Annotated in this window: 432 protein-coding genes, 13 tRNA genes, 1 other RNA gene, 3 pseudogenes and 1 other annotated feature (2 of these 450 only partly in view); of the genes and pseudogenes, 213 read left to right on the plus strand and 236 right to left on the minus strand. The window is 55.0% G+C overall.

The genetic code is table 11. The annotated features are described in order from the left end of the window. On the plus strand, positions 1-230 hold the final stretch of the coding sequence (pmrB, locus tag AAEY27_RS15020; protein ID WP_342321478.1) for a two-component system sensor histidine kinase PmrB. Its footprint begins 883 nt before the window's first position; the window shows 230 of its 1,113 coding nt (coding positions 884-1,113); its start codon lies off the left edge, out of view; it ends in the stop codon at positions 228-230. A 120-nt stretch (positions 231-350) separates the two neighbouring features. On the opposite strand, the gene uvrB is transcribed toward pmrB, so the two are convergent. After that, positions 351-2,375: an excinuclease ABC subunit UvrB gene (gene uvrB / locus AAEY27_RS15025; protein ID WP_342321479.1), complete on the minus strand. Its 2,025-nt coding sequence runs from the start codon at positions 2,373-2,375 to the stop codon at positions 351-353. Between the two features lie 750 nt (positions 2,376-3,125). Between uvrB and AAEY27_RS15030 the strand changes: the two genes are divergently transcribed. Next, positions 3,126-3,848: an ABC transporter ATP-binding protein gene (locus AAEY27_RS15030; RefSeq protein WP_342321481.1), complete on the plus strand. Its 723-nt coding sequence runs from the start codon at positions 3,126-3,128 to the stop codon at positions 3,846-3,848. Here AAEY27_RS15030 and bioD read toward each other — a convergent pair. From bioD to bioB, 4 genes are read right to left on the minus strand one after another with little or no spacing between them, the layout of a single operon-like run. Then, positions 3,790-4,512, minus strand: coding sequence for a dethiobiotin synthase (gene bioD, locus AAEY27_RS15035; RefSeq protein ID WP_342321482.1), 723 nt, complete (start codon positions 4,510-4,512; stop codon positions 3,790-3,792). The two genes, AAEY27_RS15030 and bioD, sit on opposite strands and share 59 nt — an antisense overlap. Beyond that, positions 4,505-5,254 carry a malonyl-ACP O-methyltransferase BioC gene (bioC, locus tag AAEY27_RS15040; RefSeq protein ID WP_342321483.1) on the minus strand — a complete coding sequence of 250 codons (750 nt, stop codon included), beginning with the start codon at positions 5,252-5,254 and terminating at the stop codon, positions 4,505-4,507. Before bioC ends, bioD begins: the two co-directional genes overlap by 8 nt. After that, complete coding sequence (gene bioF, locus AAEY27_RS15045; protein WP_342321484.1) at positions 5,241-6,395, minus strand: 8-amino-7-oxononanoate synthase; 1,155 nt, start codon at positions 6,393-6,395, stop codon at positions 5,241-5,243. The genes bioC and bioF overlap by 14 nt, the downstream gene beginning before the upstream one ends. After that, positions 6,392-7,432, minus strand: coding sequence for a biotin synthase BioB (bioB, locus tag AAEY27_RS15050; RefSeq protein ID WP_342321485.1), 1,041 nt, complete (start codon positions 7,430-7,432; stop codon positions 6,392-6,394). Before bioB ends, bioF begins: the two co-directional genes overlap by 4 nt. An 86-nt stretch (positions 7,433-7,518) precedes the next feature. Here bioB and bioA point away from each other — a divergent pair, with 86 nt between their 5' ends. The 4 genes from bioA (at position 7,519) to AAEY27_RS15070 (ending at position 11,436) form a co-directional block, all read left to right on the plus strand. Continuing rightward, the gene (gene bioA, locus AAEY27_RS15055) at positions 7,519-8,811 is read left to right on the plus strand and encodes an adenosylmethionine--8-amino-7-oxononanoate transaminase (protein WP_342321486.1); all 1,293 of its coding nucleotides are present in this window, start codon (positions 7,519-7,521) and stop codon (positions 8,809-8,811) included. 51 nt (positions 8,812-8,862) lie between these two features. After that, complete coding sequence (locus AAEY27_RS15060; protein ID WP_342321487.1) at positions 8,863-9,543, plus strand: type 1 glutamine amidotransferase domain-containing protein; 681 nt, start codon at positions 8,863-8,865, stop codon at positions 9,541-9,543. A gap of 19 nt (positions 9,544-9,562) precedes the next feature. Next, on the plus strand, positions 9,563-10,039 hold the full coding sequence (locus AAEY27_RS15065; RefSeq protein WP_342321489.1) for a kinase inhibitor: 477 nt from the start codon (positions 9,563-9,565) through the stop codon (positions 10,037-10,039). A gap of 113 nt (positions 10,040-10,152) precedes the next feature. Next, positions 10,153-11,436: a putative acyl-CoA thioester hydrolase gene (locus tag AAEY27_RS15070; RefSeq protein WP_342321491.1), complete on the plus strand. Its 1,284-nt coding sequence runs from the start codon at positions 10,153-10,155 to the stop codon at positions 11,434-11,436. Positions 11,437-11,601: 165 nt separating this feature from the next. Here the strand turns inward: AAEY27_RS15070 and pgl are convergent, their stop codons facing one another. Beyond that, entirely contained in the window at positions 11,602-12,597 is a 996-nt protein-coding gene (pgl, locus tag AAEY27_RS15075) for a 6-phosphogluconolactonase (protein WP_342321492.1), read from the minus strand. A gap of 157 nt (positions 12,598-12,754) precedes the next feature. Between pgl and AAEY27_RS15080 the strand changes: the two genes are divergently transcribed. After that, positions 12,755-13,573, plus strand: coding sequence for a pyridoxal phosphatase (locus tag AAEY27_RS15080; RefSeq protein WP_342321493.1), 819 nt, complete (start codon positions 12,755-12,757; stop codon positions 13,571-13,573). Here AAEY27_RS15080 and modC read toward each other — a convergent pair whose 3' ends face one another. From modC to AAEY27_RS15100, 4 genes are all read right to left on the minus strand, one after another. Continuing rightward, positions 13,574-14,632 (minus strand): molybdenum ABC transporter ATP-binding protein ModC, encoded by a 1,059-nt coding sequence (gene modC, locus AAEY27_RS15085; protein ID WP_342321495.1) that lies wholly within the window; start codon positions 14,630-14,632, stop codon positions 13,574-13,576. A gap of 3 nt (positions 14,633-14,635) precedes the next feature. Beyond that, a complete protein-coding gene (gene modB, locus AAEY27_RS15090; protein ID WP_342321496.1) occupies positions 14,636-15,325 on the minus strand; it encodes a molybdate ABC transporter permease subunit in 690 nt (229 codons plus the stop codon). Continuing rightward, positions 15,325-16,098, minus strand: coding sequence for a molybdate ABC transporter substrate-binding protein (gene modA, locus AAEY27_RS15095; protein ID WP_342321497.1), 774 nt, complete (start codon positions 16,096-16,098; stop codon positions 15,325-15,327). Before modA ends, modB begins: the two co-directional genes overlap by 1 nt. Before the next feature lie 178 nt (positions 16,099-16,276). Further along, a complete protein-coding gene (locus AAEY27_RS15100) occupies positions 16,277-16,426 on the minus strand; it encodes an AcrZ family multidrug efflux pump-associated protein (RefSeq protein ID WP_342321498.1) in 150 nt (49 codons plus the stop codon). A 163-nt stretch (positions 16,427-16,589) separates the two neighbouring features. On the opposite strand from AAEY27_RS15100, the gene modE reads away from it, so the two are divergent. The 7 genes from modE (at position 16,590) to gpmA (ending at position 24,465) form a co-directional block, all read left to right on the plus strand. After that, the gene (modE, locus tag AAEY27_RS15105) at positions 16,590-17,378 is read left to right on the plus strand and encodes a molybdenum-dependent transcriptional regulator (protein WP_342321499.1); all 789 of its coding nucleotides are present in this window, start codon (positions 16,590-16,592) and stop codon (positions 17,376-17,378) included. A 67-nt stretch (positions 17,379-17,445) separates the two neighbouring features. After that, entirely contained in the window at positions 17,446-18,921 is a 1,476-nt protein-coding gene (gene modF, locus AAEY27_RS15110; protein ID WP_342321500.1) for a molybdate ABC transporter ATP-binding protein ModF, read from the plus strand. A 327-nt stretch (positions 18,922-19,248) separates the two neighbouring features. After that, positions 19,249-20,265, plus strand: coding sequence for a UDP-glucose 4-epimerase GalE (gene galE, locus AAEY27_RS15115; RefSeq protein ID WP_342321501.1), 1,017 nt, complete (start codon positions 19,249-19,251; stop codon positions 20,263-20,265). A 10-nt stretch (positions 20,266-20,275) separates the two neighbouring features. Then, positions 20,276-21,322 carry a galactose-1-phosphate uridylyltransferase gene (galT, locus tag AAEY27_RS15120; RefSeq protein WP_342321502.1) on the plus strand — a complete coding sequence of 349 codons (1,047 nt, stop codon included), beginning with the start codon at positions 20,276-20,278 and terminating at the stop codon, positions 21,320-21,322. Between the two features lie 2 nt (positions 21,323-21,324). Beyond that, the gene (gene galK, locus AAEY27_RS15125; RefSeq protein ID WP_342321503.1) at positions 21,325-22,473 is read left to right on the plus strand and encodes a galactokinase; all 1,149 of its coding nucleotides are present in this window, start codon (positions 21,325-21,327) and stop codon (positions 22,471-22,473) included. Further along, positions 22,467-23,507, plus strand: coding sequence for a galactose-1-epimerase (gene galM, locus AAEY27_RS15130; RefSeq protein ID WP_342321504.1), 1,041 nt, complete (start codon positions 22,467-22,469; stop codon positions 23,505-23,507). The genes galK and galM overlap by 7 nt, the downstream gene beginning before the upstream one ends. Positions 23,508-23,712: 205 nt before the next feature. Next, positions 23,713-24,465 carry a 2,3-diphosphoglycerate-dependent phosphoglycerate mutase gene (gpmA, locus tag AAEY27_RS15135; RefSeq protein WP_342321506.1) on the plus strand — a complete coding sequence of 251 codons (753 nt, stop codon included), beginning with the start codon at positions 23,713-23,715 and terminating at the stop codon, positions 24,463-24,465. A gap of 77 nt (positions 24,466-24,542) precedes the next feature. Here gpmA and aroG read toward each other — a convergent pair whose 3' ends face one another. Further along, entirely contained in the window at positions 24,543-25,595 is a 1,053-nt protein-coding gene (gene aroG / locus AAEY27_RS15140; protein WP_342321507.1) for a 3-deoxy-7-phosphoheptulonate synthase AroG, read from the minus strand. Positions 25,596-25,913: 318 nt separating this feature from the next. On the opposite strand from aroG, the gene AAEY27_RS15145 reads away from it, so the two are divergent. Both AAEY27_RS15145 and zitB read left to right on the plus strand, forming a co-directional pair. Next, positions 25,914-26,291 carry a YbgS-like family protein gene (locus AAEY27_RS15145; RefSeq protein WP_342325589.1) on the plus strand — a complete coding sequence of 126 codons (378 nt, stop codon included), beginning with the start codon at positions 25,914-25,916 and terminating at the stop codon, positions 26,289-26,291. Positions 26,292-26,406: 115 nt separating this feature from the next. Next, positions 26,407-27,339, plus strand: coding sequence for a CDF family zinc transporter ZitB (gene zitB, locus AAEY27_RS15150; protein WP_342321509.1), 933 nt, complete (start codon positions 26,407-26,409; stop codon positions 27,337-27,339). Here the strand turns inward: zitB and pnuC are convergent. The 26 genes from pnuC to sdhC form a co-directional block, all read right to left on the minus strand. Further along, positions 27,336-28,055, minus strand: a complete 720-nt coding sequence (pnuC, locus tag AAEY27_RS15155; RefSeq protein ID WP_342321510.1) for a nicotinamide riboside transporter PnuC — start codon at positions 28,053-28,055, stop codon at positions 27,336-27,338. The genes zitB and pnuC overlap by 4 nt on opposite strands. A 38-nt stretch (positions 28,056-28,093) precedes the next feature. Beyond that, positions 28,094-29,137, minus strand: a complete 1,044-nt coding sequence (nadA, locus tag AAEY27_RS15160) for a quinolinate synthase NadA (RefSeq protein WP_342321512.1) — start codon at positions 29,135-29,137, stop codon at positions 28,094-28,096. Positions 29,138-29,404: 267 nt separating this feature from the next. After that, positions 29,405-29,480: transfer RNA gene (locus tag AAEY27_RS15165), tRNA-Lys, on the minus strand. 121 nt (positions 29,481-29,601) lie between these two features. Then, positions 29,602-29,677, minus strand: a tRNA-Lys gene (locus AAEY27_RS15170). A 150-nt stretch (positions 29,678-29,827) separates the two neighbouring features. Further along, positions 29,828-29,903: transfer RNA gene (locus AAEY27_RS15175), tRNA-Lys, on the minus strand. A 3-nt stretch (positions 29,904-29,906) separates the two neighbouring features. Next, a tRNA-Val gene (locus AAEY27_RS15180) sits at positions 29,907-29,982 on the minus strand. A gap of 126 nt (positions 29,983-30,108) precedes the next feature. Continuing rightward, positions 30,109-30,184, minus strand: a tRNA-Lys gene (locus AAEY27_RS15185). Between the two features lie 164 nt (positions 30,185-30,348). Beyond that, the gene (gene cpoB / locus AAEY27_RS15190) at positions 30,349-31,152 is read right to left on the minus strand and encodes a cell division protein CpoB (RefSeq protein ID WP_342321513.1); all 804 of its coding nucleotides are present in this window, start codon (positions 31,150-31,152) and stop codon (positions 30,349-30,351) included. 9 nt (positions 31,153-31,161) lie between these two features. Further along, the gene (gene pal, locus AAEY27_RS15195; RefSeq protein WP_342321514.1) at positions 31,162-31,677 is read right to left on the minus strand and encodes a peptidoglycan-associated lipoprotein Pal; all 516 of its coding nucleotides are present in this window, start codon (positions 31,675-31,677) and stop codon (positions 31,162-31,164) included. A 33-nt stretch (positions 31,678-31,710) separates the two neighbouring features. Continuing rightward, positions 31,711-33,003 (minus strand): Tol-Pal system beta propeller repeat protein TolB, encoded by a 1,293-nt coding sequence (gene tolB / locus AAEY27_RS15200; protein ID WP_342321516.1) that lies wholly within the window; start codon positions 33,001-33,003, stop codon positions 31,711-31,713. Between the two features lie 131 nt (positions 33,004-33,134). Next, positions 33,135-34,376 carry a cell envelope integrity protein TolA gene (gene tolA, locus AAEY27_RS15205; protein ID WP_342321518.1) on the minus strand — a complete coding sequence of 414 codons (1,242 nt, stop codon included), beginning with the start codon at positions 34,374-34,376 and terminating at the stop codon, positions 33,135-33,137. Between the two features lie 39 nt (positions 34,377-34,415). Further along, positions 34,416-34,844 (minus strand): colicin uptake protein TolR, encoded by a 429-nt coding sequence (gene tolR / locus AAEY27_RS15210; RefSeq protein WP_342321519.1) that lies wholly within the window; start codon positions 34,842-34,844, stop codon positions 34,416-34,418. Between the two features lie 3 nt (positions 34,845-34,847). Then, positions 34,848-35,540 carry a Tol-Pal system protein TolQ gene (gene tolQ, locus AAEY27_RS15215; RefSeq protein ID WP_342321521.1) on the minus strand — a complete coding sequence of 231 codons (693 nt, stop codon included), beginning with the start codon at positions 35,538-35,540 and terminating at the stop codon, positions 34,848-34,850. Beyond that, the gene (ybgC, locus tag AAEY27_RS15220) at positions 35,537-35,941 is read right to left on the minus strand and encodes a tol-pal system-associated acyl-CoA thioesterase (protein ID WP_342321522.1); all 405 of its coding nucleotides are present in this window, start codon (positions 35,939-35,941) and stop codon (positions 35,537-35,539) included. Before ybgC ends, tolQ begins: the two co-directional genes overlap by 4 nt. 148 nt (positions 35,942-36,089) lie before the next feature. After that, positions 36,090-36,383 carry a cyd operon protein YbgE gene (gene ybgE, locus AAEY27_RS15225; RefSeq protein ID WP_342321524.1) on the minus strand — a complete coding sequence of 98 codons (294 nt, stop codon included), beginning with the start codon at positions 36,381-36,383 and terminating at the stop codon, positions 36,090-36,092. Beyond that, positions 36,383-36,496 carry a cytochrome bd-I oxidase subunit CydX gene (gene cydX / locus AAEY27_RS15230; RefSeq protein WP_342321525.1) on the minus strand — a complete coding sequence of 38 codons (114 nt, stop codon included), beginning with the start codon at positions 36,494-36,496 and terminating at the stop codon, positions 36,383-36,385. The genes ybgE and cydX overlap by 1 nt, the downstream gene beginning before the upstream one ends. Positions 36,497-36,510: 14 nt before the next feature. Further along, positions 36,511-37,650: a cytochrome d ubiquinol oxidase subunit II gene (cydB, locus tag AAEY27_RS15235; RefSeq protein WP_342321526.1), complete on the minus strand. Its 1,140-nt coding sequence runs from the start codon at positions 37,648-37,650 to the stop codon at positions 36,511-36,513. A 15-nt stretch (positions 37,651-37,665) separates the two neighbouring features. Beyond that, positions 37,666-39,234, minus strand: coding sequence for a cytochrome ubiquinol oxidase subunit I (gene cydA, locus AAEY27_RS15240; RefSeq protein ID WP_342325591.1), 1,569 nt, complete (start codon positions 39,232-39,234; stop codon positions 37,666-37,668). 846 nt (positions 39,235-40,080) lie between these two features. Next, the gene (sucD, locus tag AAEY27_RS15245; protein ID WP_342321527.1) at positions 40,081-40,950 is read right to left on the minus strand and encodes a succinate--CoA ligase subunit alpha; all 870 of its coding nucleotides are present in this window, start codon (positions 40,948-40,950) and stop codon (positions 40,081-40,083) included. Next, positions 40,950-42,116: an ADP-forming succinate--CoA ligase subunit beta gene (sucC, locus tag AAEY27_RS15250; protein ID WP_017455943.1), complete on the minus strand. Its 1,167-nt coding sequence runs from the start codon at positions 42,114-42,116 to the stop codon at positions 40,950-40,952. The genes sucD and sucC overlap by 1 nt, the downstream gene beginning before the upstream one ends. A gap of 121 nt (positions 42,117-42,237) precedes the next feature. Further along, a complete protein-coding gene (gene odhB, locus AAEY27_RS15255; RefSeq protein WP_342321528.1) occupies positions 42,238-43,458 on the minus strand; it encodes a 2-oxoglutarate dehydrogenase complex dihydrolipoyllysine-residue succinyltransferase in 1,221 nt (406 codons plus the stop codon). A gap of 14 nt (positions 43,459-43,472) precedes the next feature. Then, the gene (gene sucA, locus AAEY27_RS15260; protein WP_342321529.1) at positions 43,473-46,280 is read right to left on the minus strand and encodes a 2-oxoglutarate dehydrogenase E1 component; all 2,808 of its coding nucleotides are present in this window, start codon (positions 46,278-46,280) and stop codon (positions 43,473-43,475) included. 363 nt (positions 46,281-46,643) lie between these two features. Further along, entirely contained in the window at positions 46,644-47,360 is a 717-nt protein-coding gene (sdhB, locus tag AAEY27_RS15265) for a succinate dehydrogenase iron-sulfur subunit SdhB (protein WP_342321530.1), read from the minus strand. Between the two features lie 15 nt (positions 47,361-47,375). Then, positions 47,376-49,142, minus strand: coding sequence for a succinate dehydrogenase flavoprotein subunit (gene sdhA, locus AAEY27_RS15270; protein ID WP_342321531.1), 1,767 nt, complete (start codon positions 49,140-49,142; stop codon positions 47,376-47,378). Further along, complete coding sequence (gene sdhD / locus AAEY27_RS15275) at positions 49,142-49,489, minus strand: succinate dehydrogenase membrane anchor subunit (RefSeq protein WP_342321532.1); 348 nt, start codon at positions 49,487-49,489, stop codon at positions 49,142-49,144. The genes sdhA and sdhD overlap by 1 nt, the downstream gene beginning before the upstream one ends. Next, positions 49,483-49,887, minus strand: coding sequence for a succinate dehydrogenase cytochrome b556 subunit (gene sdhC / locus AAEY27_RS15280; RefSeq protein WP_342321533.1), 405 nt, complete (start codon positions 49,885-49,887; stop codon positions 49,483-49,485). The genes sdhD and sdhC overlap by 7 nt, the downstream gene beginning before the upstream one ends. 634 nt (positions 49,888-50,521) lie before the next feature. Between sdhC and AAEY27_RS15285 the strand changes: the two genes are divergently transcribed. Further along, entirely contained in the window at positions 50,522-51,808 is a 1,287-nt protein-coding gene (locus AAEY27_RS15285) for a citrate synthase (protein ID WP_342321534.1), read from the plus strand. A gap of 66 nt (positions 51,809-51,874) precedes the next feature. On the opposite strand, the gene nei is transcribed toward AAEY27_RS15285, so the two are convergent. The 8 genes from nei to AAEY27_RS15325 all read right to left on the minus strand — a co-directional run bounded on the left by nei (position 51,875) and on the right by AAEY27_RS15325 (position 58,441). Further along, on the minus strand, positions 51,875-52,666 hold the full coding sequence (nei, locus tag AAEY27_RS15290; RefSeq protein ID WP_342321536.1) for an endonuclease VIII: 792 nt from the start codon (positions 52,664-52,666) through the stop codon (positions 51,875-51,877). 14 nt (positions 52,667-52,680) lie between these two features. Continuing rightward, positions 52,681-53,418, minus strand: a complete 738-nt coding sequence (gene pxpA, locus AAEY27_RS15295) for a 5-oxoprolinase subunit PxpA (protein WP_342321537.1) — start codon at positions 53,416-53,418, stop codon at positions 52,681-52,683. Continuing rightward, complete coding sequence (gene pxpC, locus AAEY27_RS15300) at positions 53,408-54,340, minus strand: 5-oxoprolinase subunit PxpC (protein ID WP_342321539.1); 933 nt, start codon at positions 54,338-54,340, stop codon at positions 53,408-53,410. Before pxpC ends, pxpA begins: the two co-directional genes overlap by 11 nt. Next, on the minus strand, positions 54,334-54,990 hold the full coding sequence (pxpB, locus tag AAEY27_RS15305) for a 5-oxoprolinase subunit PxpB (protein WP_342321541.1): 657 nt from the start codon (positions 54,988-54,990) through the stop codon (positions 54,334-54,336). The genes pxpC and pxpB overlap by 7 nt, the downstream gene beginning before the upstream one ends. Before the next feature lie 11 nt (positions 54,991-55,001). Continuing rightward, positions 55,002-55,745 carry a type 2 GTP cyclohydrolase I gene (locus AAEY27_RS15310; protein WP_342321542.1) on the minus strand — a complete coding sequence of 248 codons (744 nt, stop codon included), beginning with the start codon at positions 55,743-55,745 and terminating at the stop codon, positions 55,002-55,004. 10 nt (positions 55,746-55,755) lie between these two features. Then, a complete protein-coding gene (phrB, locus tag AAEY27_RS15315; RefSeq protein ID WP_342321543.1) occupies positions 55,756-57,168 on the minus strand; it encodes a deoxyribodipyrimidine photo-lyase in 1,413 nt (470 codons plus the stop codon). Positions 57,169-57,175: 7 nt separating this feature from the next. Further along, positions 57,176-58,132 (minus strand): YbgA family protein, encoded by a 957-nt coding sequence (locus AAEY27_RS15320; protein ID WP_342321545.1) that lies wholly within the window; start codon positions 58,130-58,132, stop codon positions 57,176-57,178. 102 nt (positions 58,133-58,234) lie between these two features. Beyond that, positions 58,235-58,441: a YbfA family protein gene (locus tag AAEY27_RS15325; RefSeq protein ID WP_342321546.1), complete on the minus strand. Its 207-nt coding sequence runs from the start codon at positions 58,439-58,441 to the stop codon at positions 58,235-58,237. Positions 58,442-58,859: 418 nt separating this feature from the next. On the opposite strand from AAEY27_RS15325, the gene kdpF reads away from it, so the two are divergent. The 7 genes from kdpF to AAEY27_RS15360 are packed head-to-tail and all read left to right on the plus strand — an operon-like array spanning position 58,860 to position 67,096. Beyond that, positions 58,860-58,949 (plus strand): K(+)-transporting ATPase subunit F, encoded by a 90-nt coding sequence (kdpF, locus tag AAEY27_RS15330; RefSeq protein WP_342321547.1) that lies wholly within the window; start codon positions 58,860-58,862, stop codon positions 58,947-58,949. Further along, on the plus strand, positions 58,949-60,625 hold the full coding sequence (kdpA, locus tag AAEY27_RS15335; RefSeq protein WP_342321549.1) for a potassium-transporting ATPase subunit KdpA: 1,677 nt from the start codon (positions 58,949-58,951) through the stop codon (positions 60,623-60,625). Before kdpF ends, kdpA begins: the two co-directional genes overlap by 1 nt. Positions 60,626-60,645: 20 nt before the next feature. Continuing rightward, positions 60,646-62,694 (plus strand): potassium-transporting ATPase subunit KdpB, encoded by a 2,049-nt coding sequence (kdpB, locus tag AAEY27_RS15340; protein ID WP_342321551.1) that lies wholly within the window; start codon positions 60,646-60,648, stop codon positions 62,692-62,694. Positions 62,695-62,706: 12 nt separating this feature from the next. Beyond that, a complete protein-coding gene (kdpC, locus tag AAEY27_RS15345) occupies positions 62,707-63,282 on the plus strand; it encodes a potassium-transporting ATPase subunit KdpC (RefSeq protein WP_342321553.1) in 576 nt (191 codons plus the stop codon). 3 nt (positions 63,283-63,285) lie between these two features. Continuing rightward, entirely contained in the window at positions 63,286-65,973 is a 2,688-nt protein-coding gene (gene kdpD / locus AAEY27_RS15350; RefSeq protein ID WP_342321554.1) for a two-component system sensor histidine kinase KdpD, read from the plus strand. Further along, a complete protein-coding gene (gene kdpE, locus AAEY27_RS15355; RefSeq protein ID WP_342321555.1) occupies positions 65,970-66,647 on the plus strand; it encodes a two-component system response regulator KdpE in 678 nt (225 codons plus the stop codon). Before kdpD ends, kdpE begins: the two co-directional genes overlap by 4 nt. 20 nt (positions 66,648-66,667) lie before the next feature. Continuing rightward, on the plus strand, positions 66,668-67,096 hold the full coding sequence (locus AAEY27_RS15360; protein ID WP_342321556.1) for an EamA family transporter: 429 nt from the start codon (positions 66,668-66,670) through the stop codon (positions 67,094-67,096). Between the two features lie 94 nt (positions 67,097-67,190). Here AAEY27_RS15360 and pgm read toward each other — a convergent pair whose 3' ends face one another. After that, positions 67,191-68,831 (minus strand): phosphoglucomutase (alpha-D-glucose-1,6-bisphosphate-dependent), encoded by a 1,641-nt coding sequence (pgm, locus tag AAEY27_RS15365; RefSeq protein WP_342321557.1) that lies wholly within the window; start codon positions 68,829-68,831, stop codon positions 67,191-67,193. A 24-nt stretch (positions 68,832-68,855) separates the two neighbouring features. After that, entirely contained in the window at positions 68,856-69,410 is a 555-nt protein-coding gene (gene seqA / locus AAEY27_RS15370; protein ID WP_342321558.1) for a replication initiation negative regulator SeqA, read from the minus strand. Positions 69,411-69,592: 182 nt separating this feature from the next. Here seqA and ybfF point away from each other — a divergent pair, with 182 nt between their 5' ends. The 4 genes from ybfF to fur all read left to right on the plus strand — a co-directional run bounded on the left by ybfF (position 69,593) and on the right by fur (position 72,210). After that, on the plus strand, positions 69,593-70,366 hold the full coding sequence (ybfF, locus tag AAEY27_RS15375; RefSeq protein ID WP_342321559.1) for an esterase: 774 nt from the start codon (positions 69,593-69,595) through the stop codon (positions 70,364-70,366). Between the two features lie 131 nt (positions 70,367-70,497). Then, positions 70,498-70,779, plus strand: a complete 282-nt coding sequence (gene ybfE, locus AAEY27_RS15380) for a LexA regulated protein (RefSeq protein ID WP_342321560.1) — start codon at positions 70,498-70,500, stop codon at positions 70,777-70,779. A 163-nt stretch (positions 70,780-70,942) separates the two neighbouring features. Next, positions 70,943-71,473: a flavodoxin FldA gene (gene fldA / locus AAEY27_RS15385; protein ID WP_342321561.1), complete on the plus strand. Its 531-nt coding sequence runs from the start codon at positions 70,943-70,945 to the stop codon at positions 71,471-71,473. Positions 71,474-71,763: 290 nt separating this feature from the next. Beyond that, positions 71,764-72,210, plus strand: a complete 447-nt coding sequence (gene fur / locus AAEY27_RS15390; RefSeq protein WP_342321563.1) for a ferric iron uptake transcriptional regulator — start codon at positions 71,764-71,766, stop codon at positions 72,208-72,210. Between the two features lie 98 nt (positions 72,211-72,308). Here fur and AAEY27_RS15395 read toward each other — a convergent pair whose 3' ends face one another. The 5 genes from AAEY27_RS15395 to nagE all read right to left on the minus strand — a co-directional run bounded on the left by AAEY27_RS15395 (position 72,309) and on the right by nagE (position 81,178). Further along, positions 72,309-74,963 carry a beta-N-acetylhexosaminidase gene (locus AAEY27_RS15395; RefSeq protein WP_342321564.1) on the minus strand — a complete coding sequence of 885 codons (2,655 nt, stop codon included), beginning with the start codon at positions 74,961-74,963 and terminating at the stop codon, positions 72,309-72,311. Positions 74,964-75,018: 55 nt separating this feature from the next. Further along, entirely contained in the window at positions 75,019-76,416 is a 1,398-nt protein-coding gene (chiP, locus tag AAEY27_RS15400; protein ID WP_342321565.1) for a chitoporin ChiP, read from the minus strand. A gap of 448 nt (positions 76,417-76,864) precedes the next feature. Then, the gene (gene glnS / locus AAEY27_RS15405; RefSeq protein WP_342321566.1) at positions 76,865-78,532 is read right to left on the minus strand and encodes a glutamine--tRNA ligase; all 1,668 of its coding nucleotides are present in this window, start codon (positions 78,530-78,532) and stop codon (positions 76,865-76,867) included. Positions 78,533-78,614: 82 nt separating this feature from the next. Then, positions 78,615-79,046, minus strand: a complete 432-nt coding sequence (locus AAEY27_RS15410) for a hypothetical protein (RefSeq protein ID WP_342321567.1) — start codon at positions 79,044-79,046, stop codon at positions 78,615-78,617. 113 nt (positions 79,047-79,159) lie between these two features. Continuing rightward, positions 79,160-81,178 (minus strand): N-acetylglucosamine-specific PTS transporter subunit IIBC, encoded by a 2,019-nt coding sequence (gene nagE / locus AAEY27_RS15415; RefSeq protein ID WP_342321569.1) that lies wholly within the window; start codon positions 81,176-81,178, stop codon positions 79,160-79,162. A 330-nt stretch (positions 81,179-81,508) separates the two neighbouring features. On the opposite strand from nagE, the gene nagB reads away from it, so the two are divergent. The 13 genes from nagB to AAEY27_RS15480 all read left to right on the plus strand — a co-directional run bounded on the left by nagB (position 81,509) and on the right by AAEY27_RS15480 (position 89,111). Next, positions 81,509-82,309, plus strand: a complete 801-nt coding sequence (nagB, locus tag AAEY27_RS15420) for a glucosamine-6-phosphate deaminase (protein ID WP_342321570.1) — start codon at positions 81,509-81,511, stop codon at positions 82,307-82,309. 63 nt (positions 82,310-82,372) lie between these two features. Further along, positions 82,373-83,521 carry an N-acetylglucosamine-6-phosphate deacetylase gene (nagA, locus tag AAEY27_RS15425; RefSeq protein ID WP_342321572.1) on the plus strand — a complete coding sequence of 383 codons (1,149 nt, stop codon included), beginning with the start codon at positions 82,373-82,375 and terminating at the stop codon, positions 83,519-83,521. A gap of 11 nt (positions 83,522-83,532) precedes the next feature. Further along, entirely contained in the window at positions 83,533-84,753 is a 1,221-nt protein-coding gene (gene nagC, locus AAEY27_RS15430) for a DNA-binding transcriptional regulator NagC (protein ID WP_342321573.1), read from the plus strand. Between the two features lie 41 nt (positions 84,754-84,794). Then, positions 84,795-85,547 (plus strand): HAD-IIA family hydrolase, encoded by a 753-nt coding sequence (locus tag AAEY27_RS15435; RefSeq protein ID WP_342321574.1) that lies wholly within the window; start codon positions 84,795-84,797, stop codon positions 85,545-85,547. A 257-nt stretch (positions 85,548-85,804) separates the two neighbouring features. After that, positions 85,805-87,469, plus strand: a complete 1,665-nt coding sequence (gene asnB / locus AAEY27_RS15440; protein WP_342321575.1) for an asparagine synthase B — start codon at positions 85,805-85,807, stop codon at positions 87,467-87,469. A gap of 219 nt (positions 87,470-87,688) precedes the next feature. After that, positions 87,689-87,765, plus strand: a tRNA-Met gene (locus AAEY27_RS15445). Positions 87,766-87,774: 9 nt separating this feature from the next. Continuing rightward, positions 87,775-87,859 (plus strand) — tRNA-Leu (locus AAEY27_RS15450). A 23-nt stretch (positions 87,860-87,882) separates the two neighbouring features. Beyond that, positions 87,883-87,957: transfer RNA gene (locus tag AAEY27_RS15455), tRNA-Gln, on the plus strand. 41 nt (positions 87,958-87,998) lie between these two features. Beyond that, positions 87,999-88,073: transfer RNA gene (locus tag AAEY27_RS15460), tRNA-Gln, on the plus strand. A gap of 28 nt (positions 88,074-88,101) precedes the next feature. Then, positions 88,102-88,178: transfer RNA gene (locus AAEY27_RS15465), tRNA-Met, on the plus strand. 44 nt (positions 88,179-88,222) lie between these two features. Beyond that, a tRNA-Gln gene (locus AAEY27_RS15470) sits at positions 88,223-88,297 on the plus strand. Between the two features lie 34 nt (positions 88,298-88,331). Continuing rightward, positions 88,332-88,406: transfer RNA gene (locus AAEY27_RS15475), tRNA-Gln, on the plus strand. 120 nt (positions 88,407-88,526) lie between these two features. Further along, positions 88,527-89,111, plus strand: coding sequence for a hypothetical protein (locus tag AAEY27_RS15480; protein WP_342321576.1), 585 nt, complete (start codon positions 88,527-88,529; stop codon positions 89,109-89,111). Between the two features lie 43 nt (positions 89,112-89,154). On the opposite strand, the gene ubiF is transcribed toward AAEY27_RS15480, so the two are convergent. Beyond that, a complete protein-coding gene (ubiF, locus tag AAEY27_RS15485) occupies positions 89,155-90,330 on the minus strand; it encodes a 3-demethoxyubiquinol 3-hydroxylase (RefSeq protein WP_342321577.1) in 1,176 nt (391 codons plus the stop codon). Positions 90,331-90,501: 171 nt separating this feature from the next. Here ubiF and miaB point away from each other — a divergent pair, with 171 nt between their 5' ends. The 9 genes from miaB to AAEY27_RS15530 all read left to right on the plus strand — a co-directional run bounded on the left by miaB (position 90,502) and on the right by AAEY27_RS15530 (position 99,821). Beyond that, complete coding sequence (gene miaB, locus AAEY27_RS15490; RefSeq protein WP_342321579.1) at positions 90,502-91,926, plus strand: tRNA (N6-isopentenyl adenosine(37)-C2)-methylthiotransferase MiaB; 1,425 nt, start codon at positions 90,502-90,504, stop codon at positions 91,924-91,926. A 141-nt stretch (positions 91,927-92,067) separates the two neighbouring features. After that, the gene (locus AAEY27_RS15495) at positions 92,068-93,114 is read left to right on the plus strand and encodes a PhoH family protein (RefSeq protein WP_342321580.1); all 1,047 of its coding nucleotides are present in this window, start codon (positions 92,068-92,070) and stop codon (positions 93,112-93,114) included. Beyond that, positions 93,111-93,578 carry an rRNA maturation RNase YbeY gene (gene ybeY / locus AAEY27_RS15500; protein WP_342321581.1) on the plus strand — a complete coding sequence of 156 codons (468 nt, stop codon included), beginning with the start codon at positions 93,111-93,113 and terminating at the stop codon, positions 93,576-93,578. The genes AAEY27_RS15495 and ybeY overlap by 4 nt, the downstream gene beginning before the upstream one ends. Positions 93,579-93,681: 103 nt before the next feature. After that, positions 93,682-94,560: a CNNM family magnesium/cobalt transport protein CorC gene (corC, locus tag AAEY27_RS15505; protein ID WP_342321583.1), complete on the plus strand. Its 879-nt coding sequence runs from the start codon at positions 93,682-93,684 to the stop codon at positions 94,558-94,560. A 5-nt stretch (positions 94,561-94,565) separates the two neighbouring features. Beyond that, positions 94,566-96,104: an apolipoprotein N-acyltransferase gene (gene lnt / locus AAEY27_RS15510; protein WP_342321584.1), complete on the plus strand. Its 1,539-nt coding sequence runs from the start codon at positions 94,566-94,568 to the stop codon at positions 96,102-96,104. Positions 96,105-96,602: 498 nt separating this feature from the next. Further along, complete coding sequence (locus AAEY27_RS15515; RefSeq protein WP_342321585.1) at positions 96,603-97,523, plus strand: amino acid ABC transporter substrate-binding protein; 921 nt, start codon at positions 96,603-96,605, stop codon at positions 97,521-97,523. A 158-nt stretch (positions 97,524-97,681) separates the two neighbouring features. Continuing rightward, the gene (locus tag AAEY27_RS15520; RefSeq protein WP_342321586.1) at positions 97,682-98,422 is read left to right on the plus strand and encodes an amino acid ABC transporter permease; all 741 of its coding nucleotides are present in this window, start codon (positions 97,682-97,684) and stop codon (positions 98,420-98,422) included. After that, the gene (gene gltK / locus AAEY27_RS15525; RefSeq protein ID WP_342321587.1) at positions 98,422-99,096 is read left to right on the plus strand and encodes a glutamate/aspartate ABC transporter permease GltK; all 675 of its coding nucleotides are present in this window, start codon (positions 98,422-98,424) and stop codon (positions 99,094-99,096) included. The genes AAEY27_RS15520 and gltK overlap by 1 nt, the downstream gene beginning before the upstream one ends. Next, a complete protein-coding gene (locus AAEY27_RS15530) occupies positions 99,096-99,821 on the plus strand; it encodes an amino acid ABC transporter ATP-binding protein (protein WP_342321588.1) in 726 nt (241 codons plus the stop codon). The genes gltK and AAEY27_RS15530 overlap by 1 nt, the downstream gene beginning before the upstream one ends. Before the next feature lie 43 nt (positions 99,822-99,864). On the opposite strand, the gene AAEY27_RS15535 is transcribed toward AAEY27_RS15530, so the two are convergent. Further along, positions 99,865-100,347, minus strand: coding sequence for a zinc ribbon-containing protein (locus AAEY27_RS15535; RefSeq protein WP_342321589.1), 483 nt, complete (start codon positions 100,345-100,347; stop codon positions 99,865-99,867). Positions 100,348-100,582: 235 nt separating this feature from the next. Between AAEY27_RS15535 and leuS the strand changes: the two genes are divergently transcribed. From leuS to nadD, 4 genes are read left to right on the plus strand one after another with little or no spacing between them, the layout of a single operon-like run. Further along, a complete protein-coding gene (gene leuS / locus AAEY27_RS15540) occupies positions 100,583-103,165 on the plus strand; it encodes a leucine--tRNA ligase (protein WP_342321590.1) in 2,583 nt (860 codons plus the stop codon). Positions 103,166-103,179: 14 nt separating this feature from the next. Beyond that, positions 103,180-103,743 (plus strand): LPS assembly lipoprotein LptE, encoded by a 564-nt coding sequence (lptE, locus tag AAEY27_RS15545; protein WP_342321591.1) that lies wholly within the window; start codon positions 103,180-103,182, stop codon positions 103,741-103,743. Next, on the plus strand, positions 103,743-104,774 hold the full coding sequence (holA, locus tag AAEY27_RS15550; protein WP_342321592.1) for a DNA polymerase III subunit delta: 1,032 nt from the start codon (positions 103,743-103,745) through the stop codon (positions 104,772-104,774). The genes lptE and holA overlap by 1 nt, the downstream gene beginning before the upstream one ends. A 1-nt stretch (position 104,775) precedes the next feature. Next, positions 104,776-105,417, plus strand: a complete 642-nt coding sequence (gene nadD / locus AAEY27_RS15555; protein ID WP_342321593.1) for a nicotinate-nucleotide adenylyltransferase — start codon at positions 104,776-104,778, stop codon at positions 105,415-105,417. Here nadD and cobD read toward each other — a convergent pair. After that, positions 105,392-106,486, minus strand: coding sequence for a threonine-phosphate decarboxylase CobD (gene cobD / locus AAEY27_RS15560; protein ID WP_342321595.1), 1,095 nt, complete (start codon positions 106,484-106,486; stop codon positions 105,392-105,394). The genes nadD and cobD overlap by 26 nt on opposite strands. Before the next feature lie 99 nt (positions 106,487-106,585). On the opposite strand from cobD, the gene AAEY27_RS15565 reads away from it, so the two are divergent. From AAEY27_RS15565 to lipA, 11 genes are all read left to right on the plus strand, one after another. Next, the gene (locus AAEY27_RS15565; RefSeq protein ID WP_342321596.1) at positions 106,586-107,203 is read left to right on the plus strand and encodes an adenosylcobalamin/alpha-ribazole phosphatase; all 618 of its coding nucleotides are present in this window, start codon (positions 106,586-106,588) and stop codon (positions 107,201-107,203) included. Positions 107,204-107,447: 244 nt separating this feature from the next. After that, entirely contained in the window at positions 107,448-107,765 is a 318-nt protein-coding gene (rsfS, locus tag AAEY27_RS15570) for a ribosome silencing factor (RefSeq protein ID WP_342325593.1), read from the plus strand. Between the two features lie 3 nt (positions 107,766-107,768). Then, positions 107,769-108,236, plus strand: coding sequence for a 23S rRNA (pseudouridine(1915)-N(3))-methyltransferase RlmH (gene rlmH, locus AAEY27_RS15575; protein WP_342321597.1), 468 nt, complete (start codon positions 107,769-107,771; stop codon positions 108,234-108,236). 29 nt (positions 108,237-108,265) lie between these two features. Continuing rightward, positions 108,266-110,167, plus strand: coding sequence for a peptidoglycan DD-transpeptidase MrdA (mrdA, locus tag AAEY27_RS15580; RefSeq protein WP_342321598.1), 1,902 nt, complete (start codon positions 108,266-108,268; stop codon positions 110,165-110,167). A 2-nt stretch (positions 110,168-110,169) separates the two neighbouring features. Continuing rightward, entirely contained in the window at positions 110,170-111,282 is a 1,113-nt protein-coding gene (gene mrdB / locus AAEY27_RS15585) for a peptidoglycan glycosyltransferase MrdB (RefSeq protein ID WP_342321599.1), read from the plus strand. Between the two features lie 10 nt (positions 111,283-111,292). Beyond that, positions 111,293-112,471 carry an endolytic peptidoglycan transglycosylase RlpA gene (gene rlpA, locus AAEY27_RS15590; RefSeq protein ID WP_342321600.1) on the plus strand — a complete coding sequence of 393 codons (1,179 nt, stop codon included), beginning with the start codon at positions 111,293-111,295 and terminating at the stop codon, positions 112,469-112,471. 138 nt (positions 112,472-112,609) lie between these two features. Beyond that, positions 112,610-113,821 (plus strand): D-alanyl-D-alanine carboxypeptidase DacA, encoded by a 1,212-nt coding sequence (gene dacA, locus AAEY27_RS15595; protein WP_342321602.1) that lies wholly within the window; start codon positions 112,610-112,612, stop codon positions 113,819-113,821. Between the two features lie 102 nt (positions 113,822-113,923). Next, the gene (gene ybeD / locus AAEY27_RS15600) at positions 113,924-114,187 is read left to right on the plus strand and encodes a DUF493 family protein YbeD (protein ID WP_017455881.1); all 264 of its coding nucleotides are present in this window, start codon (positions 113,924-113,926) and stop codon (positions 114,185-114,187) included. Between the two features lie 87 nt (positions 114,188-114,274). Next, complete coding sequence (gene lipB / locus AAEY27_RS15605; protein ID WP_342321603.1) at positions 114,275-114,916, plus strand: lipoyl(octanoyl) transferase LipB; 642 nt, start codon at positions 114,275-114,277, stop codon at positions 114,914-114,916. A 306-nt stretch (positions 114,917-115,222) separates the two neighbouring features. Further along, entirely contained in the window at positions 115,223-116,176 is a 954-nt protein-coding gene (locus AAEY27_RS15610) for a YbeF family transcriptional regulator (RefSeq protein ID WP_342321604.1), read from the plus strand. Between the two features lie 210 nt (positions 116,177-116,386). Continuing rightward, on the plus strand, positions 116,387-117,352 hold the full coding sequence (gene lipA / locus AAEY27_RS15615; RefSeq protein WP_342321606.1) for a lipoyl synthase: 966 nt from the start codon (positions 116,387-116,389) through the stop codon (positions 117,350-117,352). Between the two features lie 67 nt (positions 117,353-117,419). Here lipA and tatE read toward each other — a convergent pair whose 3' ends face one another. Further along, complete coding sequence (gene tatE, locus AAEY27_RS15620) at positions 117,420-117,617, minus strand: twin-arginine translocase subunit TatE (protein ID WP_342321607.1); 198 nt, start codon at positions 117,615-117,617, stop codon at positions 117,420-117,422. Between the two features lie 128 nt (positions 117,618-117,745). Then, positions 117,746-118,534, minus strand: a complete 789-nt coding sequence (locus AAEY27_RS15625) for a deaminated glutathione amidase (protein ID WP_342321609.1) — start codon at positions 118,532-118,534, stop codon at positions 117,746-117,748. 87 nt (positions 118,535-118,621) lie between these two features. On the opposite strand from AAEY27_RS15625, the gene crcB reads away from it, so the two are divergent. Next, entirely contained in the window at positions 118,622-119,005 is a 384-nt protein-coding gene (gene crcB, locus AAEY27_RS15630; protein ID WP_342321610.1) for a fluoride efflux transporter CrcB, read from the plus strand. 58 nt (positions 119,006-119,063) lie between these two features. Here crcB and cspE read toward each other — a convergent pair whose 3' ends face one another. The 7 genes from cspE to AAEY27_RS15665 all read right to left on the minus strand — a co-directional run bounded on the left by cspE (position 119,064) and on the right by AAEY27_RS15665 (position 126,845). Beyond that, complete coding sequence (cspE, locus tag AAEY27_RS15635; RefSeq protein ID WP_007373839.1) at positions 119,064-119,273, minus strand: transcription antiterminator/RNA stability regulator CspE; 210 nt, start codon at positions 119,271-119,273, stop codon at positions 119,064-119,066. A 190-nt stretch (positions 119,274-119,463) separates the two neighbouring features. Continuing rightward, positions 119,464-119,970 (minus strand): lipid IV(A) palmitoyltransferase PagP, encoded by a 507-nt coding sequence (gene pagP / locus AAEY27_RS15640; protein WP_342325595.1) that lies wholly within the window; start codon positions 119,968-119,970, stop codon positions 119,464-119,466. A 229-nt stretch (positions 119,971-120,199) separates the two neighbouring features. Continuing rightward, positions 120,200-123,319, minus strand: coding sequence for an efflux RND transporter permease subunit (locus AAEY27_RS15645; RefSeq protein ID WP_342321611.1), 3,120 nt, complete (start codon positions 123,317-123,319; stop codon positions 120,200-120,202). Further along, on the minus strand, positions 123,316-124,770 hold the full coding sequence (locus tag AAEY27_RS15650; RefSeq protein ID WP_342321612.1) for an efflux RND transporter periplasmic adaptor subunit: 1,455 nt from the start codon (positions 124,768-124,770) through the stop codon (positions 123,316-123,318). Before AAEY27_RS15650 ends, AAEY27_RS15645 begins: the two co-directional genes overlap by 4 nt. Further along, the gene (locus AAEY27_RS15655; RefSeq protein ID WP_342321613.1) at positions 124,770-126,023 is read right to left on the minus strand and encodes a TolC family protein; all 1,254 of its coding nucleotides are present in this window, start codon (positions 126,021-126,023) and stop codon (positions 124,770-124,772) included. The genes AAEY27_RS15650 and AAEY27_RS15655 overlap by 1 nt, the downstream gene beginning before the upstream one ends. A 12-nt stretch (positions 126,024-126,035) precedes the next feature. Then, the gene (locus AAEY27_RS15660; RefSeq protein ID WP_342321614.1) at positions 126,036-126,383 is read right to left on the minus strand and encodes a copper-binding protein; all 348 of its coding nucleotides are present in this window, start codon (positions 126,381-126,383) and stop codon (positions 126,036-126,038) included. Positions 126,384-126,437: 54 nt separating this feature from the next. Beyond that, positions 126,438-126,845, minus strand: a complete 408-nt coding sequence (locus AAEY27_RS15665; protein WP_342321615.1) for a DUF2946 domain-containing protein — start codon at positions 126,843-126,845, stop codon at positions 126,438-126,440. Between the two features lie 348 nt (positions 126,846-127,193). Between AAEY27_RS15665 and dcuC the strand changes: the two genes are divergently transcribed. The 4 genes from dcuC (at position 127,194) to uspG (ending at position 130,597) form a co-directional block, all read left to right on the plus strand. Beyond that, the gene (dcuC, locus tag AAEY27_RS15670) at positions 127,194-128,567 is read left to right on the plus strand and encodes an anaerobic C4-dicarboxylate transporter DcuC (protein ID WP_342325597.1); all 1,374 of its coding nucleotides are present in this window, start codon (positions 127,194-127,196) and stop codon (positions 128,565-128,567) included. A 101-nt stretch (positions 128,568-128,668) separates the two neighbouring features. Further along, on the plus strand, positions 128,669-129,472 hold the full coding sequence (gene rna, locus AAEY27_RS15675) for a ribonuclease I (protein ID WP_342321616.1): 804 nt from the start codon (positions 128,669-128,671) through the stop codon (positions 129,470-129,472). Positions 129,473-129,609: 137 nt separating this feature from the next. Then, positions 129,610-130,020 carry a nucleoside diphosphate kinase regulator gene (gene rnk, locus AAEY27_RS15680; RefSeq protein WP_342321618.1) on the plus strand — a complete coding sequence of 137 codons (411 nt, stop codon included), beginning with the start codon at positions 129,610-129,612 and terminating at the stop codon, positions 130,018-130,020. Between the two features lie 148 nt (positions 130,021-130,168). Beyond that, positions 130,169-130,597: a universal stress protein UspG gene (gene uspG, locus AAEY27_RS15685; protein WP_342321619.1), complete on the plus strand. Its 429-nt coding sequence runs from the start codon at positions 130,169-130,171 to the stop codon at positions 130,595-130,597. Positions 130,598-130,716: 119 nt separating this feature from the next. Here the strand turns inward: uspG and ahpF are convergent, their stop codons facing one another. Together ahpF and ahpC are read right to left on the minus strand one after the other, a co-directional pair. Next, positions 130,717-132,282 (minus strand): alkyl hydroperoxide reductase subunit F, encoded by a 1,566-nt coding sequence (gene ahpF, locus AAEY27_RS15690; protein ID WP_342321621.1) that lies wholly within the window; start codon positions 132,280-132,282, stop codon positions 130,717-130,719. Between the two features lie 186 nt (positions 132,283-132,468). Continuing rightward, positions 132,469-133,032 (minus strand): alkyl hydroperoxide reductase subunit C, encoded by a 564-nt coding sequence (gene ahpC, locus AAEY27_RS15695; protein ID WP_342321622.1) that lies wholly within the window; start codon positions 133,030-133,032, stop codon positions 132,469-132,471. Between the two features lie 341 nt (positions 133,033-133,373). Here ahpC and dsbG point away from each other — a divergent pair, with 341 nt between their 5' ends. Next, a complete protein-coding gene (gene dsbG / locus AAEY27_RS15700; protein WP_342321623.1) occupies positions 133,374-134,120 on the plus strand; it encodes a thiol:disulfide interchange protein DsbG in 747 nt (248 codons plus the stop codon). 31 nt (positions 134,121-134,151) lie between these two features. Here the strand turns inward: dsbG and AAEY27_RS15705 are convergent, their stop codons facing one another. After that, entirely contained in the window at positions 134,152-135,312 is a 1,161-nt protein-coding gene (locus AAEY27_RS15705) for a pyridoxal phosphate-dependent aminotransferase (RefSeq protein WP_342321624.1), read from the minus strand. Positions 135,313-135,428: 116 nt separating this feature from the next. On the opposite strand from AAEY27_RS15705, the gene AAEY27_RS15710 reads away from it, so the two are divergent. Genes AAEY27_RS15710 through AAEY27_RS15720 form a run of 3 tightly spaced genes read left to right on the plus strand, consistent with a single transcriptional unit; the run spans position 135,429 to position 137,268 of the window. Next, positions 135,429-136,043 (plus strand): methylthioribulose 1-phosphate dehydratase, encoded by a 615-nt coding sequence (locus tag AAEY27_RS15710; RefSeq protein WP_425294638.1) that lies wholly within the window; start codon positions 135,429-135,431, stop codon positions 136,041-136,043. Next, a complete protein-coding gene (gene mtnC / locus AAEY27_RS15715; RefSeq protein WP_342321625.1) occupies positions 136,040-136,729 on the plus strand; it encodes an acireductone synthase in 690 nt (229 codons plus the stop codon). Before AAEY27_RS15710 ends, mtnC begins: the two co-directional genes overlap by 4 nt. After that, complete coding sequence (locus AAEY27_RS15720) at positions 136,726-137,268, plus strand: 1,2-dihydroxy-3-keto-5-methylthiopentene dioxygenase (protein WP_342321627.1); 543 nt, start codon at positions 136,726-136,728, stop codon at positions 137,266-137,268. The genes mtnC and AAEY27_RS15720 overlap by 4 nt, the downstream gene beginning before the upstream one ends. A 110-nt stretch (positions 137,269-137,378) precedes the next feature. Here the strand turns inward: AAEY27_RS15720 and AAEY27_RS15725 are convergent, their stop codons facing one another. Next, a complete protein-coding gene (locus tag AAEY27_RS15725) occupies positions 137,379-137,678 on the minus strand; it encodes a hypothetical protein (protein ID WP_342321628.1) in 300 nt (99 codons plus the stop codon). 496 nt (positions 137,679-138,174) lie between these two features. Between AAEY27_RS15725 and AAEY27_RS15730 the strand changes: the two genes are divergently transcribed. The 3 genes from AAEY27_RS15730 to AAEY27_RS15740 all read left to right on the plus strand — a co-directional run bounded on the left by AAEY27_RS15730 (position 138,175) and on the right by AAEY27_RS15740 (position 141,299). Continuing rightward, positions 138,175-139,662, plus strand: a complete 1,488-nt coding sequence (locus tag AAEY27_RS15730) for a methyl-accepting chemotaxis protein (protein WP_342325601.1) — start codon at positions 138,175-138,177, stop codon at positions 139,660-139,662. A 261-nt stretch (positions 139,663-139,923) separates the two neighbouring features. Beyond that, complete coding sequence (locus AAEY27_RS15735) at positions 139,924-140,847, plus strand: peptidoglycan-binding protein (RefSeq protein ID WP_342321629.1); 924 nt, start codon at positions 139,924-139,926, stop codon at positions 140,845-140,847. Then, positions 140,844-141,299, plus strand: a complete 456-nt coding sequence (locus tag AAEY27_RS15740; RefSeq protein ID WP_342321631.1) for a lysozyme inhibitor LprI family protein — start codon at positions 140,844-140,846, stop codon at positions 141,297-141,299. The genes AAEY27_RS15735 and AAEY27_RS15740 overlap by 4 nt, the downstream gene beginning before the upstream one ends. Before the next feature lie 87 nt (positions 141,300-141,386). Here AAEY27_RS15740 and AAEY27_RS15745 read toward each other — a convergent pair whose 3' ends face one another. Continuing rightward, positions 141,387-141,728: a hypothetical protein gene (locus AAEY27_RS15745; protein ID WP_342321633.1), complete on the minus strand. Its 342-nt coding sequence runs from the start codon at positions 141,726-141,728 to the stop codon at positions 141,387-141,389. A 208-nt stretch (positions 141,729-141,936) separates the two neighbouring features. On the opposite strand from AAEY27_RS15745, the gene AAEY27_RS15750 reads away from it, so the two are divergent. Together AAEY27_RS15750 and AAEY27_RS15755 are read left to right on the plus strand one after the other, a co-directional pair. Next, positions 141,937-142,371, plus strand: coding sequence for a DUF2231 domain-containing protein (locus tag AAEY27_RS15750; protein ID WP_342321634.1), 435 nt, complete (start codon positions 141,937-141,939; stop codon positions 142,369-142,371). Further along, positions 142,368-143,666 carry a PQQ-dependent sugar dehydrogenase gene (locus AAEY27_RS15755; protein WP_342321636.1) on the plus strand — a complete coding sequence of 433 codons (1,299 nt, stop codon included), beginning with the start codon at positions 142,368-142,370 and terminating at the stop codon, positions 143,664-143,666. The genes AAEY27_RS15750 and AAEY27_RS15755 overlap by 4 nt, the downstream gene beginning before the upstream one ends. Positions 143,667-143,768: 102 nt before the next feature. On the opposite strand, the gene AAEY27_RS15760 is transcribed toward AAEY27_RS15755, so the two are convergent. Further along, positions 143,769-144,548 (minus strand): ABC transporter ATP-binding protein, encoded by a 780-nt coding sequence (locus tag AAEY27_RS15760; RefSeq protein ID WP_342321638.1) that lies wholly within the window; start codon positions 144,546-144,548, stop codon positions 143,769-143,771. Next, a complete protein-coding gene (locus AAEY27_RS15765; protein ID WP_342325603.1) occupies positions 144,545-145,570 on the minus strand; it encodes a FecCD family ABC transporter permease in 1,026 nt (341 codons plus the stop codon). Before AAEY27_RS15765 ends, AAEY27_RS15760 begins: the two co-directional genes overlap by 4 nt. 244 nt (positions 145,571-145,814) lie before the next feature. Here AAEY27_RS15765 and AAEY27_RS15770 point away from each other — a divergent pair, with 244 nt between their 5' ends. Beyond that, entirely contained in the window at positions 145,815-146,243 is a 429-nt protein-coding gene (locus tag AAEY27_RS15770) for a hypothetical protein (protein WP_342321639.1), read from the plus strand. A gap of 30 nt (positions 146,244-146,273) precedes the next feature. Here AAEY27_RS15770 and AAEY27_RS15775 read toward each other — a convergent pair whose 3' ends face one another. The 3 genes from AAEY27_RS15775 to mtnA form a co-directional block, all read right to left on the minus strand. Further along, positions 146,274-146,942 carry a hypothetical protein gene (locus AAEY27_RS15775; RefSeq protein WP_342321641.1) on the minus strand — a complete coding sequence of 223 codons (669 nt, stop codon included), beginning with the start codon at positions 146,940-146,942 and terminating at the stop codon, positions 146,274-146,276. 54 nt (positions 146,943-146,996) lie between these two features. Further along, positions 146,997-147,194, minus strand: a complete 198-nt coding sequence (locus tag AAEY27_RS15780) for a hypothetical protein (protein WP_342321643.1) — start codon at positions 147,192-147,194, stop codon at positions 146,997-146,999. Between the two features lie 217 nt (positions 147,195-147,411). Continuing rightward, on the minus strand, positions 147,412-148,434 hold the full coding sequence (mtnA, locus tag AAEY27_RS15785) for an S-methyl-5-thioribose-1-phosphate isomerase (protein ID WP_342321644.1): 1,023 nt from the start codon (positions 148,432-148,434) through the stop codon (positions 147,412-147,414). Positions 148,435-148,537: 103 nt separating this feature from the next. Here mtnA and mtnK point away from each other — a divergent pair, with 103 nt between their 5' ends. Continuing rightward, positions 148,538-149,737, plus strand: coding sequence for an S-methyl-5-thioribose kinase (mtnK, locus tag AAEY27_RS15790; RefSeq protein WP_342321645.1), 1,200 nt, complete (start codon positions 148,538-148,540; stop codon positions 149,735-149,737). Positions 149,738-149,764: 27 nt separating this feature from the next. Here mtnK and AAEY27_RS15795 read toward each other — a convergent pair whose 3' ends face one another. The 4 genes from AAEY27_RS15795 to AAEY27_RS15810 form a co-directional block, all read right to left on the minus strand. Beyond that, a complete protein-coding gene (locus tag AAEY27_RS15795) occupies positions 149,765-151,009 on the minus strand; it encodes an LVIVD repeat-containing protein (RefSeq protein ID WP_342321647.1) in 1,245 nt (414 codons plus the stop codon). A gap of 131 nt (positions 151,010-151,140) precedes the next feature. Continuing rightward, on the minus strand, positions 151,141-152,205 hold the full coding sequence (locus AAEY27_RS15800; RefSeq protein WP_342321649.1) for a sugar ABC transporter substrate-binding protein: 1,065 nt from the start codon (positions 152,203-152,205) through the stop codon (positions 151,141-151,143). Positions 152,206-152,225: 20 nt separating this feature from the next. Further along, positions 152,226-153,221 carry an ABC transporter permease gene (locus AAEY27_RS15805; protein WP_342321650.1) on the minus strand — a complete coding sequence of 332 codons (996 nt, stop codon included), beginning with the start codon at positions 153,219-153,221 and terminating at the stop codon, positions 152,226-152,228. Beyond that, entirely contained in the window at positions 153,214-154,719 is a 1,506-nt protein-coding gene (locus AAEY27_RS15810) for a sugar ABC transporter ATP-binding protein (RefSeq protein WP_342321651.1), read from the minus strand. The genes AAEY27_RS15805 and AAEY27_RS15810 overlap by 8 nt, the downstream gene beginning before the upstream one ends. Positions 154,720-154,881: 162 nt before the next feature. Between AAEY27_RS15810 and AAEY27_RS15815 the strand changes: the two genes are divergently transcribed. Then, a complete protein-coding gene (locus tag AAEY27_RS15815) occupies positions 154,882-155,970 on the plus strand; it encodes an oxidoreductase (protein WP_342321653.1) in 1,089 nt (362 codons plus the stop codon). Positions 155,971-156,120: 150 nt separating this feature from the next. On the opposite strand, the gene AAEY27_RS15820 is transcribed toward AAEY27_RS15815, so the two are convergent. Further along, positions 156,121-156,711 carry a TetR/AcrR family transcriptional regulator gene (locus AAEY27_RS15820; protein WP_342321655.1) on the minus strand — a complete coding sequence of 197 codons (591 nt, stop codon included), beginning with the start codon at positions 156,709-156,711 and terminating at the stop codon, positions 156,121-156,123. Between the two features lie 111 nt (positions 156,712-156,822). On the opposite strand from AAEY27_RS15820, the gene AAEY27_RS15825 reads away from it, so the two are divergent. Then, entirely contained in the window at positions 156,823-157,566 is a 744-nt protein-coding gene (locus AAEY27_RS15825; protein WP_342321656.1) for an SDR family NAD(P)-dependent oxidoreductase, read from the plus strand. A 49-nt stretch (positions 157,567-157,615) separates the two neighbouring features. Here the strand turns inward: AAEY27_RS15825 and AAEY27_RS15830 are convergent, their stop codons facing one another. From AAEY27_RS15830 to entC, 7 genes are all read right to left on the minus strand, one after another. Beyond that, a complete protein-coding gene (locus AAEY27_RS15830) occupies positions 157,616-157,813 on the minus strand; it encodes a YbdD/YjiX family protein (RefSeq protein ID WP_000460621.1) in 198 nt (65 codons plus the stop codon). A gap of 20 nt (positions 157,814-157,833) precedes the next feature. After that, positions 157,834-159,939, minus strand: coding sequence for a pyruvate/proton symporter CstA (cstA, locus tag AAEY27_RS15835; RefSeq protein ID WP_342321657.1), 2,106 nt, complete (start codon positions 159,937-159,939; stop codon positions 157,834-157,836). Between the two features lie 169 nt (positions 159,940-160,108). Next, complete coding sequence (gene entH / locus AAEY27_RS15840) at positions 160,109-160,522, minus strand: proofreading thioesterase EntH (protein ID WP_342321659.1); 414 nt, start codon at positions 160,520-160,522, stop codon at positions 160,109-160,111. Then, positions 160,523-161,278, minus strand: a complete 756-nt coding sequence (gene entA, locus AAEY27_RS15845) for a 2,3-dihydro-2,3-dihydroxybenzoate dehydrogenase EntA (protein ID WP_342321661.1) — start codon at positions 161,276-161,278, stop codon at positions 160,523-160,525. Continuing rightward, a complete protein-coding gene (locus AAEY27_RS15850) occupies positions 161,278-162,129 on the minus strand; it encodes an isochorismatase (RefSeq protein WP_342321662.1) in 852 nt (283 codons plus the stop codon). The genes entA and AAEY27_RS15850 overlap by 1 nt, the downstream gene beginning before the upstream one ends. 10 nt (positions 162,130-162,139) lie before the next feature. Beyond that, positions 162,140-163,750 (minus strand): (2,3-dihydroxybenzoyl)adenylate synthase EntE, encoded by a 1,611-nt coding sequence (entE, locus tag AAEY27_RS15855; RefSeq protein WP_342321663.1) that lies wholly within the window; start codon positions 163,748-163,750, stop codon positions 162,140-162,142. A gap of 9 nt (positions 163,751-163,759) precedes the next feature. After that, positions 163,760-164,935, minus strand: coding sequence for an isochorismate synthase EntC (entC, locus tag AAEY27_RS15860; RefSeq protein WP_342321664.1), 1,176 nt, complete (start codon positions 164,933-164,935; stop codon positions 163,760-163,762). A 219-nt stretch (positions 164,936-165,154) separates the two neighbouring features. Here entC and fepB point away from each other — a divergent pair, with 219 nt between their 5' ends. Continuing rightward, positions 165,155-166,081, plus strand: coding sequence for a Fe2+-enterobactin ABC transporter substrate-binding protein (fepB, locus tag AAEY27_RS15865; RefSeq protein ID WP_425294683.1), 927 nt, complete (start codon positions 165,155-165,157; stop codon positions 166,079-166,081). Positions 166,082-166,124: 43 nt separating this feature from the next. Here fepB and entS read toward each other — a convergent pair whose 3' ends face one another. Beyond that, a complete protein-coding gene (gene entS, locus AAEY27_RS15870) occupies positions 166,125-167,360 on the minus strand; it encodes an enterobactin transporter EntS (protein ID WP_342321668.1) in 1,236 nt (411 codons plus the stop codon). A gap of 113 nt (positions 167,361-167,473) precedes the next feature. Between entS and fepD the strand changes: the two genes are divergently transcribed. From fepD to fepC, 3 genes are read left to right on the plus strand one after another with little or no spacing between them, the layout of a single operon-like run. Then, positions 167,474-168,478: a Fe(3+)-siderophore ABC transporter permease gene (fepD, locus tag AAEY27_RS15875; RefSeq protein WP_342321669.1), complete on the plus strand. Its 1,005-nt coding sequence runs from the start codon at positions 167,474-167,476 to the stop codon at positions 168,476-168,478. Then, positions 168,475-169,467: an iron-enterobactin ABC transporter permease gene (gene fepG, locus AAEY27_RS15880; RefSeq protein ID WP_342321671.1), complete on the plus strand. Its 993-nt coding sequence runs from the start codon at positions 168,475-168,477 to the stop codon at positions 169,465-169,467. The genes fepD and fepG overlap by 4 nt, the downstream gene beginning before the upstream one ends. After that, positions 169,464-170,264, plus strand: a complete 801-nt coding sequence (fepC, locus tag AAEY27_RS15885) for an iron-enterobactin ABC transporter ATP-binding protein (RefSeq protein WP_342321673.1) — start codon at positions 169,464-169,466, stop codon at positions 170,262-170,264. Before fepG ends, fepC begins: the two co-directional genes overlap by 4 nt. A gap of 92 nt (positions 170,265-170,356) precedes the next feature. Here fepC and entF read toward each other — a convergent pair whose 3' ends face one another. Genes entF through fes form a run of 3 tightly spaced genes read right to left on the minus strand, consistent with a single transcriptional unit; the run spans position 170,357 to position 175,687 of the window. After that, positions 170,357-174,241 carry an enterobactin non-ribosomal peptide synthetase EntF gene (entF, locus tag AAEY27_RS15890; protein ID WP_342321675.1) on the minus strand — a complete coding sequence of 1,295 codons (3,885 nt, stop codon included), beginning with the start codon at positions 174,239-174,241 and terminating at the stop codon, positions 170,357-170,359. A gap of 11 nt (positions 174,242-174,252) precedes the next feature. Then, positions 174,253-174,456 (minus strand): MbtH family protein, encoded by a 204-nt coding sequence (locus AAEY27_RS15895; protein WP_342321677.1) that lies wholly within the window; start codon positions 174,454-174,456, stop codon positions 174,253-174,255. Positions 174,457-174,481: 25 nt separating this feature from the next. After that, entirely contained in the window at positions 174,482-175,687 is a 1,206-nt protein-coding gene (gene fes / locus AAEY27_RS15900) for an enterochelin esterase (RefSeq protein ID WP_342321679.1), read from the minus strand. A gap of 253 nt (positions 175,688-175,940) precedes the next feature. Here fes and AAEY27_RS15905 point away from each other — a divergent pair, with 253 nt between their 5' ends. From AAEY27_RS15905 to AAEY27_RS15925, 5 genes are all read left to right on the plus strand, one after another. Then, positions 175,941-178,202 (plus strand): TonB-dependent siderophore receptor, encoded by a 2,262-nt coding sequence (locus tag AAEY27_RS15905; protein WP_342321681.1) that lies wholly within the window; start codon positions 175,941-175,943, stop codon positions 178,200-178,202. Between the two features lie 249 nt (positions 178,203-178,451). Beyond that, complete coding sequence (locus tag AAEY27_RS15910) at positions 178,452-179,393, plus strand: D-ribose ABC transporter substrate-binding protein (RefSeq protein WP_342321682.1); 942 nt, start codon at positions 178,452-178,454, stop codon at positions 179,391-179,393. Positions 179,394-179,405: 12 nt separating this feature from the next. Further along, positions 179,406-180,014, plus strand: a complete 609-nt coding sequence (locus AAEY27_RS15915; protein WP_342321683.1) for a DUF2291 family protein — start codon at positions 179,406-179,408, stop codon at positions 180,012-180,014. Beyond that, entirely contained in the window at positions 180,014-181,540 is a 1,527-nt protein-coding gene (locus AAEY27_RS15920; RefSeq protein ID WP_342321685.1) for a sugar ABC transporter ATP-binding protein, read from the plus strand. The genes AAEY27_RS15915 and AAEY27_RS15920 overlap by 1 nt, the downstream gene beginning before the upstream one ends. Before the next feature lies 1 nt (position 181,541). Continuing rightward, positions 181,542-182,630, plus strand: a complete 1,089-nt coding sequence (locus tag AAEY27_RS15925; protein ID WP_342321686.1) for an ABC transporter permease — start codon at positions 181,542-181,544, stop codon at positions 182,628-182,630. A gap of 313 nt (positions 182,631-182,943) precedes the next feature. Here AAEY27_RS15925 and AAEY27_RS15930 read toward each other — a convergent pair whose 3' ends face one another. Further along, positions 182,944-183,906 (minus strand): sugar-binding transcriptional regulator, encoded by a 963-nt coding sequence (locus AAEY27_RS15930; RefSeq protein WP_342321687.1) that lies wholly within the window; start codon positions 183,904-183,906, stop codon positions 182,944-182,946. Positions 183,907-184,190: 284 nt separating this feature from the next. Here AAEY27_RS15930 and AAEY27_RS15935 point away from each other — a divergent pair, with 284 nt between their 5' ends. The 4 genes from AAEY27_RS15935 to AAEY27_RS15950 are packed head-to-tail and all read left to right on the plus strand — an operon-like array spanning position 184,191 to position 188,928. Beyond that, a complete protein-coding gene (locus tag AAEY27_RS15935) occupies positions 184,191-185,021 on the plus strand; it encodes a transketolase (RefSeq protein ID WP_342321689.1) in 831 nt (276 codons plus the stop codon). Next, positions 185,014-185,961, plus strand: a complete 948-nt coding sequence (locus AAEY27_RS15940; protein ID WP_342321690.1) for a transketolase family protein — start codon at positions 185,014-185,016, stop codon at positions 185,959-185,961. The genes AAEY27_RS15935 and AAEY27_RS15940 overlap by 8 nt, the downstream gene beginning before the upstream one ends. Before the next feature lie 36 nt (positions 185,962-185,997). Next, positions 185,998-187,416, plus strand: coding sequence for an L-fucose/L-arabinose isomerase family protein (locus tag AAEY27_RS15945; RefSeq protein ID WP_342321692.1), 1,419 nt, complete (start codon positions 185,998-186,000; stop codon positions 187,414-187,416). A 15-nt stretch (positions 187,417-187,431) separates the two neighbouring features. Next, positions 187,432-188,928, plus strand: coding sequence for an FGGY family carbohydrate kinase (locus AAEY27_RS15950; protein WP_342321693.1), 1,497 nt, complete (start codon positions 187,432-187,434; stop codon positions 188,926-188,928). A 34-nt stretch (positions 188,929-188,962) separates the two neighbouring features. Here the strand turns inward: AAEY27_RS15950 and AAEY27_RS15955 are convergent, their stop codons facing one another. Further along, the gene (locus AAEY27_RS15955) at positions 188,963-189,664 is read right to left on the minus strand and encodes a GNAT family N-acetyltransferase (RefSeq protein ID WP_342321694.1); all 702 of its coding nucleotides are present in this window, start codon (positions 189,662-189,664) and stop codon (positions 188,963-188,965) included. Between the two features lie 160 nt (positions 189,665-189,824). After that, the gene (locus AAEY27_RS15960; RefSeq protein ID WP_342321696.1) at positions 189,825-191,162 is read right to left on the minus strand and encodes an aspartate aminotransferase family protein; all 1,338 of its coding nucleotides are present in this window, start codon (positions 191,160-191,162) and stop codon (positions 189,825-189,827) included. A 182-nt stretch (positions 191,163-191,344) separates the two neighbouring features. Between AAEY27_RS15960 and AAEY27_RS15965 the strand changes: the two genes are divergently transcribed. From AAEY27_RS15965 to AAEY27_RS16020, 12 genes are all read left to right on the plus strand, one after another. Continuing rightward, entirely contained in the window at positions 191,345-192,112 is a 768-nt protein-coding gene (locus AAEY27_RS15965; protein ID WP_342321697.1) for an SDR family NAD(P)-dependent oxidoreductase, read from the plus strand. A 487-nt stretch (positions 192,113-192,599) separates the two neighbouring features. Next, complete coding sequence (locus tag AAEY27_RS15970) at positions 192,600-193,439, plus strand: ABC transporter ATP-binding protein (RefSeq protein WP_342321698.1); 840 nt, start codon at positions 192,600-192,602, stop codon at positions 193,437-193,439. Beyond that, the gene (locus AAEY27_RS15975) at positions 193,429-194,310 is read left to right on the plus strand and encodes an ABC transporter permease (protein WP_342321700.1); all 882 of its coding nucleotides are present in this window, start codon (positions 193,429-193,431) and stop codon (positions 194,308-194,310) included. The genes AAEY27_RS15970 and AAEY27_RS15975 overlap by 11 nt, the downstream gene beginning before the upstream one ends. Then, a complete protein-coding gene (locus AAEY27_RS15980; RefSeq protein ID WP_342321702.1) occupies positions 194,310-195,386 on the plus strand; it encodes an ABC transporter permease in 1,077 nt (358 codons plus the stop codon). The genes AAEY27_RS15975 and AAEY27_RS15980 overlap by 1 nt, the downstream gene beginning before the upstream one ends. A gap of 39 nt (positions 195,387-195,425) precedes the next feature. Further along, positions 195,426-196,439, plus strand: a complete 1,014-nt coding sequence (locus AAEY27_RS15985) for an ABC transporter substrate-binding protein (RefSeq protein WP_342321704.1) — start codon at positions 195,426-195,428, stop codon at positions 196,437-196,439. Between the two features lie 42 nt (positions 196,440-196,481). Then, positions 196,482-197,129 (plus strand): TetR family transcriptional regulator C-terminal domain-containing protein, encoded by a 648-nt coding sequence (locus AAEY27_RS15990; protein WP_342321705.1) that lies wholly within the window; start codon positions 196,482-196,484, stop codon positions 197,127-197,129. Positions 197,130-197,444: 315 nt separating this feature from the next. Continuing rightward, positions 197,445-198,818, plus strand: a complete 1,374-nt coding sequence (locus AAEY27_RS15995) for an NAD(P)-dependent oxidoreductase (protein WP_342321707.1) — start codon at positions 197,445-197,447, stop codon at positions 198,816-198,818. Continuing rightward, entirely contained in the window at positions 198,811-200,115 is a 1,305-nt protein-coding gene (gene preA / locus AAEY27_RS16000) for an NAD-dependent dihydropyrimidine dehydrogenase subunit PreA (protein WP_342321708.1), read from the plus strand. The genes AAEY27_RS15995 and preA overlap by 8 nt, the downstream gene beginning before the upstream one ends. 19 nt (positions 200,116-200,134) lie before the next feature. Next, positions 200,135-201,583: a dihydropyrimidinase gene (hydA, locus tag AAEY27_RS16005; protein WP_342321710.1), complete on the plus strand. Its 1,449-nt coding sequence runs from the start codon at positions 200,135-200,137 to the stop codon at positions 201,581-201,583. A 24-nt stretch (positions 201,584-201,607) separates the two neighbouring features. Beyond that, positions 201,608-202,897, plus strand: coding sequence for a Zn-dependent hydrolase (locus AAEY27_RS16010; RefSeq protein ID WP_342321711.1), 1,290 nt, complete (start codon positions 201,608-201,610; stop codon positions 202,895-202,897). A 280-nt stretch (positions 202,898-203,177) separates the two neighbouring features. Further along, positions 203,178-204,413 carry an EAL and HDOD domain-containing protein gene (locus AAEY27_RS16015; protein WP_342321712.1) on the plus strand — a complete coding sequence of 412 codons (1,236 nt, stop codon included), beginning with the start codon at positions 203,178-203,180 and terminating at the stop codon, positions 204,411-204,413. A gap of 85 nt (positions 204,414-204,498) precedes the next feature. Further along, the gene (locus tag AAEY27_RS16020) at positions 204,499-204,918 is read left to right on the plus strand and encodes a winged helix-turn-helix domain-containing protein (protein WP_342321714.1); all 420 of its coding nucleotides are present in this window, start codon (positions 204,499-204,501) and stop codon (positions 204,916-204,918) included. On the opposite strand, the gene AAEY27_RS16025 is transcribed toward AAEY27_RS16020, so the two are convergent. Then, a complete protein-coding gene (locus AAEY27_RS16025) occupies positions 204,908-205,810 on the minus strand; it encodes a LysR family transcriptional regulator (protein WP_342321716.1) in 903 nt (300 codons plus the stop codon). The two genes, AAEY27_RS16020 and AAEY27_RS16025, sit on opposite strands and share 11 nt — an antisense overlap. Positions 205,811-206,332: 522 nt before the next feature. On the opposite strand from AAEY27_RS16025, the gene ompC reads away from it, so the two are divergent. Beyond that, entirely contained in the window at positions 206,333-207,460 is a 1,128-nt protein-coding gene (gene ompC, locus AAEY27_RS16030; RefSeq protein WP_342321717.1) for a porin OmpC, read from the plus strand. Between the two features lie 49 nt (positions 207,461-207,509). On the opposite strand, the gene AAEY27_RS16035 is transcribed toward ompC, so the two are convergent. From AAEY27_RS16035 to AAEY27_RS16045, 3 genes and pseudogenes are all read right to left on the minus strand, one after another. Next, positions 207,510-207,854: a helix-turn-helix domain-containing protein gene (locus AAEY27_RS16035; protein ID WP_342321718.1), complete on the minus strand. Its 345-nt coding sequence runs from the start codon at positions 207,852-207,854 to the stop codon at positions 207,510-207,512. A gap of 223 nt (positions 207,855-208,077) precedes the next feature. After that, positions 208,078-208,550, minus strand: a pseudogene (locus AAEY27_RS16040) (flavoprotein). A 9-nt stretch (positions 208,551-208,559) separates the two neighbouring features. Next, positions 208,560-209,099 (minus strand): annotated as a pseudogene (locus tag AAEY27_RS16045) (UbiD family decarboxylase); the annotation flags it as partial. Between AAEY27_RS16045 and AAEY27_RS16050 the strand changes: the two are divergent. After that, positions 209,095-209,343 carry a hypothetical protein gene (locus tag AAEY27_RS16050; protein WP_342321719.1) on the plus strand — a complete coding sequence of 83 codons (249 nt, stop codon included), beginning with the start codon at positions 209,095-209,097 and terminating at the stop codon, positions 209,341-209,343. The pseudogene AAEY27_RS16045 and the gene AAEY27_RS16050 sit on opposite strands and share 5 nt — an antisense overlap. 18 nt (positions 209,344-209,361) lie before the next feature. Here the strand turns inward: AAEY27_RS16050 and yjbE are convergent, their stop codons facing one another. Further along, entirely contained in the window at positions 209,362-209,619 is a 258-nt protein-coding gene (gene yjbE, locus AAEY27_RS16055) for an exopolysaccharide production protein YjbE (protein ID WP_342321721.1), read from the minus strand. Between the two features lie 303 nt (positions 209,620-209,922). Between yjbE and AAEY27_RS16060 the strand changes: the two genes are divergently transcribed. The 3 genes from AAEY27_RS16060 to AAEY27_RS16070 all read left to right on the plus strand — a co-directional run bounded on the left by AAEY27_RS16060 (position 209,923) and on the right by AAEY27_RS16070 (position 212,053). Further along, positions 209,923-210,489, plus strand: a complete 567-nt coding sequence (locus AAEY27_RS16060) for a LuxR C-terminal-related transcriptional regulator (RefSeq protein ID WP_342321722.1) — start codon at positions 209,923-209,925, stop codon at positions 210,487-210,489. Positions 210,490-210,914: 425 nt separating this feature from the next. After that, entirely contained in the window at positions 210,915-211,010 is a 96-nt protein-coding gene (locus AAEY27_RS16065) for a YoaK family small membrane protein (protein WP_342321723.1), read from the plus strand. Positions 211,011-211,120: 110 nt separating this feature from the next. Then, positions 211,121-212,053 (plus strand): nucleoside recognition domain-containing protein, encoded by a 933-nt coding sequence (locus AAEY27_RS16070; protein WP_342321725.1) that lies wholly within the window; start codon positions 211,121-211,123, stop codon positions 212,051-212,053. Between the two features lie 133 nt (positions 212,054-212,186). On the opposite strand, the gene AAEY27_RS16075 is transcribed toward AAEY27_RS16070, so the two are convergent. From AAEY27_RS16075 to AAEY27_RS16095, 5 genes are read right to left on the minus strand one after another with little or no spacing between them, the layout of a single operon-like run. After that, the gene (locus tag AAEY27_RS16075) at positions 212,187-213,701 is read right to left on the minus strand and encodes an ABC transporter substrate-binding protein (RefSeq protein ID WP_342321727.1); all 1,515 of its coding nucleotides are present in this window, start codon (positions 213,699-213,701) and stop codon (positions 212,187-212,189) included. After that, positions 213,682-214,719, minus strand: coding sequence for an ABC transporter ATP-binding protein (locus AAEY27_RS16080; protein ID WP_342321728.1), 1,038 nt, complete (start codon positions 214,717-214,719; stop codon positions 213,682-213,684). The genes AAEY27_RS16075 and AAEY27_RS16080 overlap by 20 nt, the downstream gene beginning before the upstream one ends. Further along, positions 214,719-215,699 carry an ABC transporter ATP-binding protein gene (locus AAEY27_RS16085; RefSeq protein ID WP_342321730.1) on the minus strand — a complete coding sequence of 327 codons (981 nt, stop codon included), beginning with the start codon at positions 215,697-215,699 and terminating at the stop codon, positions 214,719-214,721. The genes AAEY27_RS16080 and AAEY27_RS16085 overlap by 1 nt, the downstream gene beginning before the upstream one ends. Further along, positions 215,696-216,541: an ABC transporter permease gene (locus AAEY27_RS16090; RefSeq protein ID WP_342321732.1), complete on the minus strand. Its 846-nt coding sequence runs from the start codon at positions 216,539-216,541 to the stop codon at positions 215,696-215,698. The genes AAEY27_RS16085 and AAEY27_RS16090 overlap by 4 nt, the downstream gene beginning before the upstream one ends. Next, positions 216,538-217,476 (minus strand): ABC transporter permease, encoded by a 939-nt coding sequence (locus AAEY27_RS16095; RefSeq protein ID WP_342321734.1) that lies wholly within the window; start codon positions 217,474-217,476, stop codon positions 216,538-216,540. Before AAEY27_RS16095 ends, AAEY27_RS16090 begins: the two co-directional genes overlap by 4 nt. A gap of 269 nt (positions 217,477-217,745) precedes the next feature. Here AAEY27_RS16095 and AAEY27_RS16100 point away from each other — a divergent pair, with 269 nt between their 5' ends. From AAEY27_RS16100 to AAEY27_RS16110, 3 genes are all read left to right on the plus strand, one after another. Further along, positions 217,746-218,498 (plus strand): LuxR family transcriptional regulator, encoded by a 753-nt coding sequence (locus tag AAEY27_RS16100; protein WP_342321736.1) that lies wholly within the window; start codon positions 217,746-217,748, stop codon positions 218,496-218,498. An 85-nt stretch (positions 218,499-218,583) separates the two neighbouring features. After that, positions 218,584-219,477 carry a proline iminopeptidase-family hydrolase gene (locus tag AAEY27_RS16105; RefSeq protein ID WP_342321737.1) on the plus strand — a complete coding sequence of 298 codons (894 nt, stop codon included), beginning with the start codon at positions 218,584-218,586 and terminating at the stop codon, positions 219,475-219,477. Between the two features lie 152 nt (positions 219,478-219,629). Then, positions 219,630-219,827: a hypothetical protein gene (locus tag AAEY27_RS16110; RefSeq protein WP_342321739.1), complete on the plus strand. Its 198-nt coding sequence runs from the start codon at positions 219,630-219,632 to the stop codon at positions 219,825-219,827. Between the two features lie 59 nt (positions 219,828-219,886). Here the strand turns inward: AAEY27_RS16110 and AAEY27_RS16115 are convergent, their stop codons facing one another. From AAEY27_RS16115 to AAEY27_RS16130, 4 genes are all read right to left on the minus strand, one after another. After that, positions 219,887-220,978, minus strand: coding sequence for an NADH:flavin oxidoreductase/NADH oxidase (locus AAEY27_RS16115; RefSeq protein ID WP_342321740.1), 1,092 nt, complete (start codon positions 220,976-220,978; stop codon positions 219,887-219,889). Between the two features lie 150 nt (positions 220,979-221,128). Next, positions 221,129-221,854 (minus strand): phosphate/phosphite/phosphonate ABC transporter substrate-binding protein, encoded by a 726-nt coding sequence (locus tag AAEY27_RS16120; RefSeq protein ID WP_342321741.1) that lies wholly within the window; start codon positions 221,852-221,854, stop codon positions 221,129-221,131. Positions 221,855-221,867: 13 nt separating this feature from the next. Next, positions 221,868-222,833, minus strand: coding sequence for a fatty acid desaturase (locus tag AAEY27_RS16125; RefSeq protein WP_342321743.1), 966 nt, complete (start codon positions 222,831-222,833; stop codon positions 221,868-221,870). Positions 222,834-222,947: 114 nt separating this feature from the next. Then, a complete protein-coding gene (locus tag AAEY27_RS16130; RefSeq protein WP_342321744.1) occupies positions 222,948-223,697 on the minus strand; it encodes an SDR family oxidoreductase in 750 nt (249 codons plus the stop codon). A gap of 169 nt (positions 223,698-223,866) precedes the next feature. Here AAEY27_RS16130 and AAEY27_RS16135 point away from each other — a divergent pair, with 169 nt between their 5' ends. Both AAEY27_RS16135 and AAEY27_RS16140 read left to right on the plus strand, forming a co-directional pair. Beyond that, positions 223,867-224,778: a LysR family transcriptional regulator gene (locus AAEY27_RS16135; RefSeq protein WP_342321745.1), complete on the plus strand. Its 912-nt coding sequence runs from the start codon at positions 223,867-223,869 to the stop codon at positions 224,776-224,778. A gap of 438 nt (positions 224,779-225,216) precedes the next feature. Then, positions 225,217-225,621, plus strand: a complete 405-nt coding sequence (locus AAEY27_RS16140) for an H-NS family nucleoid-associated regulatory protein (RefSeq protein ID WP_342321746.1) — start codon at positions 225,217-225,219, stop codon at positions 225,619-225,621. A 150-nt stretch (positions 225,622-225,771) separates the two neighbouring features. On the opposite strand, the gene AAEY27_RS16145 is transcribed toward AAEY27_RS16140, so the two are convergent. From AAEY27_RS16145 to AAEY27_RS16155, 3 genes are all read right to left on the minus strand, one after another. Then, on the minus strand, positions 225,772-227,661 hold the full coding sequence (locus AAEY27_RS16145) for a beta-glucoside-specific PTS transporter subunit IIABC (RefSeq protein ID WP_342325605.1): 1,890 nt from the start codon (positions 227,659-227,661) through the stop codon (positions 225,772-225,774). A gap of 348 nt (positions 227,662-228,009) precedes the next feature. Next, positions 228,010-228,234 (minus strand): hypothetical protein, encoded by a 225-nt coding sequence (locus AAEY27_RS16150; RefSeq protein WP_342321747.1) that lies wholly within the window; start codon positions 228,232-228,234, stop codon positions 228,010-228,012. Positions 228,235-228,606: 372 nt separating this feature from the next. Next, a tRNA-Arg gene (locus tag AAEY27_RS16155) sits at positions 228,607-228,683 on the minus strand. A 358-nt stretch (positions 228,684-229,041) separates the two neighbouring features. On the opposite strand from AAEY27_RS16155, the gene fimY reads away from it, so the two are divergent. Beyond that, positions 229,042-229,767 (plus strand): fimbria biosynthesis regulator FimY, encoded by a 726-nt coding sequence (gene fimY, locus AAEY27_RS16160; protein ID WP_425294639.1) that lies wholly within the window; start codon positions 229,042-229,044, stop codon positions 229,765-229,767. Positions 229,768-230,381: 614 nt separating this feature from the next. After that, positions 230,382-231,014, plus strand: a complete 633-nt coding sequence (fimZ, locus tag AAEY27_RS16165; protein WP_342321749.1) for a fimbria biosynthesis transcriptional regulator FimZ — start codon at positions 230,382-230,384, stop codon at positions 231,012-231,014. 60 nt (positions 231,015-231,074) lie between these two features. Here fimZ and sfmF read toward each other — a convergent pair whose 3' ends face one another. The 5 genes from sfmF to fimA all read right to left on the minus strand — a co-directional run bounded on the left by sfmF (position 231,075) and on the right by fimA (position 236,527). Beyond that, positions 231,075-231,551, minus strand: coding sequence for a fimbria assembly protein (gene sfmF / locus AAEY27_RS16170; protein WP_342325607.1), 477 nt, complete (start codon positions 231,549-231,551; stop codon positions 231,075-231,077). 34 nt (positions 231,552-231,585) lie between these two features. Beyond that, positions 231,586-232,593: a type 1 fimbria D-mannose specific adhesin FimH gene (gene fimH, locus AAEY27_RS16175; protein WP_342321750.1), complete on the minus strand. Its 1,008-nt coding sequence runs from the start codon at positions 232,591-232,593 to the stop codon at positions 231,586-231,588. Between the two features lie 3 nt (positions 232,594-232,596). Continuing rightward, positions 232,597-235,149 carry a fimbrial biogenesis usher protein gene (locus AAEY27_RS16180; RefSeq protein WP_342321751.1) on the minus strand — a complete coding sequence of 851 codons (2,553 nt, stop codon included), beginning with the start codon at positions 235,147-235,149 and terminating at the stop codon, positions 232,597-232,599. A 17-nt stretch (positions 235,150-235,166) separates the two neighbouring features. Continuing rightward, complete coding sequence (gene fimC, locus AAEY27_RS16185; RefSeq protein WP_342321752.1) at positions 235,167-235,862, minus strand: type 1 fimbria chaperone FimC; 696 nt, start codon at positions 235,860-235,862, stop codon at positions 235,167-235,169. A gap of 110 nt (positions 235,863-235,972) precedes the next feature. Then, positions 235,973-236,527, minus strand: coding sequence for a type 1 fimbrial major subunit FimA (gene fimA, locus AAEY27_RS16190; RefSeq protein ID WP_342321753.1), 555 nt, complete (start codon positions 236,525-236,527; stop codon positions 235,973-235,975). A gap of 529 nt (positions 236,528-237,056) precedes the next feature. Between fimA and folD the strand changes: the two genes are divergently transcribed. The 4 genes from folD to malI all read left to right on the plus strand — a co-directional run bounded on the left by folD (position 237,057) and on the right by malI (position 241,017). Further along, a complete protein-coding gene (folD, locus tag AAEY27_RS16195; protein WP_342321754.1) occupies positions 237,057-237,923 on the plus strand; it encodes a bifunctional methylenetetrahydrofolate dehydrogenase/methenyltetrahydrofolate cyclohydrolase FolD in 867 nt (288 codons plus the stop codon). A 1-nt stretch (position 237,924) separates the two neighbouring features. Beyond that, a complete protein-coding gene (gene ybcJ, locus AAEY27_RS16200; RefSeq protein WP_342321755.1) occupies positions 237,925-238,137 on the plus strand; it encodes a ribosome-associated protein YbcJ in 213 nt (70 codons plus the stop codon). 303 nt (positions 238,138-238,440) lie between these two features. Continuing rightward, positions 238,441-239,940 carry a PTS transporter subunit EIIC gene (locus AAEY27_RS16205; RefSeq protein WP_342321756.1) on the plus strand — a complete coding sequence of 500 codons (1,500 nt, stop codon included), beginning with the start codon at positions 238,441-238,443 and terminating at the stop codon, positions 239,938-239,940. A 60-nt stretch (positions 239,941-240,000) separates the two neighbouring features. Continuing rightward, on the plus strand, positions 240,001-241,017 hold the full coding sequence (gene malI, locus AAEY27_RS16210; protein ID WP_342321758.1) for a Mal regulon transcriptional regulator MalI: 1,017 nt from the start codon (positions 240,001-240,003) through the stop codon (positions 241,015-241,017). Here malI and AAEY27_RS16215 read toward each other — a convergent pair whose 3' ends face one another. After that, on the minus strand, positions 241,018-241,761 hold the full coding sequence (locus AAEY27_RS16215; protein WP_342321759.1) for an SDR family oxidoreductase: 744 nt from the start codon (positions 241,759-241,761) through the stop codon (positions 241,018-241,020). Positions 241,762-241,966: 205 nt separating this feature from the next. Here AAEY27_RS16215 and AAEY27_RS16220 point away from each other — a divergent pair, with 205 nt between their 5' ends. Next, complete coding sequence (locus tag AAEY27_RS16220) at positions 241,967-242,488, plus strand: metal-dependent hydrolase (RefSeq protein WP_342321760.1); 522 nt, start codon at positions 241,967-241,969, stop codon at positions 242,486-242,488. A gap of 153 nt (positions 242,489-242,641) precedes the next feature. On the opposite strand, the gene cysS is transcribed toward AAEY27_RS16220, so the two are convergent. Continuing rightward, positions 242,642-244,027, minus strand: coding sequence for a cysteine--tRNA ligase (gene cysS / locus AAEY27_RS16225; RefSeq protein ID WP_342321761.1), 1,386 nt, complete (start codon positions 244,025-244,027; stop codon positions 242,642-242,644). A 173-nt stretch (positions 244,028-244,200) separates the two neighbouring features. Between cysS and ppiB the strand changes: the two genes are divergently transcribed. Together ppiB and lpxH are read left to right on the plus strand one after the other, a co-directional pair. Further along, complete coding sequence (ppiB, locus tag AAEY27_RS16230) at positions 244,201-244,695, plus strand: peptidylprolyl isomerase B (protein ID WP_342321762.1); 495 nt, start codon at positions 244,201-244,203, stop codon at positions 244,693-244,695. A gap of 3 nt (positions 244,696-244,698) precedes the next feature. Then, on the plus strand, positions 244,699-245,421 hold the full coding sequence (gene lpxH, locus AAEY27_RS16235; protein WP_342321764.1) for a UDP-2,3-diacylglucosamine diphosphatase: 723 nt from the start codon (positions 244,699-244,701) through the stop codon (positions 245,419-245,421). Here lpxH and AAEY27_RS16240 read toward each other — a convergent pair. From AAEY27_RS16240 to AAEY27_RS16250, 3 genes are all read right to left on the minus strand, one after another. Next, the gene (locus AAEY27_RS16240; protein WP_342321765.1) at positions 245,368-247,140 is read right to left on the minus strand and encodes an ABC transporter ATP-binding protein; all 1,773 of its coding nucleotides are present in this window, start codon (positions 247,138-247,140) and stop codon (positions 245,368-245,370) included. The two genes, lpxH and AAEY27_RS16240, sit on opposite strands and share 54 nt — an antisense overlap. Further along, the gene (locus AAEY27_RS16245; protein ID WP_342321766.1) at positions 247,127-248,863 is read right to left on the minus strand and encodes an ABC transporter ATP-binding protein; all 1,737 of its coding nucleotides are present in this window, start codon (positions 248,861-248,863) and stop codon (positions 247,127-247,129) included. The genes AAEY27_RS16240 and AAEY27_RS16245 overlap by 14 nt, the downstream gene beginning before the upstream one ends. A gap of 96 nt (positions 248,864-248,959) precedes the next feature. Further along, positions 248,960-249,829, minus strand: a complete 870-nt coding sequence (locus AAEY27_RS16250; protein WP_342321767.1) for a helix-turn-helix domain-containing protein — start codon at positions 249,827-249,829, stop codon at positions 248,960-248,962. Between the two features lie 257 nt (positions 249,830-250,086). Here AAEY27_RS16250 and purE point away from each other — a divergent pair, with 257 nt between their 5' ends. Both purE and purK read left to right on the plus strand, forming a co-directional pair. Beyond that, on the plus strand, positions 250,087-250,596 hold the full coding sequence (purE, locus tag AAEY27_RS16255) for a 5-(carboxyamino)imidazole ribonucleotide mutase (RefSeq protein ID WP_342321769.1): 510 nt from the start codon (positions 250,087-250,089) through the stop codon (positions 250,594-250,596). After that, positions 250,593-251,657 (plus strand): 5-(carboxyamino)imidazole ribonucleotide synthase, encoded by a 1,065-nt coding sequence (purK, locus tag AAEY27_RS16260; RefSeq protein ID WP_342321770.1) that lies wholly within the window; start codon positions 250,593-250,595, stop codon positions 251,655-251,657. The genes purE and purK overlap by 4 nt, the downstream gene beginning before the upstream one ends. A gap of 58 nt (positions 251,658-251,715) precedes the next feature. Here purK and AAEY27_RS16265 read toward each other — a convergent pair whose 3' ends face one another. Beyond that, the gene (locus AAEY27_RS16265; protein WP_342321771.1) at positions 251,716-251,922 is read right to left on the minus strand and encodes a hypothetical protein; all 207 of its coding nucleotides are present in this window, start codon (positions 251,920-251,922) and stop codon (positions 251,716-251,718) included. Here AAEY27_RS16265 and mnmH point away from each other — a divergent pair. Continuing rightward, positions 251,921-252,994 carry a tRNA 2-selenouridine(34) synthase MnmH gene (gene mnmH, locus AAEY27_RS16270; RefSeq protein ID WP_342321772.1) on the plus strand — a complete coding sequence of 358 codons (1,074 nt, stop codon included), beginning with the start codon at positions 251,921-251,923 and terminating at the stop codon, positions 252,992-252,994. The two genes, AAEY27_RS16265 and mnmH, sit on opposite strands and share 2 nt — an antisense overlap. Positions 252,995-253,097: 103 nt before the next feature. Here mnmH and AAEY27_RS16275 read toward each other — a convergent pair whose 3' ends face one another. The 6 genes from AAEY27_RS16275 to ybbA form a co-directional block, all read right to left on the minus strand. Beyond that, on the minus strand, positions 253,098-253,757 hold the full coding sequence (locus AAEY27_RS16275) for a methionine ABC transporter permease (protein WP_007373618.1): 660 nt from the start codon (positions 253,755-253,757) through the stop codon (positions 253,098-253,100). Then, positions 253,750-254,772, minus strand: coding sequence for a virulence-associated ABC transporter ATP-binding protein SfbB (sfbB, locus tag AAEY27_RS16280; protein WP_342321774.1), 1,023 nt, complete (start codon positions 254,770-254,772; stop codon positions 253,750-253,752). The genes AAEY27_RS16275 and sfbB overlap by 8 nt, the downstream gene beginning before the upstream one ends. Before the next feature lie 57 nt (positions 254,773-254,829). Beyond that, the gene (locus tag AAEY27_RS16285) at positions 254,830-255,666 is read right to left on the minus strand and encodes a MetQ/NlpA family ABC transporter substrate-binding protein (RefSeq protein WP_342321775.1); all 837 of its coding nucleotides are present in this window, start codon (positions 255,664-255,666) and stop codon (positions 254,830-254,832) included. 384 nt (positions 255,667-256,050) lie between these two features. Then, complete coding sequence (locus tag AAEY27_RS16290; protein ID WP_342321776.1) at positions 256,051-257,196, minus strand: porin; 1,146 nt, start codon at positions 257,194-257,196, stop codon at positions 256,051-256,053. 182 nt (positions 257,197-257,378) lie between these two features. After that, entirely contained in the window at positions 257,379-259,793 is a 2,415-nt protein-coding gene (gene ybbP / locus AAEY27_RS16295; protein WP_342321778.1) for a putative ABC transporter permease subunit YbbP, read from the minus strand. Further along, complete coding sequence (ybbA, locus tag AAEY27_RS16300; RefSeq protein WP_342321779.1) at positions 259,790-260,476, minus strand: putative ABC transporter ATP-binding protein YbbA; 687 nt, start codon at positions 260,474-260,476, stop codon at positions 259,790-259,792. Before ybbA ends, ybbP begins: the two co-directional genes overlap by 4 nt. Here ybbA and tesA point away from each other — a divergent pair. From tesA to AAEY27_RS16325, 5 genes are all read left to right on the plus strand, one after another. Beyond that, complete coding sequence (tesA, locus tag AAEY27_RS16305; protein WP_342325609.1) at positions 260,447-261,070, plus strand: multifunctional acyl-CoA thioesterase I/protease I/lysophospholipase L1; 624 nt, start codon at positions 260,447-260,449, stop codon at positions 261,068-261,070. The two genes, ybbA and tesA, sit on opposite strands and share 30 nt — an antisense overlap. A 28-nt stretch (positions 261,071-261,098) precedes the next feature. Continuing rightward, entirely contained in the window at positions 261,099-261,869 is a 771-nt protein-coding gene (locus tag AAEY27_RS16310; protein WP_342321780.1) for an SDR family oxidoreductase, read from the plus strand. 59 nt (positions 261,870-261,928) lie between these two features. Beyond that, positions 261,929-262,783 (plus strand): co-chaperone YbbN, encoded by an 855-nt coding sequence (locus AAEY27_RS16315; protein WP_342321781.1) that lies wholly within the window; start codon positions 261,929-261,931, stop codon positions 262,781-262,783. Positions 262,784-262,867: 84 nt separating this feature from the next. After that, a complete protein-coding gene (locus AAEY27_RS16320) occupies positions 262,868-263,782 on the plus strand; it encodes an SPFH domain-containing protein (RefSeq protein ID WP_342321782.1) in 915 nt (304 codons plus the stop codon). After that, a complete protein-coding gene (locus AAEY27_RS16325) occupies positions 263,779-264,240 on the plus strand; it encodes an NfeD family protein (protein WP_425294640.1) in 462 nt (153 codons plus the stop codon). Before AAEY27_RS16320 ends, AAEY27_RS16325 begins: the two co-directional genes overlap by 4 nt. A gap of 3 nt (positions 264,241-264,243) precedes the next feature. Here the strand turns inward: AAEY27_RS16325 and cueR are convergent, their stop codons facing one another. Beyond that, the gene (gene cueR, locus AAEY27_RS16330) at positions 264,244-264,654 is read right to left on the minus strand and encodes a Cu(I)-responsive transcriptional regulator (protein ID WP_342321784.1); all 411 of its coding nucleotides are present in this window, start codon (positions 264,652-264,654) and stop codon (positions 264,244-264,246) included. Positions 264,655-264,861: 207 nt separating this feature from the next. Here cueR and AAEY27_RS16335 point away from each other — a divergent pair, with 207 nt between their 5' ends. The 4 genes from AAEY27_RS16335 (at position 264,862) to ybaK (ending at position 269,248) form a co-directional block, all read left to right on the plus strand. Next, the gene (locus AAEY27_RS16335; protein WP_342321785.1) at positions 264,862-265,158 is read left to right on the plus strand and encodes a TM2 domain-containing protein; all 297 of its coding nucleotides are present in this window, start codon (positions 264,862-264,864) and stop codon (positions 265,156-265,158) included. 140 nt (positions 265,159-265,298) lie between these two features. Then, a complete protein-coding gene (gene copA / locus AAEY27_RS16340; RefSeq protein WP_342321786.1) occupies positions 265,299-267,797 on the plus strand; it encodes a copper-exporting P-type ATPase CopA in 2,499 nt (832 codons plus the stop codon). An 85-nt stretch (positions 267,798-267,882) separates the two neighbouring features. Next, positions 267,883-268,692, plus strand: coding sequence for a TraB/GumN family protein (locus AAEY27_RS16345; protein ID WP_342321787.1), 810 nt, complete (start codon positions 267,883-267,885; stop codon positions 268,690-268,692). A gap of 76 nt (positions 268,693-268,768) precedes the next feature. Continuing rightward, positions 268,769-269,248 carry a Cys-tRNA(Pro)/Cys-tRNA(Cys) deacylase YbaK gene (gene ybaK, locus AAEY27_RS16350; protein ID WP_342321788.1) on the plus strand — a complete coding sequence of 160 codons (480 nt, stop codon included), beginning with the start codon at positions 268,769-268,771 and terminating at the stop codon, positions 269,246-269,248. Positions 269,249-269,252: 4 nt separating this feature from the next. Here the strand turns inward: ybaK and ushA are convergent, their stop codons facing one another. Beyond that, complete coding sequence (gene ushA / locus AAEY27_RS16355; protein WP_342321790.1) at positions 269,253-270,905, minus strand: bifunctional UDP-sugar hydrolase/5'-nucleotidase UshA; 1,653 nt, start codon at positions 270,903-270,905, stop codon at positions 269,253-269,255. Positions 270,906-271,076: 171 nt separating this feature from the next. Between ushA and AAEY27_RS16360 the strand changes: the two genes are divergently transcribed. Both AAEY27_RS16360 and ybaL read left to right on the plus strand, forming a co-directional pair. Then, positions 271,077-272,276: an MFS transporter gene (locus AAEY27_RS16360; RefSeq protein ID WP_342321792.1), complete on the plus strand. Its 1,200-nt coding sequence runs from the start codon at positions 271,077-271,079 to the stop codon at positions 272,274-272,276. A 229-nt stretch (positions 272,277-272,505) separates the two neighbouring features. Continuing rightward, positions 272,506-274,182, plus strand: coding sequence for a YbaL family putative K(+) efflux transporter (gene ybaL, locus AAEY27_RS16365; protein ID WP_342321793.1), 1,677 nt, complete (start codon positions 272,506-272,508; stop codon positions 274,180-274,182). Positions 274,183-274,211: 29 nt separating this feature from the next. Here the strand turns inward: ybaL and AAEY27_RS16370 are convergent, their stop codons facing one another. From AAEY27_RS16370 to AAEY27_RS16420, 11 genes are all read right to left on the minus strand, one after another. After that, on the minus strand, positions 274,212-275,525 hold the full coding sequence (locus AAEY27_RS16370; protein ID WP_342321795.1) for a type II toxin-antitoxin system HipA family toxin: 1,314 nt from the start codon (positions 275,523-275,525) through the stop codon (positions 274,212-274,214). Then, positions 275,526-275,774 carry a helix-turn-helix domain-containing protein gene (locus AAEY27_RS16375; RefSeq protein ID WP_342321797.1) on the minus strand — a complete coding sequence of 83 codons (249 nt, stop codon included), beginning with the start codon at positions 275,772-275,774 and terminating at the stop codon, positions 275,526-275,528. A 173-nt stretch (positions 275,775-275,947) separates the two neighbouring features. Then, positions 275,948-277,252, minus strand: a complete 1,305-nt coding sequence (locus tag AAEY27_RS16380; protein WP_342321798.1) for an inosine/guanosine kinase — start codon at positions 277,250-277,252, stop codon at positions 275,948-275,950. 63 nt (positions 277,253-277,315) lie between these two features. Further along, positions 277,316-278,278 (minus strand): ferrochelatase, encoded by a 963-nt coding sequence (gene hemH / locus AAEY27_RS16385; protein WP_342321799.1) that lies wholly within the window; start codon positions 278,276-278,278, stop codon positions 277,316-277,318. Between the two features lie 113 nt (positions 278,279-278,391). Continuing rightward, positions 278,392-279,036, minus strand: coding sequence for an adenylate kinase (gene adk, locus AAEY27_RS16390; RefSeq protein ID WP_342321801.1), 645 nt, complete (start codon positions 279,034-279,036; stop codon positions 278,392-278,394). A gap of 169 nt (positions 279,037-279,205) precedes the next feature. Next, positions 279,206-281,080, minus strand: a complete 1,875-nt coding sequence (gene htpG, locus AAEY27_RS16395) for a molecular chaperone HtpG (protein WP_342321803.1) — start codon at positions 281,078-281,080, stop codon at positions 279,206-279,208. Positions 281,081-281,189: 109 nt separating this feature from the next. Next, positions 281,190-281,795 (minus strand): recombination mediator RecR, encoded by a 606-nt coding sequence (gene recR, locus AAEY27_RS16400; RefSeq protein ID WP_342321804.1) that lies wholly within the window; start codon positions 281,793-281,795, stop codon positions 281,190-281,192. Continuing rightward, positions 281,795-282,124 (minus strand): YbaB/EbfC family nucleoid-associated protein, encoded by a 330-nt coding sequence (locus AAEY27_RS16405; RefSeq protein WP_023478246.1) that lies wholly within the window; start codon positions 282,122-282,124, stop codon positions 281,795-281,797. The genes recR and AAEY27_RS16405 overlap by 1 nt, the downstream gene beginning before the upstream one ends. A gap of 81 nt (positions 282,125-282,205) precedes the next feature. Continuing rightward, positions 282,206-284,137 carry a DNA polymerase III subunit gamma/tau gene (gene dnaX / locus AAEY27_RS16410; RefSeq protein WP_342321807.1) on the minus strand — a complete coding sequence of 644 codons (1,932 nt, stop codon included), beginning with the start codon at positions 284,135-284,137 and terminating at the stop codon, positions 282,206-282,208. Continuing rightward, positions 282,809-282,873: a sequence feature (DnaX frameshifting element), on the minus strand. (Overlaps the previous gene by 65 nt.) 122 nt (positions 284,138-284,259) lie before the next feature. After that, positions 284,260-284,811 carry an adenine phosphoribosyltransferase gene (apt, locus tag AAEY27_RS16415; protein ID WP_342321808.1) on the minus strand — a complete coding sequence of 184 codons (552 nt, stop codon included), beginning with the start codon at positions 284,809-284,811 and terminating at the stop codon, positions 284,260-284,262. Between the two features lie 153 nt (positions 284,812-284,964). Next, positions 284,965-285,342 (minus strand): DUF454 family protein, encoded by a 378-nt coding sequence (locus AAEY27_RS16420; RefSeq protein ID WP_342321809.1) that lies wholly within the window; start codon positions 285,340-285,342, stop codon positions 284,965-284,967. Between the two features lie 67 nt (positions 285,343-285,409). Here AAEY27_RS16420 and priC point away from each other — a divergent pair, with 67 nt between their 5' ends. Then, positions 285,410-285,937, plus strand: a complete 528-nt coding sequence (priC, locus tag AAEY27_RS16425; RefSeq protein ID WP_342321811.1) for a primosomal replication protein N'' — start codon at positions 285,410-285,412, stop codon at positions 285,935-285,937. 14 nt (positions 285,938-285,951) lie between these two features. After that, positions 285,952-286,107: a pleiotropic regulatory protein RsmS gene (gene rsmS, locus AAEY27_RS16430; RefSeq protein WP_342321812.1), complete on the plus strand. Its 156-nt coding sequence runs from the start codon at positions 285,952-285,954 to the stop codon at positions 286,105-286,107. Positions 286,108-286,124: 17 nt separating this feature from the next. Here the strand turns inward: rsmS and mscK are convergent, their stop codons facing one another. After that, a complete protein-coding gene (mscK, locus tag AAEY27_RS16435; protein WP_342321813.1) occupies positions 286,125-289,481 on the minus strand; it encodes a mechanosensitive channel MscK in 3,357 nt (1,118 codons plus the stop codon). 127 nt (positions 289,482-289,608) lie between these two features. Next, a complete protein-coding gene (gene acrR / locus AAEY27_RS16440) occupies positions 289,609-290,262 on the minus strand; it encodes a multidrug efflux transporter transcriptional repressor AcrR (RefSeq protein WP_342321814.1) in 654 nt (217 codons plus the stop codon). A 148-nt stretch (positions 290,263-290,410) separates the two neighbouring features. On the opposite strand from acrR, the gene acrA reads away from it, so the two are divergent. The 6 genes from acrA to AAEY27_RS16470 all read left to right on the plus strand — a co-directional run bounded on the left by acrA (position 290,411) and on the right by AAEY27_RS16470 (position 297,131). Beyond that, positions 290,411-291,604 carry a multidrug efflux RND transporter periplasmic adaptor subunit AcrA gene (acrA, locus tag AAEY27_RS16445; protein ID WP_342321816.1) on the plus strand — a complete coding sequence of 398 codons (1,194 nt, stop codon included), beginning with the start codon at positions 290,411-290,413 and terminating at the stop codon, positions 291,602-291,604. Positions 291,605-291,626: 22 nt separating this feature from the next. Further along, the gene (gene acrB / locus AAEY27_RS16450; RefSeq protein WP_342321817.1) at positions 291,627-294,776 is read left to right on the plus strand and encodes a multidrug efflux RND transporter permease subunit AcrB; all 3,150 of its coding nucleotides are present in this window, start codon (positions 291,627-291,629) and stop codon (positions 294,774-294,776) included. A gap of 516 nt (positions 294,777-295,292) precedes the next feature. Further along, positions 295,293-295,667, plus strand: a complete 375-nt coding sequence (gene tomB / locus AAEY27_RS16455; protein ID WP_342321819.1) for an Hha toxicity modulator TomB — start codon at positions 295,293-295,295, stop codon at positions 295,665-295,667. A 23-nt stretch (positions 295,668-295,690) separates the two neighbouring features. Beyond that, the gene (locus AAEY27_RS16460) at positions 295,691-295,909 is read left to right on the plus strand and encodes an HHA domain-containing protein (RefSeq protein WP_017459990.1); all 219 of its coding nucleotides are present in this window, start codon (positions 295,691-295,693) and stop codon (positions 295,907-295,909) included. A gap of 74 nt (positions 295,910-295,983) precedes the next feature. After that, a complete protein-coding gene (gene maa / locus AAEY27_RS16465) occupies positions 295,984-296,547 on the plus strand; it encodes a maltose O-acetyltransferase (RefSeq protein WP_342321820.1) in 564 nt (187 codons plus the stop codon). Positions 296,548-296,651: 104 nt separating this feature from the next. Further along, positions 296,652-297,131: a YlaC family protein gene (locus tag AAEY27_RS16470; RefSeq protein ID WP_342321822.1), complete on the plus strand. Its 480-nt coding sequence runs from the start codon at positions 296,652-296,654 to the stop codon at positions 297,129-297,131. On the opposite strand, the gene AAEY27_RS16475 is transcribed toward AAEY27_RS16470, so the two are convergent. Further along, the gene (locus AAEY27_RS16475; RefSeq protein WP_342325612.1) at positions 297,097-298,545 is read right to left on the minus strand and encodes a PLP-dependent aminotransferase family protein; all 1,449 of its coding nucleotides are present in this window, start codon (positions 298,543-298,545) and stop codon (positions 297,097-297,099) included. The genes AAEY27_RS16470 and AAEY27_RS16475 overlap by 35 nt on opposite strands. Before the next feature lie 99 nt (positions 298,546-298,644). On the opposite strand from AAEY27_RS16475, the gene AAEY27_RS16480 reads away from it, so the two are divergent. After that, entirely contained in the window at positions 298,645-299,346 is a 702-nt protein-coding gene (locus tag AAEY27_RS16480; protein ID WP_342321824.1) for a GNAT family N-acetyltransferase, read from the plus strand. Here AAEY27_RS16480 and ykgO read toward each other — a convergent pair. Next, entirely contained in the window at positions 299,343-299,483 is a 141-nt protein-coding gene (gene ykgO / locus AAEY27_RS16485) for a type B 50S ribosomal protein L36 (protein ID WP_006818844.1), read from the minus strand. The two genes, AAEY27_RS16480 and ykgO, sit on opposite strands and share 4 nt — an antisense overlap. A gap of 3 nt (positions 299,484-299,486) precedes the next feature. After that, positions 299,487-299,747 carry a type B 50S ribosomal protein L31 gene (locus AAEY27_RS16490; protein WP_342321826.1) on the minus strand — a complete coding sequence of 87 codons (261 nt, stop codon included), beginning with the start codon at positions 299,745-299,747 and terminating at the stop codon, positions 299,487-299,489. 263 nt (positions 299,748-300,010) lie between these two features. On the opposite strand from AAEY27_RS16490, the gene AAEY27_RS16495 reads away from it, so the two are divergent. Genes AAEY27_RS16495 through AAEY27_RS16510 form a run of 4 tightly spaced genes read left to right on the plus strand, consistent with a single transcriptional unit; the run spans position 300,011 to position 303,314 of the window. Beyond that, complete coding sequence (locus AAEY27_RS16495) at positions 300,011-301,039, plus strand: isopenicillin N synthase family dioxygenase (protein ID WP_342321828.1); 1,029 nt, start codon at positions 300,011-300,013, stop codon at positions 301,037-301,039. A 24-nt stretch (positions 301,040-301,063) separates the two neighbouring features. Next, positions 301,064-301,870 (plus strand): MetQ/NlpA family ABC transporter substrate-binding protein, encoded by an 807-nt coding sequence (locus AAEY27_RS16500; protein WP_342321829.1) that lies wholly within the window; start codon positions 301,064-301,066, stop codon positions 301,868-301,870. Continuing rightward, positions 301,867-302,658, plus strand: coding sequence for a methionine ABC transporter ATP-binding protein (locus AAEY27_RS16505; protein WP_342321831.1), 792 nt, complete (start codon positions 301,867-301,869; stop codon positions 302,656-302,658). The genes AAEY27_RS16500 and AAEY27_RS16505 overlap by 4 nt, the downstream gene beginning before the upstream one ends. Next, complete coding sequence (locus tag AAEY27_RS16510) at positions 302,655-303,314, plus strand: methionine ABC transporter permease (RefSeq protein ID WP_342325614.1); 660 nt, start codon at positions 302,655-302,657, stop codon at positions 303,312-303,314. Before AAEY27_RS16505 ends, AAEY27_RS16510 begins: the two co-directional genes overlap by 4 nt. A gap of 1 nt (position 303,315) precedes the next feature. Here AAEY27_RS16510 and AAEY27_RS16515 read toward each other — a convergent pair whose 3' ends face one another. Next, a complete protein-coding gene (locus AAEY27_RS16515) occupies positions 303,316-304,686 on the minus strand; it encodes a PTS transporter subunit EIIC (RefSeq protein WP_342321833.1) in 1,371 nt (456 codons plus the stop codon). 276 nt (positions 304,687-304,962) lie between these two features. Here AAEY27_RS16515 and AAEY27_RS16520 point away from each other — a divergent pair, with 276 nt between their 5' ends. Then, a complete protein-coding gene (locus AAEY27_RS16520; RefSeq protein ID WP_342321835.1) occupies positions 304,963-306,162 on the plus strand; it encodes an enolase C-terminal domain-like protein in 1,200 nt (399 codons plus the stop codon). A gap of 1 nt (position 306,163) precedes the next feature. Here AAEY27_RS16520 and AAEY27_RS16525 read toward each other — a convergent pair whose 3' ends face one another. Then, on the minus strand, positions 306,164-306,880 hold the full coding sequence (locus AAEY27_RS16525; protein ID WP_342321836.1) for a GntR family transcriptional regulator: 717 nt from the start codon (positions 306,878-306,880) through the stop codon (positions 306,164-306,166). A 98-nt stretch (positions 306,881-306,978) separates the two neighbouring features. Here AAEY27_RS16525 and AAEY27_RS16530 point away from each other — a divergent pair, with 98 nt between their 5' ends. Together AAEY27_RS16530 and AAEY27_RS16535 are read left to right on the plus strand one after the other, a co-directional pair. Continuing rightward, on the plus strand, positions 306,979-308,538 hold the full coding sequence (locus AAEY27_RS16530) for an EAL domain-containing protein (protein ID WP_342321838.1): 1,560 nt from the start codon (positions 306,979-306,981) through the stop codon (positions 308,536-308,538). Between the two features lie 43 nt (positions 308,539-308,581). Further along, complete coding sequence (locus AAEY27_RS16535) at positions 308,582-309,127, plus strand: flavin reductase family protein (RefSeq protein WP_342325615.1); 546 nt, start codon at positions 308,582-308,584, stop codon at positions 309,125-309,127. Between the two features lie 8 nt (positions 309,128-309,135). Here AAEY27_RS16535 and AAEY27_RS16540 read toward each other — a convergent pair whose 3' ends face one another. From AAEY27_RS16540 to AAEY27_RS16565, 6 genes are all read right to left on the minus strand, one after another. Next, complete coding sequence (locus AAEY27_RS16540; RefSeq protein WP_342321839.1) at positions 309,136-309,489, minus strand: DUF1428 domain-containing protein; 354 nt, start codon at positions 309,487-309,489, stop codon at positions 309,136-309,138. A gap of 59 nt (positions 309,490-309,548) precedes the next feature. Further along, on the minus strand, positions 309,549-312,620 hold the full coding sequence (locus tag AAEY27_RS16545; RefSeq protein ID WP_342321841.1) for a beta-galactosidase: 3,072 nt from the start codon (positions 312,618-312,620) through the stop codon (positions 309,549-309,551). A 103-nt stretch (positions 312,621-312,723) separates the two neighbouring features. After that, the gene (locus AAEY27_RS16550; RefSeq protein WP_342321843.1) at positions 312,724-313,803 is read right to left on the minus strand and encodes a LacI family DNA-binding transcriptional regulator; all 1,080 of its coding nucleotides are present in this window, start codon (positions 313,801-313,803) and stop codon (positions 312,724-312,726) included. A gap of 256 nt (positions 313,804-314,059) precedes the next feature. Then, positions 314,060-314,278 (minus strand): hypothetical protein, encoded by a 219-nt coding sequence (locus tag AAEY27_RS16555; RefSeq protein ID WP_342321844.1) that lies wholly within the window; start codon positions 314,276-314,278, stop codon positions 314,060-314,062. Then, entirely contained in the window at positions 314,275-314,526 is a 252-nt protein-coding gene (locus AAEY27_RS16560) for a hypothetical protein (RefSeq protein ID WP_342321846.1), read from the minus strand. The genes AAEY27_RS16555 and AAEY27_RS16560 overlap by 4 nt, the downstream gene beginning before the upstream one ends. A gap of 365 nt (positions 314,527-314,891) precedes the next feature. Beyond that, complete coding sequence (locus AAEY27_RS16565) at positions 314,892-315,503, minus strand: YczE/YyaS/YitT family protein (RefSeq protein ID WP_342321847.1); 612 nt, start codon at positions 315,501-315,503, stop codon at positions 314,892-314,894. 84 nt (positions 315,504-315,587) lie between these two features. Between AAEY27_RS16565 and AAEY27_RS16570 the strand changes: the two genes are divergently transcribed. Continuing rightward, entirely contained in the window at positions 315,588-317,009 is a 1,422-nt protein-coding gene (locus AAEY27_RS16570; protein WP_342321849.1) for a PLP-dependent aminotransferase family protein, read from the plus strand. A 159-nt stretch (positions 317,010-317,168) separates the two neighbouring features. Here AAEY27_RS16570 and ffs read toward each other — a convergent pair. Next, positions 317,169-317,265: signal recognition particle sRNA small type (gene ffs, locus AAEY27_RS16575), an RNA gene on the minus strand. A 165-nt stretch (positions 317,266-317,430) separates the two neighbouring features. Here ffs and AAEY27_RS16580 point away from each other — a divergent pair. After that, positions 317,431-317,742 (plus strand): MGMT family protein, encoded by a 312-nt coding sequence (locus tag AAEY27_RS16580; RefSeq protein WP_342321851.1) that lies wholly within the window; start codon positions 317,431-317,433, stop codon positions 317,740-317,742. A 35-nt stretch (positions 317,743-317,777) separates the two neighbouring features. On the opposite strand, the gene AAEY27_RS16585 is transcribed toward AAEY27_RS16580, so the two are convergent. Next, on the minus strand, positions 317,778-318,347 hold the full coding sequence (locus tag AAEY27_RS16585) for a YbaY family lipoprotein (protein WP_342321853.1): 570 nt from the start codon (positions 318,345-318,347) through the stop codon (positions 317,778-317,780). 216 nt (positions 318,348-318,563) lie between these two features. Between AAEY27_RS16585 and tesB the strand changes: the two genes are divergently transcribed. Then, entirely contained in the window at positions 318,564-319,424 is an 861-nt protein-coding gene (gene tesB / locus AAEY27_RS16590; RefSeq protein WP_342321855.1) for an acyl-CoA thioesterase II, read from the plus strand. Between the two features lie 69 nt (positions 319,425-319,493). Here the strand turns inward: tesB and amtB are convergent, their stop codons facing one another. From amtB to AAEY27_RS16615, 5 genes are all read right to left on the minus strand, one after another. Continuing rightward, positions 319,494-320,780, minus strand: coding sequence for an ammonium transporter AmtB (amtB, locus tag AAEY27_RS16595; protein WP_342321856.1), 1,287 nt, complete (start codon positions 320,778-320,780; stop codon positions 319,494-319,496). Positions 320,781-320,811: 31 nt separating this feature from the next. Continuing rightward, positions 320,812-321,150, minus strand: coding sequence for a P-II family nitrogen regulator (gene glnK / locus AAEY27_RS16600; protein WP_002891893.1), 339 nt, complete (start codon positions 321,148-321,150; stop codon positions 320,812-320,814). Between the two features lie 256 nt (positions 321,151-321,406). Continuing rightward, on the minus strand, positions 321,407-323,185 hold the full coding sequence (locus tag AAEY27_RS16605) for a SmdB family multidrug efflux ABC transporter permease/ATP-binding protein (RefSeq protein ID WP_342321857.1): 1,779 nt from the start codon (positions 323,183-323,185) through the stop codon (positions 321,407-321,409). Further along, complete coding sequence (locus tag AAEY27_RS16610; protein WP_342321858.1) at positions 323,178-324,941, minus strand: SmdA family multidrug ABC transporter permease/ATP-binding protein; 1,764 nt, start codon at positions 324,939-324,941, stop codon at positions 323,178-323,180. The genes AAEY27_RS16605 and AAEY27_RS16610 overlap by 8 nt, the downstream gene beginning before the upstream one ends. Positions 324,942-324,993: 52 nt before the next feature. Then, positions 324,994-325,452, minus strand: coding sequence for an Lrp/AsnC family transcriptional regulator (locus tag AAEY27_RS16615; protein WP_342321859.1), 459 nt, complete (start codon positions 325,450-325,452; stop codon positions 324,994-324,996). Positions 325,453-325,567: 115 nt separating this feature from the next. Here AAEY27_RS16615 and AAEY27_RS16620 point away from each other — a divergent pair, with 115 nt between their 5' ends. Beyond that, positions 325,568-326,614 (plus strand): PLP-dependent cysteine synthase family protein, encoded by a 1,047-nt coding sequence (locus AAEY27_RS16620; protein ID WP_342321860.1) that lies wholly within the window; start codon positions 325,568-325,570, stop codon positions 326,612-326,614. 46 nt (positions 326,615-326,660) lie between these two features. On the opposite strand, the gene cof is transcribed toward AAEY27_RS16620, so the two are convergent. Beyond that, positions 326,661-327,479, minus strand: coding sequence for an HMP-PP phosphatase (cof, locus tag AAEY27_RS16625; RefSeq protein ID WP_342321861.1), 819 nt, complete (start codon positions 327,477-327,479; stop codon positions 326,661-326,663). Positions 327,480-327,578: 99 nt separating this feature from the next. Between cof and AAEY27_RS16630 the strand changes: the two genes are divergently transcribed. Beyond that, positions 327,579-329,276 carry an SgrR family transcriptional regulator gene (locus tag AAEY27_RS16630; RefSeq protein ID WP_342321862.1) on the plus strand — a complete coding sequence of 566 codons (1,698 nt, stop codon included), beginning with the start codon at positions 327,579-327,581 and terminating at the stop codon, positions 329,274-329,276. Between the two features lie 66 nt (positions 329,277-329,342). After that, on the plus strand, positions 329,343-330,038 hold the full coding sequence (gene queC, locus AAEY27_RS16635) for a 7-cyano-7-deazaguanine synthase QueC (protein WP_342321863.1): 696 nt from the start codon (positions 329,343-329,345) through the stop codon (positions 330,036-330,038). Positions 330,039-330,230: 192 nt separating this feature from the next. On the opposite strand, the gene AAEY27_RS16640 is transcribed toward queC, so the two are convergent. The 9 genes from AAEY27_RS16640 to bolA form a co-directional block, all read right to left on the minus strand. Next, positions 330,231-330,635 carry an acyl-CoA thioesterase gene (locus AAEY27_RS16640; RefSeq protein ID WP_342321864.1) on the minus strand — a complete coding sequence of 135 codons (405 nt, stop codon included), beginning with the start codon at positions 330,633-330,635 and terminating at the stop codon, positions 330,231-330,233. A gap of 93 nt (positions 330,636-330,728) precedes the next feature. Next, on the minus strand, positions 330,729-331,109 hold the full coding sequence (locus AAEY27_RS16645) for a helix-hairpin-helix domain-containing protein (RefSeq protein ID WP_342321866.1): 381 nt from the start codon (positions 331,107-331,109) through the stop codon (positions 330,729-330,731). 148 nt (positions 331,110-331,257) lie between these two features. Next, on the minus strand, positions 331,258-333,132 hold the full coding sequence (ppiD, locus tag AAEY27_RS16650; RefSeq protein WP_342321867.1) for a peptidylprolyl isomerase: 1,875 nt from the start codon (positions 333,130-333,132) through the stop codon (positions 331,258-331,260). Positions 333,133-333,342: 210 nt separating this feature from the next. Next, entirely contained in the window at positions 333,343-333,615 is a 273-nt protein-coding gene (gene hupB, locus AAEY27_RS16655; RefSeq protein WP_007373541.1) for a nucleoid-associated protein HU-beta, read from the minus strand. Between the two features lie 209 nt (positions 333,616-333,824). Then, positions 333,825-336,179, minus strand: coding sequence for an endopeptidase La (gene lon, locus AAEY27_RS16660; RefSeq protein ID WP_342321868.1), 2,355 nt, complete (start codon positions 336,177-336,179; stop codon positions 333,825-333,827). Positions 336,180-336,363: 184 nt separating this feature from the next. Then, entirely contained in the window at positions 336,364-337,638 is a 1,275-nt protein-coding gene (gene clpX / locus AAEY27_RS16665; protein ID WP_342321869.1) for an ATP-dependent protease ATP-binding subunit ClpX, read from the minus strand. A 129-nt stretch (positions 337,639-337,767) separates the two neighbouring features. Continuing rightward, complete coding sequence (clpP, locus tag AAEY27_RS16670; protein WP_017458886.1) at positions 337,768-338,391, minus strand: ATP-dependent Clp endopeptidase proteolytic subunit ClpP; 624 nt, start codon at positions 338,389-338,391, stop codon at positions 337,768-337,770. Positions 338,392-338,679: 288 nt separating this feature from the next. Next, the gene (gene tig / locus AAEY27_RS16675; protein ID WP_342321871.1) at positions 338,680-339,978 is read right to left on the minus strand and encodes a trigger factor; all 1,299 of its coding nucleotides are present in this window, start codon (positions 339,976-339,978) and stop codon (positions 338,680-338,682) included. Positions 339,979-340,330: 352 nt separating this feature from the next. Beyond that, positions 340,331-340,648, minus strand: a complete 318-nt coding sequence (gene bolA, locus AAEY27_RS16680; RefSeq protein WP_342321873.1) for a transcriptional regulator BolA — start codon at positions 340,646-340,648, stop codon at positions 340,331-340,333. 302 nt (positions 340,649-340,950) lie between these two features. Here bolA and AAEY27_RS16685 point away from each other — a divergent pair, with 302 nt between their 5' ends. The 8 genes from AAEY27_RS16685 to AAEY27_RS16720 all read left to right on the plus strand — a co-directional run bounded on the left by AAEY27_RS16685 (position 340,951) and on the right by AAEY27_RS16720 (position 349,932). Then, positions 340,951-341,529: a lipoprotein gene (locus AAEY27_RS16685; RefSeq protein ID WP_342321875.1), complete on the plus strand. Its 579-nt coding sequence runs from the start codon at positions 340,951-340,953 to the stop codon at positions 341,527-341,529. 41 nt (positions 341,530-341,570) lie between these two features. Next, positions 341,571-343,046 (plus strand): muropeptide MFS transporter AmpG, encoded by a 1,476-nt coding sequence (gene ampG / locus AAEY27_RS16690; protein WP_342321877.1) that lies wholly within the window; start codon positions 341,571-341,573, stop codon positions 343,044-343,046. Between the two features lie 592 nt (positions 343,047-343,638). Beyond that, positions 343,639-344,586 (plus strand): cytochrome o ubiquinol oxidase subunit II, encoded by a 948-nt coding sequence (gene cyoA, locus AAEY27_RS16695; RefSeq protein WP_342321878.1) that lies wholly within the window; start codon positions 343,639-343,641, stop codon positions 344,584-344,586. A gap of 16 nt (positions 344,587-344,602) precedes the next feature. Continuing rightward, a complete protein-coding gene (gene cyoB / locus AAEY27_RS16700; RefSeq protein ID WP_342321879.1) occupies positions 344,603-346,594 on the plus strand; it encodes a cytochrome o ubiquinol oxidase subunit I in 1,992 nt (663 codons plus the stop codon). After that, positions 346,584-347,198: a cytochrome o ubiquinol oxidase subunit III gene (locus AAEY27_RS16705; RefSeq protein WP_342321881.1), complete on the plus strand. Its 615-nt coding sequence runs from the start codon at positions 346,584-346,586 to the stop codon at positions 347,196-347,198. Before cyoB ends, AAEY27_RS16705 begins: the two co-directional genes overlap by 11 nt. Further along, positions 347,198-347,524 carry a cytochrome o ubiquinol oxidase subunit IV gene (locus AAEY27_RS16710; protein WP_342321883.1) on the plus strand — a complete coding sequence of 109 codons (327 nt, stop codon included), beginning with the start codon at positions 347,198-347,200 and terminating at the stop codon, positions 347,522-347,524. Before AAEY27_RS16705 ends, AAEY27_RS16710 begins: the two co-directional genes overlap by 1 nt. An 11-nt stretch (positions 347,525-347,535) precedes the next feature. After that, the gene (cyoE, locus tag AAEY27_RS16715; protein WP_342321884.1) at positions 347,536-348,423 is read left to right on the plus strand and encodes a heme o synthase; all 888 of its coding nucleotides are present in this window, start codon (positions 347,536-347,538) and stop codon (positions 348,421-348,423) included. Positions 348,424-348,570: 147 nt separating this feature from the next. Further along, a complete protein-coding gene (locus AAEY27_RS16720) occupies positions 348,571-349,932 on the plus strand; it encodes an MFS transporter (protein ID WP_342321885.1) in 1,362 nt (453 codons plus the stop codon). Between the two features lie 43 nt (positions 349,933-349,975). Here the strand turns inward: AAEY27_RS16720 and AAEY27_RS16725 are convergent, their stop codons facing one another. Continuing rightward, a complete protein-coding gene (locus AAEY27_RS16725; protein WP_342321886.1) occupies positions 349,976-350,467 on the minus strand; it encodes a YajQ family cyclic di-GMP-binding protein in 492 nt (163 codons plus the stop codon). A 139-nt stretch (positions 350,468-350,606) separates the two neighbouring features. Here AAEY27_RS16725 and panE point away from each other — a divergent pair, with 139 nt between their 5' ends. Together panE and yajL are read left to right on the plus strand one after the other, a co-directional pair. Further along, positions 350,607-351,518: a 2-dehydropantoate 2-reductase gene (gene panE / locus AAEY27_RS16730; protein ID WP_342321887.1), complete on the plus strand. Its 912-nt coding sequence runs from the start codon at positions 350,607-350,609 to the stop codon at positions 351,516-351,518. After that, the gene (gene yajL, locus AAEY27_RS16735) at positions 351,481-352,074 is read left to right on the plus strand and encodes a protein deglycase YajL (RefSeq protein WP_342321889.1); all 594 of its coding nucleotides are present in this window, start codon (positions 351,481-351,483) and stop codon (positions 352,072-352,074) included. The genes panE and yajL overlap by 38 nt, the downstream gene beginning before the upstream one ends. 218 nt (positions 352,075-352,292) lie before the next feature. On the opposite strand, the gene thiI is transcribed toward yajL, so the two are convergent. Then, on the minus strand, positions 352,293-353,741 hold the full coding sequence (gene thiI, locus AAEY27_RS16740; protein ID WP_342321891.1) for a tRNA uracil 4-sulfurtransferase ThiI: 1,449 nt from the start codon (positions 353,739-353,741) through the stop codon (positions 352,293-352,295). A gap of 205 nt (positions 353,742-353,946) precedes the next feature. Here thiI and xseB point away from each other — a divergent pair, with 205 nt between their 5' ends. The 4 genes from xseB to AAEY27_RS16760 are packed head-to-tail and all read left to right on the plus strand — an operon-like array spanning position 353,947 to position 358,015. Next, a complete protein-coding gene (gene xseB / locus AAEY27_RS16745) occupies positions 353,947-354,189 on the plus strand; it encodes an exodeoxyribonuclease VII small subunit (protein ID WP_342321892.1) in 243 nt (80 codons plus the stop codon). Further along, positions 354,190-355,089 carry a (2E,6E)-farnesyl diphosphate synthase gene (gene ispA / locus AAEY27_RS16750; RefSeq protein ID WP_342321893.1) on the plus strand — a complete coding sequence of 300 codons (900 nt, stop codon included), beginning with the start codon at positions 354,190-354,192 and terminating at the stop codon, positions 355,087-355,089. 29 nt (positions 355,090-355,118) lie between these two features. Further along, entirely contained in the window at positions 355,119-356,981 is a 1,863-nt protein-coding gene (dxs, locus tag AAEY27_RS16755; RefSeq protein ID WP_342321894.1) for a 1-deoxy-D-xylulose-5-phosphate synthase, read from the plus strand. Positions 356,982-357,040: 59 nt separating this feature from the next. After that, positions 357,041-358,015 carry an aldo/keto reductase gene (locus AAEY27_RS16760; protein ID WP_342321895.1) on the plus strand — a complete coding sequence of 325 codons (975 nt, stop codon included), beginning with the start codon at positions 357,041-357,043 and terminating at the stop codon, positions 358,013-358,015. Between the two features lie 113 nt (positions 358,016-358,128). On the opposite strand, the gene pgpA is transcribed toward AAEY27_RS16760, so the two are convergent. The 6 genes from pgpA to nrdR form a co-directional block, all read right to left on the minus strand. After that, positions 358,129-358,644, minus strand: a complete 516-nt coding sequence (gene pgpA / locus AAEY27_RS16765) for a phosphatidylglycerophosphatase A (RefSeq protein ID WP_342321896.1) — start codon at positions 358,642-358,644, stop codon at positions 358,129-358,131. Next, the gene (gene thiL, locus AAEY27_RS16770; RefSeq protein ID WP_342321897.1) at positions 358,622-359,599 is read right to left on the minus strand and encodes a thiamine-phosphate kinase; all 978 of its coding nucleotides are present in this window, start codon (positions 359,597-359,599) and stop codon (positions 358,622-358,624) included. Before thiL ends, pgpA begins: the two co-directional genes overlap by 23 nt. A 75-nt stretch (positions 359,600-359,674) precedes the next feature. Then, the gene (gene nusB / locus AAEY27_RS16775) at positions 359,675-360,094 is read right to left on the minus strand and encodes a transcription antitermination factor NusB (protein WP_342321898.1); all 420 of its coding nucleotides are present in this window, start codon (positions 360,092-360,094) and stop codon (positions 359,675-359,677) included. Positions 360,095-360,113: 19 nt separating this feature from the next. Next, positions 360,114-360,584, minus strand: a complete 471-nt coding sequence (gene ribH, locus AAEY27_RS16780) for a 6,7-dimethyl-8-ribityllumazine synthase (RefSeq protein ID WP_342321899.1) — start codon at positions 360,582-360,584, stop codon at positions 360,114-360,116. Positions 360,585-360,673: 89 nt separating this feature from the next. Next, positions 360,674-361,777, minus strand: coding sequence for a bifunctional diaminohydroxyphosphoribosylaminopyrimidine deaminase/5-amino-6-(5-phosphoribosylamino)uracil reductase RibD (gene ribD / locus AAEY27_RS16785; RefSeq protein ID WP_342321900.1), 1,104 nt, complete (start codon positions 361,775-361,777; stop codon positions 360,674-360,676). A 2-nt stretch (positions 361,778-361,779) separates the two neighbouring features. Further along, complete coding sequence (gene nrdR, locus AAEY27_RS16790; RefSeq protein WP_342321901.1) at positions 361,780-362,229, minus strand: transcriptional regulator NrdR; 450 nt, start codon at positions 362,227-362,229, stop codon at positions 361,780-361,782. A gap of 153 nt (positions 362,230-362,382) precedes the next feature. Between nrdR and AAEY27_RS16795 the strand changes: the two genes are divergently transcribed. The 7 genes from AAEY27_RS16795 to AAEY27_RS16825 all read left to right on the plus strand — a co-directional run bounded on the left by AAEY27_RS16795 (position 362,383) and on the right by AAEY27_RS16825 (position 369,873). Then, on the plus strand, positions 362,383-362,925 hold the full coding sequence (locus AAEY27_RS16795; RefSeq protein WP_342321902.1) for a DUF3251 domain-containing protein: 543 nt from the start codon (positions 362,383-362,385) through the stop codon (positions 362,923-362,925). A gap of 295 nt (positions 362,926-363,220) precedes the next feature. Next, positions 363,221-364,105, plus strand: a complete 885-nt coding sequence (locus tag AAEY27_RS16800) for a nucleoside-specific channel-forming protein Tsx (RefSeq protein WP_342325616.1) — start codon at positions 363,221-363,223, stop codon at positions 364,103-364,105. 212 nt (positions 364,106-364,317) lie between these two features. Continuing rightward, positions 364,318-365,613 (plus strand): serine hydrolase domain-containing protein, encoded by a 1,296-nt coding sequence (locus AAEY27_RS16805; protein ID WP_342321903.1) that lies wholly within the window; start codon positions 364,318-364,320, stop codon positions 365,611-365,613. A 199-nt stretch (positions 365,614-365,812) separates the two neighbouring features. Then, complete coding sequence (locus AAEY27_RS16810) at positions 365,813-366,496, plus strand: ABC transporter ATP-binding protein (RefSeq protein ID WP_342321904.1); 684 nt, start codon at positions 365,813-365,815, stop codon at positions 366,494-366,496. A 9-nt stretch (positions 366,497-366,505) separates the two neighbouring features. After that, positions 366,506-367,903: an ABC transporter permease gene (locus AAEY27_RS16815; protein ID WP_342321905.1), complete on the plus strand. Its 1,398-nt coding sequence runs from the start codon at positions 366,506-366,508 to the stop codon at positions 367,901-367,903. 30 nt (positions 367,904-367,933) lie between these two features. Beyond that, the gene (locus tag AAEY27_RS16820) at positions 367,934-368,725 is read left to right on the plus strand and encodes an outer membrane lipoprotein-sorting protein (protein ID WP_342321906.1); all 792 of its coding nucleotides are present in this window, start codon (positions 367,934-367,936) and stop codon (positions 368,723-368,725) included. Further along, a complete protein-coding gene (locus AAEY27_RS16825) occupies positions 368,722-369,873 on the plus strand; it encodes a hypothetical protein (RefSeq protein WP_342321907.1) in 1,152 nt (383 codons plus the stop codon). The genes AAEY27_RS16820 and AAEY27_RS16825 overlap by 4 nt, the downstream gene beginning before the upstream one ends. Here the strand turns inward: AAEY27_RS16825 and AAEY27_RS16830 are convergent. The 13 genes from AAEY27_RS16830 to gspG all read right to left on the minus strand — a co-directional run bounded on the left by AAEY27_RS16830 (position 369,861) and on the right by gspG (position 379,738). After that, positions 369,861-370,604 (minus strand): prepilin peptidase, encoded by a 744-nt coding sequence (locus AAEY27_RS16830; protein WP_342321908.1) that lies wholly within the window; start codon positions 370,602-370,604, stop codon positions 369,861-369,863. The two genes, AAEY27_RS16825 and AAEY27_RS16830, sit on opposite strands and share 13 nt — an antisense overlap. 1 nt (position 370,605) lies before the next feature. Further along, positions 370,606-371,130 (minus strand): hypothetical protein, encoded by a 525-nt coding sequence (locus tag AAEY27_RS16835; RefSeq protein ID WP_342321910.1) that lies wholly within the window; start codon positions 371,128-371,130, stop codon positions 370,606-370,608. Continuing rightward, positions 371,114-371,470, minus strand: coding sequence for a type II secretion system protein (locus AAEY27_RS16840; protein WP_342321911.1), 357 nt, complete (start codon positions 371,468-371,470; stop codon positions 371,114-371,116). The genes AAEY27_RS16835 and AAEY27_RS16840 overlap by 17 nt, the downstream gene beginning before the upstream one ends. Further along, positions 371,457-371,930, minus strand: a complete 474-nt coding sequence (locus AAEY27_RS16845) for a type II secretion system protein (protein WP_342325617.1) — start codon at positions 371,928-371,930, stop codon at positions 371,457-371,459. Before AAEY27_RS16845 ends, AAEY27_RS16840 begins: the two co-directional genes overlap by 14 nt. After that, the gene (locus tag AAEY27_RS16850) at positions 371,930-373,801 is read right to left on the minus strand and encodes a secretin N-terminal domain-containing protein (RefSeq protein ID WP_342321912.1); all 1,872 of its coding nucleotides are present in this window, start codon (positions 373,799-373,801) and stop codon (positions 371,930-371,932) included. The genes AAEY27_RS16845 and AAEY27_RS16850 overlap by 1 nt, the downstream gene beginning before the upstream one ends. Next, a complete protein-coding gene (locus AAEY27_RS16855) occupies positions 373,798-374,301 on the minus strand; it encodes a hypothetical protein (RefSeq protein WP_342321913.1) in 504 nt (167 codons plus the stop codon). Before AAEY27_RS16855 ends, AAEY27_RS16850 begins: the two co-directional genes overlap by 4 nt. Beyond that, complete coding sequence (locus AAEY27_RS16860) at positions 374,298-374,846, minus strand: hypothetical protein (protein ID WP_342321914.1); 549 nt, start codon at positions 374,844-374,846, stop codon at positions 374,298-374,300. Before AAEY27_RS16860 ends, AAEY27_RS16855 begins: the two co-directional genes overlap by 4 nt. A gap of 8 nt (positions 374,847-374,854) precedes the next feature. Next, on the minus strand, positions 374,855-375,286 hold the full coding sequence (locus AAEY27_RS16865) for a hypothetical protein (protein ID WP_342321916.1): 432 nt from the start codon (positions 375,284-375,286) through the stop codon (positions 374,855-374,857). 95 nt (positions 375,287-375,381) lie between these two features. Further along, complete coding sequence (locus AAEY27_RS16870) at positions 375,382-376,068, minus strand: hypothetical protein (protein ID WP_342321917.1); 687 nt, start codon at positions 376,066-376,068, stop codon at positions 375,382-375,384. Further along, a complete protein-coding gene (locus AAEY27_RS16875) occupies positions 376,046-377,683 on the minus strand; it encodes a GspE/PulE family protein (protein WP_342321919.1) in 1,638 nt (545 codons plus the stop codon). The genes AAEY27_RS16870 and AAEY27_RS16875 overlap by 23 nt, the downstream gene beginning before the upstream one ends. Further along, entirely contained in the window at positions 377,683-378,861 is a 1,179-nt protein-coding gene (locus AAEY27_RS16880) for a type II secretion system F family protein (RefSeq protein WP_342321920.1), read from the minus strand. Before AAEY27_RS16880 ends, AAEY27_RS16875 begins: the two co-directional genes overlap by 1 nt. A 5-nt stretch (positions 378,862-378,866) precedes the next feature. Then, positions 378,867-379,316 carry a transglycosylase SLT domain-containing protein gene (locus tag AAEY27_RS16885; protein WP_342321921.1) on the minus strand — a complete coding sequence of 150 codons (450 nt, stop codon included), beginning with the start codon at positions 379,314-379,316 and terminating at the stop codon, positions 378,867-378,869. A gap of 2 nt (positions 379,317-379,318) precedes the next feature. Beyond that, entirely contained in the window at positions 379,319-379,738 is a 420-nt protein-coding gene (gene gspG / locus AAEY27_RS16890) for a type II secretion system major pseudopilin GspG (protein ID WP_342321923.1), read from the minus strand. A 292-nt stretch (positions 379,739-380,030) separates the two neighbouring features. Between gspG and AAEY27_RS16895 the strand changes: the two genes are divergently transcribed. Further along, a complete protein-coding gene (locus AAEY27_RS16895) occupies positions 380,031-380,654 on the plus strand; it encodes a response regulator transcription factor (protein ID WP_342321924.1) in 624 nt (207 codons plus the stop codon). Between the two features lie 150 nt (positions 380,655-380,804). Here the strand turns inward: AAEY27_RS16895 and AAEY27_RS16900 are convergent, their stop codons facing one another. The 10 genes from AAEY27_RS16900 to queA form a co-directional block, all read right to left on the minus strand. Beyond that, positions 380,805-381,575, minus strand: a complete 771-nt coding sequence (locus AAEY27_RS16900) for a lytic polysaccharide monooxygenase (protein ID WP_342321926.1) — start codon at positions 381,573-381,575, stop codon at positions 380,805-380,807. 83 nt (positions 381,576-381,658) lie between these two features. Beyond that, positions 381,659-383,227 carry a glycosyl hydrolase family 18 protein gene (locus AAEY27_RS16905; RefSeq protein WP_342321927.1) on the minus strand — a complete coding sequence of 523 codons (1,569 nt, stop codon included), beginning with the start codon at positions 383,225-383,227 and terminating at the stop codon, positions 381,659-381,661. A 179-nt stretch (positions 383,228-383,406) separates the two neighbouring features. Beyond that, entirely contained in the window at positions 383,407-385,497 is a 2,091-nt protein-coding gene (locus tag AAEY27_RS16910) for an ATP-binding protein (protein ID WP_342321928.1), read from the minus strand. 46 nt (positions 385,498-385,543) lie between these two features. Beyond that, the gene (locus AAEY27_RS16915; RefSeq protein ID WP_342321929.1) at positions 385,544-386,242 is read right to left on the minus strand and encodes an Hpt domain-containing protein; all 699 of its coding nucleotides are present in this window, start codon (positions 386,240-386,242) and stop codon (positions 385,544-385,546) included. Positions 386,243-386,258: 16 nt separating this feature from the next. Beyond that, a complete protein-coding gene (locus AAEY27_RS16920; RefSeq protein ID WP_342321931.1) occupies positions 386,259-386,891 on the minus strand; it encodes a response regulator in 633 nt (210 codons plus the stop codon). A 229-nt stretch (positions 386,892-387,120) separates the two neighbouring features. Further along, positions 387,121-388,092 carry a protein translocase subunit SecF gene (secF, locus tag AAEY27_RS16925; protein WP_342321933.1) on the minus strand — a complete coding sequence of 324 codons (972 nt, stop codon included), beginning with the start codon at positions 388,090-388,092 and terminating at the stop codon, positions 387,121-387,123. Between the two features lie 10 nt (positions 388,093-388,102). Then, complete coding sequence (secD, locus tag AAEY27_RS16930; protein WP_342321934.1) at positions 388,103-389,950, minus strand: protein translocase subunit SecD; 1,848 nt, start codon at positions 389,948-389,950, stop codon at positions 388,103-388,105. 27 nt (positions 389,951-389,977) lie between these two features. Next, positions 389,978-390,310, minus strand: a complete 333-nt coding sequence (gene yajC / locus AAEY27_RS16935; RefSeq protein ID WP_342321936.1) for a preprotein translocase subunit YajC — start codon at positions 390,308-390,310, stop codon at positions 389,978-389,980. A 21-nt stretch (positions 390,311-390,331) separates the two neighbouring features. Further along, positions 390,332-391,459: a tRNA guanosine(34) transglycosylase Tgt gene (gene tgt, locus AAEY27_RS16940; RefSeq protein ID WP_342321937.1), complete on the minus strand. Its 1,128-nt coding sequence runs from the start codon at positions 391,457-391,459 to the stop codon at positions 390,332-390,334. A 51-nt stretch (positions 391,460-391,510) separates the two neighbouring features. Next, complete coding sequence (gene queA, locus AAEY27_RS16945) at positions 391,511-392,581, minus strand: tRNA preQ1(34) S-adenosylmethionine ribosyltransferase-isomerase QueA (protein WP_342321939.1); 1,071 nt, start codon at positions 392,579-392,581, stop codon at positions 391,511-391,513. Positions 392,582-392,795: 214 nt separating this feature from the next. Here queA and acpH point away from each other — a divergent pair, with 214 nt between their 5' ends. After that, complete coding sequence (acpH, locus tag AAEY27_RS16950) at positions 392,796-393,377, plus strand: ACP phosphodiesterase (RefSeq protein ID WP_342321940.1); 582 nt, start codon at positions 392,796-392,798, stop codon at positions 393,375-393,377. Positions 393,378-393,505: 128 nt separating this feature from the next. Here acpH and AAEY27_RS16955 read toward each other — a convergent pair whose 3' ends face one another. The 3 genes from AAEY27_RS16955 to malZ are packed head-to-tail and all read right to left on the minus strand — an operon-like array spanning position 393,506 to position 399,397. Further along, entirely contained in the window at positions 393,506-394,879 is a 1,374-nt protein-coding gene (locus tag AAEY27_RS16955) for a DUF3999 family protein (RefSeq protein WP_342321941.1), read from the minus strand. Next, positions 394,879-397,521, minus strand: coding sequence for a DUF2339 domain-containing protein (locus AAEY27_RS16960; protein ID WP_342321943.1), 2,643 nt, complete (start codon positions 397,519-397,521; stop codon positions 394,879-394,881). The genes AAEY27_RS16955 and AAEY27_RS16960 overlap by 1 nt, the downstream gene beginning before the upstream one ends. A gap of 58 nt (positions 397,522-397,579) precedes the next feature. Beyond that, on the minus strand, positions 397,580-399,397 hold the full coding sequence (gene malZ, locus AAEY27_RS16965; protein WP_342321944.1) for a maltodextrin glucosidase: 1,818 nt from the start codon (positions 399,395-399,397) through the stop codon (positions 397,580-397,582). 229 nt (positions 399,398-399,626) lie between these two features. On the opposite strand from malZ, the gene AAEY27_RS16970 reads away from it, so the two are divergent. Further along, positions 399,627-400,568 (plus strand): 2-hydroxyacid dehydrogenase, encoded by a 942-nt coding sequence (locus tag AAEY27_RS16970; RefSeq protein ID WP_342321946.1) that lies wholly within the window; start codon positions 399,627-399,629, stop codon positions 400,566-400,568. 150 nt (positions 400,569-400,718) lie between these two features. Here the strand turns inward: AAEY27_RS16970 and proY are convergent, their stop codons facing one another. The 4 genes from proY to phoB all read right to left on the minus strand — a co-directional run bounded on the left by proY (position 400,719) and on the right by phoB (position 405,890). Continuing rightward, on the minus strand, positions 400,719-402,068 hold the full coding sequence (proY, locus tag AAEY27_RS16975) for a proline-specific permease ProY (RefSeq protein ID WP_342321947.1): 1,350 nt from the start codon (positions 402,066-402,068) through the stop codon (positions 400,719-400,721). 84 nt (positions 402,069-402,152) lie between these two features. Continuing rightward, a complete protein-coding gene (gene brnQ, locus AAEY27_RS16980) occupies positions 402,153-403,472 on the minus strand; it encodes a branched-chain amino acid transporter carrier protein BrnQ (protein WP_342321948.1) in 1,320 nt (439 codons plus the stop codon). A gap of 408 nt (positions 403,473-403,880) precedes the next feature. After that, a complete protein-coding gene (gene phoR, locus AAEY27_RS16985; protein ID WP_342321949.1) occupies positions 403,881-405,179 on the minus strand; it encodes a phosphate regulon sensor histidine kinase PhoR in 1,299 nt (432 codons plus the stop codon). 21 nt (positions 405,180-405,200) lie between these two features. Further along, positions 405,201-405,890 (minus strand): phosphate response regulator transcription factor PhoB, encoded by a 690-nt coding sequence (gene phoB / locus AAEY27_RS16990; RefSeq protein ID WP_007373472.1) that lies wholly within the window; start codon positions 405,888-405,890, stop codon positions 405,201-405,203. 197 nt (positions 405,891-406,087) lie between these two features. On the opposite strand from phoB, the gene sbcD reads away from it, so the two are divergent. Both sbcD and sbcC read left to right on the plus strand, forming a co-directional pair. Then, positions 406,088-407,290, plus strand: coding sequence for an exonuclease subunit SbcD (gene sbcD, locus AAEY27_RS16995; RefSeq protein ID WP_342321951.1), 1,203 nt, complete (start codon positions 406,088-406,090; stop codon positions 407,288-407,290). Beyond that, entirely contained in the window at positions 407,287-410,427 is a 3,141-nt protein-coding gene (gene sbcC, locus AAEY27_RS17000; protein WP_342321952.1) for an exonuclease subunit SbcC, read from the plus strand. Before sbcD ends, sbcC begins: the two co-directional genes overlap by 4 nt. A gap of 108 nt (positions 410,428-410,535) precedes the next feature. Here the strand turns inward: sbcC and mak are convergent, their stop codons facing one another. Then, the gene (gene mak, locus AAEY27_RS17005; protein WP_342321953.1) at positions 410,536-411,444 is read right to left on the minus strand and encodes a fructokinase; all 909 of its coding nucleotides are present in this window, start codon (positions 411,442-411,444) and stop codon (positions 410,536-410,538) included. A gap of 98 nt (positions 411,445-411,542) precedes the next feature. Here mak and rdgC point away from each other — a divergent pair, with 98 nt between their 5' ends. Beyond that, on the plus strand, positions 411,543-412,454 hold the full coding sequence (rdgC, locus tag AAEY27_RS17010; protein ID WP_342321954.1) for a recombination-associated protein RdgC: 912 nt from the start codon (positions 411,543-411,545) through the stop codon (positions 412,452-412,454). A 123-nt stretch (positions 412,455-412,577) separates the two neighbouring features. Here the strand turns inward: rdgC and ppnP are convergent, their stop codons facing one another. The 5 genes from ppnP to AAEY27_RS17035 all read right to left on the minus strand — a co-directional run bounded on the left by ppnP (position 412,578) and on the right by AAEY27_RS17035 (position 415,318). Continuing rightward, positions 412,578-412,862, minus strand: a complete 285-nt coding sequence (ppnP, locus tag AAEY27_RS17015) for a pyrimidine/purine nucleoside phosphorylase (protein ID WP_342321955.1) — start codon at positions 412,860-412,862, stop codon at positions 412,578-412,580. Between the two features lie 85 nt (positions 412,863-412,947). Continuing rightward, positions 412,948-413,625, minus strand: coding sequence for an AroM family protein (locus tag AAEY27_RS17020; protein WP_342321956.1), 678 nt, complete (start codon positions 413,623-413,625; stop codon positions 412,948-412,950). 234 nt (positions 413,626-413,859) lie between these two features. Then, a complete protein-coding gene (gene yaiA / locus AAEY27_RS17025; protein ID WP_342321957.1) occupies positions 413,860-414,051 on the minus strand; it encodes a protein YaiA in 192 nt (63 codons plus the stop codon). Positions 414,052-414,101: 50 nt separating this feature from the next. Continuing rightward, entirely contained in the window at positions 414,102-414,626 is a 525-nt protein-coding gene (gene aroL, locus AAEY27_RS17030) for a shikimate kinase AroL (RefSeq protein WP_342321958.1), read from the minus strand. Between the two features lie 230 nt (positions 414,627-414,856). Beyond that, complete coding sequence (locus tag AAEY27_RS17035) at positions 414,857-415,318, minus strand: YaiI/YqxD family protein (RefSeq protein ID WP_342321960.1); 462 nt, start codon at positions 415,316-415,318, stop codon at positions 414,857-414,859. 134 nt (positions 415,319-415,452) lie between these two features. Here AAEY27_RS17035 and proC point away from each other — a divergent pair, with 134 nt between their 5' ends. Beyond that, positions 415,453-416,259, plus strand: a complete 807-nt coding sequence (gene proC, locus AAEY27_RS17040) for a pyrroline-5-carboxylate reductase (RefSeq protein WP_342325619.1) — start codon at positions 415,453-415,455, stop codon at positions 416,257-416,259. A 38-nt stretch (positions 416,260-416,297) separates the two neighbouring features. Here proC and AAEY27_RS17045 read toward each other — a convergent pair whose 3' ends face one another. The 6 genes from AAEY27_RS17045 to AAEY27_RS17070 form a co-directional block, all read right to left on the minus strand. Next, positions 416,298-417,821, minus strand: a complete 1,524-nt coding sequence (locus AAEY27_RS17045; protein ID WP_342321961.1) for an FAD-dependent oxidoreductase — start codon at positions 417,819-417,821, stop codon at positions 416,298-416,300. A 180-nt stretch (positions 417,822-418,001) separates the two neighbouring features. Beyond that, positions 418,002-418,325, minus strand: coding sequence for a phosphate starvation-inducible protein PsiF (gene psiF / locus AAEY27_RS17050; protein WP_342321962.1), 324 nt, complete (start codon positions 418,323-418,325; stop codon positions 418,002-418,004). 90 nt (positions 418,326-418,415) lie between these two features. Continuing rightward, a complete protein-coding gene (gene phoA, locus AAEY27_RS17055; protein ID WP_342325620.1) occupies positions 418,416-419,831 on the minus strand; it encodes an alkaline phosphatase in 1,416 nt (471 codons plus the stop codon). Positions 419,832-419,934: 103 nt separating this feature from the next. Beyond that, positions 419,935-420,195: an anti-adapter protein IraP gene (gene iraP, locus AAEY27_RS17060; protein WP_342321963.1), complete on the minus strand. Its 261-nt coding sequence runs from the start codon at positions 420,193-420,195 to the stop codon at positions 419,935-419,937. A gap of 262 nt (positions 420,196-420,457) precedes the next feature. Then, on the minus strand, positions 420,458-421,648 hold the full coding sequence (locus AAEY27_RS17065) for a multidrug efflux MFS transporter (RefSeq protein WP_342321964.1): 1,191 nt from the start codon (positions 421,646-421,648) through the stop codon (positions 420,458-420,460). Between the two features lie 170 nt (positions 421,649-421,818). Continuing rightward, positions 421,819-422,502: an extensin family protein gene (locus AAEY27_RS17070; RefSeq protein WP_342321966.1), complete on the minus strand. Its 684-nt coding sequence runs from the start codon at positions 422,500-422,502 to the stop codon at positions 421,819-421,821. Positions 422,503-422,610: 108 nt separating this feature from the next. Between AAEY27_RS17070 and ddlA the strand changes: the two genes are divergently transcribed. After that, positions 422,611-423,708, plus strand: coding sequence for a D-alanine--D-alanine ligase (ddlA, locus tag AAEY27_RS17075; RefSeq protein WP_342321967.1), 1,098 nt, complete (start codon positions 422,611-422,613; stop codon positions 423,706-423,708). A gap of 3 nt (positions 423,709-423,711) precedes the next feature. On the opposite strand, the gene AAEY27_RS17080 is transcribed toward ddlA, so the two are convergent. After that, positions 423,712-423,933, minus strand: a complete 222-nt coding sequence (locus AAEY27_RS17080) for a DUF2754 domain-containing protein (RefSeq protein WP_342321968.1) — start codon at positions 423,931-423,933, stop codon at positions 423,712-423,714. 287 nt (positions 423,934-424,220) lie between these two features. On the opposite strand from AAEY27_RS17080, the gene AAEY27_RS17085 reads away from it, so the two are divergent. Then, entirely contained in the window at positions 424,221-424,529 is a 309-nt protein-coding gene (locus AAEY27_RS17085; RefSeq protein WP_342321969.1) for a DUF2755 family protein, read from the plus strand. Here the strand turns inward: AAEY27_RS17085 and AAEY27_RS17090 are convergent. The 3 genes from AAEY27_RS17090 to AAEY27_RS17100 all read right to left on the minus strand — a co-directional run bounded on the left by AAEY27_RS17090 (position 424,526) and on the right by AAEY27_RS17100 (position 427,531). Further along, complete coding sequence (locus AAEY27_RS17090; protein ID WP_342321970.1) at positions 424,526-425,635, minus strand: DUF1615 domain-containing protein; 1,110 nt, start codon at positions 425,633-425,635, stop codon at positions 424,526-424,528. The two genes, AAEY27_RS17085 and AAEY27_RS17090, sit on opposite strands and share 4 nt — an antisense overlap. Before the next feature lie 13 nt (positions 425,636-425,648). Beyond that, a complete protein-coding gene (gene sbmA / locus AAEY27_RS17095; RefSeq protein WP_342321971.1) occupies positions 425,649-426,869 on the minus strand; it encodes a peptide antibiotic transporter SbmA in 1,221 nt (406 codons plus the stop codon). 128 nt (positions 426,870-426,997) lie between these two features. Continuing rightward, positions 426,998-427,531, minus strand: coding sequence for an isochorismatase family protein (locus AAEY27_RS17100; protein ID WP_342321972.1), 534 nt, complete (start codon positions 427,529-427,531; stop codon positions 426,998-427,000). 190 nt (positions 427,532-427,721) lie between these two features. Between AAEY27_RS17100 and ampH the strand changes: the two genes are divergently transcribed. The 14 genes from ampH to AAEY27_RS17170 all read left to right on the plus strand — a co-directional run bounded on the left by ampH (position 427,722) and on the right by AAEY27_RS17170 (position 443,924). Continuing rightward, complete coding sequence (gene ampH, locus AAEY27_RS17105) at positions 427,722-428,879, plus strand: D-alanyl-D-alanine-carboxypeptidase/endopeptidase AmpH (protein WP_342321973.1); 1,158 nt, start codon at positions 427,722-427,724, stop codon at positions 428,877-428,879. A gap of 119 nt (positions 428,880-428,998) precedes the next feature. Beyond that, positions 428,999-429,970, plus strand: coding sequence for a porphobilinogen synthase (gene hemB / locus AAEY27_RS17110; protein ID WP_342321974.1), 972 nt, complete (start codon positions 428,999-429,001; stop codon positions 429,968-429,970). A gap of 232 nt (positions 429,971-430,202) precedes the next feature. After that, positions 430,203-431,918, plus strand: coding sequence for a lysophospholipid acyltransferase family protein (locus tag AAEY27_RS17115; RefSeq protein ID WP_342321975.1), 1,716 nt, complete (start codon positions 430,203-430,205; stop codon positions 431,916-431,918). Between the two features lie 529 nt (positions 431,919-432,447). Further along, positions 432,448-433,824 carry an ethanolamine permease gene (gene eat, locus AAEY27_RS17120; RefSeq protein WP_342321976.1) on the plus strand — a complete coding sequence of 459 codons (1,377 nt, stop codon included), beginning with the start codon at positions 432,448-432,450 and terminating at the stop codon, positions 433,822-433,824. 9 nt (positions 433,825-433,833) lie between these two features. Then, the gene (locus AAEY27_RS17125; protein WP_342321978.1) at positions 433,834-435,222 is read left to right on the plus strand and encodes an ethanolamine ammonia-lyase subunit EutB; all 1,389 of its coding nucleotides are present in this window, start codon (positions 433,834-433,836) and stop codon (positions 435,220-435,222) included. Then, a complete protein-coding gene (gene eutC / locus AAEY27_RS17130) occupies positions 435,219-435,992 on the plus strand; it encodes an ethanolamine ammonia-lyase subunit EutC (protein ID WP_342321979.1) in 774 nt (257 codons plus the stop codon). The genes AAEY27_RS17125 and eutC overlap by 4 nt, the downstream gene beginning before the upstream one ends. 87 nt (positions 435,993-436,079) lie before the next feature. Next, complete coding sequence (locus AAEY27_RS17135) at positions 436,080-436,580, plus strand: hypothetical protein (protein ID WP_342321980.1); 501 nt, start codon at positions 436,080-436,082, stop codon at positions 436,578-436,580. Between the two features lie 10 nt (positions 436,581-436,590). Further along, positions 436,591-437,040, plus strand: a complete 450-nt coding sequence (locus AAEY27_RS17140; RefSeq protein ID WP_342321981.1) for a DUF421 domain-containing protein — start codon at positions 436,591-436,593, stop codon at positions 437,038-437,040. Positions 437,041-437,461: 421 nt separating this feature from the next. Then, the gene (locus AAEY27_RS17145; RefSeq protein WP_342321983.1) at positions 437,462-438,490 is read left to right on the plus strand and encodes a phosphotransferase family protein; all 1,029 of its coding nucleotides are present in this window, start codon (positions 437,462-437,464) and stop codon (positions 438,488-438,490) included. Continuing rightward, on the plus strand, positions 438,487-439,758 hold the full coding sequence (gene eno / locus AAEY27_RS17150) for a phosphopyruvate hydratase (RefSeq protein ID WP_342321984.1): 1,272 nt from the start codon (positions 438,487-438,489) through the stop codon (positions 439,756-439,758). The genes AAEY27_RS17145 and eno overlap by 4 nt, the downstream gene beginning before the upstream one ends. 201 nt (positions 439,759-439,959) lie before the next feature. Further along, on the plus strand, positions 439,960-441,270 hold the full coding sequence (tcuC, locus tag AAEY27_RS17155) for a tricarballylate/proton symporter TcuC (RefSeq protein WP_342321985.1): 1,311 nt from the start codon (positions 439,960-439,962) through the stop codon (positions 441,268-441,270). 73 nt (positions 441,271-441,343) lie between these two features. Continuing rightward, the gene (locus AAEY27_RS17160) at positions 441,344-442,306 is read left to right on the plus strand and encodes a D-2-hydroxyacid dehydrogenase (RefSeq protein ID WP_342321986.1); all 963 of its coding nucleotides are present in this window, start codon (positions 441,344-441,346) and stop codon (positions 442,304-442,306) included. Positions 442,307-442,333: 27 nt separating this feature from the next. After that, a complete protein-coding gene (locus AAEY27_RS17165) occupies positions 442,334-443,116 on the plus strand; it encodes a 2-keto-4-pentenoate hydratase (RefSeq protein ID WP_342321988.1) in 783 nt (260 codons plus the stop codon). Positions 443,117-443,159: 43 nt separating this feature from the next. Beyond that, on the plus strand, positions 443,160-443,924 hold the full coding sequence (locus AAEY27_RS17170; protein ID WP_342321989.1) for an HpcH/HpaI aldolase family protein: 765 nt from the start codon (positions 443,160-443,162) through the stop codon (positions 443,922-443,924). A 69-nt stretch (positions 443,925-443,993) separates the two neighbouring features. Here AAEY27_RS17170 and AAEY27_RS17175 read toward each other — a convergent pair whose 3' ends face one another. After that, complete coding sequence (locus AAEY27_RS17175) at positions 443,994-445,022, minus strand: LacI family DNA-binding transcriptional regulator (protein WP_342321990.1); 1,029 nt, start codon at positions 445,020-445,022, stop codon at positions 443,994-443,996. 169 nt (positions 445,023-445,191) lie between these two features. Here AAEY27_RS17175 and AAEY27_RS17180 point away from each other — a divergent pair, with 169 nt between their 5' ends. Both AAEY27_RS17180 and AAEY27_RS17185 read left to right on the plus strand, forming a co-directional pair. After that, positions 445,192-446,574 (plus strand): D-arabinono-1,4-lactone oxidase, encoded by a 1,383-nt coding sequence (locus tag AAEY27_RS17180; protein WP_342321991.1) that lies wholly within the window; start codon positions 445,192-445,194, stop codon positions 446,572-446,574. Next, positions 446,571-447,407, plus strand: a complete 837-nt coding sequence (locus AAEY27_RS17185; RefSeq protein ID WP_342321993.1) for a glycosyltransferase family 8 protein — start codon at positions 446,571-446,573, stop codon at positions 447,405-447,407. Before AAEY27_RS17180 ends, AAEY27_RS17185 begins: the two co-directional genes overlap by 4 nt. 108 nt (positions 447,408-447,515) lie before the next feature. On the opposite strand, the gene AAEY27_RS17190 is transcribed toward AAEY27_RS17185, so the two are convergent. From AAEY27_RS17190 to AAEY27_RS17215, 6 genes are all read right to left on the minus strand, one after another. Further along, positions 447,516-447,998 (minus strand): lysozyme inhibitor LprI family protein, encoded by a 483-nt coding sequence (locus tag AAEY27_RS17190; RefSeq protein ID WP_342321994.1) that lies wholly within the window; start codon positions 447,996-447,998, stop codon positions 447,516-447,518. A 275-nt stretch (positions 447,999-448,273) separates the two neighbouring features. Beyond that, positions 448,274-449,053: a heme ABC transporter ATP-binding protein gene (locus tag AAEY27_RS17195; protein WP_342321995.1), complete on the minus strand. Its 780-nt coding sequence runs from the start codon at positions 449,051-449,053 to the stop codon at positions 448,274-448,276. Further along, positions 449,046-450,041, minus strand: coding sequence for a FecCD family ABC transporter permease (locus tag AAEY27_RS17200; protein WP_342321997.1), 996 nt, complete (start codon positions 450,039-450,041; stop codon positions 449,046-449,048). Before AAEY27_RS17200 ends, AAEY27_RS17195 begins: the two co-directional genes overlap by 8 nt. Then, a complete protein-coding gene (locus AAEY27_RS17205) occupies positions 450,041-450,856 on the minus strand; it encodes a heme/hemin ABC transporter substrate-binding protein (protein ID WP_342321998.1) in 816 nt (271 codons plus the stop codon). The genes AAEY27_RS17200 and AAEY27_RS17205 overlap by 1 nt, the downstream gene beginning before the upstream one ends. Continuing rightward, positions 450,853-451,905, minus strand: a complete 1,053-nt coding sequence (locus AAEY27_RS17210; RefSeq protein ID WP_342321999.1) for a hemin-degrading factor — start codon at positions 451,903-451,905, stop codon at positions 450,853-450,855. The genes AAEY27_RS17205 and AAEY27_RS17210 overlap by 4 nt, the downstream gene beginning before the upstream one ends. 69 nt (positions 451,906-451,974) lie before the next feature. Further along, complete coding sequence (locus AAEY27_RS17215) at positions 451,975-454,347, minus strand: TonB-dependent receptor domain-containing protein (RefSeq protein ID WP_342322000.1); 2,373 nt, start codon at positions 454,345-454,347, stop codon at positions 451,975-451,977. Positions 454,348-454,727: 380 nt separating this feature from the next. Between AAEY27_RS17215 and AAEY27_RS17220 the strand changes: the two genes are divergently transcribed. Continuing rightward, a complete protein-coding gene (locus AAEY27_RS17220) occupies positions 454,728-454,946 on the plus strand; it encodes a hypothetical protein (protein ID WP_342322001.1) in 219 nt (72 codons plus the stop codon). Between the two features lie 245 nt (positions 454,947-455,191). Here the strand turns inward: AAEY27_RS17220 and AAEY27_RS17225 are convergent, their stop codons facing one another. Further along, positions 455,192-455,365 (minus strand): general stress protein, encoded by a 174-nt coding sequence (locus AAEY27_RS17225; protein WP_342322003.1) that lies wholly within the window; start codon positions 455,363-455,365, stop codon positions 455,192-455,194. 185 nt (positions 455,366-455,550) lie between these two features. Between AAEY27_RS17225 and zinT the strand changes: the two genes are divergently transcribed. Then, the gene (zinT, locus tag AAEY27_RS17230) at positions 455,551-456,195 is read left to right on the plus strand and encodes a metal-binding protein ZinT (protein ID WP_342322004.1); all 645 of its coding nucleotides are present in this window, start codon (positions 455,551-455,553) and stop codon (positions 456,193-456,195) included. A 107-nt stretch (positions 456,196-456,302) separates the two neighbouring features. Here the strand turns inward: zinT and AAEY27_RS17235 are convergent, their stop codons facing one another. The 3 genes from AAEY27_RS17235 to AAEY27_RS17245 all read right to left on the minus strand — a co-directional run bounded on the left by AAEY27_RS17235 (position 456,303) and on the right by AAEY27_RS17245 (position 458,231). Continuing rightward, positions 456,303-456,572 carry a tlde1 domain-containing protein gene (locus AAEY27_RS17235; RefSeq protein ID WP_342322005.1) on the minus strand — a complete coding sequence of 90 codons (270 nt, stop codon included), beginning with the start codon at positions 456,570-456,572 and terminating at the stop codon, positions 456,303-456,305. Further along, complete coding sequence (locus AAEY27_RS17240; RefSeq protein WP_342325621.1) at positions 456,559-456,702, minus strand: tlde1 domain-containing protein; 144 nt, start codon at positions 456,700-456,702, stop codon at positions 456,559-456,561. Before AAEY27_RS17240 ends, AAEY27_RS17235 begins: the two co-directional genes overlap by 14 nt. Before the next feature lie 315 nt (positions 456,703-457,017). Continuing rightward, positions 457,018-458,231, minus strand: a protein-coding gene (locus tag AAEY27_RS17245; RefSeq protein ID WP_342322006.1) for an IS3 family transposase whose coding sequence is annotated in 2 segments (ribosomal slippage) — positions 457,018-457,937 and positions 457,937-458,231 — 1,215 coding nt in all. Because the reading frame shifts where the segments join, the coding sequence is not laid out codon by codon here. Between the two features lie 28 nt (positions 458,232-458,259). Here AAEY27_RS17245 and AAEY27_RS17250 point away from each other — a divergent pair. Further along, positions 458,260-458,589: pseudogene (locus tag AAEY27_RS17250) on the plus strand (alpha/beta hydrolase); the annotation flags it as partial. 462 nt (positions 458,590-459,051) lie between these two features. Then, positions 459,052-459,969 (plus strand): M14 family metallopeptidase, encoded by a 918-nt coding sequence (locus AAEY27_RS17255; protein ID WP_342322007.1) that lies wholly within the window; start codon positions 459,052-459,054, stop codon positions 459,967-459,969. A gap of 812 nt (positions 459,970-460,781) precedes the next feature. On the opposite strand, the gene AAEY27_RS17260 is transcribed toward AAEY27_RS17255, so the two are convergent. Next, positions 460,782-461,373, minus strand: the 3' portion of a protein-coding gene (locus AAEY27_RS17260; protein WP_342322009.1) for an HlyD family secretion protein. The gene runs 272 nt beyond the window's last position; 592 of the gene's 864 nt are visible here — the last part of the coding sequence; its start codon lies beyond the right edge, outside the window; its stop codon occupies positions 460,782-460,784.

Consider the following 461,373-nt stretch of genomic DNA (forward strand, 5'->3'; position numbering starts at 1 on the left):
CAGGTATCGACGAAAGCCGCAGTGGTGAGCTGAGTAAGGCGTTTGTGCGAATGGATAGCCGCTATGGCGGCACTGGTCTGGGGTTAAGTATTGTCTCAAGGATTGCGCAACTGCATGATGCGCAATTTTTCCTGCACAACCGCCTGAAACAAACTGGCGTGCGGGCCTGGGTTAACTTTAACTCGCCTGACAGAGGTATTGTCAGTAGCTCAGCACCCAAAGATGAGTGAAGCCAATCACTAATGCCAGCGCGAAAGCGACGGCGAGAAACTCACGAATATTGATTTGTTGCATCAGACTCTCCTCCCGGAAAACGAAAGAGAGTCTGACAAAGCAATATTAAGCGGACATTAAGACGCGGCAATAAACAGGTCGCGCAGTTGATGAAGCTGATCGCGCACTTTCGCCGCCTCTTCGAACTCCAGATTCTGCGCATGCTGCATCATCTGCCCTTCCAGCTCGTGGATTTTCTGCTGCAATGCTTTCGGCGTCAGCGCCATTTCAGCGGCTTCAACCTGTGCAGGCGTACGCGATTTTCCGCGCCCTTTCGCGCGCGTTTTTGCCAACCCTTCGCCCATCGCCAGAATATCCACCACTTTCTTGTTCAGGCCCTGCGGCGTAATGCCGTGCTCGACGTTATAGCTGTGCTGTTTCTCGCGGCGACGTTCGGTTTCGCTAATCGCTTTCGCCATCGACGGCGTGATCTTATCGCCGTACAGAATCGCTTTACCGTTGATGTTACGCGCCGCACGACCGATGGTCTGAATCAACGAACGTTCGGAACGCAGGAAGCCTTCTTTGTCCGCATCAAGAATCGCCACCAGCGACACTTCCGGCATATCCAGCCCCTCACGCAGCAAGTTGATGCCCACCAGCACATCAAACTCACCGAGGCGCAAATCGCGGATGATTTCCATACGCTCGACGGTATCGATATCCGAGTGCAGGTAGCGCACCCGCTCGCCGTGCTCTTCCAGATATTCAGTTAAATCTTCCGCCATGCGTTTGGTGAGCGTGGTGACCAGCACGCGCTCGTTGATCTCCACGCGTTTGCGGATTTCCGACAGCAAATCGTCAACTTGCGTAGCAACCGGACGCACTTCGATAATCGGATCGAGCAGACCGGTCGGGCGCACCACCTGGTCGATCACTTCGTCACCGGATTTCTCCAGTTCGTAGTTACCCGGCGTGGCTGAAACATAAATCGACTGCGGCGCCAGCGCTTCAAACTCTTCGAATTTCAGCGGGCGGTTATCAAGCGCCGACGGCAAACGGAAACCGTACTCTACCAGCGTCTCTTTGCGCGCCCGGTCACCGCGGAACATACCGCCGATTTGCGGGATCGTAACGTGGGATTCATCAATCACCAGCAAGCCATCGGCGGGCAGGTAATCGAACAGCGTTGGCGGCGGCTCGCCCGGCCCGCGCCCGGAGAGATACCGGGAGTAGTTTTCGATTCCCGAGCAATAACCCAGCTCGTTCATCATCTCCAGATCGAATTGCGTGCGCTGGCTCAGGCGCTGCTCTTCCAGCAGCTTATTGTTCGCCAGCAGCGATTTGCGGCGCTCGGCCAGCTCATCTTTGATCTCTTCCATCGCCTGCACAATACGCTCGCGTGGCGTCACGTAGTGCGTTTTAGGGTAGATGGTGAAGCGCTGGATGCCGGCCGATTCAATATGGCCAGTCAGCGGGTCGAACAGTGAGAGGCGTTCCACCTCTTCATCAAACAGTTCGACGCGCAGCGCCAAATCGTCCGATTCCGCTGGGAAGATATCGATCACTTCGCCGCGCACGCGGAAGGTACCGCGCTGGAAGGCTTGATCGTTACGGGTATATTGCAGTTCCGCCAGGCGGCGCAGGATCGCGCGCTGATCGATGATCATCCCTTTGGTCAGGTGCAACATCATCTTCAGATACAGATCCGGATCGCCCAGACCGTAGATAGCGGAAACTGAGGCCACCACAATGACGTCGCGGCGTTCGAGCAGCGCTTTGGTGGCGGATAAACGCATCTGTTCGATGTGTTCGTTCACCGAGGCATCTTTTTCGATAAAAGTGTCCGAACTCGGGACATAGGCTTCCGGCTGATAATAGTCGTAGTAAGAGACGAAATATTCCACCGCGTTGTCCGGGAAAAACTCCTTCATTTCGCCATACAACTGGGCAGCCAGCGTTTTGTTGGGTGCCAGCACCATCGTCGGGCGTTGCAGGTCGGCAATCACATTAGCGATGGTGAATGTCTTCCCTGAACCCGTTACCCCGAGCAACGTCTGGTGCGCGAGACCGTCTTCCAGGCCTTCCTTGAGGCGACGGATAGCTTCTGGCTGATCGCCTGAAGGGCGAAAAGCGGAATTCAATTTGAACGGTTTACTCATGAAAGGCTACCTGATGAAGGAATGAGCGAGCAGGTAACACATTTTACTCACCATGCTCGTATTTGCCAACCACGAATACTGGATGAAAAAACAGTAGCGGATTAGCCAATATGTTCTACGCCCCCTTAAGGCGCGGCTTCGCTCCTGAAATTTCAATGCGGACAAGACGAAACACTCTGTCTTTGAGGTTATCCCCAGAATTTTTCCTCTTTTAACATTTGTCAAGATAGCTTAAGAAAGTTTTGTGGCAATCGGTGACACTTTTCTTACAGGCATTGATTTTATATAACTTGCTGATTATAAAGAGTTAAATTTAAAAGCCGTGTTTCGCATCAATTCTGGCGCAAGCCGCGTCCTTTCTCGCTTGCCGCGCGTTTTCTAACTCTAATACACAAGGTTATCCACAGGAATAGTGGATAACTGCCGCCAGGCCGGACACCCCGCCTTCCGGGAAAATCCCATTTCGTCCCAGAAACGGTCGGCTAAAAAATTTTTATCACTTCTTTTTGATAATTATCAGCTAACGAAGCGCGGGATCGGCATGCGATCATTCTCACACTTCGCATCTTTCCTGCACCACAATTCGCCACGCGAAGCACTGGCAAAGTGCAGAATTTTTACCTGGGATCAATGCGCATCACGTTTTAATCATGCGTTTTCTCAGCCGTATCCGAAAAAAAGCTTCTTTTTAGGTTCTGGCAAGCCTTTTGCAAATCTCCCTTGTCATCAGATCCGAACAAGGAGCGGACAATGTTGAGCTTACGTGCAGTTAATCAGTATTACGGCAACCAACATACCTTATGGGACGTCGACCTCGATCTCACCCCCGGCGTATGTACTTCTGTCATCGGCCTGCCAGGCATGGGTAAAACCACGCTGGTCAATTGCATTACCGGCTATTTACCCGTGGAAAGCGGCAGCATGATTTGGCAGGAAGCGGGCGGGCCGCCGCGCGACTTGCTGACGTTGCAAGCCGAGCACCGCAGCGCGGTGGGAATTGGTTATGTTCCACAGGACAGGCGGATCTTTTCGCAATTGAGCGTCGAGGAAAACCTGCATGTCGCCATGCTCGCCGCCAGCGAACCGGGCAGCACCATGAGCCGGGACATTTACGATCTGTTCCCGGAACTCTATGGTCTGCGCCAGGTACGCGGCGCGCAGTTGTCCGACGACAACCAGCAGCAACTGGCGATGGCGCGCGCGCTGATCACTCGCCCGCGGCTACTGATTCTGGATGAACCGACGCGCGGGCTAGGCCAGGCGTTTATCCATAAACTTGGCAACCTGATCGTGCGGCTTAATCAGGACTTCGGCATGACCATTCTGCTGGCGGAGCAGCACTTGTCGTTTATCCGCCGGGTTGCCGATCGCTTCTGTTTGTTACATCGCGGGCGCAACGTCGCCGAAGGCGAGATTACACAGTTGGATGAGCCGATGCTGGCGCACTGGATGTCGCCGGAGTCAGTACGCTGAGATCAAGATAATGGCCTGTTTTTTCCTGTTCAGGCGCGTGGGCAAACCAGGGGATTTCGCCAATCAGCGGAGCCTGCATCACGCGCCGAAGCGTTGCCAAATATTCAGCATGACGTTTACCCGGTTTCACCACATCATTCGCAATCCAGCCCGCCAGCGTTAAGCCCGCCTGGCGAACCGCCTGCGCCGTTAACATCGCATGGTTGATGCAACCCAGCTTCACGCCCACCACCAGAATCACCGGCAATTGTTCCTGCACGACCCAATCGGCGAACGTGAAGGTGTCAGAAAGCGGGGTAAACCAGCCGCCCGCCCCTTCCACCAGCAGCCACTCCGCCTGCGTTTCCAGCGTGCGCAGCCCGGCCGACATCACGTGCGCTTCAATCGGTTGCCCCAAATCGGCACTGACAATATGCGGCGACGTCGGCTCAGCAAAGGTGTACGGGTTCACCGTTTTATACGCCATCGGCAGGCTACTGTGATGCTGTAACGCTAGCGCATCGCTGTTGCGCAGCCCTTCAGCGGTCATTTCACTTCCTGAGGCCACCGGCTTATAGCCAGCGCTGCGAAAACCGTGCAGGTTCGCCGCCTGGAGCAGGGCGCAGCTCGCCACGGTTTTCCCTACTTCGGTGTCGGTGCCGGTGACAAAATAGCGATCAATCACGGGTGATAACTCCCCAAAAAAGTTGGTAGGTCAGCGGGAATTTTCCCTGTTGTTGCGGCCAGGCCAGTTCCAGACGTTGCAGCTTGCCGCGCGTGAGTCCTCGCTGCCTGCCGGCATGTAAATGTGTCGCGCCAATGCCTTTCAGCGAACGCAGCGCGCTGGCGGCATCGTCAAAATAGAGCGTCATACTCTCCACGCCGCAGCGTACTTGCCAGCCCTGCAACGCCTGTTCAATGGCGTCGACGGATAAGAAACGATTGGCGTGGGGAAGCGCATCCACCGCCCGCCAGGCCTGGTTCAACTCGGGTAATGACGCTTCTGCCAATGTGGTAAAAGCCAGGCAGCCGCCCGGTTGCGTAGCGCGGTAAAGCTCGCTAATGGCCTGGTGCAAATCGTCGCACCACTGCACCGCCAGGTTGCTCCACACCAGTGAAAACTGCGCATCGTCCAGCGGCATCGCTTCAATATCCCCGGCGACATAGCGCGAGGCACTGTGCTGGCGGCGCGCTTCATCAAGCATCGTCGCCGAGAGATCCAGCGCTGTGACATCACTGCCCTTTTCGCGCCAGTAACGGCTCATTGCGCCCGGCCCGCAACCGGCGTCGAGCACGCGCGCTGGTGCGATACCCCCGAGGTGCATTAACAAGCTGTCGGCGCTCAGGCGCTGCAATTCGTCATGGCGGGCATAGCTTTGTGCGGCGCGACCGAAAGCGGCGGCGACCGCCTGTTTATTCACCGGCATGTAATACCTCCAGCAGACGGTCGATATCCGCAAACTCGTGGGCGGCGGTCAGGGTCAGACGCAGGCGCGCCGTCCCGGTTGGCACGGTGGGCGGGCGAATGGCGGTGACCAGGCAATCTTGCTGGCGCAGACGTTCAGCCAACTGCAATGCGCGGCGGTTATCGCCGACGATCAGCGGCTGAATCGCACTGGTAGAATCGGTCACCTTAAACGGCAGATCGGCGGTGCCTTCGCGAAAACGCGTGATCAGCGCGGCGAGTTTTTGCCGGCGGCCTTCGCCGTCTGCGCGCTGAATCACCTGCAATGCCGCGCTCAGCGCAACCGCCTGGGCAGGCGGCATTGAAGTGCTGTAGATCAGATGGCGGGCGAATTGCAGCAGATAATCGGCAACGGTTTCGCTGCACAGCACCGCCGCCCCGCTGACACCAAAGCCTTTACCGAAGGTGACGATCAGGATTTCTGGCTTAATGCTATGCAGATGGCAACTGCCGCGCCCCTGCTCGCCCATCACGCCGATACCGTGCGCGTCATCCACCATCAGCCACGCCTGCGTCTGGTGGGTTGCATCGGCAATGGCGCGAAGCGGCGCGCTGTCGCCGTCCATGCTGAACACACCTTCAGTCACCACCAGTTGTTGCCCGCCGATCGGCTTGCCCAGCAGCGTGGCGAGTTGCCCGACATCGTTATGGGCAAAACGCCGCAGTTGCGCCGGACTCAGGCTGGCAGCTTCAAGCAGCGAAGCATGGCTGAGCTTGTCGGCGACAATGCGATCATCTTTGCCCGTTAAGGCGCTGATGACCGCCTGATTGGCGGAAAAACCAGAGATAAACAGCAGCGCGCGATCGTAACCCAGCCAGTCCGCCAGTTCGCTTTCCAGCGCCTGATGCGCCGCCGTATGGCCGATAACATGCCCCGAGCCGCCGCTGCCTACACCAAAACGCTCCGCACCCTGTTGCCAGGCGCGGATCACCGCCGGGTGCTGGCTTAAGCCGAGGTAATCATTGCTGGAGAAGTTTAAAAAACGCCGACCGTCCATGGTTAACCAACGCCCGGTCCCTTGTTCAACAGTACAACGCCGGCGCAGTGCATCCGCCGCGCGACGTTGTTCCAGCGCGGCATCAATGACGTGCTGCCAGGTCATACGGCTGCCGCGTTGTAATACTGTTCGGTATCGGCGTGCAGGAGTTGCTGTTCAATCTGCTGTTGCTGTTCGTTGTCGCCGTTCAGCATCTCCGTCTGCTGCGGGTTCAGCCCCAGCTTGTGGAACAATTGCAGATCCTTGTCTTCTTCTGGGTTCGGCGTGGTAAGCAGTTTGCAGCCGTAAAACACCGAGTTCGCCCCGGCCATAAAACACATCGCCTGAGTTTGTTCGTTCATCTGTTCGCGACCGGCGGAAAGACGCACGTGTGAGGTGGGCATCATGATGCGCGCCACGGCGATGGTGCGAATAAAATCGAACGCGTCGACATCGTCGTTATCCGCCAGCGGCGTGCCTTTCACTTTCACCAGCATGTTGATCGGTACGCTTTCCGGTGGCGTCGGCAGGTTCGCCAGTTGCAGCAGCAAACCAGCCCTGTCTTTCACCGTTTCGCCCAGGCCTACAATTCCGCCGGAGCAGACTTTGATCCCGGCATCGCGCACTTTATCCAGCGTGTCGAGGCGCTCCTGGTAGGTGCGGGTGGTGATGATATTGCCGTAGAACTCCGGCGAGGTATCAAGGTTGTGGTTGTAGTAATCCAGCCCGGCGGTCGCGAGGCGCTGCGCCTGGGTTTCATTGAGCGTACCGAGCGTCATACAGGCTTCCAGCCCCATCGCTTTCACGCCTTCGACCATCTGTTCCAGGTACGGCATATCGCGGTCATTGGGGTTTTTCCAGGCCGCGCCCATACAGAAGCGGGTTGAGCCCGCCAGCTTCGCTTTACGGGCCGATTCCAGTACCTGCTCAACTTCCATCAGACGTTCTGATTCCAGGCCGGTTTTATACCGGGCGCTCTGCGGGCAATATTTGCAATCTTCCGGGCAGGCGCCGGTCTTGATCGACAGCAATGTGCTGACCTGGACCTGGCGTGGATCAAAGTGCTGGCGGTGAACTTGCTGCGCGTCAAACAGTAATTCCAGCAGTGGTTTTTCAAACAATTCGGTAACTTGCGACAAAGTCCAGCGTGCGTGGTGAGCCATCGGGCCTCTCCAAAGGGTGTTGTAAAATCGTTATTGGGTGTAGACTCGTAAACCTAAAACTTTTTAATTTGGTTTACAAGTCGATTATGTCCCCGGATGATTTAACCTTCGATCAACGCCATATCTGGCATCCTTACACGTCCATGACCTCTCCCCTCCCCGTTTACCCGGTGCACTCTGCGCAGGGCTGCGAACTGCAACTGGCCAGCGGCGAACGGCTGGTGGACGGTATGTCCTCCTGGTGGGCGGCGATCCACGGTTATGCTCACCCGGCGATAAGCGAGGCGATGAAAGCGCAAATCGACACGGTTTCCCACGTGATGTTTGGCGGAATCACTCATCAACCGGCGGTCGATTTGTGCCGCAAACTGGTGGCGATGACGCCGCAAGCGTTGGAGTGCGTGTTCCTGGCCGATTCCGGCTCGGTGGCAGTGGAAGTGGCAATGAAAATGGCGCTGCAATACTGGCAGGCAAAAGGCGAAGCGCGGCAGCGTTTTCTCACCTTCCGCAACGGCTACCACGGCGACACGTTCGGCGCGATGTCGGTATGCGATCCAGACAACTCCATGCACAGCTTGTGGAAGGGCTATTTGCCGGAAAACCTGTTTGCGCCCGCGCCGCAAAGCCGTTTCGACGGCGAATGGGACGAGCACGATATGGTGGCGTTCGCGCGCCTATTGGCGGCACATCGTCATGACATCGCGGCGGTGATCCTCGAACCTGTGGTGCAGGGCGCGGGCGGGATGCGCATTTATCACCCTGAGTGGCTCAAACGCATCCGCAAGATGTGCGATCGCGAAGGCATTTTGCTGATTGCCGATGAAATCGCCACCGGTTTTGGCCGTACCGGCAAACTCTTTGCCTGTGAACATGCGGGCATCACGCCGGATATTCTGTGCCTCGGCAAAGCGCTGACCGGCGGCACCATGACCCTTTCCGCCACGCTGACCACGCGCAACGTAGCGGAAACCATCAGCAACGGCGAAGCGGGCTGCTTTATGCACGGGCCTACCTTTATGGGTAACCCGCTGGCGTGCGCGGCGGCAACCGCCAGCCTGACGATTCTGGAAAGTGGCGACTGGCAAACGCAAGTCGCGGCCATTGAAGCCCAACTGAAAGCCGAACTGGCTCCGGCAAAGCAGGCGAACACCGTCGCCGATGTGCGTGTTCTCGGTGCTATTGGCGTGGTGGAAACCCGCGCGCCGGTCAACATGGCTGCCTTGCAGCGCTTCTTCGTCGAACAAGGCGTGTGGGTTCGCCCGTTTGGTCGCCTGATCTATTTGATGCCGCCGTATATCATCACCGCTGAGCAACTCTCGCGTCTAACGCGCGCCGTTAATGCCGCCGTACTGCGCCCTGAGCTGTTCGCCGACGAATAGCCGGGGATGCACTACACTTCCAGGGTTACTTACTGAGCAACCGGAGGACACATGGCAATTTTAATGGTACTGACCTCGCATGACACTCTCGGTGATACCGGCAAAAAAACCGGCTTCTGGCTGGAAGAGTTTGCCGCGCCCTGGTATGTCTTTCAGGACGCCGGGCTGGAGGTTGTGCTGGCCTCACCGGCGGGCGGACAGCCGCCGCTCGATCCCAAAAGCGATGAGCCAGACTCGCAAACCCAGGACACAGAACGCTTTCGTAAGGATGAAAAAGCCCAACAGGCGCTCGCCAATACGCTGCCCTTGAGCCGCATTTCCGCCAGCGATTACGATGCCGTTTTCTACCCCGGCGGACACGGCCCATTATGGGATCTGGCGGAAAACCCTATCTCCATCGCGCTGATTGAAAAATATTGGGCACAGGGCAAACCGGTCGCGGCGGTCTGCCACGCACCAGGCGTGCTGCGCCACACGCACAAACCGGACGGCTCGCCGCTGGTTCAAGGAAAACGCGTAACGGGTTTTACCAACACTGAAGAAGAGGCGGTTGGCTTAACGAAGGTGGTTCCGTTTTTAGTGGAAGATGCGTTAAAACAAGCAGGTGGGCAATTCGAACGTACCGATGATTGGGGCGTTTATGTGGTGACGGATGGGCATTTGGTGACCGGGCAAAACCCAGCCTCTTCCACCGCCGCCGCGCAAGAGTTGCTGAAATTACTGCATCGCTAATAAAAGGAGCACAAGTCAAATGAAGCTGGTCAGTCATGATTTACGCGACGGCGAGAAGTTGCCGCATCGCCATGTGTTCAACGGCATGGGCTATGACGGCGATAATATCTCCCCGCATCTGGCGTGGGACGAGGTGCCCGCCGGGACAAAAAGTTTTGTGGTGACCTGTTATGACCCGGACGCGCCGACCGGTTCCGGCTGGTGGCACTGGGTTGTGGCGAATCTCCCTGCCGACACGCGCGTACTGCCGCAGGGAGCCGGCTCCGGCCTCGCGGCGTTGCCGGATGGCGCAGTGCAAACGCGCACCGATTTCGGCAAAGCCGGTTATGGTGGCGCGGCACCGCCAAAAGGCGAAACACACCGTTATATCTTCACCGTTCACGCCCTTGATGTGGCGCATTTGGATGTCGATGAGAACGCCAGCGGCGCGATGGTCGGCTTTAATGTGCACTTCCATTCGCTTGCCAGCGCGTCTATCACCGCCCTTTTTAGCTAAAAACACGGGATTTACAGCCGATTGTACAAATCGGCTTCCCGTTTCGCTCAACTTAGTATAAAAAAGCAGGCTTTGAGCCATTCATTTCAACTTTGCATAGTCTGGAGCACCACTTGAACACATCATCGGTTTCCCGTCTGGCGCTGGCGCTCGCTTTTGGCGTGACACTGACCGCCTGTAGCTCAACCCCGCCGGCAGAACGTCCGTCTGAACAAACAGCACCGGGTACGTCTTCCCGCCCCATTCTTAGCGCGGGCGAAGCGAAAAACTTCGTAGCAGATCGTTATTTCACCTCCATGACACCGGACAGCCCGGCATGGAAACCTTACGCGATTCGTCTGCCGGAAAAAGCGGATTTCGTGGTTGGGCCAGCCGGTACGCCGGGCGTGACGCACACCACCATTCAGGCGGCGGTTGACGCGGCAATCAACAAACACGCCAGCGATCGTCAGTACATCGCGGTGATGCCGGGTGAATACGAAGGGACGGTTTACGTGCCTGCCGCGTCTGGCAGCGTGACCATCTATGGTACCGGCGAGAAAGCAGCGGATGTGAAAATTGGCCAGGCGATCGATTCCGAAATGGATCCGACAAGCTGGCGTCGCCTGGTGAATCCATCAGGCAAATACATGCCAGGCAAACCGGCGTGGTACATGTTCGATAACTGCCAGAGCAAACGCACGCCGACCGTGGGTGTGATGTGTTCCGCCGTGTTCTGGTCGCAGAACAACGGCCTGCAACTGCAAAACCTGACCATCCAGAACACACTGGGCGACAGTGTGGATGCCGGTAACCACCAGGCGGTGGCGCTGCGCAGCGATGGCGATAAAGTGCAGCTCAATAACGTGAATATTCTGGGTCGTCAGAATACGTTCTTCGTCACCAACAGCGGCGTGGATAACACCCTGCGTACCGATCGTCAGACCCGTACGCTGGTGACCAACAGCTACCTGGAAGGTGATGTGGATATCGTGGCCGGTCGCGGCGCGGTAGTGTTTGATAACACCGACTTCCGCGTGGTGAACTCCCGTACCCAGCAGGAAGGCTACGTGTTCGCACCGGCGACGCTGTCTAACCTTTATTACGGTTTCCTTGCCGTCAACAGCCGCTTTAACGCCTCTGGCGATGGCGTCGCGCAGTTGGGTCGTTCGCTGGATGTTGATGGCAACACCAACGGCCAGGTGGTGATTCGCGATAGCGTGATCAACGAAGGCTTTAACGTGGCGAAACCGTGGGCGGATGCGACTGTTTCCGGTCGTGCATACGCGGGTAACATCGGTACGGTGGATGATAAAGGCAACGTACAGCGCGAGCTGAACGATGCGCAGTTCAACCGCATGTGGGAATTCAACAACCGTGGCGTCGGTAGCCAGGTTGTGGCAGAGCCGAAGAAGTGATTCGGACGGAATAACAAAAAACCTCGCCGCGGCGAGGTTTTTTTATGCCCGGATTTCGTTAAATGCCGGTTGATGCTTTGATTGCCGGATGGCGGCTACCGCCTTATCCGGCCGACGAATTTTTGCAAGCTGGATAAACGCAGCGCCATCGCGCAATACACAGCATTAAAACGCGTTAACCACCACCCACATTGGCCCCTGGCCCACGGCGTAACGTCCTTTCTCGGTCAGCAGCCCCTGCGCGCCGGCGATTTCATACAGCGCAATGTGGTGAGATTTCTGCCCGGCGGCAATCAGGAATTTACCCCTGTTATCAATATTGAAGCCGCGCGGCTGGGTTTCCGTTGTCTGGAAACCTTCAACAGCCAGTACGCTGCCATCTTCCGACACGCTGAAAATGGTCAGCGTGCTGGAGGTGCGATCGCAGGTATATAAATGACGGCCATCCGGCGTGATATGAATGTCAGCGGCCCAGCGGGTACCGACAAAATCAGCAGGCATCATATCCAGCGTCTGCACACATTCAATCTTGCCGTGCGGATCGCTCAGTTGCCACACATCCACCGAACTGTTCAACTCGTTGACACAGTAGGCAAAACGCTGGTTCGGATGGAAGGCCATATGGCGTGGCCCGGCACCTTCAACGGTGGTGACTTCCGCTGGATCCTGCGCGGTCAGGTTGCCGTCGTCAGCCAGGGTGAAAAGGCAAATGCGATCCTGTTTCAGCGCCGGAACCCACAGCGTGCGGTTGTCCGGGGAGATATTGGAGGAGTGGCAGCCTTCCAGCCCTTCCACCACGTCCACGGTTTCGCCCGGAATGCCATCGTCGAGGCGGACAACGCTGACACTTCCGGCGTTGTAGGAGGCGCTAAACAGGAAACGGCCGCTGTGATCGGTAGAAATGTGCGTCGGGCTGCCCGGCAAGGGCGCTTCGGCGACATAGGTCAGCGCACCATCGTCAGGCGCGATACGGTAAGCGATAACGCGAAATTCAGGGCGAACACCCACGTAGAGGTAACGTTTATCCGGGCTGACGACCATCGGCTGCACCTGGCCGGGAACATCCACCACCTGCACGAGTGTCAGGGTACCTTCGGAATTGAGACGCCAGACGTGGATCTGCTGGCTTTCAGGGCTGGCGGTATAAACGGTTTGTTTCATGAACACTCCTTTCCTCTAAGTCTTCTCTGCATTAATTAACCAGGATAGCCGTTTTTTGCGGGTTGATGCTGAATTTAGCCGGCAGATTTTGCGCATCCAGCGACCCGGTGTACCATCCCCGGACATTTGCATTTCAACATCGACCACGGAATACGATATGACTTCACGCGTTATTGCACTGGATTTAGACGGTACTCTCCTCACCCCGAAAAAAACGCTTCTGCCCTCTTCCCTTGAAGCACTGGCTCGTGCCAAAGCCGCAGGGCATCAACTCATTATCGTGACCGGTCGGCATCATGTTGCCATTCATCCTTTTTATCAGGCACTGGCGCTGGATACACCTGCAATTTGTTGTAACGGCACTTATTTGTATGATTATCATGCAAAAAAAGTGCTATCCGCCGATTCGCTGCCAGTTTCGCAGGCAGAGCGTCTTATTGATTTGCTTGATGAGCACCAAGTTCACGGCTTGATGTATGTCGATAACGCCATGCTGTATGAAAAGCCAACCGGCCACGTGGAACGTACCAATAACTGGGCGCAATCTCTGCCGCCCGAGCAGCGCCCGGTTTTCCAACAGGTAGACTCCCTGCGCGCCGCCGCGAAAGAGGTCGACGCCATCTGGAAATTCGCCCTCACCGATGAAGACACGCAAAAACTGAACACATTCGCGAAGCATGTTGAACAGACGCTGGGGCTGGAGTGCGAATGGTCGTGGCACGATCAGGTGGATATCGCCCAGGCCGGTAACAGCAAAGGCAAACGTCTTAGCGAATGGGTGGCCTCGCAGGGGATGTCGATGCGGGATGTTGTCGCATTTGGCGATAATTATAACGATATCAGCATGCTGGAAGCGGCGGGTGTCGGTGTTGCGATGGGCAATGCCGATGACGCGGTCAAAGCCCATGCTAACGTGGTGATCGGGGATAACACCGCCGACAGCATCGCCGAGTTTATCTATAAAGAACTGCTGTAATCAGGCGGTAATCGACACGCTTTTTATCTGTGCGTACAGCCACTGACCGGGTTTCACGCTGAGTTCATCCCTGGCCCAGGGGCTGATACGCGCCCACAAGGTGCGGCTGCCGATTTCAAGTTGAACTTCTACCTGGCCGTCGACATCGAAACACTGCACCACTTTGGCGCGCAGGATATTACGAATACTGGTATTCATCGGCGGCTGTAGCACCAAAGAAACATCCGTTGCCTGAATGCGAATGCGCAGCGCGCTTTTTATTGGGCGATCGACTTTGTTCACCCAAATATGCTGATCGCCCAGCGCCAGCGCCGTCATCTCGTAGTGCGGATGATGTTCCAGCACGACCACTTTTAGCACGCTGCTCTGCTGTTCTGGCGGTAGCCACGGGTTCATCACGCTGCTGCCCCAGACATCTTCGAGGCTGCCAAAGGCTTTCACCTCGCCTGCTTCCAGCACCATCACTTTATCGGCCAGATGCAAAATCTCATCCAGCGAATGGCTGACATATAACATCGGAATATTAATTTCGCGCGCCAGACGTTGCAGATATGGCAACAATTCGCGCTTGCGGGGAATATCAAGCGAAGCCAATGGTTCGTCGAGCAGCATCAACTCCGGTGCGGTTAATAACGCGCGACCAATCGCTACACGCTGCTTCTCGCCACCGGAAAGGCCGCCGGGTAAGCGGTCGAGCAGTGGTTCAATGCCCAACAACGCCACCAGCTTGTCAAATTGCCCGGCCATTGATTTTGCCATGCCATAACGCAGGTTGCCGCGCACTTTGTAATGCGGAAACAGACGCGCGTCCTGGAAAACATAGCCGACGCGGCGTTTCTCGGGCGGTAAACAGATCTTGCGCTCGGTATCAAACAGCACGCGATCGTTGAGCACAATGCGCCCCTGTTGCGGGTGCGTCAGGCCGCCGATGGCGTTAATTAATGAGGTCTTCCCGGCACCGGAAACACCAAAAACAGCCGTAATACCGCTGGCAGGCAGCGTTTCGGCAACACGTAATTGATGGGTGCCCAGAGTCTGGGTGAAATTGAGTTCCAGCATGACTTATCTCCCTGTCCGTTCACGGCTAATACGCGCCAGCCATTCTGAAATCAGCAATGAAATAAGCGCCAGAACAATCGAGATAATGCACAAGCGCGCAGCGGCGCTTTCGCCACCCGGCATCTGAATCAGGGTGTACATCGCCGAAGGAATGGTGCGGGTTTCACCTGGAATATTCGAAACGAAGGTAATAGTCGCGCCGAACTCGCCGAGAGAACGCGCAAAAGCCAGCACCGTCCCGACGATAATGCCCGGTAAAGTTAGCGGTAATGTGATGGTCAGAAAAACGCGCCAGCGCCCGGCACCGAGCGTGCGGGCTGCCTGCTCAAGTTTGGTATCCACGCTTTCCAGCGCAAGGCGAATCGCGCGCACCATCAACGGAAAAGACATGACTGCCGCCGCCAACACCGCGCCGCGCCAGCTAAATGCGAAGGTGATACCAAACCAGTCATATAACCATTGGCCGATAAAACCGCGTCGGCCCATCGCAATCAGCAATAAGTAACCGACGACCACCGGCGGCAGCACCAACGGAAGATGCAGCACACTATCAAGGAGCGCTTTGCCCGGAAAGGTGCAGCGCACCAGCAACCAAGCAAAGAAGATCCCAAAGGGCAAACTGAATAATACCGCCAGGGAGGAGACTTTAAGGCTCAGCAGTACAGCCTGCCATTCGGGATCCGTCAATATCATTAGTGCGTTGTAAATCCGTAACGTTTAAAGATTTCAGAAGCCTGCGGGCCTTTCAGGTAATCATAAAACGCGGTAACCGTCGCGTTTTTATGTCCGTCAATAATAGCCAGCGGGTATTCCACTTTTTGATGTGAATCTTCCGGGAAAGTCCCGACCACTTTCACGCCTTTACTGGCAACCGCGTCGGAGCCGTAAACAATGCCTAACGGCGCTTCGCTGCGTTCCACCAGCGCCAGCGCGCCGCGAACATCTTCAGCCGGTGCCAGTTTCGGTGACAACGTTTCCCAGGCACCCAGTTTTTGCAACGCTTCTTTGGCATAAATACCGGCCGGAACGTGTTCCGGGTCGCCAACCGCCAGACGGCCATCTTTCAGCAGGCTGTTCCAGTTGGTTTTCGCATCAATGTTGATGTTGCCCTGCGCGCTGCTTTTCGGCGCAACAACCACCAGGCTGTTGCCAAGCAGCGTTTCGCGGGTCGCCGTGTCGATAGATTTTTTCTCTACCGCATAATCCATCCACTTCTGATCCGCAGAGATAAACAGATCCGCCGGTGCGCCAGCTTCAATCTGGCGGGCCAGCGTTGAAGAAGAGGCGAACGAGGAAACCACGTCGACATTTTTCTCTTTTTTATAGGCCGCCGCGATATCCTGCATCGCATTGGTCAATGATGCCGCTGCAAAAACGGTAATTTTTCCTTCTTCAGCCAGAGCGTGCCCGGCTACAGAAAGCGTTAATGTCGCCCCGGCAAAAAGGCGTAACCATGTACGTGCCATTTGTAACTCCTGTGAGTGTCGTTATATATATTGAAACATAACGATATTACCAGACTTTTTCTGTGGTTAGGTAATACCCATCAAGAATTAGAGATACATCTAATATATCGGCAGGAATTCATTAGATCTTGAATGGAAGAAAGACAAACGCCCACGAATGTGGGCGTTTTGGAAAGGATCAGCGCTGCTGGCTGTTACGGTTCCGGTGACCAATACCGGAAAACACGTTGAACACTTCACCCAGGCCATAAATCAGCCCGAGGATGATAGCCATTACCACGGGAACCATGATCACGGCAAAAACCAGGCTTTTCAACAACTCTAACATGGTCGTCTCCAGATTGTGTGAGGGGGGCATTCTAGCTTGAATGTTGTGAAAAACACTCGCCTTTTGTGCGATTGATTTCGCAGCTTTGCCATCATTATCACCCCCTGGCTAGGCTTGCTGGCGGTTTTCCTTCACAATAGTCCTTTTGCCAGGACATTGCGTAATGCAGGCTGAAATTCTCCTCACTCTCAAACTCCAGCAGCGCCTTTTCGCCGATCCCCGCCGTATCGCGCTGCTAAAACAGATCGCGCAGACCGGCTCCATTAGCCAAGGCGCGAAGAATGCGAGCATCAGTTATAAGAGCGCGTGGGACGCCATTAATGAGATGAATCAGCTCAGCGAACATACGCTGGTTGAACGCGCCACCGGCGGTAAAGGCGGCGGCGGCGCAAGGGTGACGCGTTATGGTCAACGGTTGATTCAGCTTTATGACTTGCTGGGTCAGATTCAGCAAAAAGCCTTTGATGTGCTGAGCGACGATGACGCCCTGCCGCTCGACAGCCTGCTGGCGGCGATCTCCCGCTTCTCTTTGCAAACCAGCGCCCGCAATCAGTGGTTCGGCACCATTACGTCGCGCGATCACGAGCAAGTGCAGCAACACGTTGAAGTGCTACTGGCGGATGGCGAAACCCGCTTCAAAGTGGCGATCACCGCGCAAAGCGCCGAACGCCTCGGTCTTGATGAAGGCAAAGAAGTGCTGGTGCTGCTGAAAGCGCCGTGGGTCAATATCACCCAGGATGCGCAGCAAGCCGCTAAGGCAGATAACCAACTTACCGGGAAAATCAGCCATATCGAGCGCGGCGAGCAGCAAAGCGAAGTGTTGATGACGCTGCCGGACGGCCAGGTGCTATGCGCGACGGTTCCCTCACAAGAAGTGGATAATTTGCAGGAACAGGGGGAAGTGACGGCATATTTTAATGCCGATCGCGTCATTCTCGCCACGTTATGCTAATCGCATTGACAAGCTAAACCATTGCAAGTATCCCTGAGTTTCTTTGCTGCAAAAAATGGGATATCTCATGTCGTCATTGCAAATTTCGCAAGGCACGTTTCGTCTTAGCGACACCCGTACACTGCATCTTGAACAGTTAACCCTGCAAGCAGGTGAAAGTTGGGCGTTTGTCGGTGTCAACGGAAGCGGAAAATCGGCGCTGGCTCGCGCATTAGCAGGTGAATTGACGTTACTCAATGGCGAGCGTCAGTGCCAGTTCACTCGCCTGACCCGCCTCTCTTTTGAGCAGTTACAAAAGCTGGTCAGCGAAGAGTGGCAGCGCAACAACACCGATATGCTCAGCCCCGGCGAAGAGGATACCGGTCGCACCACCGCCGACATCATCCAGGATGAGGTCAAAGATGCGCAGCGTTGCGCAGAACTCGCCGCACAGTTTGGCATTACTCATCTGCTTGAACGGCGCTTCAAATACCTTTCTACCGGCGAAACCCGCAAAACACTGCTCTGCCAGGCATTGATGTCCGAGCCGGAACTGCTGATCCTCGACGAACCGTTTGACGGGCTGGATGTGAACTCTCGCCAGCAGTTAGCCGATCTTCTCGCACGCTTAAACGCCGAAGGCTACACCGTTGTGCTGGTGCTTAACCGCTTCGATGAAATCCCGGATTTTGTGCAGAACGCAGGTGTGCTGGTGGATTGCACCCTGACAGAAACCGGCGAAAAATCAGCCCTTTTGCAACAGGCATTGATTGCGCAACTGGCGCACAGCGAGAAACTGGCCGGGATCGCGCTACCGGAACCGGATGCCGCGCCCGCCCGCGAAACGCTGGATGCCGCCGCCCCGCTGATTGTGCTAAACGACGGCGTGGTTTCCTATAACGACAAGCCGATCATTAATCATCTTTCATGGACGGTGAAACCGGGCGAACACTGGCAAATCACCGGGCCGAATGGTGCTGGCAAATCAACACTTTTAAGCCTGATAACCGGCGATCATCCGCAAGGTTACAGCAATGACCTGACGCTGTTTGGCCGACGCCGCGGCAGCGGTGAAACCATCTGGGATATCAAAAAACATATTGGTTATGTCAGCAGCAGCCTGCATCTGGACTATCGCGTGAGCACCAATGTGCGCAATGTGATCCTGTCCGGTTATTTCGATTCCATTGGCATTTATCAGGCCGTGTCGGATAAGCAACACAAACTGGCGCAGCGCTGGCTGGAGATTTTAGGCTTTGACGCACGCACCGCCGACGCGCCGTTCCACAGCCTTTCGTGGGGCCAGCAGCGCTTAGCATTGATTGTTCGCGCGCTGGTCAAACACCCAACACTGCTGATTCTTGATGAGCCACTGCAAGGTTTGGATCCGCTGAACAGGCAATTGATTCGCCGCTTTATTGATGTGCTGATTAATGAAGGGGAAACCCAGCTATTATTTGTATCCCACCATGCGACAGATGCGCCGTCGTGCATTACTCACCGGCTTGAATTTGTCCCGCAGGATGACGGCTATCGCTATCAACTTGGTGCAACGACTAAGTAACCGCTTTGTTCTGGCGAACATCTGGAATATAGCTTTTTGTCCTGTGCGCTGATTGCCTGACTCTCCCTGATGACTTATAACCTCCCCTGTGCGTTGTCCGGCTTTGGCCGGCAGCGCCTGCGTTGTTGTACAGCAACCGCGACATTTTAGGACGAATCAAACTCGCCGGACGAACCCTGTTATCACGCGGCTTTTCCGGCGTTTACACGACAAACCGGACGGCAGAGAAATCAGTGTAAACGATTCCACTATTTTATCCCATGTCACACTTTTTACCTCTCTGTTATGCTAAGGTTAATTCATATCAAATGCTTGATGGAGTCAAATATGCGAGTTCTGGTTACAGGTGGTAGCGGTTACATAGGAAGTCATACCTGCGTCCAACTGCTGCAAAACGGCCATGACGTTATCATCCTCGACAACCTCTGCAACAGTAAGCGCAGCGTGCTGAATCAAATTGAACGCTTTGGCGGCAAAAGCGCGCTGTTTGTTGAAGGCGATATCCGCGACGAAGCGCTGCTGGCGGAGATCCTGCACGATCACGCCATCGAAGCGGTTATCCATTTCGCCGGGTTGAAAGCCGTTGGCGAATCCGTCGCCAAGCCGCTGGAATATTACGATAACAACGTCAACGGTACGCTGCGCCTGATTAACGCCATGCGCGCCGCCAATGTTAAAAACTTCATTTTCAGCTCCTCGGCCACCGTTTACGGCGATCAGCCGAAAATCCCTTATGTCGAAAGCTTCCCGACCGGCACCCCGCAAAGCCCGTACGGTAAAAGCAAACTGATGGTTGAACAGATCCTCACCGACCTGCAAAAAGCGCAGCCAGAGTGGAGCATCGCATTGCTGCGCTATTTCAACCCGGTTGGCGCACATCCGTCAGGCGAAATGGGTGAAGATCCACAAGGCATTCCGAACAATTTGATGCCGTACATTGCCCAAGTCGCCGTGGGTCGTCGCGATTCGCTGGCGATATTCGGCAGCGATTACCCCACCCCGGACGGCACTGGCGTGCGCGATTACATCCATGTGATGGATCTGGCCGACGGTCACGTCGCCGCCATGCAGCAACTGGCGGGCAAACCGGGCGTGCATATTTACAACCTCGGCGCCGGTGTCGGCAGCAGCGTGCTGGATGTGGTTAACGCCTTCAGCAAAGCCTGCGGCAAACCGGTGGCGTGGCACTACGCACCGCGTCGCGAAGGCGACCTCCCGGCCTACTGGGCCGATGCAACGAAAGCGGATAAAGAGCTGAACTGGCGCGTTACCCGCACGCTTGATGAAATGGCAGAAGATACCTGGCGCTGGCAGTCCCGCCACCCGCAGGGCTATCCCGATTGAAGGAAGGGCAATGACGCAATTTAACCCGGTCGATCACCCGCATCGCCGTTATAACCCGCTTGCTGATCAGTGGATTTTGGTTTCGCCGCATCGTGCTAAGCGCCCCTGGCAGGGGGCGCAAGAGACACCAGCCAGGCAGACGCTGCCTGCGCATGACCCGGACTGTTTCCTCTGTCCGGGGAATACGCGTGTTACCGGCGATAAAAACCCGGATTACACCAGCACGTATGTGTTTACCAATGACTTCGCCGCGCTGATGACCGACACGCCAGACGCGCCAGAAAGCCATGATCCGCTGATGCGCAGCCAGAGCGCGCGCGGCACCAGCCGCGTAATCTGCTTCTCGCCGGATCACAGCAAAACGCTGCCGGAACTGAGCGTCAGCGCGCTGGAAGAGGTGGTGAAAACCTGGCAACAACAAACGGCTGAACTGGGCGAAACCTACCCGTGGGTGCAGGTCTTTGAGAACAAAGGCGCGGCGATGGGCTGCTCCAACCCACATCCGCATGGTCAGGTGTGGGCAAACAGTTTTCTGCCCAACGAAGCGGAGCGCGAAGACCGCTTACAGAAAGCCTACTTTGCTGAACAACGCTCGCCGATGCTGGTGGATTACGCCCAGCGCGAATTAAAAGATGGCAGCCGGACGGTGGTGGAAACGGAACACTGGCTGGCGGTGGTGCCGTACTGGGCCGCCTGGCCGTTCGAAACCTTGCTGCTGCCGAAAGCGCATATACAACGCATCACCGATTTAAGCGATGCACAGCGCAGCGATTTGGCGCTGGCATTGAAAAAGTTGACCAGCCGCTATGACAACCTGTTCCAGTGCTCTTTCCCCTACTCCATGGGCTGGCACGGCGCGCCGTTTAATGGCGAAGATAACGCGCACTGGCAGTTGCATGCGCATTTTTACCCGCCGCTGCTGCGTTCCGCCACGGTACGTAAATTTATGGTTGGTTATGAAATGCTTGCCGAAACCCAGCGCGATTTAACGGCAGAACAAGCCGCTGAACGTCTGCGTGCGGTCAGCGACATCCATTTTCGCGAATCCGGAGAATAACAATGAGTCTGAAAGAGAACACACAGTCCCTGTTTGCTGAAAAATTCGGCTACCCTGCCACCCACACAATTCAGGCTCCGGGCCGCGTAAACCTGATCGGCGAACATACCGACTATAACGACGGTTTTGTGCTGCCTTGCGCCATTGATTACCAAACCGTCATTAGCTGCGCGCCGCGTACCGATCGCCAGGTGCGGGTGATTGCCGCCGATTATGACAATCAGATCGACGAATTTTCCCTCGATGCGCCAATCGTCACGCACGACAGCCAGCAATGGTCCAACTATGTTCGCGGCGTGGTGAAACATCTGCAAAAACGCAATGCGAACTTTGGCGGCGCGGATTTAGTGATCAGCGGCAATGTGCCGCAAGGCGCTGGCCTGAGTTCTTCTGCTTCGCTGGAAGTGGCGGTCGGTACTGTTTTCCAGCAGCTTTACCATTTGCCGCTGGACGGCGCGCAAATCGCCCTTAACGGCCAGGAAGCAGAAAACCAGTTTGTTGGCTGTAACTGCGGCATTATGGATCAGCTGATTTCCGCGCTCGGCAAAAAGGGCAGCGCGCTGCTGATCGACTGCCGCTCGCTCGGCACCAAACCCGTTTCCATGCCGGCGGGCGTGGCAATCGTCATCATCAATAGCAATTTCAAACGCACGCTGGTGGGCAGCGAATACAACACCCGCCGTCAGCAGTGCGAAACCGGCGCGCGCTTCTTCCAGCAAAAAGCGCTGCGTGATGTGAGCATTGATCAGTTCAATGCCGTTGCGCACGAGCTGGATCCGCTGGTGGCGAAACGCGTTCGCCATGTATTGAGTGAAAACGCCCGCACGGTGGAAGCGGCGAGCGCGCTGGAGAAAGGCGATCTGCAACGTATGGGCGTGTTAATGGCGGAATCTCATGCCTCTATGCGCGATGATTTCGAAATTACCGTACCGCAAATCGATACCCTGGTTGAGATCGTCAAAGGGGTTATCGGCGATAAAGGCGGTGTACGCATGACCGGCGGCGGCTTTGGCGGCTGTATTGTCGCGCTGATGCCGGAAGCGCTGGTGCCCGCCGTGAAACAGGCGGTGGAAAAACAGTACGAAGCGAAAACCGGCATTAAAGAAACCTTCTATGTATGCAAACCTTCACAGGGAGCGGGACAGTGCTAAGTGAAACCTCTGTGGCAGCCCCCGATGGCTTGCCTGTTCGTCTCATCACGCTGCGTAACAGCGGCGGAATGGTGGTGACGCTGATGGATTGGGGCGCGACGCTACTTTCTGCGCGCGTGCCGTTAAAAGATGGATCCGTGCGTGAAGCGCTGCTCGGCTGCGCCACGCCGGAACATTATTGGGAGCAAAATGCGTTTCTCGGCGCATCGATTGGTCGCTATGCTAACCGTATCGCAAAGAGCCGTTTTAAGATTGGCGAGCAGGAATATGCCCTGACGCCAAGCCAGGGTGAAAACCAGTTACATGGCGGGCCCGAAGGCTTTGATAAACGCCGCTGGTGCATTGAACGGCAAAACGACAGCGAAGTGCTTTTCTCGCTGAGTTCGCCGGACGGCGATCAGGGTTTTCCCGGCAATGTGAATGCCAGCGCGTATTTCCGCCTCGGTGAAGATAACCGCCTGGCGATCGAATATCGGGCGACGACCGATCAGCCGTGTCCGGTGAACTTGACCAACCACGCTTACTTTAACCTCGACGGTGAGCAGTCCGACGTGCGCAGCCATACGCTGCAACTGTTGGCAGATGAGTATCTGCCTGTCGATGAGATGGGGATCCCTACTGGCGGTCTGAAAAGAGTGGCACTCACCAGTTTTGATTTCCGGACGCCAAAAACCGTGGCGGAAGAGTTCCTCATCGATGAGGATCAGCGTGCGGTGAAAGGTTACGACCATGCGTTTTTATTGCAGGCCAAAGGCGATGCCAGCCTGCCTGCCGCGCAATTGTGGTCTGCGGATAATCAGTTGCAGATGACGGTCTACACCAGTGCTCCGGCGTTGCAGTTCTATTCCGGTAATTATCTGGATGGCACACCGGCGCGCGGCGGCAAAGTTTACAGCGCCTGGCAGGGTCTGGCGCTGGAGAGCGAGTTTTTGCCCGACAGCCCAAACCGCCCGGATTACCCGCAACCCGACTGCATTTTGCAGCCCGGCGACGAGTATGTCAGCCTGACGGAATATCTCTTCACCGCGTGGTAATCCCCCGCCCTCCAACTGGAGGGCTTTTTTTCCGCTTTTTGCTGAAATATGCGCCAGTTATTGACGATTAATAACCTCTTGTTCACAAGCACCTTACACTCAGCGGCTATTTTCGCTATGGTTAAGGGTATTCGTTGCCGGGGCTTTCACTCTGGCAATATAATGAGAATTGTTATCATTCAATCAGGCTCACAGGAGTAAGTGTATGGCTGTTACTAAGCTGGTTCTGGTTCGTCACGGCGAAAGCCAGTGGAACAATGAAAACCGCTTCACCGGTTGGTACGACGTTGATCTGTCCGAGAAAGGCGTTGGCGAAGCGAAAGCAGCAGGCAAGCTGCTGAAAGATGAAGGCTACACGTTTGATTTCGCTTATACCTCTGTGCTGAAACGTGCCATCCATACGCTCTGGAATGTTCTGGACGAACTGGATCAGGCATGGTTGCCGGTAGAGAAAAGCTGGAAACTGAACGAACGTCACTACGGTGCGCTGCAAGGTCTGAACAAAGCAGAAACCGCTGAAAAATACGGTGACGAACAAGTGAAACAGTGGCGTCGCGGCTTTGCGGTGACCCCGCCGGCACTGACCAAAGATGACGAACGTTTCCCGGGCCACGATCCGCGTTACGCGAAACTGACCGAAGCGGAACTGCCGCAGACGGAAAGCCTGGCGCTGACTATCGATCGCGTTATTCCTTACTGGAACGAAACCATTCTGCCGCGCCTGAAAAGCGGTGAGCGCGTGATCATCGCCGCACACGGTAACTCCCTGCGCGCGCTGGTGAAATTCCTCGACAATATGGGCGAAGATGAAATTCTCGAACTGAATATCCCGACTGGCGTGCCGCTGGTTTATGAGTTCGATGAAAACTTCAAACCGCTGAAACACTACTACCTGGGTAACGCGGAAGAGATCGCCGCGAAAGCGGCTGCGGTAGCGAACCAGGGTAAAGCGAAGTAATAAAAAAACCGGACGTTTTTAATGCCCGGTTTATGCCGTAGGCCGGATGAGGCGAAACCGCCATCCGGCCTGTTTCATTAACTGCGGCGGGCTTTCACGGCGGCCGCCAGTTGGCGCAGGATCGCGTCGGTATCTTCCCAGCCAATGCAGGCATCGGTCACACTCTTGCCGTACACCAGCTTTTCACCGCTTTCGAGGCTCTGATTGCCTTCTACCAGGTGACTTTCAATCATCACGCCGATAATTGCTTTTTCGCCACCGGCAATTTGCTGGCAAACGTCAGTACCCACTTCCATCTGCTTTTTAAACTGCTTGCTAGAGTTCGCGTGGCTGAAATCGATCATCACCTGCGGCTCCAGCCCGGCTTTGTTCAGACCCGTTTTCACTTCCGCCACGTGCTTCGCACTGTAGTTCGGCTCTTTACCGCCGCGCAAAATGATATGACAGTCGCCGTTGCCCGCCGTATTCACAATGGCGGAGTGGCCCCATTTGGTCACAGATAAGAAGCAGTGCGGCGCGCTGGCAGCGTTGATCGCATCGATCGCCACTTTGATGGTGCCGTCGGTGCCGTTTTTGAAACCCACCGGGCAAGAAAGGCCGGAAGCCAATTCGCGGTGTACCTGGGATTCCGTGGTACGCGCGCCAATCGCGCCCCAGCTCATCAGATCCGCCACATATTGCGGCGTGATCATATCGAGGAACTCCCCCGCCGCAGGCAGGCCACTGTCATTGATTTCCAGCAGCAGCTTACGCGCGATGCGCAGACCGTCGTTAATCTGGAAACTGTTATCCATATGTGGGTCGTTGATAAGCCCTTTCCAGCCAACCGTGGTGCGCGGTTTCTCAAAATAGACACGCATAACCACTTCCAGCTCGCCTTTCAGTTCTTCACGTAGCGTCAGCAGACGCGAGGCATATTCCTTTGCCGCAACCGGATCATGAATGGAACAAGGGCCGATCACCACCAGCAGGCGATCATCATTACCGCGCAGGATCTGATGAATCGCTTTGCGGGCATGAGAAACAGTGCGGGCGGCATTTTCTGTGGCGGGGAATTTTTCAAGGAGTGCTACAGGCGGTAATAACTCGTTGATCTCTTTAATACGTAAATCGTCGTTCTGATAATTCATGATCATTCCAGTGTGAACATATTTTCTGTAATAAAAGCAATCCGTCCAATCTATCTCGCTCGCGGCGAAGTGTAAACATGATTTTACACTTCGGGCGGATAATTCCTGGAATTTGCATAAAGCGTGCTTAAAGGTAGCAAGCGATGATTTCCCGACTACACTTTTTAACTGTAAATACCTTTGTTTTGCATTTTTTCGTTATTCCATGCTGCCATCATTGGCAGAAATGGCATCTTTGACCACTGAGCGTGATAATTCGTTCGCGCTGCTTTTGTCGGCCAGTACGGCGGCGGAAACGACCAGAACAGGAGCATCATGATGAAAATGAACAAATTAGCGACACTTTTACTGACAACTACCCTGACCCTGGCAGGCGGCGCAGCTTATGCTGCTGACGCTTCGTCTTCAACCACCGGTAACGGCGATGCGAATGCGGCGGCAGAAGCGGGTCAGGTTGCACCTGACGCGAAACAAAACATCGCGCCGAATAATGTTGATAACAGCAACATCAACACCGGCAACACCAATACCAACTCCACTTCTACTCAGCACCAATCCGGGCATATGAGTAAAGATGAGGTGCATAAAAACACCATGTGTAAAGACGGCCGTTGCCCGGACGTGAATAAGAAAGTCGAAACCGGTAATGGCACCAATAATGATGTCGATACCAAAACTGACGGCACCACGCAGTAACCGTGAAGCCGTAACAAAAGAGGAGAGCTTCGGCTCTCCTTATTTTTTGCTTCCTGCCCGGTAAAAATCTGCAATGATGTAGCCGTTAATTAACGGTTATAAGGAAGGATCCAGAATGGCGCATTCACACTCGCACGCCCCTGCTGATGCCAATGCTCGCCGTCTGCTGCTGGCATTTACTGTCACCGCAGTTTTCATGCTGATAGAAGTCGTGGGCGGGATTATTTCCGGCTCGCTGGCGCTGTTGGCCGATGCGGGCCATATGCTTACCGACGCTGCCGCCCTGCTTTTCGCTTTACTCGCCGTTTATTTCGCTCGCCAACCGCCCAGCGCCCACCGTACGTTTGGCTGGCTGCGCCTGACCACGCTGGCGGCGTTTGTCAACGCGCTTGCGTTAGTGCTGATTACCGTGTGGATCGTCTGGGAAGCGATTCAGCGTTTCAATCACCCACAGCCGGTCGCGGGCTTTACCATGATGGTCATCGCCATCGCCGGGCTGTTAGCGAATGTGCTGGCATTCTGGTTGTTGCATCGCGGCAGCGAAGAGAAGAATTTGAATGTTCGCGCCGCCGCCTTGCATGTGCTCGGCGACTTGCTCGGTTCGGTTGGCGCGATTATCGCCGCACTGGTGATTATGGTGACCAACTGGACGCCCATCGATCCCATCCTGTCAGTGCTGGTTTCGGCGCTGGTGTTGCGCAGCGCATGGCGGTTGATGAAAGAGAGCGTTAATGAACTGCTGGAAGGTGTGCCGGGTTCGATGGATATTGCCGCGTTACAACGCCATTTGCGCCGTGCCATTCCGGAAGTTCGCGATGTGCACCACGTTCACGTTTGGCAAGTGGGTGAAAAACCGTTGATGACATTGCATGTACAGGTCATTCCGCCGCGCGACCATGACAAACTGCTCGGCGAGATACACCATTTTCTGGCGCATCATTACGATATCGCACATGCAACGGTTCAGATGGAGTACCAGCCCTGTAGCGGGCCTGACTGCCATCTCGGCGAGACGCAGCCGGACCACCACCACGGGCATCATCATTAATGCGACAGCGCGTGAGAACCCCGCTCACGCGCGGTATTAATCCACAACCGGCTACCGTTCAGTGCAATGAAGGTCAGGATCATATACTCCAGCGACATCGCCCACACGCCTTGCAGCGCGAAGATCACCACGCTAATCACGTTGATGATGACCCACAGCAGCCAGTTTTCGACGTATTTGCGCGTCATTAGAATCATCGCCACGATCGACAGCACCATCATGCAAGAATCCCAGAACGGGAAGGCGTCAGGTTGCAGTTCCGGCATCACCACATTCAGCCCCAGCGTTTGCATCAGGCTAACCGCAATTCTGGTCAGAAAAGCAAAAACGGGGTTGATAAACACCGTCATCAGACCGATGGCGACAACGCATACGACAAGCCAGGTGAGCGCTTTGGGCAGCGGTAACCAGCGGATGTGCAATGCGGCCTCGTGTTGTGATGTTTGCCGCGACCAGGCGTACCAGCCGTAAATGTTGGCGGCGAAGAAAAAGAGCTGCAACAACAGGCTGGCATAAAGCTGGATTTGGAAGAAGATGATGGCGAACAAGGTAACGTTAATCAGGCCAAAGGCGTAATTACTGATCTTTTCGAGACTCGCCAGCCAGATGCAAAGTAAACCCGCCAGCGTGCCTACGGCTTCAATCCATGAAAGATCGTATCCCCCAGTGCCAATGGGAATATGCACCAGGATGTTCTGTGTACTAAAAAAATCCATTCTTTCCCCAGAGCGTAACGTTACGCGTGATTAATTATTCAAGGACGTAGTGTAGCCGCAAAATCGAGCATGCGGTTAAGCGGCAGCAGCGCCTTTTCACGCAATGCGGCGTCGACCTGTATCTCATGTGCCGCGCCGCCATGTTCCAGCCCTTCTGCAATCGCTTGCAGGCCGTTCATCGCCATCCACGGGCAATGCGCACAGCTGCGGCAGGTGGCCCCTTCGCCTGCGGTTGGTGCCTCGAACAACTCTTTTTCCGCCACGGCTTGTTGCATCTTATAAAAGATACCGCGGTCAGTGGCGACAATCAGTTGCGGGTGCGGCAGCGTTTTCGCAGCGTTGATTAACTGGCTGGTTGAACCCACTGCATCCGCGAGGTTCACCACCGCTTGCGGGGATTCCGGGTGCACAAGAATGGCGGCTTCGGGGTAAAGCGCTTTCATGCGCATCAGCGCCTGGGTTTTGAACTCATCGTGTACGATGCACGCTCCCTGCCAGCACAGCACATCTGCGCCGGTCTGTTTCTGCACATAGCTGCCGAGATGGCGGTCCGGTGCCCAAATGATTTTTTCACCCAGGATGTCGAGATGCTCGATAAGCTCAACGGCGATGCTGGAGGTCACCACCCAATCCGCACGGGCTTTTACCGCGGCAGAAGTATTGGCGTAAACCACGACGGTGCGATCCGGATGGGCATCGCAGAAGGCACTGAATTCATCAATCGGGCAGCCGAGATCGAGCGAACATTCCGCGTTCAACGTCGGCATCAGGATGGTTTTTTCCGGGCTGAGGATTTTAGCGGTCTCCCCCATAAAACGCACCCCGGCGACCAATAACGTTGATGCCGGGTGTTTGGCACCGAAGCGCGCCATCTCCAGCGAGTCGGAAATACAGCCGCCCGTCTCTTCTGCCAGTTGTTGAATCTCCGGGTCGGTATAGTAATGCGCGACCATTACCGCGTTGCGCTCTTTGAGCAAACGCTTGATTTTCTCACGGTAAAACTGTTTTTCATTCAGGCTCAGCGGCACGGGTTTTGGCGGAAAGGGGTAGACTGCGGCTTCGGGATCAAACATTACGCTCATTTTGCTTACTCGTTTTGCTTGCTTAACACAATAACCAGAACAATGGTTCAGAACGGTGTTATCACACCACCTGTGTTTCATATACTAAACAAGATAGCCGATCGTGCAAATATTGTCGTGGTGAATTTTTGGGTTGTAAAAACGAGAAGAGCATTCAGCAACAAACGCCTGCTGGCGCTGCGCTGCGCTTAGCAGGCCTACGATTAGGGTTCGAATCTTTTTGAATTGCAGAAAGCAAAAAAGCGCCTTTAGGGCGCTTTTTTACATTGGTGGGTCGTGCAGGATTCGAACCTGCGACCAATTGATTAAAAGTCAACTGCTCTACCAACTGAGCTAACGACCCTTTATGGGGTTTCTTCGAAGTGGTGGGTCGTGCAGGATGACTTGGCTTTCGCCTCGCCCTACGGGCCGTTGCTGAAGCAACGTTATCCTTCACGTTCAACACCGTCACCAATATGAAAACTTGGTGGGTCGTGCAGGATTCGAACCTGCGACCAATTGATTAAAAGTCAACTGCTCTACCAACTGAGCTAACGACCCGCTCGGGTAGTGACTTCGAAGATAATTTTGTCTCGGAACCACATTAAGTGGTAGATCGTGCAGGATGATCTCGGCTGTCGCCTCGACCTACGGGCCGCTGCTGACGCAACGTTATCCTTCACGTTTAACATCGTCACATCGATGTTAAATTGGTGGGTCGTGCAGGATTCGAACCTGCGACCAATTGATTAAAAGTCAACTGCTCTACCAACTGAGCTAACGACCCGAGTGGTGGGTGATGACGGGATCGAACCGCCGACCCCCTCCTTGTAAGGGAGGTGCTCTCCCAGCTGAGCTAATCACCCGATACTACGCTGGATAATGCATTACTTGGTGGGTCGTGCAGGATGACTCGGCTTTCGCCTCGCCCTACGGGCCGTTGCTGAAGCAACGTTATCCTTCACGTTTAACATCTCCACCGCGATGTTAATTGGTGGGTCGTGCAGGATTCGAACCTGCGACCAATTGATTAAAAGTCAACTGCTCTACCAACTGAGCTAACGACCCACTTTTGCATTGCTTCAGGCTTAAGAGATATCCCGTGGCAACGGCGGCATATATTACTGATTTAAGAATTCAGCGCAACAACAATTTCGACGAACATCACTTAACTGCTTATGATTCATGCGACAAGACCAGAAAAACCACGATTTCTGGTCATGCGCTATGCATTACATCGAACCAAGGCGTTTTTGTGCTTGTTTCGCGCCATCGGTACCAGGGTATTTACTGACCACCTGCTGGTAAACCGCTTTCGCTTTAGCACTGTCTCCCTTGTCTTGCATAATCACGCCGACTTTAAACATCGCGTCAGGCGCTTTAGGCGACTTCGGGAAATTTTTCACCACGGAGGCGAAATAGTACGCCGCATCGTCTTTTTTACCCTTGTTGTAATTCAACTGCCCGAGCCAGTAGTTGGCATTCGGAATGTAAGTTGAATCAGGGTATTTTTTGACGAAGTTCTGAAACGCGGCGATAGCATCATCCTGGCGGGATTTATCCTGCACCAGGGCAATCGCTGCGTTGTAATCAGTATTAGCGTCACCGCTCTGTACCGGCGTGCCCGTACTGGCCGCGTCGTTATTCGCGCCAGCATCCGCTGCCGGAGCCTGCGTTGCCGCACCGCTCTGATCGCCAGAAGCCTGCTGCGCCTGCCCCGCTCCACCGCCGCTAAGATTGCCGATTTGCTGCAAAATTTGCTGTTGGCGTTCAACCACCTGATTCAGTTGATACTGACTTTCCTGGATTTGCCCACGCAGGGTGTCAATATCGGCCTGATTATCGGAGAGTTGCTGCTGGAGTTGAGTTAAAAGCTGACTGTGAGCATTAGAAATACGCTCAAGTTGAGTGACACGGTCTTCGACCGAGCCTGAGCCGACACTACTGATTGGCGCCTGAGCATTAGCGGCCCAGGGGGCCGCTATGCCAACCAGTAACGACAGACTCAACAGATGGTGTCTGAAGTTACTGCTCATGCAATTCTCTTAGTAAACCAGTACGGCGCGACGGTTTTTAGCGTAAGCCGCTTCGTCGTGACCCAGTACTGCAGGTTTTTCTTTACCGTAAGAAACGATGGAGATCTGGTCAGCGGAAACGCCTTTACCCTGCAGGTACATTTTAACGGCGTTAGCACGACGTTCGCCCAGGGAGATGTTGTATTCCGGAGTACCACGTTCGTCCGCGTGACCTTCTACGGTGACTTTGTAGGACGGGTTGCTACGCAGGAAGTTAGCGTGAGAATCCAGCATCGCTGCAAAGTCAGAACGGATGTCATACTTGTCCAGATCGAAGTAAACAATGTTGTTCTGCTGCAGCTGTTGCATTTGCAGACGCGCTTGTTCTTCGGAGGACATGTTGCCATTGCCGTTCATGCCAGTGCCAGCACCCATCATGCCTTCGCCGCTCTGATCGCTAGCGTTGTTCTTGTGAGAAGAACATGCAGCGATCGCCATTACAGGCAGAGCCAGCATCAGGCCTTTCAGCACTTTGTTCAGTTGCATTTCTTTGATTCCTTTATAATCAATTATTTATTATTACAGATACGGAGACCAGGCAGGGAATTTGACCTGTCCATCAGTCGCCGGAATACGCGCTTTGAAACGCCCATCTGTAGAAACCAGATTCAGCACGGATCCCATCCCCTGAGAAGAGCTATAGATGACCATTGTGCCGTTAGGTGCCAGACTTGGCGTTTCATCCAGGAACGTCGACGACAGAACTTGTACGCCACCCGCTTCCAGATCTTGTTTAGCGATGTGCTGCTGACCATTGTCAGAGCTAACCATCACCATAAATTTACCGTCGCTGCTCACGTCTGCATCCTGGTTCTGAGAACCCTGCCAGGAGATGCGCTGTGCCGCGCCGCCGTTAATGCTGACTTTATAAACCTGCGGACGACCCGCCTGGTCGGAAGTAAAAGCCAGGTTCTGGCTATCCGGGAACCAGGTCGGTTCGGTGTTGTTGCTGCGACCATCGGTCACCTGGCGAATCTGACCGGAACCAATGTCCATCACATAGATGTTCAGGCTACCGGTTTTCGACAGGGCGAACGCCAGCTTGGTACCGTCCGGCGAGAATGCCGGTGCACCGTTATGACGCGGGAAGGAAGCCACCTGGCGAATGCTGGCGTTAGCCAGCGTCTGGATAACCAGCGCGGAACGGCCGCTTTCGAAGGTCACGTACGCCAGTTTCGAACCGTCCGGAGACCATGCGGGCGACATCAGCGGCTGCGGTGATTTGTGAACGAGGAACTGGTTATAGCCATCGTAATCGGAGACGCGCAGTTCGTATGGGAACTGGCTGTTCGCCGTCTGAACGACATAGGCGATACGGGTACGGAACGCGCCTTTAATGCCGGTCAGTTTTTCAAACACTTCATCACTGGCGGCATGAGCGGCATAACGCAGCCACTGTTTGTTCACTTTAAAGGAGTTTTGCGCCAGCACGGTACCCGGCGCACCACCGGTATCAACCAGCTGATAAGCGACGTTGTAGCTGCCGTCAGGATTTGGGGTCACCTGACCGACAATCACCGCATCGATGCCCAGCGCAGACCATGCGGCCGGCTGAACTTCTTGTGCGCTGCCCGGCTGCTGCGGCAAACGGGAGCGATCGAGCGGGTTGAATTTACCGCTGTTGCGCAAATCCGCAGCAACGATACCGCCAGCATCCTCAGGTGCGGCGCCAGGGCCAGCCCATTGGAAAGGCACAACGCCAATCGGACGTGCCGAGTCCACCCCTTGGGTGATCTCGATACGTACTTCTGCGTGCAGCACGGCTGCCCACAGCATTAAAAAACCAAATGCAACACGTAATGCCTGCTTCATCATATCTCCCTTATCCGGGCGGAAAACCCGCGATAACTTAGCAGAATTTTAACAAACCAATAAGACAAAACTACCCGCGTTGGAACCACTTTCACACCCTTTTCCCCGCCAGGTCGCGAGGAAAGTGTACCTTATGGTTTGAAGTCCAGCGGCGCATTTTTGAACACTTCATACACAGCCTGACTTGGCGGCTTCGGCATTTTTGCCTGTTTTGCGGCTGCCAGTGCGGCCTGACAGAGTGCCGGGTCGCCCCCTTCAGACTGAATATCTAACAGCATGCCATCAGGTGCCAACTTGACGCGTAACGTACAGGTTTTCCCCGCGTAGGAGGAGGCGTCATAGAAGCGGCTTTCGATCGCCGATTTAATCTGCCCTGCATAGTTACTGATATCCGCGCCGGAAGCACCGTTGTTCTTATTGTTACCTGAACCTGACGGTGCTGCATTGTTGCCTTTCGCTCCACCACCCGTTTTCGGGGCATTCTTACCGGAGCTCAAGTCACCAAACAGATCGTCAACGCCTGCGGCGGCTGCGGCTTTTTCGGCGGCGGCTTTCTTCGCGGCGGCAGCCTTTTCAGCGGCTGCTTTCTTATCCGCTGCTGCTTTTTCTGCTGCGGCGGCTTTCTTCTCGGCTGCGGCCTTTTCTGCCGCGGCAGCTTTTTCGGCGGCCGCTTTCTCCGCCGCTGCGGCTTTCTCGGCGGCGGCCTGCTTAGCAGCTTCCGCCTGCGCTTTCTTCGCGGCGTCAGCCTCGGCTTTTTTCTTCGCGTCGGCAGCGGCTTTGGCCGCTTCAGCTTCAGCTTTTTTCTGTGCATCTGCTGCGGCTTTCGCGGCGTCGGCTTGCGCCTTTTTCTGGGCATCCGCAGCAACTTTCTTCGCGGCTTCTTCCGCCGCTTTTGCTTGCGCATCGGCTTTGGCTTTCGCGTCAGCCGCCGCTTTCGCAGCCGCCTCTTCAGCCTGTTTCTGCTGCTGTTGCGCCTGCTTTGCCGCTTCTTCCGCTTTCTTCTGTTGTTCAGCTTGTTCGCGAGCCGCTTCCTGCGCCTGCAAACGTTCCTGCTCAAGCTGTTTCAGACGTTCCTGCTCGGCGGCCTGTTTTTCACGCAGCTCTTCCGCCTGCTGTTGCGCCTGTTTTTCACGCTGCTCTTGCGCGCGTTTAGCGCTGGATTGCTGCTGCTGTTGGCGGTTGTAATTCTCCACCACCGCGCCCGGATCGACCATTACGGCGTCGATCGAGGAGCCACCGCCGCCGCCCGCAGAAGCATCAATATGCTCATCGAACGAACTCCAAATCAGTAGCGCCACCAATATTACGTGCAGCACTACCGAGATGATTATCGCTCGCTTAAGCTTGTCGTTTTGTACGGTTGCCTTTGACACTCTCGGTTCCCAAAAACTGTCCGCCTGTTAAGCCGGTGATCAGATAGGCTGCGTCATCAAGCCAACCGATTTCACACCCGCGCTATGTAACAGGTTCAGCGCTTTAATGATTTCATCGTAAGGCACGTCTTTCGCCCCGCCGATTAAGAACACGGTTTTCGGATTGGATTGCAGGCGACGCTGCGCCTCCGCAATCACTTGTTCAGGTGGCAGTTGATCCAGACGATCTTTTTCCACTACCACGCTGTACTGTCCGACACCGGAAACCTCAATAATGACCGGAGGATCGTCATTGGTGCTGACGGTCTGCGACTCCGTCGCGTCCGGCAGATCGACCTCTACGCTCTGTGTGATGATCGGTGCTGTCGCCATAAAGATCAGCAGCAACACAAGCAACACGTCCAGCAACGGTACAATGTTGATTTCGGACTTAACAGCACGGCTGCCCCGTCCACGCGATCTGGCCATGGCTTACTCCTTGTTGCTGTCGCTGCTGGCAAACGCCTGGCGATGCAGAATAGCCGTGAACTCTTCCATAAAGTTGTCGTAATTCAGTTCCAGTTTGTTCACGCGCTGGTTCAGACGGTTGTATGCCATAACCGCCGGAATGGCCGCAAACAGACCAATCGCGGTGGCAATCAGCGCTTCGGCGATACCTGGCGCGACCATCTGTAACGTAGCTTGTTTCACCGCGCCAAGCGCGATAAAGGCGTGCATGATCCCCCATACCGTACCAAACAGACCAATATAAGGGCTGATGGAACCCACGGTACCGAGGAAAGGAATATGGTTTTCGAGGCTTTCCAGCTCGCGGTTCATCGAAATACGCATCGCTCTGGATGCCCCTTCGACAATCGCTTCTGGCGCGTGGCTATTCGCGCGATGCAGGCGGGCAAACTCTTTAAACCCGCTATAGAAGATTTGTTCGGAACCGCTCAAGTTATCGCGGCGTCCCTGGCTTTCCTGATACAAACGAGACAGTTCAATGCCGGACCAGAACTTATCTTCGAATGCTTCCGCTTCGCGCCCTGCTGCGTTGAGGATGCGCGTTCTCTGGATGATGATTGCCCAGGATGCGATTGAAAAACCAATCAAAATCAACATGATAAGTTTGACCAGAAGGCTTGCCTTCAGGAACAAATCAAGGATGTTCATGTCAGTCACTGCTTAAACTCCGCGACAATAGACTTGGGAAGCGCACGAGGCTTCATTAAGAGTGGATCAACACAGACAATCAGCACTTCAGCTTCGTTCAGCACGTTGTTCTCTGCGTTGACAATCCGCTGCGAGAAAACCATTGAGGTTCCACGCATTGATGTAACTTCCGTTTGGACTTCGAGCATGTCGTCGAGTCTGGCGGGTGCAAAATACTCTAGCGTCATTTTGCGAACCACGAAGGCGACGCGCTCAGCCAGCAGAGCCTGTTGGCTAAAGTGATGGTGGCGCAGCATCTCAGTGCGGGCTCTTTCATAAAAAGCAACGTAGCTGGCGTGGTAAACCATGCCACCGGCATCGGTGTCTTCGTAATAGACCCGAACCGGCCATCGAAACAGCGTTGTATTCACTTTACATCCCGGTAATGCACAAAAGGTTAGAGCGTTCAAACTTCGCTACTATACGCGCGGGAAAGGTGGTTTGGAATGGGTTCAAGTAAACGGAGAGTAAAAATTTATGGGCTTTTGCAAGCCCATGAGGATAGCGGATATTTCTTATTCAAAAGAAGAAAAAAATCAGACCCGCAAGCAGGACCAGATCGGCAATCAGCGGGCAAAAAATACCCTGCCAGCGTACCGCGCGAGGACGGAAACCAACCCCGTGGATAACCCCGGCGCAGACCGCCCACATCAATAACAGACCGTGCCAAATTTCCAGCTCGCTGGTTTTGGCCGCGAAGCGCGAAGGATCCCAAAAGATGCACCCCGCCAGCAGTAATGCCATCACTAAGGAAAGGGCCCTTAACGGGCCCTTATCCATTACCGCATACAGTTTTGCGATAATGTTATCCATCAGTGTTCTTCTTTCCCGGCTTTCGACGCTTCAACATGTTCCAGCGCCAACGCGGTAATCACTCCAAAAGCACAGGCAAGAAGCGTTCCTAAAATCCATGCGAAATACCACATATTCTGCTCCTTACTTAGTACATAGAGTGGGTGTTGCTTTCGATGTGTTCTTTGGTGATGCGACCGAACATTTTCCAGTAACACCAGGTGGTGTACAGCAGAATGATCGGCACGAACACCAGCGCCACATAGGTCATCAGGTTCAGCGTCAGCTGAGTCGATGTCGCATCCCACATGGTCAGGCTTGCTTTCAGCATGGTGCTTGACGGCATGATGAACGGGAACATCGCGATGCCTGCGGTCAGGATGATGCACGCCAGCGTCAGTGAAGAGAACACGAACGCCCAGGCGGCTTTATCCAAACGCGCGGTCAATACGGTCAGTAGCGGCAGCACCACGCCCAGCGCAGGGATCGCCCACAGCAACGGCATGTTATTGAAGTTGGTCAGCCAGGCGCCGGCCTGCACCGCCACTTCTTTGGTCAGCGGATTCGATGGCGCGTGATGATCCATCACAGATGTCACCACATAACCGTCAATACCGTACACCACCCATACGCCAGCCAGTGCGAAGCAAACCAGCGTCACCAATGCGGCGATTTGCACGGTAGCGCGAGCGCGCAGATGCAGTTCGCCCACGGTGCGCATTTGCAGGTAAGTCGCGCCCTGAGTGAGGATCATCCCAACGCTGACGATACCGGCCAGCAGACCAAACGGGTTCAGCAGCTGGAAGAAGTTACCGGTGTAGAACAGACGCATATCGTTATCAAGGTGGAACGGTACGCCTTGCAGCAGGTTGCCAAAGGCCACGCCAATCACCAGCGGCGGCACGAAGCTACCTACGAAAATGCCCCAGTCCCACATGCCGCGCCAGCGCACGTCTTCAATTTTCGAACGGTAGTCAAAACCTACCGGGCGGAAGAACAATGACGCCAGTACGAGGATCATCGCCACATAAAAACCGGAGAACGCCGCAGCGTAAACCATCGGCCATGCGGCGAACAGCGCGCCGCCCGCGGTGATGAGCCATACCTGGTTACCGTCCCAGTGTGGCGCGATGGAGTTAATCATCACGCGGCGTTCGGTGTCGCTACGACCCAGCACGCGGGTTAACATCCCCACGCCCATGTCGAAGCCGTCGGTGACCGCAAAACCAATCAGCAGAATGCCAACCAGCAGCCACCAGATAAAACGCAATACTTCATAATCGATCATTTGACGACTCCTGTCTTAGCGTGCCGGTTGAGAAGCCACAGAGGACTGCTCGTAGTGATAGCGACCTGTTTTCAGACTGCTCGGCCCAAGGCGAGCAAATTTGAACATCAGGAACACTTCCGCCACCATAAACAGCGTATAAAGGCCGCAAATCAGAATCATTGAGAACAGCAGATCGCCCACGGTTAACGATGAGTTCGCGACAGCGGTCGGCAACACTTCGCCAATCGCCCATGGCTGACGGCCGTACTCCGCCACAAACCAACCGGCTTCGATGGCGATCCACGGCAACGGGATACCGTACAGCGCAGCGCGCAGCAGCCATTTTTTCTCACCGATGCGGTTACGAATCACGGTCCAGAACGACGCACCGATAATCAGCAGCATCAGCACGCCACACGCCACCATAAGGCGGAACGCAAAGTACAGCGGCGCAACACGCGGAATAGAATCTTTGGTGGCTTGCTGGATTTGCGCATCGGTCGCATCGGTCACGTTCGGCGTATAACGTTTGAGCAGCAGACCGTAACCGAGGTCTTTCTTCACGTTATTGAACTGGTCGCGAACAGACTGATCGGCAGAGCCAGAACGCAGTTGCTCCAGCAACTGGTACGCTTTCATCCCGTTACGGATACGCTCTTCGTGCTGCACCATCAGATCTTTCAAGCCGATAACTGGCGTATCCACCGAACGGGTGGCGATGATGCCGAGCGCGAACGGGATCTGGATAGCGAATTTGTTCTCTTGCTTATCCTGGTCAGGAATACCAAACAGAGTAAACGCCGCCGGAGCCGGTTGGGTTTCCCACTCCGCTTCGATGGCAGCCAATTTGGTTTTTTGCACGTCGCCCATTTCGTAACCGGATTCGTCACCCAGTACGATAACGGAGAGCACTGCAGCCATACCGAAGCTGGCAGCAATGGCAAAGGAGCGTTTCGCGAAAGCGACGTCGCGACCGCGCAACAAATAGTAGGAGCTGATGCCGAGAATGAAGATCGCGCCGCAGGTGTAGCCAGACGCAACAGTGTGAACAAATTTCACCTGCGCAACCGGGTTGAGCACCAGTTCGGCGAAGCTCACCATTTCCATACGCATAGTTTCGAAGTTGAAATCAGAGGCGATGGGGTTTTGCATCCAGCCGTTTGCGACCAGGATCCACAATGCAGATAAGTTGGAGCCAAGTGCCACCAGCCAGGTGACCGCCATGTGCTGTACTTTGCTCAGACGATCCCAACCGAAGAAGAACAGACCCACAAACGTGGATTCGAGGAAGAAGGCCATCAGACCTTCAATGGCCAGCGGCGCACCGAAGATATCCCCAACATAGTGGGAATAGTAAGACCAGTTAGTCCCGAACTGGAACTCCATTGTCAGACCGGTTGCCACGCCCAGCGCGAAGTTGATACCAAACAACTTGCCCCAGAACTTGGTCATATCTTTATAGATCTGTTTGCCGGAGAGGACGTAGACCGTTTCCATGATGGCCAGCAAGAACGCCATACCGAGCGTCAGTGGCACAAACAGAAAGTGGTACATCGCGGTCAAGGCAAACTGTAAGCGTGACAGTTCGACTATATCTAACATCATGACTCCTTGCTCATCGCATGAAGACTCCGAGAGTGACCCTCGTTAAACGAGGATTCACACGCATGCCCCAATACAAATTTGTTGCACAGTTTTATTCACTTTCTAACTGTCTTATTGAAGATAGAAATGAATAAAAAAAGTTACAACCAGGTTAATAAAAAACTCGAATTGATCTCGCGAATATATTACTCCGTAAACCCCTTGCAATAAAAAGGTTTTTATCGGATATGTTTTGCGTTTTTCGACAGCGATCAATTTATAGCGAATTTACCACTTAGCGGTCAATTTGATCGGCGACAATTTAACGATTTTTGACCGTTTTTCCAAGCATTTAAATATTGATTTAAATCATTATTCATTATTCGTGTTAATTTTGTATTTAACGTTTCCACGCAGTAATACCAGTGTTAATGGCATGTTTATTGTAACGCAAGGTATGGTTACCAATCGACGGATAAAGCAAGATAAGGCGAGGCAGTTTGGGGATGAGTAAACGAAACGGGAGAGTCATTTTGGATAATGAAAAATCATCCTATTAGCCTTTTTATGTTATTTCACAATTATCTTACCTTTGAGGTTATTATTGTTAACACCGTTCTGGAATCATTTGGAAAAAAGCCCGGCACCTTCTCTTCTTACCGATTCTATTCATAACGGTGATTTTTTCGCCCCTCCAGCACGCCTGTTAGCGGACGTCATAACATCCATTGCGTGGACATTCACTGAATGCGCTGCGAGCCATAAACGCAGGCAATAAAAAAGGCCGCTACGGGGGCGGCCAACCATGTCGAGAATGTCTGCTCCCCTACATGGGGGAGCACGATCTTTTTATTTGATAATGGATTACTTAATCACGGATTTCAGCGCTTCGCCGATATCGGCCAGGCTGCGAACGGTTTTCACGCCTGCGGCTTCCAGCGCGGCGAATTTCTCATCCGCTGTCCCTTTGCCCCCAGCGATGATGGCGCCAGCGTGGCCCATACGTTTACCTTTCGGCGCGGTCACACCGGCGATGTAACCCACCACCGGTTTGGTGACGTGGTCTTTGATGTACGCCGCCGCTTCTTCTTCCGCGCTCCCGCCGATTTCACCGATCATGACGATCGCTTCTGTCTGCGGGTCTTCCTGGAACAGTTTCAGGATATCGATAAAGTTAGAACCCGGAATCGGGTCGCCACCGATACCCACACAAGTGGACTGACCGAAACCGTAATCCGTGGTCTGTTTCACCGCTTCATACGTCAGCGTACCGGAGCGGGAAACGATGCCGATTTTACCCGGCTGGTGAATATGACCCGGCATGATGCCGATTTTGCATTCGCCAGGGGTGATAACGCCAGGGCAGTTCGGGCCAATCATGCGCACGCCTGCTTCGTCCAGCTTCACTTTCACCGTCAGCATATCCAGCGTCGGGATACCTTCAGTAATGGTGATAATCAGTTTGATGCCCGCGTCGATCGCTTCAAGAATCGAATCTTTGCAGAACGGCGCCGGAACATAAATTACCGTCGCGGTCGCGCCTGTGGTGTCCACGGCTTCACGCACGGTGTTGAACACTGGCAGACCGAGGTGCGTGGTGCCGCCTTTACCTGGCGTCACACCGCCAACCATCTGCGTACCGTAAGCAATCGCCTGCTCAGAGTGGAAAGTCCCCTGGCTACCGGTAAAGCCCTGGCAGATAACTTTGGTGTTCTTATCAATCAAAACAGACATTATTTCCCCTCCACTGCGGCAACAACCTGCTGCGCTGCATCCGTCAGACTTTTCGCTGCGATAATATTCAGGCCGCTGTCCGCCAGACGCTTGGCGCCCAGTTCAGCGTTGTTACCTTCCAGACGCACAACCACCGGCACGTTAACACCCACTTCTTCCACCGCACCGATAATACCGTCGGCGATCAGGTCGCAACGCACGATGCCGCCGAAGATGTTAACCAGAACCGCTTTCACGTTCTCATCGGACAGGATGATTTTGAATGCTTCGGTTACGCGCTCTTTGGTCGCGCCGCCGCCCACATCCAGGAAGTTAGCCGGTTCGCCGCCGTGCAGTTTCACGATGTCCATGGTACCCATCGCCAGACCTGCGCCGTTAACCATACAACCGATGTTGCCGTCCAGCGCAACGTAGTTCAGTTCCCAGTGTGCCGCCTGCGCTTCGCGCGGATCTTCCTGAGACTGGTCGCGCATTTCGCGCAGTTCCGGCTGGCGGAACAGTGCGTTGCCGTCCGCGCCCAGTTTGCCGTCGAGGCAAATCAGGTCGCCCTGTTTGGTGATAACCAGCGGGTTGATTTCGATCAGCGCCAGGTCGCGCTCAAGGAAAATGGTCGCCAGGCCCATGAAAATTTTGGTGAACTGCTGAACCTGTTTGCCTTCCAGACCCAGTTTGAACGCCAGGTCACGCCCCTGATACGGCATCGGGCCGGTCAGCGGGTCAATGGTGGTTTTGTGGATCAGGTGCGGGGTTTCTTCCGCCACTTTTTCAATTTCCACACCGCCTTCAGTCGAAGCCATGAACACCACGCGACGGGAGCTACGGTCAACCACCGCGCCCAGGTACAGCTCTTTGTCAATATCGGTCGCGGCTTCCACCAGAATCTGGTTCACCGGCTGGCCGTTAGCGTCTGTTTGGTAGGTTACCAGGCGTTTACCCAGCCAGTTTTCCGCGAAGGCGCGAATATCTTCTTTGCTGTTGACGACTTTTACGCCACCCGCTTTACCACGGCCACCAGCGTGGACCTGGCATTTTACGACCCACGGACCTGCGCCAATTTTCGATGCCGCTTCTTCTGCTTCACGCGGGGTAGTACAGGCGTAACCAACCGGAGTCGGCAGACCTGACCGGGCAAAAAGCTGTTTCGCCTGATACTCGTGTAAGTTCATGTGTTCTATCCATCCTTCAGGTAATCATTATCAGGGTGTCTGTCGCGTTTTTTCGCCGGATAGCGTTTCGCTTATCCGGCCTACTACTTTTATGGCCCGGCGCAAACCGGGCCTGGACCGACTAGACGTCCAGCAGCAGACGCGTCGGATCTTCCAGCAGCTCTTTAATCGCCACCAGGTAGCCCACAGACTCACGGCCGTCGATCAGACGGTGATCGTAAGAGAGCGCCAGGTACATCATCGGCAGGATCTCAACCTTGCCATCCACCGCCATCGGGCGATCTTTAATGGCGTGCATGCCAAGGATCGCGCTCTGCGGCGGGTTGATGATAGGCGTGGACATCAGCGAGCCAAACACGCCGCCGTTGGTGATGGTGAAGTTACCGCCGGTCAGATCTTCAACGGTCAGTTTGCCGTCACGGCCTTTCAGCGCCAGTTCTTTGATTTTCTTCTCGATATCCGCCATGCCGAGGGTGTCGACATCGCGCAGCACCGGTGTAACCAAGCCACGCGGCGTGGAAACGGCCATGCTGACATCGAAATAGTTGTGGTAAACCACGTCATCGCCATCGATGGACGCGTTCACTTCCGGGTAGCGTTTCAGCGCTTCCACCACGGCTTTCACGTAGAACGACATAAAGCCCAGACGGATGCCGTGACGTTTTTCAAACGCGTCACCGTACTGCTTACGCAGATCCATGATCGGCTTCATGTTGACTTCGTTAAACGTGGTCAGCATGGCAGTGGAGTTTTTCGCTTCCAGCAGACGCTCAGCCACGCGTTTGCGCAGGCGGGTCATCGGAACGCGTTTTTCAGTGCGGCCCGCCAGTTGCGGCGCCGGACTGGCTGCCGGAGCAGGCGCCGGTTTCTCTTCTTTTGCCGGGGCTTTCGCCAGATGCTTATCCACATCTTCGCGGGTGATGCGACCGCCAACACCGGTGCCTTTAATGGCACTGGCTTCAAGATTGTGCTCAGCCAGCAGACGACGGATCGCCGGGCTCAGCGCGTCGTTGGTCTGATCTTCCAGCGACGCCTGCTGGCGCTGGGCTGGCGTGGACGCTTTCTCTTCCGATTTCGCGCTGCTCTCTTTGCCAGCGCTGTTGCCTTCTTTCAGGCGGCCAAGGATCTGGCGGGAAGTGACGGTGGTGCCTTCATCTTCCAGAACCGCATCCAGAATACCGTCCGCTGAAGCCGGGACTTCCAGTACCACTTTGTCAGTTTCGATTTCGACCAGAACCTCATCGCGCTTGACGCTATCGCCTGGTTTTTTGTGCCAGGTCGCTACGGTCGCGTCAGCTACGGACTCGGGCAGATCGGGAACAAGAATATCTACGCTACTCATTATTTATCCTTTAATTAATCGACGTTCAGCGCGTCATTTACCAGATCTTGTTGCTGTTTCTGGTGAACGGAGAGATATCCCACCGCCGGAGAGGCGGAGGCCGGGCGACCTGCATAACGCAGACCGGCCCCAAACGGAATCACATCACGGAAATGATGCTGGCTGCAGTACCACGCGCCCTGGTTAAGCGGCTCTTCCTGGCACCAGACAAAATCATGTACGTGAGCATAAGGTTTCAGCGCTTCCTGCACCGACTGGTGCGGGAACGGGTAAAGCTGCTCGATACGCACGATAGCGACATCTTTCTGGTCGTTTTTACGACGCTGCTCGAGCAAGTCGTAATAAACCTTACCAGAACACATCACAACGCGCTTAACGCCTTGCGGATCAAGATCATCCACTTCACCAATCGCTGGCATAAAGGTGCCGTTCGCCAGTTCGTCCAGCGTTGACACCGCCTGCGGATGACGCAGCAGAGACTTCGGCGACATCACTACCAGCGGGCGGCGCATACCGCGCAGCGCCTGGCGACGCAGCATGTGGTAAACCTGCGCCGGGGTGGACGGAACACAGACTTGCATGTTCTGTTCCGCACAAAGTTGCAGGTAGCGTTCCAGACGCGCGGAGGAGTGCTCCGGTCCCTGCCCTTCGTAACCGTGCGGCAACAACATTACCAGGCCACACATACGTCCCCATTTTTGCTCGCCGGAACTGATGAACTGGTCGATAACCACCTGCGCGCCGTTGGCGAAATCACCAAACTGCGCTTCCCAGATGGTCAGCGTGCGCGGTTCGGCGGTGGCATAACCGTATTCAAACGCCAGCACCGCTTCTTCAGAAAGGACGGAGTCCCACACGCGGAACTGACCCTGCGAGTTATGAACATGCGCCAGCGGCGTATAAGTTGAACCGTTCGCCTGGTTGTGCACCACCGCGTGACGATGGAAGAAGGTGCCGCGCCCGGAGTCTTCACCGGAAAGACGCACGGCAATGCCTTCATCCACCAGCGTGGCGTAAGCCAGCGTTTCCGCGCCGCCCCAGTCGAACAGCTTCTCGCCGCTCGCCATCAATTGGCGGTCGCCGTAGATTTTCGCCACACGAGACTGCATTTCAATCTCGTCCGGCACCGTACTGATGCGTTTCGCCAGCTCTTGCAGGCGCTTCATCTCAACCTTGTTCGGGTAGCTCTCATCCCATTCGTGGTTGAGGTACGGCGACCAGGTGAAAGAGTGCATGTTCATTGGGCGCCATTCGGCAACCACGCATTCACCCGCGTCCAGCGCATCGCGATAGACGTTCACCATTTCGGTGGCGTCTTCGAGGGTGATGGTTTTGTCCTGCTCCAGACGGTCGGCGTAAATTTTACGCGGCGTCGGGTGCTTTTTGATTTTCTGGTACATCAACGGCTGGGTTGCGCTTGGCTCGTCGGCTTCGTTGTGGCCATGACGGCGGTAGCATACCAGGTCGATGAAAACATCGCGTTTGAAAGTGTTACGGAAGTCGAGCGCGACGCGGGTTACAAAGGCGACCGCTTCTGGATCATCGGCGTTCACGTGGAAAATCGGCGACTGCACCATCTTACCGATATCGGTACAGTACGGCGTCGAGCGGGCATCCAGCGGGTTAGAGGTGGTGAAACCGACCTGGTTGTTAATCACAATGCGCACTGTGCCACCCACTTCGTAGCCGCGCGCTTTGGACATGTTCAGGGTTTCTTGTACCACGCCCTGGCCTGCGACAGCGGCGTCACCGTGAATGGTGATCGGCAGCACTTTGTTGCTGCTCGGCTCATCCAGGCGATCCAGACGCGCACGCACAGAACCGATAACCACCGGGCTGACGATTTCAAGGTGCGACGGGTTAAACGCCAGCGCCAGGTGAACCAGGCCGCCTTCGGTTTCCACGTCGGACGAGAAGCCCATATGGTATTTCACGTCGCCAGTGCCGAGGTGTTCTTTATGTTTACCGGCGAACTCGTCGAACAGATCTTGCGACTGTTTACCCAGCACGTTGATCAGCACGTTCAGACGACCACGGTGCGCCATACCCAGCACCACTTCGCGGGTGCCGCTTTTGCCCGCGTGGCGGATCATCTCTTTGAGCATCGGGACCAGTGCGTCGCCACCTTCCAGCGAGAAGCGTTTCGCGCCGGGGAATTTCGCGCCCAGGTAACGCTCCAGGCCTTCTGCTGCGGTCAATTCGCTCAGGAAGCGTTTTTTCTCTTCGCTGCTGAAGCTTGATTTACCCGCCGCCGATTCGATGCGCTGTTGGATCCAGCGTTTCTCTTCGGTGCTGGTGATGTGCATGTATTCCGCACCAATTGACCCGCAGTAGGTCTCTTTCAGGGCGTGAATCAGTTCGCCCAGCGGCATGGTGTCTTTGCCGATAGCAAATGAACCGACATTGAAGCTGTTCTGGAAGTCCGCTTCGGTCAGGTCATGATAAGAGGGGTCGAGATCGGCAACCCTTTCCTGCTGCCACAGTCCCAGCGGATCGAGGTTCGCATGCTGGTGGCCACGGAAGCGGTAGGCGTTGATTAATTGCAGGACTTTAACCTGCTTAACGTTGGTGTCAGGGTCGGAAATCGAGGAAGAGTAACGTGAAGCATCCTTCGCCAACTGGCGGAAATAATCACGCGTTTTGGAATGGAATTGATCCGGTTTGACTCCGGTGCCCGGTAACTGCTGGAACATAGATCGCCAGTTAGCATCTACCGAGTCAGGATCGGTTAAGAAGTCTTCATAGAGCTGTTCTATCCAGCTCTGGTTCGACCCAGAGAGGTAAGAAGAGTCTAACCAGGCTTTCATTGCGCCGTTCTGCATCGTGATCCCTTAAGCATTGTTATGCTTATTTCGCCGTGGATAACTACGACGTATGCCGATTAGCGTACGTCCCAGGGTTCACTGCGAGCTCTGCGGCCCGCGAAGGAACCTTTAAAAACTGCCCTAATCTTCATTGTTTGGGCTGCGACTGCGTTGGCTGCCTTCGCTTACCCCAGTCACATAAGTTCACTATGCTCCTGGGGATGCGCTCAGTTGCCGCCTTGTCTCGCGCCAAACACTTCGATTATGTGTTGGTGGCGGTTTTTAAAGATTTCCTGCATTTATTGCCCGGTGGCGCTTCGCTTACCGGGCCTACAAACGCCGTAGGCCGGATAAGCGTCAGCGCCATCCGGCACTGATTACTTAGGCACTGCGCTGTAACAACATCGACTTGATATGACCGATAGCGCGCGTCGGGTTCAGCCCTTTAGGACATACACTGACGCAGTTCATGATGCTATGGCAGCGGAATACACTGAAAGCATCGCTCAACCCTTCGAGGCGGCTGTCGGTTTCGGTATCGCGGCTGTCGATCAGGAAGCGGTACGCCGCCAGCAGACCAGCCGGGCCGATAAACTTCTCTGGGTTCCACCAGAACGATGGGCAAGATGTCGAGCAGCACGCGCAGAGAATACATTCGTACAATCCGTCGAGTTTTTCGCGCTGTTCGGGTGCCTGTAAATGCTCCCTTGCTGGCGGATTTTGCCCATTATTCAATAAGTAAGGTTTGATCTTCTCATATTGAGCATAGAATTGTCCCATGTCCACTACCAAATCTCTGATCACCGGCAGGCCAGGCAGAGGACGAATGACAATCTTCTGCTTGCCATCGCCGAGCGCGGAAATCGGAGTGATACACGCCAGCCCATTCTTGCCGTTCATGTTCAGACCATCGGAACCACACACCCCTTCACGACACGAGCGGCGAAACGACAGTGTAGAATCCGTTTCTTTCAGCTGGATTAAGGCATCCAGCAGCATCATGTCGCGCCCTTCTTCCGCTTCCAGCGTGTAATCCTGCATGCGCGGAGCGTCATCAACATCCGGGTTATAGCGATAAATCGAGAATTCGAGTTTCATTATCCTGTCTCCGCATTAGTAAGTACGAATCTTCGGCGGGAACGCCGGACGCAGTTTCGGTTCCATATTGACGCTACGACGCGTCATGGATTCCGTTTCTGGCAGGTACAGGGAATGACACAACCAGTTTTCATCGTCACGATCCGGATAGTCGAAGCGGCTATGCGCGCCACGGCTCTCAGTACGGAAGTTTGCAGACACCGCCGTTGCGTAGGCAGTTTCCATCAGGTTATCTAACTCCAGGCACTCAACGCGCTGGGTGTTGAACTCGCTGGAGGTATCGTCCAGACGGGCATTTTTCAGGCGTTCGCGAATCACTTTCAGTTGCTCAAGGCCTTTCGCCATCGCATCGCCTTCACGGAACACCGAGAAGTTATGCTGCATACACTCTTGCAGCGCTTTGCGAATGGTGACCGGATCTTCGCCGTCGCGGTTGTTGTTCCAGCGGTTGAGACGCTCCAGCGAGGCTTCAACATCCGATTCGCTCGCATCACGCAGCGCACCTTGTTCGGCAATGGATTCCTGCAAATGCAGGCCCGCCGCGCGGCCAAACACCACCAGGTCGAGCAATGAGTTGCCGCCCAGACGGTTGGCGCCGTGAACCGATACGCAGGCGATTTCGCCCACCGCGAACAGCCCAGGAATCACCACATCTTCGCCCTGCGCATTCACCGTCAGCGCCTGGCCGGTCACTTTGGTCGGAATGCCGCCCATCATATAGTGGCAAGTCGGGATCACCGGGATCGGCTCTTTCACTGGATCGACGTGAGCAAACGTGCGCGACAATTCAAGGATCCCCGGCAGGCGCGATTCCAGCACCTCTTTACCCAAGTGATCGAGTTTCAGCTTGGCGTGCGGTCCCCATGGGCCTTCGCAGCCGCGCCCTTCACGGATTTCGATCATGATGGAGCGCGCAACCACGTCGCGTCCCGCCAGATCTTTCGCATTCGGCGCATAACGCTCCATAAAGCGCTCGCCGTGTTTATTCAGCAGGTAGCCGCCTTCACCGCGACACCCTTCGGTAACCAGCACCCCCGCGCCCGCGATGCCGGTCGGGTGGAACTGCCACATTTCCATATCCTGCACCGGCACACCGGCACGCAGTGCCATACCGACGCCGTCACCGGTGTTGATATGCGCGTTGGTGGTGGACTGATAAATACGCCCTGCACCGCCGGTCGCCAGCACGGTTGCGCGCGCTTTAAAGTAGACGACTTCGCCGGTTTCAATGCACAGCGCCGTACAACCGACCACCGCGCCATCCGGGTTTTTCACCAGATCCAGCGCATACCACTCGGAAAAAATAGTCGTGTGGTTTTTAAGATTTTGCTGATAAAGCGTGTGCAGCAATGCGTGACCAGTACGGTCCGCCGCCGCTGCGGTGCGTGCCGCTTGCTCGCCGCCGAAGTTTTTCGACTGGCCGCCAAACGGGCGCTGATAGATACGACCGTCATCAAGACGGGAGAACGGTAGGCCCATATGTTCCAGCTCAAGAATCGCTTCCGGGCCGGTTTTACACATATATTCAATGGCGTCCTGGTCACCGATGTAATCGGAACCTTTTACCGTGTCATACATGTGCCATTCCCAGTTGTCTTCATGGGTATTGCCCAGCGCAACGGTAATACCGCCCTGCGCAGAGACAGTGTGGGAACGGGTTGGGAAAACTTTAGAGAGCAGCGCACAGGTTTGCCCGCTCTGGGAAATTTGCAGCGCCGCGCGCATACCTGCGCCACCTGCGCCAATGACAACAGCATCAAATTCTCTGACTGGCAGTTTCATTACACACCCCACACCACAACGAATCCATAAATCACGTAAACCGCAAGCGCAACGACAATCGCCAGTTGCAAAATCAGGCGCAAGGCCACTTGCTTAACGTAGTCGGTCAATACCTGCCACATGCCAATCCAGGCATGGATCAAAATCGAAAACAGCGCCAGCAGGGTAAAGACTTTCGTAAAGGCGGAGGAGAAGAAACCCGTCCAGACAGCCCAGGTCAGATCGCCAGTGACAGCGAAAAAGCCGACCATATAAATGATGTAGAGCGTCAGGACAATAGCGGTAGCACGGACCAGAATAAAATCATGTACGCCGTTGCGTCCTAATGCGGAGGCGTTGCTTACCATACGAGGACTCCTGCGAGAATTGAAAGCACGACAGTGATCACAAAAGAAAGCGTAGCGGAACGTTTTCCTGCTTCGAAGGTTTCTTCCAGCCAGCCAAAATCCATCATCATGTGACGAATGCCGCCCACAGCGTGATAAGCCAGCGCCGTCAGGATGCCCCACAGGATGAATTTAACGAAAAAGCTGCTCATGATGGCAGAAGCGGTCAGGAAGCCTTCTTCAGATGACAGCGACAAGCCCAGTAACCACAACAGAATGCCGACCGCCACAAAAGTTATGACGCCGGAAACGCGGTGGAGAATGGAAGCTATAGCCGTAACAGGAAACCGGATTGTTGTTAGATCCAGGTTGATAGGTCTTTGTTTTTTCACATTTTTTATCATGAATAACGCCCACATGCTATTCTTATAGTTTCCTTCCTCCGGTCTGCGTGCGGGTCAGACAGCGTCCTTTTCTATAACTGCTCGTCATGCAAAAAATTAGCTTCCAGATGCTAAACGACAGGTTACAACGCTGGGTGGCTCGGGATTGCAGGGTATTCCGGAGACCTGGCGGCAGTATAGGTCGTTCACAAAATCATTACAATTAACCTACATATAGTTTGTCGGGTTTTATGCAGAACAGTGACGCCCATCACGATAACAACATTCTTTTAAATTTTAATCATCTGATTTGACAAAACTTAAACAATATTGTTACAAACAACGCCAGAAAGAGCTTATAATTCGCAAAAGTTATGGGGTCTTGCTTTCACCTGAGAATAAGTTATGTAACAGTTGATGGTATTGACCGATTTAATCAGGACAGTTATTAGTGATATACAGGTTTGATAAATTCGGACTGCTAAGACGCTGATTTGCTGTTTTTTCACTGTATTTTCAATGTGTATCTGCACGCGCCTATCGCTCTGTACCCTGGTACCTCCTCTCAACAGAGCAGCGAGCTAAATAACAAACCGTTAACATTGACGACAGATGAAGGCAAATTCGACGGCTGGCGGTCTTAAGCAATAAGGCGCTAAGGAGACCGTAAATGGCTGATAAGAAAGCAAACCTCACCTACAATGGTGACACTGCTATTGAACTGGATGTGCTAAAGGGCACGCTCGGTCAGGACGTGATTGATATCCGTAGTCTCGGTTCAAAAGGAATGTTTACTTTTGATCCTGGTTTCACCTCTACCGCATCATGCGAATCAAAAATCACCTTTATCGACGGTGACGAAGGTATTTTGTTGCACCGTGGTTTCCCGATTGACCAACTGGCCACTGAATCCAACTACCTGGAAGTGTGCTACATCCTGCTTTACGGCGAAAAACCGACGCAGGATCAGTTTGACGAGTTCAAGCTGACTGTCACTCGCCACACGATGATCCACGAGCAGATTACCCGTTTGTTCCACGGCTTCCGTCGCGATTCCCACCCGATGGCAGTGCTGTGCGGTGTGACCGGCGCGCTGGCGGCGTTCTACCACGATTCGCTGGACGTGAACAACCCTCGCCACCGCGAAATCGCTGCGTTCCGCCTGCTGTCCAAAATGCCGACCGTGGCGGCGATGTGTTACAAATATTCGCTCGGCCAACCTTTCATCTATCCGCGTAATGACCTCTCCTACTCCGGTAACTTCCTGCATATGATGTTCGCAACGCCTTGCGAGCCTTATGAAGTGAACCCGGTGCTGGAACGCGCGATGGATCGTATTCTGATCCTACATGCGGATCATGAGCAGAACGCCTCCACCTCCACAGTCCGTACCGCAGGTTCTTCAGGCGCGAACCCGTTTGCCTGTATCGCCGCGGGGATCGCGTCACTGTGGGGACCCGCGCACGGCGGTGCCAACGAAGCGGCACTGAAGATGCTGGAAGAGATCAGCTCCGTGAAACACATTCCGGAATTCCTGCGTCGCGCCAAAGACAAGAACGATTCGTTCCGTCTGATGGGCTTCGGTCACCGTGTCTATAAGAACTATGACCCGCGCGCGACCGTGATGCGTGAAACGTGCCACGAAGTGCTGCGTGAACTGGGCACCAAAGACGATCTGCTGGAAGTGGCGATGGAGTTGGAGCACATTGCGCTCAACGACCCGTACTTCATCGAACGCAAACTTTACCCGAACGTCGATTTCTATTCCGGTATCATCCTGAAAGCGATGGGTATTCCGGCTTCCATGTTTACCGTTATCTTCGCGATGGCGCGTACCGTGGGCTGGATTGCGCACTGGAACGAAATGCACGACGACGGCATTAAGATTGCGCGTCCGCGTCAGCTTTATACCGGCTACGATAAACGTGAATTTAAGTCAGACCTGAAAAAGGATTGATGGCTTAACGCCCGGTGGCGCTTCGCTTACCGGGCTTACAAATTCGCGTAGCCGCCATCCGGCAACTCAACGTTGACACCCAGGACACCAATAAAACGGCCGCGACGACAGGGTCGTTTTCTCAATCACCCCGCCGCAACGCTCGCACATATCCCCTGCCCGATGAAACACCTTAAAACGAAACAACGCGCCGTGATGTTTGTTGTCATCCACCACGCCACGGGTCTGGTATGACAAACGCGGAATAGCCAATAACGCATTAGCCAGTACATCGAGTTGAGTGTCCGTCAATTGCGACGCATTGCGCTGTCCTGCCAGTCCGCTTTGCCAAAGGATCTCTACACGCAGATAGTTGCCAAGCCCGGCGAGAAACGCCTGATCGAGCAATAACCCGGAGAACTGACGGCGGCGAAAACGGGGCGACAACAGGCGTGCTTTCACCTGCTCCACGGTAAGCGCCATATCCAAAACATCCGGCCCAACGCGCTGTAAAAACGGGTGCTGCGCCAGTTGTTCAGGGGTGAGAATGGCGATGTCTGACGCGCTGTAAAGCAAAATCGCCTTATCGGCGGCTTGCAGCCGCACCCGCAGCACGCGGTTGGTTTGTGGTGATTCACCGGCCGCCACCACGCGCCAGACGCCGTAAAGTTGATTGTGGCTGTAGAGCGTCAACCCGCCGGAAAAGTGGGTGAGCAGCGCTTTACCTCGGGTTTCAATACGTTCGACATGCTGACCAACCAAACCTGCGGCAAAGCCGGTTAATTGCGGTAGCGCAAACCAAACATCGGTTAACGGTTTACCCTGAATAGCGGTTTCAAGCGTGTCCGCCGCGCGGCGGATCTCCGGGCCTTCCGGCATTAAAAACTCCTTATTTAACGGGCGGTAACCGTGATGCCATTTGCAGTGAGCGCTGCGTATAGCTCAGCAGCAAACAGCACGGCCTTCTCACCATCGCCGTGGATACAGACCGTTTCAGCCTGCACAGGGGCATACCCGTCGCGCACACTTTTCACTCGCCCGTGTTGCACCATCTCCAGCGTTTGCGCCAGCGCCAATTTTTCATCGTCAATTAACGCACCCGTCTCACCGCGCGGCACCAGGCGGCCATCGTGCCGATAACCGCGATCGGCAAACACTTCCTGTCGCGTTTTCAGATCGAAACGCTCTCCGGCGCGAATCAATTCGCTGCCCGCTAGGCCTACCAGAATCAACGATGAGTCGAAATCGTGCACTGCTTTGGCAATCGCGTCGGCGAGCGCGACGTCATCTGCCGCCTGGTTGTACAACATGCCGTGCGGTTTCACATGCGCCAAAGTACTGCCCTTGGTGCGCACCATCGCCGCCAGCGCGCCAATTTGATACAGCACATCGGCGTAAACAATTTCCGGCGGGAGATGCATTTTCTGACGACCGAAGTTTTCCCGATCGCGAAAAGAGGGGTGTGCGCCAATGGCGACACCGTGTTCCAGCGCGAGCGCCACGCTGCGCAACATGGTCGCGGCATCGCCCGCGTGAAAACCGCAAGCGATGTTCACCGACGTGACAAATTTCATCAGAGCAGCATCGTTCGCGCAGCCTTCGCCAAGATCGGCATTTAAATCAATCTTCATCCCGCAGCCGCCAGGTCAGTTGTTCAAGGTAGTGCTGTTGTTCGTGCCGCGCCTTCAGCGCTTCATCCAGCGAGCACGGCACAAAGTGCACCGGCTGCCCGAGGCGAATTTGCGCCAAATGGTACATATCGGCTTCGATAATGCAGGCAATGCGCGGGTAACCGCCGGTGGTTTGGCAATCATTCATCAACACAATCGGCTGACCGTTGGCGGGCACTTGCACAACGCCCGGCAACAGCCCGTGGGAAAGCAGCTCGCGGGCGGTATTACGCAGCAAAGGCTGCCCTTGCAGGCGATAGCCCATCCGGTTGCTTTGCGGGCTGATGTGCCACGGCAAACGCCAGAACGCCGCCTGCGAGGCGTCATCGAATTCATGATATTCCGGCCCCGGTAACGCGCGAATTCGGTTATTCCACAGCAGTTGTTTGACGCCCTGCGAGGTACGAAAAGTCGGCGCTTTCTCGCTCAACGGCAGCGTATCGCCATCACGCAATAGCCGCCCTTCCAGCCCGCCAATGCCGGTTTTCAGATCGGTACTGCCCGAGCCCATCACATCTGGCAGCGCAAAACCACCCGCCACCGCCAGGTAACTACGCACACCGTGCAGCGGCCTTTTCAGCACCAGCCGTTGCCCGGCTCTCGCGGCGAACCGCCAGCCGGTCCACACCGCTTCGTCGTCTAATTTCGCCTCGCAACCTGCGCCGGTCAGCGCAAACCAGCAATCGCGACCGAACACCACTTCACACTGGCCGAGGGTAATTTCCAGCGCTGCCGCTTGGGGCGCATTGCCCACCAGCGCGTTGGCAATCTGCAGTGCCGGGCCGTCCAGCGCGCCGCAGTAGCTGACGCCGGACTGGCGCAGCCCGCCGCGTTTACCGCCCTGCAACGTGGTGTAAATGCCCGCGCGGATAATGCTTAACATACGCCCTCCTTGCGCGGGATAAACCGCAACGTGTCGCCGGGGCGCAGCAGTGCCGGTTCGGGCAATCGGGGGTTAAACAGGGCCAGATCGGTGCGGCCAATCAGGTTCCAGCCGCCGGGTGTTTGCAGTGGGTAGATACCCGTTTGTGCCCCGCCAATGCCCACCGAACCGGCGGGCACACTGACGCGCGGTTCGGCGCGCCGCGGAGTCGCCAGCGCCTCCGGCATGCCGCCCAGGTACGGGAAGCCCGGCTGAAAACCGATAAACCACACCACGTAATCGATGGAGGCATGCAGCTCAACCACCTGCTTTTCGCTCATGGCGCAGTGTTCAGCCACCAGCCCGAGATCCGGCCCGGCATCGCCGCCATACAGCACCGGGATCTCGATAGCGCGGGATTCCGGCTCCAGCGCTTCACTCTCTTCCCACCAGCGCTGCAAACGTTCGATGGCATCCAACGCCAGCGAATCGGGATCGCGCAGCACAACGGTGATGTTATTCATGCCCGGAATGGCTTCCACCACCTCCGGGAACCCGGCCAGACGCTGCGTCAGCCGCCAGATGCGTTTTTGGGTCGCCAGTTGCACGGGCGGCTCCAACTCCAGTACCACAGCCGTTTCCCCTAACAAATAACAACGTGCTCGCTGCACTTGCCTGCTCCTTACGCCGGGTTAGGAATGTCGATAAAGGTGACGTCGAGTTCGGTGTTTTCATTGAGCCAGTCGCTCAATGCGCGAATACCGCCGCGCTCGGTGGCATGGTGGCCTGCGGAGTAGAAATGCAGCCCTTGTTCACGCGCGGAGTGAATGGTCTGCTCCGACACTTCGCCGGTGATAAACGCATCGACGCCAAAACTGGCCGCTTTATCGATAAATCCCTGGCCGCCGCCGGTGCACCATGCCACGCGGGTGATTTTTTCAGGCCCGGTGTCGCCACACCACAGCGGTTTGCGTCCAAGGCGCGCTTCAATCCACGAGGCCAGTTCCAGCCCCGGCACCGGCATGGATAATTCGCCCCACGGCAGCAACGCTTCGATTTCGCCCATCACCGTAATGCCGAGCAACGCCGCCAGTTGCACGTTATTGCCCAGTTCCGGGTGCGCATCGAGCGGCAGGTGATAGCCGTAAAGGTTAATGTCGTTCGCCAAAAGCGTTTTCAGGCGGTTACGCTTCATGCCGCGAATAATCGGCGCTTCGTTTTTCCAGAAATAACCGTGATGGACAATCACTGCATCGGCTTCCAAACGCACGGCTTCGTCGAGCAAGGCCTGGCTGGCGGTCACGCCGGTGACAATTTTCTGTACCGTTTCGCGCCCCTCAACTTGCAGGCCGTTCGGGCCATAGTCGCTGAACGCCGCACTGTTGAGTTTTTCGTTAATCAGTTTTTCCAGTTCGGTATTTTTCATTGTCACTCCTTTAGCCTTTGCGGGCGGCTTCATAGGCCGCCAGTGTGGCGGTTCGCGCCTGTTTATGGTCAACAATCGGGCGGGGATAATTGAGCTTAACGCCCTGTTTATCCGCCCAAACCCAGGGTTGATGAATCGCTTTTTGCGGCACGTCTTTCAGTTCCGGCAGCCAATGGCGGATAAATTCGCCGTCGGCGTCAAAGCGCTCCCCCTGAGTGGTGGGGTTGAAGATACGAAAATAGGGCGCGGCATCCGTACCGGTTGAGGCTGCCCACTGCCAGCCGCCGTTGTTCGCCGCCAGATCGCCATCAATCAACTGAGAAATAAAATAACGCTCTCCGCGTCGCCAGTCGATAAGCAAGTCTTTGACCAGAAAGCTGGCGGTAATCATACGCAGGCGATTATGCATCCAGCCTGTGGCATTCATCTGGCGCATCGCCGCATCGACAATCGGGTAACCGGTGTTGCCGTTTTGCCAGGCGTCCAGTTGCGAAGGGTTATCCTGCCACTGCACATTTTCGGTCCAGCGGATAAACGGCCGGTGCTTGCACAGCGACGGGTTGTAGGTCATCAGATGGCGATAAAACTCGCGCCAAATCAGTTCATTCAACCAGACCGCACCCGGCCCGCCGTCCAGCGCTTGCGGGCATTCAGCCAATAAACGGTGCAGGCACTGGCGCGGCGACAACGCACCGATCGCAAGGCAAGCCGATAAACGGCTGGTGCCTTCAATGGCCGGGAAATCGCGCTGCTGCTCATACTGCGCCGCCAGATGCTGGCAAAAATGGCGTAATTGGGCGATGGCGCGGGTTTCATCCGCCGCGAATAAGGTGTCGTCAAAGTCTTGCTGCGGGTAATTAAGGGTTATTGGTTTCGCGTTAATTGCGCCGCTTTCCCGCGCACGCGGTGCGGCAACACATTCCGGCAAGTCCTCTTTCAGGCGGCGCAAAAAGGCGTTTTTGAAAGGCGTAAACACTTTGTACATTTCATGATTGCCGGTCATCACGCTGCCCGGCGCCAGCATCACGCTGTCGTCAAAGCCCTGGCACGCGACATCGGGCAGCGCTTTTTCGACTGCCGCATCGCGCTGACGCTCGTTGAATTCATATTGATAGTTGTAAAACAGATGGCTCACGTTCTCGCTGTCGCAAACCGCGACCACTTCCTGCACGCTGGCGGCAAAGTCGTCGGCTTCGCGGTAAATCAGCGGGATGCCTTTTTCCGCCAGCGCCTGTTGCAGGGCATTGAGATGCACGTTAATCAGCGCCGCCTGACGCGGCGCCATCTCGTGTTGTTGCCATTGTTGGGGAGTGGCGATAAACAGCGCTTTTACGTCGGCGTTCGTGCGACGGCATGCGGCCGCGAGCGCAAGGTTGTCATGCACGCGCAAGTCCGCGCGAAACCAGACCAAATGGGTGGTCATAATGCTCCTAATGTCCGTAACGTAAGCGCAGCGCTTCCGGCCAGGGGTCAAAATAGCGTTGCCCGGCCAGGTACGCGTCGGGAAATTCCGCCATATAGTGTTTGAGTAAAGTCACCGGCGCAAGCAGCGGTTGGATACCCTGCCGGTAACTGTCAATCAGCGAAGAGAGTTCCTCACGCTGGCGGGCGTTAAGCTGTTTGCGAAAGTAGCCCTGCACATGCATCAGCACATTGGTATGGTTGCGCCGGGTCGCCTGATGCGAGAGCAGATCCATCAAGCGTTGGCGGTATTCCACAAACCAGTCGTCAAGCGACACCCATTCGTGGATTGCCGCCACAAAGCGCCCCAGTTCGCGGTATTTCGGCTGCGAATGCGCCAGCAACAACAGTTTGTAGCGGCTGTGATAGGCAATCAGTTCGCCGCGCGTTAAACCACGCTCGCGCACGCCGTTGAGTTCATGCAGGGCGTAAATGCGTTCGACGAAGTTCTCGCGAATATGGGGATCGTGCAGGCGCCCATCTTCCTCAACGGGCAGCCACGGCAGCGCTTGCATGAGGATTTCGGTGTAGATGCCGCGTCCGGCTTTGCGGTTGTTTTTGCCCTCGGCGTCGTAAATACGCACGCGCTCCATGCCGCAGGAGGGGGATTTGGCGCAAACGATATAGCCGCACAAATGGTCGAAGCGGCTGACGCGCTCGCGGGAGAATTGCGCCATTTCGGCGGTGAGATCCCCTTCCCGCTTATCACTAAAGCGCAAGGAGATTTCATCGTTGTCCTCTTTGACCAGCCGCAATGCGGGTCGCGGCACGGTCAATCCTATCGCCATTTCCGGGCACACCGGTTCAAAACGCACCCAGGGCGATAACTCTTCAACGGCAAAGGCAAGCCGCTTGTGGCCGCCGTCAAAACGGACGGGTTCCCCTAACAAACAGGCACTGATGCCAACAGGGATTTTTTCACTCATAGCGACTCCTTTTATCGACGTAGTAAGTGTAGTCAAAAGGTCGCAGGTAAAAAAAAGCCACCGCAATTGCGGTGGCGATATCGGTTTGCTGTGTGTAGCCGATTAATAAAAGTCGCAGGTTACTTTTTCTGCTTGATCCATCCACACCGGTTTTTCGCTGGTTTTTGCCCAGACGCGATGCAGGTAGCTGTAGAACCGTGCGCGATCTTTCCAGAACAACATCACCGGTAATGCCAGTACACCCGCCGTCACGGCGAAAGCACGACGCATCAACACAATGTGTGCCGGAAACGTTTTATATGTGTTCATAAATCTCTCCCCTTTGGCAGGCCGGTAAGCATCACCGGAAAAAGTTTTCGGACTGAAAGTGAATAACGAAAAATCAGTGCGAAATTGAAATCTGGTCAAAATAGTACCGCTTTGTTTGTAATTTTACTACTCATCCGACCACTATTTTTGTCAATTTATTGTTTATTTACATTCACCCAGTAATTAAGTTACGAAATAGTTAAATTAATACAAATCATTAGTTAAATTGTGGTTTCTGCGCCCAGTTATGCCGGATGGCGGCTAATGCTTTATCCGGCCTACCGCACCGCAACATTCCCCTCAAACCCCACCGCCATTTTTATATTTTTTTTACACTTACCCCGCTGATTTTTGCGAAATCTTTGCGCCGAAAATTCTACTTTCACTGCACATCCTTAAATCACCCCGGAGGTGAACTGTGAGTGCAGGCGTGGTAATCGGCATCGTGCTGGTTTTCCTGTTATTGGGCTACCTGATTTACGCCCTGATTAACGCGGAGGCTTTCTGATGGCCGCTCAAGCGTTTCTTCTGCTCGCCAGCTTCCTGCTGGTGCTGTTTATGCTGGCGCGCCCGCTCGGTTCGCTACTGGCGAAGATGATTGATGGCCAACCGCTACCGGGCGTCGGCGCGGTCGAACACCTTCTCTGGCGAGGGTTAAAGATTGATACCCGCGAAATGCACTGGCGGCACTATTTGCTGGCGATCCTGTGGCTGAATATTCTCGGGCTTGTCGCCCTGTTCGCCCTGCTGATGTTGCAAGGCCTGTTGCCGCTGAACCCGCAAAACCTGCCAGGCCTCTCGTGGCATCTGGCGCTCAATACCGCCGTTAGTTTTGTTACCAACACCAACTGGCAATCCTATGCCGGGGAAAGCACCCTGAGCTATTTCAGCCAGATGGTTGGTTTAACGGTGCAGAACTTCTTATCGGCGGCGACCGGTATTGCGGTGGTGTTTGCGCTGATCCGCGCTTTTGCCCGCCGCAGCATGGAAACGCTGGGCAATGCGTGGGTGGATCTCACGCGCATCACATTGTGGGTGTTGCTCCCGCTGTCGCTGATTATTGCCCTGTTCTTTATTCAGCAAGGCACGCTGCAAAACCTTCTGCCATACCAGCCCTACACCTCGCTGGAAGGCGTGAAACACTTGCTGCCAATGGGGCCGGTGGCTTCGCAAGAAGCGATCAAGATGCTCGGCACGAACGGCGGCGGTTTCTTTAACGCCAACTCGTCGCATCCCTTTGAGAACCCAACTGCGCTTACCAACGTTGTGCAGATGCTGGCGATCTTCCTGATCCCGGCGGCGCTCTGTTTCGCCTTTGGTGAGGCGGTCGGCGATCGCCGACAAGGCCAGATGCTGCTGTGGGCGATGTCGATAATTTTCGTGATCTGCGCGGGAATAGTGATGTGGGCGGAGCTGCAAGGTAACCCGCATTTCCTGGCGCTGGGCGGCGACAGCGCGATGAATATGGAAGGCAAAGAGAGCCGCTTTGGCATTCTGGTGAGTAGCCTTTACGCCGTGATCACAACTGCTGCCTCCTGCGGCGCGGTCAACGCCATGCACGACTCCTTTACCGCACTCGGCGGGATGATCCCAATGTGGTTAATGCAGATTGGCGAAGTGGTGTTTGGCGGTGTCGGATCCGGTCTGTACGGCATGCTGCTGTTTGTATTGCTGGCGGTGTTTATCGCCGGGCTGATGATTGGCCGCACGCCGGAATTCCTCGGTAAAAAAATCGACGTGCGTGATATGAAAATGACCGCGCTGGCGATCCTCGTCACCCCGGCGTTGGTGCTGCTCGGCACGGCACTGGCAATGATGACCGACGCCGGGCGTGGCGGCATGCTCAACCCCGGCATTCACGGTTTCAGTGAAGTGCTATACGCCGTCTCCTCCGCCGCCAACAACAATGGCAGCGCCTTTGCGGGCTTAAGCGCCAATACGCCGTTCTGGAATTGCCTGTTAGCGGTTTGCATGTTCGTTGGTCGTTTCGGCGTGATTGTCCCGGTACTGGCGATTGCCGGTTCGCTGGTCAGCAAGAAAATTCAGCCCACCAGCTCCGGCACATTATCCACCCACGGCGCGCTGTTTATCGGCCTGCTGATTGGCACGGTACTGCTGGTTGGCGCTTTGACCTTTATTCCTGCCCTGGCCCTCGGCCCGGTGGCGGAATACCTCCTATTTTGAGACTGGCGGAGACGCGTGATATGAGTCGCAAACAACTGGCGCTGTTCGAACCGAAGCTGGTTCGCCAGGCGCTGATCGATTCCCTGACCAAGTTAAGCCCGCAGGTGCAGTGGCGTAACCCGGTGATGTTTATTGTCTGGATGGGCAGCCTGCTCACCACGGTACTGGCTGTCGCTATGGCGAGCGGTCATCTCGACGGCAGCGCGCTGTTTACCGGCGCGGTCAGCCTGTGGTTATGGGTCACCGTGTTGTTCGCCAACTTCGCCGAAGCGCTGGCGGAGGGGCGCAGTAAAGCGCAGGCCAATAGCCTGAAAGGCGTGAAGAAAACCGCGTTCGCCCGCAAACTGCGCGCGCCGCAGCACGATGCGCAAATCGACCATGTTCCGGCGGAGGATTTACGTAAAGGCGACGTGGTGCTGGTCGAAGCGGGCGACATTATTCCCTGCGATGGCGAAGTGATCGAAGGCGGCGCGTCAGTGGATGAAAGCGCGATCACCGGTGAATCCGCACCGGTTATCCGTGAATCCGGCGGCGATTTCGCTTCCGTTACTGGCGGCACGCGCATTCTTTCCGATTGGCTGGTGATCCAGTGCAGCGTGAACCCCGGAGAAACCTTTCTCGATCGCATGATAGCCATGGTGGAAGGCGCGCAGCGTCGCAAAACGCCAAACGAAATCGCGCTGACCATTTTGCTGGTGGCGCTGACCATTGTCTTCCTGCTGGCCACCGCCACGCTGTGGCCGTTTTCGATTTACGGCGGCACGCCGGTGAGCGTAACGGTGCTGGTCGCGCTGCTGGTTTGCCTGATCCCCACCACCATTGGCGGGCTGTTGTCGGCTATTGGTGTCGCCGGAATGAGCCGCATGCTCGGCGCGAACGTGATTGCCACCAGCGGGCGCGCGGTGGAAGCCGCAGGAGACGTCGATGTGTTGTTGCTGGATAAGACCGGCACCATCACCCTCGGCAACCGCCAGGCATCCGAGTTTTTACCCGCGCAAGGCGTGGATGAAAAAACGCTGGCCGATGCCGCGCAGCTCTCATCGCTGGCGGATGAAACGCCCGAAGGCCGCAGTATTGTGATTCTGGCGAAACAGCGCTTCAACTTGCGCGAGCGCGATATGCAAAGCCTGCAAGCCACGTTCGTGCCGTTTACCGCGCAAACCCGCATGAGCGGCATCAACGTGCAGGACCGGATGATCCGCAAAGGGTCTGTCGATGCAATTCGTCGCCATATTGAGGCCAATGGCGGCCACTTTCCCGCGGATGTCGATGCGCTCGTTGAACGCGTAGCACGCCAGGGCGCAACGCCGTTGGTGGTGGCGGAAGGCGCGAAAGTGCTGGGCATTATCGCGCTGAAAGACATTGTGAAAGGCGGCATTAAGGAGCGTTTTGCCGAGCTTCGCAAAATGGGCATCAAAACGGTGATGATCACCGGCGATAACCGATTAACGGCAGCGGCAATTGCCGCAGAAGCCGGGGTGGATGATTTTCTCGCCGAAGCGACGCCGGAAGCGAAACTGGCGCTGATCCGCCAATACCAGGCGGAAGGTCGGCTGGTGGCGATGACCGGCGATGGCACCAACGACGCGCCCGCACTGGCGCAGGCCGATGTGGCGGTGGCGATGAACTCCGGTACGCAGGCCGCCAAAGAGGCGGGCAATATGGTGGATCTCGATTCCAACCCCACCAAGCTGATTGAAGTGGTGCATATCGGCAAACAGATGCTGATGACGCGCGGTTCGCTGACCACCTTCAGCATCGCCAACGATGTGGCGAAATACTTCGCCATTATCCCGGCGGCGTTTGCCGCGACCTATCCGCAACTGAACACGCTGAACGTGATGCACCTGCACTCCCCTGCTTCGGCGATTTTAAGCGCGGTGATTTTTAACGCGCTGGTGATTGTGTTTCTGATCCCGCTGGCGTTGAAAGGGGTGAGCTACAAACCGCTCACCGCGTCGGCGATGCTGCGCCGCAACCTGTGGATTTACGGGCTGGGTGGTCTGGTTGTGCCGTTTATCGGCATCAAAGCCATCGATCTTGTCCTTATGCTGTTCGGCCTGGTTTAAGAGGTGAAAAACATGGCTTTATTACGTCCCGCATTTTTGCTTTTACTCCTGCTGACGTTAATTACCGGAGGGCTGTACCCGCTGGTGACCACCGCGCTGGGGCAGTGGTGGTTTCAGGATCAGGCCAACGGCTCGCTGTTGCACGAAGGCAACACGGTGCGCGGCTCGCGTTTGTTAGGTCAGGACTTTAGCGCGCCGGGTTATTTTCATGGACGCCCTTCCGCAACTGCCGACGCGCCTTATAATCCAATGGCGTCTGGCGGCAGCAACCTGGCGGGCAGCAACCCGGAACTGGATAAACAAGTGGCCCAGCGCGTGGCGCAATTGCGGGCTGAAAATCCGCAGGCGGAAGCGCAAGTGCCGGTCGAGTTGATGACCGCTTCGGCGAGCGGCCTTGATGGGCAACTGTCGCCAAAGGCCGCCGCATGGCAAATCCCACGCGTGGCGCAGGCGCGTAAGTTATCGATTCAGGATGTGACAACACTGGTGGCGCAACATACCTCGACGCCGCTGGTGAATTTCATCGGGCAACCGGTCGTCAATGTGGTTGAACTTAATCTGGCGCTGGATGCGCTCAAGGACAAATAAAGCATGACTGATGAGCCTTTGCGCCCCAATCCCGACCGGCTGCTGGAACATGCCGCCAACGCGCACCGGGGAAAGCTGAAGATCTTTTTCGGTGCCTGCGCCGGGGTGGGCAAAACTTACGCCATGTTGCAGGAAGCCCAGCGGCTGCGGGCGCAGGGGCTGGATATTTTGCCGGGCGTGGTGGAAACCCACGGGCGCAAAGAGACTGCCGCCCTGCTGGAAGGGCTTGCCCTCCAACCGGTGCGGCGCATTCATCATCGTGGCCGTTGGGTTGAAGAGTTTGATCTGGACGCCGCCCTTGCGCGGCGTCCAGCGTTGATTTTGATGGACGAACTGGCACACAGCAACGCGCCCGGTTCACGTCACCCGAAACGCTGGCAGGACGTTGAAGAGTTGCTGGAAGCCGGTATCGATGTTTTTACCACCGTCAACGTTCAGCATCTGGAAAGCCTCAACGATGTGGTCAGCGGCGTAACCGGTATTCAGGTACGCGAAACTGTGCCGGATCCTTTTTTCGACAGCGCCGACGAAATCGTGCTGGTAGATCTGCCGCCGGACGATCTGCGCCAGCGCCTGCACGAAGGCAAAGTCTATATTGGCGGCCAGGCCGAGCGTGCCATCGAACACTTCTTTCGCAAAGGCAACCTGATTGCGCTGCGTGAACTGGCGCTGCGCCGTACGGCCGATCGCGTGGACGATCAAATGCGCGCCTGGCGCGACCGCCAGGGTGAGGAGAAAGTCTGGCACACGCGCGACGCCATTTTGCTGTGCATCGGGCATGGCGCGGCCAATGAAAAGTTGATCCGCACCGCCGCGCGTCTGGCGGCAAAGCTCGGCAGTGCCTGGCACGCGGTATATGTCGAAACGCCGACGTTGCATAAATTACCGGAGCCGCAACGGCGGGCGATTTTAAACGCCCTGCACCTTGCTCAGGAACTCGGCGCAGAGACCGCCACCCTTTCCGACCCGGTAGAAGATAAAGCGATACTGCGTTACGCCCGTGAGCATAATCTCGGCAAAATTTTGATTGGTCGCCGCGAAAAACGCCGCGGGTGGCGCCGGGAGTCGTTTGCCGAAAAGCTGGCTCAGCGCGCACCGGATCTCGACCTGGTGATTATCGCCCGACAAGAGACGCCACAGCCCTTGCCTGCTCGCGCAGGGGATTCGCGCCCGTTTATCGAGCGCTGGCGGGTGCAATTAAAAGGTTGCGCAGTCGCGCTGGCGCTGTGTGCGGCAATTACGCTGATTGCCTTGCAGTGGCTGACGGCCTTTGATGCCACCAATCTCGTGATGATCTACCTGCTTGGGGTGGTGCTGGTGGCGCTGTTTTATGGCCGCTGGCCGTCGGCGTTCGCCACGGTTATCAACGTGGTCAGCTTCGATCTGTTTTTTATCGCGCCGCGCGGCACGCTGGCGGTTTCCGATGTGCAGTATCTGCTGACCTTCGGCGTGATGCTGACCGTTGGCCTGGTGATCGGGAATTTGACCGCTGGGGTGCGCTACCAGGCGCGCGTGGCGCGGTATCGCGAGCAACGCACCCGCCAGCTGTACGAAATGTCGAAAGCGCTGGCGGTCGGGCGCAACAATCAGGATATCGCCGCCACCTGCGAAACGTTTATTCATTCCACGTTCGATGCGCACAGCAAAGTGTTGCTGCCGGATGCCGCCGGGAAATTGGTGGCGTTAACGCCAACGCACGGCATGACGCCGTGGGATGATGCCATTGCCCGTTGGAGTTTTGATAAAGGCCAACCCGCCGGCGCCGGAACCGATACCCTGCCCGGCGTGCCGTATCAAATTTTGCCGCTAAAAAGCACGGAGAAAGTGCACGGGTTATTGATTGTCGAACCGGCGAATCTACGCCAATTGATGATTCCCGAGCAACAACGCCTGCTGGAAACCTTTACACTGCTGGTTACCAATGCGCTGGAGCGCCAGGCGTTGGCCACCAGCGAAGAGCAGGCGCGACTCGCCAGCGAACGAGAAAGTATTCGCAATTCGCTGCTGGCGGCGCTTTCGCATGATCTGCGCACGCCATTAACGGTGCTGTTTGGTCAAGCGGAGATCCTGACGCTGGATCTCGCCAGTGAAGGGTCGAAGCACGCGCCGCAGGCCAGCGAAATCCGCCAGCATGTGCTGAACACTACGCGGCTGGTGAATAACCTGCTGGATATGGCGCGTATTCAATCCGGCGGCTTTAATTTGAAGCGAGAGTGGCTGACGCTGGAAGAGGTGGTCGGCAGCGCGTTACGTACACTCGAACCGGGGTCTGGCGGCCAGCATATTGCGCTGTCGCTTCCCGACCCACTGATGTTGGTGCATGTCGATGGCCCGTTGTTTGAGCGTGTGCTGATTAATCTGCTGGAAAATGCGGTGAAATATGCCGGAAGCCGGGCAGAGATCGGGATCAGTGCGCACAGCACTGCCGAGCAGTGGACGCTGGAAGTTTGGGATAATGGGCCGGGGATCCCGCCGGGCCAGCAGACGGCGATTTTTGAGAAATTCGCGCGCGGCACGAAAGAGTCGGCGATCCCCGGCGTGGGGCTGGGGCTGGCGATTTGCCAGGCGATTATCGAGGTGCACGGCGGTACGATCAGCGCCCACAACCGCCCGCAAGGCGGCGCGCTGTTTCGTGTTACACTCGCCCGCGAAACGCCGCCGCAACTGGATGAATTACCTGAGGATCTGTGATTAACGTTCTGATTGTCGAAGATGAACAAGCCATCCGCCGTTTTCTGCGCACCGCGCTGGAAGCCGAAGGGTTACGCGTGTACGAAGCCGAAACATTGCAACGCGGTTTGCTCGAAGCGGCGACACGTAAGCCCGATCTGGTCATTCTCGATCTAGGGCTGCCGGATGGCGATGGTCTCGATTTTATCCTCGATGTGCGCCAGTGGAGCCAGATGCCGATTATCGTGTTGTCGGCGAGAATTGAAGAGAGCGACAAGATTGCCGCGCTGGATGCCGGTGCCGATGATTACCTCAGTAAACCGTTCGGCATTGGCGAGTTGCAGGCGCGGTTGCGCGTCGCGCTGCGTCGGCACGCTGCCACTACGCCGGGTGAACCGGTGGTCACCTTTTCTGATATTCGCGTTGATCTGGCCAACCGCCGTATTCAGCGCGCTGATGAAGAGATTCATCTGACGCCAATTGAGTTTCGCCTGCTGGCGGTGCTGCTGAATAACCATGGCAAAGTGCTGACTCAACGGCAGTTGCTCAGCCAGGTGTGGGGGCCAAACGCCGTCGAGCACAGCCATTATTTGCGCATTTATATGGGTCATCTGCGGCAAAAGCTGGAAGCCGATCCAGCCCGCCCTCACCATTTATTAACGGAAACCGGGATTGGTTACCGGTTTATGCTGTAACGCTTTTTAAGGAAGGAATCATGAGTGCCTGGCTAATTTACGCATTGTTGTCGGCGGTCACCGCTGCGCTGGTGGCGATCTTCGGCAAGATTGGTTTGCAACATCTTGATGCCAATACCGCGACCGCGATCCGCGCCGTGGTGATGGCGCTATTTCTGGTGGGTGTAGTGGTGGTTCAGGGCAAACTGTCTTTGGTTTCCACGGTATTCGCCGATAAAAAAGCGTTGTTGTTTATTGTGATGAGCGGCGTAGCGGGTGCGCTGTCGTGGCTGTTTTATTTTATGGCGATCAAAAGCGGCAATGTGTCGCGGGTTGCGCCCATCGACAAGTTGAGCGTGGTGTTCGCGGTGATTCTGGCGGTGGTGTTGTTTGGCGAGAAAGTGTCGTTGATTTCGGCGGCGGGTGTGGCGTTGATCACGGCCGGTGCGTTGATGGTGGCAATGGGGTAAGTTTGTTCGCCGAATGGCGGCTACGTTGATTGTGTAGGTCGGATAAGCGTCAGCGCCATCCGACACAAAAAAGGCTCCCGAAGGAGCCTTTCTGTTATGCGTTTTTCAGCACTTCGCTAACAATCTCTACCGCTTCTTTCTCAATCAGCTTACGGTGTTCTTCACCGAGGAAGCTTTCGCAGTAGATTTTGTAGGCGTCTTCGGTACCGGACGGACGCGCCGCGAACCAGCCGTTGTCGGTCATGACTTTCAGACCACCAATGGAAGCGCCGTTGCCGGGTGCTGCGGTCAGACGTGCGGTGATCGGATCGCCCGCCAGCGTGTCGGCGCTCACCATTTCAGGAGAGAGCTTCGACAGCGCGGCTTTCTGCGCGGAAGAGGCGCTCGCTTGCAAACGGTTGTAACTCGGCGCGCCAAAGCGGGCGGCCAGCTCATCGTAATGCTGCTGCGGGTTTTTCCCGGTGACGGCGGTGATTTCCGCCGCCAGCAGGCACATGATGATGCCGTCTTTATCCGTTGACCACGGCGTACCGTCGAAACGCAGGAAAGACGCCCCTGCACTCTCTTCCCCGCCGAAACCGAAGCTGCCATCGTGCAGGCCATCAACAAACCATTTAAAGCCTACTGGCACTTCCACCAGCTTACGGCCTAAATCGTTGACCACGCGGTCGATCATCGCAGACGAAACCAGCGTTTTACCGACTGCCACCTCTTTGCCCCACTGCGGGCGATGCTGGAACAGATAGTTAATGGCGACAGCCAGATAGTGGTTCGGGTTCATCAAGCCAGCCGGCGTGACAATACCGTGACGGTCGTAGTCCGGGTCGTTGGCGAAAGCCAGATCGAACTTATCACGCAGCGCCAGCAGGCCTGCCATCGCGCATTCGGAAGAGCAATCCATGCGGATCGCGCCGTCTTTGTCGAGGTGCATAAAGCGGAAAGTCTGATCAACCTGATCGTTAACAATCGTCAGGTTCAACTTGTAGTGCTCGGCAATGCGTTTCCAGTACTCGATACCGGAACCGCCAAGCGGATCGACACCCAGCGTCAGGCCCGCTTTCTGAATCGCCGCCATATCGACGATATCGGCCAACCCTTCGATAAACGGCTGCACCAGATCTTTTTCTGTCACATGACCGGAGGCCAGCGCGGCATCCAGAGAGAGACGTTTGACCCCTTTCAGGCCGTCCGCCAGCAGCGCGTTGGCGCGATCTTCCACCACTTTGGTGACGTTGGTGTCTGCCGGGCCACCGTTAGGCGGGTTGTATTTGATACCGCCATCTTCCGGCGGGTTATGCGACGGGGTAATGACGATGCCGTCCGCTTGCGCGCCGCCGTTTTTGTTGTGCACCAGGATAGCGTTAGAGATAGCAGGCGTTGGCGTGAAGCCGTTATTTTCCTGCACTACCACGTCCACGCCGTTGGCGGTCAGCACTTCCAGCACGGAGATAAACGCCGGTTCGGACAGCGCGTGCGTATCTTTCCCGACATAGCACGGCCCGGTAATGCCGTTTTTCGCACGTTCTTCGGCAATCGCCTGCGCGATGGCGAGAATGTGCGGCTCGTTGAAGCTGTGGCGGTCTGCGCTGCCACGGTGGCCGGACGTCCCGAATTTCACCGCATGTTCTGCGTTACCCACTTGCGGTTTCAACACGTAATACTGCGCAGTCAGCTGCGCGACGTTAATCAAATCGCCCTGTTGTGCAGGTTGCCCCGCACGCGGATGGTTAGCCATTGCCTGGTCCTTTCAATGCAAGGATTAAATTGTGCCGCAAACTTTTTCAATCAATTCCGCGGGGAACTGCATTGACTGCATGATGTGCTCGATCATGCTGCATTTACGACCCGTATTGGTGTTGGTGATGACCCAGTAAGGAGTATTCGGCACCTGTTTTGGCTTGGTCTGGTTGCCGTTTTGCAACAGAGTTTGCTCATCGGCTGCAAAGTATACGCGTGTGCGCCCATGCAGGGATTCGGTGGATTCCGTAAACCCTTTATCATCGAGTGAATAGAGTGTAGACAGTACCAGCAGAAAGCGATTAACGGCTTTTTTCTGCTCGGCGTATTCATCAGATAGTAGAAGTTCGCGAACGGCGCGGACTTTATCTTTAGCGGTGTTTGCCGGTTTTACCCCTTCAACGGTACTGGTTGTACGCGTTTCTTTTACCGGCGCGAGGTTCGTGGCGGGCTGTGACTGTGGCACGGCGGAAAATTTTAACATGCGCCGTAAAATGTCGGATGCGCTCTCGCCAATGTGCTTTGTGTGACTGGCAATGTAGCTGTAGAGCTCATCATCAACTTCGATCGTTTTCATCTTAATCCAGTGTTATATAAAATCTGAATACAAGTGTTGGGATTATAAAGTGAAATCTCAACAGCGGATAGCGTCAAACCAGGATGGCGGCAAAACTCAGAGTAATTCTTAACCTTGCAGCCGGGCGGCAGAATGTTCACCATAATAACCTAACCCGATAGAGTGAAAAAAAGAACTTTGCCATGAAATTGAACACGCGCGCGCAAACTGCACAACATCCGCACAACAATTCCCCGGTCGTCCTTGTACATGGCCTGTTTGGTAGCCTCGACAACCTCGGTGTGCTCGCCCGCGACCTGGTTCAGGACCACGATGTGTTGCAAGTGGATATGCGCAACCACGGTTTATCACCCCGCTCGCCGGAGATGAATTACCCGGCGATGGCGCAGGATTTACTGGATACCCTGGATGCCAACCAGATCGATAAAGCCACCTTTATTGGTCACTCAATGGGCGGTAAAGCAGTGATGGCATTGAGCGCGCTGGCACCCGAACGTATCAATCAATTAGTGGCGATCGATATTGCGCCGGTGGATTATAAGGTTCGCCGCCACGATGAGATTTTTGCTGCGGTGAATGCCGTGAGCGAGGCGCAGGCCACCACGCGCCAGCAGGCCGCCGCGCTGATGCGTGATCATGTAAATGAAGAAGGCGTGATTCAGTTTCTACTGAAATCCTTTGTCGAAGGCGAATGGCGCTTCAATGTGCCGGTGCTGTGGGATCAATATCCTCATATTGTTGGCTGGGAAACGGTGCCCGCGTGGGATAAACCCGCCCTTTTCGTTCGCGGCGGCAACTCGCCGTATGTCACCGAAGCGTACCGCGATGCGCTGCTGGCGCAATTCCCGCAGGCGCGGGCGCACGTGATTGCCGGTGCCGGGCACTGGGTGCATGCGGAAAAACCGGAGGCGGTGATGCGGGCGATTCGCCGGTATCTCACTGAAAAGGCAAACTGATTAAAAAGGCGGCGACCGGTCGTTTCATCGCGTCCGGTCGTTGGCGCACTCGTTATGCTGATGTATGATGGCGCGCTATTCAGCCCGGGCAGCAGCCCGATTGCTTGTTTCTCCCGTAGTATGCTTAGACCATGGCTAAAGAACAAACGGACCGTACGACACTAGATCTGTTCGCGAATGAGCGTCGCCCGGGACGACCGAAGACAAACCCGCTCGCGCGCGATGAACAGTTGCGCATCAACAAACGCAATCAGCTAAAACGCGATAAGGTTCGTGGGCTTAAACGCGTCGAACTCAAACTGAACGTGGACGCTGTGGACGCCTTAAACGAGCTGGCAGACGCGCGCGAGATGAGCCGCAGCGAGCTTATCGAAGAGATGCTTTTGGCACAGTTGAAAGCATTGCGCGGATAGCGAATCCTCCGAATCATCGTTTTATCAACACTTTCATGTGGCATACAGTGCAGTCCGTGGCGATAGCAGTTTCCGCGTGCTTCTCTGTTCTGCTATGATTGCCCTTATCTGTGGGCTTAGCGCCCCCCCTATACTCATTAAGATTCAAGAGGTTATTTTACTCATGGCAATTACAGGCATTTTCTTCGGCAGCGACACAGGCAACACCGAAAATATCGCGAAAATGATTCAGAGTCAGCTCGGTAAAGACGTTGCCGATGTCCATGACATTGCCAAGAGCAGCAAAGAAGATATCGAAGGGTATGACATTCTGTTGCTCGGCATTCCGACCTGGTATTACGGCGAAGCGCAATGTGATTGGGATGACTTCTTCCCGACGCTGGAAGAGATTGATTTCAATGGTAAATTAGTTGCGCTGTTCGGCTGTGGCGACCAGGAAGATTATGCAGAATATTTCTGTGATGCGCTGGGCACTATTCGCGACATTATTGAACCGCGCGGCGCGACCATTGTGGGCCACTGGCCTACCGCGGGTTACCACTTCGAAGCGTCGAAAGGCCTGGCGGATGATGACCACTTTGTAGGTCTGGCGATTGACGAAGATCGTCAACCGGAACTGACCGCAGAACGCGTTCAGAAATGGGTGAAGCAGGTTTCAGAAGAACTGCACCTGAACGACATCCTTAATGCCTGATATCTTCGGCGCAATCTGTGGGTTGCGCCGTATCAATAGATAAAAGCAATGGAAATAATTGCTACAATTTTTTAACTTTTTTCTCCATCGCTGTACAATGAGCCCTGCTAAACTCGGTGCGGCTGACCAGGAGTTTGTCGGCGACACCACGTTTTATAAGCTTACTTTACTTGAGGGCTTGCAGTTTTCATTTATACATGGCAGTTCTATAATGATACGCATTATCCCAGGTGCATTCCTTATTACTTCCGCGAAGGAAGTGAATCGTATAGCAACAGGACAGATTCCGCATGACTGACAACAATACCGCATTAAAGAAGGCCGGCCTGAAAGTCACGCTTCCTCGGTTAAAAATCCTGGAAGTGCTTCAGGAGCCGGATAACCATCATGTCAGTGCGGAAGATCTATATAAACGTCTGATCGACATGGGCGAAGAGATTGGGCTGGCAACGGTTTATCGTGTTCTGAACCAGTTTGATGACGCCGGGATTGTGACCCGTCATAACTTTGAAGGCGGCAAGTCCGTTTTTGAACTGACTCAGCAGCATCACCACGATCACCTTATTTGCCTCGATTGCGGAAAAGTCATTGAATTCAGTGATGATTCCATCGAAGCACGTCAACGCGAAATTGCCACCAAACACGGCATTCGCCTGACTAACCACAGTCTGTACCTGTATGGCCATTGTGCCGAAGGTGACTGTCGCGAAGATGAACACGCGCACGACGCAAAATAATCTTTTTTGATAGGCAAAAGCCAACCGTCAGGTTGGCTTTTTTTTGTCTGCAAATAAAAAGCCCGGCACATTTGAATCGCCGGGCATGAGCAGAAAAATTACGCTTTTACGCCATCGACATGGCTGAAGCGCTTGCCGTCCGGGCTGGCGGTACGAACCTGCACTTCCCCGCTCACCTGCGGACGTGCTTTATCGTCGTAGCGCTGCCAGGTTTTCCCGTTGTCAGTTGAATACTCAACCACCATTCCCGGGAAGCTGGTGTTCACTTCAAGCCTTCCGCTGGCAATGCGCGCGCCCGGTACTGGTAAACGATAATGAATGCCCGCTTTATCCAGTTTCGCCAGTTCGCGGTGACCTAACAGGTTTGCAAAACGCTGCCAGTCGCTGTCGAGCGCTTTCACATCCACCCGATGTGTTTCGCCGCCTTTGTATTCACGACCCGCTTGATATTGCTGTTCCCAGCTTGCGCGATGCCATGCACGTTCGGCGACAGAAACCAGACGCGGATAGATCATGTACTCCATCTGAGAGTCGGTGCGTACGACTTCGCTCCATAACTGCGAGGAAAGACCATAAGCGCCCGGCCACGGTTTATCGGATTTCGCACTAAACACGTTGCCATCACGATCAACAGAGGTTTCTGCGTTCTGCGGCATGTTGTCCGGCGCGAAACTAAAGATTTTACGCTCATCGCTAAAGCGCGTGCCCCAGTAATAGCCGCTTTCCGCCGGGTGAACTTCGTTCGGGAAGTCGAGATAAACGTAGTCCGGGTTGGAGACCACCACGCGGAACCCTTTGTTCGCCCAGTCATTGACCGAATCGAAACCGCCCCAGTAAAGGGCATCCCAGAAGTTCACGTTGATATGATCGGTGGCAAATATTGACGCGTCTTTGGCATCTTTCAAGCCGTCCTGCCACGCTTGCATCACGTCAATGCCGTGGGCTTTCACCAGCTTGCTGACCTCAACGCCAAAATAGCTGGAAAGATGCTCAACATCAGTCACCTTCCCTTCTTTGATCATCACCTGGCAGGCCTGGGATTTCGCCCACGGCTTATCCTGATTGCTCTGATCGATGATGCCTTTGCCCGCTTCCGGTTTTTTCTGATCGGTGTAGCCGGTGCCCAGATAGATGTTTTTCGCTTCATCACCACCAAAATGCCATGTTTTCAGCGGTAAACCGGCTTCTTTATGCATCTGCTGAATTTCGCCAATCACTTTATCAACAAAGTTGCGTGACGAATCGAGGCACGGGTTCAGATAGCCGGTACGGTCATAGAACTGTACACCAGCGGTGTTGGAGGTATCGGTCGGATCAAGCAGGCGGTATTGATTCGCCTCTTTCTCTTTGCCCTCTTTCACCAGGCGGTCGTAACGCGCTTCCATCGACATCACCGCGGCACGCGCATGCGCAGGCATATCGATTTCCGGGATCACTTCAATCTGTCGCGCTTTGGCATATTTCAGGATCTCAATGTAATCAGCCCGGCTGAAGAAGCCGCTGCCATTGTTATTGCTATCTGGCCCGGATCCCAATTGTGGCAACAGGCAGGTTTTCTCACTCAGGTCGTGGCAGCGTTTACTGCCGATGTCGGTCAGTTCCGGCAGGCCTGGGATTTCGATACGCCAGCCTTCGTCATCCGTAAGATGGAAGTGGAATTTGTTCAGCTTGTACGCCGCCATTTGATCCAGCAGGCGCAACACTGAGGCTTTAGTGTGGAAGTTACGTCCGACATCAAGATGAATGCCGCGATACTCGAAACGCGGCGCATCTTTCGCCTCCAGCGCGGCGATCGTCATCGGCCCTTCGGTTGGGATTAGAGACAGGATCGATTGCAGGCCGTAGAACACGCCCGCCTGATCGTAACCCGTGATAACTGCCTCCTTGTTACCGATACGCAATTGGTACGCGCCTTCTACCGCCTCATCACCCGTAAAGGCGTTGCTGGAAATCTCGGTGTGCAGCGGGTAATTACCCTCTTTCACACCGAGCAGTGCGAAGCGCGCTTTGATGGCGTTTTGGGCATCGCCGTTCAACGCGGAGAGATCCAGTTTCACGCCCTTACTCAGGTCAACGTCCTGACCGTGGACTTTTACCTCCAGCGGCGTCGGCACGATTTGCCCGCGCAGCGAGTTTACGTTCAGCGTTTTCACATCGCTATTTTTCTCGAAGCGCGCTTCGGCGGTCATCAGGATGTTTTTATCATCCGGGGTACGCTTCCACTGGTCGCCGAGTGGTGTGACAAACTGGGATAAATCTTCGGTATCGGTATTGGCAATGACTTTCGGCGTCGCTTTGTCGGCGGTGACGTACCAGCGCGGCAGCACATCAGTAATAAACAGTTGCCAGTACTCATTCACAATCGGGATTTCAACGGACTGTTTCGTCGGAAAACCGGTAAATTTGTCCGTTGGCTCCAGTTTGTGCAGATCGCCCATGATGTGCGTGACTTTAAACTGATCATTCGCCACTTCAAGAATCGGGCGGATGCTGTGGAAATAGATCGCCCAGTCTTTATCGGTCACCGCCTCGCCATTGTTGGTCAGCTTCACCACTGCTTTGTTACAGGATGCCCAATCGGCGCCGAGTTTTGCGCAATCCACACCGTTTTGCGCGGCGAAATTATCTTTCACTGAATAGTTAAGATGAAACTGGCTGATGGCATCAACGGTGCTTTGGTTCGCCAGCGCAGCGGTGCTGCCGAGCATGGCCATCACCGCACTGGCCAACATGCTGAGTCGTACTGTTTTCATGACAGAGTTCCTGAAAGTTGCCGGGAACTCCCGGCAACACACTGATTAAATAGGATTAGAAGAGAGTAAACGGTGCGATAACCATAAATTTCACGTCGCGCTCATCCTGGAAGATGTTGCCGTAGCCACCGCCGTAGCTCGGGATGTCGGAATGGTTGTCGTACTGAGTGAAGTGCAGTTTGAACATCGTGCCTTTCGCGCGACCATCCTGGATGGTGTACATCGCATCCAGGCTGTAAGAGGATTCTTTGAGGCGGTAATTCGGGTCGTAATAAGCATCCGGTGTTGCCATATCCGCCGGTTTCGCATCCCAGGCATAGGCATAAGAGGCACCGACCGTCCAGCCAGGCAGGTTCCAGTTTTTCAGATCGTACATCGCACCGAAGAACAGCGCTTTTTCACCGTCGGCGTTGAAGTCTGAACGGTTATCCCACCAGATATCCAGGCGACCATTGGAAGATGCGTAAGTTGGCGTCATACGTTGCAAGAAAAAGCCCTGCTGGCCGTCCGCTTTCACCCATGTGCCTTCGAGGCGGAGATCAACCTGACCGACTTTGTAACCGAAGGTCAGCGCTTGCAACCAGGCCGTACCGTCGTAGATATCATTCACGCCGCCATCGCTGACTTTGTCGCGGGTACCATAGAACTGATAGCTGGTGCTCAGCGGGCTGCCTGCAACATCAAATTTGTAACTGGCTTTCGCAAAGTACTGATCAACATAACCTTCTGCCTGACCGAAAGCCGCTTCGAGAATCAAATCGTTTTTGAAGTCATACTTCGCGCCCAGCGAGTGCAAATAGTCGACTTTGGTCTTTCTATCGTTTTGATAGAACTTGTCCATTTCGATATGCCACGGCGATTTGTATTCGTTGGTCCACATGTAGGAGAAGCTCAGCGCACCCGCATCGCCGTAATCATAATTCGCCCCGGCTTCCGCGCCCTGATACGTGCCCGGCATAAAACTCCAGTGCGGCGCTAACAATGTTTGACCGGTTGGTTGGATATAACCGGCGCGCGCCCAAACCGGGCCATATTTAAATTTCGCCGCCGCTTTATACAAGCTGACACCGCTTTTATCCCCCGACCAGTCTTCTTTGTAAGCTTTATTGCTGGAGGAGAAAGCAATTTCATTTGGATGCCCGCTATCGCCATTTTCTGCCATTTCGATAGCGGTGAAAGCGGCAATATCCAGCCCAAACATATCCGCAGCATAGCCGGACTGGAAATCCAGATTCGCGTTCCAGGTTGAATGTGCCAGGTTGGTTTTATATTTATTTTCCAGAATATCTTTGCGGTCACGTTCACGCTGCCAGTAATAAATACCGCCTGTAAGCGTGGAATCATCGATAAAACCCGCAGCATGAGCCTGCCCAGATACAGTCCATCCTGACATTGCTGTAACACCGGCGATTGCCAATGCCAGCGCACTCCGCTTGCCATAAAACGTAAGCATGTGTGATTCCTTCTAGATGTAGAAAAAATTCGCCGCAGGCGGCGATAAAAAAACACCAATATTTAGAGAGTTGCGGACAACCCCGAACGCGCTTTCGTTTTTAAGATTATTTTTCGCGACGCGAATTATCAATGCATTTCATGAGTAAAATGCGGGTTTATGACAGAGTGCACATTATTCGCAAGGTCTGGCGTTTTGTTACATACACCAGATAAATAAATAATATTGGTGTTATTAGGCAGAATTTAATATCACATGATAACGATTACATTCTTATTTATACCAATTTCATTCTTACTAATCATTTTAAGAGGGAATAAAAAATATCAAGGAGGAGATATATTAATTCGCGTCGCGAATATTTAAGAAATGTAACAGCTTATTGGATAAGCAAAAAAAACGCCGCAAAGTTGCGGCGTTTAGAAGGAATAGCTTGTGATTGACGTACTTAGTCGCCGATTTTCGCCCAGGTATCACGCAGGCCAACCGTACGGTTGAACACAGCTTTGGAAGCGGTTGCATAACGGCTGTCCAGGCAGAAGTAACCTTCACGCTCAAACTGATACGCTTTGCCCGCTTCGGCGTCTTTCAGCGACGGTTCGGCGAAGCCCTGTTTGACAACTAGCGATTCCGGGTTAATGGTTGCGAGGAAATCCTCCGCCGCGCCCGGATTCGGAATGCTGAACAGGCGATCATACAGACGGATTTCAACCGGCATTGCATGCTGCGCGCTAACCCAGTGAATCACGCCTTTCACTTTGCGGCCATCAGCCGGATCTTTGCTCAAGGTTTCCGCGTCGTACGAACAGAAAATGGTGGTGATATTGCCTTCGGCGTCTTTCTCCACATGTTCGGCTTTGATGACGTATGCATTACGCAGACGAACTTCTTTGCCCAGCACCAGACGTTTGTACTGCTTGTTCGCTTCTTCACGGAAATCTGCGCGATCGATCCAAATTTCACCGCTAAACGGCACTTCACGGGTGCCCATTTCGGGTTTGTTCGGATGGTTCGGCATGGTAACGATTTCGCTGCTGCCCTGCGGGTAGTTTTCGATAACCAGTTTCACCGGATCGATAACCGCCATTGCGCGCGGCGCGTTTTCGTTCAGATCTTCGCGAATGCAAGACTCCAGCGACGCCATTTCAATGGTGTTGTCCTGCTTAGTCACGCCGATGCGCTTGCAGAACTCACGAATGGAACCGGCGGTATAACCACGACGGCGCAGGCCAGAGATGGTCGGCATACGCGGGTCATCCCAGCCTTCAACGTGCTTATCGGTCACCAGCAGGTTCAGCTTGCGTTTGGACATCACGGTGTATTCGAGATTCAGACGTGAAAATTCGTACTGGCGCGGGTGAACCGGGATCGTGATGTTATCCAGCACCCAGTCGTAAAGACGGCGGTTGTCCTGGAATTCCAGCGTACACAGAGAGTGCGTAATGCCTTCCAGCGCATCGCTGATGCAGTGGGTGAAGTCATACATCGGGTAGATGCACCACTTGTTGCCGGTCTGATGGTGCTCGGCAAATTTAATACGGTACAGCACCGGATCGCGCATCACGATAAACGGTGAAGCCATATCGATTTTTGCACGCAGGCACGCTTTACCTTCTTCGAAACCGCCAGCGCGCATTTTTTCAAACTGCGCCAGGTTCTCTTCCACGCTGCGATCGCGATACGGGCTGTTTTTACCCGGCTGAGTCAGCGTGCCGCGGTATTCGCGAATTTCATCCGCAGAAAGTTCGTCAACATAGGCCAGGCCTTTGTTAATCAGCTCAATGGCGTACTGATGCAGTTGATCGAAATAATCAGAGGAGTAGCAGATGTCGCCAGACCAGTTGAAGCCCAACCATTGCACGTCGTTTTTAATGGATTCAACGTATTCGATATCTTCTTTCACCGGGTTGGTGTCATCGAAACGCAGGTTGCACTGGCCCTGGTAATCTTGCGCGATGCCGAAGTTCAGGCAGATGGATTTCGCGTGGCCAATGTGCAAATAGCCATTCGGCTCCGGTGGAAAACGGGTATGGACGGTGGTGTGTTTACCACTGGCCAGATCTTCATCAATGATCTGGCGGATAAAGTTAGTCGGGCGGGCTTCAGCCTCACTCATCACAGGTTCCTCAAGGCGTAACAACGTATAACGGCATATGATCTAATAACAGGACGCAGGAAACAACCTTTACTTATACAAATCAGTGATGCTCCCTGGAAAGGTATTCGGCCGCGGCTTGTACTTGTGGGCAGCGCAAAATCTGCGTGGCAGGCTTGAGGATAACAGGGCTATTGATCTCATCACCTTCTCCACTTTGCGGTACATAACCCGGCGCTTCAATGCACCAACCCCACGAGTAGAAATTGGTTCCATGCATAAAGAAGATAATCTTCTCCCACTGGGATTTTTTCTTTACCTCAATATGCCCCCGGGAATCAGCGCGAAACTGCTCCGGCGGGGGGTAATACCCTGGCGGTGAACGCCTGGTATTCAGCCACATCATCGCGGTCGAGATTGGTTCTCCGGCCAGATTAAGGACATCAACGCCATAATGCGGACGAATTGTTGCATAACGCGGTATACAGCCACTCAACGCCAGCGTTATTAAGAGAAAACAAATTATCCCTTTCATTAGCTACCTCTGTAACAAAGCGGCATGAGTATGGCACTGATTAAATGCAGGGTAAAAAAAACGGCGGAGGAAATCCCCCGCCGCTTAAGGCTACTGTGCCGACTCAGGAGCAATTAGCCTTTAATGTCGTACAGCGGTGTCTGGCCTGCAACAACCTGACCCTGCGCCTTGATCACCAGGCCGCTAAAGTCGTCGATATTGCTGACCACCACCGGGCTAATCATCGAACGGGCATTGGCGTTGAGGTACTCCAGATCCATTTCGAGGACCGGCTGACCCGCGACCACTTCTGCGCCTTCTTCCACCAGACGCGTAAAGCCCTGTCCGCCTAGCGCGACGGTATCAATGCCCATATGAACAACGATTTCCGCGCCTTTTTCGGTTTCCAGACAGAAAGCATGGTTGGTGTTGAAGATTTTGACGATGGTGCCTGCTGCCGGGGAAACCACGACTTTCTCCGTCGGTTTCACCGCCACACCGTCACCTACCGCTTTGCTGGCAAATGCCTCATCCGGCACGTCATCCAGCGCAACGACTTCACCTGTCACCGGCGATACCAACTCAGCGATCACTGCCGCGTTCGGTACCGCCTGAGGCTTTACCGCAGCTGCCGGTGCGGCGGCTGGTGCCGCGCTGGCCGCAGCCGGAACATCACCGGCAGTTTTCATCGCATTAGCAATTTTCTCTGCCACAAAGCCGACGATAATCTGCACGCTGGTTTTGTTCAGGCGAATAACCCCCGTCGCGCCAAGGCGCTTCGCCAGCGCTTCATTGACCAGCGAAGAGTCGTTGACGTTCAGACGCAGACGTGTGATGCAAGCATCAATACCGGTCAGGTTAGCGGAACCGCCAACAGCAGCGATGTACTGACGCGCCAGACCGCTGACATCTTGTTCCGAAGACCCACTGAGGTTCACGTCCTGACCATCGGATTCATCACCCGCAACGGCAAGTTCACGGCCCGGCGTCATCATATTGAATTTGACGATGGCGAAACGGAACACCACATAATAGATGACGAAGAACACCAGACCCTGCGGGATAAGCATCCACCACTGGGTCGCCAGCGGGTTACGCGAAGAGAGCACCATATCCACCAGGCCCGCACTAAAGCCGAAACCGGCAATCCAGTGCATGCTCGCCGCGATAAAGACAGAGATACCGGTCAGTACCGCGTGGATCACATACAGCACTGGCGCTACGAACATAAAGGAGAACTCCAGCGGTTCGGTGATCCCCGTAAAGAAGGCAGCGAAGGCGCCAGCCATCATGATACCCAGCACTTTGGCTTTATTTTCCGGACGGGCGCACTGGTAAATCGCCAGCGCCGCCCCCGGCAGACCAAACATCATGATCGGGAAGAAACCTGCCTGATAACGACCGGTGATACCTACTACCGCTTTACCGGCTTCAATAGATTGCGCGCCGCCCAGGAAGTTAGGGATATCGTTAATGCCCGCTACATCGAACCAGAACACGGAGTTCAGCGCATGGTGCAGACCGACCGGGATCAGCAGACGGTTAAAGAAGGCATATACGCCCGCGCCGATTGAGCCCATTTTCTGGATGTATTCACCAAAACCAACCAGGCCGCTGAACACTACCGGCCAGATAAACATCATGATGAAAGCCACCACGATCATCACAAACGAAGTGAGGATCGGCACCAGACGGCGACCGCTAAAGAAGGAGAGCGCTTTCGGCAGCTCAACATTGCTGAAACGGTTATAAAGCTCTGCAGCGATAATCCCCACCAGAATACCGACGAACTGGTTTTTGATTTTACCGAAAGCAGCTGGCACCTGATCCGCAGGGATTTTTTGAATCATGGCAACGGCGGCAGGTGAGCAGAGCGTGGTTAATACGAGGAAGCCAACGAAGCCTGCCAGCGCGGCGGCACCGTCTTTGTCTTTGGACATACCGTAAGCGACACCCACCGCGAACAGCACACCCATGTTATCGATAATGGCGGAGCCAGACTGAATGAAGAACGCTGCCAACGCGTTTTCACCACCCCAACCAACCGGGTCAATCCAATACCCGACCCCCATGAGAATTGCCGCTGCGGGCAAGGTGGCGACAGGCACCATCAGCGCACGGCCGATTTTTTGCAAATAACCTAGAATACTCACTTTTATTCCCCCTATGAACCGGACTAAGGCTCACTGAAACAGTCGTTTTTTATTGTGTAACTAACCCTGAACGCACGGTTATTTTTTCACTACCTGACAGAGTGTGTGAAAAATTAATTCGCTTCGCAAATTAAACACCTATTTTCTGTGATTAAAATCACTAAGTCTTGTCAACAACCCTTTTGCATAGTGGCAAACTACGAAAACTTATTTTATGATTAAAAATATCAAGGCGGATTGCTCCCTTCTCTGTCACGAAACCAGGTTACGCTTAACCCTGAGCCAGCATGCATTCCGCCAATTTTTGTCATTAAACTTTTGAGGTGAATAATGAGACTGATTCCCCTGGCGACAGCTGAACAAGTCGGCAAATGGGCCGCTCGCCATATCGTCAACCGCATCAACGCATTCAAACCTACCGCAGACCGTCCGTTTATCCTGGGCTTGCCAACGGGTGGTACGCCGCTCACCGCTTACAAAGCGTTAGTTGAAATGCACAAAGCGGGCCAGGTTAGCTTCCAACACGTTGTAACCTTCAACATGGATGAATATGTCGGCTTGCCGAAAGAGCATCCGGAAAGCTACTACACCTTTATGCACCGCAACTTCTTCGATCACGTTGATATTCCGGCCGAAAATATTAACCTGCTTGATGGCAATGCGCCTGATATTGACGCAGAATGCCGCCGTTACGAAGAAAAAATCCGCTCTTACGGCAAAATTCACTTGTTCATGGGCGGCGTCGGTAACGATGGGCATATCGCGTTTAACGAACCGGCTTCTTCTCTGGCGTCGCGTACCCGCATTAAAACCCTGACCCACGACACCCGCGTGGCGAACTCGCGCTTCTTTGACGGCGACGTTAACCTGGTGCCGAAATACGCGCTGACCGTTGGCGTGGGTACGCTGCTCGACGCCGAAGAAGTGATGATCCTTGTTCTGGGCGGCGTGAAAGCGCAAGCGCTGCAAGCCGCCGTTGAAGGCAACGTTAACCATATGTGGACCATCAGCTGCTTACAGCTGCACCCGAAATCGGTGATCGTCTGCGACGAGCCGTCCACCATGGAGCTCAAGGTGAAAACGCTGAAATACTTCAACGAGTTAGAAGCGGAAAATATCAAAGGTCTGTAAGTTTGTTTCCGCTTCGCGAGGAAAATCCTGCGAAGCGGCACTCATTGTTAACCGGGGGTCGTTATGTATGCTTTAACCCATTGCCGAATCTTTACCGGCCATGAAATTCTGGATGACCATGCGCTAGTCGTAGCCGATGGCCTGATTGAACGTCTTTGCCCACTGGCAGAACTCCCAACGGGAATTGAACAACGCTCGCTTAATGGCGCCCTGCTCGCCCCCGGTTTTATTGATGTGCAGCTCAATGGCTGCGGCGGCGTTCAGTTTAATGACACCGCAGAGGCTGTCAGCGTCAAAACGCTGGAGATCATGCAGCACGCTAACGAAAAATCCGGCTGCACCAGTTTCCTGCCAACGCTTATCACCACCAGCGATGAATTAATGAAACAGGGCGTGCAGGTGATGCGCGACTACCTGGCAAAATATCCTCATCAGGCGCTGGGGCTTCACCTCGAAGGGCCGTGGCTGAATATCGTCAAAAAAGGCACGCACAATCCTGATTTCGTCCGTAAACCGGATCCAGCGCTGGTTGATTTCCTGTGCCAAAACGCAGATGTGATCACCAAAGTCACGCTGGCCCCGGAAATGGCGGGCTGCGAGGTGATTCGCCAACTGGCGGACGCGGGCATCGTGGTGTCTGCCGGTCACTCTAACGCGACGTTAAAAGAGGCGAAAGCGGGTTTCCGCGCCGGAATTAGCTTCGCAACGCACCTTTATAATGCGATGCCATATATCACTGGTCGCGAGCCAGGGCTTGCTGGCGCCGTGCTGGATGATGCCGATGTTTACTGCGGCGTGATTGCCGATGGGTTACATGTCGACTACGTTAATATTCGTAACGCTAAGCGATTGAAAGGCGACAAACTTTGCCTGGTGACTGACGCAACAGCGCCAGCAGGGGCAAATATTGATCAGTTCATTTTTGCTGGCAAAACAATATACTACCGAAATGGTTTGTGCGTGGACGAAAACGGAACGCTGAGCGGTTCCGCCCTGACGATGATCGAAGGGGTGCGTAATCTGGTGGAACATGTCGGCATTGCGCTGGATGAAGCGCTGCGTATGGCAACTCTCTACCCCGCTCGCGCCATTAGCGTTGACGAGAAATTGGGAAGTCTCGCCGTCGGTAAAGTGGCGAATCTCACCGCATTCACGCGCGATTATAAAATTATCAAGACCATCGTTAATGGCAACGAGGTCGCCACTGCATAAAAAGAGACGGTATGACATCAGGCGGACAAGCTCAAATCGGTAACGTTGACCTCGTAAAGCAGCTTAATAGCGCGGCGGTTTACCGCCTGATTGACCAACATGGCCCCATTTCGCGCATCCAGATTGCCGAACAAAGCCAGCTTGCTCCCGCCAGCGTGACAAAAATCACGCGCCAATTGATTGAACGCGGGCTGATCAAAGAAGTGGATCAGCAGGCCTCCACCGGAGGCCGCCGCGCAATCTCTATCATTACCGAAACCCGCAATTTTCAGGCTATTGGCGTTCGTCTCGGGCGCAACGACACGACCCTCACGTTATACGATCTGAGCAGCAAAGTGCTGGCAGAAGAACACTATCCGCTGCCGGAACGTACGCAGGAAACGCTGGAACACGCGCTACTCAACATCATTGGCCTGTTCATTGAAGCCAGCCAACGCAAAATCCGCGAGTTGATCGCCATTTCTGTGATCTTGCCAGGCCTTGTCGATCCTGAAAGTGGTGTGATTCGTTATATGCCGCATATCCAGGTTGATAATTGGGGTCTGGTGAACGCGCTGGAAAAACGCTTCAACTTAACCTGTTTTGTAGGGCACGACATTCGCAGCCTGGCCCTGGCCGAGCACTATTTTGGGGCAAGCCAAGATTGCGAAGACTCTATTTTGGTGCGCGTACACCGGGGAACCGGTGCGGGGATCATCTCTAACGGGCGTATTTTTATTGGTCGCAATGGCAACGTTGGCGAAATCGGCCATGTGCAGGTTGAACCGCTGGGCGAACGCTGCCACTGCGGCAACTTTGGTTGTCTGGAAACCATTGCTGCCAATGCCGCCATTGAACAACGCGTGCGTCATTTGCTGGAACAGGGCTACCAAAGCCGCCTCACGCAGGAGGATTGTTCCATCAAAGCCATCTGCAAAGCGGCGAATAAAGGCGATGCGCTGGCCTGCGAAGTCATTGAATACGTCGGTCGCCATCTTGGCAAAACCATCGCCATTGCTATTAACCTTTTTAACCCGCAAAAAGTGGTGATCGCTGGGGAAATTGTCGAAGCCGAAAAGGTGCTGCTGCCCGCCATTGAGGCGTGTATCAATACGCAGGCACTGAAAGCATTTCGCAAAAACCTGCCGGTGGTGCCGTCCACGCTCGATCATCGCTCTGCCATCGGCGCTTTCGCGCTGGTAAAACGTGCCATGCTGAACGGTCTGCTGCTCCAGCGTTTGCTGGAAAACTAACAGGGTTTATAGTTAATACTTATTTTTTATCCGGACTGTCCATGACCATTAAAAATGTAATCTGTGATATCGACGGCGTACTGATGCACGACAACGTTGCCGTACCCGGTGCTGCCGAATTCCTGACGCGGATCCTCGAAAAAGAGATGCCGCTGGTTTTGTTGACCAACTTTCCGTCCCAGACCGGCCAGGATCTGGCTAACCGCTTTGCGTCCGCCGGAATTGATGTGCCTGCCAGCGTCTTTTATACCTCGGCGATGGCAACCGCAGATTTCCTGAAACGCCAGGAAGGGAAAAAAGCGTATGTCGTCGGTGAAGGCGCGCTGATTCATGAGCTTTATAAAGCCGGTTTTACCATTACGGATATCAACCCGGATTTTGTCATCGTTGGCGAGACGCGTTCCTATAACTGGGAAATGATGCACAAAGCGGCATTTTTTGTGGCAAACGGCGCGCGCTTTATCGCGACCAATCCGGACACCCACGGGCGCGGTTTTTATCCGGCCTGCGGCGCACTTTGTGCCGGGATCGAAAAAATCTCGGGCCGCAAACCCTTTTATGTCGGCAAACCCAGTCCGTGGATTATCCGCGCCGCACTGAACACCATGCAGGCGCATTCAGAACATACGGTGATTGTCGGCGATAACCTGCGCACCGATATCCTGGCGGGTTTTCAGGCGGGTCTGGAAACCATTCTGGTGCTGTCCGGTGTTTCGCGCCTCGACGATATCGACAGCATGCCGTTCCGCCCTTCGTGGATTTACCCCTCCGTCGCGGAAATTGATGTTATCTGAACCTGGCCACGTCTTCGGACGTGGTTTTTTATTTTTACCGCCGATAAAAAATCACACCATTCAATAAAACGCGCATTATTTTGAGAATTCATCAATAGCGAAGCGCAATACATACGCTTTTTTCAGCATTCGGCAATCACCATTGCACTTTTTGATTTTCTCGCCGCAAAAGGCTTGCACCGCCCCCCGTTTTTGCGGCATTTTGACTGCCAGCACACAACATTACAGCAATGCCCTCAAGGTTAACGGAGAAGTCTATGTGTTCAATTTTTGGCGTACTGGATATCAAAACCGACGCAGCCGAATTACGTAAAAAAGCGCTGGAATTATCCCGCCTGATGCGCCACCGCGGCCCGGACTGGTCCGGTGTTTACGCAAGCGACAAAGCGATTCTGGCTCACGAACGTCTCTCCATCGTTGACGTCAACGCCGGTGCTCAGCCGCTGTACAACGAGAAAAAAACACATGCGCTGGCCGTTAACGGTGAAATCTACAACCACCAGGCGCTACGCGCGGAATACGGCGATCGCTATGCATTCCAGACCGGTTCCGACTGCGAAGTGATCCTCGCGCTGTATCAGGAAAAAGGCCCGGAATTTCTGGACGAATTGCAGGGCATGTTTGCCTTCGTTCTGTACGACAGTGAAAAAGATGCGTACCTGATTGGCCGCGATCATATTGGCATTATCCCTCTGTACATGGGTCACGATGAGCACGGCAACCTGTATGTTGCTTCCGAAATGAAAGCGCTGGTACCGGTTTGCCGCACCATTAAAGAGTTCCCGGCGGGCAGCTACCTGTGGAGCAAAGACGGTGAAATCCGCTCTTACTACCAACGTGACTGGTTCTCTTACGATGCCGTCAAAGACAACGTGACGGATAAAGCCGAGCTGCGCCAGGCGCTGGAAGACGCGGTGAAAAGCCATCTGATGTCGGACGTACCGTACGGCGTGCTGCTGTCTGGCGGTCTCGACTCTTCCGTTATCTCCGCGATCACCAAGAAATTCGCCGCGCGTCGCGTTGAAGATCAGGAGAAATCAGAAGCCTGGTGGCCGCAGTTGCACTCCTTCGCCGTTGGCCTGAAAGGCGCGCCGGATCTGAAAGCCGCGCAGGAAGTGGCTAACCATCTCGGCACCGTGCACCATGAAATTCATTTCACCGTGCAGGAAGGTCTGGATGCGATCCGCGATGTGATTTACCACATTGAAACTTATGACGTGACCACGATTCGCGCCTCAACGCCGATGTATTTGATGTCGCGCAAAATCAAAGCGATGGGCATCAAAATGGTGCTTTCCGGTGAAGGTTCTGATGAAGTGTTCGGCGGTTATCTCTACTTCCACAAAGCGCCGGATGCGAAAGAACTGCACGAAGAAACCGTGCGTAAACTGCAAGCGTTGCATATGTTTGACTGCGCGCGCGCCAACAAAGCGATGTCCGCATGGGGCGTGGAAGCTCGCGTACCGTTCCTGGATAAAAAATTCCTCGATGTCGCGATGCGTATCAACCCGCAGGACAAAATGTGTGGCAGCAACGGCAAAATGGAAAAACACATCCTGCGTGAATGTTTTGAATCCTACCTGCCGGCAAGCGTGGCATGGCGTCAGAAAGAGCAGTTCTCCGATGGTGTGGGTTACAGTTGGATCGACACGCTGAAAGAAGTGGCGGCGCAGCAGGTAACAGATCAGCAACTGGCCACCGCCAGCTACCGTTTCCCGTACAATACACCGGCCTCGAAAGAAGCTTATCTGTACCGTGAAATTTTTGAAGAATTGTTCCCGCTGACAAGCGCCGCGGAATGCGTGCCTGGCGGCCCGTCTGTTGCCTGCTCATCGGCTAAAGCGTTCGAATGGGATGAAGCGTTCAAAACCATGAACGATCCGTCTGGACGCGCAGTGGGTATTCACCAGTCAGCCTATTAATAAGTAATGCTTATTCCTACAGGCCCTGCGGGGCCTGTTGTTTTTGTGTCACTGATTTAACGCATAAAATCGAATTTTGCTGAATAAAGCGTCATGCTGTTCGCAACCTAACCAAACAGTCACATTCCGGCAATTTTCGATGAAAAAGGTATTGACGCTGTAGGGTCCAATACGCATAATGCGCCCCGCAACGCCGATAAGGTAACGCGAAAAAAAGATGGCTACGTAGCTCAGCTGGTTAGAGCACAGCACTCATAATGCTGGGGTCACAGGTTCGATTCCCGTCGTAGCCACCATCTTTTTTTGCGGGAGTGGCGAAATTGGTAGACGCACCAGATTTAGGTTCTGGCGCCGCAAGGTGTGCGAGTTCAAGTCTCGCCTCCCGCACCATTCCCAAAGAGGTGTTGCACGGATGGGGTATCGCCAAGCGGTAAGGCACCGGTTTTTGATACCGGCATTCCCTGGTTCGAATCCAGGTACCCCAGCCATCTCTTCTTCGACTCCTGCGTTTGTTTTCCGCGTCAGTCGTTGGGGTATCGCCAAGCGGTAAGGCACCGGTTTTTGATACCGGCATTCCCTGGTTCGAATCCAGGTACCCCAGCCAGTCGATGACTGGTCAAGCAATAAAATTTGGCTACGTAGCTCAGCTGGTTAGAGCACAGCACTCATAATGCTGGGGTCACAGGTTCGATTCCCGTCGTAGCCACCACATTCACGGTCTAATGCGTTAAGTGTTAAACCGGAAAGATTTGTTGGGGTATCGCCAAGCGGTAAGGCAGTGGATTCTGATTCCACCATTCCGAGGTTCGAATCCTCGTACCCCAGCCAACTTTAAAGACGTTTACTTCTGTGAACGCGCTTTTGGGGTATCGCCAAGCGGTAAGGCAGTGGATTCTGATTCCACCATTCCGAGGTTCGAATCCTCGTACCCCAGCCAATCAAAACAAAAAAGCTCGCTTCGGCGGGCTTTTTTGTTTTCTCCCTCCCGACAATGGGTAGCTATTCTCCTCGCAAAACACAGCGTAATTTATGCTTATTGTCTCAATGAGCTCGCATTATGAACTACCAAACAACCGCCCTGTGGATTTACGCCCCGCTCTACATACTGATTGCCGTCGCTGGCATCGGCCTCAGTTTCTTTGGCCTCTCCGCGCCCATCTTTTATGTCATCTGCATTGGGCTGATTTTTCCGGTCATCATTTCCATGCGGCTGCATACGCTCAGCGAAAGCGGCCAGGCGACATTAATGAAAGAGACCTCAAACTGGACAGTTTACGTGCAGGGCATTCCGGTGCAGGAGAAACGTTCGTCGCTGAAAAACCCCTGTTTCTTTACCCCGCAGCGAACGCAGCAATTTTTCATGCGCGGATTTATCGCCAGGCTCTGCCTGCAACTTGTCGCGGTAGGCATGTTGATACAGCAGACGCTCGCCAATCCGTTACTGAGCTACTACGGGCTGGCCGCGGTGTTTGCGTTGCTCTTCCTGCTGGTGCCGCTTTACCGCACGCTGATGGCCTTACGTGAAATCTATGTTGGCAAGTGGGCGCTGCAATATGTTGATGCTACGGTGGGCTATCAGGCCTTCTTTATTGACAAAAAAGGCCCTGGCACAGCATTGAATAAACTGCTGTCAGTGTTATAAATCGACGCCGCGCGCACCAACGAAAATGATACTTGCGGCAATATTACAAGCCTAAGGCGTATTTCAACGCCTGGCGCTTCAGCACACCGGCGCGTTCCGCCGCCATCAGGCCGATATTACGTAGCAAGCGCACCGGGCCGAGATCGTTACTGAACCCGGCATAAAACAGATCCATGCCGCTTTGCATAATGAAGTTATCCGCCATTCGGCGCATCTGGTAGCGTTTTAACACCCCTTGGCTGGCCCAGGCTTCCCCGTGCGAACGCGCCCCGGTCAGCACTTCCAGCAACGCCTCCACATCGCGATAACCCAGGTTTACCCCCTGCCCGGCCAGCGGATGGATGGTGTGCGCCGCATCGCCCACCAGCGCAAGCCCTGGACGGACATACTTCAAGGCGTGGCGACGCGTCAGTGGGAAAGCCGCCGCTGCGACCGGCTTAACGCGGCCCAGACGGGGCGGAAAGTGCAACGCAATTTCCTGTTCCAGTTGCACCATATTCAGCGTTTGCAACTGGCGAATGCGCGCTGGCGTGTCATACCACACCAGCGATGCCCAACGATCAAACAGCGGTAAAAAGGCATGAGGTCCGTGAGGGGTGAAGTGCTGCCAGGTGCTGTCGCCCGCCTCATCTTCGCACTCAACGGTGATTAACATGCACGATTGCTGATATTGCCAGGCGTGGATACCGATCCCGGCGGCCTGGCGCACCCAAGAGTTGGCGCCATCTGCGCCCACCACCAGCTTCGCCGTGAGCGTATCGCCATTGCTGAAAGTGAGCTCCTGGAAATCGTTATGGGCATGCAGCGCACTCAATGTTCCCTCAGTACGTAACGTCACCTGCGGATGCGCCTGCAGTTCATCCCACAGCGCACGCTGCAAAACCGTGTTCTCTACCATATAGCCGAGCAACGGCAGCTTCAGCTCGCGGGCGTCAAACATGACGTGCGCATTTTCCCACTCCCAGGTTTCCAACTGCCGGTACGGATGGCAGCGCATCGCCTGAATACTTTCCCAGACGCCCAGCCCGCGCAGCAACGCGACGGATGAGGCGCTGATGGCCGAGATCCGCACGTCCGGCTGTGCTTCGGGATTAAATACCGCCGGTTCGTGCCTTTCGATAACCGTTACGGCAAAACCATGTTGTGCCAGCCCCAGCGCCAGCGCCCCGCCGACCATTCCGCCGCCGACAATAGCGACCTCAGTGGATTGATTTGTCATGGCTCATTGTCCTTACACGAGAATGCCTTAAGTTTACCGGATTTTTCACGCCTTGCGGTTGAGAACCATCATACTGGTCAGCACGCGACCAAAGCATTACAATACGCGGCCTGCAATCCTGGCTTATACCCGTCATACTCAGGGTATACGAACTTAAGCAAGAGCAAGTCGATGACAAAAAAACTCCACATTAAAACTTGGGGCTGTCAGATGAACGAATACGATTCATCAAAGATGGCCGATCTGCTGGATGCCACACACGGCTATCAACTGACCGACGTGGCAGAAGAAGCGGATGTGCTGCTGCTCAATACCTGCTCAATCCGCGAGAAAGCCCAGGAGAAAGTCTTCCACCAATTGGGTCGCTGGAAGCTACTGAAAGAGAAAAACCCGGACCTGATCATCGGCGTTGGTGGCTGTGTCGCGTCTCAGGAAGGCGATCACATTCGTCAACGCGCTCACTATGTCGACATCATTTTTGGGCCGCAAACCCTGCACCGTCTGCCGGAAATGATCAATGCCGTTCGCGGCGATCGTAGCCCGGTTGTCGATATCAGCTTCCCGGAAATTGAAAAATTTGACCGCCTGCCAGAACCACGAGCCGATGGCCCGACGGCCTTCGTTTCTATTATGGAAGGCTGCAACAAATACTGTACTTACTGCGTTGTGCCTTATACGCGCGGCGAAGAAGTCAGCCGTCCTTCCGATGACATCCTGTTTGAAATCGCGCAACTGGCAGCGCAAGGCGTGCGTGAAGTGAACCTGCTCGGCCAGAACGTTAACGCCTGGCGCGGTGAAAACTTCGATGGCAGCATCGGCACCTTTGCAGAACTGCTGCGCCTGGTGGCGGCGATCGACGGTATCGACCGCGTTCGCTTTACCACCAGCCACCCGATTGAGTTCACCGACGACATCATTGAGGTCTATCGCGATACGCCGGAACTGGTGAGCTTCCTGCATCTGCCGGTGCAAAGCGGTTCCGACCGCGTGCTGAACCTGATGAGCCGTACCCACACCACGCTCGAATATAAAGCCATTATTCGTAAACTGCGCGCGGCGCGTCCGGATATCCAAATCAGTTCGGACTTTATCGTCGGCTTCCCTGGCGAAACCACCGACGATTTCGAAAAAACCATGAAGCTGATTGCCGATGTGAATTTCGACATGAGCTACAGCTTTATTTTCTCTGCCCGTCCGGGTACGCCCGCCGCCGATATGGTCGACGATGTGCCGGAAGAGGAGAAAAAACAGCGTCTGTATATTCTGCAAGAGCGCATCAACCAGCAGGCGATGGCCTGGAGTCGGCGTATGCTCGGTACCACGCAGCGTATTCTGGTAGAAGGCACATCGCGTAAGAGCATCATGGAGTTGTCCGGCCGTACCGAGAACAACCGCGTGGTGAACTTCGAAGGCAAGCCGGAGATGATCGGTAAGTTCGTCGATGTAGAAATTGTCGATGTTTATCCGAATTCTCTGCGCGGCGTGCTGGTGCGCACCGAAGAGGAAATGGGCCTGCGCGTGGTGGAATCCCCGGAATCCGTTATCGCCCGCACCCGCAAAGAGAACGATCTTGGCGTCGGCTCATATCAGCCGTGATGCCTCTGGCCTGCCCTCTCTGGCAGGCCTTGCTTTTCCCCTCGTCCATCCCAACATCATCCGCGATGCTTGCGACTTCTCTCTATGCCGTGAATAATTCCCTTATGGGCGCTGCGGCGAGACATATCAAAGAGGAACAGTTTGAACATAGATACGCGTGAAATTACCCTTGAGCCAGCGGACAACGCACGTCTGCTAAGTCTGTGCGGCCCGTTTGACGACAACATCAAACAACTGGAGCGGCGACTGGGCATCGAAATCAACCGCCGCGATAATCACTTCAAACTCACCGGACGCGAAATTTGCGTCAGCGCTGCCGCCGATATCCTGCGCAGTCTGTATGTCGATACCGCCCCGATGCGCGGTCAAACGCAGGAAATTGAGCCGGAACAAATCCACCTGGCGATCAAAGAAGCCCGCGTGCTGGAACAGAGCGCCGAGAGCGTGCCGGAATACGGCAAAGCGGTCAATATCAAGACCAAGCGTGGCGTCATCAAGCCGCGCACGCCAAACCAGGCGCAATACATCGCCAATATTCTCGATCATGACATCACCTTCGGCGTTGGCCCGGCGGGTACCGGTAAAACGTATCTTGCGGTTGCCGCAGCGGTCGATGCGCTGGAACGCCAGGATGTACGCCGTATTCTGCTGACCCGACCGGCCGTAGAAGCGGGTGAAAAGCTCGGCTTCCTGCCAGGCGATCTCAGCCAAAAAGTCGATCCTTATTTACGCCCTCTGTACGACGCGCTGTTTGAAATGCTCGGTTTCGAACGTGTCGAGAAGTTGATTGAACGCAACGTGATTGAAGTTGCGCCGCTCGCCTATATGCGCGGTCGCACCCTTAACGACGCGTTTATCATTCTTGATGAGAGCCAGAACACCACCATCGAACAGATGAAGATGTTCCTGACGCGCATCGGCTTTAATTCGAAAGCCGTAATCACCGGTGATGTAACGCAGATTGACCTACCGCGTAACACCAAATCCGGTTTGCGTCACGCCGTTGAAGTACTGGCGAACGTCGACGAAATCAGCTTTAACTTCTTCCACAGCGAAGACGTGGTGCGCCACCCGGTGGTTGCCCGCATCGTTATCGCCTATGAAGCCTGGGAAGAAGCAGAACAGAAACGTAAAGCCGAACTGGCCGCCGAGCGTAAACGCGAAGCCCAGGAGCAGGAGCAGAAATGAGTCAGGTGATCCTCGATTTACAACTGGCGTGTGAAGATAACGGCGGTCTGCCGGAAGAGGCGCAGTTCCAGAAATGGCTGGACGCCGTTATCCCGCAGTTTCAGGAAGAAGCGGAAGTGACCATTCGTCTGGTCGACAATGCGGAAAGCCACGAGCTGAATCTGACTTATCGCGGGAAAGACAAGCCGACCAACGTGCTCTCTTTCCCGTTTGAAGCTCCGCCCGGCATCGAAATGCCGCTGCTGGGCGATCTGATCATCTGCCGTCAGGTGGTTGAACAGGAAGCCCAGGAACAAGGCAAACCGCTGGATGCCCACTGGGCGCATATGGTGGTGCACGGCAGCTTGCACCTGCTGGGCTACGATCATATTGAAGACGATGAAGCCGAAGAGATGGAAGGAATCGAGACAGAGATAATGCTTGCTCTGGGCTATGAGGATCCGTACATTTCCGAGAAGGAGTAGTCTGTGCGCCGGTTCGCTGGCGCATCGACACAAAATGCCGTCCGGCGCTGAATTTACGCGTGACGAGCGACAAGTTAACTAACATGAGAACCCACACGACGCCATGAGCGACGATAACTCACACAGTAGCGACAATACCAACAGCAAAAAGGGATTCTTCTCCCTTTTACTCAGCCAGCTCTTTCACGGCGAACCGAAAAACCGTGATGAATTACTGGCTCTGATCCGAGACTCCGGGCAGAACGAGCTTATCGACAACGATACGCGCGACATGCTTGAAGGGGTGATGGATATCGCCGACCAGCGCGTTCGCGACATCATGATTCCCCGTTCACAAATGATTACCCTGAAACGCAACCAGACGCTGGACGAATGCCTCGATGTCATCATCGAGTCTGCCCACTCGCGTTTTCCGGTGATCAGCGAAGACAAAGATCATATCGAAGGGATTCTGATGGCTAAGGATTTGCTGCCGTTTATGCGCAGCGACGCCGAAGCATTCAGCATGGAAAAAGTGTTACGCCAGGCAGTGGTGGTTCCGGAAAGTAAGCGTGTCGATCGCATGCTGAAAGAGTTCCGTTCCCAGCGCTACCATATGGCTATCGTTATTGATGAGTTCGGTGGTGTTTCAGGCCTGGTCACGATCGAAGATATTCTTGAACTGATCGTCGGTGAAATCGAAGACGAATACGACGAAGAAGAAGATATCGATTTCCGCCAGCTCAGCCGCCACACCTGGACGGTTCGCGCGTTGGCACCGATTGAAGACTTCAATGAAGCCTTCGGCACCCACTTCAGCGATGAAGAGGTTGATACCATCGGCGGGTTAGTCATGCAGGCGTTTGGTCACCTGCCCGCACGCGGCGAAGCCATTGAAATTGATGGTTACCAATTCAAGGTCGCTATGGCTGATAGTCGACGTATTATTCAGGTCCATGTCAGAATGCCGGATGATTCTCCGCAACCGAAACTGGATGAGTAATGTAAATGGTATTTGCCGCATTGTTTGAGCGTCAGCGCGTACGTCTGCTGCTGGCGTTAGTTTTCGGAGCCAGCGGAACGCTGGCTTTTTCTCCTTATGACTTCTGGCCCGCCGCGCTCATTTCCCTGGCGGGTCTGCAAGGTTTAACCCTTAACCGCCGCCCTTTACAGTCCGCCTGGATTGGTTATTTCTGGGGGCTGGGCCTGTTTGGCAGCGGCGTACATTGGGTCTATGTCAGCATCGCGCAGTTCGGCGGTATGCCTGGCCCGGTCAACGTGTTCCTCGTGGTGTTACTGGCAGCGTATCTGTCGCTGTATACCGGGCTGTTCGCCGGAATTTTGTCGCGCCTGTGGCCACAAACCACCTGGCTGCGCGTGGCAATTGCCGCGCCTGTGGTTTGGCAAATCACCGAGTTTCTGCGCGGCTGGATCCTGACCGGTTTCCCGTGGTTGCAGTTTGGCTACAGCCAGATTGACGGCCCGCTGAAAGGCCTTGCACCGGTGCTGGGCGTCGAAGCGATCAACTTCCTGCTGATGGTGGTGAGTGGCCTGCTGGTGCTGGCGCTGGTTCAGCGTAACTGGCGCCCGTTGGTTGCCGCCGTGGTGCTGTTCGCGCTGCCTTTCCCGCTGCGTTTTATTCAGTGGTATCAACTGCTGCCAGAACGCACCACGCAAGTGTCGATGGTGCAGGGCAATATTCCGCAGTCGCTGAAGTGGGATGAAGGCCAGCTGATTAATACGCTGAAAATTTATGGTGACGCCACGGAAAAAGTGCTGGGCAAATCGCAGCTAATTATCTGGCCTGAATCGGCGATTCCGGATCTGGAAATCAATCAGCAGCGTTTTTTGAACACGCTGGACGATGTGTTGCGAACGAATAACAGCACGCTGATCACCGGGATTGTCGATGCACGGCTGAATCAGCAAAACCGTTACGACACTTACAATACGGTGATTACGCTCGGCAAAGACAACGCCTACAGCTACAGTTCGACCGATCGCTATAACAAAAATCATTTGGTGCCGTTTGGCGAGTTTGTGCCGCTGGAGTCGATTCTGCGTCCGCTGGCCCCATTCTTTGATTTGCCGATGTCGTCGTTCAGCCGTGGTCCTTATGTGCAGCAACCATTGCTCGCGCATGGCTTTAAACTGACCCCGGCGATTTGCTACGAGATCATTCTCGGCGAACAAGTGCGCGACAACTTCCGCCCGGATACGGATTTCCTGCTGACCATCTCTAACGACGCCTGGTTCGGTAAGTCGATTGGCCCGTGGCAACATTTCCAAATGGCACGTATGCGTTCGCTGGAGCTGGCGCGTCCGCTGCTGCGCAGCACCAATAACGGCATTACCGCCGTGATTGGCCCGCAAGGTGAGATTCAGGCGATGCTGCCGCAGTTCACCCGCGAAGTGCTGACCACCAAAGTGACGCCGACCACCGGCTTGACGCCGTACGCGCGGATGGGCAACTGGCCGCTGTGGGTTATCTCTGCGCTGCTCGGTTTTGCGGCGTTGGTGATGAGCCTGCGTCAACGCCGTCGTTAATCTCCCTGCCTCTGCTTTTGCCCGGTAACGCTTTGCTTACCGGGTCAACCTTCCGCCAATATCTTGCTGATTCTGTTGGCGTTTTATCGCCGGATGGCGACTGCGCTTATCCAGCCTACGGAGGCGTTGTAGGCCGGATAAGCGAAGCGCCATCCGGCAATTACTTCCCAAGCCAGATAAACGCAGCACCATCCGCCGCAAAATCATTTTGGCATGCCCTTTGCTTATATCTACCAGGTCGCTATGAAATCCGCTTATGTGCAATCAGTCGCACCGGCAGGGAACAGTAGCAGCACTAATCTGGTGCAATGGAAGATTTTTGCCTCTTAACGGTGCGGCGCGCCTCGCAAAAATAAACAATACCGCAGCAAAACCTTTACATTAAGCCAGACTAAATGTAACAAACACACACAACACTGCACGCTTATGTCGCAGCACATAAAAACAACACAACGGGTATCAACGTGCTTTTCGCACTGACGATAAAGGAGTCTGGATATGCAATTACGTAAACTGGCCGCCGCGATGCTGGTAATGGGAATGTCCGCCGGTCTGGTTCATGCTGAAGATGCAAAACCTGCCGACGCAGCGGGTCAGCAATCCACGCTGGATAAAATCGCCAAAAACGGCGTCATCGTCGTCGGTCACCGCGAATCATCTGTACCGTTCTCCTATTACGACAATTCACAAAAAGTTGTCGGTTATTCTCAAGACTACTCCAACGCTATCGTTGAAGCGGTGAAGAAAAAGCTTAACAAGCCGGACCTGGCCGTGAAGCTTATTCCTATCACTTCACAAAACCGTATTCCGCTGCTGCAAAACGGCACTTTCGACTTTGAGTGTGGTTCCACCACCAACAACGTTGAACGTCAAAAACAAGCGGCCTTCTCTGACACCATTTTCGTGGTGGGTACGCGTCTGCTGACCAAAAAAGGCGGCCCGATCAAAGATTTCGCTGACCTGAAAGGCAAAGCCGTGGTGGTGACCTCTGGTACCACGTCTGAAATTCTGCTGAACAAGCTGAACGACGAGAAGAAAATGGATATGCGCATCATCAGCGCGAAAGACCATGGCGACTCGTTCCGTACACTGGAAAGCGGCCGCGCTGTCGCCTTTATGATGGATGACGCCCTGCTGGCCGGTGAACGTGCGAAAGCCAAAAAACAGGATAACTGGGAAATCGTCGGCACTCCGCAATCCAAAGAAGCCTATGGCTGCATGCTGCGCAAAAACGATCCTGAGTTCAAAAAGCTGATGGATGACACCATTGCTCAGATCCAGACTTCAGGTGCTGCGGAAAAATCCTTCGATAAATGGTTTAAAAACCCGATTCCGCCAAAAAACATGAACCTCAGCTTCGACCTCTCTGACGATATGAAAGCGCTGTTCAAAGAACCGAATGACAAAGCTCTGAACTAATTACAACCATTAGGGGCGGGTTTACCTGCCCTCTCGATTGTCGAAGTTGCACGGACAGACTATACGTTGAATGGTCGTTCCCCACTCAGCGTGAACACTCGCACTTCATACAATCTTCGAGGGTAGCGCTGCTACCCTTTTTTTTCCGGAGTAGATTTATGTCCATAGACTGGAACTGGGGAATATTCCTGCAACAGGCCCCGTTCGGCAACACCACCTATCTTGGCTGGCTATGGAGTGGTTTTCAGGTCACCATCGCGCTTTCTGTGACGGCCTGGATTATCGCTTTTTTGGTCGGTTCTCTGTTTGGCATCCTGCGAACCGTTCCTAACCGTTTCCTGTCCGGCATTGGCACTTGCTATGTCGAACTGTTCCGTAACGTTCCGCTGATCGTGCAGTTCTTCACTTGGTACCTGGTGGTCCCGGAATTGCTGCCCGAAGACATCGGCATGTGGTTTAAAGCGGAGTTGGATCCGAATATCCAGTTCTTCGTCTCATCCATGGTGTGCCTCGGTCTGTTTACCGCCGCCCGCGTGTGCGAGCAAGTCCGTGCGGCAATCCAGTCGCTGCCGCGTGGTCAGAAGAACGCCGGTCTGGCAATGGGGCTGACGCTGTCGCAAACCTACCGCTATGTTCTGCTGCCGAACGCTTATCGCGTGATCGTGCCGCCAATGACCTCCGAGATGATGAACCTGGTGAAAAACTCAGCCATCGCCTCGACCATCGGTCTGGTGGACATGGCGGCGCAGGCAGGGAAACTGCTGGATTACTCCGCGCATGCGTGGGAATCCTTCACCGCCATCACCGTTGCGTATGTGCTGATTAACGCCATCATTATGTTGGTGATGAACCTGGTTGAACGCAAAATTCGCCTGCCGGGCAATATGGGGGGCAAATAATGTACGAATTTGACTGGAGTTCCATTGTTCCTTCCCTACCGTATTTGGTAGACGGGTTAATCGTCACGCTGAAAATCACCATTATCGCCATTGTGGTCGGTATCATTTGGGGAACCCTGCTGGCGGTGATGCGTCTGTCGACCTTCGCCCCGCTGCGCTGGTTTGCCAAGAGCTACGTGAACGTGTTCCGCTCCATTCCGCTGGTGATGGTGCTGCTGTGGTTCTACCTGATTGTGCCTGGTTTTCTGCAAAACGTGCTCGGCCTGTCACCGCAAACCGATATCCGCCTGATTTCCGCGATGGTGGCCTTCTCGATGTTCGAAGCGGCCTACTATTCAGAAATTATTCGCGCCGGTATCCAGAGTATCTCCCGCGGGCAATCGAGCGCCGCGCTGGCGCTGGGTATGACGCACTGGCAGTCGATGAAATTGATCATCCTGCCGCAGGCGTTTCGCGCCATGGTTCCGCTACTGCTTACGCAGGGGATCGTCTTATTCCAGGACACCTCACTGGTGTATGTCCTGAGCCTGGCGGATTTCTTCCGCACGGCTTCTACTATTGGCGAGCGTGATGGTACGCAGGTCGAAATGATCCTGTTTGCCGGCGCTGTCTATTTTGTTATCAGTCTTAGTGCTTCGCTGTTGGTCAGCTGGCTGAAGAAAAGGACCGTCTAATGATTTCCCTGAAAAATGTTTCTAAATGGTATGGCCACTTTCAGGTGCTGACCGACTGCTCCACGGAAGTGAAGAAAGGTGAAGTGGTGGTGGTGTGCGGCCCGTCCGGGTCGGGCAAATCCACGCTGATTAAAACCGTCAATGGTCTGGAACCGGTGCAGAAAGGCGAGATCGTGGTCAACGGCACAACGGTGAACGATAAGAAAACCAATCTGGCGGAGCTGCGTTCGCATGTCGGCATGGTGTTCCAGCACTTTGAGCTGTTCCCGCATTTGTCGATCATCGAAAACCTGACGCTGGCGCAGGTAAAAGTGCTCAAGCGTGATAAAGCCGCAGCGCGGGATAAAGGGCTAAAATTGCTGGAGCGCGTTGGCCTGTCAGCACATGCCAACAAGTTCCCGGCGCAGCTTTCCGGCGGCCAGCAGCAGCGTGTGGCGATCGCCCGTGCGCTCTGTATGGATCCGGTCGCTATGCTGTTTGACGAACCGACTTCCGCGCTCGATCCAGAAATGATCAACGAAGTGTTGGACGTCATGGTTGAGCTGGCGAACGAAGGGATGACAATGATGGTAGTGACCCACGAAATGGGCTTTGCCCGCAAAGTGGCCAACCGCGTGATCTTTATGGATGAAGGGAAAATTGTCGAAGACTCCGAGAAAGAGGCGTTCTTTGATAACCCGAAATCCGATCGCGCCAAAGACTTCCTCGCGAAGATCCTGCACTAATCGCATTACGCCTGCCCGCAATCCGTGGGCAGGCGCTTTTCACTTAGGGTTCAAACGGACGACGCTGGAACTGATCGTGACCGCATTTCGGACACAGCGGCAAAACGTCCGGGGTATAAACCGCCAAATGGAAATGGCACTTCTCGCAGACCAGATTCCCCAGCCCAACCACTTCGCCGCTGTGATACACGCCGTGGTGATTCAGATCCTGGAACACTTCGCGCCATTCAAGCTGTGTTTTGTCGGTGATATCCGCCAGTTCCTGCCAGATGCTCTCTTTGATCACCCGCATAAACACGCCGTCGGTGACCTCTTCCTGGCTCTCGTTATAGCTGCGCGCGAACTCTTCCAGATCGCGGCGGATCGCCCGCATTAACTCGTCAACTTCTGTACGCGTTAACTCACCGGTCTGCGCGACCCTCAGGCGTGCCTGTTCGACTAATGCGTCAATATCGCGATCGCCGTTACGCAGGCGTTCGGTCAATGTGGCGACCAGTTCACGGTAAAAATGAGCAACCTTGTTCATCGTTTCGCCTCCCGGTTCAGTAACTAATTCTAATGATAGACGTTATTTTTCACCCGCAGTGCCGAGTCGCCCGCACAGTCGACAAAAAGTTAGCTGTCAGAGGCGGCGGCTATTTCGCGCCCGGTTTTCGGAAAGGCTGTTTTGAGGCTGGCGTTTGGGCTATGCTATGCCGACTGAAAAACCACGTATCAACGCTACATTTGTAGCTGTAGCAAAAACAGGACTACTGGCTGCCATGCAAGAGCAATACCGCCCGGAAGAGATAGAATCCAACGTACAGCGTCACTGGGAAGAGAAACGCACATTCGAAGTCACTGAAGACGAGAGCAAAGAAAAATACTATTGCCTGTCGATGCTCCCCTATCCTTCTGGCCGACTACACATGGGCCACGTTCGTAACTACACCATCGGTGATGTCATTTCCCGCTACCAGCGCATGCTGGGTAAAAACGTGCTGCAGCCTATCGGCTGGGATGCGTTCGGTCTGCCGGCGGAAGGCGCGGCAGTAAAGAACAATACCGCGCCAGCACCGTGGACCTACGACAACATCGCTTACATGAAAAACCAGCTCAAAATGCTGGGTTTCGGCTACGACTGGAGCCGTGAAGTCACCACCTGTACGCCAGAGTATTATCGCTGGGAACAGAAGTTCTTCACCGAGCTCTATAAAAAAGGCCTCGTCTACAAAAAAACCTCTGCGGTGAACTGGTGCCCGAACGACCAGACCGTGCTGGCGAACGAACAGGTTATCGACGGTTGCTGCTGGCGCTGCGATACCAAAGTTGAGCGTAAAGAGATCCCGCAGTGGTTTATCAAAATCACCGCTTACGCCGACGAACTGCTGAGCGATCTGGATAAGATGGATCAGTGGCCGGATACCGTTAAAACCATGCAGCGTAACTGGATTGGCCGTTCCGAAGGTGTGGAAATCACCTTTGACGTGCAGAACAGCGACGAGAAGCTGACGGTTTACACCACGCGCCCGGATACCTTCATCGGCGCCACTTACCTCGCCGTTGCCGCAGGTCACCCGCTGGCACAGCAGGCCGCGCAGAACAAACCCGAATTAGCTAACTTCATCGACGAATGCCGCAACACTAAAGTCGCGGAAGCCGATATGGCAACGATGGAGAAAAAAGGCGTCGACACCGGTGTGAAAGCGATTCATCCGCTAACCGGCGAAGCGATTCCGGTCTGGGCGGCAAACTTCGTGCTGATGGAATACGGCACCGGCGCGGTCATGGCTGTTCCAGGTCATGACCAGCGCGACTACGAATTCGCCACCAAATACAGCCTGCCAATTAAACCGGTCATCCTCAACGCAGACGGCAGCGAGCCGGATCTCAGCGCGCAGGCGATGACCGAGAAAGGCGTGCTGTTTAACTCGGGTGAGTTCGATGGTCTCGACTTTACCGCCGCTTTTAACGCGATTGCCGATAAACTGGCCGCGAAAGGCGTTGGCGAGCGCAAAGTAAACTTCCGTCTGCGCGACTGGGGGGTTTCCCGCCAGCGCTACTGGGGCGCGCCGATTCCGATGGTGACGCTGGAAGACGGAACTGTTGTCCCGACGCCGGAAGATCAACTGCCCGTTATTCTGCCGGAAGATGTCGTCATGGACGGCATCACCAGCCCGATCAAAGCCGATCCAGAGTGGGCAAAAACCACCGTTAACGGTCAGCCTGCGCTGCGTGAAACCGATACTTTCGACACCTTTATGGAGTCCTCCTGGTACTACGCGCGTTACACCTGCCCGCAGTACGACAAAGGAATGCTCGATCCCAACGCGGCGAACTACTGGCTGCCGGTGGATATTTATATCGGCGGTATCGAACACGCCATCATGCACCTGCTCTATTTCCGCTTCTTCCACAAACTGATGCGCGATGCGGGCATGGTTAACTCTGATGAGCCCGCCAAACAGCTGCTTTGCCAGGGCATGGTGCTGGCTGACGCCTTCTACTATGTCGGCGCGAGCGGCGAACGTAACTGGGTTTCGCCGAAAGAAGCGATTGTTGAGCGTGACGAGAAAGGCCGTATCGTGAAAGCGCATGACGCAGCGGGTCACGAGCTGGTCTATACCGGCATGAGCAAAATGTCCAAGTCGAAAAATAACGGTATCGACCCGCAGGAAATGGTTGAACGTTACGGCGCGGACACCGTGCGTCTGTTTATGATGTTTGCCTCCCCGGCGGACATGACGCTGGAGTGGCAAGAGTCCGGCGTAGAAGGCGCGAACCGCTTCCTGAAACGCGTCTGGAAACTGGTTTACGAACACACTGCGCAAGGTGCCGTTGTACCGCTGGATCTGGCTGCGCTGAGCGAAGATCAGCAAGCACTGCGTCGCGACGTACACAAAACCATCGCCAAAGTCTCCGATGATATCGGTCGTCGTCAGACCTTCAACACCGCTATCGCGGCCATCATGGAGCTGATGAACAAGCTGGCGAAAGCGCCGCAGGAAAGCGCACAAGATCGCGCATTAATGCAGGAAGCGCTGCTGGCGGTGGTTCGTATGTTGAACCCGTTCACGCCGCACGCAAGCTTTACGCTCTGGCAGGAACTGGGTGGCGAAGGCGATATCGACAACGCGCCGTGGCCGGTAGCGGACGAAAAAGCGATGGTGGAAAACACCACGCTGGTTGTCGTGCAGGTTAACGGCAAAGTCCGCGGTAAAATCACCGTGGCCGTCGACGCGACCGAAGAGCAAGTCCGTGAACGCGCGGGCCAGGAACATCTGGTGGCGAAATATCTTGATGGCGTTACCGTGCGTAAAGTGATTTACGTACCGGGTAAACTGCTCAATCTGGTCGTTGGCTAAGCGCGGGAGGAAGCGTGCGATATCTGGCAACATTGTTTGTAGCACTGGCGGTGTTGGTCACCGCCGGATGTGGCTGGCATCTGCGCAGTAACACGCAGGTACCGACCGAAATGAAAACGATGATCTTCAACTCCAGCGATCCGAATGGTCCGCTGAGCCGTTCTATTCGCAGCCAGCTGCGTCTGAACGGTGTGACGTTGTTGAGTGAAAGTTCTACGCGTCAGGACGTGCCGTCGCTTCGCCTGGGTTCGGTGTCGATGGGTCGAGATACGGCCTCTGTTTTCCAGGATGGCCGTACTGCGGAGTATCAAATGGTGCTGACGGTCAGCGCGAGCGTGCTGATTCCGGGTCATGATATCTACCCGATCAGCACGAAAGTGTACCGTTCGTTCTTCGATAACCCGCAAAAGGCGCTGGCGAAATCAGCGGAGCAGGACATTATCGTGAAAGAGATGTATGAAAAGGCCGCAGAGCAATTGATTCGCAAGCTGCCAAGCGTGCGTACGGCTGACGCGAAAAATACGCGTGAAGCCGAAGCGATGCCTGTTGCGCCCACTTCGGCAACGCCGGGTAGCTAATGCTCAGGTTGTATCCGGAACAACTCCGCGCGCAGCTCAATGAAGGGCTGCGCGCGGCGTATCTGCTGCTGGGTAACGATCCGTTACTACTCCAGGAGAGCCAGGATGCCGTGCGCCAGGTCGCTGCCGCGCAAGGTTTCACTGAACATCACACTTTTTCCCTTGATAACAGCACCGACTGGGACGAAATCTTTTCGATTTGCCAGGCGCTCAGCCTGTTCGCCAGCCGACAAACGTTGTTATTGCAATTGCCGGATAACGGCCCAAACGCCGCCATCAATGAGCAACTGGCGAAACTAATCAGCCTGCTGCATGAGGATCTGATCCTGATCGTACGCGGCAATAAATTAACCAAAGCGCAGGAAAACGCCGCCTGGATAACCCAGTTAAACACCCGAGTCGTGCAGGTGAGTTGTCAGACGCCTGAACAGGCGAACTTGCCGCGCTGGGTGGCAGCGCGGGCAAAGCAAAACAAGCTGGATTTAGATGAAGCGGCAAATCAGCTGCTCTGCTATTGCTACGAAGGCAATCTGTTAGCTCTGGCGCAAGCGCTGGAGCGTCTTTCGCTGCTGTGGCCGGATGGCAAACTCACCCTGCCCCGCGTGGAACAAGCGGTCAACGATGCCGCGCACTTTACGCCGTTTCACTGGGTGGACGCGCTGTTGGCCGGGAAAAGTAAACGCGCGTTGCATATTCTCACCCAGCTTCGGCTGGAGGCCTGCGAACCGGTGATTCTGCTGCGCACCGTGCAGCGAGAATTGCTGCTGCTGGTCACGCTGAAACGCCAAATGGCGCATACGCCTTTGCGCACGCTGTTTGATAAACATCGAGTATGGCAAAACCGCCGCAGTACAACCACCGATGCGCTGAACCGCCTAAGCATCAATCAGTTGCGCCAGGCTGTTCATCTGCTAAGCCGCATTGAGCTGATCGTGAAGCAGGATTTCGGTCAATCGGTGTGGGCGGAGCTGGAAGGGCTTTCTCTGCTACTCTGTCATAAGGCACTGGCAGACGTTTTTATTGATGGTTGATATGAATCAGTTGCAAGCATTGTTTGGTGGAACCTTTGATCCCGTGCACTACGGGCATCTTAAGCCTGTCGAAGCACTGGCGAATCTGATTGGCCTGTCGAAGGTCATCATCATGCCGAACAATGTGCCGCCGCATCGCCCGCAACCGGAAGCCACCAGCCAGCAACGCAAAAAAATGGTTGAGCTGGCGATTGCCGACAAACCGCTTTTCACCCTTGATGAACGCGAACTGCGCCGTGATACGCCCTCGTATACGGCGCAAACCTTGCACGAGTGGCGGGAACAACAGGGCGCAGAGCGTTCGCTGGCATTTATTATCGGCCAGGATTCCCTGCTGACCTTCCCAAGCTGGCATCACTACGACACCATTCTCGACAACTGCCATTTGATTGTTTGCCGCCGCCCGGGTTACCCGCTAGCGATGGAGCAGGCCGAGCATCAACAATGGCTTGAGGCGCATCTCACCACCAATCCCGAAGATCTGCATACGCTGCCCGCCGGCAAAATTTTCCTTGCCGAAACGCCGTGGTTTAACATTTCGGCGACGATTATCCGCGAACGGCTTGAGCGCAACGAACCGTGCGACGATCTGCTGCCCGACGCCGTGCTGGATTACATCAACGAACAGGGTTTATACCACTGAGCACCGCCGTCATCGCGGCAATCAACACATCGTTTTCCGCCTGCCCGCGAACCGCGACGCGATAATAACGCCCGTCCAGACCGGGATAATTCGCACAACTGCGGATCAACACATGACGCTCAAGCAGCGCGCGCTGTAAATCTATTTGCGGCGCATCACAGCGTAGAAACAGATAGTTCGCCGCCCCCGACCAGACGGTCAACGCAGGCAATGCATTTAACGCATTGAACAGGCGCGGGCGCTCGCATGACAACCAGTGCCAGCTTGCCTGCTGATACTCGCGATCCTGCAAAATCACATCCCCGGCCAGCGCGGCAAACGCATTGATTGACCACGGCATCTGCGCCGCGCGCATCTGGGTGATTTTTTGCGTATCGCTACCCAGCAGATACCCTAGCCGCAGACCAGGAATAGCATAAAACTTGGTCAACGATCGCAGCACCCAAAGGTGCGGATTACCCGCCAAATGCGGGATAAACCCTTCGCGCTCTGGAATGAAATCCATAAAGGCTTCATCGAGAATCAGCTGGATCCCCAACGTCTTGCAGCGCGCAACAATGGCATGCAACAGAGCGTCATCCGGCAGCAGGCCAGTGGGGTTGTTCGGCGTGCAAAGAAACAGGCAATCGAGGTGCGCCGTTAGCGCATCCAGCAGACGGTCGGTAAGCTGCCAGCCCTCGTCTTCGCGCAGCGCGAATTCCGTAATTTCGCATCCCGCCAGCGACAACGCCCGCCGATACTCGGCAAAACCGGGTGTTACCAGCATTGCGTTACGCGGCGCGAGCGCATTGACCAGCGCGAAAATCGCTTCCGTTTCACCATTCCCGGCAAGCACCCAGGACACCGGCACCTGATGATGGGCGGCCAGCACTTGATGCAAGCGTTGGTATTCAACATCCGGGTAGCATTCGGCCAGCGCCAGGTTCTCCTGCAACGCGCGTTTGAGTGAATCTGGCATTCCTGCCGGGTTAATATTGGCGCTGAAATCGTGTAATTGCTCCGGCGCAATACCGAGCAATTCGGCCGCCTCGCGCGTGTTGCCGCCATGCGCACTGTGAAACAAAGCCATCTTTCGCTCCGGTCAAAAACGGCTATCTTAAACGAAAAGCAGAGGTGGATTCAGAGCGCGATGATAAACTTTGCGCAGAAATCCAGACGGGAGACAACAATGCGACTCTGGTTAATACGCCACGGAGAAACCGAAGCGAATGTCGCCGGGCTTTACAGCGGCCATGCCCCTACACCACTGACACCCAAAGGGCTTGCCCAGGCGCAAACCCTGCGCGAATTACTCCACGCCGTCCCCTTCGATTATGTGCTGTGCAGTGAACTGGAGCGGGCGCAGCAAACGGCAGCATGCGTTCTGGAATCACGCAATCTCGCCATCCACACCACGTCGCTACTGAGCGAGATGTTTTTTGGTGATTGGGAAATGCGCCACCATCGCGATTTAATGCTGGAAGACCCCGAAAGTTACGCCGCCTGGTGCAGCGACTGGCAGAACGCGATCCCCACAAACGGAGAGGGTTTTCAGGCTTTTTCCGCGCGCATTGAGCAAGTGATTGCGCTACTCGCCGGGATTAAACAGACACAGAATAATGTGCTGATTGCCAGCCATCAGGGTGTGTTGAGCCTGCTGATTGCCCGTTTATTGCAGATGCCCGCCACGTCGCTGTGGCATTTTCGCGTGGATCATGGCTGCTGGAGCGCGATTGATATTCACGAGGATTTCGCCACGCTTCGGGTACTGAATAGCCGTGCAGTTTGGCGCCCGGACGAGACGTAGCGCGTTTTTCGCCCATCTCTTTGTCGGCATTGATTCGGTCATTGACACACCACTCCAGGCTGCTATCCTCCGCGCGCAGAAATTGTTTTACAAAAATGGCGATGCAATCACGCGGCCGCGATGGGATGATAGCCCACTTTTGAAATTGTCGGGCTTGGACTTTTATCCCGACAATCAGCGCAGTTCAGGTATAATGTCAGGCCGTTCATTAACAGTACACTTTTTACTCACCCAGGGGGAACACTTGCAGGGTAAAGCACTCCAGGATTTTGTTATCGACAAAATTGATGACCTGAAAGGTCAGGACATCGTTGCCATTGACGTTCAGGGCAAATCCAGCATCACCGATTGCATGGTTATCTGCACCGGTACATCCAGCCGCCATGTGGTGTCCATTGCGGATCACGTAGTTCAGGAATCCCGCGCCGCTGGCTTGCTGCCGCTCGGTGTCGAAGGCGAAAGCGCCGCCGACTGGGTGGTTGTCGATCTGGGCGATGTGATTGTCCATGTTATGCAGGAAGAGAGCCGTCGCCTGTACGAACTGGAAAAACTCTGGGGTTGATGCGTGAAACTGCAACTGGTCGCCGTCGGCACAAAAATGCCGGACTGGGTACAGACAGGTTTTACTGAATATCTGCGTCGCTTTCCGAAAGATATGCCGTTCGAACTGGTGGAAATTCCCGCTGGTAAACGCGGCAAGAACGCCGATATCAAACGTATTCTCGATAAAGAGGGTGAACTGATGCTGGCCGCGGCTGGCAAAAATCGCATTGTCACCCTCGATATCCCTGGAAAACCCTGGGATACACCGCAGCTGGCAAACGCGCTGGAACGCTGGAAGCAGGATGGGCGCGATGTCAGCCTGCTGATTGGCGGACCAGAAGGGTTATCCCCCGCCTGCAAAGCGGCAGCAGAACAAAGTTGGTCTCTCTCTGCGTTGACACTTCCTCACCCGCTGGTGCGTGTGCTGGTTGCCGAAAGCCTGTATCGCGCATGGAGTATTACAACCAATCACCCTTATCACCGTGAGTAATGACGAGTCTTAGGCAGATAAAGCAGCGGATGAAATTACAGAATTCTTTTCGCGACTATACGGCTGAGTCCGCGCTGTTTGTGCGCCGGGCGGTGGTCGCCTTTACGGGGATTTTGCTGCTTTCCGGCGTGCTGGTCGCCAACCTTTATAATCTGCAAATCGTCCGTTTTGCAGATTACCAGACCCGCTCCAACGAAAACCGCATCAAACTGGTTCCTATCGCGCCGAGTCGCGGCATTATTTACGATCGCAACGGCACGCCGCTGGCGCTCAATCGCACCATTTACCAGGTGGAAATGATGCCGGAGAAGGTCGATGACGTGCAGCAAACGCTGGATGCGCTGCGCGATGTGGTCGATCTAAACGATGATGATATCGCCGCGTTCAAAAAAGAGCGCTCGCGCTCGCACCGGTTCACCTCCATTCCGGTGAAAACCAACCTGACCGAAGTGCAGGTCGCCCGCTTTGCCGTCAACCAGTACCGCTTTCCCGGCGTGGAAGTGAAAGGCTATAAACGCCGCTTTTACCCGTACGGTTCCGCACTGACGCATGTCATTGGCTATGTGTCCAAAATTAACGATAAAGATGTCGAAAGGCTGGATAAAGACGGCAAGCTCGCCAACTACGCCGCGACCCATGATATCGGCAAACTCGGCATCGAGCGCTATTACGAAGATGTGCTGCACGGCCAAACCGGCTATGAAGAAGTGGAAGTTAACAACCGTGGCCGCGTGATCCGCCAGCTCAAAGAAGTACCGCCGCAGGCCGGGCATGACATTTATCTGACGCTGGATCTCAAATTACAGCAGTATGTTGAAACGCTGCTCGCCGGCAGCCGCGCTGCGGTGGTGGTGACCGATCCGCGCAACGGCAGTATTCTGGCGCTGGTGTCCATGCCCAGCTACGATCCGAACCTGTTTGTCGACGGCATTTCGAGTAAGGATTACGCTGCCCTGCTCAACGATCCGAATACGCCGCTGATCAACCGCGCGACGCAGGGGGTTTACCCGCCAGCGTCCACAGTGAAACCGTATGTGGCGGTTTCCGCACTCAGTGCTGGCGTGATCACCCGCAACACCAGCCTGTTCGATCCGGGTTGGTGGCAGTTGCCCGGTTCTGAAAAACGCTATCGTGACTGGAAAAAATGGGGACACGGCCATCTGAATGTCACCAAATCTCTGGAAGAATCCGCCGATACCTTCTTCTACCAGGTCGCTTATGACATGGGCATCGACCGCCTGTCAGAGTGGATGAGTAAATTTGGTTACGGCCACTATACGGGCGTCGACCTGTCGGAAGAACGTTCCGGGAATATGCCGACCCGCGAATGGAAGCTGAAGCGCTTTAAGAAACCGTGGTATCAGGGCGACACCATTCCGGTGGGCATCGGTCAGGGTTACTGGACCGCGACCCCGTTACAGATAAACAAAGCGATGATGACGCTGATTAACGACGGCATCGTTAAAGTGCCGCATCTGCTGATGAGCACGGTCGAAGACGGCAAACAGGTTCCGTGGAAGCAGCCCGTACAGCAGCCAATCGGCGATATTCATTCTGGTTATTGGGAAATCGCCAAAGACGGTATGTACGGCGTGGCGAACCGCCCCAACGGGACGGGCCACAAGTACTTTGCCAATGCGCCGTATAAGGCAGCGGCGAAATCCGGTACCGCACAGGTCTTTGGTCTGAAGGCGAACGAAACCTATAATGCGCACCGCATTGCCGAACGTCTGCGCGACCATAAATTGATGACGGCCTTCGCGCCTTATGACAATCCGCAGGTTGCTGTCGCGATCATCCTGGAAAACGGCGGCGCAGGCCCGGCTGTCGGGACCATCATGCGCCAGATCCTCGACCATATTATGCTTGGCGATAACAACACCGAGTTGCCGGCGGAAAACCCGTCAACGGCAGCGGCGGAGGACCAATAATCATGACGGATAATCCGAACAAAAAATCGTTCTGGGACAAAATCCATATCGATCCCGCGTTCATGCTCATTATCCTCGCGCTGCTGTTCTACAGCGCGATCGTTATCTGGAGCGCCAGCGGCCAGGACATTGGCATGACGGAACGCAAAATCGGCCAGATCACTATGGGGCTGATTGTCATGGTCGTGCTGGCGCAGGTCCCGCCACGCGTCTACGAAGGCTGGGCGCCCTATCTCTATATTTTCTGTGTGATCTTGCTGATTGCGGTCGATGCCTTCGGTGCTATTTCGAAAGGTGCGCAGCGCTGGCTCGATCTGGGCATTGTGCGTTTCCAGCCCTCTGAGATTGCTAAAATCGCCGTACCGCTGATGGTGGCGCGCTTTATCAACCGCGATGTTTGTCCGCCGTCACTGAAAAACACAGCCATCGCGCTGGTGCTGATTTTTGTGCCGACACTGCTGGTGGCGGCGCAGCCGGATCTCGGTACGTCAATTTTGGTGGTGCTCTCCGGGCTGTTTGTGCTTTTCTTATCCGGTCTGAGCTGGCGGCTGATTGGTATCGCCGCCGTGCTGGTCGCCGCGTTTATCCCGGTGTTGTGGTTCTTCCTGATGCATGATTATCAGCGCCAGCGCGTGATGATGTTGCTCGATCCGGAAACCGATCCGCTGGGTGCGGGCTACCATATTATTCAGTCGAAGATCGCCATTGGCTCCGGCGGTTTGACCGGCAAAGGCTGGCTGCACGGTACTCAGTCGCAGCTTGAGTTTCTGCCGGAACGCCACACCGATTTTATCTTCGCCGTCTTGTCGGAAGAACTCGGTCTGGTGGGTATTCTGATTTTGCTGGCGCTCTATTTGCTGCTGATTATGCGCGGGTTATGGATCGCCGCGCGGGCACAGACTACCTTTGGTCGGGTAATGGCCGGTGGTTTGATGTTGATTCTGTTCGTTTATGTGTTCGTAAATATTGGTATGGTGAGCGGTATCTTGCCGGTGGTGGGCGTACCGCTACCGCTGATCAGCTACGGGGGTTCTGCCCTGATCGTACTCATGGCCGGGTTTGGTATCGTTATGTCGATCCATACCCACAGGAAAATGTTGTCAAAGAACGTATAAGAGGTGCGCAATGCATAAGCTTTGGCCTGGGATCTGCATCGCGGCAGGGTTGCTGGCGGCATGTTCAAATAATGATGGTCAGCAACAAACGATCGTCGCGCCCCAACCCGCCGTGTGCAACGGTCCTGTCGTAGAGATCAGTGGCGCGGAGCCGCATTATGAGCAGCTCAATGCGACGGCAAATCAGGATTATGAGCGTGACGGTAAAAGCTACAAAGTGGTACAAGACCCGTCAACCTTCAGCCAGGCGGGTTTCGCCGCGATTTATGACGCCGAACCGGGCAGCAACCTGACCGCGTCCGGCGAAGCGTTTGATCCGAATCAGCTGACTGCGGCGCACCCGACGCTGCCGATCCCGAGTTACGCGCGCATCACCAACCTGGCGAACGGCCGCATGATTGTCGTGCGCATCAACGATCGTGGCCCGTACGGTAATGACCGCGTGATCTCCCTTTCGCGCGCTTCCGCCGACCGTCTGAACACCTCGAATAACACCAAAGTGCGCATCGATCCGATTATCGTCGCGCAGGATGGTTCGCTTTCTGGTCCGGGGATGGCCTGTACCAAAGTCGCGCAGCAAACCTATGTGCTGCCCGCTCGCCCGGATCTCGGCGGCGGCATGGGCAGCGCCTCTTCACAACCGCAGCCAACCCAACCGCAAGATAATGTTCAGCCGATCAGCAACGATACGCTGAAAAGCGATGACGCCACCGGCGCGCCGGTCAGTAGCGGTGGTTTCCTGGGCGCGCAAACACCGCTTGCCTCTGGCGTGCTGGAAAGCAATGAGACCGCGCAACCGACAACCACCACGCCGGTAACGGCAACGCCAGCCACACAAACTGAGCCGGTAGTTCAGGCTGCGGCACCGGCGACGCGCACTTCACCGGTTACCGCACCGGGTTCTGTGCAGGGTGGCGTGCGGACAACCGCCCCGACCACCAGCGCACCGGCGGCAACCGCCAGCAGCGGTTATATGGTGCAAGTGGGCGCGGTAAGCGATCAGACGCGGGCGCAGCAGTATCAACAACGTTTGGCGCAGCAATTTGCCGTACCGGGTCGCGTCACGCAAAACGGCGCGGTCTGGCGCGTACAGTTAGGGCCGTTCAGTAATAAAGCCGATGCCAGCGCTTTACAGCAACGTCTGCAAAATGAAGCGCAGTTACAGTCGTTTATTACTGGCGCGCAGTAGTTGGGAAAGGCATCTGATTCTGTCAGTTTGTGTAAGCAACATTAACAATCTCATGCTGAAAGTCAGATGCCTGCCGATATAGCTTTTGCTATAGTAAGGCACTTTTTTTAACTCCATCACGGATGTCGTAGTTCGACCATGAAGACCACTTTTTCCGCTCGTTTCGTGCAGCGCCTGGCGCTCACCACGGCGCTGACCGCAGCCGCTCTGTCCGCTGCGCATGCCGATGACCTGAATATTAAAACCATGATCCCAGGCGTTCCGCAGATCGACGCGGAATCTTACATCCTGATCGATTACAACTCTGGCAAAGTGCTGGCGGAACAGAACGCCGATGCGCGTCGCGACCCGGCAAGTCTGACCAAAATGATGACCAGCTACGTCATCGGCCAGGCGATGAAAGCGGGTAAATTCAAAGACAGCGATCTGGTGACTATCGGCAACGACGCATGGGCAACCGGCAACCCGGTGTTCCGTGGTTCTTCCCTGATGTTCCTGAAGCCAGGCATGCAAGTGCCGGTTTCCCAGCTGATTCGCGGTATCAACCTGCAATCCGGTAACGATGCTTGCGTAGCGATGGCCGATTATGTTGCCGGAAGCCAGGACGCGTTCGTTGGCCTGATGAACAGCTACGTTAACGCGTTGGGTCTGAAAAACAGCCATTTCCAGACAGTGCACGGTCTGGATGCCGATGGTCAGTTCAGCTCCGCCCGCGATATGGCGATGATTGGCCAGGCGCTGATCCGTGACGTGCCGAACGAATACTCCATCTATAAAGAGAAAGAGTTTACCTTTAACGGCATCCGCCAGACTAACCGTAACGGTCTGCTGTGGGATAACAGCCTGAATGTCGACGGTATTAAAACCGGTCACACCGACAAAGCCGGTTACAACCTGGTGGCCTCGGCGACGGAAGGTCAAATGCGTTTGATCTCGGCGGTGATGGGCGGCCGTACCTTTAAAGGCCGTGAGACGGAAAGTAAAAAGCTGCTGACTTGGGGTTTCCGTTTCTTTGAAACCGTGAGTCCGCTGAAAGCGGGTAAAGAGTTCGCGTCTGAGCCGGCCTGGTTCGGCGACAGCGATCGCGCCTCTTTGGGCGTGGATAAAGACGTTTACCTGACCATTCCTCGCGGTCGCATGAAAGATCTGAAAGCCAGTTATGTGCTGAATACCAGTGAGTTGCACGCGCCGTTGCAGAAAAATCAGGTTGTTGGCGCCATCAACTTCCAGTTGGATGGCAAAACCATCGAGCAACGCCCGCTGGTTGTGTTGCAGGAAATCCCGGAAGGTAATTTCTTCGGCAAAATCATTGATTACATTAAATTGATGTTCCATCACTGGTTTGGCTAAAAAATGAACACTTGAAAGTGTGATTTCTGCCCCCATATACTTAGCATCTCAAAAACTCCTGCTCCTTCGGCAGGAGTTGTTATTTTTTACGCCGGAGCTGACATGAAAACCAATCTCAAAGAACTGCTTGAATTCCCGACTCCCTTTACCTACAAAGTGATGGGTCTGGCGAAACCAGAGCTGGTTGATCTGGTGGTTGAAGTGGTACAGCGCCATGCGCCAGGTGATTACTCTCCGCAGGTAAAACCGAGCAGCAAAGGCAATTACCACTCGGTATCTATCACCATCAACGCGACGCACATTGAGCAAGTTGAAACGCTGTACGAAGAACTGGGCAACATCGAAATTGTTCGTATGGTGCTGTAATCGAGCGGGACGTTACCCGGAGCCATTCGGGTAACGTTTTCGCTGTGGTATACTCCCCGCACTCTTTTCTCCCCCGGAGATGCCGTTTTGTCTCAGGACACAATTCTTATCCGCAACCTCGGTTTACAGCCTTATGAGCCTGTATCCCAATCAATGCATGAATTCACCGATACTCGCGACGACAGCACGCCTGATGAAATCTGGCTGGTCGAGCACCCTCCTGTCTTTACGCAGGGCCAGGCCGGTAAAGCCGAACATGTGCTGGCGGCGGGAGATATTCCGGTTATCCAAAGCGATCGCGGCGGCCAGGTGACCTACCACGGACCGGGCCAGCAAGTGATGTATGTTTTAATTAATCTTAAGCGCCGCAAAATTGGCGTGCGCGAACTGGTCACCCTGCTGGAAAATACCGTTATTAATACGCTCGCCGCGTTCAATATCGATGCGCAAGCGCGAGCCGATGCACCAGGCGTGTATGTGCAAGGTAAGAAAATTTGTTCGCTGGGTTTGCGCATTCGGAAAGGCTGCTCATTTCATGGCCTGGCGCTGAATATAGATATGGACCTGGCGCCGTTTATGCGCATCAACCCTTGCGGTTACGCCGGGATGGAAATGACGCAGGTCAGCCAACTCGCTGAAAATGTGGGTCTGGATAAAATAAGGACAATTCTTATCCAGCAATTTTTAGCGTTACTAAACAATCCACCCCATCAATATATGAATGCTTAATATATGATGTATAACGACCCGCAATTTGTGCGGGTCGTTATTTATTTGTCTTGTTAATGCTTTACAACAGAAGCCATATTCTCTATTTTCAACCTGCCTGCCTTTTCTGGCTAATAAGTACCACAATGCTTCGCCAGACTTCGTATACGTGCTTTAGGCCAATCGCTTTTTGAGTACATTGCCCGGCATCGCGATGAAAAATCTACGTAATGATGGTATGAGACAGGACGTTAACTCAAATTAATAATGAACAAGAAAAACAAATTCAACTATCATTCATATTGCGAATGAATACGGAGCACAAGCGTGGATAATAATAACCTGCCGGAAAAGCGAATAACCGTGCGCCCCGAGGACGACAAACCGCAAATCTTCCGGACGCTGCGCAATATTGATCTCAATTTGTTGACTATTTTTGAGGCAGTATATGTTCACAAAGGGATTGTCAACGCGGCAAAAGTGCTCAACTTAACGCCTTCCGCTATTAGCCAGTCAATTCAAAAATTACGTTTGATATTTCCCGATCCGCTTTTCATCCGTAAAGGCCAGGGCGTCACGCCGACAGCCTATGCTTCTCATCTGCATGAATATATCAGCCAGGGCCTGGAGTCTATTCTCGGTGCGCTGGACCTTACTGGCAGTTATGACAAACAGCGGACAATTACTGTCGGCACTACGCCTTCTATTGGCGCGTTAGTCATTCCTTCTATTTTTCAGGCAATAAAAGAGCATTCTCCGCATTTAATGATGCGCAATATTCCTATTAGCGATGCGGAAAGCCAGTTAAGCCAGTTTCAGACCGATTTAATTATCGATACGCATATTACGAGTTCGCGCACCATTAACCATCATGTGCTTTATACCGACCGGTTAATGTTGGTTTGCCGTAAAGGGCACCCTTGTCTGCATGAAGCGATTAATGCGGAAATTTTGCAGAAATATGAGCACACACTATTGATGCTGGAAGGGCAAAATTTGAGCGCCTTGCGTCAGCGGGTGCAGGACATCTTCCCGGAACGCCAGGTCAGTTTTAGCAGTTACAATATGTTTACTATTGCAGCACTGATCGGCAACAGCGATTTACTGGGGCTGATGCCCATGCGTTTGTTCGAGTTATTCCGCCACTGTTGGCCATTGGTGGAGATACCTTTCGCCGCCATCAGCAATGAACGCCTCGATATTTCCCTGTATTACAACAAGTTGAGCTTGCGTGATCCGGTTCTGGAAAATGTTATCGACGTTATCCGACGGGCTTTTTAAGGCCCGCCCGCGCCTGGCAAATCGGCTAACCCTTTCTGGGCATCTGGCACAAAACAACAACTATTTTACAAATTGGCCGGTTGTCAGGCTGCTTTCTGTCCTCTATCAATGGTATACTGCGCGCACGTTAATTCAAAAATAGTTGATAAATACAACATTCCCTTGAATTGAAATGCTTACTTCGTTATCCGCAACTGGAACACGCACGCTATGAGTAAACCCATTGTGATGGAACGCGGTGTCAAATATCGCGATGCCGATAAAATGGCTCTTATCCCGGTCAAAAACGTGGCAACAGAGCGCGAAGCCCTGTTAAGAAAACCGGAATGGATGAAAATCAAACTCCCGGCCGACTCTTCCCGTATCCAGGGTATTAAAGCAGCCATGCGCAAAAATGGGCTGCACTCTGTGTGTGAAGAAGCATCTTGCCCGAACCTTGCTGAGTGTTTCAACCACGGTACGGCGACCTTTATGATCCTCGGTGCGATTTGTACGCGCCGCTGCCCATTCTGCGATGTGGCCCATGGTCGCCCTGTCGCACCGGATACGAACGAACCACAAAAACTGGCGCAGACCATTGCTGATATGGCGCTGCGTTATGTTGTTATCACCTCGGTCGACCGTGATGACCTACGTGATGGCGGTGCTCAGCATTTTGCTGACTGCATCACCGCCATTCGCGAGAAGACCCCGTCGATTAAAATCGAAACGCTGGTTCCGGATTTCCGTGGTCGTATGGATCGCGCGCTGGAGATTCTAACCGCCACGCCGCCAGATGTGTTTAACCACAACCTGGAAAACGTACCGCGTGTTTATCGCCAGGTTCGCCCGGGCGCGGATTACAACTGGTCTTTGAAACTGCTGGAGCGTTTTAAAGAAACGCACCCGGATATCCCGACCAAATCTGGCTTGATGGTGGGTTTAGGCGAAACCAACGCAGAAATCATTGAAGTGATGCGCGATTTGCGCCGACACGGCGTGACCATGTTGACGCTGGGGCAGTATCTGCAACCGAGCCGCCATCATCTGCCAGTACAGCGTTATGTCAGCCCGGATGAGTTTGATGAGATGAAAGAGGAAGCGCTGGCGATGGGCTTTACCCATGCAGCGTGCGGCCCGTTTGTTCGCTCTTCCTACCATGCAGATTTGCAGGCAAAAGGCCTTGAAGTGAAGTAACACTTGCTTACACTCAAAACAAAAAAACCGGCTTAATAGCCGGTTTTTTTTCGCCTGCGAGGCGTGATTACTCTTTGTGAGAGAGTTTCTGTGCGGTGACTTCATCAGCGTCTTTTTTCGCTGCATCGTCGTCATTCATCGCTTTTTTGAAGCCTTTGATGGCTGCGCCCAAGTCGCCGCCCAGTGTACGCAGCTTCTTGGTTCCAAACAGCAGAACGACCAGCGCGGCCACGACCAGCAATTTAGTAATACTAATCTCACCCATAGATACCTTCTTTCATAAAACAGGCTGTATAGAGCACGTTGGATAACCCGACATCATTAACGGTCATTCAATGCGCGCACACAATAGCAACCTGTAACGAGATGAATCAAGTGTTGTTTAAAAAAACATCACAATAATTGTGGTCCAGCGAAGCGGCGATTACGTAAAACGGGCAGTTTTTCCCGCGTTTGCGCCACGCGCTCTGCTGTCACATCAGCAAAAATCAATTGCGGCGCTTCTGCCGCAGCGGCAACCGTCACGCCTTGTGGATCGATAATCCGGCTCTGACCAATATTTTTATTGCCACACTCGCCGGAAGCAACAACATAACACGTTGTATCCAACGCTCGCGCGGCGAGCAATGTTGACCAATGCATCTCCTTAAGCGGCCCGCGTACCCATGCAGCGGGCAACACCAGCAACTCAGCCCCTTGCAACGCCAACGCCAGTGCAAGCTCCGGGAAACGTAAATCGTAACAGGTCATCAAGCCAACCCGCATGCCGTCGACATCGATCAGCGGCGCGATTTCGTGACCGGCATCCACCCGCGCGGATTCCTGCATGCTGAACGCATCATACAAATGCAGCTTGGCATACTGCGCGATGACCTCTCCGCCGCGCAATACGACCAGCGTATTCACCGCTCTGCCTTCCGTCGAAGGAACATGGATGGTTAGCACGGTGGTCAGCGCGTTACGGCGACTCTCCTCACAAAGCAGGCTCAGGAAGCCGCCATCAAGCGCCTGAGCGGACTTCACAGACAGATGTGGGTCAGCGTCATCTCTTGCCAGTAACGCTTCTGGTAACACCAGCAGCGATGCGTGTTGATGAGCAGCCTGCGCCATTAATGCCACGCAGGTGCGCGCATTGGTTTGCCAGTCTGGAGTTACCACAAATTGTCCGGCTGCTACGATCATCGCTATCTCCTCACGCTGTGCCATAGCCAGGACTTAGCCATGACGGTAAACTTATCACTCTAACAAATCAGATAGCAGGATTTCGCAGTGTTACAACTCCTTTTAGCGGTATTTATTGGCGGGGGCACTGGCAGCGTGGCGCGCTGGATGCTCAGTATGAAGCTAAACCCGGCGCATCAGGCAATCCCGATGGGTACGCTGACCGCCAACCTGGCAGGTGCGTTTATCATTGGGATGGGGCTGGCGTGGTTTAATCGGATGACGCATATCGATCCGGTGTGGAAAGTCCTGCTGACGACCGGTTTTTGCGGCGGACTGACAACGTTTTCCACCTTTTCGGCGGAAGTGGTGTTTCTGCTTCAGGAAGGCCGCGCTGGTTGGGCATTGCTCAATGTGGCCGTCAATTTGTTGGGCTCGTTCGCCATGACGGCACTGGCGTTCTGGCTATTTTCCGCTGCGAACGCAAATTGAAGGCAAAAAAAAACCCGCCTTTCGGCGGGTTTTGAGTTTCTTACTGAACGCAGCTGAATTAGACAGGCATTACGTTAGCAGCAGATGGGCCTTTGGCACCGTTAGTGATTTCAAACTCAACGCGCTGGCCTTCAGCCAGGGTTTTGAAACCATTGCTCTGGATTGCAGAGAAGTGTACGAACACGTCTTTGCTGCCATCTTCCGGAGTAATGAAACCGAATCCTTTGGATTCATTAAACCACTTAACGTTACCTTTAATCTTAGACATCAAAATTACCTTTACATGAAAAAACGACACAAATGCTGTGTCGGGTATCAGTACATCAATTGTGGCGACTTTTGTCCAGTTGTTATTCGCTAAAAAGTGATAAATGTCGCGAACTTTTTTTCCAGTGCCGGTTTATTCCGCGTTTTGCCTGCTGATTAATAATTGCTCACTATGTTTGGCCGCATTGGCATCAGAACTGGAAACGCATCCAGGCAAAGTAAACGTTTCCGTTGTTGTAAGTGCCGGGAATGTAAGTCATTTGGAATGTCGCCGGGCCATAACCCACCGAGGCCAGCGGCAGCAGCACCGGAATCGGGATATACTTCCAGTTATCACGCGCGGTAGCCCCTGCGGTGTAACCCAACCCCAAACGGAAATTATCATCTGCCAGCGGGCGCCATATCTTCTCCCAACCGTAACCGCCAATCGGCTCCCACTTGTTATAGGAGTCTTTGAACGCCATCAGGTAAAGACCGTGCCAGTTTCCTTTCTCATCCCAACGGTCTTGCCCAAAACCGGCTCCCCACGGCCGCTCGTTGTAACGATCGGTTTTGTCCTTGTCATAGGCAAAGCGCGCATGCCAGGTGATTGCAGGAACATAGAGCTCGTAGTGCTCTGGTTGCTGCCAGGTTTGTTTCACATTCTGTGCAAAATCGGAATACCAGGGCGTTTTTGCCGCATACGCGGAGAAAATCACCGAAAACTGACAGAATAAAAACACTAAAACAGATTTAAAGGTGTTATTTACAGACACTGCATTATTTCCATATTTCGAATCGACGCCTATTCTCCGACAGCATATCTGAATAGTTCCTTAACAAAACCAGATTAATTCTGAAAGCGACCAGGAATAATCGCATTTGTTACCGGCGTTACACCTGAGAATACAATGCGATGCGCCTCGACATTGAGGCGCATAAAAGAACTCAACGTTTACGATGTAGCAGCAAATAGAGCGCCGGAATGACTAACATTGATAACAATGGCGCTGTCACCATACCGCCGATCATTGGCGCGGCAATGCGGCTCATCACTTCCGAACCGCTGCCCCCACCCCACATAATAGGCAACAACCCGGCCATAATGGTCGCCACTGTCATCACTTTGGGGCGCACACGTAACACGGCCCCTTCATGTATTGCGCGCAGTAAGATCTTATTTCCCCCGTCCGGTTCCAGCGTGCGATATTTCTTAAAAGCATGATTAAGATAAAGCACCATAATAACGCCGAACTCCGCCGCCACACCGGCAAGGGCAATAAAACCGACCGCACCGGCAACGGATAAATTATATCCCAGCAACCACAGTAACCAGACACCGCCAATTAGTGCGAACGGTAAGGTCCCCATTATTAACAGCGCGTCGGAAACCCGTTTGAAGGTCATAAACAGCAGCACGAAGATAATCATCAACGTGACCGGCAACACGATTTTCAGCTTCGCGGTCGCACGTTCAAGATATTCAAACTGCCCGGACCAGGACAAGCTGACGCCCTGCGGCAACTTCACCTGCTGCGCCACGCGTTGCTGCATCTCCTCTACCGCTGATTTCAAATCGCGGCCGCGCAAGTCGACATAAATCCAGTTCGACAGGCGCGCGTTTTCGCTTTTCAGCATCGGCGGCCCTTCGGTAACGACAATCTCCGCCAGGTCGCCTAACGCAATCTGACTGCCATTTTCCGTGATCACCGGCAATGCACGCAGTTCATCAACGTTATCGCGGAGATCGCGGGGGTAACGCACATTGATCGGAAAGCGCTCGCGCCCCTGCAACACTTCACCGATGTTTTCGCCCCCCACCAGCGTAGAAACCAGCGATTGCAGCTCTTTCACCGACACGCCATAGCGCGCGGCCTGCTGGCGATTAATGTTGATATCAACATAGCGCCCGCCCGCCAGCCGCTCCGCCAGCGCAGAAGTAACGCCTGGCACCGTTTTCACCACTTGCTCAATTTGCTGCGCCACACGCTCAATATCAGCAATGTTGTTGCCGTTCACCTTGATGCCAACCGGGCTTTTGATACCGGTTGCCAACATATCCAGACGGTTACGGATCGGCGGCACCCAGACATTGGCGATTCCCGGCACATTGACGGTTTTATCCAGCTCATCCACCAGTTTTTCTGGCGTCATGCCGGGTCGCCACTGATCGCGCGGTTTGAAGCGAATGGTGGTTTCCAGCATGGTCAGAGGCGCCGGATCGGTAGCGCTTTCCGCCCTGCCCGCTTTGCCGAACACGCTTTCCACTTCCGGTACGCTTTTGATTAAGCGGTCCGTTTGCTGTAACAATCGCCCGGCTTCGCGGGCGGAAATCCCCGGCAATGTCGACGGCATATACAACAAATCGCCTTCATTGAGCGGCGGCATAAATTCGCTACCGAGGCGGCTCAGCGGCCACAAGGTCGCCACGAGTAACAGCAGCGCGATTGCCAGCGTCGCTTTCGGCCAGGCCAGCACTTTATCCAGTAACGGCTCATAAATGCGGATCAAGAAGCGGTTGATCGGGTTGGCTTTTTCATCCGGGATTTTGCCGCGAATAAATAGCCCCATCAGTACCGGCACCAGCGTGATGCCAAGCCCGGCGGCTACCGCCATCGCCCAGCTTTTAGTGAATGCCAGCGGGGAGAACATGCGCCCTTCCTGCGCTTCCAGCGAAAAGACCGGAATAAACGACAGCGTAATGATAAGCAAACTGCAAAATAGTGCGGGCCCGACTTCCACCGCCGCTTGCTCCGAAAAGCGCCAGTAATCGGCGTGAGTTGGCTGGCGGTCAGGGTTATCATGCCGCCACTGCTCCATCACTTTGTGCATGTTCTCGATCATCACAATCGCCGCATCGACCATCGCGCCAATGGCAATCGCGATGCCGCCGAGCGACATAATATTGGCGTTGATGCCCTGATAATGCATGACGATAAACGCGCCCAAAATCCCCAGCGGCAGCGAGACAATTGCCACCAGCGCCGAGCGAAAGTGGAACAAAAACAGCGAGCAAACCAGCGCGACAACAATAAATTCTTCAATCAATTTATGGGTGAGCGTCTCGACAGCGCTTTCGATCAGCGTGGAGCGATCGTATACCGGCACAATCTCCACTCCGGCGGGCAGCGTTTTTTGGATCTCGCCAAGCTTCGCTTTCACGGCATGGATCGTCTCCAGCGCGTTTTTCCCGTAGCGCATCACAATAATGCCGCCAGCGACTTCGCCTTCGCCGTTATATTCCGCCACACCGCGGCGCAACTCCGGACCAAGACGCACGGTGGCCACATCGGAAAGCATCACCGGCACGCCTTCGCGGCTGGCAATCACAATCTGGCGAAAATCCGCCAGTTGCCGCAAATAGCCGGTAGTGCGTACCATAAACTCAGCTTCACCCATTTCCAGCAGCGCACCGCCGCTCTCCTGGTTCGCCGCCTGTACCGCATTGATAATCTGATCGTGGGTGATATTCAGCGCCCGCATTTTTGCGGGATCCGGCACAATCTGGTACTGGCGTACCATCCCGCCGACGCTAGCAACTTCCGCCACGTTCGGCACCGTTTTCAGCTCAAACTTCAGCGTCCAGTCCTGTAACGCCCGCAGATCCGCGAGGTTATGTTTGCCGCTGCGATCCACCAGCGCATATTCGTAGACCCAACCAACGCCCGTGGCATCCGGCCCCAACCCAACATTTACCCCGGCAGGCAGCGAAGATTGGATCTGGCTTAAGTTTTCCAGCACCCGCGAACGCGCCCAGTAAAGATCCGTATCATCTTCAAACAGCACGTAAACATAGGCATCGCCGAACATCGAATAGCCGCGCACGGTTTTTGCACCCGGCACCGAGAGCATGGCGGTGGTGAGCGGATAGGTCACCTGATCTTCAATAATTTGCGGTGCTTTGCCCGGATAGCTGGCGCGAATAATCACCTGCACATCCGAGAGATCTGGCAACGCATCCAGCGGCGCGCGCTGCACCGACCAAATGCCCCAGCCGGTCAGGATCAGCGCCGCCATCAGGATCAACAAGCGGTTGCGTAAAGAGGCACGAATGATGGCAGCAATCATTTCATCGCCTCCTGCATCGGCATCAGATGGGTGATCACCGCGCCGTCTTCGTCATCAAGCGTGAAACTGAACATCACTTTATCGCCCGTTTTGATGGCAGGATCGGGTTGTTTAAGGACGAAATCCATCGTCATTGCGCCCCAGTTCAACGCGGGGATCGGTTGGTGAGAGAGCGTGATACTACCGTCATCAATGGCTTTCACCACGCCGGTGGATGCATACTCCTGCACCTTTTTCGCCACAGGCTGTTGTGCCTGTTGTTGCGGCAATGCACTGCGCAGGCTGGCTTCGGAATCGATCAGGAACTGGCCGGAAGTCACTACGGCATCCCCTTCTTTCACTCCCGACAGCACTTCAGTCCAGCCCTGCGCGTTACGCCCGGTGGTCACATTCACCGCCTGGAAATGCCCGTCGCCGATTGCCAGCAAGACACGGCTGGCAGCACCGGTTTCTATCAATGCCTCTTCCGGGATAGCCAGCACCGCCGGTTGCTGCGCCGCTTCGGGCTGGCTAACGGTGAGAAACATGCCAGGTTTCAGTTTTTGCTGCGGGTTTTCCAGCACAATGCGCGCTTTCAGCGTGCGGGTCGTGGTTTCCAGTTGCGGCAATAATTCGCTAACGCGGCCGTGGAATTTCTCACCCGGCCAGCTGGCAGAGGTCGCCACAATCTCACTGCCCGCCGCCAGCGACTGCGCCTGGCTTTGCGGGTAATCCACCACCAGCCAGACGGGGTCGAGGTTTGCCAGTTCAAACAGGGTTTGCGTGGCGACGACTTGTGCGCCTTCACGGGCGTCCAGTTTGACCACATACCCCGCGTGATCGGCGCGGAGTGTCAGGCGTGTTTGCGGTTTCCCGCTGCGCTCCACCGAGCGGATAACCGCTTCCGGCATAAACTGCAACGCCAGCCGTTCACGGGCAGCGCGGGTCAGTTCGCCATCACCTAACTGGCGCACCGCCAGATACTCCTGCTGCGCGGTGGTCCACTGCGGGATCCACAACTGCGCCAGCGCTTCGCCCTTTTTTACCCACTGCTGAGGCGCGCGAACAAACAGTTTTTCCACCACGCCAGCGGCTGGCGACGGCACGCTCTGGATACTGCGTTCATCGGTGGTCACCGTGGCGAAGGCGGAAAACGCACTGGCGAGCGGCCGTTTTTCCACGCGGGCGGTCGTCATGCCAAGGTTTTGTTGCTGCTGAGCACTGACGCTGACGCCGCCACTGGCGGGAGCGTCGTCGGCATATTTGGCGACCAACGGCATATCCATAAACGGTGATTTACCGGGTTTATCGAAACGCTGATCCGGCACCATCGGATCGTACCAGTACAACACTTTGCGCTGCTGTGCCGGTTCGTCCGATGCGGCGGGAGTGGTGTGTTGTCGCCCGGCGAGATAGCCCGCACCCGCTGCCACGCAGGCAGTAATCAGTACCGCTAATACGGTTTTATTCATCACATCAACTCCTGCGGGATCAGCCAACGAATGGCGGCCCATTTCTGCGCCATCTCTTTTTCGGCCTGATTAACGGCCAACTCACTGTCGAGCACATCACGGCGCGCCTCCAGCAGCATCGACAGATCCGACTGACCGGACCGATACTGCGCCGCCAGCAATGTGGCGCGGCTGCGCACGAGCGGCAGCACTTCATCACGCTGGCGCAGCCACAAGGTTTGCGCGGCGTTGTATTCAGCAATCAGAGAACGTAACTGTGCGAGGTGATCGCGCTCAGCGAGTGCCAGCTGGTCGTTGGCTTGCATCGTGCGGGACACATCAGCAGCGTGATCTTTATCCTGGCGGCGAGACTGGAACAGCGGCAGGTCGACCGTCACCATCACGCCGGCCATATCTTCATAGCCTTCCGCGCGACGCCCATACCACACTTCCACTTCCACATCCGGAATGGCGGCAATCGCCGATTCTGCCGAACGCGCTTTAGCACTGTTGGCAACGCTGGCAGCGGCAACAATATCCGGGTGCTGAACGATGCCCTGCTCAAGCGTTTTTTCATCGGCGGGCAGGCGCTGGTAGCGAGGAAGTTCGCCGGAAATAGTGGTCACGGTTTGCCCGGTAAGCTGCATCAGGCGAGTTTGCGCCAGTTGCACATCCCGCTCGGCGAGGGTCACTTTATCGCGCATCGTGCTCAGACCAACCCGGAAAGCCAGCACACTGTCTGGCGCCGCATTGCCCGCGCCAACGCTGGCGCGTTGCGCGCCCTGCTGACGTTCTGTTTCCGCCAGCAGTTTACGGGCAGTTTGTAAGGCCTGTTGGGAAAGCGCCAGATCGAGCCACGCCTGCGCCGCATCGCGCTGTAACGAGGCGCGTACCACGGTGGATTTGGCGTTTACGCTCTGTGCTTCGGCAAGCAAGGTGTCGGCTTTGCGGTCACGTTTTTCGGCGCTCACATATTGCTGCATGATGCCCACTCGCTGCATGGTCATGCCTTCGCGAGTGAAACGGTGATCGTTGCTGCCCTGTACCGGCAGGTTTTCAATGCCGAATTTCAGCTTTGGATCCGGTAACTGGCGCGCGGAATCCGCCATAGCATCCAGCGCTTGCGCTTCATTACGGTTGGCCGAGAGCTCGGCGGAATAGTGCTCAGCGGCGGCAAGGGTTTGCGTCAGCGTCAGTGACTCCGCCTGCACGGCGGAGCACATCAATCCGAGCAATACCCCGCCGAGCCGCAGGCTCAGCGTGTATCGTTTCATTGTCGCCCCCGATTACTGCTGCGGCGTCAATGAGACGAGGGTGTAACCGTTCTCGCTTTGCGCAAACGAGAAGCTGACTTTATCGCCCAATTTCACGGTTGGCAGCGTGTTACCCGGCGCTAATGTGAACTGCATGGTCATCGGCGGCCAGTTCAACGCGGGAATCGCGCTATGCGCAATGGAAAGGGAATCCGGAGAGATTTTTTTGATAGTGCCCTGGCTTTGATAAACCTGGGTCTGCATAGCCGCATGTTGCGACATATCGTGCATGCCGTGCATCGCATGCATATCTTGTGCGTGAGCAGCGGAGAACGAGAACATCAGCACGCCAGACAGCATGCAAAGAAGATAAGAACGCATAATAAGACTCCTGTTAATCATTAATTAAATAAAATTCAATGGATTAACAGTTATCTATTCGCGAAACCGGCAAAAACGAATCGTTGCCGGCGGGCCTGCTGCGGGGGGAGTTAATGACCATCCCTCATGCGAGGCGGATGGGCAAACGGGGTCGGCGACAGCCAGTGTGAGTGAAACAGGCAGCGCAACCAGTGAGGGGTGATGAACATCTTTTTGCACCAGATCTGGCACACAATGTTTTTCGCACAGCGGCGTTTTCATCGTGTTCATGTTCGGCGCGCTGTCGGCCATCATCATATGGTCCATATGCTGGACCATCATACTTTCACCCGATGGGCGCAGTTCACAGTCGTGGGAGGCAATCGCCACCTGACTCTGAATCAATAGCCAACCAAAAGCGATCAGCAGCATTAATAAATGCCGCTTAATAAAGCGCAATCGGTAAAGCCAGGCTGCGTGCATAAATTCGCCGTGGGTGAAAGGAAAGTAATGGCGAGTATAAGCAGCACTTTTTTTATTTTTAAAGACTTTTTTAAGGAATTTACGCTCGGCGGATAATTGAAACCTGACAGCTTAAAATTATTAACCAGTCGTTATCATTCAGAAAACATAATTATCATTATCGATTGCTGTGATTTATCGATTCACTTGTATTTATTTTGTGAAATGATAACAAATTCTCGCGATCATCCTCTCAATGCGTCGCTTTGTTGATTTTAATCATCTACTAACGCGGCGTTATTCGGCACATTGCGTTGCTGTTTTTTTACTTACTTTTCTCTCAGGTCAACCTCCGGGACCAAAAACATGATTTCAACATTGATTGAACTGTTGATCGGCGTAGTGGTAATTGTTGGCGTCGCCCGCTACATAATCAAAGGCTACTCCGCAACCGGCGTGCTGTTCGTCGGTGGTCTGGCGTTATTAATTGTCAGTGCGTTAATGGGCCACAAAATATTACCAGGCAGCGCCACCAGCACCGGTTATAACGCCACGGACATTGTCGAATACATTAAAATTTTGCTGATGAGTCGCGGCGGCGATCTCGGCATGATGATCATGATGCTGTGCGGTTTTGCCGCGTACATGACGCATATTGGCGCCAACGATATGGTGGTCAAACTGGCTTCGCGACCGCTGCGCTTTATCAACTCCCCTTACCTGTTAATGATTGCTGCCTACTTTGTCGCCTGCCTGATGTCGCTGGCCGTTTCTTCTGCCACCGGGCTTGGCGTGCTGTTGATGGCCACGCTGTTCCCGGTGATGGTCAACGTTGGCATCAGCCGGGGCGCGGCGGCGGCCATTTGCGCATCACCGGCAGCGATCATTCTGTCGCCCACCTCTGGCGATGTGGTACTGGCGGCCAAAGCGGCGGAGATGCCGCTGGTGGATTTCGCCTTCAAAACTACCCTGCCGATCTCAATTGCGGCGATTGTCGCGATGGCGATTGCGCACTTTTTCTGGCAGCGCTATCTGGATAAGAAAGAGAACATCGCCAGCGAAATGCTGGATGTGAAAGACATCACCACACGCGCGCCGATGTTTTACGCCATTCTGCCGTTTACGCCGATTATTGGCGTGCTGATTTTCGACGGCAAATGGGGGCCGGAACTGCACATCATCACCATTCTGGTGATTTGCATGCTGCTCGCCGCCGTGCTGGAATTTCTGCGCGGCTTCAATACGCAAAACGTCTTCGCTGGCCTGGAAGTGGCGTATCGCGGCATGGCCGACGCCTTTGCTGGCGTGGTGATGTTGCTGGTCGCGGCGGGCGTTTTTGCCCAAGGGCTGAGTACCATCGGCTTTATCCAGAGCTTAATTTCCATCGCCACGTCGTTTGGTTCGGCGAGCATTATTTTGATGCTGGTACTGGTGGTGCTCACCATGCTGGCGGCGATGACTACCGGCTCCGGTAACGCGCCATTTTATGCTTTTGTCGAGATGATCCCGAAATTGGCGCACGAGTCCGCCATTAACCCGGCATATCTGTCGATTCCGATGCTGCAAGCCTCAAACCTTGGCCGCACAATTTCACCGGTTTCCGGTGTCGTCGTTGCCGCCGCCGGGATGGCGAATATCTCGCCGTTCGAAGTGGTCAAACGCACGTCCGTGCCGGTGGTTATTGGGCTTCTCGTGGTGATTATCGCCACAGAAATCCTCGTACCGGGTGTTGCAGGCCAGTAATTTCGCATGCAATCTCAAGGGTGAAAAAGCGCCAGCCCGGCGCTTTTTTTATGCTTTAATAACACATGGCAATCATCCGGGCTCATTCATCAGGAATTTAAATGTTTAAAAAGGGACTCCCCATCAGCGTGTGCATTGCCGCAATCTTTCCCGTTTTTGCCCATGCCGCGCCACTTCAACCGAAGCAGTTCGGCGACTTTGATCGCTATGTGCTGGCGCTTTCCTGGCAAACCGGTTTTTGTCAGAGCATGCATGACAATGGACGTGATGAGCCCGACGAATGCCGTCGGCAAAAAGATCCGGTGAATAAAGCAGATAACCTGACCGTTCACGGCCTGTGGCCGGGTTTGCCAAAATCCATTGCCGCGCGCGGTGTTGATGAACGCCGCTGGATGCGCTTCGGCTGTGCGACCCGACCAATTCCCAATATGCCGGAAGCGAAAGTCAGCCAGAAATGTGCGGCGGCGGAAACCGGTCTGTCGCTGGAAATCGCCAATAAACTGAATGGCGTGATGCCCGGTTCAGGCGGGAATTCTTGCCTCGAGCGCTATGAATACGCCAAGCATGGCGTCTGTTTTGGTTTTGATCCCGATGATTATTTCGGCGCAATGGTGCGCATGAACACGGAAATCAAGCAGAGCCCTCTCGGCACGTTTCTCGCTGACAATTATGGTAAAACCGTCACCCGTACCGCGTTTGATGCTGCCGTCGCGAAAGCTTACGGCCAGCAGAGTGTCAAAGCGGTGAAACTCACGTGCAGCGGTAACCCGGCGTTTATTACTGAAATGCAGATCGCCATCAAAGCCGATGCGATTAACGAACCGCTGTCCGGGCGCTCGCTGCTGGCACAACCGCATCCTGGCAATTGTGGCGATCGCTTTACGCTCGACAGTGCGGGTTACTAACAGTCCGAATTCCGGCAAATGTGCGCCGGGTCACTTCACAGCATGCGACCCTGTCAGTATCATCCCCCTTAGACAAACCCTCGCTGCCAGACGGCGAGGGTTTTTCTTTGGATCAATCACACGACATGGAGTAAGAGATGTCCAGACCTGCCATTATCATTAATGAGCGAGACGCAGAGCGCCTCGACCGTCTGCTTGAGCAGCCCGCTCACGCTAACCTGCCGGTCGCGGATGCGCTTAATGAAGAGCTGGATCGTGCGCAGATGTGCGCGCCAGAAGCAATGCCGCATGATGTGGTAACGATGAATAGCACGGTGAAATTCCGCGAGCTAAAAAGCGGCGAAGTACGCGTGCGCACGTTGGTTTTCCCGGCACAAATGACGGACAGTGCCAACCAGCTGTCGGTATTGGCGCCGGTGGGCGCTGCGCTGTTAGGCTTACGCGTTGGCGATACCATTCACTGGGCTTTGCCGGGCGGCACCACCGCCGACCTTGAAGTGCTGGAGTTGCTGTACCAACCCGAAGCCGCAGGCGATTACTTGCTTTAATCCACGCCCTGCGCTGTTTTGCAGAGGATGCGCCCGCATCCTCTTTCCGCTTTATATACACATTCTCAATATTTGCCAGCCAGGCAGCAAAAAACGCGCGCCCTTTATGCTTCAATTTGATGGACATAACCCACAGGGAGAAGCGTTTATGTATCAGACAATCATTATGCCGGTTGATGTTTTCGAAATGGAGTTAAGCGACAAAGCCGTGCGTCACGCTGAATTCCTCGCCCAAAGCGAAGGCGTTATTCATTTGCTGCATGTTTTACCCGCCTCCGCCAGCCTGAGCCTGCACCGTTTCGCCGCCGATTTGCGCCGTTTCGAAGAGCATCTGCAACAGGAAGCGCAAACGCGCCTGAACACCATGAAAACCCATTTCAGCATCGATCCTTCCCGCATTCATACCCACGTGCGTTTCGGCAGCGTGCGCGATGTGGTGAATGAATTAGGGGAAGAGTTGAATGCAGATATGGTGGTGATCGCCTCGCGCAACCCGTCGATCTCCACCCATTTGCTGGGTTCCAACGCCTCAAGCGTGGTGCGCCACGCGCATATTCCGGTGTTGGTGGTCAGGTAAGTTAAGCACCCGATCAACGGGTTTTGTAGACCGGATAAGCGTTCAGCGCCATCCGGCAAAGAAAAAGGCTACCCGAAGGTAGCCTTTTTTATATGCAGATGACGTCTTACTTTTTTTGATTATGCAGTCTTAGTACGGATCAGGTAATCAAACGCGCTCAACGACGCTTTTGCCCCCTCTCCGGTCGCAATGATGATCTGTTTGTACGGCACCGTTGTGCAGTCGCCCGCCGCGAACACGCCTTTCACGCTGGTTTCGCATTTGGCGTCGATAATGATTTCGCCCATGCGGTTACGCTCAATCGCGCCTTCCAGCCAAGTGGTATTCGGCAGCAGACCAATCTGGACAAAGATCCCCGCCAGTTCCACGTGGTGAACATCGCCGCTCATACGGTCGCGATACTCAAGCCCGGTCACTTTGCTGCCGTCGCCTTTCACTTCGGTAGTTTGCGCGTTCAGAATGATGTCGACATTTTTCAGGCTACGCACTTTATCCTGCAACACCTGGTCGGCTTTCATCTCTGGCGCGAATTCCAGCAGCGTGACGTGCTCAACAATCCCGGCGAGATCGATAGCCGCTTCAACACCGGAGTTACCGCCGCCGATCACCGCCACACGTTTACCTTTGAACAGCGGGCCGTCGCAGTGCGGGCAGTAAGTCACACCTTTGGTACGATACTGATCTTCGCCCGGCACGTTCATGTTGCGCCATTTCGCCCCGGTCGCAATGATGATGGTGCGCGCTTTCAGCACCGCGCCAGATGCGGTTTCAATCTGATGCAGGCCGCCTTCAACCGCCGCTGGCGTCAGTTTGCTGGCGCTCTGGCTGTCGATAACATCTACATCGTAGTCCGCAACGTGCGCTTTCAGCGCGCCGGCAAATTTCTGGCCTTCGGTTTTTGGTACCGAAATGTAGTTTTCGATATCGACGGTATCCAGAACCTGACCGCCAAAACGTTCGCCCATCAAACCGGTACGAATGCCTTTACGTGCAGAGTAGACCGATGCCGCCGCGCCCGCCGGGCCGGAGCCGACAATCAATACGTCGTAAGCGTCGCGTTTGTTCAGCTCTTCCGCCGCGCGTTTTTCCGCACCGGTATCGATTTTGGCAACGATTTCTGTCAGCGTCATACGACCCTGGCCGAACTCCTGGCCGTTTACGTACACCGCCGGAACGCCCATCACATTGCGTTCGGTAATTTCGTTCTGGAACGTCCCGCCGTCAATCGCCGTGTGCTTGATGCGCGGGTTCAGTACCGCCATCAGGTTCAGCGCCTGCACTACATCCGGGCAGTTGTGGCAAGAGAGCGAATAATAGGTTTCAAACTCAAAGTCACCGTCGAGATCGCGAATCTGCTCCAGCAGCGCCTGCGCTTCTTTTGATGGATGACCACCGGTCCACAGCAGTGCCAGCACCAGTGAAGTAAATTCATGACCCAGCGGGGAACCGGCGAAGCGCGGCCCGTTGGTGGAACCTGGGTTAGTGATCAGGAATGACGGTTTGCGTACCGCCAGGCTGTTATCTTCTTTAAAAGAAACTTTGTCAGACAGCTCGGCGATTTCAGCCAGCAGCTCTTTGATTTCAGCCGATTTCGCGCTGTCATCCAGCGTCGCAATCAACTCAACAGGTTTGGTCAGTTTTTCAAGGTACGCCTTGAGCTGGGTTTTCATTGTCGTGTCGAGCATGTCGTTATCCTTCTCTTAAAACATCATCATGCAAGCTGCCTCATTGGAGCCGCCTGGATGCAACTTGAATCATGGTGTGTGGAAGAAAAACGGGTGCAATGCACCCGTTTCACGCCGGGTGGCGCTGCGCTTACCCGGCCTACTGGTAGGCCCAGGCAAACAACGCGCCGCCGGACATAAGATAGATCAGATCTTACCGACCAGATCTAAGGAAGGAGCCAGCGTCGCGTCGCCTTCTTTCCATTTAGCCGGGCAAACTTCGCCTGGGTGAGAAGCAACGTACTGAGCCGCTTTGATTTTACGCAGCAGGTCGGACGCGTCACGGCCGATGCCTTCAGCGGTCACTTCGATAGCCTGGATGATGCCCTGCGGGTCAACGATAAAGGTACCGCGGTCAGCCAGACCTTCATCTTCACGCATAATTTCGAAGTTACGGGTCAGGGCACCCGTCGGGTCGCCGATCATCGCGTATTTGATTTTCGCGATAGTGTCAGAGCTGCTGTGCCATGCTTTGTGGGTGAAGTGGGTGTCAGTAGAAACGGAGTAAACGTCTACGCCCAGTTTCTGCAGTTCTTCGTGGTGGTCAGCGACGTCGCCCAGCTCAGTCGGACATACGAAGGTGAAGTCAGCCGGGTAGAAGAAGAAGACGCTCCAGCGGCCTTCGGTATCTTTCTCGGTAACTTCGATGAATTCGCCGTTTTTGAACGCCTGGTTTTTAAAAGGTTTAATCTTGGTATTAATCAAGGACATCTATACTTCCTCCGTGTTTTCGTTGGGGTGTAAGTTAACTAACTTTCCCTGTCAGGGCTAATGCGTTTGCATTATCAAATCAATAAGCGTTAGCTAACAACCCGCAACGAACAACTATGTGAACTGGCATTTGCCAAATTGAAGGGCCACCGGAACGGGTGACCTCAAAACCTGAAGCCAACGCTGGCTATGCTTTGCGCTTACGACCGAAAGGCCATTAAGCAGCGTCGATTAGACCATCACCGGCTGTCTGTCACAATCTTTCTTCTCGGGTCGTTGCCTATGGTTGTGATAGGTTTGCCCTTAGATAAAAATTACCCACTGATTTTATAAGGATTTTTATGTTCAAGCGCCTATTCATGCTGACTTTGCTCCCGCTGACACTGCACGCCGAAGAGCTGCCCGCGCCAGTGAAAGCCATCGAAAAGCAAGGCATCACCATCATTAAATCCTTTGATGCGCCGGGCGGCATGAAAGGTTATCTCGGCAAGTATCAGGAAATGGGCGTCACCATTTATGTGACGCCGGACGGCAAACACGCCATCTCCGGCTATATGTATGACGATGCAGGCACCAACCTGAGCGAAAAAGTGATCAATAAAGAGATTTACGCCCCGGCCGGGCGTGAGCTGTGGCAGCGAATGGAAAAAGCCAACTGGATCCTTGATGGCAAAAAAGACGCGCCGCGCGTGGTGTATGTGTTTGCCGATCCCTATTGCCCGTATTGCAAACAGTTCTGGCAACAGGCGCGCCCGTGGATCGACGCGGGTAAAGTGCAAATACGCACGCTAATGGTTGGCGTCATCAAACCGGAAAGCCCAGCGGCTGCGGCGGCCATTTTGAGCGCGAAAGATCCGGCGAAAAGCTGGCATGATTATGAGCAATCGAACGGCAAAATGGCGCTCGCCCTGCCGAAATCGATCCCGCCGGAAATCATGAAATCGCTGAACATAAATCAGAAAATCATGGATGACCTGGGCGCTAACGCCACGCCAGCGATCTACTACATGAATGAAGACAATGCGTTGCAACAGGAAGTCGGCCTGCCGGATGCCGAGAAGCTGAAAACCATTATGGGCGAGAAATAAGCGGCGGCGCAGACAGCACCGCCGTATCGTTTTACAGCTTACACAGGCGCTCAGCCGCTGCCAGCAGCGTCGACTCCTGTTTCGCGAAACACAGGCGAATCAGCTTGTGCGGGAAGGGATCGGCGCAGAACACCGACAGCGGGATCGCCGCCACACCCACTTCTTTGGTGAGCCACTGGCAAAAGCTGACATCATCAAGATCGGAAATCGCGCTGTAATCCGCCAGCAGGAAGTAAGTGCCTTCGCACGGTAAAATCTCCAGCTTGCTGCTGCTCAGCGCATTAACCAAAACGTCACGACGGGCGCGGTAAAATGCCGGTAACTCGCGGTAATGTTGCGGCTCGGCGCGCAGCATATCCGCCAGCGCAAGCTGTGCCGGGGTGTTCACCGCAAACGTCAAATACTGGTGCACTTTGCGCAGCTCCGCGCTGATGGCAGCCGGCGCGACGCAGTAACCCACTTTCCAGCCGGTCATGTGATAAGTTTTGCCAAACGATGAAACGGCCACCGCCCGCTCGCGCAGTTGCGGATGCGCCAGCACGCTGGCATGCCCCTCTTCAGCAAAGCAGATGTGCTCGTAGACTTCATCGCTCAGCACATAAATTTCACGTTCCGCAATCGCCTGCCACAGTGCGGCAAAATCCTCTTTGCGCCAGACCGTCGCTGACGGGTTATGCGGCGTATTCAAAATCACCAGGCGGGTGCGGTCGCTCAACAGCGCGGCGAATGCCTGCCAGTCCACACGAAAATGCGGCGGCTGCAAGGCGATGCGTTTAAGCACGCCACCGGAAAGCTCCACCGCAGGCGCATAGCTGTCGTAACTCGGATCGAAACAGATAACTTCATCGCCCTGGCGCACCAGAGCGGTGATCGCCGCATATAACGCTTCGGTTGCCCCGGCGGTGACGGTAATGTCGGTATTCACATCCGGTTTATGGCCATACAACTCGGCGGTTTTATCGGCGATGGCTTCACGTAACGCCTGCACGCCGGTCATCGGCGCGTACTGGTTTGCGCCCTGCGCCACATGGTACGCCAGGCGCTCTTGCAAATAGCGCGGGCCGTCGAAATCCGGGAAACCTTGCGACAAATTGATCGCCTGGTGCTGTTGTGCCAGGGCGCTCATTTGCGTGAAGATGGTGGTGCCTAATGCGGGAAGTTTACTCTCTGGAATCAAAGGGTTATTGTTCATTTTTGCGTGCCTGCCGGTAAGACTCGTATTGCTGCCACTATAACACGATGCTAGTATTTGGCAATCAAGACGCTTAGACGTCTATACGATAACAATATTCCTTATAAGGAAGGGGTATGATCAACCACCTGCAACTTCAAGAACTCGTTTCTGCCTGCCACTGGATTGGTGCAAAAGGCTGGGCACCCGCGACCGGCGGCAATATGTCCGTGCGTCAAAACACTGACTGGTGCTGGCTAAGCGAATCCGGCAAAGATAAAGGCAGCCTGACGCCGGATGATTTTTTGCAGGTGTCGATTGCCGACAACCATGCGCCCTCCGGCCGTAAACCTTCCGCCGAAACCGGCCTGCATACGCTGATTTACCGTCTTTACCCCGAAGCCAATGCCGTTTTGCACGTCCATACCGTTAACGCCACTGTGCTGTCGCGCGTGGAGAAATCCACCGCGCTGCAACTGAGTGGCTACGAGATGCAAAAATCGCTGAGCGGGCAAACCACTCATCTGGACACCGTGCCGGTGGCGATTTTCGACAACGATCAGGATATCGACGCACTGGCAAAACGCATCGCGGAGTATGCACAAGCACATCCCTTACGTTATGGTTTCCTGCTGCGCGGCCACGGGTTGACCTGCTGGGGGCGCGATGTCGCCGAAGCCCGCCGTCATCTGGAAGGGCTGGAGTTTTTATTTGAATGCGAAATGCAGCGCCGCCTGCTGGAGAAATTATGATCCGCGCTATCGTGACCGATATTGAAGGCACCACCAGTGATATCCGCTTTGTGCACAACGTGTTGTTCCCCTACGCCCGCGAGCGGCTGGCAGGTTTTGTGAATGCGCAGCAGTACCAGGAGCCTGTCAGCACGATTTTGAATAATCTGCGCGACGAAGTGGGTCAGCCGAATGCCAATACGGCAGAGCTTATCGACATTCTGTTTGCCTTTATGGATGAAGACCGCAAATCAACGGCGCTGAAGGCGTTGCAGGGCATTATCTGGCGCGACGGCTATGTGAATGGCGATTTTACCGGGCATCTTTACCCGGACGTGCTGCCCGCGCTGGAAAACTGGAAGGCACAGGGTCTTGATCTGTATGTATATTCCTCTGGCTCTGTTGCTGCGCAAAAACTGTTATTTGGCTACAGCGATGAAGGTGATATTACTCATTTGTTCAGCGGATATTTCGACACGCTGGTTGGTGCGAAACGCGAGGTGCAGTCGTATCGCAATATTGCGACGCAACTTGGTCTGCCGCCCTCTTCCATCCTGTTCCTCTCTGATATTCATCAGGAGTTGGACGCCGCCGAAGAAGCCGGTTTTCGCACCACACAATTAATTCGCGGTGATGATGACGCAGCCAGCCATCATCACCAGGTTAACTCATTCAGCACCATTAAGCCGGAGCAGATCCCTTCATGAGCGCACTGACGATTTATACCGATAATGATGCCAGCACGCCGGTGTGGCAGAGCACCGAAGCCAGTGAAATTCAGCAGCAACTGAACACCAAGGGTGTGCGTTTCGAGCGCTGGCAAGCCGACCGCGATTTAGGCGCCAACCCAACGCCGGAAACGGTGATCACCGCTTATCAACACGCGATCGATAAACTGGTCGCCGAGAAAGGCTACCAAAGCTGGGACGTGATCAGCCTGCGCGCCGATAACCCGCAAAAAGAGGCGATGCGCGCCAAATTCCTCAACGAACATACCCACGGCGAAGACGAAGTGCGTTTTTTTGTGGAAGGCGCCGGGCTGTTCTGCCTGCATATCGGCAACGAAGTGTACCAGGTGCTGTGCGAGAAAAATGACCTGATCTCCGTACCCGCCGGAACACCGCACTGGTTTGATATGGGTTCAGAGCCGAATTTTACCGCAATCAGGATTTTCGATAATCCCGAGGGTTGGATTGCACAATTTACCGGCAATGATATTGCGGACGGGTATCCGCGGTTGGCTTGATAATGAAAGGCTCCTTTCGGGGCCTTTCAACTATTCTTCGAGTCTTGTGATTTCACCATTTTTTCGGCAGCGCACGATCATTAAGATGTTTTTATCAAGGCCATTTTTAGTTACTCAGTCTTCGCTGGTTCAACGCCAAGTGACAATTCGCAGGTTTGCTCAATCACGCTCTTCAGGGCTTTAACAACGGTCAGTAATGCCACTACGGGTGGAATATTTTTGATGATTATTACGATATAGGGATTCTCGAGAATTAATAATGCTGCATCAATCTTCTCTTTCCAGATGCTGTAATAAACTTTGCACATTTCATTACGTCCTGCCGGGAAAGGTGTATTTGCAAAAGCAGCAAGCTCGTCAATCGCTGCAAAAGCTATTTCTAAGCTTTGGACATCATTATCGCCACTCATATATTACCCTCTGGTTGCTAATGCATAGCCGTTCTATGCTCTTTAAGAGTAGAAATAACTGCGTCGAAGGAAAATCATGCTTTTTCATGAATACGAACGGTTATAACTCACCTCACCTTCGCATGATTCTTTATGCAGAAGGATGACTTCCCACTGAAGATATATTTCAGCGTCACTTCAATTAATGGTTGAATATCCGTAAAAATGTAGAATATATCATTAACAAAATAACAACGACCTCTCGATATATTCTATAAAAGGGGCAGTTTAACTTTCGCAAAAATTGACTTTTACATTGTATTTTCTCATTATTTCAATGAGTAACCAACTTCTGGAGTACAAGGTAATTCTCCCGATATTTTTATTAAATTAGGCATGAAGATTTCACTTTAGTCGCCGATAAAAATAACGTCCCCATTCGATATGGATAGCACCTGAGGCCGTTATGACCATCTTAAGAAAATTGTTGTTTGTATTTGCTGTGACCTTTCTTGCCATGCTGCTACTCGGTGGTTTGAGCATCAGAGCGTTAGATAACGCACAGGATCGTTTTGATTATGTTATTGATAATAGTCTGCCTAGTATCAGTAAATTGAGCGAGGCTGCGCAGCATCGTGAGGAAGCAAGGCGACAAATATTAATGTCGTTATTAGTCAGTGAAGAAGATGTATTTATTAAACATATGGCACAGGCCAAAGATGAATTGAATAAAACCAATGAAATCTTTGATTATTATACTTCCCGGCTGATCAGTGATAAGGCTGATGCGCAATTATTGAAAAAGACCCGCGATGCATTTAATGATTATGTGCAAAAGACTGACGCGATGGTCGGTGTTTATCACAGTCAAGGCATCGACGCTGCACGAAGAATGGTGTCCGACGGTGGCGCGACGGCCATTGCGTCTGTCGCGCTAAGCGCGGATTTAACAGAGATGCTGGCGCATAATTACACGATTGCCAAACTGTATGCGGAAAATAACCATACGCAATATATCAATACCTTCTGGCTGCTACTGGGGATGATTATCTTTTTAGTCACTCTGGTCGCCGTATTCGCCTCTGCTATTCTTCGCTATTTAAGTAAAGGCTTAAAAAGTTTGCAAACCAGTATGGGATTAATCAGCCACTCGCTGGATTTGACCCACAAAGTTGATTTGCATAAAAGGGATGAATTGGGCGCGACGGCGGAAAGTTTTAACACGCTGGTGGAGAAAATCAGGTTCGTGTTAACCAATGTAAAAGACGCCAGTCACGAGGTGGATACCGCCGCCAGTGAAATCGCGAAAAGCAATGATGACCTCTCTTCCCGTACCGAATCTCAGGCGTCGTCACTGGAACAGACCGCCGCCAGCATGAATGAGCTTTCGGTCACCGTGAAACACAATATGGATAATGCGCAGGAAGCCAATGCGTTTATTGGCCGCGTGCAAACCATGGTGAATGAAAGTCACCGCGAATTGAGTTCGCTGCAAAAATCCATTGATGATATTTCGGCGTCTTCGGCGAAGATTTCTGAAATCACCGACATTATTGATGGCATCGCTTTCCAGACCAATATTCTGGCGCTGAACGCCGCGGTCGAAGCCGCCCGCGCGGGTGAGCAAGGAAAAGGGTTTGCAGTGGTCGCAGGCGAAGTGCGATCCCTGTCGCAGCGCTCGTCGGTCGCGGCTCGCGATATCCGCAGGCTTATCGACGAAGCCATTAAAAATGTCAGCCAGGGCGTCAATTACGCCGCAAATGTCACCACGCGGATGAACGACGCGCTGGGTGCGGTGGATGAAACGACAGTGCTCATCAATCAAGTGAATCACTCTTCCACCGAGCAAAGCTACGGCATTGAACAGGTCAACGTCGCCGTCAGCCAGATGGAAGGTAACTTGCAGCAAAACGCCGCAATGGTGGAAGAGATGGCGACCGCCGCCAATTCACTCAGCCACCAGGCAGGCAAACTATTGAACGATGTAAACGCGTTTAAGCTTTAACAAACATGCCGGATGGCGGCTGTCGCCTTATCCGGCCTACAAAATGTGTAAACCCGCTAAGCGCTAGCAGGCATTTTAGCTAATGAGAAATCCCAAAATGGGCAGCCGTGATGGCCGAATTCAGCACGAGTGATAGACTGATTTGCGCTATCGCCTTCATTACGATGGATAACAAAGTTTCACAATCTGGGATAACAGGAAACTAATTAACTGATGGACACGCCGCGTTAATCAGCGCGGTCAGATGAAAGGAATATCACTATGGCTAATCCACTCCCACGGGTGTTTCGGCTTACCGGTTCCGTAGGCACATGCGGTACTAACAACCCTGACGACGTAAAACTCCTTCAAAAAATGATCATTCATGCAGGTTACAACGACATTTCCAAACACGCTGTCCGTGCAAACGGTCGATGCGACAGAGAAACGGAATACGCCATTCTTTGGCTTCAGCGTCTGCAAAATATGTCACCGTCTGGGCTACTGCACCCGATGGAAACCTGGTTTTTTAAAATGTTTAGCAACGCCATCACCCCGGGCTGGCGACCACAGCATACTGTTGGACCGCTACATGTACGGGAAGGCCAAATCACTTTTGATGCGGAAGGAAAAGATTACATCACCGCTGTTGCTCCGTTTCGCCAGCCTCAACGTATGCCTAATTTTTCGAGAATTTTGCACTGGCCGGGAAAAGCGTCTGGTGTCACGCTTGGACGTGGTTATGATATGAAACATCGCAGCGCAGGACAGATCCAAGTTGAAATGAGGTCAGCGGGTATCGAAGAGTACAAAGCCATAATTTGCTCAAAAGCTGCTCACCTTTACGGGCGAGAAGCTGCAATATTCGTTAGGGATTATGGACCTTTGGTGGGCGAAATAACTCACTTTCAGCAAGTGCGTCTATTTGAAACCATCTATCCTGATTATCTAAAACTCGCTGAATATTACTATAAAACCTATACTTCAGGCCAAGTGATAATTATCAATGCAACACCATGGATTAATATCAATAAAAAGATTAAAGATGTATTTGTCGATATAGCGTTTCAGGGTGTTGATAATATCAAAACCCTTACAGCATGTGTAGCCAAAAATAACAAATCAAAGCTTATTGAATTTATAACAGCCAGTAGTTTTTATATGTCTTATGAGGCAAACAGGAAAAGGATTAATTATCTCAAATGAAAATCTCTCAGATTGTATTCATAGCTCTCTCTCTGGCAACTTTCGCCACTCAAGCCGCGTCGTTTCAATTTGGAAAAGAAGTTAAAAACTGCCTTACGTTACCGTCATTCGGTGATAATGTAAAAACGCAATCCCAATGCAAAGAAGAAGCAAAAGCCGCTTCGGAAAAATCATTAAATAACACAATCACCAGGCTTCATAAAAGAATTAAGGACGATTACAACACACCCTATCACCTGAATGATATTGACGGTGTAAAAATTAAAGATGTGTTCTGGGAGAAATTTATTAATTCACAAAAGTCGTGGTCCTCATCCAGAGAGGAAATATGCTCCGCCATGGCATCTTTAGTTGGGGAATGGGCTGAAAGCCAGGATGATATTCAAACCCAATGTATTCTGGATCAAAATAAAGGCAGGGAGCGCTACCTTAAAGAGATATATTTGAAATAAGTCATCTCTGTAAATAGCCAGATACAACTGATAAAACCGAAGAGAAAAGCCCGCACACATAGGTGAGCGGGCTTTTTTATAAGCGACTTAGAAGAACGTCACCAAACTCAGGTTAAACCGGTCATCCTGCGATTCGCCGCTTTGGCTGCCGCGCGCATATTCCAGCGACAACATGGCGTTGTTCGGGCTGGCGTCTTCGGTAAACGGAATATCGCTGTTCTCGAATTGCAGGTGTTGGGTTTCATTCTGCACATCCATCAACACCAGGGTGGAGGTGTTGAAATCACGCCCGCGTACCCAGTGGTAGCCGACACGCGTCGAAAGGCGCTGGAAGCGATCGCGCGACGTCACCCCGCAGTCGGTTTTCGGTTTGGTACGGCTGTCCACCCCTTCCACGTTCAGCCAAAAACCATCGTTACCGAGCGGCACAATCCCCCCGTCGCCCACCAGCGACGCGGGCGTACATATTGGGAGGTTTGTAGGCCGGATAAGCGTTTACGCGCCATCCGGCATTCAGCGCGCCGGGCGTTTCGCAGTCGGCGAGTCGTTTACGGATTATTTTGTCTACCCTTAACAAGCACGTTCTGTGGCTTGAGTCGTGGTCACTTCCCGATTATTTCTCAATTAAGGAAGACCAATGAAAAATACCTCCGGACAATCGCGGGTCGCCGTGGTGCTCTATGAGCTGCTAAACCCCATCCCCCTCGGCTTTTTCGTTGCCGCGTGGATCTTCGATATTCTCTATCTCAAAACCTTCCAGATAATGTGGACCGACGCGGCGAGCTGGCTTATCGCAATAGGCCTTATTATTGCCATCCTGCCGCGCTTGATAAACCTGGCGCAGGTGTGGATCACCCAGCGCCGCCTCGCCACGCCTGCGGTAAAAATCCATTTCTGGCTCTGGCTGATTGCCGTGGTGATCGAGATTTTTAACGCCTTTGTGCACAGCCGCGATGCCTACGCCGTGGTGCCGCTCGGCGTGATTCTGTCTACGGTAGTGGTGGTTCTGCTGCTGATTGCTAACGTTCAGCTCGCCGTTTGCACGCGCGTCGGGAAAGGAGAAATCGCATGAAAATGACCCGACACACACTGGCCGCATGTGTTCTCGCCGCGCTGCTCGCAGGCTGCGATCAGGGCGCCAATATCGACCCGGTGAAACAGGTTGGCCCAGAACCCGAACTGCCAAAAGCGCAAAACTTCCTGATGCCGCCGATGCAGGTACCAGAAGGCGTGCCGTGGCAGCAAGGCCAGGCGCCGAAAGTCCCGGATGGGCTAAAAATTGAAAAAGTGGCGGACGGTCTGCAACACCCGCGCCAGCTTTATGTTTTGCCCAATAACGACGTTCTGGTCGCGGAAGCCAACGGCCCATCGAAACCGACCACGCGCCCGAAACAGTTGATTATGGGCGTAGTGCAACAGGCGTCCGGGAAAGGCGGCCCTGGCGGTAATCGCATCACGCTGCTGCGCAATGTCGATGGCAAATGGCAGAAGCACACCTTTATTGAAAACCTGCATTCACCGTTTGGTATACAACTGATCGGCAACACCTTGTGGGTTGCCAATGCCGACAGCCTGGTCAAATTCCCCTATCAGGAAGGCGAAACGACGATCAGTTCGCCTGGCGAAGTGGTGACGGAATTGCCGGGTGGGCCGATTAACCACCACTGGACGAAAGCGCTGCTGGCCAGCCCCGACGGCAGCAAGCTGTATGTCGGCGTCGGCTCTAACAGCAACATCACCGAAAACGGCATTGGCGCAGAGTATCGCCGCGCCGCCGTGCTGGAAGTGGATGCTGCCAGCGGCGCCAGCCGCATTTACGCCAGCGGGCTGCGTAACCCAACGGGTCTGCAATGGGAACCGGAAAGCGGCGCGCTGTGGGCGGTGGTTAACGAGCGGGATGAAATCGGCTCCGATTTAGTGCCGGATTACATGACCTCGGTGAAAGAGAAAGGCTTCTACGGCTGGCCGTACAGCTACTTTGGTCAGCATGTCGATGAGCGCGTGAAACCGCAGCGCCCGGATCTGGTGAAACAGGCAATCAAGCCGGATTACGCGCTCAGTTCCCACGTCGCACCGCTCGGCCTGCTGTTTTACACCGGCGACAATATGCCGCAATACCGCGGCGGCGCGTTTGTCAGCGAGCACGGGAGCTGGAACCGCACACCGCTTAACGGTTATCAAGTCGTATGGGTGAAATTTGAAAACGGTAAACCGGTCGGTCAACCGCTGCCGGTCATTACCGGGTTCCTCACCGATGACCAAAAGCAAGTACGCGGCTTGCCGGTCGGGCTGGCGATGGATAAGCAAGGCGGCGTGTTGGTTGCCGACGATGCCGGCAACGCAATTTGGCGGGTGAGCGCTCGCTAAGAAAAACCCTCTCCCGTCCGGGGAGGGTAACTTTCTTACCGATGCGGCTTCTGCGCTTGCCACAGCGCGACAACGCTCAGGAATACGCACTGGACGGGTCGCTTAGGTTAAGCCATCGATAATCACCTGTTTCATGCCCTGCGAGCAGGGTTCGACGCGCCCACGCACGCCATATACCTGCGCAAGGGTCTGCGGCGTGATCACGTCACCAGGCAGGCCGTCGGCCACCAGCTCGCCGTTTTTCAAGATCAGCACATGGTCGCCATGACGTAGAGCGATATTGATATCGTGCACCACCACCACGGTGACGATATTGCGGCGTTGCGTTTCGCGCTTCACCAGATCCATGACGTGAAATTGGTAGTTCAGATCCAATGCGCTGAGCGGTTCATCCAGCAGCAGCAATGACGGCTGGCGAATCAGCGACTGCGCCAACCCCACCAGTTGTTTTTGCCCGCCGGAAAGCTGATCGAGAAAATGCAGCGCCAGATGTTCAATGCCAAGCTGGCGCAGCAGATCCATGACTTGCGCTTGTTGCTCTGCACTGTGCAGCCCGCCGGACGCGCGTTGCGCGACAATAATCGACTCCAGCACATGCAAATGCACCCCGGCAGGCAGCGACTGCGGCAGGTAAACCACCTGCTCGGCGCGTCTGGCAAAGGGCTGCGCCAGTAGATTTTCACCCGCCAGCAACAGTTCGCCCTGCGCGTTGTTCAGCCCGGCCATCGCCCGCAGCAAGGTCGATTTACCGCTGCCGTTTGGCCCGAGCAGAATGGTAACTTTGCCGCGCGGCAGGTGGGCAATATTGAGGTTATTGATGATCTGTCGTTTGTGATAACCCGCGCCAAACCCGCGCAGGCATAGACCGGAATGCGGGCTCATACACTCCCCCGGTAACGCACAATGATGGTGATAAAGAACGGCACGCCGACCAGCGACGTGACAATGCCAACCGGGATAATGACGCCGGAAATCAGGTTTTTGGAAACAATCGACGCCAACGACAGCACCAGCGCGCCGAGTAACGCACTGGCAGGCAGATAAAAGCGGTGATCTTCGCCAAACAGGATGCGCGCGATATGCGGCGCGACGAGGCCGATAAAACCAATAGGCCCGACAAACGCCACCGACAGCGCCGACAAAATACTGACGCGCAGCAGCGTCGCCAACCGCAAGCGGCGCACGTTAATGCCAAAACTGATGGCGCGCTCTTCCCCCAAACGCAGGGACGTCAGCTTCCATGAACTGCGCATCGACAGCGGCGCAACCACCGCAAGCGCAAGCAGCAAAATAGCGAGCTTTTCCCACGACGCGCGCGCGAGGCTGCCCATCGTCCAGAACACCAGCCCCTGCAAGGTATCTTCGCTGGCGACAAATTGCAGCATCGACACCAGCGCGTTAAAGGTAAACACCAGCGCAATACCAAACAGCACCACGCCGGAGGTCGCCACCTGCGCCCAGCGGGTGATGCCATCCAGCAGCAGCGCCGCCAGCAGCGCGAAAAGAAAGGCGTTCGCTGAGATAAACCACTGCGCCGGTACGCCGGGAATACCGATGCCGAGCACAATTGCCAGCGCCGCGCCAAATGCCGCCGCCGAGGAGACACCGAGCGTAAACGGGCTGGCGAGCGGGTTGTTCAGAATGGTTTGCATCTCTGCCCCGGCAAGCCCCAGCGTTAAGCCAACGACAATCGCCATCAACGCGTAGGGCAGGCGAATATCCCAAACAATCACCCGAATACCAGCGTCGACGCTTGCCGGGTCAATCAGCGTGCGCCACAGCACATTCAGCGATAAGCCCGACGGGCCGAGAGTAAAATCCAGCAGCATCGAGGCTGCGATGAACACCACTAGCAACGCCAGCAGGCTGACGCGGCGGCGGATAATCGTGTGGTAGCTGAGCATCAGGCCGTCTGCCGTTTGCTCGCTAGCTTGAAGGGGCGAACGCATGAAAAGCACCTTGCCGAGAATGCGATGGTACAATTTTGAGAATTATTATCATGTTAAGCGAAAGCGCGTCGCGATGACATCAATCAATCCCTTCCTTAACATCCTGATTCGCTTTCTGTTTCTCTGACATATTTTTTTACGGGCGCGAAAGCAGGTTATTGACTACCCTTTTGCTTTGCCTGATCTCCGGAAGCCCGCCATGAAATACTCCCTGCTGTTACTGCTTATTTTTGGTGCCACTGCACGAGCCGACGATGCAGTGAAACTGAACTGCCCGACGCGCGGCGATCTGACGGTCTCATTTTTCAACTACAAGCTGATAACGATGAAGTGGGGTGATCATTTTCAGGTGGCGGCGGGCAAAGAGAAAAATCACACCAAAGCGGGTGTGCCGTTCTGGAGCACCACCTTTGGCAATGGCGACAATTTAGCCTTTTTCCCGGACTCGGATCAGTACTATCTGTTCTTTGCCGGTGCGGAAGATCCGGTGTTGTGCAGCGAAGAGGGCAGCTTTGTTTACCCGGTTATTACGCCGCCACGCTATGAAAAGCCGAGTAGCGACGCGCCGCAAACCCAGGCCAGCACCACAAGCAACGACGTGATTTTGCAGCATCCCTCACTTTCGTAGGGCGGGTAAGCGTTAGCGCTGTTTGCTTTTTTATTTCTGTTGGGCAGGGAACCCGGCGTCGGCATTGTTTTCTTTGTTCATTCCCGGAGGCTGGAACAAGGCGTTTTTCAAATTATTGATTGCGCCATTAATGACGTCTTCGCGGGATTTATAAGGAAGCGCCAGCGTACAAACGCCATAAACACCAATGGCAAATGCGATGGCGGCAAACACGCCTGAAAAACCATTCCAGAACCATAGCAACGACCTCACCCCCCAATGACGTTCGCGGATTTTTCCAAGCTCAACGGCGCGATGAAAGTTAACCACTGCCTCTTCACCAGCAACCTTGATTTCATTGCTGCGGACAGTTTGCATTTGCACAATTTCATCTTTTAACTGTGCAATCTCATTGGCCTTTTTATTTGCCTCTTTCAGTTGTTCTTCATAGGTCAGCCGTATCCCTTCATCAAGCTGATCCATAAGGTTATCAATAAATAAACTCGCTTTATGACGATACCCTTTAATTCTGCCCGGCGTATTTACCGTCTGCCGGTGAAATATCTTTAGTTCTGCATTGATTTGCTCATCTGTTCCACCTGATAAACGTAAAACTTCTGCATATTCACTTTTGTCATATTTATAAAGTGAATATGCCAGCAACCCTATTTTATCATCATCTCCATTCACTAATTCCTTGAAAACCCAGCGACTATCCATTCTGTTCCCCTATAAAAAAACGCCACATAAATGGCGTTTTATAAAAAGATATGGTTATGCTTTGGCAGCGAAAAGGAAGGCTTTTTTAACCATCGCTTCGAGATCGCGGCGTGTCATGCCAAGCTTAACAAGCCACTCATCGTCCACCTGACCTGAAACAGAAGAATTGTGCATACTGCCTTTGGCCAAAGCATTTCTAATAATTTCAGCTTTGCGGCTTGCTGATAATGGCTGTAATTGATACTTCTCCATTGCCCCTCCATTAACTTATTAGACGAATCCATAATAAGATCCCACGAACGATCGACGCATATTTTAGCAGGCTCAACAAAGGGTTTTATCTTTATTTTCCAGGAAATTTGCGAGCAAGAATCCAAATAAAAAATTGTGAAACAGATCTACAGCTTTAAATAATATCGACATGTATTTAAAGCTGTATAAATCATCCCGATTTAATTCCCGTTATGAATCAGCCAGGTTGAAATATGCCATTCGCCACATCCGCCGGTGTCACTATGCCGCTGTCGAGCACCCAGGCGCTGATTAACGCGGCGGGGGTGACGTCAAAGGCCGGATTGTAAACTTGCGCGTCGGTGGGCGCCCACTGCACAGCGCCAAAACTGCCGGAAACGCCGGTCACTTCTGCTTGAGAGCGTTGCTCAATCGGGATCGCGTCTCCGTTCGGGCAGTGCGGATCTAACGTGGTTTGCGGCGCGGCGACATAGAATGGCACGTTGTGGAATTTCGCCAGCACCGCCAGCGAATAGGTGCCGATTTTATTCGCCACATCGCCATTAGCGGCAATACGATCCGCACCGACCCACACCGCGTCCACCTGCCCTTTCGCCATCAGGCTGGCGGCCATCGAATCGGTAATTAATTGATACGGCACACCCAGCTCGCCCAGCTCCCACGCGGTGAGACGACCGCCCTGCAACAAGGGACGCGTTTCATCCACCCACACATTCGCCACTTTCCCTTGCTGATGCGCCAGCGCAATGACGCCAAGCGCCGTGCCCACGCCCGCGGTTGCCAGCCCGCCGGTGTTGCAGTGCGTCAATAAGCGGCTACCGGCTTTGACCAGCGAACTGCCCGCCTGCGCGATGTTGTCGCACAATTGCTTATCTTCTTCGATCAAGTGCAGCGCTTCGGCCATTAGCGTTTGCGCATACTCTTCCTGCGCCAGTGCCTGTTTCATGCGGTCGAGATTGTTCATCAGGTTCACCGCCGTTGGGCGCGCAGCGCGCAGGGTTTCCAGTGCCATCGCCAGTTCATCGCGGTTTGCGCCCCGCTCCGCCAGCAGCGCCAACAGCAGGCTGGCGGAAAGGCCAATCAGCGGCGCGCCGCGCACGCGCAAGGCGTGAATATGGCCGACAAGTTCGTCTACCGTATCGGCGGATAACCAGCGTTTCTCCTGCGGCAGAGCCTGTTGGTCAAGAATAAATAATCGATTGTCGGCGATGCGCAGGCTGGTGGTCTGTAATGACGGCATATCGTTAAATCCCTGTTGCGTTAATGTGGCGTATTGTGTCAGGATGCGGTTCGGATGTATAGACGTCTAAATGGCTTTTGTTAGCAAAAAGAGGATCGAGGCAATGTCGCAATACCATACCTTTTCCGCCCGTGATGCCGTGGCGTATGCACAACAATTTGGCGGTCTGGATAACCCGTCCGAACTGGTGGACGCACAGGAGGTGGGCGACGGTAACCTCAATCTGGTCTTCAAAATTTTCGACAACCAAGGCGTTAGCCGCATCATCGTCAAGCAGGCTTTGCCTTACGTGCGCTGCGTTGGGGAATCCTGGCCGCTGACGCTGGATCGCGCCCGTCTCGAAGCGCAAACCCTGGTGGAGCACTATCAACATTGCCCGCAGCATACCGTTAACATTCTCCATTTCGATGCAGAACTGGCGGTGATGGTGATGGAAGATCTCTCGGATCATAAAATCTGGCGCGGTGAGCTTATCCAGAATGTGTATTACCCGCAGGCGGCGGCGCAGCTTGGCGAATACCTCGCCCGGACGCTGTTTCACACCAGCGATTTTTACCTTCACCCGCACGCGAAAAAAGCCCAGGTCGCGCAGTTTATTAACCCGGAAATGTGCGAAATCACCGAAGACCTGTTCTTTAACGATCCCTACCAGATTCATGAGCGCAATAACTACCCGGCAGAACTGGAATCTGACGTTGCCGCCCTGCGCGATGACGCGCAATTAAAGCTGGCGGTCGCGGCGCTCAAACATACTTTCTTTTCCCATGCCGAAGCGTTACTGCACGGCGATATTCACAGCGGTTCCCTGTTTGTTGCCGAAGGCCGCCTGAAAGCGATCGACGCCGAGTTCGGTTATTTTGGCCCAATCGGTTTTGATATCGGGACGGCGATGGGCAACCTGCTGCTCAATTACTGCGGCCTGCCTGGCCATCTGGGCATTCGCGATGCGGCAGCGGCGCGCGAACAACGCCTGCTGGATATCCAAACGCTTTGGACAACGTTCGCCGAGCGTTTCCAGACGTTGGCAAGCGAGAAAACCCGCGACGCGGCGCTGGCGCAGCCGGGTTACGCGTCGGCGTTTCTGAAAAAAGTGTGGGCAGATGCGATTGGTTTTTGCGGTACCGAACTCATTCGCCGCAGCGTTGGGCTGTCGCACGTTGCCGACATCGACACCATCAGCGATGACGCAATGCGCCACGAATGCCTGCGCCACGCCATTTCCCTTGGCAAAGCCTTGATCGTGATTGCCGGGCGTATTGATAGCGTCGACGAGTTGATTGCCCGCGTAAGACAATACAGCTAACGCTTCCCGCCCCTATCGGGCGGGAAATTACCCCAAATATTCAATAATCGATAACCCGCCGTTGTAATCCGTGCTGTAAATAATGCCCTGCGCGTCGACAAACACGTCGCAAGACTGGATAACGCGCGGGCGGCCTGGCCGGGTATCCATCATTTTCGCCGGGGCGGCAGGCACCAGCGCGCCCGTTTCTACCGGGCGATACGGGTTGGAAATATCATAAGCGCGCACGCCTGCGTTCTGGTAGGTGGCGAAAATCAGCGTCGAGCTGATAAAGCTGCCAGGGCGGTTTTCATGCAGGTTATGTGGCCCGAAATGCGCGCCTTTCGCGACATAATCCACTTCATCCGGCTGCGGGAACGTCGAGATGCTCACTGGGTTCGACGGCTCGCGAATGTCGAACAGCCAAATCAGCTTTTCACCATCTTCCTGATTGTCGAGCACCGCTTCATCCAGCACCACCAGCAGATCGCGGTCCGGTAACGGCAGCGCAGTATGCGTGCCGCCGCCAAACGGCGGGCTCCAGTTGCGGTGGCTAATCAGTTTCGGCTGCGTCCGATCTTTCACATCCAGCAGCGTCAGGCCGCCGTCGCGCCAACTTCCATACGCGGTGTCCCCGGCGATAATCGCGTGGTGCAGCGCGTAGCGTTTGCCCTCTTCCCAATTCGGTGTTTCGCCTGCGGCCTGGTTCATGCCCGGCAGCCACCAATGCCCGGCGACCTGCGGTTTGCGCGGATCGGCCAGGTCGATGGTCAGGAAAATGTAGTCGGTAAAACCGTCGACCAGCGCCGAGACATACGCCCAGCGGCCGCCGACGTACCAGATACGATGAATGCCAATGCCGTTGAGCGACAGGAAGCTGATTTCACGCGGTTTATCCGGCGTAGAGATATCGAAAATGCGCAGCCCGGCGCTCCAGCCGCGACCCTGCACATCGCTCACCGTTTCACCCACCGAGCGGGTGTAATAGACCTTTTCATCGGCGAAGCGGGCATCGGCGAACAAATCGCGGGCGTTAATCACCAGCAGCAGATCGTCGTGAGCTTGCAGATGCACGTTCCAGGTGCCCGGCGGCGCAGCGACGAAGCCAGCGGGTTTCGGGTTTTTCGCGTCGCGCACATCGACAATGGAAAAGCCCTGCGACACCATATGCCCGATGTACGCAAAACCGCGGTGCACCATCAGTTGTACGCCGTCCGGGCGTCCGCCTTGGTCGCTATGCCCAATCAAGCGCATATTGCGGCTGTAATCGGGGCGCGGAAGTTCAGTTGCCATGATTTATCCTTTCATGCGCCGGATGCCAAAATGCCGGATGGCGGCGTTGCCTTATCCGGCCTACAAGCCCCGCGCAATTTGTAGTTTGTAGGCCGGATAAGCATAAGCGCCATCCGGCGAACAACGCGCACTTATTTATTCTTCGCTTCCAGCGTAGCGAACCACGGCGCGATAAAGTCCTGCGTTTGGCCCCAGCCCGGAATGATTTTGCCGAGCGACGCCACATTCACCGCACCCGGTTGGCTGGCGAGCAGCGCCTGCGGAATGGCGGCCGCTTTAAAATCATAGGTCGCAGGCGTTTGTTCACCGGCAATCTTATTGGCGATCAAACGCACGTTGGTGGCGCCAATCAGTTTTGGATCCACCGCCACGCTCACTTTCCACGGGCTGTTGGCTTCACGCATCAGTTGCAGATCCTGGTTCGAGACATCAATGCTGTAGAGTTTGATCTCGGTGCGACCATTCTCTTTCAGCGCTTTGTACGCGCCCTGGCTGAAGGCATCCCAGGTTCCCCAGATGGCGTCGATTTTACCTTTCGGGTATTTCGCCAGCACCGCGCCGACTTTGTTCGCGGTATCGCCCTGCACGTCTGAAGAGACCGCGCCAATGGATTCCAGCTCTTTAATGCCCGGATGGGCTTTCAGCAGTTCCGCATAGGCGGCCTGGCGGCGCTCCATCGGCGGGAAACCGGCGACCCACAGCTTGATAATGTTGGCTTTGCCGTTGAAGTCTTTCACCAGCTCGCCAAAAGAGAGTTTAGTCAGCGAAGCGTCATCCTGCTGGGTGACGGTCACGCCGGGAATCTCGCCGTTCACGGCGGTATCAAACACCGACACTTTAATGCCTGCGGCGACCGCTTTTTTAATCAGTTCGGTGGAGTAGGGATCGCGCCCCTGCGACAGAATAATGCCGTCATATTTCTGGCTGATCGCCTGGTTCACAAAGTCCTGGAATTTGGCGTCGTCTCCATTGCTCAAAAAGGTGCTGATTTTAAAGCCCAGCTTTTTGCCTTCCTGCAATGCGCCAGCGACAAACTGCGTGGTGTTATCGTCGGAACCGAGGTTGCGAATCAGCGCAATGCGCACCGGGCCATGATGATTGGCAAGGGCGTCCGGTACTGGCGCAGGCGTGGCGGCGTGGCCCGGCAGCGCGCTCAGTAATCCCAGCGCCAACAGCGAGAGTGCAATTTTTTTCATGTCTGTTTTCCCCTGAATAGTTAACGACGCTGGAAGTAAGTCAACGCAAGAGCACCGGCCAGCACCAGCCCCTTAATAATGTCCATTGCGTAATAGGGCACGGAGAGCATCACCAGCCCGTTTTGCAGCACGCCGAGGATAACCGCCCCCACCAGCGTGCCGAGCGCGTTTGGCTTGCCGGAACCCGCCAGCGAAAAGCCAATCCACGCGGCGGCGACCGCATCCATCAAATAACCGCCGCCCGCATTAACTTGCGACGATCCAATGCGTGACGCCAGCAAAATGCCGCCAAGCCCGGCGAGCAGCGAGGCAATCACATACGCCGCCACTTTGTAACGCGTGGTGCGAATGCCGGAAAGGCGCGCCGCTTCCGGGTTGCCGCCGATGGCGTACATGCGCCGGCCGTGCGTGGTCAGCGATAGACCAAGCTGCGCGACCACGGTGACCACCAGCATAATGATGACAATTGTCGGCACCTGGCCGAGCAGCCCGAAAGCCGCAGGAATCGTGCCTTCCGCCATATCCCCGCTCGGTAGCACCATGTTTTCCGTGATCGAGCCGCCGTAGCTGTAGGTCATCGCCACGCCCTGAATGACAAACAGGCTGCCAAGTGTGGCGAGCATGTCGGGAATACGCAGGATCACAATCAAAAAGGCGTTAAACAAGCCGACCAGCGTACAGAGCGCCAGCGTCACCACAATCGCTTCGGTGGTGCCAAACCCATGCCAGACAAACAGCGAGATCACCAGCGCGTTCGCCAGTGACGCGGTGGAGCCAACAGAGAGATCAAAGCCGCCGACGGTCAGTGAAATCGACACGCCGACCGCAATCACCGTCACAATGGCGATCGATCGCAAAATATTGATGATGTTGAAAGGATCGAGGAAGTTGTCCGATGCCAGGCCAAAAACGGCAATCAGCAGGACCACGGTGAGCAACATGCCCCATTTATACAGAAAATCAAAAAATTGCTGGCGCGTTGACATCGCCGCATTGACTGAAAGGGCCTTACTCACGGGCCGTTCCTCCGGTGGAATAATAAAGGAGTGTCTCTTCACGGGCATCCTCGCCCTGCACTTCTGCCACAATGCGCCCGTCCCACAGCACACAAATTCGGTCACACAAACCCACCAGTTCGGCGAATTCACCTGACGCGTAAATCACGCCCTTGCCTTCGCGCGCCAGCCCGTCGATCAACTGGAACAGATCGGTCTTGGCTTTCACATCCACGCCTTTGGTTGGCTCATCAAAAATCACCACGTTGGCGTTACCGCGCAGCCATTTGCCAATCGCCACTTTTTGCTGATTACCGCCCGACAAACGGCGCAACATTTGCCCTGGGCCGGAGGTGCGCACGCCGACGCGGGCGATCACTTCCTGCGCCCAGCGCCAGGCCTGGCGGTGACCAAACAGGCTCCAGCGCGAAAAACTGTTATCGGCGCTGACGGAGAGATTCATGCTGATAGGCTCATCAATAAAGATGCCCTCTTTGCGCCGCTCTTCCGGCACCAGCGCCAACCCACGCGTCACCGATTCCGCCGGATCGCGCGGTCGCCACGGCTGGCTATTCAGTTCGCCACGGCTAATACGGCTTTTGCTCGCGCCAAATAACGCTTTGCAAAGCTCCGTTTTCCCGGCACCCGCCAGCCCGGCGATGCCGAGAATTTCCCCTTTGCGCAGGCGCAGCGAGATATCTTTCAGCAAGCCTTCATCGTGCAGGCCGTCGATCCGTAGAATCACATCGTCGCTGTGCGACGGGCGCGCAGGCGGATAAATGTCGCTCAACTCATGGCCGAGCATCTTCTCAACAATTTGCTCGCCGCTGAGGGAATCCATCGGGCCAGACTCAATCAGCTTGCCGTCGCGCAGCACCGTCAGGGTGTCGCAAATCGCGTTCAGTTCATGAATGCGATGGGAAATAAACACCACGCCAATGCCCTGCTGTTGCAGGCGTTTCACCACAGTGAACAAGCGCTCACTTTCATGCTGATCGAGCGGCGCGGTGGGTTCATCAAGAATCAAAAAACGGCAGTGGTGCGAGAGCGCGCGGGCCAGCAAAATTTGCTGTTTTTCCGCCAGCGTGCAGCTATCGATTGCGCGTTTCACATCCAGCGTGACATCCAGTTGCGCCAGCGCCGCCCGCGCCTGCTTGCGCGTGTCACCCCAGCGATAGCGGTGCCCGGTGTCGGCCAGCTTATCGAGCATGATGTTTTCCGCGATGCTCAAACCTGGGATCAGCGCGACATCCACTTCCTGCTGCACCAGGTGAATGCCAAACTGTTTGGCGTCGCGCGGGGTACGTATCGAAACCACCTGATTATTAATGGCGATTTCCCCTTCGTAATGGCCGTAAGTGCCGCACAGCACCGCCATTAGCGTTGATTTTCCCGCGCCGTTCGCGCCGGTTAACGCGTGCACCGAACCGCCCCGTAAGGTGAAGTCGACCTGCGACAGCGCTTTAAAGCCGCCGAAGGAGAGGCTCATGCCACGCATTTCGAGGAGGTTGCTACCCATAGCGCGTGAATACCTGCGATTAATAGATTGATTTAACGAATTTTTCATAGCCTCGCTTGACTGGCAACGACAGAAAAGGCATAAGTTAAAGCTAAATAATATTAGCCATCCGGATGTCCAGACATAACATCGGGTTAGCCATCACGCATAAGGACACGACTCATGAGCAGTACCGATATTCGCGTTGTACCCGGCCCCGCCAATTACTATTCCCATGCCGGTAGCCTCGCACGATTGCATGATTTTTATCCCCCCGAACAACTCTCCCGCGCGGTGTGGATCTACGGCGAACGCGCTTTCGCTGGCGCAAAACCGTTCCTGCCGGAAGGCTTTAACGCACCGGGCGCGAAACATATTCTGTTCAAAGGCCACTGCAGCGAGCATGACGTGAGCGAACTGGCGCAGCAGGCGGGTGATGACCGTGCGGTGGTGATCGGCCTTGGCGGCGGCGCGCTGCTGGACACCGCGAAAGCCGTGGCGCGCCGTCTCGGTTTGCCGGTGGTGGCAATCCCGACCATTGCCGCCACTTGCGCGGCGTGGACGCCGCTGTCGGTCTGGTACAACGACGCGGGCCAGGCGCTGCAATTTGAAATTTTCGACGACGCCAACTTCCTGGTGCTGGTCGAACCGCAAATTATCCTCAACGCGCCCGCGGAATATCTGCTGGCCGGGATCGGCGATACGCTGGCGAAGTGGTATGAAGCGGTGGTATTAGCCCCGCAGCCGGAAACCCTGCCGCTGACCGTGCGTTTGGGGATTAACGGCGCGCTGGCGATCCGTGATGTGTTATTGGCAAGCAGTGAAGCGGCACTGGCGGATCAGCAACGCGGTGAAGTGACGCAAGCATTTCGCGATGTGGTGGATGCGATTATTGCCGGTGGCGGCATGGTGGGCGGTCTGGGCGAGCGTTACACCCGCGTAGCCGCCGCGCACGCGGTGCACAATGGCCTGACGGTGTTGCCGCAAACCGAGAAATTCCTGCACGGCACGAAAGTGGCGTACGGCATTTTGGTGCAAAGCGCATTGCTCGGCCAGGACGATGTATTGGCACAATTGATTGATGCGTACCAGCGTTTCAACCTGCCAACCACGCTGGCGGCGCTCGATGTGGATATCAACAACCACGCCGAGCTGGATAAGGTGATTGCCCACACCCTGCGCCCGGTGGAATCGATCCATTATTTGCCGGTGGCGTTAACCGCCGACACCCTGCGCGCCGCCTTTGAAAAAGTGGAAACCTTGTCGCGTTAATCTCCCGCATCACGCCCGGTGGCGCTTCGCGTGCCGGGCCTACGGGCTAACATTGGCATCGAACCCGTAGGCCGGATAAGGCGTAGCCGCCATCCGGCGATTGAAGCTCGGGCGAATATTTTGCCGGATGGCGCTAAACGCTTATCCGGCCTACAGTGTGGGCCACAACCCCATTGCCATTCGGGCGATGCCGAGCAGGGTTTCCCGGCTTGCGCCGTCTCGCGCCTGGATCGACATGCCTTGCTGGATTCCGGCATACAGCCTTGCGAGCGCGTCGATATCGGTGTCGACGGGCAACTCCCCTATCTCGCACGCCTGCATTAGTCGCGTTTTCAGCAACGCAATCCCTTTGCTTCGCATCTGTTGCACCTGCTGGCCCAGGCGATCGTTACCTTCGCTGCCGACGGCGGAAAGCACCAGCATACAGCCGCGCGGCGAATCGCAGCGTGTCAGCACCTCGGCGGAGCGCTCCAGCCACTGCGCGATGGCTTTTTTAGGTGACGGCTCGGTGCTGACGCAGCCCCAGATCTGCGGCGCAATATTCTGCAAATAGTGCTGCAATACTTCGTTGTAGAGATCCTCTTTACCGCCAAATGCCGCATACAAACTGGGCGATTTGATGCCCATCGCCTCATACAAATCATTCATTGATGTCGCGGTGTAACCCTTCTGCCAGAAGACTTTCATCGCGTTGTCGAGTGCATCGGTACGGTCAAATTCCCGTGGTCTTCCCCGGCTCATATTGGCCCTCCTCGCATTTTGTGCTGATCGGTATATTAATAGTATTGACGAATGTATGGAAGCCCGCCTATTTTAATTATGTATCAATCGACACATAAATCAGGAGTCCTCATGTCACACTCTCTTTCAGGTAAACGCGCGCTGGTCACCGGCGCAAGTCGCGGCTTGGGTAAAGCCATTGCATTGACGCTGGCGCGCGCCGGGGCGGATGTCGCCATCACCTGGGAAAAATCGGCCGATAAAGCCCTGGCCGTGGCCGAAGAAATTCGCACTCTGGGGCGTAATGGCATCGCCATTCAGGCCGATAGCGCGAACCCGCAGGCTGCACGCAGCGCCGTTGAGCAAGCGGTCGAACAACTTGGCGGGCTGGATATTTTGGTGAATAACGCGGGCATTGCCTATAACGGGCAACTGGAAGCGATGTCGCAGGAGGAGATCGACGCGCTGATCAACGTGAACATTCGCGGTGTGGTGTTCTCCACCCAGGCGGCGCTGGCGCATCTGCCGGATGGCGGGCGCATTATCAATATCGGCAGCAGCCTCTCTGACCACGTGCCGCTGCACAATGTGAGCGTTTATTCGATGACCAAATCGGCGTTGAACTCGTTGACGCGCGGGCTGGCGCGCGATCTCGGGCCGCGCGGCATTACCGTGAATATGGTAAAACCAGGATCGACCGACAGCGACATGAACCCGGCAAACGGCGCGGGCGCCGAAACGCAGCGCCAGCTTACCGCGTTGGGGCATTACGGCGAGGCGCAGGATATTGCCGAAGCGGTCGCGTTCCTCGCAAGCCCGGCGGCGAAGCATATTACCGGCACGGATATTCTGGTGGATGGCGGCACCAACGCCTGATTAACAGGCAAAAAAAGCGGCGCATCCGCGCCGCTTTCTCACGCAAGAATTAACAGCAGCGTGCACCGCCTTTTCCGCCGTAGCGCGCATCCTGACGCTCGCGGAAAAATTCCTCATAAGTCATTGGCGTCTGATCCGGATGCGTGACACGCATATGCTCGACATAGTTGTCGTAATCCGGAACGCCAATCATCATTTTCGCCGCCTGGCCTAAATACTTCCCGGCTTTTGAAAGCGTGTCGAACATAAAAGCTCCTGCGTGATCGGTTAATGAACGCCCTTCGCCTGGCCGACAATCTGCTCAACGTTGTCCGGCATTTCCTGGTACGGCGTCTCTTTTGCCGTCGGTTTGTCCTCTTTCAACGCCGCCAGCGCGGTTTTCAGCGAGTAGAATGCCAGCACCACCACAACGACCATAAAGAAGATGGTCAACCCGGCATCAAGACGGTTGTTGAACACCAGTTGCGTCAGTTGCGACTCGGTATACTGCGCCGGAATATTGCCGCTATCTATCATCGCCTGGAACTTATTGGCAATCGCCAGGAAGCCAACTTTGGTGTCCGGGCTGAAAGATTTTTGCCAGCCTGCGGTCAAGGTACAGATCAGCAGCCAGGCCGTTGGCACTAACGCCACCCACGCGTAACGCTGGCGTTTCATCTTAAACAGCACCACCGCGCAGAGCATTAACGCCATACCGGCCAACATCTGGTTGGCAATGCCGAACAGCGGCCACAAGGTGTTGATGCCGCCCAGCGGATCGACCACGCCCTGATGCAGGAAATAGCCCCACGCCAGCACGCACAATGCGGTGGAAAGCAGGTTGGCGGGCAGCGATTCGGTGCGTTTCAGGTTCGGGGAAATTACCCCCAACAAGTCCTGCAACATAAAGCGCGCCGCGCGGGTTCCGGCATCGACCGCCGTCAGAATAAACAGCGCCTCGAACAGAATCGCGAAGTGATACCAGAACGAGACATCCATCATGCCGCCGAGCGCGCCGTGCAGAATGTAGGCCATACCTACCGCCAGGGTTGGCGCTCCGCCCGCGCGGGAAATGATCGACTGCTCACCCACTTCATCGGCAATCTGTCTGAGCGTGTCCGGCGTGATGCTAAAGCCCCAGCCGCTCACCACCTGCGCGGCTGACGCCACCACATCGGTGGTGCCCGCCGGCGCTAACACCGCCATCGGGCTGTTCATGGCGAAGTACACGCCCGGATCGATAATGCATGCCGACACCAGCGCCATGATCGCCACGAACGACTCCATCAACATGCCACCGTAACCGATAAAACAGGCCTGGCCTTCGCTGGCGAGCATTTTCGGCGTGGTGCCGGAGGAAATCAGCGCATGGAAGCCAGAGACCGCGCCGCAGGCAATGGTGATAAACAGGAACGGGAACAGGTTGCCTGTCCACACCGGCCCGGTGCCGTCGACAAATTTGGTCAGCGCGGGCATGGTCAGCGTCGGGCGCATGATCAGAATGCCGATCGCCAGCCCGATGATGGTGCCGATTTTCAGGAAAGTAGAGAGGTAATCGCGCGGCGCAAGCAGCAGCCACACCGGCAATACCGACGCGACAAAACCATAACCCACCAGCATCCACGTCAGTTGCACGCCGGTGAAATCAAACCACGGTGCCCACGTCGGGCTTTCGGCGACCCAGCCGCCGGAAATAATCGCGAACACCAGCAGCACCAGGCCAATCACCGACACTTCGCCAATGCGCCCAGGGCGCAGGTAGCGAATGTAGATGCCCATAAAAATCGCCAGCGGAATGGTGAACGCCACGGTGTAAGTTCCCCACGGGCTGTGGGTCAGCGCTTTGACGACAATCATCGCCAGCACCGCCAGAATGATCACCATGATCATAAAGGTCGCCACCAGCGCGATCACCCCGACAGTCGGCCCCATCTCTTCTTTGACCATCTCGCCGAGGGAGCGCCCGTCGCGGCGCGTGGAGATAAACAGCACCATAAAATCCTGCACCGCACCGGCCAGCACCACGCCCGCGAGGATCCAGATCATCCCCGGCAGGTAGCCCATCTGCGCCGCCAGTACCGGCCCTACCAGCGGGCCTGCGCCGGCAATAGCGGCAAAATGGTGACCGAACAGCACTTTCTTATCCGTCGGCACATAATCAAGGCCGTCGTTGTGCCGCACCGCCGGAGTCATGCGCGTTGGGTCAACTTGCAGCACATTTTTGGCGATGTAGAGACCATAAAACCGGTAAGCGATGAGGTAAATACAGACGGCGGCGACCACAATCCACAGAGCGTTAATCTGTTCGCCGCGATTCAATGCGATGTAGCCAAGGGCAAACGCGCCGACAAGTGAGAGCGCGCCCCAAATAAGGTATTTCCCTGAGTTGTTCATAGCGGTTATCCGTTTGAGAGACAGAGAGATGTTACATTTTGTATCTATATCAACTCTGCGGACTTAACAACTTTGAAACATAGGAAGTTCGCCCTGTAACCAGGCATTTACTCGATTGTGTTAACGGGATCGCAAGAATGCCCTCTCCTGATGCGGAGAGGGCGAGAAGTTAGCCCAGCACGGCGGTGCTCAGGCGGCAGGTGCAGCAGCGTCGACCTTGTTCGTCAAACACCACAATTTCCCAGCTTTGGCTCTGCCGACCGAGGTATAACGGCTGGCAAACGCCGCGCACTTTGCCCTGAGAAACCGGGCGATGGTGGCTGGCGTTCAGTTCAGTGCCGACCACGCACTGCCCGTCGCGGGTCATCATATGGCTGGCCATCGATCCGAGCGTCTCCGCCAGCGCCGCCGACGCGCCACCGTGCAGCAGGCCAAACGGTTGATGCGTGCGGCTATCGACCGGCATTTCGGCTTCGAGAAAATCATCGCCGATGCGGGTATAAGTGATCGCCAGATGCGAAACCAGCGTGTTATCGCTGGTCGCATTCAGCTCATCGAGGGTTAAATGCCGTTTCCAGATCATTTACGCCCCCAATGTCGAACCGCCATCCACCACGATGTCTTGCAAAGTGATATGGCTGGCGAGATCGGAGGAAAGGAACAAAACCGTGTTCGCCACTTCCTGCGGACGGGCGATTTTACCCAGCGGAATGCCGAGCTTGAACTGCTCGCCGTAACCGCGAATGCGCTGCTGTTCAGCGTCATCACTGACCCAAAGCGTGCGTTGCATATCGGTGTCGGTGGAACCTGGCGAAACAATATTGCAGCGCACATGGCTGGCGGCCAGTTCCAGACCGACGGTCAACGCCAGGCTTTTCAGCGCCGCTTTCGACGCGCCATAGGCGCTCATGCCGATGCGCGGCGTGTGCGCGGCGTCCGAACAGACGGTAACAATCGCCCCGCCCTGCTGACGGCGAAACTGCGCCATGGTCTGCTGGAACAGGTTAAACGCGCCGCCAACGTTGACGGAAAAGGTGTTTTGCCACGCCTCAGCAGTGAGGTTGTCGGTCGCGCCCATATGCAGCACGCCCGCGGCATTCACCAGCACGTCCAGCCGCTCGCTCTGCGCCAGTAGACGTTTGCAGACTGCCGCGGCCTGCCCGGCATCGGCGATATCCACCACTTCACAGGAGAAGGGGTAATCATTGCCGCGAAACGCCAGATCGAAACCGATCACCTGTGCACCCGCCTCGACAAAGGCCAGCGCAGTGGCGTAACCGATGCCTTTTCCGGCACCGGTCACCCAGACGATTTTGCCGGTAAAATCCAGGCTCGCCATTATTTCACCTCGCGGGAGAGCAGCTTCCACCAGGCATCAATCGTCGGGTTTTTCGCCAGCATCACAAAATCGATATCACCGTGCACTTTGCGCCAGCGGGCAGCCAGCGCCATCATGCGCACGGAATCCAGGCCGTAATCGATCAAGTTTTCGTCATTCATTGGCTCGTCGGACTCATCCAGCAGCGGCAGGATCAGCGCGCGCAGCGCGTCAACACTTCCCGGCACCGGCAGCAATTCCTGCGTCAGTACCACGCGCCCGGAACGCCCGGCGACATAGTTCAGCGACATTAAATGCTCTTCACGGCTGAAATCCGCCAGCGCATCGGCAACCATAAACGGCTTGATATCGCGCATGAAGGCATCGGTGGCGGTGGTCATGCAGCCGATGTGCGAATACACACCGGTGATGATCAGTTGATTGCGCCCGGTTTCTTTCAGCATCTGCTCCAGCGGCGAACGGTGAAACGCGCTATAACGCCACTTCACCAGCACGGTGTCGGCTTCGTCCGGCGCCAGTTCGGCGACAATTTTCTGCTGCTCCGGCGACCGGGTTAAACCCGGTCCCCACATATCATTCAGCAAAGCGCGATCTTCATCGCTCTGCTCTTTCGGCTGCGCGGTGTAATACACCGGAATGTTGCGTTGCTTGCAGAACGTGCGCAGCGCGGCGATGTTCGCCACCACTTGCTGCATCATCGGGCAGTGATCGCCCCAGAAATTCACAAAATAGTCCTGCATATCATGAATCAGCAGCGCGGCGCGCGCGGGTTCAAACGGCCAGCTCACTTTGTTTTCCGGGATATCAGCCGCACCAGGCAGCGCGTAGCCCTGTAATTTTGGGATTGCCATCTCTTCTCCTTTACGCCGGTGCGCGTTGCGCCAACCACTGGCGTAATTGTTTCTTATCGACTTTACCGACCGGGGTCAGCGGTAGTGCTTCCAGACACTCCACGCGATCCGGCAGTTTGAATTCCGCGACGCCCTGCTCGCGCAGGAAACGGCGAATGTCCACCGCGCGCACTGGCGCTTTCACCACCAGGTAAGCGCAGCTTTTCTCGCCGAGCAGGCTGTCTTCCATGCTGACCAGCGCGGCGTGGATCACCGACGTATGGCGCAGCAGCAGGTTTTCTATTTCCTCGGCGGCAATCTTTTCGCCCCCGCGGTTGATCTGATCTTTTTCACGCCCCTGTACGGTGATGTAACCCTGCTCGTCAATGGCAATCAGATCGCCGGAGCAGTAAAAACCGTTTTCATCAAAGGCGCTGGCGTTGTGCTCCGGGCTTTTAAAGTAGCCGCGGAAGGTGTACGGCCCGCGCGTCATCAGGCGGCCTACGTGGCCTGGCGGCAGCACGTTGCCGTGTTCATCCGCCACCCACACTTCATCATCGGGGCTCATGGGTCGTCCCTGGGTATTCATAATTCGCTCTATCGGGTCATCCAGACGGGTGTAGTTCACCAACCCTTCCGCCATGCCAAACACCTGCTGCAACTGGCAGCCAATATCCGCCGGAATACGCGCCGCCAGCGTGGCCGACAAGCGCGCGCCGCCAACTTGCAACAGCTTCAGCGAAGCCAGTTGCGCATTGCTGCCCCACTCTGTAATGGCCTGTAACCACAGGCTGACTGCCGGGGGAACCAGCGCGGTGACATTGATTTGGTGTTTTTCAATCAGCGGGAAGCAGAGCGTGGCGCTCGGATCCGCCGCCAGCACCACGCAGCCTTCGGCAAGAAACACGCCGAGCGCGCCTGGCGAACTCATCGGGTAGTTGTGTGCCGCCGGCAAGGCGCACAGGTAGCGGGTTTGCGCGTTGAATTCGCAAATCTCGTTACTGCGCACAATGCTGTACAGATAATCGTTATGGGTACGCGGAATCAGCTTTGGCGTGCCGGTGCTGCCGCCGGAAAGCTGGAAAAACGCCACTTCATCGGCAGGCGTCGGCGTGGCGATAAAGTTATCCGCCGGGCGCGAAACCGCCTCTGCCAGCGCATGCTCGCCGTTATCACCGCGCAACAACGTCACGCGCAGCGAGGTGTGTTCGGCGACAAAGGTGTTAAGAAAATCGTCATTGGCAAACAGCGCGTGTTCGCGATCGGCAATCAGCAGCGCGGGTTCGATCTGCGTGGCATAGGCATTCAGTTCGCTGCGTTGATGGCTGAACAGCGCGTTAACCGGCGCGACGCCGATTTTGAGCAGCGCAAAGAGCGTGATGTAAAACTCCGCCACATTGCCCAGTTGCACCAGCGCGGTTTCCCCGCGATGGATCCCCATCGACTGCAACGCGCAGGCCAGGTTATCCGAAGCTGCGTTCAACTGGCGATAGCTCAATTCCCACTCGCCGTCGATAACGGCAACTGTTTCGCTGTGCGCATGGCGGGTCAAAATATCGCTGAGTGGCAAATCCTGCCAGTAGCCCTTTTCACGGTAACGCCGGGCGAAATCCTCCGGCCAGCGGTTAAAAGGAATGGTCACTGAGACTCCTTAGTGCAAACCAAAAGCGTTCAACATGGTGGTCAATTTGACGCCGGTTTCGCGCCACTCGCCCAACGGCGAAGAGGCAGGAACAATGCCGGCGCCGGCAAACAGGCGGACGTTGTTGTTGTGGATCCGCGCACAGCGAATGGTGACCACCCATTCGCCGTTTCCTTCGGCGTCGCACCAGCCGACAATCCCGCCGAACAATTCACGATTGAACGGTTCCAGTTCGGCGATCAATTTTTTCGCCACCTCATGCGGGAAGCCGCTCAACGCAGGCGTCGGGTGTAACAGGCAAGCGAGTGTTAAGGCGTTTTCACCCGCCAGCGCGGTGCCTTCGATGGGCGTGGCTAAGTGCCACAGCGTCGGCGTGGTCACCAGTTGCGGCGAATCCGGCAATGTCAGTGACTGGCTGCGCGGTGCGAGCACGGTTTTCATCGCCTGCGTAACCAACGCGTGTTCATGGCGATCTTTAGCGGACGCCAGCAGTTTATTGCCCGCTTCACGATCGAGCATGTCATCAGGCTGGCGACGCGCGGAACCGGCCAATGGCAGCGAACTGAAATGCTCCTGCTCTTTGCGCAGTAACAGTTCCGGGCTGGCGCCTAACAGCGCGCCGCCATCTGGCAGCGGCACGTGGAAATTGAAACTGGCGGGGTTCTGGGCGATCAAGCGCTCCAGCAACACGCCGCTGTCGATGGGGCTGTCGGTGGCAATCTCAATCAGTCGCGAGAGCACCACTTTGTCGACTTCCGGCGTCGCAGTTTTTGCCGCGCCCTTCGCCACCATCTGCATGAATGCGTCCTGGCCTGGGATCTCTTTTTGCGCTTTCACATTTGGCATCGCGCCGCTGTTGAAGTAGCGCGCAGAGCGTTGTTTCGCCGGGCGGGAAAAGGTTTGCCAGCTTTGCGGGATAAACAGCGCAGACGGCTGCGTGGTGTCGAACGGGATGGCGCCGACCATCACCGGGTTAGCGATGCCTTGCACTTTTGCGTCGGCAAAGGCTTGCGCCAGTTTTTGCTGAAACGCGCTTTCCTGCGCGTCGCCGCCTGCGGCGGGTTCAGAAAAACGCGCAACGCACCCGGAGGTGGTGAAACTGCGGTACGGCGACATAAAGAAAAATTGGTCAGCGGCCAGCGTCTTCACAGACTGCTGGAGATCCTCAGCCAATGACGTATCCATATCATCCTCCGGCAATGATAAAGTGAATTAAGAATGATTATCATTTTTGTTTTGAGCGGTAAGATAAAAAGTTATTGCCGTGGATGTCAACAGCAGAATCTCCTCCCGCATCGCTAAAACTTGCATCTGCTTAGGTCAACGATGAAAATGAGAAGCATTAACCTCAACAGAAACAGGACTCGACACGTGAAATTCCCTTTTTGGTGCCATAAACACGTAGTGTTATTGGGCATTTTGGTTTTAGGACTTAACTCAGCCTGGGCGGCTGACTGGCCTCGCCAGGTCACCGACAGCCGCGGTACGCACCAACTGGAAAACCAGCCGCTGCGCATTGTATCCACCAGCGTAACTCTGACCGGATCGCTGCTGGCGATTGACGCGCCGGTGATCGCCAGCGGCGCCACCACGCCGAATAACCGTTTCGCCGACGATCAGGGCTTTCTGCGTCAATGGGGCGATATCGCCAAACAACGCAACGTTGCGCGTCTTTACATCGGCGAGCCAAATGCCGAAGCCGTTGCCGCGCAAATGCCGGATTTGATCCTCATCAGCGCCACCGGCGGCGATTCTGCGCTGGCGTTGTATGACCAGCTTTCCACCATCGCACCGACGTTAGTCATCAATTACGACGACAAAAGCTGGCAGGCGCTGTTAACCCAGTTAGGCGAAATCACCGGCCATGAAAAACAAGCAGCCGCACGAATCACCGAATTCAATCAACAGCTTGCGACGGCAAAAGCGCGTATGAAGTTGCCCCCGCAGCCGGTCACTGCGTTGGTGTATACGCCCGCGGCACACGGTGCCAACGTGTGGACCGATGATTCCGCGCAAGGCAAATTGATGCAGCAGCTAGGCTTTGCCCTCGCGCCGCTGCCGGCCAATTTGCATGCCAGCCAAAGCCAGGGCAAACGTCATGACATTGTGCAGCTTGGCGGCGAAAGCCTGGCCGCCGGGCTAAACGGCGAAGCGTTGTTCCTGTTTGCCAGCGATCAAAAAGATGCCGATGCGCTCAACGCAAACCCGCTGCTGGCGCACATTCCTGCTGTGCAGAACAAACGGGTTTACGCCCTGGGCGCAGAAACGTTCCGCCTGGATTATTACAGCGCGACCCGCGTGTTGCAGCGGTTGTCCCAATTGTTTGGTTGAGTATTTACTGCCGGATGCCGCTGCGCTTATCCGGCCTACAACATCATGCGCCGGGCTGCATCTGGCGAAAACGCCGCAGCTCGCCGAGCATGACTACCAGCACCACGCCAATCATCGCTAACACCAGCCCGCTGATACTGGCCGACGCGACAGGCGTCATTATCGACCCCATCGCGCCTAACAATGCCGCGCCGATGGCATCGCCCGTCACGTTTTGCGCCGTCCATAAACCATTAATGCGCCCGAGCATCGCTTCCGGCGTCTGGGTTTGCAGCAGGGTGTATTGCAACAGCGAACTCACGGCGGTGAGCCAACCGCACAGCGCCAAAAACACCACGCCGAGCGGCCAGACGGGCATCAAACTAAACAGGCCGATGGCGATAAATGCGCCGACGCTGGTCACCAGCATAATCACGCCGGGACGCTCGCTCTGCGCCAGCTTGCCGCTGGTCAGCGCGCCGATTGCCGCACCCAGCGGCAGCGCGGCATACAGCAAACCGATTTCGGCTGCCGACATATTCCAGCCCATCGCCAGCGCCGGATATAACACGCGCACAGCGCTGGCCATCGTCAGCAATCCGCCGAGCAGCGCAATGCCGCCAATCAACGGGTTACGCAGCAGAAAATGCAGCGCGGTCATCAGCGATTTCAGGGGATGTTCGCGAGGTTGCGGCGGTGGCGGTAACGCCGGCAGGCTGAGTAACGGCAGCAGCGTGATAAACGTCCCCGCCGCCGCCAGCCCGTAGTTCCACACCACGCCGCCAGAGGCTAACAGCAGCCCGCCGCACAGCGGTGAAATCACCGAGCCGAGGCGCACGGTGAGCATGGTGATTGCGCCCGCCTGCATCAGATTTTCACGCCCGACCAACGCGGGCGTCGCCGCCAGCAAGGCCGTAACGCCAAGCGCGCCGAAGAAACCGTCCCACAGGCCGAGAAGATAAATCGCCGCCAATGAAGGTTCCGGTAACAACGCGTTCAGGCTCAGGCCAATAAAGCCCACGCCGCAAGTTGAACGCGCCAGCAAAATTAATTTTTTACGTTCAAAACGATCCGCCAGCACGCCGCCGAGCATCAGGCCAACAAACATCGACCCGCCAGTCAGCGTCACCGCCAAGCCCACTTGCCAGCTCGAGTGGGTCATCGTCTGGATTTGCACCGGCACGGCAACGCCCAATAACCCCAGCGATAAAATCGAGATAAAACGCGCCAAAAACACCGCGCGATACGCCGGATGCGTGCGCAGCAGGCTCAGGTTCAACAACCAGGATTGTTGCTTCATCACAACACCTTGTAATACATACTTTCTGTGTCCATTCTCAGGCCGCGCATGGTAACATAACAAAACAAGATCGATAACGATAATTACTATCATTATCAAGTTTGGGACGTGTTATGTCGTTTTCTGCTTCCCCGGCGCGGGTACTGATTCTCGCTGGATTATTGATACTGCTTGTTGTCGCCGCTGCACTCAGCATGTTTATTGGCGCAAAACCCATGCCTGCATCCGTGGTGATCGACGCCCTTTCCGGCGTCTGCCAGAGCGCGGATTGCACCATCATCCGCGATGCCCGCCTGCCACGTACGCTGGCGGGTTTACTCGCAGGCGGCGCGCTGGGCATTGCCGGTGCGCTGATGCAAACCCTGACCCGCAATCCGCTGGCCGATCCCGGTCTTTTGGGCGTTAACGCTGGCGCCAGTTTTGCCATTGTGCTCGGCGCGGCGCTGCTTGGCGTGACGTCCCCCATCGAACAATTAATGCTCGCTTTTTGCGGCGCGCTGGCGGCCTCGTTATTGGTGGCGTTTACCGGTAGCCAGGGCGGCGGGCAACTTAGCCCGGTACGTCTGACGCTGGCGGGCGTTGCGCTCACCGCAGTGCTGGACGGCCTCTCCAGCGGCATTTCGCTGCTGGATGCCGACGTCTACGATCAATTGCGTTTCTGGCAGGCCGGTTCGCTGGATATTCGCACCTTACAAACCCTGAATGTGGTGCTGATCCCGGTGCTGCTGGCGGCAGGTATCGCATTGATGTTAAGCCGCTCGCTAAACAGCCTGAGCCTTGGCAGCGATACCGCCACGGCGCTCGGCAGTAAAGTGGCGCGCACTCAACTGCTCGGTTTATTGGTGATTACCGTGCTGTGCGGCAGCGCTACGGCGGTGGTCGGCCCGATTGCCTTTATCGGCCTGATGATGCCGCATTTGGCGCGTGGCCTGGTCGGTGCGGATCACCGTTGGTCGCTGCCGGTGACGCTGATTGCCACCCCTGCCCTGCTGTTGTTCGCCGATATTATCGGACGCGTGATTGTGCCCGGCGAACTGCGCGTGTCGGTGGTCAGCGCCTTTATCGGCGCGCCGGTGTTGATCATGCTGGTGCGCCGCGCGCGCGGAGGTGGCTTATGATGGCCCCGTCCCGCCGCTTGCTCGGCAGTTGCCTGTTGATGGTGCTCATCGCGTTGTTGCTGGCGGTCTGGAGTTTGCGCAGCGGCGCGGTCACGCTGGAGTTTTCACAAGTTATTAATGCATTGACCGGCAATGCGCCGCGCGCAATGCACCTGGTGGTAATGGAGTGGCGTCTGCCGCGTGTGCTAATGGCGTTACTGATCGGTGCGGCGCTTGGCGTCAGCGGCGCGATTTTCCAGTCGTTAATGCGCAACCCGTTAGGCAGCCCGGATGTGATGGGCTTCAACACCGGGGCGTGGAGCGGCGTGCTGGTGGCGATGGTGCTGTTTGGTCAGCATTTAACGGCCATTGCGCTGGCGGCGATGGCGGGCGGCATTCTCACGTCGCTGGTGGTTTGGTTGCTCGCCTGGCGCAACGGGATTGAAACCTTCCGCCTGATTATTGTCGGCATTGGCGTGCGCGCCATGCTGGTAGCGTTCAACACCTGGCTGTTATTGAAAGCGTCGCTGGAAACAGCGCTGAGCGCCGGGTTATGGAATGCCGGTTCGCTCAACGGCCTGACCTGGGCGAAAACCATGCCTGCCGTGCCGATTATTTTGTTGATGCTGGTGTTTGCCGCACTGCTGGCCCGCCGTATGAGGCTGCTGGAGATGGGCGATGACAGTGCCTGCGCGCTGGGCGTCAGCGTTGAGCGCTCGCGCTTAATGTTGATGCTGGTGGCGGTGTCACTCACGGCGGCGGCCACCGCGCTCGCCGGGCCGATTTCGTTTATCGCGCTGGTTGCGCCGCATATTGCGCGGCGGGTGAGCGCCACGGCGCGTTGGGGGCTAACCCAGTCGGCGCTGTGCGGCGCGTTGTTGTTGCTGCTGGCGGATATGATTGCCCAGCAAGGATTTACGCCTTATCAGTTGCCGGTCGGCGTGGTGACCGTCAGCCTCGGCGGTATTTACCTTATCGCCTTGTTAATTCAGGAGTCTCGCAAGAAATGACCGATTCATCCTGCCGTTTGCGCGGCGAAGCGTTAACCCTCGGCTACGGCAAAAAAATTGTCGCTGAGCAGTTGAGCGTTACCATTCCCGACGGCCATTTCACCGCGATTATCGGCCCCAACGGCTGCGGAAAATCGACGCTGTTACGCACGTTGAGCCGCCTGATGCCCCCGTCGCAGGGGCATGTTTATCTGGATGGCGAGCAGATTCAGCGCTTCGCCAGCAAAGAGGTGGCGCGGCGTATTGGTTTGCTGGCGCAAAATGCCACCACGCCGGGCGATATCACCGTGCAGGAGCTGGTGGCGCGCGGGCGTTATCCGCATCAGCCGCTGTTTACCCGCTGGCGCAAAGAGGATGACGAGGCAGTAAAACGGGCGATGAAAGCCACTGGCGTGGAAAGCCTGGCGAACCAGAGCGTCGATACGCTCTCCGGCGGGCAACGCCAGCGGGCGTGGATCGCGATGGTGCTGGCGCAGGAAACGGCGATTATGCTGCTCGACGAGCCGACGACCTGGCTGGATATCAGCTATCAGATCGATCTGCTGGAGCTTCTGAGCGAACTCAACCGCGAGCAGGGTTATACGCTGGCGGCGGTGTTGCATGATTTGAACCAGGCCTGCCGCTACGCCACGCATTTGATTGCGCTGCGCGACGGCAAGATTGTGGCGCAAGGCGCGCCGAAAGAGATTGTCACCGCCGAGTTGATCGAAGCGGTGTATGGATTGCGCTGCATGATCATCGACGACCCGGTGGCGCATACCCCGTTGGTAGTGCCGTTAGGGCGCAGCGGTGCGTAACCCGGTTCGTAATTCGTAGGCCGGATAAGCGTTTTACGCGCCATCCGGCGATCGAAGCCGCATTTGGCCATTCGCCGGATGGCGGCTACCGCCTACCTATCCAACACTTCCCCTAATACCGGCCCAATCCGCTCGAACGCCTGCGGCGAGATGATGTCGACGTGAGCGCAATCCTGGCGATAAACCTCCAGTTCGCGTACCCACGGCGCCCATGCTTGCTGTGGATCGGTGCCCGCCGGTAATGTGCGCTCGGCGACAAACAGCGTCGCTTTGCCGTCAAACGGCAGGCTGTGCGCGGTGGTCAGCAAACGTACCGCGTCGGCATAATTGCCCTCAATAACCGAAAACAGCTCGCCGGAAGCTTGCCCCTGCTGGGCTGCAAGAAACGCCTGGCGTTCGCGTTCGATCTCCGCCAGCACTTCGGGATCAAGTCCGTTGGCCTCTTTCTCCGCCCAGTTTTGCGTCTCCGGCGGCCAGGTATCCAGCAAGCCGAGGAACGCGACTTCTTCGCCGCGCTGGCGCAAACGCGCGGCAATGCCTTGCGCCAGCGTGCCGCCCAGGGAATATCCAAACAGGTAATACGGCCCGTACGGCTGCTGCGCCAATAGTGTGGCAAGATGCTGCTCGCAGGCCTCATCCAGCGTGGCGGCCTGTTGCAGCGGCCCGTTGGGTCGCGGCGACTGAATACCAATAATCGACCAGCGCGGCGCAAGGTAACGCGCCAGCACGCTAAACTGCCAGGCGAAACCAGACGCCGGATGGAAGCAGAACAGCGTCGGCCCGTCGCTTTCGCGCAGCGGCAGCACGGTTTCCAGCCCCAGCCCGGCCTGATCGATTGACAAGGGTTGATCGAGCAGCGCCGCCAGTTTTTCTACCGTCGAAGCGACCATGATTTGCCCCGGCGTCACCGGCCGTTCGCACGTGCGGCTGAGCTGTGCCGCCAGGCGCATCGCCAGCAGCGAATGGCCGCCGAGGGCGAAGAAATCAGCCTGTGCGTCATTCACTTCACAACCGAGTAACGCCGCAAACGCCTGCGCCACCTGGCTTTCCATGCCTTCATTCAGCGGGCGACCACCTTTTGTCACTGTCAATTCCGGTAACGGCAGCGCTTTGCGATCGAGCTTGCCGTTGGCGCTCAGTGGCAATGCGCTTAATTGCAGCAGCAAAACCGGCACCATATGCGGCGGCAGTTGCGCGCGCAGTTGTTCCTGTAACGCGGCGGTGTCGAGCGGTAAACCGGATTCGGAAACCACATACCCCACTAATTGACGCGCATCGCCGCCGCTCGCCGCCGCCTGGTTGAACACGCAGGCCACCGCCACCGCCTGCGCGACATCCGGCAAGGTCAGCATCGCGCGATCAATTTCGCCCAGTTCGATGCGCTGACCGCGAATTTTCAGCTGATCGTCGCTGCGCCCTAAATATTCCACCGCGCCATTGTCCAGCCAGCGTGCCACATCGCCGGTGCGGTACATCCGCTCACCAGGCGCAAACGGATCGGCGATAAAGCGGCTGGCGGTGAGATCGGGGCGCCCCAGGTAACCCTGCGCCAGTTGAATGCCAGTCAGGTAAAGATCGCCCGCCACGCCAAACGGCACCGGGCGCATCATCGCGTCGAGAATGCGCAACCCGGTGTTCCAGACCGGGTAGCCAATTGGCACGCTGTTGCCGCGCACTTGCGCCAGCGCGTCGCCGTGCGCCGGATACCAGCTCACATCGACCGCCGCTTCCGTCGGGCCATATAAATTATGCAACGCCACGCCGGTCAGTTGCTGCCATTCGCGGCACAGATCGGCGGGCAATGCTTCGCCGCTACAGAACACCTGTTTTAGCGAGCGGCAGCTTTTTTGCGCGCTTTCCGGCGTCAAAGAGGCGACAAACGCCGCCAGCATCGACGGCACAAAGTGCGTGGTTGTCACGCCAGTTTGGGCGAAGAACTCCTGCAACGCCTGTGGATCGCGGTGCGCGTCCGGCTCGGCCATCACCAGGCTCGCGCCCGCGATAAACGGCCACCAAAACTCCCACACCGACACATCAAAACTGCACGGCGTTTTCTGCGCCACCACATCCTGTGCGCTCAGCGGGTAACGCTCTTGCATCCACAGCAGGCGGTTGACGATGGCGGTTTGCCCGACCATCACCCCTTTCGGTCGCCCGGTGGAACCGGAGGTGAAAATGATGTACGCCGTCTGCTCAGGGCGCGCAAGGTTGAGCGGCTCGCTACTGGTGCTTTCCAGCGGCGACGCGTAACAGAAGTGCGCCAGTCCTGGAATATCGCTGAACCGGGCAAGTTGATCCTCGGAAGTGATCAATAAGCGCGGTTTTGCATCTTCCAGCATCATGCGCAGCCGATCGTCCGGGTAACCGGTATCAAGCGGCAACCAGGCGGCGCCCGCTTCAACAATGCCGTGCAGCGCCAGAGTCAGGAACACTGAACGCGGCAGCGCCACCGCCACGCTGTCGCCAGGCTTAACGCCCAATTCACGCAGCCGGTTCGCCAGCGCGATCACCTGCTCGCGCATTTCCCGGTAGGTAAATTGCCAGCGGGCATCGGCCAGCGCCGGAGCATCCGGGGTTTTCACGGCTTGTTTCGCCACCAGCTCGCTCAGGGTGGTGGTCGGCAGCATCATGCCGGTATCGTTAATTTCCGAGAGCTTCTGCGCTTCCTGCGCGGAGAGGAGTTCGGCATCGCCACAGCGCAGCGTCGGATTTTCGCCAAACTGCTGCAACAGTTGTGCGAGGCGCGCGACATGCGCCGTCAACGTCTGTTCGTCATAGCGGCTGCGATTCGCCAGCACTTCCAGCGACAGCCCGCCCTCTTCATCCGGGAAAATGGCGATTTCCAGGTCGTTGACCGGCCCGGTGGCTAAGGTGTGCGTGGTACCGTTGATGCCGTCAACATCCAGCAGGTAATCAAACATTTTGACGTTCAGCACCGGGCCAAACAGCGGTTCATCCCCCGCGGCTCGCCCGGCGTTGCGCACAATTTGTTCTGCGTCGTAGCGCTGATGGCGGCGCATCGCTTTCAGGGATGCCGCCAGTTGGCTGGCCAGCGCGGGCAGTGTTTGGCCGCCATCAAGATGAATGCCCAGCGGCAGCACGTTCAGCACCGGGCCCGTCGCCGTTAACGCCGCCGACCCCATGCGGCGCATAAAGATAAACCCGGCGGCGTAATCCGTGCGCCCGCACAGCCGCCCCAGCCACAGCGCCACCAGCGCGAGCGCCAGATCGGCAGGCGTGTTTTGCGCCATCGCCTGGGTTAAGCGGCGAAACGCCGACGTTTCCAACGCGACATTGAGACGCAAAATATCCGTGGTGGCAGCGCGGCCTGGCAAGGGCGTGGCGGAAAGCGACACCGGTGGCGGCAATGCACTGCGCTGTTTTGCCCAAAACGCACTGTCGCGCTGCCAGGCTTCGCTGTCGCGGTAGCGTTGATACTCTTCCACCACCTCGGCAAAAGGCGTAAATGGGGATGATGGCGTCGCTTCGCCGCGTCGCCAGGCGCTATAAATGGCGGCGATCTGGCGGGTAATGGCCGGGAAACTGAAGCCATCCACCAGCAAATGGTGATAACGCTGATACCAGTACCAGCGCTGTTTGCCAACGCGCAAAAGGTGATGATGAACCAACGGTTTGCCGCTCTCCACGCGTAGGTTTTGCGCCAGATCGGCCTGCATAATGCGCAACGCGGCGCTGTGCGCATCAACGTTATCGCTCAAATCGGTGATATGCACAGGAGCAAACGTCTGCGACTCATCCACCCATTGCCAAACTTCACCGTTATCTTCCACAAAGCGCATACGCAACGTATCGGCCTGCGACATACCGGTGACAATCGCCTGCGCCAGCAGCGCGGCATCGATATCACCGTTCAGTTCAACGTAATGCGCCACGCTCCAGGCGTTGGGCAGCGTCGAGAGTTTTTCCGCCATCCAGATCCCCGGCTGAGCGGCGACCAAAGGTAAACGTTGGGTCATTTGCCGCTCCTTTATTTCGCGTAGTGCGCCGGGGTTAATGTCTGCCAGTGCGCCGCCAGCCAGGCGTTGCAATCGACTTGCAGCTGCGGTTCACACAGCACGTTCCAGCCAGCGGGCAGCGCGCACTGCGCGGGCCACAAACTGAACTGTTGCTGCATATTTTGCAGAATATAAAACCGCCCTTGCGGGTTATCGAAGGGGTTGGTGAACTCCATAAAAACTCCTGTCGTGGAAAGGCGCTTAGCGGGCCAGCGACTGCCAGAGGGTAATTAACCCGGAGGTCAGCCCGCCGCGCCAGCAAAGCGCATCATGTCCGCCGTCAACCTGACGCCAGAAAACCGACTGCTGTGCACGCTGTAGCAAAGGAAAAAGCACCTGATTAGCGCGAAAAATCACCGGCTCGCGAACGCCGGCTTCCAGCACGATGCGCAGCCCCTGTGGGTTCAGTTCACCCTTTTTGAGTTGTTCAATGATGAGGCCGTCTTGATCGCCGCCGCGATGCGGCCACCAGTAAGATCCGGACTGGCTCAGTACGCAGCCAAACCGCTGCGGCCAGTGCAACCCGGCATACAGCGCGGAAAGCCCGCCAAAACTCTGCCCGGCGACGACAGTGCGATCGGCTTGATCGCTAAAAGGCGCAAGCGCACGCACCTGCGGTAATAATTCTTCCTGCAACGCCAGCCAAAAATCGGCGTTGCAGGGCAACTCCTGGCCGCGATGGACGTTATCAATCACATCGATCAAGAGATACACGGCGTCCGGCAATTGTCCGGCTTGTGTTAGCGCCGCCAGCGCGGGCCAGACGGGCATGCTTTTCGCCCAAAACTGGCCGTCCAGCAAAATCGCCAGTGGGCGCTCGGCGCTGTGGCTTTCACCGGTGGTATAGATCCAGACGCGCCGCGTGTTGTTCAGCCGCTGGCTACGCCAGTGCAGGACTTGCGGTTCATTAAAGGCGGCTTCAGATTCGCGCCAGCCGGGTTGCAGCGGCGCGTCGGGCATTTCCAGCGCCGAAACCGGGTGACCGCGCCCGCCGCGCCAGCTTTGCGGATTAAGCGGGTCGGCAATGGCGTGCGCTAATAATTTGCGCCAGCCTTCGCGCAGCGCGGTGCGATCCGGCGGCGTGGTCGCGAAAACGTCAGGCGAAAAATCGGCGTGGTTTTCAGAAGGAATCAGGCAATAACTGCCGCGCCAGCCCGCTTCAATCTGCGTTTTCCAGCACCAGACATCGGTTCCGGCAATACGTTCGAGGGATTGCGGCTGTGCTTTTTGATGGTGATCGGTAACACCAGTGATATAAATCCACACCCGGCGCACGCGTGAGGTTTGTTCTGTGCCTGCGGGATCGCGCCACCAGAAGGTAACTTCATAATGACCTTGCACTTTTTTGACCCACTCCGGTCCCTGTTTCGACTCCCACCAGGCATCACTTCCCGTTATTGACGTCACGGCTTTAACCTCACCTATGCTGTGGAAACTTTTGCTTGCAGATCAAAATATATCGATAATATTATTGATAACTATTCTTATTTGCAATAGCGTATTGGCGCGCTGTGGGAAGCGCGTCTTTCATAAAAATGGCCACCGTGGGCGAATTTTCTCAAGGCAGAGTCGCTCGCCGCGAGCTGGCTTCATCATGCTGTTTCCTCTCCCCTGGGAAAGGATAGCGTCGGGGATACGGCAAAGAAAAGCAGGTAACATAATGAATAACAAGATTAAATCCCTGGCCTTATTGGTCAATATGGGGATCTACGGTGCTGCGTTGCCCGCCGCTGCGGCAGACAACACGGCCAGCGACACCACCGCTCAAACCAATGAAGACACCATCGTCGTCACCGCAGCACAACAAAACTTACAGGCGCCTGGCGTATCGACTATTACCGCGGATGAAATTCGCAAAAATCCGCCGTCGCGCGACGTGTCTGAAATCATCCGCACCATGCCAGGGGTTAACTTAACCGGTAACGCCACCAGCGGCCAGCGCGGTAACAACCGCCAGATCGACATTCGCGGTATGGGGCCGGAAAACACCCTGATTCTGATCGACGGTAAACCGGTTACCAGCCGTAACTCCGTGCGTCTGGGCTGGCGCGGCGAGCGTGACAGCCGTGGCGATACCAGTTGGGTACCGCCAGAAATGATCGAGCGCATCGAAGTGATTCGTGGCCCAGCGGCCGTGCGTTACGGTAACGGCGCGGCGGGCGGCGTGGTGAATATCATCACCAAAAAAGACGGCGCCAACGAATGGCACGGTTCCTGGAACACCTATTTCAACGCCCCGGAGCACAAAGCCGAAGGCGCAACCAAGCGTACCGATTTCAGCCTGAGCGGCCCGCTGGGCGGCGATGTTAGCTTCCGTCTGTACGGCAATCTGGCAAAAACCCAGGCCGACGCGTGGGACATCAACCAGGATCACCAGTCTGAACGTACCGGTATCTATTCCAACACCATGGCGGCCGGTCGCGAAGGGTCGATCAATAAAGACATTAACGGCGTGGTGCGCTGGGACTTTGCGCCACTGCAATCGCTGGAGTTCCAGGCGGGTTACAGCCGCCAGGGTAACCTCTACGCGGGCGATACGCAAAACACCAACAACGACAGCAGCACCAATAACTATGTGCGAGAGAACTACGGCAAAGAGACCAACCGCCTCTATCGCCAGAATTACTCTGTCACCTGGAATGGCGGCTGGGATAACGGCGTAACGACCAGCAACTGGATCCAGTACGAGCACACGCGCAACTCGCGTCTCGGCGAAGGCCTGGCGGGCGGTCTGGAAGGTCTGTTCAACAGCAATAAATTTACCGATATCGACCTTTCCGACATCATGCTGCACAACGAAGTGAACCTGCCGCTGGATCTGCTGGTGAACCAGACCCTGACGCTGGGCACCGAATGGAACCAGCAGCGTATGAAAGATCTGGCGTCCAACACCCAGGCTTTCCAGGGCGGCGCGATTGACGGCGTAAGCAGCACCAACCGCAGCCCTTATTCCAGCGCGGATATCTACTCGGTGTTTGCCGAAGACAACATGGAGCTGACCGACAGCACCATGCTGACCCCGGCGCTGCGTTTTGACCATCACACCATTGTTGGTGACAACTGGAGTCCGTCACTGAACCTGTCTCAGGGGCTTGGCGATGATTTCACCCTGAAAATGGGCATTGGCCGCGCCTATAAAGCGCCGAGCCTGTACCAGACTAACCCGAACTACATTCTCTACAGTAAGGGTCAGGGCTGCTACGCCAGCGGCACCGGCGTGGGTTGCTACATGATGGGTAACGACGACCTGAAAGCCGAAACCAGCATCAACAAAGAGATTGGGCTGGAGTTCAAACATGAAGGTTGGCTGGCCGGAATCACCTGGTTCCGCAACGATTACCGCAACAAAATTGAAGCGGGTTATTCACCGCTGAGCCAGACCTCGACCGGTTCAACCAAAACGGACATCTACCAGTGGGAAAACGTGCCGAAAGCGGTGGTTGAAGGCCTGGAAGGCACGTTGAATGTTCCGGTTAGCGAAACCGTGGCCTGGAGCAACAACTTCACCTATATGCTGCAAAGCAAAAACAAAGAGACCGGCGAACGTCTGTCGATCATCCCGGAATACACGCTGAACTCAACCCTGAGCTGGCAAGTGCTGCAAGACGTTTCTGTGCAGTCGACCTTCACCTGGTACGGCAAACAGCAACCGAAAAAGTATGACTACCAGGGCAACCGCGTGACGGGTTCTGCCACCAATGAAGTCAGCCCGTATAGCATCATCGGCCTGAGCGGCACCTGGGATGTGACCAAAAACGTCAGCCTGACCGGCGGCGTCGACAACCTGCTCGACAAACGCCACTGGCGCGCGGGTAATGCCCAAAGCACCGGCGGCACCACCGGTTACATGTACGGTGCTGGCGCAGAAACCTATAACGAATCGGGTCGCACCTGGTACATGAGTGTGAACACCCATTTCTAAGTCGCACCTGCCCTCTCCCGTTTGGGAGAGGGCCTTTTTATGCATTACCCGCACCGCAACCCCTACCCTGCCTCGATTTCTATCCCCATTGCCGAACGCGCTGATCCACTATCGTTAGCGTGCGGATCGTGATCCTTTTCTCCTTTTAAGAAATTAGCTGCGCAAATCGTAGACAGCCTGCCGCTGCCGACTTATGGTTACCGTGAATAATAAATCATTATTGAATATATATTCAATGTGGAGAATAAGATGAACAAGACCCTACTGAAATCCGCTGTACTGGCTTCCCTGATCGCCGCCTCTGGTTCGTTGTTTGCCGCAGATAACGGCCTGATCGCGATCATTACCCCCTCCCACGATAACCCGTTCTTTAAAGCCGAAGCGGACGGCGCAGCAAGCAAGGCGAAAGAACTGGGCTACACCACGTTGGTGGCGTCCCACGACGATGATGTCAACAAACAAAACCAACTGATCGAAACGGCGATTGCCCGCAAAGCCAAAGCGATAATCCTGGATAACGCGGGCGCCGATGCCACCGTCGGCCCGCTGGAGAAAGCCAAAGCAGCCGGCGTTCCCACTTTCTTGATTGATCGCGAGATCAACAAAACCGGCGTGGCGGTGGCGCAAATCGTTTCCAATAACTACCAGGGCGCGCAGCTTGGCGCTGAGAAATTCGCCAAACTGCTCAACGGCAAAGGTAAATATGTGGAGTTGCTGGGCCGCCAGTCCGACACCAATGCCAGCGTGCGTTCGCAGGGCTACCACGATGTGCTGGACGATAACCCGGAAATGAAAATGGTGGCGCAACAAACCGCTAACTGGAGCCAGACCGAAGCGTTCACCCGCATGGAAGCCATTTTGCAAACCAACCCGGATATTGTCGGCGTGATTTCCGGTAACGACACCATGGCACTTGGCGCGGAAGCAGCGCTGAAAGCCGCCGGAAAAACCCACGTCATTGTGGTTGGTTTTGACGGCAGCGACTACGTGCGCGACTCGATAACCAGCAAAGGCAATATCAAAGCCACCGTGTTGCAACCGGGTTGGCAACAGGCGCAAATGGCCGTTGAACAGGCGGATTACTTCCTGAAAAACGGCAAAGCGCAGAAAGAGGAAAAACAGCTAATGGATTGTGTGTTGATTGATGACAGCAACGCCAGCAAGCTCAAAATGTTCAACCTCAGCCTATAACGCGGAGGCGCTATGTGGTCAAAACAATGGGGTAACGTGTGCATGGGATGCGTTGCCCTGTTGCTTACGGCCTGCACCGTGGTGGATCTGGATGAAAATGGTAAACCGATTATGCCTGTCGATCCGAATGCCAAAGCCAGTTTCGACAACCAGACCCCACAGCAGATCGCGCAACAAACCTGGCAGCCGCGCGTTATCGACGCCGCGAATCAACATGCGCTGGACAGCAACGCGCTCGCCAAACTTCTGAAAACCCCCACCGCCACGCCGCAAAGCGTGTTTGTCAGACTCACCAGCCCGGTTGAACGTGTTGATTCCAGCAACGCGCGCGAACAGCAACTGGTGATAAACCTCAACGGAGAGCCGTTGGCTATACAGATTGGTCCGGTGATACGCGGCAACGCCATTCGCGACGCAACCGGTTTTAAGTTTGAAGACTTCACCAACCAGGTGCAGTTTGCGCAGCTTTCCCGCGCCTATAACCGTGAAGCGGTGAAACACCTGCCGAAAGTGGATGCCAGTTGGGCCGGAAAACCGGCAACCGTGCTGATGGCGGTCACCCTTAACAGCGGTCAACTGCAAAATGCGGCGGCGCTGGCGCTGAAACAGGAGGCACCGTAATGCACAATCATTCTGAAAGTGACATTATCCTGCGCACCAAAAATGTGTCGATGCTGTTTCCCGGCACCGTGGCGCTCGACAACGTGGATTACAACGTCTGGCGCGGCCAGGTGAATGTGATTATCGGCGAGAACGGCGCGGGCAAATCGACGCTGATGAAAATCCTCGCTGGCGTGCAGCAACCAAGCCAGGGCGACATCGAACTGAACGGCAAGAATGTGCATTTCGCCGACACCCGCGCCGCCGCCGCGCACGGCATTGGCATGGTGCACCAGGAGTTGAACCTGTTTGAAAACCTTAACGTCGCCGAGAACATCTTTTTAGGCCGCGAGTTACAAAAAGGCATCACGCCGATTAACGAAGCCGAACAGGAAAAACGCACCGCCGAATTGCTCGCCCGCCTCGACCAGCCGATCTCGCCGCGCGAACTGGTCGGCAATTTAAAAGTTGGCCAGCAGCAACTGGTTGAGATTGCCAAAGCGCTGGCGGAAGACGCCGACATTCTGATCCTCGACGAGCCCACGTCGGCGCTGAGCAAAACGGAAGTAGAGATCCTGTTTCGCGTGATCCGCGAACTCACCCGCCAGGGCGTGACGATCATCTACATTTCGCACCGACTGGAGGAGTTGATGGCGATCGGCGATGTCATCACCATCCTGCGCGATGGCAAATTCCAGGCCGAAGCCAAAGTCAGCGAGATCGACGTGCCGTGGATTGTGCGCGAAATGCTGGGCAGCGATCCGGTCAGCACGTTTCTCTCGCCGGGACGGACATTCGGCGCGCCAATCCTCGAAGCGGAACACATCACCTGTGTTAATGCCAGCGGCGTGACCACGGTGAACGATGTCAGTTTTAAGGTGCACGCCGGGGAAATCGTCGGCATTTACGGGCTGATGGGCGCCGGGCGCACCGAGTTGTTTGAATGCATGCTCGGTACCGAGCGCAACTACCTTGGCAAATTGTGGCTCGACAGCAAACCGGTGCCGCAGCGGCTCACGCCCGCCGAACGCATTCGCATGGGCATGAGCCTGGTGCCGGAAGACCGCAAACGTACCGGCATTTTCCCCATTTCATCGGTGGCGACCAACCTGACGATTGCCAGCCTGTGGCGGCGTTTGCAGCGCGGGCTGACCATTGCGCGCAAAGCGGAAGAGGCGGTAGTTGCCAGCACCATTGGCGACTTGTCGATCAAGGTGTCGTCGCCGGAGGTAGAGATCCAGGCGCTGAGCGGCGGCAACCAACAAAAAGTGGTGATTGGCCGCTCGCTGTTGACCAACCCGAAAGTGTTATTCCTCGACGAGCCAACGCGCGGTATTGATGTGGGGGCGAAAGCCGATGTGTTTCGCATGATGGTGCAGCTTTCCGAAGAGGGGATCGCCGTGGTCTTTTCCACCTCCGATCTGAAGGAAATTATGGCGGTTTCTGACCGCATTATGGTGATGTCGGGCGGCAAACTGACCGCCGATATTCAACGCGATCGGGCCGAGGAATCGGCGCTGGTAACAGCAAGTGCTCAGGGGTTCTGATATGAAAACAACACAATCTGTGGCGATGGTCCCGCGCGCGGGCGCGTCGTTATCGCGCGAGAGCATTCTGCTGTTGCTGCTGAAGTTGCGTACCTTTATTGCCCTGTTTTTGATCGTCGGCTTTTTTACTGCCACGGTGCCGGGCTTTCTCTCCACCGGCAGCCTGTTGATCATGATTAAACACATCGCCATCAACGCATTTTTGGCGCTCGGCATCACCTTTGTGATCATCACCGCCGGGATTGATTTGTCGATTGGCGCAACGTTGGGGCTGTGCGGCATGATCGCCGGTTGGTTGATTACCAAAGGCATTGTGCTGCCAATGTTTGGCATCGCCATTTTCCCCAGTGTCTGGGTGATTGTGCCGCTGGTGCTGCTGATAGGCGGGCTGATTGGCGCGGTAAACGGCTGGATTATTACCCGCTATAACGTCGCGCCGTTTATCTGCACCCTCGGCACCATGTATGTGCTGCGCGGCGCGGCGATGCTGACGTCCGACGGGCAAACCTTCCCGGGATTGTCCGGTAACCCATTGTTGGGCAATACCGGTTTTGACGAGATTGGCGCGGGAACGCTGTTCGGCATTCCGTGGGCCATCTGGCTGATGATCGTGCTGGCGGTGGTGATTGCTTATATCGCGCGCCGCCTGCCGTTTGGTCGTCATGTTTACGCCATCGGCGATAACGAACGCGCCGCGGAGCTTTCCGGTGTGCGGGTGAAGCAGGTGAAAATTTGGGTGTATACCCTTTCCGGCTTGTGCGCCGCGCTGGCCGGAATTGTGGTTTCCGCACAGTTATTGGCGAGCCATCCGGCCAACGGCACGGCATTCGAAATGAACGCCATCGCCGCCGTGGTGCTCGGCGGAACCTCGTTGGCTGGCGGTCGCGGAACGGTACTCGGCACGCTGATTGGTGCTTTTGTGATTGGTTTTCTCGCCGACGGCCTGGTGATGATGGGCGTCAGCGAGTTCTGGCAGATGGTGATTAAAGGCATCGTGATTATCGTCGCGGTGATCATCGATCAGATGCAAAACCGCATGCAGCAAAAAGCGGCTGTGGTGGCGCAAAAAGCGGTCATTGAGGGGAAATAACTTATCCGGCCGACAAGTTCAGCACAGCCCGGGTAGGCCTGATAAGCGAAGCGCCATCAGGCGTTCGGGTGCCGGGAATGGTGCCGGATGGCGGCTACCGCCCTATCCGGCCTACAAGTTCAGCACGGCCCAGGTAGGCCTGATAAGCGAAGCGCCATCAGGCGTTCGGGTGCCGGGAATGGTGCCGGATGGCGGCTACCGCCTTATCCGGCCTACAAGTTCAGCATGGTCCGGGTAGGCCTGATAAGCGAAGCGCCATCAGGCGTTCGGGCTCCGGGAATGGCGCCGGATGGCGGCTAACGCCTTATCCGGCCTACAAATCCGGCACGGTTTTTACCAGGCTCCGCGCGGTGGGGTAATCGGTTATCAACACATCGATATACTTGTCCTGCAACGCGCCGCGAATGGCGTTGCGTTTCTCCACGCCGCCCGCCAGCGCAATCACATGCGGACACTCGCGGATTTGCGCAAGCTCCATGCCGATAACCGGATCTTCCTCTTCGCTGAGCACCGGCTTGCCGGCCGCATCGTAATAATGCAGGCAGATATCGCCGACTGCGCCGCGCTCCGACAGCAACGTAAGCATCTTTTCGTTGTAATAGTTGCCGGAATTTTTCAGCAATTGCGACGGCTCCAGCTCGCCGATACCGACAATCGCCACATCCACTTCGGCGAACTTCGCCACCACGGCCGCCACATCCGGGCTATTCACCAGCCGCGCGCGCTCCTCGACAGAGTGCTCAATACTTTGCGACGGCAGCAACCACGATGGACACCCCAAATGCGCCGCCAATTGCTGCGTCAGAATCGTCGCCTGCACATTGCCGTTCGGCCCGACCCCGCCCAGCAACTGGATAACCCCCGCGGCGCGGACATTTTGCGGGTGCATCTCATCCACCATGCAACGGATCGTACTGCTCCAGGACGAAATCCCCACCAGGTCTTCCGGGCGCAAACGCGTTTCAACGTAATGCGCCGCCGCGCTGCCAATGGCATGTTTTATCTGCGCGTTTTCGGGGTTTTCGCCCACGTCCACCACAATCGCCTGGCGCAGGCCATACTGCTGCTCAATGGCCTTTTCCAGACCGACAAAAATATTGGTCGGCTGCACGACAGTGATCTTCACCAGCCCCTCTTTCTGGCAGCGAGTCAGCGCCCTTGAAACGAAAGATTGCGACAGATGAAGCAATGAGGCTATCTCGGACTGTTTTTTGTTTTCGTTGTAATAAAGCGTGGCAATTTTCACCAGCAACCGCTGTTCATCCTGCTTCGACATGAGCTACCCCTTTTCAGCTAACTGATATTTTATTCATAGATGAATAGATAACAAGCCAGCGCCTGCCGCCTGTCATTGCTCAAGTGTGATCCTTTTCGCCTTTCTTAACATTTACCCGCACACCGCGTAGACAAAACCTGGCACAAGGCATATGTTTACTCATGAATAATAAATCAATAGTGAATATATATTCATGACAGATATAAAGCGTTTTGCCCGGATCTCTTTTTTTCACCCTGACAGAATATTTATTCAATGCAGATTATAAATTCAAGAGGTATTTTATGAATTCGTTTTCACTCTCTGTCGATGAGCTTGAAAAGAAAGCTCGCGCGATTCGCCGGCGCATCATCGTGATGAATGCCGAAAGTCCGGCGGGCGGTCATACCGGTGCCGATCTCTCCCAAGTGGAACTGCTCACCGCCCTTTACTTCCGCATCCTGAACTGTTCGCCGCAAACCAAAGAGAGCGACGAGCGCGATATCTATATCCAGTCGAAAGGCCACGCGGTGGGCGGTTACTACTGTGTGCTGGCGGAAGCCGGGTTTATTCCCGTCGACTGGCTGTCGACTTACCAACATGCGGATTCCCACCTGCCCGGCCACCCGGTGAAACACAAAACCCCCGGCGTTGAACTCAACACCGGCGCGCTCGGGCACGGCTTGCCGGTCGCGGTCGGCATTGCGCTGGCCGCCAAACGCAACAACAGCCCGCGCCGCGTTTTTGTGGTCACCGGCGATGGCGAACTGGCGGAAGGCAGCAACTGGGAAGCCGCGCTGGTCGCCGCGCATTATCAACTCGACAATTTAATCATCATTAACGACAAAAATAGCCTGCAACTGGCGGGTTCAACCAAAGAGATCCTCAACACCGATCCGCTGGATGCGAAATGGCGCGCCTTCGGCATGCAGGTCACGGAATGTCACGGCAACGACATGGCCGATGTAGTCGCCACGCTGGAAAGCTTGCAGCCTGCGGGCAAACCGCATGTGGTCATTGCCCACACCACCAAAGGGGCGGGGGTTTCGTTTATTCAAGGTCGCCCGGAGTGGCACCACCGCGTGCCGAAAGGCGAAGAGGTCGAACTGGCGCTGGAGGAACTGAAAGATGAGTAATAGCGAACACCTGGCGACAGTGATGGTGAATGCCTTTATCGACGCGGTCGAAAACGGTGTGGATCTGGTGCCGGTAGTGGCAGATTCCACCTCCACCGCCAAAATCTCGCCCTTTATGAAAAAATTTCCCGGCCGCGTGGTCAACGTCGGTATTGCCGAACAAACGCTGGTTGGCGCCGCCGCCGGACTGGCGCTGGGCGGCAAAATCGCCGTCACCTGTAACGCGGCGCCGTTTTTGATTTCGCGCGCCAATGAGCAGATCAAAGTCGATATTTGCTACAACAACACCAACGTCAAACTGTTCGGGCTGAATGCCGGCGCCAGTTATGGCCCGCTGGCGAGCACCCATCACAGTATTGATGACATTTCAGTGCTGCGCGGTTTCGGCAATATCGAAATTTACGCCCCTTCCAGCCCGCTGGAGTGTCGGCAGATTATTGATTACGCCCTCGCCCACGTTGGCCCGGTCTATATCCGCCTCGACGGCAAAGCCCTGCCGGAACTGCATGACGAAAACTACCGCTTCGCGCCGGGGAATATTGATGTGCTGTGCGAAGGCAACGATATCGCGCTGGTGGCGATGGGATCGACGGTGCATGAAATTGTCGAGGCCGCCACACAACTGGCAGCAGAAGGTATTGACGCCACTGTTATCAGTGTACCGTCTATTCGCCCCTGTAATACATCGCAGTTACTGGCGGCCCTGCAACATCACCGCGCAGTAATCAGCGTCGAAGAACACAATATCAACGGCGGTGTCGGTAGCCTGGTGGCGGAAGTGCTGGCGGAAGCCGCGTGCGCCATTCCCTTGCGTCGGCTCGGCATTGCCGATGGTCAATACGCCATCGCCGCCGATCGCGCCGCCACCCGCGCACGCCATGAAATCGACGCGGCGGGCGTGGTGAAAAACGCCCGCGAACTGCTCACCGCGCGGCAATAACAATAAAAAAAAGAACATCTTACTGGAGAAAACACAATGTCCCGAATCCCTCAAAAATTAACCATGGCGGTGATTATCGGCAACCGGGGTTTCTTTCCCAGCTACCTGGTCGCCGAAGCGCGCGAGCAGGCGGTGGCGCTGTTCAGCCGCCTTGGCATCAACACCATTATGCTCAATGAGACACAAACCGAGCTGGGCGGGGTGGAAACCCGCCAGGACGCGAAAATCTGCGCTGAATTGTTCCGCGCGCACCGCGATGAAATCCACGGCGTCGTGGTGCTGCTGCCGAACTTTGGTGATGAAAAAGCCGTCGCCGAAACCCTGCGCCTCTCCGGGCTGAACGTGCCGGTGCTGGTGCAGGCCGAAGAGGACAATCTGGATAAAATGGGGCTGGCGACACGCCGCGACAGCTTCTGCGGCAAAATTTCCCTGTGCAATAACCTGCGCCAGTACGGCATTCCATTCACCCTCACCACCCAACATGTTTGCGCCCTGAGCGGCGAGGTGTTCGCGCGCGATCTGCAACGTTTCGAGCAGATCTGCCGCGTCGTCAGCAGCATGCGCGGCGTGCGCGTCGGCGCGATTGGCGCCCGCCCGGCCGGGTTTAACACCGTGCGCTACAGCGAAAAATTGCTCGAACGTTTGGGCATCGCAGTGGAAACGCTGGATCTCTCCGAAGTCTTTACGCGTATCAAAACCCTGCGCGATGACGATATCCGCGTCGATGAAAAACGCCGCCTGCTGGTGGATAACGCCGATGCCAGCGCCATTCCCGCCGACAAACTGGTGACCATGGCGAAACTGTTCGTGGTGCTCAGCGAATGGGTCACCGCTAACGATATCGACACCACCGCGATCCAGTGCTGGACCTCGCTGCAAGAGAATCTCGGCATCAACGTCTGTTCGATCATGAGTGTGATGTCCGGGCAATTAATGCCTTCAGCCTGCGAAGTGGATGTGATGGGCGCGCTGTCGATGTACGCGCTGGCGAGCGCCAATATGAGCCCGGCCTCGATTGCCGACTGGAACAATAATTTCGGCGACGATCGCAACAAATGTGTGCTGTTTCACTGCGGTAACTTTGCTTCTGCCAGCCTTGAATCACCCAAAATGGGCACCGCGGACATCATTGGCACCACGGTCGGGAAAGAGAACACCTGCGGCGCAGTGCATGGTCGCCTGAAAGCAGGCGCGCTCACCTATTTTCGCCTGAGCACCGACGATCTCACCGGTGAAATCAAAGCCTATGTCGGCGCAGGCCAGTCGGTGGATGATCCGCTCGATACCGTCGGCTGCCGCGCGGTTATCGCGGTGCCAAACCTGGAAAACCTGCTGGCGTGGATTTGCCGCAACGGCTTTGAGCATCACGTGGCGATGAACCATGCGGCGAGCGCCGAAATCCTGCATGAAGCCTTTAGCCGCTATCTCGGCGTTGAAACGTACCTGCATCACTAGGCCAGGAGAGATGCCATGTCCGGGATAATTATTGCGCTCGATGAAGGCACCACCAATGCCAAAGCCGTGGCGTTGGATGCGCACGGCGCGGTGGTGGCGAAGTGCTCGCGCCCGTTGAACATTCAGACACCGCGCGAAGGCTGGGTGGAACAATCCGGCGAACTGCTGCTGGACGCCTCGCTGGCGGTGCTGCGCGAGGTGATAAAAACCGTCGGTGCCGAACGCGTGGCGGCGCTGGCGATCAGCAACCAGCGCGAAACCACCCTTGGCTGGTATCGCGCCAGCGGTTTGCCGATAGGCCCAGCACTAAGCTGGCAGTGCTCCCGCACGGCGGATTTTTGCCATAACTTGCGCGAACAGGGTTTAGACGCGGCCATCAAAGCGGTAACGGGTTTGCCGATTGCGCCGCTCTTTTCCGCCTCGAAAATGCGCTGGTTGCTGGATGCCATCCCCAATGGTCAAACACTTGCGGCACACGGCGATATTTGTCTTGGCACTATTGATAGCTGGTTGCTGTGGCACTTAACCGCAGGCCAGGCGTTTTGCTGCGATGAATCCAACGCCTCGCGCACGCAGTTGTTTAATCTGCACAGCGGCGACTGGGATGACAACATGCTGCAACTGTTTGGCATTCCGCGCCGTGCTTTACCGGAAATCCGCCCGTCCAGCGGCTTGTTCGGCCACACTCGCGGGCTGAGCGGCATCCCGGACGGTATTCCGGTGCTGGCGATGATCGGCGATTCCCACGCCGCACTTTTCGCCCACGGGCTGGGCGCGGCGGGCTGCGTTAAAGCCACTTACGGCACCGGTTCGTCCGTCATGGCGCCCGTCGCCTCGGCGCAAAGTGCGGTGAAATCGCTGGCAACCACCGTAGCGTGGCACGACGGTGAGCGGCGGGTTTATGGGCTGGAGGGCAATATTCCGCACACCGGCGATGCAGTGGCGTGGATGGTGGAAAACACCGGGCTGAGTGAGCTACCTGAAACTGAGCTGGCGCAGGCGCTCAACACGCTGCCCGCGTCGGTGGAATCGACCCTCGGCGTCTATTTTGTCCCGGCGCTGACCGGGCTGGGCGCCCCCTGGTGGGATGAAGACGCGCGGGGGTTGATCCACGGTTTGAGTCGCGGCGTGAACCGGGCGCATCTGATCCGCGCGGCGCTGGAGTCGATAACCTATCAAATTGCCGATGTGGTCGTGGCTATGCGTCAACATGGTGATTTCGCGCTGCACGCGCTGATGGTTGACGGCGGGCCGACAAAAAATGACTGGTTAATGCAGTACCAGGCGGATCTGCTGGGCTGCCCGGTGCTGCGCAGCGATGTCGCGGAACTGTCCGCAATGGGCGCGGCGCTGCTGGCGCGTAAAGCATTGTTGCAGGTCGATAACACGCAACTGCGCGCTTTTTTACCGGAGCACTGCACTTTCCAGCCGGATATGGCGCGCCACGGCAGGCTACAAAAACGTTGGTTTGACTGGCAAAACGCTGTGCAGCTTGCCCGCGCCGCGAAGTGAGCATCTCCTTGTGCGGGGCGCTCGCCCCGCCCTGTTATTTCAAAAAAGCGGCGAGTTTGCGCTTCTGCTGGCCTTGCGCATCAAAGTTATCGGCGGCAAGCCAGGCGGAAATCGCCGCGTCGCGCGACGGCCATTCGCTATCGAGCAAGGATAAATAATCCGTGTCGCGGTTGCGCCCTTTGCGCACCATATGCTGGCGAAAACGCCCTTCCCAGGTGAACCCGAGACGCTCGGCGGCGCGGCGCGAAGCGGTATTCAGCGTGTCGCATTTCCACTCAATGCGGCGGTAATCACAGGCAAACGCATGGCGCAGCATCAGCCACACCGCTTCGGTTCCCAGCACGCTTTTTTTCATCCGCGGCGACCAGGTGACATGGCCAATTTCGACCGAGCCGTTTTGCACGTTATCCGCCAGCCAGGCGATTACGCCGACCGCATTGCCGCTGGCGTTGTCCACCACCGCGAAGGCCTTAACGCCGCTGTCCACCATTTTGCCGACAATCCAGCGCGCCATATCACTCAACTCTTCGGGCCGTTCGCCCGCGAGCCATGTCCAGTCGCTGTCATTTTCCGCCTGAGAAAAGGCATTGAGCAGATCATAAGTGTGATACCGGGCGTCCAGCGGTTCCAGCCGACAGTACTGCCCCTGCAATACGCCGTTCGGCAGCGGCTGAACGCCGTTCCAGTGCGGCAATAAATCGCCCACTGTTTGTGAGTAGTGATTCAGTTCCGGCACGTATTTCTCCCAGGCAAAAAAGTCGAATGCAAAAAAGATGTTTTAGCAGGACTTAAGCCAAGAATACAGTGCCAAAAATAGGGAGGATGCCAGAAACAAAAACCTTTTAAATCAGAGGACTGACCAGAAAAGGCGTCAGAATTACCTGACGCCGGGTCAATTAACGGCAAAGCGAGTCAAATTGAGTCAAAACCTGGTCAAAAATGGCCAAACCGGTCTGCACTTCTTGCGCGGTCATCGTGCAAGGAGGAACAACGTGAATGCGGTTTTCGACAATAAAACTTAACACCCCGGCCTGGGTTAAGGCCGATTTGATGGCTGCCATGTCCGCCGCCGCCACGGGCGTTTTGTTTTTGCGGTCGCTGACCAACTCCAGCGCCTGGAACATCCCGCGACCGCGCACCTCGCCAATCAGCGCGTGTTTTGCCGCCAATGCGTCCAGGCCAGGGCGCAGCACGTCATTACCGACGCTTGCCGCATTGCCGACCACATTTTCTTCTTTCATCGCATCGAGGGTGGCGACAATCGCCGCCATCGCCAGCGGATGACCGGAATAGGTCAGGCCGCCCGCGAAGAAGTGATCGTCAAAATAGCGCGAGATCGGTTCAGAAATCAGCACGCCGCCCGCCGGAACATAACCGGCGTTGACCCCTTTGGCGAAGGTGATCAGATCCGGCACGATGCCATCTTGCTCAAAGGCGAACCAGCTTCCGGTACGACCAAAACCGGCCATCACTTCATCGAGAATCAACACAATGCCAAACTCATCGGCCAGCGCGCGCACGCCCTTCATATAGCCAGTTGGCGGCACCAGAATGCCCGCTGTACCCGGAACAGATTCCAGCAAAATCGCGGCAATTGAACTCGGCCCTTCGACCTCAATCATGCGGCGTAAATGCGTCAGCGCGCGTTCGCACTCTTCGGCTTCGGTGGTGGCGTTAAATTCACTGCGGTAGAGATACGGGTTAAAAAAGTGCACATGGCCGCGTGAATATTCGTTCGGCACACGGCGCCAGTCGCCGGTGGCGGCAATCGCGCTGCCGGTGTTGCCGTGATAAGAGCGGTAAGCGGAAAAGATTTTATCGCGCCCAGTGTACAAGCGCGCCATGCGGATGGCGTTCTCGTTGGCGTCGGCGCCAGCGTTGGTGAAAAAGACTTTACTGAACCCTTCCGGAGCCAGTTCGACAATCCGTTTTGCCGCTTCGCCGCGCGCCAGGTTGGCGGTCGCCGGGGCAATCGTCACCAGATCTTCAAGCTGCGCTTTCATCGCCGCCAGCACGCGCGGATGCTGATAACCAATATTGACGTTAACCAGTTGGCTACTGAAATCGAGATACGTGTTGCCTTCGTAGTCCCACAATTCACAGCCTTTGGCCCCGGCAATCACCATTGGGTTGAGGTTGCCCTGCATCGACCATGAATGAAACACATATGACCGGTCCAGTTGACGTACATCGTCGTTCGTTATCGCCATCTCGCTCTGAAGTGCCAGTTTCATGCCCTGCTCCTCTCATGCCGTTGTTGTTGTCTGCATCATGCGGCGCGCGTTTGGGCAGCGGGTAGAGCCAGTCTTGTTAGCGCCATGTGACACCGTTGTCACAGCCTTGCTATTCAACTGGCTCTGTCTGTCACCCGGCGGCGTTTTTATAGTGAAGCCATAAACCAGCACAGGAGAAGAAAATGACCGAAGCGAAGAAAGTGGTGTTCATTACCGGCGCAACCTCCGGATTTGGCGAAGCGGCAGCGCAGGTCTTTGCCGACGCGGGCTGGGCACTGGTGCTGAGTGGGCGTCGTCTGGCGCGCCTTGAAAGCCTGAAAGAGCGGCTGCACGGGCAGGTGCCGGTGCACATTATTGAGCTGGATGTTCGCGATAAAGACGCGGTTAAAAACGCCGTCGCGGCGTTGCCCGCCGAGTTCGCCAGCATCACCACGCTTATCAATAACGCCGGGTTGGCGCTGGCGCCGCAGCCGGCGCAGAAAGTGGATCTTGAAGATTGGCAGACCATGATCGATACCAACGTCACCGGGCTGGTCAATGTGACGCACGCCCTGCTGCCGACGCTCATCAAAAAAGGCGCGGGCACGTCGATCATTAATATCGGGTCGATTGCCGGGCAGTGGCCGTACCCTGGCAGCCATGTTTATGGCGCGACCAAAGCCTTTGTGAAGCAGTTCAGCTATAACCTGCGCTGCGATTTACTCGGCACCGGCGTGCGGGTCACCGACCTCGCGCCGGGGATTGCGGAAACGGAATTCACGCTGGTGCGCACCAAAGGCGACCAGGCGGCATCCGACACGCTTTATCGCGGCACTACGCCGCTCAGCGCGCTCGATATCGCCCAGCAGATGTTTTATATCGCGACCCTGCCGGATCATATGAACATTAACCGCGTGGAAGTGATGCCGGTACGTCAGGCCTGGCAGCCGTTCGCCATCGACCGCGATTAAACCGCCAAAAAGAAAACGCCCCGACATAAATGCCGGGGCCTGGTGTTTTATTTCTTTTCCTGGGTGTCTAAAGGTCTTGCAACTTCAAACCCCGCCCGGCGCTTATCTCCGGCACTCACTCTAAGGTGGCGTTAGCTCTTCGATGGGGTGAGGCCACAATAGTCCATAAGATTGTTCCGAACAAGAGGGGGAAAGTATCAGTTTGGTGAATTTATGATGCCGATCATGCTTTACCCGCAACTGTCCCGAAGCCTTGTGATAGCTGTCACTAACGCGCCTTAAGGGGATTTTTTACGCTGTGATTTCCCATCTGATACGTCCCCTGCCCCACCACAAAGCAACGCTGTCGACATTTGCACCAATTTAACCCTCATCATAAGTGAAAATGCCGCTAAATAGCGCGAAACTGCATGATCCAGCACCCTGGCACAAAAATGGCATAGAAACATAAAACCTAACCAGTTAGTCAACAAGCAGGGGGAAGAGGATGAGCCAGGTGATGTTTGCTGAGGATCCCGCAGTGGTCGCGTTAAAACCCACCAGCGCCACGGCGCGACCCGCCATTAGCGTCAAGCAGGCGAACGTGATTTATCCGGCCGCCGACCAGCCCGTTCACGCGCTGCAAGATATCAACCTGACCATCCGCCAGGGCGAGTTTGTCTCGTTTATTGGCCCTTCCGGTTGCGGAAAAACCACGCTACTGCGCGCGATTGCCGACCTGGAACCGATCACCTCCGGCGAAGTACAAGTTAACGATATGACGCCTTCCGAAGCCCGCCAGGCGGGCGCCTACGGGTATGTGTTCCAGGCGCCGGTGCTGCTGCCATGGCGCACGGTGCTGGCGAACGTCAAATTGCCGCTGCAAATCCAGGGCGTGCCGCCGGAGCGCTGCGATGAAATCGCCCGCGAACAGCTTGCGCGCGTTGGCCTGAAAGGCTTTGAGAAAAAATACCCCTGGCAGCTTTCCGGCGGCATGCAACAGCGCGTGTCGATTGCCCGCGCGCTGGGGTTTGAACCGAAGATCCTGATGATGGATGAACCCTTCGGCGCCCTCGATGAGTTAACCCGCGACAACCTGAACCAGCAATTGCAGCAACTGTGGTTTAACGAACAGCGCACGATGGTGTTCGTTACCCACTCGATCTCGGAAGCGGTTTACCTGTCGACGAAAATCGTGGTGATGTCGCCGCGACCGGGGCGCATCATCAAAGTGATTGACTCCCCACTGGCCGCGCAGCGCGATTTGTCCATTCGCAATACCCCCGCCTTTTTACAACTGGCGCAAACAGTGCGCGACGCGCTGGTGGAGGGGCATCATGACCACTGATCGGCGTCTTTTGCAGCACGCGCTGCCTATCGGCATGGTGCTGCTGGCGGCGCTGGTGGCGTGGTATCTGCTGGCGTTTGCCCTTAACGCGCCCGGCGTGATCGACCGCGTATTGTCGCCGCGCGGCGCATGGAGCAGCCGCGATTTAGTGTTCGCCACGCTGAATGCCACCCGCCCGTTGCTGCCTGCGCCACACCAAATCGTGTTTGATATCTGGGACAGTCTGACGAAGTGGTCGCTCACTTCGCCGCGCAACCTGCTGTTGCACACCTGGGTTACCGCCAGCGCGGCGCTGACCGGTTTTGCGATGGGCGTGGTGCTGGGAATGCTGCTGGGCGTGTGCATTGTGCATTCGCGCACACTGGATAAAGCCCTGCTGCCGTGGATTGTCGCCTCGCAAACCATCCCAGTGCTGGCGATTGCGCCGATTGTGCTGATTATCCTCGGCAGTATTGGCATTACCGGCATGCTGCCGAAAGCCACGATCGCCATGTATCTGTGCTTCTTTCCGGTGACCATCGCCACCGTGCAGGGGCTGCGCTCCCCGCAAAAAATGGAGATGGAGTTAGTGCACACTTACGCTGCGCGGCGGCTGGATATCTTCTGGCTGGTGCGTCTGCCCTCTTCCCTGCCTTACCTGTTCCCGGCGTTTCGCGTGGCAATTGCCAGTGGCCTGGTCGGCACGATGGTGGCGGAATTACCGACCGGCGCGCAAGCCGGGTTAGGCGCGCGGCTACTGACCGGATCTTATTACGGCAACACTATTCAAATCTGGTCGGCGCTGGTGATGGCCTCCCTGCTGGGGCTGGCATTGACCGGGTTGGTGACACTGACGGAGCGGCTGGTGATGCGCCAGCGTAAGGGGATCTGATGAAACATACCGCGATTCCAGGCACTTTCTTACTTGTCTGCGCACTACTGCTGTTGATGCTTTCGCTGATTCAGTTAACGGCGCAAACGCCGCTTTCCGCGCCGCTTATCAGCATTAACGCGCTGTTGCTGGTGAGCACGCTGGCGGCCTGCTCCACCGCGCTGCCCCCGTTTCGTGCTGGACTGTTTGTCGCCAGCCTGCTGGTCAGCGCGCTGTGGCTGGCGTGGCAACCGCTGCATAGCCTGACATTGTGCGTCCTCGCGCTGCTGGCGGTGGTTAGCGTCCAGCGGCTGGCGCGCGCGTCCGTGCCGTCGGCGGCTGTCGCCACGCTGCTCGGCGCCTGGCTGCTGTGGTTCTGGCAAATTCTGGTGACCGGCTTTGCCGTGCCGCAGGTGATTTTGCCCGCGCCGCTCGACATTCTCGCCGCGCTGGTGGACAGCCTGCCGCTGCTGGCGGGCGATGTGCTGCAAACGGTTTTCAAATCGGTGCTGGTGGGTTATGTGCTCGGCAGTGGTTTGGGGATTGCCGTCGCCATTCTGATTGACCGCTTGCCGTTTTTGCAGCGCGGTTTGTTGCCGGTCGCCAACCTGACCAGCACCGTACCGCTGGTCGGCGTCGCGCCCATCGCGGTGATGTGGTTTGGTTTTGACTGGCCGTCAAAAGCGGCAGTGGTGGTGCTGGTAACCTTTTTCCCGGCGCTGGTCAGCACGCTCGCCGGGCTGAAAGCGAGCGGCAAACTCGAACAAGAGTTGATGTATTGCTACGCCGCTACCCCGCGCCAGCGCCTGCTGGCACTGCGTTTACCTGCCGCGATGCCGTTTATTTTTAGCGCCCTGAAAGTCAATGCCACGCTGTCGCTTATCACCGCGATTGTGGCGGAGTTTTTCGGCTCGCCCACCGCCGGGCTCGGGTTTCGCATCTCCAGCGAATCCGCGCGCATGCACATGCCGGTGGTGTGGTCGGCGATTGTGGTAGCGTCGGTCGCCGGTTCGCTGTTTTACAGCCTGCTGGTGCACCTTGATAAACGCGTCAACTTCTGGCACCCCACGCTGCGTGGGAGCGCCGTAGAAAAGTAGAAAAATGATGATTAGCTCATTAACCCGAGGAGTTCTCTAATGATAAAAAGTTTCGCTTTTCGCCGGGGGTTGTTGCTGGCGGCAATGTCGGTGCTGGCCTTTCAGGCGACAGCTGCTGAGAAAGTGACGTTGCAGCTTAAGTGGCTGCCGCAGTCGCAGTTCGCCGGTTATTACGTGGCGCAGGAGAAAGGGTTTTACAAAGACGCCGGGCTGGAGGTGACCATTAAACCCGGCGGCACAGATATTTCCCCGGTGCAGGTGATTGCCGGGAAATCCGCAGATGTGATTGTCGACTGGCTGCCGGATGCGCTGGCCTCGCGCGAAGCGGGCGTGCCACTGGTGAATATCGCCCAGGTGTATGACCGCTCCGGGATGATGCTGACCTGCAAAAAATCGAGCGGCATTAAAACACCTGCCGATTTTAAAGGTAAAACCCTCGGCGTCTGGTACGGCGGCAATGAATACCCGTTCTTTAACTGGATGAACAAGCTGAAACTCAAGCCGGGCACAGACATTACCATTTTAAAACAGGGCTTTAACGTCGACCCGCTGTTGCAGGATCAGGCGGCGTGTATTTCGACCATGAATTACAACGAGTACTGGCAGTTGATTGACGCCGGGTTGAAACAGGACGATTTGCTGAACTTCCCGTATGAGGATCAGGGCGTTTCCACGCTGGAAGATGGCTTGTATGTGCTCGGAACGGATCTGAAAGATCCGGCGTTCGTCAGCAAAATGGCGAAGTTCCTGAAAGCGTCGTTTAAAGGCTGGGATTACGCGGTGAAGCACCCGGAAGAAGCGGCGAAGATTGTTGTCGAGCAAGACGCTTCCGGTGCGGCAACGGAAGAAGTGCAAACCCGGCAGATGGAGAACGTGGCGAAGCTTATCACCCATGCCAATACGCCGAAAATCGGCTGGCTCGACCCGGCCGCTTACCGCCGCACGATTGACGTGCTGCTGCACAGCGGCGGCGATACGCCGGTTATCAAAAAAGACCCCGGCGATGACGGGATGACCCACGCGGTATGGGACGCCGCAGCGAAACTGAAGTAACCCTCGGGTGCCACGGATGGCGCTTCTTTTGCGGAGCAGTGTATGAATGACGTTTTGCTCAGCGGCGCGCTGGACGCGTCGGAAAAGGGGCGGATTCGCCAGGATAACGAAGCCATTATTTTGCCTGCCGCCGAGCAGGTGTTCGCCCGTTACGGCTTTCGCGGCGCGACGATGCAGCAAATCGCCGATGCCGCCGCGCTACCGAAAGCGAACCTGCATTACTACTTCGGCAACAAGCAAACCCTCTATTTGCGCGTGCTGGAAAATATTCTTCATGACTGGCTGTCGCCGCTCGAGGCCATCAGCGCGCGGGCCGATCCGAAAACGGCGCTCGCCGAGTATGTGGGGCGAAAAATCACCTTTAGTTTCAGCCGCCCGGCGGCCTCGAAGCTGTTTGCCAATGAGATCCTGCAAGGCGCGCAAGTGGTTCACCCGCTGTTAAAGCGCGATTTGCGCCAGTTAGTGGCGGAGAAAGCACACATTCTTGATGGCTGGATCGCCGCCGGAAAGCTGCGGACGCTGGATACCACGCACTTCTTTTTTAGCGTCTGGTCGATGACGCAAACCTATGCGGATTTTGATATCCAGATTGCCGCCGTGTCCGGTGAAGAGATGACCAGCGAAGCGGCACAAACCCGCGCCACCGCGCATGTGTTAAGCAGCGTTTGGCGGATTTGCGGGCTTGAATAGTTGGATGTCGCTGCACTTGTAGGCCGGATAAGGCGTTAGCCGCCATCCGGCAAAACACCTGATGGCGCTTCGCTTATCAGGCCTACCAAATCCGAACCGAACTGCCAATGATAATTTGCCGCTAAATATGGCAAACCTCGTCAATAATGGAGCAATCTGCACCAAAAAGAGACGATCATTGTGGTGCAAATAATCCTTTTGATCACCCAACCCTTGATTTCACCTGCCCTGCCGCCCGGCTGAATAAAATGGCACATAAATAGCATGGTTATCTTTGAAAACTTAACCATCTGGTCAGGAAATCAGGAGCCATGCATGACTACATTCGATACGCCGGGGATTTGCGCGGGCAGGCGAACAGCGGCGGAATACGCCGACGCGTTTGCCGAAAGCCACCCCGCGCTCTCTGCTGCTCAGGCGGTGATTGAAGCCGAACGCTGTTACTACTGCTTTGACGCCCCCTGCACCCGCGCTTGCCCGGCGGAAATTGATGTGCCGAGCTTTATTCAACGCATTGCCCAAGGCAACGATCGCGGCGCGGCGGAAGTGATCCTGCGCGCCAATATTCTCGGCGGCACCTGCGCCCGCGTCTGCCCGACAGAAACCTTGTGCGAACAAGACTGCGTGCGTAACGCCCAGGATGGTCGCCCGCTCAATATCGCCCTGCTCCAGCGCCACGCGACGGACAGTTTCTTCGCGCAACCGGGCAAACCGCTGTTTACCCGCTCTGCCCGCACCGGTAAACGGGTGGCGATTGTCGGCGCCGGGCCGGCGGGTTTAACCGTCGCGCACCACCTGGCGCAGGCCGGGCATGACATCGATCTGTTTGATGCCCATGAATTCGCTGGCGGGCTGAACGAATACGGCCTCGCCCGTTACAAAGTGATGGATTTTGCCGCGCAGGAAGTGGCCTGGCTGCTGTCGATTGGCGGCATCACATTGCACAGCAACATGGCGCTCGGGCAGCACCTCTCATTAGCGCAACTGCGCGAAAACTATGACGCCGTGTTCCTCGGCTTAGGGCTTGCAGGCGTTAACGCGCTCAACAGCGCCATGCCCGAACCGCAGGGTGTGCGCGAAGCGGTGGACTTTATTGCCGAACTGCGCCAGAGCCGTGACCTCAGCCAGTTGCCGATCGGCCGCGATGTGGTGGTGATCGGCGGAGGCATGACCGCCGTGGACGCCGCCGTACAGGCGAAAAAACTTGGCGCACGCAGCGTGACGCTGGTGTATCGCCGTGGCGAAGCGCAGATGAAAGCGTCCATTAAAGAGCAAATGTGGGCCAAACAGTGTGGTGTGACGCTGCGCCATTGGGCCGCGCCGCTGCGCTTTGAGCAACAAGACAACAGGCTGACCGGCGTGACGTTTACCGTCACCAACCCGAACACCGACGAGAGCGGTGAAATCTTTACGCTGGCAGCGGATATGGTGCTGAAAGCGATTGGTCAGCGCTTTGATGCAGAGCCTACACCGGGCATACAGCTTGAAGACGGGCGAATCGCCACCGATTGTGATGGTCGCACCTCACTGCCCGGCGTCTGGGCCGGGGGCGATTGCTGCGCAGGCGGGCTGGATCTGACGGTTGATGCGGTGAAACAGGGCAAAGCCGCAGCCCGTTCTATGGCGCTCTCGCTGGCAATTTCCCAGGCCGCCAATGCCACCCTTTTTCAGGAGTCTTCCCATGGCTAGTCTGCACGCGAATTTTTTGGGCATTGAAAGCCCGAACCCTTTTTGGCTGGCGTCTGCGCCGCCCACCGACAAAGAGTACAACGTTGAGCGCGCTTTCCAGGCGGGCTGGGGCGGCGTGGTGTGGAAAACCCTCGGTATCGACCCGCATGTGGTGAATGTCAGCGGACCGCGTTACAGCACCTTGCGCGGCACCGATCGTCGCGTCCTCGGGCTGAACAACATTGAACTGATCACCGACCGGTCGCTGGCCATCAACCTGGAGGAGATCGCCCGTATTAAGCAGCGCTGGCCGGATCGCGCCGTGGTGGTGTCGATCATGGTGCCGTGCGAAGAAGCGGCGTGGAAAGGGATCCTGCCGCAGGTGGAAGCCACCGGTGCAGACGGTATTGAACTGAATTTCGGCTGCCCGCACGGCATGAGCGAACGCGGCATGGGCGCAGCGGTCGGCCAGGTGCCCGAGTACATCGAACAGGTCACCCGCTGGTGCAAGCAGTATTGCCGCCTGCCGGTGATCGTCAAATTGACGCCCAATATCACCGATATTCGCTACCCGGCGCGCGCCGCTCGGGCGGGCGGCGCTGATGCGGTATCGCTGATTAACACCATCAATTCGGTGATGGGCGTCGATCTCGACCAAATGGTCATGACGCCGCACACCGGTAACCAGGGTTCTCACGGCGGTTATTGCGGCCCGGCAGTGAAACCGATCGCGCTGAATATGGTGTCGGAAATTGGCCGCGACGCCGCCACGCGCGGGCTGCCGATTTCCGGCATTGGCGGCATTTCCACCTGGCGCGACGCGGCGGAATTTATTGCGCTGGGCTGCGGCAATGTGCAGGTCTGTACCGCGGTGATGGTGCATGGCTTCCAGATTGTGCGCGACATGATCAGTGGTCTTGAAAACTACATGGATCAGAAAGGCTTTCACACGCTGGAGGACTTTCGCGGCATGGCGCTGGGCAGCGTGACCGACTGGCGCTACCTCAACCTGAATCACGTCGACAAAGCGGTGATTGACCAGGAAAGCTGCATTAAGTGCGGGCGCTGCCATCTGGTGTGCGAAGACACTTCGCACCAGGCCATTACCACCGAAAAAGCGGGCGTACGCCACTTTGAAGTGCGCGAAGAAGATTGCGTCGGCTGCAACCTCTGCGCCTCAATCTGCCCAGTGGAAAACTGTATTTCCCTGCGCCAGGTGCAACCAGGCGACATCGACAAACGCACCGGCCAGATGGTTTCCGCCCAGTATGCCAACTGGACCACCCACCCGAATAACCCGCTGGCGACCACCGCCTGAAATGATGAAGGAGAAGAGCATGCGTAATCTGTTGATTAAAGGCGGCACGGTCGTCAACGCCGACCACCAGCGCACCGCCGATGTGCTGTGCGTGGATGGCGTGATCGCCGCCGTCGGCGATTCCTCTCTGTGGGAATTACCCTCGATGACCGAAACCGTGGATGCGGGCGGGTTGTATGTGATGCCCGGCGGCATCGACCCGCATACCCATATGAATTTCCCATTTATGGGCACCACCACGGTGGATGATTTTTACAGCGGCACTGCCGCGGCGCTGGCGGGCGGCACCACGACAATCATTGATTTTGTGATTCCTAACCCGCAGCAGCCGCTGATGGAAGCATACCGCCAGTGGCGCGGCTGGGCGGAGAAAGCGGCGGCGGATTACAGCTTCCACGTGGCGATCACCTGGTGGGATGAAAGCGTACGCGAGGACATGGGCACGCTGGTGTCGCAAGAAGGCGTGAACAGCTTCAAACATTTTATGGCCTACAAGAACGCCATCATGTGCGATGACGAAACCCTGATGAACAGTTTCCGCCGCTGCCTGGAGCTGGGCGCGATGCCGACCGTGCATGCGGAAAACGGCGAAATGGTGTACCTGCTGCAACAGGAGATGCTGAAACAGGGCATTACCGGCCCGGAAGCGCACCCGCTTTCGCGCCCGCCGGAAGTGGAAGGTGAAGCCGCCAACCGCGCGATCACCGTCGCCAGCATTATGGGCGTACCGATTTACGTGGTGCATGTCTCTTGCCGCGAATCTGCCGAGGCTATCGCGCGCGCTCGCGGGCGCGGGCAGCGGGTGTATGGCGAAGTGCTGGCCGGGCATTTAGTGGTGGATGACAGCGTCTATCGCCACCCGGATTTTGGTTTTGCCGCCGCGCATGTGATGAGCCCGCCGTTTCGCGATAAATCCCACCAGGCCGCGCTGTGGCACGGTTTGCAATCCGGTCAGTTACACACCACCGCCACCGATCACTGCACCTTTTGCGCCAACCAGAAAGCCGCGGGTTTGGATAACTTCATCAAGATCCCCAACGGCTGCGGCGGTGTCGAGGAGCGCATGGCGGTGCTGTGGGATGCGGGCGTTAACAGCGGTCGCCTGACGCCAAGCGAATTTGTCGCCATCACATCCGCCAACACTGCGCGGTTATTCAATATTTACCCGCGCAAAGGCTGCATCGCGCCAGGCGCGGATGCAGACCTGGTGCTGTGGGATCCGCAAGGCAGCAAAACGCTTTCTGCCCGCACGCACCACTCGCGCAATGACTTCAATATTTTCGAAGGCCGCGTAGTGACGGGCATTCCAGCTTATACCGTCAGCCAGGGCGTGGTGGTGTATGCCGACGGGGAATTGCGCGCCCGCGAAGGTGCCGGGCGCTATATCAAACGTCCGGCGTTTGGCCCGGATTTCAGCGCGGCGGCTGCCTGGGAGCGCCAGCGCGCACCGCAGGCGGTGGTTCGTTAATCTTATTCCGTGAGGAGGAATAGCATGAGCAGCGAAGTGATTTCCGCAACACAACGGGGTGTCGATATCGGTGATTTGCGTATTAACGGTGAGCGGCTATGGCAGTCGCTGATGGATCTGGCGCAAATCGGCGCGACGCCAAAGGGCGGCTGTTGTCGCCTGACGCTAACCGATCTTGACCGCCAGGGCCGCGATTTGGTGGTGAGCTGGGGCAAAGAAGCCGGGTTAACGGTGGACGTGGATCAAATCGGCAATGTTTTTATGCGCCGCGCCGGGCGCAATAACGCGCTGCCGCCGATTGTCGCGGGCAGCCATATCGACACGCAGCCAACTGGCGGGAAATTCGACGGCAATTTTGGCGTGCTCTCGGCGCTGGAAGTGATCCGCACGCTAAACGATAACGGCGTGGAAACGGACGCGCCGGTCGAAATGGTGTTCTGGACCAATGAAGAGGGGTCGCGCTTTGTGCCAGTGATGATGGGTTCAGGCGTGTTCGCCGGGATTTTCCCGCTGGAAGTGGCGTATGCGGCGACCGATACCGCAGGCAAAACCGTGGCGCAGGAACTGCATAAGATTGGTTACGCAGGCGAGAACATTCCCGGCCAGCACCCGATTGGCGCCTATTTCGAAGCGCATATCGAACAGGGGCCGATTCTCGAAGAGCGCAATGTCGATATCGGCGTGGTGCAGGCGGTGCTCGGCATTCGCTGGTATGACTGCACGGTGACCGGCATGGAGTCGCACGCTGGCCCAACGCCAATGGCGATGCGCCAGGATGCATTACAAGTTGCGACGCGCATTATGCAGCAGGTGATCACGATTGCCGATCAGTTCGCTCCGCATGGGCGCGGCACGGTCGGCATGGTGCAGGTGCACCCGAACAGCCGCAATGTGGTACCGGGCAGCGTGACGTTCTCTATCGATTTTCGCAATATGACCGATGCTGAAGTGGACGAGATGGATGCCGCGCTAAAGGCGTTTATCGCGCAGACCGCGCAAGAAACCGGCCTCGGTATTGCGCTCAAACAAGTGTCGCACTACCCCGCCGCACCGTTTCATGCCGAGTGTAAAGCGGCGGTACGCCGTGCCGCGCAACATTTGGGTTATTCGGAAATGGATATTGTCTCCGGCGCCGGGCATGACGCGGTGTATATGAGCATGCTCGCGCCGACCGGCATGATCTTCATTCCCTGCAAAGACGGCATCAGCCATAACGAGGTTGAATATTCTTCACCGGAACAAGTTACAGCAGGGGCAAATGTGCTGTTACACGCGATGCTGGAACACGCCGGTGTTTGCGCCCGCCACGCCTGATTTTTTGCCCGTCATAACCCGGTTAGACGTAATCGGGTTATTTTTTGCCTCAGTTGCCTGAAAATAGCGCAATGCGCCATTATTCCGCCATTCGGAATTTGACTTAAATTCTTCAGAAGTTTACAAAAGATACTGCCTTCCCTAAGTCCGACTTGCGTCTTTCCCGTTTTCGTCCAGGCTTCCATTTTATCCCGCTGGAAGAGTGGCTGGGATTACCCGGTTCAGGTCAGCGCGCCACCGGCTTTTTTAGATTTGCAGGCATCTGTAAGTGGAGTATCGAATGTTCTCTTTTGTCGCCCGCCAGGCGATTTTTGATGCAAATATGAACACAGTCGGTTACGAGTTGTTGTTCAGAGACAGTATGACGAACCGTTTTCCCGACGTTACGCCGGAATACGCCACCGCACAGATCATTGTGGAACAATTTCTTGGCGCGCCGCTCGGTCGACTGAAAGAGTACAGCGCGATTTTCGTTAACTTCCCCTATGAATTACTGGTGCAGGGCATGGCGGAGACGTTGCCGAAAGATCGCGTGATTGTGGAAATTCTCGAAACGGCTGAACCCACTCCCCTGCTGCTGAAAACCGTTAAAAAGCTCTCTGCGCACGGTTTTCGTATCGCGCTGGATGACTTCGCGCTGGGCGATACCTGGAACGCATTCCTGCCCTATATCAACATCATCAAATTCGACGTGCGCAACAACTCGCCGCAAGAGATTAGCGGCTATATCAATGACAAAGCGCATCTGCTGAAAGACACGGTGTTTTTGGCTGAAAAAGTGGAAACGCAGGAAGAGTACGAATGCTACAAAAATATGGGCTGCACGCTGTTTCAGGGGCATTTGTTCAGTAAACCGGTGATCCACGCGGGGAATAAGCTGATCCAGAACCAGGAGATCACCTTAAAGCTGATGAAAGAGGTGAATGCCGATTCACCGGACTTTGGCAAGATTGAAGCCCTGTTAAAACAAGATCTTGCGCTGTCATTTAAGATCATGCGTTACGCGCAAAACATTGTGTTTAACGCGCGCGGCATCAAGAATTTCCGCAGCCAATCGCTGAAAGACATTATTTTTTATCTCGGTGCCAACGAGTTGCGCCGCTTCGTGCTGGTCTCCTGCCTGACATCGGTGAACAAAGAGACCACGGATGAGATTTACCGGCAAAGTTTGATCCGCGCGAAGTTCTGCGAACTGGCGTCGTCGCACTCCATCAGCCGCCACTCGGCGGATGACGCATTTATCGTTGGGCTGTTTTCGCAACTGGACGGCATTTTTGAAATGCCGATGGCCGATTTGATCGGGCAAATCGATATTTCCGTCAGCGTGATGATGGCGCTAAAAGAGAAAAAAGGCCCGCTCTACCCCTATTTACGGCTGGTTGAGCTGTATGAAAAGCACCAATGGGAAGAGGTCAGCGCGCTCGGCCACCGCCTTGGCTTTAATCGCAGCCACGTTGCGGAACTGATCAAAGCCGCCACCAAATGGACTAACGATATTCCCGCGAACGGGGTGTGATCCCCGCTCTGCTCCTCCCGTCGATTTTAGTTCCCGCGCCAAAAGGCCGATGTAATCACTATGACGCCCGCCTTTGGACAATACGATGAAATCACTTACGGTATATGGCTATCGCCTCGGTAGTGACTACGATGTGGAGTTTTTGCCGTTTAAAAAACGGCTGATTCACTATGCTGCGCCGGGAAACGCCGAGTTTTTGCGCCCGACAATGGCGAACCTGCTGACGTATCTTCTGCAACACGCCGTTGGTGAAGTGGTGGCAGACAACGTGCTGCAAATTCAGGTGTGGGAAAACAACGGCCTGAGTTGCTCCAGCCAGCGCTTATGGCAGGTGATGAATAACCTGAAACGCAAGCTGGCGCAGTTTGCTTTGCCGGAGGATTTTATTTTGCGCGTCGGCGGCAAAGGCTACATGATCCCGCCGGAATGCGTGCTGCAACTCTATTGCCGGAAAAGCTTTTTTCGATGCGATGAGTACGCCGCCGCAGAACATGTCATGCGTTAATGGGCGGGTAGCGCAGCGCGTCGATTAACAGCGCAAACGCGGCGGTGTGCTGCTTGCGACTCGGGTAGTAAAGAAAATAGCCGGGAAACGGCTCGCACCATTCGTCCAGCACGGTTTCCAGCGCGCCGTCCGCCACCGCCTGCGCGACACAATCTTCCGGCACCAGCGCCAGCCCCATGCCGCTTATCGCCGCGTCAACGCGGGATGTCAGGTGATTAAAGGTCAGTTGCCCTTCGACCCGCACGCGCAGCTGCTGGCCGTTTTTAGAAAATTCCCACGCGTATAATCCGCCGAGCGTTGGCAGGCGCATATTAATACAGTTGTGATGCTGTAAATCATGCGGGCTTTGCGGCTTGCCGTGGCGGGCGAAATACGCCGGGGAACCAACCACCACCATGCGCCAGTCCGGCCCGATTCGCACGGCGACCATATCTTTCGCGACCTGTTCACCAAGGCGGATGCCTGCATCAAATCGTCCGCTGACAATATCGGTCAGCGTGTTATCAATAGTGAATTCCACATTCACATCCGGGTAGGTTTGCAAAAAAGGTTTGATCGCCGGCCACACTGCGGAATTTAACGCGTGCTCGCCTAACGTAATGCGAATATTGCCGGCTACCCGATCGCGCGCCTCGGTCAGCGAAATGAGTTCTTCCTCAATCTCTTTAAAACGCGGGCCGATGCTGTTAATCAGCGCTTCGCCCGCATCCGTTGGCGCGACACTGCGCGTGGTGCGGGTTAATAACCTGATTTTTAAGCGTTCTTCTAAGCCGCGAATCGCATGGCTGAGTGCGGACTGCGAGACCCCTAATTTTGCCGCCGCGCGGGTAAAACTGCGTTCCCGCGCGACCACAATTAAATAAAAGAGATCGGTGAAATTGTCTTTTAGCATTGTTGTCCCCTGTTCAGCCACTCACACCTCGCCATGCTACACGATCATCACTTTTACGCTAATGACAATTACTTTCTGTTATTAATCAAATAATATAACCATGCAGCGGCGGCAGATATTTAAAAATTAAACATCCGCTATTCACTGCGAATAAAACGCTGATTAAATCCCCCTCGCTATTTAAGCGCATCTTTTGCCAATAAAAGCCGGGGAATTACCCCCGGATAGAGAGAAAAATAAGCAGTAGACAACAAAAAAATGCAATGAGGTTAATAAAACATTTGTAAAGTAACCTAAAGAGAGGCTGAACATATTGGCGATCTGTGCGTTTTAAAATAGTTCATGGTGATTTAAATTCATATTTAACGATATGTGCTAAAAATAATTAAAAGATTTACAGCCGCTAATAACGGGTGATAAACAATATCCAACAACCTGAATCATCCATGAACCATTTTCATAAATGGCGGTGCATTCTTGTTGCTATATAAAAACAGTGGCATTTCCTAAGGGTTTATTAATATGAAAATTTCTCAACTGAGTCTTTTAGTCTCTGCTGCGGTGCTGTGCTCGTCGGTACAGGCTGCAGAAATCTATAATAAGGATGGTAATAAGTTAGACTTATATGGTTTGGTGTCAGCCGAACATTATTTCTCTGATAACAGCGGCTGGGATGGCGACCAAACTTATATGCGTTTAGGTTTCCGTGGTGAGACGCAAATTAACGACCAGGTCACGGGTTACGGCCAATGGCAGATGCATATCGACGCCAATAAATCAGAAGGCGACACCAATACGCCACGCACCCGTTATGGCTTTGCCGGGTTAAAAGTGGCGAATTATGGCTCCATTGATTATGGCCGTAATAAAGGTATTTTATATGACTCCCTCGGTTATACCGATATGCAGCCAGAATTCGATGCCATGACCTACGGCTCCGATCAATTTATGTTTAACCGTGGCAATGGCATGCTGACCTACCGTAATACCGACTTTTTCGGTCTGGTCGACGGTCTGAATTTCTCATTGCAATACCAGGGTAAAAACGACGGCAGCGGCGAATCCGGTGCCGGGCGCAATGTGCTGCGCCAGAATGGCGACGGCTATGGTATGTCGCTGGAATATAACATTGGCGCAGGCGTAAGCGTGGTGGGCGCAATGAGCAGCTCGAAACGCACAACGGAACAAAATACCGATGAGAATATTCTCGGTAATGGCGATCGCGCAGAAGCTTATTCCGGCGCACTGAAATATGACGCCAATAATATTTATTTGGCCGCCATGTTTACTCAGGCTTATAACGCGTCGCGTTTTGGTAGTTCTTCCGATACCACCACAGCTTATGGTTATGCTAACCAATCGCAGATTTTCGAAGCCTATGCCAGTTATCAATTTGATTTCGGTTTACAGCCATTCGTCGCTTATAACTCGCTCAAAGGTAAGGATATTGGCAGCAATACTTCAGGCGCGAATTATGGCGATCAGGATATTGAAAAATATGTTGATCTCGGCGCCACTTATTACTTCAACAAAAACTTCAATATGTTCGTCGATTATAAAATCAACTTAATTGACGACGATGAATTTACCGATGCAGCCGGTATTAATACCGATGACGTTGTCGCAGTCGGTATGGTTTATCAGTTCTGATGACATAAAAAAGGCGGCAATTGCCGCCTTTTTGCGCATCCCTGTTGAATTATCGTTCCTGCATATGCTGAATATGTCGTCGCCAGACACCTGGCGGCATTCGATATTTACGGGTAAATGTCCGGGTAAAGGTCTGCTGCGAGTCATAGCCGTATTTTGTCGAAATGGTCATGACGGTTTGCCCACTTTCAAGCAGCTCCTGCGCGGCGCTTTCCAGACGCTTCTCGCGGATATAAATGCCTAGCGGGATCTGTAGCACCTGTTGAAACAAGCGCTGCAAATGCCATTTCGAGTACCCCGCCCGCATGGCAACCTCTTCTATCTTCAGCGGTCTGTCGATGTTGTCATCAATCCATTGCTGGATTTCAAGGATCACTGCCTGTTGCATACCCATTGTCAGAGCCTCCTTAGAAACAGGAGCGCTCACCTTAGCGTGACGATACTTACTGAAATATGACCGGATGTCGCACTTATTTTCAAAGATATATTATTCGGAATTGTCTAATCGCATGGTGAAATTAATGCCTGGCAATCGCCATCATTTCAGCGCGAACTGAGCAACGCCCCGACAATCCCGCCGATAAACACCGCCGATCCGTTGATATAAAGTCCAATAATCACGCGTCTTTACTCCTGCTCATTAAGGTCATGTTTTCCCCCCATCGCGGCAGATCGGCACAATCCAGATCGAGCAGGCTCAACGCCCGCGCCACGCTATGAGTAATGATTTCTTCCACACTGGCGGGCTTTGCGTACAACGCTGGCACCGGTGGAAAGACAATGCCGCCAGGGTATGCATCGAACAAGGGGCAATCAGCATGCCGAGGGTACGAAACGATCCGCTGGCAATTGCCGCGCCGACCGCGCAAAACGGATAAACCACATCCGCCAGCGCCGCGACGTTGTTTTCGGTCAAGGTGGTTTCATGTTCGCGGTTCAAATGCCCCGCCGGTGAGATAACCAAATGGCTTTCAACGTCCAGCTGGCGCAGGTAACGCAGCGCCTGCAATCCGTAGGAGAAGCCAGATGCGCCGCCGATCCCCACAATGACGCGCGGTTTTTGTGCGTGTCGCATAACAAACCCTGACATGCATGCTCCTTATGACTTGTTAAAACCCGGGATAAAACGGTTCACATCCACGTCGAGAAATTCACTGCGCTGGAAGTTGGCTTTCAGGCTGTACGGCACCGTGCAGTCGAAGATGGTTTTGCAGGCGATACCGTGGTCGCGAACCGACGGACTAAAGGCCGGATCGGAAGACAGGTCGAACGGGTGGCAGCGCACGCCGGGAATAAAGACCGTGCTGACATCGCCCTGGTAGCGGGTGGTCATCGCCCACACCACGTCGTTAAGGTCGAAGACATCGACATCTTCATCCACCAGCATCACGTGTTTGAGTTCCGAAAACGCCGAGAAAGCCAGCAGTGCCGCCTGACGCTGGCGACCTTCGTCCGCCGCGAAGCGTTTTTTCACCTGCAACACCGCCAGATATTTCCCGGTGCCCGGTGACGGGCAATGCACATTCTGCACAAAGCCCGGCAGCGCACGTTCAACCATCTGCAAGATGCTGGCTTCGGTCGGAATACCGGCCATATTGGTGTGTTCGTCGCTTGGGCCGATGCTGGTGGCGGCGATGGGGGTGGGCGTCACGCTGGTGCCGGAAACGCAGCGCTCGGTGATGCTGCCGGACATCAGCTATTGCTACTTAAATGAGGCCAGCGCCACCACCACCTTGACCCTAAGCTGGCAGCGGCGCGTGAAGAGTAAGGCGCTGACGGATTTCATTCGCTACGCCCATGAATTAACCGGCACCACCGGCGGCGCAACCCGCGGCGGCGGTACCGTAAGCAAAAATCCCGGTGTGGCAAAAACAAATGAATAATGAATGAAAGCGTAGTCCTTAATTAGACGGCGCGGTGGCCGTCGTCGTGGTCGTGGTGGTCGTCGAGCTATTACTGCCATCACTTGTACCCCCCATGGATAATAACAACAGGCCGGTGGCTGCGGTTATTACTGCCGTTCCGGTTAACACCGAACTACCGACGGCAAATTCAGACGCATTGTCACCTGCGGCTGTTCCTTCCTCGACCGGAGCTGCGTAACAAAATCCGCAAATAATAAATGGAAAAGCCAAAATAATGCATTTTACACGCGTCATTTTTCTGTCCTCATATTTTATTGGAGCCACCCATACTTTAAATCGCCATCACAGAAATGGATCGCAAATTAGGACATTCCTCGACAATATGGAGACAATTGGGAGATTCCTCAAAAATATTTAATTACCTGGGGAAGCGGCGATTTGAACGCACCAGGAAAAATAAGAATATCCTCAGTTAACAATTTTTTTGCAATATGATACAGATCAAAAAAGAAACATAAGATTACATTTAACACATCCAGATTTTGTTCAAATCAGGGCTTCACACCCCCCTATCCAGGCGCCCCAGGAGGTTGCAACATGGAAATAAAAATAGATGTCATCTTATGCAAAATCACCTGCTCCTATACTAAAAAAGGTATCTCCCAATTAGTGAGGGAGATCCAAAATGGCAGGGAATCGAAAATAAGCATTAACTTCTCCGCCCCCTATTCTGGCCGGGGGATTCTGGTGTTCACGAAGGGGCATTTTATTCCTTTCACGTTGGCTGATACGCCCATAATCGTGATACCGGATAAAGTCGCCGTAAATGTATTACTGGACATCTTGAGGGAGTTTGTTAATGGCAGAATGAGTGAGCATGTGAAAACGATCCGCCTGGGACGCCGCGAGATCTCGATTCTCAAAGAGATGATTTTTGAAAAAAGCGACGATGAAATTTCGACGTTATTACAGATAAACAAAAAAACGGTTTCTTCGCACAAAGATAATATTAAGAAAAAAATATCTGCCAATTCTAAAATTGATATTTTTTACGCCTTCAGTATTTTCTCTTTAAAAGGCTGCATGCTGTCAGACAATAATAATGAAGAAACACCTTTTACGCCGCGAAGCACACAACCCGATAAAATAGTGGAGTACGGTTAATTATTTTAAGGCAACAGTAATTCCGGCCCTCCAGTCAGAGCGACAGTAATTAACTAAAAAACAGTTTCATTTTTACCTTGCGGATAAAAATGAAGTCTTACTGAATAAAGTTAGCTTCTTCTGCTGTATTTACGCGTATGTCCGACTTTTCGTGAGCGTAATACCCGTAAGTGCTTATAAAACGAGTAGGCGATCACAACCAGCAGAATGACAACCAGGGCCAAATGTATGATGATCATTTTCGTAAACTCACTGCGTGCGGGCTTTTATTAACTAACGAATCGGCATGGCGGTCAATAGCTGTTTTCAAAATAAGACTCGCCTCAACTTTTATGAACCAGCTACTCGGCTTCTGTGCTAACGTTGTGCCGCCGCAGGTAATGCGGCGGTGTTTCGTCGCTCACTGGCAAAGTTAATGAGGGTCTATGAGAATTGGTATCGCGTTTCCCATTTTAGTATTTATTGTCGCCGTCGCATTCCTGGCCTGGTTTATCATTGGTGGGTACGCTACGCCGTCCTGATGTTTTCAGTATCTGCTTACAGAAAATAAGTAAAACCAATGGATTCTGTGACTCTGCTCACCTTTGCGCGGGTGTAAAATGCCGGGCAAGAATGTTTAGCGGAGCGGTTAATGAATATCATCGAAGTCATCATGTCGGCGGGCAAGGTTTCCGTGGATGTTGCGTTATATACCTTGCTACCGATCATGGTGGTGATGCTCATCGTCATGAAGTACCTGGAAGAAAAAGGTGTGCTGGACGCGATCGTCCGTATCACCACCCCTGTTTTAAAACCTTTTGGCATTAGCGGCATGGGCATTTTTGCCCTGATCCAGCTTAACTTTGTCAGCTTTGCCGCCCCGCTCGCCGCGCTGGCGATTATGGAAAGACGCGGCACTTCCGACCGCCATCTTGCCGCGACGCTGGCGATGTTGTTCGCGATGGGGCAAGCGAACGTCTTTTATCCCCTCACCCCGTTTGGCCTGCATTGGGGGATGGCGATTATCATTTCGCTGATTGGCGGCCTGGCCGCGTCAGTGGCGACCTGGTATGTCACCGGCCGAAAACTCTCTACCGTGAGCCTGCGCGATGAAGAAGGCGAATTACACAAGGACAAACCGCGCGCCGGGTTGATTGCCGTGATTAATGGCGCAGGTGCCGATGCCATCCGTTTGGCGCTGGGCTCGCTGCCGATGCTGCTGTTGTCGCTGACGGTGGTCGGAATATTAAAAGCCGCAGGCGTGGTGGAAGCCTTAACCGCGCTGCTGACGCCGCTGCTGTCGTTTTTCAATATTTCTACCGCTTATGTGTTGCTGACCTTAACCAAGTGTCTGGCAGGCGGTACGGCTTACTTTGGCGTGGCCTCTGAAATGGTGCAGCACGGGCAACTCACCGCTCAGCAGATCAATGCATCAGCGGGCTTTCTGGTGCAAACGCTGGATTTACCCGGCATCGGTATTTTCCTCGGCATCGCCAGCCGTTTCGTTCGGTTATTCCGTTTCGCGCTGCCCGGCGCGATTATCGGCATCCTTGTACGAACGCTTCTGCATGTGGTGGTGTTTTGATGCAGCGATGAAATTCTTCCATCGCTGAACGAAAATGCCCGGTGGCGCTAACGCTCACCGGGCCTACACGTCTGCTCTCCCGTAGGCCGGATAAGGCGTCAGCCGCCATCCGGCAAAACAGCCGAAAGCTACCCTATTTCTTCACCGTATCTTCGAGGAAGAACCGTCCTAGCGGGTTCTGATAAAAACCCTCGATATTTTTGCGGCTCACGTTGCGGTACGGGCTGTAATACAGATCAACCCAGTTCACGTCGGCTTTCGCCATTTTTTGCAGATCGATATACATCTGCTCGCGTTTTTTGGCGTCCATCTCCACGCGCGCCGCGGCCACCAACGCTTTCACCTTGTCGTTTTTATACCGCGTCATGTAGTTCATGTTCGCATCATGACCGAGCACAAACGTCGTTTTCTGATCCGGGTCGAGAATGTCGTTGGTCCAGTACATCACCGAAATATCGTACTCACCGGCCACCAGCATATCCCAGCTCTGGCTCGGGTCGACTTTCTGCAAATTGACCTTCACACCGGCTTTCGACAATTGCTGTTGCAGCAAAATGGCGATCTGTTCGTCCACCTCATCCCCGGCGTTAACCACATAATTAAGGGTTAAATCCGACGCCCCGGCGGCTTTCAGCATCTGTTTCGCTTTTTCAGGATCGTAAGCGCGACGCAGATTATCGTTGTAGTGATACAACGCCCCGGCAGGAATATAGGAGTTCGCCACCTGGCCGTAACCAAAGGTCACGGTTTTCACAATCGCGTCTTTATCAATGGCGAAATCCAGCGCCTGGCGCACGTCGACTTTGCCGAGCGCACCGTGCGAATGGTTGATCAACAGGTGATCTTCACGGGTCGAAGGATCAAGTTCCACTTTCAGGTTGCTGTCTTTTTGCAGCGACGCAATGCGCGAAAACGGCACCGTCAGCGCCGCGTCCAGCTCGCCGGCCTGCACTTTCAACATACGCGTGTTGTCATCAGGAATGGTCAGCCAGTCCACCCCGTCGAGGCTGACGTTTTTCGCCTGCCAGAAGTTCGGGTTCTTCACCAGCACGATTTTTTCACCGCGCAGCCACTCTTTCACGCTAAACGCGCCGGAACCGATCGGTTTTTCCGCAAAGGTTTCCGCCCCTTCCGCTTTAAACGCTTTTTCAGAAATGACCGACGAATTCGGCAGCGCCAGTTGCGAGAGGAACGGCGCCGACGGCGATTTCAGCGTGATCACCAGCGTGCGTGGATCGGGCGCTTCGGCTTTGTCGATGATGCTGTAAGAATCGCGCCACAGCGAACCTTCATCATCGCGGATGCGCAACAAGCTAAAGGCGGCATCGCTGGCGGTGAGTGGCGTGCCATCAGAGAATTTCGTGTCGCGAATTTTAAAGGTGTAAACCTTGCCATCCGGCGAAATCGTCCAGCTTTCCGCCACGCCTGGCTCCAGTTTGGTGCCGGTTTTATCGACCCGTACCAGCGGATCGAAAACATTGGAAAACACCCAGTTATCGGCGTTTTGCGCGGATTTGATCGGGTCGAAAGTGGTGCTGTCTTCACGCCGTCCGATGGTCAGAACGCCAGCCGCCTGCGCCAGTTCGCTGACCACACTCAGTGCCAGAAAAACGCTGGCGACCAACAAGTTAACCTGCCTGTGCTTCATCAAAAGATCTCCCAGTCAAAGGAACAACAGTCTCATCGCCTGCATGACTTAACACGCAGGTCCAGGTGTGATCGGCAATCTGCCGGGTTGGGGGTAAAGCACCGGTGCGGCACTGCACCTGTGCATAAGGGCAACGCGGATGAAAGGCGCAACCCTGTGGAATGGCAACCGGGCTGGGCGGCTCGCCGCCGAGCGGCTCTTCCGGTAACGGTTTGTCCGGTGAAATATCAGGAATCGCCGCCACCAGCGCGGCGGTATAGGGGTGCCGGGGCCGGGTAAAGACCTCTTCGGCCGGGCCTTCTTCGACAATGCGTCCGAGGTACATCACCGCCACGCGATCGCACAGGCGGCGCACAATCGCCAGATCGTGGGCGATAAACAGGATCGCCAGACCCATTTTTTCCCGCAGATCCATCAGCAAATTGACGATCTGCCCCTGAATCGACACATCCAGCGCCGCCACGCACTCATCCGCCACAATCAAGCGCGGTTCGATGGCCAGCGCCCGCGCGATACCGGCACGTTGGCACTGCCCGCCGCTTAACTGGCTGGGTTTTACACTGGCTTGCTCCGGGCGTAAGCCGACCAGCGTTAATAACTCCGCTACCCGCGCCGGAACGTCGTTGCGCGGCACTTTTTGATGCACGCGCAGCACTTCGGCGATGCTTTCGCCCAGCGTCTGCCGGGGGTTGAGCGAGGCGAATGGATCCTGAAAAATCATCGCCGTTTGCATTCTCAAGCGCGCAATCTCGCTTTTCAGGCCGTGCGTGACGCGCTGCCCATCGAAACGCACTTCGCCTTCACTGACCTTTTCAAGCTGCAACAATGCCCGCCCGAGCGTGCTTTTGCCGCTGCCGGATTCGCCCACCAGGCCGAGCGTTTCACCGGCGCGGATTTTCAACGTCACCTGCGTGACCGCATGTACCACGCGTTTTTTACTGAACAGGCCGCCAGAAAGCGGGAACGTGACCGAAACGTGGTCTGCCTCCAGCAATGGCCAGTTTGTCGTTGTCGCCATTATCCCTCCCGCTGGGTCAGTGGCTGTAAAGCGTGATGACACGCCGCCGCGTGCGCCAGGCTGTCGCGTCCGGCGCGCAGCGCGGGTTGCTGCAGGCAGGCAGCACTGGCGCGCGGGCAGCGCGGATGAAAGCGGCAACCCGGCGGGAAACTGCTCGCCACCGGAGGCTGACCGTTAATCGTCACCAGCCGCCCTTGCCCGCCAACACTTGCAGGTTGGCAATCAATCAGCCCGCGCGTGTAAGGGTGCAGCGGCTGCGCGAGCACTTCGCGTTTGCCGCCCACTTCGCATAACCGCCCGCCGTACATCACCGCGATGCGATCGCAAGTTTGCGCCACCACGCCGAGATCGTGAGTGATCATGATCACTGCCAAACCAAGCTGCCGGCGCAGATCGCTCAGCAAGCGCAGGATTTGCATCTGTACGGTGACATCCAGCGCAGTGGTCGGTTCATCGGCAATCAGTAACGCCGGTTCGGGCGCCAGCGCCACGGCGATCATCGCGCGCTGGCGCATACCGCCGGAAAACTCATGGGGATAGTTGTGAACGCGGGTTTGCGGATCGGGAATACCGACCTGGCGCAGCAGTTCTTTAGCGTCTTCCCACGCCTGGCGGCGGCTGGTACCAAAATGCAGGCGGCGGCTTTCGGCAATCTGCTCGCCGATGGTCATCACCGGGTTAAGATGGCTGGCCGGGTTCTGGAAAATCATGCCGATTTCCCGACCACGCACCGCCGCCATTTGCCCTTCGCTGAGCGACAAAATATCGCGCCCGCCAAACTGCACTTCGCCCCCGGTGAGGGTTAGCGCCTCGCCCGGCAACAGGCGCATCAACGCCCGGCAGGTCACCGTTTTTCCGGAACCGCTTTCACCCACCAGCCCGAGCATTTCACCGGCGTTTAGCTGAAACGAGACGTTATCGACCAGCTTAATATCCGGCGCGCGGGAAATGGTCAGTTGCGAGACAGTCAGCAACGTCATACATGCGCTCCCAGTTTATCGCCGAGGCCATCGGCCAACAGGCTAAAGCCCATGGCCAGCAAGACGATCGCCAGCCCAGGGAAAGTGGTTATCCACCACGCGGTGGTGATAAAACTCTGCCCTTCCGCCACCATCACGCCCCATTCAGCGGTGGGTGGCTGCACACCCAGCCCGAGATAGCTGATCGCCGCGCCGTTAAGCAGCACCAGCACGCAATCGGACATGGAAAACACCACCGCGCCGGTCAGTGCATTGGGCAGCAAGTGGCGAAACAGAATCCGCAGATGCCCGTAGCCGAGGCTGCGCGCCGCCAGAATAAAATCGCGCTGCTTAAGGGTCAGTACCTGCGCACGCACCAGCCTGGCGTAAGAAACCCAGCCGACCATCGCCATCGCAATATAAAAACTGCCGAGGCCAGGCCCGAGGATAGCGATGATTGCCAGCATCAAGACCAGGAAAGGGAACGCCAGCACGATGTCGATGATGCGCATGATAGTCGCGTCCACCGCGCCGCCGAGGTAGCCCGACAGCGCGCCGAGCGTGATACCGAGCATAAACGGAAAAATGACCCCCAGCAGGCAGATTTGCAGATCCACCCGAGCGCCCCACAGCACGCGGGAAAAGATGTCGCGCCCGAAGTTATCGGTACCAAAAAAATGTACTCCGCCCGGCGGTAACAGGCTGGCTGTCGCATCCTGCGCGATGGGATCAAACGGCGCCAGCCACGGCGTGAAGAGAGCGATAAACAGCCAGATGCCGACAATCAACGCCCCGGCGTTAAGCGCGTGGTGGCGCGGGATCGCCCGGCGACGTAAACCCGAAATCATGCCCAGTGCGCTCATAGTTTTACCCTCGGATCCAGCGCCACCGTTAACACATCGGCCAGCAAGTTAACGGCGACAGTGGCAAGGGCAAACACCATCACCACGCCCTGCACCACCATGTAATCGCGGCTGAAAATCGCCTTCACCAGCAATTGCCCCAGCCCCGGAATGGCGAACACGCTCTCAATCACCACCGTGCTGCCAATCAGCCAGCCAATATTCACCGCCAGCAGGTTGAGTGTTGGTACCAGCGAATTAGGCAGGACATGACGCCAGAAAATGCGGTTTTCCCGCTGGCCGCGCGCTCTGGCGGCAATGACATAATCGCTGCGCATCTCCATCAGCAGGCTGGCGCGCAGGTTGCGGATCAGCACCGCCGAAAGCGCCAGCGCCACCGTCAGGCACGGCAGCGCCATATGGTGCACGCGGTCGGTAAAATCGCTGCCGTAGCCGGAAACCGGGAACCAGCCTAGCACCACGCTGAACACAATAATCATCATGATGCCGAGCCAAAACGCGGGGAAACCGAGGCCAGCAGTGGTGAACAGGCGAATAAACTGATCGGCGGCGCGCCCGCGTTGACGCGCGGCGAGGGAAGCCAATGGCACAGTGAAGAGAACCGCCAGCAGCACACTGCCGAGCACTAACCAAAGGGTCGGTTCGAGGCGCGAGGCGATAAGTTTCAGGGTGTCGATGCGATAAACGATCGATTTCCCCAATTCACCTCGCAATAAATTGCTCAGAAAGTAGCCATACTGTACCCACAGGGGTTCATCCAACCCGAACTGCGCACGGATCCGCGCCAGCGCCGCCGGTGTGCTGCGCACGCCTAACAGAATACGCGCCGGATCGCCGGGGATCGCCCGCACCATCGCGAAGGTGATGATACTGATCCCCAATAGCACCGGCAGTAGCTGTAACGGTCGAAATAATAAAAAACGATAACGGTGCATCAGCATTCTCCCGTGGTGCATTGTGCAAGGCTTGCTCAGTAAACCGCCCCACGATGGTGCAGCACTCTCCTGGCGCTCTGCGCCCGCGCATTAACCGGGCCTTTTCCTTACGCTAGCGGCATCAACGGTGACTGGGTAGTTAGCAAAAATACTAGTTTTGCCCTTTTCCCACGGACGGCACTGGAATTGCATGTTTTAGACGAAGCCACGGGGATCGTTGCATAAAGTGTGCCCGTGGCGTGGCACCGTTAACGAAGAAGGGGGTCATTATGCAAATTGACATTGAAAACCCTGGTGCTGCCAACGCAACCAGGCTTACGGACGCGTTTGCCGGACTGTTTTTACAGACGCAGGCGTTGGGTTTTGATGCGGTGATTTACGACTACACGCCGGTTCCGCGCTCGCTGGAAGGCACGCTTATCACGCCGTCCGTGCTGGAGATGCGCAATGTCCCGGAAGATATGCAGCGCTTGTGGTGCGAGCGGGGTTATTACCAGGTGGATCCGGTGCAGCACTTCGCGTTGGAAAGTTGCGCGCCGTTTGTCTGGTCTTATCAACGCCCGGACAGCAGTGCGCTCCAGGGCCGGCTTGACGATAACGCCCAACAAGTGACGCACTATATGCGCGATCACAATATGCCCTGCGGGGCGACGGTGCCGCTGCATCTGCCGCACGGCGGGTTTGTCACCCTGACCGGGATTGTAGAAAGCCAACAGCGCGCACGGGATATCAGTGACGCGCTGGCGCAGTTGACCTTTATTGCGCACCGTTTTCAGGAGTCCGCTTTTCCACTGTTCGACCCCGCGATGAGCATCTGTCGTCATGTCAAACTGAGCAACCGCGAGCGCGAATGCCTGGCGTGGTCGGCCGAAGGGCTGACGGCGAAAGAGATTGCCCGCAAGCTGCACCGCTCGGTCGCCACCGTGACTTTGCATCTCAACACCGCGGCGAAAAAGCTCGGCGCCAGCAACCGGGTTCAGGCCGTAGTGCGGGCAATGCATTACCGTTTGCTGGACAGTTAAGAACTAGCATTTTTGCTAGTGTTCAGTGTGGCCTTTGGCGTTCTAACCTGAAAGTCAGTTCACTTTTACAGGGTAGACGTCAAACATGTACACCATTCATGAAGGCTATGTCCCCTTTCGGGAATACCAGACCTGGTATCGCATCAGCGGCGATCTGCATAACGGGCAGACGCCGCTGGTGGTGGCCCACGGCGGACCTGGCTGCACCCACGATTATGTGGATGCGTTTAAAGACATCGCCGAAACCGGGCGCGCGGTGATCCACTACGATCAAATCGGTAATGGGCTCTCAACGCATTTACCGCACAAAAGCCCCGATTTCTGGCAGCCTTCCCTTTTCCTCGACGAACTTAACCACCTGTTGCAAGCCCTTGAGATTGCCGACAACTATGCGCTGCTCGGCCAATCCTGGGGCGGCATGCTGGCGGCGGAACATGCCGTTACGCAGCCGCAAGGGTTGAAAGCGATGATCATCGCCAACTCGCCGGCCTCAATGGCGCTGTGGCTGAAAGGCGCGGCAAAGTTGCGCGCAAAACTGCCGTCGGATGTGCAAGATACGCTGTTGACCCACGAAGCGGCGGGCACCATCACAAGCGCGGAATATAAAGCCGCTAGCCGGGTATTTTATCAGCGTCATGTTTGTCGCCTCGATCCCTGGCCGATTGAAGTGCAGCGCACCTTTGATGCGCTAGATATCGATCCCACCGTCTATCTCGCCATGAATGGCCCGACCGAATTTCACGTTATCGGCAGTATGAAAAACTGGACCATCATCGACCGGTTAAAACAAGTGCGCGTGCCGACACTGCTGATTTCCGGGCGTTTTGATGAAGCCACGCCGGAAACAGTTCAACCGTATAAAGACCACATTACCGGGGCGAAGTGGGTGATTTTTGAGTCTTCCAGCCACATGCCCCATGTCGAAGAGCGGCCGTTGTGCATGAAGACCGTCAGCGACTTTTTGTTGGCTACTTGTTGAGAGTATTCATTACTAGCCACCACCAGGTTGATCGTGTTGTTACTTTAAGCGCCGCAAGGCGCTTTTTTTTTGTCATGCCTGGCATAACCGCCCTAAGAAAAAATGAAATAGCTGTGCTAAATTTTCGAAGTCAAAGAAAGGAGGGGCGAGAAATGAAGTTCAATGATGAGCTTACGGGACTCATTGGATTGGCAATTGGCGCAGCAGTCATTGGTCTGGTTGCAGAGCGTAAGCCCATTAACCGGGACAGTATTGTGCAAGAGATTGAACGGCAAGGCAGAAGCAGGGGCGATGGTGTTGAGGAAGATGTTTTTCTCAAAGCAGCAGAGTTGGTCAGCAAAGGGATGTGATTGTACCGCCATACCGAATAAACAGGCGAGCTTGCCAACAACAAGCTCGCCTGACGCTTTTATTTCACTGTGCCTTTTACGCCGTGGGGTTCAGCACGCTGATACTGTACAGGCACATTTACCGCGCCCTGCAACGTGGCCGCCGCATGCCACGGCCAACGCGGGTCGTACAGCACGCCTCGCGCCAGCGCAATCAAATCGGCCTCTTCGTGTTGCAAGATATCCTCGGCGTGTTGCGGTTCGGTAATCAAGCCAACAGCGATCACCGGCATTTTCGTATGCTGGCGCAGGGTTTTCGCAAACGGCACCTGGTAACCCGCTTTCACGTTGATACTTTGCAACGGTGAAAGACCGCCGCTGGAAACGTGGACATAATCGCCGCCCGCCGCCTCGACTTTTTCCGTCAGCACCGCCGTTTGCTCGACATTCCATCCCCCTTCTACCCAATCGGTGGCCGAAACACGAATACCGACCGCCACGGAATCCGGCACGGCATCGCGCACCGCGCGGAACACCTCAAGCGGATAACGCAGACGGTTTTCGAGGCTGCCGCCGTACTCATCATCACGCTGATTGGAAAGCGGCGAGAGGAATTGATGCAGCAAATAGCCATGCGCCGCGTGAACTTCGATGACCTCAATACCCAGTTTCACCGCGCGCAGGGCGCTGTCGACAAAGCGCTGTTTAACCCGCGCCAGGTCTTGCGTGGTCATCGCGTGTACCGGGCGTTGCGAAGGTTCGTAAGGCAGCGCGGAAGCAGATAACGTTTCCCAACCTCCCTCTTCAAGTGAGAGCTGTTTGCCGCCCTGCCAGGGCGCGCTGACAGAGGCTTTGCGCCCTGCGTGGCCTAACTGAATGCCAATCTTAATCGGCGAATAACGGCGAATATCCTCCAGCACGACGCGCAGCGCGTCTTCGGTGGCATCGTCCCACAACCCCAGATCTTGCGGGGAGATGCGCCCTTCCGGTTCGACAGCCGTGGCTTCGATGATCAGCAAACTCGCCCCCGATAACGCCAGGTTACCCAAATGAATGCGGTGCCACGCTGTCGCTTTCCCCGCCTCGGCGGAGTACTGACACATCGGCGCAATCACGATACGGTTATCCAGCGCAACGCGACCGATGCTGACTTCTGAAAATAATTTACTCATTTCTCATCCTTATTCGGCTTTGCTAATCACTGTTCCTGACAGCACTCAACGGAAAAGATTGGGAAGAAACTTTCAGCCAATAACCCTGGCTTGTCTTTGGCGGGACGTGCCCTATTTGCCCTTTTACTTTTGCTAACTCAATGAAATATCTCATAGGAGTACGGCGTAATCCTGGCGGCTGACCTCGCTAAAACCGCCGATCAAAGACGTCGCACAAACATCCTGATAATGCGCATCGCTCACCAACTGCCGCAGCGCATCCCTGATGCTTTCAAGCGTAGCGGCTGATGTTTGTTGCGCAGTGATAAGCGGTAATCCTGGGGTTAACGGGCTTTGGCCGATCACCGCCAGCCCCTGCAATACCGAAGGCGTATGGCGTTTTAGCAGCGCCCAGGTCACACAATCTATCGCCGCGATATCGGCCCTGTTTTGCGCCACATCAATGAGGGATTGCCGATGGCTACCGCTAATATGCAGCGCCGCGAAAAAGGATTCAGCATTCGGTAATTGCGCCACCATTTTGCGCAGCGCGTGATAGCCGGATTGCGAATCTTCGGCATTGCATACCGCACGATGAGCGCGAAAATCCGCCAGCGTTTTATGATGATCGTCCTCGCGCACCACCAGCCAACTGCAATAGCAGAAACCTTCACAACCGGGCGCCAGATAGTGAAAACACCCTACCGTCTGCACGTGTGTGAGTTGGGTAACCAGCGGGTAACCGCACGTTTGGCTGAGCAACACATCGCTGCGTTGCCAGTGCGCCTTCAGGTCATCGTGCGGCCAAATTTGCTCGACCGGGAGACCTCTGATTGCCAGCAAATCGCGCAACGCATCGCCTAAGGCGACTGTATCCGGGCGCCAAAGATCGTACATCGGCAACGCAATTTTATTCGTTGCGAGAGTTGAATCCGGGGTGTGCATTCACGTCCACCGCTTTGTACCAATACCGTCGTAACCATTCACTATAGCCGCGAACCAAAAAGCCGCTATTGCGCTGCTGGTATGCGGCTTTATCACGCAGGTAAACCGTGCGTAATCCGTACCACGGCACGCCGGGCAGATCGTGATGAATAGCGTGATAATTCAGGTTGAGAAACAGAATGCGCCACGGCAGCGCGGCCTCATTGATCACCGAGCGCGCAAGCGGATCGTCGGCGGCGCGGTGTTCCAGAAAAGAGCGGATTTTGGTGATCGACAGCGCCGGGTAACTGACGCCCAGTACAAACCACAGCAGCGGAAAATCACAATGGGCGATCCACGTGAACGTCGCGCCGAGCAGCACAGCGTGTACCAGCCACATCGCTATCGCTTTAGGTTGCCGCTGGCGAAACGCAGCGATCATGCCAGCCAGTAGTTGCACAATATCCAACAGCGGGGCCAGTAATAAACGGCCAGGAAAGGTATTGCGCAGTTGAATAATCCGGCGCTGCCAGCGCGTCAGGTTTTGCCAGTGCCGGGTCGAGAAATAATACGATTCCGGATCATCATCCGGCTCGGTTAATAAGTGCGTGCGGTGGTGAGCGAGATGGGAATCGCGATAGACACCATAAGGGTACCAAACGGCTAACGGCATCACGCCGAGCAGTTGATTGAACCACGGCAACCGCGTGGGGTGACCGTGGATCAATTCATGCTGGACGGACAAATACCAAGTGGTGAAGAGGATCAGCAACCCGCTTGCAGGCAGTAAACCCAGCGTTTTCCAGCACGCCAGGGTGGTAAACCAGCCGCCATAAACGGTGACTATCACCAGCCATGTCGGCAGTTCACTGCGCCAAAGCCAGCTACGGGATAACTGCACAACCGCCGCGCGTTGCTGCTGATTCAACCAGGCTGAACGGTTTGTTGTCATTTATATACACACTCGCTGCTTTCTCTCTTCGCAGCCACGATGTGAGAGAAAGCAGGAAATGACAAAGGATTTAAATGGCGGAGCTATTGCGCGAAATCGCTAAGCGCGCCGCGCTTAGATTTGCGCCATACCGCCGTCAACAAACAGTTCAGCGCCGTTAATAAAACTGGCGGCATTCGAGGCGAGAAACGCCACCACTTTACCGATCTCTTGCGGTTCACCCAGGCGCCCCAACGGAACCTGCGCGGCAAGGGCGTCGAACAATCCCTGGCGTTGATCGTCTGCGACCAAACCCCCTAACCCTGGCGTGCGCACCGGACCTGGGCTGACCACATTGACGCGGATACCGCGCGCTTTGAGATCCAACGACCATGAACGGGCAAAGTTGCGCACCGCGGCTTTGCTAGCGCTATACACGCTGAAACTGCTGGTGCCCATCACCGAGGTGGTGGAGCCGGTCAACACAATCGACGCGCCATCGACAAGCAGCGGCAAGGCTTTTTGCACCGTAAACAGCACACCGCGCACGTTGGTGGCGAAAATGCGGTCGAAATGCTCTTCGGTGATAGCGCCCAGCGGCAGCATGTCTCCGCCGCCCGCATTGGCGAACAAAATATCCAGCCGCCCTGCGCTTTTGGCGATTTGCGCGTACACCGCATCAAGATCGGCCATCACCGACGCGTCGGCGCGGATCCCCGTGGCGCGGGCGCCAATCTCGTTCACCGCCGCATCAAGTTCTGCCTGACGGCGCCCGGTGATAAACACGCGCGCGCCCTGCTCTGCCAGTTCTTTCGCGGTCGCCAGACCAATGCCGCTTGTGCCGCCCGTCACCAGGGCGATTTTTTCACTTAAGGGTTGGTTCATGTTGTGTTCCTTTATTGTTCGGATTAAGGGATGCACCTGCGGCATTACGGGCTGCCGTCTCAGGTATGGCGGTACTGTAACGCTGGCGTTTTTATTGAAAAATAGTGAAAAATTAAAATGACTATTCACCACAGTGTATAATCGCCCTCTCTTAAACCGAGGAAATCGCATGGATCAGTTACTGGCCATCCGGGCTTTTGCCCGGGTAGTGGAAGCGGGAAATTTTACGCGCGCAGCGGATTCGCTGAAGATGCCCAACGCAACGTTGAGCAAGCTGGTGCAGGAGCTGGAAGCGCATTTGGGAGTACGTTTGTTGCAACGCACGACGCGCCGCGTGACGGTGACGCCGGAAGGCCGCGACTATTATGAAAAAACCGCCCGCATCCTGTGCGATCTGGAAGATATCGACAGCGCTTTTACCGCCGCACGCAGCAAACCGCACGGCCAGTTGCGTATTGATGTAGGCGGCTCCACCGCACGTGATGTGCTGATCCCGACATTGCCGGATTTTCTGGCGCGCTACCCGGATATTCGCATCGATTTGGGCGTTTCCGATCGTTCGATCGATTTGATTAGCGACAATGTGGACTGCGTGATCCGTGGCGGCCCGCTGGACAACTCCTCGCTGATTGCCCGTAATATTGGCTTTGCGACATTGATTACCTGCGCGACGCCAGAATATTTGAAAACATTCGGCACGCCCGCGTACCCGGAAGAGCTGAAAAATGGTCATCGGCTGGTGAGTTATTTATCGCCGCAAACGGGCAGAGCCGTGCCTTTTCGCTTTGTGCATAATGGCGAAAAAACAGAAATTAAAGTGGATCACCGAATTGGCGTTAACGAAAGCAATGCGCATTTAGCCGCCGGGCTAGCCGGGTTAGGCATTATCCAGACGTTTACTTATGCGCTTGATGACGCATTGAAAGCCGGAACATTAGTAGAAATTCTTCGTGAGTGGCGCCCCACACCTTATCCATTCCATGTGGTTTACCCGCAAAACCGCCACGTTACGCACCGTTTGCGGGTGTTTATTGACTGGTTGCTGGAAAGCTTTCCAACGAATATCAACAAAAATGCGTAGCAGGATAATAACCCCCATTATTGATAATTAACTTCCTGCGCTTCGTTGAGTGGTCAACTGAGAATATTCTCAGTTACGCCGTATATAAACGAAATTTTCTGTGGCTTATTGTGCTGTCATCTTCATTCTCATCATGGGGGAATGTTTAAACAAAGATTTAGCGCTGCTGAAATCGAACGCACAGATTTCCCGCGGTTATTTCTTTATAGTTTCTTAAGCATTAACTAACGCTTCAGTTAAAAATAACCCTTAAATGATACGGCCTTTACCAATGTAAAGTGTTACTAAATTTCTTATTGCGTGATAACTATGAACTCATAGGGTTGCAATTCCCTCACGCTATTTGCTAAAACGTATAATCCTAAGTTGATTTTTATGTCGTTATCACTAAAAATTAATTCCGAAAGATTTTCATTTACCCGCACACGGAGTGACGCCATGTCAGAAGCACTTAAATCACTTAATAACATTCGCACCCTGCGAGTTCAGGCCCGTGAAGTTACACTTGAAACGCTTGAAGAAATGCTTGAAAAATTGTCAGTGGTTGTTGAAGAACGCCGCGAAGAAGAATCTTCTTTACGTAAAGAACAAGAAGAGAAAGAAGCCAAACTGGCCGCATTTCGTCAAAAACTGCTGGATGAAGGTATCGACCCAACCGAACTTTTATCCTCGTTAAAAGGACAAGCGACGAAATCCAAATCCGTTCGTGCGCCTCGCCCTGCTAAATATAAGTATATTGACGAAGATGGCACCGAAAAAAGCTGGACCGGCCAGGGCCGTACACCGAAAGTGATCGCTAAAGCACTGGAAGATGGTAAAAAACTGGAAGATTTCGCCATCTAACATTCGGGGGCGATGAATATATCGCCCTGCTTTTCCCCCCGTCGCTACATCATATTTCCTTTAGGATTATTGCTTACAGACTGCATGGTTCAGCCATATCTCAAATAACACGCAGCACAACGATTTTTAATAGAACCGGGTAATAACGGGTTATAACGTTAACGCTACCATCGGATCGCCGGAGCGCGAACGCGGTTTTTCACTCACCTGTAATGCACGCCACGTCTCGCTATTTGTAATAATCACCGGGGTTACCGGGTCATAACCGGAAGCCTGAATGCCAGCAAGATCAAACGTCAGCAGCAACTGACCTTGTTTCACCTCATCGCCCTCTTTGACCTGCACGGCAAAATAGTTTCCTTCCAGATGCACGGTATTAATGCCGACATGAATTAAGATCTCCGCCCCCGCCTTTGAAGAAATGCCTATCGCATGCCCGCTGGCAATTGTGCTGGCGATATATCCATCAACGGGCGAATAAACGCGCCCTTCGTCCGGAATAATCGCAAAACCAGGCCCAACGATCCCGGTTGAAAAAACATCATCATTCACTTCACAAAGCGGGATCAGTTCACCTGAGATCGGCGAGATAATGGGTTCTGACGTGTCAGAAACCGGTTTCGGCATCGCCCGTTTGCGTTCAGGGGCATTATTTTCTTCATACACTCGCAGCGTCGGCAAAGGCGGCATCGTCCGCTCATCAAATCCCACACTTAGCGTTAATGCGAGGCTAAAGATAAATGCGAAGGTGCATCCCATAATAAAACCGAAAAATCCTTCGCCATAAAAAACAGGTAATGTCAGTAAGCCAGGTATGCCTATTGAGATAGCGGAACTTTTCGCGTAGCCGACCACACCTCCGCCAAATGCGGCAGCAATGACCGCACAGATAAACGGTTTTTTCAGCCTTAACGTCACACCGTAAATACCCGGTTCGGTAATGCCAAATAGCGAAGCAATTAAGGCGTTGCTCGCCAGCGACTTCAATTTTTTATTCCCGGTGCGCAACCGCACCGCCAGCAGCGCGCCGGAAAGGGCAAATATCGACGGGGCAGCGGCGGCTTTCAGGAAACTTTGGCCCATCACGGAAATATCGTTGAGAAACACCGGGACGGATCCCCAGTGAAGGCCAAAAAGGATCAACATCGGCCAGGCGGCGGCCATCAACGCGCTGGCGATAATCGGGCTGACGTTATAAAGCGTCGCAAGCAGCCAGGCGACAAACTGACTGATGCCGCCTCCCAGCGGGCCGATGACCAGTAGGGTGAGCGGCACCATCAGCGTCAGCAGAATAAAAGGTGTCACCAGATCGCGCACATGTTCATGAATGCGCCCACTCAACCATTGCTCAATAAACGACATCAACCAGACGCTAAAAATAATCGGCAGCACCGAGCCGGTATATTTCATCACCACCACCGGCAGGCCAAACAAAGTTACTCGTTGGCCGGACTCGAACAACCCGACAATAGTGGGATAAACCAACACGCCTGCGACAGCGACGGCGACATAAAGATTGGTGTTAAAGTTGCGCGCGCAGGTCATCGCCAGCAGGATGGGCAGAAAATAGAACACGCTGTCCGACGCGGCATGCAGAATAATCGCAGTGCTCAGTGTGCTGTTCAGCCACCCCGCCGCGATCATCATCGCCAGCAGACCTTTTAGCACCCCGGCCGCCGCCATCGCGCCTAATAATGGACTGAAAATCGCCATCACCAGCGCAATACATCGCCCCGCAAAGGAATTGCTGTCGATGGGCTGCGGCTGCGCCGGCACGGTTTTTCCATCATCAAGTAAGCCGGAAATCACACCAAACGCGCGATACACACGCGTTATCCGATTGCCCACCACCACCTGCAACTGCTCGGGTCCATTGACCACGGTAATCACGCCATCCAGTGCCGCAAGTTCGGCCAGCTTCACTTTACTGCTGTCGACAATTTTGAAGCGCAAACGCGTCGCGCAATGAACCACCGCCGCGACGTTACTCTCCCCACCCACCAGCCGCAGAATATTTGCCGCCAGCACGTTGCAATTGATCATGCCACCTCCTTTTTCACAAACGACAGGAATTCGTCGAATGTCGCCTGTATCCGTTGGCTCGTCATAAAAAGCGGTCAGTGCGCAATAGCGACGACCACTTTCAAATTAATCATCCCAGGGCCGCCCAGGTTGCCACGCCGGGAAAATGGCAAAAAAAAACCTGATTCCCGCGCAGCCTTCATGGTGCTGTTCGGGAATCAGGTTTCGCTCGAGTTATCGATGACGACCCTGGGAGCTTATATACGAATCAAACTGTGATGAAAATCATGAACAACAGACGCAAAAATAGCACCGTCTTGATGAAGGTTTCCCGCGTCGGGATTTATCTCATCGAGGCGGTGATATTTATAAATCTGCTTCTAATGCGTCCTGAATAGCGTCTGCAAGCGTCGCGACTTCCTGCGCGACATTACGTAAATCCATCTGGCTACGAATACCGGCATTGGCCGTGGTTGCTGAAACAGCGGCTTTTGAAATTTCCAGCGCCGCCTGTACAGCCAGTAAACGTTTTCTATTTTCTACGGCATCATTGCCCGTCGCTTCGTCAAGATCAAAATACCCTTCTAACATTGTGTTCTCCTTAGGGTTTAACAACTCTTCGCGGGATATAACAGCATCGGCCAGCACTATAAGCAATCACAACCGTATTTGGAATTATTGAAAGCACTAATTTCGTCAGCGGTATTCGCACGAATAAAGCTTAAAAAGAATAAAAAAAAGCCGCTCAAACGGAGCGGCATAAGAACACCATCAGGGATAATAAGGTTAATGATGATAGCTATTTAAAACATAGCTTTAGCCTGAGATTTTGCTAACAAATGAGATTTATCCTGGCGGATTGACGTTAATACAAACAATAGCGAACGTCGCGGGGGGAATTTGAACGTTTGTCTAAATAGTAGGCATAAAAAAGACGTCAATTGACGTCTGATTATTTCGAAATGGTACGCCCTACAGGGTTCGAACCTGTGACCTACGGCTTAGAAGGCCGTTGCTCTATCCAGCTGAGCTAAGGGCGCATTTCGCGAAAACCCACTGTTGAGGTGGAAACGCGTGGAATTATACGGTCAGCGCCAGGTGAGTCAATGTATTTTCGGCTGGTTGCTTGCTAAGTGAACGACCGCGCACATTTTCGCGACATTCGCCTCTGTCCCCTGCGCCCTCGCCTACGCCATCGGCTTATCTCTGCCTCTCTTCTTGGGAAATATCCCATGCTCCTTTAAGTATCTGTACCTATCTCTGCGCGCTTGCGGTTGTGAGAATGGCGCCATTAATGGGAGGCATAAAACATGACGGGCGGCGTTTCTGCGCCGCTGGCACTCGTCAGGATCGATAAGTGTTTTAGCCGGAATGTTGAAATACGTTGGCGAGGGAAAAATGCGAAAACGTATCCGTAGGGAAAAATATCGTTGTGATAAACCCACTCATCGGGTTTTACCTTATCGGGGCACTACGCCTCCGCTCTTCGATTCGCTCGAGCAGCTAATGCAGCAGCTCAGTTTCGCACTGCCGGAATATATGATCAGCCAGACGTTAATCTCTACCGATCATTTTCTGAGTTATGCCTGGAGCTGCTGTCTGTTTTCTGGAAAACGCAACGCTGTATTTCCATCGCTGGAAATGGCGCATCATCAGTTGGGCGAACCCCATTTATCCCATTTAATTGTGGATATGGAGAGCCTGACCACGTCGCGGCTTCGCGCGCTTGAAACCTTACGCCAGCCCTGCCTGTGCAATCGCGGCCTGCAAATTTATTTATTAGCCGCGAAAAGTGACCCGGCGCAGATTAATTTTCTGCGCGCGGCAGGGCCGTTTCATGTTATTGCCCGCGATCTTTCCGTTATTCCGTTTCGTCAGGCGTTATTGATCCCGCCGGAACGCAGCATTCATGAGCCTTTATTCCCGTCAACGGAGTGGAAAATCCTCTCTTCGCTGGCGCAAGGGCTGACGATGAAACGTATCGCTCGCCAGCTTAATCTTCCTTATCATCGCGTTGTTTATCGTCTCAATACGCAGCTAAAACAGCTTGGCTTGCCTGATCGGCAAAGTCTCATTCATCTTTTGCATCGCCTCACGCTTGACAGGAATCAGCAAATGGCATGAACAACATTGTTATTCTTCTGTTCTGTTTCTAAAAAAGCAGGATCAGCACCGCTTAGTTAAAGCTTCTTTCACAGAAAAGTAACAATTAAAACTAATCCTGGCCGCCGAAGGGGATGCTCCAAATCCCCCCGGCGCCGCCTGATAGCTCACTTTCGTCTCATCCCACTGTTACACAATGCGTGTTACCTACATTTAACAGACTCAAAACAATTAGCCTGTTATTTTGTTTTGCTCGTCGAAAAAATGATAAGTCCCCAAAACGCCAAAAAATAATAATAGATAGATTCGAATATCTTCGTTAGGCTTTTTCCTCGCAGAACTTCATATTGAGAAACATACCTTGCTAACTCATAAGACCTCTCCACGGAAACTTCCCAGGTATAATTGATCTAGCTCATTAACCGATACGTCATTTCTCTTACGTTAATACGAAACTGATATCCCCCACATTCGCAGTCTGCGAGTGGCAATAAATTAGCAAACAAGGATGCTAGCCGTTTTTCCATGGAACTATTCTGCGTCACAGTAAACGTAAATTTAAATTAATCGTTTCAACGTCTGTGGCACACCTGCGTAGACGAGGCATAAAAAAAACAATCAGAGGCATAAAAAAAATGAAACCAGCTTCCGTTATTATTATGGACGAACATCCTATCGTCAGAATGTCGATAGAAGTTCTGCTCGAGAAAAATGAAAATGTAAATGTGGTTTTGAAAACCGATGACAGCCGCTGCGCGTTAGATTTGATCCGGGCGCAAGCCGTTGAACTGGTTATTTTGGATATTGAGCTACCTAAAACGGATGGCTTCACATTATTGCGTAAAATCAAAGCGATACGTGAAGAAGTTAATGTCCTTTTCTTGTCATCAAAATCGGAATCTTTTTATGCAGCAAGAGCTATCCGCGCCGGTGCTAACGGCTTCGTCAGTAAACGAAAAGATCTAAATGATATTTATAACGCGGTAAAGATGATTCTTGCCGGTTACTCTTTCTTTCCCTCTGAAACACTCAACTACATAAATCACCCAGGTAAACGCAAAGGAGAAACCCGTGATATGCCATTATCAAACCGGGAAGTGACGGTATTACGTTATCTGGCTAATGGTTTTTCCAACAAAGAGATTGCGGAACAACTCATTCTCAGCAACAAAACAATCAGCGCTCATAAGTCGAATATTTTTTCAAAATTAGGCGTCCATACCATCGTTGAGTTGATCGATTACGCCAAAGCCCATGAACTGCTATAAAAAATAGCCCTGGAGAACGTTTTCGGGATATTTTTTATGGCCGAGTAATTACTTAATCAACTAATAATAATTAAGGGTAAATGTTGCATCGGATTTAGCGATCCCCGGTGTCGGATTATCAACCAGCGCAATGTAGTTAGCGTAAAAGTGCAATACCGTATTTCCGTTTTTGTCCACCGGGATAGCCTGGCTGGCGGCTTCCAGCGCTAAGGACACTCGGTTGCCATCGCGCAATTCAATCGCCACTTTTTGCGCCATCACACTATCACTGAGCGCCAGCAACCCCGTACTGCTGGCCTTCTTCCCCGAAAAAGTTATTGAGGCGCTGCCCGGCGGGCACCCTTTCAACCGCAGGCTAAACGGCACGGGCGGCGTGGTGCTCCCTGCCGTTTTCAGCTGTTTTGTCGGCCAGTGCCCTAAATCCACCGTCTTATTACTGTCACTGCTCACGACAGAACAAGCGATATTCACCACCGTAGCGCGCAACTCAATGTTGATGTCAGCCCACGCCGGGCTGAAGTACCCTGCAAGCAGCATGAGATAACGTAATGTGCTCAACTCAGCGCGCGTCTCAGTCATATTCCACCCGTAAATATCCCCGCGCGTGGAACGGCCCGGCGGCGGGTTTGTTGCCGGTGACGCTCACCGGCCATGCGCGGATCCCCACGGTTGCTCTGGCAGTACGGTCAAGCAGAAACACCACTTTGCTGTGGAGATTGTTAGGCGTAAAAGGCTGCCCTTGGCTGTTGGCGACCATAAAACCCAGGTCCGGGTTATCGGACACCATGGTTTGCCCGGAGACATTTTCCGCTTCAAGCCGGAGGGTGATCGTTGCCTGCGCGGCAACATTGGTGCATTGAATGGTCAGGGTTTTCGTTTGCGGCGTAACGCCCTGCGGGCGATGTCCTGCGCCCGCCTCACTGAATAACGCCGCGTTAATGTCGCCGAAGTTGAACGCCACCAGTTGGCCCGCATTCACTTCGCAACGCTGTGGCACATCGATTACGCCGCTGTAGCTGATGGTATAGACCGGCGTCGTCAGCGGATCCGTCAGACTGGTTGTGACATAGACGGTGAACAAGGTCTGGCGCGGCAATGTGACCCGGTTCATAAACTGCCGCGTAACCCTGAGCTTCAAGATCAAATGCGAATCCCTCAGCTCAAAGGGTTGCTGCTTTGACACATTGGGATGCTCCCCCATGCGCACATAGTGAGCTGGCGGGTAGAACTCCCCGGCGTAGCTGTCGCTCAGGCTCATCGCGGCTTGTAGATGCTCATTGATCTGCAAAAATTTATAGCCGTGAGCAATAAACGCCACGGGCAAGTGGCTGACATAGCTCCGGTAGGTATAGTTTGCCCTGGGTCCAGCCGGACAAATAACCTGCACACCGATCCAGCCTGAATTCTCCGAACGAATGATGAGCTTATTTAACTTGTTATTGCTGCCGTTAATCGTGTTCGACAGATCGTAGCTGATATCCGTTGGCGAACCGGTCACATTGGTACACACCACGGCCTGCGCAGGCATCGCGATCAGTAGCAATAGCGCGCCGCAAAGACCTGTAAAGTGTCGCCTCATCGGTTACCCCTTGCGCTCACAGCGCGCGCTCGCCATGGTTACTGCCTGGCGCAGGCTGGAGGCCGGTAACGAGTACGGGGCCACGCAGCGAGAAGGTTCTTCTTCCCCCCATTGCACCAGTAATTTGCCGCGCAATGGCAAGCCGCTTAGATAGGTTTGACCGTCTTCGCCCACCATGCTGGTGACACCGCTTGTGATTTCGCGCACCAATGAACCAAACGGCACCGGTCGGTTGCCGCGCATCACCGTGAGCAACGCCCGCACGCCAATGTGGGTATCGAAGTTGGCCCGCACCAGCGCGCCTTGTGTCGGTACCACGTTGCTGACGCTGCTTTCCACATCGGTGTTGTGGTTCATGGTTTTTGTATCAAGCGCGATACGGTTATAGCGGTACACCGTGGCGTAGGGCATCACGGCATAGCCTCGCCAGTCGGTGACTATGCCGGTCTGGTTTTCGACCCGCACACCGCGCGCGCCCGGCGCTTTGATCAGCACATTGGTATCGCCAAGCGGTTGGCTGAAGGTAACGCCATCGGCATGGGCGACGACGCCGCCGCCGAGCTGCCAGTTGTACTCATGCTGGGTTTTGTCGTAGTTATACCCCATGCTCAGCGCGCCCCAGGCCGCCTGCAAGTGCGTGCTGGCGCTACCGCTGTAACCATTGGTGCTGCTGCTTCCCTGGTTGACGTTGTAACTCAGGTTGCGGCCTTCGAGCAGCGTACCGCCAATGCCGCTCTGCCAGCTGTTTTGCCCGTTGCTGTTGCGGTTGGCATTGAAGCGGACATACACGCTGTTATGGCTGGGGTTGAATGCACTCAACGGGACTGACACATTGAGCGCAGCGATTTGTTCAGCACCGCTGAAGCCTGGCGACTGGCTCCAGGACCAGGAAAGCGAGTAGCTGATACCGTGCCAGGCGTCGGCGTACCCCACCTGGAACCAAAGATTCGCGTTGTTGTGATTCCAGTATGTTTGCTGGCTACCGGAGATATACAGCGAGCCGTAATCGGCGAAGTTATGCGTAAGATTTACCTGTAAGCGTCGTTTCTTGTTGTTGCTGAGATTGTGATAGTCGCGGATCACCTGCTCGCCGTTACTGTTCTCGTCATATTCATACCCTTCCATGTTGCGGTAAGCGACATCACTCAGCGTATAAAATCCCTGCGTGGAGTAATGCCAGGCCAACAGTTGAATGTGCGTATCGTATTGACTGAGTGATTTGGCATACATAAAACGCAGCGCCTCGCCCTGGTGCGTGCTGTCGTCCGTCAATTGGCTGCGCGCATGGGTCACATCAAACGACAGTGCGCCCAACTCGCCGAGATTTTTGCCCACGCCTGCGGCAAACGCCTTATAGCGCCCGGCAATTTGTGTCCCGCCATAGACGGTGTAACCGCGCGGCAACCCGCCAATAATCGTGCCCTGCGCGAAGAAGGGAGAGTCTTGTTGATCGTTGCCACTGCGGTAATCCCCCGCCATCAGGTCATATTTGATGCGCCCTTCGCGCTGCAACAGCGGCACGGTGGCATACGGCACCGTGTACTCTTGTACGCTTCCGTCTTTCTCTTCCACGGTGACGTCAAGATCGCCACTGGATGAGCTCTGATTCAGATCGGTAACGGCAAACGGCCCGGCGGAAACATAGCTCTGATAAATGACAAAACCGTTCTGGCGGATCGTAAGCTGGGCTGGCGTGCGGGCAATCCCGCGCACCGTTGGTGCATAGCCTTGCAGGCTGTCGGGGTACATCATGTCAGCGGAAAAGAGACGCAGACCGCGAAACCCGAGGCTGTCGAACAGCTCATTGCTGGTATTACTGTCGCCCGCCACCAGCTCGCTTTTCAGCGGTACAATCGCGCGCTGTAGCCAACTGGCAATGTTTTTCCAGCGATGCGCGTGATTACCGTCGCCGTTAGATGAATTCCATGCGCTGTCGTTTCGCAACCGCCATGGGCCGTAATTCAGCCCGTTTTGCAGGTTCAAAAAATAGCTGTCATTAGCGCTGCTGCGGCTGCCGGTAAAGGTGTAATTCAGCAGCGCGGCGGGAATGCCGTCATCCCACTCTTCCGGCGGAATATCCCCCCGCGCGCGGTTGTGCATCGCGGCCTGCGGCAAGTTGATATCCAGACGCATTGCTGAGAAATAAAACGTGATCTCGGCGCCGGGGATCGCCTCGCGCAGATCAATACAGTCGCCCTGCACTGACGTGGCGAGCGCCGGGAAAGCCTGCACATTCACGCCAAGCCGCTTGACCTCGCTCAGGCTAAAACAGGGGCTTAACCCGCCTGATGCTCCCTGCGCCGCAGCGTGCTCGCTGGTGTCAAAACGCTGATCCTGGGTGGCGATAAATTCGTTATTTCGCCAGATATCCACGCGATAAACGCCAGGCGACTGATGACCTTTTTCGAAGCGTGACAAGTCCGCGACGCCTGCGGTATCGGCGGACAAAAATGCCGGATTGAAGTAGCGTTCAGCACCGCTCACCACTGGGTAAAAAGCCGCCAAAACTGAGAACGCGAGCCGACCGGGAGAGAAAAATTGGGGGGGAAGAATCATGGCTTTTTTCGCCCACATCATTGGGGCAAGCTGGCGGTTTTCATTGCCGTCAACGCACCGTGATCATTGACCGTCTGAAAAGTCACGCCGCCTCGCGCATTCGCCGGGAGCATTATCTGGGTACTGTTTTTCGGTGCCACCATGATGTTGTCTATTTTTTGGTGGTTGATGTGCACATTCACCAACGAGATGTAATAAGCAGAGGGATTGGTGATTTTCAGGTGGTTAGCCACGCGGGAAAATTGCAGTTGTTCCGGCGCATCCTTCGATGTACCGGGCAAACCTTGCGGGCGCACAAACAGCTTGATGCGCGAGAGGATGGCGAGGTTAAGGACATTTTTCCCCGCGCCTTGCTCTTTTTCTATCGACGGGATCGCTTTCACGTTCATCCAGAACAGGGATTCGCGATCGGTAGGCAGCGCTTTTCCGGCATAAATAATACGCAATGTGTTTTCACTTTTCGGTTCACTGACAAATAAGGGTGGCGTCACTACAAAGGTTTTTTCTTTTTCCCCACGTTCATTTTCAATCCATGAATTAATCAAAAAACGTGCGCGGCTATCGCTGTTATTGATAGCGAGCGAGGTTTGTTTAGCCTGTGCCGGATAAATAACCCGGGTGGCCCCTAAGGCAATTCCACCGTCGGCTTTTACAGGCAGTGCAATAATCATTAAAAAGCCAATACTCCAGCCCAATTTAATAAACGAATTCATGGTGAAAATGACTCTTTTATTCAAGGTGATAACCAGAAAAATAAAGCAGGGATAAGCAGACATCAGGAAATAAGCGCTCCGTAACCCGCGTTACCCCTGCCTTTCAATGTTCACTCATATTTCATAATAAACGTGGCGTCAGCGTTCGCCTGGCCTGCCGTTGCCGTTGCCGCCGTCGCTTTGTAGCGCGCCGAGAAGCGTAGCGTATTGGTACCACCAACCAGCGGCTGCGTATTCGAGAAGGTCGCGCCGTCAGGCTTCAGCGGCTTTGAGGTGGCATCAAGGATTTCAATACCCACGCCGGTGGCGGAAGCGCCGTTGTTGACCGAAGAGAGGGATAGCAACGAGGAATCTCGCGCGTCTGCCCGGCCGGAAAACGCAACGGACGCCGTCGAAGCAATGCTTTGATCGCACTCGTTCACTATCAGGCTGAACGGCACTGACGGCGTGGTATCGCCGATTTTGGTAAAGGTCGAAGTGCGATAGAAGCCAAGCTGCACGGTCTGGGTTCCGGATCGCGTGCTGAGCGCGCAAGCACCATGCACCAGTTCACCTTCGAAATGAACATTACCGCCGCTGATATGCACCGGTTCGGCGGCCTGTATTGCCCCCGAAGTCAGGATAAAACTTGCGGCAATAGAAAGGGTCGTTAATTTATTGTTCATGAGTATTCCTCGTAATATGCGCATTCGGTTTCGACATTCCGCCAAAATCCGGTAATGACAGATGGCACGGAATGCCGGAGAAACTTATCTTCTTCCCGAAAATATTCTGTAAAAGAGCGTCCTTTCGCCCTATTTACCCATTCAGTGGAAATACGAAATCATTGTTCTCTTCAGGCATAACGATGTACTGCCCAAATAAAATAGCTGTATGGTGAATATTTAAATATCCGTGAATACTGCAATTTCCCTAAGCGGTTTCTTAATGGGACATAAGAAATAGCCTTGTGTGATTTTATTTCTGTCCGGAAAAATATGCGCTCATCCCGCATGGGCGCGGGCCTCACCTCGCATTTCCTGGGGGTGATGAATTGTTGAGATTTTGTTAATTTTTATGCGCAGAATGATTTCCTGGTGGTTGCAATCCCCGCCGTGGGCGAAAACCGCAAACGGTAACTGACAGCACGGCGCGCTTCTGACAAAATAGCGCGCATCCCCCTTAGTCGATTTAACAGATGGAATCCTCTCTCTGATGGCAGCAAAGATTATTGATGGTAAAACGATTGCGCAGCAGGTGCGCTCTGAGGTTGCTGAAAAAGTTCGCGCGCGTGTTGCGGCCGGATTTCGCGCTCCGGGCCTGGCGGTCGTTCTGGTTGGCAGCAACCCGGCATCGCAAATTTATGTCGGCAGCAAGCGCAAAGCCTGTGAGGAAGTGGGTTTCATCTCCCGCTCTTACGATCTCCCTGAAACCACCAGCGAAGCAGAACTGCTGGCGCTTATCGACAAACTGAACGCAGATACCGCCATCGACGGTATTCTGGTGCAGTTGCCGCTGCCTGCGGGCATCGACAACGTGAAAGTGCTGGAGCGTATTGCGCCGGATAAAGACGTTGATGGTTTCCACCCTTACAACGTTGGGCGTCTGTGCCAGCGCGCGCCGCGTCTGCGTCCTTGCACGCCGCGCGGCATTGTTACGCTACTGGAGCGTTACAACATTGATACTTTCGGCCTGAATGCCGTGGTGATTGGCGCATCCAATATCGTCGGTCGCCCAATGAGCATGGAACTGCTGCTGGCCGGTTGTACCACCACCGTGACCCACCGTTTCACCAAAAACCTGCGCCAACATGTGGAAAACGCCGATCTGCTGATCGTTGCAGTGGGTAAACCGGGCTTTATTCCCGGTGAGTGGATCAAAGAAGGCGCGATTGTGGTTGATGTCGGGATTAACCGGCTGGAAAACGGCAAAGTGGTTGGCGATGTAATTTATGAAGAAGCTGCCGCGCGCGCGGCGTATATTACGCCAGTGCCGGGAGGCGTTGGCCCAATGACGGTCGCCACCCTTATCCAGAACACGTTGCAAGCGTGTGAAGAATATCATGATGTAAAAGGCAATTAAGATGGCAACATTTTCTCTTGGAAAACACCCGCACGTTGAGCTGTGCGATCTGCTGAAACTGGAAGGCTGGAGCGAAAGCGGCGCGCAGGCGAAAATCGCCATCGCCGAGGGTTACGTTAAGGTTGATGGCGTGGTCGAAACGCGCAAACGCTGCAAAATCGTCGCCGGGCAAACGGTGAGTTTTGACGGTCAAAGCTTGACGGTCACCGCATAAGTTTAGATCCGTAGGCCGGGTAAGGCGAAGCCGCCACCCGGCAAAATGCCTGATGGCGGCTTCGCCTTACCAGGCCTACTCAGCCCTTCCCTTTTGCGCGACCCGGCGTTTTGCGCCTCTTCTCCCTGCATTCATCACGGTTTCTGACCGATCAACCTCAAAGAATCATTAATTCCTCTGGCCGAATGTAAAAATTCAGTTGCGGCGCTTTAAGACTTATCTCACGATAAGTAGAACGTTCTACTAAAACGTTCTACTTACTATAACAGCGCGATAAAGAGCGCAACTTCGGGGGAAATCAGCATGAGTCTGATATCAGGGTTTGTTAAATCGCTGTCTAAATTATCGATGATTGGCCGTGCGCTAATGCTGCCAATTTCACTGCTGCCTGCTGCGGGCTTATTACTGGCTTTTGGTGACAAATTCCACCTACCGCTGATGATGAACGCCGGTGGGGTTATTTTCGATAACCTGCCGATGCTGTTCGCCATCGGCTCTGCGGTCGGGCTGGCGTCGGAATCCGGGATTGCGGCGCTTTCCGCCGCCGTTTCGGTATTTGTCACCAACATCACCATCAGCACCATGTTAAGCATCACACCGGAAATGGCCTCCCAGGGCGGTAAATACGCCATGGTCGTCGGCATTCCAACATTGCAGATGGGCGTCTTCGGCGGCCTGATTTGCGGTATTCTCGCCGCCTGGTGTTATAACCGTTTCCATACCATGCAGTTGCCGGAATTCCTCGGCTTCTTCTCCGGTAAACGTTTTGTCGCCATCGCCACGGCGTTTCTGTCGTTTGTCCTCGGCCTGCTGCTGCCGTATGTCTGGCAACATATTCAGGCGGGCATTGATGCGCTGTCCATTATCGTCAATGGTGATAATCAAGCGGCATCGACCTTTATCTTCGGGCTGGTTGAACGCGCGCTGATCCCGCTTGGTCTGCACCATATCTGGTATCCGTCGTTCTGGTACTCGTTTGGCGATTACACCACGCAGGCCGGCCAGGTGATTCACGGCGACCAGACCATCTGGTTCAAAATGCTGGAAGAAGGCGTGAAATCCTTCAGCAGCGACACCTACCAGAACGCCGGGAAATTTATGCAGGGCGAGTTCCCGCTGATGCTGTTCGCACTGCCGGCGGCTTGCCTGGCGATGTACCACGAAGCGCATACGCGCAACAAAAAGATTGCCTTCGGCATCCTGTTCTCTGCCGCGCTGACCTGTTTCCTGACCGGGATTACCGAACCGGTGGAATTCACCTTTATCTTCGTGGCGCCGATCCTCTACGTCTTTAACGCCATCATGGCCGGTCTGGCGTATATGACGATGTACCTGCTGCACGCGCACATCGCCAAGTCCTTCTCCGCCGGGTTTATCGATTACCTGTCGTTCGGCATTCTGCCGTCGTTTAACGGTTACCAGACCAACTTCCTCAATGCGGTGATTGTCGGCATTCCGATGGCGCTGATTTATTACTTCACCTTCCGCTTTGTGATCCGCCGCTTCGATGTGAAAACGCCAGGCCGCACCGAAGTCACCGCCACGGCGAATGACAAAACCGATAGCGAACTGGCAACCGAAATTATTGGCTTGCTGGGCGGCGCGCAGAATATTGATTCCGTCGGGTCGTGCATCACGCGTCTGCGTCTGGAAGTGACGAAGAGCGACATGGTGGATAAAGATGGCCTGAACAGCTTAGGCGCGCGCGGCGTCGTGTTTGTTGGCGATAGCGGCATCCAGGTTATTTTTGGCGCGAGGGCACAGTTTATCGCGCAGACCATGTCCACCATGATCGGCAAATAATAAGATACCAGGTTGGCGCGTCGAACAGGCGCGCCGTTTCAGGGATCTCAGGGAGCAGCATTGAAGAAAGTCAGCATCATTGATGTCGCAAAACAGGCGGGTGTCTCGGTTTCCACCGTCTCGCTGGTGCTACGCCAGAAAGGGAAAATTTCCGATGCGACCATCGAGAGAGTCCACGCGGCAATCACGGCGCTCGGTTATGTCCACAATGTCGCCGCCGCCAACCTGCGCGCCAACACCTCGAACCTTATCGGTCTTATCCTGCGCGATTTCAGCGACAGCTTCTCCATCAAAGTGATGGCGAGCATCGTGCTGGAGCTGGAAAAACAGGGCTATATGGTGTTCCTCGGCCAGCCGCTGAACGATGGCGAACATCTGGAACGCTGCCTGTTGTCGTTTAAACAGCAGGGCGTGGCGGGCGTGATTTACCTTTCCTCAGACACGCGCAGCGTCAGTTTGCCCGCGCAAATTCGCCAGTGTCCGCTGCCGTTAGTCGTGGTGTCGCAATCGTTGCTGGACGAGCAATGCAATCTGGTGATGCGCGATAACCGCCAGGCGGCGAACCTCGCAACCCGCTATTTGATTGAACGTGGCCATCGCAATATCGCCTATATTGGCGGCATCGAAGGGGATTTGATTCGCCAGCAGCGGCTGCTCGGTTTTCGCAGCGCGATGACGCAATACGGCCTGGCGTTGCGGGAAGAGTTCACCCCGGCCTGTAGCGGCGACACCGAAGCGGCAAGTTATGCCACCCGACAACTACTGGAAAAGAACAACACCATTACCGCCCTGCTGTGCCACTCTCCCGATGCGATGATTGGCTCAATTGCCGGGATCCATCACACCGGGCGCACCGTCGGCAAAGATGTGTTTCTCTCGCAGCAGGTCGCGCTGATCGGCTTTGAAGATATGCTGCACGTCAATCTCACCTCCCCGTCGTTCACCTATGTCTCTTCCGCCAGTGAAGAAACCGGGCGCCAGGCCGCCGGGTTGATGATTCGCAAACTGAAAGATCCCGAGTTGCAAACCCAGCGCATTACTCTTTCCGGGCAGCTTATCGCGCGTGAATCCGCGTAATTAACCGCGCCCGACGAAGGGCATGCCGTTCGCCATAATCGTCATTTCCAGCACATTGGTTGTTACCGGCATGGCGGCAATCATGGCGATGGCCTGCGCGACATCCGCCACATCCATCATCTCTTCCGCCTGAATCGAGCCATCCGCCTGATAAACGCCTTTGCGCATGCGCCCGGACATTTCGGTTTCCGCATTGCCAATGTTGATTTGCCCGCAGGCGATATTGAATTTGCGGCAATCGAGAGAGATGGATTTTGTCAGGCCGGAAATGGCATGTTTCGAGGCGGTGTAAGCCGCGCTATATAAACGCGGGGTCATGGCGGATATCGACGCGTTATTGATAATGCGCCCGCCCATTGGCTGCTGATTTTTCATGATTTTGATCGCCTCTTGCGCGCACAAAAAGCTGGCGTGGACGTTGACATTAAACACCCGCAGCCACTCCTCAAAAGGGATCTCTTCAATGGATTTGGCCGGGCTATTGTTACCCGCGTTATTGAATAACACATCCAAGCGACCGGCATCTTTGCGAATGCGGGCAAAAAGCTGTTGTACCGCGTCCGGATCGGCAACGTCGGCCACCACCGGAATAAAGCGTTCAGGAGCAAAGCCCTCCGCACACGCTTTCAGTTGTTCTTCGTTGCGGGCTGCGACAAACACCATATACCCCATTTGATACAGCGCTTTCGCGGCTGCCAGACCGATGCCTTTGCTTCCACCCGTAACCAGTGCAACGTTTGCCATTCTCTTCGCTCCTGATAGTTGATTTGCACGCAAAATCAGCGTGTTTAGCAAACTACACCGTTGTCGGCTGATGTAAATTGTCATCGGCCTAAAAAGCGGCGCGAAAATTCAGGCGTTCTGCCGACGACAACAGTTTCAGATAACAGAGCAGTTCTTCGCGTTTACGCTACGTTTATAATTTCTTTTTTCACCAGAGACATACGTCATGCCAACGATTGTTACTCATGCCGCCGTGCCCCTTTGTCTGGGGCTGGGTCTTGGCAGCAAAGTTATCCCAAAAGGTTTGTTGCTGGCGGGGATGGGCTTAGCCATGCTGCCGGACGCCGATGTGCTGGCGTTTAAATTTGGCGTTGCCTACGGCAATATTTTCGGCCATCGCGGGTTTACCCATTCGCTGCTGTTCGCCTTTGTGGTGCCGCTGTTGGTTACCTGGCTTGGGCGCAAGAAGTTCAAGGCGAGCCTGACGCGCTGTTGGGTGTTTTTAACGGTTTCGCTGTTGTCGCACAGTTTGCTGGATTCGGTGACCACCGGCGGCAAAGGGGTTGGCTGGTTATGGCCGTGGTCGGATGAGCGCTTTTTTGCTCCGTGGCAGGTGATCAAGGTCGCGCCCTTCGCGCTGTCGCGCTATACCACGCCGTACGGGCACCAGGTGATCATTTCAGAGTTAATGTGGGTGTGGTTGCCAGGGGTGATTGTGATGGGGTTATTGTGGTGGCGCAGGCGTTAACCGCCACGTGGTTGATTGCCGGATCGCGCTGAACGCTTATCCGGCCTACCTGGCTCACGTGGAATGATAGGCCAGGAGTAGGCCGGATAAGGCGAAGCCGCCATCCGGCGAACGTATACGGTATACGATTAACCCGTAGCCGTTTTTATGCTGTTACTTACGACGCCAGGTTGTGCCCTGCGGGCCATCTTCCAGCACAATTCCCATCTCATTGAGACGATCGCGCGCCGCATCGGCTGCCGCCCAATCCTTCGCTTTACGTGCGTCCAGACGTTGTTGGATCAGCTGCTCGATCTCCACGACTTCACCGTCATCCGCCTGCGCGCCGCTTTGCAAGAACAGATCCGGATCCTGCTCCAACAAACCCAGCACACCCGCCAGTTTGCGCATATGTGACGCCAGCGCATTCGCCGCGTGGGCATCTTCCGTTTTCAGGCGGTTCACTTCGCGCGCCATATCAAACAGCGCCGAGTAAGCTTCCGGCGTATTGAAGTCATCGTTCATCGCGTCGACAAAACGCGCTTCAAACGCTTCGCCACCTTCTGCGGGCACCGACGCATCCGTCCCGCGCAGCGCGGTGTACAAGCGCTCCAGCGCGGAACGCGCCTGTTTGAGGTTTTCCTCGCTGTAGTTCAGTTGGCTGCGATAGTGACCAGACATCAAGAAGTAACGGATGGTTTCCGCGTCGTAATACTTCAGCACGTCGCGCACGGTAAAGAAGTTGCCGAGGGATTTTGACATCTTCTCGCGGTCAACCATCACCATGCCGGAGTGCATCCAGTAATTGACGTATTCGCCATCGTGCGCGCAAGTGGACTGGGCAATTTCGTTTTCATGGTGCGGGAACATCAAATCCGAGCCGCCGCCGTGAATATCAAAATGCGAACCCAGTTGTTTGCAGTTCATCGCCGAGCACTCAATGTGCCAGCCAGGACGCCCTTCACCCCACGGCGATTGCCAGCTCGGTTCGCCCGGCTTGGACATTTTCCACAACACGAAATCCATCGGATTACGCTTCACTTCGGCAACTTCAACACGCGCACCGGCTTGCAATTGATCCAGATCCTGGCGCGAAAGCTGGCCGTAAGTCGGATCCGTCGGCACGGAGAACATCACATCGCCGTTTTCCGCCACGTAAGCGTGACCGCGTTCCAAAAGACGTTCAGTGAGTTCAATAATTTCGTGAATATGGTGTGTGGCGCGCGGTTCGTTGTCCGGGCGCAGGATATTGAGCGCGTCAAAATCCTTATGCATCTCAACGATCATCCGGTCGACCAGCGCGACAAAGCTTTCGCCGTTTTCATTAGCGCGCTTAATGATTTTGTCGTCGATATCGGTGATGTTGCGCACGTATTTCAGCTTATAGCCAAGAAAACGCAGATAACGGGATACCACATCGAAAGCGACAAACGTACGGCCATGACCAATATGACAGAGATCGTAGACAGTGATACCACACACGTACATGCCGACTTCCCCGGCATGGATAGGTTTGAATTCCTCTTTTTGGCGCGTCAGTGTATTAAAGATTTTTAACATCGAAGATTCCGTGTAGACGTGTGTGGAATGAAAACCGCTTATATTACCTGTAATTCAAACCCGAAGCAGCACACTTTGCAAGGTGATCCAGCCTCGCGGTTATGCTATAACAGGCGACTATCTCTGGCCCACATCCGGGTCGCAGCACCACACTATCAGAACAGGATGCAATAATGGTCACTTTCCACACTAATCACGGCGACATCGTAATCAAAACCTTCGATGACAAAGCGCCTGAAACAGTTAAAAACTTCCTGGACTATTGCCGTGAAGGTTTCTACAACAACACCATTTTCCACCGTGTCATTAACGGTTTTATGATTCAGGGCGGCGGTTTTGAACCGGGCATGAATCAGAAAGTCACCAAAGATCCAATCCAAAACGAAGCCAACAACGGCCTGAAAAACACCCGTGGTACGCTGGCAATGGCCCGTACTCAGGCGCCGCACTCCGCCACCGCGCAGTTCTTCATTAACGTCGCTGACAACGACTTCCTGAACTTCAGCGGCGAGAACCTGCAAGGTTGGGGTTACTGCGTGTTCGCAGAAGTGGTTGAAGGGATGGACGTGGTCGACAAAATCAAAGCGGTGTCCACCGGCCGCAGCGGTATGCATCAAGACGTACCGAAAGAAGACGTTACCATCGAAAGCGTGGACGTCAGCGAGTAATTCGTGGCGACACTCTTTATCGCAGACCTGCATCTGCACACAGAAGAACCGGCAATCACCGCCGGTTTTCTGCGCTTTTTAGCGAGCACCGCGCGCGAAGCGGATGCGCTCTATATTCTGGGCGATCTGTTTGAAGCGTGGATTGGCGACGACGATCCCAACCCGCTGCACCAGCAAATCGCCGAAGCGATCAAATCCCTCGTCGACAACGGTGTGCCTTGCTATTTCATTCATGGCAACCGCGATTTTCTGCTCGGCAAACGCTTCGCCCGCGCCAGCGGTATGCAATTACTGCCGCAAGAGCAGGTGCTTGATCTTTATGGTCGCAAGGTGCTGATTATGCACGGCGACACGCTCTGTACAGACGATGTGGACTACCAGGCGTTACGCGCCAGAGTGCATCAGCCGTGGCTGCAAACCCTGTTTCTCGCCCTGCCGCTGTTTATTCGCCATCGCGTGGCCGCGAAAATGCGTGCCGGAAGCAGCGCCTCGAATAACAGCAAGACGCTGGAAATGATGGATGTGACTCAACAGGCGGTGGTTGACGCCATGGAAAAACATCACGTTCAGTGGCTGATCCACGGTCACACCCATCGCCCGGCCGTGCATGAACTCACCGCGAATCACGCCCCGGCGTACCGCGTAGTATTAGGGGCGTGGCACAGCGAAGGGTCAATGGTGCGCGTCAGCGAAACCGACGTTGAGCTGATCCCTTTTCCCTTCTGACAGCGTTCGCTCTTGCTCCTGCGCCTGCCATAAACGGGCGTAAAGCCCGCCCTTCGCCAGCAAGTGCGTATGCGTGCCTCGTTCCACAATCCGGCCATTCTCCAGCACTAAAATCTGCGACGCGAATTCAACGGTGCGCAGACGATGGGCGATCATCAATACCGTTTTCCCACGCGCCAGCTTGCTGAGCGCCATTTGCACCTGCGCCTGAGAAAGCGGGTCCAGCAGGGCTGTGGCTTCGTCGAGAATGATGATCGCCGGATCTTTTAACATCATCCGCGCAATCGACAGCCGCTGACGCTCACCGCCGGAAAGCCGCTGCGCACCCTCGCCCAATCGCGTGTGGTAACCCTGTGGCAGCCGCTCGATGAATTCCTGGCACCAGGCCTGGCGGCAGGCTTCAATTATCTGTTCATCATTGGCCTGCGGGTTGCCAATGCGCACATTGTCCAGCACCGAGCCATCAAACAGCTGCACATCCTGCATCACATACCCCATACGCTGGTGCAGTTCGCGCGCGCCGAGTTTCGCCAACGCAACACCGCCGAGCGATATTTCACCCTGCTGCGGCGACCAGAAACCGCCCAACAAATGCAGCAACGTGCTTTTGCCGCTGCCGGAGGGCCCCACCAGCGCCGTCACGCTACCTTCCGGGGCAGTGAAGGAGATATCGCTGACCACCGGCTGACTATCGTAGGCGAAACTCACCTTCTCAAAACGAACGCTGTTCCCTTGCGTGGTGGAACCATTGCCCTCCTCCGGCTGCGTGGGTTCGGCCATTAACGCGTCCAGTTTTGCCGCTGATTGCCGCATCACCCGCAGCAACGTAAACCACGCCGCCGCGTCCAGCAGCGGGCTAATCACTTTGTACCCCACCAGCACAAACAGCAGCCATGTCGCTGGCGGTAGCGCGTCTTGCTGCCACAGTGCGGCGGCGGTGATAAACATCACTACTAACCCGCTTTCTGCCAGCAGGCGAAACAGCAGCACACCGCCACCTCCCCAGGCTTCCATCCCCATACTCGCACGGCGGATATCGGCAAATGTCTCATCGAGGCGCACCAGCATCTGTTGATGGCGGTTAAACAAACGCAGGGTTTTGATACCGCTAACAAACTCGACCAGCAAGCCGGAGGCGATGGCAAACCGCTGCCCCTGCTCACACGCGCCGCGCAGCAGGAAATGGGTCATCAGCCACAGCAGCAACGCGCCAGGAATCACGGTGGCAAACAGCGCCAGCGTGAGCCACGGGTCGACCAGCATTAGCAGCATTGCAAACAGTAGCGGCGTGACCAGCCCCAGCACCACTTCCGGCAGCATATGCGAGAAAATCTCTTCCACCCGTTTCACTTGGTCGGTCAGCAGCGCCGAGGTTGAACCAACCCGATGCCGCTGAAACCAGCCGAGCGGCAAACGCCGTAAATGCTCGGCCAGCGCCTGACGGTACTGGCTCATCAACGCGTAGCTGCCAAGAAAACAGTCCAGTTGACCAAAATGGGAGAACACCAGTTGCGCCAGCAGGCAAATGCCCAGCCCGGCAGCGAGCCAGCTCCACTGGCTCCAGCCCCCGCCGCCCCACTGCAAATCGCCAAGGGCAAGCCAGGCGATAAAAAACGGCAACACCGTAAACAACTGCGCCAGCGTGCGCAGCGCAATGCCGCGTAAAAACTGGCGACGCCCCTGTTGTGAATAACGTAATAACCCGCTAAGCCCTTGCACCCGCTGCCTCCTGTTGTTGATCACGAATATGCCACTGCTGTAAGCGAAACTGGCTGTGCCACAAATCCCGATACAGCGGGCTGTCGCGCAATAACGCCGGATGGTCGCCAAGCGCGACCAGTTCACCGTTATCGAGCAGCAAAATAGCCTCGGCGTGCTGCACGGCGAAGAGCCGGTGGGCAATGGCCACCACGGTCATCGCAGGCCAGGTCTTGCGCAGAGCGAGATAAAACGCGTTTTCGGTCAGCGCATCGGCGAACGCCGTGGCTTCATCGAGAATGAGTATTGTCGGTTGCGCCAGTAGCGCTCGCGCAATGGCAATCCGCTGACGTTCGCCGCCTGAAAGGCTCACGCCCCGCTCGCCAACCAGGGTTTGCAGGCCTTGCGGTAGCGCCGCAACAAACGCCTGTGCCTGTGCAACACCCAGCGCCTGCCAGATTTGCTCATCGCTGGCCGACGGGCAGCCAAGCCGCAGGTTTTCCGCCAACGTGCCGCGAAAAATAAACACCTCCTGGCTGACCATCCCCAGCAACTGCGCGCGGCGAGCATCAGAAAGGCGGTCAACCGCCACGCCGCCCAGCGTGATTTCGCCTTTGTCGGGCGACAATAGACCGGCCATCAACCAGGCGAGGGTCGATTTCCCCGCGCCGGACGGCCCCACCAGCGCGTAAAACCCGCCCGGCGAAAGGGTAAAAGAGAGATCGTTGAGAATGGGGCTGCCGGGGTAGCCAAAATACACATGGCTAACCTGCAAGCGGAGGTCGGCAGGCGTCGGATCGTCATTGCTTGCGGCAGGTTGCAAAAAGACAGCGATGCGCGCCACGCCCGCCAGCATTTCGCGGATCAGAGAGGCCATAAACGTTACGCGCAATAGCGGCTGAATCAGCCCGCTCCCGAGCAGTAAAATCAGGATTAACTGCGCCACCGTCAGGCCGCCGTGGCTTACCCGCCAGATCCCCAGCGGCAGCAAAATAAAGATGCTGGCATTGAGCAGCACCGTAAACAGCGACCAACCGGGCACCGCACTGTGCGTAAAACGGGTGATCAGCGCGCGGTACTGTTCGAGGCTATCGTTCAGCAGGCGAAAGGCGCGACTGCTCTGGCAAAACGCCTTCATCACCGGAATGCCGCGCACATATTCCACAATCGCGGCGTTCAGCTTACTGGTCGCCGCGTTATATTCCGCGACCCGCTCAGCCATGCCGCGCATGGCGATTTTCTGCGCCAACAACGCCAGCGGAACCGTTGCCAGCGCAGCCAGCGCCATTTGCCAGTCGCTCCAGAAGAGAAACGCAGCGGCCACTAACGGGCTGAGTAATGCGGCGGTGAAATCCACCGTATGGTGAGCGATAAACCCTTCCAGCCGTTCGACATCGTTGATCACGATATTGCGCAAACTGCCGGAAGCGTAGGTCGAAAGCTGGCTTAAGGGCAGGCGCGTCAGCCCGCGCGCGACAGCCATGCGCACATCGTAAAGTACGCGAAACGCCGCCCGATGGCTAAACCACCCGGCGATCGCCAACAGCAGATATTTCACCCCCAGCGCCAGCGCTAACCAGGCGGCCAACTCCAGCAAATTTTCCGGGTGCTGAACGGCTTGCCAGAGCAAATACCAGGGCAGCAATTCACTGATAACCGACAGCGCCGCCAACAACATCGCGGCGATTAGCCCGGCGCGCTGCCCGGCAATCAGCGTCAGTAAAAGGTGAGACGGCGAGTTCATGGCGGTTCCTCCCGTGGGAACGGAAGGAGGACTAACGTGTGACATCTGGCGTTCCCTGTTATGAAAAAAAGCGGGCGACGCCGTGCGTTTTGCGCGTCACCCGGCGGGAGGCGCGTGGTTTTTACGGTACGCTCCCGGCGTCATACCAAATTGCTGGCGGAAAAAACGGTTTAAGTGGCTGGCGTGGCTAAAGCCGCTCTGGACAGCAACCTCTTGCAGCGAAAGCCGATCTCCCAGCAGATGACGGGCATGTTCCAGCCGCCTTTGGATCACGTAGTTCCATAGCGTGATGCCAAACATCGCTGGAAAGCCGCGCTTGAGAGCCATCAAACTGAGCCCACAAATCTGGGCGATTTCCCCCATCGACTGCACCTGCGTAGCATGCTCGCGCACATAATCGCGTGCCGCGATCAGCCGCCTTCGGTCACGGCTTTGCAACTCCCGCGTCGGCGCCGGGCTGGCGGCGAACAAATCAACACCGCGCAGTGCTTCCCATAAAGCACCGAGCGCCAGGCTTTCCAGCCGTAACGTCCCCAGCGCACTTTCGTCATTCCACGCCAGCAATATCTGGCGCAATTGTTCCTGCAATGCGTGATTCAGCGCCGCGCTAAACACGCGCCCGCCCTCTTCCGGCAGCGGTAACGCAGCGGCATAGAGCGTATTGAGCAGCGCGGGTTCAAAGTCGACGATCAGCAGATCGTAAAAGTGGTTGCGGGGGAAAAAATCGAACCCGCTGCATGACACTGCCGAACAGGAGATCAGCAGTGTGTTGGCGCCGAACTGCTGCACCTTTTGCTGGTTAAGCTGGAAAGTGCCTGCCCCTTCACGCATCAGCACCAGCGAGAAATGCGCCGGAAAATCGCCGCGCACCACTTTGTCATTGCTGAGCGTCGTGCAAATCGCCGTCAGGCGAATGCGCGGCGACAGCACCCTGCATCGCATGCCGGGCATTGTACGTTGATTCATCGCGGTTCCTTGCGCCACAAAGATGATAATGGTTGTTATTAAGCCGGATGATGCAATAGCGAACCCGAACGTGCAATCGCGAAGGGCAGTGCGCCAGGCGATGACGTCGTAAAGAAGCGGTGAATTTTGGACACCTTCTGCGTAGCGAATTTCGCCAGCGAACATCGCTACGCAACCGTTTTCCTTGCCGGTATTCCGTGCTATTCTCTGTGCCCTCTTACGTAGTCTGAAGCACACCCACAGGAGTTTTGAGACGCATGTCTTCAAGCAACCAACCGGCGCGCATCGCCATTGTTATGGGCTCGAAAAGCGATTGGGCCACCATGCAATTCGCCGCAGAAATCCTCGATACCCTGAATGTCCCGCACCATGTTGAAATCGTCTCCGCACACCGCACTCCGGACAAACTTTTTAGCTTCGCCGAAAGCGCTGAGCAAAAGGGTTTTCAGGTGATTATTGCCGGTGCCGGCGGCGCGGCGCATCTGCCGGGCATGATTGCCGCCAAAACGCTGGTACCAGTGCTGGGTGTGCCGGTACAAAGCGCCGCATTAAGCGGTGTCGACAGTCTTTATTCCATTGTGCAAATGCCGCGCGGTATTCCGGTCGGTACGCTGGCGATTGGCAAAGCGGGCGCGGCAAACGCGGCGCTGCTGGCCGCGCAAATCCTCGCCCAGCACGATGCCGCGCTGCATCAGCGCCTGGCGAACTGGCGCAAAGCGCAGACCGATGATGTGCTGGATAACCCGGACCCACGGGGTGCGGCATGAAACAAGTTTGTGTATTAGGCAACGGTCAGCTTGGCCGCATGCTGCGCCAGGCCGGTGAGCCGCTGAGCATCGCAGTTTGGCCGGTAGGGCTGGATGAAGCGCCAGAAGCGGTGCCCTTTCAGCAGAGTGTGATCACCGCAGAAATTGAACGCTGGCCGGAAACGGCATTAACCCGCGAACTGGCGCGCCATCCGGCGTTTGTTAACCGCGATGTGTTCCCGGTGATCGCCGATCGTCTGACGCAAAAACAGCTGTTCGATAAGCTGGAATTAGCCACCGCGCCGTGGCAGTTGCTGGCGGATAAAAGCGAATGGCCGGCGGTATTTTCCCGCCTTGGCGATCTCGCCATCGTGAAGCGCCGCGTCGGCGGCTACGATGGTCGCGGGCAGTGGCGTTTGCGCACCGCCGATACCGATCAGCTACCGGATGAGTGCTACGGCGAATGTATCGTCGAGCAAGGCATCAATTTCTCAGGCGAAGTTTCTCTGGTCGGCGCACGCGCCCACGACGGCAGCACCGTGTTTTATCCGCTGACCCACAACCTGCATCAGGATGGCATTCTGCGCGCCAGCGTGGTGTTCCCGCTGCCGAATGCACAACAGCAGAAGCAGGCGGAAACGATGCTGTCGGCGATCATGCACGAGTTGAATTATGTGGGCGTGATGGCGATGGAGTGTTTCATCACCCCGGCCGGGCTGCTGATTAACGAACTGGCGCCGCGCGTGCATAACAGCGGGCACTGGACGCAAAACGGCGCGTCGATCAGCCAGTTTGAGCTGCATCTGCGCGCGGTAGTGGATTTGCCGCTGCCGCAACCGGTGGTCAACAGCCCGTCGGTGATGATCAACCTGATTGGTACCGATTTAAACTACAACTGGCTGAAGTTGCCGCTGGTGCATCTGCACTGGTACGACAAAGACGTGCGTGCGGGGCGCAAAGTCGGCCATCTGAACCTGAATGATGACGATAACGCACGCCTGAGGGCGACGCTGGAAGCATTAGTTCCGCTGCTGCCGCCGGAGTACGCCAGCGGCATCGCCTGGGCGCAATCGAAGTTGTAGCCGCTATGCCCGGTGGCGCTTCGCTTACCGGGCCTACAAAACCGAGCCCAAAGCCAAATCAGCGTTTGTCCCGTAGGCCGGATAAGGCGCAGCCGCCATCCGGCAAAACCGCACCACCATTCACAAAACCAGCGTTCGTTCGTAGGCCGGATAAGGCATCGCCGCCATCCGGCGAAATCCCCTCAGAGCCGTCGGCAAAACGCACCTTTGTTCTCCCCTTTTGCGGGCGTAAAATCTGTACCCGCTTTTGCAGAGGACGCCACATGAACAACGCCACGGATTATCTTGCCATCCTGCGGGATGACATCCCCCTTATTGATGTACGCGCGCCGGTTGAATTCGCGAAGGGCGCGATGCCCTCCGCCCTCAACCTGCCGTTAATGAACGACAGCGAACGCGCGGCGGTAGGCACGTGTTACAAACGCGAAGGCGCGCAAGCTGCATTGCGACTCGGCCACCAATTAGTAAACGGTGAATTACGCGAACAGCGAATCGAGGCGTGGCTGCAAGCCTGTGCGCAACATCCGCAGGGGTATCTTTGTTGTGCGCGCGGCGGCCAGCGTTCGCATATTGCACAGCAGTGGTTGCGCGAGCGGCAGGTGGATTACCCCCTGGTGGTCGGCGGTTATAAAGCGCTGCGCCAGGCCGCCATTGAGGCGACCCACCAGCGCATACAGCGCCCGCTGCTACTGGTTGGCGGCTGTACCGGCAGCGGCAAAACGTTGCTGGTTCGCGCACAAACAAATGGGATTGATTTGGAAGGGCTTGCCCGCCATCGAGGGTCGTCGTTTGGCCGCACAGTGCAGCCGCAGCGTTCACAGGCCAGTTTTGAAAATCATCTGGCGGCGGCGCTGCTGAAAATCACCCCGGATTTTTGGCTGTTGGAAGATGAAGGGCACGCGATCGGCGCCAATCATTTGCCCGACATTGTGCGTGAGCGGATGGCGCAATCGCCGCTGGTAGTGGTGGATGAACCGTTTGCGCGACGCCTTGAACGCTTGCGCGAGGAGTATTTTGTGCAGACGTTGCGGGCGTACATCGAACGCGATGGCGAAGAAACCGGCTGGCGCGCTTACGCCGAGTATCTGCGCCACGGGCTGTTTGCGATTCGCCGCAGGCTGGGGTTACAGCGCTTCGAGCAGCTCAGTGTGCGGCTGGAATCCGCCTTAAGCGAGCAACAGCGCAGCGGCAAGAGTGAAGCGCATTTCGCCTGGCTCGCACCGTTGTTGGAGGAGTATTACGATCCGATGTATCGCTACCAGCTTGAGAAACGCGCGCCAGCCATTCGTTTTCGCGGCACGTTCGAGGACGTATCCGCATGGTTGGCGGCGTTGTAATCGCCGGATGGCGGCTGCGCCTTATCCGGCCTACATTGGGGTGGGTAATCCGTAGACCGGATAAGCGTTTAGCGCCATCCGGCAAACATCAGCCCACAAGACATCAATGCCGGTCGCGTTTATCGGCGCGTTTCGCCAGCCAGTCGCCCAACATCTGCACCACCTGCACCAGCACAATCAGCGCCACCACCGTTACGATCATCACCTGCGTTTCATAACGGTAATAACCGTAGCGAATCGCCAGGTCACCGACCCCGCCGCCGCCCACAATCCCGGCCATTGCCGAATAACCGATCAGGCTCACCAGCGTAATGGTCAACCCGCGCAGCAGACCCGCGCTGGCTTCCGGCAACAGCACCGTACAAATAATGCGTAACGGGCTGGCACCAAAGGCTTCCGCCGCTTCAATAATCCCTTTATCCACTTCGCGCAGCGCGCTATCCACCAGCCGGGCGTAGAAAGCAATTGCGGCGACAGATAACGGCACCGACGCGGCAATCGGCCCGATGGTATTGCCCAGCAGCCACTGCGTCAGCGGCAACAACAGCACCAGCAGAATCACGAACGGCACGGAACGAATGATGTTCACCAGCACCGAGCTAATCAGGTAAACCGCGCGGTTTTGCCAGAACAGGTGTCTATCGGTAACGAAAATCAGAAAACCCAGCGGTAAGCCGCCGACAATCGCCAGCACCGTTGAGATGCTGAGCATCTGGAATGTTTCGCCAAACGCCAGGCTCAGGTCAGCCAATAAATCATCCACGGATCACCTCCACCTGCGCGGTCCGGTTGCGAATATAGTCCACGGCGTCGCTCACCGCCGCAGGGTTATCTGCGGCGGTCAGTTGCACCACCAGGATCCCCAGCGCCCGCTCGCCGATGTACTCGATTTTGCCGTGCAGAATATTCACCGCCACGCCAAATTTCACCGCCGCGTCAGAGAGCACCGGTTGTTCGGCGGAATCGCCAATAAACAGCACCTTCAACAACTGGCCCGGCAAATGCTGCTGCAAGCGATCCGGCAACGTCAGGTTGAGGGTATGCGACACCAGTTGCTGCGTAAACGCATGCTGCGGATGGGCAAAAACATCAAATACTGCGCCCTCTTCCACCACTTTGCCGGCGGACATCACCGCCACCCGATCGCAGATCGATTTGATCACATTCATCTCGTGTGTGATCAGCACAATGGTGATGCCCATCTGCTCGTTGATCTGTTTTAACAGCGCGAGAATGGTGGCGGATGTTTCCAGATCCAGTGCAGATGTCGGTTCGTCGCACAGCAACACATCCGGATGATTGGCGATGGCGCGCGCAATACCGACGCGTTGTTTTTGGCCGCCGCTGAGCTGCACCGGGTAGCGGTTCGCTTTATCGCTTAAGCCGACTAACGCCAGGATCTCCGCCACGCGCGGCGCGATTTTGCTGCGTTCCCAACCGGCGGCTTTCAGGCTGAAAGCGACGTTTTGCGCCACGGTGCGGGTGTGCATCAAATTAAAGTGCTGAAAAATCATACCAATACGCTGGCGAGCCTGGCGCAGCGTAACGCCTTCCAGCGCGGATATCGCCACGCCGTTGATGTTGACGCTGCCCTGGCTTGGGCGTTGCAGCGCATTCAGCGTGCGCAGCAGCGTGCTTTTGCCCGCACCGCTGGTGCCGACAATGCCGAAAATCTCCCCGGCGGCAATGCGTAACGAAACATCTTCTACCGCGCGGGTCGCGTTACTGCTGCCGCGACCGGCGGGAAAATCCACGCACACGTTTTCTATTTCAATCATGCAAACCTCAAACGGCAAAAGGCAGGCCGCAGCCTGCCTGTTAAATCAGCCGGATTATTACTGCTTATCCGCGCTCTGCATCCAGTCTGGTTTCTGGAAAGCGGTAAATACGTTTTTTGGATCGTCGATCACCGCGCGATAAGCGGGCGATTTCACCACGTCGACAATATCTTTGGCGAACGGCTTATCTGCATCTTCGGTACGTACGGCGATGATATTTTTTAGATTCTCATCCAGGTGCTCTTGTTTGAGCGCGCTGTTGAGATCCATACCGGCGGCAATGGCAAAGTTGCCGTTAACCAGCGCGGCGGTAACGCCATCCAACGTGCGCGGCAATTGCGCGGCTTCCAGCGGCTTAAACACCAGCCCTTTCGGGTTGCTGGCGATATCACGCTCGGAGGCTTTGGTCGGATCGATGGAATCTTTGATGGTGATGAGGTTCAGCGATTGCAGGAAACGCAGCCCGCGCGCCAGGTTGGTCGGATCATTGGAGAGCGTCACAATGTCGCCCTTTTTCAGCTCATCAAGGCTTTTGATTTTATGGGAATAAAAACCCATTCCCGCCGTGGGAACCGAGAGCAGTTTGGTTAATTTCAGGCCTTTGTCGGCGGTGAATTTATCGAAATAGAGGCTGTGCTGGAACAGGTTGGCATCGATGCTACCGTTCGCCAGCGCCATGTTTGGCTGCACGTAATCGCTGAATTCGCGCACCACAACTTTGTAGCCTTTCTCTTTTAGCGACGGCGCAATGGCCTGTTTCACCATGTCGCCGTAAGGGCCAGGTGCAACGCCGAAAATGATGGTGTGCGGATCGCTGCTGGCGTGCGCGAACGGTAAACCACAAACCAGAAGCAGCGCGCCGAAGGCCGCGCGTAAGCTGAGACGACGTCCCATAAAATCTCCCTAATGAAGTTGGTGTGCTGTGTGACGCGCCGTGCAGTGCGGCACGTTCAATTGTCACCTGATAAATAAGGCTGGGGAATAAGATGGCACAAACGCAGCGCAGCGGTAATTGAAAAAAATTCAACTTGCTGTGAACTATGTCACTGAATGGCGGGAAGATCTTATGCGTGTAACGCGATGAAGCATAACGAAAAGCCCTGCCCGCAACGGGGGTTTGGTCGATTCGTTATGCTTTTTATTGCTAAGCATGGGTGGATTTGTGCTTAACCCTTGCCGATACGCTGGATGGCGGCTCACGCCTTATCCGGCCTACCGGTTGCTAGCTTTGTAGGCCCGGTAAGCGAAGCGCCACCGGGCGTTTAGCCGCGTTGCTGATTAGAAATCGTAACGCAGACGCACCAGGTTCATATCGCCCAGGTTGTCGGTGCTGGAGGTGAATACGTGTTCGTAATCAACGCGGAAACCGTAATCCAGCTGGAAGGTGACACCTACGCCGTTATCGATACGCTGGTAGTTGCGGCCGTTGGCGAATTCCAGGCGGTCACCCATAAAGTACGGTTGGATGTATTTAACCGCGTACTGAGCAATCGGGAATTTGTAACCGGCATAGTATTCAACACCCCACGCATCGCCCGCGAAGTAGTCATGCACGTCTTTTTTCTTGGTCAGCATGTAGTTCTGATACCAGCCGCCGCCAACGGAGAAAGTCCAGTTGTCCGGCGTCCAGCTCAACGCGGTACCGAGGATGGTTTGATCATAGGTTTTGCTGTCGCCGGTGGACGGTTGACGCATATCCGCACGGGTATAGTTCCACGCCGCGCCCCAGGTCAACGTATTGGTCAGGTGATAATCCAGGCCGAGTGAACCGCCGCCTTTACGTTTGTAACGGTTGCCGTCGGTTGCCAGGTAAGAATCATCGTTGAACAGATACGCTGCGTAAAGATCCGCATCGCCGACAGTTTTCTTATATTTCAGCATCTTGCGTGAACGATAAGAACCGTCGTAATCGCCTTTAATACCGTTACCCGGCGCCTGGGCTAACATATCGTAGTCCCAGATATCGGTTTTCGCGCCGACCACATCATAGTAAACGCTGTTTTGTTGACCGAAGGTCAGCGTACCCCAGGTCTTACTTTTCAGACCGGTGTACAGCATACGGCGCGTCGTGTTGGTCGCGGTGTCAGCGTGGTGGTTATCCCAGTCGAACAGTTTCGGGATGTCCACGCCCAGCTCGTAGTAGCTGACCCAGCTAATGTCATCAAACAGGTAGTAATCCGCCGCGAAACGGAAACGGGTGCCGCCATCAAAGCCATTACGTTTGTAAGAGCCTTTATCGCCATCACCGGTGAAGTTGTTGAACTGCGGACGGATAGAACCACCGACGGTGAAGTTCAGGCGGCTCAGCGGATCGCCCGCCTGCGGATCCTGCTTCAGAACGGTGATTTCTGCTTGTGCAGCGAAAGACGCCAATGCCACTGCTGCGCCAATGGCTGTCGCCAGGGCGCTTGTTTTTATTTTCATGGTTTTTCCTTGGGGATAGACACAGCTAATTCATTATTAGCTGTCGAATAATATCCGTTATAAGCCTCCATTTGGTGGGGTTTTTTTAATGTTTTGTGCTGGGAAACATTTACCAGGCAAATGTTTACACGTTGAAATAGAAACACACCGGTGGAATTACCGGTGTGTCATTTGAGACAGGATTAACCACTAAACTGGCGAAACAGCGCTTTACCTTTTAATAGACGGGTGCCTAACCAGCCGCCGCACAGGGAGAGCAGCAGCGCGCCGCACAGCGGCAAGGTGATCCACAGCCGCCAGTCCGCTTGCCATGGGAAATCAAACACGCGGGTTTGCAGCACCGCCAGCGCGGTTTCCGCGCCGATCGCCGCCACCAGGCCGGAGACAAATCCCAGCAGGGCAAATTCACACCATAATGTGGTGCGCAACAGCCGTTTACCCGCGCCGAGCGTGCGGTAAACCACCAGCTCCTGATGACGTTGGCGCATGCCGACCTGCACCTGCGCCAAAAGCAGCAGTACGCCACAGGCAGTCACCAGCACCACCATCACTTCCAGCGCCCGGCTCACCTGCTCCAGCACCTGGCCGACCTGTTTTAAAATCGCGCCAATATCGAGCAGGCTAATGGTCGGGAATTCGCGGTTAAGCTGCGTCAACATGCCGTTGCCATTCTGCCAGCGGAAGCTGGTGAGCCAACTTTGCGGCTGGCCGTCGAGCGCACCTGACGGGAAAATAAAGAAGAAGTTCGGCCGCAAGCTTTCCCAATCCACTTTGCGCAGGCTGGTGATTTTGGCGCTGAACTCCTGGGTATCGCCCATAAAACTCACGGTGTCGCCAAGCTTCAGCCCAAGACGCTCCGCCAGCCCCTCGTCAACGGAAACTTCGCCGGCTTTTGGCGGCCAGCTTCCGGCGGTGATCGGGTTGTGATCCGGGCGCTGTTGTTGCCAGGTCAGGTTCAATTCACGGTTCAACGCCTCATCCGGGTTGCCCTCCGTCGACTGGCCGTTAATCTGCGTCATCCTTGCCCGTACAATCGGGTAGAAGGATTCCGGGATCACCTGGTGTTCAGAGAGAAACGCTTTCAGCGGCGCGACCTGTTCCGGCGCGATATTAATCAGGAAGTAGTTCGGGCTTTCCGGCGGCAATTGCTGCTGCCAGCGATCCAACAGATCGCCGCGCAACACCAGCAACATCGCTAACAACATAAACGAGAGCGAAAACGCGGAGAGCTGGCTGAGGGTCGACCACGGCTGGCGCAACAGGCGGTTCACCGCCAGGCGCAGCGGCAGCGCTTTCAGCGTCAGCCGTTTCAGCACATTAAGCAGCAGCCAGCCGACCACACCGCAGAGAAACGCCAGTACCACCGCGCCCGCCAACACTGCCCACAACAGCATGCTGCCGCCCATCAACCAGGCCAGCAGCAAGACGGTGACCACGCAAATCAGCGGGATATAAAATTTCAGCGGCCAGACGTTGGCCACCGCATCGCGGCGCAGCACACGCAGCGGCTGTGTAGCCAGCAACAAACGGTACGGACGCAGTCCCACCAACAGTGAAATCACCACCATCGCGCCGACCGCCCAAATCCACGGCCACCCACTGGCGGGTGGCAAGGCGGCAGGTAGCACCGGTTTGAGCAGCACCATTAATACCTTTTCAAACGCCAGCCCTAACACGCCGCCCGTCACCACCGCCAACGCCAGTACCATCAACCACTGGCCGACAATCAACTTGCGCAGCTGCGCCCGTCCGGCGCCAAGGGTTTTGAGAATCGCCACCAGATCGTAACGGCTACGGCAATAATGCCCCATCGCGACCGCCACGGCGGCAACCGCCAGCAGCAACGTTAATAGCGCCGACAACAGCAGGAATTGCTGCGAACGTTGCAGGGATTTGCCGAGCGCCCCTTCGTCCTGCTCCAGCCCGTACCAGCGATGTTCCGGTTTTAGCTGCGGCAACAACCATTTTTCATAAGCGTCGAGTTGCTCGGCTGTACCGCCAAATTTCACCCGCCAGGTGACGCGGCTGCCCGGTTGCACCGCGCCGGTTTTCGCCACGTCCGCCGTGTTCATCAACAAACGCGGGGCCATCTGGAAGGGGTTAAAACCGGAATCTGGCTCCTGAACCACTTCCCCCGCGATGCGCAGCGTGGCGTCGCCAACATCAATCGTATCCCCGGTTTTCAAATTCAGCAGCGCCATTAAGCGCGGCGCCAGCAACACCGTGCCAACCTGCGGTTTTAGCCCGGTCGGGCTGGTTTGCAGATCGCCGTACATCGGGTAGACATCATCCACGGCTTTCACATTCGCCAACTGCGGCGTGTCACCCGCGAAGGTCATGGTGTTAAAACTGATCTGCTCGCTGACCTTAAGGCCGGTTTTTCGCGCCTCATCAAGCCAGGCTTGCGGAACCTCGCGCGAACTGCGCAGCGCCCGGTCACCGGCCATAAATTCCCGGCTCTGCTGGCTAAGCCCTTTTTCCATGCGATCGCTGATATTGCCGAGCGCCAGCACGCAAGCGACCGCCAGGCTCAGCGCCATCCAGACAATCAGCAGCGAGGGCGATCGCCACTCGCGCCAGAACCAACGGGCAATCATGCTTCCTCCCGCAGTTCACCATTGACCAGACGCAAACGCCTGTCGCAACGCGCGGCCAGTTGCGGGTCGTGAGTGACCAGCAGCAGCGTGGTGCCATAGTGTTGGTTCATGGAAAACAGCAGATCGGCAATTTTGTCGCCGGTTTGCCTGTCGAGATTACCGGTCGGTTCATCGGCAAACAGTATTGCCGGGCGGCCGTTAAACGCGCGGGCCAGCGCCACACGCTGCTGTTCACCGCCCGAAAGCTGGGCGGGTAAATGATCGAGACGTTTACCCAACCCCAGTTCTTCAAGCAGGGCTTTCGCGCTGTTGCGGCTTTCACCGCCGTTTTCACCACGCAAAAGCGCCGGAAGCTCAACGTTTTCCAGCGCGTTCAAGGTGGGAATCAACATAAAGGATTGAAAGACAAAACCGATATTCTGCGCGCGTAATTGCGCACGCGCCTCTTCATCCATCGCATGCAGTGGCTTGCCGAGCAGGTTCACTTCCCCGCTGCTGCCGTCATCTAACCCGGCGAGGATCGCCAGCAAGGTTGACTTGCCAGAGCCGGATTCGCCAATCAGCGCGATGGTCTCGGCTGGTTTGACAACAAGCTCAACTCCGGTAAGGATGGAAAGCTCATGCTCCCCCTGACCGACGGACTTCTTAAGATGATGAACTTCAACAATGTTTTCCGCTGGCATTTGCCCTTCCTGTTTTTGCTTTTGTTGACCTTTCGCGCCGCGGCGGCGGACACGTTATTGATTCTCGGCGACAGCCTGAGCGCCGGGTACCGCATGGCGGCGAATGCCGCCTGGCCTGCGCTGCTCAATAATAAGTGGCAGCAACAGCCGTCGGTGGTGAACGCCAGTATCAGCGGCGACACCTCGCAGCAGGGGCTTTCGCGTTTGCCCGCGCTGCTAAAAGAGCACCAGCCGCGCTGGGTGCTGGTAGAACTGGGCGGCAACGACGGTCTGCGCGGTTTTGCACCGCAACAAACTGAACAAACCTTGCGCCAGGTAATAAAGGCGGTAAAAGCCGCCAATGCTGAACCCCTGCTGATGCAAATTCGGCTGCCCGCAAATTATGGCCGTCGCTATAATGAAGCGTTTAGCGCCATTTATCCCAAGCTTGCCAAAGAGTTGGATGTTCCTCTGCTGCCATTTTTTATGGAGGAGGTCTATCTGAAACCGCAGTGGATGCAAGATGATGGTATTCACCCCAATCGCGATGCCCAGCCGTTTATTGCCGACTGGATGGCAACGCGACTGGCTCCTTTAGTTAATCACGACTCCTGAATGTTCAGGCGCGCCTCCAGGTAAAGTTATGCAAAAAACGGTCTTAATTACAGGATGTTCCAGCGGTATTGGTTTGGAAAGCGCTTATGAACTGCAGCGGCAAGGTTTTCGCGTGCTGGCCGCCTGCCGCAAAAAAGACGATGTTGAACGCATGAATCGGGAAGGTTTTACCGGCATTGTGCTCGATCTTGACGACGCGGCGAGCGTGGATCGCGCGGCTGATGAAGTGATCGCGCTGACCGGCAATCGCCTGTACGGCCTTTTTAATAACGCCGGGTATGGGCTTTATGGCCCACTTAGCACCATCAACCGGGAACAACTGGAGCGGCAGTTTTCGAGCAATTTTTTCGGCACGCATCAACTGACTTTACGTTTGCTGCCCGCCATGTTGCCGCAGGGTGAAGGGCGCATTGTGATGACATCTTCGATCATGGGGTTGATCTCTTCGCCAGGACGTGGGGCTTACGCCGCCAGCAAATACGCACTGGAAGCCTGGTCTGACGCGCTGCGCATGGAGTTGCGCCATAGCGGGATCAAGGTGAGCTTGATTGAACCCGGCCCGATTCGCACGCGTTTTACCGAGAACGTTAATCAAATGGAAAGCGATAATCCGGTGAAAAATCCCGGCATTGCTGCACGTTTTACGCTCGGTCCAGAGGCAGTGGTCGCCAAAGTGCGCCATGCTTTCGAGAGTAACCATCCAAAATTGCGCTATCCGGTCACGCTGGTGACCAGGGTTGTCGGCCTGTTAAAACGGCTGCTGCCCGCGCGTTTGATGGATAAAATTTTGCACGGGTGAGTTGAAGGCGCAGCGCCTGTCCCCATCTAGTCCTAAACAGTAAAAATAGAGAATTCCACATGTCCGTACAGAATATTGTCAATATTACCGAAGCGAACCTACAGCAGGTGCTTGAGCAATCCGTTGCCACGCCGGTGCTGTTTTATTTCTGGTCAGAGCGCAGCCAACACTGCCTGCAACTGACGCCGGTACTGGAAACCCTGGCCGCGCAGTACAACGGGCAGTTTATTCTGGCAAAAGTGGATTGCGACGCCGAGCAGATGGTCGCTTCACAGTTTGGTCTGCGCGCAATTCCAACCGTTTACTTATTCCAGAATGGTCAACCGGTTGACGGTTTCCAGGGACCACAGCCGGAAGAAGCGATTCGCGCACTGCTGGATAAAGTGCTGCCGCGCGAAGAAGAACTGAAAGCGCAGCAGGCGATGGAATTGATGCAGGAGGGCAAGCATACCGACGCGCTGCCGCTGCTGAAAGACGCCTGGCAACTGTCGCAGCAAAACAGCGAAATCGGCCTGCTGCTGGCGGAAACGCTGATTGTCTTAAACCGCGCCGATGAAGCCGAAACCGTGCTGAAAACCGTGCCGTTGCAGGATCAGGACACCCGCTACCAGGGGCTGGTCGCACAGATTGAGCTACTGAAAAAAGCCGCCGACACGCCGGAAATCCAGCAACTGCAAAAACAGGTTGCCGAAAATCCGCAAGACGCGCTGCTGGCAACGCAACTGGCGCTGCAATTACACCAGGTCGGGCGCAATGAAGAAGCGCTGGAACTGTTGTTCAGCCATCTGCGCAAAGATCTTTCCGCCGCCAACGGCGAAGCGCGCAAAATGCTGCAAGAGATCCTCGCCGCTCTCGGCACCGGCGATGTACTGGCTTCCAAATACCGCCGTCAGCTTTACTCCCTGCTTTACTAATCCCCCTGCTAAATTTGGCGATCACGCTGTTTTGATCGCCAAATCGGGCTAAGATGGCAACAAATTAAACAGGAGGTTTTTTTGATGCCAATCGTCATTCTGGTTCTTATCTTTGTCGCGCTGGTTGTAGTTATCTCTGGCGTAAAAATCGTGCCGCAGGGCTTCCAGTGGACGGTGGAACGCTTCGGCCGTTTTACCCGAACACTGCAACCGGGCCTCAGCCTGGTGGTGCCGTTTATGGATCGTGTTGGTCGTAAGATCAACATGATGGAACAAGTTCTCGATATCCCTTCCCAGGAAGTTATTTCCAAAGACAACGCCAACGTCACTATCGACGCGGTGTGCTTTATTCAGGTGATCGACGCGCCGAGAGCCGCGTATGAAGTCAGCAATCTGGAGCTGGCGATCATTAACCTGACGATGACCAATATTCGTACCGTGCTCGGTTCGATGGAACTGGACGAAATGCTCTCCCAACGCGACAGCATTAACACTCGTCTGCTGCATATCGTCGATGAAGCCACCAACCCCTGGGGGATAAAAGTCACCCGTATTGAGATCCGCGATGTGCGCCCACCGGCGGAATTGATCGCCTCGATGAACGCGCAGATGAAAGCCGAACGAACCAAACGTGCTTATATTCTTGAAGCCGAAGGGGTACGCCAGGCTGAGATCCTCAAAGCCGAGGGGGAAAAACAGTCGCAGATCCTGAAAGCGGAAGGCGAGCGTCAGTCGGCGTTCTTGCAAGCGGAAGCCCGTGAGCGTTCGGCGGAAGCGGAAGCCCGCGCAACGCAGATGGTTTCTGAAGCCATTGCCGCCGGGGATATTCAGGCGGTGAACTACTTCGTGGCGCAGAAATACACCGAAGCGCTGCAACAAATCGGCTCAGCCAATAACAGTAAAGTGGTGATGATGCCGCTGGATGCCAGCAGCCTGATGGGTGCGATCGGGGGTATTGCCGAGTTGGTGAAAGACAGTGCCAACGAGCGTAAAAAATGATAGCCGCGCTACTGTTTGAACACACTTACCTTGCCTGGCTGACGCTTGGCGGGTTATTGCTCGCCGCTGAAATGCTCGGCGGCAACGGCTATTTACTGTGGAGCGGAATTGCGGCCGTAGTGACCGGCTTGCTGGCGTGGGCCATTCCGTTTAGCTGGGAATGGCAAGGCGTGCTGTTTGCCGTGCTGACCCTGCTCGCCGCCTGGCTGTGGTGGCAGTGGTTGTCGCACCGGGTGAAACAGCAAAAACCCGCCGACGCCGCGCTCAATATGCGCGGTCAACAGCTAGTTGGACGCCGTTTTCAACTCGATAACGCACTGGTCAATGGTCGCGGGCATATGCGCGTGGGCGACAGTTCCTGGCCGGTCAGCGCCGACGAGGATCTCGCGGCAGGTACGCGCGTTGAAGTGATTTCCGTGGAAGGCATCACATTGCGCATTAAAGCCGTGAGCGAATAACGTTTAGCTTTTCGCGTGGTGGTGGCAGCAGCCGGAAAGGTTGTCGATAATCGGGCAATCGGCGCTGTCATCGCCGGGGCAAGAATCCGCCAGCGTGAGCAATTGCGCTTTCATCTGTTGCAATTCGCTGATGTGGCGTTCTATCTCCGCCACTTTTTGCAAGGTGCGCGCTTTCACATCCGCGCTATGGCGAGCTGGATCGTTAAACAGCGTCACCAATTCGCCGCATTCATCGAGGTTAAACCCCACCAGCCGCGCCTGGCGCAGCAGCGTTAATTCATTCAGATGCTGCTGGTTGTAACTGCGATAACCGTTTTCACTGCGCAGCGGCGGCGTTACCAGGCCTTTCTCTTCATAAAATCGAATCGCTTTGCTGGTTAAACCGGTCTTTTTTGCCACATCGCTGATATTCATAACGTCCTCTTCACTGCTGCGTTGCACAGATTATAGAGAGTGAAACCTGCCCTCAAGCCAGGCAATCAATATAAGTTATCAATATGTCACGCGGCAAATAGATACCCGCCGATGATAGGTTTTTTTATTTACGGCCCTCGCCGCTTCGCTATAACATGTCGGCGTTTTTTTTCGAAGAATGACAATAACTTACACACAGGAGTTCTTATGAGTGATATGGCGTTTTGCCGTGGTTGCGGAAAGGAAATACATAAAGAAGCTATCGCTTGCCCAAGCTGTGGCGCGCCGCAGAACACGGCAGGCAAGAAAAGCCGCATTTCAGCTGCGTTGTTCGCATTCTTTTTAGGTGGCTTCGGCGCGCATAAATTTTATTTAGGAAAACCGATCCAAGGGATCCTTTATCTCCTGTTTTTCTGGACCTGTATTCCGGCGCTTATTGCGTTTATCGAATTTATTATTTATCTGTGCAATTCCGATCAGGAATTTGCCCGTAAATACGGTTAAGTATTTCTCAGCGAAAGCTGCCAACCCCCGCATAATGTGGGGGTTTTTATTTTAATAAGACAAAACCTTGACCTTCCCCTTGAGGGAAGGTTTAAGCTTTATCACAGTTACTTCAAGCGTCACCCACAAGGAGATCACGTATGTCTCATACCATAGCGCTCAACCTTGATGGCCTCACCTGCGGCCATTGCGTTAAACGTGTTAAAGAGAGTCTGGAAAAACGTCCGGACGTAGAACAGGCAGATGTCACCCTCGAACGTGCGGAAGTCACGGGCAGCGCAAGCGCCGAGGCATTAATCGCCACCGTTGAAGAAGCCGGGTACGGTGCGAGCGTAAGCCACCCAAAGACTAAACCGCTGGCAGAGTCATCACTCCCGTCGGAAGCACTGACAGCGGCCTCCCCTGAGCTTCCGGCAGCCAGCGACCTTGATGACAGCCAACAGCTGTTGATCAACGGCATGAGCTGCGCCAGTTGTGTCTCCCGGGTACAAAAAGCCTTACAGGCGGTGCCCGGCGTCACGCAGGCACGGGTTAACCTGGCGGAGCGCACCGCGCTGGTGATGGGCAGTGCGCCCGCCGCAGAATTAGTCAGCGCCGTTGAACAGGCGGGTTACGGCGCTGAAGCCATCGAAGATGACACCGAACGGCGCGAGCGCCAGCAGGAAACCGCGCTTGCCACCATGAAACGTTTTCGCTGGCAGGCCATTGTCGCGCTGCTGGTCGGCGTGCCGATCATGCTTTGGGGGATGATCGGCGACAATATGATGGTCACCGAAACCAACCGTTCACTGTGGCTGTTTATCGGCCTTATCACCCTGGCGGTAATGATCGTTGCCGGTGGTCATTTCTACTCCAGCGCATGGAAAAGCCTGCGCAACGCCAGTGCCACCATGGACACACTGGTCGCACTCGGTACCGGCGCCGCCTGGCTCTATTCAATGAGCGTTAACATCTGGCCACAATGGTTCCCAATGGAAGCCCGCCATCTTTATTACGAAGCCAGCGCGATGATTATTGGCCTGATTAACCTCGGCCATATGCTGGAAGCCCGCGCCCGCCAGCGTTCATCAAAGGCGCTGGAACGTTTGCTCGATTTAACCCCGCCGACGGCGCGCGTGGTCTCTGAAGATGGCGAAAAAAGCGTGCCGCTCGCCGAGGTGCAGCCGGGCATGACGCTGCGTCTGACCACCGGCGATCGCGTGCCGGTAGACGGAGAGATCAGCCAGGGCGAAGGCTGGTTTGATGAAGCCATGCTGACCGGCGAACCAGTGCCGCAGGAAAAAAGCGCCGGTGACACTATTCACGCCGGGACGGTGGTGCAGGACGGCAGCGTGCTGTTTACCGCCAGCGCGGTAGGCAGCCATACCACGCTGTCGCGCATTATCCGCATGGTGCGCCAGGCGCAAAGCAGCAAACCGGAAATCGGCCAGCTGGCTGACCGGATTTCAGCCGTGTTTGTACCAGTAGTCGTCGCCATTGCGTTGCTGAGCGGGGCAATCTGGTTCTTCTTCGGCCCGGCACCGCAAATCGTCTATACGCTGGTCATCGCTACCACCGTGCTGATTATCGCCTGTCCTTGTGCGCTGGGTCTCGCCACGCCGATGTCGATTATTTCCGGCGTCGGTCGCGCTGCGGAATTCGGCGTATTGGTGCGGGATGCCGATGCGCTGCAACGCGCCAGCACGCTGGATACGATTGTGTTTGATAAAACCGGCACGCTGACGCTTGGCAAACCGGAAGTGGTGAGCGTTACTGCGCTGGATGGCGACGAAAGTGCAGCACTGCGTCTGGCGGCGGCGCTGGAGCAAGGTTCCAGCCATCCGCTGGCGCGGGCGATTCTGGAAAAAGCCGGCAACGACGCGCTGCCAACGGTAAATCAGTTCCGCACCTTGCGTGGGCTGGGCGTCAGCGGTGAGATTGACGGGCGCAGCGTGCTGCTCGGCAATCAGGTATTGCTGGCGGAACAGCAGGTCGATACGCAGATGCTGGATGATGAAATCGCCGTGCAGGCCAGCCGTGGCGCCACACCTGTGCTGCTGGCGGTGGAGGGCAAGGCGCTGGCGCTGTTCGCTGTTCGCGATCCGCTACGTGAAGATAGCGTCGAGGCGCTGCAACGCCTGCACCGCGCGGGCTACCGCCTGGTGATGCTGACTGGCGATAACCCGACCACCGCCAATGCGATTGCCAAAGAAGCCGGTATCGATGAAGTGATTGCCGGGGTTCTGCCGGACGGCAAAGCTGAGGTGATTAAAAATCTGCAACAGCAAGGTCGCCAGGTGGCGATGGTCGGCGACGGGATTAACGATGCCCCGGCGCTGGCGCAAGCAGATGTGGGTATTGCGATGGGCGGTGGCAGCGATGTGGCGATTGAAACCGCCGCCATCACGCTGATGCGCCATAGCCTGTTGGGCGTGGCCGATGCGCTGGCGATTGCCAAAGCAACACTGCGCAATATGAAACAAAACCTGCTGGGCGCGTTTGTTTATAACGCGTTAGGCATTCCGATCGCGGCGGGTATTCTCTGGCCGCTTACCGGCACGCTGCTCAACCCGGTGGTAGCTGGCGCGGCGATGGCGCTCTCTTCGATCACCGTGGTAAGTAACGCCAACCGCTTACTGCGTTTCACGCCCCGCGACTAACCCTTCCCCCCGCCGTTTCTTCGGCGGGGTTTGCACCTGCCAGCCATGCGCGTTAGCATGAGTTTTTTCTTCTCAGGAAGCGCGTATGAGCCTGTTTCAACGATTGAAAACCTTTTTTTACGCGCTACGTGTGCGCCACTATCGGTGGCCCGCGCTGGATATTATGTTGCCCGGTAACCGGCAGCTTCATCTGGTCGGCAGCATCCATATGGGCACGTACGGTATGGCGCCGCTACCGGGCGCACTGCTGCAAAAGGTACGCGACGCCGATGCCTTGATTGTTGAGGCGGATATCGCCGGTTCAGACTCCCCCTTCGACAACCTTCCCCTCGCCGAGCCGTTAGAACATCGGCTTAGCCCCGAACTGCTTCACGAACTGGATCAAACCCTGCAAACCCTGTCGCTCACCCGCGAAGAGTTCGAACAACGCCCCGCCTGGCACATCGCGCTGGTGTTACAAGCCACCCAAGCCCAGCGCCTGGGGTTACGTCCTGAATATGGCATCGACTATCAATTGTTACAGGCGGCGCAGCGGTTCCATGTTGATGTGTTGGAGCTGGAAGGCACCACCAGCCAACTGGATATTCTGCGTCAATTGCCGGATGAGGGTAACGAGTTGCTGCAGGACACCTTAACGCACTGGCATGAAAATGCCCGACTGCTGCAGGTGATGATGAGCTGGTGGCTGGAAAACCCGCCCGGCGAAGATCATCTGACGCTACCGTCCACATTTAGCCAGCCGCTGCATGATGTGCTGATGCATCAGCGTAATCAGGCGTGGTGTGAGCGCTTATTCGCGCTGCCGCCGGGGCGTTATGTGGTAGCCGCTGGCGCATTACATCTGTATGGCGACGGCAATTTACCCTCGTTGCTGCGCCACAAAATGGCCGATTAGCAAGATGGTACTATTTTGCCGAGTCTGCAAAGGCGTATGCTAGCCGCGTGAGATCTCTTTGGTTAGAAGGATTGTTATGACTCCCGCCGTGAAATTACTCGAAAAAAACAACATCACATTTCAGGTGCACACCTACGATCACGACCCAAATGAAACCAATTTTGGTGATGAAGTGGTGCGTAAACTGGGGCTGAATGCCGATCAGGTTTATAAAACGCTACTGGTTGCCATTAATGGCGACATGAAGCATCTGGCCGTCGCGGTGACGCCGGTCGCCGGGCAGTTAGATCTGAAAAAGGTCGCCAAAGCGCTCGGTGCGAAAAAGGTCGATATGGCTGACCCGATGGTCGCGCAGCGCACGACGGGCTATTTGGTGGGTGGCATCAGCCCGCTGGGGCAGAAAAAACGCCTGCCGACGTTAATTGATGCGCCGGCACAGACGTTTGCCTCAATCTATGTTTCCGGCGGCAAGCGCGGGCTGGATATTGAACTGGCGGCGAGCGATCTGGCAAAAATGCTGGACGCGAAATTTGCCGACATCGCCCGCCGCGATTGAAGGCTTACTGCCAGCTCACCTCACCTTTCGGTTCGTAAGTATTCACATCCAGCGGTGAATTTTTCTGGATGAACTCTTTCAGCACTTCTGCGTCAATAAAGCCGGTGTTCACATAGCCGGCCTTATCATCGAGACGCGGATAGCCATCGCCGCCGGTGGCATTAAAGCTTAGCGTCGCCAGGCGATAGGTTTTCGCCTCATCAATCGGTTCACCTTTGATTTTCACCTCATTCAGCTTGCCGCCTTTGGCGACAAAACTGACATTGGCGAACTGCGGGTAAGCGCCGGAATCGGGCTTCATCTGCGCAACGGCGGTCAGATATTCCGTCAGCGCTTTACCGGTAAGATCGGCATACACCACCGTGTTGCCAAACGGCTGCACTTTCAGCACATCTTTATACGTAATGTCCCCTTCTTCGATAGAGTCGCGTACGCCTCCACCGCTCATTACCGCCAGATCGGCACCGGTGCGCGCCATTTGCGCGGCAAGAATCACCCGCGCGAGGTTGGTTTGCACAAAGCGCACTTTGCTGCGATCGCCTTCAAGGTGGCCGTTGGTGTTGCCGATTTTCACCTCTAACTGCGCTTTGCCTCGGTTCTGGAACGGCGTCAGCAGGGAGAGCATCTGCGCGTTTTCGGTAATTTCTGGCGTGTAGAGTACGCGCTCACTTTTGCCGTTATCGTAGGTGACCTTTTTCTTCAGGTTGACCGGGATAAGCTGATAGCGCACCAGCTTCATCTCGCCGTTACGGAACTGGAAATCCGCACGGCCAACATATTTGCCCCACTCATGCGCCTGCACAATCCAGATGCCATTTTGCTGATCCGGCGCGCACGGTGTGCCCGGCACGTAATCCACCTGCTTTTTGTTCTCGGACGCCATGCAAACAGGATCTTGTGAGTGACCACCCACAATCATCGCCAGCGCACCTTTTGGCAGGCTGCGCGCCATTTCCACATCGCCCGGCGCGTTTGAACCGTGTTCGCCATTGTCGTAATGGCCCATATGAGTAGTGGCGATAATCACATCCGGTTTTTCGTTTTGATTGAGTTCTTCAATCACCAGCTTCGCTTCTTCTGCCGGTTTGCGAAATTCGATATCGGTGAAAAACTCCGGGTTGCCGATTTTGGCGGTATCGTCGGTGGTCAAACCGATGACGGCGACTTTCAGCCCCTGGCGATTGAAGATCATCCACGGTTTAAACAGGCGCTCGCCGGTGCTTTTTTGATAAATGTTGGCGGATAAAAATGGGAATTTCGCCCATTTTTCCTGCTGACGCAGCACCGTGAGGGGGTTGTCGAATTCATGGTTGCCGACCGCCATCGCGTCGTAACCAATTAGGTTCATGCCGCGAAAATCCGGTTCCGCATCCTGCAAATCAGATTCCGGCACGCCGGTATTGATGTCACCGCCGGACAGCAACAGCACGCTGCCGCCTTCTGCGGCCACTTCTTTGCGAATACCGTCCACCAGCGTTTTTTGTGCCGACAGGCCATATTCGCCATAGTCACTGCGCCAGAAATGGCCGTGATGATCGTTGGTATGCAGGATGGTGATGTTATAGGTTTTATCCTGCTCGTACGCCTGCACCTGAAGGCTGACCAACCCCATCGCCGCCAGCAGGCCCAGCGTAATGCTCTTCTTTAACAAGCTCATGCTTCTCTCCCTGACCCATTAGTAAAAAGCGAAAGTACAGCGCTAAACAATAATAGACAAATAAGTTCTGGCCCTTGTAACTTCCTTCAAACATTCAACAACGGTATGTTAGCCAGGTAACTATTACTATCCTCACTACTCTAAAGTCGTCTAACAATAAACGTGGTATTTATGGCAATCAGTGAAACAACGCAGACATCGCCTGTCGCGCGCACATCGTTTGGTATTCTTGGCGCAATCAGCCTCTCACACCTGCTTAACGATATGATCCAATCGCTCCTGCTGGCGATTTATCCGCTGTTGCAGGCCGATTTTTCCTTGTCGTTTGTGCAGATAGGCATGATCACCCTCACCTTTCAAATCGCCTCGTCGCTGTTTCAGCCGGTTGTTGGCTACTGGACGGACAAACATCCGATGCCGTGGTCGCTGCCCATCGGCATGTGTTTTACGCTCTGCGGATTGGTGCTGCTGGCCATGGCGGGAAGCTTTGCCACGGTGTTGATTGCCGCAGCGCTGGTCGGCACCGGTTCGTCGGTGTTTCATCCAGAATCGTCGCGCGTGGCGCGGATGGCCTCTGGCGGACGTCACGGGCTGGCACAATCTATCTTCCAGGTTGGCGGTAATTTCGGCTCGTCCCTTGGCCCGCTGCTGGCGGCGGTGATCATCGCGCCCTACGGCAAAGGTAACGTTGCCTGGTTTGTGCTCGCCGCCCTGCTGGCGATCATTGTGCTGCTACAAGTTAGCCGCTGGTACGCCGCGCAGCACCGGGTAAATAAAGGGAAAAAACCGCTGGCCATCATCAACCCGTTACCACGCAACAAAGTGGTGTTAGCGGTATGCGTCCTGCTGGTGCTGATTTTTTCCAAATACTTTTATATGGCGAGCATCAGCAGTTATTTCACTTTTTATCTGATGCAAAAATTCGCTTTATCGGTACAAAGCGCGCAGATGCACCTGTTTATCTTTCTGTTCGCGGTGGCGGCTGGCACGGTCATCGGCGGGCCGTTGGGCGATAAAATTGGGCGCAAATATGTGATTTGGGGTTCTATCCTCGGCGTTGCGCCTTTTACGCTGGTTTTACCCTACGCTAGCCTGTTCTGGACGGGAATATTGACCGTAATTATTGGTTTCGTGCTCGCCTCGGCGTTTTCCGCCATTTTGGTCTATGCCCAGGAGCTGTTACCTGGACGTATCGGCATGGTTTCCGGGCTGTTTTTCGGGTTCGCGTTTGGCATGGGCGGCCTTGGTGCGGCGGTGCTGGGGCTGGTTGCCGATTACACCAGTATCGAGTTGGTCTATAAAATATGTGCTTTCCTGCCGTTACTGGGGATTCTGACGATATTCCTGCCCGATAACCGCCCAGAACATTGATTTCTTTGCGGCCAAAGTCCTTCTTTGGCCGCCCCTCTCTCCTGTGTAAATGCCCCCAACGCGTGATTTATGTTACGGATGACCCGGTTGGGGATTATTTTCATCCAGATTGTTGTTTTCTTCAAAATTCAACAATTATTCATAAACGTAATAGTAGAAATTGTCATAAACTGTAACCTGGCTACCGGTCATCGACCGTAGGATCCACGCATCAACGAAAGGAGACGGAATGCATCACGCCACACCGCTTATCACCACCATTGTCGGCGGGCTTGTGCTCGCTTTTATCCTCGGCATGATTGCCAACAAACTGCGCATTTCTCCTCTGGTGGGCTACTTATTAGCAGGTGTGTTATCCGGGCCGTTTACGCCGGGTTTTGTGGCGGATACCAAGCTCGCGCCGGAACTCGCCGAATTAGGCGTGATTTTGCTGATGTTTGGCGTTGGGCTGCATTTCTCTTTGAAGGATTTGATGGCGGTAAAGGCCATCGCCATTCCCGGAGCGATAGCGCAAATCGCCGTCGCAACGCTACTGGGTATGGCGCTCTCCGCAATGCTGGGCTGGTCGCTAATGACCGGCATCGTCTTTGGGCTGTGTCTTTCCACCGCCAGTACCGTGGTGCTGTTGCGCGCGCTTGAAGAACGGCAACTGATTGATAGCCAGCGCGGGCAAATCGCCATCGGCTGGTTGATTGTTGAAGATCTGGTGATGGTATTGACGCTGGTGCTGCTGCCTGCGGTTGCCGGGATGCTGGAAAAAGGTAATGTCGGGCTGGCGTCGTTGGCGCTCGATATGGGCATCACCATCGGGAAAGTGGTGGCGTTTATCGCCATTATGATGCTGGTCGGCCGCCGCCTGGTGCCGTGGATTATGGCGCGCAGCGCCGCGACCGGTTCGCGCGAGCTGTTTACCCTTTCAGTGCTGGCGCTGGCGCTCGGCATCGCCTTCGGCGCGGTTGAATTGTTCGATGTCTCATTTGCCCTCGGCGCGTTCTTCGCTGGAATGGTGCTGAACGAATCCGAACTGAGCCACCGCGCGGCGCACGATACCCTGCCGCTGCGCGACGCGTTTGCAGTGCTGTTCTTTGTTTCCGTCGGCATGCTGTTCGATCCGTTGATTCTTATCGAGCAACCGCTGGCGGTACTGGGCACGCTGGCGATCATCATCTTTGGTAAATCACTGGCGGCGTTCTTGCTGGTGCGGATGTTCGGCCACTCGCCGCGAACGGCGCTGACCATTGCCGCCAGCCTGGCGCAGATTGGTGAATTCGCCTTTATCCTCGCGGGCCTGGGTATGTCACTGGGGTTATTGCCGCAAACCGGGCAAAACCTGGTGCTCGCCGGGGCGATCCTGTCGATTATGCTCAACCCGATCCTGTTTACTATTCTCGAAAAATACCTCGATAAAACCGAGACGTTGGAAGAGCAAACGCTGGAAGAGGCTATCGAAGAAGAGAAGCAGATTCCGGTGGATATCTGCAATCACGCCCTGTTGGTTGGTTTTGGCCGCGTCGGCAGCCTGTTGGGTGAAAAATTGCTGGCCCAAGGCATTCCGCTGGTGGTGATTGAAACCTCGCGCACCCGCGTGGACGAACTGCGCGAGCGCGGTATTCGCGCGGTATTGGGCAATGCCGCCAATGAAGAGATTATGAATCTGGCGCATCTGGACTGCGCCCGCTGGCTGTTGCTCACCATCCCCAACGGCTACGAAGCCGGGGAGATTGTCGCCACCGCCCGAGAGAAATGCCCGAATATTGAGATTATCGCCCGTGCGCATTACGACGATGAGGTGGATTACATCACCGAACGCGGCGCGAATCAGGTTGTGATGGGCGAACGCGAAATCGCCAATACCATGCTGACGCTGCTGGAGAAACCGCCAGTAGAAGAGGCGGTGACGGGGTGAGAAATACAAAGCAGGCTCCGCCTGCTTTTTTATGGTGCCAGCCGACGGGCCGCCCGTTGCACACCGTCAAAAATGGCGTCGCTAATATGTACTGGAAATCCTGCGGGCAACCGCTGGCGTGCTTCGGCAATCACGGCGGGCGTTTTGTCGTGAAACTCGGTTAACAACGCTGCCATTCGCTCTTCGCTGAACCCACACTCTCGCGCCGTTGCCAGAAAGTTACGGGGGTAAATCATGTCCCAGTCATATTTTTTTCCACCTCTTCCGGTGGAACGTAGCGCCATCGCCATTTTAATCTCTTGCCTCGCCAGCCCTTGACCGCCAATCATAGGATAACAAGAGAGAATATCGTAAAGCGGTGTCAGGCAGTATCCACCGTTTGGTCGGATAAAAACGGAATAGTTTTTAGCATGCCCATCGCTAGCGGCAAGGAGCCAGAACAGAATATGTGAACGCATAAAAGTTTCTCTATCTTCATCAGCGTAATCTGACCCCAGCAAAAAATGCATGATCTCAACAATGCTCGGCCCGCCATCGCTCTCATATTTTTTCGTTGAAGGGTAACCAAGTGCCTGACACATATCTTCTTGTGGAAGACGGGCAATCCACCGGCCACCGTCAACGAAACGACGGTCAAAGCGTGTAACAGCCAAGGCGCGAGTATGGGACGTAGAGATAATTTCACACGTAGGCACGGCCATCCCATAAAGGTCAGCCAGCAGCATACTCAGCCACTCATTCTCAACGCTTTCACGGAGATCCAGCTTGTAGCTATGGCTTTGGATCTCCCCCACAGGCAGTTTGAAAATATGCGTGGTAGGCGTAACGCCCGTTGGGATCTGCCAGCAGTCGTGATAACGAAGTAGCGCGGTCTTTTCCTGCGCACCAGCAATGGAAATACGAAAGTCCCTGCTCTCCTGTTGCAGATAACGGGAAGTACTCATGTAACCTGCCAGAATCTCTCCCAACTGCTCATCATTCAGCGCTTCACTTGATATCTGTTTGATGTTCTTTATCGCCTCTTCCGGCGGCTGAAGAATCAATGCGCCGACACAATCACGGCCGATTTCATATAACAGATCAAACGGCTGCAGTGAGTTCGCCTGATAGCGACGGGCAACCCTTTCGCGAATTTCGCGGTTATCCGGCAACAGATTATCGAAAAAATTGAATACGACTTCGCCTGAATATTCTATTTCACGCAGTGGCATAGAGAGCGATATAGGGCGCGCGCCTGCGGTTTGTAGCCACGTCTGGTGATATTGAAAGATATTTGCGCCGCTATTTTGCTGCACTAATGACCCGACCAGAAAACCATTCATATATACGGACAGGCCTCTCATTTACCACTCCTCCGTCCAGCCTTGCGTGGCTGTTTTTTCGCCTCTCTTTTCCACATGCAACTCCATATTCATTGCCGACAGGATTTTGAACAGGGTTTCGATCTGGGTTTTGGCCGGGCTATTTTCAAATTTAGAGAGCGTCTCTTGGCGTAACCCCACTTTTTCCGCCAATTGCTTTTGCGCTAATTTCTCTTGTTTTCGCACATCTTTTAAAAAAATAGCTAGCTGTTCCGGGGACGTAATCTTCAAGGTTCTCTCTCCATTTTTATGGTCACTAGCGCATAAAAATCAGTTTATGCGCGATTACGCATAAAATCAATTTTATGGTCATTCGCTCATAAAATGTATTTTATGGTCGAATGCGCATAAAAAAGCCGATACCTCTTGCTGTACCGGCTTTTAATCTGACCGCCCCGGAAAAATCAACGCTCCCAGTAGGATTCTTCGAGGCTATCTTCCCGCTCCGGCAGGCCACGGGTTAAGCGCGGTGAATGCTGGTTCAACACTTGATAACTTACGCGGTTGGCGTATTTACATACCTGCGCCAGCGACGAGTAGGTGAGCCAATTGTATTTATGTTTGCTGGAGTTCGGCACATTGGTGCGGTGATAGTTATTGGCGGTAATGTCGTGCAGCAACGCGGCCAGTGCGCCATCGCCCGCGCCGTTGGTGTTCATGATCTTTTCCGGCCCGCCCATGTATGGCGCAATGTGCGAGTAAATGCGCAGCGGGTTTTCACACTCTTTGTGGCGCAACGCGCGGCTGAATTCGAATTGATTAAACTCGGCAATCGCGCCGGGCAGCAGCGGATGCTGGGTTTTACGCTTCGCGTCGTCTTCGGTAAACCCTGCCATATACAACCCTACCGGGCCTGCGGTGCACAGCACCAAATCCACCCAGTCCAACGCTTTATCTGCCGCCAGTAGCGGATCGCTTTCGCCGGTCAACGCGTGGCCTTCCTCTTCGTTCATCGCCAAAATCGACACGTTCTCTTTGAGGAAATCACGCCACCACTGCACGTTATCGGCGATCACGTATTTGGTGCCTAGCGTCAAAACGACCGGCACATTGTGTTTTTTGGCATACGCCACCGCCTGCATGGTTGCATCCGGCATCGGCTCGCCGGGTTTGCAACGCACCAGATAGGAAGAGAGCACCAGCGCAGACGCACCGGCAATCACCGCTTCCGGGATGCTTTCAGCGCGTAACTGGTTCATATGACCAGGGCTGATGGCGAATGTACGCTCGCCGCTGTCGCTGATCAGCGTAAAGCAGCGGCCAATCGCGCCATCAACACCTTGCAGGTAGTTCAAATCGGTGCGGCTGGAGGTATTGCACAAATAGCGGTAGGCGTAGCTGCCAATCTGCACGTTGTCACACATCACGCCGAGCAATACTGAGCGATCGTCAGCCAACACCGAGTAGTTGTGCAGCGTGTTGCCAATGGTGCCACCGGCAAACTGATGGGTGATTAAGTTCTCGCGAACCAGTTCCTGATACAGCGCTTCGGCAACGTCATCCGCAATCACCAGCGAGTGCCCGGCACTCAGCCCATAACGCGCGACAAACGCATCGTCCACCTTCGCTTCAATGTCCACCAACGTCTGATCGATACCGACCACCCAGCAGGCGCTGATCTCACTTTCTGGTTGGATTTGTTGCAATAACGGATCGCGGGCGTCGACGGGGAAATAGTGTTTGGATTTACGTTTACCGGGAAATTTCATGATTGAGATACGTGCCATACATACGGGCTGTGAATGTTAACACATTCTCAGCCCAGGCGGCGATCAGCGATATTTCGCCGTCAGGTTGGCCATCATGTCGATATGTTCAGGGGCATCGTTCAGCGCGGGAATGTATTCGTATTTCTCGCCACCCGCTTCGAGGAAGAACTCGCGGTTTTGCACGGCGATCTCCTCCAGCGTTTCCAGGCAGTCCGCCGCAAAACCGGGCGACATCACCTGAATATGTTTCACGCCTTTTTCGCCGAGCATTTTCAACGTTTCGTCAGTGTAAGGCGTTAACCACGGCTCGCGCCCAAAGCGAGACTGGAAAGTCATCATCACTTTTTCCGGCGGCAAATCGAGGGCGGAAACCAGTTCGCGCGTGGTATCGCGGCAGCGTTGCGGGTAATCATCACCTTCCGCCGCATAACGTTGCGGAATGCCGTGATAAGAGAGCAGCAGCAGATCCGGCTCGCCATGCTCGGCAAAGGATGTGCGCACGCGGTTCGTCAGCGCAGCGATGTAATCCGCGTCGTCAGCGTAATCACGAATAAAGGAGATACCGGGGATATGGCGTTTTTTCGCCAGGATGCGCGCCAGCTCATCCCACACCGCCGCCACTGTCGAACAGGAGTATTGCGGATAGAGCGCCAGCACGACGATATGTTCGACATCCTGCGACAATAATTCATCCACTGCGCTTTCTAGCGACGGCGAACCGTAGCTCATGCCGAGTACTACAGGCACATCCGGCAGCCGCGCCGCCAGCGCCTGCTGCTGCCTGCGGCTGTAAACCATCAGGGGCGAACCCTCTTCCATCCACACGGAGTGATAGAGTTTTGCCACACGTGGCGAACGAACAGGCAGGATCACACCGCGTAATAGCGGCCACCACAGCAAACGAGGGGTATCCACCACACGTTTATCGCTTAAAAATTGCCGTAAATAACGTTTAACGGCCTGGGGGGTGGGTGCATCTGGGGTGCCGAGATTGGCCAACAAAATGCCCGTTTTCGCCTGACTCATTCGCGCCTCTTAATCATTTAAGTGGTTGATGATTGTAGCTGAAATGTGCGTAAACGGAACCAATCGTAGTGATTGATAGAGACTCCCCCGGCAGAACGCCGGGGAGAGAAGGATTAGCCGAGGATTTTTTCCAGTTCGGCACGCACATCGCTAACGGCTTTGGTGCCGTCCACTTTCGCGTATTGCGTGTTGCCGGCTTCGGCTTCTTTCTGATAGTAGCCAATCAGCGGTGCAGTCAGCTGATGATATTCCACCAGACGTTTACGCACGGTTTCTTCCTGATCGTCTTTGCGGGTGGTCAGCGCTTCGCCGGTCACGTCGTCTTTGCCTTCCACTTTCGGCGGATTGAATTTGACGTGGTAAACGCGACCAGAAGCCGCGTGTACGCGACGACCGACGATGCGATCCACGATCAGCTCATCCGGCACGGCGAATTCGAGCACGAAATCGACGTTGATGCCCGCTTCTTTCATGGCGTCAGCCTGCGGAATGGTTCGCGGAAAGCCGTCCAGCAGAAAACCGTTACGGCAATCTTCCTGGGAGATACGCTCTTTCACCAACGCGATAACCAGTTCGTCAGTCACCAGTTTGCCCGCGTCCATGATGTCTTTTGCCTGTTTGCCCAGTTCGCTGCCAGATTTCACCGCAGCACGCAGCATGTCACCGGTAGAGATTTGCGGAATACCGTATTTCTCCATGATGAACTGCGCCTGAGTTCCTTTACCCGCGCCCGGAGCGCCAAGCAGAATAATACGCATTGCGAAAATCCCCTCAAAAGTTGGTTCAATTTTTCAAAAAGCGCTAAAAGATACCACCAGAACGAGTATGGCTCAAGGAAGGCGCGCCCGCTGAAACGGTTAATGGTCTGTTTTCTTATTTGAGAAAGGGCACAAAAAAAGGGAGGCGTGAATGCCTCCCTGTGCGTGTTTACGAAACCAATAACTGATTCATACGGCGAATGAACTGGTTAGGATCTTCCAGCGTACCGCGCTCGGCAAACAGCGCCTGATCGAGCAGCAGCTCAACCCATTCGTTGAACTGCGCTTCGTCCTGAGTCTCCGCTGCGCGTTTTACCAGCGCGTGATCCGGGTTCAGTTCGAAGATATACTTCACTTCCGGCGCGCTCTGGCCTGCGGCAGCAAACAACTTCGCCATTTGTGTGCTCATTTCGTCGGCATCGGTCACCACCACCGCCGGAGTATCGGTCAGACGATGCGTCAAACGCACCTCTTTCACGCGCTCGCCGAGCAGGTTTTTCACGCGCTCAACAAACGGCTCCAGCGCTTTTTCGGCTTCTTTTGTGCTTTCGTCTACTTCGTCCGCCAGCTTGTCCAGCGACGCATCGGCTTTCGCAACAGACTGGAACGGCTTACCGTCGAACTCGGTCAGGTAGCTCATCATCCACTCATCAATGCGATCGGAAAGCAACAGCACTTCGATGCCTTTCTTACGCAGCAGCTCCAGATGCGGGCTGCTCTTCGCCGCGGCGTAGCTGTCGGCGGTGATGAAGTAGATCTTCTCCTGCCCTTCTTTCATGCGCGACACGTACTCGTCCAGCGACACGGTTTGCGCAGAAGAGTCATTGTGCGTTGACGCGAAACGCAGCAGTTTGGCAATGGTTTCCAGGTTGGCGCTGTCTTCGCCGGTCCCCTCTTTCAGCACCAGGCCAAACTGTTGCCAGAAGGTCTGGTATTTTTCCGCGTCGTCTTTCGCCAGTTTTTCCAGCATTTGCAGCACGCGTTTGGTCAACGCGGTGCGCAGGCTGCGGGTAACACTGCTGTCTTGCAGGATTTCACGGGAGACGTTGAGCGGCAGATCGTTGGAATCCACCAGGCCACGCACGAAGCGCAGATAGTTCGGCATAAACTGTTCAGCTTCGTCCATGATAAACACGCGCTGCACGTAGAGTTTCAGGCCGTGCTTGTGATCGCGGTTCCACATATCCCACGGCGCCTGCGACGGGATATAAAGCAGGCTGGTGTACTCCTGCTTCCCTTCCACACGGTTGTGGCTCCAGATCAGCGGGTCGGTAAAGTCGTGGGAAATGTGTTTGTAAAACTCGTTGTACTCGTCGTCTTTGATTTCCGACTTGTTGCGCGTCCACAGCGCCTGCGCTTTGTTGATCTTTTCCCAGGAAACGACGGTTTCGCCGTCTTTCTCTTCCTGTTTTTCGATCTCAACCGGCAGGGCGATATGGTCGGAATATTTGCTGATGATGGAACGCACACGCCAGTCGTTGAGGAAATCATCTTCCCCTTCGCGCAGATGCAGGGTGATTTCAGTACCGCGATCGGCTTTGGTGATGTCGGCGACGGTATATTCGCCCGCGCCTTCCGATTCCCAGAACACGCCGTTTTCCGCACCTTCGCCCGCCGCACGGGTACGCACGGTCACTTTATCGGCAACAATAAACGCGGAATAGAAACCAACGCCGAACTGACCAATCAGCTGGCTGTCTTTCGCCTGGTCGGAACCCATTGATTCGAGGAACGCTTTGGTGCCGGATTTGGCAATCGTCCCCAGATGGTCAATGACTTCATCGCGCGTCATACCAATGCCGTTGTCGGCGATGGTCAGCGTGCGGTTCTCTTTATCAAAGGAGACACGCACGTGCAGATCGCCGTCGCCTTCGTATAGTTCAGGTTTGGAGAGCGCGCGGAAACGCAGTTTGTCCGCCGCATCAGAGGCGTTGGAGATAAGCTCACGCAGGAAGATTTCTTTGTTGGAATAAAGAGAGTGGATCATCAAATGCAGAAGCTGTTTGACCTCTGACTGGAAACCACGAGTTTCTTGTCCTTTCATTGGGAAAACCTCAACAATGCCATTTACAAGGTGAAAAAAGCGTTGAGGGAGAAGTGGGGGTAGGAGAGGTAATTTTCAAGCGGAGGCAAAAATTTCTGCCTCCGTTTGGTTAAAAACGAATCTTGTGACGCCCGGCTAACGAGTGCGACAACGTCGTACCGTCGACCATTTCCAGTTCGCCGCCCACCGGCACACCGTGCGCGATACGGCTGGCTTCCACGCCATATTGCGCGCACAGCTCCGCAATATAGTTGGCCGTCGCCTCTCCTTCCACCGTGGGGTTGGTGGCGAGGATCACTTCCTGGATTTTTTCAGACTCAAGACGCTGCTCCAGCCTGTCGAGGCCGATATCATCAGGCCCGATACCGTCCAGCGGCGACAGATGCCCCATGAGCACAAAGTAGCGGCCAGAGAACTGCCCGGTTTGCTCAATGGCGTAGATATCCGCCGGGCTTTCCACCACGCAGATTTGACCGTTTTCCTGGCGACGAGGGTTGCTGCAAATATTGCAGATCTCTTGCTCGGTAAACGTTCGGCAATCGCTACAGTGACCGATTTCCGACATCGCCCGGGTGAGCGACTGCGCAAGACGCATACCGCCGCTGCGATCCCGCTGCAACAGCGTAAACGCCATGCGCTGCGCCGACTTCGGGCCAACGCCCGGCAGGCAGCGCAGGGCTTCCATAAGCTGCGTTAACAGCGGACTGGTTTGCATCAGAACGGCATCTTAAAGCCTGGCGGCAGAGACATACCGGAAGAGACGGAAGCCATTTTCTCTTTCTGGGTTTCTTCAATGCGGCGAGCGGCATCGTTAAAAGCAGCGGCAACCAGATCTTCCAGCATCTCTTTGTCGTCTTCCAGCAGGCTCGGATCGATCTCCACGCGACGGCAGTTATGGGCGCCGTTGATGGTGACTTTCACCAGACCCGCGCCAGATTCGCCGGTCACTTCCAGCTGAGCTATCTCTTCCTGCACTTTCTGCATTTTTTCTTGCATCTGCTGGGCCTGCTTCATCAGGTTACCCAGACCGCCTTTACCAAACATAGGCTTCTCTCTTTAGCTGTGGTGACTGACCAGAGTGATAAGTCACATTCAGGGTTGAAAACGGGTTGCGCCAGCAGCCCGTCAAAGGGGGCGGATACTCTCTTCATCCAGATCCGCATCGAAAAACCGTTGCAGGGTCTGGATATTGTTATCCGCGATAATCGACTCACGCGCCTGCGCGAGTTTCTCTTCATAGATTGCCTGACGCCACTCCAGCGGCGTACGCTCCGCCGGATTATCATCTTCAATAATCGTCAGTTCAACCGCAGAACCGTGCAATTCGCTCAGCGCGTCACTCAATGCTTTCTGCGCCGCCGGGGAATTAAGATGGCGCTGTGAACTGCGCAAATGCAGGCACCAACGCTCACCGTCTTGCTCTTTCCAGGCATTCAATGCGACCTGTTCCACTAGTTTTGGCAGCTTAAGCTGGCTGACTTCGTTGGCCCAGGCGTCACGCTCAATGGCCTCTTCCGCCAGCTTTTTCGCCAGCTCCGGCGTTTTTTCATGCTCCAGCGCTTTTTTCAGCGCTTTCGGCGTGGCGACCACTTCTTTGACTTCTTCAACGATAGTGGTCGCTTTCCAGCGATAGGCTTCTTTCTTCGCAGGCATCTGTTCAAGCGCCGACGGCGCCGGGCGTGATTGCACGCGCTCGGTCACCGATGCCAGTCTCTCCAGCGCGGCATTGTTCACCGGCCGCGCGCGGGTTGCGGCTGCCGGTTCACTCTTTTTTGCTTTGTCTGCTCCCTGCGCACGTTGCAGTTGTCTGCGCGCCGCCAACACTTGGCTGGTCGACTCCGGCAAGGGAACATCCGGTTGTGGCGCGTGCTGCGCCTGCGGTGCGGGTGCCACCTGTTGCGGCGAAATCACCGCCGTTGGGGCGACGGGCGCGAAAGATTGTTGCTGAACTTCCGGCGCGGGCAACGGCATACGCGGATGAAACGCCAGCGCGCGCAGCAGCGTCATTTCAACGCCCATCCGCCGGTCCGGCGCGAACGGCAGCTCTTTACGGCCAATCAGCAGTGTCTGGTAATAAAGCTGCACGTCGGTTGGCGGCACGGTGCGCGCTAGCTCACGCAGGCGATGTTCAACCGGCGCCATATCGCTGCCGAGCGCGGCGGGCGTCAATTGAACCATAGCGATACGGTGCAACAGGGTTTGCATCTCCAGCAGCAGAGCATCCCACTCAATACCACGGGAGGCGGCGTCATTGACCAGCGCCATTGCGCGTTCGCCGTTGGCGGCCACCACGGCTTCAACCAGCAACAGCGCCTGATCGTCATTTAATGTACCGAGCATTGAACTGACAACGGCGGCAGAAAGTTGACCGTTACCGCTGGCAATCGCCTGATCGGTCAGGCTCAGCGCATCGCGCAGGCTGCCATCGGCCGCGCGGGCGAGCAGTTGCAGGGCGCGCGGTTCAGATTCGATCTTCTCGTCGGCGAGAATATGTTCAAGCTGGGTGCGGATCTGGTCGACATCCAGCGCTTTGAGATGGAACTGCAGGCAACGGGAAAGAATGGTCACCGGCAGTTTTTGCGGATCGGTGGTCGCCAGCAGGAATTTGACGTGCGCGGGCGGCTCTTCAAGCGTTTTTAACAGCGCGTTAAAGCTGTGACGCGAGAGCATATGCACTTCATCGATCAGATAAACTTTGAAGCGGCCGCGCGCCGGGGCGTACTGCACGTTGTCCAGCAGGTCGCGGGTGTCTTCGACTTTGGTGCGCGAGGCGGCGTCGATTTCAATCAAATCGACAAAACGTCCCTGCTCGATTTCACGGCAGTTATCACAGACGCCGCACGGCGTGGCGGTGATGCCGGTTTCGCAGTTCAGCCCCTTCGCCAGCAAACGGGCAATAGAGGTTTTCCCGACGCCACGGGTGCCGGAGAACAGATACGCATGATGAATGCGTCCTGATGTTAAGCCGTTCGCCAGTGCGGTCAGCACATGCTCCTGGCCGACGACGTCAGCAAAAGTTTGTGGTCGCCATTTTCGGGCTAAGACCTGATAACTCATTGGCAGGCTCTGAAACGCTGGAAGGTGGATTCACGAAGGGATAATGCTAACACAGCAACGGCTGTGAATGCACTTCATCCCTCAGGCGTGAGAGATGAAGTGTGTTTGCGTGGGCCGCAGGATCAATGCCCCGGGAACGGCACCAGGCTGTAGCTGGTAACACCTTGTTTTTCAAGGCGATTCTCGCCACCGAGGTCGAACAGATTAATGATGAATGCCGCGTCGGTCACTTCGCCACCCAAGCGGCGGATCAACTTGACTGTCGCTTCGATGGTACCGCCGGTCGCCAGCAGATCATCCACCACCAGCACTTTGTCGCCCGCTTCGATTGCATCGACGTGGATCTCTAACTGATCGGTGCCGTATTCCAGCTCGTAGCTTTCGGCGATGGTTTCACGCGGCAGTTTACGCGGCTTGCGCACCGGCACGAAGCCAACGCCCAGACCCAGCGCAACCGGTGCGCCAAACAGGAAGCCACGCGCTTCGGTACCGACAACTTTGGTGATCCCGGCGTTTTTGTAACGCTCAACCAGCAATTCGATGCTGAGAGCGTACGCTTTCGGGTCTTCCAGCAAACTGGTGACATCACGGAACAGGATGCCCGGCTTTGGGTAATCCTGAATGCTTTTGATGCTGTTTTTGAGAAATTCAAGCTGCTGCGCAGTCGCTGTCATGGATTTTTTGCCTGATAGAAACGGTATTACTCACGGTACATGCGATTGAAGGCTTATGTAACCACTGATTAACATTTAACCAGCCGCACCCGTGCTCGAAAACGCTCGAATTTACTGGCTGCGCACGACAATTGCAACAGCCATTGCTGCGCTTTATGGTTTTTGTTGCTTTGCATCAATCACAGGAATGCGCCACATAAAAATCAGCAGGCAGGCCAAAATGATCAACAGCAGAATGCGCACCCACAACATGTGCACGAAATACAACGAAATGGCGAAGGTCACCAGCGTCACGGCGATAGCACGCGGCTTCGCGCCGGGCGGCATCGCGCGGTATTGCTGCCAGTGACGCAAATAGCCGCCGAACCAGGAACGGTAAAGCAGCCATTGATGAAACCGCGGCGATGAGCGCGCAAAACACCACGCGGCCAATAAAATGAAAGGGGTGGTCGGTAAAAGAGGCAATACGACGCCGAGAGTGCCGAGCACTACCGCCAGCCAGCCAATGATGATTAAAATAGTGCGTTGCATAATGCGAATCGTTACCGGGATGAGCGGGTAATGTAACATAATCACCGCGATTTACAGGGGGAGAGGCATGAAAAGCGACGCGCTTTTACAGACGCTGGAACGACAACTGACGGTACTGCGCCAACAGGCCGCGCCGCTGGCGCAACATACCACGGTCAGCCCGCGCTTTGATCGACATCTTTTTCAGACTCGCAACACGCTGATGCAATCCTATCTGGATGAAACCGCCGCAAACCTGGCGGCATTGCGCCACGCGGTGAATGGCAATCATTTGCCGCAGGTGACCTGGCTTGCCGAACACTTAACGGCGCAAATCGCGGCCTTAACGCGTGAAAGCGCGGTCTGGTCGCTGCGCGCATGGGACAATTCGTCTCCCGGCATTACCCGCTGGCAACGCCGACGTTTGCAGCATCAGGAGTATGAACGCCGTTTGCTGGCGATGAAGCGCGAACGCGAACAACGTTTAACAACGGTCACAACGCTGATTGAGCAGCAGCAATTGCATAAAGAAGTCGAGGCACTGAGCGCACGGCTCGCGCGCTGTCGCAATGCGCTGGACAATATTGAGAGCGTGCTGGCGCGCTTAACCCGTTAACCCGAGGAAAAATCATGTCACTGGAAAATGCCCCGGATGAGGTCAAGCTGGCTGTGGATTTGATTATGTTGCTGGAACAGCATGAGATCGCGCCAGAAGTGGTGTTAAAGGCGCTGGAAATTGTGAAGCGGGATTTCGAGAAGAAGCAATTATCGGCCCCCCTCCCCTAAGGAAGAGGGGCACGCGTTTAGTTCATCGTGGCAGGCGTTGGATCGTCGCCTTTTAGCTCGCGTTTCACCTCTGTCACTTCCTCACCATTGCCATTGCGCAGGTGAACTTCCAACTGATTGAAAGCGATGTTGATGTCGTTCTCGCGGCACAGCTGATCGATAGTGCGGTTGAGCTCGTCCACGGTATAGCTGCGATCGCGCAGTTCACGCACATACAGACGCAATTCGTGATCCAGCGTGCTCGGCCCAAAGGTGGTGAAAAACACCGAGGGTTCGGGATCGTGCATTACTTTCGGGTGTTCCATCGCCGCTTTCAGCAGCACTTTTTTCACTTTATCCAGATCCGAACCGTAGGCCACGCCAAGGCGGATCACCACGCGGGTGATGGTATCGGACAGCGACCAGTTGATCAGGCGCTCGGTAACGAACGCTTTGTTCGGGATAATCACCTCTTTACGGTCAAAGTCGGTGATGGTGGTGGCACGAATGCGGATTTTGCTGACCGTGCCAGAGAAGGTACCGATAGTGACGGTATCGCCGATGCGCACCGGGCGCTCGAACAGAATGATCAGACCGGAGACAAAGTTACCGAAGATCTCCTGCAAGCCAAACCCGAGGCCGACCGACAGTGCCGCCGCCAGCCATTGCAATTTGTCCCACGACACGCCTAACGAACCGAAGACCGTCAACGCCCCGACCGCGATAATGATGTAATTCAAAATCGTGGTGACGGCGTACGATGACCCCTGGCGCATATTGAGCCTTGAGAGCACCAACACTTCCAGCAAACCGGGCAAGTTACGAATCAGCGCCCAGGCCACCACAAACACAATCACTGCAAATAACAGGCTGCCGAGCGTGACGCTTTTCACCACTGCCGCACCGGCTTCGGTACCGTTGTAATGCCACAGCGTGATGCTGTCGAGATAGGCGAACACGGTGATCAAATCCGACCAAATGGCCCAGAACACCACGCCAAACAGCGCCACCATCACCAGCATGGTGATTCGCAGTGTTTGCTGGTTAACCTGCTCCAGCGCAATGGTCGGTTCTTCCGGTGGTTCCGCGCCTTCGGCCCCCTCTTTCACCATATTCTGACGACGCGCCAGCGCACGGCGATAGGCAATACGGCGCGCCGCCACGCTCAAACCGCGCAGGACCGTCTGGTAAAGCAGGTTCCAGATGATCACCAGATAAACGGTTTCAATCCAGCGCCCGGAAAGGCGCAGCGTAGTGTAGAAGTAACCGGTCGCGGTCAGCACCATCAAAGCAATCGGCACAATCGCCAGCACGGTAACCGTCACCAGACGCATGCCATGTGACTCTTTATCGCGCCAGCTTTCGCGGAACATCGGCCAGACCAAGCCGGTGATGACCAGCAAGTTCAGCAGAATCACAAACTGCCCGAGCACATCATCCATCAGATGCAACGGGGAAAGCTCCGACACTACTGACCAGAAATGCAGCGGCAGTAAGGCCAGGCTGACGCGCACGATCTGCCGACGCCAGTGGCTGGTCAGTTGTTCGGGCATATTAAAGTGGTTCACCGCGACGCCGTCTTTTTCCAGCACTTTCCAGCACAGGCCAAATACCAGCCAGAATAGCGCCAGTTTTTTACTGAACGCCCATAGCAGTTCACTGATATTCAGCTGCATAGTGAGCAGGATCAGGCCGACGGCCAGAATCAGCAGACATACCGGCAACGCGCGGATCAGATCGATGAGAATCGCTTTGGGCGTATGCAACTGGCTGTCACTGCGTAATTGCCCGACTTGCGCAGCGAGTTTCGCCTGGTAACTTTTCAGCCAGCGCAAACGCCAGCGGATCAGCCCGGCAATCAGTAAAAGCGGCAAACCGGCCAGGAACGCGATGGCGACTGCAGGCCAGGCTTTTTCCCAGTTAACTGTGATTTTGGTGCCTTTTATCTGGTCGTGCAGCGCTTTCGGGAAGGATTTGATCCAGTCCCAGTCCATCGGTTTATTGCTGTTTACCCAGAAGATTTGCTGCGTCAGGATCTCTTGCAAGCTCTTCGACACACTCATCAACTGCTGCTGATTGACCTGCAAGTTAATCGCCATCATCAGTTGGTTGCCCAGTTGCTTGTTCAACTGATCGAGCAGTTCGCGGCGCATATCAACCACTTGCAGCAATGCGTCGTGAACTTCATCGTTCACCTCGCTTTGATGGCCCTCTTCGAGCCTGGCGACAAAGTTTTCATTCTGAAACAGCGCGTCACGCTGCTGGTTGATGTCGAACTGCTCAAGACGCAAATCCGCGATGCGGTTGGTCATGTCTTCCAGCTCATCCGCCGACGGCAGCGTTTGTTGTTGCTGATAAAGAATACGCGACAGCAGCAGGCTGCCTTTCAGCACGGAAATTTGTTCTTTAATATTGCGTTCGGATTGCAGTGCGCGATCGAGCCAGTTTTTCACTTTGATATTCTGCTGCACCAGTGCGTTTCCGCTTTCGGTGGCAGAAATCAGTTTCTGGCTAAGCTGGTGGTTGATATCCAGTTCCTGTTTCACCAGCGGATTTGCCTGAATACGCGCCGTTTCATCCGGCGTGACGGCTTCCTGCGCAGTTTTTTCCGTCAGCGTCAAACGCTTGCTGTTCACCGCTTCCTGCAACAACTGCAACTGGTGTTCGAGACGATTACTGTTCGCCGTCACGTAATCACGTTGCTTTTGCAGGGTGTCCTGCAATGTCGTGTTGCCTTCAAGGCTTTTACGCAGTTGTTCGATTTGCGCATTGAGCAACGCCTGCTGCGCCTGCAACAGCGTTTGCTGCGTTGGACGCAATGCGCCCTCGCCCGCGACAGTGCCGTTCAGGCGGTTGCGAATTTGCTGTAACTGTTGCGAGGCGGCGTACATTGCGCTTTGTACGCGTTCCGGCTGCGTCTGTAATGAGACCAGTTGGCTGTTGTAATTGGATAAGTCATTCTGCGCGGTTTGCAGATCTTCGAGCAGTTGCGAAACGCGCGATTCAAGTTGGCGCAGAGAGAGCGTGGCGAGCGTTTTACGTGTTTCGTCGTCGTTGTCTTTATCGCTGAGCGCGTTGAGCGCATCGGTTGCCTGGCGCAGTTTTTCCGGTGCCTGCGCGACTTTTTGCTTCAGCAGCGCGGTTTCCTGCTTCACGCGATCGATTTTATCGAGCGTTTCCAGCGTTTCGGTCAGATCCTGGATAACCAGTTTGTCCTGCGCCGAATGATTTTTTTGCTTATTCAGCGTGTCGAGTTGGCTTTGCACATCGTTGCGGGAGGGCAAATCACTGGTTGTCTGCGCCAAAGCGACGTTACTCACCAGGCTTAAAAAGACAAGAAACAGTGCGGTGGCAAAAGCTGCGAATGTGTTTTGCGTGCGATTGTTGTGCAACATAATTTGAGCGATCGTTTTCTGTACGGGAAAGGCGGCCGGAATAGCCACGCGCGAAGAATATCACGCAGTTAGATAACTACCTAGAAGAGTGAGAAGCCTCCAGGAGAAATCCTGGCGGCTGGAGGAATCACGCGCTGAGGGAAGGTTCGCCGTTGCGTAGCGTGGGGCAAAACTGGCACATTTCCAACAGGATCGCCACATAGTCACGGGCTTCTTTTTTAAGATCAAAAGATTGTGGCGCGAACAGCCAGTTTTCCATAATCCCGGAAACATACGCGCGCATTAACACCGCGACGCGGCGCGTGAGTAAATTAGCGGGCAGCGATTTTGCCTGAATGCATTCGTTCAACGTCGCTTCAATGCGATCATAGCTTTCGAGGCATAAATCCCGCTGCGCTTCTTGCACCACCGCCATTTCGCCGACAAACTCGCATTTGTGGAAAATGATTTCCATCATCAAGCGACGGCGCTCTTCAACAACCGTTGCTTCAAGGATATAAACCAATATTTCTCTTAACACTGAGAGTGGATCGCCAGGGAATTTTGCCCGATACTCAATCTCTAAATCGCCAATACTGGACTCTGACAGTTCCCAAATTTCACTAAACAAATCTGACTTATTTTTGAAATGCCAGTAAATCGCGCCGCGAGTCACGCCTGCCGCCTGCGCAATTTCAGCCAGCGAAGTAGAAGAAACGCCCTGTTGGGAAAACAACCGCATGGCGACATCAAGAATATGCTGTCGTGTCTCAAGCGCCTGTTGTTTGGTTTTTCGTGCCATATGTTGGTGAATTTACAGGAGTTAGATTTACATACATTTATGAATGTTTGTACCATAGCACGACCATAATATAAACGCAGCAATGGGTTTTTGGACCTTTGATCCATTGATCAATTTGAAATTGAAATCGGACACTCGAGGTTTACATATGAACAAAAACAGAGGGTTAACGCCTCTGGCGGTCGTTCTGATGCTTTCGGGCAGCTTAGCGCTTACAGGATGTGATGAAAAACCTGCGCAGCAGGGAGCAGGCCAGGCGCCTGAAGTAGGTGTCGTAACGGTCAAAGCGGAACCTCTGCAAATCACTACCGAACTCCCGGGCCGTACCAGCGCGTTTCGCATTGCCGAAGTTCGTCCGCAGGTCAGCGGCATTATTTTAAAACGCAACTTCACCGAAGGCAGTGACGTCGAAGCTGGTGTCTCGCTCTATCAGATTGATCCGGCAACTTATCAAGCCGCTTACGACAGCGCGAAAGGTGATTTGGCCAAAGCGCAAGCCGCGGCGAATATCGCCCAAATGACCGTCAATCGTTATAAAAAACTGTTAGGCACTAAATACATCAGCCAACAGGATTACGACACGGCGCAGGCAGACGCTCAACAGGCGAACGCCTCGCTTGTCGCAGCAAAAGCCGCGGTCGAAACCGCGCGTATCAATCTTGCATACACTAAAGTTACTTCTCCTATCAGCGGTCGTAGCGGTACCTCAACCGTAACGGAAGGCGCACTGGTGCAGAGTGGGCAAACGACTGCGCTGACCACCGTGCAGCAGCTTGACCCGATCTACGTTGACGTCACCCAGTCCAGCAACGATTTCCTGCGTTTGAAACAAGAACTGGCGAACGGAACCCTGAAACAGGAAAACGGCAAAGCGAAAGTGGAGCTGGTCACCAATGACGGCGTTCAGTATCCGCAAGCGGGCACCCTTGAAGTTTCCGGCGTGACGGTTGACCAGACTACCGGTTCTATCACGCTGCGCGCGGTGTTCCCGAACCCGGATCACTTCTTACTGCCGGGCATGTTTGTTCGCGCCAAGCTGGAAGAAGGGGTTAACCCGAACGCACTGCTGGTTCCACAGCAAGGTGTGACCCGCACGCCGCGCGGCGACGCGACGGTGATGGTCGTGGGCGAAGGCGACAAAGTTGAAGTCCGTAATATTACCGCGGGCCAGGCCATTGGCGATAAATGGCTGGTTACCGACGGTCTGAAAAGCGGCGATCGCGTAATCATTGAAGGGTTACAAAAAGTCAAACCTGGCGCGCAGGTGAAAGCCCAGGAAGTGACATCTGACAATAAACAGCAAGCTCAGGCCGGCGGTCAGTCAGAGAAACCGAAGTCTTAACTTAAACAGGAGCCGTTAAGACATGGCTAAGTTTTTTATCGATCGCCCCATATTTGCGTGGGTTATCGCGATCATCATCATGCTGGCAGGGGCGCTATCGATCCTCAAACTGCCGGTAGCGCAATATCCAACGATTGCGCCGCCAGCCGTTCAGATCACAGCAACCTACCCTGGTGCTGATGCGAAAACGGTGCAGGATACCGTGACGCAGGTTATCGAACAGAACATGAACGGTATCGATAACCTGCTGTACATGTCCTCCAACAGTGATTCCTCTGGTACGGTTCAGATAACCATCACCTTTGATTCCGGTACGGATGCGGATATCGCGCAGGTTCAGGTGCAGAACAAGCTGCAACTGGCCATGCCGCTTTTACCGCAGGAAGTACAGCAACAAGGCGTGAGTGTTGAAAAATCATCCAGTAGCTTCCTGATGGTTCTCGGTATGATCAGTACCGATAACTCAATGACGCAGGAAGATATTGCCGACTATGTTGGCGCGACCATCAAAGATCCGGTCAGCCGTACTGCGGGCGTGGGTGACGTTCAGCTGTTTGGTGCGCAGTATGCAATGCGTATCTGGATGGATCCGAACAAGCTGAATAACTTCCAACTGACGCCCGTTGACGTTATTTCAGCTATCACTGCGCAGAACGCCCAAGTGGCAGCCGGTCAGTTGGGCGGTACGCCGCCGGTGAAAGGGCAGCAGTTGAACGCCTCAATCATCGCGCAGACCCGTCTGACGTCGACAGAAGAGTTCGGCAAAATTCTGCTGAAAGTGAACAGCGACGGTTCGCAGGTTCGTCTGCGCGATGTCGCGAAGATCGAACTGGGTGGTGAAAACTACGACATTATCGCGCGTTACAACGGCCAGCCGGCAGCCGGTTTGGGTATCAAACTGGCGACGGGCGCGAACGCGCTGGATACCGCAGCCGCAGTACGCGACACCATTGCCAAGCTGCAACCGTTCTTCCCACACGGTTTGAAAGTGGTGTATCCGTACGACACCACACCGTTCGTTAAGATCTCTATTAACGAAGTGGTGAAAACGCTGGTCGAAGCGATCGTGCTGGTGTTCCTGGTAATGTATCTGTTCCTGCAAAACTTCCGCGCGACGTTGATTCCAACCATCGCGGTACCGGTGGTTTTGCTTGGGACGTTCGCGATACTCGCCGCGTTCGGTTACTCCATAAACACCCTCACCATGTTCGGTATGGTGCTGGCGATAGGCCTGTTGGTGGATGACGCCATTGTGGTGGTGGAGAACGTCGAACGTGTGATGATGGAAGAAGGCCTGCCGCCGAAAGAAGCGACGCGGCGCTCAATGGAACAGATCCAGAGCGCGCTGGTCGGTATTGCGCTGGTGCTGTCGGCGGTATTCGTACCGATGGCCTTCTTCGGTGGCTCTACCGGTGCTATCTATCGTCAGTTCTCCATTACCATTGTTTCCGCGATGGTACTGTCGGTGCTGGTTGCGTTGATCCTAACGCCCGCGCTGTGCGCCACCATGCTGAAGCCGATTGCGAAAGGCGATCACGGAGAAGGTAAAAAAGGCTTCTTCGGCTGGTTCAACCGCATGTTTGAGAAGAGCACGCACCACTACACCGACAGCGTGGGCAACATCCTGCGCAGCACCGGTCGTTATCTGCTGCTCTATATCATCATCGTTGCGGGCATGGCGGTGCTGTTTGTCCGTCTGCCAAGTTCGTTCCTGCCTGACGAAGACCAGGGCGTATTTCTGACCATGGCCCAGTTGCCTGCGGGCGCGACGCAAGAGCGTACGCAGAAAGTGCTGGACGAAGTGACGAATTACTATCTGGAAAACGAGAAAGCCAACGTTAACTCCGTCTTTACCGTTAACGGCTTCGGTTTCTCGGGTCGCGGTCAGAACACTGGTCTGGCATTCGTGTCGCTGAAAAACTGGGAAGAGCGTTCGGGTGACGAGAACAAAGTGCCAGCCATTGCGGGTCGCGCAAGCGCTCACTTTGCACAGATTAAAGATGCGATGGTGTTCGCCTTTAACCTCCCCGCGATTGTTGAACTGGGTACGGCAACCGGCTTTGACTTCCAACTGATCGACCAAGCCAACCTGGGTCACGACAAATTGACCCAGGCGCGTAACCAGTTGTTCGGCGAAATCGCGCAGCACGCCGATCTGCTGGTGGGCGTACGTCCGAACGGTCTGGAAGATACGCCGCAGTTTAAGATCGACATCGATCAGGAAAAAGCGCAGGCGCTGGGTGTGTCGATTAGCGACATCAACACTACACTGGGCGCAGCCTGGGGCGGCAGCTACGTCAACGACTTTATCGACCGCGGTCGCGTGAAGAAAGTGTACGTAATGTCGCAGGCGAAATACCGTATGTTGCCAAGCGATATCGGTACCTGGTATGTCCGTGCCAGCGATGGTCAGATGGTGCCGTTCTCCGCGTTCTCTACAACACACTGGGAATATGGTTCGCCGCGTCTGGAACGTTACAACGGTCTGCCGTCAATGGAACTCCTTGGTCAGGCAGCGCCTGGTAAGAGTACCGGTGAAGCGATGGCGATGATGGAAGAACTGGCTAGCAAGTTGCCAACCGGTATCGGTTACGACTGGACGGGCATGTCCTATCAGGAACGTCTCTCCGGCAACCAGGCACCGGCGCTGTATGCCATCTCGCTGATTGTGGTCTTCCTCTGTCTGGCGGCGTTGTATGAGAGTTGGTCGATTCCGTTCTCGGTCATGCTGGTGGTGCCGTTAGGGGTTGTGGGTGCGTTGCTCGCCGCGACATTCCGCGGGCTCAGTAACGACGTTTACTTCCAGGTGGGCCTGCTGACAACCATTGGCTTGTCGGCGAAGAACGCGATACTTATCGTCGAATTCGCCAAAGATCTAATGGATAAAGAAGGTAAAGGCCTGGTGGAAGCCACGCTCGAAGCCGTGCGTATGCGTCTGCGTCCAATCCTGATGACGTCGCTGGCGTTCATCCTCGGGGTTCTGCCGCTGGTTATCAGTACTGGCGCGGGTTCCGGCGCGCAGAACGCAGTAGGTACAGGCGTTATGGGCGGGATGATCACCGCAACCGTGCTGGCTATCTTCTTCGTTCCGGTGTTCTTTGTGGTGGTTCGCCGCCGCTTTAGTCGCCGCAGCGAGGATATTGAGCACAGCCATAGGGTTGAACAGCACTGATTTATTTCAGTTCTATATTAGAAAAAGGCCGCGCTAAGCGGCCTTTTTCTTTTCAACTCATCCGATGATTAAACCATTTATTGTTAATTCGTTTAATTTATGCTGTCGATATAAGGCATATAATCTCTGTGTATTTGGAATGCATCTTTGATTCCAGGTAATATTCTTAATTTGCACTTATCATCTGTTTAAGTCAGAAAAATCCTGGCCTCAAAATATTCCCCAAACAAGAATAATCTATACTATGCTAACTTAATGAATCATAAGGCTACGCGCACAGTAATGGACGTAAATGAGACGCTTCGCATCCTTACATTTGACTGCTTATTCGTCCATTTTCGACAGGAAAAGATATTATTTGTAATTTTTCGTGATAGCTCAATGAAATCCCTTTGAGACTGGCATATAGTTATATCACCGAACGTAAACCAGCATATGTCTCTGGTCAGAGCAGAAGTTCCCATCCTGAATCAGCCTTTGGTTAGTAAAAAATTACCACTCAGAAGGGGATGCGTTATGGACGAATACTCGCCGAAAAGGCATGATATTGCGCAGCTCAAATTTCTCTGCGAAACGTTGCACCATGACTGCCTCGTTAATCTTGAAGAGAGCCATCATGGGTGGGTCAACGATCCGACTTCAGCAATCAATTTGCAGTTAAACGAGCTGATAGAACACATAGCGACTTTCGCGCTGAATTATAAAATTAAGTACAATGAAGATAATAAGCTGATTGAACTGATAGACGAATACCTCGACGACACGTTTATGTTGTTCAGTAGCTATGGCATTAATACACACGACTTACAGAAATGGCGTAAAACAGGTAACAAACTGTTCCGCAGTTTCGTCAATGTAAGCAAGGCTAATCCAGTAAGCCACTCTTGTTAATTTTTCAACACTAAGGTGAAGGTATGTCCGAAAAACCATTAACAAAAATTGATTATTTGATGCGTTTAAGACGCTGTCAGACAATTGATACCCTCGAACGCGTAATTGAAAAAAATAAATATGAACTTCCTGATGAGGAACTTGCGGTGTTTTATTCAGCAGCCGATCATCGCCTGGCAGAACTCACCATGAATAAGCTCTATGACAAAATCCCCTCCTCCGTGTGGAAATTTGTTCGCTAATTATTCTGAAACTCTATTTACGTTTTTTCTGAACAGTATGCCGTTCAACCTCCGTGCCAGGTGCCCCCGAACCAATGAATGATGAAAAACAAAAAATGATTGCCGGTCTGCCCTATCGCCCAGCAGATGAAACGCTGCGTGCCGATCGTCTGCGCGCCCGACAATTGCTTCATCGTTACAACCATTCGAGCCCGGAGGAAAAAGCCGAACGCAGCGCGATCCTCGCTGAACTCCTCGGTCAAAGCGAAGGCGCGTATATCGAACCCAGTTTCCGCTGTGATTACGGCTACAATATTGTGCTCGGCAAAGCGTTCTACGCGAATTTTGATTGCGTGATGCTTGATGTCTGTCCCATCAATATTGGTGATAATTGCATGCTCGCGCCGGGCGTACATATTTACACCGCAACCCACCCTGTTGATGCCGCCGAAAGGATTAGCGGTGTTGAATATGGCAAGCCGGTCACTATTGGTCACAATGTGTGGATCGGCGGACGCGCCGTGATTAATCCCGGCGTGACCATTGGCGATAATGTGGTGGTGGCCTCCGGCGCTGTCGTCGTCAAAGATGTACCGGCCAATGTGGTCGTCGGTGGCAATCCGGCGCAGATCATCAAAACCCTGCCCACCGCTGTGTAGTAACTGTTATCTTTTTTTGTGGCAGAACTGTTACTTTTTTCACACAAAGTAGCAACTTAAAATAGCCTGTCCACCTGCAATAACAGCATCAGTAAAGGCCTAAGATGACAGAGATACAGCGGCTGCTCACCGAAACGATTGAAGAGATAAACCAACGCGAAAAACGGGATAACCGACCGCGCTTCAGCATCAGTTTTATCCGCAAACATCCCGGCCTATTTGTCGGCATGTATCTGGCCTGGCTTGCCACGCTTGCGGTCATGCTGCAATCCGAAACACTCTCCGGCTCCGTGTGGCTGCTGGTGGTGCTTTTCGTCGTGCTCAACGCCTTTTTCTTTTTTGATGTTTACCCCCGTTACCACTACGAGGACATCGACGTACTCGATTTCCGCGTCTGTTATAACGGCGAATGGTACAACACGCGGTTTGTGCCTTCAGGCTTGATCAACGCCATCCTTCACTCTCCGCACGTTGATACCGAGCACAAGTCTCAGTTGCAAAAAATGATTGAGCGCAAAGGCGAGCTGTCGTTTTACGACGTCTTTACGCTTACTCGCCCCGCTGCTGTGCAATCAGCCGGTTAAGGGTACGCACCGCCGCCGGAAAACGCGCGGCGGACGTGTTTCCATAACCTAATACCAGGCCACTGGATGCCGCCTCTTTTTGCAGCCAAAAACGGCTCAGTGCATGAGGTGCAAGCTGAAGTTTGCGCGCTTCACGCACCACGGTTTCATCATCAATTCCCGGTATCGACAGCGTTAAATGCAGCCCACCGCCGTCACCATACACCTGGTGCGCAACCTGCATTTCATTGTGTAATGCTTCCAGTAAACTGCCCTGTCGCTTGCGATACAGACGGCGCATCGCCGCCAGATGGCGCGCGTAATGCCCCTCTTCGATAAAACGCGCCAGGGTCAACTGTTCAACCCGATGCCCACCGCGCAAGAGGCTGCTGATCGCTGGCCTGGCCGCCAGCGCCAACGCGGGCGGCATGACCAAAAACCCAATGCGCAGCGACGGAAACAACGTTTTACTGAACGTCCCGATATACACCACCGGCGGGTTGGCGAGCATCCCGCGCATTGCCGGAATCGGTTCGGCGCGGTGGCGAAATTCACTGTCGTAATCATCCTCAACAATCCAACAACCCGTGCGCTGCGCGTAATCCAGCAGCGCAAGCCGCCGCGTCGCGCTCATCACCTGGCCGAGCGGATATTGGTGTGACGGCGTGGTGTAGATCATCTTCGGCGGCGTCGCCGCAACATCCAGCACCATCCCTTCGTTATCCAGCGGCATGCCAGAAACCTGTAACCCCGCCGCCAAAAAAGCGCTTTTCGCCCCGCCAAAACCCGGCTCTTCCACCCAGGCGTGATCGCCCGCGTCGCTGAGCAGATGCACACAGAGCATTAACGCTTCCTGCGCGCCTTCGGTAATCACAATCTGTTCCGCTTCACACTTAATCCCGCGGGAAATCGCCAGATGGCGGGCAATCGCCGCCCGCAAACGCGCTTCCCCGGCAGACTCGCCATAATTCAGCAACGCGTTTCCTTCATCGCGCCACACGCGCTCCATCAAGCGCCGCCAGACTGCCAGCGGGAAATAGTTGGTCGCCGGAATGCCGGGCGTCAGCGCCAGGGCGGGCGAATGACGTTGAACACCAATGGGCAAATGCTGAATGCGGCGGGCCAGCGTCACCGGTGGCGGTTCGTCATGCGCGCCTTCCACGCTTGCTAGTTTTGCCACCCGCGTGCCCTGCCGATCGCGCTGCACATACCCTTCAATCGCTAACTGTTCCAGCGCGGCATTCACAGTGTTGCGCGAAAGCAAGAGTTCCTGCGCCAGCACGCGCGAACCGGGCAACTGGCTGCCCGCTTTTAACGCCCCATCGCGTATGGCATCGCGTAATGCCACATACAGCGTGCGCTGGCGCGTCGAATTTTCGCGTTCAGCCAGCGCCTGGCGCAGACGCGCGTATAACCCATCCTCAGGAATATTCATCATCTATCTCAATCGTGGCCCTATCAGACTATATCTGCGTGGTGCTTTTTATGGAACCACTCCAGCGCTACGCTGCCAGCACACCCGTAAGGAGAAACCATGAATCAGCTAAATGAATTTGAGCAACCTATCGGCGATGCGCTACCCGACTGGCAACCGCGCCCCTTCCCGGAACGCGTGGTACTTGATGGGCAGTATTGCCGCCTCGAACCACTGACTACCGATCACGCCGCGGCGCTTTTCCAGGCGCATCAGTTAGCAGGCGACAGCCGCAGTTGGACTTGGTTAATGCGAGAGCCAGAACGCAATGAAACCGAGTTTCGCGCGTGGGTGGCAAGCGTTAGCACTTTGCGCGATCCGCTGCATTTCGCGGTGATTGATAAGCGCAGCAACGCGCCGGTCGGCAGTTTGTCGCTGATGCGCATTGATGAGAAAAACGGCGTGATGGAAGTGGGCAGTGTGCATTTCTCGCCACTGCTGACCCGCACGCCAGCCTCAACCGAAGCGCAGTGGTTACTCATGCGCTACGCCTTTGAAACGCTGGGTTACCGCCGCTACGAGTGGAAGTGCAATAGCCTGAATGAACCGTCACGCCAGGCGGCGCTCCGTTTAGGTTTTCAGTATGAAGGCCGTTTTCGCCAGGCGCTGGTCTGCAAAGGTCATAACCGTGACACGGACTGGTTTTCGATTATTGATAGCGAGTGGCCGCAGGTTGATCGCGCGCTGCAACGCTGGCTTGCCGCCGATAATTTCACCACCGACGGCAAGCAGCGCCATGCCCTTTCTTCCCTGCGGGCTTAACGTTTTTTCTTTCTGCCCTGCACCGCTTTAAAACGCGGGTTGGATTTACAGATCACATATAAACGCCCCTTGCGCTTAACGATTTGGCAGTCAGGGTGGCGTTGTTTCGCGCTACGCAGTGAATTCAGTACCTGCATGATTTAGTCCTTTTTGTCACTGAAAAAGCGGCCATAACGCTGCTGGAAACGCGCCGCGCTGCCTTCGTTGGAGATCACTTTCTGCTTGCCGGTGTAATACGGGTGCGAAGCGGAAGAAACTTCAAGGGTGACATAGGGATACGTCACGCCTTCCAGTTCGATTTCACGATCCGTTTTGATGGTCGAACCAACTTTGAAATATTCGTTCGCGCTGGTGTCGTGAAACACCACGGTGCGGTAATGCGGGTGGATATCGGGTCTCATGATTCACTCTTTTGTTTTGTTATAACATAACAAAAGTCTATCGAAGTTGTTTCACCTTTTCAAGCCATCCGCGTTATGCGTTTTTTGCAAAAGCACATAACCCTGCCCGGTCATAAATTAGAAAAGAACGTTATTGGTTGAATTGTTGCGCCTAAGGCAAGCTGTCACCACACCCAGCCGAGAGGAAAAGACCATGCGTTGTTGTCGCTCCCAAACCCTGAGCCTGAACAGAGATTTTTCATCCACCGCTTGCGGAGAAAACAATGAACGCGACTACGCTGCCCATCCTCGATCTCGCCCGTTACACACAAGACGCTGAGCGCGACGCTTTTCTTGCCGAATTGCGCCATGCCGCGCGCGATATCGGTTTTTTCTACCTGGTAAATCACGGCGTCGATGATGCATTGCAAACCGCCGTACAACGCGAAGCCCGCCACTTTTTTGCCCTTTCTGATACGCAAAAACAGCACGTGGCGATGATCCACTCCCCCCACTTTCGCGGCTACAACCGCGCAGCCTCGGAACTTACCCGCGGGCAGCCCGACTGGCGCGAACAGTTTGATATTGGCGCAGAACGCCCGGCGTTACAGCTGAGCGAGAGCGATCCCCGCTGGCAGCGCTTGCAAGGTCCAAACTTGTGGCCTGAAGCGTTGCCAACGTTGAAACCCGCCCTGCTCGCCTGGCAACGCGCGATGACTTCCATGGCACTAACGTTGCTTCAGGCGTTTGCCGAAGCGTTGCATCTGCCCGCCGATGCCTTCGATGCGCTGTATGGCGAAAAACCGAACGAGCACATCAAGCTGATTCGCTATCCCGGTCAGCAAACCACGCAGAGTGCGCAAGGCGTTGGCGCGCATAAAGATTCCGGTTTTCTCAGTTTTCTGTTGCAGGACGAACAAAAAGGTTTGCAGGTGGAAGTCGAACCAGGCCGCTGGATCGATGCGACACCGTTGGCGGGCAGTTTTGTCGTTAATATCGGCGAATTGCTGGAACTGGCGACCAATGGCTATTTACGCGCCACGGTTCATCGCGTGGTTTCGCCGCCGGCCAGCCAACAGCGTCTTTCCATCGCCTTTTTCCTCGGCGCGCAACTCGATGCCATCGTCCCGCTGTACACCTTGCCGCCCGAGCTGGCGCAAGAAGCGCATGGGCCGGAGAGCGATCCGCAGAACCCGTTATTGCGCGATGTCGGCTGGAATTACCTGAAAGGACGCCTGCGATCCCACCCGGATGTGGCGGAACGTTATTACCGCGATGTGCTGCGTGAGCGCACAGAACAACTGATCGTCTGACAATAACAACACAGGAAAAACATCATGAAACATGCCTTTTTTACGCTGGCAGGGGTAGCACTGTCTCTTTCACTGGCCTGGACGTCGGCGCAAGGCGCCGCCTTACGCGTCGCTGCCGATCCGGTTCCGCACGCCGAAATTCTCAACTACATCAAGACGATCGATCCAAAACTGGATCTGCAAGTGGTGGAGCTGACCAGCGGCGCGAATGCCAATGAACTGCTGGCGAATGGCGATGTCGACGCCAACTATTTCCAGCATGTGCCCTACCTGAAGGATCAGGAAAAAGCGCTGGGCAAAACCTTCGCCGTGGCGGCAACGGTGCATATCGAACCGCTCGGCATCTATTCACGCAAACACAAAGATTTCACATCGCTGCCGGAGAACGCCACCGTGGCCGTGCCCAATAACATCACCAACCTGAGCCGCGCGTTGTTCCTGCTGCAAAGCCAGGGGTTGATTAAGCTCGACGGCAAATTCACCGATCCGGCGACCACGCAGGCGACACCGAAAGATATCGCCGACAACCCGAAACACCTGAAGATCCTTGAGATCGAATCTCCGCAGATCCCGCGCTCGCTGGACGATGTGGATTTGGCGGTGATCAACGGCAACTACGCGCTGGAAGCAGGCTTATCGCCTGCAAAAGACGCGCTGGGGCTGGAGAGCGCCAGCCATAATCCCTACGCCAATATTCTGGTGACCAACCCGCAGCTTGCTAACGATCCACGCATCAAGGAACTGGCGAAAGATCTGACGTCGCCGCAGGTCGCAGCGTTTATTCGCAAGCACTATAACGGCTCGGTGATCCCGGTCGCGCCGCAGTCATGATCGAGATTGCAGGGCTGAGCAAAATCTACGCCGGAGCAGGCCGACCGGCGCTAAAAGAGGTGTCGTTGAGCGTACCGAAAGGGGCGATTTACGGCATTCTCGGGCGCAGCGGTGCAGGGAAAAGCACGCTAATTCGCTGCCTTAACTTACTGGAGCGGCCCACAGCGGGCCGCATTCTTGTGAACGGCACTGACATCACGCAACTGGATAAATCCGCCCTGCGCCAACACCGCCTGCGCAGCGGCATGATTTTTCAGCACTTCAATTTACTGCATGCGCGCACGGTGGCGGACAACATTGCCGTGCCGCTAGAGATCGCCGGTCTGGCGAAAAACGCGCGTCAGGCGCGGGTGGAAGAGTTGTTGTGGCTGGTCGGTTTAAGCGAAAAAGCGCGGGCATTTCCGTCACAGCTTTCCGGCGGGCAAAAACAGCGTGTCGGCATTGCCCGAGCGCTGGCGACAAAACCGGATGTGCTGCTGTGCGATGAAGCGACCAGCGCTTTAGACCCGGAAACCACCGCCTCCGTGCTCGAACTGTTGGCCGATATCAACCAAAAGCTGCAACTCACTATCGTGCTGATCACTCACGAGCTGGACGTGGTGAAAACCCTCTGTGATCACGCCGCATTGCTGGAAAACGGCGAGTTGATTGAGAGCGGGAAGATCGCCGATTTGCTGGTGGCGCCCTGGTCGAAATTGCGTCAGGCGCTGTTACACGATCCGCACGTCGAGCAGGCATTTCTCGCCCGCCACGGGTTTAACGGGAGGCCATTATGCGTGGTCGCATGAGCTGGGACGATCTTTGGCCGTTGCTGTTCAACGGCACGCTGGAAACACTGTATATGGTCGGGCTGGCGGCATTTTTTACGGTGCTGATCGGTCTGCCGATCGGCGTGCTGCTGTTTATTTCTCGTGGCAACGGGCTGGCGCCGATGCCGAAACTCAACGCGCTGCTGGGAGCATTCATCAATTTTGGCCGTTCGCTGCCGTTTATCGTGCTGCTGATTGCGCTGATCCCTTTTACCCGGCTGCTGATTGGCACCACGCTCGGCAGCACCGCCGCCATCGTGCCGGTCACTATCGGCGCATTTCCCTTCTTCGCGCGGCTCACGGAAAACGCCCTCGACGAAGTGGATTACGGGCGCATCGAAGCCATTTTGTCGATGGGCGGCAACTTGTGGCATGTGATCGGCAAAGCGCTGTTACCCGAAGCGCTTCCCTCGCTGCTGGCAAGTATTACTTTAACGGTGGTGATGCTGATTGGTTTCTCGTCGATGGCGGGCGTGATTGGCGGCGGTGGTTTGGGGGATTTGGCGATTCGTTACGGTTACCAACGCTTTAACGATCAGGTGATGATCGGCACGGTGGTGATTCTGGTGGCGCTGGTTCAGGGCGTGCAAATGGTCGGCGATCGGCTGGTGCGCCGCCTGGCGCACCGCCGTTAACTTATTGCTGCGCCTCTTTCGCCACCAGCAAGGTAGTGAGAATAAATGACAGCACCAGCGAGATAACCACACCCGAAACCGCAAAAATAAAGTACGGGCCGATGTACGCCGGCAAGCTGAAAATGCTCGACAAAATATAGCCATACAACCGCACGCCAAAGAAGGCGATAAACGCCGAGGCCAGGGAGCTGGCGACGGTGGCGGCGATAAACGCTTTTTTGTAGCGCGTCAGCACGCCAAACAGCGCCGGTTCCGTAATGCCGAGCAGCGCGGAGATGGCCGCCGACAGCGTGACGGTTTTATCCTGGCGGTTTTTGCTCATCCGCCAGATGGCGAACGTTGCGCCAGCAATCGCCATATTCGCCATAAACATCATTGGCATCAGCATGTCGTAACCGCGCTCGCTGAAGTTTTGCAGCGCAATCGGCGTCATAGCGTGGTGCATACCGGTGAGGATCGCCACCGGACGGATCGCGCCCACCACCAGCCCGGCAAAGCTTGAAGAAATCCCAAACAGCCCTTCAATAAACAGCGCCAGCCCTTTCCCCAGCCAGATGCCAATCGGGCCGATGACTACCAGCGCCGCCAGCGCACCCAGAAACAGCGTCAGCGTTGGGGTAAACACCGTTTTCAACACGTCGGGCATTATGCGGTCAACCCAGCGGTGAATATAGCTGAGCGCCAGCACCGAGAAGATCACCGGAATGACGCTGGCGGAGTAGTTAAATACCGAAACCGGAATGGCGTTTAACAGCCAGAGTGCGCTGACCGCGCCTTCCTGATTGGCCGCCAGCGCTTTCGCCGCGTCGATCAGCGACGGATACATCAAACAGGCGGCCACGGCTGCCGCCAGGTATTCGTTGGTCTTGAAGATTTTCGCCGCCGACACCGCCAGGAAAAACGGCAGGAAATAGAACACGCCGCTGGCGATAAGATCGATGACCATCACCGTATCGCTTTTTGCCGATACCACTTTCAGCGCGATCAGCCCGGCGAGCAGCCCTTTGATCATCCCGGCGCCGGCAATGGCGGGGACAATTGGCCCGAACACACCGGAAACGGTATCCATAAACATCGACACCAGGCTCTTACGGGTTTTCGCCTGTCCAACATTCTGTTCGCTGGTTTTGCCCAGTTTGACGAGGAGTTGCTCATACCAGCTGTTCACTTGTGGGCCAATCACAATCTGGAACTGGTCACTTTGCAGTTGTGCGCCCAACACGCCCGGCAATTTTTTGATTTCACCCTGTTCGACTTTGTTGTCGTCAACCAGCGAAAAACGTAAGCGCGTCATGCAGTGCCAGACGTTGCTGATATTATCCTGCCCGCCTACCAGGCGAATAATATTGGTGATGGCTTCTTGCGTCCCCATAAAAACTCCTGCCGGAAATGTTGTCGTTTTAATCATTGCCACAAGGGTAGATAAACGCACCACACAAAACAAACCAATAAAATATGAAATGCGTCACAATTCGCCATCAGAAAGCCTAATAAATGCCAATAAATCTTAAATTGGTCTGGTTTTTAATTAAAAACAACACCAATAACTGACCAAAAAATTTATTCCAAAAAAGCGTTTACCTTTCGCCAAAATTAGGGCGAAGATAATAGCCATTCCTCGTTTTTACCACGCTGTAAAGGAGTTCCCGTGACACCAACGCTTATCCAGAATATCGACTGTTTTATTACCCGCCCCGATCGCCACAACCTGGTAGTGGTGCGGGTAACAACCGATAAAGGCGTGACAGGACACGGTTGCGCGACCTTCCAGCAGCGCCCGCTGGCGGTGAAAACGCTGGTCGACGAGTACCTGAAACCGCTGCTGATTGGCCGCGACGCCAACCATATTGAAGACCTCTGGCAAATGATGAACGTTAACGCCTATTGGCGTAACGGCCCAATTATGAATAACGCCATTTCCGGCGTGGATATGGCGCTGTGGGATATTAAAGGCCAGCTCGCAGGCATGCCGCTGTACCAACTACTCGGCGGGAAATCCCGCGATGCGATCGCCGCCTACAGCCACGCCAGCGGTGAAACGCTGGAAGAATTATTCGCCTCGGTCGATAAGCTCGTTGCACAAGGTTATCGCCATATTCGTTGTCAGCTCGGTTTTTATGGCGGCACGCCCGCGCAATTACATACGCCAGAAAACCCAACCCCCGGCACCTATTTCGATCAGCAAGAATACATGAGCAACACCGTGGCGATGTTTAAAGCGCTACGCGAAAAATATGGCTACCGCCTGCATATTCTGCACGACGTGCATGAACGGCTATTTCCACAGCAGGCGGTGCAACTGGCGAAACAACTTGAGCCGTATCAGCCCTATTTTATTGAAGATATTTTGCCGCCCGCGCAAAGTGCGTGGCTGGATCAGGTGCGCCAGCACAGTAGCGCGCCGCTGGCGATGGGCGAATTATTTAATAACCCGGCGGAGTGGCACGATTTGATTGTTAACCGCCGTATCGATTTTATCCGCTGCCATATTTCACAGATTGGCGGCATTACCCTAGCGCTAAAACTGGCGATCCTCTGCCAGGCCTTTGGCGTGCGTCTGGCGTGGCACGGCCCCGGCGACATGACGCCCATCGGCGTGGCGGTCAACACGCATTTGAATATTCATCTGCACAACGCTGCGATCCAGGAGTACATTCCGCGCTCTGCCAGCACGGATGCCGTATTCCCCGGCGCGCCGGTTGTGAAAGAGGGGTTTGTCTACGCGCCGGAAAACCCCGGCATCGGTGTACGTTTTGATGAGGAACACGCGCAGGCATTTCCCGGCATTTATCGCCCTCATGAGTGGACGCAAAGCCGCCTGGCCGATGGCGCGATGCACACGCCGTAAATCAGCCGCCGCCCTGGCGGAAGGTCAGATTTTCGCGGTTATGCGGAATCACATAAGTGCAGGTGTAGTTGATATCGATAATGTCGCTGATTTCATACACCTGCCCGCCCTCCAGAATACCGCGATTGCTGATATGCATTGCCGGGCTGCCTTTTTTACAGCCCAACAGCGCAGCCTGTTCACGGCTAACGTTCACCGCGCGATAGGTGGTTAACAGGTGGGAAATCCGGTAGCCCTTGCTCAACACATATTGCTGCAATGAGCGTTCAATGACCTGCTGATTGAGATCGGCAAAAGCGCTGACCGGCATGCGGGAAATCTCAATTTGCACCGCTTGTTCGTCGACAAAACGCAGGCGGCAAAACTGCCAGATAAAGCTCTCGTCGGTCAGGCCAAAGATCTGCTGCTCGTCGCGATCCGGACGTTTTTTATGCAGGCTTATCATGCGAAAGCGGATTTGATCAAAGCGCTTTTCTGTGATCGAGTTGTAGACCAGCGGGTTGTTGCGCGCCTGCTCGTTCACCCAGATGCCCGATCCTTGCACAATACGCACCACGCCGATGCTGGCGAGTTTTTCCAGCGCCTGGCGAATGGTAAAACGCGAAACGCCATACTCTTGCGCCAGTTGTCGTTCAGGTGGAAGTTTGCGCGGCCCTGGCTCGCTGATTTGATAAATTTTGCTTAGCAAATCCTGCGTGACGAACTCTTTTTTCTTCATCCATCAATCCTGAAAGAAAACAAACACTGCCGCGTGTTATAACATCTGCGGAGTAAAGATACTCTTCGTTTATCAGTATCAAAGAAGGATTTTTGGTGATGACCAACCGACGATTGGTGAGCCTGATTACCGCCGTTCTGGCGCTGGCTGTTTTCTTGCCAGTGGGCCTCAGCATCTGGATGACCCACCGCCAGGCTGAAGAAACCTTTATGAATGATCTGGATACCTACGCCTCGCTCGCCGAAATGCGGACCCAGCGCGTGGTTGATCAGAGCAAAGACGCGTTAAGGGAATTAGATACCTGGCGCGGTACGCCCTGTACGCCGGACCATTTGCTGACGATGCGCCGCATCTCCTACTCCTGGCGCTATGTGCGGGAAGTTTTCTATATCAATGATCGACAGCCGCTCTGCTCTTCGCTGGCGGCCGACAGCCGCATTCCCCCTTTCCCATCACCGGAAAAAACCACCGCAGACGGTTTTCGCGCATGGCTGACACGCCATAACGATCTGGGGTTATCGCAATACATGATCGCCATTGGCAGCAAACACCATGTGGTGATGATCGATCCGCGCTCATTTATTGACGTGTTGTCCTACAGTTCCCCGCCGAAAAATGTGGCGCTGATCAGCACCAAAACGCACCAGTTGATCGCCGGAAGCAGCGAGCTCACCCCGCAAATGCTGGCGCAAATCACGCAAACCGGGCCGACCAAAGTGGTGACCGACCGTTCGGCCTACGTCATCCAGCGCGATACCGATATGGGGCTGGCGATTGTCACCTGGATGCCGGTCGAGCCGCTGGAAAAAAACTGGCACCACTTGCTGATGATCTGGCTGCCGATCGGCCTGCTGATGAGCGTGCTTATCGCCCTGGTGCTGTTGCGCGTGCTGCACCGCCTGCAATCCCCGCGCGCGCAGTTGCAGGACGCCATTCACAGCCGCGAAATTACCGTGTTTTACCAACCGATTGTCGCGCTGGGTAATGGCCGGATGGTCGGTGCCGAAGCGCTGGCGCGCTGGCAGCAAAAAGACGGTTCCTGGCTGGCGCCGGACAGTTTTATTCCGCTGGCGCAGCACAGCGGGTTGATACCGCAACTGACTCACCTGGTGGTGGAGACGGTTTTCGAGACGCTGGGGCCGTGGTTACAGCGCCACCCGGAACACCATATTTCCATCAACCTGGAACCGTCTGATCTGCTCAACCCCGCGTTGCCCGCTCTGCTGGCCCGTTTGCTGGAACTGTGGCAACTCTCGCCTTCGCAAATCGCCCTGGAAATTACCGAACGCGGCTTTGCCGATCCCGCCGTCAGCGGCCCGGCGATCGCCACGCTGCGCGAGGCCGGGCACGCTATCTATATTGATGATTTCGGTACCGGCTATTGCAGCCTGAGTTACTTGCAAAACCTCGATGTCGATATCATCAAAATCGACAAATCGTTTGTCGATGCGCTGGAGTTCAAAACCGTGACGCCGCATATCATTGAGATGGCGAAAGCGCTACGCCTGGCGATGGTTGCCGAAGGCATTGAAACCGAAGGCCAGTTGCAATGGCTTACCCGTTATGGCGTGGAATATGGTCAAGGCTGGCTGTACAGCAAAGCGTTACCGGCAGAAGAGTTTGTCCGTTGGGCAGAAAATAACCTGCGCGGCGCCTGAGTTTGCTACTGTTAAAAGTGGTTTAACACGCGGAGGAAAGATGATGAAAAAGAAATCCTGGCCGCTGCATGATGTCCGGCACTGGCTGGAACCTGGCCCGATAGTGCTGATTAGCAGCCACTGGAAAGGGCAAAACAACATTATGACCTTAGGCTGGCAAACGATTCTGGAGTTCTCGCCGTCGCTGGTCGGCTGCATGATTTCAGCCGGTAACGCCAGTTTTGAGCGCATCCGACAAAGCGGTGAATGCGTGATTAATCTGCCGGAAGCAACGCTTATCGACACGGTCGCGCGGATTGGCAACTGCACCGGTGACGATACCGATAAGTTTGCCGAGTTTGGCCTGACGGCGGAGAAAAGCGAGAAAGTCGCCGCGCCTTCCATCAAAGAGTGTTTTGGTCAGTTTGAATGCAAGATCTATGACGATGCGATGGTGGAGAATTACAACTTCTTTATTTTTGAAGTGGTCGCCGCACGGGTTAACCCCCAACCGGAATGGCCGCAAACCCTGCATTACACCGGCGGGGGCGTGTTTCGGGGGGATGGCGACGTCCTTGAGCGCAAAGCGCTGTTCACCAAGGTCTCCTGAAACGCGGGTTACTCGTCAAGAATGGGGGTGAATCCACCATAGATCATGCGTTTGCCATCAAACGGCATTTCGTCACCCAGTTCACGCATACGCGGGTCGGCCATCATTTTTTGATTAGCGTTATCGCGAACCTCTTTCGACGGGTACTCAATCCAGCTGAAGACCACCTCTTCGTGGTCTTCAGCTTTTACCGCCAGGCGAAAATCGGTGAGGTTCCCGTTGGGGACATCGTCTGCCCAGCACTCGACAATCCGTGTAGCGCCAAATTCCTTAAACAACACGACAGATTTCGCCGCCAGCGCGCGATAAGCCTCTTTTTTATCTGCGGGCACCGCCACCACAAAACCATCGACATACTTCATGAGTGACCTCCGAAGTGACTGTGCGGTGAGACGTCCCCGCCGCATCAGGCCCGATAAGTTTAGTCTTGCCGCCAGCAAAAGGCGTAACGCACTGTCTCATCACGCAGAATATACTCTGGCGACACGCTGGGGCTCCAGGAGTCATCGCCGCCGATACCCATATGAAACGCGTCGATATGCAGCCAGCATCCGGCTTCTTCGCACAGCAGATGATGGTGTGTCGTCTCCCGCAACTGCGCATCGCTGTAACGTCCCAGCGAGAAATGGAATCTCCCGTCGAGATGATGCGCGCCGTAGCGCAGCGAACGCGTGTCACAGCGCAACCCATTTTCGCCAGGGAAAATATAGGGCGTATGCAGCGCGCTAAGCGGTTGCGTCCACAAGCCCTGGCGCGCCGCAAGTCTACGGTCAGGGTAGTTTTCATGCGGCCCCAGCCCGAGCCAGCTCACCTGCGGATGAATCGCTGCTAACTGACCAACCAGCCCAACTCGCGCGGGTGGTGGAATATCCGTTGCCACCTGCACCTCAATATCGCTATGCAGCACACCTGCACTGTCGATGCGCCAACGTTTGTGGCTGATAAACGCAGCTTTGCCTGCGCCATGCCAGCGGTGCGTGGTCGAAATTATGATTTCCGCCGCCAGTTCTTGCGCTTCGCAGCAGAGCAATTCGGCCTGCAAATCGTACATGCCCGCCGCTTTCCAGCGCTCTACCCAGGCGTTGGGATCAATGCGCGTCACTTCGCTGATGCCGATATCGTTATCCAGCGGCGCGCGCGTGAAACAGTCGCTCAGCGGCGTTAACAGCGTCGGTTGCTCATCCCGCCACCACTGCGTAAGGTGGCCGCTGCGTCGGCAAAACTGCCAACGCTGATGGCCTGCGCTTACCATGTAATCCTGCGCGTTGACTTGCAATGCCGGCCGAGCGCCTGAGTTTTTGCGCGGCGCAATAAAGAGTGGTGCGGGTAAGCGCCACTGATCCCAGGCGCAAAGATGATTGCCCGGCGACCAGCTTGTTGACTCGCGTTGATAAACCTCGACATTCAGCCACACCTCGCCGGGCGCGGCGGAAAGTTCAGGGATCGTCAGTGCAATACGTTGCTTACCTTGCGGCGCGATGTTGAGCGCCATTTCGCCCTGCGCCAGCACCTCGCCATCGCGCTCGACGCGCCAGCGCAACTGTTCATTATCGCTGGCGCGGAACAGGTATTCGCTTTCCACCTCAATCACCAGCGGATGAGTGCTGATTAAGCTGAACTGGAAAAATTGCTGCGCGCGCTGGGCTTCATACAGCGCCGGATGCGGCGTGCGATCCGGGAATACCAGCCCGTTCATACAAAATTGCCGGTCGTTTGGCGTGTCGCCAAAATCACCGCCGTAGGCCCAAAACGTCTGCCCGTGCTCATCGGTTTTGCTCAGCGCCTGATCGACCCAGTCCCAGACAAACCCGCCTTGCAAACGCGGCGTGGCGCGAAACGCCTGCCAATATTTGGCGAAACCGCCAAAGCTGTTGCCCATCGCGTGGGCGTATTCACACAAAATCAGCGGGCGCATTTCGTCCGGCAGGCCAATCCATTTTTTGATGGACCATTTCGGTACTGCCGGGAAGGGCTGATCCTCATCGACGCGGGCGTACATCGGACAAATGATATCGGTCGCCGCCGTGTTAGCTCCGCCGCCTTCATACTGCACCGGGCGCGTGGGATCGGTGGTTTTTAGCCAGCGGTACAGCGCGTCGTGGTTCGCGCCGTGACCGGATTCGTTGCCGAGCGACCAGATGATGATCGATGGATGGTTGCGATCGCGCTGCACCATGCGCGTGACGCGCTCGCTCATGGCCGGAAGCCATTGCGGATCGTCCGCTAAGCGGCTCATCGGCACCATACCGTGGGTTTCAATATTGGCCTCATCCACCACATACAGCCCGTATTGGTCACACAGGCGGTACCACAAGGGGTGGTTGGGATAATGGGAGCAGCGCACAGCATTAAAATTGTGCTGCTTCATCAGTTCAATATCGCGGCGCATGGTGGCTTCATCGATCGCCTGGCCGTTTTCCGGGTGGTGCTCATGGCGATTCACACCACGGATCAGCAGCGGTTGGCCGTTCAGTTTCAGCAAGCCGTTACTGATTTCCACTTTGCGGAAGCCTACATCGCAGGCTTCCACTTCCAGCACCTGGTTTTGCGCGTCGAGCAACGTTAATGTCAGGCGATAAAGGCGCGGCGTTTCCGCGCTCCACAGGACCGGGGAGCTTACCGGCAACGTGACGCGCAAGCGCTCGGCCCAGCTACCGCGTTCATCCACCACCGCACTGCCCGGCGTTTGCTCGGCTGTTGCGACTTTTTCGCCATTGCGCCACAGGGCAAACACGACACGGCAGCCAGCAAATTCGCCGGCCAGTTGCACATTGACCTGTAATTCTCCGTGGGTAAATTCCGCGTTCAAATCGGTGGCGAGGTGGAAATCCGCAATCTGCGTCGTCGGTTTATGCTGTAACGACACATCGCGGAAAATACCGCTCATCCGCCACATGTCCTGATCTTCCAGGTAGCTGCCATCACACCAGCGCAGCACCATCACCGCCAGGCGGTTTTCGCCCGCTTTCAATACCGCGCTCAGGTCAAATTCTGCCGGCAAACGGCTATCTTGCGAATAGCCGATCCACTGCCCATTGCACCATAGGTAAAACGCCGAATTAACGCCATCAAACACAATACGCGTTTGCCCCTGCGCCAACGCCACTTCACTCATTTCAAATGTGAGCGAGTAACAACCTGTTGGGTTTTGCTGGGGTACAAACGGCGGATTAACCGGAATCGGATAAGTGACGTTGGTATAAATAGGCGTATCAAAACCCTGCATCTGCCAGTTGGAAGGCACTGGCATCGCCACTGCATCGGCGCAATCCGTCTCGATCCAGCTTTCCGGCACCGCCTCTGGTGAAGCAAAAAAGTTAAAACGCCACACCCCGTTGAGCAAGCGGCGCGAAGGCGAAAGCGCATCATCACGCGCGGCGGTCTCATCACGCCAACTGCGCATTGGCGCATGAGCCGGTAAACGGTGCCAGTGTGTGAGAACCGGGTTTTCCCAGTCGCGGCGGGCGAGTAATGACGATAAGGCGAAGGACATAAAACCTCTTTTGCGAAGCGCTCACAATTTAGCGCACAATGGCGCATTAACCTTGCCGGGTAAAGCCGCAAAACCGCCGAAAGCGAAGAGGATCACAAAAGCGCTAACGCTTATCCAACGCAGCAGCAAGCTGTGCCAGTTCGTTTAAACGCCTGGCGAGCGATTCGCCGCTCACCGCCTGCTGTTGCGCCGGTGCGGTGGAATATCGCTCAACCAGTGTGACCGGCAGCCGTAGCTGGCACAATTCTGCCGCGGATTCAGCGGCGTTGAGCAGCCAGTCGACGCTCTGTGCGCCCGCCTCTTTAAACGCCTGGCGAACGGTGGTCAGCGGCGGCGAAAACCAGGCGCTGTCTGCCGTATCATCGTAGCCCACCACGGAAATCTGCCCCGGCACGGCAATGCCCTTTTCCGCACAAGCGCGCAGCACACCGAGCGCCATTTGATCGTTCGCTACCAGAATGGCCTGCGGCAACTGCGGCCCGGCAAGTAAGCCATGCGCTTTTTCATAACCGGACGCCGCGCTCCAGTCGCCGTTTGCGCAGGCGAAAGGGACAAGTTCCGCCTGCTGTAATGCCGCCAGCCAGCCGCTAAATCGCGTACGGGCCGAGACGGACGTTTCCGGCCCGCCGAGCAGTGCGATACGTTGGTGGCCTAGCATCAGCAGATGTTCAACGCCAAGCCGCGCGCCCTGCCCGGCATCAAACACCAGGCTGTTTACCGCCGCGCTATCGCTCACATCGAGGAATAACACCGGCGTTGGTGCGGCCTGTGCGGCAAGCTGTTGCGCCAGCGCATCGTCCAACGGCACGTTGATCAGCACGCCATCCACGCGTTGCGCTAATAACTCCTGCAACGCCGCAATACAACTTTCAGCATCGTGCTGTTCCAGCATCGAAATAATCACGCTGGCGGCGGCCAGCCCGGCGCGGGACTTAACCGCAGAAGCAATTTGCGAAGGCGCGTGCAGCGCCAGGTCGGTGGTTAACAGCCCGAGGGTTTTGCTGCGTTTACCTGCCAGCAATTGCGCGCCGCGATTGGGGACATAATGCAGCGCCGCCATCGCGGCCAGCACCTTTTCGCGCGTGCGCGGTGAGACATGCGCCGCCTCGTTGATCACGCGCGACACGGTTTGATATGAGACGCCTGCATGGCTGGCGACATCGTAGAGAGTGATGGTTTTCATGAGCTTCCAGGCGACTACCGTTTTGCAACAGTATACCCGGTTCGCAGGCCGGCGCCTGTGAGCGCTTCCTGGAAGATGGCAGGATATATTCTGGAGGTAGGGAATAATATTAAAGCAAAAAGAAATAGCGACGAGCCACGCACGGCTCGCCGTAAACATCATCCGTAATGTGTGTTTGAGATGGTTTGTATTTTTATTATGAAACCATCATCACAATTTTTATTGCAATTTAAATGACAGTTTCATGACAAATAAGTTACTGCTGGCGAGGGATCGGAAATCCTTTTATTGAAATAACAAAACTATCCCCTTCTTTTTTAATTTTTGCGCCAGCGTCACACCAATCCGATGCGATACGAAAAAACTCATCCGTGCCAATATTCCAGTCCAGACGTACTTGTTTTACAAAACCTGAGCGCAACATCTCGCAGGCTTCACTGTAGTTACTGGCTGTTGATAGCAGTTGTTGGTTCATTTTTTCTTCTTCAGAAGTTTGCGTAATGCCTTGATTTCTTTAGGCGTAAACGGAACACTGCTCTCTTCTTCAGTATGTTGATTATCAATATCTTCTTCCGACACGCCCGCCTCTTCTACCGCTTCGAATGCCAGCAGTAGCAGTTTTTGTGTTGCCGTACTTAAATTTTCATTGTTCACTTCGGCGTAATGACGAAGTTTACCTTTTAGCGCTTCATCAATTTTCACGTTTAATACAGCACTGTTCATGATTATCCCTTCTCGTGTGAATAAACACGCTAATTAATACACGAACTTATGGTGCCGATCCACAAATATATTTCAAAAATATAACAAGTTAAAAACTCCCACAAATAATCTGCCTTAGAAGTATGACAATAGTATTAAATTAATATGTCATTAATATGACAAAATATATTTTGATTAAGAAAGAGCTCAAATAAAGAAAATAACAGGCAACCCAATCATGCTGCCTGCTTTCAGAGGGTTCTGACAAGAAAGCGATCGGTAAGTGTTACAGATAGTCTGCCAGCCGACGTTGTTGCAGTAGGTGGTTTTCGGCGTGGCGTTCTGGATCGACTGGCTTAATTGCTGCTGATAAGTCTGCTGTAAATTTAGGTTACAGGCTCGATCTTCGATTCAGGCTTTACGCGCGGTTGATGGCGAAACCACGGCAGGCAAATTTGAATCAGCGGGCCGATGGTTACTGCGTAAAGCACCGTGCCCACACCCACCGTCCCGCCCAGTAACCCGCCGATCAACAACACGGAGACTTCAATCGCCGTGCGGATACTGCGCACAGACCAGCCGGTTCGCGCGTGAACGCCGGTCATCAGCCCGTCGCGCGGCCCGGCGCCAAAACCCGCGCCAATGTACATGCCGGTCGCGAGGGCATTGACCGCCACGGCGCAAACCAACAGCGTACTGCGGGCCACCAGCGAGTCGAGTGTGGGGATCAACATCAGTGCCGCATCTGCCGCAAGGCCAATCACAACCACATTACTGAGGGTACCAAGCCCCGGCTTCTGGCGCAGTGGGATCCAGAATAACAACACCAGCGCGCCGGTCGCGATCATCACCGTGCCAATGTCCAGCGACAGCAATTTCGCTACGCCAAGATGGAACACGTTCCACGGATCGGCGCCCAAATCTGCGCGGACAAACATCGCAGTGGAAACACCGTACAGGGTTAAACCAATATAGAGTTGCAGTAATCGACGTAGCATGGTTGTTCTCCGGTTGTACAGGGTTCCATCTTTACCGGAAATGGCATTATGATTAATGTCCAGTTTTCAGATAGTGGACTGCATATGTCATCTCGTCGCTTTGGTAGCCAATCCCTGCAACGCCTGTTAGGCCACTGGCAACAAGCCTCTTCCCGCACGCCATTGTGGCGTCAACTTGCCGACGCACTGCGTTTGCTGATCCTCGACGGCAGGTTGGTGCTGGACACGCGCTTGCCCGGCGAGCGAGAACTGGCATCGACGCTGGAAGTGAGCCGCACCACGGTTGCCAGCGCGCTGGCGCACTTGCGCGACGAAGGCTATCTCGAAAGCCGCCACGGGAGTGGCTCGCGGGTGATCTTGCCGGACAGCCGCGTGATCCCCTCGCTGAGCACAGCCGGTACGTCGCTGGATCTGTCGACTGCCGCGCTCAGTGCCGGGCCGGAAATTCATCAGGCTTATACCCACGCCTTAACCTCAATGACGCACTATTTATCGCAGACGGGCTACAGCCAGCTTGGCTCGCTGGCGCTGCGCGAAGCGATTGCCGCGCGTTATACCGCCAGGGGATTGCCAACGCGCGCCGATGAAGTAATGGTGGTCAATGGCGCACTCAGCGGGCTGGCGCTGGTGTTACGCATGTTGACCGGCCCTGGCGATCGCGTGGTGGTCGATCACCCGACCTATCCGCTGGCCGTGGCCGCCATTCAGGGGGCGTCGTGCAGGCCGGTTGGCGTGTCACTCCCGCAAACCGGTTGGGACACCGACGGTTTTGCCGCCACACTTGCGCAAACCGCGCCGCGCCTTGCTTACGTAATGCCGGATTTTCACAACCCCACCGGGCGTTGTATGGATATTGCCACGCGTCAAACCATCGCCGCGATTGCCGCGCGCACCCGCACCACGTTGGTGGTGGATGAAACCATGGTCGATCTCTGGTACGAAACGCCCCCACCGCCACCGCTGGCGGCCTTCGATCCGCAAGCGTCGGTGATCACCCTCGGTTCGGCGGGGAAAACGTTTTGGGGCGGGCTGCGTTTGGGGTGGATCCGCGCTTCATCGCGCACCATTGCCACCCTCGCGCAGACGCGCGATACCCTCGATTTAGGCACACCGCTTATTGAGCAACTGGCGGCGCAGTGGCTGATGGAAAACGAACACAATTTTTTACCGGCGCGCAGAGCGATGCTGAAAGCGCGCCGCGATCGCTGTGGCGCACTGATGCGCGAACATTTCCCGGACTGGCGCTTCGAGACGCCGGAAGGTGGCCTCTCCTACTGGATAGAGCTGCCCGACAGGCTGGCAACACAGTTTGCCGCGCGCGCCGAAACCATTGGCATCCACCTGGGCGCCGGAACACGCTTTGGTCTTTCCGGCGCTTTTGAACGCTACTTGCGCATTCCTTTCGCGCTGGAATCCACCGGGCTGGAGAGCGCGCTACTGCGCCTCAAACCGCTGTGGATGGCGCTGAATAACACGGAACCCACCGTAAAACGCAGCGTGGTGTAAAGAGCACGTCTTCGCGGTATTACCAAAAAAGAATTTCCCGGAAGTGCAGGTTTCAGACAGCATTGTTCATCCGTCGGATGGCGGGAAAGGAGGAATTGCGGGGTATTTACGTTATGAGAAAACGTAGAAAAAACAGCGAGAAGCTTAAATGGGTGGGGGCCCTGCCAGCTACATCCCGGCACACACGTCATCTGCCCTGGCTGCTTCCTTCCGGACCTGACCTGGTGAACAGAGTAGCATTGCGGGAGAACCAACAGGGCCCCCATTGAGAGCGTTGTTACCCAACGCGCTGGCGCATTATCCCTATCCAGCCTGCCAATTGCAAGCCGCGCCCGGACGGATGCTGGTTTCTTGCGCAATTGCCTCTTCACAGCGGGCAAAACGCTGTTTATGCTGCCCCTTCTCCCTTCAGGACAAGGTTATGGATACGCAGGATTCTTTCCCACAACGGGTTTGGCAAATTGTTGCCGCCATACCGGAAGGCTATGTCACGACTTACGGTGATGTGGCAAAACTGGCCGGATCGCCGCGGGCGGCGCGGCAAGTTGGCGGCGTGCTCAAACGCTTGCCAGAAGGCAGCACACTGCCGTGGCATCGGGTGGTGAATCGTCATGGCCGCATTTCGCTGACCGGGCCGGATTTACAGCGTCAACGGCAGGCTTTACTGGCAGAGGGGATTGTCGTGTCGGGAAGCGGGCAAATTGATTTACAACATTACCGCTGGGTTTACTAAAGGCTCCTCTCCGCAAAGAGAGGAGCGCGAACACATTAGTACTGTGTCGGGGCCGGGGTGGCTTCAGACGGGTTAACCTGCGTTGGCGACGTTGACGGCACAGTGGTTGGCGCGCCACCGCTCTGTTGCAGCGGTACGGCGGTTTGCTGTACCGGTACCAGCGTCAGGTCAACTTTGGTACCGCCCTGGTTGATAACCGGCTTAACCGTATCGGTGATAAAGACCATCTTATCGTCGACGGTGATCGCCGCGCTCAGCAGGATACGGGCGTTCGGCTGAATGTCGGCCGGGTTAAACGGCAACACAAAGCTAAACGGCGCCTGTTTACCTTCGGTACGTACCGCTTTTTGCGCCAGCACTTTCGACGGCGCATCCGCCTGCGATGCATCAGAAACCGTCACGGTTAATACCGCATCCGGCGGCAGCGCCACTTTCTGGCGGATCCAAACGGAACCCGTCACGCTCGGTTGCGTAATCGCCGGTTTATTGGTTGCTGCAGGCGCATTCGGGTTAGGGGCAGGCGTCGGGATATCACTGCCTTTTTGGGCGCAAGCAGATAACGCGACTGCGACTGCTAAACCACTTAACATGTGCACGAGTTTCATTGATTTCTCCTTATCTTCAATGCACCAGCAGGCGTAGCGCCCGCCAGATGTGTGTGGCTAAACCATCGTAACCTGAACAAGTGTGGCACAGATGCCCGATATATTCCTGTAAACGCCCTTTCATTCAGATTATTGCACCCATCCGACCACTCACTTTTCCAGGTTATACTCATCCGATAATTCGCGCGGTCAGCCGTTATTTATTTGAGGAAATCTATGAGTCAGGCGCTATCTAATCTGCTGGCATTATTAAATCTGGAAAAAATTGAAGAGGGTCTGTTTCGTGGGCAGAGTGAAGACTTAGGCTTACGCCAGGTCTTTGGTGGCCAGGTGGTGGGTCAGGCGCTGTATGCTGCGAAAGAGACGGTTCCCGCCGACCGTTTGGTTCACTCCTTCCACAGCTATTTCTTGCGCCCAGGCGACAGCCAAAAACCGATTGTTTATGACGTGGAAGTGCTGCGCGATGGCAACAGTTTTAGCGCCCGCCGCGTGGCGGCAATCCAGAACGGGAAACCGATTTTCTATATGACGGCCTCGTTCCAGGCACCGGAACCGGGCTACGAACATCAGAAAACCATGCCGCCTGCGCCTGCGCCGGATTCGCTGAAGTCTGAAACGGAGATCGCCCGCGATCTCTCCCATCTGCTGCCGCCAGGCGTGAAAGAGAAGTTCCTCAGCGATAAACCGCTGGAGATCCGCCCGGTCGAGTTCCATAACCCGCTGAAAGGCCATGTCGCCGATCCGCTGCGCCAGGTATGGATCCGCGCCAATGGCGTAGTGGAAGAGGATTTCCGCATTCATCAGTATCTGCTGGGTTACGCGTCGGACTTCAACTTCCTGCCGGTGGCATTGCAGCCGCACGGTGTGGGTTTCCTGGAACGCGGTATGCAGGTCGCGACGATCGACCACTCCATGTGGTTCCACCGCCCGTTTAATATGAACGAGTGGCTGCTTTACAGCGTGGAGAGCACGTCGGCGTCGAGTGCACGCGGTTTTGTGCGCGGTGAGTTTTATACGCAGGATGGTGTGCTGGTCGCCTCCAGCGTGCAGGAAGGCGTGATGCGTAACCGCAGTTAACGCCGCCCCAAAAGGAAAAGCCTCCAGATTTGGAGGCTTTTTTATGCTCAGGAGTTAACTCAAACAGGATCAGGCGTTGTAGGCGTTTTCGCCGTGGCTGTTGACGTCCAGGCCTTCACGCTCTTGATCTTCCGGTACACGCAGACCCACGGTCATGTCAGCCAGTTTGTAACCGATAAAGGCCACAACACCGGACCACACGATAGTCAGGGCGATACTTTCCAGCTGCACCAGCACTTGATGGCCCATGGTCACGCCTTCTGCGAAGCCCACGCCGCCCAGTGAAGTCGAGGCGAAGATACCGGTCAAGATACAACCCACGATACCGCACACGCCGTGCACACCGAACACGTCACAGGGGTCGTCAACGCGCAGCATACGTTTCAGCGCCGTCACACCCCACAGACCCGCCAGACCGGCAACCAGGCCGACAATCAGCGCGCCGCCAACACCGACATAACCACACGCCGGGGTGATACCGACCAGGCCAGCGATGGCACCGGAGCATGCGCCCAACAGTGACGGTTTACCGCGCACCACCCACTCACCGAACACCCAGGCGAGGATGGCGGCAGCGGTCGCAACAACGGTGTTCACGAACGCCAGCGCAGCGATTTCGTTAGCGGAACCCGCAGAACCGGCGTTGAAGCCGAACCAGCCAACATACAGGATTGCGGTACCGGTGAAGACCATCGGCAGGTTATGCGGTTTAAACGCTTCTTTGCCAAAGCCCACACGTTTGCCAATCAGGTAGGCACCGACCAGGCCCGCGATAGCGGCGTTGATGTGCACAACGGTACCGCCTGCGAAATCCAGCGCGCCGTGGGCTGCCAGCAGACCGCCACCCCACACCATGTGCGCAATCGGCACATAAGAGAGCGTCAGCCACACCACCACAAAAATCAGCACGGCGGAGAAACGAATACGTTCAGCCAGCGCACCGACAATCAGCCCGACGGTAATACAGGCGAAAGAGCCCTGGAACGCGACGTGAATGTACTGATAGATGCTGCCCATCACGGCGGTCAGTTCGATGTTTTTTAGCATCGCCCAGTTGAAGCTGCCGAAGAAGCTGTTGCCCTCGCCGAACGCCAGCGAGTAGCCATAAACCACCCAGAGAATGCAGACCAGCGCGAAGGTAACAGCAACCTGCGTCAGCATGGAAAGCACGTTTTTACCGCGGATCAGGCCGCCGTAGAACAGAGCAATACCTGGAATTGACATGAACAGCACCAGCGCGGTGCAGATCATCATAAAACCGTTATCGGCTTTATCGGCGACAGCGGGAGCCGCCATTGCAAGGCCAGGCAACAGAGCGAGCGTTGCAAGCGTTGTTTTTAATGTTGTGTTTTTCATTGTTCCAATCCCTATCACTGTGTGCCAGGTATTACAGTGCCGCTTCGTCGGCTTCGCCGGTACGAATACGAATGACGCGTTGCAGTTCGGCAACGAAAATTTTACCGTCGCCAATTTTTCCGGTGTAGGCCGCTTTGCTGATGACATCAATGACTTCATCAAGCTGATCGTCAGCGATCGCCACATCAATTTTCACTTTTGGCAGGAAATTGACGCTATATTCCGCACCACGGTATAGCTCGGCGTGACCCTTCTGACGCCCGAAGCCTTTCACTTCGGTCACGGTCAGCCCTTGAATACCTATAGAAGACAGTGCTTCACGAACGTCTTCGAGTTTGAATGGTTTAATCACCACGGTAACCAGCTTCATACATTCTTCTCCAGTCGAAATTCGATAATGGCCGCAGCTAACACGCAGGAGGTATTGCAAGCGGTGTGCCAAAAGTGAAAAGCGCGTCGATTTCAGCGCAGGGTGGAGAAGGGGCAAGGAATGGATGACGCAGAAAAATACAGGGCTGCCGTTCGGAATGTTCCCAACAACGAAAAACGCACCATGACAGTGCATGATGCGTTACATTTTTGCACCAACAGAGGTTACTGTTGGCCAGGTGCTTAATTTTGGTGCATTACGCGATCAATGACTCTTCACGCTCGCTGGCCGCCAGCTCTTCACCCGCTAATTGCAGTTGATACATCTGGAAATAACGGCCTTTCGCAGCCAGCAATTGTTGATGCGTCCCCCGCTCAACCGCCTGCCCACGGTGCAGCACCAGAATGGTTTCTGCCTCGACAATGGTCGACAAACGGTGCGCGATCACCACAAGTGTCGTGTGCTCACGCACCGCCGCCAGCGCGTGCTGAATCGCCTGCTCGGTACCGGAGTCGATATTCGCCGTTGCTTCATCAAGGATCAGGATCTGCGGCGCGTCGACCAATACGCGCGCCAGCGCCAGCAACTGTTTCTGTCCAACGGAGAGATTGTTGCCCTGCTCGCCCAGCCGCGTATGGATACCGTCGCTCATGGCGCGAGCCAGATGCGCCAGTTGCACGGTTTCCAGCGCCTGCCATACCTGCTCCTCACTGATATCACGCCCCAGCGTGACGTTGGCGAAGAAGCTGTCCGCCATCACTACCGGATCCTGCTGAACCATCGCCACCCCTTTGCGCAGTACTGAATGCCCCAGCGCGGAGAGCGGACGTCCGTCGAGGCGGATCTCGCCTTTTGTCAGCGGGTAATAGCCCATTAACAGACTGGCGAGGGTGCTTTTCCCGCTACCAGTGTGCCCGACCAGCGCGACAAAACTGCGCGGCGCGACCTGCAAAGAGATGTCCTGCAACACCAGTTGAGCTTCGCGATAAGCAAACGAGACATTGTCGATATCAATCGCCCCGCTTTTTAACGGCGTCTGATCATCACCGTAGGTCTGGCGCGGCCTGTCCATCAGTTCAAAGACGCGCTCACCGGCGACCACCGCCTGTTGCAACATCGACTGCTGCGTCGTCAGCTCAATCAACGGTTCATTCAGGCGGCCAAGATAGCTGATAAAGGCATACAGCACCCCGACTTCCACCGTACCGACAGAAGAGAAACCAAACAGCATCAGCAGCCCACACAGCACCAACGCGGAAAAGAGGCTCAACAGCGGGCGCAGCAGAAAGCCGTCGAGGCGCAGGGTTTGCATGCGCGCCAGATAATGCGAGCGGCTGGCGTCGCCCATGCGCTCGCCAAAACGCGCCTGCTGGCGAAACTGCTGGATAACGCTCATGCCGTTGATGATTTCGTTAAAACCGTCGTTGATGTCAGCAAGATAGGCGCGCATCCGGCGCACAATCGGCGTGCTGTAGCGCTGGTAAATCAGCATCACGATCAGCACGGCCGGGAAAATCGCCATCGCCACTAGCGCCATGCGCCAGTCGAGGCTGAACATAGCGACCAGCATCGCGCCAATCAGCGCCGCACTGCGCAGCACGGTCGCGACCACGGTGACGTAGAGGTCGCGGATCACTTCGGTGTCGTTGGTCACGCGGGAGATAATCTGCCCAACCGGCTGGGTATCAAATTCGCTCAGCGGCTGGCGCAGCGCGGCATCCATCACATCGGTGCGCAATTGTTGCACCACGCCAACCGCCGCCTGGTTAAACAGCAAGGCTTGCGCGTAATGCAGCAGCGCCGCCAGCAGTTGCAGACCGATATAGACCGCCGCTAAACCCGCCACCAGCGCCACCGGCAAATAGCTTTTCGCCACCATGTTATCGATGAAATAACTGATCAGCGCCGGGCCAGAGACTTCGGCGATTGCCGCGACCCACAACATCAGCACCGCTTTGATCAGCGGTTTGCGCCACGGTTTGCCGTAGACCAGCAAACGTTTCAGGGTTGGCCACTGGCGGGTGAAATTACGCATCGGCGTCCTCCTGCGGCGTATCATCCAGCGCGGCTTCCAGTTGCTGGTAGCGATACATATCGCGATACCAACCCGGCTGGCGCGCAAGCTGTTCATGTTGACCGCGCTGGGCGATATGACCATGTTGCATAACGATAATCTCACTGGCTTCGGTCAGCGCAGACAGGCGGTGCGCGCTGATAATCACGGTACGTCCTTCGCCCCACTGGCGCAGGTTATGCAAAATCTGGTGTTCGGTGCGCCCATCCACCGCCGATAGCGCGTCATCAAGGATCAAGATTTCGGCGTTGAGCAACAGCGCGCGGGCAATGGAAATACGCTGTTTTTGCCCGCCGGAGAGCATCACGCCGCGCTCGCCCACTTCGGTGTCGTAACCTTGCGGCAGGCGCAGAATGTCATCATGCACGCTGGCGAGTTTCGCCACATGTTCGATCTCTTCCTGTGTCGCCCCCGGTTTGCCGAGCGCAATATTGCTGCCGACGGTATCGGAGAATAAAAATGGCGTCTGGTTTACCACTGCCAGGCGGCTGCGCCAGGTATCGAGTTTGAGGCGTTGTAACGGAATATCGTGAAAACGAATATCGCCATTATCGACATCGAAATGGCGCTGAATCAGCGACAGCAGCGTACTTTTCCCGGCGCCGGTTGGGCCACAAATGCCCAGCATCTGACCGGGTTCCAGCGTCGCGCTGACATTGCTCAACACTGGGGCGTGCGTCTGCGGGTAGCTAAATTCGCGAATCGCAATAGTCAGCGTACCGCGCGCGGCGGGCGCCGATTCGCTGCCATCATTGACCACCGGCGCTTCCGCCAGCATGTCGCGAATACGGCTGTAGGCCGCGCTGCCGCGTTCGACGATGTTAAACATCCACGCCAGCGCCAACATCGGCCAAATCATCAACCCCAGATACATAGTGAAACTGGTTAATTCACCGAGCGTCAGAGTGCCATTCACCACCATCCAGCTACCGCCGCCAATCGCCAACATGTTCGCCATGCCGATGGCGATATAAATCGTCGGATCAAAACGCGCATCGACGCGGGCGACGCGCATATTTTTTGCGCCGGTATCGGCTGCTTCGCTCGCGAACAACGCCGACTGGCGATCTTCCAGGCCAAACGCTTTAATCATGCGAATACTGGTCATACTCTCCTGGGTGCGATCGTTTAACGACGAAAACGCCGCCTGCGCGGCTTTGAAGCGGTTGTGCAGTTGATCGCCGTAACGCTTGATGACCAGCGCCATGATCGGCATCGGTAACAGCGACAACAGAGTTAACTGCCAACTGATTTGCGTGGACATCACGATCAGCACCACGCAGCCCATCACCAGTGAATCCACCAGCGTCAGCACGCCTTCGCCGGCGGCAAACACCACTCTGTCGACATCGTTGGTAGCGCGCGCCATTAAATCGCCGGTGCGGTGGCGCAGGTAAAATTCCGGATGCTGGCGGCTAAGCTGGCGGTAAAAATCTTCCCGCAGCTCGACGGCCAATTGATAAGACGCGCCAAACAGCCAGACGCGCCAGACATAACGCAGCAAATACGTGACCACCGCGACGATCACCAGCACGGCAATCCACATCCACACCTGTTGGCTGGTGAAGCGGTGTTGAGTAACGCCATCGACAACAATGCCCACCACTTTGGGCGGGACTAACTGCAAGATGGCAATAATGATAAGTAAGGCGACGGCACCGAGATAGCGTTGCCATTCCCGACGAAAATACCAGCCTAACTGAGCAAATAATCGCACGCGGTTACATCCTGAACGTGATTTTCCGGCGGTCGGTTAACCGCCGTGGGGGTTATTCAATGGGCAAAGCCGTGGTGTATTTTATCTGTTCCATGGCGAAGCTAGAAGTGACATCTGACAGACCCGGCACGCTGTTAACCAGTTTCTTGTAGAAATCATCATAGCGTTTCATATCCGCCACCTGGACCCGCAACAGGTAATCGTACTCCCCTGCCATACGCCAAAAGCCTAGCACTTCTGGCATGTGCGTCACTTCACTGACAAAACGGCCATACCAATCACTGCTGTGATGTTGGGTTTTAATCAGTACAAACGCCGTTAAGCTTAAGCCCAGTTTTTCTGCATCCAGCACCGCCACGCGACCGAGTAAAATTCCGTCATCTTCCAGGCGTTTCAGACGTTTCCAGCAGGGTGTGGTGGTCAGATTAACGGCATCTGCCAGCGCCTGCAAAGAGAGCGAACAATCCTGCTGGAGTAGAGAAAGCAGCTTTCGGTCAATTTTGTCTAACATTGCGCGCTCCTGGAGAATATTTTTCTCTTAAGAGTCTAACCCAAAGGCGAAATGGCAACCCTTTTTTCTTTGCCTTTCGCTAGACTGGGCACAAAATGACAAATGGAAAACGGCCATGAAAAGCAGCTGGGTGAAATACGCCATCAACGAAATTAACGCCGACGCGCAGCGTTCAGCGGATACCCACTTAATTCGCCTGATGCTGCCGGGTTTTCCGGGCATCAACCTCTATTTAAAAGACGAAAGCACACACCCCACCGGCAGCCTGAAGCACCGCCTGGCGCGTTCGCTGTTTCTGTATGGTTTATGCAATGGCTGGATCAACGAAGGCACGACGATTATTGAAGCGTCATCCGGTTCCACCGCCATTTCCGAAGCCTGGTTCGCCCGCCTGCTGGGATTACCGTTTATCGCCGTGATGCCGTATTGCACGGCGAAGCGCAAGATTGAGCAAATCGAGTTTTACGGCGGTCGCTGCCATTTTGTCGACAGCGCCTGCGAGATTTACGCCGAATCCGAGCGGCTGGCGAAAGAGCTGAACGGTCATTATATGGATCAGTTCACCTTTGCCGAACGCGCAACGGACTGGCGCGGCAATAACAATATTGCCGACAGCATTTTCCGCCAGATGAAAAACGAACCGCATCCGGTGCCGAATTACATTGTGATGAGCGCCGGAACCGGCGGCACTTCAGCAACCATTGGCCGCTATATTCGCTGCCAGGGTTACGACACCCAACTGATGGTGGTCGACCCGGAAAACTCAGTGTTTCTTGATTACTGGCAGCAGCGCGACGCCAGCCTGCGCAGCCCGCTGGGTAGCAAAATCGAAGGTATTGGCCGCCCACGCGTTGAGCCGTCATTTATTGCCGATGTGGTGGATGAAATGTTGCGCGTGCCGGATGCAGCCAGCGTGGCGACTGCGCAATGGCTGGAAACACAAATCGGCCGCAAAGTCGGCGCATCCACCGGCACCAATATGTGGGGCGCGTTACAGCTTGCCGCACGGATGCGCGACGAGGGCCGCAGCGGTTCCATCGTCACGCTGCTGTGCGACAGCGGCGAGCGCTACCTGGAAACCTACTACAACCCGCAATGGGTGGCGGCGAATCTGGGTGATATTGAACCGTGGAAAGCGCAGATCGCACATTTGATGGCATAAAAAAAGCCGGGCAGATTTGGCGCCCGGCTTGCTGGAAAAATCTTTTTCATTCGGGGGAATAAGGAAGATTCGGTGTATCCAGCCAGTGTGTCAAAAAATGTGACACTGCCTGATTCTGGCAATGCCCAATAACCGGTAAATTCGGCAGTGCCGCGCGCAGTTGCGGCATGGCGTTGCCCATAATCATTCCGTAGCCGACGCTTTCAAGCATTTCGCGGTCGTTCATTGCATCACCAAACGCCATACACTCTTGCAGCGTGTAACCGAGCGTCGTACTGAGTACCGCCAGCGCCGAACCTTTGTTACAGCCCATCGGCAGCACTTCCAGACAATCCATCGCCGAGAAACACAAATGCGCACGCGCGCCCAGCACCTCATTCAGTTGGATACGCAAGCGGCACAGATCGTCGTGATCGCCAAGAAAACAGATTTTGGTAACGTCGTGAGCGGGTAAACGTTTGAGATCCGCAAGCCGGTAACGAAAGCCGCTGTAAACATGCGCTTGTAACGGGCCGGGCAGTGCTTTGTCCGTCAACCAGCCGGAATCATTAAACACATGGATGGAAGCCTGCGTGTCCCATTTGCTGTGCAGGACGATTTCGGCCACTTCCGGGTTTAAATCCTGGCGATACAGAACCTCACCTTCCATTGAGTGAATGCGCGTCCCGTTGCCGGTGATAAGAAACGCATCCAACCCGATATTGTTGAGGATCCACTGCATCTCCAGCGCGTGTCGGCCGGTGGCGAACGCCAGCGTGATTTCCCGTTCGTACAAACGGCGGAGCGTTGCCAACGTTTGATCGCCTAAACGATGGTCGGGCATTAACAGGGTGCCATCCATGTCAAAAGCGGCCAGACGAGCCATGATTTCTTCTCCGGGTGTGAGTATCGTTAAGTTGCGTTCCAGTATTGCGTGGTATATACGGAAGTAATAGTGAATAGATGAGAATTATTGTTCCGGGTTATGAGATTACTGAACCGACTTAACCAGTATCAGCGTCTTTGGCAACCTTCTGCCGGGGAAACGCAATCCGCCAGTATCAATGAACTGGCCAGCCGCTGCTTTTGCAGCGAGCGGCATATGCGCACATTGCTGCGCCAGATGCAGGCATCCGGCTGGTTAAACTGGCAGTCGCAATCTGGTCGAGGAAAGCGTGGAACGCTGCGTTTCCTGGCGACGCCGGAGTCGCTACGCAGCGAAATGCTGGAACAGGCGCTGAACGCCGGGCAACAGCAAAACGCGCTGGCGTTGGCGCAACTTGATCCCGACGATCTGCGCAGCTTGCTGAACCCATTTCTCGGTGGGCTGTGGCAAAACGAAACGCCAACATTACGTATTCCCTATTACCGTTCGCTGGAACCGTTGCAACCGGGCTTTCTGCCCGGACGTGCTGAGCAGCATTTGGCGGGGCAAATCTTTAGCGGCTTGACCCGCTTTATCAACCACAGTTTTTTGCCGCAGGGCGATTTGGCGCATCATTGGGATGTCAGTCACGACGGGCTGTGCTGGAATTTTCATGTGCATTCGACGTTGCACTGGCACAATGGCGACACCGTGACGGCCGGGCAATTGCTGGAGCGGCTGCAACAATTACTCGACCTGCCGGCGCTTCGCAAACTGTTCGCCAGCGTCGAAACGATCGAGTTAGCCCATCCCTGGTGTTTGACCTTTCGCTTGCATCGCCCGGATTACTGGCTGGCGCACCGGCTCGCCAGCTACGGTAGCCGCCTGGCGCACCCGCACCATCCGCTAATCGGTACCGGGCCGTTTCGCCTGGTCACCTTCAGCCGGGAACTGGTGCGTCTGGAAAGCCACGAGCATTACCATCTTGGCCACCCGCTGTTAAAAGCCGTGGAATACTGGATAACCCCGCAACTGTTCGAACAGGATCTCGGCACCAGTTGCCGACACCCGGTGCAGATTGCCATTGGCGAGCCGGATGAGTTGCGGCATTTACAGCCGGTGAGTAACAGTATCAGCCTCGGCTTTTGTTACCTCACCTTGCGCCCCGGCGCGCGATTAAGCGCGGCTCAGGCACGCAGCCTGGTGCAGATTATTCACCATACTTCGCTATTGCAGACGCTGCCGCTGGAGGAAAACCTGATTACCCCTAGCCGCGAATTGCTGCCGGGCTGGCATATGCCGGAGTGGCCCGCTGAAGATGTGGTGCTGCCGAAACAGCTCACCCTGCTTTACCATTTGCCGGTGGAACTGCACACCATGGCGGAACAGCTTAAACGCTATCTCGCGACGCTCGGCTGTGAATTAACGGTGATTTTCCATGACAGCAAAAACTGGGAAGGCTGCACGCAGTTTGCCGGAGCAGACTTGATGATGGGCGACAGGCTGATTGGTGAAGCGCCGGAATATACTCTTGAGCAGTGGCTACGCTGTGACCCGCTGTGGCCGAACTTGTTGAGCGCGCCACAGTTTGCGCATCTGCAAGCGACGCTGGATGCAGTGCAGCGCCAGCCTGATGAGCCGGAGCGCAACCGGGCGCTGAAAGATGTGTTTTATACGCTGATGAATGAGGCCATCCTGACACCGCTGTTTAATTACCAGTACCGTATTAGCGCACCGCCTGGTGTTGAAGGAATTCATTTGAATACGCGCGGCTGGTTTGATTTTGCCGAAGCCTGGCTCCCTGCTCCAGCGCGGTGAAGAAGCTGGTCGGTGTTAACCTCACGCGCTACCATAGCGTTTTATTTGTGATTGTCGGGAAGAATTATGAAACGTGCCGTTGTCGTGTTCAGTGGCGGACAAGATTCCACAACCTGCCTAGTTCAGGCGTTGCAGCAGTATGACGAAGTGCATTGTGTCACGTTTGATTATGGTCAGCGTCACCGCGCCGAGATCGACGTGGCGCGCGAACTGGCGCTGAAACTCGGCGCGCGGGCGCATAAGGTGCTGGATGTCACGCTGCTTAATGAACTGGCGGTCAGCAGCCTGACGCGTGACAGCATTCCCGTGCCGGACTATGAACCGGACGCGACCGGGATTCCAAACACCTTTGTTCCAGGGCGCAATATTCTGTTTCTGACGCTGGCTGCGGTTTATGCGTATCAGGTACAAGCCCAAGCGGTGATTACCGGCGTCTGTGAAACAGATTTTTCCGGCTATCCAGATTGCCGTGATGAGTTTGTAAAAGCGTTGAATCACGCGGTAAGCCTTGGGCTGGCAAAAGAGATCCGCTTCGAAACGCCGCTGATGTGGATTGATAAAGCACAAACCTGGGCGCTCGCCGATTATTGGGGGGCATTGGATCTGGTACGTAGCGAGACGCTGACCTGCTACAACGGCATCAAAGGCGACGGTTGCGGCCATTGCGCGGCCTGTAATCTGCGCGCCAACGGTTTGCAGCATTACCTGGCGGATAAAACCGGTGTAATGGCGGCGATGAAACAGAAAACCGGCCTGCAATAATTTTATCGTCTGTTACGCCGGGTGGCGGCGGTTGCCTTATCCGGCCTACGAATATTCCACATTCGGTTTGTAGGCCGGATAAGCGTTTAGCGCCATTCGGCGAATAAAGCGTACCGGCCTACAAAACCTGAAATAATTCCATTGCTTGTTACGCCGGATGGCGGCGTTGCCTTATCCGGCCTACGTGTAGAATTACCCTTCGCGGCCTATCGCCTCGAGGGTTTCCCGCAGTTCCCCTTCCAGCGCCAGCGCTTTCTGGGTTTTCAAATCGAGGCAAACAAAGGTCACCAACGCGTCAGCCACGACATCGCCTGTGGAATCCAGCGTCAGGACCTGGCTCAGTACGCCGCTTTTATTATTGAGGTGCTCCACACTGCTGGTCACCGTAATCACATCGCCCAGCACGACCGGGCGGCGATAGTTGATGTTGATATTCACCACCGCGAAGCCGATGTAATTCGCGTGCATCCATTTGAAACCTTCACTGTGATCCAGCCAGTCCCAGCGAGCTTCCTCAAGGAACTCCAGATAACGTGCATTGTTCACATGCTGGTAAACATCAAGATGGTAACCACGGATTTTAATCTTCGTTTGCATAGCGCTTTAACCTTACCGTTATAGTTATAGAGACAGAGGCCATACTGGTATGACCTCTTTATCCTGGCAAACATTAGAGACTACGCAAGCACTCTACAGCTTTAGGTTCGCCAGATTACGCTCAACCAACGTTCCTCCCATCCCTGGCACCTGCTTCAAATCCTCCACCGTTTTGAAAGGACCGTACTCGTTCCGGTAACTGACAATCGCCTGTGCTTTTTTCATGCCGACGCCTTTCATTACTTTCGACAACTCTTCAGCCGTTGCACTGTTAATGCTGATTCGCGTACCACCCTCGTCCTCGGCACTTTTTGCTGCATCTTGCGCTTTGGCCTGCGATGAAGACGCCGTATCACTTTTGCTCTGCACCGCCGGTGGTTTAGCGCCCGCCGATGATGCCGCCAGCGCGTCGTGGCTCAGTGTCGCGCAGGCGATGGTCATCGTAATTAAGAGTGCTCTGATTCCATATTTCATGCTGTTTTCTCCTTTGTTTTCAACGCGAGAGGAACAATAACGAAGCCAGAGAACACAGACAAAGGGCAAAAATAAGAAATGGAAAAGGCCGCGAAAGCGGCCTTTGAGGATTGCAGAGCGTTACTCTTTTTTTGGGAGGTTGTTCCCGTTATTGCTGTTGTTCAGCGGTATCGCCCAGTTTGATTTTGGCTTCTTTACGCAGGTTGCTCATCAGCGCTTCGAAGGCGATCTGCGCGTTATTCTGCGTGATGCCTTGTACCATCGCTTTCTTTTGCGCGTCCGGCATGGTGCCTGGTTTCACTTCATCCAGCGCCATGACCACAACGTTGCCTTGCTGATCGTTGGCGGTGCCGAAGGACGGTTTGTCTTTCGCTGGCAGTGGCAGATTAAACGCGGCCTGGCTTACCGGATCCTGACCAACACGCGCCAGCGTTTTGGCTTCGCCGAAGCTCAGACCAGCCGCTTTCAGGGCTTCATCGCCTTTACCTGCTTTCAGCGCGTCCACCAGCTTGTCGGCATCCAGCTTCGCCTGCTGCTCAGCTTTGTTATGCTTCACAATATCGCTGACCTGCGCTTTCACTTCTTCCAGCGGCTTGATCGCTTCCGCTTTATGCTCGGTAATGCGCAGCACAAATGCGCGGTCGCCATCGACAGTGATGATATCGGAGTTGCTACCCGGCGCTCCGTTTTGGCCTACCAGGCCACCGTTGAAAATCGCGTCGCTAACCGGTTTGAAGTTCAGCTCTGCTGGCAGGTTGTCGTGACCGAACCAGCCCGTTTGCACCGCTTTCACTCCCGCAGCCTGTTCAGCACCGGCCAGAGATTCATTATCGTTGCTCGCGGCTTCGCTCACTTTCTGTTGCAGCGCGTACCAGGCATCCAGCGCGTTTTCCTGCTTCACTTTCGCGGCAAGTTCATCACGCACTTCGCTCAGCGGTTTCACCACCGCAGGCTGAACGTCATCCAGGCGGGCAACCAGGTAACCCACAGAAGATTTGATCGCGCCAGAAAGCTGGCCTTTCTCTTTCAGACCGGCGTTTTTCAGTTCATCCGGCGTGGTAGATTCTTCCAGCCAGCCCATATCGCCGCCGTTACGGGCAGAAATAATGTCAGCGGATTTGGCTTTCGCCACGGTCGCGAAGTCAGCACCTTTGTTCAGCTCGTCGAGCACGGCTTTCGCTTCATCTTCCGTTTTCGTCTGGATAATGCTGTAGCGGTTACGCTGCGGCTGCGTGAACTGATCCTGATGCTGATCGTAGTAGGCCTGGATTTGCTCGTCAGTGGCGTTTTCCTGCATCGCTGCCGCATCCAGCTTGATGTAACTTACGCGGAACTGCTCAGGTGCAATAAAGCGGCTCTTGTTCTGATCGTAATAGCTGGCGATTTCATCGTCGCTGGCGGTTTGTTTAGCTGCCAGGGCGTTAACGTCAATCACCGCCTGGCGTACGACGCGTTGCTGAGCGACCAGCGCCGCCAGCTCGTCAGTCTCACCTTTGAGCATAAAATCAGTACCGGCGACGGCATTAATCAGTTGCTGAGAGGTTAACTGGTTGCGCAGCGCCTGCGCGTATTGATCGGCGTTCATGCCCATCTGATTGACGATGGCGTTGAAGCGGTTGTTATCGAATTTGCCGTTAGACTGAAAAGCCTGGGTGGAGAAAATGGCTTTCTTCACTTGCTCGTCGCTGATGCCGAGGTCCAGTTTTTTGGCGTATTGATCCAGCAGCGCTTCGTCAATCATGCGATTGAGCACCTGCTGGCGTACGGATTTCATGTAGTTTTCGTTAGCGGCCAGCTCGGAGAACTGATCTCCCAGTTGCTGCACCATACGGTTGCGTTCACTGGTCACCGCATTTTCAAACTGGGAACGACCGATTTCCTGGTCATTAACTTTTGCGGCGTAATTATTGTTACCGCCAATCAGGTAGTTACCTACGCCAGTCAAAATGAATGACACGATAATCAAACCCAGAATGATCTTGAGCACGACGTGATTTGCCGCCGCGCGTAAATTGTCCATCATGGTGTAACAACACTCCGCTGTAGGTGACTGTAGATCTCAGGCAGCTCAAGTTGCCCGCTGCGTGTAAGCGCGTATTTTGACAAGAAAACGGGGCAATTGTTAGCCCGCAACGCGCATTAACTCGCAGAAATTAGCTTTGCACCAATAAAAAAAGGCACATCTCGCGATGCGCCCTTGTACTTTGCCACCATCCCACTTAAGGGAAAGTAATCAGTTTACAGCGTCTTTCAGTGCTTTACCTGCGCGGAAGCCAGGCACTTTAGCTGCGGCAATGGTGATTTCTTTACCGGTCTGAGGGTTGCGACCAGTACGGGCAGCACGCTCTTTAACCGCGAAAGTACCAAAACCTACCAGTGCTACGTCGTCCCCGGATTTCAAAGATTCAGTAACAGAAGCAATTAAAGCATCTAACGCACGCCCAGCAGCAGCTTTAGAAATATCAGCACCTGCGGCAATCTTGTCTATCAGTTGAGATTTATTCACTCTTCTCTTCCTCTCTTTATAATTTATATCGCACCTAATCCTTCACAGTGCGACCGCGCAGCAGTTATATCAGGCCTGTCATGCCCTTACAACAGCAGTTGATGATGACACACCCAATCAGCAATCTAAATTAGCTATACAAAAAAAGACTGGCAAGTACGAAATCACTCACCAGCCTTATATTTATCCAAGCACTTTGCGCGAGGTCACTATTTTGCCGTTGCGACTTGCATTCCGAACGGCTCATTCTGTAGCGCGAGGCTAAGAACCTCTTCGATACGCTTCACAGGATGGATGTCCAAATCGGCTACAACGTTTTCCGGAATTTCTTCAAGGTCACGCTTGTTTTCGTAAGGGATCAGTACCGTTTTGATCCCGCCACGATGCGCAGCCAGCAGTTTTTCCTTCAGGCCACCGATCGGCAGCACCTGGCCACGCAGGGTGATTTCACCCGTCATCGCCACATCTGCACGAACTGGGTTACCGGTCAGGCAAGAAACCAGCGCGGTACACATTGCGATACCAGCGCTCGGGCCATCTTTCGGCGTCGCGCCTTCCGGCACGTGAACGTGGATATCGCGTTTCTCGTAGAAGTCACCGTTGATACCCAGTTTTTCAGCGCGCGCACGCACCACCGTTAATGCCGCCTGGATAGACTCTTGCATGACTTCGCCGAGTGAACCGGTGTAAGTCAACTTACCTTTACCTGGCACACAGGCGGTTTCGATGGTCAGCAGATCACCACCCACTTCCGTCCACGCCAGGCCAGTAACCTGACCCACACGGTTTTCGTCGTCCGCGCGACCATAATCGAAACGCTGAACGCCAAGGTAGTCGTGCAGGTTATCGCCATTGATCTCAATGTGTTTCAGGGACGGATCCAGCAACAGCTGTTTCACGGCTTTACGGCACAGTTTGGAGATTTCACGTTCCAGGCCACGCACACCCGCTTCACGGGTGTAATAACGGATGATGCCGACAATCGCGCTGTCATCAACCGTCAATTCACTCGTTTTCAATGCATTACGTTCAATCTGCTTGGTCAGCAGATGACGTTTAGCGATGTTCAGTTTTTCGTCTTCGGTGTAACCAGAGAGGCGAATCACTTCCATACGATCCAGCAGCGGTGCCGGGATGTTCATGGAGTTAGAGGTGGCAACGAACATTACGTCGCTGAGGTCATAATCCACTTCCAGATAGTGATCGCTGAAGGCCACGTTCTGCTCTGGATCCAGCACTTCCAGCAGCGCTGAAGCCGGATCGCCACGCATGTCAGAAGACATTTTGTCGATTTCATCGAGCAGGAACAGCGGGTTTTTAACGCCCACTTTTGCCATTTTCTGAATCAGTTTGCCCGGCATAGAACCGATGTAAGTACGACGGTGACCGCGGATTTCCGCTTCGTCGCGCACGCCGCCCAGCGCCATACGGATGTATTTACGTCCGGTGGCTTTGGCAATAGACTGACCCAGAGAGGTTTTACCCACCCCCGGCGGCCCAACCAGACACAGAATCGGCCCTTTCAGCTTGTTCATACGGCTTTGAACCGCAAGATACTCAAGAATGCGGTCTTTGACACGCTCTAAGCCGTAATGGTCGGTATCCAGCACGTCCTGCGCCTGACGCAGATCTTTTTTGACCTTGCTGCGCGCGTTCCACGGAACCTGCACCATCCATTCGATATAGCCGCGCACCACGGTTGCTTCCGCAGACATCGGCGACATCATTTTCAGCTTCTGCAGCTCAGACTCGGCTTTTTCTTTCGCCTCTTTCGGCATTTTCGCCGCGTCAATTTTACGCTTCAGCGCTTCGTTTTCGTCCGGCGCGTCGTCCATCTCGCCCAGCTCTTTCTGAATAGCTTTCATTTGCTCATTCAGGTAGTACTCGCGCTGGGATTTCTCCATCTGCTTTTTCACGCGGTTGCGAATGCGTTTCTCAACCTGCAGCAGATCGATTTCAGACTCCATCATCGCCATCAGATATTCCAGACGTTCGTTAACGTCGGACATCTCCAGCACGGACTGCTTATCAGCCAATTTCAGCGGCATATGCGCAGCGATGGTATCGGCCAGACGTGCAGGATCGTCGATGCTGTTCAGCGACGTCAGCACTTCCGGCGGGATTTTTTTGTTGAGCTTGATGTAGCCTTCAAACTGGCTGATAGCGGTGCGAACCAGCACTTCCTGCTCGCGCTCGTCAATCGCTGGCGAGTCGAGATATTCCGCTTTCGCGGAGAAGTGTTCGCCATTATCGGCAAGGGTAGTGATGCGCGCGCGCTGAAGCCCCTCGACCAGCACTTTTACAGTGCCATCAGGCAGTTTCAACATTTGCAAAATAGACGCCACGGTCCCGACGGTGAAAAGATCGTTTACACCCGGCTCATCCGTTGACGCTTCTTTCTGCGCAACCAACATGATTTTTTTATCATGGTCCATGGCCGCTTCCAGACAACGGATCGATTTTTCCCGTCCCACAAATAACGGAATGACCATGTGCGGATAAACCACCACATCGCGCAATGGCAATACGGGGATTTCAATGCGTTCAGAACGCTCAGGATTCATAGAGCTCTCTCTTAGTTTAAAGTCCGCCAGGTAATCAAGGTGACGTGACTGTGCAACACGCACCATTAACATGTAATGCAGTATATGGGGATGTTTCCCACACATTCAACGGCGGGAATACGGAAAAATAAAAGGGGAGATAAAATCCCCCCTTTTTGATTAACTGACTGTATGAATTGATGAATTATTCGCCAGATGCCTGCTGCGCTTCCGGTTTGCCATAAATCAGTAGCGGTTTGGTTTGGCCGGCAATGACCGACTCATCAATCACTACTTTTTCGACATCTTCCAGGGACGGCAGGTCATACATGGTATCGAGCAGAGCGGCTTCTACGATAGAACGCAGGCCACGCGCGCCGGTTTTGCGCGCCATCGCTTTTTTGGCGATAGCATCCAGTGCTTCGTCGCGGAACTCCAGATCCACACCTTCCAGATTGAACAGCGCCTGATACTGCTTGGTGAGCGCGTTTTTCGGCTCTTTCAGGATCTGAATCAGCGCTTCTTCGCTCAGTTCGCTCAGCGTCGCCACGACCGGCAGACGACCGATGAACTCAGGAATCAAACCGAATTTGATCAAATCTTCCGGTTCAACCTGGGCCAGCAGCTCGCCTTCGTTGGCTTTTTCAGATTTCCCTTTCACCGTTGCGCCAAAACCAATGCCGGAGCCAGTTTCAACACGATGAGAGATCACTTTATCGAGGCCTGCGAACGCACCACCACAGATAAACAGGATTTTGGAGGTATCAACCTGCAAGAACTCCTGCTGCGGGTGCTTACGACCCCCCTGCGGCGGAACGGCAGCCACGGTGCCTTCAATCAATTTCAACAGTGCCTGCTGTACACCTTCGCCGGAAACATCGCGGGTGATCGACGGGTTGTCAGACTTACGGGAAATCTTGTCGATTTCATCGATGTAGACAATCCCGCGCTGCGCTTTCTGCACGTCGTAGTCACACTTCTGCAGCAATTTCTGAATGATGTTTTCCACATCTTCACCCACGTAACCCGCTTCGGTCAGCGTGGTAGCATCAGCCATGGTGAACGGAACATCAAGCAGGCGCGCTAGCGTTTCAGCAAGCAGCGTTTTACCGGAACCGGTCGGCCCGATCAGCAGAATGTTACTTTTGCCCAGTTCGACGCCATTGCTGGTATCGCCGTTGCGCAGGCGTTTATAGTGGTTATAAACCGCCACTGCCAGCACTTTTTTCGCCTGTTCCTGGCCGATGACATAGTCATCGAGATGGTGGCGGATTTCATGCGGGGTCGGCAGCGCGCTGCGCTCGCGATGCGGCGCAACTTCTTTAATCTCTTCGCGAATAATGTCGTTACACAGATCCACACATTCGTCGCAGATATACACGGACGGCCCGGCAATCAGCTTACGCACTTCATGCTGGCTTTTGCCGCAAAAAGAGCAGTACAACAGTTTGCCCGAACCATCTTTGCGTTTATCTGTCATGAGTAAAACCTCTTATCTGTTCTTTGTGCCGCACATGACGACGCAAATGCCATTCCAGGCGCAAAACCTTACTCAAGCATCACGCCACTTGCACTAACTGAATAGTATAGCGGCACATGCTGATGAGCATTAGTTACGATGGGTTAAAATTGAATCAACCAGCCCGTACTCTACCGCTTCTTGCGCGGCAAGGAAGCGGTCACGTTCTGTATCGCGTTCAATTTGCTCCAATGATTGACCTGTGTGATGCGCCATAAGTTCATTCATGCGCCCTTTCACTTTCAGGATTTCACGCGCGTGGATTTCAATATCCGTCGCCTGGCCCTGATAGCCGCCCAGCGGTTGATGGATCATCACACGTGAGTTCGGCAGGCAGAAGCGCTTGCCTTTCGCGCCAGCCGTCAGCAGGAAAGCGCCCATTGACGCGGCCTGCCCCATACAAATGGTGCTGACGTCCGGTTTAATAAATTGCATGGTGTCATAGATTGACATTCCGGCGGTAATTACGCCACCCGGAGAGTTAATGTACAGATAGATGTCTTTTTCCGGGTTTTCCGCTTCGAGAAACAGCATTTGCGCCACAATCAGGTTCGCCATGTGGTCTTCAACCTGACCGGTCAGAAAAATTACGCGTTCCTTGAGAAGACGGGAGTAGATATCGAAAGAGCGCTCACCACGTGAGGTCTGTTCAATAACCATTGGCACCAGAGCCATATGGGGTGCAAAGTTGTCTCGTTCGCCGCTGTATGACATTTCCGTCTCCTGGATATAAAAATAAACAAACCTGCTGTACTGATTGTACTTGAGTGATGGAGGTCTGACTATGACCCCTCACGGACGGATTATCAGCCAGAGTCTTTACTGTCACTAATCCCTTAGTGGGGATAACATTGTCTAATTTCAAGCATAACAATCTTTTGCTGTTACGCTAACACTGAAACACGCTTTTAGCACAGATCTGATAACGTTCATGCGATAAAAAAAGCCCGCCACCAGCAAGCAGGTGACGGGCTTATTACTTTTGGCTATCGCAGAAGTCGATTAAGCCTGTTGGTTCATCAGTTCAGTAAAGGAAGTGGCTTTTTCCGTCACTTTCGCCTTTTCCAGAACCGCTTCAACCGCTTGTTCTTCCAGCGCGACGTTACGCATGTTGTCCATCAGCTCTTTGTTTTTGCTGTAGAACTCGATCACTTCCTTCGGATCTTCATACGCAGAAGCCATCTCTTCGATCAGGCCTTTAACGCGCTCTTCGTCCGCTTTCAGCTCGTGGGTACGAATCACTTCGCCCAGCAGCAGGCCAACAACAACGCGGCGTTTAGCTTGCTCTTCGAACAGTTCACGCGGCAGTTCCAGAGCTTGTTTCTCGTTGCCACCGAAACGCTGTGCAGCCTGGCGACGCAGGACGTCGATTTCGCTGTCGATCAGTGCAGCCGGAACGTCGATTTCGTTAGCGTTCACCAGGCCATCAATCGCCTGAGATTTAACACGGTTACGCACGGCGCCTTTCAGCTCGCGTTCCATGTTTTTACGCACTTCAGCGCGCAGACCGGCAACGGAACCGTCTTCAACGCCGAAACGTTTGATGAACTCTTCAGTCAGTTCCGGCAGTTCACGCTCTTCGACTTTCTTCAGGTTAATGACAAATTTCGCCGCTTTACCTTTCAGATTTTCTGCGTGGTACTCTTCCGGGAAGGTCACGTCGATGGTGAACTCTTCGCCCGCTTTATGGCCTTTGATACCGTCTTCGAAGCCCGGGATCATACGACCCTGGCCCATTGCCAGTACGAAATCAGTGGCTTTGCCGCCTTCAAACTCTTCACCGTCAACAGAGCCGGTGAAATCAACGGTAACACGGTCTTCAGCGTCAGCCGCGCCGTCTTTGTCTTTCCAGTTCGCCTGCTGCTTACGCAGGGTGTCGAGCATGGTATCAACATCAGCATCGGTCACTTCAACAACCGGTTTTTCAACTTCGATGGTATCCAGCGCTTTCAGCTCAACTTCCGGATACACTTCGAATTCAACAGAGTAAGTGAAGTCTTCGCCCAGTTTGTATTCGCCCGGAACGTAGTTCGGTGCGCCAGCCGGGTTGATTTTTTCCTGGATGATCGCGTCGATGAAGTTGCGGCTCATCAGGTCGCCCAGCACATCCTGGCGAACAGAGGCGCCATAACGCTGAGCAACAACAGTCATCGGTACTTTGCCCTTACGGAAGCCGTCAATACGCACTTTCTTCGCTACGTTGACCAGCTCGCTCTTCACAGCGGTCTCGATGCTGTCAGCAGCGATTGTAATCGTTACACGGCGCCCAAGGCCCTGAGTGGTTTCAACTGAAACTTGCATCTTGTTACCTCAAAAAATCACAGTGCTCGGTCAACTCTACTCTGCGAAGCAAACCTTTTTTCGCTTTGCAGAACCGGGATGTTCTCTCAAATCAGATATACATTCCCTGTCGTCAGAATCATCCCGAAGACATTCCGAAAAATAAGACGCAGCATTATAGCGGCATCACAGATATGAGTCGAGAACGGGAATGTCGCAATGGTGCGTCATTTTTCACACTTCTGAAGCAATTTCGCTCAAAAAAGGGCGTTTCTCGCTCAAAATTCAGACAAAACAAAACGGCCCGTAGGCCGTTTTCACATAAACTGCATGCAACATACTGGAAAAGTTCAGGCGGTTGCAACCTGGTTTTCTACGCGATGGTTCCCGCACCGCGGCATGCTGGCGAGGTCAAAAGGGTATCCTGTAACCCTTCCCACTCTTTGAGTGTGTAAGTATGCAGAGCAAGTGCATGAATTGTCGTGGACAGTTCGTCTGTCAACGTACCGTAAATCATGCGATGGCGATTAAGAAAACGTTCTCCGGTAAAGCGATCGCTTACCAGTACTACTTTGAAATGACTCTCTGAACCCGCCGGGACATTGTGACGATAACTTTCATCCACAACTTCGAGGAAAATGGGTTCAAACGCCGCCTTCAGTTTTGTTTCTATCTGTTCACGCATCATCATGATATTACTCCTCCGACAACGCTGAGATGCCAGCCATCTCTTTAAATGTTAGCCGCTTTTACCGTCTCTATAACAATAAAACAACAAAAAATTGGCATTCGTCTTATTTTCTCGCTCAACGGGATGAACTCTACTGAAAGGGTCGCGATTTTTGCCGGTCAGGCGTGATGAAGATGTTTTTCGCGCTGAAAAAAAGCACAAGACGATGAATTTACATGCGTTGAGGACTTCCCCTTAACGGCGGCAATGTTATGATGGCGACAATTTTCCCCCAGAAGCTTAGATCCCTTGAGAGCCTGAACATGTTTAAGAAACTTCTCTTTCCGTTGGTCGCTTTATTTATGCTGGCTGGCTGTGCGACCCCGCCAACCACCCTTGAAGTCACACCGAAAATTACCCTCCCGCAGCAAGATCCAAGCCTGATGGGCGTGACCGTGAGCATCAACGGTGCCGATCAACGTCCGGATCAAGCGCTGGCGAAAGTGACCCGCGATAACCAGTTGGTCACGTTAACCGCATCCCGTGACCTGCGTTTCCTGTTGCAGGAAGTGCTGGAGAAACAGATGACCGCGCGCGGTTATATGATCGGGCCAAACGGCGCGGTAAACCTGCAAATTATTGTTAACCAGCTGTATGCGGATGTTTCCCAGGGCAATGTGCGTTACAACATCGCCACCAAAGCGGATATCGCCATCATTGCGACCGCAGGTAATGGCAATAAGATGACGAAAAACTACCGTGCCAGCTACAACGTTGAAGGCGCTTTCCAGGCGTCCAACGACAAGATCGCCAACGCGGTCAACAGCGTGCTGACCGACACTATCGCGGATATGTCGCAAGACACCAGCATCCACGACTTCATCAAGCAAAACGCCCGCTAATTGCTGCACTGGCCCGGTTCTACCGGGCCAGTTGTTAACTCATGTCCAATCATTACTTACGTATTTTCACGCAACCTAAATCAGCCATTTTGCTGATGCTCGGTTTCGCCTCCGGCTTACCTCTTGCGCTGACCAGCGGCACACTTCAGGCATGGATCACCGTTGCCGATATCGACGTCAAAACCATTGGTTTTTTCTCGCTGGTTGGTCAGGCTTACGTTTTTAAATTCCTGTGGTCTCCGGCCATGGATCGCTATACGCCCTCTTTTTTAGGGCGTCGCCGCGGCTGGCTGCTGTTAACGCAAGTGTGTCTGCTGGTGGCAATTGCCGGGATGGGTTTTCTCGAACCGGCGAGCGATCTGCGCTGGATGGCGGCACTGGCGGTGGTGATCGCTTTCTGCTCGGCGTCGCAGGATATTGTGTTTGATGCCTGGAAAACGGATGTCCTGAGTGCGGAAGAGCGCGGCGCTGGCGCGGCAATCAGCGTGCTAGGTTACCGTATCGGCATGCTGATTTCCGGTGGTCTGGCGCTGTGGCTAGCGGATCGTTGGCTCGGCTGGCAAGGGATGTACTGGCTGATGGCCGCATTGATGATCCCTTGCATTATCGCCACGCTGCGCGCGCCGGAGCCAGCCGATACGATTCCTGCGCCAAAATCTCTGGAAGAAGCCGTTGTCGCGCCATTGCGTGATTTCTTCGGGCGCAACAACGCCTGGCTTATTCTGCTGCTGATTGTCCTTTATAAGCTCGGCGATGCGTTTGCCATGAGCCTGACCACGCTCTTTTTGATTCGCGGCGTCGGGTTTGATCCTGGCGATGTCGGCATGGTGAATAAAAGCCTCGGCCTTGTGGCGACGATTATCGGCGCGCTGTGGGGCGGCGTTTTAATGCAGCGGTTAACGCTTTTTCGCGCGCTGCTGATTTTTGGTGTTTTGCAGGCAGTCTCGAATGCCGGTTACTGGCTGTTGTCGGTGACGGAAAAAGATATCATCACCATGGGCGCGGCGGTCTTCTTTGAGAATCTCTGCGGCGGCATGGGCACGGCGGCATTTGTTGCGTTGCTGATGACGCTCTGTAACAAGTCCTTTTCTGCCACGCAGTTCGCGTTGCTCTCCGCCCTCTCTGCGGTCGGGCGCGTCTATGTTGGCCCGCTGGCGGGTTGGTTCGTTGCCAATTACGACTGGCCGACCTTCTATCTGTTCTCCATCTTCGCCGCCATTCCGGGTTTGCTGTTGCTGCTGCTTTGCAAGCAGACGCTGGAGTTTACGCAGCGTACCGAGCGTTTTATGCCGCGCACAGAGTTTACAGGCGTGTACCGACAAGCGATGCGTGTTCTCGGCGCGGGTGCGTTTTTGCTGGCAGCCGGTCTGCTGGTGCTGCTCAGTAACGCTCTCGGTCTGACGCAGTGGTCTGTTGACGGACATTTGATGGAATGGGGGGCGTTGCTGGCGATAATGGGTATTGTTTTCGGGGGGTTACTGGATCTGCTGGCCCTGCGCAAGACCCAGTTGTTGTGATGAGACGTGCCTGCGGGCGCGTTTCTCATTCGATTAAAGAGTGAGCGATATATTTTCTTACAGTGAAAAATATATTTGCTTTTTATTTTCCTTTTAAAATCAATAGGGAAAAATAAATACCCGTAAAAACAATTTACTGTCGTTATTATTCTGCTCATTAAACCAACACAAATTACATTTGTGTCAATCGGCGAATTAACGGGACAAATAAAAATTATTAATTAATTTGTGCCTTATAAATTTAAGGCTACGCTTTAACAATTCAGCACTGTTATTAATTGTTGGGTTTCGAGTAGGTTCCAATAATGTTCGATAGTTGCTGGATATTTGTTAATTAAATGTTTATTTAATTGATTGGTTATACCAATTCACCCTCAAGGCTGATTGTAATGTCATTTTTTCGTTATAATCACCCTCTCTGGCTGTGCGAATGCCCGATTTTACAGATTGTTGCATTCTGTGTGACATATACGGCAGAACCCAGTAACACCTTACTGACACAGAGCCAATCATGTTTACAGTAACGTAACCTTTCCGTAAAATGCCCGCACACTTTAAGCGCCACCAGATCCCGTGGAATTGAGGTCGTTAAATGAGACTCAGGAAATACAATAAAAGTTTGGGATGGTTGTCATTAATCGCCGGCACTGTTTTACTCAGTGGTTGCGATTCTGCACTTCTTGACCCCAAAGGACAGATTGGTCTGGAGCAACGTTCGCTGATACTGACGGCATTTGGCCTGATGTTGATTGTCGTTATTCCTGCAATCTTAATGGCCGTTGGTTTCGCCTGGAAGTATCGTGCAAGCAATAAAGATGCGAAGTATAGCCCTAACTGGTCACACTCCAATAAAGTGGAAGCTGTGGTCTGGACAGTGCCGATTCTGATCATCCTGTTCCTTGCCGTTTTGACCTGGAAAACCACCCACTCGCTCGAGCCGAGCAAACCACTGGCACATGATGAACACCCAATCACGATTGAAGTGGTCGCCATGGACTGGAAATGGTTCTTCATCTACCCGGAACAGGGCATCGCTACCGTGAATGAAATCGCCTTCCCGGCGAACACTCCGGTGGAATTCAAAGTCACCTCGAACTCCGTGATGAACTCGTTCTTTATCCCGCGTCTGGGCAGCCAGATTTACGCGATGGCCGGTATGCAGACCAAACTGCATCTGATTGCCAACGAAGCCGGTACTTATGATGGCATCTCCGCCAGCTACAGTGGCCCAGGCTTCTCCGGCATGAAGTTTAAAGCCATTGCCACGCCGGACCGCGCCGCGTTCGACCAGTGGGTCGCGAAAGCGAAACAGTCTTCTACTACTCTGCCGGATATGGCTGCGTACGAGAAAATTGCCGCACCAAGCGAATACAACAAGGTTGAATACTTCTCCAGCGTGAAACCCGATTTGTTTAAAGACGTTATCAACAAATTTATGGGCCACGGCAAGAGCATGGACATGACCCAACCGGAAGGTGAGCACAACTCACACGAAGGCATGGAAGGCATGGACATGAGCCACGCGGAAACCTCTCACTAAGGGGCCGAGGAAAACGATGTTCGGAAAACTTACACTGGATGCAGTGCCGTATCATGAACCTATTATCATGATCACGATCGCTGCGATTATCGTCGGTGGTCTGGCGGTAGTCGGCCTGATCTCTTACTTCGGTAAGTGGTCCTGGCTATGGAATGAGTGGTTAACCTCCGTTGACCATAAACGTCTTGGCATTATGTATGTCCTCGTAGCTGTAGTTATGCTGCTGCGTGGCTTTGCTGACGCCGTGATGATGCGTAGCCAGCAAGCGCTGGCCTCGGCGGGTGAAGCGGGCTTCTTGCCACCTCACCACTACGATCAGATCTTCACCGCCCACGGCGTGATTATGATCTTCTTCGTGGCGATGCCGTTTGTTATCGGTCTGATGAACCTGGTGGTTCCGCTGCAGATCGGTGCGCGCGACGTTGCGTTCCCGTTCCTTAACAACCTGAGCTTCTGGTTCACGGTTGTGGGCGTGATTCTGGTTAACATCTCTCTGGGCGTCGGTGAGTTCGCGCAGACAGGTTGGCTGGCTTATCCGCCGCTATCGGGAATTGAATATAGCCCTGGTGTCGGGGTCGATTATTGGATCTGGAGTCTCCAGCTATCCGGTATCGGTACGACGCTGACCGGTATCAACTTCTTAGTGACCATTCTGAAGATGCGTGCGCCGGGCATGACTATGTTTAAAATGCCGGTCTTCACCTGGGCGTCACTGTGCGCCAACGTGCTGATCATCGCATCGTTCCCAATTCTGACTGTCACCATCGCACTGCTTACCCTGGATCGCTATCTGGGTACCCATTTCTTTACCAACGATATGGGTGGCAACATGATGATGTACATCAACCTGATTTGGGCCTGGGGTCACCCGGAAGTGTACATTCTGGTGCTGCCGGTGTTCGGTGTGTTCTCCGAAATTACCGCCACCTTCTCGCGTAAACGCCTGTTTGGCTACACCTCGCTGGTGTGGGCGACCGTGTGTATTACCATCCTGTCGTTCATCGTTTGGCTGCACCACTTCTTCACCATGGGTGCCGGTGCGAACGTTAACGCCTTCTTCGGTATTACCACGATGATCATCGCCATCCCGACCGGGGTGAAGATCTTCAACTGGCTGTTCACCATGTACCAAGGCCGCATCGTGTTCCACTCAGCCATGCTGTGGACCATCGGCTTTATCGTCACCTTCTCTGTAGGTGGGATGACCGGCGTGCTGCTGGCCGTTCCGGGCGCAGACTTCGTACTGCACAACAGCCTGTTCCTGATCGCGCACTTCCATAACGTTATCATCGGCGGTGTGGTGTTCGGTTGCTTCGCAGGTCTGACCTACTGGTGGCCGAAAGCGTTCGGTTACACCCTGAACGAAACCTGGGGTAAACGCGCATTCTGGTTCTGGATCATCGGCTTCTTCGTCGCATTTATGCCGCTGTACGTACTGGGCTTTATGGGTATGACCCGTCGCCTCAGCCAGCAGATTGATCCGCAGTTCCACCTGATGCTGATGATTGCCGCCGGCGGTGCCGCGCTGATCGCTATCGGTATCCTGTGTCTGCTGATTCAGATCTTCGTGTCAATTCGCGACCGCGATCAGAACCGTGATCTGACCGGTGACCCATGGGGTGGCCGTACGCTGGAGTGGGCAACCTCTTCTCCGCCGCCGTTCTACAACTTCGCACATGTTCCGGAAATTCACGAACGTGACGCGTTTTGGGAAATGAAAGAGAAAGGCGAAGCGTACAAACAACCTGCGCAGTATGAAGAAATTCATATGCCGAAAAACAGCGGTGCTGGCATTGTTATCGCCGCGTTTGCAACGGTATTCGGTTTTGCCATGATCTGGCACATCTGGTGGATGGCTATCGTCGGCTTCGCGGGCATCATCATCAGCTGGATTGTGAAGAGCTTCGACGAGGACGTGGATTACTACGTACCGGTTGCAGAAATCGAGAAACTGGAAAATCAGCATTTCGATGAGATCACTAAAGCAGGGCTGAAAAATGGCAACTGATACTCTGACGAACGCGCATGCCCACGCGCACGAACACGGGCACCACGATGCAGGGCCGAATAAAGTCTTCGGTTTCTGGATCTACCTGATGAGCGACTGCATTCTGTTCTGCTGTCTGTTCGCGACCTATGCCGTTCTGGTGAATGGCACAGCGGGCGGCCCGGCTGGCAAGGACATTTTCGAACTGCCGTTCGTTCTGGTAGAAACCGCACTGCTGCTGTTCAGCTCCATCACCTACGGCATGGCGGCTATCGCCATGTACAAAAACAACAAAAGCCAAGTTGTCTCCTGGCTGGCGTTGACCTGGTTGTTTGGTGCTGGATTTATCGGGATGGAACTCTATGAATTCCATCACCTGATTGCGGAAGGCATGGGTCCGGATCGCAGCGGCTTCCTGTCAGCGTTCTTCGCGCTGGTCGGCACCCACGGTCTGCACGTGACATCTGGTCTGGTGTGGATGGCGGTCCTGATGTTCCAGGTTTCCCGTCGCGGCCTGACCAGTACCAACCGTACCCGTATCATGTGCCTGAGCTTGTTCTGGCACTTCCTGGACGTGGTATGGATTTGCGTGTTCTCTGTTGTCTATCTGATGGGGGCGATGTAATGAGTCATACTAACGATCATGGCGCTTCCCACGGCAGCGTAAAAACCTATATGACAGGTTTCATCCTGTCGATCATCCTGACGGTCATTCCGTTCTGGATGGTGATGAACGGTTCTGCTTCTAAGCCGGTGATTCTGGGCACCATCCTGGTTACCGCCGTAGTTCAGATTCTGGTGCATCTGGTTTGCTTCCTGCACATGAACACCAAGTCTGATGAAGGCTGGAACCTGACCGCCTTTATCTTTACCGTGATTATCATCGCTATCCTGGTAGTCGGTTCCATCTGGATTATGTGGAACCTCAACTACAACATGATGGTTCACTAAGAGCGGCGAGTATGTTTAAGCAATACCTGCAAGTAACGAAACCGGGCATTATTTTTGGCAACTTGATCTCCGTGATCGGGGGGTTCCTGCTGGCTTCCAAAGGCCACATCGATTATCCCCTGTTCCTCTACACGCTGATTGGCGTGTCATTGGTGGTCGCCTCTGGTTGTGTATTTAACAACTACATCGATCGTGACATCGATAAAAAGATGGAACGAACGAAAAACAGGGTGCTGGTCAGAGGGCTGATCTCGCCAAAAGTCTCGCTGGTGTACGCCGCCTTGTTGGGTATTGCTGGCTTTATGCTGTTGTGGTTTGGCGCTAACCCGCTGGCCTGCTGGCTCGGGGTGATGGGGTTCGTGGTGTATGTGGGCATTTACAGCCTGTATATGAAACGTCACTCCGTTTACGGCACGCTGATTGGCTCACTCTCCGGCGCGGCACCGCCGGTGATTGGCTACTGTGCTGTCACCAACGAGTTCGACAGCGGCGCGGCAATCCTGTTGGCGATTTTCAGCCTATGGCAAATGCCGCACTCGTATGCCATCGCGATTTTCCGCTTTAAGGATTATCAGGCCGCGAACATCCCGGTTCTGCCAGTAGTGAAAGGCATTTCCGTGGCGAAAAACCATATCACGCTGTACATCCTGGCGTTTGCTATCGCCACGCTGATGCTGTCGCTTGGCGGTTACGCAGGTTACAAATACCTGGTCGTTGCCGCGGCGGTCAGCCTCTGGTGGTTGGGCATGGCGCTGCGCGGGTACAAAGTTGAGGATGACAAGGTGTGGGCGCGCAAACTGTTCGTCTTCTCCATCGTCGCCATCACTTCCCTTTCCGTGATGATGTCCGTGGATTTTATGGTCCCTGATTCACACAGCCTGCTGGCCTACGTCTGGTGATCCAGACACGCTTTTAAAGGGTGCTTCGGCACCCTTTTTTCATTCTGCCGCCCCGGCATTTCAAGGGTAATATTTGTTAATTAAGCTGTTATTTACCCTGCCCTGCCCCCGCACTACACTATGTCCGGTTTTCAATTTGAGGTGGTAATGAACGATTATAAAATGACGCCAGGCGAGTTGCGCGCCACCTGGGGTTTAGGGACTGTATTCTCTTTGCGCATGCTTGGCATGTTTATGGTCCTGCCCGTTCTGACCACATACGGTATGGCACTCCAGGGTGCCAGTGAAGCATTAATAGGTCTGGCGATTGGCATTTATGGCCTCGCGCAGGCGGTATTTCAAATCCCCTTCGGTTTGCTCTCCGATCGTATTGGCCGCAAGCCATTAATCATTGGCGGACTGGTGATTTTTGTCGCTGGTAGCGTCATTGCCGCGTTATCGGACTCTATCTGGGGCATTATTCTTGGCCGCGCGTTGCAGGGTTCCGGCGCGATTGCCGCTGCCGTAATGGCGCTGCTTTCCGACCTTACCCGCGAACAAAACCGCACCAAAGCGATGGCGTTTATCGGCGTCAGTTTTGGCGTCACCTTTGCGATTGCCATGGTGCTGGGGCCTATCATCACCCACACGTTGGGTTTACACGCCCTGTTCTGGATGATTGCTGCGCTGGCGACGGCCGGTATCGCGCTCACGCTGTGGGTAGTGCCAAATAGCGAGCACCATGTTCGCAACCGTGAATCCGGCATGGTGAAAGACTGTTTCCAGATGGTGATGGCCAACCCGAAGCTGTTGAAGCTCAATTTCGGCATTATGTGCCTGCATATCCTGCTGATGTCGACCTTCGTCGCCCTTCCCGGCCAACTGGAAGCCGCCGGTTTTCTCGCGCCGGAGCACTGGAAAATCTACCTGGTTACCATGCTGGTTTCCTTCGTTTCCGTGGTGCCGTTTATCATCTACGCGGAGGTGAAACGCAAGATGAAGCGCGTCTTTGTCTTTTGCGTCGCGCTGCTGCTGATTGCGGAAATTGTGCTGTGGGGCGCCGGGCCGCACTTCTGGGAAATCGTGATTGGCGTACAGATCTTCTTCCTCGCGTTTAACCTGATGGAAGCGCTGCTGCCGTCGTTAATCAGCAAAGAAGCTCCGGCGGGTTACAAAGGCACGGCGATGGGGATTTATTCCACCAGCCAGTTTATTGGCGTGGCGATCGGCGGTTCACTCGGCGGTTGGGTTGATGGTTTGTTCGATTCGCAAACGGTGTTTCTGGCTGGAGCCTTGCTGGCGATGGTCTGGCTGCTGGTAGCCAGTAGCATGCAGGAACCACCTTATGTCAGCAGCTTGCGTATCGCTATTCCGGAAAATGTCGCCATTGATGACGCACTACAGCAGCGTTTGTTGGCAACCGCAGGGGTAAGTGAAGCGATGGTGGTGCCGGAAGAACGCAGTGCCTATGTGAAAATCGACAGCAAAGTGACTAACCGTTTTGAGGTTGAACAAGCCCTCGCCGGCTAATCTTCTGATGAACCCTCGCCCTAGCAGGAGAGGGTTTTTAGTATTAATCGCGGAAGTTTTTGAACTGGAACGGCTGGCCAAGATTGCCGCCGCGTACTACTGCCATCGCCGCCTGCAAATCATCACGCGCTTTACCGGTCACGCGAATTTCTTCGCCCTGAATCTGCGTCTGCACTTTCAGTTTGCTGTCTTTAATCAGTTTGACGATTTTCTTGGCAGTCGCCGCGTCGATACCCTGCTTCAATTTGGCCTCGACAAACCAAGTTTTGCCGCTGTGCACGAACTCTTCCGGCACATCAAGAGACGTCCCTTCAATACCGCGTTTAAGCAGCTTGGCACGCAGGATGTCCAGCAATTGGTTGACCTGAAAGTCTGATTCGCTCAGCACCTTGATGGTCTTGTTGGCTTCGTTCAATTCAAACGTCGCTTCAATATTGCGAAAGTCGAAGCGTGTCGCCAGTTCACGGGTCGCATTTTCAACGCCGTTTTGCACTTCGCGCAGATCAATTTCGGAAACAATGTCGAAAGATGGCATCTTTTCTTCTCCCTCTGTATTTGTAGCGATGCATAATACCTGCAATGTGTATTAACACAACGTGTAATACTGGAAGCTTAGCTGACAGCGCTATACTTACTGCTGTAACACCTGGCGCAGTTGCAGGTGAGGAGGAATAATGAGAATTACCGTACTTGGATGCGGTGCCTTAGGGCAACTGTGGTTAACAGCACTGTGTAAACACGGACATGAAGTACAGGGCTGGTTACGCATCCCTCAGCCTTTTTGCAGTGTGAACCTGGTTGACGAAGACGGCACCATTTTTAACGAATCCCTGACGGCCAACGATCCTGACTTTCTGGCGCGCAGCGACTTACTGCTTGTCACCCTGAAAGCCTGGCAAGTTTCAGACGCGGTAAAAGGCCTGGCGGCACAATTGCCACCCACCACACCTATTTTATTGATTCATAACGGCATGGGTACCGTTGAGGAACTTAAAACCTTGCCGAACCCGCTGTTGATGGGCACCACCACTCACGCCGCCCGCCGCGATGGCAATGTGATTGTGCATGTCGCAAATGGCACCACGCATATCGGCCCGGCGCGGCAGCAGGAAGGCGAGTTCAGCTTTCTGGCCGACATCCTGCAAACCGTGCTGCCGGACATCGCCTGGCACAACAATATTCGCCCGGCGCTATGGCGCAAGCTGGCGGTGAATTGCGTTATCAACCCGCTGACGGCGCTGCGTGATTGCAAGAACGGCGATCTGCGGGAATTCCCCGAGGAAATCCAGAAGGTCACCCACGAAGTTGCCGCGGTGATCGAGCGTGAAGGTCACCATATTTCCGCCGATGATTTGCTCTCTTATGTGCATCAAATCATCGACAGTACGGCGGAAAATATTTCATCAATGCTGCAGGATGTGCGCGCCATGCGCCATACCGAGTGCGATTACATTACCGGGTATCTACTCAGACGCGCCCGCGCGCACGGCATTGCGGTGCCCGAAAATGCCCGGCTGTACGACATGATCAAACGTAAGGAGAGTGAATATGAGCGCATCGGCTCTGATATGTCTCGCCCCTGGTAGCGAAGAAACCGAGGCGGTTACCACTATCGACCTGCTGGTGCGCGGCGGGATTGCGGTCACCACCGCCAGCGTCGCCAGCGACGGCAATCTGGTGATGACCTGCTCCCGTGGGGTAAAGCTACTGGCGGATGCGCCGCTGGTAGAAGTGGCGGATGGGGATTACGACGCCATCGTGCTGCCCGGCGGGCTGAAAGGCGCAGAGTGCATGCGCGATAATCCGCTGCTGGTGGAAACGGTGCGCCAGTTTCATCTTTCTGGCCGAATTGTCGCGGCGATCTGCGCGGCGGCAGGTACCGTATTAGTACCGCATGAGATCTTCCCGATCGGCAATATGACCGGTTTCCCCGGCCTGAAAGAGACGATCCCGGCAGAGCAATGGCAAGATAAGCGCGTTGTGTGGGATCCGCGCGTCAACCTGCTCACCAGCCAGGGGCCTGGCACCGCTATTGATTTTGGTCTGAAGATTATCGATTTGCTGGTCGGGCGTGAAAAAGCCCATGAAGTCGCCTCACAGCTGGTGATGGCGGCGGGGATTTATAACTACTACGAAGCGTGAATATTAAAATACCCGCTAACGCTGATTGCCGGATGGCGCTAACGCTTATCCGGCCTATAAGCTGATTGAATTGTAGGTGGTTTTTGTAGGCCCGGTAAGCATTGCGCCACCGGGCATTTCGCCGGATGGCGCTGGCGCTTATCCGGCCTACGACATTGACCGCATTATTTACCACAACCATAAGCCGGATAAGGCGCGGGTGCCATCCGCCATTTTATTTACGGACGATACACTTTCACGTTGGCGAACCCCTGCTCGCGCAGATAGAGCGCCTGCAAACGGCTCATCACACCGCGCTCGCACCACAGCAACCAGGTTTTGCTCTGATCCAAATCGCCGAACTTGGTGCTCAGCTTATAGAACGGCAGAGAAACCACGTCGATGCCCTGGAGTTGCAGCGGCTTATCATCCTGCTCGTCGATGGAGCGGATATCCAACACCACATCGTTCGGGCCAAAGCCGCTCACCGTCTCAACTTCTACCACTTCTTCATTGGTCTGCTGCGCAATTTCGCGAATGTCGATATTGCTCGCTTCGGCGACAACTTTATCGAGGATGGCGAAATCAAAGTGCTCTTCTTCCGCTTCGATCTTCGCTTTAACCGCTTTTACCGTCGGGCTTTTGGAAATAACCCCGCAATATTCCGGCATGGTACGGGCAAAATCTTCCGTGCCGATTTCACGCGCCAAATCGATAATGTGCTCTTTGTCGTGGGAGATCAGCGGGCGCAGAATCAACGTATCAGAGACGTTATCAATCAAGCGCAGGTTGGTCAGCGTCTGGCTCGACACCTGGCCCAACGCTTCACCGGTTACTAGCGCCTGCACGCCGTAGCGCTCCGCCACTTTTGACGCCGCACGCACCATCATGCGTTTCAGCACCACGCCCATTTGGCCGTCATCCACTTTTTCGAGGATCTCGCCGACCACCGGTTCAAAGTTGATCGCCACAAAACGCACGCGGTGGGAACTGCCAAAGCGGTTCCACAGGTAATGCGCCACCTGACGAACGCCGATTTCATGCGCCGCGCCGCCAAGGTTAAAGAAGCAATAATGCACGCGGCAGCCGCGACGCATCAGCATATAGCTGGAGACACCGGAGTCGAAACCGCCGGAAATCAGCGACAGCACATCTTCCTGCGTGCCGATCGGGAAACCGCCGATGCCTTCATAACGCCCTTTCACCAGCAGCAGACGATCGTCTTCTATCTCCAGGTTAACGGTCACGTCCGGGTGCGTCAGTTTTACGCGCGCGGATTCAACATGTTGATTCAGGCCGCCGCCGACATAGCGTTCCACTTCAATCGAGCTAAACTCGTGTTTGCCGCGGCGTTTCACGCGCACACAGAAGGTTTTACCTTCGATCTGCTCGCGGTACTGGGCCAGCGCTTTCTCAAAAATGTCGTGCAGAGAAGTGAAAGGAACGTCTTCCACTTCCAGAATATGGTGAATGCCCGGAATGCGGGTCAGTGCGTCGCGAATAGCCAGACGCTGGTTTTCATCTTTGGCGCGAACTTCAATGTGGTCCCAGTGACGGACAACGGCGAGCGTCTCGTCATAGTGCTTTAAAACGTTACGAATGTTTCCGGTGAGGATTTTAATAAAGCGCAAACGCACAGATTGGCTTTTGATGGTGATTTCCGGGAACAATTTAATGATAAACTTCATGGCGGCAATGGTTCGTTGGCAAGCCCGATAAGGCCTGTAATGGGAAATAATACAGCAGCCCATACCCGCGGCTGCATCCAGGCGCGGAAGTATACCACCATCGAGAAGATCTTGTGCAACGCATTACCATTGCGCGTTATTTGCTAAGTGCTCCGACTTCGCTACCATAACGTAGTCGGAATAATAGAAGAGCCAGACATTCACTATGCCAAAGAAAAACGACGCACCCGCCAGTTTCGAAACAGCCCTCAGCGAACTGGAACAGATTGTCACTCGTCTTGAAAGCGGCGATCTTCCGCTTGAAGATGCCCTCAATGAATTCGAACGCGGCGTGCAGCTCGCGCGTCAGGGACAGGTAAAACTGCAACAGGCGGAACAACGCGTGCAGATCCTGCTTTCCGATAACGAAGAGGCTCCCTTAACGCCTTTCGCGCCGGATACCGAATAGATGGATTTTAACCAACAATTAGAGGCCTGCGTTGAACAGGCCAACAATGCGCTGCGCCGCTTTATCGCTCCTCTGCCCTTTCAGAACACTCCTCTGGTTGAGGCCATGCAGTATGGCGCACTATTGGGCGGTAAACGCCTGCGTCCTTTTTTGGTCTATGCCACCGGCAACATGTTCGGCGTTAGCCAGCAAACGCTGGATGCGCCCGCCGCTGCGGTGGAGTGCATTCATGCTTACTCGCTAATGCATGACGATTTACCGGCGATGGACGACGACGATTTACGCCGCGGATTGCCAACCTGCCATATTAAATTTGGCGAAGCGAATGCCATCCTCGCGGGAGATGCCTTGCAAACGTTGGCATTCTCGATCCTCGCGGACGCGCCAATGCCGGAAGTCGCCGCCCGCGATCGTCTGGCGATGGTTTCAACGCTTGCGCTTTCCAGCGGCGTTGCCGGTATGTGCGGTGGTCAGGCGTTGGATCTGCAAGCGGAAGGCAAGCAAGTTTCGCTGGACGAACTGGAGCTGATTCATCGCCATAAAACCGGGGCGCTGATCCGCGCAGCGGTCAAAATGGGCGCGTTGAGCGCGGGCGATAAAGGCCGGGAAGCCCTGCCATTGCTCGATCGCTATGCGCAGAACATCGGTCTGGCTTTCCAGGTTCAGGATGACATCCTGGATGTTGTCGGCGATACTGCGACCCTTGGCAAACGCCAGGGTGCAGACCAACAATTGGGTAAAAGCACCTACCCCGCATTACTGGGTCTTGAGCAAGCCCGGACAAAAGCCCGCGATCTGATTGACGATGCCCGCCAGGCGCTGAGCCTGCTGTCGGCGCAATCACTGGATACGACGGCACTGGAAGCACTGGCGAAGTACATAATCCAGCGTGATAAATAACGACATAACACGATGAGTCCGAGTCTCTGATGAGTTTTGATATAGCCAAATACCCGACGCTGGCGCTGGTGGATACCACGCAAGAGTTGCGCCTGCTGCCGAAAGAGAGTCTGCCGAAGCTGTGCGATGAACTGCGTCGCTACCTTCTCGACAGCGTAAGCCGCTCCAGTGGGCACTTTGCCTCCGGGCTTGGCACGGTTGAACTGACCGTTGCGCTGCATTACGTCTACAACACACCGTTTGATCAGCTGATCTGGGACGTTGGCCACCAGGCCTACCCGCACAAAATCTTGACCGGACGCCGTGAAAAAATCGGTACCATCCGGCAGAAAAACGGCCTGCATCCGTTCCCGTGGCGCGGCGAAAGCGAATATGACGTACTGAGCGTCGGCCATTCGTCGACGTCCATCAGCGCCGGTATCGGTGTGGCCGTCGCGGCCGCCAAAGAGGGCAAACAGCGCCGTACCGTGTGCGTCATTGGCGATGGCGCGATCACCGCAGGCATGGCATTTGAAGCGATGAACCACGCCGGCGATATTCGCCCCGACATGCTGGTGGTGCTCAACGACAACGAAATGTCGATTTCCGAAAACGTCGGCGCGTTGAATAACCATCTGGCGCAGCTCCTTTCCGGCAAGCTTTACTCCACTCTGCGCGAAGGCGGCAAAAAAGTGCTTTCCGGCGTACCGCCGATCAAAGAGCTTCTCAAGCGCACCGAAGAGCACATCAAGGGCATGGTAGTGCCAGGCACGCTGTTCGAAGAACTGGGCTTTAACTATATTGGCCCGGTTGACGGCCACGATGTGCTGGGGCTAGTGCAGACGCTGCGCAATATGCGCGACCTGAAAGGCCCGCAGTTCCTGCATATCATGACCAAAAAAGGCCGTGGCTATGAGCCGGCCGAAAAAGATCCGATCACCTTCCACGCTGTGCCGAAGTTTGATCCGACCAGCGGCACGCTGCCGAAAAGCAGTGGCGGTATGCCGAGCTATTCGAAGATTTTCGGCGACTGGCTGTGCGAAACCGCCGCCAAAGATAACAAGCTGATGGCGATCACCCCGGCAATGCGCGAAGGTTCCGGCATGGTCGAGTTTTCACGTAAATACCCGGAACAATATTTTGATGTCGCCATCGCCGAGCAACATGCAGTGACGTTCGCCGCCGGGCTGGCGATCGGCGGCTATAAACCGGTAGTCGCTATTTATTCGACCTTCCTGCAACGCGCCTACGATCAGGTGATCCACGATGTGGCGATCCAGAAGCTGCCGGTGCTGTTTGCTATCGATCGCGCCGGGATTGTCGGTGCCGACGGGCAGACGCATCAGGGCGCGTTTGATATCTCTTATCTGCGCTGCATTCCGGGCATGGTGGTGATGACGCCAAGCGACGAAAACGAGTGCCGCCAGATGCTGTTTACCGGCTATCACTACGCAGATGGCCCGAGCGCTGTGCGTTACCCGCGCGGAAATGCGGTTGGCGTGCCATTGCAGCCGCTGGAGAAACTGCCGATCGGTAAAGGCCTGGTCAAACGCCACGGCGAGAAACTGGCGATCCTCAATTTCGGTACTTTGTTGCCGGAAGCCACCAAAGCCGCCGAAGCGCTGAATGCCACGCTTATCGACATGCGTTTTGCCAAACCGCTGGATGAAGTGTTGATTCTGGAAACCGCCGCGCGTCACGATGCGCTGGTGACGCTGGAAGAAAACGCCATTGCAGGCGGCGCGGGCAGCGGCGTGAACGAGGTGCTGATGGCGAACCGTAAACCGGTTCCGGTGCTGAATATTGGTCTGCCGGACTTCTTTATCCCGCAAGGCACGCAGGATGAGGCGCGCGCCGAAGTGGGGCTGGACGCCGCCGGTATTGAATCCCGCATCAGAAACTGGCTCGCCTGACTCTCCCCTTCCGCTCCTGCTATGCTTAAGCGTAAATCTTGACTAGCAGGAGTGGAACCATGCAATACAACACATTAGGAAAAACAGACCTTAAGGTTTCCCGCCTTTGCCTTGGCTGTATGACATTTGGCGAGCCTGACCGGGGCAAACATGCCTGGACACTGCCCGAAGAGAGCAGCCGTCCCATCATCAAACGCGCGCTGGAAGGCGGCATCAACTTTTTCGATACCGCGAACAGCTATTCCGACGGCAGTAGCGAAGAAATTGTTGGCCGCGCGCTGCGCGATTTCGCCCGCCGCGACGAGGTGGTTGTCGCGACCAAAGTCTACCATCAGGTCGGTGACCTGGCGGAAGGCCTCTCCCGTGCGCAGATCCTGCGTTCTATCGATGACAGCTTGCAGCGTCTGGGGATGGAGTATGTGGATTTGCTGCAAATCCACCGCTGGGATTACACCACGCCGATTGAAGAGACGCTGGAAGCGCTCAACGATGTAGTAAAAGCCGGTAAAGCCCGCTACATCGGCGCTTCTTCGATGCACGCGCGTCAGTTTGCGCAGGCGCTGGCGTTGCAGGATCAACATGGTTGGGCGCGTTTCGTCACCATGCAGGATTACTACAATCTGATCTACCGTGAGGAAGAGCGCGATATGCTGCCGCTGTGCTACAAGGAAGGCGTGGCGATTATTCCGTGGAGCCCGCTGGCGCGCGGTCGTTTGACGCGTCCGTGGGGCGAAACCACCGCGCGCGTGGTGTCCGATGAGTTTGGTAAAACGCTATACAGCGAAACGGATCAAAACGATGCGCAAATCGCAGAGCGTCTGGCGGGTGTGGCCGAGGAAGTGAATGCTTCACGCGCACAAGTGGCGCTGGCCTGGCTGCTCAGCAAACCCGGCATCGCTGCGCCGATTATTGGCACATCCCGTGAAGAGCAACTGGAAGAGTTGTTAGGTGCGGTGGATTTAACGCTGAAACCCGAGCAGATCGCCGAGCTGGAAACGCCGTATAAGCAGCACCCGGTGGTAGGGTTTAAATAACCCATGAGCGCTGATTGATTGCATTGCCCGGTGGCGCTGCTTACCGGGCCGACAAAATAGTGCGGAACCCGTAGGCCGGATAAGGCGTTAGCCGCCATCCGGCATACAGGCAATCAAATCAAGCCAATCGGCCAATGGTGACCCATTAAATACAACAGCCCGGCAGCGATGATCCCGGCGACGATATCGTCGACCATAATCCCCATCCCGCCGTGCACATTGCGGTCAAACCAGCGGATCGGCCACGGTTTCCACATATCAAAAATACGAAACAGCACAAACCCAACGGCGACCCACTGCCAGTCATTGGTTGGTAACGCCATCAGCGTTATCCACATACCAATAAATTCATCCCAGACAATGCTGCCGTGGTCGTGCACGCCCATATCTTTCGCCGTCTGGTGACAGATATAGACGCCAAGCGAAATCCCCAACATCACCAGCAGTGAATAGAGCTGCCACGGCAAAAAAGTCATCGCCCACCAGAACGGAATCGACGCCAGCGAACCCATGGTCCCCGGAACGATCGGGCTTAAACCACTGCCAAATCCGGTCGCCAACAGGTGCCAGGGATTACGCAAATTAAGACGGCTTTTGGCGATATGCTTACTGCCCGACAAAATGGTCATATCCTTTCCAGTCAAGGGTGACGGCTTTGCCGTCGCGAGTGAAATGCAACCCGTCCACATCCGCGCTGATCTGCCCGATACAGGTAAATGGCGCGCCCAATTGACCAATGGCGACATCCAACGCGCCGCGGTTCAGTTCCGGGACGGTAAAACACAGCTCGTAATCTTCGCCGCCGGACAACGCCCAGCGCAGCGCCTGTTCAGGTTCAACATGGCGAAGAAGCGCCTCGGAATACGGCAATGCATCAAGATCAATCCGCGCGCCGCAACCGCTGGCTTGCAGGATATGCGCAAGATCGGAAATCAGGCCGTCGGACAAATCGATGGCAGACGTTGCCAGGTTACGCAGCGCCTGACCGTGCAGCACGCGCGCCGTGGGGCGCAAATGGCGCTTGACCAGGTAACTCGCGTCATCGCAATCGTTGACGGTTAAACGCTGCTGCAAAATCGCCAGCCCGGCGGCGCTGTCTCCCGGCGTACCGGTAACATAAATCCAGTCGCCAGGCTTCGCGCCTGAGCGCTTCATCGCCCTCCCAACCGGCACATAACCATGAATGCCGATCGTCATCGACAGCGGACCACGCGTGGTATCGCCGCCAATCAATTGCATATCGTAATAACTGAGCTGATCAAACAGGCTATCGCTGAAGGCTTGCAGCCAGGCTTCATCGGCTTCGGGTAAGGTTAACGCCAGCGTCAGCCATGCGGGATCGGCCCCCATCGCCGCCAGATCGCTTAAGTTCGACGCCATTGCTTTCCAGGCGAGATCGGCAGGATCGATATCCGGCAGAAAATGGTTACCCGCCACCAACGTATCGACACTGATGGCCAGCGTCTGTTTTTCGGGGACATTGAGCAGCGCACAATCGTCGCCGATACCGGTTTCCACATCACGGCGGGAATTTCGTACGCGGTCAAAATAACGGGCAATCAGGGAAAATTCGCCGCATGCCATACGTTATGCCTCTGTAGAAAAAAGAAAAAGCCGGGACAGGCGCGCATTAAGCGACGCCCGTCTCCGGCTTGCGGATCACTTCCTGTGGGGACGGATCGCAGGTGCGGCTTTATCCAGCACGCCGTTCACAAACTTGTGGCTGTCTTCAGCGCCAAAGGTTTTAGCCAGTTCGATAGCTTCGTTGATCGCCACTTTGTAGGGCACATCATCACGTTTAGACAGTTCGAACAGTGCGATACGCAATACCGCTTTCTCTACCTGGCCCAACTCTTCCAGCAGGCGGGACAAGTACGGCTTCATCAAGCCATCGAGATATGCGCTATTAGTCGCCACCCCGGTCAACAGTTCACGGAAGTACAGGACGTCGACATCTTTAACGTCTTGCTCCGCCAGGAACTGGTATTCAACATCAGCGATGTCGTTCTGGGACAACTGCCAGGAGTAGAGCGCCTGAACGGCACACTCACGGGCGCGGCGACGAGCAGCAGGTTTCACGGAATTCCCCTTACTAAAATCAGGCCTTAATGGCTTTCAATACATTAATCATTTCAAGCGCGGTCAGTGCGGCTTCCGCACCTTTATTACCGGCTTTGGTGCCAGCGCGTTCGATAGCTTGTTCAATACTTTCTGTGGTGAGCACGCCGAAGGCGACCGGAATTTCGCTCTCTTGCGCAACATGCGCCAGGCCATTGCTTGCGCCACCGGCAACATATTCAAAATGCGCAGTACCACCGCGAATCACGGTGCCGAGCGCGATCACCGCGTCGTATTTACCGGTTTTCGCCAACGCACCTGCCGCCAGCGGCAGTTCGTAAGCACCCGGAACCCACACAACGGTGATGTTTTTATCTTGCACCTGACCAATGCGTTTCAGCGCATCGATCGCGCCTTCCAGCAGGCTTTCATTGATAAAGTTGTTGAAACGCGCAATGGTGATGGCGACGCGAGCGTCCGGAGCAGCAACGTTGGCTTCAATAATGTTCATACACTTCCTTCACAGGTTCAGTTCGGACCCCGCAGGGGGGCGGATTTTAGCATAATAATTTACGCGCTGCTTCCCTTTTACAGCAGGCATCACGCGTGAGTGAGATGCAGGCAAACATCCGGACCAACCTGACGTATCTCATTGAATTTAAAGTGCGGAGCGTCCGCCAGTGCGGATAATCCCGGCAGCACGCACAGACCGCGCGCATCGCTGCCTAACAGTTTAGGCGCGAGATAAACAATCAGCTCGTCCACCAGCCCGGCCTGCAATAACGCCCCGGCAAGGTTGGCGCCCGCTTCGACCCACACACTGTTAATCTGCTGTTTTCCCAGCAACATCATCAGCATGACTAAATCGGCATGACCGTTATGTTCCGGCACGATAATCTCGCGAACGCTGGTCGGCCAACGGCGTTCGTCGGCTTTGGTGCGGGCAAACCAGGTTTCCCCTGGCAGCCCCACTAATTGATGCTCTGGCGTTACGCGGTTCTGGCTGTCGATAATAATGCGCACCGGCTGGCGAACATTTTCTTGCGGATAGAGCGCCTGGGTCTCGGCGTTCAACGCTTCCCAACGCACGGTCAGAGCCGGATCGTCCGCCAGCACGGTCGCGCTGCTGCTGAGGATCGCATGGCTTTGCGCCCGCAGTTGTTGCACGTCGCGGCGCGCCTGCGGGGAGGTAATCCACTGGCTTTCCCCGTTTGCCATCGCCGTGCGGCCATCTAACGACGCGCCCAGCTTCAGCTGCACATACGGGAAACCGGTGCGCATACGTTTAAGGAAACCTTTATTCAGCACTTCAGCATCGTTCATCATCAGCCCGTGGCTGACCTCGATGCCGGCTTGTTGTAAGCGATATAAACCGCGCCCGGCAACCTGCGGGTTGGGATCCTGCATCGCGGCGACCACGCGCGTTACCCCGGCGGCGATCAGCGCGTCGCAGCATGGTGGTGTGCGCCCGTGATGGCTACACGGTTCGAGCGTTACATAGGCCGTTGCGCCACGTGCGCGAACGCCTGCCATGCGCAGCGCATGCACTTCCGCATGCGGTTCACCGGCGCGATAGTGAAAACCTTCACCGACAATTTCGCCGTCATTGACAATCACACAGCCGACACGAGGGTTCGGATGGGTGGTAAAACGCCCGCGCTGCGCCAGTTTCAGCGCCCGCGCCATGTACATTTCGTCCTGCATGATTAGTCCTGTAGGCGTGCGATCTCTTCACCAAACTCGCGAATGTCTTCAAAACTCCGGTAGACGGAGGCAAAGCGCACGTACGCCACTTTATCGAGCTTTTTCAACTGGTCCATCACCAGATTGCCGATCATCTTACTCGGCACTTCGCGTTCACCGGTTGCGCGAAGTTGCGATTTAATGTGATTCAGCGCCATTTCTACGTCATCGGCGCTGACCGGACGTTTTTCCAGCGCTTTCAACATACCGCTACGCAACTTGTCTTCATTGAAAGGTTCACGCACATCATTGCTTTTCACCACGCGCGGCATCACAAGCTCTGCCACTTCAAAGGTGGTGAAACGCTCATTACAAACCAGACACTGCCGGCGACGGCGAACGGATGAACCTTCACCCACCAGACGAGAATCGATTACTTTGGTATCCACGGCGAAACAGAATGGGCAATGCATACGGGGTCCTGACGTGAGAGTTAACTGAAATCTATTTTACCCTGAACTGGCATGACAACAAAGGCTGACGGATTTTGAGACAATGGATCGATGGCAACGCAGCCGTTGATGGCTACCATTACAGAGATCTTCATTTCCAAGGAAACAGACACAATGACAAGACGTTACCTAAGAACCCTCTTACTGGGAAGCCTTTTTGCCCTCAGTGCCTGCGCCCAGCAAAGCGAAGTCCGTGAGTTACATCAAAGCGTTAGCACGCTGAATAATGAAATGAGTAAGCTGAATAAAGAGACGGTGAAAATCACCCAGCAAAACACGCTGAATGCCAAATCCGGCAGCGGCGTCTATCTGCTGCCGGGCGCGAATACGCCCGCTCGCCTGAACAGCCAAATCGGCATGCTGCGCATGTCGCTGCAAAACATCGCGCCTAATGCCGACGGCACCCGCGTTGTGTTACGCATTCAGGGTGAATCCAACGATCCGTTACCGGCCTTCAGCGGCACGGTCGAGTGGGGCCAAATTCAGGGCACCACGCAAAATTACCAGGAAGTAAATGTACAAAATCAGTTGATTAACGCCCCTGCCAGCACGCTGGCGCCGAGCGATATCGACATTCCGCTGCAATTGAACGGCATTACGCCAGACCAATTAGGTTTTGTACGAATTCACGATATTCAGCCCGCCAACGCGCAGTAAATCCCGAGGGCGGCGCTGTCGCCCTTTCTTTCTCTTTGTAACGTTTTTTCTTTTATTTGCCCTTTCTGTCATCACATTCACCAATTTGCAATCCTGGGAAATGCCAGTACAATCGCCCCGTTTATTACACGCAAACGTGAACGCAATCGATTACCTGTGTGTCAATAATGTGAAACAACACATATTTTTGTGAGCGCGGATACTTATAATAGGCGCGCAGAAATATGAAACATTTAGAAACTGAATGCGTGCTTTCTTTCACTCCCGTCTGGGATCTCTTATCAGTGGCGTAATGATGAAAAAAACAATCCTCGCAGCCGGTGCAGCACTGGCGATTACCGCGTCTTTCACTGCAACCGCAGCAGAAAACAGCAATCCTGAATTTGTTTCCGACTGGTGGCACCAGAGTGTCAACGTCGTTGGCAGCTATCACACCCGTTTCGGACCGACCATTCGCAACGATACCTATCTGGAATACGAAGCGTTCGCTAAAAAAGATTGGTTCGATTTCTATGGTTACCTGGATGCACCGGTATTCTTCGGCGGTAACAGCGGCGCGCAGGGTATCTGGAACCACGGTTCTCCGTTGTTTATGGAAATCGAGCCGCGTTTCTCCATTGATAAACTGACCGGTGCCGACCTGAGCTTCGGCCCGTTCAAAGAGTGGTACTTCGCGAACAACTACATTTACGACATGGGTCGTAACAGTGCGGGTCGTCAGAGCACCTGGTACATGGGTCTGGGTACCGACATCGATACCGGCCTGCCGATGAGCCTGTCTCTGAACGTTTACGCGAAATACCAGTGGCAGAACTATGGCGCGCAGAACGAAAACGACTGGGACGGCTACCGTTTCAAAGTGAAATACTTCGTACCGATCACCTCCCTGTGGGGCGGCAACCTGAGCTATATCGGCTTCACCAACTTTGACTGGGGTTCAGACCTCGGTGATAAAGGCGGTATCGCTAATAACGGCATCAAAACGCGTACCAATGACTCCATCGCCTCGAGCCACATTCTGTCTCTGAGCTACGATCACTGGCACTATTCCGTTGTTGCCCGTTACTGGCATAACGGTGGTCAGTGGAACGATGACGCCAGCCTGAACTTCGGCAGCGGCGACTTCAGCGTCCGCTCTACCGGCTGGGGTGGTTACCTGGTTGCAGGTTACAACTTCTAATCCTGCCTGAATGAAAAATAAAGCCGATCGCCAGATCGGCTTTTTTATTGCCTGCGCCTCCCCTCCATACGCGTGATCGACCCTCTTTGCCAGTCATCGGATCACCCAACCGGTTAAATGAAGCCGGTTAAAAAAGATACGATACGACAGGCAGAGCATCTTCCCCCTTTATAGCCAGAGCCGGTGGCCGCAGTGCCGGCAGTGAGGAACCGATGAATATATTCACGCGTTATATTGCACCGGGGCTGCTGATCGCCTCGGTACTCAGCGGCTGGGCTGGCGTGGCGTTCGCGCAAACGTCACAGCGCACGGAGACTGCGGGCAAAGAACTGACGGCCGGGCAACTGACGGGCGTGAGCCGATTGCTGCAAGAGTATGTGGACAAAGGCAGAATTGCCGGTGGCGTGGTGCAAATTCATCAGGACGGTCGCCCCGTGTTAACGACCGCCGTCGGATGGCGTGACAAGGAAGCCAAAGATCCCATGCGTAACGACACGCTGTTTCGCATCGCGTCGCAAACGAAAGCACTGACCAGCGTCGCGATACTGATGCTAATGGAAGAAGGCAAATTAACCCTCAGCGCTCCGCTCAGCAAATATCTGCCGGGCTGGTCATCTACCACCGTTGCCGTCGAAAAACCGGGCGGCGGCTATGATGTGGTTCCCGCCCACAGGCCGATCACCCTGCACGATCTGCTGACGCACACTTCCGGGGTTTCGTATGGCAACGGCCCGGCCGTCAAAGTCTGGCGGGATGCCGGTTTTCTGGGGTGGTACTGGGGCGATCGTCGTGAAACCATCGCCTCGGCGGTCAGCCGCATGCCCCGGCTACCGATGGCCGGGCAACCGGGAGAACAATGGATATACGGCTACAGCACCGACATTCTGGGTGTGGTTGTCGAGAAGGTGAGCGGCCAAACACTGCAAGCTTTTCTGACAGAGCGCCTGATCCGCCCGCTAGCGCTGAAAGACACCTTCTTTTATGTCCCGGCAAATAAAGCCAACCGCCTTGCCGTGGTGTATTCGGAAACCGCAGAAGGCCGCATTCGCCGCGCGCCCGATCCCGGCGAATGGCGGGATGGAAATTATGTGGGCCAGGGGGAATACATTGACGGCGCGCACCAGGCTTACTCCGGCGGTGCAGGTCTGCTGTCGACAGCCGCAGATTACAGCCGGTTTCTGGAAATGATCCGCCGTGGCGGTGAGTTGGACGGCAAACGCTACCTGCGCCAGCAAACGGTCAAACAGATGGTGAGTAACCAGATCGAGGGCGTGCCGTACCCGCCGGGCATGGGGTTTGGTCTTGGTTTTAACATCCGCACAGATGCCGCGAAAGCGGGCGATCCTGGCGAAACCGGCGAGTTTGCCTGGAGCGGTATTTACCACAGCCTGTACTGGGTGGATCCGCACAACCGAATGACCGTGGTGTATATGGTTCAGCTTCTGCCTGCGGAACACATTGATGATTGGGCCAGGCTGCGCAGTGTCATTTATCAAGCCCTGAAATAACAATGGAAAAGCCCGGCGCACATTCTCTCCGGGCCTTTTTATTCCCTGCGCGGGCAACCCGAAAATCATCTAACAACGGTCAATAATAGTCCGAAAATAGATATTTCTAGTACAGCCACACAACCTTCCCCATCCATTACAAAACTCCATGCTTTAGAATGAGATTTCTACGGGAATTTACTCTAAGGAATAGAGAACCATGTGGGCAGTCGAAATCCAGGGCGTCAATAAAAGTTACTTACTCGGCCAGGTGCGGGTTAACGCACTTCACAATGTCACGCTTAACATTGCGCCCGAACGCTTCGCCGTCTTATCTGGCCAGTCCGGCAGCGGGAAAACCACCTTGCTGAATCTGATTGGCGGTATCGATAAACCCGACAGCGGCCACCTGCGGATCGCCGATTGTGAAATCTCCAGCCTTGATGATGACCAGTGCAGCGCTTTTCGCGCGCGCCAGCTCGGTTTCATCTTTCAGAACTTCAATCTCATTCCGGTTCTGACGGTTCGCGAAAATATCGAAATCCCCCTATTGATGCAACGCCGTAGCGCGATTCAACGCAAACAAGCCACGGATGAAATGCTCGAAAGCGTCGGCCTTATGCATAAAGCGGACTCGCTGCCAAACCAGCTTTCCGGCGGGCAACGCCAGCGTGTGGCCATTGCCAGAGCATTGATCCACCGCCCGGCGCTGATCGTCGCAGACGAACCGACCGCGAATCTCGACAGCAAAACCGGCGCCGCTATTTTGCAGCTTCTGCGGCGCTTGCAGCGGGAATACGCTACGACGGTGGTTTTTTCCTCTCACGATCCGCACGTGATCGCCGAAGCCGATGATTTGTATGTTGTGCATGACGGCCAGGTTACCCGCTCAGGCGCGGTGTAAGGAGCCAACATGCAGATGACGAACACACTGAAACACGCCCTGCGAAACCTGTTGCGCAGCCGTCGCCGCACACTCTCCACGCTTTGCGCCATCGTCGTCGGCGCGGTCGGCATCCTGCTCTTCGCGGGCTATAAACAATCCATCAATTACAACCTGCAAACCACCTTTGTGCGCGAAAGCGGTCACTTGCAAATCCAGCATCGCGATTATCTGCTGCACGGCACCAGCAACCCGGCGCGATACAGCATTTATGATTACCAACGTGTGGTCGATATCATCGCCCGCGATCCGCTACTGAAACCGATGATCGCCGTCGCGACGCCGGTGCTGACATTAACCGGCCTGGCGGGCCATTACGCGGTCGGGACTTCACGCCCGGTGCTGATTTACGGCTCCGAAGCGATGGGTCAGGCGCAGTTGAATCACTGGGATGAATACCAAATCGGCCCGGATCTGGTCGCGCGCAAACCGCTAACGGGTACGCCGCCCGAAGCGGCACTGATTGGCAGCGGTCTGGCGCGCCTGCTGCTGCTGTGCGATTTCGTGAAAGACCAACCCTGCGGCGCCCCTGTTGCGGACGAAAACAACGCCGCCGCCCTACCCGATGATCTTTTGCAGCTTTCACAGCGCGCGCACGATGCACGTTCAACGGCGGACGGCACGCACATTGAGCTGCTGGCGGCATCGGGAAGCGGTGCGCCGAATATCGTGCGCGTCAACGTCAAAGGAACGCAGATCCAACCCGCTCGTGAGCTGGATGACAGCTTTGTCAGCATTCATCTGCGCCAGGCGCAGCAACTGCTTTTCGGCCTGGAGCCGCCCGGCGTGACGGCCATCCTCCTGCAATTGCGCAGCACCGCGCAAATGGCGGCCGCCCGCGCGCGTTTGCAGCAGATCTTCGCGCAGGAGCTGGCAGGAGAACCGCTTACGGTTTACGACTTCGCCGAGCTTCAACCGCTGTATCAACAGGTTTTGGCCATGTTCGACAAAATCTTCACCTTCCTGCTGGCATTAATTCTCGGCATTGCGCTGTTCACCGTCAGCAACACCATGAGCATGGCGGTGATGGAACGCACGGTGGAAATCGGCACGCTGCGCGCAGTAGGGCTTAAACGTGGTGATATTCAGCGGTTGTTCCTCAGCGAAGGCGCGCTCTTGGGTGCCATCGGTTCGTTGCTCGGCGTCATGACCGCGTTGATGTTGGCGTACCTTATCAACCGCGCCGGGCTAAGCTGGCTGCCGCCCGGTGTGACAACACCGCTGCCGATCCGCATTAGCATTTGGGGAGAATGGCGCATCCTGGCAAGCGTGACGAGCGCGCTGCTGCTGGTCACTGTTATCTCGTCATGGTGGCCAGCGCGGCGCGCGGCGAATGTCTCGATCGTTGACGCGCTGCGTTATATCTGACGCATCACCCTAATCAACAAGGAAGAACTCATGCCATTACGGAAAAAACGACGCATGCTTGCTTATCTGGCGACGCTGCTGGTTTTCACTGCGCCAGCCTGGGCTGCGCTTGATGCGCAGCAAATCCTGCAAAAAAGCGATGCGGTGCGCAACCCGGACCGCTCTTTCAGCCTGGTCACTACGCTCATCAGCTACAAAAATGGCAAGCAGCACGAAACCAGCAAACTGGAGCTCTACTCGCGCGTATCGCCAAACGGCGGGCAATTTCGCAGCCTGTTGCGTTTTATCAGCCCACTGCGCGATGCGGGAAAACTGACGCTGAAAAGCGGTCGCGATCTGTGGCTTTATGATCCCGCAAGCCAGGCCAGCGTACCGATTTCACCGCAGCAACGGCTGATGGGGCAAGCCGCCAACGGCGATGTGGTCACGGCAAACTGGGCGGCGGATTATCACGCGAGCCTGATAGCAGAGGAGCGAATCCAGGATGGCGAGCGGCAAATACGCGACTGCTACCACCTGCATCTGGTGGCGCACAACCCGGATGCCGCCTACCCGTCGATGGATTTGTGGGTCGACAAAGCCGATTTCAAAAGCCGCAAAGCAGAGTTCTACGCCGTGAACGGCAGCCTGCTGAAAACCACCTTTTATCGCCGCTACGCCCCGGTGCTCGGCGGCGTTCGCTCGACCGAAGCGGTGATTATTGATGGCGTCAACGCGAACTGGGTCACCGTGCTTCGCCAGGATAATTTTGCCTGGCGCGATGTCCCGGAAGCCTGGTTGCAGCGCGATTATCTGCCCCATTTCCGGGATGCGAAGCCATGAAGAAACGCCTTCCTTTTTGCTGGCTACTTGCCCTGGCTGCACCCGCGATGGCGCAAGACGATGCCACGCTGACGGCACTCGATTTGGCAGACAACGCCGAATTCACCGCCGAACGGGACAAAACGCTAAATATGATGTTCGAGGCGGCCAGCAGCACCGATCAACAAGCCCGTAAAGAACAACGGGCTTCGCTTGATATGCGCTGGGATACCCCGCTCGGGCAACATTGGCGGCTGCTGCTTTCCGATCGCCTCGATAGCCGTTTCAGCCACCGGTTGAGCGAAACGCGTTATATCAACACCCTGCGTGAAGCCGCGCTGAGCTACGCGCTCACGCCGCAGACACTGCTGGATGTTGGGCGTATCAATACCCGCTACGGCGTGGCGATGGGTTATAACCCAACGGATTTTCTCGGGCGCGGCACCGTGCGCTCGGTGACGTCCGCCGATCCGGAAACGTTACGCAATAACCGGCTGGGCAATGCGATGGTGCGGCTGCAACACTTTTGGGATAACGCCGCCGTTACCGCGCTGTGGGCACCTAAAATCCGCAGCGGCACAATGCAGCGCAGCGGCAGCCTGGACTGGCAAGCCAGCAATCCGCGCGAGCGGGTTTTGCTCAGCGCGAGCTACCGTTTTGCTGAGAATTTCAACCCGCAATTCCTGCTGTTCCAGGAGCAACAGCGTTCCCCGCAATTCGGCCTGAATCTCTCGCGCGTGCTGTCACGTTCAACGCTGATTTATGGCGAATGGGCCGGCGGGCGCCAGCCGTTTTCCTGGCAGGAAACGCTGCCGGAAAGCCAGTGGGATGTTGCCTGGCGCAACCGCGCAGCCGTGGGGATCGCCTGGACAGGAGAAAACCATCTGACACTGCGCCTTGAAGGGCATGACAACGGTAGCGCGCAACCGGTGCCAGGTCATCTGGAGCAACACCGCAGTGTGCTGGTGCAGGCGTACTGGAAAGATATTGTCGATCAATACGATCTCAACCTGATTGCTCAACGGGATGTGCAGCAACATCAAAATATGGGGTTCGCCGAGCTTCGCCGTCACTTTGGCGCGGTGGATCTGGCGTTACAGTGGCAAAAGGTTTACCTCGCCACCACACCTGAGCGGCGCTGGCAATTGTCGTTAGATTACTGGTTTTGAAAAAATAACCACCCAACGCTGGCAATGATAATCGCCGGACCAAAAGGAAATGCCTCATTGCGCTTCGCCCGAAACAGCACCAACCCGCTCACCAGGCCCAGCAGTGAGGCAATCAGCATAATATGGAACAGCGCCTGCCAGCCTTGCCAGGCGCCAATCCCGGCGAACAGTTTGATATCCCCCATACCGAGGCCCGCTCGCCCGTTTTGCAAGGCGAAGGCGCGATTTACCAACCACGGCATAAGGAAACCAATTGCGCCGCCGAGCGCAATGTCGTTGAGCGTAGCGAACGTCGGTTGTCGGGCAAACGCACTGAACATCGCCAGCAGAATAAACGGCACGGTTAGCTTGTTGGGTAACAGCAGGTGCTCGTAATCGATAAACAACATGGCGACCATCAAGGTCAGCAACGCGAGATCCAGCAATGTTGGCAACGCTATGCTGTGTTGCCAAACCCACGCGGCAAACAGCAGCGCCATCCCCAGTTCAACGGCGGGGTAACGCAAGCTGATGCGCTGATGACAGCAGCGGCTGCGTCCTTTTAGCCACAGCCAGCCCAGTAGCGGCACGTTGTAACGCGCCTTGATCGGTTGCTGGCAATGGGGGCAAAACGAGGGCGGCCAGCTCAGACTGAGCGCGTCGCCGCGCATCATGCGCGGCAGCCGATAAATCACGACGTTATTAAAACTGCCGAAAATGGCACCCAGCAGCGCGAAAAATAAGACTGTCATTTCACCTTTTCCCGCGCGGCTGAGTCAAAGAGGAACGGCATGCGGAAGGCAGCGGCGCCGAAGGCACATCCGGTGTTTTAAACACCCACTTTTCGTAGCCATCGACGTTTTTAAACTCTTTTATCTCGCTTGGGAAAAGCGCATGGCGCAATGGCGTGCCTTTCCCCTTGCTGAAGACGCCAATCCAGCGGCCCTGTTTGTCATATGCCATACCCCACTGGCGGGAGCCGGTCAGCGGGTCGGTAAACCACAGGCGTAAGTGCCCGACCGCTTTTTTATCGCGCGTGTCGCGCAGTAAGTCGTCAAAACTCAACGGGAAACAGCCGCTTCCGCTTTTCTGATAACGGTGAATCGCGTTACGGATCTGCACGCCGCGAAAGAAGAGTTCCTCTTCCTGCTGCTGGCGATAAACCACCTGCCGCGAGCGGGTATCTTTAACAAGCGACAGCGAGAGCATAGTGAGCATCAACAGCACCCACAGGTAGGTAAATCCGCTCTCGCCCGTGTGGTTAGCGGTCGTCATCATCGTCCTCGTGTAGCGACGGCGCAGTGACGTCAATAATCTGCTGATCCTCATCGCGTTTCACTTCCCAGCTATCACGGCTGTTGCTGACAGGATCTAACGGAATTTCAAAAAGATACCCTTTATCCACCAGCTCATCTAAACGCTCCGGCCCGCTTAAATAGTCATGCCGCCAGGCGGCGATGGCCGTACGAATGGCATTGCGGTTGTGTTCCAGGACCACCACTTTGGCGCGCTCGGTCTGGCCGAAAAAACGCGGTGCGACAAGGGTCATCAGCGTGGCGATAATGGCCATCACCACCAGTAACTCGATTAACGTGAAGCCTTTTTCACCATTGCGCATAGGGGATTCCGTTCAGTCCAGGCTGCGTGCTGCTGGAACTGACGTCCCAGACATCTTTGCCACCGGAAGTGTCGCCGGGCGCCTGCGTAGACGCGCGCAGCCGCCAGGTTTCGTTATTGGGTTTGCCCTCACAATCGCAAAAGGGATCGCGCGGGATCTTGCGCAGCAGGTAAATTTTTTGCCGGTTCGTGGATTTCTTATTCTCCACGCCGTCCACCAGTTGGTTCAGGGAAACCGGCCAGTTCGACATCCCGGTTTCTTTATCGATAATGCCCTCCTCGCTGAGTTGGGCGTAGCGATCCAGCGCGGTGCGGATTTCACGCAGCGCAACGCGTAACTCCTGTTCGTTGCGCTGTTGCTGCTGGCGTTGATAAATCGGGATGGCGGCGCTCGCAAGCGTGGCAAGCAACGCCAGCGAGACCATCATTTCGATAAGCGTAAAACCGGACTGTCGTTCCATCACCGCGACGCAGCCTCCTGAGTCAAAGTTGGCGCGGGCAGTTTGCCGGACGGCGGGAATTTCGCCGGTGGGTTCAGCGGCGGCGGCGCAAATCGCAGCGGCTGGTCACTCTCCGTGCTGGCTGGCGGCAGATAGGCGCTTTCGCCCTGCGCGTCTTCGCTGCCCATCTCGATGGTGTTGATGTGCGTGCCCGGCAAATCAATGCTGCGTTCGATGCTCGGCGTGATCAGCAACACCACTTCGGTACGTTCATGGTCGCTCTCATGGTTGCCAAACAGCTTGCCGAGCAGCGGCAACGCCGCAAGTTTCGGCAACCCGGTCAAGCCATCGCTCTCGCTGTCTTTGATTAACCCGGCCAGCATTTGCGTTTCGCCATTTTGGCTACTCAGCACAGTTGCCGCCTCGCGATTATTGGTGCGGTAATAAGCCACGCCATCTTTCGAGTGTTCAGCGCTGCCGATGGTGCTCAGATTAAATTTCACGTCCATCGAAATGGTGTTATCGACGCTGATATCCGGCGTCACTTCCAGTTTCAGGCCAACATCCTGGTATTCCACCTGTTCCTGGGAAAACCCTTCGGAAATACTGCTGGTCAGCACCGGAATGCGTTCACCGATATCGACGGTGGCCTTTTTATTGTTTTTCACGCGGATGCGCGGGTTCGCCAGTACGCGAGCATGGGAGCGAATTTGTTGCATGCTGGCGCTGAGCCCCTGGCTGGAACCGAGGTTGATAAACATGTTGCTTTTGCGTACGCCGTCCAGCGCGATATTACTGCTGCCTTCTTCGGCGGAATTCAAACCAATACCAATCTGTCCAGGGTAATTAATACCGAGCGATTCAACATCTTTTGCATCCACTTCCAGCACTTCAACCGCCAGCGTCACTTCCGCTTCCGGGCGATCGAGGGTGATTAACAACTGTTCGGCCTTTTCGACACTTTCGCGTGGCCCACGAAAGGTCACGGAGTTGGTGCGTTCATCGACATGAACATCACGGATTTTGATCAAGTTACGCAGCGCCACGTTTAATTCTTTCGCTTTGGCATAGCCGAGAAATACCGTTTTCACGACCGTATCGCGGTACATTTTTTCTTTCTGCAACGTGGCGGGATAAATTAATAAGGTGTTGCTGTTAAGTATTTTCTTGCGCAACTGATTGGAGAGCAGCAGCAAATTAAGCGCGTTCTCGGCGCTGGTATCGTGGGCTATCAGGCTGGTGGTCGCCGTATCCGGCACGTCCTTATCGTAAATAATATTGATGCCGGTTATCTGGCTGATCGCGGCAAACACGTCCTTGAGGTTGTGCTTCGAGAAATTAAAACTCACCGGCTTGCGCAATTCGCGGTTTATTTTTTTCTCCGGCTGGTTCTGCAAGGCAATTTCACGCATCAGATGATCGCGGATTTCCATCGCCTGCGGCCAATTAGGCTCTTCCTCAAGGATCTGCTGGATTTTTTGCAATGCCAGTTCCGGCTCGGTTTTATATTGCGCAACCGCCTCCTGATAAAGTTTATCCAGCACGCGCAGGCTATCTATTTTCTTTAATCCTTGCTGTGCCAGAAAATTACCGGGCTGATAAAGCAGCACGGCGCGCCAGGCATTTGTCGCCGCAATATAGTCATTTTTCGCCGCCGACAGCCGGGCGTTTTTCACATAGTCATTCACCAGTTGGCTGGTAATTAATTGCCGCTGCGTGCGTAACCCGACATCTTGCGGATGTGTTTTAAGATTATTGTCAATGCGGTGTAATTCACCGAGCATGCCTTCAATATTGGCAGCGATATGTCTTTCCGGCTCGATATTCTTCGTGCTTGCACAGCCCGCCAACAGCATTAATGTGCAGACAACCGTCAGGATAGGTTTTTTCATTTTATTGATGACTTTATATTGAGTGAATTAAGGCTGACGCTGTTTTGCACATGCCCCGGTAATGATTCGATAATCACATGATTCTCGGCGATGGCTTGCAGCCGCCAGGCGGGCGTAATTAATCCGCCGGGCCGAACAAACCCTGCTTTATGGCAAGCATCACAGAGTAACCAGTTGCCGGTGCCATCCGTGATCATGATGATTTTCGCGCCTTCGCTTAGCCACAGCCCTGTTGCGCGAAACGGAAATAACGCGCCTTGCACAGACGGCACCGGCGCCGCTTTCACGGCAGTGGAATAGACCGGAAAGAGATCGGCAATGGCCTCCGTCTGCTTATCGGCGACGCGGGATGGCGGGGAAACCCGCGCAGGCTTTTGTGGCTCAGGCGTTGCCGCATTCGTGACAACAACATCGCCCGTTTCATCGCCGGAAAATTGCGCCCACACCGCGAGGCCAATCGTTACCAGCAATAACAACTTCAGATATAACGGCAGTTTCATGATGGCTCCAGACGGGAGGCAAGATTCAGCGTGAGTTGAAGGTTGATCTGCAAATGCGCGCTATCCGGGCTGGCACGGCTAATGGATAAGCGATCCACGCTGAAGATCAGACTTTTGCTCATTGTATTTAACGAACGCGTCAGATTTATCCACTCGCCCTGTAACGGAATCGTCAGCGCCAGTGCGCGTTGCTGATTTTTCCCTTTTTTATTGAACTGATAATGGCTGCCATCAACCTGCAAATGGTTTTGCTGGAAAATATCAAACAGGGTTTTGACCTGCTGATATTCCGTGTCATTAAGAGCACGCTGTAGCGTAAGCGCGTTATTTTCACGCTGCGGAAAAACCGTTAGCGGTTTATTTAATTGCTGGCGCAACCCGGCATTGTCGGCGATAAGTTGGTTATTCTCTGGCGTTAAATAAGCCTGCCAGTAGCCCGCCAATATTATTGGGAATAACGCGGCGAGCAGCGTTTTTCTTCCCGTCTTTTCAATGGCGCAGGCGAGACACCAGCGCAAATAAGGTAATGCTAAAGAACGTCTCATTTATTTACTCAGCGCCGTGGATTATCGGCAAAGATCACCAGCAGTGTGGCGTTCACCGCCCATTTCTGGCTAACACCCTTTGCCGGGGTATGGTTTTGCAATTCAACCTGCGCAGGTATCGCTTCCAGACGCGTACTGAAATCAAGCAGCGCTTCCAGTGACAAGGCTTTGACCTCCAGCCGAACCTGTTTTTTTTCGGGTTCGGCATTCAGATTCATAATCGCCACATCCGGCAGAAGTAATTTCGCAATCGGATTAAGCATCGCCACAACCTGCATTGACGCTTTCGCATCCGGCTGATGTTTTTTCATTCTGGCCGTCAACCCGCGGACAATTTCATCTTGTTGAGCGACCGTCTCAATAAGCTGCTGATGTTGTTCACGCAGAACATTCCGCAACTGATAACTTTTCATACAGGCCAGTAATAAATAAGCAGCCAACGCGGACACCACTAAAATAACCGGCCACGCATAAATTGGCCGGGGGGAATAACATGCGCGCGGCCATCCTTTAAAACGGAGAACGGAAAACATAATTACCCCTTTGGATAACCCTTGTTATTAAGGAAATAGCGCGGAATATGGCTGCCTATTCCCATCAAACGCGCCACCAACGCGAGGTGGAGATTGTCGTCCATGCCGCTTTCATTATTCAGACACCAAACCTGATGCCACTGCCCGTCCTGGCGCGAAGCAAAAATACTCGACTGCGCGCCGCGCAAACAAAACAGCACATTGTCAGGCAATCGCCGCTGCCACGGACGAAGCTGGCTGTGTAACTCAACGTAAATACCGCCCGTGCGCAGTCTCCATTTGCGTGAAACGAGCAATAACGTCTGCCACAACTGCTCATCAATGGCCGCCGCCAGCGCGGTCGAGGCGTATTCAACGGAGATAAAGGCGGTTCTGAATGCCGCGTCTGAGTTGCCAAAGCGCTGTGTTGTTGCAAAGGTTGCGGCAAAGCTACGGAACTCTTCCGGCCCGCTGACGCCTGTTTGCCAGGGAACCGTGAAGTAAGACACCCGGCTGCTATCAAGCCAGAAACTGAGCTTGCCCAACCACGGAATGGCGCTCGCGTGCTGGCCAACCAGGCTGTTAATCGCCGCTTCCAGCGACGCGTCGTCGGTGAATGCTTGCTCGGCGACGATTTGCCCACGGCGGCGCAGCACCAGCCGTTGGTCGTGAATTTCACACTGCATGTCAGGCGGGGAGAGTGATAACACGGTTAATCTCCTGAAAGGTGGTTTTACCGTCCAGCACAGCGCGGATCGCGACGTTATGCAGCGGCACGAACCCTTCTGCCAGGGCGATTTCCCGTAATTGCCGAATCGATCCGCGCGCCTGTAGCGCTTCTTTCATGACATCGCTGAAGGGTAAAACTTCGGCCAGCGCCAACCGCCCGCGATACCCGCTCTGCCGACAGGAGGGGCATCCGCGCCCTTTGCGCCACACGGGCTGAAGATCGCGCAAATCGCTCTGCTGCCACTGGGCAATATCCTGTTCGGTGGGTTCGACGGTTTGCTGGCAGTCCGGGCAAATCCCGCGCACCAAACGCTGGGCGAGCACGCCCCGCAAGGCGGAGAGCAAACTTTCCGGCTCCACATTCATATAAAGAAAACGTTCCAGCACGCTGAACACATCATTGGCGTGCACGGAGGAGAGCACCAGGTGGCCAGTCAACGCCGCCTGCACCGCAATGCCCGCGGTTTCGCTGTCGCGAATTTCCCCCACCAGCACCGTATCCGGGTCGTGGCGCAGCACGGCGCGCAGGCCACGCGCGAAGGTCAGCCCTTTTTTGTCATTCACCGGGATTTGCAGCACATCGTTCAGTTGATACTCCACAGGATCTTCGATGGTGATGATTTTGCTTTCGCCGGTGTTCAACTCGCTGAGGGCGGCATACAGCGTGGTGGATTTACCGCTGCCGGTTGGGCCGGTGACTAACACCATGCCGTGCGGCTGGTGCGTCAACTGGCGAATCTCGCGCAGCGTATGGTCGTCAAACCCGAGGATGTCGAGATCGAGCGAGCTACTGCTCGATTTATCCAGCACGCGCAATACCGCATCTTCGCCATGAATGCCGGGCACGATTGAGACGCGAAAATCGACCGCACGCTGGTGAATAACGGCTTTAAAACGCCCATCCTGCGGGATGCGCCGCTCGGAAATATCCATGCTGCTCAGGACCTTAATTCGCGAAATGATCTGCCCGGAGGCCTGAACGCCGGGACAGTGGCGAATAGCATGAATCACCCCGTCGACACGGTATTTCACGGCCAGGCCATCTGGCACCGCCGAAAGATGGATGTCGCTGGCCCGACTCTGAATGGCGTCGTACAGCGTGGCGTTGACCAGCTTGATGATGGCGTTACTTTCGCTGGCGATATTCGCCGGCGTTATCTCAAGAATGAGCTCATCTTCGCCATCTTCATTCGCTTGCTGTTCAAGCTGATCCAGCGTGCGCTGCTGTCTGGCGAGCGACTGAAGCTGCTCCTGCAACCAGCCGGGAGAGGTAATTGCAAGCGTAATGGGCAGGCGTTGCGCCCACTGGCGTATCGCCAGCGAAAACGGATCGCTCAGCAGCAGCCAGTGTTGATCTTGCCAGCGAACCGGCAGAACGTTCATCGCCAGCGCGTCGTTTAATGAGACATATTGAAAGTCCGTTTCCACCTCGTCACTCTGGGCGTGGGCGAAGACTTTCACCCCCAATTGTGTGGCGATCAAATCCAGCGTGTCAGGCTGCGCGAGAAGCATCTTTTCGAACGCTTCAGCGCGTTGCGCCTCGTCAACGGCGAGAAGATCATCAATTAATACACTCACGTCGCTTTGCGGCATCATCAGGACATACTCCCGGCCATTTCAAAAATGGGCATATAGAGCAGAAAAACCACCAGGCCAACAATGCCGCCCACAATGATCATCAGCAGGGGTTCAAACACCCGGGTAAATGTGTCGATGGCGCGCTCCAGCGCTTCATCGTAAAAAGCGGCAATGCGCTCACACATGCCCGCCAATTCGCCACTTCGCTCCCCGACCTGTAATAAACGCATCGCCACCGGCGTGGTTAAGTGCTGGCTTTCCAGTGATTCCGACACACTTTTTCCCGCCATCACGTGTTCAACCACGGCATTAAGTTGTGAATGGTGGCTGGCAGGCACCACCGATTGCGCGAGGCGCAGCGCGTGAGTGACCGGCACACCGCCTTCAATTAACAGGCCGAGCGTGCGGTAAAAACGGACAAGAATAGTGAGGAACTGCTGCTGGCGAAGTTGCGGAATGGTCATGGCGGCCGCCATCACCTGCTGTTTCACCCATCGCTGTTTGCACAGCACGACAATGGCGGTGAGGGTGGCGATGGTGGCCAGTAAAAGTTCAGGGCCGGATTGTTTGACTAACTGCCCCCACCATAAAATCAGCTCGGCGCTGCGCGTCAGCTTGTTGACGCCCTCGAACACCTGGGAAAAACTGGGCACGATAAAGCCCAGTAAAAAGCAGATGATAAGCCCACCCACTGTCAGGACAATCAGCGGGTAGGTTAATGTCCCGCGAATGCGCTTACGCAGTTGGTCGATGCGTTGTTCGTAAAAATGGTAGCGTTTCAGGGCGTTGGCGAGCTGGCCTGTTTGCTCGGAAGAGGCAACGGTATTGACCAACAACGCGGGAAATACGTCTGGCTGCCCGGCCATCGCTTGCGACAACTGGTTTCCGGCATACAACTTTTCCAGTAGACCTTCGAGCATCTCAAGCGCTTGTTCATCGTTCGAGCAAGCACAGAGCGTTTCAATCGCTTCGGTCACCACCAGGCCGGCGTCCAACAGCGCCATCAATTCCTGAATAAACAGTGTGACGGAGATGCGTTTAACGTGCCGCTGTGTCTGTTGCGTGACACGAAGAACGACATAACCGGCTTGCTGTAATTGGTGGCGAGCATTGACAGGCGTGTCGGCCTGGGTACGGATCTTTTTGCGTTTGCCATTTTCTAAGTATGTGACTTCCCAGGTGTTCATTTTTCCCATGAAGCTCAATCCTTATTGTTACTTTTCAACCCCTGATAAACGCGTGCCACTTTTTGGCTGTATCTCATCCGCGCAATTTTGGTTTTGCGATCGCGGGCATTGCCCGCGTTATAAGCCCCGACCGCATCCCAGCTATAACCGAACACCCGCATTTGCCCCGCCAGAACCCATGCGCCCGTCATAATGTTCTGGCAGGGATTATTAATCAGTAACCTTGGCGTAATGCGGTATTTCTTTAACTGGTTAAAGTGCTGGCTATTAATCTGCATCAGGCCAACATCGGTGGTGCCGTTGTTATTTTTATTGACTGCCACCGCCGATAAACCTGATTCGACAATGGCGATCGCCTTCAATAATTCAGGCTCAATACCGTAACGCTCGCCCGCCTGCTTCCAGCAATTTGCTATGGCGCTGTTCACCGCCAGAAAAAACAACACGAGCATCAGCCTGAACATAATCAAAATCCGTAAACGATGGCCTTCCCGTTATTATCCGCAGTAGAAACATCCACTTCATAAATATTCTGTGATTGCTTACTGGGGTTATGCCACTGATATTCTTTACCCCACGGATCGTGCGGTATTTTTTGTGTCAAATAGGGTCCATGCCAATTATTAACATTCACAGGCTTTTCGATTAGCACATTTAACCCTTCCGTTTCGGAGGGATAACTTCCGGTATCCAGCCGATATTGTGTTAATGCATCGGCGAAGGCGTGCATCTGGCGCATGGCGGTTTTTTCTTTCGCCTGGTCAACATTCGAAAATAATTTCGGTCCGACAAAACCGGCCAGTAGCGCAATAATCATTAATACCACTAACAGCTCCAGAAGAGTAAAGCCCTGCTGTTGCTTAAGCTTAATGTACAGTTGATTCATCTTAGTTCGCTCGCTTGGGTATGCTGTTCACCGTTGCTATTCTCCCCCGATGTGTACTGGGCGAAAGCTGATTGCTCCCGTTGGCATCAAGAATGCTCTGCGGTGCGCCGGAAATCTCTCTTTTGCGAATAATTCCCGATGATTTTTCTTACTGGTCAGATAGAAAAAGTCTGATGAAGCTCGTATCGTATTTTTTTAGTCTTCATTCCTACAGGACGTTGGGAGAATATTAATGTCAATAAATATATTGATCGCAGATGAGCATACGATAATACGCCGGGGGATGACCTCGATGATAAATTCCCTGAAAGCCAGCAATATTAATACGGAAAGGTTAGATATAGATGTTGTCGGTGATACACATGAACAAACAGAACTTCTCAATATTCTCGCTAATCAACAAGTCGACCTTCTCTTTCTAGGCTACGGACTTAACACCATAAAAACCGGCAGTCCCTTATCTGAATTAGATGGCATCGCGCTGGTGAAATGGATTTCGAGCCGCCACCCCAAAACAAAAATCATTTTCCTCTCGCCTTATAACAACACCAATCTTATCCGCATCGCGCTGGAAGCCGGCGCCAAAGGGTATATCAGCCGCAATACCAGTGAACGAACTTTATGGCGTGCCATGACCACCGTATTGATGGACGAAGTTTATATCGAGCGAGGATTAATGGATTCGCTTTTCCGCCGGGATGCGATTACCCCTCAGGAACTGTCAACCCGTGAAAGCGAAGTATTACGTTTGCTATGCCGTGGTCTTTCTTTAACAACAATTTCCAAACGTATGAATATCAGTATTAAAACGGTCAGCGCTCATAAACTCAGAGCAATGGCGAAATTAAATGTCCGAACCGATTGTCAGCTTTATTGCCTGTTATTTCAGACACGCATGTTTGATATTGCCATGTAAGTAGTGTGTTTTGCCGTGTTAGTTGATGTGATAGTAAGTGTGTTATTTATCTATTTAAAAATAAATGTTCAACGTTGCAGTATTATTTGGTGCCATGAAAGAAGGCCATCCCGTATCCCGGAATGGCCTTCTTTATGATTGCAGCGGGGGTTATTTTGCCAATGCCCACACGTCATTCGTTTCCGGTTGGTCGCCCTTCGTCCACCAACGCGCTTGATATTCTTTCCCTTCCCAGGTCACTTTATCGCCGCCGACATAAATACTCTCTGCATGCCATGCCGCTGGCGCATCCGCTTCGCTGTTTTCATCCTCACCAGGTTGGTTATGACCGCCAAAATCAACATCGATCACGTTGTAAAACGTAGCGGCGGTGTCAGAAACGTCCCAGGCGGCCAAAATCACGTGATACCCTTCGCGCGCCGGAACAACACATTCCTGCGCCTCATCAGCACCCAGAGCCGGTTGCCTGTTATTGCCTTCGATATGGCAGAAAGGCTGCGTTTCAAAGGAGGCGCGCGTCAGCGGCTGGTTCGGGTTCCAGTCGGCTTTGGTTATCCAGTAATCCCAGGATTTGGCTTTATGCGGCGCGGTATAGGTCCAGGTAAAGGACTGTTTCCCGGCGCTGATCGGATGTTTCACCCAGCGCGTTTCGCTTTGCTCATCCAGACGGCTCATTGACGCGACGCCCGCGCTGGCAATATGGCCGTCTTCCGGCCCGTTATTCAGTTCAGGAAAACCATCGGCCCCTTCCACACTTTGCATTTCATACAGCGGGCCGCTGCCGCAATCTTTATTTTGCGATCCCATATTGGCGTTACACATAAATGCACGCGACGCGGGTTGTGAAACATAGCCGTGGGCCAGCGCCCCGCCAGCCATACCTAATGTTGCTAATGCGAGAACAATTTTTGAAAGCTTCATAAATAACTCCGTTTATTTTTAAAAAAAAGGCCGCAATAAACGCTATTGCGGCCGAAATATAAAAAACTCAATCAACCAGGAGATTACTCAATGACCTGCCAAACTTCATTTGTGCCCGGCTCATTACCGCGGGTCCACCAACGTGCTTTGTAGTCTTTTCCTTTCCAGGACGCTTCATCACCGCCGACATAGATCTTATCGCTATCCCAGGTAGCGATGGCTGATGGCGCATCCGGTTCGGAGACATCAGAATCTGCCGGGTGGTGCTTGATGCTGAACGACAGCGGAATGGAATCATTCACGCCATCATTGACCGTCAGGTTAAAGACCAGCGTGCTTTCCTCTTCCGGGCTGTTGAGCGTAAAGCTCGCTTTCGGCTGATTACCGTTGGTCAGCGTCACATGCGGCCCGGAAACTTGTGTCCATGACCAGTTCAGCGCGGCGCCTTCAGGATCTGTGGATGTAGAACCGTCAAGCACCACGGTTGCGGCGCCGGTAACATCCTGCGGATAAACGGCTTTCGCGACCGGAATATGGTTCTCAACCTGCGGAACATCACCGCCTGTCGCTTGCTGCATCTCATTGATATAGCTGACCTGATCGGCGAAGCTCAGTTGCGTGTTGTTGGAACCGAGCGCCCAGACAAACACGCCGCCGTAGCCTTTTTCCGCCTGCCAGGCCGCGCGTTTCAGGTTGTTTTCTTTGGACTCAACGTAACGGCCTTCCGGCCCCCATTGTGAGTTGATGGTGTTACCAAGAATGATTTTTTTCTGATCGCCCACCGCACGGGCATAGTTCGCCATCGCCACGTCATAACGGAAACGCGGACCGGCGTCGTAGGTCATCACGTTAAAGAAATCAAACACATCGCGACCAGCGGTCAGCAGCGAGAGCGCTTCGCCGTGGTGAGTTGAGCGGGCATCTTCGATAAATGAGCAGTTTTCCATCACCGATGGGCTGGCACAGGATTCCGGATCCGCGCCAACGTGATAGGTGGTCAGGCTGAGCAATTTACCGCTGTTCGGGCCGAGCAGCTCTTTAATGCGTTTGGCAAGGTTAAGCAGGTTTTCATTTTCCTGCGGCGTCAGACGGGCGACTTTTTCGTAGTCGAAATCAATACCATCCAGCTGGACGGTACCGGCTTTCTGGAAACTCGCCATATTGCAGGAGTTGTCCCAGGTGGCGCTCAGGCACTCGCCTACCATCTGTTCCGGCTTCATGTCTTTTTTGTAAACCGGGAAGTCGGTTTTCACCAGTTTGACCAAGCCCTGGGCGATTTTTTCGCGGCTTGCCGGGTCGGCAATATGCGCCCACATGCTTTCATAGGTTTCACCGCCGAACGCCACCATCATTTTTTTCGCTGGCGCGGCCAGTTTGGTTTGTGTCCAGGAGGTGTACGCTGGGGGTAACCAATACGGGTCGTAATCAACTTCTTTAATAATATTGTCTGATGAGGAGATATCGCCGTTCTGATCCCAACCGCCAAATGAGAGGAAGAACGTATCGACGTTGGATTTTTCAAGCTGGGTTGCGGCATCCTGAGGTAAACCCCAGGATGTCAGGTAACTCATCACGTGATTATTTTCGGCAGAAAATGCCGCTTGTGAAAGTAAGACTGTACTGATCAAGGTAGCCAAAGATAGCTTTTTCAAAGTAACCTCCTGTTACAGGGTAAATAATAAATCTGCTATCAATGGTATGCTTTGAGAGAATTAATCCTATTAGCGACCTCTTTCAAATAATGAGAAGAGCGAATATTAGTTGAGGAATATTCCTGGAATTATTGCGCAGCCTTTTTTATTAATAATAGTAATGAATAACCTGTTTTTTATTATTTGATCCATTTACCGATCTCTTCCTGGCTGCAAGGTTTAAATAAACAACCGTCCATGCCCGCAGCCAGACACTGTTCAATCACTTCGGCCTGCGCGATGGCGGTAAAACCCAATAGCGTGGCGCGGGCGACGCCGTAATGTAGCTCTTGCGCACGTAATCGCTTCGCGAGGGTAAAGCCATCCATCACTGGCATGTTGCAATCAATCAGGATGTAATCGAAATGATGCTGCTGGCTCCATAAATTCAGCGCCTCCTCCCCGTTTTGCGCTTCACACACCTGGTGACCCAAAAACTCCAGTTGATAGCGTAATAACATTAGGTTTGGCGGGTAGTCATCGACGATTAATACCCGTTTTGCGGCTTGTGCGGCCTGCGGCGCGCTCAGGCTGGTCGGCTGCGGATGATGTCTGTTAACCGCCGGAAGACGCAGTTGCAGGGTGACCGACGTGCCTTTTCCCGGCACGCTGCTCAGCGTCAACTCACCGTTCATCAATTCGCACAAGGTACGGCAGATAAACAACCCCAGGCCGGTTCCCATGCGCGATGCCTCGCCATCCAGCCCAAACTGGGTAAACGGTTTGAAAAGCCGGGTTTGATCCTCCGGCGCAATCCCAATCCCGGTATCTTTGACGGTCAGCGAAACCATTATCTGTCCATCGTCAGCGGCTTGATGAGCAAGGATGACGCGGATCTCCCCTTCCTGAGTGAACTTGATGGCATTGCTCATCAGATTGGAGAGGATCTGTTTATAGCGATAAGGGTCTATTTTCAGTAAGCAAACATCGCCGCCCTCAACGATAAAGTGAATGGCGAGCTGCTTTTGATCGGTTGCTTCTTCGAATAGCAGCACCACGGAGCGGGTAAGGCCAATCAACTCTTCCGTCGAGGCTTCCAGCGCCATGCGGCCCGATTCAATGCGCGAAATATCCAGAATATCGCCCACCACGGCGAGTAAGTTTTTCGCGGCGTCGTGCGCCACTTCCAGCATCGGTTGCGCCCGCTGCGCCTGCACATTCTGTTTTATCTGCAACTCAAGGATGCCGAGGATCGCATTTAGCGGCGTGCGAATTTCATGGCTCATCATCGACAGAAAATTGGTTTTCGCACGGCTGGACGCCACCGCCTCATCACGCGCTTCATTAAGCATTTGCTGCATACGCGTGCGCTGTTTGACCTGTCGGCGCTGCGAAATCCCCCACAGCAACGAGAGCGCCAGAATCACAGCCGTGCCGATGCCGATTTGCCACAAATGTTTCCCCCACCGTTGCCAGAACGCGCCGCCCTGGTAATAGCCGTTGCTGCCAAGCTGCTGATAGTCGTTGTCGGGGATCGTATCCAACACCTTGTTGATAATGGAGAGTAGCTCGGGCTGTTGCGGCGAAACGCCAAACGCAATGTGCATCGGGTTAACATTCAGCGCGCCCGCCAGCCGCACATATTGCCTGCCAACCCGCCGAATCTGATGGCTGGCGTTGGCTTCAATAGCGATTGCCGCATCGACCACGCCCGCCGCTAATAAATCCACCGATTCGGTTGGCCCACTGGTCTCGACTAACCGTAAATGCGGGAAATGGGCGGCGAGATAGCGCGCTATTAATGTCCCCTCACGCACGGCCACGATCATGTCGGACGGCGTAGTGAGTGTTTTGGGCGCGCGGCGGGAATTTCTGATCAGCATGACATATTTGCTGGTCAGCCAGACGCGCGAGTAGCGTAAGTGCGGCAAACGATTGACAGGTATCCCGGCCACCATATCGGCCTTCCCGGTCGCGATTTTTTTGCGCACGCTTCGCAGGCTGGCAGCATCTTCGATCGCAAAATTAAGCCCGGTACGCAGCCGCACGAGCGTAAGTAAATCTGCGCTGATACCGCTGAAATTCATTTTCTTATCGATAAAGCTCATGGGCGCGTAGGCATCAAAGGCAAGCACGTTGATAACGGGATGCTGATGCATCCATTGCTTTTCCCTGGTCGAAAATACTGGCTGATTTTGTGTGGTTGGCGCTGCAAGTGTGATATCGGCAAGAAAAAATAATCCCAGCGCAACCAATAACCTTTTCAGGCTACGAAAAATAGACCCCTGCATTATTTGCTCCGGTTTTTAGTGATCACAACGAAAAATAAGGAGCGAATTAACCGATACGTATTAATTCCTGTAACTGGCGGTGTTCATCAAACATCATTGAAATAAAACTCTCGCGCATTTTCAGGCTATTTTCAGCGCTGATGACACCATCATTAATAAGCGCAGGTAGCCGCTCCATAATAATGCATCCACGCCTGGCGCGGCGCATTCCCAGCAGATGCCAGGAGGATTTCATCCGGTGCGCAAGATCGGCAATTTGCATGAGCGTCCCTTGATGACGCATTGTTTCAAGGTGTGTGATATCGGCGTCGAGTGTCTGCAACAGCCTGGGTAGCATGGCGTCAATAACGGGCTGTTGCTGCCTGGCCAGCGCATGCAACTCGCGTAAATCAGCCGGTTTCGGTTCTTCCAGAGGCAATGCTTCCGCTAGCGGTAAAGGCAAAAGCTGGTCGAACCCTTTGAGGCGCAACAGATTTTCGTTCAGGGTTTGCAGATGGATACTGCCCGCCAACAGTAGCGCGGGCGGGGTTATTTCTTTCATCAACTCAGCCGCCAGAACCGCTTCGAGCAACGCGAAACCGGCGCGGGCGTTGTCACTTAAATCGATCAGCAAAGCATGCCAGCGCTGTTGGTGCAGATAATGTAGGGCGTCATCAATACCGACAATGACCCTCTCTCGATTTGCGGTGTGCATACCTGGCTGAGCAAGCGGGGACATGGCGAGTAGCGTCTGCGTTCCCTGCATAACAACCTCCGTTGTATTAACTGGTTAATCCAAGTTGCTGGAGATATTCGTAAAGCTCGTATTCTGAGGTAACGCCGAGTTTGCGCATTGCGCTTTTCTTTTGCGCGCTGACGGTCTGTTTAGTTCGGCTAAGCCGGGTGCTGATTTCATTTACCGTTAATCCACGAAGTAACAGGCGCAGCACTTCGTTCTCTTTCGGTGTCAGGCTCACTCGCAAACCCGGCTGCGCTTCATCACTGTCCGGCCAGGCTTTCGCGCAGGCCAGCGCTGGTGCGAGGCGTTTCATGGTATGCAGTAATTCCGTCGACAAGCTGGCTTTGCTAAGCACAGCATGGACACCCAACCGCCGTAGCGACCGCTGAACGCCGGGGTTGCTTACCATGGTCACCACAATAATTAATAATGACGGCCAGCGTCGTTTTATTAACTGAATAAGCGCCAGCCCATCATTATATTTTTCACCGGGCATACTGAAATCGGTGATGAGAATATCAATGGAATGTTGTTCAAGTTTGGTTATCAGTTCGTCCGTGGTCAGCGCTTCATCAATTATCTGATATTGCCGGGAAAGCGGCGTGAGTAATGCTCTTAGTCCCATTAAATAAATAGGGTGGTCATCGGCAATCAGAATGTTTTTCTTTTTAGACATACTTACGGATTTTCAGGTCACGGCAACGTAATGATAATGGGGGTTACTCTAACAAAAAACATCACAGTGCAGCATGAATATTTATTATTAATAGATGGGGTGTCTTTATAATTAAAAGCAGCATTAATACACACAGCAAATAAGAATGCGAGGTTTATAAATACTATAAATATTATAGGCAAAAAAAACCGCAACCCGGAGGCTGCGGTTTGATTGATGAAGCGGAAACTTACGGCAGAATAGACGGCTGATCCGCCCCTTCTTTTTCCACTTTTTGCTGCAACAGGTGCTCGCGTTTCATGCCCATCTTCAGTGCCAGCGCTGACGCGACATAGATTGAAGAGGCAGTACCGATGGAAACACCGATCAGCATGGTCAGCGAGAAGCCTTTCAACATCGCACCACCGAACAGATAGAGCATCAGGATCACAACCAACGTGGTGCCGGAGGTAATCAACGTACGATGCAGGGTCTGCGTCAGTGAAATGTTGAAGATCTCGTACGGCGTACCGCGACGGATCTTACGGAAGTTTTCACGAATACGGTCCGATACCACGATGCTGTCGTTCAACGAGTAACCGATGACCGACATCAGTGATGCGACGATGGTCAGATCGACCTCGATCTGGAACAGCGACAGCACGCCCATGGTGATGATAACGTCGTGCGCCAGCGCGATAACCACGCCCGCCGCCAGACGCCATTCGAAACGGAAGCCGACATAAACGAGGATGCTGATCAGCGCAACCAGCAGCGCCATGCCACCAGTTTGCGCCAGATCCGCGCCAACGCTCGGCCCAACGAATTCGATACGCTTCACGGAGGCATTCTGGCTGGTCGCTTCGTTAATCACGCTAACGACTTTACTGCCCAGCACCTGTCCGCCGGATTCACCCTGCGCAGGCGGCATACGAACCATGATGTCGCGGCTGCTACCGAAGTTCTGCAACAGCGGCTCCTGGAAGCCCGCTTTCTCCAGCGCGTCACGCATTAAGTCCATGTCCGCTGGTTTTTCCAGCGAAATTTCGATAACCGTACCGCCGGTAAAATCCAGGCCCCAGTTAAAGCCGCGTACGCCCATCACCACGATGGACAGAATAAGCAGCCCGCCGGAAATGATAAAAGCCCAGTTGTCCCAGCGCATAAAGTCCCAGACTTTACGGCCGTGGTTCAATTGTTCAACAGTATAATCCTGTGCCACAACGCACTCCTCAGATAGACAGCTTGTTAATGCGTTTGCCGCCGTACAACAGGTTGACGATGGCACGGGTACCGACAATAGCGGTGAACATGGACGTCGCCACACCGATACCGGTCGTGATCGCAAAGCCTTTAATTGAGCCAGTACCGACCGCGTAAAGGATAAGCACTTTGATCAACGTGGTGATGTTGGCATCGAAAATGGACGAAAACGCGCCCTGATAACCTTCGTGAATCGCCTGCTGCACGGTACGTCCGTTGCTCAGCTCTTCTTTAATACGTTCGTTTATCAGTACGTTGGCATCCACCGCCACCGCAAGGGTGAGCACGATCCCCGCAATCCCCGGCATGGTCAGCGTTGCGCCAGGCAACAGCGACATAATACCGACGATTAACACCAGGTTCGCCACCAGCGCAGAGGTCGCGATCAGACCAAACTTCTTGTAGAAGAAGATCATAAAGATGATGGAAACCACCAGACCTGCGAGACAAGCCTCCAAACCTTGAGTAATGTTCTGTGAACCCAGGGTCGGACCAATGGTGCGTTCTTCAACGATCTGAATCGGCGCAATCAACGCACCCGCACGCAACAGCAGCGACAGTTGGCGCGCTTCGTTCGGGTTGTTGATGCCGGTGATACGGAAGCTGTTGCCCAGACGAGACTGGATGTTGGCGATGTTAATCACCTCTTCCTGTTTCACCAGCACCGCGCGTCCGGTCGCATCTTTCTTACCGCTGTCTTTGTACTCCACAAACAGGGTCGCCATCGGTTTGCCGATGTTGTCCTTAGTGAAGTTAGACATGATGTTGCCACCCGCGCTATCCAGTGAAATGTTCACCTGCGGTTGGTTGTATTCATCCTGGTTAGACGTGGAGTCGGTGATGTGGTCGCCGGTGAGGATTACGCGTTTGTACAGCACAACTGGCTGGCCTTCGCGCGTCTGCTTCACTTCGGAATCACCCGGCACACGGCCACTTTGGGCGGCGGAGGCATCCACGCTGGTGTTAACCAGACGGAATTCCAGAGTCGCGGTCGCGCCAAGAATCTCTTTCGCGCGCGCGGTATCCTGAATACCCGGCAGTTCAACCACGATGCGGTCAGAGCCCTGACGCTGTACCAGCGGCTCGGCAACGCCAAGCTGGTTCACACGATTACGCAGGATGTTGATGTTCTGCTGAACAGCATATTCGCGGGCTTCGCTCAGGCGTGCATCGCTCATCACGGCGCGCAGCACATTGTCGCCCTGATTGGAGATAACGAGATCGCGATGACGGCCAGTCAGGTAGGTGTTCGCCTGGTCGCGCGCCGCGCTGTCACGGAACTGAATGCTCAGGCCATAGTTATCTTCCTTACGCACGGTGGTGTAAGGAATGCCTTTGTCGCGCAGATCGCTGCGCAGGCTGTCGATATTCTGTTCCTGCAATTTGCCCAGCGCCGTTTGCATGTCAACTTCCATCAGGAAGTGCACGCCGCCACGCAAGTCGAGACCGAGTTTCATCGGTTCGGCTTTGATGTAGCCCAGCCAGCGCGGGGTTGCCGGTGCAAGGTTAAGCGCGACAACATATTGGTCACCTAACGCGTTGACCAACACTTCGCGAGCGCGCAGCTGTGTATCGGTAGAATCAAAGCGAGCGAGAATAGCGCCCTCTTCCAGTGCCACAGACTTCGCGTTGATTTTTTCTTCTTGGAGATTTTTCTGGACCTGGATCAGCGTTTGCTCACTGGCGGCGACACCGCGCGCGCCAGTGATTTGAACAGCCGGATCCTCACCATACAGGTTGGGAAGTGCGTAAAGCAGGCCGACGATAATCACGACGACCAGCATGATGTACTTCCACAAAGGATAACGGTTTAACACGGCAGTTCCCTTTGGGAAAACGATAGATTACAGCGCCTTCATAGTGCCTTTCGGCAGAACGGCAGCTACGAAGTCACGTTTGATTACCACTTCAGTGGTGTCGTTCAGTGCGATAGCAATGTAGCCGGTTTCCGCTACTTTGGTCACGCGACCAACCAGGCCACCATTGGTCAGCACTTCATCACCTTTCGCGATGGAGTCCATCAGCTTTTTATGCTCTTTCGTGCGTTTTTGTTGCGGGCGCAGGATCATGAAATAGAAAATCAGGCCGAATACGACCAGCATCAGGATCAGGGACATCGGGCTGCCCTGTGATGGCGCGCCTGCTGCCGCTACCGCATCAGAAATAATAAAGCTCATTCAAATTCCCTCATTATTAAATTAATCAACGTTCAAAGGTGGAACCGGTCGACCCTGACGCTGGTAAAAATCCGCTACGAAGCTCTCTAATTTACCCTCTTCGATAGCCTTGCGTAAACCAGCCATTAGGCGCTGATAATACCGCAGGTTATGAATGGTATTGAGACGCGCGCCCAATATTTCGTTGCAACGATCGAGATGATGCAAGTAAGCGAGCGAATAATTGCGACATGTATAGCAATCACACTCGGTATCGAGCGGGCCGGTATCGCTTTTATATTTTGCGTTACGGATTTTCACCACGCCATTGGTCACGAACAGGTGGCCGTTACGGGCGTTACGCGTTGGCATAACGCAGTCAAACATATCAATCCCGCGGCGCACGCCTTCGACCAGGTCTTCCGGCTTACCGACGCCCATCAGGTATCGTGGTTTGTCTGCAGGGATTTGCGGGCAGACATGCTCAAGAATACGGTGCATGTCTTCTTTCGGCTCACCCACAGCCAAACCGCCGACAGCGTAGCCATCAAAGCCTATCTCTACCAGACCTTTAACGGAGATATCTCGTAAATCTTCGTAAACGCTGCCCTGAATAATACCGAACAGCGCGTTCTTGTTACCCAGCCCGTCAAAACGGTCGCGGCTGCGTTTCGCCCAGCGTAAAGACATTTCCATCGAACGTTTCGCGTAATCCCAGTCCGCCGGGTACGGCGTACATTCGTCAAAGATCATGACAATGTCGGAACCGAGATCGTATTGAATCTCCATCGATTTTTCCGGATCGAGGAAAATCGGATCGCCGTTGATCGGGTTGCGGAAATGCACACCCGCTTCGGTGATTTTGCGGATGTCGCCAAGGCTGAACACCTGGAAGCCGCCGGAGTCGGTCAGGATCGGGCCTTTCCACTGCATGAAATCATGCAGATCCCCATGCAGCTTCATGATCTCCTGACCCGGGCGCAGCCACAGGTGGAAGGTGTTGCCCAGAATGATCTGCGCACCCGTCGCTTCAACTTCTTCCGGCGTCATGCCTTTTACGGTGCCGTAGGTCCCCACAGGCATAAACGCCGGGGTTTCGACTACGCCGCGCTCAAACACCAGGCGGCCGCGGCGGGCGCGTCCGTCGGTGGTCTCCAGTTCAAATTTCATTTTTTCTCCAGCCAGAAAGACAGTCTGACGTTTAAAACCAGCGCCGCGGACCTATTCCCCGACGCGTTCGGTAAGAGCCCGCGGATTGTACGTGATAAACATCGCATCCCCGTAACTAAAAAAGCGATATTTCTGCGCAACTGCGGCGTGGTACGCATTCATGGTGTGCTGATAACCCGCAAAGGCGGAAACCAGCATGATCAGCGTCGATTCAGGCAGGTGGAAGTTGGTCACCAGCGCATCAATCACCTGGTATTGATAACCTGGGTAAATAAAGATTTGCGTGTCACCAAAGAAAGGTTCGATCAGGGCCTCTTTCGCCGCCTGCGCTGCGCTTTCCAGCGAACGCACAGAGGTTGTGCCCACGGCAATGACACGATTGCCTCGCGCTTTCGCCGCCAGCACCGCGTCAACGACGTCCTGCGGCACTTCGGCATATTCGGAGTGCATGATGTGATCTTCGATGCTGTCTACGCGCACTGGCTGGAAAGTGCCCGCACCTACGTGCAGCGTGACAAACGCCATTTCTACGCCTTTATTGCGCAGGCGTTCCAGCAGCGGATCGTCAAAATGCAGGCCTGCCGTCGGCGCTGCGACCGCGCCAGGTTTCTGGCTGTAGACGGTTTGATACAGTTCGCGATCGGCGTCTTCATCCGGACGGTCAATGTACGGCGGCAGCGGCATATGGCCGATGGCGTTAAGGATATCGAGCACCGGGCGCTCGTCATGGAATTCCACTTCAAATAGCGCATCATGGCGCGCGACCATCGTCGCCTGAATGTTTTCCGCGTCGCCTAGCAGCAGCTCCGCACCTGGTTTAGGTGCTTTGGAGGCGCGAATATGTGCCAGAATACGTTTATCGTCGAGCATGCGCTCAACCAGCACTTCAATCTTGCCGCCGCTGGCTTTACGACCAAACAGCCGCGCCGGAATGACGCGAGTGTTGTTGAACACCAGCAGGTCGCCAGGGTTGAGCTTATCGAGTAAATCGGTGAAAGTACCGTGCGTCAGCGCGCCTGTTGGGCCATCCAGCGACAGTAAGCGGCAACTGCTGCGCTCGGGCTGGGGATAGTGGGCAATCAGGGATTCAGGCAATTCAAAGGAAAAATCGGCAACGCGCATGACACTAACTCGATACATATTTAAGAGGCGGGTAGTCTAGTGCCCACGCCCCTTCGCTGCAACCGTTAGCCGCTTTTGGCGCTGAATATAGGCTAAAGAGTTCGGGTGACGGGAAGGCGGCAACGCAGCGAATCCCCGGGAGCTTACAAAAGTAAGTGACCAGGGTGAGCGAGGAAAGCCAACGCACCAGCAACCTGAAATATGACGGATATATATGAACTTCCTTGCACACTTACACCTCGCCCATCTGGCTCAAAGTTCCCTGCCCGGCAACCTGCTGGCGGATTTTGTTCGCGGCAACCCGGAAAACCTTTACGCCCCCGACGTGGTAGCCGGTATTCATATGCATCGCCGAATCGATGTAATGACCGATAACCTGCCGGAAGTAAAAGTCGCTCGCGAATGGTTTCGCCCGCAAACCCGCCGGGTCGCGCCGATTACGTTGGATGTAATGTGGGACCATTTTCTCTCACGCCATTGGGCGCAGCTTTCACCTGATTTCGCGCTGGATGATTTTGTCCGTTATGCGCGCTCACAGGTGGCCACCATCCTGCCTGAATCTCCACCGCGTTTCGTTAACTTGAACAATTATTTATGGGCAGAGCGTTGGATGGAGCGTTACCGGGATATGGCGTTTATCCAGAATGTGCTCAATGGGATGGCGAACCGCCGCCCGCGCCTTGAGGCATTGCGCGACTCCTGGCAGGATTTGGACGAACATTACACTGCGCTGGAAGCGCTGTTTTGGGATTTCTATCCGCGCATGATGGCGCAAGCCCGTGCGCAAGCGCTTTAATCGCGTTTCGCTGAGCTTTGGCTTCTGCGCACATCCCGCCGGATGGGGGCGGCGCCTTATCCGGCCTACAAATTCAGTACAGATTTCACACGGTGCCAGGCCTGATAAGCAAAGCGCTATCAGGCATTTCAATGGCTACGCGCCTCTCGCCAGATGCGCACCGCCATCCACACCAACACCGCGACACCCAGCAGCAGCGCGCTCCAAACCAATAACGTCTTCCACATCCCTTGCCGCTCGGCGGGTGACGTTGCCGTCATTCGCGCCTCACCGCCCAACGCCATGCGGGCCTGCGTTTGCGCTCGCGGTATTGCAGAAGGGTTCATCTGTTTACGCAATTCCGGCGGGATCAACGCATCCGGCGTCACGGCGGCCTGCACCGCGGCCCGGTTTCCCCACGCCAGCATAAACGGCCCCTTCCCCTGGGCATTAAAAAGGATTGACTGGCGATCGCGGCTGCCCACCACTCGCGGTAATGTCCCCGGCAAACGCGCGTCCAGCGTGGTAATGCGCACCGCCTGCACCACTTCACCCGCCAGTTGAATGGGTGCAGAGCCTTGCAAATCGCGCTGCCAGAGTACCGTTTTGCCGAGCGACTGCCATTCACCCTCCGCTGCACTGCGCCACGCGATGTCCACCGGCAGCACGCTATCTCGTTCAAACTTCACCGTCAGCGCATGCAACGGCTGCGGTTGCGCCCACTGATACTGCGCTTCGGTGGGGGAAATCTGCCGCCCGGTACTTTCCATCTGCACCTGCTCTCGCGATGTCGGCTCGCTACCCAGCGTCGCGGTAGCCTGGCTGATCGTCACCGGTAATGGCCCGGTGGCAAACACCAGCAACAGATACTGCGTATTTCTCGCCGACATCCGTTGGTTGAGGTGAATCTGATCGAGCTTCAGCTTATCGTTACCGCTCGCCAGCGCCATTATCGGCGCGCCTTCCTGAAGCAATTCCCAATGGCGCATGTCCCGGCTCGAAAAGAGTGCCACCGTGCTGCGCCAGTTCTCCACCGGCTCCTGCCACGTTAATTTCAATTGCGCGAGGGTGAAGGTTTTCGGCATATCCGGCGGTAAGGCCAGCAAATAACTTTGCCCGATGGGTTTCGAATCATCGCCTTCGATGCGAATGTCGATGCCCGAAGGCGCGTGTAAGCGCACGACATTTTGCCCCTGTTCTGGCGCGTCAACCGGTGAGGCATCAAGCGGGAAAACACGCAACGGTATCGCCGCTGGCGCACTGGCGGCGGTGTTCTGCGTTTCCAGGCTAAACGGCACCCGCTCGCCATCCTGATTGAACACCCGCACATCACGCAAATCCGGCCAGGCGCTCGTAGCGTAAACATCCTGCGGCAGATCCACGCGATACCATGACGCCTCTTGCGGCAGGCTCAGCGTCGCGCCGCGGGCATAATCCTGTGGGGAATCAGGCAGATCTGCCGCGCTCGCTGCGAGACTCGCAGGCAGCAGCGCCGCCAGTAGCCATCCATGTAATTTGCTCATTATTGTTCTTCTCCCTCGCTCTGTTCCCGCGCAGCCTTTGGCGGCAGGGGTGAAAAATAGCCAACAATCAGCACCAGCACCGCAACGCCAATAAAGGCGATCGCCCGCGACAACCCGCCGCCGCCGGCGCTGTCCACCAGCATCAATTTCAGCAACACCACGCCTAACAACACGCTGCCATACAACCACTGTTGACGCGCATGCTGGCGCGTCGCACGGATCATCACCACCAGCGCAATCAACATCCAGAACAGCGCGAAACAGGTCTGAATCAGACGCGACTGCCACAAGCTTTCGGCGTCCCATGCCACCTCGCCATAACAGGCCAGCGCGCGCAGCATCGCACCGTTGAGCCACCAGAACGCCAGCGCAGCCAGCAGTTGCGGGCGCGCGCGCCAGATTTCTGATGCGACATGCGGAAAATGCGTTTGCGCGAAACGGCTATACAACCACAGGCCAAGCAGCGCGAAGGCGGCACCCTCTTCCAGCGGATTGAGTAACGGAAGGTAAGTCAGCCCCATCACGATGCCATCGCTCAGGTTGGCATACACCAAGTACCACAGCAGTAACGGCACCAGCGGCAACAATGCCAGCGCGCCATACAGCGCAGGCCAGACGCGAAACGGCCAATAGCCGCGGCGTATCGCTGCCAGTACCAGTGCGATAACCGCGCCGCCCGCCGCCATTGGCAGACCTGCTTGCCAGGGTTCAGCCCCCCAGGGCAGCGATTCAACAAACCACCACAGTTCGTAACCCGCCGCCAGCAATAACATCCAGAACAAGGAAATATGCAGCCCTTGTGACAGCCGTGGCAGCGCTGCGTTGTGCTCTTTGCGCAGTAAAACCAGCGCGGAAGGCAGCGCCACGCACCAGGCCAGGTTTTGCCATCCCGCAGCCAGAAGATGGCCGCCAGTGTCAATTTGTTCACCGACCAGCAACGCCATCGCCGGCCACAACAGCCACTGCGCATAACCCAGCTCCGGCCAAGACCAACGCAGGCTGCCCGCACGCCACAGCCACACCGACAGCGCCAGCAGGAACAGCGCGCCAAAACCGGCATGCACCGACGCAGGCAGGACAAGCTGCGCGGCAGCGGCGAGGGCGATAATCCAGAACAGAATCCCGCCCGCCAGCAGCAGCCAACTTCCCTCACGCCGCATACCGCGCCACAGCGCGGATCCGACCAGCCAGCACGCGCTGAGCACGGCAAAAATCAGCAACGTTGAACGGGCGTTGATACCATCGGAAACCGCCCACAGCGCGCTTATCAGCGCCAGCAACAGTAACGCCGTGCCGCTGTAACTCATGCGTCGCTGATGTTGCTGCACGCCAAGCCACAAAATCCCCAGCCCTTCCAGCGCCCAGGCCATGGCCGTCCAACGCGCCGACAGCGCCAGCGGAATAGCCAGCGTGGCGAAGGCACCGCCGAGCGCCAGTGCCGCCAGCACCAGCGGCTTCCCAGCCGCGGGGTAACGTTTCAACGCAATCCTTGCCAGCGCCAGATAGAACAGGCCAAACCCCAGCGCGCTAAACGCCGGGCCGTATGTCCAGTGCTGCGTCATGACGTATTGCATACCAAAGCCCGCCAGCGGCGGAGCAAACAGCAGCACGCCGTCGATGATCCGCTCGCCACGGCGCTGCGCGCGTAATGAAAGCGCGACGCTCAGCACACCGAAAATGAGGATGTTGGCAATCAGGAATAGCTGGCAGCTCAGGTAATCTTGCGGGCGGTAATTCGCCAAGCCCCACAGCCCGGCAACGCCGAAAGTGAAGATCATCCCCAGCAGGTTCAGCTCGCGCCAGTGCTGCCAGAGGCTAATGGCAAGAATGCCGACGGAAAGCAGCAGATAGAAAGAGAACAGCGTGATAGGGCTGCCGCCGCCACTTGCGAGCAGCAGCGGCGCGAGGTAACCGCCGAGGCTCGCCAGCAGCGCCAGGCTTAGTGCTTTTTGCAACACCGCCAGCCCAACGCTTGCCGCGCAGATAACCATCAACAGCACAAACGCCAGCGTCATCGGCAACATCTGCCACAGCCGGAATGCGCCAAATACCGTCAAATAGAGCGCACCGACTGCGCCGCCTTGCAAGATCAGCGCAAACACCGTCTGTTTATGTCGCAAACGCCAGCCCAGCCCCAGCAGCACAATCGCCACCAACGCCACCGAAACCAGCCGCAGTTCCAGTGGGAACAGAGCGTATTCAACGGTATAACGCAGCAGGAAAGAGAGGCCGATAAACAGCAGCACAATGCCGAGTTTCGCCAGCGGGTTGCCCTGCATAAACCAGCGCGCCAGCGACGTAACCATGCCCCACGAGGCGGCGTCCGGCTTGTTCGCAGCAGGCTGAGGCCCTTCAGAGACAGGTTCAGGCACGGGCGACGCCGCTTTGCGTCCCCACGGATTCGCCGCAGGCGCGGCAGGTTGCGGTATATCAACCGGCGCAACAGGCGGGGGTTCCGCGGCAACGGTTGCCGGTTGTGAGCTGCTCTCCAGACGGTTTTCGAGAATGCTTAACCGCTGGCGTAGCTGAAAAAGTTCAGCCTGCGTGGCGACGCTGCGCCGCCAGGCGGTGATAGCCAAAATGGGCACCACCACCAGCGCCAGAAAAAGTACCACCACGCCAAATATGACAAGACCATCCATGAACTTCGCCTTCGCTGAAAAAGAGGAGACGTAATGCCCGTCTCCACTCGCGTTTGGCTCAGGAGGCAGACCAGACAGAGGCGCTGATAGCTGAAAGCGTCAGCACACCGTCTTGTAGGGTACCTGTACCTTCTTTTAGCCGCCAGTTTTTCGCCCGCAGGAGCGGCGAATCTTCCAGCACCACTTCACACGCTTCGCTGCGATTAATAGCGACCAGCACGCGCTGCTGGCGATAAACGCGCGCAAATACCAGCACGTTTTCTTGGGCGTAAATCACCTGGCATCCACCGTAACGCAGCGCCTGATTGCGCGCACGTAACGCCGACATTCGGCTATAAAGCGCCAGCAGGTGGGCATCCTGGCGTTTTTTATCCCAGGGAAACGGCTTGCGACAAAACGGATCGTTCGCCCCATCCAGCCCCACTTCGTCGCCATAATAGATGCAGGGCGTGCCGGGCCAGCAAAAGAGCCACACCACCGCCAGCGGCAGCCGGGCGACATCTTTGCCGAGCACGGTTTTAAAGCGCGGCGTATCGTGGCTGTCGAGTTGGTTAAACATGCGCAATTGCTGTTGATGCGACAACCCGGCGCGGTAGTTATCCATCCACGCGGCGCAGGTTTGCGCATCCATGTTTTGCGGGTCGCGCGACATATCACTGTTCGCCAGAAACGCCCACACCGGCAGGGTAAAACCCCGATAGTTCATCGCCGCATCTTCGGCATCGGCCTGCAACCACTGGCGCGCATCGCCAAAATGTTCGCCGACCATATACGCCTGCGGCTGCGTCGCTTTCGCCGCCTGCGTAATGCCCGTAACATGCCGCAAGTTGTTACGCGCCCCGCCGTCTTCCCCCAGCATGTGCACCACATCAAGCCGCCAGCCATCCATGTTCCACGGCGCTTTTAGCCAGTGGCGCACAATACTTTCTTCACCCTGATACATCTCTTCGACCAGCGTCGAGGATTGATAATCGAGTTTCGGCAGACTTGCGTAACCCAGCCAGTCACGGGCGTGGCCGTTTTCGTCAAAGCTGTACCAGCTACGCCAGCGCGAATCCGGGTTATGGCATGCGCCGCCCGTCGCACGGTTATGGCGATCAAACCAGGCGTGGGAATCGCCAGTGTGGTTGAACACGCCATCGAGGATCAACCGCATGTTCATTTTCTGCGTGTTGTGCCGCAAACGCAGCAGCGCCTCGTCGCCGCCGAATTGCGGATCAACATGGCGGTAATCTTCAGTGTCATATTTATGCACGCTCGGCGCGACGAACACCGGGTTGAGATAGAGCGCGGTGACGCCAAGTTTTTTTAAGTAGGGCAGCTTCTCGCTGATGCCATCCAAATCGCCGCCATAAAAGGTGGATCCGCCTGCTTCCCCGCTGAGCGGTTCATCCCAGTCGCACAGCACGATCGGCTGCCCGGCCGCATGGTGAAAATAGACGTTATCCTGATCCGCCGAACGCGGCTGGCTGCGGGCAAAGCGATCCGGGAAAATTTGATAGAACACCTGATCGGCCACCCACGCCGGGCCGCTATCGGGCGCGTCGATGGCGAACTGTTCCAGTTTGGCGGGCGGAAAACGGCTAAAACCCTGCGGGGTAAACCACAGCTGGCGGTCTTCCCACAGCAACTTAAAGCTGTAGCGGCGGCGCGGTTGCCCGCAGGTTAAATCGATTGCCGCTCGCCAGACAGTCACGCCGTTTTCCAGCGTTTGACGCCCGCGATGCATCGCCACAGCCATCTCTTCGTTGTCGATTTCCACCCGTAACGTCACGCGCGGCGGCAACGACGTGCCGCTAAGCCACAAGGTAATGATCAACTGCTGCTGGTGCTGCTTCACAAATGGCGCGACGGGCAGGTGCCATGCATTCAACATCAAAAATCCCCTTTGCTCAAAATGACGCCACTGTTTCATAGCGCACCGCGTCTCGCCTCCTTCTTTCGATTTTTTTAAGGGGGTGAGAACGAGGGCGCAGATGTGATCTGGCCGGATATTCACCGGGCATATGTGCGAGTTTTCTCCAGCGCGTTTCGTGCTAATGCCCGAAGTCTGCCGCCTGGCGGGTTTTTATACTGGTTAAAACGATAATCGCCAGGAAATAAGTATGAATATCAAACCGGAAATTCTTGTTATCACAGAAATTCCCCAACCGATGATCGATACCCTCGAACGTCACTTTGTGGTGCACAAATACTGGCAGCAGGACGCCGAAACACAGTTGCGCGACCATGCGCCCACCATTCGCGGCGCGTTGACGCGTGCGGCGAAAGGCATCAGCACGTCGCTTATTGAACAGCTTCCGGCGTTGGAGGTGATAAGCGGTTTTGGCGTTGGTGTGGACGCGACCGATCTCGACACCTGCCGCCGCCGTGGCATTCATGTCAGTAATACACCTAATGTGTTGAATGAGTGTGTGGCCGATACCGGGCTGGCGTTGATGCTGGCGGTGACGCGCAAAATTTGCGAGGCCGACCGTTTTGCCCGCGCGGGTGAATGGGAAAAGGCAGTTTTCCCCGGCGCCTGGAAGATGAGCGGCAAGCGCTGCGGCATTGTCGGGATGGGGAATATTGGTCATGACGTCGCGCAGCGCGCAGCGGCGTTTAACATGCCGATTCACTATTTCAGCCCGCAAGAAGCGCGTAACAGCACCTGGCAACGCCATGACTCGCTTGTTGCGCTGGCGAAAGCGGTGGATTTCCTGGTACTGACGCTGCCTGGTGGGGCGAAAACGCATCATGTGATTAGTCGTGACGTGCTGGAAGCGCTGGGGCCGGACGGCATTTTGGTGAATATTGCACGCGGCAGCGTGGTGGATACCGAGGCGTTAATCGCCGTGTTGCAGGAGGGGAAATTGCGCGGTGCGGGGTTGGATGTGTTTGAGCAAGAGCCGCATATTCCGCCCGCGTTGCGCGATGTGCAAAACGTTGTGCTGCTGCCGCATATTGCCAGCAACACGGCAGAAACGCGCCAGGCGATGGCGGATCTCACCATCAATAATCTGGTGAGTTATTTCAACGACGGGAAGTTGTTGACGCCGGTGGTGTGAGTTTTGCCGGGTGGCGCTACGCTTACCCGGCCTACGAATCACATTGGGCAACATCGCCGGGTGGTGCTGCGCTTACCCGGCCTACGAATCACATTGGGCAACATCGCCGGGTGGTGCTGCGCTTACCCGGCCTACAAAACCCTTTCGCCATCAGGCGGCTTTTTTGAATTTCCAGCCAATCAACAGCAGCACGATCCACGCAAAACCCACATACAGCGAAATACGGGTATCCGGGTGCCAGCCTATCAGCGCGATGATAAACACCAGGAAAATCAGCCCGGCGACGGTGGTTGCGACACCGCCTGGCACTTTGAATTTCAATGCCTTGACTTCGTCAGCCGACAGACGACGGCGGAAACCAATTTGCGACAGCAGGATCATGATCCACACCCACACCGTGGCGAAGGTCGCCAGCGAAGCAATCACCAGGAAGACGTTTTCCGGCATGATGTAGTTGAGGTACACCGCCAGCAGCAGCGCGAGGGTCATCACCAGCACCGTCACCCACGGAATACCGCGACGAGACGTTTTGGCGAACATCTTCGGCGCGCTGCCCTGCTCCGCCATACCGTGCAGCATACGCCCCACGCCAAACACATCGCTGTTGATCGCCGAAAGCGAAGCGGTCAGCACCACAAAGTTCAGAATGCTGGCGGCAAATGTGATGCCCATATGCTGGAAGGTCAGCACAAATGGGCTGCCATCGGTACCCACTTGGTTCCACGGATAGATGGACATAATCACGAACAGCGTGCCGACGTAAAACACCAGAATACGCATCGGTACAGAGTTAATGGCGCGTGGAATCGATTTTTCCGGATCCTGCGCTTCACCGGCGGTGATGCCGATGATTTCAATGCCGCCGTAAGCGAACATCACCATTTGCAGCGCCATGACCGTGCCGATCCAGCCATTACTGAAGAAGCCGCCATGGCTCCACAAATTGCTGATCCCGGTCGGTTCGCCGCCGTTGCCAATCCCCCAAATGATGATGCCGAAACCGGCGACGATCATGATGATGATGGTGGCAACTTTAAAGAAGGAGAACCAGAACTCCAGTTCGCCGAAGACTTTCACGCTCATCAGGTTGATGGCGCAAATCAGTAGCACCACGCTGAGTACCCAGATCCAGTGCGGCACGGTCGGGAACCAGACGCCCATATAAATGCCAAAGGCCGTGACGTCGGCGATGGCGACAATCAGAATTTCAAAACAGTAGGTCCAGCCGGTGATATAGCCGGCCAATGGGCCGAGGTTTTCTTGCGCGTAGCGTGAGAAGGAGCTGGCGGAAGGGTTATGCACGGACATTTCGCCCAGCGCTCGCATAATGATATACGCGGCTACCCCGCCGATAATGTAGGCCAGCAACACACTTGGCCCGGCCATTTTGATGGCGTCCGCAGAGCCGTAAAACAGCCCGGTGCCAATCGCTGATCCCAGCGCCATAAAGCGAATGTGGCGGGTGCTTAGCCCACGCTTCAGCTTATTCGTACTTTCCATCGTTTCCACTGCCGTTATCCAACACAAAAATAAAAAACCACGGAGTGCGCTACCCCGTGGTTGAACTCACCGTGTTTGCCGCTGTTAATGCGCGCTGGAAGTCACCGGACGTCCTGCCGCGCGATCCCAGACTGCCGCCAGAATCACCATGACCAGGCTCGGCATCAACCAAGCCAGCCCCTGCTCTGCCAGCGGTAAGCGCTGAGTCCAGGCAGGAAGGTGTTCAGCAAACGCGGACGCTTTCACGCCGTCGAGGATACCAAAAAGCAAACTGATAAACATGGCCGGTGCGATAACGCGGGTTGAACTGTGCCAGAACGAGCGGCTAAAGCTCAACACCACCAGCACGATGCACGGCGGGTAAATCATGGTCAGCACCGGAATCGAAATCTGGATCAGATGGCTCAGCCCCAGGTTGGAAACCGCCATTGAGAAGATACCCAGAATAAATACCAGGCTGCGATAAGAGAGCGGCAGATACTGCGCGAAGAACTCGGCACACGCACAGGTCAGGCCAACCGCAGTCACCAGGCAAGCGATGAAAATCAGCGCTGCCAGCAGGAAGCTGCCCGCACCACCGAAGGTGTGCTGCACATAAGCATGCAGGATGGCCGCACCGTTAACGGATTGATCAACCAGCGTGGAGCTGTCGGAACCGAGACGGAACAGCGCCAGATAAAGCAGCGTCAGACCAACGCCCGCCATCAGGCCAGCCCAAACGGTATAACGGGTCAACAGACGCGCTTCGGTCACACCACGCGAACGGGCGGCATTCACGATAACAATACCGAAGACCATCGCACCCAGCGTATCCATGGTCAGATAACCGTTCACAAAACCGTTAGAGAATGGCGCGGTCTGATAGGCCTCCAGCGCGTGGCTGATCGGGCCGGCAGGCCAGACGATAGCGGCAACGGCAAGAATTGTCAGCGCAATGATTTTCAGCGGCGCGAGGAAATTGCCGACGGTATCCAGCAGTTTGCCCGGATAGAGCGACACCAGGATAACCAGCGCGAAATAAACGATGCTGTAAATCAGCAGCGGCAGTGCGCCGTCGCCGGTCAGCGGTGCGATACCCACTTCAAAAGAGACGGTCGCGGTACGCGGCGTCGCGAACAGCGGGCCAACCGCCAGATAGCAGACCGTTGCCAGCAACACGCCCGCCACTTTACCAATCGGCGTGCTCAGGCTGTCAACGCCACCGCCCACTTTCGCCAGCGCCACCACGGTCAACACCGGGAGGCCCACCGCCGTGATCAAAAAGCCAAAAGCCGCCGTCCAGACGTGTTCACCCGCCTGCAAGCCAACCATGGGAGGAAAAATGATGTTACCTGCGCCTACAAAGAGGGCAAAAGTCATAAAGCCCAGAGCAACAATGTCGCGTGGTTTTAAGTGATGGGTCATAAGTTTTTACTGCCTGTGGATGTGGTGTCGTAAAAATGATGATTTTTTCGGCTCTTCCAACCGAACAATAACGTAACAATATCGCGTTAAATCAGCGGGAAATGCTTCAAGTACAGCGCGGCGAAGAATAGTTTTTCGATTTACCACGCAAACACAGTCGGTCTGACAATGTCTGGGGCGCAATTTAAACGCTTATAACGTTTAAAGGCAAGTCGGGATCGCAAAACCAGATGGTTATACCACACAGATAAATAAAACCAGTGAAATACTCCATTTATAAGAAAAACACATGGCTGATCATGCGAACAAAAAAGCAGCAAGCGTACAAAATACGTTTAAGGCGAAGCGGATAACGAGGAACAGCGGCCCGTTGTCGCAGGCCGCTGGAAAGATAAGCTGACAGAAAGGTTACGTGACGGCGACTTTGGCAACCAGGCGTTCCGGCAGGACAAAGCTAAAACGCGTGCCTTTGCCTGGCTGGCTTACAATATCAAGACGGCTATCGTGATGATTCACCGCGTGTTTCACAATCGCCAGCCCCAGGCCGCTGCCGCCGGTTTGCCGGGAACGGGCTTTGTCAACGCGGTAGAAACGCTCGGTCAGGCGCGGAATATGCTCGGCGGCAATGCCCGGCCCGTTATCCTGCACGCTGAATTCCGCACCGTGCGGCACAGGCTGCCAGCGCACAATAATGTGCGTTCCGGCGGGCGTGTGGTTGACCGCGTTATAAACAAGGTTGGAAATCGCGCTGCGTAGCTGCTCTTCGTTGCCCAGCACTTTTAGATTGCCGTCGACTTCAAAACTAAATGTGTGTTTTTGCTGGCTAAGGGTTTGCGCTTCGCGCTCCACAACCCGCAGCATCATCGGCACATCAATAATTTCATTGGGCGGCAAAGTCGGCGCGGCTTCAATCTTTGATAGCGTCAGCAGCTGGCGCACCAGCCCTTCCATCCGCGAGGTTTGTTCCCGCATGGTGTGCAGCGCTTTTTCGCGCGGTGCACCTTCCAGCGTTTGCTCCTGCATCATCTCCAGGTAGCCTTGCAAAACCGTAAGCGGTGTACGCAACTCGTGGCTGACGTTGGCAAAGAAGTTGCGCCGCGCACCTTCCAGTTGGTGCATTTGCGTGACATCACGCGCCACCATCAACAGCTGCTGCTCGCTGTATGGCATCACGCGGATCTCCAGATGACGCCCGGTATTGAGCACCAAATTGAGCGGTTTGCCGAAAGATTGCGTCTTCAGGTATTGAGTAAATTCGGGGTAGCGCAACAGGTTCAGGATGTTCTGACCATTATCGTCCGGCCAGCGCAGCCCGAGCAGTTGTTGCGCAAGGCCGTTACACCAGAAGATCATGCCCTCTTCGGTGGTGAGAACCACCGCATCCGGCAGGGATTCCGCGCCGCTGCGAAAGCGTTTAATCAGATTACCCAGCTCGCGACGGCGCTTTTTGTTACGCATCTGCATCTGGTGCAGGCCGTATAACAACGGTTCCCAGCTTCCTGTGCCGGGCGGCGGCGTCATACTTTTATCGACCCATAACCACCAGGAAAGACGTAACAAATTCCAGAAATGCCAGATCAGCAGACCGATAACCGCCGCGAGTAAAAACCAGGGCAGATGACCGAAAATCGCGCCGAATATAAAGGCGGGGATACAACAAAGGAGGAGCTCCAGCACCAGCCTTTTCCATGACAGCCGTTCCAGCACGCATCACACTCCTGTCAAATTTCAGAAACGGGTCGAAAAACGATATCCCGTGCCGCGCACTGTTTGCACCATACGATCGTGCCCGCTGTGTTCCAGCGCTTTGCGCAGACGGCGAATATGCACGTCCACCGTTCTGTCTTCAACATAAACATTGGTTCCCCAGACGTGGTTCAGCAGTTGTTCACGGCTGTAAACCCGCTCCGGGTGGGTCATAAAGAAGTGCAGGAGTTTAAACTCGGTCGGCCCCATATCCAGCGGGTTTTCGCCGGTCATCACGCGATGTGACGATGGGTCGAGGCTTAGCCCCTGCATTTCGATAACTTCTTCCACTGCCATCGGCGAAATTCGGCGCATTACCGCTTTGATTCGCGCGACCAGTTCTTTAGGTGAAAAGGGTTTGGTGATGTAATCGTCCGCGCCTGTTTCCAGCCCACGAACGCGATCTTCTTCTTCCCCGCGCGCCGTCAGCATCATCACCGGAATATCACGGGTCATCGCTTCACGCTTTAGATGTTTAATAAACTGGATGCCAGAACCGCCGGGCAACATCCAGTCCAGTAAAACCAGATCGGGCCAGGGTTCATTAAGTTGGTTCACCGCGCTGTCATAATCTTCAGCTTCCACCGGTTGAAAACCATTTTGCTCGAGCACGAAGCAAACCATTTCACGGATGGGTGCTTCATCTTCTACGACCAGAATTCGTCTCGCCATGATTTGCCCTGTTTTAATTAGTCATCTGTATAGATAGCGGCGCCATTATGCGTCAGTTTTATGACAGATTTATGAATAAGATGACCGCCATATGACTCCACTCGAAGAAGTGTGACAGCGCAAATTTGTGCCTGGATATGTCCCTTATCTGCTTAATGTTTATAATCCCCTTTACGCTTTTTTGCCACGGACCCCCTATGCGCATCATTCACACGTCAGACTGGCACCTGGGCCAAAATTTCTACAGTAAAAGCCGGGCCGCCGAACACCACGCCTTTCTCGACTGGCTACTCGCCACGGCGGAAAGCCACGAAGTGGATGCGATAATCGTCGCCGGGGACATCTTCGATACCGGCTCACCGCCGAGTTACGCGCGCGAGCTTTATAACCGCTTTGTCGTCAAGCTTCAGCAAACCGGCTGTCAGCTGGTGGTGCTGGCCGGAAACCATGATTCCGTGGCCACCCTCAATGAATCGAAAGAGATCCTCGCCTACCTGAAAACCACGGTGGTTGCCAGCGCGGGCATCGAACCGTTTCTGCTTTACCGCCGTGATGGCGCGCCCGGTGCCGTGTTTTGCCCGGTGCCGTTTTTGCGCCCGCGCGACATTACCGTCAGCCAGGCGGGGCTTTCCGGGCAGGAGAAACAGCAACATCTGCTGACTGCCATTACCGATTACTACCAACAACAATTCACCACCGCTTGTACACTGCGCCGCGAACAACGTTTGCCGATTATTGCCAGCGGCCATTTAACCACCGTTGGTGCCAGCAAAAGTGACGCGGTACGTGATATTTATATCGGCACGTTGGATGCTTTCCCTGCACAAAACTTTCCGCCCGCCGATTACATCGCGCTGGGACACATTCACCGGTCGCAGAAAATTGGCGGTCAGGCGCACATTCGTTATTGCGGCTCGCCGATCCCGTTAAGTTTTGATGAAACGGGCAAAAACAAAAGCGTCAATCTGGTGACCTTCACCGATGGCAAGCTGGCGGAAGTGACTGCGCTGGAGGTTCCGCCAACCCAGCCGCTAGCGGTAATAAAAGGTGATTTTGCGGAGATTTGTCGCCAACTTGAGCAGTGGCGCGATGCCCCGGCAGACACGCCGGTGTGGCTGGATATTGAAATTGTCAGCAGCGATTATCTGGCGGATATGCAGCGAAAAATTCAACAAGTGACCGAGGATTTACCGGTGGAAGTGTTGCTGGTTCGCCGCAGCCGCGAGCAGCGGGAGCGCATTCTCGCCGGGGAATTACGTGAAACATTGAGCGAATTAAAAGTGGAAGACGTTTTTGCCCGCCGCCTCGCGCAGGAAGAACTCGACGAAACCCAAACCGCGCGTTTACAGGCGCTGTTTAGCGAAACCTGCCAGGCGCTGGATGAGGAGCAAGACGCATGAAAATCCTCAGCTTACGCTTAAAAAACCTCAATTCGCTGAAAGGCGAGTGGAAAATCGATTTCACCGAAGAGCCGTTCGCCAGCAATGGCTTATTTGCCATTACCGGCGCGACCGGCGCGGGGAAAACCACGTTACTGGATGCGATTTGTCTGGCGCTGTACCACGAAACGCCGCGCCTGAGCACCTTGTCGCAATCGCAAAACGATTTAATGACCCGCGACACCGCCGACTGCCTGGCGGAAGTGGAATTTGAAGTGAAAGGCGTCGCTTACCGGGCGTTCTGGAGCCAGACCCGCGCCCGTGGGCTGGCGGATGGCAACTTGCAGGCGCCGCGCGTCGAGCTTGCCACCTGCGCCGACGGCAAAATCCTTGCCGATAAAGTGAAAGATAAACTCGATCTCACTGCCTCGCTCACCGGGCTGGACTATGGGCGTTTCACCCGCTCGATGCTGCTGTCACAAGGCCAGTTCGCCGCGTTTCTCAATGCCAAACCCCGCGAACGCGCGGAGTTGCTTGAAGAGCTAACCGGCACCGAAATTTACGGGCAAATTTCGGCGATGGTGTTTGAGAAACACAAAACCGCGAAAACCCAGTTGGAGAATTTACAGGCGCAGGCTGAAGGCGTTGTTTTACTCAACGATGAGCAGCGCCAGCAGCTTACGCAAAGTTTGCAGGCACTTACTGACGAAGAGCAAACCTTGCTGGCCGGGCAACGCGCCGTGCAGACGCAGGCGCAATGGCTGAACCGCGATGCGGAATTACACGCCGCGCGCGGGCGGGCGCAGGCCGCGCTGGCGCAAGCACAGCAGTCGCTGGCCAGCGCTCAGCCGCAGTTGGCGGCACTGGAACGGGCACAACCGGCGCAGCAGTTGCGCCCGCTGTGGGACAGGCTCGAAGAACAACGTAAAGCGCTGGCGCGCACTCGCAGCCAGAGTGAAGAAGTGAATGCTCGCTTACATGCCAGCCTGTCGCTGCGCGCGCGCATTCGTTTTAGCGCGGGTCAGCAGCATGCCGCGTTGTTGGCGTCGCGAAAAACGCTGGACAGTTGGCTCACAGAGCATGCGCGTTTTGAGCGCTGGCAGAGTGAACTCACCGGCTGGCGCGTACTGTTCAATCAGTTAGAAGAAGAGAAAAAACAGTGGCAAGGCTTGCAACAACGCGTGCAAAGCCATGAAGCGCGTTTGCGCACGCTGCCGACTTCGACGCTGGAATTAAGCAGTGAAGAGACGTCTGCCGCCATGGCGCTTTGCGCGCAAAACCGCCCGCTGCGCCAGCAACTTACCGCTTTGCACGCCCGTTTCGCGCCGCTGCGTAAGCAACTAACCCAGCGCCAACAAAGTTTGTTGGATCTGAAAGCGGAGCAGGAAAAGCTCAACGCCGAGTTGGCGCGTAAACGCGATCTGTATAAAGAAAAAAACCAGCTACTGAGCGAAGTGCGCACCATCTGCGAACTGGAAAGCCGCATCAAAGATCTGGAGAGCGAACGCGCGCGCCTGCAACCGGGGCACCCCTGCCCGCTGTGCGGCGCGACGGAACATCCGGCGGTTGCGCAGTATCAGGCCATCGAACCCGGCGTCAATCAGACCCGTTTTAACGCGCTGGATCTTGAAGTGCGCGAGATGAAAGAAGCTGGCGTCGCCTTGAGCGAGCGGCTTAAAGGGCTGAGCGAACGCTATGAAAAAGATGAGCGCGAAGCCAAAACCTTGCAGCAGGAAGAACAGGCCTGGTTAGAGGATTGGGCCAAAGCCTGCGCGATGCTGAATGTCACGCTTGAACCGCATCGCGATCTGACCAGTTGGCAAAGCGCGCAGGATGCCTATGAGCAGCAGCTTTATCTGCTCAATCAGCGCCAGACATTGCAGCAACAAATTACCGAATTACGCCAGCAAAGCGAGCAGTATCAACAGGCCGTCGCCAACCGTCGCGACAGCCTGGCGTCGGCCCTTGCCACACTGGATTTGGCATTGCCGCCGGAAGGCGAAGAGCCGCAGTGGCTGGCCGCGCGGGCGCAAGAAGCGCAACAGTGGCAGCACCAGCAGCAACAACTGGCCGCGCTACAGGAACGGGTGGCGTTGTTAACGCCGATTCTCGATACACTGCCGGAGGATGACACGCCAGCAGACGGGCAAACCGTGGCGTTGGAAGGCTGGCGAAAAGTGCATGATGAATGCCTGTCGCTTAAGAGCCAGTGGCAAACGCTGCAACAGCAACTGGTGCAAGAGTTCAACACGGAAAGCGCGCTGGAAAAACAATTCACCGACGCGCTGGTGAACAGCGTGTTCGCCGATCAACAGGCGTTTCTCAGCGCGTTGCTTGATGATGGCGAACGTTTGCGCCTTGAGCAGTTGCGCCAGAAGCTGGACGCCGATTGCCAGCAAAAACAGGTGCTGGCCGCCAGTGCCGAGCAAGCTGTTGCCGCACATCAGGCGCAGCGCCCTGCCGATCTGCAAGAAAATGCCACGGCAGAAAGCGCCGGGCTGGCGCTGGAAAATGTGTCGCGCCAGTTGCGTGAAAACACCACCCGCCAGGGCGAATTCCGCCAGCAACTGAAGCAGGACGCGGACAACCGCACGCGTCAGCAAACGCTGTTGCAGCAAATTGAGCAAGCCATCGCCCGCTGCGATGATTGGGGCCATTTGAATGCGCTGATCGGTTCTAAAGAAGGCGATAAATTCCGTAAGTTCGCCCAGGGTCTGACGCTGGATAACTTAGTGTGGCTGGCGAACAACCAGTTAACCCGCCTGCATGGCCGCTATTTGCTGAAACGCAAAGCCAGCGAAGCGCTGGAACTGGAGGTGGTCGACACCTGGCAGGCGGATGCAGTACGCGATACCCGCACCCTTTCCGGTGGGGAAAGCTTCCTTGTCAGCCTCGCGCTGGCGCTGGCGCTGTCCGATCTGGTCAGCCATAAAACCCGCATCGATTCACTGTTCCTTGATGAAGGTTTCGGCACACTCGACAGTGAAACGCTGGATACCGCGCTGGATGCCCTTGATGCGCTGAATGCTACCGGTAAAACCATTGGCGTGATTAGCCATGTGGAAGCGATGAAAGAGCGCATTCCGGTGCAGATCAAAGTGAAGAAAATAAACGGCTTGGGTTACAGCAAACTCGACGGGAAATACGCGGTTTTGTAGAAATATGAAGAGGTAGGCCGGATAAGGCGTCAGCCGCCATCCGGCGTCATTCCCGAAGAGCCGAACACCTGATGGCGCTTCGCTTATCCGGCCTACAGCCTACCTTTTTTATTCGTCCTGCGGCCAAAGCCAGGCCGCACCGCGCACGCCGCTTGAATCACCGTGCAGCGCTTTGCGGATCGGGGTTTCGCATTCGCCGCCAAACACCCAGTTTTTGATAAGCCCCGGCACCGTCTGATATAGACGCTCGACATTGCTCATTCCGCCGCCCAGCACGATCACATCCGGATCGAGGATATTCACCACATGCGCCAGCGATTTCGCCAGCCGCAGTTCGTAGCGGCTTAACGCCAGCTCGGCGATCGGATCCTGCTCGCTCACCAGGCGGATAATCTCGCTGCCCTTCAACGGTTGCCCGCTCAAGCGCTGGTAATCCGTCGCAAAACCAGTCCCGGAAATAAAGGTTTCAATGCAGCCCTGTTTACCGCAGTAACACGGCACTTCGGCGCGATAACGTAGCTCGTCATCATCCATCCATGGCAGCGGATTATGGCCCCATTCGCCCGCCGTGCCGTTGCCGCCAATGTGCGCGTGACCATTCAGCGCCACACCGGAACCGCAGCCCGTGCCGATAATCACCGCAAACACGGTTTGCGCCCCGGCCGCCGCACCATCCACCGCTTCGGAAACCGCCAGGCAGTTGGCGTCGTTCGCCAGCCGCACTTCGCGGTTCAGGCGCTGGCTCAAATCTTTGTCGAACGGTTTACCGTTCAGCCAGGTAGAGTTGGCGTTTTTCACTACGCCCGTATAAGGCGAGATAGAACCGGGAATCCCCATGCCGACCGTGCCGCGCTGGCCGGTCTCTTTTTCCGCCAAATCCACCAATGAAGCGATAAGCTCAATGGTTTGCTGATAGTCGCGCGGCGTGGGCTGGCGATGGCGGAACAACGCTTCGCCGCCCTCATCAAGCGCGATAATTTCAGTTTTCGTACCACCCAAATCGATACCGATACGCACATCAAACTCCTCATAGTGGACCACGCATTAGCATGCAACCGCGGCGACAATTCGCTATCATGCCCGCTGCATTTAACGACAAGGCCGTGGAAAAAATCATGCTGTGGTTCAAAAATTTAATGGTATACCGTCTCAGCCGCGATGTGGCGCTGCGTGCGGAAGAGATGGAAAAACAGCTTGCGCCGCTATCGTTTACTCCATGCGGTAGTCAGGATATGGCGAAAACCGGATGGGTTCCACCGATGGGCTCACACAGCGACGCGCTGACCCATACCCACAACGGCCAGATTATTATCTGCGCCCGCAAAGAAGAAAAAATTCTGCCCACCCCGGTGGTGAAACAGGCGCTGGAAGCGAAAATTTCACGCCTCGAAGCCGAGCAGGGTCGGAAGCTGAAAAAAACCGAAAAAGACTCCCTGAAAGACGAAGTATTGCACTCGCTGCTGCCGCGCGCGTTCAGCCGTTTCAGCCAGACGATGATGTGGATCGATACCGTTAACGGTTTGATTATGGTCGACTGCGCGAGCGCCAAAAAAGCGGAAGATACGCTGGCGCTGCTGCGTAAAAGCCTGGGTTCGCTGCCGGTTGTGCCGCTGGCGATGGAAAACCCCATCGAATTGACGCTGACCGAATGGGTACGTTCCGGCACAGTGGCGCAGGGTTTCCAGTTGCTGGACGAAGCAGAGCTGAAAGCGATGCTGGAAGATGGCGGCGTGATCCGCGCGAAGAAACAGGATTTGGTGAGCGACGAAATCGCCGTGCATATTGAAGCCGGAAAAGTGGTGACCAAGCTGGCGCTCGACTGGCAGCAACGCATCCAGTTTTTGATGTGCGATGACGGTTCAGTGAAGCGGTTGAAATTCTGCGATGAACTGCGCGATCAGAACGAAGATATCGACCGGGAAGATTTCGCCCAGCGTTTTGATGCCGATTTTATCTTGATGACCGGCGAGCTGGCGGCATTGATTCAAAATCTGGTGGAAGGTTTGGGCGGCGAAGCGCAGCGTTAATAGCGCGCTTCCAGGTCATGTAATATCGCGTAGGCCGGATAAGTGCAGCGCCATCAGGCATTTTTTTGCCGGATGGCGGCTAACGCCTTATCCGGCCTACGTGCAAATTACGCAGTGAGAAGATTACAAATAGCGGCAGAGATACGAACTCGGCTCAGCAACCTGCAAATGAAACTCGCTCTGGCCAGGCACATTGAACACTTCACCGGCAACGTAAGTTTTCCACTCGGTTTCGCCCGGCAACAGCACATTCAGCGCACCGCTGACGACCGTCATCTCTTCCGGCTGCGCGGTTCCAAAGGTGTATTCACCTTCCACCATCACGCCAATGCTGGCGCGGCCAGTGCTACTGCTGGTAAACCCAATGGACTTCACTTTACCGGAAAAGTATTCGTTACTTTGAAGCATGAACTGGCCCTTAAAAAAATGTGTGGAAAAACACTATAGAAGCCGGGCTTCGCTTCTGTCACGCTAAATTGCGCCGTTCTGCGGCCTAGACCAGCAGTTCAGACGCCAGTCGCGCGACCAGAACATTAGACAATAACACCGGGACATCCAGCGCTTTCTGGAGCAAATCTCGGTGCTGTTGATGGAACCCAAGACAATCGAGCATTAATACATCGGCACCGCGATCCAGCAACGCTCTTCCGGCGTTGATCAGCTCTGATTCACTCGCCAAAAAGGGGTGCGCCAGCTCAAAAAAGGGCTCTTTTTCGAGCACTTGCCACTTCTTTTGTTGTTGCGCCATCAGTTCAGGGATCGGCACGATGACGCCAACTTGATGGCCGTCGACGATGGAAGCCACCAGCGGAGGAATGATGCGTTGTGGTTCCAGAAGAATAGCGTTACGCGCGACGAAACCGCGAATATCAGCGGTACTCATTAACACGATGACTTCGTAGCCCTGGTTATCCAGCACTTCAATGACGCTTTGCAGATCGCGCTCGACTTTTTCTCGGGACACCATGCCGAGGCTGTCGTCGCTCAGACGTGTGGGGATAGCACTCTCCCCCGGATCGACGCAATAATCATTGCGTACATCGTCGGGGTCCATTTTACCCAGCAGGCTGATGTGGGTAATTTGCTGTTCTGGGACATGCTCTGTGAGGAGCGGGAAGATCTCTTTTACCGGCACCACACCAATGGTGAGGATCGCCAAGGTTGCACTCATTTCTGATTTCCGCCTTTCAACACTGCTTATTCTTATTGGTTCTCGCTACGGTGGTGAACCGATAATGCAGTAAGCCATCACCGCTCCCCTGTAAAGAGAACATGCCACTCCCATGTTCTTATAAATTCCAATACCAATGAATTTTAACCAGTGACTGGCATTCAGCCAGTCAAAAAGTGTGACCAAAGTCCGTTTCTATCATGTTCAGAAAGATCCCATGCAAAAGCCGCAGCCTTAGCTTTTGTCCGGGTCTTCATAACGCTTCTTGGCGTCCAGCGCTTCCTGCTCTGTGGGATGTTCGCTAATTAAGGAATCCGGTTTTGGGTGATCGGCGCGCAGTTCATACCAGGTGACAGTCGCGCCGCTCGCGCCTTTTTCAACAGCAACAATGCGGGCTTCACGCGGATAAGGCGGTTTGGTCGGCATAGCTCTTCCTCACTTTGCGAATAGAGCTATAAGTATAGACAATCGTTTCGCTAACTGGCGCACGCCAGTTGCAGTGCCGCTTTAATCTCTGCCACCACCTGCGCAGGCGGTTGCGCCGCGTTCACCACATAATGCGCAGCTTCACGATATAACGCATCGCGCGAGGCCAGCACTTCGCTCACCTCTTCGCTGATCGGTTTACCGGTAAGCGTTGGGCGTTGCCCCTCTTCCGGGAAAGCTTCCAACCGCCCTGCCAGCACATTGACTGGCGCGCAAAGATAAACCACCGTGCCGTTTTCGCGCATAAAGCGGCGGTTATAGTCGCTGAGGATAATCCCGCCGCCAGTTGCCACCACCTGAGATGGAGCGGTGACAGCCTCCAGCGCCGCTGTTTCGCGGGCGCGGAAACCGTCCCAACCCTCTTTTTCCACGATGTCGGCGATGGTCTGCTGCGCAGTGTCCTGTAACCAGCTATCGGTATCGACAAACTGGCATCCCTGCGCCTGCGCCAGCGCCTGTCCCACGGTGGTTTTGCCGCAACCGCGTGCGCCGATAAGAAAAATGGGTAACGTCATGAGCAGGTGTTCCCTCCGGGTCCCATGAGCCTGGGACGGAAAATAAGACGGCGATGATATCACTAAACTAGTACAAACTTCATCGTAAGATTAACGTTACAGTTTTGTGTCGAACCCCGTAGCTACATAGGGGAAAAGCCGCGTAGATAAAGGCCTTCACTGTAAAGATTCTGTGGCATCGAGTGTTACGGCAACCTTACTGAATGAACCGCAGGCTGACAAGCCCGCAATTACTTTGCCTGACGGCGTTGATCTTCCAGCAGCCATTTGTCCAATTGCGCGGCAAACTGTTGGCGATCGCGCTGCGACAGGCTGTCCGGCCCACCGGTCTGAATGCCGCTGGCGCGCAGCGTATCCATAAAATCGCGCATCGTCAGCCTTTCGCGAATGGTTGCTTCAGTATAGCGTTCACCACGCGGGTTCAGCGCCGCCGCCCCTTTCGCCAGCACGTCCGCCGCCAGCGGGATATCAGCGGTTATCACTAAATCGCCCGCTTCGCACAAACGCACAATTTCGTTATCGGCAACGTCAAACCCGGCTGGAACGCGTAACGAGCGAATCACGCGCGACGGCGGAACGCGCAGATTCTGGTTGGCGACCAGCGTCAGCGGCGTTTGTGTGCGCTCGGCGGCGCGAAATAAAATCTCTTTAATAACATTCGGACACGCGTCCGCATCCACCCAAATCGCCATGCTCGCTCCTTTATTATGTCCGGCGCATTGTCGCTTTAATTGCCCGTCGGGGAAAGCAGAGATCCTTTCGCCCTCGCGGAGATTCCACGTTAAGCTATATGCCACAAGCAATTACAAGTGAAGAGGCGGACGTGATGGAGAAGAAAATCGGTTTTATCGGCTGCGGAAACATGGGTAAGGCAATTGTGGGCGGCCTGATTGCCAGTGGACAAGTGCTACCGGGGCAGATTTGGGTCTACACCCCGTCGCCGGATAAAGTTGCCGCCCTGCAAGAGAAGTTTGGCGTCAATGCCGCGCAAAGCGCGCAGGAAGTGGCGCAGATTGCCGATATCGTCTTCGGCGCGGTGAAGCCGAATATCATGGCCAAAGTGCTGAGCGATGTGGCATCCAGCCTGAATAAAGAGACGCTGGTGGTTTCCATCGCGGCGGGCGTCACGCTCGATCAACTGGCCCGTGCGCTGGGGCACGATCGCAAAATCATTCGCGCTATGCCCAACACGCCGTCGCTGGTCAATGCCGGGATGACGTCAATTACCCCGAATGCGCTGGTCACGCCGGAAGATACCGCCGATGTGCTGAATATTTTCCGCTGCTTTGGCGAAGCCGAAGTGATTGCCGAAGGGATGATCCACCCGGTGGTTGGCGTCAGCGGCTCTGCGCCCGCGTATGTGTTTATGTTTATTGAAGCGATGGCCGATGCCGCCGTGCTGGGCGGCATGCCGCGCGCGCAGGCTTATAAATTCGCCGCGCAGGCGGTGATGGGTTCCGCGAAAATGGTGCTGGAAACCGGCACGCATCCGGGTGAACTGAAAGACATGGTTTGCTCGCCTGGCGGCACCACCATTGAAGCGGTGAAAGTGCTGGAAGAGAAAGGTTTCCGCTCGGCGGTAATCGAAGCAATTAGCGCCTGCATGGCGAAATCCGAGAAACTCAGCAGCTGAAACTTTGCGCCACGGCATCGATTGCCGTGGCGCATCCATCAGGAGAGCATTTGGCTTGCGGCATTCATACTGATTGGTTGCTGCATTTTCAGCAGTAGCCCCGCCGTTTCGCTGTACTCCCCGCAGCTCAGCACCGCTTTCAACACACCCTCTTCGCCGTACAACATGGCGAAACGTTTATCCTCAAACGAACCCAACATTTTCATGCTGTCCCATTCACGGGCGTAACCGAGGTACTCGAAGCGCGTACCGAAATGGGTGGTCCAGAAAAACGGAACCCGGTCGAACGCGCGCTGTTCGCCAAGCATATTAAAGGCGGCGATCCTCCCCTGCTGCTGCGCGACGCGCCAGTGCTCAATGCGCCGACGCCCTTCCGGCGCGGGATAACTGGCGATATCGCCCACCGCCCAGACATCCGGCGCCGCGCTCAGGGTTTCATCCACCGTCAGGCTGCCGTCTTTTTCATGGGGCAGGTCATGCACCAGTTCCGTGGCCGGTTGCACCCCGGTGGCAAACACCACCACGTGCGCGGGTAAGGTGCGGCCATTTTTCAGCGTCACGCCCTGCACATGGCCATCCCCTTCCAGCGCCGCCGGTTCACCGGTGACAAATTTAACGCCGTTTTGTTTGTGCATGTCCATAAAGCGCTGGCCCATCTCTTCGCCGAACTGCGGCACAAACGGCAGCGCGTGGCGCGACAGTACCGTCACATCGACATCCTGATTGCGCAGCGCCGCCGCCAGTTCCATGGCGATAAAGCTGTTACCGATGATCACCAGTTTCTGTTCGTGCTCCACGTCATTCAACAGCGTTTGCGCCTGGTGGATGTCGCGCAAGACATGCACGCCCGCCAGGTGATTGCCGGAAATATCCGGCCACACCGGCTGCCCGCCCGTTGCCAGCAGCAGCTTATCGAAGGTGATTTCACGGCCATCCGCCAGCGTCAGCTGATGGTTGTGGCAATCAAGATCGGTCACCTCTTCGCGCAGGCTTTCGACACCCGGCTGGTTGTAAAACGCCTCATCCAACAGATGCGGCACTTCGCTGATTTTCATTTTACCAGCCGGCACGAATTTACTCAGCGCAGTACGGTCGTACGGCGCTTCGCTCTCTTTGTCGATCAGGATCAGGTGGCCGTTAAATCCAGCATCACGCAGCGTGATCGCCGCCGCGCTGCCTGCGGCGCCGGTACCGAGGATTACCGCCGTTTGCGGGCGCTCGCCGCGGATCTGCGTATGGCTGGTGGGAGAAAGCGGACGCGGGTTCACCAGCACACGATTTTGCTCAATGTGCACCGGGTATTGTTTCAGATTTTGCAGCGCCAGCGGCTCGCGCCACTCGCCATTGGTGATATCAAACGCGGCTTTATGCCACGGACACACCAATTTGCCGTCGCAGATGGCGCCCTTTTCCAGCGGCCCGCCCGCATGGGGGCATTTGCTCTGAAAAGCGCGCACCTGGTTTAGCGTGCGAATCAAAATCATCGACGTCCCCGCGACGTCGACTTTGACCGGTTGGTTTTCTGGTAGAGAATTGAGTTCGGTAACATATTGATAATTCATAATATTGCTCCCGTATTCGTGTAGCAAAACGGGCGTAACGCCAGGCGGCGTACAACCACAATGAAGGGTAAAAATAAAACGAAGCTCACAAATTAAGCCTGGCAGAGATTAGCCAACGAGCAACAAAGCGGGGAAAAGCGGCGGACGGGGTGAGCGCTGAAAAACACTCACCCTGTTGAACTACGGCTGTTTTTTCAGGCAGGCACTCATAAATTTACTGCGGTCATCGCCTTTGAGCGATTGCTGGGTCGCCTGGGCGTTACATTCGCGCATCCGCTGCTGTTGCGGCGTCAGGCTTTTTTGCCCGGGTTCGGTTTTGGTGTTTCTCAGGCAGTCGCGCATGTATTGCTTACGGGCATCGCCCGCGAGGGTTTGCGCCGTGGCCTGTTGGTTGCAGAGGGTCATTCGTTGTTGTTGCGGGGTCAGTGTCTTTTCATCGGCGGCGCTCAGCGCCGTGACAAACAGCAGACCGAAGATGAGGGTAACCAGTAATGTTATTTTCATCGCACCATCCTCCTGTCAATGAGCCCTTTAAGGATGGTCCTAATTGGTGAAAAAACCACCCGGTGGCAAAGATTTACCACCGGGCAGCCATCACTTCAGGCTTAACGCCGCTTTCATGGTGTAGAACAGATCGGTTTGATCGGTTAGCCCGACGACATTCCCCGCGTGCGGGCCATAAGCCGCGATGCGAATCTGCGTTCCGGTATGCTCCATCGACTCCTCTTCCGAGTTGCCGTAGGTAATGCCCATCACCGCGCCATCTTTGGTGTTCAGCAGCTGGCTCAACCCCGGCGCTTTGGTGTCCGGCGGGATGATTTGGCTGGCATGCGCGTGATCCGCGGTCACAATAACCAGCGTGTTGCCGTCTTTTTTGGCGAACGCCAGCGCTTTCTGCACCGCTTCGTCGAGATCGACGGTTTCACCAATCTGACCACACGGGTTCGCCGCGTGATCCTGCTTATCGATCGACGCGCCTTCCACTTGCAGGAAGAAGCCCTTCTCGTTTTTGCTCAGTAGATCGATGGCTTTTTCGGTCATGGCCGCCAGCGTCGGCACGCTGTTCGTGCGTTGCGTGTTTGGCTGGCAGGTCACGGCTGGCTTATCAATATTACCGTGCAATGACGCTTTCGGCCCTTCCCAGCGTACCGGCATATTGCCATCGGCAAACAGGCCAAGCAGCGGTTTATCCTGGTTCGCTTCGGTAATTGCGGCGAGCGACGCGGCATCGTTCACCATTTGATAACCGCGCGTTTGCGCCTGTTCGCGCAGAGTTTTGCCTTTCCACTCACCCGCCGTCGCGGTTTCGCTGAAGGTTTTCGCGCCGCCGCCCAGCGTGACGTCCGCGCGGGCATTTAGCAGTTGTTCGGTGATCGAGCCTTTACCGCCTTTTTCCAGCGCGTTCAGCGCGCATTTCTCGCTGGTGACCGTTGGGCCGTAGCAGCGGCGGGAAATGACGTGCGACACCAGCGCGGCAGGCGTGGCATCTTGCAGTTCGGCGGTGGAGACGTTGCCCGTTGCCAGGCCGGCGGCTTTGGCCATCTCCAGAATGGTCATATGATCTTTTTCGTGGATATCGACGCCCAGCGCGCCGTTATACGTTTTCACGCCGGTGCTCCACGCCGTTGCCGAAGCGGCAGAGTCGGTCACGTAGTCCGGTCTGCCGGTTTTCTTGTCCAGCGCGTAGTGCGTGTACTGGCCGGTCAGCGGCAAAGCATCAATACCTTTGAAGTATCCGCCCGCGCCTTCGGCATAATTTCGCGCGGCGGTAATTTCGGAATCGCCCATGCCATCGCCAATCAGTAAAATAATATTTTTCGCGGGCTTATCATTCAGGGAATCGCGCAGAGCGGCGGTTTGGTCACCGCTTAAACGGCGGGCGCCACCAGGCGTGGAAATATCGCCTTGTGCAGCACGGTTATCAAGAACAGGTGATGCAGTTGTTTCCGCATGAATATTATGGGTAAACAACACCGGTAATAAAGCGAGGAATAATGCGCTCTGTTTCACTTTAATATTCTCCATGTACAAATACTTAAAGAAAATAAAACAAAGCGACTATATGCAGCGCAGATGACAGTGAGATGACAGTTTCTGTCCGGCTAACTTATGTTCAGTTGCGCGGATGCCTTAAAAGCTTTTTTACGTATTGTTGCAACAGCTCCGTATCCTGATGTGAAACCTGATCGCCCGGCAGCGCTTCTTCCAGCGCGCCTTCAATGCTCAAAATCAGCGCTTGTTGCTCAGCGGCCGCCATGCGGCGCAGCAGTGCGGTAACAACGATTTCCAACGCTTCAACTTGCGCGACGAGCTCTTTCGATTCCTCTTCTTTTTCCGCAAGCTTAACCAACAACTCAGCAATGAGATTTTTCATGGCAGGATTTCCTTATGTGATGTCGAAAGACGTTAACACTCGATTTTGTTGTTGCAAAGTGGATGCATGTACTATTTTTGCGAATTAATTCACAACGCAGTAAGTAGATTCAAAAAATAGCGTCAGCGAAACGCTTCAAAGCACCGTAAGGCAAATAGAGTTAATACTTTTGCGATAGAGAAAAAAAATAATGAAAGGGCGTATTGCTATAAGAAAATATTATGTAGCGGCCGGAAGGTGAATTTCCGACCGCGTTTAAACCCTATTTACACACGCGACGAAATGCCAACGCCAGCTGCCAGAGGTTGATCAGCACCACCACTGCGGTGGCGGCAAACACCCAGCGAAAACCCGCCATCGCCGACACCGTGGCGCCCATTAGCGGACCGGCGACATTCCCGAGGTACATAAACGATTGGTTATAACCAAAAATCCGCCCGGTGACCTGATCGCTTGAATATTTCAACAATAATGTCTGCACCGCCGGTAGCATCGCGCCATCGGCGAAGCCAAGCAGAAAACGCAGGATGCCCAGTTGCAGCGGCGACGTGACAAACGACATGGCAAAAAACAGCACCACCGCGAAGGCAAGCGTCGCCATTAAGATACGCGAGGTGCCAATGCGGTCGCCGAGCTTGCCAAGGCGCGGCGCGGAAAGCAGCGCCGACATGCCTGGCACGGCGGCGATCAGCCCGCTGAGAAACGCGATATTCGCGGTATCGGGTGATAACGACTGGATGAACAGCGCGAGAATGGGGCCGATGGAGCCATTACACAATTGAATCACCATCGTGGTGACAAACAGGCTGATCACCAATGCAGGGTAAGGCAATGTGGAGAACACCGCTTTGCCGCTCAACCGATCGCCCTTTTTCACCGTCGGTCTGGCCCCTTCTTTAATCAGAAACAGCGTCACCAGGAAACTCACCATCAGTAGCAGCGCGGTAATGAGAAACACGGTGCGCAGCCCTAAATGGTCGGCGAGAAAACCGCCCATCAGCGGGCCGCCAATCACGCCGCTGATTTGCGCGGTAGAAAGCGTGCTCAACGCCCAACCGCTGCGTTCGCGCGGCACTTGCGAAGCCACCAGCGCCATTGCATTGGGAATATAACCCGACGTCAGGCCCATCACGCCGCGCAGGATCAAGAGCTGCCAGACGTTGGTGGCGAAAGCCTGCAACAGAATGGCGATCGCCATGCCGAGCGAGGCGCGCAGCAACATCAACTTACGCCCTTTACGATCCGCCAGGCTGCCCCACATCGGCGAGACAATCGCGGACACCAGGAAGGTGATGCTAAAAGTTAAGCCCGACCACATTGATAAAGCTTCATGGGATGTCACGCCCAGTTGCGCCACATACAGCGGCAAAAAAGGCAAAATTTGACTGATAGCGAGGCCGGTGAAAAAACAACCGAACCACACCGAGATGAGATTAACCTTCCAGGATTCCATAAGTACGCGTAAGTATTCAGGTTTTGGCAAACGGCGCACAGAGTAACAAGTTTGCGCCGGCGATGAGTCACCAGAGATGCGCTTAGCGCAATTTCGGTGTTTTATCTGTCTGGCTATACTTAGCGCCGCAGCCAGCGCAAAAAAACCACACAATGCTCAGTGATTTATGCTTAGCGACAGAGACCAAACCCGCGCATGCCTAAATGAAAATGGTTAGCGTGCGCGGCGTTATATTCCGGCCCAAGGCCGTTTCCGTAATAGCCGCAGCTGGCACTGAGCATCGCCCGCAGCCACGGCTGCGTACGCGCCTGCCGCCAGCCGCGCAGCACCGTGATCTGCTCGCCGTTCGCCAGGCGAAAGCCGCTCAGATCGAGCGCTTCCGCGCTGGCATGCTCACTGCGTCGGGCGTCTGCCCGATTATAGATGTTGCGGCAGGCATAGCTTCCCAGATGATCGATGCGCGTCAACGCACTGCCCATCATATGTTGACTGAGCGGGCGCGCCTGCTGCTCGACAAACAACGCGGAACTGAGCGCCAGCGGGCAACTCGCCAGAAAGCTGCTGCTCAATTTCACTGGCCCAAAATCCCGCACACGCACCACATCGGTTAACGGGCAATCGCCGCCGCTGTTCGCCACCGGTGCGGACGAAATCAGCCGCTGCTGATTGGCCTGCGTCAGCAGCGCCGCGCAATCTTGTGGCGATAACCGCCGTAACTTGAACTGGGTAATGCGCCCCGGCGGATCGCTCAGTTGCAATGGCGCAAACGGGTTGTAATACGACGGCAGATAACGGTAACCCACAAAGATAACCGCCAGAAGAATGCAGATTACGACCAGGCTTTTCCCTCTCACATCAATCCCCTCTGCTGTGCAAAAAACATTATGGCAGAAGGCCGCGAATCGTGCGTTTTGACGTGCTATGGTATGGGCTTTCTGAATACAGTATGAGTGAACGTAGAAATGGCAAAACTGCGGGTAGGGGTCGTCTTCGGCGGCAAATCGGCGGAGCATGAAGTGTCGTTACAGTCGGCGAAAAATATCGTCGATGCGATGGATAAATCGCGCTTTGATGTGGTGCTGCTGGGGATCGATAAGCAGGGGCAGTGGCATATTAGCGATGCGAATAATTATTTGCTCAACGCCAGCGATCCGGCGCGGATCGCCCTGAATCCTTCGACGAACAGCGTGGCGTTGGTGCCGGGGGTTGAACAGCAACAGCTGATTCAGACGGAAAACAGCGCGCCGCTGCCCAATGTCGATGTGATTTTCCCGATTGTCCACGGCACGCTCGGCGAAGACGGTTCCCTGCAAGGCATGCTGCGCCTGGCAAACTTGCCGTTTGTCGGCTCCGATGTGCTCGCGTCCGCCGCCTGCATGGACAAAGATGTCACCAAACGTTTACTGCGCGACGCCGGTCTGGCAATTGCGCCGTTTATCACGCTGACCCGCGCGAACCGCGAAACCATCACCTTTAACGACGTCCAGGCGCAGCTTGGTCTGCCGCTGTTCGTGAAACCCGCCAACCAGGGTTCTTCTGTTGGTGTGAGCAAAGTGACGAACGAAGCGCAATATCATGACGCAGTGCGCCTGGCGTTTGAGTTCGATAAAAAAGTGGTGGTGGAACAAGGCATTAAAGGTCGCGAGATCGAATGCGCGGTGCTGGGCAATGACGCGCCGCAGGCCAGTACCTGTGGCGAGATCGTGCTGAACAGCGAGTTTTACGCCTACGACACCAAATACATTGATGATAATGGCGCGAAAGTGGTGGTTCCTGCAGCAATAAGCGCCGAAGTGAATGACAAAATCCGCGAAATCGCCATTGAGGCTTATCAGACGTTAGGTTGTGAAGGGATGGCGCGCGTTGACGTGTTCTTAACGCCAGATAATGACGTGGTAATCAATGAGATCAATACGTTGCCGGGTTTCACCAACATCAGCATGTACCCGAAACTGTGGCAGGCAAGCGGCATTGGTTATGCCGAACTTATCACGCGACTGATTGAGTTAGCGATTGAGCGCCATCAGGCTAACAGCGCCCTGAAAATTTCGGTCAACTAAGCGTTACTCCGGTTTATCTGCCGTCTCCTCATCATGCGGGCGACGGCGGATAATCAACCCGGCCAGCCAGAAACTGATCACCCACGTTACCAGCCCCACCGCGTAGCTTTGCCAACCTTTCGCTTCAAATCCCAGCAGGCCCACCACTCCATTCAGAATAAAAATCAAACCAATCGCAAAAGCGTAGTAGTGCCAGTCACGGCGAATTTTCTCAGGCAGCTTCATGACAACTCCGGCAGTTAAAAAGCCATCATCGCACAGGACACTCTTTCGGTCTGTGGCGTATGCGGAAATTCTTAAATGTTACGTGAGTAATTAAAACGTTACAAAAATGTGAGCGCGAACAAAAATCGATAGGTTGGGATCATTCCCGGTATGAAATTATCACCATTCTGATGTTGACAATCCAGGAGTGGTGCCAGAATTAGCCTCAGTTACACCTTCCGCACCGATTAATTCGAGCGTTTGAAAGTGAACATCGTTTGAAAAAAGTGAAGAGTACCGGAGGTCTTATGGCTGACTTTACCCTGGCAAAACCCTTCAAGGGCGCAAAAAAACGTGACACCTCCAGACCGGGTAATATCGCTTACGCCGTTTTTGTTTTGCTCTGCTTCTGGGCGGGAGCGCAACTTCTGAACCTGCTGGTGCACGCCCCTGGCGTGTTTGAACATTTGATGCAGGCGCAGGATGTGACGCGCCCCCACGTTGAAATGGGGATGGGCGTAGGCACAATTTTCGGTCTTGTGCCTTTTATTGCGGGAAGCGCCCTGCTTGGGGTTATCTTCTTGGTTTTACGCTGGCGACACCGCCATTCCCGTTAGTGCTGCGTCATGCAGGTGGCCCGACGATCGTCCACGCGCTTCGCAAACCATGCTGTTGTCAGGTTGCGCGTGATCTTCGGGCTTTCTAATTGAATCCCAGGCAACATCTCTCTTACCAACGTTTTCCCACTTTTCTTTTCTGCCAATCGATAGACTTCACGGTAGAGTGTCGTCTCTTCGAATTTCTGGCTGTCGCCCCGCTCCAGTTGGCGGCGAATATCGCGGTCGCTCATTGAAAGCTGCGCGCCCAGTTTGCGTACCGCTTTTTCTGTGCTACCCGCTTCACTGCTGCCGTAAAGGATCAAATCGCCGTCGAGCGCCAGTTTCACGCTGGTCGCTTTGCTCACGGCATTCTGGAAAGCCGCATTGCGGCTGGCATACAGCCCGGCATTAAAATCAGCGAAACGGTAAATCGGCGCGCGATAACTGGCGGGATAGTTCAGCAAATGGTACGTGCCAAACCACAAACCGCCCCGGCGGCTGAACACTTCCTGGCGCACAGTACCGTTGATTTCCCACGGGTAACCCTCGGTATGCTGTTCGGCAAACGCCACGCTGACCTGCATCGGCCCGCCGGTATGTACCGGGTTGTAAGAACCAAACAGAGTTTGCCCCATCGGCACCGTGCCAATCATGTCATCAAAAATAGCGCTCAGCTCTTTCTCGGTTCTCACGCGATCCAGCCGTTCGCTGTAACTTTTGCCATTCGGCGACGGGATTTTCAGCGCCGTGTGCACCAGCAGCGCCGGGACATGCAACCGCGCGGCGCGCTTATCGATCTCTTTCCAGGCGATTTTACTTAACCCCGGCACCACAGGGTCAGACTGATAATTCGACTCCTGCTGCGCCACCGCCAACACCGAGCAGATGTTCTCCAGCGTCGGCGCTATTTTTTGGCTCTCAAAGGTGGTTGCCAGATCCTGCGCCCAGCCATCCCGGTCTTTCACACTGGCGGGGATCTTCTGGCGTACCACGCTCGCGACATCCAGCGGCTTTTCCTGCTCTTGCTCTTTCTCCGCTTCCTTTTTAGAAAGCGGGCCTTGCGTAGTACAACCGGCAACAATCAGTGCTGCCAGCAGCCAGCCAAAACGGGGTACCCAGGACATAACGTTCCTTGTGTTAACCAAAATGATGAGGCACAGGCGTGATGTCCTGCCCATCAAGTTCGCGCTCGAAACTGCGCAAACGTTTATAGATAGACATCAATTCAACCAGCGTCGTCCAGGATGAGATCAAATACTGGAACGAGCTGCGCACCTGCTCAAATACGTTGGTGATTTGGCGCATCAGACCAAAAGTGATCGCTCCCGCCGCAATCGTCGGAAACAGCACCACCAGGCCGAACACCACATCAACTTGCAGGTACAGGATACGGGCGATGTTGAAATACATATAGTGGAAATAGAGACGAAAATAGTTTTGGCGCACCGCGCTAAATAGCTCAGCAACGGTATTGGGCCGTGCACGACCGGCGTCATCTTCGCCGTACACCAGCTCTTTACGGTACGCCGCTTCCACGCGTTGATTCTTAAATTCCAGCCCCGGCAGCTTGATCCCGATAAACGCCAGCAGCAGCGTACCGAACAGCGCCCAGCCAATGGCCGCAATCACCAGGCCGTAAGCCACATGCCCCACCAGCGGCAACTCCTGCACGCGCGGCGACAGCGCCACCAGCACCGGCAGAAACGCAATCAAGGTCATTACCGCATTGATAAAGCTGACGCCCATATCCTCCAGCGTCGAGGCAAAACGCATAGTATCTTCCTGCACGCGCTGCGCTGCGCCTTCGATGTGGCGAAGATGTTCCCAATGCGCCATGTAATATTCGTTCATCGCTGTGCGCCAGCGAAACACATAGTGGCTGATAAAAAAGCTGTTCAGCACCGACACGGTGACGGCGATCAGCGCGATCCACAAAAAGACGCCAATTTCGCTGTAAAGCTGTTGCAGGCTGACAGTGTTTGGCGCGCTCAGCGCTTTCTGGATGAGATCGTAAAACGGCTCGTACCAGGCGTTAATCGCGACGTTCACTTCCACCAAAAACCAAGTGACGAAGATGATTAACGCCGTGCCCAGAATCGACCAGTACTGCCAGCGATGCGGCGATAACGTCACCCAACATAGCGTGAATATGCCGACGCACACCGCGTAGTACGTATAAAAAAGCAAAAAGCTGGGGCACCAGAAACGCGTGGCGCTGATCGGCACCTCCGCCGAGACGCCGGTTAAGCGCATTAGCCAGGCTTCGCCGCCCGCCTGCCAGAAAACGACAGTGACCAGCGCCCAGATAAAAGCCGACACAAAGAACACGGTCGGCTTCGGAAAGAAAGATTTAAACATAGGACTCTCCTGCTCATTTCTTATTATTTACAACAATGCTGTGTCTCTGATTTGCCCGCCGCGCAGCAGTGACAAAAAAGCGCCGCAATGCGGCGCTGGTTCGCTTAATCTGACCTAAGGTTAACCCCTTAGTTCGTTTGCCATTCGTGAACAATTGTTTCGACAGTTTTCACCAACACCGGATTTCCCGGCACCGTTAACGTTCGCCATACCTCATTGTAGTGATCGATCAAGGTTGCGGCCTGCGCCGCCGGGCGATTGGCGGTGGTGTGCGCGTCTTGCGCCACGGTAATGGCATAACCCCGGCTGGCACCGTTTTTCAGCGTCGTATCCACGCAATAATCGGTCGCGCAGCCACACATCACAAAAGCCGAAATGTCGTGCTCGCGCAGCACGTTTTCCAGTTGGGTTTTGTAAAACGCGTCGCAGGCGGTTTTGGTGACGTACAACGCATTCGCGGGCTGGTTGAGTTCTGGCAATATCTCAAACCCTTTACTGCCCTCTTCCAGCCCGCCCTCTTCGGCATGCTGAATAAAAATGACGTTGTCTGCCGCCGCCGTCAGTTGGTTAATACGCGCCACGCATTGTTCGCGCGCCAGGCGCGGCATCTCGAAGACGCCGTTTTGCATATCCACGACCATCACTACCCGTTGACCTGCCATTGCCGTACTCCTTTGCGGGGAAAAAAGGAGCTTATCACAGGCCTTTTCCGCGCTCGCCATAGGGAAAATATTTCATATTTACCCATCGTTACGGATTACGGCGAAACATTACGCTTATTCGCCCTTTGCAACGGGACGCTAAGTAGTATAAATACGCTCTATCTTTCCCCGTTATTAATGGATCTCTTCGTTGAAACGTTGTCTGCTTTTCTCCGCGATGTTGTTTGCGCTGAGCTTGACCAGCGTCCAGGCGGCGCAACAATCCCCTGACCCGGTATTTGCTTCCGATATTGTTGATCGCTACGCCAACCATATTTTTTACGGTAGCGGCGCGACCGGCATGGCGCTGGTGGTGATTGACGGTAACCAGCGCGTGTTCAGAAGTTATGGTGAAACCCGCCCGGGCAACGATGTTCGCCCGCAGCTCGATTCCGTTATCCGCATCGCGTCGCTCTCCAAACTGATGACCAGTGAAATGCTGGTGAAACTGCTCGATCAGGGCCGCGTGCGCCTCGACGATCCCTTAAGCAAATACGCGCCGCCCGGTACGCGCGTGCCGACCTACCAGGGCGAGCCGATTACGCTGGTTAACCTGGCGACGCACACCAGCAGCCTGCCGCGCGAACAACCCGGCGGCGCCGCGAAGCGCCCGGTGTTTGTCTGGCCGACGCAAGAGCAACGCTGGAGTTGGCTCTCCACCGCCGCGCTGAAAACCGCGCCCGGCACGCAAGCCGCTTACTCCAACCTGGCGTTTGATCTGCTGGCCGATGCCCTCGCCAAAGCGGGCGGCAAGCCTTATCCGCAGTTGTTTGAAGAGCAGATCACCCGCCCGCTAGGGATGAAAGACACTACGTTTACCCCGTCGCCGGATCAGTGCAAACGCCTGATGGTGGCCGAGAAAGGCGCCAGCCCGTGTAACAATACGTTGGCGGCGATTGGCAGCGGCGGCGTGTACTCAACGCCTGGCGATATGATGCGCTGGATGCAGCAGTTCCTGTCGTCGGATTTCTACACCCGCAATGCGCAGGCGGATCGCATGCAGACGCTGATCTACCCGCGTAATCAGTTGACCAAAGTGATCGGTATGGATGTGCCGGGCAAAGCCGATGCGCTCGGTCTGGGTTGGGTCTATATGGCGCCGAAAGAGGGCCATCCGGGCATTATTCAAAAAACCGGCGGCGGCGGCGGTTTTATCACTTATATGGCGATGGTGCCGCAGCATAATGTCGGCGTGTTTGTGGTCATCACCCGTTCACCGTTGACGCGCTTTACCAATATGAGCGACGGCGTGAACGATCTGGTCAGCGAATTGAGCAGCAACAAGCCTGTGGTGATCCCCGCGTCCTGATGCCGTACGAGGCAGTCGCCATTGCGGCCTGCCTCGCACTTAACGGCGATTTTGGTAAAACATCTGGCTAGCTTATCGGCTACAATGCCGCCATCTGTTCCATAAATATCAGGCATACCATGACCGATTTAATTACCCGTCCTCGCCGCCTGCGTAAATCACCTGCGTTGCGCGCCCTGTTTGAAGAAACAACACTGAGCAAAAACGACCTGGTGTTGCCGATCTTTGTTGAAGAAGAGCTGGATGATTACAAAGCCATCACCGCCATGCCAGGCGTGATGCGCATTCCGGAAAAATACCTCGCGCGGGAAATTGAGCGCATCGCCAACGCCGGGATCCGTTCGGTCATGACGTTTGGTATTTCCCACCACACCGATGAAACCGGCAGCGACACCTGGCAGGAAAATGGCCTTGTGGCGCGGATGTCGCGCATCTGCAAAGAGACGGTGCCGGAAATGGTTGTCATGTCCGATACCTGTTTTTGCGAATACACCTCGCACGGCCACTGCGGCGTGCTGTGCGATCACGGCGTGGATAACGACGCGACCCTGCTGAACCTCGGTCGACAAGCGGTAGTTGCCGCCGCCGCCGGTGCGGATTTCATTGCGCCGTCCGCCGCGATGGACGGCCAGGTGCAGGCGATTCGCCACGCGCTGGATGCCGCGGGCTTTACCGATACCGCCATCATGTCTTATTCCACCAAGTTCGCTTCTTCGTTCTACGGCCCGTTCCGTGAAGCGGCGGGCACTGCGTTGAAAGGCGATCGCAAAACCTACCAGATGAACCCGATGAACCGTCGCGAAGCGATCCGCGAGTCGCTTATCGACCAGGCGGAAGGCGCAGATTGCCTGATGGTGAAACCGGCCGGCGCGTACCTGGATATCCTGCGTGATATCCGCGAACGCACCGAGTTGCCGCTCGGGGCGTATCAGGTGAGCGGTGAATACGCGATGATCAAGTTTGCCGCCCAGGCAGGCGCGATTGACGAAGATAAAGTGGTGCTGGAAAGCCTGAGCGCCATCAAACGCGCCGGCGCGGATCTGATCTTCAGCTACTTCGCACTCGATCTCGCCGAACGCGGGCTTATCTAATCCTTGTAAAATGCCTGATGGCGCTGCGCTTATCAGGCCTACACAAGCTGTAATTTGTAGGCCGGATAAGGCGCCAGCCGCCATCCGGCGTAACCGCAAAACCCGCCACTCCTTCCGCTTTCCAAATCGTGACTGCACTCACGTCTTCTATTTGTCAGATGTTCATTGTAATGAAATGTAAGCGTCATCTTCGACCTTTACTGTCATCGGCAAGACGGGAGGAGAAACCATCATGTTTAGTCTTGATAACGTACTTGAGGATCTCTGGCCACACGCCAGACCCGCCCCCTGGCAAAAGCGTTTACTCAAGCGCCTGTTTTACGAACAGGAATTCCAGCAGTTCGCCGCCAAACACCGCCATCTGAAAGGGTTGGATATGGTGGAGCAAGTACTCGAACACCTTCAGATCCGCTGCGCCGTTCCCACTCACGACCTCGAACAAATCCCCGAACATGGCCCGCTGGTCATCATCTCTAACCACCCCACCGGCACGCTCGACGGGCTAGCGTTGATGTACGCCGTTTCCCGCGTGCGCCGCGACGTGAAAGTGGTCACCAACCGCATGCTGGCGCATCTTGAGCCGCTAAGCTCGCTGTTTATCCCGGTGGATAATATGGGCGGGCGCACGCGCAAATCCTCGTTGCAACAAATGGAAAACCATCTGCAAGCCGGCGGCGTGCTGATCTTCTTCCCAGCCGGGGAAGTCTCTCGTGTGACCCGCAAAGGGATCCGCGATAAAAGCTGGCACGCCGGGTTTATTAAGCTGGCGAACAAATTCCGCGCTCCGCTGCTGCCCACGTGGATCGATGCCCACAACAGCGCGCTGTTTTATGCCAGCGCGATGGTGTCGGAAACCCTGCCGCTGTTGTTGCTGATGCAGCAGATGTTTCGTCGCCGCGACAGTAACCTGCCGATCAAAATCGGCCAACGCATTCCCTGGGATAGCTGGCACACAACGGCGCTCGCGCCACGCGAACTGGCCGATAAGTGTCGCCAGCATGTCCTGCGCCTGGGCAAGGGATTGCCCGGTACGTTCAAAACCGAATGCGCCATCGCCCGCCCGGAAGACAGGGCCACGCTGCGCCGCGAGCTCAACAACGCCGAGTGCCTTGGGCGCACGGCGGATGGCAAAATTATTTACCTCTGGCAGCGCAAAGGTCAGGAAGACGCGCCGCTGCTACGCGAACTGGGGCGTCTGCGGGAGATCGCCTTTCGCGCGGTGGGCGAAGGCAGCGGTAAACGTCGTGATACGGATAGATATGACGACGATTACCTGCATTTGATCCTGTGGGATGATGCCGATCTGGAGATCGTCGGCGCGTATCGCTTTATGCCCACCGCACAGCAAATTGCTGCCCACGGGCCGGAAGGGCTCTATAGCCACAGTCTGTTCCAGTACGATGAGCGGATGGCGGATGTGCTGCGCGGGGGGATTGAGCTGGGACGCAGCTTTATTCAGCCGCGCTACTGGGGACGTCGCGGGCTGGATTATCTGTGGTCGGGCATTGGCGCTTATTTGGCGCGTTACCCGGAGTATCGCTATCTGTTTGGCCCGGTCACTATTTCCGGCGGTATGCCGCCTGCGGCGCGGGATCTGCTGGTGGCGTTTTATCGCCTGTGGTTCCCGGCAATCTGGCCGCTCGCCGCCTCGCGCCGCCCGTGGCCTGCCACCTTGCCAGAAGTGCTCGCGCAGTTTACCGGCGAGGATTACACCGAAGATTTGACGCGCCTGAAATCATTATTGGGCAATTTGGGTTGCGGTATTCCACCGCTGTACAAGCAATATTCTGAACTCTGCGAACCTGGCGGCGTGCAGTTTATTGACTTTGGCAGCGATCCGGATTTCAACAACTGCGTTGATGGCCTGGTGCTGGTGGATTTAACCCGCCTGAAACCCCACCGCTATGAACGCTATATTGGTGTGCATCTGCCTGCGCACGCGGAGTAGTTTTCCTGCCGGATGGCGGCCTGCCGATGACAAACCCGCGCCCAGGCCTGATAAGCGAAGCGCCATCAGGCGTTTTTGCCAGGCCTAACCATGCACCAACCGTAACTGCGCGCGCCTGCTGTTGAGGCGCGGATTGCGCGTCCAGATAACATATAAAATGGGTCGCCAGGCCATATTCTCTCCTTCACACTGCTTATTTATCAGCGTCGGATGTTGAAATGAATAATAGAGGTATCGGCTCACGCTAAATAAAATTTAACTCTAAAATCAGCTGGTTAATTTAATGTAAATTGTTTTTTAAAATTTGAGCGTCGCTGAATTAATTAAAGCCCGAACTCATCAAAATAACTTAAGAATAGTCAGATTTAATTTTCACCATCGCAGGGCAGCCTGCACCAAAATGCGATCCGCCGCAGTGCATGCCGTTTCTCTTCTCAAGACTTAACCCTATGAATTAAAGCGATACACTTTCCTGGCACTGCCTTTGCACTCCTGTTTGCAACTGTATTCAATGGCGAGGCAGTAAATAATGAGCACACAAACAACACTTAAAAGAACACTCGGCAGCTTCCGTCTGTGGGGCATTGCCGTCGGGCTGGTGATATCCGGGGAATATTTTGGCTGGAGTTATGGTTGGTCGCAGGCAGGCACGCTCGGCTTTCTGATTGTCGCGCTGGCCATCGCAGCGATGTATTGCGCCTTTATCTTTAGTTTTACCGAACTGACCACCGCGATCCCCCACGCCGGTGGCCCGTTCGCTTACGCCTACCGCGCTTTCGGGCCGACGGGAGGGTTTATCGCGGGTTTCGCAACGTTAATTGAATTCGTCTTCGCGCCCCCGGCGATCGCCATGGCGATTGGCGCATACCTGAATGTGCAATTCCCCTCCTGGGATCCGAAATGGGTGGCCTGCGGCGCGTACATCATCTTTATGACGTTGAACATTCTTGGTGTGGGCATCGCCGCGACCTTCGAATTGATCGTCACGCTGTTAGCCATTTTCGAGCTGCTGGTGTTTATGGGCGTGGTAGCGCCGGGCTTCTCGTGGAGCAACTTTACCGCCAACGGCTGGGCAGGCGCAGACAGCTTCAGCGGCCTGGCGCTGCCGGGCATGTTCGCCGCCATTCCGTTTGCTATCTGGTTTTTCCTGGCGATTGAAGGCGCGTCGATGGCGGCAGAAGAAGCTAAAGACCCGAAACGCACCATCCCACGCGCGCTGGGCGGCGGCATTTTGACCCTTACCGTGCTGGCCGTTGGCGTGATGATGTTTGCCGGTGGCGTGGGCGACTGGCGCGCGCTGTCGAACATTAACGATCCACTGCCGCAGGCGATGAAAGTGGTGGTGGGCAACAGCAGCGGCTGGCTGCACATGCTGGTGTGGCTGGGTCTGTTTGGCCTGGTGGCGTCGTTTCACGGCATCATTATGGGTTACTCCCGCCAGATCTACTCGCTGGCGCGCGCGGGTTATCTCCCGGCGAGCCTTGCGAACCTCAACCGAAAAACTCGCACGCCGCACCTGGCGATCCTCGCTGGCGGCGTGGTGGGCATTGCGGCGATTTTCTCCGACTCGCTGATTACCATCAGCGGCATGCCGCTCACGGCGTGTATTGTGACGATGTCGGTATTCGGGGCTATCGTTATGTACATCACGTCGATGGCGGCGCTGTTTAAGCTGCGCCGCAGCGAGCCGGAACTCGAGCGCCCATTCAAAGCACCGCTGTTTCCATATGCCCCCGCTTTCGCCCTCGGCATGGCGGTGCTCTGCCTGGTGGCGATGGTTTGGTACAACACCCTGCTGGCGCTGATTTTCGCCATTATGATGCTGGGCGGCTACATGTGGTTTCGCAAAACGGCGCACGCCCGTGAACGTGCTGAAATGGACCCGCAACTGCGCGCGATCTCCTGAGGAGTTTGAATGTATAAAACCACACTGGCGCACCGTACGTATCAGTTCGCCAGCCTGAAAGAACTGATGGCAAAGGCCTCCCCGGCGCGTTCCGGGGATGTGCTGGCCGGCGTCGCGGCGCAGTCGGCGGAGGAGCGAATGGCGGCGAAAATCGCCCTTGCGGATCTCCCACTGCGCGCGATCCTCGAGAACCCATTAATCCCTTATGAAGATGATGAGGTAACGCGCCTTATTATCGACACCCATGATGCCGCCGCTTTCGCGCGGATCGCCCATTTAACCGTGGGCGAATTTCGTGACTGGCTGCTGGCTGATACCACCGACACCGCCATACTCAGCCAGGTCGCATCGGCCATCACACCAGAAATGGCGGCGGCGGTCAGCAAACTGATGCGCAACCAGGATCTGATCCTCGCGGCGCGCAAATGCAGCGTGATTACGCGGTTTCGCAACACCATCGGCCTGCCGGGTCACCTGAGCGTGCGTTTGCAGCCCAACCACCCGACTGACTCCCTCAAAGGTATTGCCGCCAGTATGCTGGACGGCCTGCTGTATGGTGCGGGCGATGCGGTGGTCGGCATTAATCCGGCGAGCGACAGCCTGCCGGTGCTCGATAAGCTCAACCATATGATGGCGGAGATTATTGAGCGCTTTTCGATTCCCACGCAGTCCTGCGTACTGACGCATGTCACCAACACCTTGCAGTTGATCGAACGCGGTTCGCCGGTGGATCTGGTGTTCCAGTCGGTGGCGGGCACGGAAGCGGCGAACAGCGGTTTTGGCATCAACCTCGCGCTGTTGCAGGAAGCGCAAGAGGCGGCGCTGAGCCTCAAACGCGGAACATTAGGCAATAACGTGATGTATTTCGAAACCGGCCAGGGCAGTTGCCTGTCGTCGAATGCCCATTTCGGCGTCGACCAACAAACCTGCGAAGCGCGCGCTTACGCGGTGGCGCGCCACTTCAATCCGCTATTAGTGAATACCGTGGTGGGGTTTATCGGCCCGGAATATCTCTATGACGGCAAGCAGATTATCCGCGCCGGGCTGGAGGATCACTTCTGCGGCAAGCTGATGGGGCTGCCAATTGGCTGCGATGTTTGCTACACCAACCATGCCGAGGCAGATCAAGATGATATGGACACCCTGCTGACGCTGCTATGCACCGCCGGGCTGACTTTCCTGATTGGTGTGCCGGGCGCGGATGACATCATGCTCAATTACCAGAGCACCTCATTTCACGACGCGCTTTACGCCCGCCGCTTGCTGGGGTTGAAACATGCGCCGGAGTTCGCCGAATGGCTCACTAAAATGCAGATTATCGACAGCCGCGGGCAGTTGCGTCTGACGGGCGCGAACCATCCGCTGCTGACCGTTTTGCCACAAGGAGTGCTTGCATGAACCCACCCGATGCCTGGTCGTTGCTGCGTGAATTTACCGATGCGCGCATCGCGCTCGGGCGCAGCGGTGCAAGCCTGCCAACGCAGGAAGTGCTGAATTTCGGCCTTGCCCACGCGCAAGCGCGCGACGCTATCCACCAGCCGTTCGACAGCGAAAGCCTGGCGCAGCAGTTACACAAAATGGGGCTTAAAACCCTCGACGCGCACAGCGCAGCGGCGGATCGGCACACTTATCTTAATCGCCCGGATTTGGGGCGCATGTTAAGCGACGAGAGCCGTAGCGCGCTCGCCGCCCGCCGCATTGCGCCGCATGATTTACTGCTGGTGATTGGCGATGGCCTTTCTTCCCACGCCGTGCATCGCCAGTCGGCGTCGCTGGTGAGCGCCCTGCTGCCGTATCTGGAAACATTGGGTATTTCCCTCGGCCCGATTGTGTTAGCGCATCAGTCGCGCGTGGCGCTGGGCGATGACATCGGCGAAACGCTGGGCAGCAAAGCGGTGGCGATCCTGATTGGCGAGCGTCCTGGCTTATCTTCGCCAGACAGTCTGGGCGTTTACCTCACCTGGAAACCCGAGCGCAAACGCATTGAATCGGAACGCAACTGCATCTCTAACATTCGCCCGGAAGGGCTGAATTTCGACGCCGCCGCCTTCAAGCTCGCCTGGCTGTTGGAGCAGGCTTTTTTGCGCCGCCTGACTGGCGTGCGGCTTAAAGATGAGAGCGACAACCCGGCGCTGCACGGTCGCGTGACGCCCCGCCTTTCTCAGTAAATTCCGAAGCGCTTCATCGCGAAGCGCTGTTTCTTCGCGGCTCATCTAAACTCTCTACGTGGCTGATGGCGAACCCGTGGAGGATGCATGGCGCGAAAACAGTACCACTTTCCCGTGACCGACAGCCCTTTCTGGCTGCATGTTGAAATGCAGGTGCAGAAATGGGGCGCCATAACACTTTTATTCATTGTGGTGGCCGGGCTGTGCGGCCTTTTCTCGCAAGGTTGGCTGAGCGCGCAAACGGCCAGCAGCAGCGATCGCAAACTGACCGTGCAATACGACCGTTATGGCCGTTTGCAAAGCGACATTGATATGCAAGTCACCGCCAGCGCGACGCTGAACAGCCGCACTGTCTTCACCCTCGGCGGTGATTTTATGCATGATTTTGAGATCCGCACCCTACAACCCCAACCGGAAAAAATGTACAGCCAGAACGGCGAGTTGGTGCTGGAGTATGCCCGCCCGCACGCCGACCAGCCTTTTACCGTGTGGCTGGGGTTAACACCGCGCGGCGTTGGGCGCAGCGAACAGAAAATTGTACTGAATGGCGCGACAACGGTGGCGGTGAAGCAATTTATCTGGCCCTGAGGAGATGGCAATGGACATGGTTTTGCGTGCTGTAGCGATCTATCTGGTGTTGATGGTGGTGTTTAAAATCGCCGGTCGGCGAACCTTGTTACAGATGACCTCGTTTGACTTGATTTTGCTGCTGATTATCAGTGAAGCGACCCAGCAAGCGCTGCTCGGCAATGACTTTTCCGTCACGGGCGCGGCGCTGACCATCATCACGCTGGTGGTGATCGATATTCTGTTCGGCACGCTGAAAAAGTATGTCAAAGGCGCGGAAAACCTGATCGACGGCACGCCGGTGGTGCTGGTAGAAAACGGGGAAATGGTGGCAGAAAACATGCGCGAAGCGGATATTTCCCGTGCCGACATTATGCTGTCAGCGCGTAATAATCAGGGCATTGTCGATCTGGCGGAGATCAAGTTCGCCATTCTGGAGCGCAATGGCCATATCTCCATCATCCCCAAAAATTCGCCCTAAGAATACCCACGCAGAGTGGCTGAGCGGGCCATTAACCGCCAAACAACCTCTCGAGGGCGATTGCCGTCGGGTTATTGATCAAGCAGTGCAGTATGCGTTAGCAACATTAATAACATTATTAAACAACTAACATTTTTATATTTCTGCCGCGCTTCGATTTCGCCAGATAATTCTCTCCCGGCATTTTTCTTTTAATATTGCAAAAATGTTAATCCTATAATTCAAGAACACAATGAGGCTTATTATGATAAATATGATAGCGATCACATTTAATAAAATACTTAAATATCAATTTGTTATATTAAAATTACCGCCATTTAGACAAATATCACAATAATTACAAAAATCGTTGGTTGATTTTTAATGCACACGTGTGCATAACTAATTGCATTCCTGAGCAACATTATAAATGTGGGGATGCATGGAAACGCGATTTAACGATCTTTCAGTGAATCAGGATGCTATTCGCGATGTGTTACAGCGTATGGCATTGATAACAGAACAACAGACATTACAGGTTAGCCCGCTTACCGGTGGCGTATCGTCAACGATTCTAAAAATCACCGCCGGTGACCAGCAATTTTGCCTAAAACAGGCACTGCCAACACTGAAAGTCGCCAAAGAGTGGCATGCGCCACTGGAGCGCGTGTTTGCGGAAATCGACTGGATGCAAACCGTCGCCACGATTGTGCCGCACGCGGTAGCACATATTCAGGGCGTCGATCGCGACGCGCTCTGTTTTGTGATGGATTACCTGCCCGCGGAACAATATGACAACTGGAAAACCCGCTTGCTGGCGGGCGATATTGATACCGATTTCGCGGCGAAAATGGGCGACGTGCTCGGCACCATCCACCAGCATACGGCGAATAACCGCCAGCTTGCCAAACAGTTCGCCTGGGACGACAACTTTTTCTTACTGCGTTTAGACCCGTATCTCGGCGAAATCGCCCGCGCACATCCGCGTTATGCCGAACAGATCCAGGCGATTTTAACGCGCACGCAAACCACCAAACGCGCGTTGGTACATGGCGATATCAGTCCGAAAAACATTCTTTGCGGCCCGCATGGCCCGGTCATTTTGGATGCCGAATGCGCGTGGTATGGCGACCCGGCGTTCGACCTCGCTTTCTGCTTAAACCATTTCTTGCTGAAAAGCGTAATGGCGCCGAATGCTTCGCAACAAGCACAACTGCTGGCGGCTTTCGACGCGCTGTATCAGCGCTATTTCCAGCGTGTCACTTGGGAAGAAACTGACGCCTTTGAACTGCGTGTCGCCACCCTGCTGCCCTGCTTACTGCTCGCCAGAGTCGATGGCAAATCGCCGGTCGAATACTTCAACGAAGCGCAGGCACAAACCGTTCGCCGGGCGAGCTGCACCTTATTAGAGCGCCAATTTAACCGCTTGCAAGACATTCAATCATTCTGGAGGAAGGAGATCGGGTTATGAGTCGAATTAAAAAAGTACTGGGACGTCGCATTTGGGATTCGCGCGGCTGGCCGACGGTGGAAGTGGAAATTCACCTGGAAAATGGCGTGATGGGGCGCGGGCTGGCGCCAGCGGGCGCATCTTGCGGCATGCACGAAGCGGTGGAACTGCGCGATGGCGGCACCACGCTTGCGGGCAAAGATGTGCAAAAAGCGCTGCTGAATATCGAAAATGAGATTGCACCCGCGCTGGCGGGCATCGACATTCACGATCAACAACTGATTGATAACATTCTCATTGAGCTGGACGGTACCGGCACATTCTCCCGCCTGGGTGGCAATGCGGCGGTTGCCTGTTCGATGGCCGCCATCAATACGGCGGCGAATAACGCGGGTTTACCGCTGTGGAAATACCTCGCCGGGGATCAAAAAGTGGCGCTGCCTTTGCCGCAAATCCAGATTTTCGGCGGCGGCGCGCATGCCGGACGACGTATTGATATTCAGGATTTGATGGTGATTGCCAATGGCGCGCGCTCTTTCCAGCAGGCGCTGGAGATGACCGCCGAGGTTTACCACAGCGCCGGGCGCATTATGAAACAGCGCGGCCATTTGAGCGGCGTGGCGGATGAAGGCGGCTGGTGGCCGGAGTTTTCCAGTAACGAACAGGCGCTGGATACGCTGGTGAAAGCCATTGAAGGCGCGGGTTATATTCCCGGCCAGGATGTTTCTATCGCGCTGGATATTGCCTCGTCAGAATTCGGTAAAAACGGCCGTTATCGGCTGGCGCTGGAATCCACAGAATATGATTCCGACGGCATGTGCGAATTACTGCTCGGCTGGCTGGATAAATACCCGATTGTCTCCATCGAAGATCCGCTGGCGGAAGATGATGAACAAGGTCTGATTGCCTTTACGCAGGCTGCCGGTTCGCGGGTGCAAATTGTTGGCGATGATTATTTCGTCACTAACGCGCAGCGCGTGAAAGAGGCAGCAGAAAAAGGCGCCTGCAACGCGGTGTTATTAAAAGCCAACCAGGCCGGCACCATTAGCGAATTACGCAACGCGTTTAGCGAGGCGAAAAAAGCCGGTTACGGCGCGATTGTTTCCGCGCGTTCCGGTGAAACCGAAGACCATATTATTGTGCATTTGGCTCTTGGTCTGAATGCCGGGCAATTAAAAGTCGGCTCAATGGCTCGCGCCGAACGCACCGCAAAATGGAATGAAGCCATTCGTCTGGAAGACACCTACGGCCTGGCGTTTTTTGGCGTGAATGCCCTAAACCATAAATAGTTTTTTAATTTTTCTCTTAATCAAGCCTTCCCAAAGTATTTCGAGTTGCATCGCGGCGGCAGCCAACAAAGAGGCGGCTTGAAATACGAAGGGAAACGTGGACAGGCGTTATACCTCAGGCCCTACACCTGAATTTCTGCAATGTCTGTTCTGGTTGTATGAGTTTTTCAAAATTGTGTTTACAACTTGAAGGAGATTCAAATGACCGATTACAGCGGCGAGGCGTTGCCCGCAGCCAGAAAGAAAATTCAGGTAAAACCCATTGTGCAAGTGGGCGCGGGTAACGCGCTGGAAATATATGACTTTATGGTGTACGGCTATTACGCCCGTTATATATCCCAGGCTTATTTCCCATCTGATAATGAATATGTGTCGTTAATGCTCACCTTAATGACCTTTGCCTTAGGTTTTTTCGCAAGGCCATTCGGCGCCATTATTTTAGGGGCTTATACCGACCGCCACGGGCGTCGCAAAGGGTTAATTATGGCCCTGACGTTAATGTCGATTGGTATTCTCTGTATTGCGCTCACGCCAACGTATTCTTCGATAGGCATTGCCGCGCCGATTCTTGTCATATTCGGTCGGTTGCTGCAGGGCTTCTCTGCCGGTGCGGAACTGGGCGGCGTGGTGGTTTATCTGGCAGAAATCTCGCCACCGAACCGCCGGGCGTTCTACACCTGCTGGCAGGTCGGTTCACAGCAGTTTGCGGTAATGGCCGCCTCGCTGATTGGTCTGGTGATGCTTTACACCATGGACGTGCAGGATCTGCACGACTGGGGCTGGCGTATTCCGCTGCTGATTGGCTGCGCGGTGATCCCGCTGATGTTCTGGCTGCGGACCAATCTGCAAGAAACCGAAGTGTTCGCTAAGAAGAAAACCACACCGACGGTGAAAGAGATCTGCCGCAGCCTGGTGACCGGCTGGCGCGTGATTGTCACCTGTATGGGCATGGTGGCGATGGCAACCGTCACCGCCCAGACCGTCACCACTTATGCGCCAACGTTTATTAAAAGCCTGAATCTCGGTGAACATGTTGGGTTTATCACCCTGTTCTTCGTCGGTTTGTCGATTCTGTTCTGGCTGCCAATCACCGCGATGATCGCCGACCGGGTGAACAGAAAAACCATGCTGATTGTCGTCACCGTCGTCGGCGCGCTTTCCGCCTGGCCGCTGCTCTCCTGGCTGGCGGCGGATCCGACGGTGTTCAAGTTTGTGGTGTTTGAATTGTGGTTCTCGTTTATGTACGCCTGTTACAGCTCCGTGCAGGTCGCGGCGATGGTCGAATTGGTTCCGGCTCATGCACGCACCGCCGGTTACTCCTTTGCCCAGGCTGTCGCGGCGGCGGTACTCGGCGGGTTAACCCCGGCGATCTGTACTTGGCTCAACCACACCTTCAACAGTAACGCGATGGTCGGCGTCTGGCTGGGCTTCAATGCCGTATTAAGCCTGATCGCTGTGCTGACGCTGGACCATAAACAAACGGCCATCAACCAGCGCGTTGAATTGCATTAAGAAAGTGCTTACCACGCGGCAGTACATCGGCTAGGTTGATGTACTGTCGATAAAAAAACCAAATGGGTAATTTATGAAAATTGTTGTGTTAGATGGCGGTGTACTCAATCCTGGCGATCTGTCCTGGGGCGGGCTTGAGCAACTGGGAGAGGTGGCCGTTTACGACAATTCTGCACCTGATCAGGTGGTTGAGCGCCTCAAGGATGCAGATGTTGCCATCAGCAATAAAGTGGCGCTCGGCGAGTCCCTCTTCAGCCAGTGCCCAAATCTGAAATTCATCGGCGTGACCGCCACCGGCTACAACATTGTCGATCTCGATGCGGCATGCGCGCACAACATTGCCGTCTCCAACGTCCCTACTTACGGCACCTCGACCGTGGCGCAATTTACCACCGCCCTGATGCTTGAGCTGTGCAACCGCGTGGGCGAGCACGACGTCGATGTCCACGCGGGCGGCTGGAGCAAAAGCAGCGACTGGTGTTACTGGCTGAGACCGATGATCGAAGTGACGGGAAAAAATGTCGGCATCATCGGTTATGGGCGTATCGGCCAGGCCTTTGGCGCTGTCGCTCAGGCGCTCGGTATGAACGTGCTGGCCTGTTCGGAAGGACCGCAAAACGCGCCAGAAAACCCCCAACTGCGTTATGTCGATCTTGAAACACTTTACGCCGAAGCCGATGTCATCAGCCTGCACTGCCCGCTGACGCCGGAAACCAAAGGCATGATCAACCGCGCCGCGCTGCAAAAGATGAAGAAAAGCGTGCTGCTGCTGAACGCCTCGCGCGGCGATCTGGTGAATGAAGCGGATCTCGCCGAAGCGCTGAATGAAGGCCGTATCGCTGGCGCTGCGGTGGATGTGCTTTCTAAAGAACCGCCCAGCGCAGATAACCCATTGCTCAGCGCCAAAAATTGCATCATCACGCCGCATATTGCCTGGGCGTCGGTGGAAGCGCGCGGGCGTATTCTTTCCACCACCGTCGATAACGTCAAAGCCTTTATCAGCGGCGTGTCGCAAAACCGGGTCGATCAAAAGTAATTTTTGCCAACACCAGGAGAATTGATCGTGGAAAACAGAATTAAAAAAGCGGGCGACCAGCTGCGTAAAGCCCATCAAATTGGCGTTGCGGGCAAGCCGATTCGCGACCTTGTTGATGATGAAGACATCAATACCGCCTATATGGTGCAGGAATATAACGACAAACAGTGGCAGGCGCAGGGCCGCCGCCTGGTCGGGCGCAAACTGGCGCTGACCAACAAAGCAGTACAGAAACAGTTCGGTATTTCGCAGGCCTGCCACGGCAGCATTTACGCCGATATGGTGCTGACGGACGGCGCGGAAATCACCCAGCGCGCGCTCAGCGACCAGCGCGTAGAAACCGAAATTGCCGTGGTGCTGAAAAAAGATCTCACCCGCAGCCAACACACGGTACTGGATGTGATTGACGCCTGCGACTACCTGCTGGCCGCGTTTGAAATTGTCGATAGCCGAATGATCGACTGGAACGTGAACGCCTGCGATTTTGTCGCCGACAACACCTCCGCAAGCCTTGTGGTGCTGGGTACCAAACCGGTTTATCTGAAAGATTGCGACATCACGCGCTGCCAGATGGTGACCAAACGCGGCGAGGAAATCGTCTCCGAAGGGGTTGCTACCAACTGCCTCGGCCACCCGTTACAGGCGCTGGCCTGGCTCGCCGATGAGATGGTGCGCGCCGGCAGGCCGCTTCGCGCGGGAGAATTTGTGATTACCGGCGCGATGGGCCCGGCGATTTCCGCCAAACCCGGCGATGTGTTCACCGCCGAATTAAGCGGCATCGGCGCGATTGCCGCCCGCTTTGCCGAATAAAAAAACAGCTTCCGAAAAAGTACCCTCACTTTAAGGATGAGTTATGGAACTCGCTAAAAATCAGTTCAAACAGGCCCTCAAAAAGGGCGACGTCCAGCTTGGCATTTGGACGCAGCTTGGCAGCGCGATCACCGCCGAGATCCTCGCGGGCTGCGGTTATGACTTTATCGGCCTTGATGGCGAACATGGCCCGAGCGAATACCTCGACATTTATGCGCAGTTACAAGCCTGCGCCGCCGGTGGCCCGTCGCAGCCGATTGTGCGCATTCCCAATCACGATATTTCGCTGATTAAGCGCTACCTCGACGCCGGGGTGAACACCCTGATGGTGCCGCAGGTCGATACCGCCGAGCAGGCCAAAGCGCTGGTCTCTGCCGTGCGTTATCCACCGCACGGCGTGCGCGGTTACTGCGGCGCGCCGCGTGCCTCCGGGTTTGGGCGCATCAAAAATTACGCCACCGCCTGCGACGCGGAAATCTGCCTGATCGTGATGCCGGAAACTCGCCAGGCGCTGGAGAATATCGAAGCAATGGCAGCCATTGACGGTGTGGATGCGTTTTTTATCGGCCCCGGCGATCTCGCCGCCAGCCTCGGGTATATCGGCCAACCGATGCACCCGGAGGTGGTGCGGGTGATTGAAGAGACCGGCCGTCGCGTGCAGGCGGCGGGCAAAGCGGTAGGCATTCTCTGTACGGATGAAACGCAAACCCGCCGCTACATTGAGCTGGGTTTCCAGATAGTCGCTATCGGTTCCGATCAGGGCCTGTTAACCAAAGGCGCTGAACACCTGCTGGCGAAGTTTAGATAGGTTCCTCGAAGCACTTAGTATTGGCAGCTTGTTCCGGATGTAAGCCGCGCTTGCATCCGGTTTTTTGCGTTAACGGCGGGGGGTGAAAGCTTTTGTCGATCCCCCCGGCATGAGCGTCGGGGTAAAAATACGGCTGTCGGTGGTGGCGTAAAACGCCTCCGGCGTGACCGGCGAATCGGCTTCCATCAGGCGGCGGATAATCGCCACGCAGGCATCGGCAATCTCTTTTTCCGGCAAGGTGATGGTGGTGAGTTTCACTTCCAGCAAGCGCCCCCACTCCACATCGCCATAGGCCACCAGCGATAAATCGTCCGGGATGCGCATATTCAGCGCTTTCGCCGCCAGCAAAATACTCATCGCGTAGCGCGGGCTGCCGAGCACCAGCGCGCTCGGCGGGTTTGCCGATGCCATGATGCGTTGAAACGCTTCGCCGCCGAATTCCGCCTGCGGCGGGCCGACGTCAATAATATCGTTGAGGGCGAGTTGCTCATCGTGGCTGAAACTTTGCAGAAAACCGCGTAACCGCTCCGCACCGGTGCTGAGCACTTGCGACGATCCGATATAACCAATGCGCTGATGGCCGAGATCGCGCAGATGCTGCACCGCCAGCGCGATGCCGTAGCGATCATCAATGGCAATCACCGGCGCTTGTAAACTCTCATGGCGGCGCAACAGTTGCACGGCGTTTGAACGGGCAATCATCTCCTGCGTTTCCGCCAGCGGCGCGGCGGTGGGCGCGAAAATAATGCCGTCGACCCGCGCCGTCAGTAAACGACGCAGCACAGTATATTCCATGTCCGGTTTATCACCGGTGATCGCCAGCATCAACTGCCAGCCATGCTCCGCCGCCTGGTGCGCAATCGCATTGGTGAGGGTAATAAAGAAATCGTTTTGAATATCAGGAATCACCAGACCGAAAGCGCCGGTGCTGGCGTTACGCAGCGCTCTGGCCGCACTATTGGGAATGTAGCCGTACTCCCTGGCCGCTTGTAACACGCTATTTTTTGTCGCCTGGCTGATGGCGGGATGATCGTTTAACGCACGGGATACCGTGGTATGTGATAAGCCCAAAATCGCAGCTAATTTTTTGATTGTCACCGCGTCGCCTCCCTATCGTCCTTTTGCGCTAAGAATATCAGCCTGCGCCGTGAATCTCGCCCTATTTTGCATATCCGCGAAATAACATGAAAAGAAGCGACAAACTTCACACTTTTCTGTGATCGACTACGCTTGGTGGAGAGAAGAAAAACGAAGCGAGGAGCCGCTAATGACTGAGACGCATGCACTATTTCCGCGCCGCCATCCGCAACAGAACGCACACTCTCCGACGATCCTGAATTGGGCCAGGAACGCCGAACTGGCACCGGCCAACGCCGTGGTGAAGCCAAAAAATGAAGCGCAATTGCAAGAGGTGATTGCCACAGCGACCGGCAGCGTGCGGATGATGGGCAGCAGTATGTCGCCCGGCAGAATGCTGGCGCTGAGCCAACCTGGCGATGTGCTTGTTGACCTCTCCCGCCTGCGCGGTGTGCTGGCGGTGGACGATGAGAGCGTGACCTTTGCCGCCGGGACGTCGCTGCATGAAGTCTTCACCACGCTCACAACCTTAAACCGCATGTTGTACGCCTCGCCAGGGGTGATCGATTCGCAAACGCTGGCGGGCGCGATTTCAACCGGCACGCACGGCCAGGGGATGAAACAGAGTTCGCTTGCCGATGAAGCGCTGAACATTCGGCTAGTGGATGCCGCCGGGCACATTCACGATATTGATCGCAACCACCCCAGTTTTGGCGCAGTGCAATTGGGCTTAGGCACGCTTGGCGCCATCAGCGCGGTGACATTACGCACCTGCCCGGCGACGCTGTTTACCTGTTTTAAAAGCGCCAGCAGCGCCGATACCCTGGCTGACGATCTGCGCAACTGGAACCAGCAATGGACATTCAGCAAGGCTTGGTGGTTCCCGGATGAGGACAAAGTCCACGCGTGGAATGCGCGCGAGGCCAACGCCGAAGAGCAAACGCTGTGGCGGGATAATCGCGGCGAGCTTGTGGCGCTGGAAGAGACTGACGAGCAGATGAACGCCACCGTCGACAAAACGCTGGAGCAGATGCGCGATGACACGAAAATCGTCGATGAAAACGGGAAACCTTTTCGCACGGTCACGCGGTTCAAAGACTTCTCCGACGTGATTGGCGATGTCTACCAGGTCTTTTGTCGGGGCATCGCCACGCCGCAAATCAACATAGAAATTGGCATTCCGATGGCGCGCGTGCCGGCGGTGATTGAGCGTATGAAAGCCTGGCACAACGATTCGCAGCCGCATATGCACTACCCGATCATTTTGCGCTGCACCGGCGCGTCCAGCGCCTGGTTAAGCCCGGCGTATCAACAGCCAACCTGCTTTTTTGGTTTTGTGGTTTATTACGCTGAAGATGGTTCGCTTTCCGAAGAGGGGCTGGAATTTTTGCGGGCAGCGGAACAGTTGCTGGCGGAAGAAGGCGGCAGGCCGCACTGGGGGAAATATTTTGATCCGACGCTGTACGACTGGCCAACGCTCTACCCGCAGTGGTCAGAATTTCAGGCCATCCGCCGCCGTTTCGATCCACACGGCAAATTCCTCAATACATTTATGACGGAGGTGCTGTCATGAGCGCCGCCTTCGCCTGGGTTACTTTATTGACGCAGCCGGATTACCTGCCGGGCGTGGAAGTGTTGCAGCGCTCATTGCGCGCCAGCGGTTCGCCGTGGCCGCTGGTGGTAATGGTCACGGAAAATATTGATGCGATAACGCGCCAACATTTGTGGGCGCAGGAGTGTGAAGTGTACGACGTGCCGGTGATCGGCCCCGATCCGGCTCTGGCTGACCGCTACGCCAATGCGCGTTTCGCCGACGTGTGGAGCAAACTGGCGGTGTGGACGTTAACGGAATATCAGCGTGTGGCCTTTCTCGATGCCGATATGCTGGTGGTGCAAAATATGGACGAAGTGTTTGAGTTGCCGCTCGCTGAAGGCACCATCGCCGCATGCCATGCCTGTCGCTGCAATCCCAACCAGATTGCGAGTTACCCGGCAAACTGGCGCCCGGAAAACTGTTACTACTCCTGGTGCGAAGATCCGCAAATGAACGCCAATCCGCCCGCGTCGGTGGATAACTACCTAAACGGCGGTTTCCTGGTGCTGACGCCGGATAACGCGGTGTATCAGCAGATGGTGGCGCGCCTGGCGGCAAAAGAGGACATTTCATCGTGGGTGTTTGCCGAGCAGGATTTTCTCAACGAGGTGTTCCGTGATCGCTGGCTTCCGCTGCATTACGGGTACAACGCGCTGAAAACCCTGCCACGTCAGCACCCGAAAATGTGGGATTTTTCGTTGGTGAAGAATATCCACTACATCATCGACAAACCGTGGGACAAATACCCGCAGCCTGGCGATATAAACTATGAACTGCATCGCCTGTGGTGGGAGTGCGTGCAAGAGGACTGACGGTGGCAAACCTGTAGACCGGATAAACGTTTAGCGCCATCCGGTGATCGCACGGTGATGCCGGATGGCGGCGTTGCCTTATCCGCCCTACGGGGAGAGAAACACGATTTACCGATTGCTTCGGTTTGTAGCGCCTGCTGCGGGTGGCATCATGGTGAGTTCTTCCAGCCGGCGATAGTCGAGATTAATAATGCACTGCATAAAGCCTGCATTGTAGCTATCCGTCGCATTGCCAGATGGCGCGGCAACAGCGTGGCAAAGACTATCGCGAGAACGTTCCCAGTGCGTTTGGGATTCAAGAAAGGCGTTGGCATACACCGTTTTAATGCTCTCGCCGCCCTGCTCCATCGAAAAAGGTTCATTGTAAGCAGCGTGATGATGAATAAGGTCTAATTTTCCCTTAACCGCTTGTTTAAGCTTTTTATTCATCTCATCCGCCGCCTGTTCAATGCACTCTGCCGGAGAAATCTCTGCATAACGTGGTGTGGCGTAGCATTTGCGCACCTCTTCTCCCTGCGTAATCTGTGTTTGTGCATACACAGGCCAGGGCGCACTCATTACGGCTAAGATCACCAGTACGTTAAGCTTCATTGAGATACCTTATTCGTTGACGCGAAGGTTCATAGAGTATGCAAGTTGGATCATTTCTCAAATACTCAATCACTTTAGAATAATCATTATTCATTGCTGCTTTGGAAAGCGCCTGCGCAGTTGTTTAGCGTCAGGTTTGCGAGGAAATTCATAGAAATAAAAATGAATAATCTGAAACCAATATTTCCTCGATCGCCGTTCAGTTGGCTGGATAAACGTTTAGCGCCATCCGGCGATCGCACGGTGATGCCGGATGGCGGCGTTGCCTTATCCGCCTACGGGGAGAGAAACACATGCGGGGTTTTGCTACCGGGGTGCGCGGCGACACAGACTTCGGCACCGTACCATTTGGCAATGGCTTCGGCTTGTAGCACCTGTTGCGGCGCGCCCTGCGCGACCAGTTTGCCTTTGTGCAACAGCAAAATCCGATCGGCCCACAGCGCGGCCAGGTTCAGATCGTGCAGCACCACGCACACATGCAACGCCCTTCCTGCGGTCAGCGTCTTTAACAAGCGCAGCAAATGCTGCTGATGGTAGAGATCCAGCGCCGAGGTGGGTTCGTCAAGAAACAGCCAGCCTTCGGGCGCACCGTTATGCCACAATTGCGCGAGGCTACGCGCCAGTTGCGCCCGCTGCTGTTCACCGCCGGATAACGTGGAATAGCGCCGACCAAACAGCGTTTCGCAGCCCGTCAGCATCATAATTTCATGAACAATGTCGCACATGCGTTTTGGCCCCCAGGGCGCACGCCCCATCGCAACAATCTCCTCGACGGGCCAGTCAAAACGCAGCAGGGTTTGCTGCAACATCATCGCCCGGCTGCGAGAAAGCGCTGTTGATGTCCATTGGCTAAGCGGCTTCCCGGCCAAATAACACTGGCCCTGCGACGGTACGAGAAAGCCGGTTAACAGCCGCAGCAGCGTCGATTTTCCTGCGCCGTTGGGGCCAATCAACGCCACCATTTCGCCGTAATTTAACGTTAACGACACATCATCAATTAATTGCCGTTGCCCGAGCGTCAGACGTAAATGTTCAGCGGTTAATACGTTATCCATACGTAGCCCTCCTTTGGCGGAAAATCAGCCACAAAAACCACGGCGCGCCCAGCATGCTGGTCAGCAAACCGACCGGCATCTCGGCAGGTGCGGCCACCGTACGCGCCACGGTATCGGCAACCAGCAACAGTATCGCGCCCGCCAGCAAAGACCCCGGTACAACGCCGCGATGATCCGGCCCTAACCCCATGCGCATCAGGTGCGGCACTACCAGGCCAATAAAACCGATAATGCCGCTGATGGCGACCGACGCCGCCACCAGCAGCGCACTGCACAGCAGTAACAACCGCTGGAGCAGCGCCACATTGACGCCGAGGTAGTGCGCTTCTTCATCGCCGAGTTGCAACAGATTGAGTTGTTTTGCCACCCGCCAGACAACCAGCGATGCCGGTATGATCAGCGTGGCGGCGACCGTTAATGTTGACCACTCAACCTGCCCGAGGCTGCCCATTCCCCATTGGGAAAGCTGTCGCAGTTGGGCATCATTGCTGACCCACGACAGCACGCCGACGCCCGCGCCGCATACTGCGTTAATGGCGATGCCCACCAGCAACAGCCGTGACAATGCGCTGTCCCCCGCTTTGCTGAGCAGGAAAATCACCACCATCACCGCCAGGCTGCCGATAAACGCCGCCAGCATCGGTGCATAGAGCGCCACCAGCGTTGGAACCGACAGTGGCAGCACCAGCCAGCAGGCAACAGCGAGCGATGCGCCGCTGCTGATCCCAAGCAGGCCCGGATCGGCGAGCGGGTTACGAAACAGCCCCTGCATCACGCAGCCGGAAAGCGCCAGCGCCGCGCCGACCAACAGTGCCAGCAGCACGCGCGGCAAGCGAATGGTCAGCCAAATCTGGCGCAGCGCCTCATCGCCGGAATGCCACAGGCTGGCGAGCGGCAGCGGCATCGCGCCCTGCGTCGTCGCCAGGCCTGTCAGCATCACCAGCAGCAGAAGCAATCCCCAAAGCTTGCAGGAGACGGCGCGGTTCATCAGGGCAATTGCTCCGCTTTGTTGCGCAGTTCCAGCAACGCCTTTGGCGTGCGCAACCCAAAGCCCAACAGCGCCATATCATCGACCTGCAACACTTGCTTGTTGCGTCCAGCCGGTGTTTGCGCAAGGCCTGGCAGCTTCCACAGATTCTCTTCACCGCCCATGTTTTTGACGCCTTCGGCAGAAATCACGACAAGATCCGGTTGACTGGCGATCACCCCTTCCTGCGACATTCCGCGATAGTGGGTAAAGCCCTGCATGGCGTTGCGTAATCCCGCCTCGTGGATGGCGCTGTCGGCGGCCGTATCTTGTCCGGCGACCAGCGTGCCCATGCCGCCGTGGCTGAGAATAAACAGCACCCGTTTGTTCAACGGTTTCCCCGGCAACGCAGCGATATCGGCCGCCAGCGTTTTACGTACGGCCGCGCTTTCGGCGGTTTTGCCAAGCGCATGGGCGATGGCCTGCACTTTTTTATCGATGTCGGCGAGCCGAAAACCGCCCGGAATCGGCACCACATTGACGTGGTTATCCTGCACTTTTTGTAACACCAGCGATGGCTGCGCCTGGCTGCTTGCCAGCACCACCGTTGGGCGCAGGGAGAGAATGCCTTCGGCGTTTAACTGCCGGACATAGCCGACATCCGGCAGCGTTTGCGCACCCGCAGGCCAGGTGCTGGTGCTGTCGCGCCCCACCAGTTGCGCCTGAGCGCCCAGCCCATAAACGATTTCGGTGACATCCCCGCCGAGCGCGACAATTTTGGGCGCGGCGCTCGCCATCAGTGGCAACGCGGTAAGTAACATCAGCAGTTTTTTCATGCGATTCTTCCTTCGCTTGCCAGCGTGTCCATTTGCCTTCGCCAGCGAGTTTGTTCCGGCTGGCCTTCGCTGCGCTGGCCGTACAGTTGGGCGATTTGCGTGCCGTCTTGCGCGAACAATTCAAGGCTGGTGACGTGGCCGTCGGCGGTCGGTTTGCGCGTTACCCAGCTTTCATGGATCTCTTTATCACGCAGATGCAGGGTGAATTTTTCATTGAAGATGTTGAGCCAGCTCTCCATAGGCACCAGCTTTTCCAGCATGCCGGTAAAAATCTGCACGCAACCGCGATTGCTGACGAAGATCATGATTTCATTGCCTTCTTTCGTCACGGTGTGCAGCAGGTTGCGCAGCGCATCGTTACCCACCTGGCAAGCGAGATCGTCGCCCACCAGTCGAAACGCCTGCTGGCGCGAGACGTTATGCTTTTTCAACAGGCCGAAGAATTGATGCACATCGGTCATTGCCCGCCATGCATTTTCCAGCGCGGTCGCATCCGGTTTTTCCGCGTACTGTTTCTCTTCCACGGCGGCGGCATTGATGGGTAAATCGCGTTGGGCGGTGAAACGCGCGACCACCTCCTCCCAGCATTCGCTATCCGTCTGCGTGATGGCGTAGACCTTCAGCAGCGCCTCGCCATGGTGATCAAAAAATTGAATGCTGCGGCGATCGCCATTCGGGGTCTGTTCGCGCAGGTGAAACACGCTGGCCCACTGGTTCATAAAAAGGCGCAGATCGAGCGCGCGCGGGTTGAGCACCAGCCCGGTATGCTCGCTGAGATGCAAATTAGTGAAACTGCCGGTCTGCTCATGCACGGCAAATTCATTGCGGCAGATGCAGCGGGTTTCACCAACCAGTTCCAGCGCGGAAAGGATTTCGCGCATGACCCCTTCCAGGCGCACGGCATCGTGCCCGATGCGGGATTGGGTTAGCTCCGCCTCGCTGATTGCCATGTTGCGGGCAATATCGCGGGCGTATTTAGCAGGATCCCTTGCTTTAATTGTCTGATACTGCTGCCAGATAGCGGCAAAATCTTGGGAAGATTTAGACATATTCACATCCTCTATGAAGTTAACTATCCCCGGTGGTGTCACCGGGGGGTTAAGTAATGAGTATCGCCGTCAGAAATCGACATTGACGCCCAATTGCCAACTGCGCCCCGGCATCACCGCCAGCGCTTTTTCGTACGCATCCTGATTAGTGGACTCTTCCTGAGTTCGGCTGTTCAGGTAATCCCAATATTTCCTGTCGGTGATGTTGTACACACCGCCGTTGATTCTCACGTGTTTCGCCACCCGCCAGTAAGCCGTCCAGTCCAGCAGGCCGTAACCCGGCACGCGCATATATTCGGTGCTGGAATTGGCGATCGCCGAACCGCTGTTGAGGTAGGATTCGCGGCTGGTCGCGGTGGCGCGTTTGCCTTTCACAAAAGTGGCAGTCAACGCCGTACCGTAGCGTTTCGCCGGATCGTCCCAGGCCACACCGACAATGGCTTTCATCGGCGCGACGCTATCGAGATCGATGTATTTGTCGCCCATATAACGGGATTTGGATTTCCCTTCGGTATAGCCATAGGCCAGCGTGGCGCTCAGGCCATCAACCTGTTCGAACCACGTACCAAAATTGAATTTGGCGCTGATTTCACCGCCGTAAATAAAGGCTTTATCGCGGTTTTCCGCCTGGTAACTGGTGTAGATGTTGGACGGCACGTTGACGAACTTGTCCGGGTTATCCGCCCGGCGATAACGGGTGTAAGCGATAAAGTTTTTATAGCTGTTATAAAACAGCGCGGTGCGTAAGGTGACGCCTTCGGCGACGTCGCCTTTCATGCCCCATTCGAGGTTATCGCTGGTCTCCGTTTTCAGCTCGCTATTGCCGATCAGCGCATATTGCGCGCTGCCCGCATAGCTTGAACCGAGGTTCCAGGAGCCGTACAGCTGGCTGGCGTTTGGGAACTGCGCGCCGCGTTTATATTGCAGGTAGGTCATCAAACTCGGCGTGAGGTCATACTGCAAGGTCAACGACGGCAGCCACTGGGTATCGGCGTTTTTGCTGTACAGCGTGGCAACATCGGCTTCGTCCAGCACGCTGCTGTTGGTGGTCAGGCTGGAGAGATTATCTGGCTTCATTGATTGATGAATGACGCGCACGCCGGGAATGATGGCGAAAAGGTGACCATCGGCGTCAAAATTAATTTGATCTTGCGCGAATGCACCCAGCGTATAGCCACGGCTGTCGGCTTCCGGCTGCATGATCTCGCTAAAAATGCTCGGTACCGGCGACTGCTCAAACGGACGTTGGGTTTTACTGGTGCTGGCGTTGAAACCGGCACTTAAATCGTGGCGGCCCAAGGTTTTCGCCAGCGTATTCTGGATGCCCCAGGTATCAGTGTCGTAATTGGAGTAGACCGTTTCCATGGCGAGCGTGGTGCTGTCCGGCATATACGTGCGGTCGTGCGCTTCCGTGTGCTGGTAGTAGATTTTGGTGGAGGCGCTGTCCAGCCAGTCGTTCATTGGCGTCCACTCATCTTTCAGGCTGGCGCCCCAGCGCCGGGTCTGGCTGGTTTGTTCAGCTTTACCGATGATGGCGCTGCCCGCGCTGTTCCAGGCGTCGTAATGGGTGTGGTTGGCCTTGTGGTAAAAATCCACCGTACCGGTCAGTTTGTGCGCATCATTGGGCTGCCAGATGCCGGAAGCGAGCAGCGCGTCTGAGTGCCAGTTGGCGGGATAAGCGCCGATCGTGCCACTGTTGTTGCGGGTTTGCTGACCATCGCGGCGGCTGTAAACGAAGATGCCGCGCAGGGTTTCATCCCCCGCGGCGCCTGTTACACCGTTGTGCCAGCTGCGATCGCTGGAATCGTAATCGCTCTGGTAGCCAAAATAGGTCTCTTTGCCCTGACGCAGGTAGTCGTCGGCGGATTTCGGCTGGAATGAAACATTCCCGCCAATCGAGGCGTTGGCCTGGTCGGTGGGGGTCGCGCCGGATTGGATTTCCACACTGCCGTACATATACGGGTCGATATAATCGCGACCAATGCCAAACGTGTTGAGCCCAGCGCGGCTGGCATAGCTGCGCCCGGTGGCGTCCGGCTGGGGAATACCGTCGACATCAATGCCTACGCGGTTGCTTTCCAGTCCACGAATGTTGTAGCCGGTGTAACCGCCCCTGTCGAAACCGCTTTTCCCGTTGCCGGAACCGCCGCTCGCGCCAGTGGCGCTGATAAGCGGTTCATAACGCATGATGGAGCCAAAATCATTCGCCCCTTTGTTTTGCAGATCCTGCGCACTGAGCGAATGGCTGCTGCCCGCTTTTAAAACCGGCGCGGGCGCGGTAACCAACATCTCTTCTGCCATATCTTGCTGTGCGTCGTTGGACGCGGTTGGATGAGTCCCTGAGTCAGCCGCGAATGCCGATGTTTGGTACAGCGCCGCGAGCAGTGAAGTCGCCAGCATGCTCTTCCTGAAGCAAAACCGGGAAAGTTGCGATGTAGACATATTTTGCAAGCCTTAGAATTTATTAGTATCAGGCTCACGTAACGCTTCCAGAAAATCCGTGGAATTTTGCTAAGACAGTATTAAGTGCTGCAAATCCCTTCTCATATTATCGATTCGGATAGTAATGATAACTATTATCAAATGCAATGGTTACATGAATAAATCACATCACGCGCAAAAATTGGCGCGTTGACTGACGATGCGGTGCAAAAGTAAGCCATAAAAAAGGCCGCCGTAGCGACCCTGGAGGTTACTTCTTGACCGGTTGCGGTCTTTTGTCGCCAGATTCCGGCGCATCGCGTGGATCGTCTTTTTCACTATTCAGCACAAAACCTCCTTTTGTGGACGTATGTTTAATAAATATAGGATAAGTGCGATCAATGAAACCAGGCGGCAGGAGAAAAAAAACGCCCAGCCAGAGCGGTTACAAATATGAACAACCAGGGGTTTATAAAATAAAAATTCGCCTGAAATATAGTCAAAAACTGAGTAACTTCAACGCGTTATCGATGAAAATTTTCATTCATAAAGATCGTAAAATTTCATTACAAATGCCGGTTTCGTCAGCCTATTCTGGTATTCATATTGTGGATAAGTAACAAACTCATTGTGAGTAACGAAGATGCACTTGCATACCCTCAGGTACAGATCGGATTTCCTGTTCCTGAGGGGATTTTTTGCGGGGTCATTGCGAGGATGAAACAAAATAACGGGGATAACGGACAGATAATGCCCTGCTCAGATATTTACTCGACTTAGTCAAAATTAAACGAGCCGTTTCCGGCTCGCTGTCGTTCAGAAACCTAAAGAAGGCAATGTTAATTAAAAAATAACCGCAGGGTCGCTATTTCTGACCGCTACCATGGCTACTTTTACCGCCCTTCTTACCGGCTTCGGATGCACGTGACGGGTCATTTTTAAAATTCCCACCGCTGTGCTGACCACCTTTGCGCCCTGCGTCTGAGGCTTTCTCACGATCTTCAGCGAAATTACCGGAACCGCCTCTGTGCTCGGCCATGTTATTCCTCCACTTCTCGTTTAAAAAAATGATCAATATGGCAGTCGCGTCATATCGATCGCCTTCGAACCTTAAGCCTGGTTGTTTATGGGAATTAGTCAAAGCGCAGCCGCAAACCTGTAGCAATTCATTTTGTTATATTATAACATTTCATTTCGTAACAAATGATAACCAGGGAGCACACTATGATCATGAAGAAATCGGCTTTTGTTCTGGGAATGAGCGTGCTGTTGAGCGGCACGCAGAGTTTTGCTCACGATCATCACCACGGCAAACCGTTGACGGAAGTGGAACGCAAAGCGAGTGAAGGCCTCATTGATGATAAAGACGTGAAAGATCGGGCGTTGTCCGACTGGGACGGCATCTGGCAGTCGCTGAACCCGTATTTGTTGAACGGCGATTTGGATCCGGTACTGGAGAAAAAGGCCAGGCAAGGCGATAAAACGGTGGAAGCCTGGCGGGACTATTACAAAAAAGGCTATGCCACGGATGTCGAGATGATCGGCATTGAAAACAACGTGATGGAATTCCACGTCGGGAAAGCCGTCAACAGCTGCCACTATGATTACGCCGGTTATAAAATCCTGACGTATACCTCCGGCAAAAAAGGCGTGCGCTATCTGTTTGAATGTAAAGACCCGCAATCCAACGCACCGAAATTTGTGCAGTTCAGCGACCATATTATTGCCCCGCGCCAGTCGCAGCATTTCCATATTTTTATGGGCAACGAATCCCAGGAAGCGCTGCTGAAAGAGATGGATAACTGGCCGACTTACTATCCGTACAACATGACGAAAGACCAGATCATCGAAGAGATGCTGCACCACTGATTTTTGATGAAAAAGGGCGGCAAACAATGCCGCTCACTCCCCTTCTCCCGCCCCACCTGTGGTTATATCTTTACTTTTCATGCGCCATCCCGTCGCTAACAGCGCTATCAGGGGACACGGTGCGCGCGCAATTGTGAGAGCCGCGCGGGATCGAGGGAAGGTACTTGACCTTTCTCTGTCTGATTACAGGATGACGCATGACATTGATACGCTGGCGGACTTGCAGGCTGCGGAGAGGATGAAGAAGATGCTTTCCCGTTGAATGGATGAAGACGAAAACTGCCACGGCGGGTGCCATTGACATAAACATGATCACTCATTGTCTGAGCGTTATATAACCCAAACCATTGTGAGTGATGATTCTTATACAAGTGCATGAGATCGATGGCTTCTGCTCGAAGCTGATTGGCGATACTCCCTAATCCAATAGGTCCCAGGAGGAATGGCTGCCTTTTCGATATCGGAACAATTCGGATTGTTAATGTATTTATCTATTCCAGACAACACATCAAATGAGCCGACACATAGCAATTTAATTTGGCTCTTTTTCCGTCGGATGAAAGACGGCTATAGTCCATCATGCAAATTTGCAATTTACGATCCCTCGCGAGTACAAAATGAAAAGCTGATAATAGCCGAGAATATCGCTGGGGATAGGAGATGGAAGAAAGGCTCTTGCCGAGTACCTGTTTTTTACTACCCCCACTAAATGTTGGCTCTTGCGAACTCATTTGCTTCTCCGCCTGAAAGTAATTTGAAGTGCATGATTCACTCTCTCCAGATCCATCCTGTCACATCAGGCTCATCGTTTTCATGTAGTGGTCAAGTAATACTGGCCACGGTTTTACAGTAAGAACGGTATCGGTTCTCTGATTCTTCCGGCGTTAGCCCCCCGTTGTAATGATGAGGTCTGACGCTATTGTAGTAATTCAGGATATAACCGCCGATTTGTCGCCGGGCCTCATCCTTACCTGCGTAACCATTCGTCGGCACCCATTCTGTTTTCAGACTACGGAAGAAGCGTTCCATGGGGCTATTATCCCAGCAGTTCCCCCGACGACTGACGCTTTGCTTTATCCTGTAACGCCAGAGAACTTGCTGATATTTAAGGCCTGTATACTGGCTTCCCTGGTCGCTATGGAACATGACATCACGCGGTTGACCACGCGTCTCATAGGCCATCCGCAGAGCACTGCTTATCAGTGCGGTATCGGCATTCGCTGACAGACTCCAGCCGATAACCCTGCGGGCAAAAAGATCCATAACAACCGCCAGATAGCACCAGCGATTTCCAGCCCAGATATACGTAATATCTCCACACCATACCCGGTCTGGCTCCGGTACAGCGAACTGACGCTCGAGCAGATTCGGCAGGCAGGTATGCTCCTGACGGGCATTTTTGTACTGATGTTTTCCGGGCTGGCAACTGCTCAGGCTTAGGTATTTCATCAGACGCCCGGCACGGTAACGGGTCATCGGAACGCCATTTTGAGCCAGCATTTCAGCAAGCGTGCGTGCGCCTGCTGAGCCCCGGCTCTGGTTCCACGCCCGGCGTATTTCGCTGTACAACCTGACTCGCGCCGGATTGACAGTATCGCGTCGTTTTCGCCAGTACCGGTAACTGCTACGGTGTATTTCCAGCGCGGAGCAAAGGCTGACAACCGTGTGGCTGTCACTCAGTCTGGCGGCTATCGTGAACCGTTCAGTGAGTCGGACATCAAGAGTGCGGTAGCCTTTTTTAATATCGTATTCTGTTCCTCCAGGCGGCGAACCTGCTTTTCCAGCTCGCGAATACGTTGCTGCTCTGCAGTAATGGGAGTTGCAGAGGGCGTAATCCCCTGCCGCTCTCGCCTGAGCTGGCGCACCCAGCTCTCAAGCGTGGTAGAACCGACATTCATCGCTTCACTGGCTTGTCGATATGAGTAGCCCTTATCAACAATCAGCTGTGCACATTCCAGCCTGAACTCAGGGGTGAAAGTACGCTTAGTTTTCTTGTTCATTAAGTCACCTGTTTTATGTTGTGGTGAGAATATCACCTTTAATCAGGTGGCCAAATTTACTGTGCCACTACAAAGCGCGTTCGACACGCTGAAGGGTGAGCCAGTGCCGATGGAGCAGTTTATGGCACTGACTAAAATCCCGATTCTGATTATTTACGGCGATAACATACCGGACAAACCTGTGGACATGCCCGCGCAGGACAGTTGGCGCGTACGTCTGGCAATGGCTCGTGAATGGCGTGACGTGGTGAACAAGCATGGCGGGGATGTCACTGTGACGCATCTGCCTGAGTCAGGAATCAAAGGTAATACCCACTTCCCGTTCTCTGATTTAAATAATGTGCAGATTGCTGATTTGGTGAGCCAGTTCCTGAAAGAAAAAAATCTGCAGTAGGACGAGGATAATAGCGAGCCTTCATTATTGAGGGCTCAACACAAACATCCGCTTTATAAAAAATAAAGTAGCCTAATCCTGGCGGAAAACTGTTGAACGTGACGGTCGGCTTTGAGCGAGAAGCGGAAGTTTAAAATGACTCTTTCATTTGGTGGAGGGATCACTAATGATCTGCCGGGTCTTCTGACCACATGCAGGACAGGGCCACTCCAACTGCATACCTTTGAAAAACGCTCCCGAGATTTTATGGACAGGTATTCTCTTTTACTCCATTTTTTTGAACCAGGCAGAGCCTGATTTAAAATCAGTCATAATCAACTTTTTAAAAAGAGCATGTATAGTGGATCTTGGATATATTGACCTACTCTGATTAACAGACCGTGATTTAGTGATGTCTACATTCGGTTCCAGGTCTTCCGAAGCAAGTTAACTGTGGCGATTCAGAATTCTTCAGAGTGAAATATGACAACAAAACAGTTTTACCCAATCGGTACCCCAGGGCAACCCTGGACCGAACGTGAAAAGCATCAGTGGCAACAGGCTCAGACACGTTCCCGGTGCTATAAGAACGATGTCCTTGATGTCCTTCATCAGCTAAAACACCGCTATGCGCTCATTCAGTATGGGGAATTGAGTTACGGCGACGATATTTATCCATTGATGGCCGCAAAATCAAAAAACTGGGACGATAATATTCCTGTCGCACTCATTACCGGCGGTGTTCACGGTTATGAAACAAGCGGCGTTTTGGGCTCACTGTATTTTTTATCGGAATGTCAGAGTGAGTATGCGGGTAAAGTGAATCTCCTGGTTGTCCCCTGTGTCAGCCCCTGGGCATATGAGCGTATTGTTCGATGGAACTACGATGCTGTTGACCCTAACAGACAATTTTTCCCGGAAGGCAAGGCGGAAGAATCCCTGGCGTTGATGGCGCTCATCTCTCCGCTGAGAGGCCGATTTGTTGTTCACATCGACTTGCACGAAACGACAGATACGGACGAAAGTGAGTTCAGCCCAGCTCTGGCCGCCAGAGATGGGGCGCAGTATGTACCGGTGAGTATCCCTGATGGCTTCTATCTGGTCGGTGACGAGCAGAATTCAAGACACGACTTCCTGAACGCAATCATTTCTGCTGTTGCAGAAGTGACACATATTGCCCCTTCTGATAATGAAGGCAATCTGCTCGGTTTTCCTGTAGTGAGCCCCGGTGTTATTGAATTCGACAATAACGCATTTCACATATGCGCGACGATCACTGGCACCTCCCTTGCAACAACAACAGAGGTTTATCCCGACAGCGCTAAAACCTCTCCGGAGGAATGTATCCGGGCACAGATTGTCGCTATTCGACAGGCTATTGAATTCGCTTTATCAAATTAATCTGTCAGGCCGGGAGTATATCCCCCTGCCAGCCTCTTTCTCATGAGTCCTTTACTTCTCAGTTACCCGTCGATTAACACCCGATAATTTTTTGAATTTTCACTACCAGCACGAAGCAATCTACTGCAACATCAGAAGGCTGCGATGAGCGAGAAGCGGATACTATTACCAACTTCAGCTATTGTGGCTTACGGAGTTGCGCTTACGGTGTATCCCGGTAGAAGCTAGCGAGAAACATCGCTATTTTTCTTATCGCATAATGCTTGTATGGGGAATAATTTCGGCTAAATGTGGAATCAATGTCACATTCGTCATCAAGAAGAAAAGTTTTAGACGCAGAAGGCCTTCTTGCGCATAGAGCGTCACACGCACGAAGTTGCGCTAACCACGTTGCGAATAGATTGGGCATAACCCGCAGCGAGCTATTGATGAAGGTTGAGAAAGATACAGGGGCGAGTTTGGTATCGCCGCTTACAGAAGATGAGTTAATGAAAGCGTTTCATTATATGGAAAACCTTTAGGAGCGGCTGCTGTGAGCGAGAAGCGGACATTGCCAGTAGCATTCTGTGTCTATCAACGGGTAGCAGATCAAAAATGACTCTGAGGTGTCTGTTAAACCCGTGGCGATTCAAGCCTCTATCTCACCAAAATTGTCACGCTTCACCTCTTTTATAGAAATATGGCTAATACCCATCGTGTTACTCCCTGGCTCATTAATAAATAAACATTATAGGTCCGCAGAAGTCATGGGATGGCCGGTGTTTCATACACCGAAACCTCAATCCTGTTAAGGTCAGGGCTGTTAATACCTTTTAAGGCATGATGGACACGCTCGCGGATAATCCTGCCACTAACTCAATGCCCGCAGGCAAGGTATCTAACTGGATGCGCACCGGTACGCGTTGAGCCAGCCGCACCCAGCTAAAGGTGGGATTAACATCCGGTAGCCCAAGTCCACCCGTCTCGTCGTTGCTGTCACCGATCCCACGTCCGATACTCTCCACATGCCCCGTGATCAGTGGATCAAATCCCATCAGCACAATCTGCGCGGTATTTCCGACACGGATATGACGCAGTTTGGTCTCTTCAAAGTAGCCCACCACCCAGAAACTGTGCGCATCGACAATGGCGACTTTTGTCTCTCCCGCAGTGGCATAGTCACCGGGGCGAAGACGGAGATGCGTGACATAGCCATCCACCGGTGAGCGTACGGTGGCATGTGCTAAATTAAGCTGCGCCAGTTCCAGCGCGGTCAGTGCCCCCTGATAATTGGCCGCCGCGATGCTTGCCGCACTGCCTGTTTGCTGGATGTCCTCACTGGAAATCACCCCTTTGATCAGTGCACGTCGCCTGGCCGCATCCTGGCGCATCAGCATCTCATGACGTTTTGCCTCAACGTCAGCC

It is taken from the genome of Kosakonia sp. BYX6 (assembly GCF_038449125.1).
GTDB classification, from domain to species: Bacteria; Pseudomonadota; Gammaproteobacteria; order Enterobacterales; family Enterobacteriaceae; genus Kosakonia; species Kosakonia calanthes.

Excerpts from the sequence above, each read along its gene's own strand:
- uvrB (WP_342321479.1), bottom strand. The coding sequence starts at position 2,375 with ATGAGTAAACCGTTCAAATTGAATTCCGCTTTTCGCCCTTCAGGCGAT.
- AAEY27_RS15030 (WP_342321481.1), top strand. The coding sequence starts at position 3,126 with ATGTTGAGCTTACGTGCAGTTAATCAGTATTACGGCAACCAACATACC.
- bioC (WP_342321483.1), bottom strand. The coding sequence starts at position 5,254 with ATGCCGGTGAATAAACAGGCGGTCGCCGCCGCTTTCGGTCGCGCCGCA.
- bioF (WP_342321484.1), bottom strand. The coding sequence starts at position 6,395 with ATGACCTGGCAGCACGTCATTGATGCCGCGCTGGAACAACGTCGCGCG.
- bioB (WP_342321485.1), bottom strand. The coding sequence starts at position 7,432 with ATGGCTCACCACGCACGCTGGACTTTGTCGCAAGTTACCGAATTGTTT.
- bioA (WP_342321486.1), top strand. The coding sequence starts at position 7,519 with ATGTCCCCGGATGATTTAACCTTCGATCAACGCCATATCTGGCATCCT.
- AAEY27_RS15060 (WP_342321487.1), top strand. The coding sequence starts at position 8,863 with ATGGCAATTTTAATGGTACTGACCTCGCATGACACTCTCGGTGATACC.
- AAEY27_RS15065 (WP_342321489.1), top strand. The coding sequence starts at position 9,563 with ATGAAGCTGGTCAGTCATGATTTACGCGACGGCGAGAAGTTGCCGCAT.
- pgl (WP_342321492.1), bottom strand. The coding sequence starts at position 12,597 with ATGAAACAAACCGTTTATACCGCCAGCCCTGAAAGCCAGCAGATCCAC.
- AAEY27_RS15080 (WP_342321493.1), top strand. The coding sequence starts at position 12,755 with ATGACTTCACGCGTTATTGCACTGGATTTAGACGGTACTCTCCTCACC.
- modC (WP_342321495.1), bottom strand. The coding sequence starts at position 14,632 with ATGCTGGAACTCAATTTCACCCAGACTCTGGGCACCCATCAATTACGT.
- modB (WP_342321496.1), bottom strand. The coding sequence starts at position 15,325 with ATGATATTGACGGATCCCGAATGGCAGGCTGTACTGCTGAGCCTTAAA.
- modA (WP_342321497.1), bottom strand. The coding sequence starts at position 16,098 with ATGGCACGTACATGGTTACGCCTTTTTGCCGGGGCGACATTAACGCTT.
- AAEY27_RS15100 (WP_342321498.1), bottom strand. The coding sequence starts at position 16,426 with ATGTTAGAGTTGTTGAAAAGCCTGGTTTTTGCCGTGATCATGGTTCCC.
- modE (WP_342321499.1), top strand. The coding sequence starts at position 16,590 with ATGCAGGCTGAAATTCTCCTCACTCTCAAACTCCAGCAGCGCCTTTTC.
- modF (WP_342321500.1), top strand. The coding sequence starts at position 17,446 with ATGTCGTCATTGCAAATTTCGCAAGGCACGTTTCGTCTTAGCGACACC.
- galE (WP_342321501.1), top strand. The coding sequence starts at position 19,249 with ATGCGAGTTCTGGTTACAGGTGGTAGCGGTTACATAGGAAGTCATACC.
- galT (WP_342321502.1), top strand. The coding sequence starts at position 20,276 with ATGACGCAATTTAACCCGGTCGATCACCCGCATCGCCGTTATAACCCG.
- galK (WP_342321503.1), top strand. The coding sequence starts at position 21,325 with ATGAGTCTGAAAGAGAACACACAGTCCCTGTTTGCTGAAAAATTCGGC.
- gpmA (WP_342321506.1), top strand. The coding sequence starts at position 23,713 with ATGGCTGTTACTAAGCTGGTTCTGGTTCGTCACGGCGAAAGCCAGTGG.
- aroG (WP_342321507.1), bottom strand. The coding sequence starts at position 25,595 with ATGAATTATCAGAACGACGATTTACGTATTAAAGAGATCAACGAGTTA.
- AAEY27_RS15145 (WP_342325589.1), top strand. The coding sequence starts at position 25,914 with ATGAAAATGAACAAATTAGCGACACTTTTACTGACAACTACCCTGACC.
- zitB (WP_342321509.1), top strand. The coding sequence starts at position 26,407 with ATGGCGCATTCACACTCGCACGCCCCTGCTGATGCCAATGCTCGCCGT.
- pnuC (WP_342321510.1), bottom strand. The coding sequence starts at position 28,055 with ATGGATTTTTTTAGTACACAGAACATCCTGGTGCATATTCCCATTGGC.
- nadA (WP_342321512.1), bottom strand. The coding sequence starts at position 29,137 with ATGAGCGTAATGTTTGATCCCGAAGCCGCAGTCTACCCCTTTCCGCCA.
- cpoB (WP_342321513.1), bottom strand. The coding sequence starts at position 31,152 with ATGAGCAGTAACTTCAGACACCATCTGTTGAGTCTGTCGTTACTGGTT.
- pal (WP_342321514.1), bottom strand. The coding sequence starts at position 31,677 with ATGCAACTGAACAAAGTGCTGAAAGGCCTGATGCTGGCTCTGCCTGTA.
- tolB (WP_342321516.1), bottom strand. The coding sequence starts at position 33,003 with ATGAAGCAGGCATTACGTGTTGCATTTGGTTTTTTAATGCTGTGGGCA.
- tolR (WP_342321519.1), bottom strand. The coding sequence starts at position 34,844 with ATGGCCAGATCGCGTGGACGGGGCAGCCGTGCTGTTAAGTCCGAAATC.
- ybgE (WP_342321524.1), bottom strand. The coding sequence starts at position 36,383 with ATGGATAACATTATCGCAAAACTGTATGCGGTAATGGATAAGGGCCCG.
- cydX (WP_342321525.1), bottom strand. The coding sequence starts at position 36,496 with ATGTGGTATTTCGCATGGATTTTAGGAACGCTTCTTGCCTGTGCTTTT.
- cydB (WP_342321526.1), bottom strand. The coding sequence starts at position 37,650 with ATGATCGATTATGAAGTATTGCGTTTTATCTGGTGGCTGCTGGTTGGC.
- cydA (WP_342325591.1), bottom strand. The coding sequence starts at position 39,234 with ATGTTAGATATAGTCGAACTGTCACGCTTACAGTTTGCCTTGACCGCG.
- sucD (WP_342321527.1), bottom strand. The coding sequence starts at position 40,950 with ATGTCTGTTTTGATTGATAAGAACACCAAAGTTATCTGCCAGGGCTTT.
- sucC (WP_017455943.1), bottom strand. The coding sequence starts at position 42,116 with ATGAACTTACACGAGTATCAGGCGAAACAGCTTTTTGCCCGGTCAGGT.
- odhB (WP_342321528.1), bottom strand. The coding sequence starts at position 43,458 with ATGAGTAGCGTAGATATTCTTGTTCCCGATCTGCCCGAGTCCGTAGCT.
- sucA (WP_342321529.1), bottom strand. The coding sequence starts at position 46,280 with ATGCAGAACGGCGCAATGAAAGCCTGGTTAGACTCTTCTTACCTCTCT.
- sdhB (WP_342321530.1), bottom strand. The coding sequence starts at position 47,360 with ATGAAACTCGAATTCTCGATTTATCGCTATAACCCGGATGTTGATGAC.
- sdhA (WP_342321531.1), bottom strand. The coding sequence starts at position 49,142 with ATGAAACTGCCAGTCAGAGAATTTGATGCTGTTGTCATTGGCGCAGGT.
- sdhD (WP_342321532.1), bottom strand. The coding sequence starts at position 49,489 with ATGGTAAGCAACGCCTCCGCATTAGGACGCAACGGCGTACATGATTTT.
- sdhC (WP_342321533.1), bottom strand. The coding sequence starts at position 49,887 with ATGTGGGCGTTATTCATGATAAAAAATGTGAAAAAACAAAGACCTATC.
- AAEY27_RS15285 (WP_342321534.1), top strand. The coding sequence starts at position 50,522 with ATGGCTGATAAGAAAGCAAACCTCACCTACAATGGTGACACTGCTATT.
- nei (WP_342321536.1), bottom strand. The coding sequence starts at position 52,666 with ATGCCGGAAGGCCCGGAGATCCGCCGCGCGGCGGACACGCTTGAAACC.
- pxpA (WP_342321537.1), bottom strand. The coding sequence starts at position 53,418 with ATGAAGATTGATTTAAATGCCGATCTTGGCGAAGGCTGCGCGAACGAT.
- pxpC (WP_342321539.1), bottom strand. The coding sequence starts at position 54,340 with ATGTTAAGCATTATCCGCGCGGGCATTTACACCACGTTGCAGGGCGGT.
- AAEY27_RS15310 (WP_342321542.1), bottom strand. The coding sequence starts at position 55,745 with ATGAAAAATACCGAACTGGAAAAACTGATTAACGAAAAACTCAACAGT.
- phrB (WP_342321543.1), bottom strand. The coding sequence starts at position 57,168 with ATGACCACCCATTTGGTCTGGTTTCGCGCGGACTTGCGCGTGCATGAC.
- AAEY27_RS15320 (WP_342321545.1), bottom strand. The coding sequence starts at position 58,132 with ATGAGTGAAAAAATCCCTGTTGGCATCAGTGCCTGTTTGTTAGGGGAA.
- AAEY27_RS15325 (WP_342321546.1), bottom strand. The coding sequence starts at position 58,441 with ATGAACACATATAAAACGTTTCCGGCACACATTGTGTTGATGCGTCGT.
- kdpA (WP_342321549.1), top strand. The coding sequence starts at position 58,949 with ATGGCCGCTCAAGCGTTTCTTCTGCTCGCCAGCTTCCTGCTGGTGCTG.
- kdpB (WP_342321551.1), top strand. The coding sequence starts at position 60,646 with ATGAGTCGCAAACAACTGGCGCTGTTCGAACCGAAGCTGGTTCGCCAG.
- kdpC (WP_342321553.1), top strand. The coding sequence starts at position 62,707 with ATGGCTTTATTACGTCCCGCATTTTTGCTTTTACTCCTGCTGACGTTA.
- kdpD (WP_342321554.1), top strand. The coding sequence starts at position 63,286 with ATGACTGATGAGCCTTTGCGCCCCAATCCCGACCGGCTGCTGGAACAT.
- AAEY27_RS15360 (WP_342321556.1), top strand. The coding sequence starts at position 66,668 with ATGAGTGCCTGGCTAATTTACGCATTGTTGTCGGCGGTCACCGCTGCG.
- pgm (WP_342321557.1), bottom strand. The coding sequence starts at position 68,831 with ATGGCTAACCATCCGCGTGCGGGGCAACCTGCACAACAGGGCGATTTG.
- seqA (WP_342321558.1), bottom strand. The coding sequence starts at position 69,410 with ATGAAAACGATCGAAGTTGATGATGAGCTCTACAGCTACATTGCCAGT.
- ybfF (WP_342321559.1), top strand. The coding sequence starts at position 69,593 with ATGAAATTGAACACGCGCGCGCAAACTGCACAACATCCGCACAACAAT.
- ybfE (WP_342321560.1), top strand. The coding sequence starts at position 70,498 with ATGGCTAAAGAACAAACGGACCGTACGACACTAGATCTGTTCGCGAAT.
- fldA (WP_342321561.1), top strand. The coding sequence starts at position 70,943 with ATGGCAATTACAGGCATTTTCTTCGGCAGCGACACAGGCAACACCGAA.
- fur (WP_342321563.1), top strand. The coding sequence starts at position 71,764 with ATGACTGACAACAATACCGCATTAAAGAAGGCCGGCCTGAAAGTCACG.
- AAEY27_RS15395 (WP_342321564.1), bottom strand. The coding sequence starts at position 74,963 with ATGAAAACAGTACGACTCAGCATGTTGGCCAGTGCGGTGATGGCCATG.
- chiP (WP_342321565.1), bottom strand. The coding sequence starts at position 76,416 with ATGCTTACGTTTTATGGCAAGCGGAGTGCGCTGGCATTGGCAATCGCC.
- glnS (WP_342321566.1), bottom strand. The coding sequence starts at position 78,532 with ATGAGTGAGGCTGAAGCCCGCCCGACTAACTTTATCCGCCAGATCATT.
- AAEY27_RS15410 (WP_342321567.1), bottom strand. The coding sequence starts at position 79,046 with ATGAAAGGGATAATTTGTTTTCTCTTAATAACGCTGGCGTTGAGTGGC.
- nagB (WP_342321570.1), top strand. The coding sequence starts at position 81,509 with ATGAGACTGATTCCCCTGGCGACAGCTGAACAAGTCGGCAAATGGGCC.
- nagA (WP_342321572.1), top strand. The coding sequence starts at position 82,373 with ATGTATGCTTTAACCCATTGCCGAATCTTTACCGGCCATGAAATTCTG.
- nagC (WP_342321573.1), top strand. The coding sequence starts at position 83,533 with ATGACATCAGGCGGACAAGCTCAAATCGGTAACGTTGACCTCGTAAAG.
- AAEY27_RS15435 (WP_342321574.1), top strand. The coding sequence starts at position 84,795 with ATGACCATTAAAAATGTAATCTGTGATATCGACGGCGTACTGATGCAC.
- asnB (WP_342321575.1), top strand. The coding sequence starts at position 85,805 with ATGTGTTCAATTTTTGGCGTACTGGATATCAAAACCGACGCAGCCGAA.
- AAEY27_RS15480 (WP_342321576.1), top strand. The coding sequence starts at position 88,527 with ATGAACTACCAAACAACCGCCCTGTGGATTTACGCCCCGCTCTACATA.
- ubiF (WP_342321577.1), bottom strand. The coding sequence starts at position 90,330 with ATGACAAATCAATCCACTGAGGTCGCTATTGTCGGCGGCGGAATGGTC.
- miaB (WP_342321579.1), top strand. The coding sequence starts at position 90,502 with ATGACAAAAAAACTCCACATTAAAACTTGGGGCTGTCAGATGAACGAA.
- ybeY (WP_342321581.1), top strand. The coding sequence starts at position 93,111 with ATGAGTCAGGTGATCCTCGATTTACAACTGGCGTGTGAAGATAACGGC.
- corC (WP_342321583.1), top strand. The coding sequence starts at position 93,682 with ATGAGCGACGATAACTCACACAGTAGCGACAATACCAACAGCAAAAAG.
- lnt (WP_342321584.1), top strand. The coding sequence starts at position 94,566 with ATGGTATTTGCCGCATTGTTTGAGCGTCAGCGCGTACGTCTGCTGCTG.
- AAEY27_RS15515 (WP_342321585.1), top strand. The coding sequence starts at position 96,603 with ATGCAATTACGTAAACTGGCCGCCGCGATGCTGGTAATGGGAATGTCC.
- AAEY27_RS15520 (WP_342321586.1), top strand. The coding sequence starts at position 97,682 with ATGTCCATAGACTGGAACTGGGGAATATTCCTGCAACAGGCCCCGTTC.
- gltK (WP_342321587.1), top strand. The coding sequence starts at position 98,422 with ATGTACGAATTTGACTGGAGTTCCATTGTTCCTTCCCTACCGTATTTG.
- AAEY27_RS15530 (WP_342321588.1), top strand. The coding sequence starts at position 99,096 with ATGATTTCCCTGAAAAATGTTTCTAAATGGTATGGCCACTTTCAGGTG.
- AAEY27_RS15535 (WP_342321589.1), bottom strand. The coding sequence starts at position 100,347 with ATGAACAAGGTTGCTCATTTTTACCGTGAACTGGTCGCCACATTGACC.
- leuS (WP_342321590.1), top strand. The coding sequence starts at position 100,583 with ATGCAAGAGCAATACCGCCCGGAAGAGATAGAATCCAACGTACAGCGT.
- holA (WP_342321592.1), top strand. The coding sequence starts at position 103,743 with ATGCTCAGGTTGTATCCGGAACAACTCCGCGCGCAGCTCAATGAAGGG.
- nadD (WP_342321593.1), top strand. The coding sequence starts at position 104,776 with ATGAATCAGTTGCAAGCATTGTTTGGTGGAACCTTTGATCCCGTGCAC.
- cobD (WP_342321595.1), bottom strand. The coding sequence starts at position 106,486 with ATGGCTTTGTTTCACAGTGCGCATGGCGGCAACACGCGCGAGGCGGCC.
- AAEY27_RS15565 (WP_342321596.1), top strand. The coding sequence starts at position 106,586 with ATGCGACTCTGGTTAATACGCCACGGAGAAACCGAAGCGAATGTCGCC.
- mrdA (WP_342321598.1), top strand. The coding sequence starts at position 108,266 with ATGAAATTACAGAATTCTTTTCGCGACTATACGGCTGAGTCCGCGCTG.
- mrdB (WP_342321599.1), top strand. The coding sequence starts at position 110,170 with ATGACGGATAATCCGAACAAAAAATCGTTCTGGGACAAAATCCATATC.
- rlpA (WP_342321600.1), top strand. The coding sequence starts at position 111,293 with ATGCATAAGCTTTGGCCTGGGATCTGCATCGCGGCAGGGTTGCTGGCG.
- dacA (WP_342321602.1), top strand. The coding sequence starts at position 112,610 with ATGAAGACCACTTTTTCCGCTCGTTTCGTGCAGCGCCTGGCGCTCACC.
- ybeD (WP_017455881.1), top strand. The coding sequence starts at position 113,924 with ATGAAAACCAATCTCAAAGAACTGCTTGAATTCCCGACTCCCTTTACC.
- lipA (WP_342321606.1), top strand. The coding sequence starts at position 116,387 with ATGAGTAAACCCATTGTGATGGAACGCGGTGTCAAATATCGCGATGCC.
- tatE (WP_342321607.1), bottom strand. The coding sequence starts at position 117,617 with ATGGGTGAGATTAGTATTACTAAATTGCTGGTCGTGGCCGCGCTGGTC.
- AAEY27_RS15625 (WP_342321609.1), bottom strand. The coding sequence starts at position 118,534 with ATGATCGTAGCAGCCGGACAATTTGTGGTAACTCCAGACTGGCAAACC.
- cspE (WP_007373839.1), bottom strand. The coding sequence starts at position 119,273 with ATGTCTAAGATTAAAGGTAACGTTAAGTGGTTTAATGAATCCAAAGGA.
- AAEY27_RS15645 (WP_342321611.1), bottom strand. The coding sequence starts at position 123,319 with ATGATTGCTGCCATCATTCGTGCCTCTTTACGCAACCGCTTGTTGATC.
- AAEY27_RS15650 (WP_342321612.1), bottom strand. The coding sequence starts at position 124,770 with ATGAATAAAACCGTATTAGCGGTACTGATTACTGCCTGCGTGGCAGCG.
- AAEY27_RS15655 (WP_342321613.1), bottom strand. The coding sequence starts at position 126,023 with ATGAAACGATACACGCTGAGCCTGCGGCTCGGCGGGGTATTGCTCGGA.
- AAEY27_RS15660 (WP_342321614.1), bottom strand. The coding sequence starts at position 126,383 with ATGCGTTCTTATCTTCTTTGCATGCTGTCTGGCGTGCTGATGTTCTCG.
- AAEY27_RS15665 (WP_342321615.1), bottom strand. The coding sequence starts at position 126,845 with ATGCACGCAGCCTGGCTTTACCGATTGCGCTTTATTAAGCGGCATTTA.
- rna (WP_342321616.1), top strand. The coding sequence starts at position 128,669 with ATGTTTAAAAAGGGACTCCCCATCAGCGTGTGCATTGCCGCAATCTTT.
- rnk (WP_342321618.1), top strand. The coding sequence starts at position 129,610 with ATGTCCAGACCTGCCATTATCATTAATGAGCGAGACGCAGAGCGCCTC.
- uspG (WP_342321619.1), top strand. The coding sequence starts at position 130,169 with ATGTATCAGACAATCATTATGCCGGTTGATGTTTTCGAAATGGAGTTA.
- ahpF (WP_342321621.1), bottom strand. The coding sequence starts at position 132,282 with ATGCTCGACACGACAATGAAAACCCAGCTCAAGGCGTACCTTGAAAAA.
- ahpC (WP_342321622.1), bottom strand. The coding sequence starts at position 133,032 with ATGTCCTTGATTAATACCAAGATTAAACCTTTTAAAAACCAGGCGTTC.
- dsbG (WP_342321623.1), top strand. The coding sequence starts at position 133,374 with ATGTTCAAGCGCCTATTCATGCTGACTTTGCTCCCGCTGACACTGCAC.
- AAEY27_RS15705 (WP_342321624.1), bottom strand. The coding sequence starts at position 135,312 with ATGAACAATAACCCTTTGATTCCAGAGAGTAAACTTCCCGCATTAGGC.
- AAEY27_RS15710 (WP_425294638.1), top strand. The coding sequence starts at position 135,429 with ATGATCAACCACCTGCAACTTCAAGAACTCGTTTCTGCCTGCCACTGG.
- mtnC (WP_342321625.1), top strand. The coding sequence starts at position 136,040 with ATGATCCGCGCTATCGTGACCGATATTGAAGGCACCACCAGTGATATC.
- AAEY27_RS15720 (WP_342321627.1), top strand. The coding sequence starts at position 136,726 with ATGAGCGCACTGACGATTTATACCGATAATGATGCCAGCACGCCGGTG.
- AAEY27_RS15725 (WP_342321628.1), bottom strand. The coding sequence starts at position 137,678 with ATGAGTGGCGATAATGATGTCCAAAGCTTAGAAATAGCTTTTGCAGCG.
- AAEY27_RS15730 (WP_342325601.1), top strand. The coding sequence starts at position 138,175 with ATGCTGCTACTCGGTGGTTTGAGCATCAGAGCGTTAGATAACGCACAG.
- AAEY27_RS15735 (WP_342321629.1), top strand. The coding sequence starts at position 139,924 with ATGGCTAATCCACTCCCACGGGTGTTTCGGCTTACCGGTTCCGTAGGC.
- AAEY27_RS15740 (WP_342321631.1), top strand. The coding sequence starts at position 140,844 with ATGAAAATCTCTCAGATTGTATTCATAGCTCTCTCTCTGGCAACTTTC.
- AAEY27_RS15750 (WP_342321634.1), top strand. The coding sequence starts at position 141,937 with ATGAAAAATACCTCCGGACAATCGCGGGTCGCCGTGGTGCTCTATGAG.
- AAEY27_RS15755 (WP_342321636.1), top strand. The coding sequence starts at position 142,368 with ATGAAAATGACCCGACACACACTGGCCGCATGTGTTCTCGCCGCGCTG.
- AAEY27_RS15760 (WP_342321638.1), bottom strand. The coding sequence starts at position 144,548 with ATGAGCCCGCATTCCGGTCTATGCCTGCGCGGGTTTGGCGCGGGTTAT.
- AAEY27_RS15765 (WP_342325603.1), bottom strand. The coding sequence starts at position 145,570 with ATGCTCAGCTACCACACGATTATCCGCCGCCGCGTCAGCCTGCTGGCG.
- AAEY27_RS15770 (WP_342321639.1), top strand. The coding sequence starts at position 145,815 with ATGAAATACTCCCTGCTGTTACTGCTTATTTTTGGTGCCACTGCACGA.
- AAEY27_RS15775 (WP_342321641.1), bottom strand. The coding sequence starts at position 146,942 with ATGGATAGTCGCTGGGTTTTCAAGGAATTAGTGAATGGAGATGATGAT.
- AAEY27_RS15780 (WP_342321643.1), bottom strand. The coding sequence starts at position 147,194 with ATGGAGAAGTATCAATTACAGCCATTATCAGCAAGCCGCAAAGCTGAA.
- mtnA (WP_342321644.1), bottom strand. The coding sequence starts at position 148,434 with ATGCCGTCATTACAGACCACCAGCCTGCGCATCGCCGACAATCGATTA.
- mtnK (WP_342321645.1), top strand. The coding sequence starts at position 148,538 with ATGTCGCAATACCATACCTTTTCCGCCCGTGATGCCGTGGCGTATGCA.
- AAEY27_RS15795 (WP_342321647.1), bottom strand. The coding sequence starts at position 151,009 with ATGGCAACTGAACTTCCGCGCCCCGATTACAGCCGCAATATGCGCTTG.
- AAEY27_RS15800 (WP_342321649.1), bottom strand. The coding sequence starts at position 152,205 with ATGAAAAAAATTGCACTCTCGCTGTTGGCGCTGGGATTACTGAGCGCG.
- AAEY27_RS15810 (WP_342321651.1), bottom strand. The coding sequence starts at position 154,719 with ATGGGTAGCAACCTCCTCGAAATGCGTGGCATGAGCCTCTCCTTCGGC.
- AAEY27_RS15815 (WP_342321653.1), top strand. The coding sequence starts at position 154,882 with ATGAGCAGTACCGATATTCGCGTTGTACCCGGCCCCGCCAATTACTAT.
- AAEY27_RS15820 (WP_342321655.1), bottom strand. The coding sequence starts at position 156,711 with ATGAGCCGGGGAAGACCACGGGAATTTGACCGTACCGATGCACTCGAC.
- AAEY27_RS15825 (WP_342321656.1), top strand. The coding sequence starts at position 156,823 with ATGTCACACTCTCTTTCAGGTAAACGCGCGCTGGTCACCGGCGCAAGT.
- AAEY27_RS15830 (WP_000460621.1), bottom strand. The coding sequence starts at position 157,813 with ATGTTCGACACGCTTTCAAAAGCCGGGAAGTATTTAGGCCAGGCGGCG.
- cstA (WP_342321657.1), bottom strand. The coding sequence starts at position 159,939 with ATGAACAACTCAGGGAAATACCTTATTTGGGGCGCGCTCTCACTTGTC.
- entH (WP_342321659.1), bottom strand. The coding sequence starts at position 160,522 with ATGATCTGGAAACGGCATTTAACCCTCGATGAGCTGAATGCGACCAGC.
- entA (WP_342321661.1), bottom strand. The coding sequence starts at position 161,278 with ATGGCGAGCCTGGATTTTACCGGCAAAATCGTCTGGGTGACCGGTGCC.
- AAEY27_RS15850 (WP_342321662.1), bottom strand. The coding sequence starts at position 162,129 with ATGGCAATCCCAAAATTACAGGGCTACGCGCTGCCTGGTGCGGCTGAT.
- entC (WP_342321664.1), bottom strand. The coding sequence starts at position 164,935 with ATGGATACGTCATTGGCTGAGGATCTCCAGCAGTCTGTGAAGACGCTG.
- entS (WP_342321668.1), bottom strand. The coding sequence starts at position 167,360 with ATGAAGCAACAATCCTGGTTGTTGAACCTGAGCCTGCTGCGCACGCAT.
- fepD (WP_342321669.1), top strand. The coding sequence starts at position 167,474 with ATGTCGTTTTCTGCTTCCCCGGCGCGGGTACTGATTCTCGCTGGATTA.
- fepG (WP_342321671.1), top strand. The coding sequence starts at position 168,475 with ATGATGGCCCCGTCCCGCCGCTTGCTCGGCAGTTGCCTGTTGATGGTG.
- fepC (WP_342321673.1), top strand. The coding sequence starts at position 169,464 with ATGACCGATTCATCCTGCCGTTTGCGCGGCGAAGCGTTAACCCTCGGC.
- entF (WP_342321675.1), bottom strand. The coding sequence starts at position 174,241 with ATGACCCAACGTTTACCTTTGGTCGCCGCTCAGCCGGGGATCTGGATG.
- AAEY27_RS15895 (WP_342321677.1), bottom strand. The coding sequence starts at position 174,456 with ATGGAGTTCACCAACCCCTTCGATAACCCGCAAGGGCGGTTTTATATT.
- AAEY27_RS15905 (WP_342321681.1), top strand. The coding sequence starts at position 175,941 with ATGAATAACAAGATTAAATCCCTGGCCTTATTGGTCAATATGGGGATC.
- AAEY27_RS15910 (WP_342321682.1), top strand. The coding sequence starts at position 178,452 with ATGAACAAGACCCTACTGAAATCCGCTGTACTGGCTTCCCTGATCGCC.
- AAEY27_RS15915 (WP_342321683.1), top strand. The coding sequence starts at position 179,406 with ATGTGGTCAAAACAATGGGGTAACGTGTGCATGGGATGCGTTGCCCTG.
- AAEY27_RS15920 (WP_342321685.1), top strand. The coding sequence starts at position 180,014 with ATGCACAATCATTCTGAAAGTGACATTATCCTGCGCACCAAAAATGTG.
- AAEY27_RS15925 (WP_342321686.1), top strand. The coding sequence starts at position 181,542 with ATGAAAACAACACAATCTGTGGCGATGGTCCCGCGCGCGGGCGCGTCG.
- AAEY27_RS15930 (WP_342321687.1), bottom strand. The coding sequence starts at position 183,906 with ATGTCGAAGCAGGATGAACAGCGGTTGCTGGTGAAAATTGCCACGCTT.
- AAEY27_RS15935 (WP_342321689.1), top strand. The coding sequence starts at position 184,191 with ATGAATTCGTTTTCACTCTCTGTCGATGAGCTTGAAAAGAAAGCTCGC.
- AAEY27_RS15940 (WP_342321690.1), top strand. The coding sequence starts at position 185,014 with ATGAGTAATAGCGAACACCTGGCGACAGTGATGGTGAATGCCTTTATC.
- AAEY27_RS15945 (WP_342321692.1), top strand. The coding sequence starts at position 185,998 with ATGTCCCGAATCCCTCAAAAATTAACCATGGCGGTGATTATCGGCAAC.
- AAEY27_RS15950 (WP_342321693.1), top strand. The coding sequence starts at position 187,432 with ATGTCCGGGATAATTATTGCGCTCGATGAAGGCACCACCAATGCCAAA.
- AAEY27_RS15960 (WP_342321696.1), bottom strand. The coding sequence starts at position 191,162 with ATGAAACTGGCACTTCAGAGCGAGATGGCGATAACGAACGACGATGTA.
- AAEY27_RS15965 (WP_342321697.1), top strand. The coding sequence starts at position 191,345 with ATGACCGAAGCGAAGAAAGTGGTGTTCATTACCGGCGCAACCTCCGGA.
- AAEY27_RS15970 (WP_342321698.1), top strand. The coding sequence starts at position 192,600 with ATGAGCCAGGTGATGTTTGCTGAGGATCCCGCAGTGGTCGCGTTAAAA.
- AAEY27_RS15975 (WP_342321700.1), top strand. The coding sequence starts at position 193,429 with ATGACCACTGATCGGCGTCTTTTGCAGCACGCGCTGCCTATCGGCATG.
- AAEY27_RS15980 (WP_342321702.1), top strand. The coding sequence starts at position 194,310 with ATGAAACATACCGCGATTCCAGGCACTTTCTTACTTGTCTGCGCACTA.
- AAEY27_RS15985 (WP_342321704.1), top strand. The coding sequence starts at position 195,426 with ATGATAAAAAGTTTCGCTTTTCGCCGGGGGTTGTTGCTGGCGGCAATG.
- AAEY27_RS15990 (WP_342321705.1), top strand. The coding sequence starts at position 196,482 with ATGAATGACGTTTTGCTCAGCGGCGCGCTGGACGCGTCGGAAAAGGGG.
- AAEY27_RS15995 (WP_342321707.1), top strand. The coding sequence starts at position 197,445 with ATGACTACATTCGATACGCCGGGGATTTGCGCGGGCAGGCGAACAGCG.
- preA (WP_342321708.1), top strand. The coding sequence starts at position 198,811 with ATGGCTAGTCTGCACGCGAATTTTTTGGGCATTGAAAGCCCGAACCCT.
- hydA (WP_342321710.1), top strand. The coding sequence starts at position 200,135 with ATGCGTAATCTGTTGATTAAAGGCGGCACGGTCGTCAACGCCGACCAC.
- AAEY27_RS16010 (WP_342321711.1), top strand. The coding sequence starts at position 201,608 with ATGAGCAGCGAAGTGATTTCCGCAACACAACGGGGTGTCGATATCGGT.
- AAEY27_RS16015 (WP_342321712.1), top strand. The coding sequence starts at position 203,178 with ATGTTCTCTTTTGTCGCCCGCCAGGCGATTTTTGATGCAAATATGAAC.
- AAEY27_RS16020 (WP_342321714.1), top strand. The coding sequence starts at position 204,499 with ATGAAATCACTTACGGTATATGGCTATCGCCTCGGTAGTGACTACGAT.
- AAEY27_RS16025 (WP_342321716.1), bottom strand. The coding sequence starts at position 205,810 with ATGCTAAAAGACAATTTCACCGATCTCTTTTATTTAATTGTGGTCGCG.
- ompC (WP_342321717.1), top strand. The coding sequence starts at position 206,333 with ATGAAAATTTCTCAACTGAGTCTTTTAGTCTCTGCTGCGGTGCTGTGC.
- AAEY27_RS16035 (WP_342321718.1), bottom strand. The coding sequence starts at position 207,854 with ATGGGTATGCAACAGGCAGTGATCCTTGAAATCCAGCAATGGATTGAT.
- AAEY27_RS16050 (WP_342321719.1), top strand. The coding sequence starts at position 209,095 with ATGGGGGTGGGCGTCACGCTGGTGCCGGAAACGCAGCGCTCGGTGATG.
- yjbE (WP_342321721.1), bottom strand. The coding sequence starts at position 209,619 with ATGACGCGTGTAAAATGCATTATTTTGGCTTTTCCATTTATTATTTGC.
- AAEY27_RS16060 (WP_342321722.1), top strand. The coding sequence starts at position 209,923 with ATGGAAATAAAAATAGATGTCATCTTATGCAAAATCACCTGCTCCTAT.
- AAEY27_RS16065 (WP_342321723.1), top strand. The coding sequence starts at position 210,915 with ATGAGAATTGGTATCGCGTTTCCCATTTTAGTATTTATTGTCGCCGTC.
- AAEY27_RS16070 (WP_342321725.1), top strand. The coding sequence starts at position 211,121 with ATGAATATCATCGAAGTCATCATGTCGGCGGGCAAGGTTTCCGTGGAT.
- AAEY27_RS16075 (WP_342321727.1), bottom strand. The coding sequence starts at position 213,701 with ATGAAGCACAGGCAGGTTAACTTGTTGGTCGCCAGCGTTTTTCTGGCA.
- AAEY27_RS16080 (WP_342321728.1), bottom strand. The coding sequence starts at position 214,719 with ATGGCGACAACGACAAACTGGCCATTGCTGGAGGCAGACCACGTTTCG.
- AAEY27_RS16085 (WP_342321730.1), bottom strand. The coding sequence starts at position 215,699 with ATGACGTTGCTGACTGTCTCGCAACTGACCATTTCCCGCGCGCCGGAT.
- AAEY27_RS16090 (WP_342321732.1), bottom strand. The coding sequence starts at position 216,541 with ATGAGCGCACTGGGCATGATTTCGGGTTTACGTCGCCGGGCGATCCCG.
- AAEY27_RS16095 (WP_342321734.1), bottom strand. The coding sequence starts at position 217,476 with ATGCACCGTTATCGTTTTTTATTATTTCGACCGTTACAGCTACTGCCG.
- AAEY27_RS16100 (WP_342321736.1), top strand. The coding sequence starts at position 217,746 with ATGCAAATTGACATTGAAAACCCTGGTGCTGCCAACGCAACCAGGCTT.
- AAEY27_RS16105 (WP_342321737.1), top strand. The coding sequence starts at position 218,584 with ATGTACACCATTCATGAAGGCTATGTCCCCTTTCGGGAATACCAGACC.
- AAEY27_RS16110 (WP_342321739.1), top strand. The coding sequence starts at position 219,630 with ATGAAGTTCAATGATGAGCTTACGGGACTCATTGGATTGGCAATTGGC.
- AAEY27_RS16115 (WP_342321740.1), bottom strand. The coding sequence starts at position 220,978 with ATGAGTAAATTATTTTCAGAAGTCAGCATCGGTCGCGTTGCGCTGGAT.
- AAEY27_RS16120 (WP_342321741.1), bottom strand. The coding sequence starts at position 221,854 with ATGTACGATCTTTGGCGCCCGGATACAGTCGCCTTAGGCGATGCGTTG.
- AAEY27_RS16125 (WP_342321743.1), bottom strand. The coding sequence starts at position 222,833 with ATGACAACAAACCGTTCAGCCTGGTTGAATCAGCAGCAACGCGCGGCG.
- AAEY27_RS16130 (WP_342321744.1), bottom strand. The coding sequence starts at position 223,697 with ATGAACCAACCCTTAAGTGAAAAAATCGCCCTGGTGACGGGCGGCACA.
- AAEY27_RS16135 (WP_342321745.1), top strand. The coding sequence starts at position 223,867 with ATGGATCAGTTACTGGCCATCCGGGCTTTTGCCCGGGTAGTGGAAGCG.
- AAEY27_RS16140 (WP_342321746.1), top strand. The coding sequence starts at position 225,217 with ATGTCAGAAGCACTTAAATCACTTAATAACATTCGCACCCTGCGAGTT.
- AAEY27_RS16150 (WP_342321747.1), bottom strand. The coding sequence starts at position 228,234 with ATGTTAGAAGGGTATTTTGATCTTGACGAAGCGACGGGCAATGATGCC.
- fimY (WP_425294639.1), top strand. The coding sequence starts at position 229,042 with ATGCGAAAACGTATCCGTAGGGAAAAATATCGTTGTGATAAACCCACT.
- fimZ (WP_342321749.1), top strand. The coding sequence starts at position 230,382 with ATGAAACCAGCTTCCGTTATTATTATGGACGAACATCCTATCGTCAGA.
- sfmF (WP_342325607.1), bottom strand. The coding sequence starts at position 231,551 with ATGCTGCTTGCAGGGTACTTCAGCCCGGCGTGGGCTGACATCAACATT.
- fimH (WP_342321750.1), bottom strand. The coding sequence starts at position 232,593 with ATGAGGCGACACTTTACAGGTCTTTGCGGCGCGCTATTGCTACTGATC.
- AAEY27_RS16180 (WP_342321751.1), bottom strand. The coding sequence starts at position 235,149 with ATGATTCTTCCCCCCCAATTTTTCTCTCCCGGTCGGCTCGCGTTCTCA.
- fimC (WP_342321752.1), bottom strand. The coding sequence starts at position 235,862 with ATGAATTCGTTTATTAAATTGGGCTGGAGTATTGGCTTTTTAATGATT.
- fimA (WP_342321753.1), bottom strand. The coding sequence starts at position 236,527 with ATGAACAATAAATTAACGACCCTTTCTATTGCCGCAAGTTTTATCCTG.
- folD (WP_342321754.1), top strand. The coding sequence starts at position 237,057 with ATGGCAGCAAAGATTATTGATGGTAAAACGATTGCGCAGCAGGTGCGC.
- ybcJ (WP_342321755.1), top strand. The coding sequence starts at position 237,925 with ATGGCAACATTTTCTCTTGGAAAACACCCGCACGTTGAGCTGTGCGAT.
- AAEY27_RS16205 (WP_342321756.1), top strand. The coding sequence starts at position 238,441 with ATGAGTCTGATATCAGGGTTTGTTAAATCGCTGTCTAAATTATCGATG.
- AAEY27_RS16215 (WP_342321759.1), bottom strand. The coding sequence starts at position 241,761 with ATGGCAAACGTTGCACTGGTTACGGGTGGAAGCAAAGGCATCGGTCTG.
- AAEY27_RS16220 (WP_342321760.1), top strand. The coding sequence starts at position 241,967 with ATGCCAACGATTGTTACTCATGCCGCCGTGCCCCTTTGTCTGGGGCTG.
- cysS (WP_342321761.1), bottom strand. The coding sequence starts at position 244,027 with ATGTTAAAAATCTTTAATACACTGACGCGCCAAAAAGAGGAATTCAAA.
- ppiB (WP_342321762.1), top strand. The coding sequence starts at position 244,201 with ATGGTCACTTTCCACACTAATCACGGCGACATCGTAATCAAAACCTTC.
- AAEY27_RS16245 (WP_342321766.1), bottom strand. The coding sequence starts at position 248,863 with ATGAACTCGCCGTCTCACCTTTTACTGACGCTGATTGCCGGGCAGCGC.
- AAEY27_RS16250 (WP_342321767.1), bottom strand. The coding sequence starts at position 249,829 with ATGAATCAACGTACAATGCCCGGCATGCGATGCAGGGTGCTGTCGCCG.
- purE (WP_342321769.1), top strand. The coding sequence starts at position 250,087 with ATGTCTTCAAGCAACCAACCGGCGCGCATCGCCATTGTTATGGGCTCG.
- purK (WP_342321770.1), top strand. The coding sequence starts at position 250,593 with ATGAAACAAGTTTGTGTATTAGGCAACGGTCAGCTTGGCCGCATGCTG.
- mnmH (WP_342321772.1), top strand. The coding sequence starts at position 251,921 with ATGAACAACGCCACGGATTATCTTGCCATCCTGCGGGATGACATCCCC.
- AAEY27_RS16265 (WP_342321771.1), bottom strand. The coding sequence starts at position 251,922 with ATGTGGCGTCCTCTGCAAAAGCGGGTACAGATTTTACGCCCGCAAAAG.
- sfbB (WP_342321774.1), bottom strand. The coding sequence starts at position 254,772 with ATGATTGAAATAGAAAACGTGTGCGTGGATTTTCCCGCCGGTCGCGGC.
- AAEY27_RS16285 (WP_342321775.1), bottom strand. The coding sequence starts at position 255,666 with ATGGGACGTCGTCTCAGCTTACGCGCGGCCTTCGGCGCGCTGCTTCTG.
- AAEY27_RS16290 (WP_342321776.1), bottom strand. The coding sequence starts at position 257,196 with ATGAAAATAAAAACAAGCGCCCTGGCGACAGCCATTGGCGCAGCAGTG.
- ybbP (WP_342321778.1), bottom strand. The coding sequence starts at position 259,793 with ATGATTGCCCGTTGGTTCTGGCGCGAGTGGCGATCGCCCTCGCTGCTG.
- tesA (WP_342325609.1), top strand. The coding sequence starts at position 260,447 with ATGAACTTCAACAATGTTTTCCGCTGGCATTTGCCCTTCCTGTTTTTG.
- ybbA (WP_342321779.1), bottom strand. The coding sequence starts at position 260,476 with ATGCCAGCGGAAAACATTGTTGAAGTTCATCATCTTAAGAAGTCCGTC.
- AAEY27_RS16310 (WP_342321780.1), top strand. The coding sequence starts at position 261,099 with ATGCAAAAAACGGTCTTAATTACAGGATGTTCCAGCGGTATTGGTTTG.
- AAEY27_RS16315 (WP_342321781.1), top strand. The coding sequence starts at position 261,929 with ATGTCCGTACAGAATATTGTCAATATTACCGAAGCGAACCTACAGCAG.
- AAEY27_RS16320 (WP_342321782.1), top strand. The coding sequence starts at position 262,868 with ATGCCAATCGTCATTCTGGTTCTTATCTTTGTCGCGCTGGTTGTAGTT.
- AAEY27_RS16325 (WP_425294640.1), top strand. The coding sequence starts at position 263,779 with ATGATAGCCGCGCTACTGTTTGAACACACTTACCTTGCCTGGCTGACG.
- cueR (WP_342321784.1), bottom strand. The coding sequence starts at position 264,654 with ATGAATATCAGCGATGTGGCAAAAAAGACCGGTTTAACCAGCAAAGCG.
- AAEY27_RS16335 (WP_342321785.1), top strand. The coding sequence starts at position 264,862 with ATGAGTGATATGGCGTTTTGCCGTGGTTGCGGAAAGGAAATACATAAA.
- copA (WP_342321786.1), top strand. The coding sequence starts at position 265,299 with ATGTCTCATACCATAGCGCTCAACCTTGATGGCCTCACCTGCGGCCAT.
- AAEY27_RS16345 (WP_342321787.1), top strand. The coding sequence starts at position 267,883 with ATGAGCCTGTTTCAACGATTGAAAACCTTTTTTTACGCGCTACGTGTG.
- ybaK (WP_342321788.1), top strand. The coding sequence starts at position 268,769 with ATGACTCCCGCCGTGAAATTACTCGAAAAAAACAACATCACATTTCAG.
- ushA (WP_342321790.1), bottom strand. The coding sequence starts at position 270,905 with ATGAGCTTGTTAAAGAAGAGCATTACGCTGGGCCTGCTGGCGGCGATG.
- AAEY27_RS16360 (WP_342321792.1), top strand. The coding sequence starts at position 271,077 with ATGGCAATCAGTGAAACAACGCAGACATCGCCTGTCGCGCGCACATCG.
- ybaL (WP_342321793.1), top strand. The coding sequence starts at position 272,506 with ATGCATCACGCCACACCGCTTATCACCACCATTGTCGGCGGGCTTGTG.
- AAEY27_RS16370 (WP_342321795.1), bottom strand. The coding sequence starts at position 275,525 with ATGAGAGGCCTGTCCGTATATATGAATGGTTTTCTGGTCGGGTCATTA.
- AAEY27_RS16380 (WP_342321798.1), bottom strand. The coding sequence starts at position 277,252 with ATGAAATTTCCCGGTAAACGTAAATCCAAACACTATTTCCCCGTCGAC.
- hemH (WP_342321799.1), bottom strand. The coding sequence starts at position 278,278 with ATGAGTCAGGCGAAAACGGGCATTTTGTTGGCCAATCTCGGCACCCCA.
- adk (WP_342321801.1), bottom strand. The coding sequence starts at position 279,036 with ATGCGTATTATTCTGCTTGGCGCTCCGGGCGCGGGTAAAGGAACTCAG.
- htpG (WP_342321803.1), bottom strand. The coding sequence starts at position 281,080 with ATGAAAGGACAAGAAACTCGTGGTTTCCAGTCAGAGGTCAAACAGCTT.
- recR (WP_342321804.1), bottom strand. The coding sequence starts at position 281,795 with ATGCAAACCAGTCCGCTGTTAACGCAGCTTATGGAAGCCCTGCGCTGC.
- AAEY27_RS16405 (WP_023478246.1), bottom strand. The coding sequence starts at position 282,124 with ATGTTTGGTAAAGGCGGTCTGGGTAACCTGATGAAGCAGGCCCAGCAG.
- dnaX (WP_342321807.1), bottom strand. The coding sequence starts at position 284,137 with ATGAGTTATCAGGTCTTAGCCCGAAAATGGCGACCACAAACTTTTGCT.
- apt (WP_342321808.1), bottom strand. The coding sequence starts at position 284,811 with ATGACAGCGACTGCGCAGCAGCTTGAATTTCTCAAAAACAGCATCAAA.
- AAEY27_RS16420 (WP_342321809.1), bottom strand. The coding sequence starts at position 285,342 with ATGCAACGCACTATTTTAATCATCATTGGCTGGCTGGCGGTAGTGCTC.
- priC (WP_342321811.1), top strand. The coding sequence starts at position 285,410 with ATGAAAAGCGACGCGCTTTTACAGACGCTGGAACGACAACTGACGGTA.
- rsmS (WP_342321812.1), top strand. The coding sequence starts at position 285,952 with ATGTCACTGGAAAATGCCCCGGATGAGGTCAAGCTGGCTGTGGATTTG.
- mscK (WP_342321813.1), bottom strand. The coding sequence starts at position 289,481 with ATGTTGCACAACAATCGCACGCAAAACACATTCGCAGCTTTTGCCACC.
- acrR (WP_342321814.1), bottom strand. The coding sequence starts at position 290,262 with ATGGCACGAAAAACCAAACAACAGGCGCTTGAGACACGACAGCATATT.
- acrA (WP_342321816.1), top strand. The coding sequence starts at position 290,411 with ATGAACAAAAACAGAGGGTTAACGCCTCTGGCGGTCGTTCTGATGCTT.
- acrB (WP_342321817.1), top strand. The coding sequence starts at position 291,627 with ATGGCTAAGTTTTTTATCGATCGCCCCATATTTGCGTGGGTTATCGCG.
- tomB (WP_342321819.1), top strand. The coding sequence starts at position 295,293 with ATGGACGAATACTCGCCGAAAAGGCATGATATTGCGCAGCTCAAATTT.
- AAEY27_RS16460 (WP_017459990.1), top strand. The coding sequence starts at position 295,691 with ATGTCCGAAAAACCATTAACAAAAATTGATTATTTGATGCGTTTAAGA.
- maa (WP_342321820.1), top strand. The coding sequence starts at position 295,984 with ATGAATGATGAAAAACAAAAAATGATTGCCGGTCTGCCCTATCGCCCA.
- AAEY27_RS16470 (WP_342321822.1), top strand. The coding sequence starts at position 296,652 with ATGACAGAGATACAGCGGCTGCTCACCGAAACGATTGAAGAGATAAAC.
- AAEY27_RS16475 (WP_342325612.1), bottom strand. The coding sequence starts at position 298,545 with ATGAATATTCCTGAGGATGGGTTATACGCGCGTCTGCGCCAGGCGCTG.
- AAEY27_RS16480 (WP_342321824.1), top strand. The coding sequence starts at position 298,645 with ATGAATCAGCTAAATGAATTTGAGCAACCTATCGGCGATGCGCTACCC.
- ykgO (WP_006818844.1), bottom strand. The coding sequence starts at position 299,483 with ATGCAGGTACTGAATTCACTGCGTAGCGCGAAACAACGCCACCCTGAC.
- AAEY27_RS16490 (WP_342321826.1), bottom strand. The coding sequence starts at position 299,747 with ATGAGACCCGATATCCACCCGCATTACCGCACCGTGGTGTTTCACGAC.
- AAEY27_RS16495 (WP_342321828.1), top strand. The coding sequence starts at position 300,011 with ATGAACGCGACTACGCTGCCCATCCTCGATCTCGCCCGTTACACACAA.
- AAEY27_RS16500 (WP_342321829.1), top strand. The coding sequence starts at position 301,064 with ATGAAACATGCCTTTTTTACGCTGGCAGGGGTAGCACTGTCTCTTTCA.
- AAEY27_RS16505 (WP_342321831.1), top strand. The coding sequence starts at position 301,867 with ATGATCGAGATTGCAGGGCTGAGCAAAATCTACGCCGGAGCAGGCCGA.
- AAEY27_RS16510 (WP_342325614.1), top strand. The coding sequence starts at position 302,655 with ATGAGCTGGGACGATCTTTGGCCGTTGCTGTTCAACGGCACGCTGGAA.
- AAEY27_RS16515 (WP_342321833.1), bottom strand. The coding sequence starts at position 304,686 with ATGGGGACGCAAGAAGCCATCACCAATATTATTCGCCTGGTAGGCGGG.
- AAEY27_RS16525 (WP_342321836.1), bottom strand. The coding sequence starts at position 306,880 with ATGAAGAAAAAAGAGTTCGTCACGCAGGATTTGCTAAGCAAAATTTAT.
- AAEY27_RS16530 (WP_342321838.1), top strand. The coding sequence starts at position 306,979 with ATGACCAACCGACGATTGGTGAGCCTGATTACCGCCGTTCTGGCGCTG.
- AAEY27_RS16535 (WP_342325615.1), top strand. The coding sequence starts at position 308,582 with ATGAAAAAGAAATCCTGGCCGCTGCATGATGTCCGGCACTGGCTGGAA.
- AAEY27_RS16540 (WP_342321839.1), bottom strand. The coding sequence starts at position 309,489 with ATGAAGTATGTCGATGGTTTTGTGGTGGCGGTGCCCGCAGATAAAAAA.
- AAEY27_RS16545 (WP_342321841.1), bottom strand. The coding sequence starts at position 312,620 with ATGTCCTTCGCCTTATCGTCATTACTCGCCCGCCGCGACTGGGAAAAC.
- AAEY27_RS16550 (WP_342321843.1), bottom strand. The coding sequence starts at position 313,803 with ATGAAAACCATCACTCTCTACGATGTCGCCAGCCATGCAGGCGTCTCA.
- AAEY27_RS16555 (WP_342321844.1), bottom strand. The coding sequence starts at position 314,278 with ATGAACCAACAACTGCTATCAACAGCCAGTAACTACAGTGAAGCCTGC.
- AAEY27_RS16560 (WP_342321846.1), bottom strand. The coding sequence starts at position 314,526 with ATGAACAGTGCTGTATTAAACGTGAAAATTGATGAAGCGCTAAAAGGT.
- AAEY27_RS16565 (WP_342321847.1), bottom strand. The coding sequence starts at position 315,503 with ATGCTACGTCGATTACTGCAACTCTATATTGGTTTAACCCTGTACGGT.
- AAEY27_RS16570 (WP_342321849.1), top strand. The coding sequence starts at position 315,588 with ATGTCATCTCGTCGCTTTGGTAGCCAATCCCTGCAACGCCTGTTAGGC.
- AAEY27_RS16580 (WP_342321851.1), top strand. The coding sequence starts at position 317,431 with ATGGATACGCAGGATTCTTTCCCACAACGGGTTTGGCAAATTGTTGCC.
- AAEY27_RS16585 (WP_342321853.1), bottom strand. The coding sequence starts at position 318,347 with ATGAAACTCGTGCACATGTTAAGTGGTTTAGCAGTCGCAGTCGCGTTA.
- tesB (WP_342321855.1), top strand. The coding sequence starts at position 318,564 with ATGAGTCAGGCGCTATCTAATCTGCTGGCATTATTAAATCTGGAAAAA.
- amtB (WP_342321856.1), bottom strand. The coding sequence starts at position 320,780 with ATGAAAAACACAACATTAAAAACAACGCTTGCAACGCTCGCTCTGTTG.
- glnK (WP_002891893.1), bottom strand. The coding sequence starts at position 321,150 with ATGAAGCTGGTTACCGTGGTGATTAAACCATTCAAACTCGAAGACGTT.
- AAEY27_RS16605 (WP_342321857.1), bottom strand. The coding sequence starts at position 323,185 with ATGCGTAATTTCACCCGCCAGTGGCCAACCCTGAAACGTTTGCTGGTC.
- AAEY27_RS16615 (WP_342321859.1), bottom strand. The coding sequence starts at position 325,452 with ATGTTAGACAAAATTGACCGAAAGCTGCTTTCTCTACTCCAGCAGGAT.
- AAEY27_RS16620 (WP_342321860.1), top strand. The coding sequence starts at position 325,568 with ATGAAAAGCAGCTGGGTGAAATACGCCATCAACGAAATTAACGCCGAC.
- cof (WP_342321861.1), bottom strand. The coding sequence starts at position 327,479 with ATGGCTCGTCTGGCCGCTTTTGACATGGATGGCACCCTGTTAATGCCC.
- AAEY27_RS16630 (WP_342321862.1), top strand. The coding sequence starts at position 327,579 with ATGAGATTACTGAACCGACTTAACCAGTATCAGCGTCTTTGGCAACCT.
- queC (WP_342321863.1), top strand. The coding sequence starts at position 329,343 with ATGAAACGTGCCGTTGTCGTGTTCAGTGGCGGACAAGATTCCACAACC.
- AAEY27_RS16640 (WP_342321864.1), bottom strand. The coding sequence starts at position 330,635 with ATGCAAACGAAGATTAAAATCCGTGGTTACCATCTTGATGTTTACCAG.
- AAEY27_RS16645 (WP_342321866.1), bottom strand. The coding sequence starts at position 331,109 with ATGAAATATGGAATCAGAGCACTCTTAATTACGATGACCATCGCCTGC.
- ppiD (WP_342321867.1), bottom strand. The coding sequence starts at position 333,132 with ATGATGGACAATTTACGCGCGGCGGCAAATCACGTCGTGCTCAAGATC.
- lon (WP_342321868.1), bottom strand. The coding sequence starts at position 336,179 with ATGAATCCTGAGCGTTCTGAACGCATTGAAATCCCCGTATTGCCATTG.
- clpX (WP_342321869.1), bottom strand. The coding sequence starts at position 337,638 with ATGACAGATAAACGCAAAGATGGTTCGGGCAAACTGTTGTACTGCTCT.
- clpP (WP_017458886.1), bottom strand. The coding sequence starts at position 338,391 with ATGTCATACAGCGGCGAACGAGACAACTTTGCACCCCATATGGCTCTG.
- tig (WP_342321871.1), bottom strand. The coding sequence starts at position 339,978 with ATGCAAGTTTCAGTTGAAACCACTCAGGGCCTTGGGCGCCGTGTAACG.
- bolA (WP_342321873.1), bottom strand. The coding sequence starts at position 340,648 with ATGATGATGCGTGAACAGATAGAAACAAAACTGAAGGCGGCGTTTGAA.
- AAEY27_RS16685 (WP_342321875.1), top strand. The coding sequence starts at position 340,951 with ATGTTTAAGAAACTTCTCTTTCCGTTGGTCGCTTTATTTATGCTGGCT.
- ampG (WP_342321877.1), top strand. The coding sequence starts at position 341,571 with ATGTCCAATCATTACTTACGTATTTTCACGCAACCTAAATCAGCCATT.
- cyoA (WP_342321878.1), top strand. The coding sequence starts at position 343,639 with ATGAGACTCAGGAAATACAATAAAAGTTTGGGATGGTTGTCATTAATC.
- cyoB (WP_342321879.1), top strand. The coding sequence starts at position 344,603 with ATGTTCGGAAAACTTACACTGGATGCAGTGCCGTATCATGAACCTATT.
- AAEY27_RS16705 (WP_342321881.1), top strand. The coding sequence starts at position 346,584 with ATGGCAACTGATACTCTGACGAACGCGCATGCCCACGCGCACGAACAC.
- AAEY27_RS16710 (WP_342321883.1), top strand. The coding sequence starts at position 347,198 with ATGAGTCATACTAACGATCATGGCGCTTCCCACGGCAGCGTAAAAACC.
- cyoE (WP_342321884.1), top strand. The coding sequence starts at position 347,536 with ATGTTTAAGCAATACCTGCAAGTAACGAAACCGGGCATTATTTTTGGC.
- AAEY27_RS16720 (WP_342321885.1), top strand. The coding sequence starts at position 348,571 with ATGAACGATTATAAAATGACGCCAGGCGAGTTGCGCGCCACCTGGGGT.
- AAEY27_RS16725 (WP_342321886.1), bottom strand. The coding sequence starts at position 350,467 with ATGCCATCTTTCGACATTGTTTCCGAAATTGATCTGCGCGAAGTGCAA.
- panE (WP_342321887.1), top strand. The coding sequence starts at position 350,607 with ATGAGAATTACCGTACTTGGATGCGGTGCCTTAGGGCAACTGTGGTTA.
- yajL (WP_342321889.1), top strand. The coding sequence starts at position 351,481 with ATGAGCGCATCGGCTCTGATATGTCTCGCCCCTGGTAGCGAAGAAACC.
- thiI (WP_342321891.1), bottom strand. The coding sequence starts at position 353,741 with ATGAAGTTTATCATTAAATTGTTCCCGGAAATCACCATCAAAAGCCAA.
- xseB (WP_342321892.1), top strand. The coding sequence starts at position 353,947 with ATGCCAAAGAAAAACGACGCACCCGCCAGTTTCGAAACAGCCCTCAGC.
- ispA (WP_342321893.1), top strand. The coding sequence starts at position 354,190 with ATGGATTTTAACCAACAATTAGAGGCCTGCGTTGAACAGGCCAACAAT.
- dxs (WP_342321894.1), top strand. The coding sequence starts at position 355,119 with ATGAGTTTTGATATAGCCAAATACCCGACGCTGGCGCTGGTGGATACC.
- AAEY27_RS16760 (WP_342321895.1), top strand. The coding sequence starts at position 357,041 with ATGCAATACAACACATTAGGAAAAACAGACCTTAAGGTTTCCCGCCTT.
- pgpA (WP_342321896.1), bottom strand. The coding sequence starts at position 358,644 with ATGACCATTTTGTCGGGCAGTAAGCATATCGCCAAAAGCCGTCTTAAT.
- thiL (WP_342321897.1), bottom strand. The coding sequence starts at position 359,599 with ATGGCATGCGGCGAATTTTCCCTGATTGCCCGTTATTTTGACCGCGTA.
- ribH (WP_342321899.1), bottom strand. The coding sequence starts at position 360,584 with ATGAACATTATTGAAGCCAACGTTGCTGCTCCGGACGCTCGCGTCGCC.
- ribD (WP_342321900.1), bottom strand. The coding sequence starts at position 361,777 with ATGCAGGACGAAATGTACATGGCGCGGGCGCTGAAACTGGCGCAGCGC.
- nrdR (WP_342321901.1), bottom strand. The coding sequence starts at position 362,229 with ATGCATTGCCCATTCTGTTTCGCCGTGGATACCAAAGTAATCGATTCT.
- AAEY27_RS16795 (WP_342321902.1), top strand. The coding sequence starts at position 362,383 with ATGACAAGACGTTACCTAAGAACCCTCTTACTGGGAAGCCTTTTTGCC.
- AAEY27_RS16800 (WP_342325616.1), top strand. The coding sequence starts at position 363,221 with ATGAAAAAAACAATCCTCGCAGCCGGTGCAGCACTGGCGATTACCGCG.
- AAEY27_RS16805 (WP_342321903.1), top strand. The coding sequence starts at position 364,318 with ATGAATATATTCACGCGTTATATTGCACCGGGGCTGCTGATCGCCTCG.
- AAEY27_RS16810 (WP_342321904.1), top strand. The coding sequence starts at position 365,813 with ATGTGGGCAGTCGAAATCCAGGGCGTCAATAAAAGTTACTTACTCGGC.
- AAEY27_RS16815 (WP_342321905.1), top strand. The coding sequence starts at position 366,506 with ATGCAGATGACGAACACACTGAAACACGCCCTGCGAAACCTGTTGCGC.
- AAEY27_RS16820 (WP_342321906.1), top strand. The coding sequence starts at position 367,934 with ATGCCATTACGGAAAAAACGACGCATGCTTGCTTATCTGGCGACGCTG.
- AAEY27_RS16825 (WP_342321907.1), top strand. The coding sequence starts at position 368,722 with ATGAAGAAACGCCTTCCTTTTTGCTGGCTACTTGCCCTGGCTGCACCC.
- AAEY27_RS16830 (WP_342321908.1), bottom strand. The coding sequence starts at position 370,604 with ATGACAGTCTTATTTTTCGCGCTGCTGGGTGCCATTTTCGGCAGTTTT.
- AAEY27_RS16835 (WP_342321910.1), bottom strand. The coding sequence starts at position 371,130 with ATGATGACGACCGCTAACCACACGGGCGAGAGCGGATTTACCTACCTG.
- AAEY27_RS16840 (WP_342321911.1), bottom strand. The coding sequence starts at position 371,470 with ATGCGCAATGGTGAAAAAGGCTTCACGTTAATCGAGTTACTGGTGGTG.
- AAEY27_RS16845 (WP_342325617.1), bottom strand. The coding sequence starts at position 371,930 with ATGGAACGACAGTCCGGTTTTACGCTTATCGAAATGATGGTCTCGCTG.
- AAEY27_RS16850 (WP_342321912.1), bottom strand. The coding sequence starts at position 373,801 with ATGAAAAAACCTATCCTGACGGTTGTCTGCACATTAATGCTGTTGGCG.
- AAEY27_RS16855 (WP_342321913.1), bottom strand. The coding sequence starts at position 374,301 with ATGAAACTGCCGTTATATCTGAAGTTGTTATTGCTGGTAACGATTGGC.
- AAEY27_RS16860 (WP_342321914.1), bottom strand. The coding sequence starts at position 374,846 with ATGAGACGTTCTTTAGCATTACCTTATTTGCGCTGGTGTCTCGCCTGC.
- AAEY27_RS16875 (WP_342321919.1), bottom strand. The coding sequence starts at position 377,683 with ATGATGCCGCAAAGCGACGTGAGTGTATTAATTGATGATCTTCTCGCC.
- AAEY27_RS16880 (WP_342321920.1), bottom strand. The coding sequence starts at position 378,861 with ATGGGAAAAATGAACACCTGGGAAGTCACATACTTAGAAAATGGCAAA.
- AAEY27_RS16885 (WP_342321921.1), bottom strand. The coding sequence starts at position 379,316 with ATGTTCAGGCTGATGCTCGTGTTGTTTTTTCTGGCGGTGAACAGCGCC.
- gspG (WP_342321923.1), bottom strand. The coding sequence starts at position 379,738 with ATGAATCAACTGTACATTAAGCTTAAGCAACAGCAGGGCTTTACTCTT.
- AAEY27_RS16895 (WP_342321924.1), top strand. The coding sequence starts at position 380,031 with ATGATAAATTCCCTGAAAGCCAGCAATATTAATACGGAAAGGTTAGAT.
- AAEY27_RS16900 (WP_342321926.1), bottom strand. The coding sequence starts at position 381,575 with ATGAAGCTTTCAAAAATTGTTCTCGCATTAGCAACATTAGGTATGGCT.
- AAEY27_RS16910 (WP_342321928.1), bottom strand. The coding sequence starts at position 385,497 with ATGCAGGGGTCTATTTTTCGTAGCCTGAAAAGGTTATTGGTTGCGCTG.
- AAEY27_RS16915 (WP_342321929.1), bottom strand. The coding sequence starts at position 386,242 with ATGCAGGGAACGCAGACGCTACTCGCCATGTCCCCGCTTGCTCAGCCA.
- AAEY27_RS16920 (WP_342321931.1), bottom strand. The coding sequence starts at position 386,891 with ATGTCTAAAAAGAAAAACATTCTGATTGCCGATGACCACCCTATTTAT.
- yajC (WP_342321936.1), bottom strand. The coding sequence starts at position 390,310 with ATGAGCTTTATTATTTCTGATGCGGTAGCGGCAGCAGGCGCGCCATCA.
- tgt (WP_342321937.1), bottom strand. The coding sequence starts at position 391,459 with ATGAAATTTGAACTGGAGACCACCGACGGACGCGCCCGCCGCGGCCGC.
- queA (WP_342321939.1), bottom strand. The coding sequence starts at position 392,581 with ATGCGCGTTGCCGATTTTTCCTTTGAATTGCCTGAATCCCTGATTGCC.
- acpH (WP_342321940.1), top strand. The coding sequence starts at position 392,796 with ATGAACTTCCTTGCACACTTACACCTCGCCCATCTGGCTCAAAGTTCC.
- AAEY27_RS16955 (WP_342321941.1), bottom strand. The coding sequence starts at position 394,879 with ATGAGCAAATTACATGGATGGCTACTGGCGGCGCTGCTGCCTGCGAGT.
- AAEY27_RS16960 (WP_342321943.1), bottom strand. The coding sequence starts at position 397,521 with ATGGATGGTCTTGTCATATTTGGCGTGGTGGTACTTTTTCTGGCGCTG.
- malZ (WP_342321944.1), bottom strand. The coding sequence starts at position 399,397 with ATGTTGAATGCATGGCACCTGCCCGTCGCGCCATTTGTGAAGCAGCAC.
- AAEY27_RS16970 (WP_342321946.1), top strand. The coding sequence starts at position 399,627 with ATGAATATCAAACCGGAAATTCTTGTTATCACAGAAATTCCCCAACCG.
- proY (WP_342321947.1), bottom strand. The coding sequence starts at position 402,068 with ATGGAAAGTACGAATAAGCTGAAGCGTGGGCTAAGCACCCGCCACATT.
- brnQ (WP_342321948.1), bottom strand. The coding sequence starts at position 403,472 with ATGACCCATCACTTAAAACCACGCGACATTGTTGCTCTGGGCTTTATG.
- phoB (WP_007373472.1), bottom strand. The coding sequence starts at position 405,890 with ATGGCGAGACGAATTCTGGTCGTAGAAGATGAAGCACCCATCCGTGAA.
- sbcD (WP_342321951.1), top strand. The coding sequence starts at position 406,088 with ATGCGCATCATTCACACGTCAGACTGGCACCTGGGCCAAAATTTCTAC.
- sbcC (WP_342321952.1), top strand. The coding sequence starts at position 407,287 with ATGAAAATCCTCAGCTTACGCTTAAAAAACCTCAATTCGCTGAAAGGC.
- rdgC (WP_342321954.1), top strand. The coding sequence starts at position 411,543 with ATGCTGTGGTTCAAAAATTTAATGGTATACCGTCTCAGCCGCGATGTG.
- ppnP (WP_342321955.1), bottom strand. The coding sequence starts at position 412,862 with ATGCTTCAAAGTAACGAATACTTTTCCGGTAAAGTGAAGTCCATTGGG.
- AAEY27_RS17020 (WP_342321956.1), bottom strand. The coding sequence starts at position 413,625 with ATGAGTGCAACCTTGGCGATCCTCACCATTGGTGTGGTGCCGGTAAAA.
- yaiA (WP_342321957.1), bottom strand. The coding sequence starts at position 414,051 with ATGCCGACCAAACCGCCTTATCCGCGTGAAGCCCGCATTGTTGCTGTT.
- aroL (WP_342321958.1), bottom strand. The coding sequence starts at position 414,626 with ATGACGTTACCCATTTTTCTTATCGGCGCACGCGGTTGCGGCAAAACC.
- AAEY27_RS17035 (WP_342321960.1), bottom strand. The coding sequence starts at position 415,318 with ATGGCGATTTGGGTGGATGCGGACGCGTGTCCGAATGTTATTAAAGAG.
- proC (WP_342325619.1), top strand. The coding sequence starts at position 415,453 with ATGGAGAAGAAAATCGGTTTTATCGGCTGCGGAAACATGGGTAAGGCA.
- AAEY27_RS17045 (WP_342321961.1), bottom strand. The coding sequence starts at position 417,821 with ATGAATTATCAATATGTTACCGAACTCAATTCTCTACCAGAAAACCAA.
- psiF (WP_342321962.1), bottom strand. The coding sequence starts at position 418,325 with ATGAAAATAACATTACTGGTTACCCTCATCTTCGGTCTGCTGTTTGTC.
- iraP (WP_342321963.1), bottom strand. The coding sequence starts at position 420,195 with ATGAAAAATCTCATTGCTGAGTTGTTGGTTAAGCTTGCGGAAAAAGAA.
- AAEY27_RS17065 (WP_342321964.1), bottom strand. The coding sequence starts at position 421,648 with ATGGAATCCTGGAAGGTTAATCTCATCTCGGTGTGGTTCGGTTGTTTT.
- ddlA (WP_342321967.1), top strand. The coding sequence starts at position 422,611 with ATGGCAAAACTGCGGGTAGGGGTCGTCTTCGGCGGCAAATCGGCGGAG.
- AAEY27_RS17080 (WP_342321968.1), bottom strand. The coding sequence starts at position 423,933 with ATGAAGCTGCCTGAGAAAATTCGCCGTGACTGGCACTACTACGCTTTT.
- AAEY27_RS17085 (WP_342321969.1), top strand. The coding sequence starts at position 424,221 with ATGGCTGACTTTACCCTGGCAAAACCCTTCAAGGGCGCAAAAAAACGT.
- AAEY27_RS17090 (WP_342321970.1), bottom strand. The coding sequence starts at position 425,635 with ATGTCCTGGGTACCCCGTTTTGGCTGGCTGCTGGCAGCACTGATTGTT.
- sbmA (WP_342321971.1), bottom strand. The coding sequence starts at position 426,869 with ATGTTTAAATCTTTCTTTCCGAAGCCGACCGTGTTCTTTGTGTCGGCT.
- AAEY27_RS17100 (WP_342321972.1), bottom strand. The coding sequence starts at position 427,531 with ATGGCAGGTCAACGGGTAGTGATGGTCGTGGATATGCAAAACGGCGTC.
- hemB (WP_342321974.1), top strand. The coding sequence starts at position 428,999 with ATGACCGATTTAATTACCCGTCCTCGCCGCCTGCGTAAATCACCTGCG.
- AAEY27_RS17115 (WP_342321975.1), top strand. The coding sequence starts at position 430,203 with ATGTTTAGTCTTGATAACGTACTTGAGGATCTCTGGCCACACGCCAGA.
- eat (WP_342321976.1), top strand. The coding sequence starts at position 432,448 with ATGAGCACACAAACAACACTTAAAAGAACACTCGGCAGCTTCCGTCTG.
- AAEY27_RS17125 (WP_342321978.1), top strand. The coding sequence starts at position 433,834 with ATGTATAAAACCACACTGGCGCACCGTACGTATCAGTTCGCCAGCCTG.
- eutC (WP_342321979.1), top strand. The coding sequence starts at position 435,219 with ATGAACCCACCCGATGCCTGGTCGTTGCTGCGTGAATTTACCGATGCG.
- AAEY27_RS17135 (WP_342321980.1), top strand. The coding sequence starts at position 436,080 with ATGGCGCGAAAACAGTACCACTTTCCCGTGACCGACAGCCCTTTCTGG.
- AAEY27_RS17140 (WP_342321981.1), top strand. The coding sequence starts at position 436,591 with ATGGACATGGTTTTGCGTGCTGTAGCGATCTATCTGGTGTTGATGGTG.
- AAEY27_RS17145 (WP_342321983.1), top strand. The coding sequence starts at position 437,462 with ATGGAAACGCGATTTAACGATCTTTCAGTGAATCAGGATGCTATTCGC.
- eno (WP_342321984.1), top strand. The coding sequence starts at position 438,487 with ATGAGTCGAATTAAAAAAGTACTGGGACGTCGCATTTGGGATTCGCGC.
- tcuC (WP_342321985.1), top strand. The coding sequence starts at position 439,960 with ATGACCGATTACAGCGGCGAGGCGTTGCCCGCAGCCAGAAAGAAAATT.
- AAEY27_RS17160 (WP_342321986.1), top strand. The coding sequence starts at position 441,344 with ATGAAAATTGTTGTGTTAGATGGCGGTGTACTCAATCCTGGCGATCTG.
- AAEY27_RS17170 (WP_342321989.1), top strand. The coding sequence starts at position 443,160 with ATGGAACTCGCTAAAAATCAGTTCAAACAGGCCCTCAAAAAGGGCGAC.
- AAEY27_RS17180 (WP_342321991.1), top strand. The coding sequence starts at position 445,192 with ATGACTGAGACGCATGCACTATTTCCGCGCCGCCATCCGCAACAGAAC.
- AAEY27_RS17185 (WP_342321993.1), top strand. The coding sequence starts at position 446,571 with ATGAGCGCCGCCTTCGCCTGGGTTACTTTATTGACGCAGCCGGATTAC.
- AAEY27_RS17190 (WP_342321994.1), bottom strand. The coding sequence starts at position 447,998 with ATGAAGCTTAACGTACTGGTGATCTTAGCCGTAATGAGTGCGCCCTGG.
- AAEY27_RS17195 (WP_342321995.1), bottom strand. The coding sequence starts at position 449,053 with ATGGATAACGTATTAACCGCTGAACATTTACGTCTGACGCTCGGGCAA.
- AAEY27_RS17200 (WP_342321997.1), bottom strand. The coding sequence starts at position 450,041 with ATGAACCGCGCCGTCTCCTGCAAGCTTTGGGGATTGCTTCTGCTGCTG.
- AAEY27_RS17205 (WP_342321998.1), bottom strand. The coding sequence starts at position 450,856 with ATGAAAAAACTGCTGATGTTACTTACCGCGTTGCCACTGATGGCGAGC.
- AAEY27_RS17210 (WP_342321999.1), bottom strand. The coding sequence starts at position 451,905 with ATGTCTAAATCTTCCCAAGATTTTGCCGCTATCTGGCAGCAGTATCAG.
- AAEY27_RS17215 (WP_342322000.1), bottom strand. The coding sequence starts at position 454,347 with ATGTCTACATCGCAACTTTCCCGGTTTTGCTTCAGGAAGAGCATGCTG.
- AAEY27_RS17220 (WP_342322001.1), top strand. The coding sequence starts at position 454,728 with ATGAAACCAGGCGGCAGGAGAAAAAAAACGCCCAGCCAGAGCGGTTAC.
- AAEY27_RS17225 (WP_342322003.1), bottom strand. The coding sequence starts at position 455,365 with ATGGCCGAGCACAGAGGCGGTTCCGGTAATTTCGCTGAAGATCGTGAG.
- zinT (WP_342322004.1), top strand. The coding sequence starts at position 455,551 with ATGATCATGAAGAAATCGGCTTTTGTTCTGGGAATGAGCGTGCTGTTG.
- AAEY27_RS17235 (WP_342322005.1), bottom strand. The coding sequence starts at position 456,572 with ATGCACTTGTATAAGAATCATCACTCACAATGGTTTGGGTTATATAAC.
- AAEY27_RS17255 (WP_342322007.1), top strand. The coding sequence starts at position 459,052 with ATGACAACAAAACAGTTTTACCCAATCGGTACCCCAGGGCAACCCTGG.